The organism is Sphingobium sp. B1D7B, assembly GCF_025961965.1.
Lineage (GTDB): Bacteria > Pseudomonadota > Alphaproteobacteria > Sphingomonadales > Sphingomonadaceae > Sphingobium.
This window is the reverse complement of the sequence record NZ_JAOQOR010000001.1, coordinates 1,442,850-1,895,000: the sequence shown is the minus strand read 5'-3', so window position 1 is coordinate 1,895,000 and position 452,151 is coordinate 1,442,850. Positions and strand designations below refer to the sequence as shown.

The following is a 452,151-nucleotide window of genomic DNA, read 5'->3' as shown; positions in this document are numbered from 1 at the left end:
GCCTGCACGGACGCCGTCGGCGCCTTGCGGGCGGCGAATGCCCTCGCTCGCGAGCATACCCACACCCGCCGGCAATTCGGTCGCCCGCTGGATGCCTTTCAGGTGCTCCAGCATCGCCTGGTCGACATGGCCATCGCGCAGGAGCTCGCCGCGCCGATCGCGGCCGCCGCCGTAGCCGCCTGCGAGGCGGACGACCAAGCGGCACGCGCCCGCGCGGTCTCGGCGGCGAAAGTGAAGGTCGGCGAGTCGGCCCGCTTCATCGGCGAGCAGTGCGTGCAACTCCATGGCGGCATGGGGCTGGTGCAGGAATATCCGGCCGCACATCTGTTCGCCCGGCTAGGGCTGTTCGAGCTTTCGCATGGCGACCGCGACGCCCATCTCGAGCGCTACGCGGCGCTGGCCCTTTAAGCGCTCAGCTTAAACCCTTAGCGCCGGCTCTGGCTCGGCGAGCCGCCGCCGGTGGGTGGCGCGATACCGTTGATGCGGGTGCCGCCACTGATCGAGCCCGTGGCACGCCGGGCAAAGTCGGCGGGATAGGTCAGCGCGGGAGGTCCGGCGGCATCGAGCGCCGCCAGATCCTCGGCCGACAGGGTGATGCGGCTCGCTGCGGCATTCTCGACAAGCTGGTCGGCATCGTTGGCGCCCAGCAGGATCGTCGCGACCCAGGGCTGCGCCTGCAGCCAGGCCAGCGCGATCTGTGCTGGGCTGGCGCCGTGGCGCTCCGCGACCTGCAGCACGACGTCCAGCACGCGCTCGGCCTTCTCGTCCAGAATGCGGGCAAGGAACGAGCCACGCCCTTCGGCATTATGATTGCTGGCATCGCCGCGCCGATAGCGGCCGCTCAGCGCCCCGCTCTTGAGCGGCGACCATGCCGCGATGCCCATGCCATAGGCCCGGGCGAGCGGCACATGCTCGACCTCGATATTCCGCTCCATCAGCGAATATTGCAGCTGCAGGCCAATCACCGGCACCAGATTGCGCCACTGCGCCAGCCAGTGCGCCTCGGCCACTTTCCACGCCGGGATGTTGGAGAGGCCGACATGCAGCACCTTGCCCGCCCGCACCAGATCATCGAGCGCACGCATCGTCTCGTCCATCGGCGTCAGCGGATCGAGAATGTGCATCCAGAGCAGATCGACCCGGTCGGTCCTGAGCTTGCGCAGCGAGGCTTCGACGCTTTGCAGGATGGACTTGCGCCCGCCTCCACCAGCATTGGGATCGCCATCGCGGACATTCGAGCCGAATTTGGTGGCGATCACCAACCGGTCGCGCAGGCCGGGCTCGCCGGCGAGATAATCGCCGAGGATCGTCTCGGCCTCGCCACCGCCATAGCTGTTGGCGCAATCGAGGAAGTTGCCACCGAGGTCGCGATATTGCGCAATCAGGCGCCCGGCAGCGGTGGCGTCGAGACTCCAGGGCTGCGCGCCGCCGAAGTTGAAGGTGCCGAGCGCGTAACGGCTCACCCGCAGGCCGGACCGTCCCAAGGTCACGAAATCGTCAAACATTCCATCCCTTCCCGATTGCTCAAACTATACTACTATATTATCTTTATGGCGTATCGCCGGATGTGAGCCAAGCGGAGACCAAAAGCAACATGAACGATAGCCTGACCGCGCAAAAGCCCTTGCTTGCCGCCCCGACGCTTGCCCCACCCGAGCTTGCCTCCGGCATGCTGATCGACGGGGAAATCGTGGCGGGAGAGGCGTTCATGGCGGTGATCGATCCCGCGACTGGCACTGCCTTTGCGCAGGCACCGGACGCGCAGCGGGACGATCTCGACCGGGCCGTCGCCGCCGCGCGCCGCGCCTTCCCCGGCTGGTCCGCCCGCGATGTGACCGAGCGGCGCGCCGTCATTCACAGGATCGCTGCGCGGCTGCGCGAGGTCGCCGATCCGGTGGGCGCGCTGCTCACCGCCGAACAGGGCAAGCCGTTGCGCGACGCCATTGGCGAGGTGCGCCGTGCGGCCGATCATATCGAGGCGTTGAGCGCCTTCGATGTCGCCGGCGGCGTGCTCCGCGAAGATGCGGGCGAGCGGGTGGAAATCCGCTATCGGCCGCTCGGCGTGGTGGGGGGCATCACGCCGTGGAACGTGCCGGTGATACTCGCGACGGTGAAGATCGCGCAGGCGCTCTACACCGGCAATTGCATCGTGCTGAAACCCTCCCCGCTCACGCCGCTCTCCACGCTCGCCATCGGCCAGGCGATTGCCGACATCGTGCCGCCGGGCACGGTGAACATCCTGAGCGGCGGCAATGATCTGGGCATATGGCTGACGACGCATCCGGATGTGGACAAGATCAGCTTCACCGGATCGGTGGCGACCGGCCGCCATGTGATGGCCAGCGCGGCGGGCACCTTCAAGCGCATCACGCTGGAACTGGGCGGCAACGATCCCGCCATCGTGCTGCCCGATGCGGATGTGGAAGCCACCGCCGAGGGCATTGCCCGCAGCGCCTTTGCCAATTGCGGGCAGGTCTGCATGGCGATCAAGCGGGTGTTCGTGCATCGCGCGCTCTACCCGGCGATGGCCGAGGCGCTGGCTCGCCGCGCGGCCGCGATCCGTGTGGGGCCGGGCACCGATCCGCAGAGCCAAATGGGGCCGATCCAGAATCGGATGCAGTTCGAGAAGGTGCTGGCGCTGCTCGACGGCGTGCGGGCGACCCCGGGCGCACAGATCCTCACCGGTGGCGAGCGGTTGCCGGGCCCGGGCTATTTCGTCATGCCGACGGTGGTCGCCGGACTGGATGACGCAGCGCCGCTGGTGCGCGAAGAACAGTTCGGCCCGGTGCTGCCGGTGCTGGCTTTCGACGAGATCGAGGATGTCATCCGCCGCGCCAACGCCACCGAATTCGGCCTCGGCGCATCGGTGTGGACGGCGGACACAGACGGCGGCGGCGCGATTGCCCGGCAGCTTGAGGCCGGGATGGTCTGGGTCAACCGGCACGGCGGCAATGGCCGGGATGTGCCCTTCGGTGGCGCCAAGCACTCGGGCTATGGGCGGGAACAGGGCGTCGCGGGGATGCAGTCCTATATGGAAATGCAGGCGGTCACGATTCCACGGGCATGAGGTGCACCCCTCGGTCGCTCCGCCTGCCTAATCGATGCAGACTTGGCGCGGTATCATCGTCATGCTCCCGTCACTCGTGATCGGGCGCATCTCAGTCCGCGTCTTGGTGCAAGGCCGACCGTGCTTGTTGAGCAGTGGCTCGCGTCGCTTTTCTCGTAAGGCAGCTCGTGCCTCCGGGCACACTGACGTCCGGACCCACTGCTCCGCCACCGCTTTGCCTTTTGTGCGCACCCGGAAACGATAGCGCGAGCCATATTGCTTTTGGTCTGCTGCTGACAGGGTTGCGAACGAGGAGCAGCGCGGCTGAGCAGGAGCAGGCGCTGCCGCGGTCAGGAGCAATGTGGCAAAAGCCGTGATCATGAGGTCCTCATCCTAGGTAAGCATCGAAATTATAACGCTTATAACGCTCGAACCGGGATACGGACGCTTTTCTGACGATCTGCTTGGGCACACTGCTGATTAAGCGGCATTATCCTGCAGTGCCCTGATCCGCAGCAGATAGGCCGGGGTGACGCGCGCCATCAGAAGTGCGGCGACGATCGTCAGGCCGATGAACACGCCAAAGCCGACCAGATAGGTGCCGGTGCGATCGTACAGGTTCGCCAGCACGACTGGCCCGAAGGCCGAGCCCATGGTGTTGAAGCCGGCGAGCACTGGCAGCAGCCGGTTCATGAGGCCGGGGCCATAGACATGCTTGGCAACGACCGGGCCATCCACCGTCAGCCCGCCATGCGCCACGCCCAGCACGGTGGTGAAGACAAGCGCGGTGAACAGCCCCTGCACCGGCAACGCCAGCAGGATGGCGAGGCCGAGCAGCAGGTTCCAGCCCGCCACGCCCTTCACCGAAAAGCGATCGAACGTCATGCCCGCGACGAACTTGGCGCCGATGCCGATGAGGAAGGTGAGCGACCAGGCCGAGGCCGCGACGGTGCGCGAGAGGCCGATCTCGTTGGTGAGATAATAGATGCTGTGCTGGAAGAGCGCCTGATCGATCAGCGCCGAGAGGAAGGTCGCCAGCGCGATCAGCCAGAAGGCGTGCTGGCGCAGCATGGTGCGGAAGCTGATGCCGAGATCGGCCGCGCGCAGCCGGGCGCTGCTGACCTGCTCGCTCGTCCGCACCGCCTCGGGCAGCACGTCCGCCTCGCTGGGGTTGAACCGCACCGACAGCGCGAGCGGAATGGAAATGCAGAAGATGCCGATGCTCAGACAGGCAAAGGCGACGCGCCAACCATAAAGCGGAATGAGCTGGCTGGTCATCAGCGGGAACAGCACGCCGCCGAAGCTGGTGCCGATCACCGCCACGCCCGTCGCCAGCCCGACATTGCGCATGAACCAGCGCGAAACGAGCAGGCGCAGCGAAATGATCACGGCGCCCTGGCCGATGCCGATCATGAAGCCGACGACATAATAGCTCCACAGCGAGTGGACGAACAGGAAGCCCGCCAGCCCGATGGCTTCGGCCGCCATGGCGCCGACCAGCACCAGCTTGAGGCCGATCCGCTCCACCAGCGGGCCGATGATGAAGATCGCCATGATCGCGCCGGTGAGGCTCTTATAGGTGTAGATGAGCGTGGCCTGGGTCAGCGTCCAGCCGAACTCCTTCATGACCTCGGGATAGACGAACGGCATGGTCAGCGGCGCGCCGAAGGCGATGAGGAAGATGAAGAACGCCTTGGCGACCACGCCCCAGCCCGGATAGCGCCAGGTCGCGCGGATGATGGCGATCTTGTCTGTGAGACTCGCTCGACCTGCCATGCTCTCGCTCCCGTCCGGTCTCTTGCCGCCCTCGCCCGATCAGGCGGCCAGGCCGGGCGCGCCGCGCTGCGCCTGCCCGGTCAGCACGGCGATGGCCGCTTCCGTACCGCCGGCCCGACAAGGGACACCCGCGAAGGCCAGCGCAGCTTCCGTTGCGGCGATGGCGCCGAGTACCAGCGTGTCGCTGAAGTCGCCGAGATGGCCGATCCGGAACACCCGGTCATCGAGCTGGCCGAGGCCATTGCCGAGGCTCATGTTGCAGCGCTCCAGCGCCGCCTCGCGCACCGCATCGGCGGAGATGCCGTCCGGCATCCGCACGGCGGTGAGCACCGGCGAATGGGCGGCGGCATCGCGGCATTGCGTCTCGAAGCCCCATTGGGCGACCGCCGCGCGCGTCGCCTGCGCCGCCCGCTGGTGACGCGCGAAGACGGCGTCCAGCCCCTCCTCCTGCATCATGGCAATGGCCTCGCGCAGCCCCTGCAGCAGATTGATGGCCGGGGTGTAGGGGAAAAAGCCCCGGGCATTGGCCTCCAGCATCTCGCCCCAATCCCAATAGGAGCGCCTCATCCCGGCCGATTTCGACGCCGCGATGGCCTTTTGCGACAGGGCATTGAAGGAGAGGCCCGGCGGCAGCATCAGCCCCTTTTGCGAGCCGCCGACTGCGACATCCACGCCCCAGGCATCATGCTGATAATCCACCGACGCCAGCGACGAGACGAGATCGGCCATCAGCAGCGCGGGGTGCCCGGCTTCATTGATGGCGCGGCGCACGGCGGCGATGTCTGAGGTCACGCCGGTGGAGGTCTCGTTGTGGACCACGCAGACCGCCTTGATGCGATGCGCCTTGTCCCCGCGCAGCCGCTCGCCAATGGCTGCGGCATCGACCGGGGTGCGCCAGTCGCCGGGGATCAGCTCGGGCTCCAGGCCGATCTTGCGGGCGAGGCGGCACCAGAGCGTCGCGAACCAGCCGGTCTCGTACATCAGCACCGCGTCGCCCGGCGAGAGCGCATTGACCAGCGCCGCTTCCCACGCGCCGGTGCCCGACGAGGGGTAGATGATGACCGGGCCGGCGGTCTTGAAGATGCCCTTTATCCCGTCCAGCACCTCGACCGTGAGATCGCGGAAGTCAGGCCCGCGATGGTTGATGGTCGGGCGTGCAATTGCCTCCATCACCCGTTGCGGCGTGGTCGTGGGACCGGGCAGTTGCAGGAAGTGCGCGCCGGGGCGATGGGAAGAGGTGGCAGGCATGAACGGTCCTCAGGCTGGCGCGGGCGCGAGGCGGCGCTTGCGATCCACCGGCTCGGCGGTCTCCTTGCTCCAGACCGCGCGACGCGCATTGTAGAAATCGAGCCAGTCCTGCTCGGGTGGGAGCAGCGCATAGCCGGCGCGGACATTATGGTAGCAGGCCGGATTATCGACGCCCGGCGGCACCACCCCGTCGTCCCGCAACGCCGTCGCGGCCCATTTGAGCCGCCGGCGGGTGAGCACGATCATCCGGTCGCTGGTGCCCAGATGCTCCATGGTGCGGTCCACCACCGGCCCCATGCTCTCGGTGACCGCCTGATCCTGCACCGGGATCGCCTCGATGCCGCTATAGCTCTGCGTCGACTGCGCCTCACGCGAGATCAGATGATCGTTGCGCGGATTGGCATCGATGCGGAAGCGGCCGAGCCAGTCGGTGGTGTTGGGCAGGAAATTGATCGGCGAGGTGGTGCCGGGAATCGGCTTGCCCGCCTTGGTGAGCGTCGTCGCGGCGGTGCGCGGGCCGCCGATGGTGACGAGCATGGCATGATGATCATCCAGCGGCACCCAGGCGCGGGCGCGGATATGGTCGAGCGGCTCGGAGGGCGCCATGGTCCAGAAGGGCAAAGCGAACTGGCCGATGCGGTGATAGAGATTGTCCCCGGCCGGGCGATAGGCGCAATACATGGTCCCGTAATCGGTCTCCAGCGCCTCATATTTCGGCGCAAGATTCTCGCGCATCTGCCTGTAATAATTGATCGAGCCTTCCTCGAACTGATCCGGCGTCGCCGCACCCAGATGCAGGAAGCCGACATGGCAGGTGTCGATATCCCCCTCCAACGCCTGCAGCCAGTTGCACTCGCGCATCATGAAGGTGACGGTGAGCGGCTGCCCCGCCTCCACCTCGTCCCAGTCGAAATGCGGCAGCGCGGGTGGCTCGGCGCGATTGCCCATATAGACCCAGGCGACACCGTAGCGCTCGACCACGGGGAGCGCGCGGATCTTCACCTTGTCCTTATAGTCGGTCTCCGGCGGCTCGCTCGGCATCTCGATGCACTGGCCGTTCCGATCGAACTTCCAGCCATGATAGACGCAGCGGATGCCGCCCTCCTCATTGCGCCCGTAGAACAGCGACGCGCAGCGATGGGCGCAGCGATGATCGACCACGCCAAGCGATCCATCGGGCGAGCGGAAGGCGAGGAAGTTCTCCCCGAGCAGCCGGAGCCGCAGCGGCGCGCCGCCAGCCTTGACTTCGTCCGGCATGAACGCGGGGATCCAATATTCCCGCATCAACGCGCCCATGGGGGTGCCGGGGCCAGTCTGCGTCAGCAAGGCATTGTCTTCCGGCGACATTCCGCCCTCCCCCACGTTTGAATGAATCAAACTATAATATAGTTATTCTTTTTCATCCGATGCGGCGTGGCTTGTCAAGCAATGCCGGGCGGGGCAGGATTGAAATCATCATATGGAATGACCGATCGCCCGCCCCGCGCGGGCGATGCCAACATGAGAAAGCCTGTTCCCTTGGCCGAATCCGACACCGTTTTCAGTTCCGTGCGCAGCCAGTCGCTCGCCTCGCGCATCGTCTCGCAGGTGATCGACGCGCTGTTTGCCGGCCAGTTCAAACCCGGCCAGTTCCTGGGTACCGAGGCGCAGCTGACCGAGACCTTCCAGACCAGCCGCGTGCCGATCCGCGAGGCGCTGGGCCGGCTCGAAGCGCTGGGGGTCGTGACGATCAAGACCGGCGCGGGCGGCGGCGCGACGATTGCCGAGGGCAAGCCGGACCAGTTCGCCACCGCCCTGGCCGTGCAGTTCATGCTCGTGCAGGTGACGGCCGAGGAGATTTTCGATGCCCGCATCGGCATCGAATGCCGCGCGGCAGAGCTTGCCGCCGAGAAGATCACCGACGACCAGATCGAGGCGCTGCGGCTGCTGCTGGAGCGGATCATGGAGCCGGACCTGCCGCGGCGGGAGTCCGTCGATCGCATCCTCGCCTTCCACCGCTTCATCGTGGAGGCCTCGGGCGCGCGCACGCTGGTGACGCTCATGCATGCGCTGGAGCATGCGCTGCTCAACCTGTTCACGGCGCTGGAAGCCTCACCGCGCAACAGCCGCATCGGCTACAAGTCGCTGCAGGGCATTTTCGACCGGATCGCCGCGCGCGACAGTGAGGGCGCCTTCACGGCGATGCGCCTCCATCTGCTCGATCGCCGCAAGTCGATGCTCTACCGGCTCAAGGAGTTGAGCGATCAGGCGGGGATTGCGACGCCCGCCAGCTAGGCGGCCGACGCCGTCCGGTCAGACACTCGTCCCGACCAGCCGCCCGATCCCGGCTGTCAGGGCCATGGCAAGCGCGCCCCAGAAGACCACCCGCGCCACCGGCCGCCAGGGCTTGGCCCCGCCGGCGCGCGCGCCAATGGCGCCGAGCAGGCCGAGGAACAGGATCGATCCTGCTGCCTCGCCCACCACCATGCGGTCCATCGGCAGCACGGCGGCAAGCACCAGCGGCAGCGCCGCGCCGGCCGTGAAGGTGGCGGCGGAGGTGAAGGCGGCCACCACCGGGCGGGCCGCTGTCGTCTCGGTAATGTGCAGCTCGTCGCGCGCATGAGCGCCGAGCGCATCATGGGCCATCATCTGCTCGGCCGCGCGCCGCGCCGTCGCCGGGTCGACGCCGCGCGCGACGTAGATGTCGGTGAGTTCCTGCAGCTCGGCCTCGGGCGCGGTGGCCAGCTCCTGCGTTTCGCGCGCGAGGTCGGAGCGCTCGGTGTCGGACTGGGAGCTGACCGAGACATATTCGCCGGCCGCCATGGACATCGCCCCGGCCACCAGACCGGCAGCACCCGCGACGATCAGCGCCGACCGATCCGCACCCGAGGCCGCCACGCCGAGGATGAGGCTGGCCGTGGACACAATGCCGTCATTGGCGCCCAGCACCGCCGCGCGCAGCCAGCCGATGCGCGAGACAAGATGATATTCCCGATGCGGCCTCATGGATGATCCCCCTCATATTCAGCGCGACTTTATCAGAACGGGGCCTGCGCGGCGATTGGGGAAATCTGCTCTTGGCCGGAGGGCTGGCGCAATCTTATTCGGTGGCCGGCACGATCATCGCCCTGATGACCGGCGCCTCGCTGCCGCTGATCTGCAGGATGTGGCGCCCCGCCTTGAGGCGGAAATCGACGATCTTGCGGATGCCCGAGCAAGCCGGCCCATGGCCATGCGCGAGGGAGGTCACGCGGGCGCCGTTGGTCACCATGTCCAGCCAGGCCGCTGCGCCCAGGGCGACGCGATAGACGCCCTCGCGCGGGGCGTCGAACGCCAGCATCCCGGCGTGGGTGCCGGGCTTGGCCGCGCGCTCGGGCGCGGCAGCGAACGCGACGGATGAGGCAGGCGACAAGGTAAGGTCGACGGCCCGTCCGGGTTTGAGCTGGACGATGGCTTCCGTCAGGCCGGCAACCTGCTCGGCGTTGCGCCAGGCAGCAAATTCAGGCGGCAGCGCCGCATCGTCCGCGCAGGCGGGCGCATCCGCAGCGGGCATCTGAGCGGCGACGGGCACCGGTGCCAGCGCCATTGCGAGAGCCATCATCACACGCATTGTCCGCTTCTCCTCTGGACGGTCGGTTCTTTCGATGTATTTGCCCATATACATCGAATCACGAACAGGAAAAGGGGATCCATTGATGAGAGCGACACTGGTGCTGGGCGCCGCAATTCTGGTGACGTCCGGCATGGCCCGCGCGCAGGCGCCGGAGAGCGAGGCCGGCAGTTTCGGCCTCGGCCAGATCATCGTGACGGCGCCCGCCGGGCCTGACCGTCTGATTGGCACGGAGACGCTCGGCCAGCAGGCCATGGTCCGCTTTAACCGCGTGCAGCTCGACGATGCGATCAACCTCCTGCCGGGCGTCTCGGCGGGCAATAGCGGCGGCTCGCGCAACGAGCGGCTGGTGTTCGTGCGCGGGTTCGACCGCTTTCAGGTGCCGCTCTCGATTGACGGGATCCGCGTCTATCTGCCGGCCGACAACCGGCTAGACTTCGGCCGCTTCCTCACGCCGGACATTGCCGAGGTGCAGGTGGCGAAAGCCTATACCTCCGTGCTGGATGGTCCCGGTGCCATGGGCGGTGCGATCAATCTCGTCACGCGCAAGCCCACCAAGGCTGTGGAGGCCGAGGCGCGCGCCACGCTCAATCTCGACCGCGATGCGGACTATGGTGGCTACAGCGTCTTCGCCTTGCTCGGCACGCGGCAGGACCATTGGTACGCGCAGGCGAGCTATGCCCGCAATTTCACCGATCACTGGACGCTTGCCGGTGGTTTCCACCCGGTCAGCGCGAACGAGGACGGCGGCGCGCGCGACTTCTCGCGCACATCAGATTGGCGCGTGAATGCCAAGCTGGGCGTCACCCCCAACGCCACCGACGAATATGTGCTGAGCTACACACGGCAAGAGGGCAGCAAGAACGCGCCGCTGCATGTGAGCGACACGAGCAACGTTTCGCTGCGCAACTGGAGCTGGCCCTATTGGACCATCGACACGCTGTCCGCCCTCTCCACCACCGCGCTCAGCAATCAGGCGACGCTCAAGACGCGGGCTTATTACAGCCGCTTCGACAATCTGCTGCGCTCCTGGGACAATCGCAGCCAGACCAACCAGACGCTGGGTCGGTCCTTCGACAGCCCTTATGCGGACACGGCTTATGGCGGATCAGCGGAGCTCGGCATGGAGCTGCTGCCCGTCAACCGGCTGACCCTTGCCTTCCATTACCGGCATGACGAGCACAGCGAATCCCAGACCAGCCGCCCGGGCCTGCCCGGCAGCATCGCCGAGCCGGTCCAGATCAGTGCCGAGCGCAACTGGAGCATCGCGGTGGAGAACCGCTTCGCCTTGCTGCCGACGCTCACGCTGACGCTGGGCGCCTCCTATGACTGGCGCGATCTCGACCGCGCGGAGGAATATGGCGTGCCGCAGGGGCAGACCGGCGCCAACCGGCTCTACAGCTTTCCGCTGCGCAACGTCGATGCGCTGAACGCGCAAGGGCGGCTGGATTGGCGCGGCGAGAATGGCAGCGCGGCGCATCTCTCGCTCTCGTCCCGTGCCCGCTTTCCGACCCTGTTCGAGCGGTTCAGCAGCCAGTTCGGCACCGCCGAGCCCAATCCCGGCCTGAACCCGGAACGGGCGACCACGCTGGAGGTCGGCGGGGCGCGTCAGCTGGGGCCGCTCCATGTCAGCGCAGCGCTCTTCCACAGCTGGGTGAGCGACGCGCTGGTTTCGGTCCGCACGCCGGCCAACCTCAATCGCCGGGAGAATTATGGATCGGCGCATTATTATGGCGGCGAGGTCGCGGTGGATGTGAAGCTGAACGACCAGATCGAGCTGGGCGGCAATTATTCCTACATCCAGCGGGACTTCACGGTCGGCACGGCGCCGGCGGGCAGCCTGATCCGCCCGTTTCAGCTCACCGATGTGCCGGGCCACAAAGGCTTTGCCTATCTGGGCTGGCGACCCGTCCCTACCCTGCGCGTCACGCCCAATCTCGATTTTGCCTCGCGCCGGACGACTGTCACCCCGGCCTCCGCCAACGGCCTCGCGCCCATCTATTACAAGACGGGCGGCTATGCGCTGGCCGGACTGAGCATCGATTATGCGCTGACGCCGCAGGCCACGCTCAGCGTCGGAGGCCGCAATCTCTTCGACCGGGATTATGTGCTGACCGATGGCTTCCCCGAACCGGGCCGCTCGCTGTTCCTCAGCCTGAGCGCGCGCTACTGACGCCTCTGCCCCTCCACGATTGATAATACTGTCTTTCTATATGATCTTTCTCAGGATATGCTCGCGCTTCATAATAGGAGCGGAGGAGAGCGCATGGCCGTCGAGAGGAAGAACGAGCGGTTTATGGCCGCGCTGGCACCGGCGAAGGCGATGGATGTCGTTGTCGTCGGCGGCGGGCCTGCCGGCTGTGTCGCGGCGCTCAGCGCGGCGCGCAATGGTGCGCGGGTGATGCTCATCGAGCGGGTCGGCTATCTGGGCGGGATGATGACCGGGGGCGGCATCGGCGGTATCGGGATCAATGGCTATATCATCGAGAAGGGCATCGGCACGCCGGTGGTGAAGGGCATCTCGCTGGAGATCCTGCACCGCATCCAGGCCATGGGCGGCGCGCCGGAGGGTAGCCCGATTGCGCGGCACCCCACCGACTCCGTGATGATGACCAGCCTGCTCGATGAAATGATGGAGGAGGCCGGCGTCGAGCTTCTCTTCAACACCGTGGTGTTCGACACGCTGGTGGAGGACGGGCGCGTGACGGGCGTCGCCATCGGCAACAAGTCCGGCGGTCAGGTGGTGCTGGCCGATGTGGTGATCGACGCCTCCGCCGATGCCGACGTGGCCGCCTGGGCCGGCGCGCCCTTCCACCATGGCCGCGAGGAAGACGGGCGCCATCATGGCGGATCGATGGACATGCAGATCGGCGGCATCGATGTCGACCGGCTGATCGACTATCTGCGCAACCAGCCGCTGCTGAGCGAAGAAGAGCGCGCCGAGCTGGACCGCGAGCGCTCCGCGCTGATGGGCGGCGGGCGGCCGGTGAACACCTACAAGTCGCTCAAGGGCGAGACGCTCTACGCCGAGCCCATGGCCCAGCCGACCGATTGGGAGGAGGTGGACCGCATTCGCGCGGCCGGCGGCATTCCCAAGTTGCGCCTCTCTCCCGCAGCGGGCGGCCCGATCCCGGGCAAGGCGACGGCACCCAAGGTGGATGGCAAATATGTCCCCCTCCCGGCCGGGCTGGACCGCGAATGGGTGGAGTATATCAAGGCCGGCAAGGTGCCGTTGCTCTATGGCGCGACCGAGCCGGTCTATCCGCCGCCGCGCTTTGGCAGCATTGGCATCTTCCGCCACGGCAAGATGCGCGACGGGCAGATGATGTCCGGCGTGTACGAGGTCTGGTACGACCACACCAATGAGGAAGAGGTGAGCAAGTCGCTGATTTATCGGCGCAAGCTCAACCGGGTGTATCTCAACTTCCTGCGCGAGCGCATCCCCGGCTTCGAGGAGGCCTATATCGTCATGGAATCCCCCACCGGCGGCGCGCGCGAAGGCCGGCGGATCGTCGGCGACTATATTCTCACCGAGGATGATGTGCTGGCAGGGCGGCGCTTCCCCGACGTGATCGCCAAGGGCGGGCCGCGCGGGCCGGACCTGCATTCGGTGACGGGCCTGTGGGGCGACGGCGTGGCCTCACCGTTCAAGGCGCCGTACGACATTCCCTATCGCATCCTGCTGCCCAAGGGCGTTGAGGGCCTGCTGGTGGCGGGGCGCTGCGTGTCTGCTACCTTCGCGGCGCTCGGCGCGGTGCGCGATCAGGCGACCTGCATGTCCATGGGCGAGGCGGCGGGTGCGGCGGCCAGCCTTGCGGTGCGCGCGGGCGTTACGCCGCGAGAGGTGGACGTGCGTGCCGTGCAGCAGCGCCTGATCGATCAGGGCGCGCTGCTTTACATTGGCGATGAGCAGCCGCTGGAGAGGGAACCGGCCGAGTGATCCGGCAGGATGCGGCTACTCTCCGCGTCTGATGAAGTCCGCAGCGCGCTCGGCGACCATGATGACCGGAAGGTTGGTGTTGCCGCCGGGCAGGCGCGGGAAGATGGAGGCATCGACCACCCGCAGCCCGTCCACGCCATTCACCCGCAGGCGCCCGTCGACCACAGCCTGCGCATCGCTGCCCATGCGGCAGGTGCCGCTCGGGTGATAGGCCGTCGCCGCTGTCTCGCGGATATAGGCCATGACCTCCTCGTCCGACAGCAAAGGCCGCTCCGGCCGCCGCATCTGCCCCACCACCTTGGCGAGCGCCGGCTGACGGATGAGCGCCTCGAGGCCGCGATAGCCGCCGAGCATGGCGCGCTGGTCTTCGGGATCGCTCATCAGGTTGAAGGCGATGCGCGGATGGGCCAGCGGATCGGGCGAGCCGAGCTTCAGCCAGCCACGGCTCTTGGGATAATTGAGCGACCACATCGCCCCCATGCGCGGCCCGAACGGCCGGGCCACGCCGGGGAACCAGACCCGCGAGAACATGGAGAGCGGGATCAGCAGGAAATGCATGTCGATCACATCCGGGTCGGCACCGGTCGCAACATTGGCGGAGGCGGCGAGCGGCGGCGCGCCCATGATGCTCTTGCGCCCTGCCACCCAGCGCAGGAACGAGCCGGTCAGCCGGTCGAAGCGCAATTCCCGATCGAAGGCCAGCGCAGGATCGAGATCGAACTCCATGCCGGCGCCGGGATGATCCTGCAGATTGGCGCCGACCTCGCCGCTTTCCACGGCGACATCCAGGCCCATCTCCTGCAGATGGTCGCCCGGCCCAATGCCCGAGAGCAGCAGCAATTGCGGCGCGTTGATCGCGCCGCCGGCCAGCAGCACTTCGCGCTCGGCCAGGATCTCTTCCAGTCGCCCGTCGCGTGAAACCTCGATGCCGATTGCCCGGCCATCACGCAGCTGCACGCGCGTCGCCACGGCGCCGGTGCGCACCTCCAGATTGGGTCGGCCGAGCGCAGGGCGCAGATAGGCCTCCGACGTGTTGGCGCGGCGACCGTTGCGCGTCGTGAAATCCGGCATGCCGAAGCCATCGGTTCGCGGGCCGTTGAAATCCTCCGTGATCGGGTAGCCGAGCGATCGGGCCGCCTCCAGCACATTGGCCATCAGCGGGCTGGGCGCCGGATGCGGCTCGACGCTCAGTGGCCCGCTGCCGCCATGTTCGGGCGTATCGCCGCGCCAGTGTCGCTCCAGCTTGCGGAACCAGGGCAGCACATCATCCCAGCCCCAGTCAGTGAGGCCGGTATCGCGCCAGCCATCATAATCGGCCTTGTGCCCCCGGATCGCCATCATGCCGTTGAGCGAGGAGGTGCCGCCGAGCATCCGTCCGCGCGCGACCGGCAGGCGGCGGCCGTCCAGCTCCGCCTCCGGCTCCGACATGAAGCCCCAGGTGAGCGCCGGATTGGGCCACAGCTTGGAGACTGCCAGCGGCAGGCGCACGTCCAGCCGCCGGTCGCTGCCGCCGGCTTCCAGCAGCAGCACGCGGTTGCGGGGATCTTCGGACAGGCGGGCGGCGAGCACGCAGCCCGCCGAGCCGGCGCCGACGACGATGTAATCGAACCGGTCCACGCTCAGACGACTTTCCAGAACCGGAATATGGAGCCTTCCGGATTGCGCTGGCCGACGCCGACGAAAATCGTGCGGTTCAGCCAGTCATAGGGGCCGGCGGGCGCCTCGAAGCGCGGCGTCATGCGCATATAATAGCTTTGCGGATCGACCTGCTCGCCCGCCAGCAGGGCCTTGACGACCTCCGGCGGGGCGCTGCGCACGCCGGTGCTGCGCTTGAGGATATGGGCGCCGTCGTCCGTCTCCAGCAGATATTGCGATTCGAACCGCCCGCCGCCATCGGGGCGCACGAGCGGAAAGTCGCCGCCGCTGCCCTTGACGATCCGGCCCGAGAGTCCGGGGCCGGAGAAGCTGCCCTCGCCGATCAGCACCGCACCGCGCGTGTAGCCCTGCGCCACCTCGATATGCATGCGCGGACCAAGGCCGATGCGCATTTCCAGAGCGAATTCCAGCCGCATGGTCAGACGATCCTCTCGATGTTGAGGACAGGGCTGCCCTCGGCCTGCTCGGCAACGAACGCCAGCCGCGCCAGATGGGCGACGCCACCATCCTCGGCAGCCTCGAACAGCAAAGCGAGCCGCAGCCCCTCGAAATCCGGCGCGCGGGTGCGATAGCCATTGCCGAAGCAGCGGGCGAAACTGCCATCGCTGAAGGCGACATAATAAGAGGCTTCAACCACCGTGACGCCATCGGCGCGCAGTAGATGCATCTCGCTGCCACCGACCAGCCGGCCCTCAAGCCCCTCGCCTACGAAGGTGCCGCCCCCGATGGACACATAGCTGCGCTGGCCACCGGTCGCGATCTCGCCGACCGTCACCGGGAAGGCGCGCATCGGTGTCATGCGGAAGGCCGGCGCGAAGCCGGGCACGGGCGCGCTGCTTGCCTCAGCCATGATCGCGGGCCTGATGATCGTGCGCTATCGTCACGGATTTGAGTTCGGTATAGGCTTCCACCCCGGCTCTCCCATTTTCGCGGCCGAAGCCGGATTGCCTGACGCCGCCCGCGGGCATCGCGATGTCGCCAGCGCTGCTGTTCACTCGCACGGTCCCGGACCGGAGGCGACTGACCATGCCATGCGCCCGCGAGAGGCTGCGCGTCCAGACATAGGCGGAGAGGCCATAACGGCTGTCATTGGCCAGCGCGGCAATCTCGTCCAGATCGTCGGTGTCGAAGGGGATCGCGCACAGCACGGGACCGAAAATCTCCTCATCCACCGCCGCCATGCCGGCCTGAACGGAGCCGAGCACCGTCGGCGCGACATAGTAACCCTGCGCCGGCAAGGCGATGTCGCCGCCCGCGCGGCTGGCGCCCTGTGTAAGGGCGCCCTCGACAAAGCCCATGATCCGCGCCCGCTGCGCCTGCGTGATCACCGGCCCGAGCTGGGTCGCGGGATCGAGCGGATCGCCGATCGTCATCGCCGCGCCGATGCGGGCGATCTTCTCCACCAGCGCATCGGCGACGGATCGATGCACGAACAGGCGCGAGCCGGCCGAGCAGGTCTGCCCGCTGTTGAAGAAGATGTTCATGGCGATGGCGCGCGCGGCGGCATCGAGATCGGCGTCGGCAAAGACGATGACCGGCGATTTGCCGCCCAGTTCCACCGTCACCCGCTTCATCTGCCGCGCGCAGTCGGCCGCGATCTGCGTGCCGGTCGCCGTCGATCCGGTGAAGCTGATCTTAGCGACGCCGGGATGATCGACCAGCGCCGCGCCCACGACCGGACCAAGGCCGGTCACGACATTGAAGAAGCCCGGCGGAACGCCGCAAGCCACAGCCAGTTCAGCCAGCTTGAGCGCGGAGAGCGAGGATTGCTCCGCCGGCTTGAGCACCACCGCGCAGCCCGCCGCAATGGCGGGGCCGAGCTTGAACGCCGCGCCCATCAACGGATAATTCCAGGGAATGATGTGGCCGACCACGCCGACCGGTTCGCGCAGCGTATACGCCGTCGTCTCGCCGGGCTGGGAAAGCTCCATGCTCTCCCCGGTGAGCTTGGTCGCCCAGCCGGCGAAATAGCGCAAGGTCGCGGCCGTGCCGGGCACGTCGACGCGCCGGCTGTTGCTGATCGGCTTGCCGGTATCGAGCGTTTCGAGCAGCGCGAACTCCTCGGCATGGCGCTCCACCGCCTGCGCCAAGGCCAGCAGGGCATCCTGCCGCTGGGCGGGTGTCCAGCGCGTGCGGCGCGCTGAAATCATCGCCGATTCGGCGGCCTGCACGGCCTGATCGATATCCGCCGCAGTCCCCGCTCCGACCTCGGCAAAGACCGCGCCGGTCGCGGGGTTTTCCACCGGCAGCCGGTCGCCGGCAGCAGGGGGCGTCCATGCGCCGCCAATGAAATGACGCGCCTCGGCGGCAAGGGGCAATGGCACTTTCAACGTCATCTCAAATACATGTCCATGATGCGGCTGAGGCCCCTGCTATCAGCGCGCCTTCGAGCAAACTTGTCTCGCGACGCATCTTTCTGACCAGCGCCGCACTGGAGACAAAATCAACAGTGCGGCGGTCTGCTGGACAGGCCCCGATATGGGGTCTAGCGTGCGCAGAAGCCGGACCGAGGGCGCAAGACCCCGGCCAGGATGCGAGAGGAGCCACGGGGATGCACATCTTCACCACAAAGGCATCGAGCCGCGTCGAGCGCAGCCGGCAATGGTGTGCCGTCACGCAGGCGCCCCACATCGAATTTGCGGACGATCGCGAGGCGTCGCTGCGCGGCGGCGATTTTGGCGCGCTCCGCTTCTGCATCGTTTCGCTGGGCAGTCACCGGCTTGTTCTGCCCGACATGGCCGACCGGCGATCGCCACCGACCATGAAGCTGCTATTCCAGGAAGAAGGCGCCGCCCGGATCAGCCAGGGCGGACTCTACAATGATGTGCAGGCCGGCCAGTGGTGCGCGCTGCGCAAGGACGTGCCCTACACCATCGACGCGCCGGACCAGTGCCGCCAGTTGGCAGTGACGGTGCCGTGCAGCCTGCTCGCTGCGCCCCGCTGGAGCCTGGACCGCTGGCGCAAGCCCCGCAGCTTCCTGCGCGGGCCCGCCCAGATTCTCCATGCCAGCGTGAGCGCCTCAGTCATGACCGGCAACACGCTGCGGATGCAGGACCGCGAGCTGCTCGGCGACCAGATCGCCCATCTGGTCAACATGACCATCCATGCCGATGACGTGCTGACCATGCCCGACCCGCGCGAAAGCCGGCGGCGGGCGATCCTGGAATATGTCGACCGGCATCTGGCCGATGCGGACCTCAGCATCGCCCGCATCGCGCGGGATTTCAGCATGTCGAGCCGCTCGATCCACAAGCTGTTCGAGGGTGAGGCCTATACCATTGCCCGCGCCATCTGGGACCGGCGGCTGGAGCGCTGCCGCGAGGAGATGGTCGACCCGGCCCTCGCCCGCCGCTCCATCACCGAGATCGCCCACCTTTGGGGCTTTAGCGATTCCCAGCATTTCAGCCGGGCTTTCAAACAGCGCTTCGGCCTCACGCCGCGCGATTATCGCAATCTCTTCTCGCTGCACTGAACGGCCCGGAAGGGGGATCGCGATCGCGAGCACGACCAGTCAGGTCCATGCGCTCCCATCCAATCGGCATGTCGCGCTGAGGGTCTATCCCGATAGGCCTGCCGCTCGATGCCTGCCGATCGCAGGCCTGCCACCCGGGAACAGATAAACGTGACCAGAAGACAGCTCACCGTCGCCCTGATCCTGCTCGCCTCGATCAACGCCTTCGGCTTCCTCGACCGCGTGATGATCGCGCTGATCGCCGAGAAGATCAAAGCCGAGTTCCTGCTCAGCGATCTGCAGATCGGCCTGCTCGGCGGCACGGCCTTCGCGGTGGTGAACGCCTTTGCGAGCGTGCCCATCGCGCGCCTGGCGGAACGTTACAATCGCGCGCGGGTGACCGCGAGCTTCCTGATGCTCGCCTCGGTGTTCACGGCACTGGCGGGCGCGACGGTCAGCTTCTTCCAGCTCTTCCTGTGCCGCTGCGGCATGGCGGCGGGCAATGCAGCGACCGAGGCGCCGCCGCACTCGATGATCTCCGACATGGTGCCGCCGGAAAAGCGCGCCTCGGCCCTGTCGCTCTACATGCTCGGCGTGCCGGTGGCGGCTCTGGTCGGATCGTTCGCGGGCGGCGCCATTGCCGAGCATTTCGGCTGGCGCGACACATTCATGTTCTTCGGCGTGATGGGCGGACTGATCGCCCTGCTCTGCTTCTTCTGCCTGCATGAGCCAGAGCGCAGCGTGCCGCCTGCTGCTGCCGGATCGGGCAAGCTCGGCACCTGGCAGGTGGTGCGGCTTCTGCTGGGCAACAAGAGCATCCGCTATGTGCTCGCCGGGCTTGCCTTCATCAGCCTCGGGGCCTTCGGCGTGAACACCTTCCTGCCCGCTTTCTTCTCCCGCAATTTCGGGCTGGATGCGGCGCAGGCGGGGCTGGTCTTCGGCATCGTCTCGGGCATTGCCGCCTTTTTCGGCACGCTGCTCGGCGGCTATGGCAGCGAGCATATGGCCCGGCGCGATGCCCGCTGGCTGCTTGGCTTCCCGGCGCTCGGCACCGTGATCGGCGTGCCGATCTTCCTGGCAGGGCTGAGCAGCAACATGCTGTTCATCGCCATTCCGCTGATGCTCGTTGGCTCCTTCTCCTTCTACACCGCGATGGGACCGGCGATCGCGACCCTGCACGGCTCGCTGGACAGCTTCAGCCGGGCAACCGGATCGGCGGTCTTCCTGCTGATGGTCCATCTGTTCGGTCAGGGACTGGGACCGCCCTCGGTCGGCGTGGTTAGCGACATGGCCTCCAGCTTCATCTATGGCGGGAGCCAGTTCGCCACCCAGTGCGCCGGGGCCGCCGGACAGGTTCAGGGATCGGCCTGCGCGGCGGCCTCGGCCCTGGGCCTGCGCTATGCCATCGGCCTGTTCGCCATCTTCTTCCTGCTCGGCGGGCTGATGCTGTATCTTGCGGCGCGCACCAACCACCGCGCGGCGCAGGCGACCGCCACGGCGCATTGACCGCGCCCTCATTTTGCAACGGAGACCCGCATGAGTCAGGCCATTACCGATCGCGACGCCCAGCTGGCCTTGCTGCAGAGCGCCGATCCCCAACTCGCGGCCAACAAGCGCCTCGTCTGGGACATGTACCGCACCGTGCTGCAGGCAGGCCACGCCGACCGGGCCGCCGAGTTCATCGCCGAGGGCTATATCCAGCATAACCCCAATGTCGCTTCCGGCCGCCAGCCGCTGGTCGACTTCATCAAGGGCTCGCGCCCGGTCCGCGAAATCGAGGAGCGGATCATGCTGCCGCTGGTCAACATGATCGCGGAGCGGGACATGGTGATGTGCGTGTTCGAGCGGCCCGAGAAGGATGCCGAGGGGCAGCCTTATGTGACGAGCTGGTTCGACCTGTTCCGGATCGAAAATGGCATGATCGCCGAGCATTGGGACCCGGCGCTCAAGAGCGTGGAGATGCTCAAATTCGATCCCAACAGCAAGCGCACGCCGCCCACCGACTGAGCGGCGAGCGGCAGCGCGCGGGTGGCCTGGGTCGCCCTACACCTCCTTATAATGGTAAGGCGCGATCACCGGCTCGGGGTAGGATTCATACTGCATCGTCGGCGGCAGATCGGGCTGCAGCCCGTCGATCGAGCGCAGCAGTTGCACGCCGCCGCGATGCCAGCCTTCATCATATTCGGTATAGATGTTCATATAGCCGTGCAGCTGCGCGATCCGCCACTTGCCGTTCTCGATCTTGTAGCTGTTCTCATAGGTTGCCTCGCCCCAGCGCGCCTCGCGTCCGACGCCGCCGACCATCATGAAGGTTCGCCAGCGCGCCTTGGCGGTGCCGGCCGCGCAATCGATGTGAACGACCGGCTGGAGCTGCATGTGATTGTACAGCACGCCAGGACCATAAGGCGGCAGATGGTGGAGATATTCCCGCACCCGCTCCCGCCCGACATAGACGCCGCGCCCGGCCAGTTCGAGCGTGCCATCCTCGGCGAACAGCCTGGCCGCATCGTCCCAGCGGCCCTTGTCGACATAATAGCCATAAGCGCACTGGAGATTGCAGATCTCGACATAATGATCGGCCTTGTCGGCGCGGGCGGCGAGCGCCGTCAGATCGGACCGCAAACGCGCCAGTTCCTCGCGCAGGGCTGAGACATCATCGGACATGGGGGTGCTCCTTGGAGGTTGCTGGACTCAGATATTCGCCGTCGTCACCCCGGGCTTGACCCGGGGTCCCGCTGCCTTCGGGCTTCGGCCAGCAGTAAAGCGGGACCCCGGGTCAAGCCCGGGGTGACGAGTGTATTTGGATCAGGTGGCATCCGCTTAGGCCTTCGCCAGCCGCGGATCGCGCTCGTCCTGGGCCCAGGGCGAGCGCATCCGGTAGGGCACGAAGTGGAACACCGCTTCGACGGCGGAAATGGCATCGTCGCGGATCTTGAAGGCTTCCAGATAGGCAAAGCTGTGCGGCCGCAGGAAAAAGCCGGTGCGCGTCTCGCCATTGGTGAGTTGATAGTCGCGCGTCTGCCCGTCATGGTCGATGAAGCCGCCGCAGAGGACCACGCCCTGCTCCTCGTCCACCAGCGGATAGCGCCGCGCGCGGATCCAGTTGTCGAACCGGTAATAGCCGAGCAGGAACTGCTCCTCGCAGCCCATCTTGGCGACCGGCGCCAGATCGGGCTGGGGATTGTGCGTGGTCTGCACGCCATTTTCGCGCCGTTCGCAATCGGCCGTGAAGCGGGTGTGCAGCGTGCCGTCATTCTGCTCGAGCGTGGAGAAATAGCCATCGGCCAGCGAGAGCATCCGTGCCCGCTCGGTGCGGGAGGCGGGCGGGACCGGCTCGGTCAGTTCCGGACGCGGCGCGGGATCGGTGTTGAGGAAGGGAACGCCGCTGTCCGTCGCGCGCGCCACCAGCAGCTCGATCTCGGCGAGCGCGCCGGTTTCCAGCGCCGCGATCCGCAGCACGAACAGCGCCTTGTCGCCGCTCTCCTCCAGCACGCCGAAGCGCGCGGCATTGCTGGTGCGCACGTCCACCACATCCCAGCGATACTCGCCGATGCCGGTCACGGTCTTCCAGGCGCCATCGCCAAAGGGGAATTCGACGCTGTTCTCGGTATAGCGCAAACGGGGCGCGAGGGCTAAGCGCTGGGGATCATTGGCGCCCAGAGACGCGACGGTCTCATCCAGCAATGCCAGCAAAGCGGCTCTGTCCATGCGCAGACATCCTCTCCTGTAACGCCGGTCGGGCTTCCATACCGCTCGTCCGGTGACGCTCGCCGCCCTTAGCCGATTGTTTGCGCAGGAACTTGCCGGTGCGCGCACCCCGATGCGGCAGGGTTCAGAGATCGATCATCCCGGCAAGCGCCGCATCGGCCCGCCCCTGTTCGACGAACTGCGCGATCAGCCATTCAGCCGCCGGGCCGGGCGGCGTATCCCGGCGCCAGATGCCGGCGAAGCGGTAGGTTCCGCCCGGATGATCGGGCATGGCGAGGCGCACCAGCGTGCCGGCGACGAGATCGCTCTCCACCATCGGCAGCGGCATATTGCCCCAGCCGACGCCCTCGCACAGCAGGGCGTGCTTGGCGCCCAGATCGGCCAGCCGCCAGGTCTTGGGGCTCAGCACCGAATAATCCTGCCCATCGGTGGCGCGGGAGCGGTCGGTGAGCACGAGCTGGGTATAATCGCGCCCGGCACCCGGTGCGATCTGCGCCATCTGGCCTAGCGGATGATCGGGCGCGGCGACCGGCACCAGCGGGACCGAGCCCGCCGCGACGCACTCCACACCATCGGCGCCGATGGCGAGCGGGCCGGAAATGCCGATCATCGCCCGCCCCTCCCGCACCATGGCGAGGACCGCGCCCAGCGCCTCGACATGCAGGCGGAGCTGGACGGTGGGATATTCGCGCGCGAAGGCGCGCAGCACCGCGCCCAGCCGCTCGGCCGGCAGCATGACGTCGACGGCCAGATCCACTTCCGCCTCCAGCCCATCGAGCAGGCCTTTGACGCGGGCGCGCAGCCCGTCCACGCCATGGGCGACGGCACGGGCATCGGCGAGCAGCGCCCGGCCGGCAACGGTCAGCTCCGGCTTGCGCGTCCCCTCCCGCTCGAACAGCGTCAGGCCAAGCTGCGCCTCCAGATTGGCGATGCCATAACTGATCACCGAAACCGCGCGATTAAGCCGCCGCCCCGCCGCCGCGAAGCTGCCGCTGTCCACCACCGCCAGGAAGATGCGCAACTGGTCGAGCGTTGGCGTGCCGGGGGCGCTCACTATTCAACTTTCTCGAACATAATGGTCTATTTTATCCCACTGAACAACAAAGCTCACAAGCCCTAAATCAGTCTCCAACGCCGGACAGAACGTCCGCGACCTTCCCTCTGACAAGGAGACATATGATGATCGACCTTCGCCCCTTCGACAGCCTCGGCGCCGCCAACCATGGCTGGCTGGATGCCCATCACCACTTCTCCTTCGCCGGCTATCATGATCCTGCGCGGGTCCACTTCGGCAGCCTGCGGGTGTGGAACGACGATGCCATCGCGCCGCAGACGGGCTTCCCGCCCCATCCGCACCGCGACATGGAGATCATCACCTATGTCCGCGAGGGCGCGATCACCCATCAGGACAGCTTGGGCAATGTCGGCCGCACGGAAGCGGGCGACGTGCAGGTGATGAGCGCCGGTACCGGCATCCGCCACTCGGAATATAATCTCGAGGATGTGACCACGCGGATCTTCCAGATCTGGATCATCCCCACCCGCGAGGGCGAGCCGCCGCAATGGGGCGCCAAGCCTTTCCCCAAGGGCGAGCGCTCGGGCAAGTTCGTCACCCTGGCCTCGGGCCATACCGAGGATGAGGACGCCCTGCCGATCCGCACCGATGGCCGCGTGCTGGGCGCGACCCTGCGTGCCGGCGAGACGGCGGACTATCCGCTCGGCAAGGACCGCAAGGCCTATCTGGTGCCGGCCACCGGCGCCGTGCAGATCGAGGACGTGCGAGTGAATGCACGTGACGGCGCCGCGATCAGCGATGTGGACGTGCTGCGCATCACGGCCATCGAGGACAGCGAAATCGTTCTCGTGGACGTGATCTGACCGCAGGAACGCCGCGCTGCCGAACCCACCGGCAGCGCGGCGTTCGCTTGTCCGCGACGCTGCGCCTCAATCGGGCATCAGGCCATAAGCGCGGTTCTTGACGACGCTCTCCAGCAACAGCCGCTCGACCGCATCCCGGTCCGCCTGCGCCTCGCCATCCCGCCGATGGAAGACGAGCCGCCAGTCATGCAGTGGGAAGAGCCGCACGATCCTACCCCGCATATCCGGTGGAATCATCGCGGCAGGAAGGTTGGCGACCGCCTGACCGCGCGCCACCATGGCGATGATCACATCGAAAAACTGCACCCGCGCCACGATGTTGGTGGGCTGCACGCCAAAGGATGCCAGCTTGCGGCGCAGGCGCTGCTCCGCCCCGTCATCCCGCCCGGACGGCAAGGCAAAGGGCAAGCGCGCCACCTCTTCCGGTGAAAGCGGCACCTCGCGGCCTGAGGCCAGTTTGCGGTTGCCGAAGATGCCGCCCGACACCCGCCCCAGCGACCGCATCGCTTCCGCCACGGACTCATCGGCTGGCTGGTGGATCAGCACGAAGTCATAGGTGCCACTGCTCGCCGCGAGCGTCGATTCGTGGCTGGGAATGCGGGTATCGAACTCCAGAACGATGTGGGGGTGGGCCGCCAGAAACCTGTCCAGTCTTGGCCGCACATAATGATCGGCGAGGCCCTGCCCCAGCAGGATGCGAAAGCGCACGATCTCGCGGGGGCCGGGCCTGCGCAGACGGTGTGCCGCCAGTTGATCGGCCGCGCTGGAAAATATCCTCAAGTCGGCGAGGAAGCGCTCGCCCTCGGGCGTGAGTTCTGGCCGCCGCCCCGCGCTGCGGGCCATCAGCGCGACCCCGAGCTGCGCTTCCAGCGCCTTGAACTGGCTGCTCACCGACGCCTGGGAAATGCCCAGCAAGTCGGCGCTGCCGGCAAAACTGCGTGTCTCGGCAAGCGTCTCGAAGATCACCAGCTGGCGCAGGGTAAATGGCAGGCTTTGCAGGGCACTCATCATTCAGCCATAACCTGTGCGTTATAAATGCCATTGCCCGTACATCTGTTGCCTCGCCCGTTCAATCGCTGCCACATGAGCGAAAATCAGACGGAGACCCAAGTTGACCGACCTTGATGTGACTCGCCGCAGCGTGCTCGGCCAATCTTTGGGCGTTATCGGCGCCGGCATGGTGGGCGCCAGTTCCACGGCGCGGGCCGCGCGGCCCAAAAAGACATCGGGCAATCGGGGCAAGCAGCCGAACATCCTGTTCATCATGGCCGACGACATGGGCTATGCCGACCTCTCCTGCTACGGCCGGCGGGACTATGAAACCCCGGCGATCGACAGCCTCGCGGCCGACGGGATGCGCTTCCTGCAAGGCTATGCCAATTCCGCCGTCTGTTCGGCGACGCGCACGGGCCTTATCACCGGGCGCTATCAGAACCGCCTGCCCATCGGCCTTGAGGAGCCGCTCGCTCAGCGCCCTGTCGGCCTGCCGCCCGAGCATCCTACTCTCCCGTCGCTGCTGCGGGCGGTTGGTTATGGGACAACCCTGATCGGCAAATGGCATCTGGGCGCCCTGCCCAAATATGGCCCGCTCAAAAGCGGCTATGACCATTTCTGGGGCTTCCGGGGCGGCGGCGTGGACTATTTCACGCACAAATATGCCGGGCGCCACGACCTGTGGGACGATGACCGCGAGGTGTTCGAGAAAGGCTATCTCACAGATCTTCTGGCCGAGCGCGCGCTGGAGACGATCAGCACCGCCGCGCAGGGCGACCAGCCCTTCTTCATCTCGCTGCACGTCAACGCGCCGCACTGGCCCTGGGAGGGGCCGGGCGACGAGGCCGAGGCCATCAGGCTGGATGCCGATGGCAAGCCGACGGCGCTGATGCATTATGACGGCGGCTCGCAGCGCATCTATGCGCAGATGGTGATGCGGCTGGACATGCAGGTCGGGCGCATTCTGCAGCGGCTGGACGACCTTGGTATCGCGGACGATACCATCGTCATCTTCACCAGCGACAATGGCGGCGAGCGCTTTGCGGACACCTGGCCGTTCACGGGTCGCAAGACCGAGTTGCTGGAAGGTGGCCTTCGCATCCCCGCGATCGTGCGCTGGCCGGCCTATGTGCCTGCCGGGGTGACCAGCGATCAGGTGATGATGTCCATGGACTGGCTGCCGACCCTGCTCGCGGCGGCGGGCGGCGCGCCGGACCCGGCCTATCCCAGCGACGGCATCAATCTGCTGCCTTATCTCGCCGACCCCTCCAGCAAGAGCGAGCGGACCTTGTGCTGGCGCTACAAGAATCTGGACCAGCAGGCCTGCCGCATGGGCGATTGGAAGTATCTGAAGATTCTCCAGAACAGCTTCCTGTTCAACGTGGTCGACGATCCGATGGAGCGGGCGAACCTGAAGGACCGGATGCCGGAGAAAATGGCGCAGGTGAAGGCGGCCTATGATGCATGGGACAGCCAGATGCTGCCGCTCGACCCGGATTCATCAACCCATGGCTTCACCGGCAAGGATCTGGCCGATCACTTCGGCGCCAAGATGGAGAATAGCGTCAAGCCGCGCTGACGGGCGTGGCGGGGTAGGCAGGCTCGGGTGTCCTGCGGCCCCGTCCGCTCAGGGTGCCCAGCCCTGCCCGGCCTCATAAGGCAGGCGCGTGAAGATCAGCTCGACCTCGCGCACCTTGCCGCCCCGCATCCCCAGCATCTCGCCGCTGAGCAGCGACATCGGCCCCCTCGGCTTGGCGGGGCAGGTGCGACCATAGCCCGGAATGTCGTTGCATTCGGTCCGCCCATAAAAGCGCAGGGAAAACACGCCGAACAGCACCTGCTGTTCCTCATCCACCACCAGATAGCGGCGCGGCTCGACCTTATCGAGCGTGTCGAACAGATGCGCCTCCACCTGCGCCTGACAGCTCATGCTGCCGAAATGCGGCAGGGGTTTGCCGGGAATGGGTGTGATGGGATAGGCCAATTGTGGGTTGCCGCTCATCGGCATCCGGTTTTCGATCCGCTGGCAATCCGGCGCGAAATGATCGCCCTTGTTACGCAGCATATTGTCGAAGTTCCGGTCGGCCAGTGCGATCATTTCGGCGCGGGACAGGCGCTCGCGCTTGGGCACGATGGTGCGCAGGCCTGCTCTGACCTCGGTCGGCATGGAGGGATGCTGCGGCGCGAATGACCGGCCGATCACCGTCTCGGCTTCCGCGATCCGCCCGGCGACGATCTTGAGGCGCGTGGCATAGCCGACGGTCTTGTCGCCCTCCTTCACCTCCCCCAGCACCGCGACTTGCCCGGCGGCCACATCGGCGGCGCGTGCCTGGTAGCTGCTATAGCCATCCGTCGTCTGCCAGAGCCCCTCGCCCGGCGCCACCGGCACGCCATTCTCGGTGGCGCGAAAGTCCGGTGCGAGATCGAGACCGGCGGACGTCCCCTGCTCGACGGCGGCGAGATAGCGGTCCACATGCGCATAGAGGCAGGCGCGGTCGCATGGCGGCGCGGCCTCCCGTGCCAGCGTCGGCAAGCCGGGGAAAAGCAGCAGCGCGAGGGCGGTAGCACGCCGTGCAAAGCGGATCATCCGTCAGTCCTTTCCGTCGCGCAGATCGCCCTGCCAGCCGCTGTCGGCCTCATAAGGCGCGAATTTGAAGATCGCCTCGACCTCGTGAATCTTGCCGCCGCGCACGCCGAGGATTTCCGCATTGAGCAGCGAGACCGGCTGGCGCGGCTTGTCATGGCAGATGGTGCCATAGCCGGGGATCTCGTTGCACCGACCCTTCTTGTACCAGCGCATGACATAGACGCCGAAGACGAGCTGCTTCTCTTCATCGAGCAGGAGGAAGCGGCGCGGCTCGACCGCGTCGAGCTGGTCGAACAGGTGCAGGCTGATCTGCTGGCCGCAGCCCATGCTGCCGAAATGCGGCTTGGGCACGCCGGGGATCGTGCCGATGGGATAGTTGAGCTCCGCATTGCCGCTCATCGCCATGCGGTTCTCGATGCGCTGGCAATCCTCCGCATAGGGGGAGCCGTCGGCCGCGAGCAGCGCGTCGAAATTGGCATTGGCCGTTTGGATCATCTGCTGGCGGGTCAGCCGCTCGGCGGGCGGAACGATATTGCCGAACGACGCGCGCGGCGCCGGCACGATCGACGAGCCGGGCACCCGCCCGCGCCCGAGAATCGTCTCCACCTCGGTGATCTTGCGATCCGCCACCTTGAGACGCAGCGCGATGGTGACCTTGGCCTCCCCTTCAAGCACCTCGCCGATATAGCCGACGGTGCCACTCACCGGATCGGCGAGGTCGATGCGATAGGTGCCGAGGCCGGTCGCCGTCTGCCACAGGCCTGCGCCGAGACGGACCTCCTGCGCATCTTCGGTCGCGCGATATTGCACTGCCATCGGCGCCCGAGCGGGTGCGCGCGCGACCATGGCGGCCAGATATTGGTCCATAATCTCGGTGAGGCAGGTGCGGTCACAGGCCGCCGGTGCAGCAGGTCCGGCAGCCATCGCCGGGGCGGCGAGCAGGAGCGCGGCCATCATGGCCAGCGCACGAATGGGACGCGCGATCATGGCTGCACGGGACGCGGGCGGGGCCGGATGCGGGTGATCTTGCCGCATGGAATCTCGTAGAGCAGCACGCCGCGCAACCGCCAGTCATCGCCCGCCTTCAAGGGCCGTGAGCCAAAGTCCGGCCAGTCGCTGGTGGCCTGGAAATGCGCTTCCAGATCGACCGTCGCGCCCTGCGGCTGCACCTCGATGGCGTGCGGGGTGACTTGCTCCTGCAGCCCACGGGCATCGACATCGCGATAGAAGGCGATGATGGCATCGCGCCCCTTGAGATCGGGCCATTTGCCGCCTTTCACCAGTACGACATCGGGGTCGTAATAGCTGGTGAAGCAGGCATAATCGCGCGCATTGAAACAGAGGAAATAGCGCTCGAAATCGGCCTTGGTCATGCCCGGCGACGGGCAATTCTCGGCCGCCACAGCCGTTTGGGCGAGCGATCCGAACAGAGCAAGCATAAGCGCTTTGCCGACGGCTGACCTGAACCGCATCCCCTGTAACCTCCCCCTCATGACGCGCAGCATCCGCATGGGCAGCGGATAAATCGTGATACGTCGTTGTAGTTTATTCCGTTCTGCAGGGCTGCCTTGTCAAGCGAAATGCCCGGCGAGGAACCGCCTTTGCGACACTCTGTCGCAGGCGTCCAATGATCGTTCGACTCCAGTGGCTTGGGCCGCGATCGGACAAACTGCCGGAACGATCCCTTGACCCTACTCAGAATAAGAACATAATAGGAACATATGAGACTCGCCCCTGCCCTTTCATGCGATCACGCGATGCCGGATGCCCCCTCCCGAAAGGCGTTCGGCATCGCTGCGATCGATACGCTGCTGGGCGGCGGGCTGGCGCGCGGGCGGGTGCATGAAGTCTATGCCGCAGAGGTGGACGATGTCGCGGCAGCGGCGGGTTTCGTCGTCTCGCTGGCGACAGGTCTGAGCGAGGCCGAGGGCAAGGTGCTGTGGCTCCGCGAGCGACAGGCGAGCCGAAAAGGCGGCGTGGCGCAGGGCCATGGCTGGGCCGAACTGGGCGGCGCCCCCGGCCTGGGGCTGATCGGCACCGTCAGGGACGGCATGGACCTGCTGCGTGCGGCCGTGGATGCCTTGCGCTGCTCTGGCCTGAGCGCAGTCGTGGTGGAAGGCTGGGGGCCGATGCCCGCGCTGGACCTGACCGCCAGCCGCCGCCTGACTTTGGCGGCAGAGAAATCCGGCGTGACATTGTTGCTGCTGCGCCCGGACGCGCCGCCCGTGCCCAGCGCGGCACAGACCCGCTGGCAGGTGGCCGCCGCACCTTCGCTCGCGCTGCCGGGCAATGCGCCCGGACTGCCGACCTTCGATGTGACCTTGCTGCGCCAACGTTCCGGCCCTTGCGGCCTTTCCTGGCGGCTGGAGTGGGACCGTGACCGACGCTTGTTCCGTGAAGCGGCGCTATCTGGCGCTGTGGTTTCCGCTCCTGCCCACAGAAAGGCTGCGGATTCAGCAGGGGATCGACAGCGCGGGGACCGGCGGGCAGCCTGACGGGCCGCTGGTTCTCGTCGCCAAGATCAAGGGCGCATTGCGGCTGTGCGCCGTCGATGCGCAGGCCCGCGCGCTCGGCATCTCGCCGGGCCAGACGCTGGCCGATGCCCGCGCGCTGCAGCCCGACCTCATCGTGGCCGACATGGACGAAGAGGCCGACCGTCACTGGCTGCAGCGGCTGGCCCGGCATTGCATCGCCTGGTCGCCGCATGTCACCCTCGCCCCGCCCGATGGGATAACGCTGGATATTGCGGGAAGCGACCATCTGTTCGGCGGCGAGGCAGGCCTGGCCGCGCAGGCCGAGGATGCCTTCGCCGCGATTGGCATGAGCGTGCGCATGGCCACAGCCTCTACCGCGCAGGGCGCGCAGGCGCTGGCCCGTCATGCCCGCCTGCCCGTCACCAGCGAGCGGGAGGCGCTGCGGGCGCTGCCCGTGCTGGCGCTGGGGCTGGACGAAGAGGCGACGCTCGCATTGCGCCGCGCCGGGCTAAAGACCATCGGCGATCTGGCGTCGCGGGCCGCCGCCAGCATCGCCGCGCGATTCGGGGCGGACGCGGTGACTGCCTTGCGCCGCCTGCTGGGCGAGGAACAGGCGCCGATCGATCCGCTCGCACAGCCCGAGCCGCTCCATTTCGAGCGCCGTTTTGCCGAGCCGGTTGCCTTGCAGGCCAGCATTGCCGCCTGTTTTCTCGACCTGCTGCGCGAGGCGGCCCGGACACTCGATGAGCGCGGACTGGGTGGCCGGCGCTTTGTCCTGACATTGTTCCGCAGCGATGGGGCGCGCCATCGGCTGGCAATCGAGACCGGTCTGCCCACGCGCGATCCGGCGCCGGTGCTGCGCCTGTTCGACGAGCGCATCGGCACGCTGGCCGACCCGCTCGACCCCGGCTTTGGCTATGACCGCATCACCTTGTTCCTACCCGTCACCGAGCCGCTCGGCACCAGCCAGCCGGCTCTGGATGGCAGCGAGCAGGATGCCGGCGCGCTGGCCGATCTGATCGACCGGTTGAGCACCCGCCTGGGGCCGGCCAGCCTGTGTCGCCTTGAGCCGCAGGACAGCCATATTCCCGAACAGGCGCAGCTGGCCTTGCCGGCGATCCACGCCCGTGCGCCCCTTCCATGGCCCAGGCCCCCGGCGGGCGAGCCGCCCTTGCGGCCGCTGTTCCTGTTCGATCCGCCGCAGCCGGTGGAGGTGATCGCGCAAGTGCCGGACGGCCCGCCGCATCGTTTCCGCTGGAAACGCAGGCTGCACGAGGTGCGGCTCTACGAAGGGCCCGAGCGGATCGCCTCCGAATGGTGGCGGCGCAAGGGCGGCGAAGCCCCTGGCAAGGCAGGGCTGACGCGGGACTATTACCGGATCGAGGACGTGCGCGGGCGACGCTACTGGATCTTCCGCCACGGGCTTTATGATGAAAAGCCCGATCCGAACTGGTATCTCCACGGGCTGTTCGCATGAGCGACCCGCCCCCTTTCGCAGAGCTGGTCGCGGCCACCAATTACAGCTTCCTGCGCGGCGCCTCGCATCCCGCACATATGGTGGCGCAGGCCCATCATCTGGGCATGGCCGGGCTGGGCATTGCGGATCGCAACACGGTGGCCGGCGTGGTGCGCGCGCACGTGGCCTGGCGGGAGATCGGGGGGCCTGCCACCGGTTTTCGCCTCGCCGTCGGCGCGCGGCTGGTCTTTGCGGATGGAACGCCGGATATCGTCGCCTATCCCGCCACCCGCCAGGGCTGGGGACGGCTGACGCGGCTGTTGACGCTGGGCAACCGCCGCGCGGAAAAGGGTGATTGCACGCTCAATCTGCCGGATCTGCTCGATCATGCCGACGACCTGCTGCTGATCGCCACCGGGCGTGACCGGAGCCTGTTGGAGCGACTGACGGAGGCGCGTCCCGGCGCGGTGTGGCTGGCGGCGACCATGCAGCGCAGCGGCGCGGATGCGCGGCGGCTGGCGCAAGCCCAGGCGCTGGGCGCGGCTTGCGGCGTGCCTCTGCTCGCCACGTGCGATGCGCTCTACGATCATCCCGATGCGCGACCGCTGCACGATATCCTGACCTGCATTCGCGAAGGCACGACCATCGCTGCGGCGGGCCGCCGCCTGCTGGCCAATGCCGAACGGCATCTCAAACCCCCTGCCGAAATCGCCCGCCTGTTCCGCACGTGCCCCGAAGCGGTGACGGCCAGCACGGACATCCTCTCGCGCATCGCCTTCACGCTCGATGACCTGCGCTATGAATATCCGCACGAACCGGTGCCCGAAGGCTGGCAACCGCAGGCCTGGCTGGAACATCTGGTGCAGGAGGGTGGCCGCGAATATTTTCCCGATGGCCTGCCCGAAAAATACCAAAAGGTGCTGGATGAGGAATATGCGCTGATCCGCAAGCGGAACTACGCTTATTACTTCCTCACCGTGCACGATATCGTGCGCCACGCCCGCAGCCTCGAGCAGCCGATCCTGTGCCAGGGCCGGGGCAGCGCGGCCAATTCGCTGGTCTGCTATTTCCTCGGCATCACCCCGATTGATCCGGTGCGGGAGAAGCTGCTGTTCTCGCGCTTCCTCTCGGAAGAGCGCCATGAACCACCCGATATCGACGTGGATTTCGAGCATGAGCGCCGCGAGGAAATCATGCAGTATATCTATGCCCGCTATGGCCGCGAGCGGGCCGGCATTGCCGCCACGGTGATCCATTACCGTCCGCGCAGCGCGATCCGCGAAGTGGGCAAGGCGCTGGGCCTCACCGAGGACGTGACCGCGCGGATCGCCTCGACCATCTGGGGCTCGCCCGGCGGCAGCCGGGTGCCCTCCCCGCGGATCGAGGAGGCCGGATTTGATCCTGACAATCCCGAAGTCGGCCGGCTGCGCACGCTGGTTGAGCGCCTGCTCGAATATCCCCGCCATCTCTCGCAGCATGTCGGCGGATTCGTGCTGACCGAGAGCCGGCTCGACGAACTGGTGCCCATTCACAATGGCGCCATGCCCGATCGCACCTTCATCGAATGGGACAAGGACGATATCGACGCGCTGGGCCTGATGAAGGTGGATGTGCTGGCACTCGGGATGCTGACCTGCATCCGCAAGAGCTTCGACCTGCTGCGCACGCATGGCCTCGCGGACCTGACCCTGGCCACGGTGCCGCGCGAGGACAAGGCAACCTACGCCATGCTCCAGCGCGGTGACAGCATCGGCACCTTTCAGGTCGAAAGTCGCGCGCAGATCGCCATGCTGCCAAGGATGAGGCCCAAGGAGCTGTACGATCTGGTCATTCAGGTGGCGATCGTCCGTCCCGGCCCGATCCAGGGCGGCATGGTCCATCCCTATCTGCGCCGTCGTAACAAGGAGGAGGCCGTGGTCTTCCCCAGCCCTGCCCCGCCGAACGATCCAAACGAGCTGCGCGAGGTGCTGGGCAAGACATTGGGCGTGCCGCTATTCCAGGAACAGGCGATGAAGCTGGCCATCGTGGCGGCCAAGTTCACGCCGCCCCAGGCCGATGGGTTGCGGCGCGCCATGGCCACCTTCCGCCATCACGGGACGGTGCATAATTACCAGAGCCTGCTGGTCGAAGGCATGGTGGCGCGCGGCTATGAGCGGGACTTTGCCGAACGCTGCTATCAACAGATCGAGGGTTTTGGCGAATATGGCTTTCCCGAAAGCCATGCCCAGGCCTTTGGATGGCTGGCTTATGTCTCATCTTGGCTCAAATGCCGCCATCCGGCCGCGTTCACCTGCGCCCTGCTCAACAGCCAGCCAATGGGCTTTTATGCGCCCGCGCAGCTGGTGCGCGATGCGCAGGAGCATGGCGTGGAGGTCCGTGCGATCGACGTGAATGCCAGCGAGTGGGATAGCACGCTGGAAGGACCGGCCGGCAGTGCGCTGGCGCTGCGGCTGGGATTTTCACGCATCGACGGCTTCCGGCAGGGATGGGCCGACACGATCGCACAGGCCCGGCAGGACGGCGCGTTCGTTTCTATCGAAGATCTCGCCCGGCGGGCCAGCCTGCCTCCCCAAGCCTTGCGCAAGCTGGCCGATGCCGATGCTTTTGGCGCGCTGGCGGAGTCGCGCCGCGATGCCTTGTGGGAGGTGCGTCGCACGCCGCCCACTCAGCTGCCGCTGTTCGCCTTTGCCGATGCGCCGGAACTCGGCCGCGAAGCCGATCCGCGCCTGCCCGCCATGCCGCTCTCCGAGGAAGTGGTGGCCGATTACCAGACCGCGCGCCTGTCATTGAAGGGGCATCCGATGCAGTTTCTGCGCGCTGCGCTGACCCGCGAAGGCGTGCGATCCTGCGCGGCCGCCAATGCGCTGCCCGATGGCCGCAGGACGCGCGTCGCAGGCGTGGTCCTGACCCGGCAGCGGCCCGGGAAGGGCAATGCCGTGTTCATCACGATCGAGGATGAAACGGGGATCGTCAACGCGCTGCTGTGGGCACGCGATCTCGACAAGCAGCGCCGCGCCGTGATGGCCGCGCGCCTGATGCTGATCGAGGGTGAAATCCAGAAGAGCAAGGAAGGCGTGGTCCACCTGATGGTCCGGCGGGTGATCGACCGCACGGCGATGCTCGATGACCTTGCCGATCATCCCCCCATGGCCCCGCAAACCGCGCGCGGCGACGAGATCCGCAATCCCCAGCGCCCCCGCCTCAATGGCCATCCCCGCAATGTCAGAATTCTACCAAAGTCGCGCGACTTCCACTGAGGCCCGTTTGGGGCATGTGTGTGTGAAGTGCTGGAGGCCCGAGCCGGAATCGAACCGGCGTATACGGATTTGCAGTCCGCTGCGTCACCACTCCGCCATCGGGCCTTTTCAACAACTTAGATGAAGCACGGCAGATTTTCCGCACCCCTCCTCTTCGTCGTTCCGCAGTATGGCTTGCTGCTCGGCGTCGGATAGGGTCCGAAGTTGCCGAATGCAAGCCAGTAAATCATCGCGCCGCGAAAACCATTCCCCGTGCTGGCGGATGTGTTCAAACTTCCTATGCAGGATCAGCTCGTCACGAGGCGTTCCGTGGAAATAGTGCAGGACAGAAACGGAGACCGGGCTGTGCATCTGAATGCGTTGGAGCCGTTGCTCAATGTCGCGAGTGAAGCCGATCTTAATCGGACCACTCTTCCCGCCGATGAAATAGACCTTGCCCTGCAGCAACGTGTCCGCGCGCCGCATACGGATACGTCTTGATTTCATTCGCGCCGAGATGCGACGCCCAACCTCTAATGCGCGGATTTTTTCGGACTGTTCAAGTATCCGCAGATAATCGCGGTTGAAATCAGCGGACCCTGGCTGGCCGGCCAAACGATGAGTGATATCGTCTCGGCGGAAATACCAATACTTACCTTTTGAGCAGTATGTGTATTTCATTTTCCCGACGGTCGTCACAAAACCTGTCACTTGCGTCGCTCCCGGTATGCGCGCTGGCGCAGCTTCGCAAAGAAGCGCTTCCGGCGCAGTTTCACATGTTTGGCGTCGGCCTCGATCTCGGAAAGCTCCGCACGATCAGCGTCAGTCATTCGATAATTCGATTTCATAACGCCATATATAGCGTGACGTAACGCAGTATATCAAGCGTTATTTTTTATGCGCTCAATCGATCCCGTGCGCGCTCTGAATCCTTGCGCTGGCGAGCATATTTCAGCGCCATTTGATAGGTGCGGTGTCCGATCACAGACGTGATCTCGACCACTGAGCATCCCGCCGCCTCAAGCCGCCCTGCGGCGGCGTAGCGCAGACCATGCCATGACCGATGCGGCATGGCCGGAAGCGCTGCCACGGCCCTGTTAAGCGCCCCTGACAGTTTGTTGTCGTCCATCGGCATCCCGGTGGCGGATCGCAGGATGCGGCCCAAGTCCTTCTTGAGCGGCAACAGGTGCGCTTTCAGGTCGGGATGCATGGCGATCATTAGGGGTTCGCCGGTCTTTTCCTGACGCACGCGGATCATATCGCCCTGCACGTCTCGCCAGTCCATCTTTGCGATGTCGGCCCGGCGCTGCCCGGTGTGGACGGCCAGCAGGACGGCAGTTTTCAGGAAGCCGGGGCAATTGGACAGGAACAGATCGATTTCCTCATCCGACCAGATCGGGATCGACCGCTTTTCCTCGCGCAGCTTCTTGAGCTTTTCGGCAGGGTTATAGCCCTCCGGCACCAGATCGCACTCGTCGGCCCATGTGTAGAGCCGGGAGGTCATTTGCTTGATCTTGTTCCCGGTGCGCGGCTGATCAGCCCACACGTCTCGCAGGGCGCGCACGGCAGCCCGGTTCACGCAATCGTACCGCTCAGGCCCCATGCCCTCTACAATGCGGTCGAGCGTGCGACTGTAATCGACGCGGGTCGTCTCTTTGAGGTTGCGAAATTCGGGGCTTTTTCTATACTCTCCGACAAGCCAGGATACAGTGTGGCGCTCTGGTTTCGGCTCTTTGCGCTCGTCTAGAAGCTCGGCATATCGGGCGTGAAACTTGGGGTCGCCCGGCCTGCCCGGCAGCTTGAGGTTGACCCCATAGCGCCGGAAATACCAGTAATCACGCCATCCGCTTTTCAGCTTCTTGCGGCTTACGTAGGTGAACGGGAGATCGGTTCTTACCACGCTTGATGCGCCCCGCGATTCTGTCGGCCATCCGGTCACCTTCCCGCTTTCTGGCCAGGTCATCAAGTGGCAATCCAGATAGCGCGTCTGCCCACTCATCGAGGTCGCGTATGTCATAGAGCCTCCTGCGCCCGACTTCCTTGGGCTTTGGTCCATTCTCGCGGAGATAGGTGGCGCTCAGGCCAATATAGCGCGCGGCGAGATCGGCGCTCATAAGGCGAGGCCAATTCGGCAGGTTGCGCGCCGCCGCTGTCATCCCCTCGTCTCCGCTAGTGCGCGAAGGGAGGCGCTGCGCTCAGCCAGTGCTAGTATCTCATCCCTTGTCATGGGTGGATTCCTTCGGTGGAGGGGGTAGAGGTAGCCAGTGGGTGGGGACGAATTCGGGCGCCTCCGAATAGTAATGGTTGTCCGGATCGTGCCAGCAGTAGCCAGTCCAGAACGTTACGTGCGAAGTGCGCGTCTCGCAGTCATGGGCGACGAACTCAGCCCCGTCCTTCGGCGCCGAGCTGATCGGTTGCCAGTCCATCCTTATCTCTCCTCTATGTGTGGGGAGGACGACAGACCCTGGGCGCATGGCGTTGCCACCGCGCTCTCGTGAACCGAGCCGCGTTGCGTCTCGGCCCTTCGGGCTTCGATCGCTTGCGCTAAGTACGTATGGAACTCATGCCAGCGGAAGGTAGCAGGCAATCGCGCCCATTTATCTTTGTGCTCCCAGCCCACTAGATCGCGCAGGTATGCATCCCACACATTTGGCAGCCAGTGATCATATTCAGGCAGAACGGGCTCAGCCGGCACCACCTTCCATCCTGCTTCCTCTATTGTGCGGAGGAGGTTCTTGATGGTGACATGCAGGTCTACGGGACCGTCAATTCGGAACGCGTCGGCGCTATCCATCTTATCCATCCAAGCATCGCCGCCATCGTCGAGCATGGCCTGCTTAAGCGCCTCTGCCAGCATGGTTATGGTGAGGGGGTTAGGCATTGCCGCCGTATCCTTTCTCAAGAGCGACCCGATTTGCCTGAGTAAGCCCGACCTTGATCCCGTTGCGGAAATTGATGGCGACCATCCTCGCTGCGCGCGCAGTGTCCTGCTGCTTCACGGCGTCCATGAACATCATCCGCGCGAACACAATACCGGCATAAACGGCAGCAGCGGTCATCACCTTCGTCTGCTTGTCGGGATGCAGCACGTCAGGCCCAAACCCGAGCATGGCCGCATTGAACGCGCTGACGAACTCCATCATCTCTGCGAACTGCTCGGAATCGCCATCGGCACGGACTGCCCTAATCGCATCAGCCATCCCTAAATCCTCTGCCCCTATTCCCGCACAAGGCGTCCAGCTAGGGCATTTGCCGCTGGTGGCGTTGATGAACTATCGCAGGCTCATTTTTGCCCGCTCGGTGGCAGCACGCGTTCGCCACGCCTCGAAACGAAGCTCGGTTGCCCTTGCTTTGCCCTCCAGGCGCCGCCACGTGATGTTGGCGGTCATCCAGTCATCCGAGGCCGCCTTGTATTCAGGAGACGCTATGGCGCGCTGCTCAGCCTCGCCAACGCCGCCGCCTTCATCCTTGAACTTGATGAACATGACCGCCTTGGTCTGCTTCTTGCGTTCCTCGGCGTTCTCGGCTTCGGCGCGAGCGATGGCTGTCTGCTCGAATAGCTGCTCGGCATCGTGAACGGCGCGATCAAGCGGATCGATTGCGTTACTGGCCACAGTGGTAATCCTCTTCTGTCACCTGCGCGCGGTAATCGCTTGGTGTCGCCTCGCCGGCCTGCGCCCGCTTGATCTCTGCACGGCGCGGACTGCTGGCGATGAACTCGCCGATCAGCGTCTCGACATCGATCCCACGCGCTGTCTTGTAGGCCTCCCAGAATGTCGCCTCGCCGTTCTTGTGCTGGGTGTCATGACAGGGGCCGCAGAGGCTTACGGTGCGCCAGTCATCCGGCTTCTGCCCCATCCCTGCGCCCGATCCGATGCGGACATGGGCCACCTGAATGCCGGCCATGCTCCCGCAATTCACGCACGCGTGTGAGCGAACGTGATTGCAGTGAGCCTGCGAGCGCCAGCGGCTAGAGCGCTTGGGTGTCTTGGGGATTTTCCGGATGAACATCAGCCCACCTTCCTCTGTTGAGCGGCTTTTCGCTTCCCTTCCTTGATCGCGGCGCATCGTTCGGGTGAACGCTGCCAAGCCTTGAACTTTGGCATGTTTAGGTTCTCTTTTTGGGTGCCCCACTTGAGGTTTTCTGGCCGATTGTTGTGTGCATCCTCGTCGAGATGAATGACGACAGCCCTTGGAAAGGGCTTCGGCCCGTGGAACGCCTCGCAAACTGCTTGGTGGATTTTGATGTTCCCGAACGGGGACATGATCCCTCGGTAAGAATGCGCTGCGCCCTTTTTGGCGCGGCGAATTTGCCCGCGTGTCGGCTCTGGAAGATAGGCCCTAAACCCGCCGCGATGCATGGGCGCGTAGCGGGGAGGAAGTATTATCCTCCCCTCGCTGCTTGCCATGACGCCCGGAAGGCTCGGAACTAGTTTCCATATCTCAGCCATGCTTAGAACGGAATGCCCGAGTCATCATCAAGGTTATCCGCCTGCCCACGGGTGTTGTATCCGCTTTGCTGGCGGCTCTGCGCGTTTCCCGATCCGGCACCTTCGGCCCCATCAAGCATCACCAGCTTGGCGTCGAAGCCCTGTAAGACGATCTCGGTGGAATAGCGGTCTTGACCGTTCTGGTCTTGCCAGCGGCGCGTACGCCATTCGCCTTGAATGAACACCCTCTTACCTTTGCGCAGATAACGCTCCGCAACGCCAATCAGGCCATCCGACCGGATCACCACAGGTATCCACTCGGTTCGTTCCTTTTTCTCGCCAGATGTTCGATCGGTCCATTTGTCCGTAACAGCCAAGCGGAGGTTGCAAATCCGCCCGCCAGACGAGAAAGACTTAACCTCAGGATCGGCCCCAAGGTTGCCGATGAATTGACATTGGTTCAGCACGTGCCGGTCCCTTTCCATGTATCGCCATTGATGATGTTGCCAACCGTGCTGGGCGAAACCCCAAAGCGTTCAGCGATCCGATATTTTGGTAATCCGCCGCTGTGCATCTTTCGGATCGCTGCAACGTCGGCAGCGGCTAGCTTTCTGTTGCCGTTGCGCTCACCCCTTGTGTCGGGATGCTTCATACGGCCCTTAGCTACAGCGTCGCGGAGGTTTTCAGATTGGGTGCCAAGCCACAGATGCTCTGGGTTGACGCAAAGCCGATTATCGCAGGAGTGGCAGACATTCATCCCTTCCGGGATTTCGCCTTTGAACAACCGATAGGATTGCCTGTGCGCAAGAATATGCGAGTTCCGTAGGCTGAAGCGCCCATAACCATTGGAGTTTACTGGGCCGAGCCATGGCCAGCAAACCTCTGTGTCGAGGCCATTCGTCTCCGTAAGGCGCAAAAACCTAATGTGTGTCGGGATGACACGACCCGTCATGTCAGACTCCCAATTCCAGCTTGCGGTCAAGAATGCGGTTTTTCAGACCTGGATTATCGCCCTGCCCGTGCCACCAGCCCTTGAGGATACCTTCATCATCAGCCGTTTCGAGCTGGATAAAGAGCTGGTCATAAGTGGCGAGCAAGGGCACGAGCTGGTCGGCATCGCCGCACTCATCAATTTCAAGCCATGCCTTGTGGATCTGGGATTTCAGGTCCGACTTGTTGCGCGCCGGGCCGAGCGGGAATGGACGGTCGCGCGGCGCCTGAACGATGTTCTTGGGCGCAGCCTGCGCGCCATCGTCATCCTCGCCCTCGACCAGAATGTCGAGCAACAGAACGGCGGCATAGCGCTTGCCATAGGTGAGGCTTGAGCCGACTGCCTGAACGGCGTTTTTAGCCCCGCTGGTGTCGAGCGGAAGTTCTAGGGTTGCTTCCTCCTTGTGCCCCTCTCGGTGTCGCAGGACGGCTGTCACGCAAGGCTTGGTATCAGCGTTGCCGGGCTTGAATGACAGCGAGAATCCATGCTGCTCAAGAACAGGAGAAATCGCCTTCTTGATGTCCGGCCATTCGGCAAACTCGGAAATCACCTGCCCCTTATGGACAATCTGGCCGTTCTTCTTGATGATCGGCAACTGCGGCTGCATGCTCGCCATCGCCTGTGAGAATGCAATCTCGGCATTGCGCACCTGGACGCGCTCCTGCATGGCAAGCAGGCGCTCCATCTTCTCCACGTCAACGGACGGATCGCGGCAGGCATTGGCGATCACCGCTAGAATGCCGCCCTCGATGCTGGCGACCTCGCTGGCCTGCTCCTGAACTTTGGCTACGCTGTTCACTTCTTCCTCCTGAGGATATTCCAGAATGAGGGTGTCTGTTGCTCTGTGGGCCAGAGAGACATGCGGTGTTGCTTGAAGCGGCTTGTCTCTTCTGTTCTGCCTGAGCAGGTGAAGCGGTTGCTGGTGTGGGCGTAGGGGCGGGTCATGGCGCATCCTTTCGGACCGCGCTCTCGTGAACGGCGCCTGTAGTCGCCGCCCTCCGGGCTTCAATCGCTTGCGCGGTGAGGAACTCTCGGTAACCGATACCAGCTTCGTCCAGAAGATCGCGAGAGAATGCTATGTCATCCGCCCATTTTGAATTAACTGACTTAAACGGGTGAGAGACGATGTTAATGATACCTGATTGGATTGCCTCGACGGTGCAGCGTGTGCAGGGAGGACCACCCCAGACAAGGCCAGTATCATCTGTTGCCGCTAGATATAGTGTGCATCCCTTCAACGCCGTTCCAATACGGGCAGCATTGAGTATTGCGTTCATTTCAGCGTGAACGATCAGTTTTAGTTTCGTCTCGCGATCGTGGAGCCTTTCGTGTGTATCACAGATACCACGCGGAAATCCGTTAAACCCGGTTGAACGAATTTCTCGGTCAGGGCCAACGATCACCGCACCAACTTGGGTTGATGGATCTTTCGACATGCGCGCATTTGCAAGCGCCACTTCAAGGAAGTGCGCATCCCAACGTGCGCTAGGGATGGAAGCCGGAACGGGCGAGACAGCTTGCTGGCTCGATGCCGCAGGCACGACAGCCCGGTCCGCTTGCGGAATCGCCATATCTTCCTTACTCATGGAGCCATCCCTCCCAATACAATCACACTCATAAGGAACAGGACAAAGAACAGTCCTGACCATGCCAGATCACTAAGGTTGATCTCTATGATGCGGGGGTTGTTCACAGATCGACCCTCCTCGAAAAAAGGAATATCCCTGACCAAGCGAGCCAGAAGAGGCCGACAATCACCGATGCGAAATAGGGCATTCCGAGAGCGCCGCCGTCCACTCGCGCGAAACAGTCGAGTGCTGTAACCAGCGATCCCATTGACGCGATGAACCTAGCCATCTTGCGCCTCCGTATTCTGGAGAGCGGCGTCGATGGCTGCTAGCGCGGCGTAGGCCATGCCCTCCCAGTCAGCATCTTTGGCTTCCATGCCGGCGTGCCAGTCAGCCTCTACAATCGGGCGAGCGCGGTGTAGCGCCCCCTCAAGCTGAGCTATGCGGGCCTCTTGTGCTTCGAGAGCGTCGGCTGCTTGGGACAGTTCGCGCATTTCGCCGCTAGCCGGGCCAATGGTGTAAGGACCATTCCGCAGCCGTTCGATCAGTTCATGCATGATCACCCCTCCTGTCCGAGAGCGGCGCGGCTCAAGGGAACGTAAACGCCTCCCCAACCCGGCGCGTTTGGCAGCAAGGCGGCAGCGTCGCGGAAGTGTCCCATAGTGAGGACTCCCATGCCGGCCTCGCCAGAGCTTTCGCAGACGATTTCATGGTCTTTCGGAACCCTGCCGAAAGTTAGCCGCGCTCGCGTTTCCATGACGCGGCCCATCGCGGAGAATGGCTCCAGCGCCTTCCGCAGCCTCTCGTTTTCAGCAAACAGGCCCATCTCTGCTGCTCGGGTGAGCTTGGGGTCGGTCATGGCTGGGGTTCCTGCTTGCGGGCAGCGAGCATGGCGTCGGCAATAATGTATGCATCCCGAGCGAATGGCTCACCCTCTCCGAACAGCGGAGAGTGATCGTGGACGCTATTGCTCAGCAATCCGATTAGCGCCTGACCCGCGAGCCAGTCACGGATCGTGAGGCCGGGGAATTTCCCCGTGTGAATGCCGGTTTGCACATAGTCATGCTCTTGCGGGACAGAGCGGTCGCCCTGCGCCTCGCACGGGAATGCTGGGAAGTTGCTGATGTTCATTTCACGGCACTTTCGATAATGTCAGGATCAATGCCGGCGTTCATGATGGCCTGGCGGAATGCGATGCGAGCGGTCATTGCCTCGTGCTGGGCCAGCTCGTAGTCATTGCCCGCACAGTAGACGCTGGCCTTCTCGGCATCGCGTTGGGCGGCTTCCAGATCGCGCAGGGCGTTCAGGATCAGATAGGCGCTTGCTTCACGCTCAAGGCGGAACCGCGTCTCAGCCAGTGCTGCTGCGCTGTGGTTGACGGATAGGGTCATGCTGCTGACTCCGGCTTGATCCGCACAGAACGCACGCGCGGGATCATGAAAGTTGAAGGCTGATCACAGGAGTTGAGCCTGTTGATGAGCCGCTGATGTAAGCGCTGGCGAGACATGAACCGACGCAAAGCGCGGCCGCTGCCCACGGCTCCGGTTCGACCTTGGGGTTTCGAGACGATCAGCATATGCCTGCCTCCCGACCCACGGATTGATGCTGTTGAACAGCGGCGCGTCGTATCGCCAGCCGTTCTGAGCGAGACTCGTGCTGTCCGCGCTGATGAATGGATAATCGAAGGCAACGGCCGTCCCGCGCAGCATGTGCAGCGGGTGCCATGTGTTGCCCATCAGGCGCGCGACCTGCTCCATTTTGCGCTGATAGGCGGAGCAACCGACCGGCTCCCGCTTGGGATCGCCGATCCAGCCAAGGGCGACCCTGGGAAAGCGCTCGCACAATCGCCCCAGCCGCTCGATTGGTGCATCCATGTGATAGACTGGCACGCCACGATGACCGAACGGCCAGTCGTTTAGGAGCCCGTCGTTGATCTGCGATGGAGCGCCTGGACTGTCTGGCAGTAATGCCCAACGGCCCGGCTGCCAGATGATCGGCTCCAGCCATTGGTAATAGGCCAGCCACCACGCCATGCGATCCAGCTCGTCCCATTCCTTTCCGGCCCGCATTGCCTTCATCCAGAAGCTGAACGCGCCGTGATCGAAACATGACGTGCGGGCAAATCGCCAGCACAGCCTCCAGATCGTCCGGTCGATAGAAACTAATGCAGGCGGATCGACCGGCTAAAACTGAAATTAATGCACCGCGAGGCGTCATCGGGGTGCCGTGATAAATGCAGGGGCTCATGCCTTCTCTCCCTCACCAAGGTCGCTATGCTCCTCAAACCATGCATCGATTTCGGCGATCAGTTCTTCGCGGGCGCGGCCTTCGGCTTTCTCGCCATTGTCAGCCCACTCGCCTTCACCCTCGGTCCAAGCGTCATAGTTGGGGCTGATCGCGGACCATGCGGGTTCGGGCCAACGGTTCTGGCTGATTGACCACCCGCGATAGGTGTCGGGCGCGCTCACGCCGTCCTCCGCAGCCCGAGAGAGGCGAAAGAGGGTGCGGGATACCAGTCATCATACCGGCCGGTGGGCACGTCAGCGTTCAGATAGTCGAGCGCCGCCTGTGCTGCGTCCTGCGCTGCATCCAGACCGTCCGTGATCCGAACATCTGCATTCGCGAAGTCACCGCGCGCTGCGATCTCTTCCAAATTCTCGATGATGGAGCGTAGCAGGGCCTTGCTGCTGACTGGCGTTGCCATCACGCGGCCTCCACCAGCTTGCCACCTTGAGCACGGTAGAAAATATCAGCCTTAAGGCCATCCTTGCCGATACAGCCGGTTGCGAAGCCGATGCACTTACCGTCGCGGCCAAATTCAGGCAGCGCAATCCACGTGCCATCAACGCCTTTTGCTAGGCAGTTGGGGGCGGAGGCCGAGATTACCGAGGAGTGCCCCGACGCTGCCAGCTTCGAGTAGTCCCCCGACGCGGCCAGCTTCGAGGAGTGCCCCGACGCGGCCAGCTTCGAGGAGTGCCCCGACGCGGCCAGCTTCGAGGAGTGCCCCGACGCGGCCAGCTGCGAGTAGTCCCCCGACGCGGCCAGCTTCGAGGAGTGCCCCGACGCGGCCAGCTTCGAGGAGTGCCCCGACGCGGCCAGCTTCGAGGAGTGCCCCGACGCGGCCAGCTGCGAGGAGTGCCCCGACGCGGCCAGCTTCGAGGAGTGCCCCGACGCGGCCAGCTTCGAGGAGTGCCCCGACGCGGCCAGCTGCGAGTAGTCCCCCGACGCGGATTGAACCTTGTCACCGCTTACGGTGCAGGCATCCATCACCCATTTGATGGCGGAAGCGATCAGGTCAGGCAGCTTAAGCTCGACCTCAACGGTCAGTTCAGCGCACGCCCACTTCTTGTCCTCGCTGCGGTCAACCTTGCCACCGACAGTGACGCGGGCGAAGCGATTGCCGTCCTCAAGGCCGTAGAAATCGAGAACATCGAGAGGGTTCTGGCAGACATGGAAGCCGCTCTGGCACCGAACCACCGGGCCGGTGTGAACGTAGGTCTTGCCGACCTCGTACTGGTAGCCACGGCACTGGAGGTTTTTATCGAAGCCCTTGTAGGCCACGATCTGCTCACCAGCAGGTTCGGCCTTCTTCCGCGTTGCCATCGTGTCGTCCCTTCAAAAGACTGAGTTCATCCTCGGCGCGGTGGGAGAACCGCGCTCTGGTGAATTCAGGCCTTGGGAGAGGAGGCGCGGGGCGCATCGTGATAGCTACGAAGCGCTGATGACCGATAAGCACCATCAGCGCATTTGCGTGCCGTGGCGCGAGCCTCCGCCTTCTGCGACTTGGTGCGGAAGGGCTTGCGGTTGTGCATGTTGCGCGATGGGTTCGCCTTGCCCTCGAAGATATCGCGGGTCAGCTTCGTGGCGTATCGGAAGATGTCGTGCATCGTGTCGTCCCTTCTCTGTGTGTGAGAGGGACTGTGCATCACATGCACATGATGGTCAAGAGGAAATGTGCGCTACATGCACATTTTTAGTTGGCGGGCTTCAAGTCCTTAACGGTGCAGGTCTTGTTCGCCTCAAACCATTGCCCATTGCTTGCCTGCTTCCACTCGCGCCCACAGGCTCCCCGCGCGGTCATGTTACGGGCCAGCTGCTCGTTGTCGGCCTGCACGTTTTTATTGAAGGTTTTGCGCAAAGCTTCATGCGCGCCATAAACGCTGACAGCGAATTTGCGGTCTTGCGCTTGGTCGCCTTCTAACTTGTCCAGGCGACTTTCGAGGGCGTCGATCCTGGTTTGGGCGCGGGAGAGCGCGTCGTCCGCTTCGTCCGACGCGATCGCTCTTATCTCGCTCTCGCTTCTTCCACGCGGGATGTCGTCGCAAGCTGCCGCTAATATCGGGAGCAACAACAACGCATAACGCATCAAGCGATCTTTCTACGCTCCACAATGCCATAGGCGGCATCTGTGATTTGGGCTCGCTGGTCTGGCGTAGCACGATCCCAGATTGACCAAAAGCCCTCTGGATCGTCCGGATCGCGGAACAGTAAGTCGGCGATGGTGCAGCGGTATTCACGGGCCAGCACCTCAAGATGCTTCTGCATATAGGGCGACTGCCCCTTCTCGATCTTCCCGAGCTGCTGCCCTGACACTTTAAGCTTCTCGCCGGCCTCCTCAAGCTTGAAGCCGCGCGCCTTGCGCCACTCACGCAGGTAGGTTTTTGAGAATCGTTCGCCCATGTGCGTATACTGCACCGCACTGCGGCGAGAAAGAATGGACTGACATGCACATTCCCGCTTGACCGAAACGTGCATGTGATGCACATTATGCGGCATGACACTCGCTCAGTATCTGTCCGCCAGCAATCTCAAAGACGCTGACTTCGCACTGATGATCGGGGTTGACCGTTCGACGGTCACACGGATGCGGAATGGCACTCAAATTCCAACCCCGACCGTCATGCAGGCAATAGTCGAAAAGACGAGCGGCAAGGTTCTACCGAACGACTTTTACGGCATCGCAGCCTAATGGCGCAGGCGAACCACCTTGGCATCGGCCTCGTACAGCTTGACCGCCTTAATGGCGCGCTTGAGGCTCCGCTCAAACTCGCTGAACGGCATATGCCAGCAAGCCACATCATCGCCGCTTTGCATCTTGATGCACACCACTCCATTTTCAATCGAGAACTCGGCAGCTTTCGATGCGTAAACCGCACTCCCCATAGAGACCCCCTCCAACATGCTTTTGTCCGTTCCGGTGGCAGCCGTCCGGAGTCGGGATCATGGGCGAAATCAATCGTTTTGAGCAACATGATTGTTAGGCAAACGGATTGTCGACAAAATTGTTCGCACCGAAACGGGACGCAGGCCACAGGAGGCGTGTCGTGATCTGGCGCGTCGGGATGCTCGCTTGCTGCATTAAGCATGGACCGTGGACGGCTGACGAGCCCATCAATGCTATCGATCTTCTCTATCCTGATCCAGAATACGGAGACATTCTGCGTGTTTCTGCAGTTGAGCGTTATGATGACGACATTTTGGTGCTCGTCTTTGATGGGCTTTATCCGGGAGGCTACACGGCAGATCGCTTCCGCCCCCTGAACGACGCAGAAGACGATGCCGAGCTGATTGCCCGCATCAAGAACTGCAAACCTGCTCGCATTCCGGTGAGGGCCTAACCCATGCCCTCCCTCCCCCTTCCGGCACAAGCTGCCAACCGCGCCTGCCTCTCCTCTCAGGTAGGCGCGGAGTTCTTCCTGGGTTCTGCTGTCTCCCACCAGCAGAATGGCGCGGCCGTGCAGTCCCACATTTCTCCGCACGACCGCGCCACCACCATCGCAGCGCATGGGGCGCAAGCGCGCGACGATCTCAGCAATCAGTTCACCGATAGAAACAGCTTCATTCATGGAGGCATGGATAGATGAGCATGTCCAGCAAATCAGTGGGGGACGATCTCAAAGTTTCCCGCACTGCAGCATTCACCCGCTTTGCCGAGACCCTGCGTCTCTACGTCGGTCGCGGCGGTCGGTTCAGCTACAAGGAACTGGAGCGCAAGTCTGGCGTGCCGGCGCGGATGATCGAGGCTTATCGCTATGAGCCGGATCACGAGGAATGGCGCGCTGCACCGCTGGAGCATGTGCTGAGCCTTATAGCGGCGCTTGGGCCTGAGTTCGCCTCCGACATGCTGGCGCTGGCCGATCAGGGCGCATTCTGGTTGCCTGATGACGGCGACCCCAACCCCGGCGAGTTCGCGGCTGAGACATCTGAGAACACGACTGAGATCGTCCGCCGCGCCGCTGATGGCGTGTTCTGCGCGGAGGATCGCAAGCACCTGAAGGCTGTCGGCCAGCGCAAAATCCAGAACGGCATGAAGCTGGTAGCCATGGGGAGCAAGGCAGCATGACCGATCTCCTCATCATAGCTGGCTGCAGCGTGGCAAGCGCGTTTCTCGGGATTGCTCTGTTCGGCGGTCACTTCATCCGACAGGCGACCAAGGCGCGAATGATCGCGAATTGGGAGCGCGATGCTCGGCAGTCCCTCGTGGATACCATCGAACGCGCGCTTGACGAAATCCCTCCCTACACCCGCTCTGCCAACGGCACCGTCCAGAAGATCGGTAAGATCCTCAGAGGGGAGGGTTGAGCCATGGCAACTGGCAACCATGGGACGGGAAGCGTAACCGCTGGCGAGCTTTGGCGTAAGATTTACCCGCCGGTAGAAAACCCGAAACTGCGCATCCTTTCACACGGCGGTGGTGTCCAAACCTCTACCCTGCTTTTCATGGCTGCTCGCGGCGAGATTGATCCGATTGATGCTGCGATCATGGCAGATCCGATGCGCGAGCCTCGGTCTGTTTACGAATATCTCGCCTACGCAAGTGAGCAGACAAACACGCCAGTAATCCTGGCATCGGGCGGTGACATCTTCGACCACATTAGGCGGTCTAAGGGGCGGCCTGATGGAAAGCTGTTGGTCACGCTGCCCTACTATCTCGCCGATGGCGGCCAGATGATGCGAACCTGCACTAAGACGCTCAAGATTGATGTCGTCACGCAGGAAATCCGTAAACTTCTGGGCCTGAAGAAGCGCCAGCGCGTTGCCCCCGGCACCGTCGTTGAAGTCATGATTGGGATCAGTTCCGACGAGTGGCTGCGAGCTGGAGGCTTCCCGGCGACGAAGTGGCAGCAGGTCCGCTACCCCTTGCTCGAAAAGGACATGTCTTTCGCCTCGTGTATGCGCTGGCTGGAGGAGCGGCAGTACCGCAAGCCGCCCCGCTCGCGCTGCATCATGTGCCCATACCGGTCCAACGAAAGTTGGCGGGCGCTTGAGCCTGATGAGTTTGAGTTTGCCTGCGAAGTTGATGACCTAATTCGCGCAGATGGCAAACCGCCGCGTGGCTATAAGAGCCTGCCCTACCTTCACCGCGACCGCATTCGGCTGCGCGAGGTGGACCTGACGCGCGCGGATCTCTTCGATGAAGAAGACTGCATGGGAGGGTGCGCAACATGAAGCGCTCGGAAACACTTAGCTACCCGGTCAGCATATTTATCGCGGGAAGCCACGCGCGCGCCAAAGTGGAATGTCGGGGTTTTTGTGACAAGGAAGGCCTCTGCGTCACTATCACACCAACCACTTACGTCTACACTGGTGGGCAGGAACCTGGCGTTGTCGTCGGGCTAATAAACTATCCCCGCTTTCCATCAGAGCCACGCGCGATCTGGTATGTAGCGGAAAGACTGGCTTCGCACCTTCGCGTTGCTCTCGGCCAGCAGTCCTACACCATCCAAGCGCCTGACAAGACGGTTTGGTTCTCTCATCGCGGAGAGGCAGCATGACATGGCTTGGCAACCATGGGACGGCTCCCGTCCCTTCAAAGGGGATAAGATTCTTCTCGCTCGTTTTCGGAACGGGCGGGTCAGCAAGCAGGCCCTCCCAGCGCATAAGTGGCGAGGGCGTTGGGGGTATCCTTTCCCGGATAATTGGGATTGGGACATCACGCACGTCCAGCAAATTGAGTGAGCCAGAGCGCGACGACGCCGGCCGCTTCACCTCAACCTACCGCCGCATGGTTCGAGAAAAGGCGCTGGAGATGCGCGCCGCCATGCCTGACAGAGAATGGAAGCCGTTATGACAGAAGACAGCGCTGCTGCTCGCCTGCTCCAGTATGTGGAGCGCGCCGAAAGGCTGATGGAAGAACGCAAGGGCATCAACGACGATCTGCGCGACGTGTTCGCAGAGGCCAAGGCTGTCGGCTTTGACGTTCCCACCATGAAGTGGGCCATCAAAGAGCGTGCCACTGATCGTCAGAAGCGGGAGGAGCAGAACGCCATCCGTGAGACCTATGCGATTCAGTTGGATCTCATCTGATGCGCCCGAGCTGGCTCACACCCGAGGCGAAGGCAAGCAACGCCATGCTCGCCAAGCTGTCGATCTATTACGCCGGTCGTGGTGACGCACGGACTGCGGCGGTCATTCATGAAACATGGAGGCAAAATGCGGAGAGGCTGGAAGGCATCCGGGCCAACAAAGCACAGCGTGGCGCGGAAAACGGCCTGCCCGTGCGGCCTGACCCACGACAGCGCCAAGGAGCAGCGCCGCTGCATGGAGCTGTCCCTGCTGGAGCGAGCGGGAGAGATCACACATCTGGAGCGCCAGCCATTCTACCCGTTCGTGATAGCCGGGGAAGTGGTGAAGATGCTCAACGGCCAGCGCGCCGGGGTAACTCTGGACTTCTCCTACAGGACGGCGGATGGACTGATGATCGCAGAGGACGTGAAGCCGAAAAGCAGGCTAGCGGACAGCAGGGACTGGCCTCTCCGCAAGGCGATTTTCAAACACCTGCATCGCTGCGTGGAGTTACGCGAGATTCGGTAGAGCCATCTGACCGCGTTCTAGCGAGAATTTGTGATGCGTTTAGCGTGTCCATCCAAGACCTCAAGAAGGATTCGCTCGGATGGCATGATTACCCATCCAGTTGCGCCCGCATTGCCGCCTACAGGCTGATTAGGGAGGAGTTGAAGTACTCCTATCCGCGCATTGGCCGGATCATGCGCCGCGACCATAGCACGGTCATGAGCGGTATCCGTCGGGCCAATGAACTGCTGGCTACCGATCCCAACTTCGCAGCAGCCTATGAAAGGGCTCGGCAGGGATGAGCGGATACGCACTCATCCACCGGCGACTGCTCGGGCACCATGCATTCCGCAATGACGCGGAGGCCATGGCGTTCGCCTGGATGATCGTGCGCGCTTCATGGAACGATACCAAGGTCCGCTACAAGGACCGCCTCATCAGCCTCTCCCGTGGTCAGCTTTCGATCTCTGTGCGCGACATGGCGACGGCAATGGATCGCGACAAAGCTTGGGTTGAACGTCTCTGGAAACGCCTCAGAGCCGAGACAATGATTGAGACAGTGACCGAGGCAGGGGTGACGGTCGTAACCATATGTAATTACGATCAATATCAGGCCACGCGAGACAGTCGCAAGGCGGAGCGTGAGACACCCGCCGAGACAGGCGCGAGACAGGCGCGAGACACAGAACAATACAGGGAATACATTGAAGAAGATAATACCTCAGAAGCTAAAGCTTCTTCGGTAGCGCGCGCGCGATCCTCGAAAAATGATTTTCCTCGCCCGGATTGGGCAGACCCTCAGGTCTGGGCGGACTTCCTGCTCAACCGGAAGCGTAAGCGCCTGTCCAACACCCCCACGGCCTACAAGGGCTTTCTCGGGGACATTGACCGCATCGCAAACGACGAATGGCCGCCCGGTCGCCTGCTGAGACACGCGGCAGCGAAGGGATGGGGCTCAATCAATGAACCGGACGAGATGAAGAATGGACACTTGGGAAGAAACGACCGGAATGCGGCGGCACAGCGTGGAGGAGGAACAATCCGAGACGCAGCAGAGGAAGTCCTTGCTGAAATCACTGCAAGCCGAGGTGGCGGAACTGGAGGCCAAGGTCGCCCCGCCCTCACCAGCGGAGGCCATGACGGAACTCGGGCGCTGCCTCCGGCTTACCGCGCCATCGGGTATGAGCCAAGACGAGCGTAAGGAATGGCTGCGAATCGCCTATCTGGAGGTTGAGAACATTCCAGGCTGCGAGTTTTTCGACCGGACTGCGCACGCTCGCAAGGTCGCGGATCATCCTGCCAAGATCATCCCCTCCATTTTCGGCCATAAGTTCACCTTCGACATAACCGGCTCTTATAAATCGAGGCTGCATAGCGCTCGGAAGCGGCTTGAGAATGCGGAGGCGCCCGCCCTGCCCGCACCACCGCAAGAGGAATACTGCACGCCCGAGCAGATCGCCGCGATCAAGGCTGAGTATGGCTTTGATGAACCGCTTCCGGCGCCGAACCTTAAGGCCAATCGCCCTCATAAGGTCGAGCGCAAGCTTCGCGAGCCAACGCCGGAAGAGCTGGAAGAGATCGCTCGCCAGTTCAAGGCCGCCCACCCCATGACCGAGGGAGACCAACCATGAACCCGAAAGACCGGAATGCGGTGATCCGCGAGTGCATTGCAGCGCTGCCCCTCGACGGCCAAGAAGACACGCCCAATACGCCAGTCTGGCTGCGACAGGCTAACGCTATTCGCAGGCTCGAAGCCCTCCTCTCCCCCATTGATCAGGGGGAAGCCAGCGAACCCTTGCAGAGTGCCCGCGCAGATGAAGCTCCCGCTGATCACGGGCCTGGGGCGGATGCACAGGGGGAGGCTGGCACAGAATGGCTTCGCAAGCCCCTCCATCGGGATAACACGCGGTTCGCTTTTCTTTATCCCGAGGGTGGCGGAGAAAAGGTTGGCGACCCCAACCTATCCGACTGGACACCAGACGAGCGGACGGTGTCCCATGTTGCTGACATGGTAGAAGCGTGGTCTCGCAACGGCTTGTCGGAAGAAACGAATATCATTCTCGCGGTCGCTGATGACATTCGCGGTACCCTCCCCAAGCAGCCAGACCGTGCAGAGGAACTGGTGCGGGCGTGGGAAGCGACTGGCGCCACAATGACGCGCGATGCACGCGAAGGCGCTGAATTCTTCGCCCGCTGGTTACTGAGCCGGGGAGAGATCAAGTGAGCGATCAGTTCTTCTGGTGGACGGGCGCAATCGTCATCGCATTGCTGGCGGCGAGTGCATTCGCCTACTGCATCATCTGGCTGTATGCTAATTTCATCCACGAGCGCATCGGCCATATTTTGTTCCGCAAGACCGAGCGGCGCATATCAATCGCGTCTTGGTACAACGCCCGCCTTATGAGCGATGAGTTCTACAAGGCTGACGATTGGCCTATCTGCGAGCGCCCGCTCTACCTTTCATACGAGCTTCCGAGCCACCGCCGGCTATTCATCATGATCGGGAAGCTTGAGCCGCGCCGTGATGCGCCGATCCAAGGCACGCACCCGGAGTTTCAGCCATGAACACACCCCAGGAAGAGAGAGAGGCTGTGCTGGCCTATCTGGACTCGCAAAAGCAGGTACTTGAAACGGCTGCTGCACAGTTTCTCAGGGATGGGAAAATGGCGGAGTGGGCCGGGGCCATGTCTGGTGCAGCCACGCTCTCGCTCACCACCGCCGCCATCGAGCGCGGCGACCACATCTCCAGCAAGAAGGGATAGGATAATGCGGGGGCGACCGGCAGGGCAGATGACGCATCGCAGGCAGCAGGTGCTTGCAGAGATCGCACAGGCGGTATCTCGGGGAGAGCGAATAACCCTCGCCTCTCTCGCGCGCCGGTGTGGGCTTTGTGATTATCGTGAGGCTCGCCGGATCATGCAAGACTTGCGGAAAATCGGCCAAATTGCTATATAATGCGGGCCTCAAACGGTGGTTGCACACCGCGAGGCCCTAGCCAAAACGAAGGATAAGTTCGAGATGGATAAACCTCAAATACCAGTGATTACTCCCGCTGTCGAAGGCAGATTTTGGGATAAAGTTGATAAGTCGGATGGACTTGGACCGAAGGGCGATTGCTGGCTGTGGACAGCTTCAACACGGGGCGATGGCTATCCTTCTGGGTTGACTATAGAAGGACATCGCTACCGGGCCGGGCAAATCTCGCTTCTTATCACCGGGCAGCTGCCGACCGAAGATAAGCGTTGGGCGCTCCATTCTTGCGACACCCCAACATGCGTTCGGCCAGATCATCTGCGGTGGGGGTCAAAGGATGAGAATGTCGCCGACGCTTGTGAGCGTGGAACGGGCGGCAGGAGAGGCTTTAAGCCCGAAGAGGTCAGGTTTATTCGCGCGTCACCGCTCCGCCACTTTGAATTGGCGAAACAGTTCAATACCTCTTCCGCCTGCATTTTGAATATCCGGAAGCGGGTTTCGCATCGCCACGTTATTTAGCCGCCCGATTTTTACCTCCGGTTTCAAGGCGCGTTTTATAGGCTAATTGGGTTGCCCATGAGCGGGCGCCCCTCCTCATTCACGCAAGAGATAGCCGACGCAATTTGCGAAGGCTTAGCGAACGCGCGCTCTCTCCGCTCCATATGCCTCGATGAGAATATGCCGTCTCAAACGACGGTCTTCCGATGGCTGGCTGATGAGCGTTACACGACATTTCGTGAGCAATACGCACGCGCAAGAGAGGCGCAGGCTGACGCTATCTTCGATGAATGCCTAGACATCGCCGACGATGCCGCAAACGACTATATGGGCGACGATGAGAAATATAACGGAGACGCTGTCGCTCGCTCACGCCTCCGCATCGACACGCGCAAATGGATGGCCGGGAAGCTTCGCCCAAAGGTGTACGGCGATAAGCTGGAGCTGAACAACAATCACGGCCTGCAAGACCCGCTTGCCGAACTTCTGACCGCTATTGACGGGCGATCAAAGGGTCTGCCTAATGGCTAGCGCGGCACTCGTAGACCAATGGTCTCAGCCGCTTTGGAGGCTGAACAACCTCTACACGATCCGCGACAAGGGCGGTAACGCAATTCCGTTCCGCACGAATTGGGCGCAGGAGAAGTTCTTTGAGGACATGTGGTTCCTCAATCTGATCCTGAAAGCTCGCCAGCTCGGGTTTACGACCGCGATCCAGCTCTACATGCTGGACAACTGCCTGTTCAATTCCAACACGGCGGCCGGTGTCATCGCCCACAATCGCGAGGACGCTGAGGCGTTCTTTGATGACAAGATCAAGTTCGCCTATGACCGCCTTCCGCTTGGCCTGTTGGATCGTCTCGGCGCGACCCAGGACAGCGCGAAGTCGTTAGCATTCGCGAACAACTCGAAAATCCGCGTCGGCACATCGCTGCGCTCTGGCACTTTCCAGCTCCTCCACGTCTCAGAGTTCGGCAAGGTCTGCGCAAAATATCCGGACAAAGCCAAGGAGATCGTGACCGGCGCGTTCAACACGGTCGAAGCTGGCCAGTTCATCTTCGTTGAATCGACCGCCGAGGGGAATAGCGGCGACTTCCATGACATGTGCGACAAGGCACAGAAGGATGAGAAGGAGGGCCGCCAGCTAACCAAGCTCGACTTCAAGTTCCACTTCTATGCCTGGTGGCAAGACCCCTCCTATAAGCTTGATGATGAGGACACGGCGGCAACGCTGATCACGCCAGACGATGCCAAATACTTCGCGTCGGTCGAAGCGATCATCGGCGTCAAACTGAGCCAAAACCAGCGCGCCTGGTATGTGAAGAAGCGCCAGACACAGAAGGCCGGCATGAAGCGCGAATATCCTTCGACACCGCAGGAGGCATTCGAGGCCTCTGTGGAAGGGGCTTACTTCGTTACCGAGATGACGAAGGTTCGTGAGCAGGGACGCATCTGCAAGGTTCCGATCCTCAACAAGCCCGTCGATATATTCTGGGATCTCGGCGTAGGCGATGCGATGGCGCTGTCCTTCCGCCAGATCGTCGGCAGCGAAGTCCGCTGGGTCGATTATTACGAGAACAGCGGCGAAGGTTTCGAGCACTATGCCCGCGTCCTCAATGAAAAGGGGTACATCTACGGCCGCCACTACTTCCCGCACGATGGCGACACGCGCTCGCTCGGCGCAGTAGCTAAAACGAAGCGAGAATGGGCGATTGAGGCTGGAATTCGGCCTGTCGAGATCGTCGCTCGCATCCCGACCGAAGCAGCCGGCATCGAAGCGAGCCGCGCATACCTTCCCTCCTGCTGGTTCGATGAAGAGCGTTGTCAGCGCCTGATCCAGTGCCTCGATAGCTACCGCAAGGAATGGGACGACAAGCGCGGCACGTGGAAAGACACGGCCCGGCATGATGAATTCAGCCACGGCTACAAGTCGTTTGAGACGGCTGCCGTTGCTCCGCGCTCACAGGCGTCGAAGCCCATCGACCTAACTCGCATCAACAGAGGCGTCGTTTAATGGCCACCCGCTACCTTGAACAAGACGCCTACGGTACCGCTGCGGAGGTCATCGCACAGGTCGGTCCCGAGCCTGTGGACTATCCTGTCGAGTTCATCTCATGGCTTCAGAGTCAGGAGCAGGACGCCGAAAGCAACGAGGTGAATGAAGAGCGCAAGGTCGCGCTTGAGTTCTACGAGGGAAAGCCGTTCGGTAATGAGCAGGAAGGCCGCTCGCAGGTTGTGACCCGCGATGTCGCCGAAGTCATCGATTACATGCTTGCGTCGGTTCTGCGGACGATGGTCAGCGGCGATCGCGTGGTCGAGTTTCAGGCGATGGCTGACGATGACCGTGACGCCGTCGAGCAGGCGAATGAGGCAGTCAGCCAGTATTTCCTTAACGCGCAGGATGGCTACCGCGTTCTACATGACACGCTCAAGTCAGGACTGCTGGAAAAGACGGGCGCGGCAAAGACCTTTGTCGAGGGGAAGCCTGTCCGTCGCACCGAGGAAGTCGATGAGAACCGGCTTGCCGAACTGATGGACGCTGGCATTCAACTCGATGCCGCTGAGCAGGTTTCGGAAGAGGCGATCAACCTCGAAACGCAGGAGATAACGCCGGCGATCTTCAGGGTCTCCTATGTCGAGACGGTGACCGAGTTTCCCGACGTACCGATCCCCAACGAGGAGCTTCTGGTCGCGAAGGATGCTCGCTCGCTTGAGGAAGCCGTCTATCACGCGCACAAGGTCAAGACGACCGTATCCGGCCTGCGCATGAAGTTCGGCGAGGTGGACGAAATGCTCCTCGACTATGACGGCGCGAATGGTGGCTCTAGCCTAGCACAGGCCCGCGACGCGCAGAAGGGCGACGGCTACAACGACGGCGCCAACCGCATCGTTTGGGAGCTTGAGGAATATGTCCGCTACGATCTCGATGGAGACGGCATTGCCGAACTTCTGCGGGTGCAGCGCTGTGGGCGGCAGATTTTCGCTGTTGAGCCGGTCGAATATGGACTGATCGAGGAATGGTGCCCCTTCCCCATGGCGCACCGCCGCATTGGGCAATCGCTGGCCGATAAGTGCATGGACATCCAGCTTGTCCGCTCTGTCCTGCTGCGCCAGTCGCTTGACAATCTCTATCTCGCCAACGTGCCCCGGATGCTCGTCAACGAGGCCAGCATGGGGGACAGCACGGTCGATGACCTGCTGACTGTCCAATCCGGTGCGTTGGTGCGATGGATCGGTTCACAGCGCCCTGAGCCGCTTGTCACTCCGTTTGTGGCGGATAGCTCGTTCAAGGCGCTCGAGTTCATGTCTGGCGAGCGCGAGAGCCGCACGGGCATCACGCGCATGAACCAAGGCCTCGATGCTGACACGCTAAACAAGACCGCGACGGGTACGGCAATGATGCAGGCGGCCGGGCAGCAGATCGAGGAATATATCGCGCGGCACTTCGCCGAGTTCCTTGGGCGCCTGTTCCGCAAGAAGTATCGCCTGATGCGCGACTATGGGCAGCCGTTCACGACGATGATTGACGGCGCGTTGCAGCAAGTCGATCCGTCGCAGTGGCCCGAAGACGTACGGGTCATTGTCCGCGCAGGGCTTGGCACGAACCGCAAGCAGGAGCGGGTCCAGTCGCGCATGATGGCGCTTCAGGTTATGCAGCAGGCGGCTCAGGTCGGGTCGCGCACTGTTACCGACGAGAATGTCTATGAGATGGAGAAAGACCTGTTCATGGACATGGGGCTTGGCTCGACGCACCGGTATCTGACTGATCCGTCCAAGCTGGAGCCGGCGGAAGAGAAGCCCGATCCGAAACTGCTGGAGGCGCAGGCAAAGGCTCAGATCGAAGCCGAGAAGGTCGAACTGGAAAAGCAGAAGGTCGGTATTGAGGCACAGCTTAAGCAGCAGTCTCTGGAGGTTGATCTCACCGCCCGCCGCGAGAAGGCGGCGCTGGATGAGCAACTGGCGCGCGATAAGGCATCGTTCGAGGCTGAACTCGCATTGAGGCAGCAGGCATTCGAGGAGCAGCTTGCCGAGCGTCGCATGATGTTCGAGCAAGAGCTTGCGAGGCAGAAGGCCGCTACCATGGGCGATGAGCAGGCCTTGCCCAAGAAGCGGCCAGGCGGAGATTTGGACAAGTGATCCGCTATGCCCGCCTTGCTCGCGCCTCTGGATGGGTTGAGGATGAGGATTTCTCGCCAGAACCCTCGCCGTCGATGAGTCTGACTGTGAGCGAACACGAGGCTGTTGATACGGGCCTGCTGTGGTCGGATGGCGCGCCAGTAATGCGCCTTCCTAACCCCATCGGCTTTGTTTGGAGCGAATGATGGACAACCAACACCAGAAAATCAGTGGCTACCGCGATCTGTCGCAGGCGGAAATCGATCTCATGAATGAGGTCAAGGCGCTGGAGGCAAAGTTCAACGGCATGATTGATCGCCTCAAGGGCATGGGCTCTGACATTGATCAGAGGAACGTCTCTATCTCGGCGACTGAAGGCGAGAATGCCTTTATGCGCGCCGTCCGCGCGATCGCTCAGCCGGAGCGCAAAGTGTCGTGATCCCCGAAGAAGCAATCGCACTCGCCAATCAGGCAGAGGTGGCGCTGGACAAATTCCTGTCGCCCGCCTTTGAATTCGTCGTCGGTGAATACTCCAAGCGCCTGCAAGAGGTGGCTGCGAACGAAATCGACCCTGACAAAATCCGCAAGCTGGCTGTGGCGATCAAGATCGCTCGCGAGGTTGAGGCGCAGATTGTCGGGATCGTGCGTGCTGGTAATGTCGCGAAGGCGGAGAAGGGCCGCGCCGACAAGATCGCCTCAATGCCCGAGGCGCGTCGTCGCTGGGCGCTGGCCGGGGGGATGCGGTGAGACAGGACGCTGCCCAGCAAGCCTATGACAGGCTCATGCAGGCGCAGCGCGTCAACGCTTACGACATGCCAGAGGTGGAAACGCCCGAAGAGCAGAAGAAGCGTTGGGAGACATTGAAGATCAAGCGGACGACGAGGAGGAATGCGCCCGCCTGATACAGTTTAGCTAGGAACGAGCACTGGCCTCAAAGTGGACGGGAACAGCCCGGAAGCGAGCAGGCAAAGGTCAAAACCAAGGTTCCGGGCAGCCGCTAAAATGTGACGCGGCAACGATGAGCACGATGATGGCCACGCAGTTCGCCGACACAGGCGCGACAGAGGAAGTCGATACCACTGCTGCACCCGCCGAACAGGCGAACGAGCAGCCCGAAAATGAGATATTGGACCCTGAAACGTTCTATGGTAATGAGAACGAAGCCGAGCCCTCCGATGAGGAGCTTGACGAACTCGATGCAGACGGCGAAGACCTTGATCCCATCGCCCCGCCTACATCGTGGAACGCCGAAGATAAGGCGGACTGGGACGAACTTCCTCGCAAACAGCAAGAGATTATCGCTCGGCGCGAGGCGGAACGTGACAAGCACCTCCTTTCCAAGGCGCGGGAAGCCACGGAAGCTGAGAAACGTGTTCAGCAGCAGGCTCATGCCGAGCTTGCGAAGATCTACGAGAACTCAGCACAGGAACTTGAACGCTATGCGAGCATGTTCCTGCCCCAGCCTCCCGACCCCCGGTTACTCTATACCGGAAACCCCCAAGACGCGCTGACCTATCAGCAGCAGGACGTCGCATACAAGCAGGCCTCAGCCCAGCAGCAGCAGTTGCAGCAGGAGGCCCGGCAGAGAGCGGCGGAAGCCCAGCGGATACAGGAGCAGCAAGTGCTCGCCCAACGGCAGGCCGATGCGGCCCGCTTGCAGGAAGCACTTCCGGACTGGTTCGACGTGGACAAAGCCCCGAAATTGCATGCTGAACTGCAATCCATCGGCGCAACGCTCGGATATCCAGTCGAGCTGATGGCTGAAGCCACGGCAGACGACATTCTCGCACTCAAGCAAGCTGCCGAATGGAAGGCGAAAGCTGACAAGTTCGACAAGTGGATGAGCCGGAAGATGTCCGCCGTCGCACGAGCCAAGAAGCTCCCCCCGAAATTCGCGCGACCGGGCGCGGCGGCGGCCCAGCAGGGTAGCACCGATCCCGTGAAGCTTCTTTATCCTGACGATTGATAGGAGGCCACTTTGGCAACTATTGGCAACAGCTTTCTGGGTCTGATCGACCTTTACAAGCGTGAGGGCAAATACGGCAATCTCACGCCCGTCATCGAAGCACTGAACACCATCAACCCGCTCGGCGACGATGCGGTCTATGTCGAATGCAACCAGGGCCGTGAGCACTTGACCACGATCCGCACGGGCCTGCCTTCGGTCACCTGGGGCAAGCTCTATCAGGGCATCCCCAACAGCAAGTCCACCACGACGCAGGTCACCGATACGACAGGCTTTGTTGAGGGCCGTAGTCAGGTGGATGAACGCCTTCTCGCCCTGTCGAAGAACCCCGGCGCAGTCCGCATGTCTGAGGCGCAGCCGTTCCTCGAATCCATTGCGCAGGACGTGCAGACTAACTTCTTCTATTCTGACACGACGACCACGCCGGAGCGCTTCAAGGGCCTCGGCGCGCGCTACAACACGCTCTCCAACCCGAACGTCATCTCTGGCGGCGGCGCCGGATCGGACAATACGTCGATCTGGTTCGTGACTTGGGGCGAGCAGCAGACCGCGCTCATTTACCCCGAGGGTACGGCTGCTGGTGTCGATCGTGTTGATCGCGGCTCGCAGCAGGTGGCCGATGATCTGGGCAACTACTACTTCGCCAAGGTCGAAGAGTTCCGCCAGCATGTCGGCGTCACCGTGAAGGATTGGCGTTTCAACTCGCGCATCGCCAACATCGATGTGTCGAACGCGCTCGCCGGCTCGGTCGATGTGTTCGACCTGATGACCACCGCCTATTACCGCATGCAGAACCGTCGCAATCGCAAGATCCAGAACGGCGGCATGATCAATATGGGCCGCACGGTCATCTACATGAACCGCGACATGCTCTCGGTTCTCGATCGCCTCTCCACGAATAACGGCTCTTCCGACAACTTCATCCGCCTGCGCCCGCAGGAGATCGAAGGCAAGGAAGTCATGACGTGGCGCGGCATCCCCATTCGGGAAACGGACGCGCTGATCAACGCTGAATCCGTGGTTAGCTAAGGAGACTATGACATGATCATGGACCGCAGCGGTCTTTTCAGCGACCAGCAGGCCATCACGGCCGACGCTGCATCGACCAACCTCATCGACACCGGCGCACGCGGCACCGTCTACGGCTATTCGTCGGCAATGGTTCGCGACATCGGTCCCGGCACGCGGGTTCCGCTTGTCGTGACCGTGACGGAAACGTTCAACAACCTGACCTCGATGGTCATCACCGTGCAGACCGATGACAACAGCGGCTTTGGCTCGCCCAAGACCGTGTTCACGTCGCCGACCTACACGCTGGCGCAGCTCGCCACCGGCGCGGAATTCCTCCTGCCGGAGTGGTTCCCTGTCGGCACCAACGAGCGTTACGTGCGGCTCTATTACGACATCACCGGGACCGCGCCCTCCACGGGCAAGATCACGGCCGGCGTCGTTGCCGCGCGCCAGACCAACACCGGGAGGTACTGATGAGCAAGGAGCAGCCCAAGTCCTACAAGGCACCGCATGACGTTTATGTCGGCGGCAAATACTACAAGGCTGGCGAAATCTTCGTCACGACGGAGCCCAAGGGCGACAAGTGGGAGGATGTCGGCAAGGCAGAGAAGGCCGCCACCGATGCCGAGCAGCCAATCCCCGGCGACGCGCCCATCGAAAGCCTTGATCTGGCTGCCTTGAAGGCCCTCGCGGCGACCAAGCACGTCAATCCCGAGGGGATGAACAAGAAGGATCTCATCGCCGCCATCAAGGCAGCGAACGAACCTAAGCTCTAACGATCAATGGCCGGGGGTTCAGGCTCCCGGCCTCATTCTTGGAGATACAGATGGCTAAACCTTTGGCCCGCAGCGCCAGTAACGATATCGCCTCAGGCCCATCGCGCACAGCTTTTGCGATCACGCCCAACGACGCCACACTTCTTACGGTCCCGGCCGTATGGGTTGATGTGACGACTGGCGGGACGGTTTCCTTCCTCGATGGGCTGGATCAACCCGTCTCTCTGACTGTGCCGGACGGCTATTCGATCAAGTGCGTGGTTCAGCGCATCAACGCAACCGGCACTACGGCTAGCGGCTTTATCGGCTACCCCTGATGGCTGTCAGCATCTCCTATGTGATGCCGGGGACAATCGGCGACTTTACGGATTTGCAACGTCTGGTCGCGCGCTACATGGACCGCGACGACCTCGCCGCTGACATCGCCAACTTCGTTGCCATTGTGGAGGCAGAGGCTAACCGTGTCCTGAGAACGGTCAACCAGGAACGCAAGGCGATCTGGGCGATCAGTAGTGAAACATTCTCATTGCCGCCCGACTTCAGGCGCCTGCGCAAAATCCATATTGAGGGCGAGCCGGATCGGCCCTTGGAGGAAATATCTCCAGTTGCGGCTCCGATGATCTACGATGGCGCACAGGGCACGCCCAACGCCTATTGGATCGAAGGCCGGGTGATGACCCTCGCTCCGCCGCCAGCTGAAGAAACAACCTTCCGCGTCACCTATTACGTCAAGATCGAACCACTGACGGCGGATTCGCCCGTCAATTGGCTCATGGAAGAGCATCCCGACATCTATGTGTGGGGCGTTCTCCGAGAGGCTGCTGCGTTTATCCGAGATCCGGAGGCCTACAGCTTCGCCGAAGGTCGCTTTAACGGCGCCATCGTCCAACTACAGCAGGAAAGCCGCAACGACCGTCATGGCGGTGGGCCGTTAGTCCCGGTGGGTGTGCAACAGTTGGGTGGCTGCATCCGGTGCTGAGCCAGATCCCTTATGGTGAGCTTACGCCAGACCGCAGGACCGGCCTGATCGGTGCGGTCAACGTCTGGCCTCTCGCAGAGGGATATCGCCCCGCCCATGCCTATGAAGCACTCACGCCGGCCTTGAGCGGCGTTCTCGGTGGTTGCGCGTTTATCGGTTCTGACGGCACGGCTGCGATGCTTGGCGGCAACGCTACGTCTCTCCAGAGGTTCGCAGGAGGCGACTGGACGCCTGTCATCGAAGAACTTGACGCCTCATCGTGGCGGTTCGATCAGTTCGGTGATCTCGTTATTGGCGTGAACGGCAGCGAGCCAGTCAAATTCGACCTCATAACGGGCACTGGAGAGGTTTTGGGCGGTTCGCCCCCGATTAGCGACCTTGTCGCGACCGTTAGGCAGCAGGTATTCCTCGCTGGTGATCCAGATGCGCGGAATGTGCTTTCGATCTCTGGCTACAACGATGCCGAAGGGTGGACTGCCGGCACCAATCAGTCGCTTGTCGTGCCATTCCCGTCCGGCGGCGATATTATGGGGCTGGCTGGCGGCGAAACCGGCCTCATTCTCCAGAAGCGTTCGATCAAGCGCGCGACCTACACTGGCGATGGCGTGACGTGGTGGCAGTTCGATGAGATCAGCCGCGATATCGGCTGCATGGCCAAGGGTTCGGTGGCTCAGGCCGGGCAGACGGTATTCTTTCTGTCGGAACAGGGCTTTAAAGCGACTGATCGCAATACGGTCATCCCCATCGGGCAAGACAAGATCGACCGCTATTTCTTCCAGACGTACAGCCGCGCCGACATTGATCGCATCCAGGCCGCAGTAGACCCGCGCTCCACGACGGTGATTTGGGCCATGCCCGGTACGCCTGGCCGCCTCTGGGCTTATAACTGGACGCTGGCGCGCTGGACGACGCTTGATATTGGCAATCTTGGGGTCTTTTCGGGCTTCACATCGAACATAGCCATCGATGCGGTGGACGCCGTGTTCCCAGACGGCATCGACACGATCCCGATTTCACTCGACAGCCCATTTTTCGCTGGCGGCAATCCCCTCTTTCTCGTGATCGGCAACAACCGCACAGTCGGAACGCTGAGCGGCGCATATCTACCGGCTCGCTTCACGACGCAGCCGGCCATGATTGTCAGCGGGAAGCGTGTCCGCATTCGCTCTGCTCGTCCTATCGGGGATGCGGCCGGCGGCGTTGTTTCCATTGATCGCCGCGCCCGCGCCTCCGATGAGCAGACGCTGGTGGCCTCGGGCAATGTGCGGGCGAATGGTTCTGTCGCGCTGCGGGCGAACGGCCTCTACATCGGCGCCGTCCATGATGTGCCCTCGACGCCGTGGACCTACATGGCGGGCCTAGAACTGCAGTGCGAGACCGAGGGCGAGCGCTGATGCTGTTCGTCCAGCCCACCGCAAGCAACATCGCTGAATGGATCAGGCAGGCCGCAACCGTCATCAACGGCCTCAATCGTAGGCTCGGCACATTCGGATCGACGGCGCTCTATGACGGTAACGCGCCAGTCGCAGACACGGACTATCTGGTACAGGTGGACGCGACATCTGGCCCGGTTGTGATATCCCTACCTACTGCCTCTCCTGGCAGGCAAATGGTCATCAAGAAGATCGACGCCAGCGGCAATGTGGTGACCGTTGAAGCGGATGGAGCGGACCTGATCGACGGGGCGGCATCGCTATCCATCTCGACGCAGTGGCAGTCCTATACGCTCATGGGCGTCTCCGGCGGGTGGGCGATCCTATGACCTACGATCCGACCTTGAGAAAGGATATGACGCGGCTTCGCTATGAGAAGGCCAATGCGTCGAAAGTCGGCGGCCTCGCCACGGCCCTCAAGCACAAAGTCGGGCGTGCAGAGGTTCATGGCATACTCGACGCTTCGCAGGTTGGCGCGCGCCCTGCCCCGGATATGGCGCAAGCAACACCGGTAAATCAGTGGACGGACTATCTGCGGTTCCGCTCCGCCTTCGCCAAGCTGCTCGATGAGCGCTTCTATCCTCTCGCGTGGCTCGATCAGGAAGTGGCTTCCGGCAGCATGGTCTTGCTCAGCAAAGACGACAGTGCTATTCTCGTGTCAATCAAGGCGTATCCATCTGGATTGAAAGAAATCCACGGGGAATGCGCCACGGGAAAGCTCGACGTTATCGCGTCAGACCTCATTCCCCTTGCCGAACAATTTGGACGCGAGATCGGGTGCGAATTTGGCGCCATATCCTCGCGGAAAGGCTGGGATAGGGTCATGCGCGATCAGGGTTATTCAGTTCACCAGACGACATTGCGGAAGGCTCTCTAATGGGCCTCTCAGGCAGCAAAAGTACGACAACGAGCGGCCCCAGCAAGGAGGCCCTGCCCTATTTACAGCAGGGTTCTAACGCTATTCAGGGTGCGTATAACAGCGTTCAGCCCGTCGCCAATCAGATTGGTTCCACCCTCGCCGACGCCTTTACAAGCTTCAATCAGTCGCGCCAGAACAACCCGAACCTGAATGCCGCGAATAGCTATATCGGCGACGTGCTCGGAGGCAAGTATCTGGAGGGGAACCCCCAGCTCGACAATATCATCGGGCAGACGAATGACAGCATCACTGACCGCGTGAATGCGATCTTTTCCCGCTCGGGGCAGACCGGATCATCGCGCCAGATCGGGGAGCTGGGCAAACAGCTCTCGGACAATGAGAGCCGGCTTCGCTATCAGAATTATACCGACGAGCAGACCCGGATCGGGCAGGCCATCGCGCAGGCCATGGCGATGCGTCAGGGCGACAATCAGGATATGGCGACGCTGCTGGCTCTGGGGGCTGGCGCAACAGAGATCCCGATGAATGCCGCGAGCCGCTATGCCGGGGGTCTCGGGTCGCTCTGGGGCAACTCTCAGACGACGACGCAGAGCAGTGGCGGGAACATCCTCGGCTCACTTCTCAATGCCGGCGCGAGCATCGGCTCTGCCGCAATCATGGCCTCAGATCGCCGCCTCAAGACCGATATCGAGCAAGTGGCCGCACTTGACGATGGGCTTGGGGTTTATCGCTATCGCTACATCACCCCGCCGAACGAAGCCTTGGCGGCTCTGATGCCTCAATCGAAGGGAGGTGATCCATATCTAGGCGTCATGGCGGACGAGGTGGCTGAGCTTCGTCCGTGGGCGCTCGGGCCGACCGTGGAGGGGTATCAGACCGTGGATTATGGGCGTCTCTGATGGGCATGTTTGGGAACAACCCCTTCTCGCGGGTCAATATCGGCGGATTCACCGGACAACCGGCCTCGCTCGGCATCCTTTCGGGTGACATGCCCCAGATGCCGCAAATGCCGTCTCAGGAAACGCCTGCCATGAAGGGCGGCGGGTTCTTCAAGAGCGAGACGGGCCGCGCTGTGCTGGGCGGCCTGTTCGATAGCATTCTGACGCAGACTGGTGGGCAGGCAGTCAATATCCCCAATATGCTCCAGCAGCGCGAACTCGCACGCAAGCAACAGCTGGCAGAGACAGAGCGAAAGCGAGAATGGCAGGACTGGCTCACCAAGAAGGAATGGGAGCGGGCTAATCCGGCGCCGTCTGAATTTGAGCGGGTGCTTGAGTGGTCTGGCGTTCAATCCGGTACGCCTGGCTGGACCGAGTCCATGCAGCAGCGCCGCGACAATCTGCTTGATCCCATCGTCAATGTCCCGCTGCCTGGAGGGCGGGTGTACCTAGGGCCGCGATCCGGTCTGCCAGCTGCCGCCGGCGCAGCAGCTCCAACCTCCCCTGTTGGCAAGCTAACCCCGATTGGAGGCCCGGCGTCCGCGCCGGCAGGCTTTCCAGGGCGTTGATGGTGAGCGTGTGACCAGCATGTTCCGCGATCCGGCCCATAATGCTCGCGTTGGCGGCGTGCCTAACAGCTACCATACCCGTCGCTATGCTGATGGCCGTCCGATGGCGCGCGATAGCGTCCCGCCGCCGGGTGTCTCGATGGCAGCATACTATCGGTTGCTGAAGCAGCAAAACCCTCATCTTCAAGTGATCAATGAAGGTGATCACATTCACATGGAGCCGCGTTAATGCCTCAGGCCCGCGACGAAGCTGGTAATATTTGGGAGGTTGACGCGCAGGGCAATGCCGTGCGTCTGGTTTCTCCCGGTGGCTCTGCTGCGGTTGGTTCGGTTCTGAGCGATCCGAATGCGCCGCTTGACGCTGCGGTGAAGCAAAATCAGATTGCCAACTCCAACGCAGATAACGCAAGGGCTGATGCCGCTGCCGCGCGTGATGCGACCCGCATGAATGCAGAGCTTTATAGCAAAGGTCTGCGGATTGGCGCCAATGGCCAGCCTGAGCCGATCCCCGGTTGGGTGCCCCCGGCAAGTATCGCAAATAAGCCGACCATGACCGCGAAAGAGCGCGCCGACGCCTTGCAGGGCTATAAGGACGCAGACGCGATCGACCGCGTGGTGGCTGATCTTCGTCGCCGCTACACGACGGGTCCGGGGGCAACCAAGGGCATCTCCAGCCTAAGCGACTATTTGCCGACTGACAGCAACAGGACGTTTAACGACGCAGGGCAACGAGCACGCGGCTATGTCAAGCGCTCGCTCGGCTTCACTGGTGGCGAAGGGAACACCCTCGGCGAAAGCACGATGCTCTACAATCCCTATCTCCCCGAAGCTGGGGACAGGGATGTTCAGATCCTCGCCAAAATCGACGCACTGGAGCAGCTCGGTAGGGATGCGCGCGACAAGTCCATTTCGATTCTGGGCGGCATTCCTGATGCCAACGGAAACATAAAGCCAATCGAAGGGGATAGTTCACTTCCCGGCGCCAATCGCTTCAGTGGCGGGGGGGGTAGCATCACAAACAGCCCCGTTGGCCCCGCCGCGCCTGCTGGCTCGACAACTAAGGCGCTGGATATCCCTCCTGCGATGCAGGCAGAGCTTAACCAGTACCTTGCCGGCGTCCCGCGCGGCCAGCTTCAAGAGGCTCAATTTCGGGACGTTCTGGCGCATCTCAACGAGAAATATGGCGTTGGCTCCGGTGCGCAAGACGTCTCCAATTGGGTGCGCTATTACAATGAGCAGCGCGGCCCGATCAATGCAACAATTCCGGGCACGGAAGTCCCGATGTCGTCCGTCGATCAAATCCGCAACAACGCCATCAATAATCCCGCCGGCGCAGCAGCCGCCGGCTATTTGAACACGGCAGGGTTTGGTATTCCGCAGGCGCTCGCCCCGACACAAACTGAAGCGCTATCCAATGAGCAGGCTCTGCCTTTTGCGCTGGGGCAAGTCGGTGGTGCCTTGACGGGGACCAGCCTTCTTGCTGGCGCCGGACGCAACACGATTGGACGCCTCGCACCACGTACGCTTGGCGGCGGTGCTCGCGGGATGTTCGGTCGCAACCTCGCGACTGATGCGGCGTTCGGGGGCATCTATGGCGGTGTGACGGAAGGCGATCCGCTTACGGGCGCGGTCGCTGGCACGGTGGGGTCTGCTGCCGGTCAAGGCATTGGGGCTGGCGTTGGCAAAGCGCTGACGGGAGGCGGCTCTGCGGCTGCCAACTATTTGCGTGGGCGCGGTATCCCACTCACGGCAGGGCAGGCCTTGGGTGGCTCTGGCCGCTTCGGCAATATGGTCAAGGGGATCGAGGATCGCCTCTCAGGTGTTCCAATCATTGGCGACATGGTGAATGCGCGGCGGCTTGAGGGGTTGCGCGCATTCAACGAGCAGGCGTTGGGAGAAGTCGCGGGCGGGCAAGTTCCTGCTATTGGCGCGCCTGGCATTGACGATTTGCGTCCTCGCGTCTCTAGCATGTATGATCAGGCCACCGCTGGCGTAACCGTGCCTGTTGGCCCAAATCTCGCTTCGGACATTGGCAACGCTAAAGCTCTCGGCGCGTCTCTTCCGCCTGATCTGGCAAGCCGCTTCTCAACGGCCATGACGAACCGCGTTGATCCCGTGATTGCGTCGGGCCAGATGACCGGCGATCAATTCCAGCAGGTCCAACGCGCGCTGAAGGGTTATCGTGCCGAAGCGCCGAAAGCAGGATTCGAGCAGGATTATCGCGATGCGCTGAGTGCGGTATCCGATGCCTTGGATGGGAACATGCGTACCCAAGGCGGCCAGAGTGTCATTTCCGGACTGGATGCTGCAAACCGGTCTTATCGCGATCTCAAGGTTCTTGAGGACGCAGTGACACGCGCTCGGAACGGTTCACGATCCGGCGAGGTCGGGGTGTTTACACCATCGCAACTAAATGACGCCTCGGCCGCAAGCGCGCGCAAGTTTGGGGGCGGGCAAGCCACCACCAACCGGCCTTTCTACGAACTTGGCAGCGCGGGACAGGATGTTCTTCCGTCTGCGGTTCCTGACAGTGGCACAACGGGGCGGCTTGCGACCTTTGCCCTGCCCGCAGCGCTCGGCGGTGGCGGCCTTGGCGTAGATAGCCTCTTCGGCACTGACAATGCTGCTCAGTCCGGGCTTGGCCTTGGCCTGCTGCTCACGATTGCAGGGACAAAGAAAGGTCAGGAGGCCTTGGTGAAGGCGATTATGGACCGTCCGGCGTCAGTCAGGACGCTTGGTTCTAAGATCGGGAAGCGCCAGGGGATGTTTGGAAGTGCGGCGGCGCCATTCGCTATAGAACAGGCGGCCCCGTGAGACTTCCTTCCGCCTCTCTCGCCAGTCCTGGATTTCGGCCCAGATGGCGACCACAACGCATTTCCAGAAAATCACCCATCCGATAGACATGGACAGAGCATAGCAAGAAAACGACCCTTCCAAAAGGCTGAGTTTCTGATAATGTAGGGCCGCCGCGAGCCTTAATCGCGAGCAAGGAAAGCGCCGGTTCTCGGCCCTCATTCCTCATCCACAGCAACAGCTTGGAGCGCTTCGGCGCGGAGGAATGCATGAGCGTTCAAGATTGGTCTACCAATCCATCTGAAAACGACACGATCGACGGTGTTTTCATCGGCGAAAACTGTCCCGCAGCCAATGTCAACGACATGGGCCGGCGCATCATGGCGGCGGTGCGCGTCATGTATGATGGCATTCCGAACACGGCTAATTTTGTCGCGAACACTGGCGGCGTTTTCGCTGGAAACCCCCGCTTCCTCGATCGTGGCGGCTATCTCTACCACAACAGTTCTTCCAATCTCTCAGGACGGATTTTCATTCAGCCATCTGGCGGCGCTGTGCCGTCCGGTATGGCGAATGGCGATCTGCTGCTGGAATACTGATGGCGGCGATCACCTCTATCCGCCTCCAAGGCGCCCCCCGCCAGATTGTGAAAGCGAGCGCCTTTCACGCTGGCGCGCTTCGTATTCTCCGATCGATCAAAGTGATGGACGGTGACAATGTGCGCACAGTCGCACTGTTCGCGTCGCCGTTATCGGCAGCGATCTCTCCGTCATCCGTCATCGGCGCGGCTCCCCGTCCGGAGCCCTCGACGGCAATAACTGGTCCAGTCGTATGTATCCCAACAGGTGGAGCGTCGCCGTTCACCTATGTCTGGTCTCGGGTCTCAGGAGACATTTTCACAATCCAGAATGCCGGCACTGCAACCGTCCGGTTTTCCCGCGCCAACGTAGCTGCAACTGAGCTTTTTCAAGGTTTGTATCGCTGCACCGTAACTGACGCTGTGGGGCAAACGGCAAGCGCGGACGTGAATGTGCAGCTCACCAACGACTGGTGGGGGTACTGATGTTTCACAAAGTAGACATCGCCATCAATCAGGCGACCGGCCTGCCCATGAGCAACGTCCTGATCCGCCTGTTCGATCCATCGTCCGGCGATATCATCGACATGTTCGCGGACGAGTCCGGAACCCCGATCGAGACGGCTTCCGGCATCGCTAACACCGCCATCACTGATGCCACCGGGACATATGACTTCTGGGTCAATGACGGCATTTACGATATGGAATTTTCGGTCGGCACAGCTTTGCTACGCCGGGTGCGCAGGTTCTATTTTGGCACGACGCTTAGGGCTGCAGATTATGACGAGGCGACCCCCGACGACGCGTCAGAAGTCGTCTTTGACGATGGCGCGGGATTAAAGCGGGCGCCAGCATCGTCCTTTGCTGATGCGGTTGTGCCTGTTGCGTCTGAGGGGGAGGCGGAAGACGGCTCCGACAACGCTAAGCGCATGACACCTCTTCGGGTGAAGCAAGCTGTCGATGCGCGCGGTTACGACGCAGCCATTGCAGCGCGGGCGGCCACCGCAGATCTGGCCTCCACCGCCCCAGGCAAAGGAGCAGAGCTTGTCCTGTCCCGCCTCAATTCTGCTGCTGCGGAAAGAAAGGTTGCAGACCGCCTCGCCGATTCAGTCTCGCTTCTCGACTACCGCCTCGCGCCGGACGCCGACCAGAACGATCTTGGGCTATGGCTCCAGCGCGCATGGGATAATGGCAATCGCGCCTTTTACTTGCCATACAGGCCAAGCGGTTATAACTGGACGACGCCCTGGGACGCGCTCGGCTTCCCCATCTGGTTCGATGGGCGTGGAAACACGGTCACGCTCACTGGGGGCGGTGTCAGCTACCTCAAGAATACAGGGATGAAGTCAGACGTCTTCGACCTGACGATCATCGGCGACCGCACGACCGGACAGATATTCTATGAGGGAATGGGGGCGACCTCGCTCGCCAATAATATCCGTGTCGAGCAGGTGGATATTGGCTTTAAGATGACGGGCGGCTTCGAGCCGGTCTTTGACAACATCTACGGTCGCAACTGCCGCACTGCCCTTTTCCACTTCGCCGATGGCGTGGGGCCAATTGTCAAGCACTTCACTTACGACACGGACGGCCCCTGGTATTACGGCAAGGCTGTGGCGAGCATCACGCGCTCGGGAACGACGGCAACGGTTACGACCAGCGCGAACCACGGCTTCACGACCGGTCAGACAGTCAACATCATGGGTTGCACACAAGCGGCCTATAACGGCAATTTCGTGGTTACCGTGTCGTCCGCGACCGTGTTCACATACACCGTTTCCGGTTCTCCAACCACTCCCGCTACGGCGATCGCCAACGGTAGCGGAACGATCTTCGCGTCGCTCGCGTCCAGCATTTTCGCCATGCCGACCAAGGGGGCCATCTGGCTGCAAACCGAAGGCGCGGTTTTGGCGGGTGGGGACTCGATCCATGGCGGGCTGGTGATTGAGGTGCCGTCTTACCGCAATATTGAGTGGGCGCTGATCGGGGGGCTCTACCTCGATAGCGGCCTCGACAATCCCGGTGCGCAAATCATCAACAACACTGCCGACAAATACGTCCGTGGCCTGTTCTTCATGGGCATGTGGGCAGCAACCAACACGCGCGGCATCCAGATTTCAGGGTCCGCATCTAACGACCGGATCGACGGCATCTTCATCAGTGGGTGCCACCTCCACAACAACACCTCCGAAGCGATTCAGGTCGATAAGGGGCAGAATATATTCATTGAGGGCAATGACATCATCGGGAACAACGCGAGCGTTTTCCAGGGATCGTCATACGTCAAATCTGGCCCGGCCAATCAGGTGCTTCTCGGTACGAGCGCCCGCAACGTGTTTGTCATCCGCAACAAAATGCGCGGGGCGGCGATGCGGTGGAGTACGACGCCCTACGAGCATATTTTCATTGATGCCGGCGTAACAGGCGCGGCTTACGATAACGACTGCGATAGCGGGACCACCGGCGGCTTTGGCGTCTACAACGTGGCCGGAACAGCGTTTCGCGTGGGCTACAATTCTGGTGTGGCGCTGCCCAATTTCTCGAACGACGCAGCGGCTGCATCGGGCGGTACCGCGATCGGCGGTTGGTATCGCAACGGCTCAGCTCTGATGGTGAGGCAGAGCTGATGGGCCGCACTCCTATCCACATCGCCCGCGCCAAAGCCGAAAAGCGCGATCCCCGCTTGCCGTATCATACGGGTGCCTATGACGACACTTGGGAAGTCGTGGCGGTTTGCCGGAAGGGGGCACGATAATGCGCCTTTCCCTTGGGTTGAGCCTGTGCCGGTTAATCCGTGGCGGCGGCGGAACGCCTACCCCCACGCCTGCCCCGTCATGGTCGGTCAATCCATCGATCAGCGGCACCGCGCAGGTGGGGCAGACGCTCACCGGCTCTGACGGCACGATCAGCAACGGGACCGTCTCGGCTCGGCAGTGGAAGCGTGATGGCGTAGACATCTCCGGCGCGACGCTTTCAACCTATCTCCAGACCACCTCCGATTTGGACGCCATGATCACCTATCAGGTGACCGCGACGGGCGTAGGCGGTTCGGCAAGCGCGACGAGTTCTGCGGTCGGACCAGTCATTGCTGCGGCTGCAGCGCCGGTCATTTCCTTCAACGGCACGACATTCAGCAACGACAATAGCGATGCTGGCCAGTGGTATCGTGATGGGGTGGCGATCAGCGGGCAAACCGGCGCTACCTATACCTATGTCCAGGCGAACGATGCAGGCCGCGCGATCACGCAGGTGGTTGGCGGGCAGACCTCCAACGCCATCGTGCCGACCGTGACGGCCTCGGCGACTGTTTACGACTTCAATCAGGCGAACGGCACGAAGCTCTCGGCTTATCCCGGCCAGCCCATGACCATGCTCGGCGGCAACACGACCGAGCAGGACAAGTACACCTGCCAAAGCAACAGGGGCAATGTGGCGACGCTGGCCAACAGCTTCCCGCAAGCGATGGCTGTGCGCAATGTCGGGGCAAATCACGAAGTCACCTTCAAGATCGATGGGAGCCCGCCTCCCCATATCGCGGCTTGTTCCGATGCCAGCAACTTCATGTTCACAATCGTCAACGACAGCGGCGCGGGCCGGTGGTTGGTGTATTCCAACATCGGCGGCACAGAGGCCAACCGAACCAACAACGGCATTCAAGTCCCTGGATCGCTTAACACAGGCAAGCTCGTCACCCTCGCCATCAATAATGGCAAATGGCAATTCCGCGTTGATGGCCTGCCTTATGCCATAGCACCATCTTTTGGTGGAAACTCTGTCCAGACCGATGTTTGGTATGACTTGCCTGCAGGCTTCACCGCTGGCCCATATGCCGGCATCAAGGGGGCGCAGTGGGGGTCGTTCACCTGCGACGATCTGACGCTACTTCCACTCGACAACGCGATCAATATCGATACGGCAACCGTCACTGAGCTGCTCGATGGCAGCGGCAATCCCTATCGCGTCGTGCGCCTTGTCGGCAGGGCAGCGGCGAATGCGCTCAATGCCGCCGAAGTCATCTTGCTCAATAGTGCGGGCAATATTCTTTCCAATTGGACGGCACGCGCTGGCGCGCCTGGGTCTGGCACGTCGTTCTCACCGATTGACTCGCAGCCCATCCCATATCTTCCGGTGGACACCGCCGTGCGGGTGGTGTTGCGCGACGCGACGACGAAATCAACGGCTGCGAGCGTCACGCTTACCGTTCTGGCGTCGCCCTATGACGGCCTCAATCATTATGGCGTCAACCTGTTCCCCGTCAGGATGTTCCGTTCCGATGCTCTTTCGGGCGGGTGGCGCGGCACGCCCGAAGGTGACTATGATTATGTCAAGGTGCCCTATATCGGCGTTGATGGCGTTCCGACGATGTATCCGCCCGGTGATACGGGCTCATGGCAGTATCTCCTCCCGATTCAGCCTGCCGGGGAGGTGGATGTCGTGCGGCGCTATGCCCTCACATGGGAGGGTGGCGGTCCACTGACTGGAAGCGGCTCGACGGCGGCCGTCTATATCTCTGCGTTTGCCGGCCCGTCCGATACGCCGGTGGTGGTCTATTCATCGAGCGAAAACCGCATCGAACTGGAGATGAAGGGCCAGACCGGCGGACGGAATCTTGTCCTGCGCCGAAGCAATTTCAACTCATCCTCTATCGCCAAGAACTTCCAGCTGGCTGATATCGGCCCGGCAACTGGATCAACCAGTATGCAGGGCGCCGGAGCCATCGTCGCGGCTGACTTCTTGCCTGCCGTCGCGACATACCTATCCGGCCAAAAATATAACGGCGTGTGGCGGATGCTCGATATCAGCCGAACGAACAGCTATAATTATTGCACGTCGCTGGATGGGTTGCTGCACGAATGGCAGACTTCCCTCGCCACCGGCGTGACTACGGCGACACTGACGGTCGGTTCTGGCTCCAGCAAGATCACGTTCACGGCGCAAGATCCCCGCGTCGCCGACAACAATGGCTTGTCGAACGTTATGCTGGTCGCGCAGCGACTGCCCTATCTGTCGCGCGGTACTGCCGGCAACAATGTCAGGGTGAAGTCGGTCGTCGGAACCGGAGGATCTGCGACTATCACGGTTGGCGGAACGAACAATTATGACGTTCTGATCACGCAGAAGCTCGGCGGTAACACAACCGGCGAGATCGCAGCCCTGCTTAATCCTGCCACTGGCGTGCTGACGGGCACCACCAATCAGATCATCGCGCTTAACGAGTCAGACGTGGCGAATTCGTCCGCCTCTATGCCGATCTTCGACTGGACCAATCTCAGCGGCGGTTCTGACGGCAGCATGGCCTTTGCCTACAAGCAGGTCCAGGAAACACTCAAGGTCTGCAATGATGCTGGCACTCGTCCGTGGATCAATATCCCCTGGTTCGCCGGATCGGAATGGGTCGCTGGCTTTATCGCTATGGTCGAAGCCGAACTGACCAACCCAGATTGTTGGCCAGTCCTTCTCCACGCACATAACGAGCCTTGGAACTATCTCTTTAATTCCCACTGGCGCATGGCCGAATGGGCGGTTTGGAACGGCCTCGATGCGTTGCCGGGCTTCTGGGAACCGACCGGCTATTGCTATGCCGCGCTTGGCCACCGCTTCAAAGATATCTTCACGCAGTTCAAGGCTGCATGGGGCAATGACTGCCGTACCGTCATCGATGTGCAGCAGGGCGCTTCCGGCATGGTCAGTGGCCTCCGAACCATTGCGGGCCTTGATGCTGTCGTGGATGTCTACTCGACGGCGCCCTACGTCAATGCGGGTTCGGCGACCGCATCCTACTTCCCTGACAGCAGCTACAATGACGCCTACTTCCGCTATGCGGTTGCTGACGTGCCGTCGCGCTGGGATTCTTATGCGTCCATCAAAACGACTATTGAGCTGACCGGCAAGCGTTCCGCGATCTACGAGATCCAGCAACATGACGTGCTTGATAATCCGGGGTGGAGCAACCCGACCATGCAGGCGGTTTATACCGCGCGCCAGCTTACCGATGTGCGGATGGAATATCTCATCAATCTGCATTTCAGCGAAGGCCGCGATCGTTGCTCCGTCGGCACGGTCGATGATGTGGCGTTCTTCGGTGCAGTTGGGGGTGTGTCTCAATACGGCGCCTGGGGTATGGAACAGGACTACGGCACGCATAATCCCAAGTGGAAGGGCTATAGCGACTTCATCGACAACAAGCCGGTTGCCTATCCGGCACCGGTCGGCTTCGGCACCAGCACGACAACTGCCACCGCAGGCCAGAGCGTGTTCACGGTATCTGGCGGCTATTACCCGGGCCAGATCATCGTACAGGTACAGCTGGGCGGCTCGTGGAGCGTCCTGCCAAGCAGTGCCTATACCGCCACCAATGGCACGACGGTGACGCTGGCCACTGCGCTGGCGTCGGGCAATGTCTTCCAAGCCATCAAGTTCGGTGCTGGCGTTCCCTACAGCGGCTCGTTCACGAGTGGCGGCACCGTCACTGTCTCGGTTCCCGCCCTCAAGCACGCGGTCACTGCTGAGCTTTGGCTGGTGCTGGACGGCGTTGAAAACTCCAAGGTCACCAACCTCGGGACACTCACCGCCGGCAGCAGCGTGCCCTTCACATTCAACTCCGGCCATGTCGGCAAGGTGCCGAATTTCCGGGTCAAGATGTGGGACGTGCAGGGCCGCGAGATGTTCGCCACCTTCGGGGTTGATACGACCACCAAGAACACGAGTGCAGTCACATGAACCGGGAAGAGATCGAACAGCGCATTCGCATGATTCAGCAGTGCCTTGGCAGCGCGGCCTCCTATCCAGATGCCGCCGAGCCGGGGATGCTCGAATACGCGCAGCAGGAACTGCAGGATTTGGAGAAACAACGCGCGGCGCTCGACCTCGCCGATCCAGATCGCTGACGGGCGAGAGGCAATTTACCATGACGCAGGGGCGCGCGATCACGATGGACGGAGAACTTTGGGAATGGCTCAAGGTCGGTGGCGCAACCGGCGTTGGGATCGGCGGTGGCGCGGGCGTGTTCATGGGAACGCTGTTGTTCTTCCGGTGGATGCTGAACTTCATCGCCGGCCGCACGGATATCAATCAGCAGCGCACCGATACGATCCGTAATGAGCTGATCGAGGAACTGCGCGAGGACGTGAAAATCCTCAAGTCCGAGAACAAGGAAATGCGCGAGGAGCTCGCCGAGTGCGAGCGGCGCCACGGGATTTCTGATCGCAAGATCATCGAGCTTGAAGGGATGCTGCAGGCCGCCGGATTGGCCCGCCAGATGGCCCAACAGTCCCGCGCCGCTGACACACTGGCACGAAAGGAGCGCGGGGAATGACCGACCCTCGTAAGCCAATCTTTGATGCTGTGCGCGCGGCAGTGCCGGGCGTTTGGGGCGACCCGCATAATATTCAGGCGATGGACAATCTGCTTGATGCATACGGGGTGCCGCGCGCGTCTGGCGAAATGAGGGTTAGTCCTGCGGGCATTAAGCTCATTCAGGATTTTGAGGGGTTCGCTAAGGCGCTTCCTGACGGGCGCGTGCAGGCGTACCCAGATCCCGCTACGGGCGGCGCGCCATGGACGATTGGCTGGGGCACGACTGGCCCTGACGTCCGCGCAGGCACCGTCTGGACGCGAGATCAGGCGCAGAAACGGTTCGAGGCGCATGTATCCGAGTTCGCCAATGGCGTGACCCGCGCGCTCGCAGGATCCGCCACGACGCAATCCGAGTTCGATGCGATGGTTTCCCTCGCCTACAATGTAGGGCTGGCCAATTTCTCAAGCTCGACCTTGCTCAAAAAGCACAAAGCAGGCGACAAGGTGGGCGCCAAGGCTGAGTTCGCGAGGTGGAATAAGGCGGCAGGCAAGGTGATGGCGGGCTTGACGCGGAGGCGTGCGGCGGAAGCTGCGCTATACGGGGCATGAGCATCCTCAACGCCCTTCGCGGAATCGGTGGCGATTTCGAGATCCAGCGCATCCTCGGGGCGTTCGGGACCGTCATGTACGTCATCAGCGCCCCGGCCTTCGTATGGGCTGGCAAGGTGCAGACCACGCTGGAAGGCTTCTGCATCCAGTACCCAATCGGGCTTGCCGCGTGCGTGGGGGCAACAGCCGGCGCCATCGCCCTGAAGGACCGTCAGGTCGCAAAGGCCAAGGTTGAGGAGAAGGAAGGATGAAGACCCGGCGCAGTGTGCTTCACTACTCGGTCGATCAAACCTTTCACATCGAGGGCCTGGACGGGTTCTATGCAAGGAATCTACCATGATCCCCCTCGCCCCTGCAATAGCCTTCGCACACGGAAACTAACGAGATCCCGGCCACGGGGTTCAGTGGCATTAGACTGAAGGAAAGACCGATGAGTAAGGATGAAGCACAGATCGAAGCTGAAATTCAGCGCAAGGGCCTCAACGCGCCTCGGCTCAACCCCGAAATGGTTGATGCCACTATCGCGTCTGAGCAGTACCACGTGTTTCCGAACACGACACTGACCGTTTGCGCGCTCACCCTGCGCAATGGCTATATCGTGACCGGGGAAAGTGCCGCGGCGTCGCCTGAGAATTTCGATAAGGAAATTGGCCGCAAGATCGCTCGCGAGAACGCCCGCAACAAGATTTGGGCGCTTGAGGGTTATCTTCTCCGCGAGAAGCTTGCCGCGTGATCGTCGGTCACTGGCAATACGCAACGGGAGGGCTAGCCGTCGCGCTGGCCCTCTCCCTCGCATGGGGCGCCCGCGTGGACAGCCTCAGAGCCGCCCACAAGGCCGCGCACGCCGAAACGGTGCAAAGGTACACCCAAGCTCAAAAAGACGCTCAGCGAGCGTTTGACGCCCAAATAGCCATATTCCAGGCACAGAACCGGAGACTGAACGATGCCGCTGACAAAAAGGTCGCTGATACCACTATCGTCTATCGTGATCGCGTTATCCGCCTGCCAACCGCAGCCGCTACGTGTTATCCCGACAGCGCCGAAGTGTCCGCCACCGGAGTTCCCGTCAGCCCTGACCGACCCCGTGCAGAAGCCGAGCTTTCTGGCCGAGTAGTGATCAAGCGGGATGATGTGCTGATCTGCGCGGCGAACCAAGCGCGCCTAGAGGCGGCCCATACGTGGGCGCTGGAGATGCAAGAAAGCTTTAAGCCGGACGGCGGGATTAAATAAACGGGCCGTTTCTTTTAAAGCCCGATGAAAGCAGACTGACATCAATCTGCGTTGATGATCGTGGAATGCGGTTTTGCTGTCGTCAAACCGCTATCCATCCCCACACCAGCGCAACAAGGGTAATGCCAGAGCGAAAGCCGGAGAGGAAGTCAGGCATCTTTCTGCTCCTCTAGGATTGCGCGGACAGCTAGACCGAGCCGAGAAAGCTGGACGCCATCGTCGATGATCGTGCTGTCCTCAAGAAGACCATTCACGACGAATGCAGCCGCGATGCCCGCGCCTACTTCTACGTCCCATGGCGTGCACTCGACAAGCGCCCGCTTCTGCGCCTCACTCAGCTTCCTCGCGATCTCAGCAGGGGTGGTCATGGCTTGAGCTCGGTCCAACTATTCCATTCGTTGACCGGGATGATGGTTGGCATCGCACCTTTACGTCGCGCCATGACATAGCCCTCTGCGGCCGCCATAAAGCGTAACTCTGCTCCGTCCGGGCGCTGGCGAATGTAGGGCTTCTTCTTGTCTCTCACCCTTCCCCTCCTTGCTCTGTGGGGTTGAGGGAGGCACGGGTATTCCATGCGGCGACATTCTCAGCAGTGCTGGTCGTCTCATCGTGCGGGCCGACTGCAGAACACCGACCGCATTCTACAAGCTCGTGGTCTTGATATCCTTCCACCAGAAAGCCAGCGTATCCGCAGAACGGGCACGGCAGTAGCTGCTCAACCGGCACCAGTTCATCCTTGGGGGTGCTCATGGCTCGATCTCCTTGAGGGTGGCGGCTGCGATGGTGTGGCACTCCGTTACTGATGACCTCCCTCCGCGGAGTCGGTTAAGCCCCTCCCGCGCCTTGGCCAGCTTCGCCTCAAGTGCGGCGGTGGACTGGATGCGGTGTTGAGAGAACGCCTCAACAATCTCGTCATCGTCACGCATCCCCTGCCTTATCTTACGGACATCGCTTTCAGCGCACCCCGTATCGACAACGAGAAAGTCAGCCGCCGCATCCCGATCCGCCTGCGTCACTTCCCCGGCGCTCTCTTGCTGTGCGGGAGGATCGAGCTTGGCGGGTTCGGTGGCGATAGAATTCCCCAGTAAGGTGCGCAGCGCCTCAACTTTCTTCATTACCTGCAGCAGCTCTAAATACGCAGGATCGCCTCCCTCTGCCTCAGGATCGGCAGACTGCATGCACGCCATGCCTATCCCGCGCATGTATAGCTGGTCGTTAACCTCCCCTAGGAGGGTGTGGATATCCCGTATCAATCTGCGCGCGTCATCATCTTCAGCGGTGTTATCGGTCATTGTCTCGCTCCATTACTCATGATCCGCGCCGCACACCTGCGCACTTCGCTACGCTTCTCCCGTGGAACAGCAAACCAATCCCAGGTGATGAACGGATATTGATGGGCGTCGGCAAAGACCTCCCATGTCGCCGGAGGGGCAGTGTGTGCCAAGCGGGATGGCGTGACCAGATCGTAGTCGCGCGCCTGAAACCAATCGAATAGGTCGCGGCGGGGATAGCCTTCCATTTCCTCGGCGCCGCTTTCGAACACGATCAGAGGCCGCTGGTCTGCAATCGTTGTCTCGCCACCCCGTAGTACGCCCAGCTCGGCGCCCTCAACATCGATCTTCATCAGGTCAACGCGATGACCGCCCATCAAATGATCAAGGGTCTGCATCTCCACGCTGATGACCTTGTGCGCCGCGCTCCTGCCCTGTACGGCCGTGTTCAGCGAGGAATTGCCGGTCTCGACCAGATCAATTGTAAACTCGACCTCGCCCGCCCGCTCACCAAGCGCGCACTGGTGGATCTCGACGCCGGGAAACTTCGCCCGCAGCCTTTCGACCTTTTCCGGGATCGCCTCAAATGCTATGATCTGCGACGGTGCGCTATATCGCTGGACCGCCGCAATAACCGATCCGATGTGCGCCCCGATATCCACGAACACACCACCGGGCGGGCAAAGACGGTCGCGCAGTCGCTTCATTAAAACGCACGACACATGAACCGCCGCCATTTCAGGACGACGCAGCATGATGACTTGCCCATCAATTGCCTCCCGCGCAGCCATTGCGGCGAAGCCAAGAGGTGAAGCTACAAGCGATGATCTAGTATTCATGATTTCCCCCACGAAAGTTGTTCGCCGGTTCTAGGGTTAGGCCCCAATACGGCACAAGCGCGTTCACCTTCATGATGGGTTCCTCTCGGTGAGGCGGATGGAATTTTCCGCACAACGCGCCAAACCCCATGAAAAACCATGGCGTGAACAGACGCGGAATTTCTCGGAATGTGCTTGAAAACGCGGAGCAATATGTGGATTTGCAGTCCGCTGCGTCACCACTCCGCCATCGGGCCTCGGGGGTGGTCGAGGGAGCGCGGCTAGCTCAATTCATTCGGCAACGCAACTTGCTTTGCGCCGTGACGGACGGGACAGGTGCGCAGACTGCGTAGGGGCATTAAAAAACTTTTCACTGTGCGGTGCAAAAAAGCTAGAGAGGCTGGCAAAGCCAATTACTGTATTGCTCATACAATACAGCCATGTCATCAGGGAGCTTATGACCGAGCAGACTTTCAAGGCGATGCGCCGTGCGATGGTGGAAAGCCAGTTGCGCACCAGCGACGTCAACGATCCTGTGATCCTCGAAGCGATCCTCGCCGAACCGCGCGAACTTTACTTGCCGCAGGAGCGGCGCAGCGCGGCCTATATCGATCGGGCCGTGCCGCTGGCCAATGGCCGGGCGCTCAACCCGCCGCTCGCCACCGCGCGCCTGCTGGTCGAAGCCGCCCCGCGCGCGGGCGAGAAGGTGCTGCTGGTCGGCGCGGCGACCGGCTATGCGGCGGCGCTGCTCGCGCGGCTTGGCTGCACTGTGGTCGCGATCGAGGACGATGACGCGCTGTTCGCCCACGCCAAGGCCGCGCTGGCCGGTCATGCCGGCGTTACGTTGCAGCAGGGACCTCTGGCCGCCGGCTTCGCACAGGGCGCGCCTTATGATCTGCTGTTCGTCGATGGCGCCATCGAGGAGCTGGACGAGGCGCTCGTCGCGCAAGTGCGCATCGGTGGCCGCGCGGTGTTCGCCCGGCTGGAGCGCGGCGTGACGCGCCTGTGCATCGGCACGCGCACCACCGGCGGCTTTGGCGCCCGTGCCTTCGTGGATTGGGAGGCCGTGCCCCTGCCCGGTTTCGCCCGGCCCAAGACCTTCACATTCTGACCCGGAAGCCTCGACCGCTTATGCTCATCCGCCGGACCAAGCCCCTCGCGATGCTCGCCGCTCTGCTGAGCACCAGCACCCTCCCCGCCCAGGCCGAGACGCTGCAGGAAGCGCTGGCCGCGGCCTATCGGGACAATCCGACGCTGACCGCGGCGCGGGCCGGCCAGCGGGCGACGGACGAGAATTTCAACATCCAGAAGGCCAATGGCTTGCCGGATGTGGGCGTCTCCTCCACCTATAACGAGTTCGCTCATGAGCGCCCGCTCAATCCGCTGGCGCCCTCCCGCTCGCTCACCACGCTGCTGAGCGTGAGCGTGCCGGTCTATTCCGGCGGCCGGGTGCGCAATGCGCTGGCCGGCGCCCGCGAGCGGATCGAGGCCGGGCAATATGATCTGCGCGCCACGGAGCTCTCCATCTTCTCGCAGGTGGTGGCGGCCTATATGGACGTGATCCGCGCGGAGTCCGTCGTCGGCCTCAGCCGCAACAATGTGCAGGTGCTCGAGGTCAATCTGCGGGCGACCAACAATCGCTTCCAGGTGGGCGATCTCACCCGCACGGACGTCGCCCAGTCCGAGTCGCGCCTTTCGCTGGCCCGCGCGGACATGCAGACGGCCGAAGCCTCGCTGATCGAGGCGCGCGAGCGCTATATCCAGCTGGTCGGCCACGAGCCGGTCGACCTGCAGACCCCGCCGCAATTGCCCGGCCTGCCCGCGACGCCCGACGAAGCCGTCGATGTCGCCATGGCCCAGAATCCCGATCTGCTGGCGGCCCGCAACATCCGCGAAGCCGCGGCCTATGACGTGCGCGTCGCCAAGGGCCAGCGGCTGCCGACGGTCTCCGCCTTCGCCAGCGGCCAGCATTATACCGATCTCGCCTCCCGCGGCGGCGCCAACGAGGCGCAGGACAGCGGCCAGGTGATCGTCGGCGCGCGCCTTTCCATGCCGCTCTATCAGGGCGGCCGGCCCGGCGCGCAGGTCCGCCAGAGCCAAGCCTATCAGCAGCAGGCGATGGAAACCGAGACCGCCGTCGAGCGCAGCGTGATCGCGCAGACCCGCTCGCTCTATTCGAGTTGGCAGGCGAGCAACGAAGTGATCGCCTCCAATCGCGTGGCGGTGGATGCGAGCGGCCTCTCGCTGCGCGGCGTGCGCGCCGAAAACAGCGTGGGCACCCGCACCATCCTCGATATCCTGAACGCTGAGCAGGAAAGCTTCATCGCCAGCGTCCAGCTCGTGACGGCAGAGCGCAATGCCTATGTCGCGGCGTTCTCGCTGCTGGCCGCGATGGGCCGGATCAACCCGACGGACTTCGGCATCGCGCCCGAGCAGGTGATCAACCCCGCCGACAACTTCCATCGCGTGAAGGGCAAGTGGTTCGACTGGGACGATGACGCCAAGCCGGCGCCCATTTCGTCCCGCACGGTTGACTCTGCCGCCCAAAACGCGACAGTAAACGCTTCAGACACCAACTGAGCGCAGGAACCATGATGGGGGCGATGCAGAACGAGCCGTCGATGGAGGAAATTCTCTCTTCCATCAAACGGATCATCGCCGAGGAGGACGGCCTTTCCGCGACACCGCGCGTGCCGCGCCGGGCCGCCATGGCGAACGTGAGCGCCAGCCTGGATGACCAGATTCTGGAGCTGACGGACGCGCTGCCCGGTGACAATGCCGACGGGGCCGAGAGCGACGACTCGCATGAGGAGCCGATGATGAGCGCCCCCGCCAAGCCCGCCCCGGCCGCTGTGGAGCAGAAAGGCGAACCGAAGAGCGCCGAGTCTAAAAGCAAAGCCACCGCCAAGCCGCGCGCCGCTGCAGCGTCCGCCGATGGCGCGCCCGCTGTTTCCACGACGGCCTCCACGCTCGTGTCGGACGAGAAGGCCCGCGCCGCCCGCGATTCGCTGGTCAATCTGTCCCGCCTGCTGATCAGCCCGGAAGATAGCCAGCCCAACACGGTTGAAGGCCTGGTGCGCGAGATGCTGCGCCCCATGCTCAAGGAATGGCTGGACGAGAACCTGCCCGGCATGGTCGAAACCATGGTGAAGCGCGAGATCGACCGGATCACCGGCCGAGTATGATGGCCGGGCCGCGGCCCTCCATCGCAGCGGTTCGGCAGATTTGAGAGCGACAGTTCCGGCGCACGACATCAGATAAGCGTCTGAGCGTCACGGGACGACTGCATTCCCTTTCCGATGGAACAAGCAGTGCTCCTGCGCAGGCAGGAGTCCAGGGCGCATGGCGCCGCCCTTCCCCGCCCTGGACTCCCGCTTTCGCGGGAGAACCATGAAGGAAAGGTCGCGCTGCACCCTTCCATAGCTCTCCCCTGCTCGCCCGCTGCCGCACCCACTGGCGCGGCGCGGCAAGACTGATTAAGGCCCCAGCCATGACGAACACGCCCATCACCGAGCTTGCAAAGACCTTCGATCCCGCCGCGATCGAGGCGAAATGGTATCCGCATTGGGAGCAGACCGGCCAGTTTCGCCCGGCCCGCCCGGATGCGCAGCCCTTCACCATCGTCAATCCGCCGCCAAACGTCACCGGCAGCCTGCACATCGGCCATGCGCTCGACAACACGCTGCAGGACATCGTGATCCGCTACGAGCGGCTGCGCGGCAAGGATGCGCTGTGGGTGGTCGGCACGGACCATGCCGGCATCGCCACGCAGATGGTCGTCGAGCGGCAGATGAACGCGAAGGGCGAGAAGCGGACCGATTATACCCGCGAGGGCTTCATCGAGAAGGTGTGGGACTGGAAGCATGAGAGCGGCGGGACGATCACCGGCCAGCTCCGGCGGCTGGGCTGCTCGATGGACTGGTCCCGCGAGCAGTTCACCATGGACCCGCATTTCACTCGCGCCGTGGTAAAGGTGTTCGTCGATCTCTACAATCAGGGCCTGCTCTATCGCGACAAAAGGCTGGTGAACTGGGACCCGGGCCTCAAGACCGCGATCAGCGACCTTGAGGTGGAGACGCGCGAGGTCAAGGGCGGATTCTGGCACTTCAAATATCCGCTGGCCGATGGCGTGCGCCTCGATGGGCCGGGCGTTGAGGGCCAGGACTTTATCGAGGTGGCGACCACCCGCCCCGAGACGATGCTGGCGGATATGGCCGTGGCCGTGAACCCGCAGGACGCGCGCTACCAGTCAGTCATCGGCAAGCATGTCATCCTGCCGATCACCGGACGCCGCATCCCCATCGTGGCTGACGAGCATGCCGACCCTGAGCTGGGCTCGGGCGCGGTGAAGATCACGCCGGGCCATGATTTCAACGACTTCGAGGTTGGCAAGCGCGCCGGGATTGCGGCCGCGCAGATGCTCAACATGCTCGATGCACACGCGAATGTCGTCCAGACGGCCGATGGCCTCGTCCCCGCCGACTTCATCGGGCTGGAGCGCTTCGAGGCGCGCAAGCTGGTGGTGGAGCAGCTGAAGGCGCTGGACCTCCTCATCCCCCATGTCACCCGCGACAAAGAGGGCAACGAGACCGAACACGACGCCGAACCGCGCACGATCCAGACGCCCTATGGCGACCGCTCCGGCGTGGTCATCGAGCCTTGGCTCACCGACCAATGGTATGTCGACGCCGCGACGCTGGCCAAGCCCGCCATCGAGGCGGTGCGCTCGGGCGCCATCGAGATCGTCCCGAAGAGCTGGGAGAAGACGTACTTTAACTGGATGGAGAACATCCAGCCCTGGTGTGTGAGCCGGCAGTTGTGGTGGGGGCACCGGATTCCGGCTTGGTTTGACCAGGATGGCAATGTCTTCGTCGCCGAGACCGAGGAAGAGGCGCAGACCAAGGCGGGCAATCGCAAGCTTACCCGCGATGAAGATGTGCTCGACACGTGGTTCTCCTCCGCACTGTGGCCGTTCGCGACGCTGGGTTGGCCGGACGACGCATCCCCCTCTCCGTTCGGTTCGAGCGAAGTCGAGAACCCGAAGGACAGCGCTGGCGGTGTCTCGACTTCGCTCGACACGAACGGTGGGTTTGGTGCGAGCGACGCGCGGTCACTGGTAGAGCGCCACTACCCCAACGACCTCCTCATCTCCGGCTTCGACATCCTGTTCTTCTGGGATGCGCGGATGGCGATGCAGGGCATTCATTTCATGAAGGAGGTGCCGTGGAAGCGGCTGTACCTCCATGGTCTGGTGCGCGCGGCGGATGGGCAGAAAATGTCCAAGTCCAAGGGCAATGTGGTCGATCCGCTCGGGCTCATCGACCAATATGGCGCCGACGCGCTGCGCTTCTTCATGGCGGCCATGGAGAGCCAGGGCCGCGACGTGAAGATGGATGAGAAGCGCGTCGAGGGCTATCGCAACTTCGCCACCAAGCTGTGGAACGCGGTGCGCTTCGCCCAGTCGAACGGCATCGGTGCGAGCGAGAGCGTTGCCGCGCCCGCCGCCACGCTGGCAGTGAACAAGTGGATCATCGGCGAAGTCGTCAGCACCGTCGCCGAGCTGGACAAGGCGCTGGCCGACCTGCGTTTCGATGCCGCCGCCAATGCCATCTACCATTTCGTGTGGGATCAGTTCTGCGATTGGTATCTGGAGCTGATCAAAGGCAATATCGACGCGGAAACCAAGGCCGTCGCCGGCTGGGTGATCGACCAGATCCTCGTCATGCTCCACCCGTTCATGCCGTTCATCACCGAGGAGCTGTGGCACGCGCAGGGCACGCGGCCCTATGATCTGATCGTGGCGCAATGGCCGGCGCCTGCCGCGCAGGTGGATGCGCAGGCCAGCGCGGAGATCGACTGGCTGATCCGCATGGTGAGCGAAATTCGCACCGCCCGCGCCGAACTGGGCGTGCCGCCGGGCGCCAAGCTCACGGCCATCGTGAACGAGGCCAATCCGCAGACGCGGGGCCGGGTCGAACGGCTCACCCCTGCCCTCTCCCGCCTCGCGCGCATCGAGACCTGGCAGTTCGACGGTGAGGCGACCGGCGGCGCGGCACAGGTGGTCGTGGACGAAGCGACCGTCGTCCTCCCGCTCGAAGGCGTCATCGACATCGAGGCCGAACGCGCTCGGTTGACAAAGTCCCTTCATGCCGCGCAGAAGGAGGCCAAGTCGCTCGAGGGGCGCCTCGCCAACCCGGCATTTGTCGAGAAGGCCAAGCCCGAAGCGGTCGATAAGGCGCGTGCCGACCATGCCGAGAAAGTCGCGGAATTCCAGCGTCTGGAGGCTGCTCTGACGCGTCTTGGATAAGGACGTGGGCACGAAGCGATGAGCGAGACTCCATCATGGGACGATTCGGGGGAGCGGCGCCCAGCCGCAGACCCCGAGACGGAGGCGCTGGTCGAGGATAGTGGCCTCGTGCCCGGTCCGCGGCACATCCGTGGCGGGCGGGATCTGACGAGCGGGCCGATTTTCGGCACGCTGGTGCTCTTCACCCTGCCGACGCTCGCTTCCAACATCCTCCACACGCTCAACGGCTCGATCAACTCGATCTGGGTTGCGCATTTCCTGGGCGAAGCGGCGCTCGCCGCCACCGCCAATGCGAACATCATCATGTTCCTGATGTTCTCGCTGATTTTCGGCTTCGGCATGGCGGCCAATGTGGTCGTCGGGCAGGCCTTCGGGCGCGGCGACCTGCGGGCCGCACGCCACGCTTTCGGCTCGGCGATCGGCTTCTGCCTCGGCATGGCGTTCGTCATCGCCATTGGCGGCTTCCTTTGGTCGGACCGCATCCTCGCCTTGCTCTCCACGCCGCCGGAGGTCTTCCGCCTCGCCCGCGCCTATCTGCACTTCGTCTTCCTCGGCCTGCCCGGCGCGATGATGTTCGTGATGCTGATGATGGGCCTGCGCGGCAGCGGCGATTCCATGACGCCCTTGTGGTTCATGATCCTCACGGTCTTTCTGGATATCCTGCTCAACCCGGTGTTCATCCTCGGCCTTGGTCCGGCGCCGGAAATGGGGATCGCCGGCTCGGCCTTCGCCACCGCCGTCGCCAATTATGCCGGCCTGTCGGCAATGGTCGCCTATATCTATTGGCGCGACCTGCCGCTGCGGTTGCGCGGGGCTGAGTGGGGTTATCTCAAGCCCGATTGGGCGCTGCTGCGCATCGTCGCCGGGCGCGGCGTGCCGATGGGGCTGCAGATGGTGATCTTCTCGCTCTCCACGCTGGTCGTCATCGGCTTCGTCAACCGCGAGGGCACCACCACCGTGGCCGCCTTCGCCGCCGCCCAGCAATTGTGGAACTACATCCAGATGCCGGCCATGGCGGTCGGTGGCGCGGTTTCCGCCATTGCCGCCCAGAATATCGGTGCGGGCAAGTGGGACCGGGTGGAGCGCACCACGCTGGTTGCCGTCGGCGTCAATCTGGCGATGACCGGCAGCCTCATCATGCTCGTCATGCTGTTCACGCGGCCCATCCTCGCCCTGTTCCTCGAAGGCGGCGGCGACGCCATCGAGATCGGCCGCCACATGATGAACATCGTCAACTGGAGCTTCCTGCTGTTCAGCGTGACCACGGTCATGTTCGGCACGATGCGCGCCAATGGCGTGGTGCTGGCGCCGCTGTTCATCCTCACCTTCTCGCTGTTTCTGGTGCGGATCGGCTTCTACTTTGCCAGCTATCCCTATCTGGGCGCGGATGGGCTGTGGTGGAGCTTCAACGCCTCCGCGGCCGTCTCCTTGATGCTTGGCTGGGCCTATTATCGCTGGGCGCGTTGGCGGGAGGCGACCCTGGGGATGCCCGGCAGCGCGCCGGTTCATAGCGCAGGGTGAGGGCAAGGATATGATGCGCGTTCTGGTCACCGGCGGCGCAGGCGGCATCGGCCTCGCCATCGCCCGGCGCTTCCATGCCGAGGGGCATCGCGTGCTGATCGGCGATGTGGACCGGGACGCCATCGACAAGGCCCTTGCCGCGCACCCCGGCATGGCCGGCGCGCGGTGCGATGTGTCACAGGTCGCCGAGATCGACGCTCTGTTTGAATTCGTCTCCGCACATCTGGGCGGGCTGGACGTGCTGGTGAACAATGTCGGCATCGGCGGACCGACCGCACCAGCGGACGAGTTGCCCAGCGCTCACTGGCGCGCGGTGATGGACATCAACCTCACCGGCACGTTCGAGGCCACCCAGCGGGCGATCCCGTTGCTCAAGGCCAGCGCCGGGACGATCATCACCCTGTCGTCCGCCGCCGGGCGCTATGGCTATCCCAACCGCATTGCCTATGCGACGAGCAAATGGGGCCTCATCGGCTTCACCAAGACACTCGCGATGGAGCTCGGACCGTTCGACGTGACCGCCAACGCGATCCTGCCCGGCGCGGTCGGCGGCGAGCGGTTCGACCGGGTGATTGCGGGTCGCGCGACCGTGAGCGGGCGCAGCGTGGCGGAGGAAACCGCGCTCGGCCTTGCCTCGCAATCGCTCAAGCGCATCGTGCCGCCCGAACATGTCGCCGATCTGGCGCTGTTCCTCACGACACCGGCCGGGCGCTCCATTTCCGGCGCGGCGCTGCCGATCGACTGCGATCTCCAGCACGGCTGAGCGCCAAATCCACCTCGGCTCCCATTGCGGGCAAACACCGGTCCACCTACATATTGGCAAGGTCTTTTCCGGGTTTGTCCTCAGGGAGTTGAAGACGTTGAATATGATGAAGACGGCCATGCTGCTGGCAGCGCTCACCGCGCTGTTCATGGCTCTGGGGTATATGTTTGGCGGCGCGGGCGGCGCGATGATCGCGCTGCTGGTCGCGGCGGGCATGAACCTGTTCACATACTGGAATGCCGACAAGATCGTCCTGCGGATGCACAATGCGCGCGAGGTCGACATGGCCTCCGCGCCGGATTTCTACGGCATGGTGCGCGATCTCGCCCGCAATGCCGGCTTGCCCATGCCCCGCGTTTACATCGTGGAAGACGCCAGCCCCAATGCCTTCGCGACCGGCCGCAACCCGCAGAATGCCGCCGTTGCCGCCACCACCGGCCTGCTGCACATGCTGGACCGCGATGAAGTCGCGGCGGTGATGGCCCATGAGCTCGGCCACGTCCGTAACCGCGACACGCTCGTCATGACCATGGTCGCGACCATTGCCGGCGCCATTTCGATGATCGCCAATTTCGCGCTGTTCTTCCGGGGCGGCAATGGCAATGGCGGCAATCCGCTCGCGGCGATCCTCGCCGTGCTGGTCGCGCCCTTTGCGGCGATGATCGTGCAGATGGCGATCAGCCGCACGCGCGAATATGGCGCGGACAAGGCCGGTGCGGAGATCAGCGGCAACCCCCATGCGCTGGCGTCTGCCCTCGCCAAGATCGCCGGCGCTGCGCAGCGCCGCCCGACACAGGCGGTGGCGCAGAACCCTGCGGCCGCGCAGCTCTACATCGTGCCGACCAGCGTCTCGGAGCTGTTCTCGACCCACCCCAAGACCGAGAAGCGCATCGCCGCGCTGCAGGCCATGGGGCCGGGCAGCAGTCCGCGCCCGGCAGCCGTCCGTCGCGGGCGCTCGGCGCTGGACCCGCTCGCGCGTGACTGAACCCCTGCGCCATGCGCCGGACGCCGCCGTGCTGGAGCGCCTGGCACGTCAGGCCATTGCGGCAATGCCGGCGCTGTTCCGGCAGCATCTCGATGGCATTGCGATCCAGATCGAGGAGTTCGCCGAGCAGGAGGTGCTCGATGAGCTGGGCATCGAAGACCCCTGGGAGCTGACCGGGCTTTATCAGGGCCATGCCCTGACCGAGCAGAGCATCTGGTCATCCGGCGATCTGCCGCCGATCATCCGCCTCTACCGCCGCCCGCTGCTGGAGGAATGGGTGGATAGCGGCGTCGCGCTGGATGCGCTGATCGCCCATGTCATCGTCCATGAGGTGGGCCACCATTTCGGCTTTTCCGACGAGGATATGCACGCGATTGAGGAGGGGTTGGGGAGCTAAGACACCCCCTTTTGTGTTCCTGCGAAGGCAGGAACCCAGGGCCCAACGGACGGCCATCGCCGCCCTGGGCTCCTGCCTTCGCAGGAGCACTGGTTTGCTTTGGGGTTAGCAGCCGCCCGCTCAGCGGCCCTGATTGCGCCAGCGGTTGATCGTCCGTTCGAGGATTTCTTCCTCGCCGCCGGTCTGGCGCCACAGGTCGGAGAAGACCGGGTCCGCCGAAGCGGGACGGCGGGCGGCTTCGAGATCATCGAAGGCGACGCGGATCGGCACGGTGACGCCCTCGCCGCAGACGATGCACTCGCGGTTGCGAAGGGCCGGGATCGAATCGAGAAAGCCGCGCGAGCCCTCCGGCATCGCTGCCTTTACGAATTGCTGATCGCGCTCGTTGTTGAGGCGCATGGCGATCAGCGTGCCGCATTGCGAGAGCACGCCCTCGGCAAGATCGGACGGTCGCTGTGTGATCAGCCCCAGCGACACGCCATATTTGCGCCCTTCCTTGGCGATCCGTTCGAGGATCTTGCGGACGCTCTGCCCGGCCTCGATGTTGCTGGAGGGGATGTAGCGATGCGCTTCCTCGCAGACGAGCAGGATCGGCTTCTGCTCCTCGTCGCGCGCCCAGATGGCGAAATCGAAGATCAGCCGCGCCAGCACCGAGACGACGACATGGGTGATCTCGGACGGCATGGCCGAGGTATCGACAATCGAGATCGGCTTGCCCATCGCCGGCAGACGGAACAGCTTGGCGAGGAAATTCTGCATGGAATCCGCCACCAGCATGCCTGAGAACATGAAGCTGAAGCGCGGGTCCGCCTTGATCTCGTCCAGCCGGGTGCGCAGACGCAGATAGGGCAGCGAATTGGTGCTCTTGTCGAGCTTGCCCATCTCATTGGCGAGGATCGCCGCGAGATCGGAGAGCAGATAGGGCACGGGCGAATCGACCGTCAGGCGCCCGATGCCCTCCGCCAACCGGCTGCGGCCGCGCGCGGCGAGCAGGCACTTGGCGAGAATGTCGCAATCCTGCGCGCGCTCAGGGCCCTTTGAGGTGACGAGCACTTCGCAATGCTCCTCGAAGTTCATCAGCCAGTAGGGCAGCTCGAGATTGCTGGTATCGTACACCGCACCATTGCCGGCAAAGGCGGCGCCATATTCGCCGTGCGGATCGATCATCACGATATGGCCCTGCGGCGCCATGTCGCAGATGCGGTGCAGGATGAGCGCGGCGGAGGTGGACTTGCCCGTGCCGGTGGAGCCGAGCAGCGCGAAATGCTTGCCGAGCAGCGCATCGACCAGCAACGAGGCGCGGGTATTGGCGGTGGGGTACACCGTGCCGATCTCGATGCGCGCCTGATCATGGGCGGAATAGATCTCCAGCATATCCGGGCTGGAGACGGGATAGATGGGCGTCCCGGGCACCGGGAAGCGGGTGACGCCACGGCGGAAACGGAAGATGCGCCCGGTCAGCTGCTCTTGATCGCCCTCCCCCACAAAGTCGATATCCGCGAGGATGTGCGTCGCGGAGCGGGAATCGAGCGCCAGCGTGCGCACGGTTGCGACGATCCAGCAGGCGCCGACCCGCATCTTGAGCTGGCTGCCGACCTGCCCGCCCATGGCGATGCTGGGGTCGCTCTCCCCCGCCAGCTGTTCCATGGCGGCAATGTCGAGCAGGATTTTGGCCGAGCCGCCGGATATCGCGGAGACGACGCCGATCTCGATATCCGAGAAATGCGGCCGCACGCCGGCCGGCGCCACGGCATCGACCGGCACCGGCTGGCCATCCAGATCCCTGCCAGAAAAATAGTTCACCGCGTCGCTCCCACCTGTGGCCAGGATGCAGGGCGTATCGAATATGCGTAAACAAATGCCTGCGCCGTGGGCGCGGCTTGGGCTCAGCGCATCTTCACGCGACCTGCGACGAAGCCGGCGAACATGCCCATGGCGAGCGCCGAGAAGACGGCGACAAGGCCATAAGCCACGCCATGTTCCTGCGCGAAGACGCCGATGTCGCGCTCAAAGCCGGTCTTGTGCACCTCGATCTCGCGCACTGCGGCGGCGAGCACGCGGCCATTCTGCACTAGAAACGTCTCGGCGGTGTAGGTGCCGGTGACCACCCGTGCGGAGAGCGGCAGGCGCGCGCGGTACAGCACGCCATCGGTGATCTCGACGGCCTTGGGCGCCTCCAGATACAGCCCGCTGCGCGCGCGCAGATCATTGAGGCCGCTGGCGAACCGGCCGATCTCCTCGGTATCGCTGAAGGACGCGGGCGAAAGCTGGAGCTTGCTCAGCCCCAGCTCGTAGATCGCGGCGGTGCGTTCATCGACGATCTGGTCGATGGGGCGCGAGGACGCCACGGCGTAGAAGCTCGGCGCCGAGCGGAAGGCGATGCTGTCGGCATTTACCCACATGCCGGCGAGCTTGCGCTTCTCGCGCACGGTGATCGCCTGGCTTGGTCCCTTGAGCACAACGATGATGTCGACCGGCTCCTCCGGTACGCGCCCGCCGGGATAGAGGATCGCGCCGAACAGCAGCAGTTCCGCGCCGGTGAAGCTGAATTGGATCTCGACCGTGCGTTGCGAGACGTCCGGCACCAGTTGCGGCGCAGCACGCTGCGCGCTCGCCGGGGCGGGGGCGAGCAGCGCCACCGCCGCCAGCCACGGGGCGATGCGGGCGATCACTGGACGACCACCGAGTAAATCTCGTCCGGCCGCCAGCCGAGGCCCAGCGCCATGCGGATGGCGATGACCAAAGCGATGAAGGCCAGCGCGACGCGCAGATATTCCGGCCGAGCCCGCATCGAGATGCGGCTGCCGATCTGCGCGCCGGTTACGCTGCCGATGAGCAACAGGAAAGCGAGGACGAGGTCCACCGCATGGGTGGTGGTGGCGTGGACCATCGTCGTGAACATCGTCACGAACAGGATCTGGAACAGCGACGTGCCGATGACGATCTGCGTCGACATGCCGAGAATGTAGAGCATGGCAGGGACGAGGATGAATCCGCCGCCCACGCCCATCAACATGGTCATGATGCCGGAGAAGATGCCAAGCAGCAGCGGCGCCAGCGGCGAAATGTAAAGGCCCGAGGCATAGAAGCGCCAGCGCAGCGGCAGTGCGGCCACCAGCGGGTGGTGCCGCCGCTTGCGCGCAGCTTGCCGCTGCCCGCGCCGCGCCATCACCAGCGCGTGGATCGATTCCCGCGCCATCAGCATGCCGATCGAGCCGAGCATCAGCACGTAGAGCACGGCGATGGTCGTATCGATCTGGCCCATGCGCTCCAGCACGCGATAGATCACCGCGCCCAGCGCCGCGCCGATGGCACCGCCAACGACGAGCACGGCGCTCATCTTGAGATCGACCGTCTTGCGGCCGAGATGGCTGAACACGCTGGAGACGCTCGCGCCCATCACCTGCGTGGCCGAGGATGCGGCGGAAACGGTCGGCGGAATGCCGTAGAAGATCAGCAAGGGCGTGGTGAGAAATCCGCCGCCCACGCCGAACATGCCCGAGAGCAGGCCGACAAGGCCGCCCAGGCCGATGATGACCAGGGCGTTCACCGACAGGTTGGCGATCGGCAGATAGATGTCCATGTCGCCCTCGGTAGTCGCAAAGCGCCCGATCAAAAAGGGGCTTGCCGCCCGATGCTCAAAAATCCGTCGCGAGGGTGATCGCAGGGCCGCTTGCCGGGCGCGCATTGCCGGCGATGCGGAAGCGCCATTCCGCCGAGAGGCTCAGCCCCGGCCGGGCCCATGGCAGCCGAGCGCGGAGTTGCGGCCCGATGTCCAGACGCCGCGCACCGGGCTGGACGCTGCCGGAGAGCGCGCCGCCGACCGCCAGCGCGAGCCCCCGTCCGGGCGGAAACAGCCGGTAAGAGAGGGCGGCCTTGCCGTCCGCAAAGCCATCGCTGCCGGGCAAGCCGACAAATCCGGCCTGCGCATAGCCGTCCGCCTCGACGCGCGGCAGGATCTCGGTGGTGTTGAGGCCGCCGGCCGCCAGCAGGGCGAACCCGTTGCGACCGCCTGTCCCGAGACGCTGGCGGCGCTCCACCATCAGCGAGACTGGCAAGGCAGCGGGCAGCCCGGCCGGGCGCCAGGCGAGGCCGAAGGCCCCTTCCTCCGCGAATGGCCGTTCAATTGCGCGGCTGGCCCGTCCGTAGAGGCTGAACACGCCCATCTCGCTGCTGCTGACGCGATAATCGAGCCGGACGCCCATTTGCGATCCGCCGAGCAGCGGCGCAAAGGCGCGCGAGCCGCCGGCATCGGGGCGCCAGAATAGCCATGCCTGGCCGGAAAAGCGGCCGCTCTTGCGCGCTTCCCGCAGCGTGCTCATCGACGGCTCGCCGAACACGGTCCCTTGCGAAAGCGCCGCTGCCGAAGCCGGCGCATTGCGCGGAGCATCCGACCTTGGCTGTGGCATGTCCGTTTGAGGGGCCTGCGCCCAAAGCGCGACGGGCGTCCGGTATGAGGGCACGGCATGGTGAGGCCGCGCCGCACTGCCTGCCGGTCGGCCGGCGACAGCGAGGGTATCGCCCGACAATCCCGCGCTGCGCTGCCCGTCGCTATCGTCAGCCCGCACCCCGCCACTCGGCGCCTCCGCCGCAGGCAAGGCCGCAACGTCCGTCGCCCCGCGCTCGCCTCCCGCCATCACGGGCCAGCCCAGCATCACGCCGCGCACGCAGACCCAGCAGCCCAGGACCGCGCCCAGGAACCGCAGCGGCCGCCCGCCACCGGCGCTCATGCCGAGGCTCCCGTGGCCGCGTCAGGGAAGCGATGGCGCGTCTTGTCCCACACCAGCGCCCGCCCGCGCAGATGCCGCACATAGATCGAAATGGCGCGCCCTGCGGCAAGAATGGCAACGATATTGCCAGTGATCGTGCGCGGCACGGAGAGGAGCGCTTGCCCCCAGCCATAGGCTCGCCAGACGAATATCATGCGCATGATAAGCCGCCAGGCGAGCAGCACGGCTGTCGCGCGCATCAGCCAGGGCAAGGGCTCGGGCCAGGTCATCGGCGGCAAGCCCATCAGGCTGCGCGTGATGTGGATGAACAGGGCCAACCCCAGCCCGGCATAAGCCGCGACCAGGACGATCGCTGCCAGCGCCGCGCGTCGATCGCGCAGACGCATCCAGCGCTCGCGCCAGGGGCCGGACCAGCCGAGCCGATCCCAGCCGGCCAAGGCGATACCCACCGTCCAGCGCGCCTTTTGCCGAACGGCGGCGCCCCAGCTATCCGGGAAATATTCGCGCGTGGCGATGAGCTCGCCCCTGGCGTCGCGCATCCGCACCAAGATGCCGCGCCCGCCGGCATCGCCGATGCGCAGGCCGAGCTCATAATCCTCGGTGAGACTGGCTTCGTCGAATGGGCGCCCGCCCCGCTCCACCGCCACGGCGGCGAGCGCCTCGCGGCTGAAGCCGCAGCCGACGCCGGCCGATGGCATGGCTGCACCCAGCGCTTCCCGCACGGTCAGCGAGGCGCCGTGCGCGACCGCGAACTCATCGAGATAATGCCCCGCAACCCATTGCGAGCGCGCCGATTTGAGCGGCAGGACCGGGAGCTGGACGAGCGCGAAGCGTGGCGCGAGATAGCCGATCACCCGCAGCGCATCGGGATGCACGACATCCTCGGCATCGTGCAGCACGACGGTGAGCACCCGACGCCCCTGCTCGGCTTCCCAGCGCTGCATGGCGACCCACAGCTGGTTCAGGCAATCCGCCTTGGTGGTCGGACCGGGCCGATCATTGACCACCAAGGTCACGCGCCCGCCGCCCCGCTCGGTGATCAGCGTGCAGACTGCCCACAAGGTCGCCGGATCATTGGGATAGGCGCCGACGAAAATCTGCACATCCTCGCCGGCCCATTTGTCGAGGCAGCCGGTGAGCATGGGACGGATCACGTCCGACTCGTCCCACGCGGGAATGAACACCGCGATCGGCCCGGCAGAGCCAGCCGGCGGCAAATCGCGTGACGTCATCCGCGCCACCCGGCTGTAGACGGTCAGTGACCGCCAGCCGCGCCGCGCCAGATAGATGAGGTCGATGGCCAGATCATCCAGCCCACCGATGATAAGCCCCAAAGCGGCAAACAAGAGAAGCTCGCTGCACAGCAGCTCGCTCAAAGCGAGTGTCCCACCCATCTTCCCCCCCGAGTCGACACCGCGTTCCCCCTGCGCTGCCGAGCGATTTATTGAGCATAATGAGGAACCTGGAGCAATGATGCTTTTCGCGGCGTTAACGTTTCCGAGGTGCATCCTGACCATTGCCGGTTTGACCTGATCGCACCCGGCCTCTAGCGACAGGCCATGAGCTGTTGCGCGCCCGCACCCGACCAGCCCCAGATTTGCGGGAGCCAGGCCGCGTGACGCGGGGCAAGCGCATGCCGGTCGGCTTGCTCGGCGGATCGTTCAACCCCGCCCATGGGGGCCATCGCGCCATCTCCTTGTTCGCGCAAGGCGCGCTGGGGCTGGATGAGGTCTGGTGGCTGGTCTCGCCGGGCAATCCGCTCAAGCCGCGCGCCGGCATGGCACCGCTGAACGCGCGCGTCGCCAGCGGCAAAGCGGCCGCCCGCCGCGCGCCCATCCGCGTCACCGCCATCGAGCGGGAGATGCACACCCGCTACACGCTCGACACGCTGCGCCGGCTGACGCGCCGCTACCCGCATCGCCGGTTCATTTGGCTGATGGGCGAGGACAATCTGGCCCAGTTCCACCAGTGGAAAGGCTGGCGCGATATTGCGCGAACAACGGCCATTGCTGTTATCGCCCGACCCGGCTATAGTCGGGCGGCTGTAGGCTCACCGGCCATGGCCTGGTTGCGGCGTTTCGTCCGACCCGCCAGTCAGAGCAAAAGCTGGACGACATGGAGACTGCCGGCGCTCGTGCTTTTGCGCTTTCGCCCCGATCCCAGATCAGCCACGCTGCTTCGGCAGAAGGCGCCTCTTTGGCACCGTAGCTTTGCTGATGTTGCGCCGATCGACGGCGTGACCGGTCGCCGCATCCCACAGGAGTGACATTGCCCGACCCGTTACCCATGCCCGCCCGTCCTGCCCCCGCTGGAGGACTGTCCCAACCCGGCATCGATGCATCCTCGGATCGCCTCCTGGCGATCGTGCTGGAATCGCTGGACGATGATCAGGCGCAGGAAGTCGTGAGCATTCCGCTTGCCGGCAAGAGCAGCATTGCCGATCACATCGTGATCGCGTCGGGTCGTTCGTCCCGGCAGGTGGCAGCCATTGCCCAGAAGCTGGCCGAGCGGATCAAGCAGACGATGGGCCGCAATGTCCGCATCGAAGGCCTGCCCGTCGCCGACTGGGTGCTGATCGACGCGGGCGACGTGGTCGTCCATGTCTTCCGCCCGGAGGTCCGCAGCTTCTACAATCTCGAGCGCATGTGGGGCTTCTCGGACGCACCGCTGGCCGCCGGCGAGGCCTGATCTCCTTCAAGCGTACCCCGGGGGCCGAATGCTGCTGCACATCGTCGCGCGGGGACGCATCGGCCGCTCGCCAGAGGCCGATCTGGTCGAGCGCTATCTCAAGCGTGTGACGCTGCCCACCAAGGTTACCGAACTTCCGGATCGCGGCGGCAAGGCGCCGCCACCGCTGCCCGCGCAGTCGGTCATGGTGATGCTCGATGAAACCGGCAAGCAGCTGACGTCGATGGCCTTTGCAGAGCAAATCGGCCGCTGGCGGGACGACGGCGTGCGCGAATGCCGCTTCATGATCGGCGCGGCGGACGGGTTTGAGACCGCAGACCGGGCCAGCGCTGACCTTCTGATCGCCTTCGGGGCAATGACCTGGCCGCACATGATGGCGCGGGCGATGCTGGCCGAACAGCTCTGGCGCGCCACCAGCATCCTCGCCAACCACCCCTATCACCGGGAGGGATGAGGCGTGGTGGCGGCGAGCTGGACACGACTGCCCCGGCCACTGGCACTGCGACCGTCCCTGCCCGTCATGCTGGCCACCGCTACCCTGCTCATCACCGCCATCGCGGCACCGCTGGCTCTCTCTGCCCAGCGCAATCCGGCACCGCAGGCCGCGCAGGCGGAGATCGCCCGGCAGCAGGCTGCCCTCGCCCGTGCCCGCGCGCAGGGCGAGGAAGCGCGCAAGCGTGGCGAAGCCCTGGAAGCCCGTGCCCGCGCCTCCTCCGCCGCAGCCGACAAGACCCGCAACGAGATCGCCGCGCTCGCCGCCCGCATCCAGCAGAGCGAGGCCGATCTGCGCGCGGGCGAGGCGCGCATGGCGATCATCATCACGCGCCAGCGCGAGCAGCGGCGCCAACTCGCCACCCGCCAGCAGCCGATCGTGCGACTGACCGCCGCCCTGCAGCAACTGGCCCGGCGCTCGCCTGTGCTCGCACTGGTCGCGCCCGGCACGATCAGCGAGGCGGTGCATCGGCGCATCGCGCTCGCGCAGATATTGCCGACCATCACCGCCTCCACGCAGGATCTGCGGGGTGCCATTGCGCGCAGTGCCGATCTGCAGCGCAGCGCGCAGGCGGCGGCGCAATCCCTCGTCCGCACCCGCGCCGGGCTGAAGACGCAGCAGGCCGCGCTCAGCACGCTTGAACAGCGCCAGCGCGGCACTTCCCGGCAATTGCGCGCGGAGGCCAGCCTGCAGACCGAGCGCGCCCTCGCCATGGGCGAGCAGGCCCGCGATATCAGCGATCTGATGGACCGGATCGGCGATGCGGCGCAGGTGCAGGAGGCGTTGCTGCGCCTGCCCGGCCCGATGCCCCGGCCGGCCCGTCCGCAAAACAGCGCCGCTCCGGCACCCGAGCGGCCGAGCGTCGCCGCAGGCCAGACCCCGGCGCCACCCTACCGCCTGCCCGCCATCGGCGACATCGTCACCGGCTTCGGGGAATTGAGCGCAGGCGGCGTGCGCGCGCGGGGCATCACCATGGCGACCGCAGCCGGGGCCGCGGTCATCGCGCCGGCGGCAGGGCGAGTCGCCTTTGCCGGGCCGTTTCGCGGCTATGGCAAGATCGTCATCCTGGAGCATCGCGGCGGCTGGACGAGCCTGCTGGCCGGGCTCGACCGGCTGAGCGTGGCGCCGGGAGACTCATTGCGTCAGGGCGATCCGGTCGGCGCGACCGGCAGCGACCCGGCCCGCCTCATCATCGAGCTGCGCCAGCAGGACCGCGCTGTCGATATTGCTTCCCTTGTCCGCTAGCGCCGTTCAGCAGCGCGTAACGCTATCTTCGCTACGCTGGCGTGCGACCTAGGCAGAACCGTTGTTCCTGCTATAGGTCAGGACAGCATTTTTGTCGAAAGCGTCTCCATGGCCAATGCCCGCCGCACCCTGTTTCTCCGTTCCGCCGCGATCCTGGGCGCCATCGCGCTCATTCCCGCGTCGACCTCTGCCGTCACGGAGACCGAGGGCGAGACTTACAAACAGCTCGATCTGTTCATGGACGTGTTCCAGCGGGTGCGCGCCAATTATGTCGAGCAGGTCGATGATGCGACGCTGATCAAGGGCGCCATCGAGGGGATGCTCTCCAGTCTCGATCCGCATAGCGCCTATCTGGACGTCCGCTCCTTCGAGAATTTGCGCACCCAGACCGAGGGCAGCTATGGCGGCCTCGGCCTCTCCGTCACGATGGACGAAGGCGTGGTGAAGGTGATCGCGCCGACCGACGACACCCCCGCCGCGCGCGCGGGCATCAAGGCGGGCGACTATATCACGCACATCGACGGCAAGCTGATTTATGGCGGCACGCTCGATGAAGCAGTCGAGAAGATGCGCGGCGCGCCGAATACCAAGGTGAAGCTCACCATCGCCCGCGAGGGCCGCACCGAGCCGTTCGACGTGGAGTTGACGCGCGCGATCATCGATATCAAGCCGGTCAAATGGCAGGTGAAGGGCGATGTCGGCGTCATCAAGATCGTCAGCTTCTCCGCCGACACCGGCGCTGACGTGCAGAGCGCCATTCGCGGCATCGACAAGTCGCTCGGCCACAAGCCGATCGGCTATGTGCTGGACCTGCGCTCCAACCCCGGCGGCCTGCTGGATGAAGCGGTGCGCGTCTCCGACGCCTTCCTCGAGCGCGGCGAGATCGTCTCGCAGCGCGGCCGCCAGCGCGGCGACACCCGGCCTTATTATGCCCGGCCCGGCGATGATGCGCAGGGCCTGCCCGTCGTCGTGCTGATCGATGCGGGTTCGGCTTCCGCCTCCGAGATCGTGGCCGGCGCCCTGCAGGACCAGAAGCGCGCGCTCATCATGGGCGAGCGCAGCTTCGGCAAGGGCAGCGTGCAGACGCTGCTGCCGCTCTCGCAGGATACCGCGCTGCGCCTCACCACGGCGCGCTATTACACGCCATCGGGCCGCTCGGTGCAGGAAGGCGGCATCGAGCCGGATATTCTGGTGCCGCAGCTCTCCGACCCCGATTATGCCAAGCGGCCGAAATATCGCGAAAGCGACCTTCGCCGTCACCTCATCAACGAGGCGAAGCTGGATCGCTCGGAGCTGGAGGCGGACAGCAACCCCGATCCGCGCTTCACCGCGACGGCGGAGGATCTCAAGAAGCAGGGCGTTGAGGACTTCCAGCTCCATTACGCGCTGCAGACTCTCGGCCGCCTGAACGGGACGCCGCAAATGGCGGCAGCCCCGGCGACGAAGGCACGGCGGTAAGCAGACCGATGTCGCGTGACGCCTCCCTGTCGCTCGCCCGGTTCATAGCGGTGATGCTGCCGACCCTGTTGCTGGGCGGCGCGCTGCTCTCACAGCATGTCGGCGGGCTGTTCCCATGCGAAATGTGCATGTGGCAGCGCTGGCCGCATCTGGGCGCGATTATCGCTGCCCTTGCCGCGATTGCCCTGCGCCGTACCGCGCCGATGAGCGCGATGTTCACCATGCTCGCGGCGCTGGCCATCGCGACCAGCGGCGCCATCGGCGCATTTCACGCCGGTGTCGAATATGGCTGGTGGCAGGGCCTGACCAGCTGCACCGCGACCATGGACACATCCTCGGGGCAGTCGATGCTGGATTCGATCATGTCGGCCACGCTGGTGCGCTGCGATGTCGCGCCTTGGTCGATGTTTGGCATTTCGCTCGCTGGCTACAATGCGATCCTCTCGCTCGGCGGCGCACTGCTGATCCTTGTTCTGGTCCTCAAATGGAGCCGGTCATGACCGACATCGCGCGCGTCTCGCCCCGTCCCGGCCAGCGCCGTGCGGACCGCGCCTCGATGTTGCGGGTCGATCAGGCCGGCGAATATGGCGCGGTGCGGATTTATGCCGGCCAGCTCGCCGTGCTGGGCGACCGTCACCCGATCAGCCGCGAGATTGCCGGCATGGCGGCGCAGGAAGAGCGGCACCGCGCGCATTTCGACGCGATGATGGTAGAGCGCGGCGTGCGCCCCACGCTGATGCAGCCCTTCTGGCATGTCGCCGGCTTTGCGCTCGGCGCCGCGACCGCGCTCATCGGCCCGCGCGCTGCCATGGCCTGCACCGCCGCCATCGAGACCGAGATCGACGATCATTACGGGCATCAGCTCAAGGAGATCGGCGAGGACGACCCGGCGCTGACCGAAGCGATCACGGACTTCCAGGCCGAAGAAGTCGAGCATCGCGATGCCGCGATTGCCCATGGCGCAGAATCCGCGCCTGCCTATCCCTTGCTTTTCGGGGCGATCCGGCTTGGCTGCCGCGCTGCCATTGCCCTCTCGAAGCGGATTTAAGAAGGAACCTGTCGATGCGTGCCCTCGTCCTTGCACTCCCCCTCAGCCTCGCTCTTGCGGTCCCTGCTTTGGCGCAGGCGGCCCCGGCCGCTCCAGCTGCCGCCGCCGGGCCGGAGGATGTCGCGAAGGTGAAGCAGGTGTTCGTCTATGGCGAAGACCCTTGCCCGGCGAGCGAGGGCGACGAGATCGTCGTCTGTGCGCGGATGCCAGACAATGATCGCTATCGCATCCCCAAGGAACTGCGCACCGATCCCAACAGCCCGGCCGTGCAAAGCTGGGCGAACCGCGCCCGCTCGATTGAATATGTCGGCGCGTCCGGGACCGACAGTTGCTCGCCCACCGGCTCGGCTGGCTTCACCGGCTGCTTCACACAGATCGCGCGCGCGGCGCGCGAGGAGCGCCAGAAGATGCTCGGGTCCGGCACCTGGGCCGATGCCGTCGCCAAGGCGCGCGAGGAGCGGCTCGGCAATCTCGATGCGGAATCCGCACAGATCGAAGCGCAGGCCAAGGCCGATGAGGAAGCCGCGCGCCTCAAGGCGCAGCGCGAGGCCCAGCAGCAGGGTCCGACCGTCACGCCCTGATCGCGCGACGCGCTACAGGAAATATTGCAGCTTCACCGCCGTCTTCTTCGCCGCGCCAGGGGTGACGGTGAGGACGACGGACTCAAAGCCCGGCGCGCCGAAGCGCAGGCGGGGGTTGCGCGAAAAGCCGACCCCCTCTCGCGGGATGCCCAGCATCGTGTCCAGCCGGCTGTTGCTGTTCTCATCGTGAAAGACGAGCAGCGCATAGTCGCCGGGCGGCACGCGCGCGAAGAGAAGTTCGGCATGGTCGCCCGCCGCAACGCTGGCCGTGAGGGCGAGCGGGTCTTTCTCGCATTTGGGGAAATGGGAGCGGTCCTTGGTCAGGCAGGCGCGCAACATGCCGCGAGTGGAGCGCAAGCCCTCGAACCGCACGTCGATCTGGCCCGTGGCCGGTGCAAGGCCCGCCGCTGCCGGAACGACCGCATCGGCGGTGCGGACAGTAGCCGCGCCCTCCTCGCCCAGCGCCAGGGTCGGCGCGCCGAGCGAGAGCAGCAGGCCGGTCAGCATCAGCGGCCGTGCGACACGACGCGCCAGATGGTCGGCACCGTCAAAGAACATCATGCAGCATTATCCCTTGCCGGCGCGGGGTCATCATTGTGCGGCATGGCGGCGGAGCCTCCCGCCGGCGCCGGCGCGAACCGGGGAGACAGGCCGCGATCCGTGCCGCACAGCCGGTCCCACACGCGGAAATAGAGGCCGTAATTGCAGCGATATTGCTCATGATGCTTCTCATGGTGAGACGCGGTGATCAGCCAGCGCCCGGCGGGGCCGTTCACCAGCCAGCGCGGGAACATCTCCCAGCCCATATGATTGGTGACGCCCATGACAGTCATCACCGTTAGCACCACCCCCAGTGCCGCAACATGAATGGGAATGACGAAGACGAGGAACGGAATGACGACCGCGCCGGTTACCGCTTCCCACGGGTGGAAGCTCATCGCCGCCCAGGCCGTGGGCGGCCGGCTGGCGTGATGCACCGCATGGGCGACGCGAAACCAGGCCGGGCGGTGGAGCAGCCGGTGCGTCCAGTAGAACCACGTATCGTGCGCGGCGAGATAGAGCAGCACGGAGATCGGCAGATACCAGAGCGGGTAGGCATCGACATCGGTGTAGATCAGCGTCCAGCCGTGGCTCTGCCAGCCCCAGGCGACGATCCCCGCGGGCAGGCCAAAGATCAGCGCCGAAAGGAGCGACCAGCGGATTTCCGCGCCGATCTGCCGGCGCAGCCCGGCATAATGGCCGGGGCGCGTCATCCGGGTCGCCAGCGCGAACCCGCCGCTGGAAAGCAGGTAACGCACCGCGATGATGCCGGACATCGCCAGAATGGACGCAAGGATCAGCATCGCGGGCTGCATGGCGATGCTATAGGGAGCCCCGCCTGAGAGGGAAACGATAATCGGTAAAGCGTTTACGCCGGTCGCTCGCCAAGCGCAGAGATAAGTTCCCCCGCCCCTTCGGGCATCGTTCACCCATCACTGGCCGATAGCCAAGCGCCTCCCCCTCGGCTAGGGCTGCGCGGATGACAGGCGCACGACCTATCGATCTGGCCATTGTCGGCGGCGGCCTTGCCGGCAGCCTGATCGCGCTGGCCCTGCGTGCGCGGCGACCTGAGCTGCGCGTCGTGGTGATCGAGGAAGCCGCGCGCGCTGGCGGCAATCAGCTCTGGTCCTGTTTCGCCGAGGATGTCGCGCCCGCCGATCGCTGGCTGATCGAGCCGCTGATCGTGCATGGCTGGGGCGGCTATGACGTGCGCTTTCCGGGTCAGGTGAGGCGCCTGCCGAGCAGCTATGCGACGCTGACCAGCGAGCGACTGGGGATGCGCCTGCACCGCGCTATGCCGGAGGGCGACCTGCTGTTCGATCGGGCAGCGACCGCACTCACGCCGAACAGCGTCACTTTGGCCGATGGCCGCGTAATCGAGGCGCGCGGCGTCATCGATGCGCGCGGGCCGGGCGACATGAGCGCGCTGGAGCTGGGCTATCAGAAATTCGTCGGGGCGAGCTGGCTGTGTCATACCCCCCACGGCCTTGCCGAACCGATCATCATGGACGCGACCGTCGATCAGCAGGACGGCTATCGCTTCGTCTACACCCTGCCCCTCTCCCCGACCGAGCTGTTCATCGAAGACACTTATTATGCCGATGGTCCGGCACTGGATGAGCCCCTGCTCGCGGCGAGAATTGCGGCCTATGCCCAGACGCAGGGCTGGGAGGGCGCGGCGCGCGGCCATAGCGAGACCGGCGTGCTCCCGGTGTGCATGGGCGGCGATTTCGCGCGGCTGTGGGAGGCCGAGTCCCCCGGCGTCGCCAAGGCCGGACTGCGCGGCGGCTTTTTCCACGCGCTCACCGGCTATTCGCTGCCGGATGCAGTGCGCAACGCGCTCGCCATCGCGGCGATGGACGATCTCTCCGGGCCGGCCCTGCATCAGGCGATGCGCGCGCGCGGCGCAGCGCACTGGCGCGGGCAGGCTTATTACCGGATGCTCTCACGGCTGCTCTTCCGCGCCGCCGAGCCGCAGGAGCGCTGGCGGGTGCTGGCGCGCTTCTACCGGCTTGACCCATCCCTCATCGCCCGCTTTTATGCCGGGCAGAGCACCCTTTTCGACAAGCTGCGCGTTCTGACCGGGAAGCCTCCTGTACCCGTCAGCCGAGCCATTTCAGCCCTTGGAGCGACACGCGGATGAAGACAGCCATCGTCATCGGCGCCGGTTTTGCGGGCCTTGCCCTCGGCCTGCGCCTGCAATCGGCGGGCATCGCCACCACCATCGTCGAAGGGCGCGAACTGCCCGGCGGCCGCGCCTATATGTGGCAGAAGGAGGGCTTCACCTTCGATGCCGGGCCGACCGTCATCACCGACCCGGATTGCCTCGCCCAGCTGTGGCGCCTGACCGGCCACGACATGGCGCAAGACGTGACGCTGCTGCCGGTCAGCCCCTTCTACCGCCTGCACTGGCAGGACGGCACGACCTTCGATTATGGCAATGACGATGCCGCGCTCAACCGCGAGATCGCCAAGCTCGATCCCGCCGACATCGCCGGCTACCAGCGCTTCCTCGCCTATAGCGCCGAGGTCTATCGCGAGGGCTATGAGAAGCTGGGGCATGTCGCCTTCCTCGACTTCAAGTCGATGCTCAAGGCCGCGCCGGACCTCGCCCAGCATCAGGCGTGGCGCTCGGTCTATTCCATGGTTTCGAGCTTCGTGAAGAACGAGAAGCTGCGGCAGGCGCTGAGCTTCCACACGCTGCTGGTCGGCGGCAACCCGATGACGACCAGCGCCATCTACGCGCTGATTCACAAGCTGGAGAAGCAGGGCGGCGTCTGGTTCGCCAAGGGCGGCACCCATGCGCTGGTGCGCGGCATGGTCACGCATTTCGAGCGACTGGGCGGCACGCTGATCCTCGGCGATCCGGTCGCGAAGATCGAGACGGTGGGCGACCGCGCGACGGGCGTGGTGACCCGCTCTGGCCTGCGGATCGAGGCCGATGCGGTGGCGAGCAATGCCGACATCATGCACAGCTATGCCGACCTGCTGGCCGACCATCCGCGCGGCCAGCGGCAGGGCGCCAAACTGTTCCGCAAGCGCTGGAGCCCCAGCCTGTTCGTCGTCCACTTCGGCATTGAGGGGACCTGGCCGGGCATCCCGCACCACATGATCCTGTTCGGCCCGCGCTACAAGGAACTGCTGACCGACATCTTCGACCATGGCGTGCTCTCGCAGGATTTCTCGCTCTACCTGCATCACCCGACCGTCACCGACCCCGATCTGGCGCCGCCGGGCCACTCGACCTTCTATGCGCTGGCGCCGGTGCCGCATCAGGGCAAGCTGCCAGTGGACTGGAACGAGGTGGGGCCGATCCTCACCGGGCGCATTCTCGACGAGATCGAGCGCCGGCTGATCCCGGACATCCGCTCGCGCATCAAGGTGCAGTTCTCCTATGCGCCGAGCGACTTCACCCATGATCTCAACGCGCATCTGGGCAGCGCCTTCAGTCTTGAACCGCTGCTCACCCAGAGCGCCTGGTTCCGCACCCACAATCGCGATGATGTGATCAACAATCTCTATTTTGTCGGCGCCGGCACACATCCGGGCGCTGGCATTCCCGGCGTCGTCGGCTCGGCCCGCGCGACGGCGGCCCTGATGCTCGAGGATCTGGCATGACATCGTTCAACCGGCTGGCCGTCTATTGCGGCTCCGCCACCCCACCCGACCCGATCTACATGGAGACCGCGCGCGCGGTCGGCGCCGGGCTGGCGCGGCGTGGCATCGGCGTCGTCTATGGCGGCGGCAAGGTCGGGCTGATGGGCGCCATCGCGGATTCCGCGCTGGCGGCCGGCGGCGAGGTGATCGGCGTGATCCCCGAGGCGCTGGTGAATGCCGAGGTCGCCCATCGCGGCCTCACCGAACTGCACGTCGTGCCGGATATGCACAGCCGCAAGGCGCTGTTCACCACGCTTTCCGATGGGTTCGTGACCCTGCCGGGCGGCGTCGGCACGATGGACGAGCTGTGGGAAGCCGTGAGCTGGGCGCAGCTTGGTTATCATGACAAGCCGGTCGGGCTGCTCAATACCGGCGGCTTTTACGATCAGCTGATCGGGTTCAATCGCCAGATGATCGAAACCGGCTTCATCCGCCCGCCCCACGCCAACATCCTCATCGCCCGCGAGACGCTGGACGACCTGCTCGACGCGATGGCCGCCTATACGCCCCATGAAACGATCTTCGCGATGAAGGTCGACCGGCTTTGAGGGGAAACATGAGCCCCTCCCCTTCAGGGGAGGGGTTGGGGTGGGGAGCGCCCGTGACGCAAGATGCACGCCTTCTGATCCACGCAAAAGCGATGCGGCACGAGGCGACGCCATGCGAGATCATTCTCTGGCGACATCTGAGTCGGTCCCAGCTTGGCGGGCACAAATTTCGTCGGCAGCATGTGCTGGGGCCGTTCATTGTGGATTTCTTTTGCCCCGCCAAAAAGCTGATCGTCGAGGTGGATGGCGATACGCACGATCCGGAAGAAGATGCGCGCAGGGATGCTGCGTTAACCGCGGAAGGTCATCGCGTTCTGCGGTTCACTAACGAAGATGTACGCACCAATCTGACCGAGGTTCTGGAGGCAATACTGACGCGTTTGAATTCAGCACCAGCCCGTTGGGCAGCGCCGTCCCCCACCCCATCCCCTCCCCTGAAGGGGAGGGGCTAGATGCTGGAGCAACGCCCTGCCCTTGTCGGTCTTGCGCAGGAGAGCATTGCGCGCGGGTCGAAGAGTTTTCGCACGGCCTCGCGGCTGTTCGACCGGGAGACGCGCGAGCGGGCGTGGTTGCTCTATGGCTGGTGTCGCGCCTGCGACGACATAGCCGACGGGCAGGATCATGGCGGGACCATGCAGGCGACCGGCGACCCCATGGCCCGGCTGGCGGACATTCGCGCGCGAACCGAGCGCGCTCTCGCGGGGCGGGCCGGGCTGGACGATCCTGCCTTTGCCGGCGGGGCGCTGGTCGCGGCCGAATGTGCCATTCCGCGCCGCTATATGGACGATCTCATCGAAGGCTTCGCGCTCGATGCGCAGGGCTGGCGACCGCAGACCGAGGACGATCTGCTGCGCTATTGCTACCATGTCGCCGGTGCGGTCGGCTGCATGATGGCCATTGTGATGGGTATCGCGCCCGATGACGAGGCGACGCTGGACCGCGCCTGCGATCTGGGGCTGGCCTTCCAGCTCGCCAATATCTCCCGCGATGTCGCCGAGGATGCGGCAGGCGGGCGCTGCTATCTACCCGCGGACTGGCTCATCGAGGCTGGCATCGACCCGGCCGACCCTATGGCGGCGGAGCAGCGCCCAGCCCTCGCGGCGGTCACGGGGCGCGTGGCGGCGATGGCGGCGCGCTATGAAGACAGCGCCCGGCATGGCACCCCAAAGCTGCCGTTCCGCTCGGCATGGGCGGTGCTGGCTGCCGCGGGCATCTATGGCGGCATTGCCCGGAAGGTCGCCGCCGACCCGCAGGAGGCGCTGCGTCGGCGCCTGTTCACCAGCAAGGCGGAGAAGCTGGGTTGGCTGCTCCGCGCCGGTACGCAGGCCGGTCGGCGCACCAGCCTCTACCCGCCCGCGCCGCGTGATCCATCGCTCTGGAACCGACCACGCCAAGGCGCGCCCGTTTCACAGGCTTGATCCCGATCAATTTCTGCATGGGTGCGATCTGCTGAAGAGGCAGGCGGGAGGACATGCATGATTCCGTCACGTCACGCTTATTACCGCAATCGCGCCAACGAACATCGCCGTCTGGCGCAAGTCGCCGCGGAGCCCGCACAACGCCTGATGCACGATCGTCTGGTCGAGGCCTATCTCAGCCTCGCGCGCGAATCGCGGCTGAGGCAGGTCGTGCGGCTCAAGGCCTGAGCGCAGCCGCGCCCAGACAATCCCATCATCCCTGCTTGAGCAGCCTGAGCGCCCGCGCGCGCAGCCGCCCAAGGCCCGCATCGTGCAAGGCGGGAACGGCGCAGAGCATCCCCGTCACATAGGGGTCGGGCTTGTTGAAGACGATGGGTTCGCCCAGCGCATCGGTGACGCGGGCGCCGGCTTCCTGCGCGATAAGGGTCGCGGCCGCCAGATCCCATTCGGCCCCGCGTCGCAAGCCTGCCACCAGATCGGCTTCATTGGCCGCCACCATCGCCATGCGCAGCGCGATGCTGTTGGGCTTGGCGACCATTCGGTAATCGATATCGATGCCGCCCAGATGATCGAGCGGCACGCGCGCGCCCGAGAGCGTGGCATGATCACCCACGGCGAGCCGCTCCGGCTGTGCCCCCATGCGCTCCCGCCACGCACCAGCGCCGCGCACCGCCCACCAGCGCTCGTTACGCGCCGGCGCGGTGAGCACCGCGATGGTCGGGACGCCATCCTCCACCAATGCGACCGAGACCGCCCAGCCCGCCCGGCCCCGCACGAAATCGCGCGTGCCGTCGATGGGGTCGATGATCCACGCCCGCCGAGCCTCAGCGCGTCCGGGCGTCTCCGCGCTTTCCTCGGAGAGCCAGGCGGCATCAGGCAAAAGCGCGCCAAGCTGTTCGCGCAGCAGCGCATCGGCCGCGAGATCGGCTTCGCTCACCGGCTCGCCGGGCCGCTTTTCCCAATGGCCGTGCATGGGCGCGCCGGCTTCCCAGAAACGCATGGCCAGCAGGCCGGCAGCGTCGGCTATGGCCAGAATATCGGCCAGAAGATCCAGAGAGGGGGGCTCACTCCCCGGCAACGGTCATCCCGTCGATGCGCAGGGTGGGCACGTTGATGGCGCGGCGGAAGGTGAGATCGTTCGCAGCGATGATCCGCCCGAACATCTCCTTGAGATTGCCCGCGATGGTGATTTCAGACACGGCGTGGCTCACCGTGCCATTCTCGATCAGGAAGCCGGAGGCGCCCCGGCTGTAATCGCCGGTGACGCCGTTGACGCCCTGGCCGATCAGTTCGGTGATGAACACGCCGCGCTTCACGTCCGCAAATAGATCGCGCACGCTGGCCGTGCCGCCTTCCAGATGCACATTGCTCGCGCCGACGCCCGGCGAGCCACCGCCCCGCGTGGCATGGCCGGTGGGATCGAGCCCGAGTTGGCGGGCCGAGGCGCTGTCGAGCATCCAGCCGGTCAGCACGCCGTCATCAATGAGGCGCCGCCGCCCAGTTGGCAGTCCTTCGCCATCAAACGGGCGCGAGCGCAGGCCCCGCTCGCGCAGCGGATCGTCGATCACGCTCAGCCCCTCGGGCAGAATGCGCTGGCCGAGGCTGTCGAGCAGGAAGGTCGCCTTGCGGGTGACCGATGGCCCGGCGATGGCGCCGAGCAGATGCCCGATCAGGCTGTTGCCCACGCGCGGATCGAAGATCACCGGCATCGTACCGCTCGGCACCCGGCGCGCATTGAGCCGCGACACCGCGCGCGCGCCGGCGCGCTGGCCGATGCTGTCCGGCCCTTCCAGATCATCGAGATGCCGGGCACTGTGGCTGGCAAAGTCCCGCTGCATCGCGGCGCCCTCACCCGCCAGCACGCTGGCGTAAAGCGAATGGCTGGTCCCGGCATAAGCACCCGAAAAACCGTGGCTGGTGGCCAGAGCCGCCTGCGCGCGGGAGAAGCCTGCGCCGGCGCCTTCGCTGTTGGTGACGCCAAGCACGCTGCGCGCCGAATCCTCCGCCGCCAGCGCCCTCTCGCGCAGTTGGGCCGGCGTCGGCTCCTCATCATCCTCGATATCGAGCGATGGTAGCCGGCGCCGCATCAGCATCTGCTCGGGCGCGAGACCCGCATAGGCATCTTCCGGCGCCTCGCGGGCCATGGCCACGGCGCGTTCGACCAGCGTTTCGAGCGTGCGGGGCGTCAGGTCCGATGAAGAGACGCTGGCCGAGCGTTGGCCGACAAACACGCGCAGGCCGAAATGCTCGGATTCGGATTGCTCGACATCCTCCAGCGCGCCCAGCCGCACCGTCACGCCGGACGAGGCATCGCAGCCATAGACGGCGTCGGCCGCATCCGCGCCCGCCTTGCGGGCCGCGGTGACCAGCGACCTGGCGCGATCGAGAGCTTCGTTAAGGCTGAGCATGAAAGACGCGGTCCGAATGATGTCTGATGAAAGGCCGCGCTTTAGCTCCCGCGGCGAGGCGACGCAATGCGGCTGCGTCAGGTGCCTTCCGACCAGTCGCTCCGCTTTGCGACGAACCGAGGACAGCAACATTTTTTATAGGGAACCACCAGGCCTCGCCGATCCTTTTGTTGATAACATCAACCCACAGGAGCATCTCATGGCGACTGAAACATTCACCGACGCGATTGCCCTGCTCAAAGCGGATCATCGCACGGTCGAGGATCTGTTCGAGAAGTTCGAAAAGGCCAATGCGGCCGGCCGCAAGGAATCGCTGGCCCGGGAAATCTGCACTGAGCTCAAGATCCACACCATGCTGGAAGAAGAGATCTTCTATCCGGCCTTTCGCGGCAAGATCGAAGATGATCTAATGGATGAGGCCTATGTCGAGCATGACGGCGCCAAGGTGCTGATCAACGAGATCGAGGCCGGCTCTCCGCAGGAAGATTTCTACGATGCCAAGGTGAAGGTGCTCTCGGAAGAGATCGAGCATCACGTCAAGGAGGAGGAACAGCCCTCGAAGGGCATGTTTGCCCAGTGCCGCAAGACCGACGTCGACCTCGTCGAGCTGCGCGACCGGATGCTCGTGCGCAAGAAAGAGCTGCTGGCGCAGGCGAAGAGCGAAGGCCTGCCCCCGGCAGAGCCGCGCACGCTCAGCGTTTCGGCCGTCTGACCCGGACGAAACGGCATGTCGGCGGCGTTTTCATTGTTCGAACCTTCCGATAAGGACGCCGCCGCGCCGGTGCCGCACCGCAATGATGCCGAGCGCACCCGCCTCGGCATCATTTTGCCGCGCTTTGGCGGATTGGGCCGAGATGCGGCCTTGCGGCAGGCGCAGAGCGAGCAATCGGGCGACTGGATGCTTCGGCACCGCGATTAGGCGGCGGGCGGCTGGTCCGTCTGCTTGCTCTCCAACCAGTAGCGCAGCATGTGATGGGCAACCGCGATAGAGGATGGCGGCAGGAACCTGGCGCCCTCTTCCCCGGCCAGCGCCGCGCGGACATCATCAGTGCTCACCCAGATGGCTTCGGCGATTTCCTCCTCATCCAGCGTCAACGCGTCATCATTGGCCTGCGCGATGCAGGCGACCATGAGCTGGGAGGGGAACGGCCAGGGCTGGCTGAACAGATAGTCGACCTGCCCGGTGCGCACGCCGCATTCTTCCCACAGCTCCCGCCGCACGGCTTCCTCGATGGTCTCGCCCGGCTCAACAAAGCCGGCCAGTGCGGAAAAGCGGCCGGCAGGAAAGCGCGGATTGCGCCCGATCAGCACCTTGCCGCGATATTCCGCCAGCATGATGACCACCGGATCGGTGCGCGGAAAATGCTCCGCGCTGCACCGGCTGCACTGACGCGCCCAGCCGGCCTTGATCGGATGGGTATCGCCGCCGCAACGCGCGCAGAAACGGTGGCGATCATGCCAGTCCACCAGGCTGCGCGCCGCCGCATAATGCGCGGCTTCGGCCATGGTGAGCTGCGGGATGATGTCCCACACTTTCGCGGGAAAGCTCGGGGGCTCGACGCTGTGCTCGACGAGCAGCGACACAAAGACCGGCGTGCCATCCTCGCGCAGCCCGAGCAGGGCGTGGTCGGCCAGCACAGCACCGGGCGGCACCAGCTCGCTGGCGAGCGTCCCGTCTGCCTCGATCACCGGGTCCAGCCCATCGAGTTGCACGATGCGCGCGCGCGGATCGGCCCAGGCCCCGGCCAGCCGGTCGGGGTGCACGCGCAGCTGATCGGCGCGGTCGAGCGTGCCGCCGGTGAAGGTGATTGCCTGCCGCGCGGGCAGATCAGGCCGGGTCATGATGCGCATTCTCCTGCTCTCTGGCGTCCAGTGCCGCTTGCGCCGCCCGGGCAAAGACGGTGGGCAGCCCCGCATCGGCCAGCGTGTCGAGGGGCCACAATTGGCCCGGCCCCAGGGCGCTGGCAAGCACGGCGGGATCGGCACCATTCTCGATCCGCAGCATGGCCACGCGCAGATCGAGCGCGAAATGGGTGAACACATGGCGCACCGGCTGGTTGAGTATCTGCCAGCTGCCCGCCAGAGGCGCATGCGGCAGAGCCTCTGGCGCTTCGCTCCAGTCGCTGGTCGGCAGCGCCAGCATTCCGCCGAGCAGGCCCTTGTCCGGCCGCCGGACCAGCCACACCGCATCGCCGGCCTCCACCCACCAGGCGGTGCCGCTGCGCGTCGGGCGCGCCTTCTTCGCGGCCTTGAGCGGATAGCGGGCCGGATCGCCCGTCGCCCGCGCGGCACAAAGACCCGAGAGCGGACAGGCGAGGCAGGCGGGATTGCGCGGGGTGCAGACCGTCGCGCCCAGATCCATCATGGCCTGCGCGAAATCGCCGGCGTGATCCTGCGGGGTGATGCGGTCGGCCAGCGCACGCAGGATTGGCTTGCCGGCCGGCAGCGGCGTCTCCACCGCGAACAGCCGGCTCACCACCCGCTCGACATTGCCATCCACCACGACGGCGCGCTGCCCAAAGGCGATGGCGGCGACGGCCGCCGCCGTATAGGCACCCACACCGGGCAGAGCGCGCAAGCCCGGTTCGCCGGAGGGGAAACGCCCGCCCAGCGTGCCTGCGACATATCTCGCGCAGGCCAGCAGATTGCGGGCGCGGGCATAATAGCCGAGACCTGCCCAGGCGGCCATCAGATCGCCATCCTCGGCAGCCGCCAGCGCCTCGACCGTCGGCCAACGCGCCAGAAAGCGCTCATAATAAGGCGCGACAGCCGCCACCGTCGTCTGCTGGAGCATGATTTCCGAGAGCCAGACGCGGTAGGGGGCCGGCGGGGGCGCGCCGGGCGGGCTGCGCCAGGGCAGCGAGCGGGCATGGCGGCGATAATGCGCCAGCAACGCCGGAGCGACCGCCTCTTCCATCCCCCGCGTTGCGATTAATCCATCGACGGCCATGGCGTGCCTATGGCATGGACGCAGCCATGACAGAAGCCACCCCAGATGCGCAGGCGCCCACAAAGGCCAGCCGGGCGAAACGCCCGGCCGCGCGCAAGGCCAATGGGGCCGGCAAGGCCGAGATGCCGCCGCAGGAACGCCCGCGAATCAACGCGCCCCGCGCGATTTCCGATCTCATGCCGGACATTGGCCGGGCCGCCTTCCGCAAGTTCGGCTTCATCCAGTCCAGCATCGTCACGCGCTGGGCCGAGATTGTCGGCAAGCGCTATGCGGAGCTGACCAGCCCCGACTCGATCCGCTTCCCCACCGGGAAGCGCTCGGGGGGGACGCTGCAGCTGACGGTCGCCAGCGGCCATGCGCCGATGGTCCAACATATCGTGCCGGAGATCATCGAGCGGGTGAACCGCTTCTTCGGCTATGAGGCCGTCTCCCGCGTCGCCATCAAGCAGGGCCAGGTCATCCCGCGCGAGCCGGTGCATCGCCCGCCGCCCACCATGCTGCGCCCGATCCCCCAGGAGCTGGGCGAGGGCCTGCGCGAAGTGAGCGACCCGGAACTGCGCACCGTGCTCGAATCGATGGCGCGCAGCTTCTCCAACCCTGTGCGCCCCCCCAAGATCAGCTAAGCCAAATCTCCATCACGGGACCATGCCCATGACCGTCATCTCGCCAGCTTCGTCCGTCTCCCGACAGATCGCCGCATTGGGTGCCCTGTGCCTTGCGGCGCTGACGCTTGCCCTCACGCTGCTTCTGCCAGCCCCCGCCAGTGCGCAGCGCAGCGCGGCGCGCGACTGGAGCCAGACCGTAACGCTGGGTGCGAACGGCGCCTTCGTGGTCGGCAATCCGGCGGCGCCCACCAAGCTGGTCGAATATCTCAGCTACACCTGCTCGCATTGCGCGGATTTTCAGGCGACCGGAACGCCCGCGCTCAAGGCCCAGTGGATCCGGCGCGGCCTGGTCTCGCTGGAGCTGCGCAATTTCGTGCGCGATCCCTTCGACCTGACGGCGGCGCTGCTCGCGCGCTGCGGCGGCGCGACGCGATTCGTTGGCAATCATGAAGCGATGTTCGCCGATTATCAGGCCTGGATGACCCGCGCGCAGAGCTTTGCCCAGGCGCAGGAAGGCAAGCCGCCGGCCGCCAATCGCGCCGCGCAGCTGACCGCCATCGCCGGGGGCACCGGGCTCGGCCCGCTCCTCGCCAAGCGCGGCCTGACGCCAGCGGCGCAGGGCAAATGCCTGGCCGACGAGGCGATGCTCAAGACCGTGCTCGGGCTGACCTCCAGCGCCGGCACTATCAAGGAATTCACCGGCACGCCCTTCTTCCTGCTCAACGGCAAACCGCTGGAGAATGTGCATACGTGGGACGCGCTGCGCCCCCTGTTGCCGCCATTGCCCGCGTCCGGCAAGTGAGCTAGACCGGCCCGCACAGCCACTTTCCGTCCCCCGATCGATGAGGCCCGTCCGTCCCATGAAACGCCTTGCTACCGCCCCGCTTGCCCTCGCTCTGCTGGCTCTCGCTGCCTGCGGCTCTCAGGACAGCAACTCGAGCGCGCCCATCGGCAAGGTGGAAGGCAAAGCCGCGCCGGCGGGGACCACATGGGCGCAGCAGGTCGTCGCCACGCCCGAGGGCGGCATCCGCATGGGCAACCCGGATGCGCCGATCAAGATCATCGAGTTCGCATCCAACACCTGCCCGCACTGCGCGCACTTCTCCGAGGAATCCAAGGATGTGCTCGAGCGCGATTATGTGAACACGGGCAAGGTGAGCTTCGAGTTCCGCAACTTCGTGATGAACCCGCTCGACATCAGCATGGCGATGCTGGCCCGCTGCACCGGCCCGGAAGCCTTCTTCCCGCTGACCCACCAGTTCTTCGCCAATCAGCAGGCGATCATCGAGAAGCTGCAGTCCGCCGGCGAGGATGCGTATAAGAACGCCATGTCGGCCGCGCCGGATCAGCGCTTCCAGCGCATGGCCGAGGCCGCCGGGCTGATCGAGTTCGCCATGGAGCGCGGCGTGCCCGAGGCGAAGGCCCGCCAGTGCCTGGCCGACCCCGAGACGGCCGAAACGCTCGCCGCCAATGTGGAGCGCGACACGGCGCAATATTCCATCACCGGCACGCCGAGCTTCATCATGAACGGCAGCAAGCTCGACAATGTGTCGACCTGGCCGCAACTCGTCGAGCAGCTGAAGAACGCAGGCGCCTGATTGGCGAGGCTGGGGGGCCATAGCATCGGAGCGGGCGTCAGACGGCGCACCGCCTCGCAGGCTGGGTCAGTCCGGCTGGGCCGCCCTGCCCGCTAAGCCATGCAGATTCGCCGCCTCAAGCTGACCGGCTTCAAGAGCTTCGTCGAGCCGACCGAGTTGCGGATCGAGCCGGGGCTGACCGGCATTGTCGGGCCGAATGGCTGTGGCAAATCCAATCTGCTGGAGGCGATCCGCTGGGTGATGGGCGAATCCAGCCCCAAATCCATGCGCGGCGGCGGGATGGACGATGTGATTTTCGCCGGCACCGCCACTCGCCCGGCGCGCGACTTTGCCGAAGTCGGCCTGTTCGCCAGCGTGCCGCCGGGCACCGTGCTGCCGGCGATCGACATGGGCAGCGATGGCGAGCTGGAAGTCATGCGGCGCATCGAGCGCGGCGCGGGCAGCGCCTATCGCGCCAACGGGCGGGACGTGCGCGCCAAGGATGTCGCGCTGCTCTTCGCCGATGCCGCCACCGGTCCGCACAGCCCGGCACTGGTCAGCCAGGGCAAGATCGCCGCCGTCATCGCCGCCAAGCCCGCCGAGCGCCGCGCGATGCTGGAAGAAGCGGCGGGCATCGCCGGCCTGCATGTGCGCCGCAAGGATGCCGAGCAGAAATTGCGGGCGAGCGCCGCCAACCTCGCCCGGCTCGACGAGATCCTCGCCGAAATGGACGTGCGCGCCAATGCGCTTCGTCGACAAGCGCGAGCCGCCGAGCGCTACACGGAATTAAGCGAAAAGATCGTGCTGGCCGAGGGCCGCGTGTTCTTCGCCCGCCATCGCGAGGCCGCGACCGAAGCCGACCGTGCCGCGCAGGATGCCGAGAAGGCCGAGGCGCTGGTGCGGGTGGCGCAGGAGGCGCAGCTGGACGCCGCCGCTCATCAGCAGGCCGCCATCGAGACACTGGCGCGCGCACGCACGGCCGCCAACGAGGCCCGGGAGGCCGCGACCGAGGCCCGCTTCGCGCTGGAGCGGCTGACAGGCGAACGCGATACCCTGCTGCGCTGGATCGCCGAGCTGGAAGGCCAGCTCGCCCGCGTGAGCGAAGACCAGCAGCGCGAGGGCGCGCTTGCGGCCGATGCCGCCAGTGCCATCGAGGCGCTGCAGGCCGAGGATGCGACGCTCGCCGAGCGGATCAAGGCGGCGAAGACGACACTGCCGGCCTTCGTGACGCGCCTCGCGGAGGCCGAAACGGCCAGCCGCGACGCCGAGGTCGCGCTGGCGCAAGCCATGGCGCGACTGGCCGGCGAACAGGCCGAGCGCCGGGTTGCCGAGGCTGGGCTGAATGCCGCGCGGCAGAAGCTTGCCCGCGCCCGCAGCGAGGCCGAGCGGATCGCCTCTGCCCTCACCGCCCTGCCCGATGCCGCGCCGCTCGCCACCCGCCAGCGCGAAGCCGAGCAAGCCAAGGCCGATGCCCTCACCCGGCGCACCGATGCCGAGGCGCGCATCGCCGCCGCTGCGCAGGCCCGCGAGACGCATACGCAGGCGGTCGCCGAGCAACAGCGCGCGCTCGCCGCCGCCCGCGCCACCGTCGCCGCGCTGGATAGCGAAGCCAAGGCACTGGCCCGCGGGCTGGAGACGCAGGGCAGCAGCGATCGCGCCATCGATGCGCTGCGCGTCGACCCCGGCTATGAGCACGCGCTCGCCGCCGCGTTGGGGGATGATCTGCAGGCCGCGCTGGGGGCGCAGGGTCTGGCCCGCTGGAGCGGCGCCGCCATCGATGCGCGCGACCCCGCTTTGCCGGATGGATGTGATGCCCTCGCCTCCCATGTGCGCGCGCCCGAGGCACTCGCCCGCCGTCTCGCCCAGATCGCCGTGGTCGAGCAGGATGACGGCCAGCCGCTTGCGGTGGGCCAGCGCCTTGTCACGCGCGACGGGCAATTGCGGCGCTGGGATGGGTTCGTGGCGCAGGAGGGCGGCGGCGCGGCGGCCGAGCGACTGATCCGCATCAACCGCCTTGCCGCGATTGAGCAGGAGCGGCCCGCCGTCGCCGCCACCGTGAGCGCCGCCGAGCAGGCCTTGGCCGCCGCCGAGGCGTCGCTGCGCGAGGCTGGCACCGACGAGCGCGCTGCCCGCGAGGCGATGAGCGCTGCCGACACGGCCCTGCGCGGGGCGGAGCGCACGCTCGGCGAAGTGGCGACCGCATTGGAGCGCCTTGCCGGACAACGGGCGGACCTCGACCGGCGCCATCAGGAAGCCTCTGCCGATCTCACCACCGCCGAGCGCGAGTTGGAGAGCGCGCAGGCCGCCCATGATGCGCTCCCGGCTGGCGACGACACCGCGGCGCGCGTCGATCTGCTCAAGTCCGGTGCAGAACGGTGCCGCGCCGCGATCGGCCAGGTGCAGGCTGAGCGTGCCATGGCCGAGCGGGCCCTGGCTGCCGATGAGGAGCGCGTGAAGGCCATCCGCAGCGACGTGGCGGGCTGGAAGGCGCGCGCCGGCGATGCCGTGCGTCGCGTGGCCGAGATGAAGACCCGCGCCGAAGCGCAGGCCAGCGAACTGGACGGGCTGCGCGATCGGCCCGCAGGGCTGGCGACGGAACTCGATGCCTTGACGCAGGCCGCTCGCGACCATCACGCCGCTGTCGAGCGCAGCCGTAGCGAGGAAGCCGCCGCCGAGGCGACATTGACCGCCGCCGAGAAGGCGCTCGCCAATGCCAATGAGGCTCTCTCCACCGCCCGCGAGGCACGGGCCGGAGCGCAGGCGCGCGCCGAACATGCCGTCGCGCGCCGCCGGGAAATCGGCCAGACCTGCGGCGAGCGCTTCTCCTGCCCGCCGCCCGTGCTCCCGAGCAAGCTCGGCTTCGCGAGCGAGGAGGTCGTCGCCGCATCCGAAGAGCAGGCCCGCTATGACAAGCTGGTGCTGGACCGCGAGCGGATCGGCCCGGTCAATCTCGTCGCCGCCTCGGAACTGTCCGAGCTGGAGGAGACGCAGACCAGGAGCCGCGCCGAAAGCGAGGAACTCACCACCGCGATCAACCAGCTGCGCGGCTCCATCGGCCATCTCAATCGCGAGGGGCGGCAACGGCTGCTCGCGGCCTTCGAGGCTGTGAATGGCCATTTCCAGCGCCTGTTCAGCACGCTCTTCCAGGGCGGCAGCGCGCATCTGGAACTGATCGAGAGCGATGACCCGCTGGAAGCCGGCCTTGAAATCCTCGCCCAGCCGCCCGGCAAGCGGCTGACGACGCTGACGCTGCTTTCGGGTGGTGAGCAGGCTCTCACCGCAGTCGCGCTTATTTTCGGACTCTTTCTAACCAATCCGGCACCGATCTGCGTGTTGGACGAGGTCGATGCGCCGTTGGATGACGCCAATATCGAGCGCTTCTGCGGACTGTTGGAGCGGATGGTGCAGGATACCGCGACCCGCTATCTGATCGTGACGCACAACGCCGTCACCATGAGCCGGATGCACCGGCTGTTCGGGGTGACGATGATCGAGCAGGGTGTGAGCCGGCTGGTGTCGGTGGACTTGCAGGCGGCTGAGGATTTGCTGGCGGCGGAGTGAGCGACGCCGATGGCCGCACAAGAATAGGGCCGCCCTATCCCACTTCGTCACCCCGGACTTGATCCGGGGTCCAGCTTCTTGTGATGCGTTGGATTGGGGACTGTCAGAACGCGTTTGCGCCCCTAAGTCCAGAAGGTAGCGGGACCCCGGATCAAGTCCGGGGTGACGGGTAATGAACCGTGAGCGCCCTTAGGGCACCCTCGCCCTCAATGCGGCTCCTTGCTCACATCCACCTTTTCCACCCATTCCGGGTAGAAGCTCGGCTCGCGGCTCGACCAGCCCGCAGCCGTGGCGGCGGCTTCGCTGATCGACTGGAGCAGGGCCCGCCGACGTTCGGGGTGGAGGTGCGGCAGGCTGGCGGCGGCGCAGAAGGCGCCGGGCAGCCAGGGGCGCGACCCTGCGCCGATGAGACGCTCGTAGAGGAAGCGATAGGCCGAGAAGCTGTTCAACCGGTTCTGGCCAAGGTCAAAGGCGGAGACGGTGACCAGCGGTGCCATGAACGGCTCGACCTGATCCAGCCCGCTATCATCGGGCACCCGCGCCTTGATTTCGTCCAGCCGGCCATAGAGGCGGCTCTGCGCCTTGATGCTCGCCGCCTCGACCACGTCGCGCCCCCAGGTTTCCATGGGCGCACCGCGATGGAAGGCGACATCGAGAGAGCGGCGGATGTAACGCTGCGTTGCAGCCGGGAAGGAGGCGAACTCGCGCAGTTCCGCGAGGGTTACGACCCCGTCAGTCGGCTTGGAATGCTGACCCAATGCTGCCTCCATCATTTACGCCTTGGAGACTATGCCCTGCCTGGTTACCGGCAGCTTAAGCCTCCGTTGCGCAACGTTCACATGGAATCAGATTATCTTGTGCGACGCAACAGGAATTTTCCGGAGCGGCATTCAGTTTACCGAAAAATTCTGAAAGCCGTTGTAATTCTGTATCTATTTCGCGAAGCGTCAGCGGAACAAATGATGTTGCAGCGCAACATTTCACGAAGAATACCGAGTCCGGTCGCGGCACCCGCCAGCCACCGGCCTGTGTTTCTTTGCCCTCGTTCCCCCGATAGTAGCCGCTTGGCGCCACAAGGCAAGCAGACCGATGCGTGCGACGAATGCCCACGGCTGCGGGAAAGCTTGCAAATGGAGATCAGGCCGCTGCGGCACCCTTCGGCGAAATCGGGGGTGCAGTCCGGAACAGCTCGCCGAACGGATCGTCCTCGACCTCCGGTGCCGGCGCTTCACGCACGGTGGCGCGGCGCATGTCGCGGCGCTCGTTCCAGTCGAACTGGCCGCCCTTGTGGAACACGGCCAGATTGTCCCAGATCACCATGTCGCCGACGGCATAATCGACGCTGATGGCATATTGGTCCTGCGTCGCGAAATTGTTGAGATAATCGATCAGCTCGCGGCTCTCTTCCCAGCCCCAGCCGACGACGCGATAGCAATGCGCGCCGGCGTAGATCATCTTGCGACCCGAACCCTTGTGAACATGCACCAGCTTGTGGACTGGCCGGTGACGCGCCTCGATATCCTCGCGGCTGATTTCGGCGCCGCCCTGCTTGCGCGACCACCAGAGGCTGTGCTCGCATTCCAGATTTTCGATCTTGTCCTTCACGTCCTGCGGCAGGTCGTCATAAGCCGAGCGTGCATCGGCAAACCAGGTCGGCCCGCCCGACGGCGGCACTTCGACGGCGCGGAGCATGGAATAAGATGTGCGCAGGTCCATGAAGCTGCTGTCCGTGTGCCAGATCTGGTCACCCTTGCGATAGGTGGTGGCGCCGGGATCCCAATTGATCTCGCCCTGCGCATTCAGATTGCCGGCGTTGAACAGGAAGATGCGCGGGCGGCCCTCGCGGGGCGGCAGGCTCTCCAGATGGCCGAAATTGCGGGCGAAGGCGATCTGCCCCTCATCGTCCAGCCCGGTGTTCCGGTAGACGGTCACGCCCCAGCGATCCTGCTGAGCGATCAGCTCGGCGACCGTATCCGCATCCAGCGGCTTGCTGATGTCCACGCCAGAAATCTCGGCGCCGAAACGAGGGGTGATGGGTGTGGCCGTGATCGTCATCAGTCTATCCTGCTCCTGAGGAGGCCGATAGTAGCACAATCATTAGCATGGTCAAGTATTCGCCACGCTTGGAATGCGCCCTGCTTCGCCAGCCTCCCGTCACGGCGATAGCGCGTTACGCCTAGCTTTTCGAGGCTTTCATGCTGGCAAGAACCTCGCGCAGGGCGCTCAGCCCCGCCGGCTTGGGAAGCATCGGCCAATCCCTGGTGCCATCGCCCAGATAGCTGCTGTCCGGATAGCCGCTCATCACCACGAACGGGATTTTGCGCGCCTCCAGTTCCATCAAAACTGGCTCCGAGGTTTCGCCGCCCAGATTATAATCGACGATCGCACCGGTGATATTGCCGCTTTCCAGAGCTGTAATCGCCTGGCTCACTGTGGCGACGGGATAGACCTCATCCGCCCCCAATTCGCGCAACGTCAACTCAAGGTCGAGCGCGATAAGCATTTCATCTTCAAGCAAAAGAACATTCAGCATCCCCGGTTCCTCGAACATTCAACGAGAGGCGCCGGCCTGCCCCTGTTACTGACCCTTTGCGGCCCGTTTACTATCATGAACGCGGCTCTGCGGTGCCTCTATGCGCGGTGAGTTGATGGATGTCTGTTCACTTTTGAACATAGACGGGAACTGCGGCGGGGGCTGATCGTTATGCATCGCATGCACGACATCGTCTCGCCCGGCATCGATCATAACAATCTGGTGGCAGCGCTGAACCCTGCCGATCTGGCCCTTATGGCCAAAGTGGCGCGCGTCGTGCGCCTACCCACGGGCACGACCCTTTACGACCCCGGCGATACCGTGGTGGCCGCTTATTTCCCCCTTGGCGATGCGGTCGCGACTTTCCACGTGCTGATGGACGACGGCTCGTCGGTCGAGATCGCGATGGTCGGCCGTGAGGGCGCTGTGGGCGGCATCGTCAGCAGCGGGCGGCTGGCGGCTTACTCCCGGTCATGCGTGATGCATGGCGGCTATTTCGCCCGGTTCGATTCTGCGACGCTGGAGACGCTGAAAGCGAGTTCTCCCGCCATTCGCGATCTGCTCAGCCGCTATGCGGACTGTCTGCTCGCCCAGATTTTCCAGTCGGTCGCGTGTAACGCCGTCCACAGCCTGGAGATGCGGGCGGCCAAATGGCTGACGGCCGCTGTCGATCGCACCGGCAACAATCAGGTGATGATGACGCAGGAGGAATTCGGGTCCCTTCTCGGCATTGCGCGCAGCTATGCCAGCCGCCTGATCAAGAGCTTCAAGACCGACGGGCTCGTCCAGACCCGGCGCGGCTCGCTCGTCGTGCTGGATGCGGATCGGCTGCGTCAGCGCGCCTGTTCATGCAACGACATGGTGCGCACCCATTTCGATCACGTGCTGGCGGGCGTCTATCCGGACCCCGCCGAGCTTGAGCATCTGGTCCACGACGTCAGCCCCTAGCGTTTGCCAGGAGCCGTCGCGCGGGAGATGGCCTCCTACTTTCTGGTCTTCGGCGGAAGCGGCGCGCATTTGGTCTTGTCGCCAGCCAGACAGGCCGCGACATCCGCCTCCCACTTCGCCCGCGCCTCGGCGGCCTGCGCCTGTTCGGCGGCGATCTTCGCATCCCGTGCCGCCAGCGCGTCGCGATAGGTCTGTTCACGCGCGGCCTGCTCGTCGGCAATGGCCTTCTTCTGCGCTTCGAAATCGCTCATCTGCTGCGCTGCCAGCTTTGCCTGCTCGGCATGGAGCACACGCCGCTCTTCCTGCTCCTGCGGCGTGTCCTGCGCCAGCGCGACGGTGGCTGAAACCATCATGGTGCCTGCAAGGGTCGCCAGTCGTGCGTAACGTGCCAGGGTCATGTCGTTCTCCGTCGTCTGTCGGGCCGGGCATTCCACGCCACGGCCTGCTGGTACAATGATTAAGATCAAGACTCGATGCACGTGCAATCGCTCGAATGTCCGTCGGGCCATCTCGCATCTGGCCTCGGGCGATCCTATCTGTGCCTCTGGCTGAACCTTGCCGCTGGATTCCCTTCAGGAACAGAGATAGAACACCGCCCATGAGCCTTACCCATATTTCGGTGCGCGGCGCGCGCGAGCACAATCTCAAGGGCATTGACGTGGATCTGCCGCGCGATGCGCTGGTCGTCATCACGGGCCTCTCCGGCAGCGGCAAGTCGAGCCTCGCCTTCGACACCATCTATGCCGAGGGCCAGCGGCGCTATGTGGAGTCCCTCTCTGCTTATGCGCGCCAGTTCCTGGAGATGATGCAGAAGCCGGATGTCGAGCATATCGACGGCCTCTCGCCGGCCATCTCCATCGAGCAGAAGACCACAAGCCGCAACCCGCGCTCCACGGTCGCGACCGTGACCGAGATCTACGACTATATGCGCCTGCTGTGGGCGCGCGTGGGCGTGCCTTACTCCCCCGCCACCGGCCTGCCGATCAGCGCGCAGACGGTCAGCCAGATGGTCGACCGCGTGCTGGCGCTGCCGGAAGGGACGCGGGTCTATCTGCTCGCCCCGGTCGTGCGCGGCCGCAAGGGCGAGTATCGCAAGGAGCTGGCCGAGTGGCAGCGGGCCGGCTTCACCCGCGTGCGCATCGATGGCGAATTCTACCCCATCGAGGAAGCCCCCGCGCTCGACAAGAAGTACAAGCACGACATCGAGGTGGTGGTGGACCGCGTGGTGGTCCGCGAAGATATGGCGCAGCGGCTGGCGGAGAGCTTCGAGACCGCGCTCAAGCTGGCCGAGGGGCTGGCTTATGTGGATCTGGCTGAGGGGACGGTGGCGTCTCTCCTTAACCCCTCCCTTTCAAGGGAGGGGCAAGGGGTGGGTGCTGGAGATGGCGGCTCAATGCCGTCATCGGAAGTCACGGGCGCGACGCAGCAGCCCCACCCCAACCCCTCCCCTGAAGGGGAGGGGCTGAAAAAAGGCATGAAAAACGCCGGCATCCCGGCCAACCGCATCATCTTCAGCGAAAAATTCGCCTGCCCGGTCAGCGGCTTCACCATTCAGGAGATCGAGCCGCGCCTGTTCTCGTTCAACGCGCCGCAGGGCGCCTGCCCGGCCTGCGATGGTCTGGGCGAGAAGCTGGAGTTCGACGAGCAGCTCGTTGTCCCCAATGAGGCGCTGACGCTCAAAAAGGGCGCGATCGTGCCCTGGGCCAAGTCCAATCCGCCGAGCCCTTATTACATGCAGGTGCTCGCCTCCCTCGCCAAGGCCTTCGGCTTCAGCCTGGAGACGCCGTGGAGCGAGCTGCCGGGCGAGGTGCGCCTCATCATCCTGCACGGCACGGGCGGCAAGCCGGTCACCCTCACCTTCCAGGATGGGCGCAAGAGCTACAGCGTCTCCAAGCCGTTCGAGGGCGTCATCGGCAATCTGAACCGCCGGATGCTGCAGACGGACAGCGCCTGGATGCGCGAGGAGCTGGGCAAGTTCCAGACCGCGCAGCCCTGCGAGACCTGCGGCGGCGCGCGCCTAAAGCCCGAGGCGCTGGCCGTGAAGGTCGCGATGCAGGACATCGCCACCCCCACCCGCATGAGCGTGGTGGATGCGCTGGCCTGGTTCACTGCCCTGCCCCAGCAGCTGACCGACCAGCAGAACCAGATCGCCAAGGCCATCCTCAAGGAGATTATCGAGCGGCTCGGCTTCCTCAACAATGTCGGCCTCGATTATCTCAATCTGGACCGCACCAGCGGCACGCTCTCGGGCGGCGAGAGCCAGCGCATCCGCCTCGCCAGCCAGATCGGCTCGGGCCTCTCCGGCGTGCTCTATGTGCTGGATGAGCCGAGCATCGGCCTCCACCAGCGCGACAACGACATGCTGCTGGTGACGCTCAAGCGCCTGCGCGATCTCGGCAACACCGTCATCGTGGTGGAGCATGATGAGGACGCGATCCGCGCGGCCGACCATATCGTCGACATGGGGCCGGGCGCCGGCGTGCATGGCGGCGAGATCGTCGCGCAGGGCACGCTGGCCGATGTGCTGGCGACGCAGGGCTCGCTCACCGCCGATTATCTCAACGGCACGCGCGAAATCCCCGTCGCCGCCAAGCGCCGCAAGGGCAGCGGCAAGAAGCTGACCGTCAAAAATGCCCGTGCCAACAATCTCAAGGGCGTCAGCGCGTCCATCCCGCTCGGTACCTTCACCTGCATCACCGGCGTCTCCGGCTCGGGCAAGTCCAGCTTCACCATCGATACGCTCTATGCCGCCAGCGCCCGCGCGCTGAATGGCGCCCGCGTCATCGCCGGCGCGCATGACAAGATCGAGGGGCTGGAGCATCTCGACAAGGTGATCGACATCGATCAGTCGCCCATCGGCCGCACCCCGCGCTCCAACCCGGCGACCTATACCGGCGCTTTCACCAACATCCGCGACTGGTTCGCCGGCCTGCCGGAAAGCCAGGCGCGCGGCTACAAGCCCGGCCGCTTCTCCTTCAACGTGAAGGGCGGCCGCTGCGAGGCTTGCCAGGGCGATGGCGTCATCAAGATCGAGATGCACTTCCTGCCGGATGTCTACGTCACCTGCGAGGAATGCCACGGCAAGCGCTACAATCGCGAGACGCTGGAGGTGAAGTTCAAGGGCCACAGCATCGCTGACGTGCTGGACATGACGGTGGAAGACGCCGTCGAGTTCTTCAAGGCCGTGCCGCCGATCCGCGACCGCATGGCCATGCTCGCGGAAGTGGGCCTGGGCTATGTGAAGGTCGGCCAGCAGGCGACGACCCTCTCAGGCGGCGAGGCCCAGCGCGTGAAGCTCGCCAAGGAGCTGAGCCGCCGCGCCACCGGCAACACCCTCTACATTCTCGATGAGCCCACCACCGGCCTCCATTTCGAGGACGTGCGCAAACTGCTCGAAGTCCTCCACGCGCTGGTCGAACAGGGCAACAGTGTGGTGGTGATCGAGCATAATCTCGATGTCATCAAGACCGCCGACTGGATCATCGACCTGGGGCCGGAAGGCGGCGTGAAAGGCGGCGAGATCGTCGCGACCGGCACGCCCGAGCAGGTGGTGAAGGAGAAGCGGAGCTATACGGGGCGGTATCTGGCGCCGTTGCTGGGGAAGAAGGCTGTGAGTGAGGCGGCGGAGTGAATAACTGTTAAAATGCAGGAAAATCATCGCCTAGATCGTCAAGTGCTTCCGCCATCATCTCGCCTTTTGACTTCACTTTGAATTGGACCTTAAGTTTTTCAAACAAGGCAGACTGATTCTGAACAAGCCAAGAATGATAGATATCTTCAAACGGATCATTCATCCGACTTTTGATAGTTCCGAGCCACGTAGTATATTCACCTTTTGATAAGCATGAGGCTCCCAGCATCAAAGCTGGCTTCTCCCAATCACTCATCTCATCAAAACTTGTTTTCTTTTCGCGGAAGAAGGAGCGATCACCAAGCAAACCCAGCAACAGGAGCTTCTGGCGCCTCTCCAAGACAGATCCATTCAACCTTAAACGCTCCAAACGCGCCCGACTAATCGGTAGAGCTTGAGAAACGAAAAGATGCGCCACCCAAATTCTAGATAAAGTCATCTCAGAATAAGGGGGACCTTCCAGTACGGAAACCAACTTTTCAGCCAAATCGTCTGCAATTCCCTCTGCGCGTTGCGCTAACGACCCGAGGAAAAGACAGTAATCTCTAGGAAGATAATAAAGAAGCTCTGTAGTTCTATCTACTACTTTTAATCCGTCTTCTATTGACACCGCCCGTAATGCTTTCATTAAAACCTTTACTGCGGCATAATCAACGGCGTCAGACTTAATTAATTCAACGAGCTTGTCCACAAGCCTTTCCGGGTCTACATCCTCTATCTCTTCAATAGAAATATCTTCGTCATCGTAAACTTGCCTTATATATCTACTGATACTTACAAGTTCATCGTCGTTAAAAACATCGGATAGTTTTTTATCAATTTGCTTTACAGAATCCTCCGTTGTGTAAGTCCGAGTTTTGCTAGAGTTTAGAGAAAGCCCTTCCGTAAGCATGAGATGCTCGGCAAGTTTACACAACGTTGCATGGACTTGGCTTTGGTGATCGACCACAATTCGAAAATCGTCCACGAATCGAGTATACCCACTCGACCTTTCTACTATCATTCGATCAGTATCGTTAAGCAAACCTTCTGCTAACAATCTTGAGGCAGCGGTTCCCACCGGCAATCCGTATGATTGCCTTGCGCGGCTATACTTTATTATACCTTCGATTACTTTCCTTACTGAATTTGGCGCACCACAATCATCCATTATATGCTCAATACGATGGAAATATATTCGGGCGTAGAAATCAGAAATGTCCGTTTCGATGACATATTTAACGTCAGAGAATGGATCTGCTTCATCGCATATCGCTTTCACACGAAGGAGCCAATCGTGGAAGCTTGAAGACTCTGAGTATAATCTAGGCTCGTCCGCTTTATCAACGAAACGGTAAGAAAAAGGTCCGTTCTCGACAGGTAATCTAATCTCTTCAATCGAAGGGGCAATTTGAATCACCGCACTCGTATATAGCAATGTATCAGATGGATAAAGTTGATGCGCAATTCTAAATGACAACTCTCTCTTTGGGCTCAATATTTCTACACAACTTTTTGGTCAATATTGCCCGGTGTTAAGCCCACAGACAATTTCAGTGATTTTATCGGCGCATTCGTCATAAAATACGAATTCAAAAGGCGAGGGGAATATGTCCGTGTCCCCTAGCGAAGTCAGATGTAATAGAGCACGTCTAACTGCCGCTTCTTCCATGTTCCACCCCCACCACGGTCCACCACGCACGATCAAACCCTGTATCGACTGAATCAGTCAAGTCTATTTTCTTTCAATACCTTGACCGGCTCCCCTCTCCCATCCACATTGAGCTTCATATCCAGCCGCTAAGGAAGTCCGTCCGTGAACGTATGCCGCGATACTATAAATTGCGGTGCCGTCGGCGACGCAAATATCGCGCCACCCGCCGCTCAGGCGCAAACCCCCACCCCGCCGCTCTGGCAGAAGCTCTACCCCGGCTTTCGCAACCTGCGGATCAAGACCAGCGGCGCGGAGATCAATGTTGTCACGGGCGGATCGGGGCCGCCGTTGCTCATGCTCCATGGCGCGCCGGAATCGCTTGTCACCTGGCATCTCGTCGCCCCGGCGCTCGCGCGGGACTACACCGTCGTGCTGGCCGATCTGCGCGGTTATGGGGATAGCAGCAAGCCGGAGGGCGGCGCGGATCATTCGGCTTATTCCAAGCGGGCGATGGCGCAGGATGGCGTGGAGGTGATGGCGCAGCTGGGCCATGAGCGCTTCCTGCTCGTCGGGCATGATCGGGGCGCGCGGGTCGGGCGGCGGATGGCGCTGGATCATCCCGAGAAGGTCCGCAAGCTCGCGGTGCTGGACATATTGCCGGAGCATTATCTCTACAGCCATGTCACGCTCGGCTTCGTGCGCGGCTATTATCACTGGTTCAGCTTCCTGCGCCCGGCGCCCATTCCGGAGGAGGAGACGCTGGCGCGCTACCAGGCGCGGGCGGTCGAGGCGTCCAGCGAGATCGAGCGGGAATATGATCGCCACCGGCTCGACCCGGCGATGCTCCATGCGATGTGCGAGGATTATCGCGCCTCGGCCTCGGTCGATCTGGATCTGGACCATGCCGATCTGGCGGCGGGGAAGAAGATCACCTGCCCGCTGCTCGCCATCTGGGCCGGCAAGGGGCTCTATCCGCGCCTGTTCGATGACATATTGGGCGTGTGGCAGGCCGAGGCGACGGACGTGCGCGGCCATGCGCTGCCCAATGCCACGCACAATCTGCAGGAGAGCGACCCGCAGGCGACACTCGCGGCGCTGCAGGCCTTCCTGCGCGACTGACCTCGGGGCCAATTTTTCGGAAGATGTGAGCGGAAAAGAAGTCCGGCCTCCCGGGGGGTGGGGGGATGGGAGACCGGACCCTTTTCAGCCGCTCGGCTGTGTGTGGGAGATCACCGCCGAAGCGACTTTCTACCCCTTTGGGTGCAGCATTCACTGAACCTGTTCCCTATCAGATAGGGTCGACAGGCCGGGGAACAAGGGCCGCGCGATCAATCGCGCCTGACGCACGTTGGGCCGTCTCGCTGCATCGGACGGACGTATGCAGGCGCTCTTTCGTCGCAGCGATGTGTTGGTGGCCGGGCGGGAGGGACCCGGCCACCGGACTTGTTCAGGCGAATGTGCCTCAGGTCGAGGGCGTGCCGGACCCGCCCATGCCGGTGCCAAGGCCGCTGGTGCCGAAGATCTGCGAATTCTCGTTGGTGCCGGTCGTGCTGGTGGTCGCCGCGCTGCCGGCATAGCTGTCCGTCTTCACGCCGCCGGACTGGACGCCGGGACGCGTGCCATCGGCATAGCCGCCGCCGATCGTCAGGCCCTCAGGCATGGGCGTATCGGGCTTGAGCGTGACACGATCGTCATGGATGCTATCGACATAATCAAGGTTGATCTGGTGATGGCGGCTGTCCGCCGAATCCGTGCGGGTGAGGACCAGCAGATCGCCGTCCACCTTGTCGACGGTGCCGACATGGCGGCCACTCGCATCCGCGACTTCCATATGCTCCTTGATGCGCCACTTCTCGAACATGGCTCGCTCCTTTTCTCTGCAGATACAATGAACTAGATGGTACTGAAGACAGAACGGCCGAGGCGGCGGAGCGTTCCGAAAGCCCCGCCCCATCCAGCGCATCGCAGCCACGACTGGGCTGTTCACGGCCGGCGCCGAGCGCAATCCGGCGCGAGACGGCGCGCGCCGCTTTTGATAGGGGTCAATGCGTCCGGCCGCCGGAGCGGTCACACAGCAGCGGATGACCGACGCGATGACCACGCACCCCATGCCCCGCCCCTCTGCCGGCACCGGCGCCGCGCTCGCCTTGCCGGTGGGCCTGCTGCTGATCCTTGGCGGATGCGCCCGGCAGAGCGCCGCGGCGGTGAGCAGCGCGCCGGATACGCCCGGCTTCCTGCTCGGCCTGTGGCACGGCTTCATCTTCCCCTTCGCCTGGGCGCTGTCGCTGATCGCGGATGATGTCGCGGTCTATGCCGTGCCCAATAATGGCGGATGGTATGATTTCGGCTATTTCCTCGGCGTCGTCGTCTTCGGCGTGGGCGCGCGCAAGACCAAGACGGTGACCGTCTATGTCGATCGCTGGCGCGGCCGGTGATGGCGAGCCCCGTTCTCCCCACGCTACACCTGCCTTCCGCAAGAAAGGATGCACCCATGCGCAAATGGCATCGCTGGACCACCGTCTTCATCGGCCTGTTCATGTTGTTCATCGCCCTGACTGGCTTGGGCAGCCATTTCGCCGCGATGGTCGCGCGGGGGAGCGTGTTCGAGACCGAAGAGCGCGGGGCTCCGCCAGCCGCGCAGGCGTCGGTTGCGACGCAGAAGGCCGGCCCGTCTGCGGGTGCGCCCGGCGCGCCGCCCGCCGCCCAGCCAGCCACACAGGCCGCGCCGAATCCCGCCCGCAAGCTGGTTGGCCTGTTCCATCATCTCCATTCGGGCGAGTTTTTCGGCCCGGTCGGCGTGATCATCTCCCTCCTCTCCGGCTTCGCGCTCGTCTTCTTCGCGATGTCCGGCATGTGGATGTATGTGCAGATGTTCCGCAATCGCCTCAGCCGGGGACGGCGCGACATCTTCTGGAAATGACCCTCCCGGCGCTCATCATGGCCGGCGTCTCGGGCACGGCGGCGCTCTGCGGTGCGCTCATCCTCGCGCGCAAGGCGCGGACGCCGCAGGGGGTCTATGGCAAGCGCATCGCCGGCACCATGGCGCTCTCCTTCGCGCTCATCCTCGCGCTGTTCGCCTGGGGGCTGGAGCGCATGGCCGGCTGAACCGACGGCGGCCTGCGGCGCTGGCGAAAGTCAAGGCCGGGGACACAAAATTTACTGTGGATGAACGCCACAACACCGCTAGACATTGTGGTGGATTGGGCTAGCATCCCCCTTCATCTAGTTATTTGTGCCCTACAGCCATCCCAATTGCGGAGCCCGGAAAAATGTCGCTTCTCCAAGCCTCCAAGGTCTACAAGCCCTTCGAATATCCCTGGGCCTATGACTATTGGAAGCGCCAGCAGCAGGTCCACTGGATGCCCGAGGAAGTGCCTCTGGGCGAGGATTGCCGCGACTGGGCGCAGAAGCTCTCCGACCATGAGCGCAACCTGCTGACGCAGATCTTCCGCTTCTTCACCCAGGCGGACGTGGAAGTGCAGGATTGCTACCACGACAAATATGGCCGCGTGTTCAAGCCGACCGAGATCAAGATGATGCTGACCGCGTTCAGCAACATGGAGACGATCCACATCGCGGCCTATTCGCACCTGCTCGACACCATCGGCATGCCCGAGAGCGAATATTCGATGTTCCTCGAATATGACGAGATGCGCGCCAAGCATGATTATATGCAGCAGTTCGGCGTGGACAGCGATGAGGACATCGCCCGCACCCTCGCCATGTTCGGCGGCTTCACCGAGGGCATGCAGCTCTTCGCCAGCTTCGCGATGCTGATGAACTTCCCGCGCTTCAACAAGATGAAGGGCATGGGCCAGATCGTCACCTGGTCGGTGCGCGACGAGAGCCTGCACTGCGAGGGCATCGTGCGCCTGTTCCACGAGTTCGTGAAGGAGCGCGACTGCCTGACCAAGGCGGTGAAGGAAGACATTATCGATTGCTGCCAGAAGACCGTGCGGCTGGAGGATGCCTTCATCGACCTCGCCTTCGAGCAAGGCCCGGTGCCCGGCATGACCGCCAAGGAGATCAAGCGCTACATCCGCTACATCGCCGACTGGCGGCTGGGCCAGCTCGGCTTCCAGCCGATCTACATGATCGAGGAACACCCGCTGCCCTGGCTCACCCCGCTGCTCAACGGCGTGGAGCACGCCAACTTCTTCGAAACGCGCGCCACCGAATATTCCAAGGGCGCCACGCGCGGCAACTGGAACGAGGTGTGGGACAGCTTCGACCGCCGCAAGAAAATGCGCGCCAATGACGGCGAGGCCGAAAGCGATAGCGGCGAGGACATGTTCTCGCGGGCCGGGGTGGCGGCGGAGTAATCATTCAACCACTAATAAAGGAGGCGCCCCGGCGTGAATCACAAGCCGGAAAAATAGCTGACCTTAAGTAAGGGCCGGATTAGCCAATTCTTAGGAATAAGGGGGAGCGGTCGAATAGACTAATATGCACCCTGACCTCCGGAAGCCTCAAATTTCGCTTTTCCTAAACCTGGACGGGCCAGCATTCCCTTCACTCAAAAAGGAATTGAGACATGCTAGTTTCTAGCGTTTTTCAAAGCCGGAACGGTGAATGGTATTGGGAAATTTTGGATGACGAAGGTTTGTATTTGAAATCAGATCGTTGTTTTGCTTTCGAACACGATGCGCAAAGCGATCTCTCGGTGTCGAGCCATCTTGTCAGTCCTCTTCTCAAACAGCACTAAGCCGGAAGGACAGGCGGCCCTGCCGCCTGTCCGACTGGACAAGGTTCGGGTTCAAGTTAACCCTCCGGTTGTGGGATCGCATGCCCAACCGTCATTGACCTCAAGGGCGTCCTTCCCCCTTTCCCCCAAATGAACCGCCCGTCGCCACCGGTTCAGGCGACTCGCGATACAGTCCGATCCGATCTCCCGCTGCAGGGAGAGACAGAATAAGGATCGGAGTGAGACAGATGTACAAGGCTCTGAAGAACAGCATCGCGGCGCTGGCGCTTGGTGCCGTGACCGTGGGCGGTCTGGCCGCCACCCCCGCTTTTGCCGACCCGGGTCGCGGGCATGACCGGGATTGGCAGCGGGACCGCGACGATCGACGTGACTACCGCCGCGATGATCGGCGCGATTATCGTCATGACAATCGCCGTTGGGATCGGGACGACCGCCGGGGCCGTGACCGGGTTGTAGTGATCGATCGCCGCCCTGTCGTCCGCCCTGCCCCGCGCGTCGTCTACGCCTATGACTATAACCGGCCGGACCCGCGCTATCGCGGCTATTATGCCGACCGTTACTATCGCGGCGGCTATGAGCCGGTGCGCGTCTACCGCGATACCCGCGTGTATCGGGGCTATGATGATCGCTATTATTGCCGCCGGTCGGACGGCACCACCGGCCTGATCGTCGGCGCGGCGCTGGGTGGCTTGCTTGGCGATCAGCTCGATCGCGGCCGCTCCTCGATCCTGGGTGCCGTGCTCGGCGCGGGTGCCGGGGCGATGATCGGACGGTCGGTCGACCGGGGCGATGTCGTCTGCCGCTAAGCCTGACCGACACAGAGCTGTAGCATGAGCCCGGCGCGCTGACCCCAGCGGGCCGGGCTTTTGTCATCAGCGCTTATTTCATCGCATCCTGGCCTGCCTGACCCACGGACTCGATGTCCCGGCCAAGGCCCTTCACCGTCGCGCAAGCAGACAGGAGCAGGGATGCGCTCACGACCGCGAGAAGCAGCGCCGACCTTCTTGTTTTCATGTCCTCGATCCCTTTCCGATTATCGGATGTTTTCCAACGCCTTCGACTATCCGAAAAAATGCGATCCGGCGCAATCCGCCTGCTGGTGATCCCGGCTTGGTGATCCCCGGCCGGATGAAAAGGCGCACCTGTGCGATGCATTGCTGCCGGAAGGGGCTTGCGAGCGGGAACCGGTCGCCAGCGCGCACGTATTCCTAGCGATACAGTCGAAGGAGATTTCCGCATGGATCCGGTCACCATCGAGCATCGCCGCCAGGAGCTGCAGAGTCTGCTTGCGCAGATTCAGGCCAACCCCTCGCGCGACTGGCACCGTGAGCGGCAGCGCGTGATCGTGTTGCAGCATATGGTCGGCGCACAGGCAGCCCGCACCCACCCCGGCACCCGACACTGATCCACTTTCAGCGGCGATGAACCCCATCGCCGCAAAGCTCTGAATCTCGGCGAGTCGCGGGTTCCCACCGGTGCGACGAATCGAGTCCATAAGGGTCTTGCCTTGGTGGAATCAGAGGAGGATAAGCGCCTCTTGATGGGAACAGGGCCGCCACCCATGGCGCCCCCTCGGGAGGAAGAACGTTATGGCATTGAGCATGATCGGGGGCCGGCGGATCAAGGCCGCAGTCGCACTGTCCGCTCTGCCGCTGCTGGCCCTGGCCGGATGCACCGCCAAGCAGGTTGCCGAAGCGCCGCTGCAGAACATTCCCGTCCCCATTCCCCAGAATGTCCCGCTGATCGAAGTGCCGCCGCCGCCGCCGATTCTGATCGGCGAGAATAAGGGGCAGGACATGTGGCACCTGCGCTCGGGCCTGAACGTCGCCGTGCTGCTGTGCCAGGGGCCGGACAATGCCGCGATGGTCTCCGATTATAACCGGATGCTCTCTGTCCATAAGGGCCTGCTGTCGGAAGCCGCGCAGATGCAGGTCGATCTGTTCAAGGCCAAGGGCGGTCGCAAGTGGCAGGATGCCCATGACGACCATATGACCAAGCTCTACAACCGCTATTCCAACACCCAGTCGCGCGACAAGTTCTGCGCCAAGGCCAAGGCGCAGCTCGCCGAAGTCGCGAACCAGACCCCCATCGCGTTCAGCGAGAAGGCGACGTTCCTGCTGTGGGAGCTGAACAAGGCCGCCAGCCTGCCCGATCCGGACGGATCGCTCGCGCGCGCTGCGGCCGCAAACAGCACACCGGGTCTGGTGCAGACCGTCCAGGCGACGACCAGCCAGACGACCACGCAGCGCTAAGCGACGCCCCGGACGCGCGCCCTGCATCAGAGGCAGGCGCGCTCCGGGTCCGGATCAATCCTCAGTCTTCGTCCGGCACGGCCAGGGTCGCGCCGAAATCGAACGGCTTGGCCTCCGGCATCGCGGCCATCAGCGCCTTGAAGCGCTCTTCCACATTGTCTTTCCAATTGCCGTGCGTCGCGACGTACAGCGTGTTGTTGCGGATCGCGTCGACGATCATGTCGCCCACTTCCGTCGGTTCCATCCAGGTGTCGGACACGACGCGCTTGGCGAGCTGATCCTCCGTCTGCGCAAGGCCGCTGCCCGAGCGGAAACGCTCCGGCCGGTTCTGGCCGGACTCATGGATGCGGCTCTTGATCGGGCCGGGCATCAGCACCGTCACGCCGATATTGTCCTGCGCCATGCTGTCGCGGATCGATTCAGACAGGGTGATGACACCCGCCTTCGCCACGGCATAAATGGCCATGAAGCTCGGCATCGGCGTCAGGCCGGCCAGCGACGCGGTGTTGACGATGTGGCCACCCTTGCCCCGCCGGCGCATGCCGGGCGCAAATTCCATGATGCCGTTGATCGGCCCCATCAGGTTGACGCCAATGCCATAGTCCCAATCGGCATAGGTGGCCTGATCGAACGGGCCGGACGGATCGATGCCGGCATTGTTGATCAGGATTTCCGGCCCGCCCATGACGGCCTCGCATTCTTTGGCGGCCTCGCGCATCTGGTCGCGGTCGGACACGTCGAGCCGCATGGTGTGGACATTGCGGCCCTGCTGGCGCTCCTCGAAAAACGCCTTGGCTTCATCGAGATGGTCCTGGCGGATATCGGCCAGCACCAGCCTGGCGCCATTGGCGAGCAGCTGCTGGGCAATGCCGAAGCCGATCCCGCTCGCCCCGCCCGTGATGAACGCCGTCGTGCTCGCAATCTCCATGACTTTCCTCTCCAAACCCGGCGCCTTGCCGGCTTGCTCAAACTGATGCATCGGCCGATGCTGCGCCCGGCCGCTCCTCCAATCTCATCCAGCAAATCCGGACAGAGTCAACAGCGGCGGTCGCCTGCGGGGTCGCTGGCCCGTCAGGATCGCGGATGCGCGGCGCGCCAGACCGAGGGCGTCTCGAACGTGCCACGCCAGATGCCGCGCTGCGCGGACCGGGCAGCCTCCTCTTCCTGCCGATAGGTGCCGGGGCCCCGCCCGAGGTTGCTGATCGCCCAGCCCCGCGCCACCATCATCGCGCCGATGTCCGCGATCCGGGTGGTGGCGCAGGTCGCCACGGCGCGGCCATATTGATCCGTCGTCCGGGACTCGCAGATGAGGCCCCCGCCGCGCACCAGCGCCAGCAGGGCGTCGCGCGCCTGCGTGCCGCAGTCCCAGGGCTGGCCGGTCGCATCCTGGCAACGCTGGTTCAGTTCGACCGCGTCGATGTCCGCGATGCGCACGATCCGCGGGCCGATCCGCAGGCTGTCGCCATCCATCACGTGCACGCGCGCCCCATCGGCGGCCTCGATCCGTTCGGGCGGCGCACGGAGCAGGGCCAGCACGATCAGCAGAAACGCCAGAAGAGCCAGCGAACTCAGTCGCGCAAGCCATCGTCGGCGCCGCCTGCCGGCTGATCTCTGGAAACCCCTGCGCCGTCCGGCAGGTCTGGTGCGGATGATCAGTGCTTGTGGTCGCTGGCCATCGAGCGGACGGCGGCCAGCGTGTTCTTCACATGGTCGCGATAGTCGAGCGCGCTATGCACATAGACGATCCGGCCCGCCGGGCTGATGACATAGGAGGTGCGGTCCGTCTTGCCCGCAAAGGCCGGATTGTCGGCCTTGAGCGCCACGTCGTAATTGGTGATGAGGCGCGGCCCGGCCGAGGCGACCGCGAACTTGCTGCCGCATGCCTCGGTGGAGAAACGCTGCAGAACGTCGACCGGGTCGGCAGACATGCCGATCACCGTGGCGCCGGCCTTCTTGAACGCATCCGCCTGATCGGCAAACTCCTTGGTTTCCGCCGTGCAGCCCTTGGTGAAGGCTGCTGGGAAGAAATAAAGCACGACCGGGCCTTTCTTCAGCGCATCGGACAGCTTGACGCTGAACACCTTGCCGGCGAGCGCGCCGCGCGTCTCGAAATCCGGTGCCTTGGCGCCAACCGGCAGCGCCGCCTGCGCGCCGCCGCCGAGCAGGGCGCTGCCCAGCATCGCAACCATGATTGTCTTCGATGCTTTGCCGAACATATGCCCATTCCCGTCTGCTGACTCACGATCCGCACAATCTGCCATAGAAGCCCTTGGCGTGCCAGCCCTCACCGGTTACGAGCAGCCATGGCGATCGACCGCCTTGCCCTCACCAATTTCCGCAATCATGCCGACGCCCTGATTGTGCCTGACGCGCCGATGATCGTCCTGACCGGCGAGAATGGCGCGGGGAAGACCAACATCCTCGAAGCGATTTCGCTGCTGGCGCCGGGCCGCGGCCTGCGCGGCGCTGCCCTGCGCGACATGGCGCGGCAGAGCGGGCCGGGCGGATTTGCGGTCGCCGCGCGATTGGGCGATGCCGCCTTGGGGACCGGCACCGACCCTGATGCGCCGGACAAGCGGCAAGTGCGGATCGACGGGCGCGCCTCCCCGGCCAATGCCCTCTCGACGCGTGTGTCGCTGAGCTGGCTGACGCCGGCGATGGACCGCCTGTTTCTGGACAGCCCCGGCGGGCGGCGCCGGTTCCTGGACCGGCTGGTGCTGGCCCAGGCGCCATCGCACGCCCATCACAGCGCGCGCTATGAGGCCGCGATGCGCGCCCGCAATGCCCTGCTGGGAGAAGACGGGCCGGCCGACCCGGACTGGCTCGCCGCACTGGAAGCCCGCATGGCGGAACATGGCGCCGCAATCGACGCCGCACGGCGGGCGCTGATCGCCGAACTTGAAGAGGAGATCGCCCGCAGCGCGCAGCATCTCTTCGCCCGGCCGACCTTGAGGCTGACCGGCGAGCCATTTGAGGAAGGCACCCTTGCCGCTCGGCTGCGCGCGGCGCGGACGGGAGACCGGGCGGCGGGGCGAACGCTTGTGGGCCCCCATCGCGCCGACCTGCTGGTCACGCACGAAGCCAAGCAGCAGGATGCGGCGCTGTGCTCGACAGGGGAACAAAAAGCGCTGCTGCTCAGCATCATGCTCGCCCACGCCCAGCTGGTCGGCACACGGAGCGGGCGACCGCTCATCATCCTGCTGGACGAGGTGGCCGCTCATCTCGATCCGACGCGCCGCCACGCCCTGTTCGAGCGGTTGCGCGCCAGCGGCGGGCAGGTGTGGATGACGGGGACCGAGGCCGATCTGTTCAACGGGCTGGATCAGGCGACCTATTTGCGGGTGGACGCGGGGCAGGTCATTCCGGGGTGATCAAGCGGCGTGGCCGAAGCGCGGCTATTACACCTTTTCCCCCACGCGGACTTTCAGACACGGCATCATTGCTGACCGCCCTCTGTTCGTCCGGAGTAGCTGCTGAGCCTGTCGAAGCGGCGTATCGAAGGTGCAGTCCATGACTGAGATGCTTCGATACGGGTCTTCGCTACGCGCCTGCGGCCCTACTCAGACCCTACTCAGAACGAACGGTGGAGGGTGGCGAAGTCGGCGCCCCCCACATGAGCCGCTGGTCGCGCGCTCTGACCAAATCGATAGTGGACAACGCCCTCGCGGACTCTGTCCTCGCCTAGGAAACTCCGCAAATCTCCTGATGCGCGCGCTCGGCGAAGCGATCGGTCATGCCCGCGATATAGTCCGCGATATGGCGGCTGCGCTCGGGCTCGGCAGCGCCGCAACTGGCATCCCAGGCGGTCCCCATCAGCGCAGGATCGGCCTGATAGGCGCGGAATAGATCGGTGACGATCACCCGTGCCCGCCCGGCTGCCGCCAGCTGGGTCGGATGATGATAGAGATTGGCGTACATGAAACGCTTGAGCTGGCGCTCGTCCTCCCGCATCGCATCCGAGAAGGCGACCATGGCCTGTCCCGCGCTCCGCACGGCTGAGACGTCGGCCTGCTCCAGCCCATGCAGGCGCAGGTTTTCGCGCGTGGTCATGATGAGATTGTTGACCATGATGCCGATCTGGTCGCGGATCAGTTCCCGCAACAGCTGCTCGGCCGGCAGATCGGGATAGCGCGCGGTGACCTGCTCCCAGCAGCGGCGGACGAACGGCGCTTCCAGAAGTTGTTCGAGCGTCAGAATGCCGGCGCGCAGGCCATCGTCGATATCGTGATTGTCATAGGCGATATCGTCGGCAAGCGCCGCGACCTGCGCTTCCAGCGACGGCCAGCTTTCCAGCTCCAGCGGAAAGGCGGCATCGATCTGCTGCATCGCCCAGTTGGGGGCCAGCACCGGGCCGTTATGCTTGGCCAGCCCCTCCATCATCTCCCAGCTCAGATTGAGGCCGGGGAAGCGGGGATAGGCATTTTCCAGCAAAGCCAGCGTGCGCAGACAATGGGCGTTGTGATCGAAGCCGCCCTGCCCGGCCAGCGCCTCTTCCAGTGCATCCTCCCCGGCGTGGCCAAACGGGGGATGGCCAATATCATGGGCGAGGCACAGCGCCTCGGTCAGATCTTCATTGAGGCCCAGCACCCGTGCGATCGTCCGCCCGATCTGCGCGACCTCCAGGCTATGCGTCAGGCGGACGCGATAATGGTCGCCATCGGGTGCGACGAACACCTGCGTCTTGTGGCGCAGACGACGAAAGCTGATCGAGTGAATGATCCGGTCGCGGTCGCGCTGGAAAATGTCGCGCGGTCCGCGTGCTTCCCCGCCCGCCTCGGCATGTTGACGACCCCGGCTGCGCGCCGGGTCACAGGCATAGGGGGCGAGCACGCTCACTGCGTGCCGATCTTGCTGACTTCCTCGCCGGCTTCGCTTTGCCAGAAGAACGCGTCGCCTCCCGCCTTGCGCAATTCGGTGACCACCGCCCGCGCATCTTCGGGGCGACGGAAGGGGCCGATCAGCAGGCGGCGCGTCTCACCCCATGTGGCTGTCCAGCCATCCTGCCCGGCAATCGTATCGCCATAGGTCCGGCGCAAACGGCGCAGATCGAAGGCCAGCGCAGCCGGATCACGGCCTGCCGCCAATTGCACCCAGTTGCGCGAGGGATTGGCCGCCAGCTTGGCCTTGCGCTCGGCCTCGGCCTTGCGTTCGGCCTCCGCCTTGGCGCGCGCCTCGGCATCCGCCTTCGCCTTGGCCTGCTGCGCGGCTGCCGCGACCCGGCGCTGCTCCTGAATCCGCGCGACAGCGCTCAGATCCGCGACGGCGACCTGCCGGCGCTCGCCTTCCGGCACTTCGAGCGCCTGCAGCGTGTCGCCAAGCGAGCGCACCGGCTGCGGCACTGGCGCAGGTGCGGGTGCGGGTGCGGGTGCGGGTGCCGGTGTCGGCGCAGACGCCACCGGGGCCGGCGTGCTGGGTGCCGCCGGCGCCACGGCAGCGACGGTCGTCGGCGCAGGATTGGTTACGCGACTGGCCGGCTGTGTGGCGGGAGCGGATGATGGAGCCGGGCGGGCCGGCTGCGGCGCAGGGGCGCGCGCGGCGGTCTGCACCGGCTGTTGCGGCGGTGGGGATGCTGCCGGAGCAGGCGGTGGCGGCGGCGGAAGCGACTGGGCGGCGGCCGCCGCGGGTGCTGGTTGCTGAGCCTGCGACGCGCGGCGCGCGGCCTGCTGGGCGGCCCGTCGTTCTGCCGCCGTCTGACGCCGGCCGCCCCGCTCGCGCTCGGTGGTAGCAGCAACCTGCGTATCGCGGTTCCGCGCCGGCTCGGGTGCAGCCAAGCGGAGGACATCCGCCGGATACTCGCCATAATGGACCGCGGAGACCTTCTGGCTCGCCGTCAGCAGCGGCAGGCGCTGCAGATAGGGTTCGAGCGCGTCGGCAAGGCCCTTCGGCAGCGTCGTCTGCGCAATGGAGCGCGCCTCGGCCATCTGGCCGTTCATCGCGAGAACGAAGGCCCGGATGCGCCACGCTTCACGGTCACCGCTCGTCAGGGCGGGCTTGAGCTGCTGCTCGGCTTCCGCGAGATTGCCGGAGACGCCCAGCGAGACCGCATAATTGAGCCGCGCGGTGTTATCATTGGGATTGGCCTGCAGGACGGCGCGATAATCCTGCTGCGCCTTAGCCTGCTGCCCGGTGAGATCATAAGCCAGCGCGCGCTCGGGCAAATGCGCTTGGGCGCTGACACCCAAGGCCGAGGCGGCATCGAAGTTCGCGGCGGCATCGGCCGGCTGCTTCAAGGCGATTTGCACGACCGCAAGCCCCAGCCGGGCGCGGCCATTGCGCCCGTCCACCATATTGGCCCGCGTGAAGAAGCCATTGGCCGCCTGAATGTCCCCCAGATCGAGCGCGGCCTGGCCGGCCCCGAGCAGGGCATTCACATCCTGAGGATTACGGGAGAGCGACGCGAGGTGGCGGTTGAGCGCGGCTACCGCCTCGGCTGGTGGCGTGGCCTGAACCATTCCGCCGCTTTGCGCGAACACAGGCGCTGCGATGGCCAGAGAAAGGGCCAGAATGCAGCTGGTCGACTTCACGGATACACCTCTTCTGTCCGGCGGGACGGGCTGCGCCCCGCCGTGCACAGTTTTACTGGTTGTTCTGGCGATTGAGGAAGCGTGGCACCTCGAATTCGGTGCGATCCCGCTCGCTCTCGCTTTCCTCGGCATTGCCCTGCCGAGCCTGCCCACGGGCCAGCTGCGACATGCGCTCGAACAGCGTGCCGCCGCTCGTACCCTTGCTGGCCGGCTCCTCGGCGGGCTGCGGCGGCTCTACCCGAAGCGGCGGCTCCGGCGAGACGCTGTTGTCGAGCACCAGCTCATCCTCGCCGGTGATGTCATCGAAAGTCGACGCCGCGAAACGCGGGGCCGGCTTGGGCTCTTCCGGCTTGGGCGCCTGGAAGCTGGCAGGCGCCTCGCTGGTCGGGGCCGGTGTGAACGACTCGTTGCGCGCCGGCGCGACGCCACCAAGGTCCAGCCCTTCCTCATAACGCGGCGCGGGCGCAGCTTCCGGGCGGACGAGATTGGCCGGCGCCGACACGGCAGGCGCAGCCTGGCGCGGCGCGGCAGCGACACCCACATCGCCCAGCTTGAACGGCTGGCTGCGGGCCTGCGCCGCGGCGCTCGCTTCATTATCGATGCCCGTCGCGACGACGGAGACGCGGATCTTGCCGTTCAACTGCTCGTTGAATGCCGAACCCCAGATGATGTTCGCATCGGGATCGACCAGCTCGCGGATGTGGTTGGCCGCCTCGTCGACTTCCATCAGGCGCATATCCTCGCCACCAACGATGGAGACGATGACGCCCTTGGCGCCACGCATCGAGACGCCATCGAGCAGCGGATTGGCAATCGCCTTCTCGGCGGCTTCGAGCGCGCGCCCGTCGCCTTCGGCCTCGCCGGTGCCCATCATGGCCTTGCCCATCTCTTCCATCACGGAGCGGACGTCGGCAAAGTCGAGGTTGATGAGGCCGGGCATGACCATGAGATCGGTGATGCCGCGCACGCCCTGCTGCAGCACTTCGTCGGCCATCTCGAACGCTTCCTTGAAGGTCGTGTTCGGGTTGGCGATCAGGAACAGATTCTGGTTCGGAATGACGATCAGCGTATCGACGTGCTTCTGCAGCTCCTCGATGCCCGAGTCTGCCGAGCGCATCCGGCGCGAGCCTTCAAAGGTAAACGGCTTGGTGACCACGCCGACCGTCAGAATGCCCTTTTCACGCGCAGCCTTGGCGATGACCGGCGCTGCGCCGGTGCCCGTGCCGCCGCCCATGCCGGCAGCGATGAAGCACATGTGGACGCCCTCGAGCGCCTCCTGCACTTCCGCAATGGTTTCTTCTGCAGCGGCGCGGCCGATGTCGGGGCGCGAACCGGCGCCGAGACCCTCGGTAATGCGCGGGCCGAGCTGGATACGACGTTCTGCAGGAGAGGCATTGAGCGCTTGAGCATCCGTGTTGGCGACAATGAAGTCGACCCCATCCACGGACGCGCCAATCATGTTGGCAATCGCATTTCCACCCGCCCCGCCGACGCCGATAACGGTAATCCGCGGCTTCAGCTCGTCCACATGGGGCGGACCGATTTCAATGCTCATCAACTATCTCCTCCGGGTGCAAACCGCACCGTCACCTTGTCGGGATTCATGCACCAGATGAGCCGCCAGTTCACGTTCTTTTTAACCGCTCATCCACAATATGTTGCGGCCTGGCCCTAATAGCCGGCGCGCAACGCCGCGATCAGCCGCTGGACGACCGCTCCGCCGCGCGTCGTGTGGACGCGCTGCTCGCGCAGAGGCCGCTGCAGCAGATCCTGCCGCTCCTTCGACGCATAGAGCGCGAGGCCGGCGAGCGTCGCGAAAGCCGGGCCACGATGCGCCTCTGGCATGGCATCAAGCAGCTTGGGGCGGCCGATCCGCACGGCGCGGCCGAGCGCAGTCTGGGCGTAGTCCGCCATGCCCTTGAGCTCCGCGCCGCCGCCGGTCAGCACGACCTGGCGCCCGACCGGCGAGTGGAAGCCCATCTCGCCCAGCGCCTTGTTGACCTCAGCCATCAGCCGGTTCAGCCGCTCGCAGATGACGCCGACCAGCTCGGCGCGAGTCACGCGGCGCGCTTCGGTCTGCTCGGCGCTGCTGGCGGCGGGCGCGATTTCGATGATCTCGCGAAAGTCCCGGCGCGACTGCATGGCCGAGCCGTAAAAGCACTTCATGCGCTCGGCCTGGCTGCGGCGAATGCCGAAGGCCGAGGCAATATCGTCGGTCACGTCCGCCGCGCCGATGGGAATGGATTTGAAGCCCACCAGCATGCCGCCGATGTGCAGCGACACATTGGTGACGCCTGCCCCGAGCTCAACCAGCGCAACGCCGAGATCGCGCTCTTCGTCGGAGAGGCAGGCCGCAGCCGTGGCGACCGGCGCGGCGATGATGCTCTGCACATCGAGATAGGCGCCGCGCACGCTCGTCTCGAGGTTCCGCAACGGCGCGCTATCCGCCAGCACCACATGAATATCGACGCCGAGCTGATCGGCATGAAGCCCCATCGGCCGCGCGACGCCGCGCATCCCGTCGATGGTGTAGAGCGTCGGCTGCGCCTGCAGGATGACCCGGCCGCCCGGATCGATCCGCTCACGCGCCTGATCGTACAGGCTCTCGATATCGGCCTGCTCGATCCGCCGACCGCCGACATTGATCTCGACCGGCTCGACCTTGCTCTCGATGCTGCCGCCGGAGAAGCTCAGAATGACCTTCTCGATGTTGGTGCCGGCGACCTTCTCGGCCTGCTCGACCGTCTCGCGCACGGCCAGTTCGGTCCGCTCCATGTCGACCACGAAGCCCCGGCGCACGCCCCGGCTCTCGCGCTGACCGGTGCCCAGCACCGCCAGCGTGCCATCCTCCTGCTTGCGCGCGATCAGCGCCGACACCTTCCAGGTGCCGATGTCGATCGCGGTAATCAGCCCATCATTGCGCGCTGCCATGCTTAGCCCTCCCCACCCGATGCAGAGGTCGTCGATCGATCCTTCTCGCCGGACGTCACGACTGCCGAATCCTTGGCCGACGTCACCGCCGGCGCTTCATCCTCTTTCTTGCCCGGCGGCAGGCGCAGCACGAACCGCGCGGGATCGCGCATGTCGAACCGCAGCACGCCGCGCCCGAGCAGCCGGTCCACGCCGTCCATGCGCGCGAAGTTGACCAGCGCAGCAGCCGCGTCGGCATCGCCCTCGGGGAGCATCAGTTGCTCACCCGACTGAAAGCGCAGATCCCAGCGGCGCCCGCCAACCCAGGTCGCGCCCGCGAGCATCGGCTTGAGGGCCGGCGCGGCGTTCATCAGTTCGGCCAGCGCCTTGGTCCGCTTGTTGGCATCCGGCCCCACCACCAGGGGCAGATCGGGCAAGGCATTGGCCTCGACCGGGCCAAGCGCGACGCCGGCGGCGTCCACCAGCATCAATTGCCCGCCATTCTGCCAGACCGCAGCCGGCTGCCGCTCGACCACATCGACGATCAGCGCATCAGGCAGACGGCGGGAAATCCGCGCCTCCTTCACCCAGCCCAGCCGCATGACCTCGTTGCGCAGATTGTCGAGATCGACCGCCAGCATCGAGCGCTCGACATACTTCACGGCAATGTCAGAGACCTGCATCTCGTCCATGCGCTCAAGGCCGCGCACCTCGATCTTGGCGACGGCAAAGCCCGCGCGCCCGGCCAGATCGTTCACCTCGGCGCGCAGCATCGCCGGCAGACCCATGAAGCTGGCGGTGACCCACAGCAGGATGAAGAGGACCAGGCCGATCCCCCAGGTCATCAGCCGATTGATCTGCGCCGGACTGAGCGGAACATAGTCGAGCAGCTTGTCCAGATTGCTCCTCGCCCGCCGCGGCTTGCGGCCGGCCCGGCCGCCGCGCGCGCCGCTCGCCGAGCCGCGCTTGATCGTCGCGCTGTTCATTGCTTCCCCCCACGGTCCGCCAGAGCCTCGGCGATGATGCTCTCTACGAGTTCGCCATAGCTCATGCCCAAATATTTCGCCTGCTCGGGCACCAGGCTCAACGCCGTCATGCCGGGCTGCGTATTCACTTCCAGCAGATACAGGCCATCGAGCCCGCGCTCGTCATCCCAGCGGAAGTCCGAGCGCGACGTGCCCTTGCAGCCCAGCAGACGATGGGCCCGCAGTGCGATGTCCATCATCGCGGCGGCCATCTCGGCCGGGACGGGCGCCGGGCAGATATGGTCAGTCAGGCCATCGGTATATTTCGCGTCATAATCGTAGAAGCCGCTCTTGGGGCGCAGCTCCGTCACCGCCAGCGCCCGGTCGCCGAGCACAGCGACGGTCAGCTCACGGCCGCGAATGAACGGCTCGGCCAGCAGTTGGTCGAAATCCTGCCACGGCCCCACCGCATCGCGCGCGATCGGATTGCCGTAATTGCCCTCTTCCGTGACGATGGCGACGCCGACCGACGAGCCTTCATTGACCGGCTTGAGCACATAGGGGCGCGGCAAGGGATCGCCCGCGAAAAGGCTCTCGCATTCGACGATATGACCGCCGGGCATCGGGATGCCATGGGGCACGAGATGCTGCTTGGTAAGCTGCTTATCGATGGCGATGACCGAGGTTGCCAGACCGCTATGCGTGTAGGCGAAGCCCATGATGTCCATAAGTCCCTGCACGGTGCCATCCTCGCCCGGCACGCCATGCAGGGCATTGAACACGATGTCGGGATTGGCCGCGATGAGCTTGGCCGGAAAATCGCGGCCCTCCGCCCGGGTCGCGCCCAGGTCGATGGGCACGACCTCATGGCCGCGCTCTTCCAGCGCCTGGATGATGCCTTTCGCGCTCGACAGCGAGACATGCCGCTCGGCGGCCCAGCCACCCATGAGCACGGCGACCTTGAGACGCTTGATGCTCATTGCCCCTGCTCCTGCGCCGAACGGCCCACGCGCTGAATCTCCCATTCGAGGGTTATGCCACTCTCTGCCAGCACCCGCCGGCGCACCTCTTCGCCCAGGGACTCGATGTCCGCACTGGTCGCGCCGCCGGTGTTGATGAGGAAATTGGTGTGCTTCTCGCTCACTTGCGCGCTGCCGAGGCTGAGGCCCCGGCAGCCTGCCCGGTCGACCAGCGCCCAGGCCTTTTCGCCCGGCGGGTTCTTGAAGGTCGATCCGCCCGTCTTGCTGCGCAGCGGCTGCGATTCTTCCCGCGCGGTCGCGATCCGGTCCATTTCCGCCTGAATGGCTGCGGGCTCGGCGGGTGTGCCCCGGAATGTCGCCGCGATCACGACGGCCCCTTCGGGCAGCGTCGAATGCCGATAGGTGAAACCGAGCGCATCCAGCGGCAGGACAGTCCGCTGACCGGAGCGCAGGATGACCTCCGCCTCGACCAGAATATCCTTCACCTCGCGACCATAAGCGCCGCCATTCATGCGCACGAAGCCGCCGACCGTGCCCGGAATGGAGCGGAGAAACTCAAGCCCGCCAATGCCCGCATCGCGCGCCGTGGAGGAGACCAGAATGCCCGAGGCGCCCCCGCCGCACCGCAGCGTCTGCGGCGCGCTCTGCTCGACGCGCGCGAAGGCCTTGCCGAGCCGAACCACCACGCCGGGCACGCCGCCATCGCGAACGATCATGTTGGACCCAAGGCCCAGCGCCATCACCGGCAACGAGAGATCCAGCGCCGAGAGGAACTGCGCAAGGTCATCCGCATCCGCCGGCTCGAACAGCCAGTCCGCCGAACCGCCCGCCTTGAACCACACCAGAGGCGCGAGCGGCGCACCGCGCGTCAGCTTGCCCCGCACGGCAATGCCGTCCGGGCTCAGCTGTCGATCGACGTTCACGGAAGCGGCGGGATGCATCAGGCGCGACCGCTCCACCAGCTGGACCAACGCCCGATCAGATCGGCCTGCGCCTTGCCGGCACGGTTCATGGCTTCACCCATGTCGAGCGCGGCCTGCCCCATGCCCTTCGGCCCCATGGCGGCATGGCTCTCGACGGCGTCGATCATCTCGCGCGCCATGTCGAGACTCTTGCCATGCACCTCGATCATGCGCTCCTGCATCTCCAGGCCAATGCGCATCAGCTCCCACATCAGCCGCGCCCCTCGCCCGATGCCGCGATGGCCGGCGCCAGACCAGCCGCCCATTTGGTGATGTCGCCCGCGCCGAGGCAGACGATCATGTCATCGGCCTTCAGATCCGCGGCGAGGGCCGCGGCGAGCGCATCGGCATCGCCGATGGTCTGCGCCGCGCGATGGCCGCGACGCTTGAGGCCGGCGACCAGCGCATCGGCATCCACGCCCTCGATGGGCTGCTCGCCAGCCGGGTAGACGGGCGAAACATAGACCATGTCGGCATCGTTGAAGGATTGCTGGAACTCGTCCATCAGATCGCGCAGCCGCGTGAAGCGGTGCGGCTGCACCACGGCGATCACCCGGCCCTGCGCCCCCTCGCGGGCCGCTGCGAGGACCGCGCGGATTTCGACCGGGTGGTGGCCATAATCATCGATGACGACGGCCTTGCCGCCGCCCGTCTCGATCTCGCCCACCTTGGTGAAGCGCCGCTTGACGCCGCCGAAGCTGGCGAAGCCGGTCTGGATGGTCGCATCCTCAATGCCCATCTGCAGGGCGACGCCAATGGCGGCCATGGCATTCAGCACATTGTGCCGGCCCGGCATCGGCATGGTGATGTCGGCAATGCGTCGCGTCGAGCCATCACGCTCGCGAATCTGCACGTCGAACATATTGCCACCGGGAACGGGCCGGACATTCTCGCCGCGCAGGTCGGCCTGTGCGGAGAAGCCGTATGTCACGATCCGCCGATCCTGCACGCGCGGCAGGATCGCCTGCACCTCCGGGTGATCCAGGCAGAGCATGGCCGCGCCATAGAAGGGCACATTCTCGACAAACTCGACGAACGCGTCCTTCACCGCATCGAACGAGCCATAATGATCGAGATGCTCGGGATCGATGTTGGTGACGACGGCATAGGTACCGTCCAGCCGCAGGAAGCTGCCATCACTCTCATCGGCCTCGACCACCATCCAGTCGCTGTTGCCGAGGCGCGCGTTGGAGCCATAGCTGTTGATGATGCCGCCATTGATGACGGTGGGGTCGATCCCGCCAGCATCGAGCAGCGCCGCGATCATCGAGGTCGTCGTCGTCTTGCCATGCGTGCCGGCTACAGCGACGGTGGATTTGAGCCGCATCAGTTCGGCCAGCATTTCCGCGCGGCGGATGACCGGCACGCGGTTCTCGAGCGCCAGTTCCACTTCCGGATTGCCGCGCTTGATCGCGGTGGAGGTCACCACCACGGCAGCGTCGCCCAGATTCTCGGCCTTGTGGCCGATCATCACATTGATGCCGAGATCGCGCAGATGCTGGATGACATAGCCTTCCGACATGTCACTGCCCTGCACGCTGTAACCCATATTGTGCATCACCTCGGCGATGCCGGACATGCCGATGCCGCCAATGCCGATGAAGTGGATCGTACCGATATCCGTGCCGACGCCCTTCATGCGCCCGCTCCCGCGAGGCCGGCCATGCGCGGCGCTTCTGCGGCCCGCACGGTGTCGATGGTCTGCGGTGCGGGGCCGAAGCTCTCGATGAGATCGCACATGTCCTTCACCGCATCCGGGCGGCCGCAACGATGCGCGCGCTTGGCGGCGTTCTGGAGCGCGCCCGGTTCCATCGCCAGCTTCTGCATCTGGCGGGCCAGCTCGGCGGGGGTGAACTTGCTCTGGTCGATCGCGCGGGCGCCGCCCGCCTTCACCATCTCGAGGACATTATAGGCTTGGTGGTTATCCATGGCACTCGGCAAAGGTATGAGGATGGCGGGGCGCCCCGCGGCGGTAAGTTCGGCAATGGTCGAGGCGCCGGCGCGCCCGATCACGAGGTGCGACCAGGCGAGCTTGGTCGGCATGTCCTCGATATAGGTCGCTAGATCGGCCGGAATTTCCATCTCGGCATAGAGCGCGCGGACCTGCTCGATGTCCTCGGGCCGGCATTGCTGGGTGACCTGCAAGCGCCGACGCAGGCTGATCGGCAACATACCAAGCCCGGCCGGCACGACTTGCGAGAGGATCGACGCGCCCTGACTGCCGCCGGTGACCAGCAGGCGCAGCACGCTCTCATCGGAGAAGACCGGAAATGGCTCGTCGCGCAGGGCCAGGACAGACTCTCGCACCGGATTGCCGACCAGATAGGTCTTGTCCGCATGGCGTTTGGCGAGACGCTTCACATCGGGATAGGCCGTTGCGATGGCGGCGACCTTGCGGGCCACCAGCCGGTTGACGCGGCCGAGCACCGCGTTCTGCTCATGCACGATCGCCGGAATGCGCTCCGCAAAGGCGCCGAGCATCGCCGGCAGCGCCGGATAGCCGCCGAAGCCCACCACGGCGGCCGGCTCGAAGGTCGAGTAGAGCTGCCGGGCCATGGCGCGCCCTTCGAGAATGGCCTTGAAGCCCCTGATCCAACCGGAAATACCGCCGGACATGCGGCCGGCCGGCAGCACATGCGTCTGCACATCCTCGAACAGGCCCGGAATCTTGGCGCCGCGCTCGTCGGTAATCAGGGCGACGCGGTGGCCCCGCGCCATAAGCTCCTGCGCGATCGCGTGGGCGGGGACCATGTGCCCACCCGTGCCACCGGCGGCCAGAACATAATGCCGAAAAAGGCTCATCGCCCGCTCCATGTGACGACGTAAGGGGAGCGCGACATATACGGGTTCCGCCGGGTGAAGGCCAGCAGCAGGCCGATGCCCGAGCACAAGGCGATCATCGAGGAGCCGCCATAGCTGATGAACGGCAGGGTCATGCCCTTGGAGGGGAAGATGTGAATGTTCACGCCCATGTTGATGACGGCCTGCACGCCCATCACAAAGACAAGGCCGGAGGTTGCCATGACGATGAATGGATCTTCCTCATCCAGCAGTCGCAGCAGCACCCGCACGATGATGGCGAGATAAACGAGCGCAATGGCGATGCAGGCGATCAGGCCGAACTCTTCCCCGATTACCGAAAAGATATAGTCGGTATGGGCCTCGGGCAGATTGAACTTGGCGGTGCCGCCGCCGGGGCCAACGCCGGTCAGGCCGCCGCGCGTGATGGTCGCATAGGCCAGCTGCACCTGATCCGGCCCCGCCGCCGGATCGACGACCGGGTTAAGGAAGGAATCGATGCGCTCGCGACCATTGTCGTAGAAGAGATAAGTCAGCACGAACAGGCCGAGGCCGCCGCACGCAAAGCCCGAGAGGAGCTTGATCGAGGCGCCGCCCACCAGCAGCAGCGCACCCCAGCAGGCCACGAAAATGACCGTCTGGCCGAAGTCCGGCTGGCGCATGAGCAGCAGGGCGACGATGCCGGTCAACATGCCCGTCAGCGGGATCACCGGCAGCGACGGATCACGCGCGCGCAGTGACAGCAGCCAGGCAATGGCGACGACGAAGAAGGGCTTGAGAAACTCGGACGGCTGGAAGCGGAAGGCGCCGCTGCCCAGCCAGCGCGAGGCGCCGTTCACGCTTGTCCCGATGATCGGCACGAGCACCAGCATCACCGCGAACAGCGCTGCCAGACCGACCGCCAAGCGGCGGGCCTGGGTGCGCGGCAACATGGAAATCACGATCATCAGCGGCAGGCCGAGGCCGATCCACATGAGCTGGCGATAGAAGAAATAGAGGGGCGAGAGCGAGGCCGAGTGGGTCGACAGCTTGGCCGCCGCCACGGGCGAGGCCGCCGCGACCGCCACCAGCCCGATCGCGATCAGCACCACGATGAGGCCGAGCAGCACCCGGTCGATTTCCCAGAACCAGATCGCCAGCGCGGTCCGCTCGCGCGGCATGGGCTTGCCGGGGCGCGCCCGCAAAGGAGACAAAGCGACATCGAGCGGCGGCGCGGTAACCGGCTTTGCCGCCTCGCCTTCGACCATGACCACGCCTTCGTCTCCGCGCTCGCTCATGCCCCTGCCCCCGTTTCTGCCCCTGCTTTATCGCGAAGCGCGGCCACGGCGGCCGCAAAGGCATCGCCCCGCGCCTCGAAATCCCGGAACTGATCGAACGACGCGCAGGCCGGCGAAAGCAGGACGATATCGCCCGGCTGCGCATGTGCGGCGGCTTCGGCCACGGCCGTGACCATCAACTCGCATTCGGTGACGGGCACGGAGGCCTCACCCAGCAGACGGGCGAACAGCGGCCCGGCCTCGCCGATGGTGTAGCCCCGCGCGATGTTGGGGAAGCCCGCCGCGCACTCATCGAGCGAATCCGACTTGGCGAGACCGCCGAGAATCCAGTGGATGCGCGGCCGTCCGTCGACCGGCGGCCAGGCAGCGAGCGCCGGCGCGGTCGAGGCGGCATTGGTCGCCTTGCTGTCGTTGACGAACAGCACGCCGTCGATTTCGGCGACGCGCTGCATGCGGTGCGGCAGGCTGACATAGCTCGCCAGCGCCTGCGCCGTCGTCTCGCGCGCAATGCCCAGCGCCTCTGCCACGGCCTTGGCGACCGCGACATTCTGCGCATTGTGCGGCCCCTGCAGCGCGGGCCAGCGCGACTGGTCCTCGGCGGCAATCGACTGGGCGGTCACGGGCACGGTCTGCGGCAGAGCATCGGCGATGCGCCGCGTCACCGCATCGTCGACCGCGATGATCGCCGGATGATCGGGGGACTGCATGGCAAAGAGGCGCTGCTTGGACGCGACATAGCCCTCAAAGCCATCATAGCGGTCGAGATGATCGGGCGTGATGTTGAGCAGCACCGCCACGTCGCAATCGAGACTGAAGGTCAGATCGATCTGATAGCTGGAAAGCTCCAGCACATAGACCCCGCCCTCCGGCAGCGGTGCCTGCGCGAGAATGGGCAGGCCGATGTTCCCACCCATGCGCGAGGGCAGCCCCGCCGTGCGCACGATGTGATCGATCAGCGCCGTCGTGGTCGACTTGCCATTGGTGCCGGTGATGCCAACCACGCGATGCGCCGGCAGGCTCGACCGTGCCAGCGCGAACAGCTCGATGTCGCCGATGATCGGCACGCCGGCGGCGCGCGCGCGGCATGTCACCGGGTGACGGTTGAGCGGCACGCCCGGCGAGACGACCAGCGCGTCCAGCCCGGCCAGGTCCATCTCCATCGGATCGCCCAGCTCGGCCTTGTCGGCCACCAGTGCCCGCGCATCCTCGCGCTGGTCCCAGGCGATGACATGAGCACCGCTGGCGGCGAGGGCATCGACCGTGGCGAGGCCGGAGCGGGCCAGCCCCAGAACGGCATAGCGCTTGCCGGCAAAGGCGGGGGAAACGATCATCGCAGCTTCAACGTCGCAAGGCCCGCGAGCGCGAGGACGAAGGAGACGATCCAGAAGCGGATCACCACCGTGGATTCGGGCCAGCCAAGCTGCTCGAAATGATGATGGATAGGCGCCATGCGGAACACCCTTTTGCCGGTGCGCTTGTAGAAGAACACCTGAATGACGACCGACATCGCCTCCACCACGAAGATGCCGCCGATGACCGCCAGCACGATCTCGTGATGGGCCGCCACGGCGATCACGCCGATGGTGCCGCCCAGCGCGAGGCTGCCGGTATCACCCATGAACACCGCCGCCGGCGGCGCGTTGAACCACAGGAAGGCGAGGCATGCCCCGACAATCGCGCCGCACAGGATCACCAGATCGCCCGCGCCCGGCACATGGGGAATGCCGAGATAGGACGCATAATCGGCGCGGCCGACAAGATAGACGATGAGCATGAAGGCCATCGACGCCACAATCACCGGCATGGAGGCCAGCCCGTCCAGCCCGTCGGTGAGGTTCACCGCATTACCGAAGGCGACGATGACGAAGGCGCCGAACAGATAATAAAGCGGCCCAAGGTCCAGCGCCCCGCCGCTCCAGAAGGGCAGATACAGCAAGGTGCCGTTCTGGCTGACGATCAGCCAGGTGGCGAACCCGGCGATGCCGAATTCCGCCAGCAGGCGCGCCCGGGCGGAGAGGCCCTTGTGGCTCGCCTTGGTCACCTTGTCATAATCGTCCATGAAACCGATGGCGCCAAAGCCCAGCGTCACGATAAGGCAGGCCCAGATATAGACCGAGGTGACGTTCATCCACAGCAGCACCGCGCTCGCCATGGCGGTGAGGATCATCAACCCGCCCATGGTCGGCGTGCCGCGCTTGACGAAGTGCGTCTGCGGCCCATCCTCTCGGATCGGCTGCCCCTTGCCCTGGCGGACACGCAGCCAGCCGATGAAGCGGGGACCAATCACCAGCCCGATGATCAGCGCCGTCATGATCGCGGCGCCGGCCCGGAATGTGAGGTAGCGGACCAGGTTGAAGATGCCTGGGAAATTCAGTTGTTCAGCGAGCCAATAAAGCATCAGGCCACCTCGCTTGCTGCGAGCTGTTCGACAAGTCGCGAAAGTCCGACACTGTTGGACCCCTTGACCAGCATCACATCACCGCTTTTGACCGTTAAGCGTGCGAATTCAACGGCCTGATCGACATTTGCGACATGCTCGACGGAAATTTCGCTGGCCAGAGCATCGGCGAGCGGTGCCATTTCCTCGCCGACCAGAAGCGCCACATCCACCTTCGCATCGCGAATGGCCTGCGCCAGCCCGGCGTGAAGCGGCGCGGACTGGTCGCCAAGCTCCTTCATCGCGCCCAATATCGCGATCCGCCGCTGCGCCCGCTCCTCGCCAAGCTGCGCCAAGGTGGCGGCCATGGAGGCGGGATTGGCATTATAGGCTTCATCGATGATCAAGGCCTCGCCACCGTCCGCGGTCGCGATGGGGCGGCGCGCGCCCCGGCCTGGCAGCCCGGTCATTTCCGCCAGCGCAAGCCCGGCCTGCGCCAGATCGCCACCGGCCGCCTCGACCACGGCCAGCACGCCCAGCGCATTGCTGACCCAGTGGCGACCGGGCATTCCGACCACCAGACTGAGGCGCGCCGCGCAGGTCTGCACGGTGATGCGGGTACCGGCAGCGCCCACGGACATTTCGTCGATCAGTCGGACATCCGCCCCGGCATCGCGCCCGAAGGTGACGACTTGCCCGGCGTGACGACCGGCGTGGTCGGTCAGCAGCGGCGCATGCGGCGAGTCGGCGGGAATGACCGCCGTGCCGCCTTCGACAAGGCCTTCGAAGATCTCCGCCTTGGCCAGCGCGATCTTCTCTTCCGTGCCGAAATATTCGATGTGCGCGGGCGCAATCGTCGTGACGATGGCGACATGCGGGCGGACGAGCGCGGTCAGCGCCCGCAGTTCGCCCTCATGGTTCATGCCCATCTCGAACACGCCATAGCGCGCCTCGCGCGGCATCCGCGCCAGCGAAAGCGGCACGCCGACATGATTGTTATAGCTCTTGAGCGAACGATGGGCGGCGCCCTGGCTCATCCGGTCGAAGGCAGCAAACAGAGCTTCCTTGACGCCGGTCTTGCCGACCGACCCGGTGACGCCGATGATCTTTGCTGACGTCCGCTCGCGCGAGGCACGACCAAGATCATCGAGGCCCTTCGCGGTGTCGGTGACGCGAACGCAGGGGCCTTCGACTGCCCGGTCGACCAGCAGCCCCGATGCGCCGGACGCCAGCGCGCCGGGGATATAGGCGTGACCATCCGCGCTCTCGCCATGCAGCGCGACGAAGAGATCGCCGGCCGCGACCTCCCGGCTATCGAACGCGACACCGCTCACCGCGAAGGCCGTGGAGGCTGCCCCGCCGGTCGCGGCGGCGATCTCGTCGGAAGTCCACAAGCTCATGCAGCGCATTCCCGCGCCACGGTGACATCGTCGAACGGCAGCACGCGGTCGCCGATGATCTGGCCCTGCTCATGCCCCTTGCCGGCCAGCAGCACGATATCGTCCGGCCCCGCCTCGGCAATGGCGGCAGCGATGGCAGCCCGTCGCCCGCCAATTTCCCGTGCGCCCGGCGCACCGGCCATGATTGCGGCACGGATCACCTGCGGGTCTTCCCCGCGCGGATTGTCATCGGTGACGATCACGACATCGCTCAGGTCGCTGGCAACGCCGCCCATCAGCGGGCGCTTGCCGGCATCGCGATCCCCACCAGCGCCGAACACGGTGATGAGCCGACCGCGCACATGCGGGCGCAGCGCTTCGATGGCGGCGCGCAGCCCGTCGGGCGTATGGGCATAATCGACATAGACCGGCGCACCGGCAGTGGTGATGACGGCGCGTTCCAGCCGACCGCGCACCGGCTGCACGCGCGAGAGCAATCCCAGCACCGTCTTCAGCGCGCCGCCGGTTGCGAGGACCAGTCCAGCGGAAACCAGCGCATTGGCGGCCTGATAGGCGCCGATGAGCGGCAGATCGACCTTGTGCGTGCCGCCCTCCGCCTCGATCATAAGCGTCTGCCCAAGATGGGTCGGCGTTTGCGTGACCAGCCGCAGCGTCTCGCCGGCCGAACCGACGGTCATCAACTGCAAGCCCCGGCGACGCACATGCTCGATCACTTCGGCAGAGCGTTCGTCATCGGCCCAAATGACAGCGACGCCATCATCCGCGACAACCTCGTCGAACAGCCGCATCTTGGCCGCGAAATACATGTCCATAGTGCCGTGATAATCGAGATGATCGCGGCTCAGATTGGTGAAGGCGCCCGCCGCAACGCGCGGCCCCTCGGCGCGATATTGGGCCAGCCCATGGCTCGACGCCTCATAGGCGACATGATCGATGCCTTCCTTGGCGAGCCCGGCCAGATTGGAGAGGAAGGTCACCACGTCCGGGGTCGTGAGGCCGGTCGAAACCTGATCCACGGCGGTCGTCACACCCAGCGTGCCGATGGACGCGGCGCCATGGCCCATCATGCGCCAAAGCTGCCGGGTGAGCTCGACCGTCGAGGTCTTGCCGTTGGTGCCGGTGACCGCGACCAGCGTCTGCGGATAGGGCGCATAATAGCGCGCCGCGAGGCTCGCAAACAGGCGGCGCGGTTCCTCGGCGGCGATGTGGGGGACGCCGGTCACCCGCGCGTCCGGGGCCGCGACGACAGCCGCGGCGCCCGCAGCGATGGCGGCGTCGATAAAGTCCTCGCCGTTCACCCGCGCGCCGCGAAACGCGCCGAACACGGCGCCGGGCGCCACCTTGCGATGGTCCAGTGCGAAGCCGCTCACCTCGGCATCCTTGGCCGGATCAATCGAGTCAGGCACGAGCGTGGAAAGGCGCATCATTCGGCCACCTCTTCGTCTCTGACCAACGGGGTCAGCTCAGAAATGTCGACGTCGCGGAACGCCTCGGGATAGACGCCCAGCAGCGGCGCGGCGCGCGACACGAAGGACTTCACCACCGGGGCCGCCGTATAAGCCGCCGTGCGGATGCCCGGGTAGCGGGCACTGCCCTGCGGCTCGTCCATCATAACGATGACGACATAGCGCGGCGCTTCCATCGGGAAAGCCGCAGCGAAGGTGGAGACCAGCGAGCGACGGGCATAGCCGCCGTCCTTGGGCTTCTCGGCCGTGCCCGTCTTGCCGCCGACGCGATAGCCTTCGGCATCCGCATTGCGCCCGGTGCCGGTCTGCACGATCATCCGCAGCAACTGGCGCATCTTCGCGCTGGTCTGCTCGGAGAACACCCGGCGGGCGGCCACTTGTTCATTCGGCTTGCGCTTGAGAACGGTGGTGGGGTGCCAGATGCCGCCATTCACCAGAGCGGCATATGCGCTCGCCAGATGCATCGGCGTCACGGCGATGCCGTGGCCATAGGCCGTCGTCATGATCGTCGTGCGATACCAGCGCGACGGGAACAGCGTGCCGGCCTGTTCGCGCAGCTCCACCGTGGCCGGACGGTCGAACTCCAGCGAGCGATAGGCAGCCTCAAGCGGCTTTTGCCCCATTTCATCGGCGATGCGGGCCGTGACAATGTTGCTGGAGTGCACCAGCGCCTCCGGCACCGTCAGCCAGCGGCCCAGTGGGTGGTCATCCTTGATGGTGAACCGCCCGACCGGCAGCGGCGCCGTGGCATCATAGCGCTTGCTCATGCTGACGATGACGCCCGCATCCATGGCGATGGCAAAAGACAGCGGCTTGAACGTCGAGCCGAGCTCATAGCGCGCCTGAACCACGCGATTGCAGCGCGGCGACATGTCGCAGGTGATCTGGCCCCGGCGCATTTGGCCGTCCGGGCCCATCACCATCGGCGCCTCGACCGGCACCAGGCGGTTGGGATTGAACGTGGGCAGAGACGCCATCGCGATCACTTCGCCATTGCGCGAATCCAGCACGATGCCGACGGCGCCCTTGGCGCTCTGTTCCGCCATGCCGAGCGACAGCTCTTCCTCCAGCGCGGCCTGAACGCGGCTATCGATGGAAAGCTGCAGCGGCTGCCCGCGCGTCTTTTCGTCGGTCAGCCGGTCATCGAACGCGCGCTCGACGCCCATGGCACCGAACCCATCCCGATTGACGAAACCGATAAGGTGCGCGGCCAGCGTGCGCTGCGGATACAGCCGCTCCGCCTCACGCGGAAACTCGATGCCGATCTCGCCCAGGGCATTCACAGCGGCAACATCGCGCGGCACGGCGCGGGTGCGGAGGTAGTTCCACTGCCCGCCCGAGGTCAGCTTGGCGTAGAAATCCGCTTCGGACTGGTCCGGGAAGATCGCGTGGAGCTTTTTGGCCAGATCGCGCGGATCGCCGAGCAGGCGGTCGCGGCGCACGGCAATGGCGTAGCCGTCGATATCGCGCGCCAATGGCACGCCATTGCGGTCGACAATATCGGCGCGCCCCGGAATCGGGATGGGGCTGGCCATGCGCTCGGCTTGGGTACCGGCATCGATGCCCATCCAGACCATTTTCGCCGCCATCACCATTGTGATCGCGGCGAAAATAAGCAGGAGGAGCATGATCCGGCCGTGGGCCACCGTGACCAAATCTGTCGGCTTCCGATTCTCGGAACGCGGCTCCGGCCGCGCCAAAATGGTGGCCATCAGGGCACCATGGCTTCACTTAGAGCCGGGCCGCCCAGCAGCTTCTTGTCGAGCAGGGCCAGCCGGGCTGCCTTGCGGGAGGCCGGATCGGGCTCGACAGTGCGGCGCGCCGCAGCCTCTGCCGGCGCGCGCGTTGCTGGCGCCGTCTTCGCCTTAGCCTCCGCCAAGGGCGGCCGGGGCTCGGCAGCCGAGGCGGTGCGAATGAAGGCGAACTCGGAGGCCACATCGGCGCCGCTCCGCGCTGCCGGCTTTTCGGGCGCTGCCGCGACCGGCGCAGGCGGGGTGTTCTGGGCCATCGCGGTCATGACGGGCGGCGGGCTGTAGCCGCCGGTCACCGGCGCCATGCGGTCCAGATTGGCGAGCGCGCGCTCATTGGGCAAATATTGCGCAGGTGCCGGCACATACAGGCGCAGGTCGCTGGTGTTCCAGGCATGGAGCTGACGCATGGTCGCCCGCGCGCCGAATTCCGCCTCAAGATAGCGGATGTCTGCGCGGGTCCAGCGAATCTGGTCGATCGTATGCCGCACCGCGTTCCGCTCCGTCGCAACCTGCAGGCTGATCAGATAGGCGGCGAGCGCCCCCATGGCGACCACGAGAATCCACATGATGCTTTGCAAGCGCTTGATGGCGATCATGATCGTGCTCCCACAGATTGGTGCATGGCAGGGGCTTCAGTTCGGATGGCGCTACGCAGCGTTGCGGAGCGCGCACGGGGGTTGGACTTGAGTTCGGCATCGCCGGGGCGAACAGCGCGGGCGGGCTTCTGGAAGGTCGGGCGCACGGCGGATTTGACCTCCGGCCGGTGGCGCGAGCCGGCACCCTCCTGCCCGCTGCGCGTGCGGAGAAAATTCTTCACGATTCGGTCTTCCAGGCTGTGGAAGGTCACCACCGCCAGCCGGCCGCCCGGGCGCAACACGGCCTCGGCGGCATCCAGACCGCGCTCCAGCGCATCCAACTCACCATTGAGGTGAATGCGGATCGCCTGGAAAGTCCGCGTCGCCGGATCGGTCTTGTCGCCGGGCCGCTTGCCAAGCGCCTTGTGGACCGCCCCGACGAGGTCGCCGATGGTCGCCAGCGGGCGCGCTGCCACGATGGCGCGCGCGACACGGCGCGACTGCCGCTCCTCGCCATAACGATAGAGGATGTCCGCCAGCTCGGCCTCATCGACGCGATTGAGGAACTCTGCCGCCGTCTCGCCGGACTGGCTCATCCGCATATCCAGAGGGGCATCCGGAAAGCGGAAGGAGAACCCGCGCCGCTCGCGATCGAGCTGCATGGAGGAGACGCCGATATCCAGCGTCACGCCATCCACGCTATCGACACCGGCCTCAGCCAGCAGCCGTTCCATCTGCGCGAAATTGCCGGCGAGCAGCGTAATCGCGCCCTCACTGGCTGCGACGACCGCCTGCCCTTCGGCAATGGCGTCAGGATCCTGATCGATCGCGAAGACCCGCGCACCGCGCGCAGCCATGGCGCGGCTGTACCCGCCGGCACCGAATGTGCCGTCGACATGACGCTCGCCAGGGGCAATGGCAAGCGCGTCCAGCACTTCGTCGAGCAGCACGGGGCGGTGCGGCTCGGCCGGCGGGTTCGCAAGGGAAGCCGCGCTCATCAGCGCTCCTCCCGTTTGGCCTTGAGCTCATCGAGGAAGGTTTCGCATTCCTCGATGGCAAGCAGGTTCGCCGAATTCTCGGCGAGGAAGCGCTCGGGACTCCAGAGTTGGACGAGGCGACCGCCCCCCACAATGAAGAGCGCGTCGGTGATGCCGTACAACCGCCGAAAAGCCGGCGGCAGGGTGAACCTGCCGCCGGAGTCGATGGTAACGGTCTTGATGGTGCTCCAGAAGTTCGCGTCCGCCATTTCCGCGTCGAAATCCTCGCCACGGGTCATGGCGATGCGGGCGGCCTCGTCGAACTTGTTCTGAAAGAAATCGAGCTGTTTGCTGCCGAAAAGCGACACATATTTGCGGGTGGGATCGGCCCGAACAAGCATGGTGCCGGGCTGGGTGCTGTGCTCATTCAGGACGGAGCGGAACGACATCGGCAGCGCGAAGCGCCCCTTGCCGTCCAGGGCACTGGCCCCGTTCCCCATGAAATAAGCCGATGACACCCCAACGAACTCCCTGCGCGGGGCACAGGCCTTCCCGCTCCGGAAAGCACCAAGCTGACCGGTTGATAGACTCGCGAAGATACGAGTGCCCCTAGGCCTGCGGTATTAGCAGTCCGCCCCCGGGGAGAAAAGGGAGAATCTTGGATAAAGTGGGAAATGATGGGAAAATCTTGGGCGGATTAGGGAGAAATGCCCTCCGTTTTTCTTATGTTCTCATTATGACCCGTATTTGTCCGAACCATGGGCTGGGAATAGCGGGGATTGCGCACCACCAGCGCCAGCAGGAGGGAAAGGGCCAGCGCAGCGCCCAGCGCGAAGCGGAGACCCCGCACCAGAGCGGCCTCGTCCTTCACCCAACTCGTGAAAGTGCCGGTCGAGAGCGGCTCGTCGCGCAGCCACGCGGCGAGAACGTCCGGCGCATCGCTGGTGCGCAGCGCGCGGTCAGCCCCATCCTGCGAGGCCAGCGTCCAGAGGCGATCATCGATCCAGTCCGCATCCGCCACCAGCAGCGCCTGCCCCCTGCCCAATCGACAGGTCGCGATGAACCCCTGCTCGGCGGGCGTGCAGCCGGCCGTCGGCTCGCGCACCACGAAGCGCGAGGCGCCTGCCACCTGCAGCAAGGCGCCAGACGCCAAGGTTCGCCGATCGGACGCCTCGCCCCCATGGCCATCGCCATGGGATTGCGCGCTGAATTCCGCAGCCTCGAGCCGCACGCCCCAATGGGCCAGCAGCGGATCGAGCAGACTCGTGAGCGGCGGTCGCCCGGGATGGACGAGCGGGCGCGGGTCCGGCCAGAGCAACAGCGGATCGGCCAGCACCACCGCGCGTCCACCCGCGCGCACCCAGCGGTCCAGCGCGACCAGTTCTTCGGGCGCCATCGCACGCGGCTGCGCCAGCAGCACCGCCGCGTGCCCAGCCAGGCTATGGTCATTGAGCGCATCGAGAGGGTGCAGGGAGACATGAAGATCAAGCGCGCGCAGCAAGGGCGAGCGCAGGCCGATCGACTGCGTCGCCGGCACTCCGTGAACGGCGCCCATGGCGACATCATGCAAGGGCAAGGCCGAGAACAACGCGACGCTTGGCCGATCCCCGGCTGTGGCGGATTGGGAAGCATTGCGCATGGCCGGCACGGCCCAGTTCGCGACAAGCACAGCCCCTACGCACAGCGCCAGCGCCGAACCCAGCCTTACCCGGCGGGAGCGGCCTGCGACCAAGGCCCACAGACTGCCGACGATGGCCAGCCCGGCCGCGAGCGCGATCATGCCGGCCCAGGGCAGACGGACGGACGCCAACCCGATCAGGCACAGCGGTGGCAGCAGGACGACGGCCGACAGAGCCGCAACCGTCGGCCAGCGCAACCTTGCAGGAGCAGCCTCGGCGCGGTCCCCCTGCCCGGAGCGGACCGCGCCGGTCAGCAGGATGGCGCCCACAATGATCCCCGCCGTGCCCGGCCACAGCCAATCGAGCGGATCGAGCCGTCCGGTCCGCAGGCTGGTGCCGGTCAGCCCGAGCAGAAGCGACACGATGGCAGGGGCAAGCGTCGCCGCCAGCAGCAAGGCAGTGCGGGGCATCGCGGCAACCGGGCGACGGCTCAGGGCGTCTGCTGCTGGGCGGGGCGCTGCGACTGGGCCTGATCGCGGTCCTGATCCATGCGCTGACGCAATTGCGGATCGGGCTCCAGATCGGGCACGGGCGATGGCAGGATGGGCGCGGCGCTGTCCGATGTGGTCGGCGTGACGCCCAGATCCGCCAGCGGTTCATTGTTGGTCGGCGCCGGCGTGCCGGTCGTATTGGCGCCACCGGTCTGTGCGGCGGCGGACGACGCATCGCTCGACATCGTCGCCGTATCGCTCGTCCCATCCTGACGGACGGCATCGACGATCAGGTTCGCCAGCGTAACGACCAGCAGAACCGCGGCCAGCCCCACCAGGCCGATCTGCACGCGCTGCAACTCTTCACGATGGGCGCGAACGTCGCTCTTGCGGCTCACTGCTTCCCGTTCGGGCCGACTGTCCGCCATCTTTGCGCTCCCTAGTCCGCCAACCATGGGAAAGGCGTCAACCCCTTGGAAACCAGCCAGTCCCGATTGTAAAGCGTGGAAAGATAGCGAAGGCCCGTGTCGCACAGGATGGTGACGATGCGGCTGCCCGGCCCGAGCTTGCGGCCCAGTGCAACGGCACCTGCGACATTGATGCCGGTGGAAAGGCCAACGCACAGCCCCTCGCCCATCAGCTTCTCGACCCACATCATGCCTTCTTCGTCAGACATGCGGAACTGCGTGTCGATCGGCGCACCTTCGAGATTGGCGGTGATGCGGCCTTGGCCGATCCCCTCGGCGACCGAGGAGCCTTCCGCCTTCAGTTCGCCATGGGCGTAATAATTGTACAGCGCCGCACCATAAGGGTCGGTCAGCGCGATGGTGATCGCCTCGCTCTTCTGCTTGAGGCCGAGGCCGACGCCCGCAAGCGTACCGCCCGTTCCGGCCGCGCAGGTGAAGCCATCGATGCGCCCTTCCATCTGCGCCCAGATTTCCTCGGACGTGCCGACGATGTGAGCTCTGCGATTGGCGATATTGTCGAACTGATTGGCCCAGATCGCGTTCGGCGTTTCCTCAGCGAGACGGCGCGAGGTGTGCACGAAGTGACCGGGATTGGCATAAGGCGCGGCGGGCACGAGCACCAGCTCGGTACCGAGCGCGCGCAGCGTGTCCATCTTCTCGCGGCTCTGCGTCTCGGGCATGACGATGATCGTGCGATAGCCCTTGGCATTGGCGACCAGCGCGAGGCCGATGCCGGTGTTGCCGGCCGTCCCTTCGACGATGGTGCCGCCGGGCTGCAGCAAGCCTTTTTCCTCGGCATCTTCCACGATGAACAGGGCGGCGCGGTCCTTGACCGAGGCGCCGGGGTTCATGAACTCACATTTGCCGTAGATTTCGGCGCCGCTGGCCTCGGACGGCCCGGCCAGCCGGACAAGAGGCGTATTACCGATGAGGGAGATCGTATTGGGATGGACGGTCATAGCGACTGACTAGGACGACGAAGCGCGCTGAGCAAGGCAGGAGATTGCATGGCCGCCGCAAGCCCAGCTTGTCCCGCAGCGCTGCCGGAACGCGCTTATTCGGACCGGACGAGCGCCTGCTCGTCTTCGCCCTGTTCGCGGGCCGCGCGCCGATCCGTAAACCAGATGAAAATCAGCGTCATTTCGTAGAGGATGATGAGCGGAATGGCGAGCATGAGCTGCGAAACCACATCGGGCGGCGTGAGAACCGCCGCCACAGCCACCGCACCGACGATGAAATAGCGCCGCGCACCCACCAATTGCGCGCGCGAGACGATGCCGGCGCGATTGAGCAGCATCACCAGCACCGGCAGAAGAAAGCTGATGCCGAAGGCCAGGATGAACTGCATGACGAGGCTGAGATAGCTGTCCACGCTGGGCAGCGCTTCCAGCTGCATCCCGCCCGCATCGCCCTGAAAGCGCAGGAAGAAGTGAAATGCGGTCGGCATCACCAGATAATAAGCAAAGGCCGCGCCGCCGACGAACAGGATGGGCGTTGCCAGCAGGAAGGGCAGCAGCGCCCGCTTTTCCTTGGCATAAAGGCCCGGCGCGATGAACGCCCAGAGTTGGTTGGCGGTGATCGGGAAGGAGATGAAGAAGGCGCCGAACATGGCGACCTTCAATTCCACGAAGAACGCCTCATAAAGCTTGGTGTAAACGAGCTTTCCGACCGTGTTGCCAAAGCCCTGCTTGAGCGGCTCCACGAGAAAACCGAGAATGTCGCCCGCAAAATAATAGCAGACCGCGCCGGAAATGAAGAGCGCGGCGACGCAGCGCAACAGGCGCTTTCTCAGCTCGATGAGATGATCGAGCAGGGGCGCCTTGGTATCGTCAATGTCCTTCATGCGGTACGCGGTCCGTTCGGCTCGTCGGAGGTGCCAAGCGGCAGGCTGGACTGCGCCATGCTCTCGCTGGCGGGCGCGTCGCGCTTGTGCGCCGGGCCGGCATCCTCGACCGTCTCGCCGGTATGGGACGGCGCGTCATCGGTCGCGACCTTATCGTCACGATCCCCCAGCAATTCCGGCGCGCTATGATCCTGCAGGGCGGCTGTGCTCGCCGGATCGCTGAACTCCGTATTGCGGGTTTCGTCCATGATTTTCTGGTTCTGCTTGGCCCACTGCTTCTGCAGTTCCTCAAGCTCGGCTTCGCGCACCATCGCGTCGATGCCGCTGCGGAAATGGCGCGCCATGCCGCGCGCCTTCCCGACGATCTGACCGAATTTATAGAGCGCGCGTGGCAAATCCTTGGGGCCGATCACGAGGACCGCCACCACCGCGATCAGCAGCAGCTCTGTGGACGCAATGTCAAACATGCCAGGTTGGCCTGATCAGACCGCCCGGATCAGCTTTCGAGCTTCTGCTCTTCGCGCGTCGCGCTGCTCTCGCCGGCTGCGGACTGACGATCGATGCGCTGCGCAGGCTTCGCCGCGCTCGCCGTATCGCCGTCATCATCCGCAAGGCCCTTCTTGAAGCTCTTAATACCCTTGGCGACATCGCCCATCAGGCTGGAGATGCGTCCGCCGCCGAACAGCAGCACGATCACCAGCACCAGTACGACCCAGTGAATCGGGGAACCGAAACCCATCAGAAATCTCCTGTGAATGCGCCCTAACTAAGCCCTGCGGGTCCATAGCGCAATGGCCATCCCGGCATCAGCCCTTGCCTCATCGAATAAGGCGATCAGTCCTCATCTTCTTCATCTTGTGGGTCATTTTCAAGACTCCCCTGCAAATCCAGCGATTCCATCGCCAGATCGACCGGATCGAGCAGGCCGGCAGCGCGCAGATCGTCGATCCCGGGCAGATCGCGCCGGCTGGCGAGGCCGAAGTGGCTCAGAAAATCAGGGGTCGTCGCATAAGTGAGCGGCCGTCCCGGCACCTCTCGCCGCCCCGCCGGGCGCACCCAGCCCGCCTCCATCAGCACGTCCAGCGTCCCCTTGCCGACCTGCACGCCGCGAATCGCCTCGATCTCCGCGCGGCTGACCGGTTCGTGATAAGCGATGATCGCCAGCGTCTCGACCGCGGCCCGGCTGAGCTTGCGCGGCTCCTCCCGCTCGCGGCGCAGGATATGGCTGAGATCGGCTGCCGTCTGGAAATGCCAGCGCCCGCCCCGCTCGACCAGTTCAATCCCGCGACCGGCATAATGCGCGGCCAAAGCCGACAGGCAGCCCCGGATATCGCCGTCCAGCCCGCTATGCCGCTGGATCTCGGCGACCGTCAGCGGCGCCTCGGCCGCGAACAGCACGGCTTCCACGAGACGCTCCATCTCGCTCGCAGCATGGAACTCCGGCACGCTCATGACGGCACCGCCGGCGCGCGCAGGTACAGCGGCGCGAACGTCTCTTCCTGCCGCAGTTCGACGCGCCCTAGCCGCGCGAGCTCCAGCGCTGCGACGAAACTGCTGGCCAACGCCGAGCGGCGCAGCTGCGGATCAGCGGTTTCGGGCAGGAACCGGCCCAGCTCGGCCCAGTCCAGCTCCATGCCGATCAGGCGCGACACCCGCTCAATGGCTTCATCCAGCGTCATCACCGGCCGGCGATGGACGATGTGGATGCGCGGCGCCGTCCGCGCCTTCACCTGCCCATAAGCCTGAATGATGTCGAACAGGCTGGCCTGCCACACGATTGCGCGGGGCCGGTGCAATCCTTCCGGCGCCGCACGGGGGAAGACATCCCGGCCTAGCCGATCCCGCGCCATCAGGCGGGCGCCCGCCTCGCGCATCGCCTCCAGCCGCTGCAGCCGCAGATGGAGGCGCAGCGCCAGTTCCTCGGGCGAGGGCTCGGGCTGCGCTTCCTTGGGCAGCAGCAGCCCGGATTTGAGATAGGCGAGCCACGCCGCCATCACCAGATAATCGGCGGCCAATTCCAGCCGCAGTTCCGCCGCTTCCTCGATGAAGCGCAGATATTGCTCGACAAGGGCGAGGATGGAAATCTCGCGCAGATCCACCTTCTGCGTCCGCGCCAGCGCCAGCAACAGATCGAGCGGCCCTTCCCAGCTTTCCACCGAGACGGTGAGGATGGCATCGCCTGGCAGGCGGCGGACAGGCTCCATCCACTCGCCATCGAACAGCCCGGTCGGCGCCTTATCGGCAGGCTGGACGGGCGAGCTGGCGCTCATGCCGGCGCGAGGGCCAAGAGCGCGTCGCGCGTCGCCATCGCCTTTTCACCCGGCCAGGCCGGATCGGCGCCGGCGGCGATGCTCGCCATCGCCCGGTCCAGCCGCTCGCGCGCCGCATCGGACATGTCTGGCAAGCGCGCGGCAATGGCCGTCATCTCGTCCATCCGCCCCCAGCAATTGAGCGCCAGATCGCAACCGGCCGCGACCACCACCTCGGCCAGTTCATCCGCCGGACCGTTGAGCGCCTTCATGTCGAGATCGTCGGACATCAGCAGGCCATCAAAGCCGATAGCCCCCCGGATGATCTCGCGAATCACATAAGGCGACAGGCTGGCTGGCCGATCCGCATCCCACGCGGTGTAGACGATGTGCGCGGTCATGCCCGCCGGAGCGTGACGCAGCGCCCGGAATGGCGCGAGGTCGCGCTCCATCTCATCGGCGCTGGCCGAAACCGTGGGCAAAGCGAGATGGCTGTCGACCAGCGCGCGACCATGGCCCGGCATATGCTTGACGATGCCGGCGACGCCGCCGTCCCTCAGCCCCTCCAGCGTTGCCCGGCCCAGCGCCGCGACGCGCATCGGCTCAGCGCCGAAGGACCGATCCCCAACAATGTCGCTCGCGCCGGGATAGCGCAGATCGAGCACAGGGGCGGCATTGGCGGTGATCCCGACATCCGAGAGCATCGTGCCCAGCAGCCGGGCGTTGCAGCGCGCCGCCTCCATGGAGCTTGAGGGCGCGAGATCATAAAGGGCATCGAAGCGCGCGGCGGGGGGACAGTCCGGCCAGTGCGGCGGGCGCATCCGCGCGACGCGGCCGCCTTCCTGATCGATCATGATGTACAGATCGTCCCGCCCGGCGATCTCGCGCAACTCATCGGTGAGCGCGCGCAACTGGGCGCGGTCGGCGATGTTGCGGCCGAACAGGATGTAGCCTGCCGGGTCGCAGGCACGGAACAGCGCCCGCTCGTCCGCGCTGACACGCTCGCCGGCAAGGCCGAAGATGACCGGCTTCATCGCGCGGAGATCACCGGACGACGATGCAATTTTCGCCCGCCACCCGAAGCCGCCCGCAGGTGGCGGTGGCATCCGCCGGGGAGGCGACGCTGGCGCGCAGGCGATACAGGGTGCGTCCGCCCGTCTCGACCGGCTCGACGCTGTGCTTGAGGGCCGAGAGATAATCGAATCGGCCGGACTGCTTCTTCCAGACCTCCTCGGCGATGGCGCGCGAGGCAAAGGCGCCGAGCTGGACGCGCGGCCCGGTCAAGGTATCGACATCCTCAACCTTCGCCGGAGCTGGCGCCGCCGGCTTGGGCGTGGCGGCCGTCTTGACCGGCGCGATGACCGTGGGCTTTGCCGCCGGACGTTCTGCGGGAACGGCGAGAGCCGGCGCGGTCGGGCCGGTCTGCTTCAAATCGTCACGCGGTGCTTCCGGCACGCGGCTCGCATCGATGCGGCCCGAGGCCTCCCGGCCCTCGCTGGCTGCAAAGGCTTCGTCTCCTTCCCCATCGAAGGTGCGCGCGTCCGACGCGTTGGCCGGGACCTTGTAATCCTTGTTCTCCGCCGCGATCAGCGGGGCCGAGCCATCGCTGCCGCTGCGATCGCGGTTGCTGAACAGGTAGCCGCCGGCGACAATCACACCGAGCAGAACCAGGCCCAGCACCGCCAGACCGACAATGCGGATCGGGGATACCCTTTCGGTCTCTTCCTCAATTCCTGCGGGCTCCAGCCAGGGCAGCCGGTCCTCGTCATCAAGATTGAGACCGTTATTCGGCTCCCCGGCTGACATCAGTTCATCTCCTCAAGCGCGCTGACGCCCATCAGGGCCAGGCCGTTCTTGATAACCTGACCGATTCCGGCGCTCAAGTGCAGTCGCGCCGCGGTGAGGCCCGCATCGCCCGCGACGATCACGCGCCGCTCGGGCTGATCGTTGCCGAGGTTCCACCAGCCATGGAAGCTGGCGGCAAGATCGTAGAGATAGAAGGCGATGCGATGCGGCTCACGCGCATTGGCGGCAGCCTCCACCACGCGGGGGAAAGTGGCCAGCTGTTTGACCAGATCCACCTCCTCCGGGCCGAACAGCGCGCTGTCCGCCGCGGGCAGCCCGTCCGGGAAGCTCTCCTGCACCCGGCGCGCCAGCGAGGAAATCCGCGCATGGGCATATTGCACGTAGAAGACCGGATTGTCCTTGCTGGCTTCCACCACCTTGGCGAAGTCGAAATCCATCTGCGCATCGGCCTTGCGCGTCAGCATGGTGAAGCGCACCACATCCTTGCCGACTTCCTCGACGACGTCTGCCAGCGTGACGAAATTGCCGAGCCGCTTGCCCATGCGGACCAGCTCGCCATTACGCATCAGGCGGACCATCTGCACCAGCTTGACGTCGAACTGGACCTTGCCGCCGGTCAGCGCAGCCACGGCGGCCTTGATCCGCTTGACGGTGCCGGCATGGTCGGCGCCCCAGATGTCGATCAGCTGGTCGGCGTTTTCGGCCTTCTGGGCATGATATGCGAGGTCGGTGCCGAAATAGGTCAGCCCGCCATCGGACTTGCGCACCGGCCGGTCGCTATCGTCGCCGAACTGCGTCGCCCGGAAGAGCGTCATTTCGGTCGGCTCCCAGTCGTCCGGCAGTTCACCCTTCGGCGGCTCCAGTACGCCCTGATAGATAAGCCCCTCTGCCTCCAGCCGGGCCAGCGCGGCATCGACGCGGCCGGCCTGCTGCACGGCCGCCTCGGAGGCGAAGACATCATGATGAATGCCGAGCAGCGCCAGATCGGCGCGGATCATGTCCATCATCGCAGCGACGGCGCGCTCGCGGAACAGGTCGAGCCAGTCGGCTTCCGGGGCTCCGACGTAGCGATCGCCGAATTCCGCCGCCAGCGCCTGACCGATCGGGATCAGATATTCGCCGGGATAGAAGCCCTCGGGGATCGTGATCGTCTCGCCCAGCGCTTCCCTGTAGCGCAGATGCACCGAACGGCCGAGCGTCTGCACCTGCGCACCGGCATCGTTGATATAATATTCGCGGGTGACTTTATGCCCGGCATATTCCAGCAGCGCGGCCAGCGCATCGCCGACCACCGCACCCCGGCAGTGGCCCATGTGCATCGGCCCGGTCGGATTGGCCGAGACATATTCGATGTTGACGCGCACGCCCTTGCCCATCGTCGAGCGGCCATAGTCGGCGCCGGCCGCATGGATGGCCGCCAGCTCGTCTTCCCAGGCAGTGCGGACAAGGCGCAGGTTGATGAAGCCGGGGCCCGCGATCTCCACGCCGTCGACATCCGTGAGCGTCCGCAGCCGGCCGGCGATCAGCTCGGCAAGGGCGCGGGGATTGGTGCCGGCCGGCTTGGCCAGCACCATCGCGGCATTGGTCGCCATGTCGCCATGCGAGGGATCGCGCGGCGGTTCGACGGTCACGGCGGCACGATTGAGGCCGGCGGGCAATTCGCCAGCCTGCACCATGTCGTCCAGAAGGCCGTCCAGCGCGGCGGCGATACGAGCGAAGATATTCATCGGGTCAGCGGTCCTGTCAGCATCGGCGGCGCGGCTGCAGGATGCTGCGGTCGTCCGGCCGCCGGAAAATATCAGCGGGTCACGTTATAGCGGAGCTGGTCGGTGGTCAGGTTGAAACCCAGGAGCAGCTCGAAGCTGCTTCGCTGGATCGCCTCGCGCACTTCAGGGCGGGCCAGCGGATCGAGCGCCGCGTCCTCATCGCCCGTCTTGCGCGGGCGGGTGATCATGCGCTCGACCTCGGGCGGCAGCGTTGCCGCACTGCGATCGATATAGGCGGAGGTGCTACCCGTCGCCTCGGCACGCAGCGCCCCCTCGGCGAAATTCAGCCGCACCATCGTAACGCGCTTGGCGGTCACCGCCGTCGCGCCGCGCACGACCGCCGCGAAGACGGGCAGATCGACCGTCCGCGCCGGGCCCGCATCGCGGCGCACCGCGACCACCTTGTAGCCGACCTGCGAATAAATGTCGGTGTCGCCGGTCGTGCAAGACGGCCGCACATCGGTGAGCGTCGCGACCACATCGATCGCGCGCGCGTCGCGGCTGTCGGCCGGGTCGAACAGCGTGACGTCGCCGGTGTGCGCGGCCACGGCCACGGTCGGGCATGCGGTGCGGAACTGGATGATGCCTTGTCCGGCGGAGTCGATGTCGCCGCGCTTCGCGCAGCCGGCCATCAGGGCGACAAGAGCTGCCAGAACGGCGGGTTTCGAGAGAGCGGCGATCCGCACGATGGCTCCAATTCCTTCATTCTGGCGCGCGCGGGATATCCCGCGCACAATCGGGTCCGCGCTTCTTAGTCGCGCTCCCACGGGCGCGCAACCGAAAGGGCACGTCGCCCGGACGGGCTGCAAAGACCTCGCCCGCGCCAGATGACCGCAGGATGAACCGGACGGCCGTTGCGCCCTCTCCCATTCTTCCGGCTTTCCCTCGGGCGGCCATGCCCCTAATGGGACTGGATGGATGGATCGACACATATGCCCGACATGCCTGCCTCTCGCCAGCGCCCCGCCCTCACCGTTCTGGTCGCCGCACCGCGCGGCTTCTGCGCCGGTGTCGACCGCGCGATCATGATCGTGGAGCGGGCGCTCGAGAAGTTCGGCGCGCCGGTCTATGTCCGGCACGAGATCGTCCACAACCGCTTCGTCGTCGATGGGCTGCGCGCCAAGGGCGCCATCTTCGTGGACGAGCTGGACCAGGTGCCCGATGGGCGGCCGGTGGTCTTTTCCGCCCATGGCGTGCCCAAGGTCGTGCCCGCCAATGCCGAGGCGCGCGGCCTCGATTATCTCGATGCGACCTGCCCGCTGGTTTCCAAGGTCCACCGGCAGGCCGAGCGGCAGGTGGAGGCCGGGCGCCACATCCTGTTCATCGGCCACGCCAATCACCCCGAGGTGATCGGCACGTTCGGCCAGGTGCCGGACGGCGCGATGACGCTGATCGAGACGCAGGCAGATGCCGAGGCCTTCCAGCCCGCCCCCGGCGTGTCGCTGGCCTTCCTCACCCAGACCACGCTCTCCGTCGACGATACCGCGGAGATCGTCGCGACGCTGGAGCGGCGCTTTCCGGACATTGCCGCGCCGAAGGGCGAGGACATCTGCTACGCGACCTCCAACCGGCAGGCCGCGACGAAGGAAATCGCCCGTCGTGCGCAGGCCGTGATGGTCATCGGTGCACCCAACAGCTCCAATTCCATGCGGCTGGTCGAGGTCGCCGACCGCAGCGGCGCGCGTGCCCGCCTGATCGAAACGGCCGACGAAATCGACTTCGACTGGCTGGCCGGCGTCGAGACGCTGGGCGTGACCGCCGGGGCCAGCGCGCCCGAAGTGCTGGTGCGCAGCGTGATCGACAAGCTCGCCACCCGCTTCGACGTGACCGAGGAGGAAGTGCTCACCACCACCGAATCGATCACCTTCAAGCTGCCGCGCGGCCTGGAAGCGGCCTGAGCCATGGCTGTCTACACGCAGGTGCCGGCCGAGACGCTGGCGCTCTTCCTCGAACGCTATGATGTCGGCACACTGCTCGCCGCCAAGGGCATCGCCGAGGGCGTCGAGAACAGCAATTATCTCGTCGACACGACCGGCGCGGACGGCAAAGGCGCCCGCTTCATCCTGACGCTCTACGAAAAGCGCGTGGATGTGGCGGACCTGCCCTTTTTCATGGATCTGCTCGACCATGTCGGCGCGCGTGGCTGCCCGGTGCCGCGCTTCATCCACGACCGCGAGGGCAAGGCACTGCAGACGCTGTGCGAGCGGCCCGCCGCCCTCATCGAGTTTCTGAACGGCGTCTCGGTGACCCACCCGACCCCGCCGCAGGCCCGGTCTGCCGGCGCGGCCCTGGGGCAGTTTCACCGCGCCGCCGAGGATTTCTCCGGCGAGCGCCCCAACACGCTCGGCCCGGAAGGATGGCACCGCCTCGCCAATGAGTGCGGCGGCGCGCTGGATACCATCCAGCCGGGGCTGGAACAGCGCGTACGGACCGAACTCGCCTATCTCGACGCGCATTGGCCGGATGCGCTGGCACGTGGCGTCATCCATGCCGATCTGTTTCCGGACAATGTGCTGATGCGCGGCGACGAGGTCGGCGGACTGATCGACTTCTACTTCAGCTGCACGGACATCCGCGCCTATGACCTTGCCATCATGCATGGCGCCTGGTGCTTCGGGCCCGACGGGCGGGACTTCGACAGCGCCGTGGCTTTGGCGCTGATCGCGGGATATCGCGCGACGCATGGGCTGACCGCGGAGGAATATGCCGCGCTGCCTGTCCTCGCACGCGGCGCGGCGCTGCGCTTCCTGCTGACCCGCGCCTATGACTGGATCAACACGCCCGCCAATGCGCTGGTGACGCGCAAGGATCCGCTGGCCTATCTGCGGCGCCTCGACTTTTATGCCGAAACGGACGCAGCGGCGCTGTTCGGCTCGGCCTCGTGAAAACCGTTCAGCTGTTCACCGACGGCGCCTGCAAGGGCAATCCCGGACCGGGCGGCTGGGGCGTGGTGCTGCGCTTCAACGGCCATGAGAAGGAGCTTTCCGGCGGGGAAGCGCACACCACCAACAACCGCATGGAGCTGATGGCCGCGATCGCTGGCCTCAACGCCCTCAAGGGGCCGTGTCACGTGATTCTCTCCACGGACAGCAACTATGTGAAGGACGGCATCACCCGCTGGATTCACGGCTGGCAGCGCAATGGCTGGCGCACCGCCGACAAGAAACCGGTCAAGAATGCCGACCTCTGGCAGGAACTGCTTGCCGCCGTCGCGCCCCACCAGATCGACTGGCAATGGGTAAAGGGCCACTCCGGCCACCCGGAAAACGAGCGCGCCGACCGCCTCGCCAGCGATGCGGCGGAGCGGGCGCGGGGTTAGGTTTCGCGGCTCCGGGCTGCTGTTCGCGTTAGCCCCATAGCGCCCGGTTTTACGCCGGCTGGAACGTCCGCCGCCAACCTTCGTTACGGCGTGGAGCCGATCCTGGGCTCGTTAGCCAAAGATCGGACTGTTATGCCGCCACGCACCCTGATCCAGTTCTTCCATTGGTACACGCAGGATGGAGGGCGGCATTGGGATGAGGTGGCTGGCAAGAGCGCGAGCCTCGCGGGCATCGGCATCACCGATATCTGGCTGCCGCCGGCCGGCAAGGGGGCGGCGGGCGGCTATTCGGTTGGTTATGACGCCTATGACCTGTTCGACCTCGGCGAGTTCGACCAGAAGGGCACGGTGGCGACCAAATATGGTGATCGCGCCGCGCTCGAACGGGCCTGCGCTACCCTGCGCGATGCCGGATTGCGGGTGATCCACGACGTCGTCTTCAATCACAAGATGGGCGGAGACGAGACGGAGCAGGTGCGCGTGCGCCGGGTCAATCCGGATAACCGCACCGAGATCGAGGACGAGGCTTTCGAGGCGCGCGCCTATACGCGCTTCACGTTCCCGGGGCGCAATGGCGCCTATTCCAAGTTCATATGGGATGCCCGCTGCTTCAGCGGCGTGGACCATCTCGACGAGCCCAATGAAAATGGCGTCTTCAAGCTCGTCAACGACTATGGCGATGGCGAGTGGAACGCCGAGGTGGACGAGGAACTCGGCAACTTCGACTATCTGATGGGATCGGACATCGAGTTCCGCAACAACGCCGTCTATGAAGAGCTGAAATATTGGGGCCGCTGGCTGGCCGAGCAGCTTCCTGTCGATGGCTTCCGGCTCGATGCCGCCAAGCATATCCCGGCCTGGTTCTTCCGCGACTGGGTGGGGCATATGCGGGAGAGCGTGGCGGACGATCTGTTCGTGGTCGCCGAATATTGGCACCCGGACATGACCGCCCTGCAGACCTATCTCGACCGGGTCGATCATCAGCTCGCCCTGTTCGACGTCGCCCTGCATCACCGCTTTTACGAAGCCTCCTGCGCGGGCGACGCATTTGACATGCGGACGATCTTCGACGGTTCGCTGGTGGCGGTGGCCCCGGACCGGGCGGTGACGATCGTGGCAAACCACGACACCCAGGCGCTGCAGGCCATGGAAGCACCCGTCGAGACCTGGTTCCGTCCGCTGGCTTATGCGCTGATCCTGCTGCGCGAGGCCGGGGTGCCCTGCGTGTTCTATCCCGATCTCTATGGCGCGCGGTACAATGATACGGGCGGCGATGGCGAGACTCATGAGGTCGAGATGCCGACGATTGACGGCCTCGAGAAGCTGATCGAAGCGCGGCAGCGTTTCGCGCACGGCCCGCAGACCGACCTGTTCGACGACCCCCATGCCATCGGCTTCATCCGCCACGGCACGGAGGATGCGCCGGGCTGCGTCGTGCTGCTCACCAATGCGGGCGATGCCAGTAAGGTCTTCGATCTCGGCCCGGATCATGCCGGCGCGGGTTTCCGCGATTATCTCGGGCATTGCGAGGAAGAAATCTGGTCGGACGATGAGGGACGGCTGATCGCGCGGGTGAATGGCGGAAGCGTGAGCGTGTGGGTGCGCAGCGACGCATTTTGAAGGGCTCAGCGCCAGCGCATTGCCCTTTTGGGAACTCCGGGGCGACTGATGCTCAGGAACGACCCTCCAACATCGCGCGTTGGCTCAATTGAAAGGAGTTCTCAGATGGAAGATGAGGTTCACAAGACCACCGAAGACGCCCGTGCCGGCCAGACGCCGCACATCGTCCGTTATGTGCTGAGCATCTCGCTCGTGCTTGCGGTGATTGTGATGGCGGTCGTTCTGTTCTGGGGCTCTGCCCAGAGCTGACGACGGCCTGAATGCGCTTTTACGCGCAGAAAAGTGGGGCCGGACGCGGCCGGCCCACATTCCTCAAATATCGCGGCGCCCGAGCAACCGCAGACGCAGAGCGTTGAGCTTGATGAAGCCAGCCGCATCCCGCTGATCATAGGCGCCCGCATCATCCTCGAACGTCACGACCTTCTCGCTGTAGAGCGAATTGGGCGACTTGCGGCCCACGACGATGCAGCTGCCCTTATAGAGCTTGAGGCGGACCGTGCCCGCAACCTTCAGCTGGCTGTGGTCGATTGCCGCCTGCAGCATCTCGCGCTCGGGTGAGAACCAGAAGCCGTTATAGACCAGTTCCGCATAGCGCGGCGCCAGTTCGTCCTTGAGGTGGGCGGCGCCGCGATCCAGCGTCAACTGTTCGATGCCGCGATGTGCCAGCGCATAGATCGTGCCGCCCGGCGTCTCGTACATGCCGCGCGATTTCATGCCGACGAAGCGGTTCTCGACCAGATCGAGCCGGCCAATGCCGTGCTTGCGACCCAGTTCGTTGAGGGCTTCCAGCAGCGTGGCCGGACTCATCGCCTGACCATTGAGGGCCGTACCGTCGCCCTTCTCGAAATCGACGGTGATATATTCCGGCGTGTCCGGCGCATCCTCGGGATTGACGGTGCGCGAATAGACATAGTCCGGCACCTCCTCCCACGGATCTTCGAGCACTTTGCCTTCCGAGGAGGTGTGCAGCATGTTGGCGTCAGTGGAGAACGGCGCTTCGCCGCGCTTGTCCTTGGGCACCATGATCTGGTGCTGCTCGGCCCATTCGATGAGCTTGGTGCGCGAGGTCAGATCCCATTCGCGCCACGGCGCAATGACCTTGATATCCGGCTGGAGCGCATAATAGCCAAGCTCAAACCGCACCTGGTCATTGCCCTTTCCGGTCGCGCCGTGGGACACGGCATCGGCCCCGACCATCTTGGCGATCTCGATCTGGCGCTTGGCGATCAGCGGCCGCGCGATGGAGGTGCCAAGCAGATACAGCCCCTCATACATGGCGTTGGCGCGCATCATCGGGAAGACATAATCCCGCACGAATTCCTCGCGCAAATCGTCGATGAAGATGTGCTCGGGCTTCACGCCGGCATTCAGCGCCTTCTGCCGGGCCGGCTCCAGCTCCTCGCCCTGCCCCAGATCGGCCGTGAAGGTCACGACCTCGCAGCCATAATGGATTTGCAGCCACTTGAGGATGACGCTGGTATCGAGGCCACCGGAATAGGCGAGAACAACGCGCTTGATGGTGTCGGACATGGCGACAGGGGTCTTTCGAACTGGAGGTCGAGGATCAGGCCGGTCGCCTATCAGCGTCGCTCAAAACGCGCAACCTGTGAGGGACGCCGGGCGCGCCAATCCGGTGGCAGCCCGCCACTAGTCATCGGCACGATCGATCATTGAGACGACTTTAATCGATTTTTGTTCTTGAACGGGTGGCATTATTGTCAGCCTTGGAACGCAGCCTGCAGCCTGCGTCCATTGCTCGCCGGTTCCCCACGGCCGCGCGAGCACCTGCTGCCCCGGCACCCCCCTCCTGCCGGGGCAGCTATCGCCTCCCGACATTCCCCTGCATCCGGCAAGACCGCGGCAGCTTTGCGCCTGTATAAAACGAACCGCCCGGCCCCATCTCTGGAGCCGGGCGGCGAAGCATCCGTCATGGAAGGAGGATTATGCCGAGAGATCGAACCGGTCGGCGTTCATCACCTTCACCCAGGCCGCGATGAAGTCGGCGACGAACTTGTCGGCAGCGTCGGACGACGCGTAAACCTCCGACAGCGCCCGCAATTGGGAGTTCGATCCGAACACCAGATCGGTGCGGGTCGCGGTCCATTTCTCCATGTCCGTCTTGCGGCAGGTGCCGACGAACACCTCGTCCCCGCGATCATCGACTTCCTTCCACGCCGTGCCCATGTCGAGCAGGTTGACGAAAAAGTCGTTGGTCAGCTGGCCGGGACGATCCGTCAGCACGCCTTCCTTGCGACCATTGTGATTGGCACCGAGCACGCGCAGCCCGCCGACCAGCACCGTCATCTCCGGCGCGCTCAGCCGCAGAAGCTGGGCGCGGTCGATCATCAGCTCCTCGGTCGGCACGCTGAAGCGCACCTGGAGATAATTGCGGAAGCCGTCTGCCTTGGGCTCCAGCACGGCGAAGCTTTCGACATCGGTCCAGTCCTGCACGGCATCGGTGCGACCGGGCGTGAACGGCACGGTCACTGCGCGCCCGGCTGCCTTGGCGGCCTGCTCGATGCCGACGCTGCCGCCCAGCACGATCAGATCGGCAAGGCTCACCTTCTTCCCGCCCGGTGCCGCCGCATCGAAGTCCGTCTTGATGCCCTCATAGACATTCAGGACACGGGCCAGTTGCGCGGGTTGATTGACCTCCCAGTCCTTCTGCGGCGCAAGGCGGATGCGCGCGCCATTAGCACCGCCGCGATGGTCCGAGCCGCGATAGGTGGAGGCCGAGGCCCAGGCGGTGGTGACCAGCTCGGCCACGGACAGGCCCGATGCCGCGATCTTCTCCTTGAGCGCGGTGACATTGGCGGGGTCGATCGGCGCATGGTCGGCCTTGGGGATCGGGTCCTGCCAGATCAGGTCTTCCGCCGGCACCTCGGGGCCGAGATAGCGCGCCTTCGGCCCCATGTCGCGGTGACACAGCTTGAACCAGGCCCGTGCGAAGCAATCCGCGAAATAGTCCGGATTCGCCCGGAATTTCTCCATGATCACCCGATAGGCGGGGTCCATCTTGAACGCCATGTCCGCTGTGGTCATCATCGTCGGCACATGCTTGGCAGGATTGTGCGCGGCCGGGGCCAGCGTCTCGGGCGGATTGCCGACCGGCTGCCACTGCTTCGCGCCGGCAGGGCTGCGCACCAGCTCATACTCATGGTCGAGCAACATGTCGAAATAGCTCATGTCCCAGCTGATCGGCGTGGGCGTCCACGCGCCTTCGATGCCGCTGGTGATCGTATGATCGCCGATGCCGCTCTCGTGGCTCGACTGCCAGCCTAGGCCCTGCTGCGCGATGTCTGCGCCTTCCGGCTCGGCGCCGATCTTGGAGGCATCGCCCGCGCCATGCGCCTTGCCGAAGGTGTGGCCACCGGCGGTCAGGGCAGCTGTCTCCTCATCGTCCATGCCCATGCGCTTGAACGTCTCGCGAATGTCCCGTGCGGACTGGAGCGGATCGGGATTGCCACCCGGCCCTTCCGGATTGACGTAGATGAGGCCCATCTGGATCGCGGCGAGCGGATCCTCCAGCGCGCGGCCCTCGGCCTCGTCAATGCGGGTGAGATTGCCTTCCTGGCCCACCCACTGCTCCTCGGTGCCCCAGTAGATGTCCTTCTCCGGCTCGAACACGTCGGCCCGGCCGCCGCCGAAGCCAAACACCGGTCCACCCATCGATTCGATCGCGACATTGCCGGCAAGGATCATCAGGTCCGCCCAGCTCAGCTTCGCGCCATATTTCTGCTTGATCGGCCAGAGCAACCGGCGAGCCTTGTCCAGATTGGCATTGTCCGGCCAGCTGTTGAGCGGGGCGAAACGCTGCTGCCCGCTATTGGCGCCACCGCGACCGTCACCGGTGCGATAGGTGCCCGCCGAGTGCCACGCCATGCGGATGAAGAACGGGCCATAATGGCCGTAATCCGCCGGCCACCAGGGCTGGCTGTCCGTCATCAACGCATGAAGGTCGCGTTTGACGGCCTCATAATCCAGCGTCTTGAACGCTGCGGCATAGTCGAAATCGTCCCCCATCGGGTCGGTAGAGAGACCGTTTCGCTGGAGAATTTCGAGCGAGAGCTGGTTGGGCCACCAGTCCCGGTTGGTGCGGCCCAGCAGCGAGCGCATGGCAGCGGAGGCCTTCATCGGGCAACCCGACGGCGAACCAGTTGTTTTCGCGTCCATTTCAATATCCTTCCCGATCAAAATTCATTGAGGGGAGATTATCGAACAGAGGCCACTCAAAACAGCGATTAAACTTCGTTATTGAAAGCTAGATTTTCGATCAAGCATCAGCCCTTGGCGCGATAGCGTGCCTCGGCCTGCGCCATATAGTCCCGCGTGATGGGCAGAGTGTGGCGATTGCGGACGAACTGGAGCTGGTAGATCGTCTGGCTGCCATAGAGGAAGCCGGACGCTGCTGCCGCCAGATAGAAGGTCCACATGCGGAAGAAGCGCTCGTCGTACAGGGCGACGATCTCCGTCTTCGCCGCCAGCGTGCGCTGATACCAATGCTCGAGCGTGTAGTAATAATGCATGCGCAGCACTTCGATGTCGGTCAGCAGCAGGCGGTTGGGCTCGCTGCCTTCCATGATCTCCGACAACGCCGGGGCGTAACCGCCGGGGAAGATATATTTGCGCATGAAGCCATCCGTCGATGACGGGCCATTGAGGCGGCCGATGGTGTGCAGCAGCATCACCCCGTCCGGCTTCAGCAGGTTATGGCAGGTGCGGAAGAACTCGCGATAATGGCGCACGCCGACATGCTCGAACATGCCGACCGAGACGATGCGATCGAACGTGCCGTTCACATCGCGATAATCGATCAGCTCGAACCGGACGCGATCGGCGACGCCCGCCTCCTGCGCCCTGCGCCGCGCGACCTTGAGCTGCTCCTCGGACAAAGTGACGCCGAGCACGTCCACATCCGCCACGCGGTTGAGATACAGGGCCATGCCGCCCCAGCCGCAACCGATATCCAGCACCTGCTGACCGGGCTTCAGATCGAGCTTGGCGGCGATATGCGCCTTCTTGTCGATCTGCGCCTGCTCCAGGCTTACCGCATCGGGGTCGGTAAAGTAGGCGCAGCTATATTGCCGGTCCTTGTCGAGGAACAGCGCGTAGAGCTTGTCCGATAGATCATAGTGATGCGCGACATTGGCCTTGGAGCGACTGCGCTTGTTGTAATTGTCGCGCCAGTGCTTGATCCGCTCTCCCAGCCAGCCGAGCAAGCTCGGCTCATCGAGCGTCTTGCCGCTTTCCAAAGGCGAATTGGCCGCGACCAGCATGATCAGGTTCCAGATGCTGCCCTGCTCGATCATGAGCTTGCCATCCATGAACCCTTCGGCCGCGCCGAGCGCCGGATTGGTGAGGATGGCCCGCGCGGCGGCATCATCGGTGAAGCGGATGGCGACGTCCGGCCAGCCCCTCACGGCTGTTCCCAACACTTCCTGCGACCCATCCGCATAGCGGATGGTCAATGTGCCCTGACTGATGATCTTGCCGAGCAGGCGACCCAATATTCTCATGGCGCGCGTTTATAGCGCGGCGGATCGTTCGGTCACCCCCTTTCACGAAGAGCGGGCGCTTTCCCTGACCGGTCCATCTGCTATTCCGCTGCCTCGGCCCGTCGGAGATGAGACGATCATGACCACCCCCAGCTTCCACAGCTACCGCCCGGCCGATGGCCATGGGCTGGCGCACAATCCGCTGAATGCCATCGTCGCGCCGAGGCCGATCGGGTGGATCGGGACGGTCAGCGCGACCGGCGTGCCCAATCTCGCGCCCTACAGCTTCTTCAATCTCTTCGCCTACAGCCCGCCGATCATCGGCTTCTCATCCAGCGGCGTGAAGGACAGCCTGACAAACGCGCGCGCGACCGGCGTCTTCACCTGGAACCTGGTTGGCCGCTCCCTGGCCGAGGCGATGAACGCCACATCGGCAGAGGTCGCGCCGGACATCGACGAATTCGCGCTCGCGGGGCTTGAACCGCTCGCATCGGTGGAGATCGCGGCACCGCGCGTCGCGGCCAGTCCGGTGCAGTTCGAATGCCGGGTGACAGACATCATGCCGCTGCGTGGCCTTTCCGGCGCGCAAAGCGGCAATGTCATGGTGTTTGGCGAAGTGGTCCACATCCACATCGATCCGGCCTGCCTGCATGACGGCATTTATCGCACCACCGATGCCGTGCCGGTGGCGCGGGGTGGAGGTCCGGCCGACTATTACGAAATCCGGCCCGACACACAGTTCCTGATGAAGCGCCCCGGCTGAACCTCGGCTCAGCCCAGCGCGGCCTGCTTCTCGGCCGCGAGCCGATCAAGCTCGGCGCGGCTCTTCTTCTCACTGGCGGACTTGAGCTGCCCGCAGGCGGCCATGATGTCGCGACCGCGCGGCGTGCGCACCGGCGCGGAAATGCCAGCCTCAAAAACGATGTCCGAGAAGCGCCTGATCCGCTCCGGGGTGGAGCATTCATAAGGCGCGCCGGGCCACGGGTTGAAGGGAATGAGGTTCACCTTGGCCGGCAGACGATATTGGCGGAGCAGACGGACCAGTTCGCGCGCATCCTCATCGCTGTCATTCTTGTCCTTGAGCATCACATATTCGAACGTGATGCGACGGGCATTATTGGCACCGGGATAGTCGGCACAGGCCTGGAGCAGCTCTTCCAGCCCGAACTTGCGGTTGAGCGGCACGATCTCGTCGCGCACCTCCTTGGTGACGGCGTGGAGCGAGACGGCCAGATTGACGCCGATCTCCTCGCCCGCGCGCGCCATCATCGGCACCACGCCGCTGGTGGAGAGCGTGATGCGGCGCTTGGAGAGCGCCAGCCCGTCGCCATCCATCACCACCTTGAGTGCATCGCGGACATGCTCGAAATTGTAGAGCGGTTCGCCCATGCCCATCATCACGATATTGGTGAGCAGGCGCCCGTCCGGGCTGTACTGCGGCGCGTCGTCGTCTTCTTCCTCTTCCACCTCGCCGAAGCCGGCCATGCTGCCCTTTGGCCACTCGCCAAGGGCATCGCGCGCGAGCATCACCTGCCCGACGATCTCGCCCGGCGTCAGATTGCGCACCAGACGCATCGTGCCGGTGTGGCAGAAGCGACAATTGAGCGTGCAGCCGACCTGGCTGGACACGCACAGCGTCCCCCGGTCCGCATCGGGGATGAAGACCATTTCATAATCCTGCGCGTCGTCGGAGCGCAGCAGCCATTTGCGCGTGCCGTCCGAGCTGATCTGCGCTTCCACCACATTGGGCCGCCCGACGATGAAGCGCTCTGCCATCCAGCCCCGCATCGGCTTGGCCAGATCGGTCATGCGGTCGAAATCGGTCTCGCCGCGATGATAGAGCCAGTGGAAGAGCTGCTTGGCGCGCAGCTTCGCCTGCTTCTCATCGAGACCGGCCGCACTCAGCTCAGCCTTGATCTGGGCGCGGGAGAGACCAACGAGATCGACCCGCCCATCCTCGCGCGGCGTGATGGCGCGGGGGACCGGCACAGGATCGACATGGCCGGGGATCGGCATGAGGGGCGTCGCAGTGTGGGGCATGGGGCGCATATAATCGCATGTTGGAGCTTGCGCCAGTGGCGTTCACCAACCCCGATGCCGGCAGACCATCCCCATACGAAACCGGATTTCCCGTCGTTGCGGGAACCCGGCGAGCAAGGAGCCGTTACGCTCTGGTCGTCCGGGCCCCTCTGGCGCTTGCTGGCAAGCGTGATGTCGGACGCCCCATCGCGCCCGAGGCACATCATTCCACGTACGCCATTCGCCGTGGAGTCCTTCGGCGCCTATCGGAGGATTGATCCATGAAGTTCACGGTCCCGCTCCCCCTCGCCGCCCTGGCCTCGCTCGCCTGCGCGACGCCCGCTTTCGCCGCGGACCGTGCCCCGACCCCGGAGGAGGCGAAGGCCATCACTGCCGTGCTGCACGACGCGGGTTTCAAGAGCTGGGACGAGATCGAGTTCGACATCGACGACAATCGCTGGGAGGTCGATGACGCGCGCGATGCGCAGGGCCAGCAGTGGGATCTCCATCTCGCCCCAAAAACCTACGCGATCGTCCGCCGCAAACGAGACTGACGGCGGGCTCCCTAGTTCGCAAAGCGCTTGAAATAGCTGCTGTCCAGCCAGCGCGGGCGTTCCGGCGCGTTGGCGACGCGCTGGGTGAGCGCAATCACATAGTCGGTCAGCTTCACGCCCTCGGCCTTCATGACGGGCTGCAGAAGATCATCCTGGGGAGAATGGTAGATGTTCGCGCGCCACGCGGCCTCCACCGCCTCTTCCGGCGTCCCGAGTTTGAAACCATATTTGGGAAAGAGCGCCGGGATGCCCTGCTTTATGAAGCTATATTGATCCGACCGGATGAACACGTTGCGATCCGGCTTGGGGTCCGGGACGATGGGCAGGCCCATCGCCTCGCTCACCGCCTGCGCATGAGCGCCAAGGGTGCTCTCCTCATAGCCGATGGGCGTGATGCTGGTCAGCGGAAAGATCGGCAGCGGCATATCCAGATTGATGTTCGCCACGATCGATCCGGCCGGCACCGTCGGACGACTGGCGAAATAGCGCGAGCCGAGCAGGCCCTTCTCTTCGGCCGTGACGATGGCGAACAGGATCGAGCGGCGGGTTTTCCTGGGCGCCGCCGCCAGCGCCCTGGCCGCCTCGATCATGCTGGCGACGCCGACGGCATTATCGAACGCCCCGTTATAGATGGCATCGCCATTGACCGGCGCTCCGATGCCATAGCCATCCAAATGCGCCGAAAGGACGACATATTCCGAGGCCAGTGCCGGGTCCGATCCGGGCAGAACCGCGATGATGTTGTTGCTGCTGAGCGGCTTTTGGGTCGCCTTAATCGTCGCGGCAAAACGGGCCGGCAGATCGAAGACGGGCAGCGGCGCGGATGCGTCCGACAGGGCGGACAGCGCCTCGAAGCTCTGCCCCGTGCCCTCGAACAGCAGACCGGCCTTTTCCGGCGAGAGGGTTGCCATCATGAAGGGCACCGAGACATCGCGCAGCGCCGGATCGGCCAGATACATGGAGGAGAGGCTCGCATTGCCGACCTGCCGCTCCCACCGGATCTCGACCTGTTTGGGGGTGGTGAGCACAATCATGCCCAAGGCACCCCGCTCAGCGAGCAGCTTCGCGCGCGCCGAGCGCGCATCCGACTTCAGCGCGCCCGAAATGTCGGCCGGGCCGCCGGAGAGTACGACCACAACCTTGCCCTTGACGTCGATCCCCGCGAAATCGTCGTGACCGGCCTCAGCTATGGAGAGGCCATAGCCGGCAAAGACGAGCGGCGCGTCGATGCTGGCCGGCATGGGCGTGTTGCCACGGAAGAACAGATCCTGCGGGGTCGCCAGAACCACATCGCCCGACGCGCGCTTGAGCACCGCCGTGCTCGCCGGCTGATCGAAGTGCTGCTCGACCAGATCGACACGCTGAAAATAGCCGTCCGTTCCTGCCGCCCGCGCCCCAAGCTCGCGAAAGGACGCGACGACATAATCGGCCGCGCGATCATAGCCCGGCGTGCCGGCTCCGCGCCCTTCATTGGCATCGCTGGCAAGTTCCTCGACATGGCCCCACCAGGCACTGATCCGCTCAGGGGATGGGTCGGGCAGTTGCGCAGCCAGTGGGGCGGCGATCAGGCAGCCAATGACTGCCCCTAGGGCGTGGCGATAGAACATGAAGCATGGTCTCCCCGGACAATGCGCCGCATGCTGCAATGCAACAAGAGCGCTGTCAACGCGTGGCGGGACCGGGAAAGCAGCGCTTAACGTCGCCGCGCGCAGCCCAGCGCCGCCGCGTCGATGGCGGTGGCGGCACCGCCCAGGGCATAGCGATCGGTAAAGCGCCCGCCGGCCCGCGCCCGCCCGGATATGCTCATCGTCCGGTTGGTGCGCATCGCGGCGATGATTGCCGCATCGCTTGCTGGGTCCGCCGCCCAGACATCCGCTTCGGACCCAACCAGCGCGAACTGCCTGCCGCCGAGGGACAGAACCGCGTGCGTATCCTTGGCCAGCTGATGGCTGAGGCGAATATTCACCTGCCCGCGCAGCCCGGCGCGGGGCCAGTAGCCAATGGCGGCGAACGGGCGCCAGGGCGATGCTTCCCAGCCCCCGGCCATCGGCTGGGCCATGGCAAAGCAGCGCTGGGCGTTCGGATCCCGGAACGCGCCCCAGCCCTCGAACACGCCGAGCACATCCCGCGCCCGCGCGCTCCCGGCCGCGGCAAGCGCGGCGCCGATCAGCAGCAGAGCGAGCGCGCGGACAGGGCGGGTGAGCGTCATGCCGCCGGACAAAGCGTAACGCGCCCGCGAACACAAGACGGCGCCGGGTGGACACGCGCTTTTTTCTCGGGGCGACTTGCCCCATGCGGCAATTTCGATAAGGAATGAGGCTCCAAGAGCGGACTCCTTCGCTCCGACTCCATCAACCGGATAAGAAACGGACACCAGAGGGATGAAGGCCACCATCGAACGTGCGACGCTCCTGAAGAGCCTCGGCCATGTCCAGTCGGTCGTGGAGCGGCGCAACACGATCCCGATTCTCTCGAACGTGCTGATCGACGCGACCGGCGACGGCGCCATCAAGCTGATGGCCACCGACCTCGATCTGCAGATCGTCGAGAATGTGCAGGCGCAGGTGGAAACGCCGGGCGCCACCACGGTCTCGGCCCACACGCTGTTCGACATCGCGCGCAAGCTGCCCGAGGGCAGCCAGGTCCGCCTGGAAGCTGCCGAGGGCAAGATGCTGGTGCAGGCCGGGCGTGCCCGCTTCAACCTGCAGACGCTGCCGCGCGACGACTTCCCGATAATCGCGGAAGGCGCGCTGCCCACCAGCTTCGAGCTGCCGGCCGCCTCGCTCATCCAGATCATCGACAAGACGCGCTTTGCCATCTCCACCGAGGAGACGCGCTATTATCTGAACGGCATCTTCCTGCACGTCGCGGAAGACCCCGCCCCGGTGCTGAAGGCCGCCGCGACCGATGGCCACCGCCTCGCCCGCGTGACGGTCGTGCGCCCCGATGGCGCCGAGGGCATGCCGGACATCATCATTCCGCGCAAATGCATCGCCGAGCTGCGCAAGCTGCTCGACGAAGTGGATGGCAGCGTGCGCATCGACCTCTCGCCCACCAAGATCCGCTTCGACCTTGGCAATGCGGTGCTGACCAGCAAGCTGATCGACGGCACCTTCCCGGATTACAGCCGCGTGATCCCGACCGGCAACGACAAGCTGCTCAAGATCGATCCGCGCAGCTTCGAGGAAGGCGTGGACCGCGTCGCGACCATCGCCACCGAGAAGACCCGCGCCGTGAAGATGGCGCTGGAGAAGGACAAGATCACCCTCTCCGTCACCAGCCCGGAAAACGGCACTGCCGCCGAGGAAGTGCCCGGCGACTACAGCGCCGCGCCCATCGAGATCGGCTTCAACGCGCGCTATCTGCTCGACATTCTCGGGCAGGTCGAAGGCGACTCGGTGGAGGTCCACCTCGCCGACGCCGCCGCGCCGACGCTCATCCGCGAGAATGAGAAGGCGCCGGCGCTTTACGTGCTGATGCCGATGCGGGTCTGATCCCGCGCACCAGGCTTATTTGGGATTGCCCAGCACCGAGAGGGCCGCGACCGACAGGCTGCGTATGGCCGTTGGGATGGCGCTTTCGGCGTCCGGCAGGAAGTAGGGCGAGTGGTTTGTTGGGAGCGGCTCGCCGCGCTTGGCATAATCCGCGATGACTGACGGCAGATAGCCGCCGACACCCAGATAGACCGAGCGCATGCCGCTGGCTGACACCAGTTCCGAATAATCCTCGCTGGCCGAGCCGCCCGGCGCGCTGGCCGGGATCAGCGCAATGTCGTCCCACCCCGCCGTGCGCAGGGCAGCTGCGGTTTTTGCAGCGAGATCATCGTCATTGATGACCGATGCCGCGCCCCTGCTGTGATCGATCACCGGTTCGGGCGCCTGCGACATGGTCGCGACGGAGAGTGCCGTGCGCTTCACGCCCTCGACCAGCTGCTCGCGAACCTCCGGCGAGAAGGAACGCAACGTCAGGGCCAGCGATGCCGTGTCCGGGATGATATTGGCCGCCGAGCCCGCCTGAAACGCGCCGACCGTCACGACCCCGAACTCAAACGGATCCTTCTGCCGGCTGATCACGGTTTGCACATCCATCACGAAGCGCGCACCCATCACGATGGGATCGATGGTGCGGCTCGGCATCGAGCCGTGACCACCCTTGCCCTTGAAAGTGATCCGGATGGTGTCCGAATTGCTGGTAAAGGCGCCTTGCTTGACCACGATCCGCCCGACGGGATCATTGCCGACATGGGCCGCAAAGCCGTAATCGGGCTTGGGGAAGCGCGTGAACAGGCCGTCCTCGACCATCTTGCGCGCGCCCTGCCCGCTTTCCTCGCCCGGCTGCGCGACGAACAGCATCGTCCCGCGCCACTGGCCCCGCATGGCGAGCATCGCTTTCGCCGTGCCGACCCACCAGGCCATGTGCAGATCATGGCCGCAGCTATGCGCGACGAATGTGGTCTTGCCTTGATACTGCGCCTCACGGGTGCTCGAGAAGGGCGACTGGCTCAGCTCCTTCATCGGCAGGGCATCCATGTCCGCACGGATCAGCACCACCGGCCCCTCGCCATTGCGCAACACGGCGACGACGCCGGTCCCGCCAACCTTTTCTGTAACCTCCAGCCCCAGCTTGCGCATTTCCTGCGCCAGCCGCGCGGCCGTGCGGGTTTCCGCCAGGCTTAGCTCGGGATTGGCGTGCAGATCGCGGTAGAGCGCAATCAGGTCCGGCGTGCTCTGCTTGATGGATTGCTCGATGGCACCGGTCGCCCGCGCATCCACGGTGGCTGCCATGGCCGGACTGGCCAGCGCCGACATGGCAAGGAGCAGCGCGAGAGGGGATTTGAGCATGGCATCTCTCCGGTAAGCAGGAGGCTGGGTGGCACGAACCGGGCCGGAGCATAGACATGGGCTTGGACGAGGTGAAGTTGAAAGTTATGCAGAAGATGCATACTAGTGCGGCCGCAGCGGACGGGATGCGCTGATCGGAAAGGACCATGACCATGCAAGAGAGTGCCCACGGCAGCAATGGAATGGTTACCGCGCCCCACCATCTGGCCAGCGAAGCCGGCCTGTCCATCCTGCGGGACGGCGGCACGGCGATCGAGGCCGCGATTGCCACCGCCGCCTGCCTCGCCGCGGTCTATCCGCACATGACGGGAATCGGCGGGGATGGTTTCTGGCTGATCCACGAGCCGGACGGCCGGGTCTGGGCCATCGACGCCTGCGGGCGCAGTCCTCGGGCGCTAGGCGATGCCTATGCCGGCCTGTCGGCCATTCCCTGGCGCGGGCCGCTCGCCGCCAATACCGTGGCGGGCACGGTCTCCGGATGGGATCTGGCGCGGTCCTCGCTGCCCTCTCCGCTCCCCCTGAACCGCCTGCTCGCGGACGCCATTGCCCATGCCGAACAGGGCGTGGCGGTGACCGCCGGCGGCGCCGAACTGGCCGCGAGCAAATCGGACGAGGTGACAAGCGTGCCGGGCGCCTATCGCACGATCTTCGAGCCGGAGGGCCGCCCGCTCCGCGAGGGCGACACGCTGCGCCAGCCGCAACTGGCCGCGACGCTGAGAATGCTGGCCGAGGATGGGCTGGACAGCTTCTATCGCGGCGCGCTGGCCGAGCGGATCGCCGATGATCTCGCGCGGCTGGGTAGCCCGGTGACGGCGCAGGATCTGGCAGCCCACCGCGCGACCTCGCCCGCCGCGCTTTCCGTGCGGCTGCGCGACGCTATGCTCTACAACACCGCCCCACCGACGCAGGGCCTCGCGTCGCTGCTGATCCTGGCGCTGTTCGACCGCCTGCCAGCAGAACAGGCCGAAAGCTTCGCGCATTTGCACGGACTGGTGGAGGCGACCAAGCAGGCCTTTCTGGTCCGCGATGCGCATGTCGGCGACCCGGCCTTCATGGAGATCGATCCGCAGGCTCTGCTCGATGACGCGACCAGTCTGGACCGGATGGCGCAGGCGATCGATCCGGCGCGCGCCATGCCCTGGCCGCGCCCCTCGGCCCTCGGAGATACCTGCTGGTTCGCCGCCGCCGATGCCCGCGGGCAGGTGGTGAGCTGCATCCAGAGCACCTATTTCGAGTTCGGCTCTGGCCTCGTGCTGCCGCAGAGCGGCATCACATGGCAGAATCGCGGCTGCTCTTTCCGTCTTGCAGACGAGGGGTGGAATGCCCTCAAGCCCGGCCGCAAGCCGTTCCACACCTTGAATCCCGCGCTGGCGCATTTCGATGACGGCCGGGTGATGGCCTATGGCACCATGGGTGGCGAAGGCCAGCCGCAGACGCAGGCCGCTTTGTTCAGCCGCTACGCCCGTTTCGGCGTGCCCTTGCAGCAGGCGATCTCCGCCCCGCGCTGGCTGCTCGGCCGGACATGGGGGGAAGAGAGCACATCACTCAAGCTGGAGGATCGCTTCGACCCGGCGCTTTATGCGCAGCTTCGCGCGGCGGGGCATGAGGTGGAGCTGGTCGCACCGATGACGGCGATGATGGGCCATGCCGGCGCCATCGTCCGCCATGCCGATGGGCAGCTGGAAGGCGCGAGCGATCCGCGCAGCGACGGCAAGGCGGCGGGCTTCTGAAGTCAGTCCGCGCGGGGGCGTGCCGTCAGTGGCCGCTTCCCTGCAGCGAGACATGGGCGGAGACGATGCGCCATCCCTCCGACAGCCGCGCCCAGCTCTGGCTCTGGCGGCCGATGACCTCGCCGCCGATCCGCTGGAACTCGACATTGGCGGTCGCGAAATCATCGCCGAAGGTGGTGATCTCCATGCGCCGGATGGTCCGAGGCGGCGAGCCGCCCGCTCGCGCCTTGCGGAAGGCGAGGATCTCCTCGATCCCGTACAGGCATTCGCCAACCCCATAACGCACCGCGCGGTCCGACTGCCAGAACATGCCATCCAGCATGGCGATGTCATTGTCTCCCAGCGCGCGTTCGTATGCATCCACAAGCGCGGTCACCTCCGCGAGGACGGCGGGCTTGTTGATCTCCATCACGCGCGCGCCTGCCCGCTCGCCGCGTCCATGCCGGCGACGAGGGCCGCCGAATCGGTCACGAAACCAAAGCATTGTTTCACATTGTAGAGCGTCGCCTCGGCGCAGAAGGCCGGCGAGGTGGTCGCCGCGCAATCGGTGAGCAGCACGCAGTCATAGCCCAGGCAATTCGCGTCGATCAGCGTCGCCAGCACGCACTGGTCGCTGTTCACGCCCGCAAACAGCACCGTATCGACCCGCAGATTGCGCAGGATGCTGTCCAGCGGCGTGTCCCAGAAGCCGGACATGCGATATTTGGAGACGCACACGTCCTGCGGGGCGATCGGCAGTTCGTCGACCACGGCCGCCGCCCAGCTCCCTTCTTCCAGAACCGGCGCCCCGTTCGCCAGCGGATCGCCAAGGCCGGTGCCGGTGCCATCCGGCTTGTAGACATGGAGGACCGAGGGGCTGAGGTTCATCCGGTCCGGCCGGTTGCCCCAATTGAGCCAGATGACGGGCACGTCCTCTGCGCGCAGACGCGGCAGCAGCGCCTGCAACGGCGCGATGGGCGAGCGCGCGGCGGAAATATCCACGCCAATCGAGGCCAGCCAGCCATCGGGGTGGCAGAAGTCGTTCTGCATATCCACCACGACAATCGCCGTGCGCGCCAGATCGATCTGCAGATTCTGCGGCGCGGCTTCGCAGGCGACAACGCGGCGCGGCTGGTCGCCCTGCGCGAGAATGGCCTCCTGCGCATTCACCTGCCACGCGCGGCGCGGCGAGCTGCCGAGGCGATGATAGGAGGCTGTCTGGTCCGGCATCATGCGTCTCCTGAGAGAAGAGCGATATCGCTGGCATCGAGATCGACCGGCACGCCAGAGCGGATGAGGTCGGAGAAGCCTTCATCGGGTGTCATGACAGTGAGCGTGTAGAGTTTGCCCGGCCCGGTATTCTCGATGACATGCAGGCCGCCGGGCGGCAGCAGCATGGCGCTGCCCCGGCTGAGCGACACGCTGGCTCCATCGCAGGTCGCCCGCCCTTCCCCTTCCAGCACGTAGAAGAACTCGAAGGCGGCCTTGTGGCTGTTCGGCGGGGTCTTGCCGCCGGGCTCGAAAATCTCGACCACGCACACATGTTCGAAGCCGGGCACGGCCTTGTCATGCAGGATGACGAAATAGTTGGTGTCGGTCGGCGCGATGCGGAACGCCTGCAGTTCGGTCGCACGGGAGAGATAGACGGCGGGATTCATGCGCGGGACTCCGGCAAGGGGTAGCGGCTGACATCGGCAAGCAGACGCGCGAGGCCGCGCCCGGCATGGTCGAGGCATTGGGCGCCATGATCGGCATTGGCGAGGCTGGCATTGCCGATCGCCCCGTCCGGATTGATGTCCTGCGTCATCCAGCCCATGCCCACCGCGCCTTCGAGCCGAAGCTCATCATAATCGCGCGCAATCGCCGGGCCGGTAGAGGGGAAATCGGCCATCAGCTCGCGCTTCACCTGATCGGGACGCAGGTGGAGCATCATCGAGCTTTCCACCGCGCCGGCATGAATGCCGTGATGCAGCTCGTCCTCGCTGAACAGGCCCTCCGGCACGCCAAAGCCATAGGTGCTCGCGGAGACGGCGAGAGCGCCGTGACGCACGCGCAGCTCGCGCACCAGAATCTCGACAAGCTGGGGCTGGCCACCGTGCGAGTTCAGCACCACGATCTTGCGGAAACCGGCGCGCAGGACGGACTCGGCGATATCGATCCAGTAGCGCAGCAGCGTCTCGGCCCCCACCGTCAGCGTGCCGGGGAAGGCCATATGCTCATTGCTCTTGCCGATGGCGAGCATCGGCAGCGCGACGACGCGCACGCCGTCCGCCAAGTGACGCGCTGCGGCCGCGACGACACCCGCATTGATGTCGGCATCGACAGAGACCGGCAGATGCGGCCCGTGCTGCTCGATGGCAGCGACCGGCATGAGGGCAATATCGCGCGCGGCATCCACGGACTGGAAGTCGCGCGTCGTCATATCCTGCCAATATTCAAGCATTGCCTTTATCCCTCAAAACCGCAGGAACGCGCTGGCCGCCATCGCGCCCACCGCTGCGTTTCTGCCCTATTTCGGCGACCCAATCTACGACCCGCACGCGCAAATCCGAGATTCCCCTCTTCTCTTAGTAAGCAGTTTATGTATAACTAATGCTCGACCGAGCGCAAGGATGATTGCGATCCGCCCCGGCGCCGCGCAGGATTGAAACGGAATCGAAGCCTATGAACTTGAATGGTCTGATCGCCGCACTGAAGGGGCCGAAGGTCATCACCGATGCCGCAGCGGTGCGCCGGATGAGCCGGGACTATTATTGGTACAGCCCCATCCTCAAGCGCCAGCTCGCCGATGTGACCGGCGACGTGCTGCTGGAAGCGCGGTCCGAAGCCGACATTCAGGAAATCGCCGCCGCCTGCTACGCCCATGACGTGCCATTGACGGTGCGCGGCGGCGGCACTGGCAATTACGGCCAGGCCATGCCGATAAGGGGCGGCGCCCTGCTCGACATGCGCGCGATGGACCAGCTCCTGTGGGTGAAGGATGGCGTGTGCCGCGTGCAGGCCGGCAAGCGCCTCATCACGCTCGATCAGGAACTGGCCGAGCATGGCTATGAAATGCGGCTGCACCCCTCCACTCGCACCGTCGCGACCGTCGGCGGGTTCATTGCCGGCGGATCGGGCGGCGTCGGCTCGATCAACTGGGGAATGCTGCGGGAGACCGGCAACATCCTCGGCGCCCGGCTCGTGACGCTGGAAGCCGAACCGCGCGTGCTGGAACTGCGCGGCGCGGACATTGCCAAGTTCAACCACAGCTATGGCGTGACCGGCATCATCACGGAACTGGAATTGCCGCTCGCCAATGCGCAATTGTGGATCGACGCGGTCGTCACGTTCGACGATCTGCTGAGCGCGGCCCGCTTCGGCAAGGCGTTCGCCGAAAGTCCGGGCCTGGTGAAGAAGCAGTGCGGGGTGATGGCCCCACCGATTGCCCACACTTATCTGCGCCCGATCGCGCAATATGTCGGTGCCGATGAAGCCTGCGCGCTCGTGATGGTCGCCAGCCAGTCCTGGGAAGGGTTCGAGACGCTCGTCGCCGCTTATGGCGGACGCATCGCGCACGATAGCCGCACCGCGCCTGCCACGGGCAAGCGCGTGCCGCTCTACGAACTGTGCTGGAACCATACGACGCTGCAGGCGCTCAAGGTCGACCCGACGCTGACCTATTTGCAAACGCTGCTGCCGGCCCAGAATTGCGTGGAACTGGCGGACGAACTCCAGCGCCATTTCGGCGAGGAGGTGATGTTCCACCTCGAGTTCACCCGCAGCGGCCCGGCCGTAAGCTGTTCGGCCATCCAGATGGTGCGCTTCACCACCGAGGAGCGACTGAACGAGATCATGGCCTATCATGAGCAGCGCGGCTGCCGTCAGTTCAACCCGCATGTCTACACCATCGAGGAAGGCGGCATGAAGCAGGTCAACCATGTCCAGTTGGCCTTCAAGCGGGCAGTCGACCCCAAGGGCCTGCTCAACCCCGGCAAGATGCTGGCCTGGGACAATCAAGACGCGCTCGCGGAAATCTGAAAGAAGGAAGGTTGCATGGTTTCGGTTGCGAATAATGAACTGATGACGCGTGTTGGCCCCGGTACGCCGATGGGCACCGTCATGCGCCAATATTGGATTCCGGCCTGCGCCTCGTCAGAGATCGCCGCAGACGGCGCGCCGCTGCGCCTGATGCTGCTCGGAGAGAAGCTGCTGGCCTTCCGCGATAGCGAGGGCCGGGTCGGCGTGATGGACCATCGCTGCCCGCACCGCTGCGCCTCGCTCTTCTTCGGGCGGAACGAAAAGGGCGGCATTCGCTGCGTGTACCATGGCTGGAAGTTCGACGTGAACGGCAAGTGCCTGGACATGCCGAACGTCTCCGAAGCCGACGCCGCCAAATTCCAGCCGCGTGTCCACGCCAAGGTGTATCGCACCGCCGAGCGCGCCGGCGTGGTGTGGGTGTATATGGGCGAGCGCGAAACGCCGCCGCCCCTCCCCTGCATCGAAGCCACGATGCTGCCGGATGCCGAGCTGCGCGTGACGCTCACCCAGCGCGAGTGCAACTGGCTGCAGGCGCTGGAAGGTGACATCGACACCAGCCACTTCGGCTTCCTGCATGTCGGCAGCGTGGCCGATGAGGACGTCGACGCGACCAATATGCACAGCGTCGCGGTGACCAAGCGCGCGCCTGACTTCAAGGTGACGGATACTGACTGGGGCACGATGGCTGGCGCCTATCGCCCCTCTGCCGATGGCGAGGGCCTCTACTGGCGCATCTGCCAGTATATCTTCCCCTTCTGGGCGCTGTTTCCGGACGGCACCTTCTCGGACAATGTGACGGCCAATGCCTGGGTGCCGATGGACGACAGCCACACGATGGTCTTCAACTTCGCCTGGGTGCAGCGCACCCAGCCGCTTCGCACCACGGTGGATGGCAACACCATCGCGGGCCTGGAATTCCGCCACAATTTCCTGCCCAACAGCAGCGACTGGTTCGGCCGCTGGAAGCTCGCCCAGAATGCCGAGAATGATTATGAGGTGGATCGTACCGCGCAGAATGAGGTGAGCTTCACCGGCGTGACCGGCATCACCCTGCAGGACCAGTATATCACCGAGAGCATGGGCGACATCGTGGACCGCTCCAACGAGCATCTCGTCACCAGCGACCTGATGATCATGCAGACCCGCAAGCGCATCATCAAGGCAGCCCGCGCGCTGCAGGATGCCGGCACGGTGCCGCCAGGCGTGGACGATCCCGAGATCGTCAACGGCGCACGCGGTGGCGCCTATAATGCGCCGGCCGATGCCGACTGGATGGAAGAATATCAGGCCCAGCTCGCCGCGGCCATCGGCCCGGCGCGGGGATAATCGAACATCGGAAAACAGGCGGCGCTCAGGTCTGGCTGAGCGCCGCGTCCAGCAGGTTGCGCATGAGCATGGCGCGGGTCATCGGCCCCACCGATCCGTGGCGCGGCGTCACCCAGCCGGCCATCTGCGCGACATCCTCGGCAATGTCCGACACCATCTGCCCATCCACATAGCTAATCCCGACTCCGACGACGCAGGCGCCGGGTCGCACCATGTCGGCACGCACAAGATCGGGCTGGCCGGCTGCGGCGATGATCACGTCGCTCTCGCGCAGCACAGGCGTCAGATCCGCCATGCCGCGATGAAGCACGGTGACGACCGCATCGACATCCCTGTCGGCCAGCATCATGGCGAGCGGCCGACCGACCAGCAGCCCGCGCCCGATGATTGCGACGCGGCGCCCGGCCAGCGGCACATCATATTCACGCAGCAGAGCGAGGATCGCGCTTGGCGTGCAGGGCCGCAACGCAGGTTGACCGGCCAACATCCGCCCCAGATTGAGAGGGTGGAGGCCATCCACATCCTTGTCCGGGCCGATCGCCTCGATCACCGCGCCGGCATCAATGTGCGCAGGGAGCGGCAGTTGCACGATCAGGCCATGACAGGCAGCATCCCGGTTGAGAATGTCGATCAGCGCCAGCAGGTCGGCCTGCGAAATGCTGGCCGGGAGATCGATCTGGCGGGACGCAAAGCCAAGCGCCTCGCAATCCTGATGCTTGCGCGAGACGTAGGCCCGGCTCGCCTCATCATCGCCGACGAGCACCGTGACGAGGCAAGGCCGATGCCCCGCCCGCACGAATGCGCTCTCGTCCGCCCGCGCCTTAATCCGCGCGCGCCATGCTGCCGCAGTGGCATCGCCATCGAGAATCACGGGCATCAGCGCAGGCCGACCGTGGGATCGATGAAGCGGTTGGTCACCACATCCTGCGGCTTCACATTCGGCTTGGCGCGAATGTCGAGATAGGGCTTGAGCCGGGAGAGGAGCACATTGCTGCGGGTCATGTCGAAATTGCCCAAAGTCTTGTCCGGCCCGTTGCCGACGATGCCGCGCGAGAGCGAAACGGCAGAGGCCGCCGCCAACAACTCGCGCGAGGTCTTCCACCAGGGCGCCGCGAAGCCGCCCTCGTTGAACCGGTAGATGACGTCGTTCACCTCGCTCGGCGCGCGGATATAATCCACCTGCGCGCGCTGCAGCAGCGGCACCAGCCCCTTGAGGCACGGCGCCAGCTCATTCATCCGGTTTGTCGCGACCGAAACCATACCGGGATAAAGCGGATAGCCCATGTCCGAGAGCAGCAGAAAATCGACCGGCTTGTTCCAGCGCTTGCCATGGGCGAACTGATAGCCCTCGCTGGTGATGCTGCCCTGATTGAGCCAGCGCCCGCGATTCAGGACGAAGGTTTCGGCGTCGCCATTATAGCCCTCCTGCACCGCATCCTTGGGCAGGCCGTTATTGATGAGATAGCGCCCGAATGTGCGCCGGGTTGTAGAGAGGTAGATCTTGCCTTTCCCCGACTGCGCGAACGCCCGCAGGTCGGCCACCGACCGGAAGCCGCGCGGATAGGTCGCGCGGTCCCAGAACAGACCCATGGGCGATTTCTCGAGCATTGCCACCACGCCCGTAGCCGGGAAGCGGCGGGAGAAGATGAAGGCATTATCCTGATCGACCAGCGCCAGATGCGGACGCAGGCCCGCGCGGCTATTGCCCATGTAGAGCGCGGAAAACGGCGTCTCGGCATCGCCAAGGCCAATGCCCTTGCCGCCCACCAGGATCAGCAGGTCGATGCCGGTTGCACCAAGCGGGCCTTGGTAGCGCCCCTGGCTCATCTTGCCGCCGCCGCCGATCAGCTGGAACAGCCCGCCATGCTCGGCCTGCGGCAACCAGTCGAGCTGCACGACGACCGGATTGGGGCAGACCTTGGCCAACGGTGTGCGGTAATGCTCCCGGGCGAAGGCGCCCTGCGCGACCGGCGCAGCCTGCGCGCCCGCACCGAGCAAGGCCAGCGCGGCCAACACGGCATGACGTGCCCGCCGCATCATCCCTTCGCCCCGGCCGAATCGTGCCAGTGAGAGAAGAGCCGGTCGCCAAGCCAGCCGAAGAACAGGTAGACGCCGATCGACATCACTGCCGAGACGATGAGCGCGGCGTACATCTGCTCGTAGAGGAAATCGATCTTCGAGTTCACCAGCATCTGGCCTAGCCCGCCATCGCCCGAGACGAAGAACAGTTCGGAGACGATGGCGCCGATCACCGCGAGGCTGGCTGCAATGCGAATGCCGGCAAAGAGCGACGGCAGCGCGGACGGGATGCCCGCCTTGAGCAACGTCGTGCCCCAGCCCGCGCCTTCCAGCCGGAACAGCTCGGCAATGCCCTTGTCGAGGCTCTTGAGGCCGAGAAGCAGCGTGGTGGGAATGGCGAAGAAGGTGAACAAGGCGACGATCAGCACCTTGGGCAGGAAGCCGAAGCCGAGCAGGGACTGGATAAGCGGGATGATCGCCAGCACCGGGATCGACTGCAGCACCACCAGATAGGGTGCGACGGCCCGCTCGATCCAGAAGGAGCGGAACATGAGGACGCCGAGCAGCATCCCGCCCGGAATCGACACGGCCAGACCGGTGAGCGCAATCTGCGCCGTCACGCCGGCGGCACGCAGCAGTTCCGCGCGCACGGCGGCCGAAGCAAAGGCGCCTTCCCAGATCTCGCTGGGGCCGGGCATCAGGAACTGGCGATACTCCTCAAGACCGGCGCGCGCATAAGCGTAGCAGGCCGCGAGCAGGAGGCCGAGCAGCAGCGGGGGCAGCAGTCGCGCGACCCAGCGTGCAGCGGGACTGGCCTTTGTGCGGGCAGCGCGGGGCGGAAAATAGGTCGCTTTGGTCATTTCACACCTCCCGATGCATCCCGCAGCGCCGCCGAGAGCGTGCCGCACAATTCCGCGAATTGCGGCGAGAAGCGCACCGCGTCATCTCGCGGAAACGGGAACGGGATGTCGTAGGCGCCGACAATGCGGCCCGGTCGCGCAGACATGACGATGACACGGGACGACATGAACACGGCCTCCGACACGGAGTGCGTCACGAACATCGCCGCGAACTGCTGGCGCAGTTGAAGGGTCTGCACTTCATCGTTCAGCCGCTCGCGGGTGATCTCGTCCAGCGCGCCGAAGGGCTCGTCGAACATGAACAGCGTGGGATCGAGGGTCAGGGCGCGGGCCAGCGACACGCGCATCTTCATGCCCCCCGAAAGGTGCTTGGGATATTGCTCCTCGAAGCCGCTCAGGCCGACCAGCGCGATCTTCTCCTGCGCCACCCGGCGCCGCTCCTCCCGCCCGACGCCGCGCAATTCCAGCAGCAGCTCGACATTGCGGCGCACCGTGCGCCAGGGCAGCAGCGTCGCATCCTGAAAGGTGAAGGCGATGTGGGAGCGATCCGCATGGAGCGCGCCGTCAGTATAGTCGATCAGGCCGGCGGCGATGCGCAGCAAGGTGGACTTGCCGCAGCCCGAGGGCCCCAAAATGCTGATGAATTCGCCGGGGCGGATATCGAGATTAATGCCCCGCAGGGCCTCGACACCGGTCCCGAACGTCAAAGAGACATCTTGGAAGGAAACGATCGGCGCGGCGGCATCGGCCGCGCCCTGATTCGGGTCAACGCGGCGATCGCCCATGGTCAGAAAGCCAGCATTTCTTTGCGGACCTTCGCCAGGAATTTGGCCGCGCGCGCTTCCGTCATGTTATTGATCCCATAGAGGGCGAGGTAATCCACCTTCACCTTCTTGTTGCACACAACGCGCAGGAAGCGCGTGGCATTCGAGCGCGGCGGATCGAACAGGTAGAGTGCGCGAAGCCGGTCCACGCCATAGGTCGTCACGCTGGTCAGCTTGCGGATGTTGGCGAGGCCCGGCGTCAGCTTGCCGTCCATCATCTTGAACGAGACATCGGGCAGGAACACCCGATCGAAATAGCCCTTGAGCATGGCGGGCCAGCCGAAATTCCAGACCGGATGGCAGAGCACCACGGCATCGGCCGCCTGCAGCCGATCGACATAGGGCTTGATCCGGCGCTGGTTGATCGTGACGTCATGATAGATCGTCCGGTCTTCCTCATTGAGGATCGGATCGAAATTCTCCGCATAGAGATCCAGATCATCGACCTCGTGCCCCGCCTCGATGAGGCTGGAGACAACCGTGTTGTGAATGTCGACCGCGAGGCCCGTCTTCAGCGGATAGGCATATATGACATGAACTTTCATGCCGATAGTTATACATAAACTGCTTACTAAGACAAGACTGACACTTGGCCGCTCTGCTATTTTTCAGTGTTATGATTCAATGACTTATCTGTTCATACCGCTGAGACATGCGCCGGCACTAAGACGGAAATACACCGACAGCGCCGATGAGTCTCCCGCGTCGTCCTCATGTGTCCGGCTTGGCGCTGGACAGGAGGTAGGCGCTCAGCATCTCCTGGGCGTGGCGCCGGCGTTCCGATTTCCAGCGCTCACTGTGCAGGTTGGCGCTGAAGATCGCCGAGAGCGTGTAGACGTTGGACAGGTGGAAATAGGACAGCGCAACCATCGACACATAGAGTTGCAACGGATCGATATCCTCGCGGAACACCTTCTGCTCCACGCCCCGCGCAAGCGTCTCCTTGATGGCGTCCATCAGCGGTGAACTCAGCGTCGGCGCGCGCATCGAGGTGGAGAGATAGGCGCCCTGCTGCAGGTTTTCCCCGGTCCACAATGAGATGACATGCGGGTTGGCCGCAAAGTGCGAGTAGGTGAAGTTGAACAGCTTCATCATCGCCTCATACGGTTCGAGGTTCGCGAGATTCAGCGCCGCTTCCTTCTTGCGGATGTCCTCATACACATGATCGAGCACGAAGACGTAAAGCTGCTCCTTGTTGCCGTAATAATGGTAGATCATCCGCATGTTGGCGCCGGAGCGCTGTGCGATCGAATCGATGCGCGCGCCGCTCAGCCCGCGCTCGGCGAATTCCTCGATGGCGGCTTCCAGAATCTTCTTGCGCGTGCCAGCCGCATCCCGCGTGCGGCGCAGACCCTTCGCATCGTCGGCCGGTTCAGCGACCTGCGTCCTGGCGGCACGCGCGCCGACAGTCTTCCGCACCGCTGCTTTCGGTCCTCTTACGCTCGGTTGTCTCGCCACGTCCCATCCTCTTCATATGACCCGGCCCACGCCGGCCCCTTGTTGACCCTATCGCCGCTTGCCCCTCAAGCCCCTGCGTGCCGCCTTTGCGCTGCCAGCACGGTATTCGCCAGCAGGAATGCCGTCGTCAGCGGGCCGACACCATCGGGAACGGCCGAGATCACGGCTGCAACCCCGTCGACAGCGGCAAGATCGACATCGCCCAGAATGCGCCGGCTGCCATCTGCCTGCGTCACGAGATTGATGCCGATATCGATAACCGTGGCGCCCGGCCGCACATGGCGCGCGCCGATCAGCCCCGCCCGGCCGGCCGCGGCGAACACCACGTCCGCCGTCTGGCAGGCTGCCACCAGATCGCGCGTATCGATATGCGCGATCGTCACGGTCACACCGCGCTGGAGCAGCAATTGCGCGAGCGGGCGCCCGACGCTGGCCGAGGCGCCGACGACGGTGGCATTGAGCCCGCGCAGATCGCCCAGCACCTCCTCCGCGAGCAGCACCGCGGCTTGTGGCGTGCAGGGGAACAGGCCCTCCAGCCCCGCCGCTAGCTGGCCGGCGTTAAGCGGAGTCAAGCCATCGACGTCCTTCTGGCTCGAGAGAATTGCAGCGATGTCCGCCATCGCGATGCCGGACGGGAACGGTGTGAGCGGCAGAATACCATCGATCGATTCATCGGCGTTCAACTGGCGCACCAGCGCCTGCATCTGCGCCAATGAGCCATCGGCAGGGCCGGAGACGATCATGGTGTCGACCTCGGCCAGCCCGGCAAACTCCTCGATGCGCGCGGCATATGCGCGGGCAGGCGCCGCCTCCCCCATCATGAGCAGCGCGAGACGCGGAGCGCGACCCAGGCTTGCTTGGGCAAGGGCCGAATCTTGCGCCGTTTGCGCTAGCAGGCGCCGGGCGGCAGCGTGGCCATCGACAATCCGCGTCATCGCGCGGTGGTCCTTGGCGCGTGCCCGGAGCGGTTAAGGGTTCGGCGTCTCACGATCCACCTGCACATCATCGGCTTCTTCCGGCTGGATCGATGCGACCGCCGGACGCGCAGAGGGCTCTGCACGGCCAGAACCCTTACATAAGTAAGCATGTTTTGCAAATAAGCCGGGCCAGTTTCGTTAACCTTTGGTCTCGTTCGACAAGCGGTCCGCCAAACGCATCAAGAAGTCCGCACCGGCGCGCAGCTGGTCGATCTCGATCCACTCGTCGGGCTGATGGGCCTGCAGGATAGAGCCCGGCCCACACAGCACCGCCGGGATGCCGATCTTCTGATAAAGCCCCGCTTCCGCAACGAAGGCCGCGCCGCTCAGCCCATTATCGCCGGTCAACGACCGCACGAAGGATTCAGCGGCGCTGTCCCGATCCAGCTCCAACGGCGGCGCGCTGGCCAGTTGGGTGATCACAACCCCGCCCTCCGGCGCACGCTCGCGAATGCGGGCATCCAGCGCCTGCGCCGCGGCCCGAAAGCGCGCTTCATAGCCGTCCGCTTCGGCCTCGCTGGGCGAGCGCAGATCCCAGCGGAAGGTGCACTGGCGCGCGAGGATGTTCGCCGCTGTGCCGCCGTTGACGATGCCGACCGAAAGCGTCGTACCCGGCGGGCTGCATGGATCGTCGGCCCGGATCGCGTCCTGCGCCTGCGCATTCATCTGGCCGATCAGGCTCATCAGCTCGACAGCAGCGGCAATCGCGGAGACCCCCTGATCGCGCTGGCTGCTGTGCGCTTCCCGCCCAGTCACCGTCACGTCGAACACCCGCATGCCCTTGTGGACCGACAATATCTTCATGCTGGTCGGCTCACCGATGATCGCCAGCGCTGGCGCCGGGACGAACGCCGTCATTTGATCGAGCAGATGCGGCGCGCCAAGGCAGCCGACCTCTTCATCATAGGTGATCGCGAGGATCAGCGGGCGCTGCAGGGATTGCACCGCCGGCGTGTCGATCAGCGCGAGCGCCAGCGCGATGAACCCCTTCATGTCCGCCACGCCGCGCCCGTAGAGCCGGCCCTCCCTGCGGGTCACCGTCCAGGGATCGCTGGTCCACGGCTGGCCATCGACCGGCACGACATCGCTATGTCCGCTCAGGACAATCCCGCCCGGCACATCCGGCCCGATCCGCGCGAGCAGATTGGCCTTCCCGCCATCCGCATCCTCTACCAGCCAATAGGGGATGTTTCGCTGGGCGAGCCGCGCGGCGACCCAATCGATGAGGGCGCGATTGGATTTGCTGGACGTCGTGTCGAACGCGACCAGCGTTTCCAGAATTTCGAGAGCGTGATCCAGCATCAGTCCAGCTCGCTAAAGTCAGGGAGGGGGGCATCGATGAAGATGCCGTCGCGCATGACCAGCAGGCCCGCGCCGTGGCGTACGAACAGCTCATTATAGCTCTTCGCCCGGTAGAGAACGAGATCGGCGGGCGCACCGGCGACAATCGCCTGCGCCTGCGAGACCAGCGCGCCGGGCGTGGTGGTGACGCTGCGCGGCCAGTCCCCCACCGGATGATCGAGATGCGCGATCCGCACCGCATCCTGAAAGGATTCGAGCGGATTGAAGTCGCCATAGGGATTGTAGGGATCACGGCAATTGTCGCCGCCGATGCAGATGGGAATGTCGCGCGCGGCCATCTCGTGCAGCAGGGTGACGCCGCGCCAACGGGGCGTGCGGCCCGGCGCGCGCGCCTGCAGATAGAGATTGCAGCCCGGCAGGCTCACCACGGAAAGCCCGGCCCGTGCCATCAGGTCCAGCGTGCGGTCCACCTCTGTCTCGTCCTGCACGGCGAGACTGCAGCAATGGCCGACCATCACCTGCATCCCCCCGCCCCGCCGGTCGGCGAGCGTCGCGACCCGCCGCACGATGTCCGAGGTCGCGTCGTCCGTCTCGTCGGCGTGGAAGTCCAACGCGAGGCCGTATTTGTCTGCCGCGTCGAAGAGCCGCTCAAGGCTGGCATCGACCAGCGGCGAGACATGCGCGAAGCCGCCCAGCACGCCGCCATGACGGCGCACGACATCGAGCACCCGCGCGAACCAGACATCGTCCGCCAGCACATCGGTGGAAATCAGCGGCACGGCCTGCAGGTCGATCCGTCCGGCCCAGGCTGCGCGCACCTCCGAGAAAATCCCCCATCGCTGCTCGATCTGCTCGTTCTGGGAGGCAAGGTGGGTGCGCATCGCGCGCACACCATGGGCATAGGCACAGCGCAGGCCGAAATCCATGCGCCGGCGCATGTCATCGGGCGTCCAGTGGGTTTCGCGGTCGGCGATGATCGCGCTGGCCGCAGAGCCGAACGTCCCGTCGGGATTGGGGGAGCGCGTCCAGATCTGCGTGCTGTCGAGATGCGTGTGCGCTTCCACGAAACAGGGCCAGACCATCATGCGATCCAGCCGGATGTCGCGCCAGGCGCTGGGCGTCTCGGCGAGCGACGGCGCGACAAAGGCGATCCGTCCCTGCTCGATGCCGATGTCCGCCGTGACGATCTCCGCGCCGCCCTCAAAAGCCGTGAAGGTGGCGGGCACATGCACGCCGCGCAGGACGAAGGGCTCGCCCGACGCGAGATCGTGCGGAAGCAAATCCTGAGGCGTCATGGCACTTCCTCCAGCACCGGCAACACCAGCCGGCTTTCGGCCAGGTTCAGACGCAGCGTAATCACGCCCGCTTCCTCCACGCCGGCATCCACCGGTCGCGTGCCGGTTCCGGGATTGATGGGATAGGCGGGGAAAGACGCTGCCGAAACGGCCAGCCGCAGGCGAGCCCCGGCGGGTATTGTCGCGCATGTCGGGCGCAAGCGCACAGTGGCAGAGCCGTCGGATGCGACCGCGAAATGGGCATAGCCTTCCGTCAGGTGATGGCTGCGCCCGGCTTCATCAACGATGGTGAGGATGCAGCTCAGGTCGAAACTCGGGCAATCCGCTGTCACCTCCAGCGCAGCGACGGTCTCGCCCGCCAGCGTCACGGGCGCCGCCATCGGCGGGCTGGTGTAGGTGAGCACATCGGGCCGGGCATCCACATCGGTGCGGTCAACCGGTCCCGGCACCGCGCCGAAGGCCCCGCCCGTGGTCGGCACGGCGCGCCAGGGATCGTGCACCAGATAATCCGCCGGCGCCTGCGTCTCGCAATCCGGCGCCAGAACGCCGTCGCGCTCGTCCAGCGCCGCGCGACCGCCGCTGCCGATCTGCCAGCATTGCTGCTCGCCGGGCCATGCCGGAAAATCCCGCCAGGCTTTGCGCCCCATGTCGAACAGTCGCACGGCGCGGGAGGGCGCAATCGCCTCCCCCTCCCCCTTGAGGTGCTGGTCGAACCACGCCCGTTGCAACTGGTCAATCTCTCCGATGGCCGCCTCGCCAAAGTCCTTGCCGCCAAGCCGCCGGCCCCAGGGGAAATGCGTCCACGGCCCCACGACCAGCGCGGCATCTGGACGTCCCGCTTGCTCATAGGCCCGATAGGCCGCCACGGTGCCCGGAAGATGGGTGTCGTACCACCCCGTCACGAACAGCGCCGGCGGCCCGCTCTTTGTCAGGCGATCCGCATGGGCGGACGGGGAAATCCGCGCCCAATAGGGGTCGGCAAAATCCCGGTCGAGCCAGTCGCGATAGAATGGCACGTGGCGCGCATGGCGATTCAGAATGTCGGGCCGCGCGTGATTACTGTGCCCCAGTGCAAGAGAGCGCGCGGCCCGCGCCAGATCGGCAAAGGCGTCGGCATCCCCGGCATGCTTGGCGTTCTGCGCCGCAAGCTGTACCGCCCAGCCGATATTGGCGGCGAGGCAGAAGGCATCGTTCTCAAAGGCCCAGTCCTGCCGCAAATCCCAGCCAACCATCGTCGGGGCGATCGCCCGGAGCGCAGGCGGCAGCGTCGCCGCAGCGAGGAGCTGGGTCACGCCCTGATAGGAGAAGCCGTACATGCCGACCGCGCCGGTCGATCCGGCCAGCCCCGCCGCCCAGTTGATCGCATCCTCGCCGTCCGCGGCCTCCTGCTCGAACAGTGCGAAGGTGCCCTCAGATGTCCCTCGGCCCCGCACATCCTGAATCACGACGATATAGCCCTGCGCCGCATACCAGGCCGGATGCGCAAAGCAGACCGTCGTCGCGATCCGCCGCCCATAGGGCTGGCGCATCAGCAGCACGGGGTGATCGCCCGCCGACGCGGGCCGATACACGTCCGCATCCAGCCGCACGCCGTCACGCGTCGTCATGGAGAGGAGTTCAGGGGGGCGCGTATCCATCATCATTTTCGATCCAGCATTCCGGTCCGGCGCGGGGCAGCGCCGCGCCTGTCTTAGCCCAAAGGCTAATCGCGATGCAGCAACTGCACAATTGCCTAAGTGAGCAAATTATGCATAAAAGATTCTGCCGGCGCCGACCGGCACCAGGAAACATCTGATTTCCAAAGATTTCAGCCCGCCGGTCGTCCGGACAAGGATCAAATGACGAATACGCAAAAGCAAAACCAGATCAGCGATCGGGACGGGGTGGCCGTTTATGTGGCGGCCGCGCCGGAAATCATCGGCTTGCCGGTGCCCGCCGAATATCGCGAGGGCGTCATTAACAATCTTCACCTCATCCTCGTCCAGAGCGCCCCGTTGCTGGCCCTCGAGCTTGATCCCGCGCTGGAAGCCGCACCGGTGTTCCGGCCATGAGCGATTTTGCAGCGATGGGCGCGGCGCAGATCGCCGCCGGGGTGAATGCCGGGGCGTTCAGCGCGTCCGATGTGGTGCGCGACATGCTGGCGCGGATCGAACGGCTCGATCCCCTCATCAACAGTTGCACCGCAGTCTTTTCCGACTCGGCACTGGCTGCGGCAGCGGCGCTCGATGCCGCGATTGCGCGCGGCGAACCGGGTGGCCCCATGGCGGGCGTGCCAGTGGTGGTGAAAAACCTGTTCGACATCGCCGGGGAGGTTACGCTGGCCGGCGCCAAGATGCGCCGCGAGGCCCCGCCTGCCAGCGAAGATGCAACCGCCGTGCGCCTGCTGCGCGAGGCCGGCGCGATCATCGTCGCCGCGACCAACATGGATGAATTCGCTTACGGCTTCACCACCGAGAATGATTTCTTCGGCCCGACCCGCAATCCGCACGACCTCGGGCGCCTCGCAGGCGGCTCATCGGGCGGCGCTGCGGCAGCGGTCGCGGCGGGCCTCGCGCATATCGGCATGGGATCGGACACCAACGGGTCGATCCGCGTGCCCGCCTCCTTCTGCGGCCTGTTCGGGCTGAAGCCGACTTACGGCCGTCTCTCGCGTGCAGGCACCTTCCCGTTCGTGTCCAGCCTCGATCATATCGGCCCGATGACCCGCAGCGTGGCCGACCTCGCGCTGGCCTATGACGTGCTGCAAGGGCCGGACCCACGCGATCCCGTCTGCTCGACGGCAGCGCCCGAACCGGTTCTGGACCGACTTGGCGAAGACACCGATGCGTTCCGCGTCGGCGTTCTGGGCGGCTGGTTCCGGGGCAATGCCGAGGATGTCGCGCTGGAAGCCGTGGACAAGGTTGCCGACGCCCTGAACGCGGATCGCTATGTCGAGCTCGCCGAAGCCGAAATCGCTCGCTATGCGGCCTTCGTTATCACGGCGGCCGAGGGCGGCAATCTGCACATCGATGCCCTGCGCCAGCGCCCGGACCAGTTCGATCCGGCGACGCGCGATCGCCTGTTCGCCGGTGCCCTGCTCCCCTCTACCCTCGTCGTGCAGGCCCAGCGCTTCCGCTACCGGTTTCGCGAGGCGGCACGCCGGGCCTTCGCGCATTATGATGTCCTGCTGGCGCCTGCCACGCCCTGCGCCGCGCTCAAGCTAGGCCAGCAGACCCTCAATCTGGGCGGCAAGGAGATGCTCGCCCGCGCGCATGTCGGCATCTACACCCAGCCGATCAGCTATATCGGCCTGCCCGTGCTGACCGCGCCGGTGATGACCAGCGGCCCCATGCCGGTGGGCGTCCAGATCATCGCCGCGCCTTGGGCCGAGGCCAAGATTTTCCAGATCGCGGCGCGGCTGGAAGCAGCCGGCGTGGCCGTCTCCAGCGTGGCACATTGCGCGCCGGTATCGGAAAACGCCTGAAGCTCAGGCCTTGGGCATCAGGGGCTGAGCGTCAGGGTGACCCTCAAGGCTTTGGCGGCTGCTCCACGCGGGGCGGCCAAGGCGTGAGGAACGGCGCGTCCTCTCCATAAGTGAGCTTGCCCTCGGCCTGGAGGAGCCGCACCCGCCCATCCAGATACTCCTTGATGATCGCGATGCGCCCCTTGCGCACCGTGGCGATCCACACGTCGTTGACGACCTGCTTCTCACCATTCTGGGTCACGCGGAACTGGACTTCCGCCGCCACGCGACCATTGCGCACATCGATATAGAAGGCGTCGGCGGGGAAGTAGATGCTGCGGTCCGTCGCGACCTTGCAGAAGCCCTCGAGGTCAGCGAGCGCGGCATCGCGGCCGATCAGGCGGCGGCCGGGATAGGAGAAATCGACATCGTCCGTCAGAATGCGGCGCATGAGGTCCGCATCGCAATCCGCCCAGACATGGGCGAGATCGAGGATCAGGCGCTGATATTGCGCGCGCGTCGTGCCGCGCGTCTCCATCTTGCCGGTGTAGATGACGCTGGGCTTGGCCGGAGCCGCCTGCTCGGTCATGGCCGGCATCGGGGACAGGACCGCGCAGGCGGCCGCGATACAGACCCAGCGGCTGCGCGATGCTCGGACGATCCTCATGCCTTGGTTCCCTTGCCGCTGTTTTGGCCCGCTCCATGTGCGGGCGTCTTGCCCCAAAAGTAAATCGCCGTGGTGTCGGCTTGCACTGACACCACGGCGATTGAGCGATCGGATGCGACCCGAGGCTCTAGCTGCCGAAGCGATAGGAAATGCTGCCGCCAATCCAACGCGGACGGCCCCAGACTTCGGTCGCCATGCCGAGGAATGCGAGGTCGAACGCGGCGGTGCGATAGCGCTTGTCCGTCACATTCTCGGCAAAGACAGCGAGGGTCAGCGAGTCGCTTGCATCGGTCCAGGAGAGGCGGACGTTTGACAAGGCGTAGGCTGCCTCACGCTGGCTGGGACTGTTGAAGGCGTCGAAATACTGCACGCCCTTATAGGCGATGTCGCCCTGCAGGCCGAGCGTGCCGCCAAGCACGTTCGGCACGCGATAATTGGCCGTCAGGTTCCACGACCATTTGGGGGCCAGCGGCATCCGCCGATCGACCACCGGGCCGTTATTGGCGAGGCCGGGCAGCTGCACGTCGAGCAGCTTGGCGTCCAAATAGGTCAGCGATCCACGCAGGCGCAGATTCTGCACCGGCTCTGCCGCGAACTCGGCTTCGGCACCGGTGATCTCGGCATCGCGGTTGAACGTGGTCGAGGAGAGCGACACGCCATCGAACTGATAGGCCTGGCTGTCCTTATACTGGTAATGGAACACCGCGCCGCTGATGCTGTAGCGATTGTCGTAGGTGGCGAACTTGGCGCCGGCTTCGTAACTGGTCAGCCGTTCCGGGCGGACCGAGATGGCCGAGAGCGGAAGCGACGTGTAACCGACGTTGAAGGTGCCCGCCTTGAACGAGCGCGCCACGCCCGCATAGAAGAGCTGCCCGCGCTGCGGTTCCCAGCTCAGCCGCGCCGTGAAGCTCGTGCTGTCATCGTTCCGCTTGGCGAGATCACCCACCGTGGTGGTGTTGAACACCGGCCCGGTGTCCGTGTTGTTGAGGTCGTATTCCTTGTCTTCCTCGGTGTAGCGCACGCCGCCGGTCGCCGTGAGGGTCGAGGTCAGCGCATAGTCGACATTGCCGAAGATCGCCCAGCTCTCGCTGTCCAGATCATAATAGACCGGGCGGCGCGGACCGGCGGCGGCCGAGGTGGTGCGGCGCTGATAGCCGTTCACATTATAATCGAAATAATAGAGGCCGGTGACCCAGGTGAGCGGCCCGTTCACGCCCGCCAGGCGCAGCTCCTGCGAGAACTGCTCGGCGCGCGGGTGGACTTCGGTCGAGCGTGCGCCGGGCGTGGAGTCGCTGTCGAACGCCGCGTCCTTCTTGCCCTTCTCGAAGCCGGTGATCGAGGTCAGCTCGGCAAAGCCGAGGTCCGCCTTGATCTTGCCGATGGCCGTGAACTGCTCCGAGCGCATATAGGCATCGAAGTTGGTGTTCGTCTCCAGCGGCTTGCTGTCGCCATAGCCGAAGGAGTCGACGCCGCCCGGATTGCGGGTGGAGAGGCCCGTCACCGGGTCTTGCGTCACGGCAATATGCGTGAACATGTTGCCCGCTTCATTGTCGTTCTTGTAATATTGCACGAACAGCTCGGCGCTCAGATTGTCCGCGAACTGGTTCGACAATTGGCCGCGAATGGCGCTGGCGTTGAGCGCGTTGCCGTCTTCCCCGCCGGGGAAATTGTTCTTGATGTAGCCATCATAGCGGTGGCGGAACACGCTGACGCGGCCCAGCAGATTGCCGAACAGCCGGCCGCTGATCGCTGCCTCGGCCTGAACGCGATTGCGCTCGGCGAAGGTGACGGACACATGGCCTTCCAGTTGCTCGGTCGGCGCCGCGGCAATGAAGTGGATGAGGCCGCCGGTCGCGTTGCGGCCATAAAGCGTGCCCTGCGGACCGCGCAGCACCTCGATGCGGCTGATGTCGAACATCTGGGAATCGAGGCCCATCAGGTTCGCCTTGTAAAACTCGTTCACATAGACGGCGGACGGGCTCTCATTGGTGTCGGCAAAGTCGCGCATGGCGACGCCGCGCAGCGAGATGAACGGGAAGTCGCCGTCGCCCGAGTTCTGGCCGATAGAAAGGCCGGGCACCAAGCGGGCGAGATCGAGCGTGCTCGACGCGCCGGATTCAGCGGCCTGCGCACCGGACACGACGCTGAGGCTGATCGGCACTTCGGTGACGCGCTGCTCGCGATGCTGGGCGGTGACGATGATGTCGCCACCTTCGGCGGTGTCTGCGGCGTCGGCAGCCATCAGCGGCGCGCTCGTCGAAGCCAGAAGAAGGGCGAGAAACGCTTTGTGGGACATCGTCAAAGATGCCTCGGGCTTGCGTGCAAACAACATTGTGGGCTTCCTCCAGATAAACCTGTCATGCCCGCAGGCCAGAGCTCACATCGGTTACCGCCTCGAGCCCACGCGCAGCGTGAGCGATGTTTATCCTGTTGAGCCCTCCCCGTTCGGCGTTGGTATGTATGCAGAGCGTGCTTACTTATGTAAAGAGGGTCGTGACGATTTTTTGACAGAGGCTCAAATGTGCTCTGCCTGCGTGGATCAATCCATAAACGTTAGTTTCCCGCCGGCCACGCGACAGCGGCAAGGCTGCCCTCAACACAGGCGAGCGAAAGATAATCAAATCAATGTCAGCGGATTCAGGCCGGGAAATGGCACCGCCGCCGAGGAAGCGGCCGGTGACTATAGCGCCGCGCCGATCGAGATCGGCTTCAGCGCGCGCTATCTCCTCGACATTCTCGGGCAGGTCTAGACCGACTCGGTGGAAGTCACCTCGCCGGCGCCGCGGCGCCGACGCTCATTCGCGAGGACGAAAAGGTCCCGGCGCTTTACGTGGTCATGTCGATGCGAGTTTGATTTGGGAGCGCGCAGTGCTCTTAAGATAGTGCAAGTTTTGTTGGCTTTTATCACTGATTGACTTGATTCGCCTTCGGTGTTCAGATCCGTCAATGCGGAACGAACGCTGTATCCGAATCTACAAGTATCGTAGCTTGTCTGGACAACATGGACGGGATGCAATTGAACGTCTCGTCACGCACAGTGAGCTTTATTGGCAAAGTCCAATACAGTTTAATGATCCGTTCGATTGCATCCCAGTTTTGTATTTCGGGGAAAATAACGCTGAGCGTAAGGCATTTCGGGCGAGGGCTACAGATCAATTGTATGGCGGCGAACCCCGCACCCTACGTCGGCAACATCGTAGGCGTATGGGCGTAGTGCCGACCGCACAAATGGAAGACCATTTACGAACGGCATGGCAATATTGGCTGTCAGAGAGCGCGGTAACATGCTTTTCGGAGGTGCATGACCACCCTCTGATGTGGGGCCATTATGCCGATAGCCACAAAGGCGTTTGTTTAATTTTTAATGAAATAGCTAACGACCACACACAATGGTTCGCTTTTCCAGTGACCTATCAGGAAGCTAGGCCCCGAGTTAATCTTACTCGCTTCAGCGACCCTGACGTGATGATGAAGTCTCTGTTCCTCAAGAGCCACCATTGGGCATATGAGCGTGAGCAGCGTATGGTCGCTTGGCGGGGCACACCCGGTTATAGGAGCTTCCCTGCCAGATTACTTCAAGGAATTATTTTTGGCGCAAAGATTAGCATCGACGATGAACAATTCGTACGTGGTGTTTTAGCTAGACGACCAGATATGCAGGTTTTCCGCGCGGAGATCGACTCGGCAGCATTCAAAATGAACATTGTGCCGGCATGAACCACGATAAGGCGCTTTCGCTTCCGTCCGGACGCTGGTAACAATTGTCTCTCATTCTCGCCCCTACCCCCGCCCCGCCTTCACCATGTCCGCGATCCGCACGAACTTCTCGCGCGGGGCACCGAGGCGGGCTTGGGCGATTTCGGCTTCGTCGATCTTCTGCCAGTCGCGGAAGGTGACGATCTCCAGATCGCGCTCGGCAATGAGCGCGTCCAGGCCAGCCCGGCCCTGCTTGCCGGCGGCGGCGGGCTGGTCGGCGGCGATGGCATCCGCGATCAGGAAACCGTCGGGCTTGTTCGTGCCGATGGTGCCGCTCGGCCCGCGCCGCGCCCAGCCGACGCAATAGAGGCCCGGACGAATGCGGCCTTCCTCATTGGCGAAGCGGCCGCGGGCCTCGTCATAAGGCACGTCGGGAATGGGCGGCGTGCGATAGCCGATGCAGCTGATGATGAGATCGGCGGGCATGGTCACGCGCTCGCCGGTGCCGATGCTCTGCTGCTGGGCATCGAGCCGGGTCCGCTCCAGGACCAGCCGCTCGACGCGCCCCTCCCCCTCCACGCGCTCGGAAACGACGAAGAAATCGAACCGGATCGCTACCACCTTCTCGGGCGATGGCTCGGCGAACTGGCGGAGCAGCGCCAGCGACTTGCGCTGTCCCGGCTCCAGCGCCTCGTCCACCGACGTCGGTGGCAGGTCGGCGGGATCGACATGGACGGAGGCGCGTTCCAGCCGGCCGAGTTCGCCCAGCTCCTTGGGCGTCATCGCAATCTGCGCCGGGCCGCGCCGACCCAAGATGGTGATCGAGCGGGGCTGCGCCTTTTTGAGATTGTCATAGGCATGAGCGACGACATCGCTCTCCTCAAGCTCGCGCGCGGTCTTGGCGAGAATGCGCGCGCAATCCAGGGCGACATTGCCATTGCCGATGATGACCACATCCCGCTCGTCGATCCGCGGTGCGAGATCGGCATGATGGGGATGGCCATTATACCAGCCGACAAAGGCGGCGCTGCCGATGACGCCGGGCAGATCGTCACCCGGCACGCCCAGCGGGCGATCCGACGGCGCGCCGGTGGCGAGGATCACGGCATCGTAAAGACCCTGAAGCTCCGGGATGGACACGTCGCGCCCGATAACGAGATTGCCGACGAAGCGCACCGTGTCGGTCAAGGCCACGGCCTCATAGCGGCGGGATACGGCCTTGATGGACTGGTGATCCGGCGCGACACCGGTGCGGACAAGGCCGAAGGGGACGGGCAACCGGTCGATGATGTCGATCGCCACATCCTCGCCGAACTGCTTCTGGCAGGCTTCCGCGGTATAATAGCCGGCAGGGCCAGACCCGATGATGGCGATATGACGCATGGAACGGCCTCTCCAGAAAATGTGTCTTGCGGGGGGCAGCCTAGCCGAGGCTGCGCGCGAGGCAAGGGCCGTGCGCATGAGAGCGACGCCCGTGGAGCGATAGGCGCGCCCAAACGAAAAGGGCGGACCATTCGGCCCGCCCTTTCAGATCGATGTACCGCTGCCGCTCAGCGTGCAGCGGGCGCTGCTGCCGAGGCATTGGCGGGCAGACCGCCGAGCTGGGTCACCAGCTTGGTATAGGCATCCAGATAGGCCAGCACGATGACCTGGCCGATATCCGTGTTCTGGTAGCCGCCGCCAGCCGCGCCGGCAAAACCGCCCCACCAGCCCGCGCCGCCGCCGGCACCGAAGCTCAGATCCGACTTGCGCGAATAGCCCTCGGTCATCGCTTCCTCGACCGTGGTGCGCGCGTTCACGATGGAGAGCGTCACATTGGCTTCGCTCTTTTTGATGTTGATGCCGCCGGCCAGCGCGCCGAACGTGCTGCGGCCCAGGAAGCCGCCCAGCATGCCGCCCAGAGCGTTGCCGCCGCTATTCTTGTTGGAGGTCACGATGTCCGGCTGGAGGAAATAGTCCGCCGCCTTCACCTGACCGCGCCCGATGTTGCTGCCCGCCTGCAGCTCACCCTGATCGGCCAGGGCGCGCTCCATCGCGCGGTTCTGCATCGAGCGCCCGCGGTTAACGAGCGTGAAGCAGCCGGACTGCTGGATGAAGATGCGCAGGATCGCTTCGGGGCTGCCGAGGCTCAGCTCGCGCCACCACTGCGTGTCCGGCTCGACGATGGCGACGGTGCCCAGATTCTTGGTGCAACGCGGGATTTCGCGCGTGCCCTTGTCCTGCGCCTTGCGCCCCGAGGATTGCGCCATGGCCGGCTGCACCACCAGGCCGATCGCGGACAGCGCCAGCGCCAGTTTGATCGATAGTTTCATGTATTACCTCACCCACAAGGATTATGCAGTCGACGCCCCTGCCGAACCACAAGGCCCGCTGTTTATCACAGCAAAATGGCGGCACAAGGTTAACGACTGCACGGCGGCGGCGCATGACAGGCGGCGCTCCTCATGTCTTGTATGAAATGGTCGCGGCGGGCCCTCTTTCAGAAGGCTTTGCCGGAACCCTTCCGCCTGCTATCGGCGCGCAATGACTGACCTCGCCCACATCCGTAACTTTTCCATCATCGCGCATATCGACCATGGCAAGTCGACCCTCGCCGACCGCTTGATCCAGCGCACCGGCGGACTCTCGGATCGCGAGATGACCGCGCAGGTGCTCGATAACATGGATATCGAGAAGGAGCGCGGCATCACCATCAAGGCCCAGACCGTGCGCCTCGATTACACCGCGAGCGACGGCAAGACCTATGAGCTCAACCTCATGGACACGCCGGGCCATGTCGACTTCGCCTATGAAGTCTCGCGCAGCCTCGCCGCATGCGAAGGCGCGCTGCTGGTCGTGGATGCCGCGCAGGGCGTGGAAGCGCAGACGCTGGCCAATGTGTACCAGAGCATCGAGCATGATCATGAGATCGTGCCGGTCATCAATAAGATCGACCTGCCCGCCGCCGAGCCCGAGAAGGTGAAGGCGGAGATCGAGGACGTGATCGGCATTGACGCCAGCGAGGCGGTGCTCGCCTCCGCCAAGGCCGGCATCGGCATTGACGAGATTCTGGAAGCAATCGTCAAGAAAATCCCCGCCCCCAATGGCGACCGGGACAAGCCGCTGGAAGCGATGCTGGTCGACAGCTGGTACGACCCCTATCTCGGCGTCGTCATCCTCGTGCGCGTCATCAACGGCGTGCTCAAGAAGGGCCAGAACATCAAGTTCATGATCGGCGGCACAGAGCATCTGGTCGACCGCGTCGGCTGCTTCCGCCCCAAGATCGAGACGCTGCCGGAGCTTGGCCCGGGCGAAATCGGCTTCATCACCGCGCAGATCAAGGAGATCACGCAGACCCGCGTGGGCGACACCATCACCACGGTGAAGAACGGCGCGACCACGCCCCTGCCCGGCTTCAAGGAAGTGCAGCCGGTGGTGTTCTGCGGCCTCTTCCCGGTCGATGCGGCGGACTTCGAGAAGCTGCGCGAAAGCATCGCCAAGCTGCGGCTCAATGACGCCAGCTTCTCCTTCGAGATGGAGAGCAGCGCGGCGCTGGGCTTCGGCTTCCGCGCCGGGTTCCTCGGCCTGCTGCACCTCGAGATCATCCAGGAGCGGCTGACGCGAGAATATGATCTCGACCTCATCACCACCGCGCCGTCGGTCGTCTATCGCATCCAGCTGCGCAAATCGAAGACCGAGGACGCGCGCGAGATCCTGCTGCACAATCCGGCCGACTATCCCGACCCCAGCCGCATCGAGCAGATCGACGAGCCGTGGATCAAGGCGACGATCTACACGCCGGACGAATATCTCGGCAGCATCCTCAAGCTCTGTCAGGACCGGCGCGGCATCCAGACCGGCCTCACTTATGTGGGCGGCCGCGCGCAGGTGAGCTACGAACTGCCGCTCAACGAAGTGGTTTTCGACTTCTACGATCGGCTGAAGTCGATCAGCCGGGGCTATGCCAGCTTCGACTATGAGCAGATCGGCCTGCGCGAGGGCGACCTCGTCAAGATGAGCATCCTCGTCAACAACGAGCCGGTCGACGCGCTCTCCATGATCGTCCATCGGGGCGTGGCCGAGGAACGCGGCCGCCACATGTGCGAGCGGCTGAAGGACCTCATCCCCCGCCACCTCTTCAAGATCCCCATTCAGGCGGCGATCGGCGGCAAGGTGATCGCGCGCGAGACCATCGCCGCGATGCGCAAGGACGTGACCGCCAAATGCTATGGCGGCGACATCACCCGCAAGAAGAAGCTGCTGGAGAAGCAGAAGAAGGGCAAGGCGCGGATGCGCGAATATGGCTCCGTGCAGATTCCGCAGGAAGCCTTCATCGCCGCGCTCAAAATGGGGGACGACAGTTGAGCGAGCAGACTAGCGACGAGGATTATGTGTTCGATGAAGCCAGCGGCGAGTGGCTGCCGGCTTCCGAACTGGCCGCCAAGCAGGGCGCGGCCGATGCGGTGGAAGTGCGCGACGCAGTCGGCAATCTGCTGGCCGATGGCGATCAGGTCACGCTGATCAAGGATCTGACCGCGAAGGGCGCGGGGCAGACGCTCAAGCGCGGGACGCTGATCAAGTCGATCCGCCTGACCGGTGACCCGCAGGAAATCGATTGCCGCTACGAGGGCATCAAGGGGCTGGTGCTGCGTGCCGAGTTCGTGAAGAAGCGGTGAGCGCGGTACCGGGCCGCCCATCGCAAAGGAGTGCAGCCTGATGGCAAAGACTGACGCCGGCGGACGCTTCGAGCGGCATCGCCAGCCCTGGACCGCCGCCGAGATCGACAAGCTGCACACGTTGGCGAAGAAGGGCATGGCGCTGAAAGCCATCGCCAAAGCGCTCACCCGCAGCGAGGAATCGGTGAAGGACCGCGCCAAGGCGGACGGGCTGACGATCGCGAAACTGCGTTAAGGCGCGGCCCCTAATCCTGCCAGCAGCAAACGGCGCCCGTCCGAGTGAGCGTCCGGCAACCTTCGGGGCGCACAAGCGTCTCATCAGGGCCAGCTCCCAAGCGAGATGGAAGTGGCACATCGCTGTTGTGGACATGTCGAGTCCGCGGCGGCCGCTTGCCCCTGTGCGAGACCATGCTGGAGGATGTCCCCATGCCCATTTCCCATACGCCCCTGATAGAGCGCATTGCGCGCGTGCTCGCCGGACTGCGGCTGAGCGAGAATGCCGATGGTACCGAGCCGAGCGCCAGCCGGTCTGTGGACCTGGAATGGGAAGACTGCCGTGAGGACGCGCGCGCGGTGCTCCGCACGATGCGCGAGCCGGACGCGGCAATGGCCAGCGCAGGCAATGAAGAGATTTGGGAAGCGATGATCGCGGCCGCATTATCGGGCGAAGCGAGCGGTGCGGGTGCAAACCAAGCCAACCCGGATGAGACCAATCCGCTTGCTCCCCCGATCAATCTCAACGCGGGCAGCTGAAGTCTCGGCGCGCTATCCCTAGCTTTCGGGTAGCTGGTTGGTCCGGTTCAGCCGGTCGATCACTTCATCGAGCGGCTCGACGACCGTCACGCTACGGCCTTCGCCAAAGCGAATGCGCGTGCCCTCGCCGACATTGGAGATGAACGAAATCTGCGTCGCATTGACGGCGACGGGGGCGCGATCCGGGCTGGTGAACTTGACGAACATGGGCACGCTCTCCTGCTTATGATTGGGGACAGCCTAAGCGCATTCTCGCGCCACGCAATTGCTCGTCGCGCAAGGTGGAAAATATCTGGCAGGCTGCCGCTTCTCGCGCCTTATCGGCCCGACAGGCTGTTGCTGATGCCGAAGAAGAGCTCCGAGAGATTGATGCCGAGCGACAGGAACGCCATGACGCAGGCCAGCGACACCAGCGCCGCGATCAGCCCATATTCCACTGCTGTCGCGCCCCGCTCATTTGCGCGCAGCCGATCAAAGGGCGTCAGGTCACGGTCAACCGCAGGTGATGTCTGGCGCGGCATGGGGCACTCCTCACATTTGCCGGTTCAACGTCGTCGCAAATGGTGGAGAGGTGGTGAAGAGAAGGCGCCAGATGACGTGGGGCTAAGGGGGCGGCAGGCCCGTCAGCCCAAACCGAGTGAAGCCACGGCGATCAATGCCGCAATGCCCGTGAGGCTGGTTACCAGCCCAAGTTCCAAAGCCTTTGCTCCGCGCTCGGTGCGGAGAATCCGCATAATCATGTCATCCTCCAATGACATAACCCATAGCAGCGGCTGGCTTTACGGGCGCTTAACGACGCCGCTGGAAGACGACCGATCCACACAAAAACCCTCCAGACTGGCCGCGCGGAGGCGATTCCTCCGTGCAAGTCTCAGTCCGCCAATTGACGTGGCGGCAGACTCACGGCAGGAGCAAGCATGGCCGACATGACCGATCCCGTTTCCGCCGATCCACTTGCCCAGCCCGCATCCTTCAAGCGCCGGGGGATGCTTTTCGTGCTGTCCTCCCCTTCCGGGGCCGGCAAATCCACCATCTCGCGCAAGCTGCTGGCGCATGATCCGGGCCTGACCATGTCCGTCTCCGCCACCACCCGGCCGATGCGGCCCGGCGAAGTCGACGGCAAGGATTATCATTTCGTCGATCTCGAGCGGTTCCGCGCCATGGTGACGGACAACCAGTTCCTCGAATGGGCGCATGTGTTCGATCATCGCTATGGCACGCCGCGCGCGCCGGTGGAAGGGATGCTGGAAGCCGGGCACGACGTGCTGTTCGATATCGACTGGCAGGGCGCCCAGCAGCTCCACCAGCTGGCCGGCGGCGATGTCGTCCGCGTGTTCATCCTGCCCCCCTCGATGATCGAGCTGGAAGCGCGGCTGCGCGGACGGGGTACCGACAGCAACGACGTGATCGAGCGACGCATGGCGCGCGCGCACAGCGAAATCGCGCACTGGGACGGCTATGATTATGTGCTCGTCAATGACGATGCCGAAGCCTGTTTCGCCAAGGTGCTCACGATCCTGCAGGCCGAACGACTCAAGCGCCACCGGCAGACCGGCATCATCGGCTTCATCCGCAAGCTCGACCGCGAGGAAATCTAGCCCTCAGCCCGGCCCGCAGGGGCCGTCGGCTCGGCCACGCAAAACTTTGCAAGCCAGATGCCCTCCATATCTGTATGGGGGGCGCATAAGGCGGACCACCAAACAGGATGACGCGCGCAGATGAGGCCTTTGAAACAGGCTTCGCGGCGAGGATGGTCCACCGCTCCACTCTTTTTTGATTAGCGAGATACATGCCCTTTTCCACACTCCCCCCTCTTCTCGCCAATGCCCTTGCCGAGCGCGGCTATACCGACCCTACGCCCGTTCAGGCCGAAGTTCTGGAGGCGCAGGCGCATGGCCGCGACCTTATCGTCTCGGCGCAGACCGGATCGGGAAAGACCGTGGCGTTTGGCCTCGCCATTGCCACCGACCTGCTGGAAGATGGCGAGCGCATGGCGCCGCCCGGCCTGCCCCAGGCCCTGATCATCGCGCCGACCCGTGAACTGGCGCTGCAGGTCAGCCGCGAGTTGATCTGGCTCTATGGCAAGGCTGGCGCGCGCATCGCCACCTGCGTCGGCGGCATGGATGCGAGCAAGGAACGCCGTGCGCTCTCGCATGGCGCGCAGATCGTGGTCGGCACGCCCGGCCGCCTGCGCGACCATCTGGAACGCGGCGCCCTCAACCTCTCCACCCTGCGCGCCGTGGTGCTCGACGAAGCCGACGAGATGCTCGACATGGGCTTCCGCGAGGATCTGGAAGAAATCCTCGACGGCACGCCGCAGGAGCGCCGCACGCTGCTCTTCTCCGCGACCATGCCGGCCCCCATCGTGGCGCTTGCCCGGCGCTATCAGCGCGACGCGCTGCGCATCTCGACGGTGACGCAGGAGCGCGGCCATGGCGACATCAGCTATCAGGCGATGGCTGTGGCACCGGCCGACATCGAACATGCCGTGGTGAATCTGCTGCGCTTCCATGAGGCGGAAACGGCGATGCTGTTCTGCGCCACGCGCGACAATGTGCGTCACCTCCATGCCGGGCTGGTCGAGCGCGGCTTCGCGGTAGTTGCCCTCTCCGGCGAGCATAGCCAGAATGAGCGCAATCAGGCGCTGCAATCCTTGCGCGACCGGCGGGCACGCGTGTGCGTCGCAACCGACGTGGCCGCGCGCGGGATCGACCTGCCGACGCTGAGCCTCGTCGTCCATGTCGAGATTCCGCGCGATGCCGAGACGCTGCAGCACCGCTCCGGCCGTACCGGGCGCGCGGGCAAGAAGGGCACCGCCGTGCTCATCGTGCCCTATCCGCGCCGCCGCCGGGTGGAATCGATGCTGCGCGGCGCGCGCATCCAGGCGGACTGGATTTCGCCGCCCTCGGCCGACGACATTCGTCGCGCCGATACCCAGCGCCTGCTCGATACGCTGCGCGCCCCTGTCGAGCTGAGCGAGCAGGATCATGAGCTGGGCCGTCAGTTGCTCGCCGAGCGCAGCCCGGAAGATGTCGCCGCGATGCTGGCCCATGCCTATCGCGCGCGCCTGCCCGAGCCTGAAGATCTGCTGGGCAGCGATGCCCCCGCCGAACCGCGCGGACCCCGCCCCGGTTTCGAGCAGAGCGCCTGGTTCCGCCTGAATGTCGGCCGCAATCAGAATGCCGATCCGCGCTGGATCCTGCCGCTGCTCTGCCGGCGCGGCCATATCAGCCGCACAGAGATCGGCGCGATCCGCATCGCGGCGCAGGAAACCTTGTTCGAGGTCGCGGGTGGCGTCGCTGCGCGCTTCCTCGACGCCGTGCGCCGCACCGCCAGCGAGGATGACGAGGTCGACATCCAGCCGACCGACGGCAAGCCCCGCGAGGAAGCGCGCCGCAATCGCCGCGACAATGCCCGCCCCGTCCATGCGCCCAAGCCCTATCGCGCACCCGCCGCGCGCGGGCCGCATGGGGGCCGCCCCGATCAGGCCCAGCCCGGCCCCCATGGCGCCGGCAAGAAGAAGGGGCCGAACAAGTGGAAGGGCGGCGCCAAGCCCTTCGCGCACAAGAAGCCCGGCAAGGATAGATGATCGCGATCCTCGTCGATGCCGATGCCTGCCCGGTGAAGGAAGAAATCTACCGGGTGGCATTTCGGCATGAGACGCCGGTCAGGATCGTCAGCAACCAGCGCATCCGCATCCCCGATCATCCGCTGGTCGAGCGGGTGGTCGTGTCCGACGCCTTCGACGCGGCCGACGACTGGATCGCCGAGCAGGCGGGCCCGACGACGATCTGCATCACCGCGGACATTCTGCTCGCGGATCGCTGCCTGAAAGCCGGCGCGAGCGTGATCGCCCCGACCGGCAAGCCCTTCACCACCGCGTCCATCGGCAGCGCCATCGCGACCCGCGCCATCATGGCCGATCTGCGCGCCGGCGGCGACATCATCGGCGGCCCCGCGCCATTCAGCAAGGCGGACCGTTCACGCTTTCTTTCGGCGCTGGATGAGACGATCGTGCGGCTGAAGCGGCAGCAGCCAGCGTGACGGGCGATCAGCGGTTACCGACGGCCACACCAGCAATGCGGCCTTCCGGCGAGGAGGGCGTCGCAGGGCTGGTGAGCGAGAACGCATAACCGACCTCGGCAGCATCAGGCCCATAGAATGAACCGTGAAAATCTCCTGAAAAGTTGGTGTTGTAGGAAGAAAGACTACCTTGGAAGGTCGGACCGTCCGAGGAAATCGTAGCCGTACCTGTAAAATCACCAAAGGGGGTGTCTGCCCCAAGCGTCCAGTAATCGATCAGTTTCAGCTCCGTATAAATCCTGCCAGAGTCGAAATCAGCGTCCAGACGGCCATCTCCGAGGATCGCCGTACTTCTGCCGACAAATCCTTGCCCCCTGACATGCAAAGCATAGCTGGCTGTGCCGGTTCGCGGCATTTCATCCGAGCTTGACGGAGAGCCGTAGAGAAACGCATTATATCCGACCCCAACCTGCGTCCATTCGCCATAGCTGAGGTAGTGGAACTGTAGCTCCGCTTTGTTGGTACCTAATTGCGGCGTCAGGTTGTTGAATAACGCAATGCTTTTTCCACGCTCGGCTTCGCTGACCTTTCGGAATGAGATGGAGGTTTTTGTAGGATCGGGGGCTTGAGCGAGATCCTCTCCGGTGAAGCTCGCCGAGATGCTGTCAGTCGTGATGGTGTAAGTGCCAGTTTGATAGTCGGGCGTGACGGTGATCGAAGTCGCCGCGGGTGCGTTATCGTCATACACCGGAGGACTGTAATTGGTCTCTCTCGCATAGCTTAGGGGCGAGCTGATGAGGTCAAATGTCGTGGCGCCTTGCAGCGGGAAGGTGCTGCCCGGAGGCGGGGGCGGAGGAGGCGGTGGAGGCGCGACATACTGCTTGAGAGCACCCGTGACGACACCCCCGCCGAGCGAGTTAAGGTCGGCATTATTGATCGCAAAAGTATAGCCGAACTCTCCACCGTCAGGACCGAAGAAGCCGCCGAGAATGGACCCTTGATAAGTGCCGCCGTCCCAGGTGCCCTGAAACGTGTTGCCTGCTCCGATATGACCAGTTCCGTTGAGAGACGGGAGGGAGACGGAAGCTCCAGAGACGCTGCTAAGCCCGGAAAGCTGCAAGAACGTCGAGAAGCTTTGATCGCTAAAGTTTGCCGTCAGGCTCGCTTTGCCGCTCAGGCTATACTCGCCCACGCGATCGTAGAGGATGCCTTCCGCAAATCCTTCGTATGTGCCGCTGCCACCGATCGGCAAATCTCCAGCCGTGGTCGGCACGCCGAAGTAGAAATAGGCATTCACGCGCCGCTGCGGAGTTCCGAAACTCGTGTCGCGAGAGATGAACTCCCATCCGCCGTAACTCACATAGGAAAGCCTCAGATCGGGTCTCAGCGGGTCTGCATAGTCCGGCTGCCTGAACCACAGGACACGCGTGCCATCCGCAGCGCTGTCGCTCCAGCCGATGTCCCCTCCCGAGAGGTTGGGCGCGTGAATCTGACCACTGGCCAGAATGTTGTACAGTGCATATCGACCACCCGCGCGAGGGTCGACATAGAGCCGAGCCGCGCTTGAAGATTGATAAGGGCTGTGTCGCGTTCGGAGGGTCTCATCGTAGTAATTGATATCAACTTCGACAGAACCGGACCGAAAGTCTTGCGTCTGCCCCAAAGCCTCCATCAGCGTTCCGCTAGTTGCTGCCGGCAAAGAGGTTGGCGGTGCAGGACGAACAAGGGCGGCGGCGGACGGCGCCGGGGCGGGTGTCGGTGAAGGCGACGGAGTTGGAGAAGGCGCAGGCGTGCTGTTGACACCGCCGCCGCCACACGCTGTCAGCAACGTGCAGACCGCTATGAAGCAGCCTCGAAAATGGTACTGCAATGCAACCCCCACCCGGTGAACTCGGATGTTTGTTTGGGCGTTCGCAGGCGGCAGGGTCAAGCCGATTGAGCTGAAAGGAGCCACCACTTTTGTCTTGTTTCAGAACGGCGAGTGTCCAAGGAAGCCGAGTTTTTTCCCGGCGTGGCCCTCCTCGAGAACTTTTTGTCGCGAATCTCAGCGCGCCATGAAACGACGAGCCCTCACTTCCGCTTGGGCAGCGGTGGCAGAGCCTTGGCTTCTTCCAGCACGCTCGTGTCGATCAGCGTCGCGAGTTGCGCGCGGGTGCGGGGCGTGCGCTTGTCCTGTTTGGCGAGCCAGGCTTCCTCTTCCTCCAGCACGTCCAGCAGGTCGCCGGTCCAGTCCGCCAGCCAGTTGTGGTGGGACCAGCTCTGCTTGACCAGCTCGAGCGGATAGCCGCTGTTCTGCGCCACCAGCTCCTGCGCCCGTGCGGGATTGCGGCGGACCTCCTGCGTGGCATCGATGATCGCGCGGACCATAACGACGATGTTCCGCCGCATCTGCGGGTTGGCCAGCGCGCCCGCGGTTGTGTTGAGATTGAACAGCTCGCGATAGACGCCCTTGCCGCTGAACTCGATGGAATCATCGCCGATGGCCTGCGCGGCGCGTTCGACTTCCGGCTCCCAGATCGCCACGGCATCGACCTTCCGGTCGGCCAGCGCCTGAGGCATGTCCGGCAGCTTCATGCCGACCATGGTGACATCGTCGCTGGAAAGGCCGACGGTTTTCAGCATCTTCTGGGTGAAGAATCCGGACGAAGTGACGGAAATGGTCGCGATCCGCTTGCCCTTGAGGTCAGCCAGCGAATTGATGCCGGCCGACTTGCGCGCGACGATGCGGTACAGTCCCTCGGTCACGGTCATGACGATCCGCATGTCCGGATTGCGCAGCGAATAGCGCAGCGCCTGCGTCTCCGCATTGGTCGCGATGTCGGCCGGCGCGCTGCTGTCATCCGGCGTCGCGCCGGGCTCGCCCACGAGATTGGCGACGCTCCCGCGCCCCACCGTGACAGGCGCGGGATAATAGGATTCAGCGGCGATGAAGAGCGGCGCGAACTCGAACACGGTGAGATTGCCGAAGGCGCGGATCGGGCCAGCCTGCGCCACAGTCGCGGAAGCCGCCGACGCCGAAGCCACGGGCGTGTCCGCCTGGGTGCAGGCCGAGGTGCTGGCGACCAGAAGCGAGAGACCGGCCAACAGGACGCCGCGCCCACGCCGGCTCGCGCTGCCATGGCTCATCGCCCGATTGAATGCCGACATCCTCTTCTCCCTCACATCACATTAAACGGCGGGAGGCTAGCGAGCAGTGGCGCCGCCAACAATGCACGGAACGGCATTGATCCTTGCCTGGGGTGGCGGGGGGCAGAGGGGTTGGAGTTTGCAGGTCACGGGCAAGAGTGGTCCGCCCAGACGAGACGCCGTTGCGGGCACTCGAAGGATCCGTAAACTCGGGGGCATCTGGCGTGACCGGCCAGGGATGGGGAGGCTTGAGTGAAAGTGTGCATACGCGTTATCCTCCCAATCATCGCTTTAGGCGCGCTGGCAGTATATTGCTTACTCCCGCACCCGATCCATGATCAGGCGCAGCTGAAGTCAATCGCAGCCGATTCTCGACATTTGGTGGGGGCCTATCCGCTTCGTGCTTCAGAGCGTTCCGTCGACATCCCAAAAGATAAGTGGCCACCTGCAATAGCGAGGTTGAAGCCTTATTCAGTCACAGTCTACCCAGGGATGGTGGATATTGCGACAACGCCATCCTTCGATGGTGGCTGGGGCTATGGTTTCGCTTGGGACAAGCAGGACCTGACGATGCTCGTCGAGTGCTGGTCGGAACTGGGGCATGGCGTGTATTGGCATGCCCCCTGTTGATGCCGGCTCACCAAGCCAAGCTTTCCGTTCGTCGACCTCTTGTTAACGCTCCAAAGCGGTCATGGCAGGCACCCGACCGTTGGGTTTACAAGCGGCCTGTCCAGACACGACGACTTAGCGGACGTTCGGGAGTTTGAAATTGACGGCCCTTCGTGGCCAAGTCAGCGTCCGGGCAAATTCCAACTCACGTTCCGAACGAATTCGCCTTCGACAGACTTTCCGTTTTCACGCTGGGCAGGCTTAAATCTCAGCTTCGAGAACATAGCACATGATGCCTCGTCAAGGCTGGCAGAACCACTGCTCTCAATAATGCGGCAGCCCTTGGGTTTACCTTTCGAATCGATTTGAATTGTGATCTTAGCCACGCCCTGCTGACCTAGCCTCAGCGCTGCAGCAGGGTAGTCATCGTCAGTCATGAACGACCTACCGCCGGACAACTGCGGTGGGGAAGCATACTTCTGTTTGGCCTGAGATGCTTGATCAAGCAAAAGCACACCAAACGCTAACACCAATAAAGCACCTCTCCGCATGACCGAACAACCTTCCCCAACCAGTCCGTTTCATATGGACTAGTCAGCCTAAAGCGGCAAGAATTGGTAATCCCCCTAATGTCCGCTTCCCAAGACAAAGCGGCCATTCAGGTATGCGAGCCCCACATTTCCAAACGCACACTCACTCAGTTCGGGCTTGCTAACCCCATCACGCCGCCGCCCGCGCCCGCAGTTCCAGCGCGGCGGCGATGAGGTCGCGCGTATAGTCCGTCTGCGGCGCGTTGAAGATTTGCTGCGAGGAGCCCTGCTCCACGATCTTGCCATTGCGCATCACCACCACTTCATGCGCGAGGGCGCGGACGACCTTGAGGTCGTGGCTGATGAACAGATAGGTCAGGCCATGGCTCGCCTGCAGGTTGCGCAGCAGGTCGACGATCTGGGCCTGCACGGACATGTCGAGCGCGGAGGTGGGCTCGTCGAGGATCACGAGATCGGGCCGCAGGATGATCGCGCGGGCGATGGCGATGCGCTGGCGCTGGCCGCCGGAGAATTCGTGCGGGTAGCGATCCAGCACCGCCGTCGAGAGGCCGACTTCCTCGATCATCGTCGCGACGGCCTCGTAGCGCTCCGCTGGCGTCAGGTCGGGTCGGTGGATCGGCAACCCCTCGCCGACGATCTGGCCAATGGTCATCTTGGGGCTGAGGCTGGCGAAGGGGTCCTGAAAGACGATCTGCATCCGCTTGCGCAGGGGGCGCATCTGCTTCCAGTTGCGCTCGTGCAGCGGCTCGTCCTCGAACCAGATCGGCCCTTCCGAGCGGCTGATGCGCAGCAGCGCAAGGCCGAGCGTGCTCTTGCCCGAGCCGGACTCGCCGACGACGCCGAGCGTATGCCCGCGCGGGATCGAGAGCGTCACCCCGTCCACGGCCTTCACGAAGGCGCGCGGCTTGCCGAACCAGCCCTTGATCGGGAAATGGACCTTCAGATCCTCGGTGCGCACCAGCGGCGCGGGATCGCCCTCGATCTTGAGTGGTTCGCCGCGCGGCGTCGCGTCCAGCAGCTTGCGGGTGTAGGCGTTCTGGGGATTATCGAACACCGCGCTGGTGTCGCCGGCCTCCACCACCTCGCCCTGTGTCATCACGCAGACGCGCTCGGCCATCTTGCGCACCACGCCCAGATCATGGGTGATGAGCAGCATCGCCATGCCGAGGCGCTGCTGGAGATCCTTGAGCAGATCGAGCACCTGCGCCTGCACGGTCACGTCGAGCGCGGTGGTCGGCTCGTCGGCAATCAGCAGGTCCGGCTCGTTGGCCAGCGCCATCGCGATCATGATGCGCTGGCGCTGCCCGCCGGAGAGCTGGTGGGGATAGGATTTGAGGCGCTTCTCGGCATCGCGCAGACCGACCAGCTTGAGCAGGTCGATGGTCTTGGCGACCGCCGCCGCCCGGCTGATCGCGGGATCGTGCAGCTTCATCGCCTCGATGATCTGCCGATCGATGGTGTGAAGCGGGTTGAGGGCGGTCAGCGGCTCCTGCGGGATCAGCGCGATGCGGGCGCCGCGCAGCGTCTGCATCGTGCGCTCGCTGGCGCCGACGATCTCCTGCCCGTCCAGCCGGATCGAGCCCGATGGGTGGAACGCCACCGGATAGGGCAGCAATTGCAGGATCGACATGGCAGCGGTCGACTTGCCCGAGCCGGACTCGCCGACCAGCGCCAGCGTCTGGCCCTTCTCCAGCGTGAAGGACACGTCCTTGACCGCCTCGACGATGCGGCCTTCCGAGCGGAACGAGCAGCACAGCCTGTCGACCACAAGCAGGGGCGTGTCCGTGGCGCTCATGTCGATTTCCTTGGATCGAATGCATCCCGCGCCGCTTCGCCGATGAAGATGAGCAGCGAGAGCATGGTGGCCATGACCGCGAACCCCCCAATGCCGAGCCACGGCGCATAGAGATTGTTCTTCGCCTGGTTGAGCAGTTCGCCGATCGAGGGCGATCCGCGCGGCATGCCGAAGCCGAGAAAATCCAGCGCGGTAAGGATGGTGATCGACGAGGAGACGATGAACGGCAGGAAGGTGATGGTCGCCACCATCGCATTGGGCAGGATGTGCCGGAACATGATCGTGCGGTTGCCAAGGCCAAGCGCCCGGGCGGCGCGGACATAATCGAGATTACGCGCGCGCAGGAACTCGGCGCGCACGACGTGCACCAGCGTCATCCAGCTCACCAGCAGCAGCACGCCGAGCAGCGTGAAGAAGCTGGGCGTGAGGAAGCTGGCCATGATGATCAGCAGGTAGAGCATCGGCAGGCTCTGCACGATCTCGATGCAGCGCTGGAAAATAAGGTCCGTCCAACCGCCGAAATAGCCCTGGATGGCACCGGCGGTGATGCCGATGATGGAGCTAAAGAAGGTGAGCAGCAGGCCGAAGGTCACCGAGAGGCGGAAGCCGTAGATGATGCGCGCCAGCACATCGCGCGCTTGGTCGTCCGTGCCCAGCCAATGGCGTGCGGATGGCGGCGACGGCGCGGTGACGGGGATATCATAGTCGATCGTCCGGTAGCTGTAGGGGATGATCGGCCAGATCGCCCAGCCGTCGCCGTCCGCGATCATCGCCCGCACGGCGGGGTCCTGATAATTGGCCTCCGTCTCGAACACGCCGCCGAATGTCGTCTCGGGATAGGCGCGCAGCACTGGCGCATAAATCTCGCCGCGATAGCTCAGCAAGATGGGCTTATCATTGGCGATCAGCTCCGCGCACAGCGTCACCGCATAGAGCGCAAGGAAGATCCACAGGCTCCAATAGCCGCGCTTATTGGCCTTGAAATTGGCCCAGCGCCGGCGCGTGAGCGGGCTCATCCGGCTGATCGGGCGCAAAGGCCGGGGATGAACGGCCGGGGCTGCGACGGGCGTTTCGGCGTTCATCAGACGTCCCGCCTTTCGAAATCGATGCGGGGGTCGACCAGCACATAGGTGACGTCACCGAGCAGATTGGTCAGCAGGCCGAGGAGCGAGAAGATGAACAGCGAGCCAAGCATCACGGGATAATCCCGGTTGATCGTCGCCTCGAAGCCGAGCAGCCCAAGGCCATCCAGCGAGAAGATCACCTCGATCAGCAGCGAGGAGGTGAACAGCACGCTGACGAAGGCAGCAGGAAAGCCGGCGATCACGATGAGCATCGCGTTGCGGAAGACATGGCCATAGAGCACGCCGTTCTCTGAGAGGCCCTTGGCTCGCGCCGTCGTCACATATTGCTTGCCGACCTCATCCAGGATCGAATTCTTAGTGAGCATGGTCAGGTTGGCGAAGGCGCCGATGACCATCGCGGCGACCGGCAGGGTGATGTGCCACAGATAATCGAGCACCTTGCCGATGAGCGAGAGCTCCTCCCAATTGTCCGAGACCAGCCCCCGCGCCGGGAAGATGCTCCAGAATGTACCGCCGGCGAACAGCACGACCAGCAGCACCGCGAAGAGGAAGCCGGGAATGGCATAGCCGATGGTGACGAAGAAGCTCGACCAGGCATCGAACGCGGTGCCCGCGCGCACGGCCTTGCGGATGCCGAGCGGAATGGCGACGAGATAGGTGATGAGCGTGGTCCAGAGGCCCAGCGAGATCGACACCGGCAGTTTTTCGATGATCAGATCGATCACCGGCTGGTCCTTGTAATAGCTATTGCCGAACTCGAACCGCGCGAAATCGCCGAGCATCTTGAAGTAGCGATAGAGCACCGGCTTGTCGAAACCGTAGAGCTTCTCCAACTCCTTCACCATCGCCGGGTCCAGCTCGCCAGTGGGCATGATGCCGCTGCTCGCCCCCGTATCGACGCTGCCGCCGATGGTGGCCGTCGCGTCCATCGCGGTGCCGGCGAACCGCGCCTGAATCTGGTCGATCGGGCCGCCGGGCACGAACTGGATGATGATGAAGGTGATCGTGACGATGCCGATCAGCGTCGGCACCATCAGCAGGAGCCGGCGGGCGACATAGGACCAGAGCGCCGTCATAATGACTGTCCTTGTGCGTGCCCGGCCGTCTTGCCGGGGTCGGCCCACCACGTATCCAGCGTCATAATCGGGAAATTATAGGCGGGCTGCTTTTTCGGCATGCCGAAGCGGTCCCAATAGGTGATCGGCATCTGCCCCACCGGCGCCGGGTAATCATGCTGGAAGGGTATGGCGTAGAAATTCCACAGCAGGATGCGATCGAGCGCCCGCATCGCGCCGACCACGGTCTCCCTGTCCGTCGCGGTGATCATCTGCGCGAGCATCTTGTCGACGGCCGGATTCTTGACGCCCGGATAGTTCAGCGATTGCGGCTGATCCGCAGCGTGCGACCCCCAGATCAGTGTCTGGCCGATGCTCGGCGTTTCATGGCCGGGGAACATCGGGATGTTGAGCAGCAGATCATAATCATAATGACGCAGCCGATGCCGGAATTGCGCACTGTCGAACGAGCGGAAACTGATGGCGATGCCAAGCTGCCGCGCATTCTCGACAAAGAGCGAAACCTGCCGGTCCATCAGCGGGGAATAGCTGATCAGCTCGAGCGCCATGGGGCGACCGGTTGTCTTGTCGATCAGCCGGCCGTCCTGATAGCGATAGCCCGCCGCCCGCAGGATCCGCACTGCTTCGATGAGGTTGGCCCGGCGGTTGCGCCAGTTCCCGCCAACCGGCAGGTCCGGCGCCTTGGTGAACACCTCGCCCGGCACCTCGTCCCGCACGGATTGGAGCAGCTCCAGCTCCCGGCCCTGAGGCAAGCCCTCGGCCGCAAACTCGCTGTTGGTGTAGAAGCTGTGCAGGCGGCCATGATGCCCGGCGAGCAGGGTCCGGCGCACCCACTCGAAATCATAGGCCAGCATCAGCGCGCGCCGCAATTGGCGATCCGCCAGCGCGGGCCGCCGCGTGTTCATGACGATGCCCAGATAGAAGGACGGGCTGCGGTAATCGATGACCTGCCGCTTGATCTGGCCCGCGCGGAAGGCCGGCAACTGCTTCTCGCTTGCCCAGCGGACCGCGCTCGTTTCCTGCCGGAAGTCGACATTGCCGGCGAGAAAGGCCTCATAGGCCACCGTCTGGTCCCGGTAATAATCGTGCCGGATGATGTCGAAGTTGTAGCGGCCCTTGTTGACCGCCAGATCCTTGGCCCAATAATCCTTCACGCGCTCATATTCGATCCAGCGCCCCTGGCTGAAACGGCCGACCTTATAGGGGCCGCTGCCCAAGGGGCGGTCGAGCGAGGCGGCGTTGAGCGGGTGCTTCGCGTAATAATGGCGGGGGAGCAGCCACATATCCATCACCACCGTCGGCAGCGTGGGATTATTGGGCTGGGTGAAATAGACGCGCACCGTGTGCGGCCCGCGCTTTTCCGCACGCGTCACGGCCTGTTCAAGGCGCTTGAGAGAGGGCGTCACCAGGCCCTTGGCCTGATCGATGGTGAAGATGATGTCCTCGGGCGTGATCGGCACACCATCATGCCAGCGCGCGCGGGGATCGAGATGGAAATCCATCCATGAAATATCTTTGGGATAGGTGATCGACTCAGCGACCAGCGCGTAGCGCATCGCCGGCTCGTCCGAACTGCGCCGCATCAGCGGCTCATAGACCTGCATCATGCCGATGGGCGGCGTGCCAAGCAGGGCCATGAGATTGAGACTGTCGAAGCCACCAATATAGGCCACCCGCAGCGTGCCGCCCTTGGGCGCCTTGGGATCGGCATAGTCGAAATGCTTGAAGCCGGGGCCGTATTTGGGGGTGCCGAACACCGCATAGGCATGGCTGGAGATCAGCTCATTGCCGCCCGGCACGGCCTGAACGCTGGCGGAACTGATCGTCAGCAGCAGCGGAAGGCAGAGTAGCGCCAGCAGGAGTTGCCGAAGCACCCCGAGGCGCTGCCTCACCGGCCCGGCAGATGGTGGCGGGCCGCCATCATCCAGGCCATGGTCATTCGGGCCGTCCGCAGCATCTCCAGCCATACTCTCCCTTCCGAACCCCAGATGGAGTCCAGCAAACAAGTGATGCCCATTCGATCTTGCGCCGAATGTCGCGTCACCCGCTCCGTTGGTTCAATGTCTAACTTTAGTTGACCTAACTAACAATTCGAATCGAACTTATCTTGTCATAATTCGCGCTGCCAGGCGCGTAAACGCCCTGCTCGTCATCGTGCCGCGCCTGCTCCACCAATGCAACCGGCTGCCGCACAGCGCGGCACGGCTTTGATCACCGCGCGCATCCTGCTAGCCCATGCGCATGAAGAACATCGCCACGCTCACCCTCAATCCCACCATCGATGTGGCCTATGAGGTCGACAAGGTATTTGCCACGCACAAGATGCGGACGGCTGGCGAATATCATAATCCCGGCGGCGGCGGCATCAATGTCGCCCGCGTGTTCGTGCGGCTGGGCGGCAATGCGCGGGTGCATTACCTGTCCGGCGGGGCGACCGGCGTGGCGCTCGATGGCTTGCTCGACCGGCATCAACTGGTGCGCGCGCAGATCCCGATCCAGGGCGAAACCCGCGTCGCAACCTCGGTGCTGGAGAAGGACAGCGGCAAGGAATATCGCTTCACACCGCCGGGGCCGGTGGTGGTGGAGGCCGAATGGCGGCTGGCGCTCGACCAGCTCAGTCAGGTGACGTGCGATTATTTCGTGGCCAGCGGATCGCTGCCGCCCGGGGTGCCGGAGGATTTCTACGGGCAGCTTGCCGCCGCGCTGGCGCCGCGCGGCATCGGCTTCGTGCTCGACAGTTCAGGCGCCGGCCTGCGCGGTGGCCTGAGCGGCGAGCATGTGCTGCTGGTCAAGCCTAGCCAGGGCGAATTGCAGCAGCTCGTCGGGCGCGACCTGAAAGGCCCGGACGCCATTGCGGCGGCAGCGCAGGACATCGTGCGATCGGGCCGCGCGCGCTATGTCGCGGTCACTCTTGGCCATGAAGGGGCGGTGCTGGCGACGGCAGAGAGCACCGTCTATCACCCCGCCATCCCCATCGACGCGAAAAGCGCGGTCGGCGCGGGGGACAGCTTCGTCGCCGCGATGGTCTATGCGCTGGCCAGCGACTGGCCGGTGGAAGATGCCTTCCGCTATGGCATTGCCGGTGGCACTGCAGCGGTGCTGACGCCGGGCACCGACCTCGCCCGCCCGGCCGACATCGACCGCCTCTACGCGCAGATCAAAACCGGCTGACCAGCGCGCGCGCCGCCGCCTGCACGTCCCGCCAGGTCACATCGAACCCGGCTTCATCGCCAAAATAGGGGTCGGCCACGGCCTGCCCTTCCCGGCCCGGCACCATGTCCAGCAACAGGCCGACATGAGCGCGATGCCCTGCGGGCGCGAGGCGCCGGAGGCTGGCGAGATTGTCCGCATCCAGCGCAAAGATCATGTCGAAGCGCTGGAAATCCGCCAGCCCGATCTGCCGCGCGCGGTAGGTCGAGATGTCAATGCCATGGCGCAGCGCGGTGGCCTGGGCGCGCGGATCGGGCGGCCGCCCGACATGCCAGTCGCCCGTGCCTGCCGAGTCCGCCGTCACATCAAGGCCCGCCAGCGACGCCTCGTGGCGGAAGGCCGCCTCGGCCAAAGGCGACCGGCAGATATTGCCGAGACAGACGAACAAAATAGCGGATGGGGTTGGCTTGAGCATGCGCCTCGCTATCATGCGCGGACGACGAACGCGACCCGGCCGCGCTTCGGCCAGGCCGCGAGACAGGAACCCGCCCCCATGTGCGGGCGTTCGCAACGAGAGCCACGCCGAACCCAATCACGGCGGACCCAACCATGACGCAAACCATGACGCAAAGCATGACAGGGGAATCACCATTTCGCATCCGTCCGCATTCGATCTTCCAGCGCCCTCAATCGACACCCTCGACCATCTCAGCCTGTTTCTGGATCTGGACGGCACGCTCTTCGAGCTGATCGACCATCCCGAAGAGGTGATCGCAGACGAGCGTCTGCGCAGCCTCCTCGCCCGGCTGTCGACGCGGCTCGACGGGCGTCTGGCGGTCGTGAGTGGGCGCTCCATCGCGCAGATCGACGCCATTCTCGGCCCCATCGCGCAAGATCTGGCGGTGTCCGGCAGCCATGGCAGCGAACATCGCTGGCGCGGCGTCGCGGCGCATCCGGTGCGGCCCAAGGGACTGGACGAAGCCGCCGCGGACTTTCGCGCCTTCGCCGGCCGGCATGAGGGCGTGATCGTCGAGGACAAGAGCTATGGCGTCGCGCTGCATTTCCGCATGGCGCCGCAGATCGAGGCGGAAGCCACCGCCCTCGCCACCCGCCTCGCTGACGACCTCGGCCTCCATTACCAGCCCGGCAAGATGATGACGGAACTGCGGATGCCCGGCGGCGACAAGGGCAAGGCCGTGCGTACCCTGATGAGCCGGGCGCCCATGGCAGGCACCTCGCCGTGGTTCCTTGGCGATGACGAGACAGACGAGGCCGCGTTTCTCGCCGCGCAGGCGCTTGGCGGCGTTGGCGTGATCGTGGGCGATCGGCGGCCGACCGCAGCCCAATACAAGCTTGCCAATCCGCGCGCCGTACATGCCTGGCTGGAGGACCTGCTCTGATGACTGCAACACTCGACCTCTGGCCTATCGGCAATTGCCAGGTCTCCGCCCTGATCGACCGGGCCGGCCGCTTCGTCTGGGGCTGCGTGCCCAGGGTGGATGGCGACCCGGCCTTCTCCTCCCTGCTCGACCCGGCCCCGCGCGCCGCCGAGGGCGCACGCGGCTTCTGGGAAATCGACCTGGAAGACTGCGTGGAGACGGCGCAGCATTATGTGCGCAACACGCCGGTGCTGGTGACGCGGCATGAGGACAAGCATGGCAACGCCATTGAGGTCATCGACTTCTGCCCGCGTTTCCACCGGAGCGGGCGCATGTTCCGTCCCGTCGCTTATGCCCGCATCGTCAAGCCGGTGGCGGGCAGTCCGCGCATCCGAATCCGCCTGCGCCCGGCGCGCGACTGGGGCGCGCGCGATCCGAACCGCACGCGCGGCACCAATCACATCCGCTACATGCTCTCGGACATGACCCTGCGCCTGACGACGACGGCGCCCGTCGGCTGGATCGAGGACGAGCGACTGTTCCGGGTCGAGCGGCCGCTGCACTTCTTTCTCGGGCCAGACGAGAGCTTTGCCGACGACCTGCGCATCACGCTGGACACCATGCTCGACCGGACGATCCGGGAATGGCAGGGCTGGGTGCGGGGTCTTGCCACGCCCGTGGAGTGGCAGAAGGCGGTCATTCGCGCCGCGATCACGCTCAAGCTGTGCCAGCATGAGGAAACCGGCGCCATCGTCGCGGCGCTGACCACATCGCTGCCCGAACATGCCGATAGCGGGCGCAACTGGGATTATCGCTACTGCTGGATTCGCGATGCCTATTACACCGTCCAGGCGCTCAACCGGCTCGGGGCGCTCGATGTTCTGGAGAGCTATCTCGAATATCTGCGCAACCTCGTCGACAATGCACGCGGTGGCCATATTCAGCCCCTGTACGGCGTGGGCGGCGAAGCCACGCTGACCGAATGGATCGCGCCGGGGTTAGCCGGCTATCGCGGCATGGGGCCGGTGCGCGTCGGCAACCAGGCGGCCGAGCAGATCCAGCACGATGCCTATGGGCAGATCGTTCTCTCCAGCACCCAGAGCTTCTTCGACCGGCGGCTGCTGCGCATGGGCGGCACCGACGATTTTCACGCGCTTGAGGCCGTCGGCGAGCGCGCGTGGGACGTCTATGACAAGCCCGATGCCGGCCTGTGGGAGCTGCGCACCCGCAGCCATGTCCACACCTACTCCGCCGCCATGTGCTGGGCGGCGTGCGACCGACTGGCCAATGCCGCCGCCGCGCTCGATCTGCCGGAGCGGGCCGCCTTCTGGCAGGGGCGCGCCGATAGCATGCGCCAGACCATTATCGATGCGGCTTGGCGGGAAGACACAGGCCGGATGTCCGCGACATTCGGCGGCGACGATCTGGATGCCAGCATCATCCAGTTGCTGGACCTTCGCTTTCTCTCGCCCGGCGACCCGCGATTCAAGACCACGCTCGAGGCCGTCGAGCAGGGGTTGCGTCGTGGCAGCCACATGCTGCGCTATGCCACCGAGGACGATTTCGGCCTGCCCTCGACCGCCTTCAACGTCTGCACCTTCTGGCTTATTGAGGCGCTGCACGCCACCGGACGGGTCGACGAGGCGCGGGTGTTGTTCGAGGAAATGCTCAGCCGTCGCACCGCCGCCGGACTGCTCTCGGAGGATATCGACCCCGCCACGGGCGAACTGTGGGGCAACTATCCCCAAACCTATTCGTTGGTTGGATTAATCAACTGCGCCGTTCTGCTCAGCAAGCCGTGGAGTACCATCAGATGACTCGCCTCGTCATCGTGTCGAACCGCGTCAGCCCGCCGACGGGGGAAGGACAAGCCAATCAGGGCGGCCTTGCGGTCGCGCTGTCCTCGGCGCTGCGCGAGACAAACGGCATCTGGTTCGGCTGGTCGGGCAATGAAACCGAGACGTTCACCGGTCATGTGAATTTCAGCAAGAGCGATGGCGTCACCACCGCCACCGTCGACCTCGAGCCGCAGGATATCGACGAATATTATAACGGCTTTGCCAATCGCACGCTCTGGCCGCTCTTTCACGACCGGACCGACCTCGCAGAATTCGAGCGCAACTTCGCGGGCGGTTATGCGAGGGTGAACGAGCGCTTCGCCGATACCCTGCTGCCGCTCATCACGCCCGAAGACCTGATCTGGGTCCACGATTACCACCTCATCCCGCTCGGCGCGGAACTGCGCAAACGCGATGTCACCAACCGCACCGGCTTCTTCCTCCACACGCCCTGGCCCGTCGCGCGCCTGCTGACCTCCCTGCCGAGCCACGCCAAGCTGGTGAATGCGCTGTTCGCCTATGATCTCCTGGGCTTCCAGTGCCAGGCCTGGCTCGATTCCTTCCTCTATTATGTCCACGACCAGTTCCCCGAGGCGGAAATATCGGACGGTGTGATCCGCATCGGCGACCGGACCGTGCGGGTCGTCGCCTGCCCGATCGGCATCGATGCGGGGGACTTCGCCAAAAGCGCGACCACCCCGGAAGCCGATGAAGCGCGCGAAAGCATCCTGCGCAGTCTCGAAGGCCGCGACCTCATCATGGGGGTCGACCGGCTGGACTATTCCAAGGGCATGGAGCAGCGTTTTCACGGGTACAGCCGCTTGCTGCAGGACCATCCCGAATTTCAGGAAAAGGTCACCTTCCTCCAGATCGCGCCGCCATCGCGCGAGCAGGTCGCCAGCTATCAGGACATCCGACGCGAACTCGATGCGCTGTCGGGCCATATTAACGGCGAGTTCGCCACCGCCCATTGGGTGCCGTTGCGCTATGTGAACCGTGGCTATGACCGGCTTTCCCTCTCCGGCATGTACCGCTCCGCGCGCGGCGCACTGGTGACGCCATTGCGGGATGGGATGAACCTGGTCGCGAAGGAATATGTCGCGGCGCAAGACCCGGAAAATCCCGGCGTCCTCATCCTCTCCCGTTATGCCGGCGCCGCCGAGCAATTGCAGGATGCCCTGCTGGTCAACCCGTTCAGCCCGGAAGAACTGGCCGACGCGCTGCACCAGGCGCTGCTCATGCCGCTCGAAGAGCGCAAGACGCGCTGGCGGGCTATGATGGACAGCGTGGAAACGCAGGACATTCGCTGGTGGCTGAAGCGCTTCCTCGATCTGCTGACGAGCGAACACCCGCCGCGAGGGAGCACTGCCGAGGCCTCTGAGAGTTCAGAAGGCGCAGATACGAAAGAGGCCGCTCAGGCTGCAGCCTCCTCCTGAGCGGAGGGCGCGGTCGCGATCCGCGCCTTGGAGAAGGCGAGCACGCACAGGATGCAGCAGCCGACCGGCACCAGCAGCGCCAGAAAGAACATGCCGGCGGACATGTTGGCAGCGATCAGCGCCCCGCCGACGAGCGGGCCCGCCATGGCACCCACGCGCGCGACGGCGACCGCCAGACCGATGGCGGCAGACAGCATCGTGATCGGGTAGATGCTCGCGGCCACGGCCGTCAGGGCGATATGGGCGCCGCCGACGCCCATGCCGATAATCAGCATGAGCAGACCCCAGGTAGCGAATGTCGGCGCCAGCACCGCCAGCGCCACCAAGCCGAGCGACACCAGCGCATAGCCCACCAACAGCGCCGGAATCGTGCGGTGACGGTCGATCTGCGTAGCCAGAATGAGGCCGCCGACCAGTCCGCCGATCTGCACGATGGAAGCCATATGGGCCGACGTCTCGAAGCTGAAGCCGACCCCGCGCAGCACCGTCGGCAGCCAGCTCGCCAGCATGTACATGGACAAGGCGTTGAAGCAGAACAGCGCGGAAAACAGCGTGGTGCGCAGCAGATAGCCGCGCCCCAGCGGCGCCAATATGGGAATGTCAGTCCAGTGCCACGCCCGCTCGCGCGCCGGTTTGGCCGCTATGGGAGCCGCCGGCAGACGCGTGAGAAACAGCGCGAGAAGAATCGTGATCACGAACATGAAGGTCGCCGGGACGGTGAACGCCGCTTCCCACCCGCGCCCGGCGGTGAGCCATGGCACCACGACGCCGGCACCGGCTGCCCCGACCGGAATGCCGCAGCCGACAATGGTCATCGCGCTCGCCCGCCGCTTGGCCGGCATCACCTCCGCGAGGATCGCCAGCACATTGGGCAGGCAGGCGCCCAGCGCCGTGCCGGTGAGCAAGCGCCACCAGAACAACTGACTGACCGTCTGCGACCATGAGGTGCCGAGTGTCGCGAAGCTGATAACGCCCAGCGCCACAACGGTCGTCGTGCGCCGCCCGACCTTGTCGCCCAGCGGTCCGAGAAAGAAGGCGCCGAGACCCAAGCCAATGACCACGGCGGATAGGGCCGGTGCGAACAAGGCCGGTGACTCCCCCCAAAGCTGCGCCAGATGCGGCACGATGACGGGCATCGACCCGATGTCATAGCCATCGATGACCATGATGATGAAGCTCAGCAGGCCGACGATGTAGATCTGAAATCCGCTGGCCGCCTTGGCAGGCGCCGGCGGGTCCGCTTGTGCATCCGCCGGCAGAATTGCGTCGCTCTGACTCATCTCGGTCCCATCCTCTCACCCTGTCGCCGCCGGTTCATCCGGTCTGGCCGTTCCTGCTCGTCCATCACCGCTGCGCTGGCTCGGCCGGCGCCGTCTTGCCCAGAATGAGGTCAGCCGCCTTTTCCGCGATCATGATTACGGGGGCGTTGGTATTTCCCCGGATCAGCGCCGGCATGGAGGAGGCATCGACCACCCGCAGGCTTTCGACCCCGCGCACCCGCAACTGCGCATCCAGCACGGCAGCATCGTCGGTGCCCATGGCGCAGGTGCAGGCGGGATGGCCCCCGCTCCGCGCCGTCGCGCGCAGCCAGCCTTCAAGCGCCGCATCATCCGCAGCATCAGGTCCGGGCGCGACTTCCGCGGCGACCAGATCACGGGCCGGCGCTGTCGCGAAGAAACGGCGCATGAAGTGCATCGACCATAAGAGCCGATCAAGATCGCCCTGTTCGCTCAGGAAGTTCAGGTGAATTTTCGGCAGCGCCTCTGGATCGGCCGACCGCAGCGCGATGCTGCCCCGGCTCTCGGGGTTAAGCAGCAGCGTGCCGGCCGAGAATTGGTGCCCTGCGCCTTTTCGCCACCCGGGGAACCAAGGGCGCGCTGCGTAGCTTGCGTGGACAATCTGGAACTGCAGGTCCGGCCGATCCTGCAACGGCCCCGAGCGCAGGAAGCCTTGAACCGACATGGGGCTCTGCGCCATGTTGCCGGTGCCGAACAAGGCCCAGCGCGCCGCGTGCAGCGCGATCCGGTCGAGCCGCAACTGGTCGTCAAAGGTCACCGGCGCGGCGGCTTGCCAGAAGCTGAGCGCGATCGGATGATCCTGCAGATTGGCGCCCACGCCCGGCAAATCGCGCAGCACCTGCACGCCCATATCGGCCAGATGCGCCGCCGGGCCGATGCCGGAGAGCATGAGCAGTTGCGGCGAGTTGATCGCGCCGCCGCACAGGATCACCTCGCGGCGCGCCCGCACCTGACGCACGGTCCCGCCCTTGCGATACTCGACCCCGACCGCCCGGCCATTCCCGATGATGACGCGCGAGGCGAGCGCGTGCGTCTCGATCCGCAGATTGGGGCGACCCCGGACCGGGTCGATGAACGCCCGTACCGTGCTGTGCCGACGCCCTGCGCGGATCGTGCAATCGGGGATGCCGAACCCCTCCGGCCGCGGCACGTTGAAATCCGGTTCCTCATCATAGCCCAGATTGCGCGCGGTGCGCATGAACGCCGGGAACAGCACCGGGTCCGGCTTCATCGCGGTGACGTGCAGTTCGCCCGTCCCGCCATGGTCGGCTCCCGCGCCGCGCCAGTTGGTTTCCGAGCGGCGGAAATAGGGCAGCACATCATCGAAGCCCCAGCCGGGGAGCCCCATATCGCGCCAGCGATCATAGTCCGCCGCATGGCCGCGAATATACATGGTGCCGTTGATCGAGGAGCTGCCGCCCAGCGCCTTGCCGCGCGGGATGGGCTGGGTGCCATTGCCCATATGCGGGTCCGGCTCGCTCTCATTGCCCCAGATGAAGCACTCGGTCGCGGCGGCCTGCATCCAGGTGAGCGGCATATCGATGATCGGATGACGGCACTCACCGCCGGCTTCCAGCAGCGTGACGGAGGTTCCGGCCTGCGCGCTCAGGCGATTGGCCAGCACGCAGCCCGCACTGCCTGCCCCCACGATGACGAAGTCCGCCTCATCCACCGGTCGGTCGCCCTCCCCTCCACGCTGTCTCTGCCAGACCGTTGCGGCCTTTGCCCTGCTGGTCTTACGGTGCATATGCACGAGCACAAGTGCGATAACGCACCCCTGCCGCAATGGAGAGCGATGAGATGCGATATACCGCCGATGAGGAAGCCAATCTGGCGCTGGTGCGCGGCCTTTTCGACGAGGTGCTCAACCCCATGGATTCGGGCGCCGTAGACCGGTTCATCGCGCCCGACTACATCCAGCACAATCCCTCGGTCGAAACGGGGCGCGCGCCATTCAAGGCGTTTCTCGACCATATCAGGTCGGTGCATCCCCAGGGCGTGCATGATGTGAAGCGCATGTTTGCCGATGGCGATCATGTCATCGTCCACTATCACGTCCGCCGCTGGCCGGACGATAGCGGCTGGGCGGTGGTTGACATCTTCCGGATCGAGAACGGCCTCATTGTGGAGCATTGGGATGTCGCGCAGGACGTGAAGCTCGGCGGGCCGAACGCGAACGGGATGTTCTGAGCAGCGGGCCTTCGCCGCCCGTGCAGATGCGACCAAAAATCGTCGGGCTTTGGGCGGCGCCGGTGGAATGAAATTGACTCTGTGCAACCGACGCGCAAGATCGTGCATTGTCGGGCTGGATTCTACCGCCGTCCGTCTTTTCCGAGGGCTCCGTGACGATCGATTTTCAGGCCCTGCTGGCGCGTTCTCCCAATCCCTATGTGTTGCTCGATAGCGATCTGCGGATCGTCTGGATGAACGACGCCTATCTGCAGGTGACCATGCGCACCCGCGACAAGCTGCTGGGCCAGAACATGTTCGATGCCTTTCCGAGCGACCCGGACTCGGAGAGTCACCGGCAGCTGGAAGCCTCGTTCCGGCGGGTTTTCGCCTCCGGCAAGCAAGACGAGATCGCGCTCATCCGCTACGACATTCCCACGCCCGACGGCGGCATGGACGTGCGTTACTGGAGTGCGACCCACACCCCCTTTGCGGACGAGGCACGCAAGGTCGCCTACATCCTGCAGCATACGGTCGACGTGACCGAACTGCAGACGCTGCGGGCCATGCGCGATGAAATGGGCCTGATCCAGCGCGCCAACGCCGTGCAGGCGCGCAATCTGGACCTTGCGGAAGAGGCCGGGCAGTTCAAATCCCTGTTCGAGCAGGCGCCGGGCTTCGTGGCCATTCTGCACGGGCCGGATCATGAGTTCCGCATGGCGAATGCCGCGTATCACAAGCTGGTCGGGGGCCGGGATCTGCTGGGCAAGCGGGTGAAGGACGCCCTGCCGGAAGTCAGCGGGCAGCGCTTCCTGAACCTGCTCGATCAGGTCTATCGCTCGGGCAAACCCTTCATCGGGCGCCGCCTCAAGGTGCTGCTGCAGAATGACGAGGGAACCGAGGTGCAGGAGCGCTACCTCGACTTCGTCTATCAACCCACCGTGGGCGAAGGCGGGACTGTTTCCGGGGTGTTCGTCCAGGGCCATGACGTGACCGACCAGGTGGAATCGGAAGAACGGCAAGCGCTGCTGATGAACGAGCTCAATCACCGCGTGAAGAACACGCTGGCGATCGTCCAGGGCTTGGCGATGCAGTCATTCCGCCAGATGCCCGGGTCCGAGGTTCCGCGTCAGACCTTCAATGCGCGGCTCGCGGCGCTGGCGGCGGCCCATAATCTGCTGACGACCAGCAACTGGAAAACCGCAGGCTTCATCGAGACCGTGCGCAGTGCGGCCGAAGCCTCCATCGGCGAGGATCTGGCACGGGTGCATCTCGATGGCCGGGATTTCACCATCGCGCCGCAGACGGCAGTGTCCCTCTCGATGATCATTCACGAACTCTGCACCAATGCTGTGAAATATGGGGCTTTGTCCGTGCCTGAAGGTCACATAGACCTCAGCTGGACGATCGAGGACGAAGAAGAGGATTACCGATTGATCGACCTGCGTTGGGAAGAACGCGGTGGTCCGCCCGTCCAGCAACCCGCAAGTCGGGGTTTCGGATCGCGCCTCATCGAGCACGGCTTCTCGACGGAGCGGGCCAGCGGCGTCGTCATAGACTTTCGGCCGACCGGCCTGCTGTGCACCATCAAGGCAAAGCTCACCAACGCATCGATTGTTTCATGAGACTGGACGACCTGACCATCCTGATCGTTGAGGACGAGCCGATCATCGCGCTCGTTCTGGAAGACAAGCTGCTGGATCGCGGCGCGAACCCCGTTCTGGCGCACAGTTTCGACAGCGCGGCAGAGCTGATCGGCCGACAGGCGCTGGACCTCGCCATTCTGGATGTGAACATCCATGGCCAGCAAAGCTATCCGCTGGCGCAAATGCTGCGAGACAAGGGCACACCGTGCATCTTCGTGACCGGCTATGGCGGCGCGCTGCACCCCGAGGCGTTCGCGCACGTCACGACGCTGACCAAGCCCTATAGCGTGGCCGCGTTGGATGACGCGCTCCAGACGGCGCTGGCATTTAGAAATGCCAGCCAGCCGGAACCCGATGCACCGCTGACCTGACCGGTCAAAGCCGCGTCACCGGCGCGACGGCGTTTTCAGGCCAGCTCGACCGGGGTGGTATCGTAGCCCGCCACAGCCAGCGCCTGCATCAGTCGCTGGAGATGGGCTTCGTCGCGCGTCTCGCATTCCACATCCAGCGTGAGGCCCTTGGCGGGGAGATTAGTGAAGATCCGCTGGTGGGAGAGTTCCAGGATGTTCACCGCCTCCTGATCGAAGATGCGAGCGACATGGAACAACGCGCCGGGGCGATCCTGCATGATGATGCGCAGGCGGGCCAAGCGGCCTGAACGGGCCAGATCGCGCAGCAGCACATTGGCGAGCAGGCGGGTGTCGATATTGCCGCCGCACAGCACCAGGCCCACCGTCTTGCCGGCGAACAGCGGCTTGTGCTCGATCAGTGCCGCGAGACCGGCGGCGCCAGCGCCCTCGACCACGGTCTTCTCGATCTGGAGCAGCAGGCTTACCGCCTGTTCCAGCGCGCGCTCGGTCACGAGCACCACATCATTGGCGAGCGCGGTGACGAAGCGGCGCGTGAGCTGCCCCGGCTCCTTGACAGCGATGCCTTCGGCCAGCGTATCGCCATCGCATGGCAGGTTGGCGCTCTTCACCACATCGTACATCGAGGGGTAGAGTTCGGCCTGAACGCCGATCAGCTCGATATCCGGGCGGATGCCGCGCGCAGCGGTGCCCATGCCAGAGAAGAGCCCGCCGCCGCCGATGGGGATGACCAGCGTGTCGATCTCCGGCGCGTCCTCCAGCATCTCCAGCGCCACCGTGCCCTGCCCGGCGATGATGTCCGGCTCATCGAAGGGGTGGACGAAGGTCAGCCCACGCTCGGCTTCCAGCTTGCGCGCGTGATTATAGGCGTCCTCGAATTTCTCGCCTTCCAGCACCACGGTCGCGCCGTGACCCTCGGTCTGCATCACCTTCACCAGCGGCGTCGTCATGGGCATGACTATGGTGACGGGAACGCCGAGCTTGGCGCCGTGATAGGCAAGGCCCTGTGCGTGGTTGCCGGCCGACGCCGCGATGACACCCTTGGACCGCGACGCATCGTCCAGCAGCAACAGGCGATTGAGCGCGCCGCGCTCCTTGTAGGCGGCGGTGAACTGGTGGTTCTCGAACTTGAGATACACGGTCGCGCCAGTCATCTGCGAGAGCGTCTTGCTAACCACGGTGGGCGTGCGCAGGATCGAGCCCGAAATTCGCGCCGCCGCCGCGCGGACATCGGCGACGGAGACGGGCAGCGCATCGGCACTGGCCGTCAGGGGCTCAAGCGGTTCGATCCTGTTCATGGCGCCGCCCCCTACTCCCATCTGGCGCATCCTGCAAACTGCCACTATGCCCTGCTTATGGCAAAAATCGCGTTTATCGGGCTAGGAGTGATGGGTGGGCCAATGGCGGGGCATCTCGCCGCCGCCGGGCACGACCTCTCGGTGTTCAATCGGTCGATGGGCAAGACCCAGGCCTGGGTCGAGCAACATGGCGGCGAAGCGGCAGTCAGCCCCGCGCAAGCGGCGGCGGAGGCCGAGGTCGTCGTCAGCTGCGTTGGCAATGATGCCGACCTGGAGGCGGTGACCATCGGGCGCGACGGCGCGTTTCGCACGATGCGCCCCGGCGGGCTGTTCATCGACCACACCACCGTCTCGGCCAAGATCGCGCGGCAGCTTGCTGACGAGGCGGAGAGCCGGGGGCTTCATTTCGTCGATGCGCCGGTTTCCGGCGGCCAGTCCGGCGCGCAGGGCGCCACGCTGTCGGTGATGTGCGGCGGCACGCAGGCGGCGGTCGAGACAGCGCGGCTGGTCATGCAGAGCTACGCCGCCCGCATCGTGCATTGTGGCGAGGCCGGCGCGGGTCAGACCACCAAGATGGTCAACCAGATCTGTATCGCCGGCGTGCTGGAGGGTCTCTCCGAAGCGCTGCGCTTTGCGCAGGCAGCGGGCCTCGACCTCGGCAAGGTCCAGGAAGCGATTGGCGGCGGCGCCGCGCAAAGCTGGCAGATGGACAATCGCTGGAAGACGATGAGCGAGGACAGCTTCGATTTCGGCTTCGCAGTGGAATGGATGCGCAAGGATCTGGGCCTCGCCCTCGAGGAAGCGCGCACGCTCGGCGCCACATTGCCGGTCACGGCGCTGGTCGATCAATATTATGCCGAGGTCGTCGCCATGGGCGGCGGACGGCAGGATACCAGCGCGTTGGTGAGGCGCCTGCGCAAGCCATGAATTTTGCACGAAGGACAAGCGCCGTTCTGGCGGCGCTCGCGCTCGGGCTGGGCATGGGCGCACCCCGCGCGGACGCGCAGGGCCTGATCGATAATGTGAACGGCATCACGGTCGATGCGACCGGCGATCTCGTGCATTTCACCGGCCTTATCATCAGCGACGATGGACGCGTCGAGAAGCGACTGGCGCGCGGCGAGAAACGCCCCGATCGGCCGAGCTTCCGCTTTGACGGCAAGGGCCGCACGCTGATGCCCGGCATCATCGATGCGCATGTCCATGTCATCGATCTCGGCTTCTCGCGCCTCAATCTGGACCTGAGCGACACCAACTCGCTCGATGAGGCTCGGCAGAAGATCGCCGCCTTCGCTGCGGCCAACCCCGGCCGTCCGTGGATCATCGGCTTTGGCTGGAATCACGAGAAGTGGAACCTCGGCCGCTTCCCGACTGCCGCCGACCTCGATGGGCTGGGCGATGGGCGCCCGATCTGGCTGGAGCGCGTCGATGGTCATGCCGGCTGGGCCAATGCCGCCGCGCTGGCCGCCGCCAAGATTGCGCCGACCAGCAAGGCCCCCGTCGGTGGGCGGATCGAGATGGTGGCAGGGCGTCCCAGCGGCATCCTCGTGGACAAGGCGATGGCGCTGATGACGCCCGCTCTCCCCCGTCCCCAGCCCAAGGATTATGACGCGGCACTCTCCGCCGCGCAGGATGCGCTGCTGGCGCGCGGCGTCACCACCGTCGCCGACATGGGCACCAGCATCGAGCACTGGCAGGCCTATCGCCGCGCCGGCGACCGAGGCGCGCTGCGAATCCGCATCCTGGGCTATGCCGCCGGCATGGAGCAGGCCGCGCTGATCGCCGGGCCTGCGCCCACCCCGTGGCTCTACAACGACCGGCTCCGGCTGGGCGGCGTCAAGTTGGTGCTGGATGGCGCGCTCGGGTCACGCGGCGCCTGGCTCAAGGCGCCCTATGCCGATGCGCCCAAGGAGAGCGGCTTAGCGCTGCTGACCTCAGCCCAGTTGCGCAACCAGATGAGCCGGGCAGCAATGGACGGCTTCCAGCTTGCCGTTCACGCCATTGGCGATCAGGCCAATGCCGAGACTCTCGACGCCATCGAGGAGCTGAGCGAGACCTATAAGGGCGACCGGCGCTGGCGGATCGAACATGCGCAGATCGTCGACCCGGCCGATCTCGCCCGTTTCGCCCGCAGCGGCACGATCGCTTCCATGCAGCCGCAGCACGCCACCTCCGACTGGGCGATGGCGACGCGGCGGCTCGGGCCGGAGCGGCTGGGCGGCGCTTATGCCTGGCGGACGATGCTCGACAACAAGGTGCCGCTGGCATTCGGCTCCGATGCACCGGTGGAGCCGGCGGATGCCTTCATCGGCCTCAAGTCTGCCACCACGCGGCTCGATGCCCGCAACGAGCCGGCCGGCGGCTGGTTGCCGACGCAACGTCTGACGCTGGCCGAGGCGCTGCGCGCTTATGGCCGCGGCGCGGCTTATGCCGCATTTGCCGAGGAGCGCTTTGGCAATCTCGCGCCCGGCCAGCGCGCCGATTTCCTCATTCTGGACCGCGACATCGAGCTGGCCAGCCCCACCGACCTTGCCGCGACGCAGGTCCTCGAACTGTGGATGGACGGCAAGCGCGTCGCTCTGAAGGATCGCTGAATCGTGAACGCCATTCGCCTTGCCACCAAATATGTCGAGAAGCCCTGGGGCCGCACCGATCTGCCAGCGGCCTATCCCGATGGACAGGGCCGGCAGATTGGCGAGGTCTGGTTCGATGGGCCGGACGGCCAGCATCCGCCGCTGCTCGTCAAATATATCTTCACCAGCGAGCGCCTGTCCGTCCAGGTTCACCCCAATGACGCGCAGGGCCAGGCGCGCGGTCTGCCGGGCGGAAAGAGCGAGTGCTGGCTCATCCTCGATGCCGAGCCCGGCGCGACGCTTGGCATGGGGACGCTCCGCCCGCTGGATGATGAGACCCTGCGCGCCGCCTCGCTCGATGGCAGCATCGAGCATCTGATGGACTGGAAGCCGGTAAAGGCCGGCGACTTCTTCTACATTCCCGCCGGGACTGTCCACGCCATCGGCGCTGGCGTCACGCTGGTCGAGGTGCAGCAGAATGTCGATGTGACCTATCGGCTCTACGATTATGGCCGCCCGCGCGAACTGCATCTGGATGACGGCGTCGCCGTGAGCCGGGCCGAGCCCTATACCAGAGCGCCGGTCAACATCGCAGAAGTGGATGCGGATACGCTTCTCCGCCGCGACGAGGCGCCGTTCACGCTGGCGCTGGAGCGCTGGCACGAAGGCAGCCATGACCTGGACTGCGCCGATGGCCGTTGCTGGTTCGTTCCGCTGAGCGGCCGGGGCACGATCGACGGACAGCCTTGGGCAGCGGGTGAGTGCTGGCTGGTGACGGATTCCGCCACGCTCACCGTGACCGAACCCGCCCGGGGCCTCATCGCGCAAAGCTGACACCTGCCAGACTTAGTCAATGAGAGAGTGCGCGCGGCCCGCGCAGCTCTGCTCATTCCCCTTGCGCTTAGCCGCAAAAATACTGGCATTCGAGATTGCAACGCCCTATTCAGCGCCCGACAATGGCGAGGACTGAAAGAGGCTCTGCAATGGCAAAAGACAACAAAATTACATTTTACGATCTGGCGTTGGCGAGCGGCGCGACGATCAGCCCCTTCGTGTGGGCGACGAAATATGCGATCGCCCACAAGGGCTTTGAGATCGACACGGTGCCCGGCGGCTTCACCGGCATTCTCGAGCGGACCGGCGGCAAGACCGAGCGCCTGCCGGCGATCGTCGACGATGGCAAATGGGTGCTCGATAGCTGGCTGATCGCCGAATATCTGGACGAGACCTATCCCGACCGGCCGACGCTCATCCCGCACCCCAGCGTGCGCGCCCTCACCCAGGGCATGGAAGCCTGGCTGTGGAAAGAAGCGATCAGCCCGTGGATGACCTGCTTCCTCAAGGAATATCGTGATCGCTCGCTGCCGCAGGATCACCAATATGTTACCGAATCGCGCGAGCGGATGTTCGGCCGCAAGATCGAGGACATCATTGTGGGCCGTGAAGACCGTCTGCCCAAGGTGCCGCCAAACCTCCAGATCATGCGCAATGTGCTGGCGGAGAATAAGTGGTTCGGTGGCGACACGCCCAATTATGCCGATTACCGTCTGCTCGCCGTGTTCCTGTTCACCGCCTCGGTGGCAGATACGCCCGTGCTGACCGACGACGATCCGCTGCGCGATTGGATCGAGCGTGGGTTCGATCTGTATGGTGGCCTCGGCCGTCATCCCGGTCTCTCGCCCATCTTCGGTCTGCAACTGCGCGAGGGCGATCCCGAACCGTTCGTGAAGGGCAATGCCAAGAACGGGCTTTCCAGCCGCAACACCGGACCGCAGTCGACTTCGGCGGAAACCGCGCGGCTCAAGGGTGAGGCCCAGCCGGCCGCCTGAGCGCCCACAACATCGCCCTTTCGAGGCGACAAGAGACAGACAGGCGGCAGGCTTCACGGCGTGCCGCCTGTTCGTTTTTGCGATCTCTTGCCGTCCGCCCGCACCCGGATTACCCACAGCGCAGGAGAGGAGACATAATCATGAAAAATCTTGCTCGCCGGGTCGGCTTGGCCCTGGCTCCCATCGCCATCTGTGCCGCCCCTGCCCTCGCCCAGCAGGAACTGCCACCCGTGCTGGCCAGCGGCGCGAAGTCCGATGTCGCGCCCGCCGTGCAGATCCTGCGCTGGCACATGAACGATGCGGACGTCGCGTCCCTGACCTTCCGCAGCATGGACACGCTGTTCACCACGCGCTCGGCGCCGCGCTCCGGGCCGATCTGGCAGCTCCCGCGCAACGACAAGCCGCTCGATTTCAGCTATGCCTATAAGGGCACGACCTACAAGGCCGACGACCTTCTGGAGCGCACCTATACCAACGCGCTGCTGGTGATGAAGGACGGCAAGATCGTCACCGAGATCTACCGCAACAATAGCAATGAGCAGACCCGCTTCATGGGCTGGTCGATGACCAAGTCGCTGACATCTATTCTCATCGGCAGCGCGCTGGCGGAAGGGCGGATCAAGTCGCTCGACGATCCCATCACCGCCTATCTGCCTGAGCTGAAGGGTTCGGGCTATGACGGCGTGTCGATCCGCCACATCCTGCAGATGCGCTCGGGCGTGGACTATGAGGAACGCTACGACTTCGCCAATCCCGGCATCGCGGCGACCAATCATATCAATGCGCTGGTCAAGAATGTCTCGCGCTTTGCCGACATGGCGCGGCAGGTGAAGCGGCTGCACACGCCGGGCACTGTGTTCCAGTACAAGACCATCGACACTGCCGTGCTCGGCTGGCTGATCGAGCGGGTGAGCGGCGGCGACACCATTGCCGGCTATGCGACCAAGCATCTGTGGGAGCCGCTGGGCGCCGAGCGTGACGGCTTCTTCATCATGGATGGCCCGCCGGGCGTCGGCCGCGAGTTCAACGGCGCCGGCTACAATGCCACGCTGCGCGATTGGGCGCGCGTGGGGCAGATGATGCTCGATGGCGGCAAGGCCAATGGCAAGCAGATCGTCTCGGCCGCCTGGGTCGCCGAATCGACGCGGCCGACCGACCCCAAGGAAGCAGGGCCGATGGGTTATGGCTATCAGTGGTGGACGCTGGGCGGCGGCTCCTACTCCGCCATCGGCCTGCAGGGCCAATATGTGTTCGTCGATCCGGCGAGCCGCACGGTGGTGGTTAAGCTCAGCTACTTCCCGCCGGCCAATATGAGCGCCGACGAAGAGACGGCCGCATTCCTCAAGGCCGCAGCTGCCTGGACGCCGCGCTAAGCGCCATCTCTTGAGCATGAGAAATGCCCCGGCCTCTTATCGAAGCCGGGGCATTCCGAACGGTCTGTCCCACACAGCGCCGTTCTACGGCGACGGTGCGAGGGAGGCTTACTCGTCGCCGGTGCTGGCAGACTGGCTGGCGGCGCCGGAACCCTGGACCGATCCACTCACGGTGCCGCTGGCATCCACCGAGCCGGCGGTATCACGCACCTGACCGGCCGCGTTGCGAGCAGCATTGGCCGTGCTACGCGCCGCACCGCGTGCCGTTTGAGCCGCACCGCGTGCTGTGCCGCGCGCGGTCTCCACCGTTCCGCGAGCCGTCCCCCGCGCCGTCTCGGCGGTGCCCTGCACGGTGCCGCGGGCCGTTCCGACGACCTCGCCCGCCGTGCTGCGAACCGCATCGGTGCCGACACCCTGCGCCGAGACGCCGACGCTCTTGTCGATGCTCTGGCTGGTGCCGAGCGCACCGCCACCGGTCACTGAGCCAGCCGGACCAGTCGCGGCGGTGGCGCCCTCAACGGTGCCGGCGACCGTGCCGGCCAGACCCGCATTGGCGCTGGCCGAACCCGAGCGCGTATCGACCGAGCGGCTGGTGTCGGCCCGGCCCGCGCCGGACAGGGTGCCGGTGACGCTCTGCGAGGCAGAACCAACCGAGCGGAGCGTACCGCCGAGATTACCGGCACCGCCCAGCGTGCCACCAAGCGTGCCGCCCAGCGACCCGCCGGCATTACCAAGGAGCTGCGCCTGCGCGGGCATCGCGAAAATAGCGGCAGCGGCGAACGTGGTGATCAAAATCCGGTTCATATGTCATCTCCTTCAAGATGCGGGCCTCTCTTCTGGCCCGTCGGAAGGAGAACGATGGCCGGATGGGACTTCATCCCGGCCCCCTCAAAAAAATTTCAGCGGGCGGTCGCCGACACCGTGCGACAGGCTTTGCAGACGATGCCGCGCCCGACATTGCCCTTGCCCTTCACCGCTTCGCCGGCGACCGTGGTGACGCGGCGCGCAGGTGCGCCCTGCGCGGCGGCCAGTCGTGCCGCCACGAGCGGCGCGGCAAAGGAGGTGCCGCGCACCTTGCCATAGCCCTTGCCGGGCAGCGCGGCGACCATGTCGGCGCCGGGCGCGGCGAAATCCAGATGTCTGGCGCGCCCCGCCTCGAGCAGCGCCCGGTCCCGGCCATCGACACCGGTGACGGCGATCACGCCGGGATAGGAGGCCGGATACATGGGCGGCGCAGCAGGCCCGTCATTGCCCACCGCCGCAACGACGATCACGCCGCGCTGCTGCGCTAGCGCCACGGCGCGGGCCAGCAACTGATTGGGCGGGCCGACCAGCGAAACAGTGATGACGGGCGCGCCACTCTTGACCAGCCAGCCCAGCGCCTGCGCGATCAGCTCAGCCGATCCGGCAGCGGGATTGCCGCCATAGACATCCGCCGCCAGCAATACTCGCCCCGTGGCCGCGCCCTTGAAGGCGCCGTCCCGGCCGACCAGCAACGAGGCAATGGCCGTTCCATGGCCGCTGCCCTTCGGCCCGCCCGCCGCAAAGCCGCGTTGGCGGATCGATGCTCCAGCCAGCGCCGGATGGGCCGCGATGCCACCGTCGATCATGCCGATGGGCACATCGCTGGCCCCGCTCTCGCCGGCCGCCGCTGCGCCGTCCGCGCCGCCCAGCGCCCCGCCGGCTGGCTCGAAGACATGGTTGAGATCGAACATGCCCTCCGGCGCGAGCTTGCGGGCGCGCTCCAGCGCCTTGCGCGCCGTCTCGCCGCGCGGCACGCCGAGCACATGGGTGCGCAGGCCCAGTTCCGCCATCGTCTCCGTCCGCAATGTCTCGAAGCCCGCCGCCTTGAGGCGCGCGAGCAGATCCGGGGACGCATCAAGCGCGATGATCTCGCCCCGCCGCACCGGCTGGCCGTCGGCATCCGCCTCCAGCACATCGCGGTTGGCGCGGATCAGCGCATCGAGCCGGGCGCGGCGCAAATCGCGCAAGGACACCCGGTCCAGCGTATCGGCCGCGCGGATGCTGAGCGTATCCACCGCGTCGCCGATGGTCGCCGGCGCATCATGCAAGAGCGGATCGACCACGCCGCCGGCGATCTGGCCGGGAAGTTGCCCCGGAAGCGGGCCCGGAAGCTGACCAAGATTGCCCGGTAGAAGCTGCGCCTGCGCACTTGCGCCGAGCAGAGCGGCGATCAGGAGAATTGCGGTTGATTGTCGCGCCATGGTCGGTCCTTATCATTTTTTCTCAAGCTTTGGATGAAACGCTCGTGCCGCGTCGTTTCATCCACAAGAGCTGAAAGGAATTGGCTTGGACGGGTTCGAGGAAGGCCTCACTGCCATGTTGCCGCGCCTGCGCCGGTTCGCACATGGGCTATCGCACAGCGCCGCCGACGCGGACGATCTGGCGCAGATCGCCGTAGAGCGCGCCTTGCGGTCCCGTAGCCAGTGGCAGGCCGGCACACGCCTCGATTCCTGGCTCTATCGGATCACGCGCAACGCCTGGATCGATACGGCGCGCGCACGAAATCGAGAGGCCGCGCGCCTGCTGCCGGAGGAAGCCGGCGAGCAGGTGGGCGAAGACCCCCGGCCCGGCCTCGAAGCCCGGCTGGACCTCGACCGGATGATGGCAGCGATGACCCGGCTGCCGGACGACCAGCGCGAGGCGGTCGCGCTCGTGCTGATCGAAGGCTGCGGCTATCGGGAGGCCGCTGAGATATTGGAGATACCCGTCGGCACGCTGTCGAGCCGGCTGGTGCGTGGACGCAATGCGCTGCTGGCGCTTGTGGGCGAAGGATGAGCAGATGACGGACCCAAGGATCGGCCCCATGATCGATGACGAAACGCTCTATGCCTGGCTCGATGGCGAACTGCCCGAGGACGAGGCCAAGCGCGTCGCCACACTCGTCGCCGCCAATCCCGCGCTGGGCGAGAAGCTGGAAGCGCAGCGCCGGTTGCAGGCGGGCCTGCGCGCAGCGTTCGATCCAGTCGCCGCTGCCCCGGTGCCGGCTGGCATGGCCGCAATTGTAACGAGCGAGGGGGCTGTGCAAGGCCTGGCCGAAGCGCGCGCCCGGCGCACAAGCCGTGCAGGCTTTGGCCTGCCGCAATGGGCGGCCGTCGCGGCGGCGCTGGTGGCGGGGTTCGTCGGGGCGCAGATGCTGCCAAAGGACGGCGCCACCGCTCAGGACGGGCTGGTCGCAAGCGCAGAGCTGACGCAGGCACTGGACACCCAGCTTGCCAGCGCCGGGGATGCCGATGGCGCCGCTGCGCCGGTCAGGGTTCGCCTCACCTTCAAGGACGGCAAAGGCGACATTTGCCGCAGCTTCGATACCGCCAGCACCGCCGGGGTCGCCTGTCGGGACCAGGACGGCTGGGCCGTCCGCGCGCTGGTCAGCCATCCCCGCCAGACCGAAGGAAGCTATCGCATGGCGACCAGCGGCGATGCCGCCATCATGGCCTATGTGGACGCCCAGATCAGCGGCGATCCGCTGGATGCGGCGGCGGAAAAGCAGGCCATGGCGAAGGGGTGGAAGAAATAGTGCTGCAGCGCAGGCCCGTAGGTAAAAAGGTGGTCTTGCTGCGCCAATCGACCCGAAGTGCCACCCTTGATAGCCCGACTCTGGGGCGGCGCCGTCCAGTTTACCTGGGACGCACACCTCACACCGACCGGCCCACCCCGCGAGTTGCTCCATATTGCCGGCTCAGCTTTTCCCGCCCTCCGAAACAGCCTTGGCAATAGCGGCCTGATTGGCACCGCTGAATTCATCGCGTCGCTCGTGGACCCAGTTGAAGGACCGTTCCCGTTGGGCATTGGCCCGGTTAAACCGCGGCATGACGTAGCGCATCATGAGCTCATAGGACCGCTTGGTCGCTTCGAAATCCATCCAGTTGGTCCCGGTCATCGTAATATAACCGAAGCCACCCGTCTTTTCCCACAAGGCCTCGAGATATTCGACGGCATCGTCTGGCGTGCCGATCAACCCGCCACGCGCCGCGATGATGCGCTCCGGATCGGATCCGGCTTTGGCGCGCGTATCCGCATAGCTTTTCGGGTTGAGTGCTTCCAGATAGGCCAGCCACGGCTCGAGCCCGAAACGCATGGCCGCAGCGGCATCCGCGCGGCTCTCGGCCAAGTGGAAGGAGACCACGACACGAAGATTATCGCGATTGAGTTGATTGCCGTGGGCGCTGCCGGCTTCTTCCGCCAGCTTCCATGCCGCGGCAACATCGCCGCCGCCATGAGTGAGGATGCCTAGACCGTATTTGCCTGCCAGGCGCGATCCGATCGGCGTCTTGGAGGTCACGACCGCCATTTCGGGACGACGGAAGCTATAAGGCGCCATTTGGAGGCTCGCCTCCCGCAGCGAGAACCAGTCGCTATCGTGATCGACGACTTCGCCATCCAGCAACCGGACGATCACATCCAAGCCTTCGACCAGCCTCTCACGCTGCTGTTCCGGCTTGATGTTCAACATGTGCGCATCGGACACCAGCATGCCGGGACCAAAGCCGAACATGGCCCGACCGCGTGTCTGATGATCGAGCTGCAGGATGCGATCCGCAATCATATAGGGGTGATGATAGGGCACCGAGATCACCCCGGCGCCGAGCTTGATCCTCGAGGTCCGTTCCGCCGCAGCCGCGATGAACAACTCTGGCGAGCCATATATTTGCATGCCACCGGAATGATGCTCGCCCATCCACAATTCGGCGAAACCGAGATGCTCCAGCCAGTCCACAAGCTCGAAATCCCGACGCATGCAGAGCGCCACGTCCTCATCGTTGCCGTGATGTGGGGGCAGGAATACGCCTGCACGAACGTTGCGCCTCTCATACATGGGTTTTCTCCCGCAAATCTTATCGTCACGGCCCGACTATCAACGCAATAATTAAAACACAATAGAAATTATTATTTCGTGAGATTCGCGAAGCCTGACCGCTCGGACAGCGAGCGAACCGAGCGCGTGAAAAACGGCTCATCGCACGTGGGATACGGGCCGTAATATACCGTCTTTTCCGTGTCATATCCCGAGTGAAGGGAAGTTGGCAGATGACGCAAAAACGGCAACCTTCACAAGCGCTCACAGCTTTACTTCGTTTTTTATATATATCTATAAATAAGTTGTTTCGGCGGGAATGATCGGGTAGGAGGATGGCGTTTCTCGCCAGGCCCAACCAGGGCTGGACGACGTCAAGAGACCAAAAAAACTCGGCGCGCCATATGCTGCCGAAGCTGACTGGAGGGAGGATTATGAAGACACTCAGGAAAGTTGCCGCTTTCACGCCACCGCGCGTAACATGGAAGGCAACCACCGCACTCGTGACCAGCATTGTCCTGAGCCTACCGAGCGCTGCAAATGCGTCGGAAGGTGGCCAGCCCGATGGCATGGCGGCTCTTCCTCAGGCCAGCACACAAGCCAGCGCGCCGGAAAGCGCCAGTAGCACCGACATCATCGTAACCGGATCTCGCGCCGCCGCGGCCGGTTTTTCTGCACCATCGGCCGTGTCAGTCATCGGCGCCGATATCGTCGATCAGCAGTCGCCGATCAGCATTGCTGAAGTGCTGCAGCAAGAGCCGGCTTTCAAGGCCACGCGCTCGGTCGGCGGAAACGCGAACAACTTCGCGAGCCCGGGGCAGGCGACGGCAGATCTTCGGGGGCTTGGCGGGCAGCGGACCCTCGTGCTCGTCGATGGGTCACGGGTTGTGCCTCAGGCATCTTCGGTCACGACAGGATCACCCGTCGCGACGGACCTCAACGTCATTCCAACGAACATGATTGAAAGGGTCGAAGTCGTCACGGGCGGCGCGTCCGCACAATATGGATCGGATGCCGTTGCAGGCGTGGTCAACATTCTTCTCAAGAAGAAGATGACCGGCATCGAACTGTCTGCCCAGACCGGCATTTCGCAGCAAGGCGACAATTTCCGCTACAAGCTCGGCGCCGTGGGAGGCTTGTCGTTCGGGGACGGCCGGGGGAACATCGTCGTGGCGGTCGAGAAAGCCCGCAGTGACGAGATTCAGGACATTTATCGCCGCGATTGGGGACGCCGCGAAGAGATGATCGTCACCAACAGAGCCTATCTGACCAATGGCCTGCCCGCCAATATCGTGGCCGACGGCGTGCGCAATTCCAACAGCATCGGCGGCCGCATCATCGGCCCTGCCAACTTCAGCCTGCGCAACTATACCTTCAATGATGATGGCACCATCCGGCCCTATCAGGTCGGCAGTGTCGACGATGGCACCAATCAGATTGGCGGCGAGGGTCTTAGCCGGTCCAAGGGGTCGAGCCTGATCCCCGGCATCGAGCGCTTTGTCGTTCACGCCCTCAGCAGTTTCGAAGTCTCGCCTGCTCTTAATATCACCCTGTCCGGGGGCTATTCAGAGACGCTAGGCCTGTTCACCGGCGGCCTGCCGAACTTTGCGTCCTTTACGATCCGCAACGACAATGCCTTCCTGCCGCAAGCGGTCAAGAATGCCATGGCTGCGCAGGGACTGACCAGCATCACCGTCGCCAAGGGTGTCTATGATGTCGGGAACATCAATTTCCGGGTAAAGAACAAGACGCCGCACGGCACGATTGGCGTCGAGGGCGACCTCGGCAATTCGTGGCACTATGATGCCCATTATTCCTATGGCGAAAACCAGTTCCGCAGCGACTTCAGCAATAATTTCTCACCCGCCTTCTGGAATCTGGCAGTGGATGCTGTCGCGGCTCCGGGCGGCGGGATCGTCTGCCGGTCGACCCTCGCCGGGCAGCCTGCCAATCCCCTCGCCGCTGGCTGTGTTCCAGTCAACATCTTCGGGCCGAATGCCGTCAGCACCCAAACGCCGGCCGCGCTCGCTTATGTGAACCGCTCCGATTATCACGAGGTGATCTACAAGCAGCACGCCGCGAGCATCAACATGCGCGGCGAGCCGTTCTCCACCTGGGCTGCGCCTGTCGCCGTCGCCTTTGGTGGTGAGTATCGCCAAGAGTCGCAGGTTTTGACGGCCGGTCCGCTCGCGACAGCCGGTCGGTTTGCGATCGGCAATGTCGCGCCCTTCTCCGGCAAGTTCAATGTCAAGGAAGGCTATGTCGAGGCAATCGTGCCGCTCGCCAGGGACCTTTCTTTCGCGCGCAATCTCGATCTCAATGGCGCCATTCGCTATGCCGATTACAGCACGGCCGGGGGCCAGACGACCTGGAAGGTGGGTGGCGTATACGAGCCCATCCAGGGGCTGCGTTTTCGCGTGACACGCTCGAAGGACATCCGTGCAGCGGCGATCTACGAACTGTTCTCGCCCGGTTCTTTCGTGAACGTGCCTTTGACGGTGAACGGGGTCACGGCCGTCATTCCGCAGAACCGCACGGTGGGGAATCCCGATCTGAGGCCTGAGAAGGCCGACACGCTCACGCTGGGCGTTGTCGTACAGCCCTCGAGCCTGCCCGGGCTGCGCATGTCGCTCGACTATTATCTCATCGACCTGAAGGATGCGATCGACTCGATCACGGCCGCCAATATCGGCAATGCCTGCTCGGCGGGCGATGCCCAGGCGTGCAGCTACATCACCTTCAGCGGCGCAACGCCGACGCGCCTTGTCGCGCCTGTCCAGAATATTTCGCAGTTCAAGACGAGCGGACTGGACATGGCACTCTCTTACCAAGCCAGTCTTGGCGGCGGCGTGTCCATGAGCACGCGGTTCACCGGAACCTACGCCTTGCGGTCCTACATCAATGGCATCGACCGGTCGGGCGAAAACGGGATGGGCAGCCTCGGCTCACAGCCCCGCTTCCGGGGAAATCTCACGCAGACATTCAGCACCGATGCGGTCTCGCTGTCAGCGCAGCTCTTGTACATCAGCAAGGGCAAGAACGATAACCAGTTCGACACGATCCCTGCGTTGACCATCAATGAGAACGACATCCCGGCCGCCGCTTACGTCAATCTGTTCTCGACGATCCGCGTGGCCGGCAATTTCGAGCTGTCCGCCAGCGTCTCCAATCTCCTCGACAAGGATCCTCCATCCAGCCCCTATGCAACGCAGAGCCAGCCGGTGAATGGCCAGCTCTACGACAAAATCGGACGCGTGTTCGAGGTGGGCGTGAAGGTTCGCTTCTGATGATTGGGCGGGCCAGTGCGGCGAGCGCGCTGGCCCGTTCCACGGAAGTCTCTGCTGCTTCAAATGCCCTGACGAGGCGAACTGCTCGCCACCGCCATGGCGACCCGTTCCGTTGGCCGGTTCAGCGGTGCATCGACCCGCCTTTCCAGACCTCCTGCTCTGACGCGGTAAAAACGATCATCCGGCAGTGATAGGGGCGCCCAGGCTGACGTAGGAACCGTTCGCGTACACCAGCGGGCTGACCTCATCAGTGAGGAACACTTCCTCGACACGGCCGATCACAATGTGATGCGTCCCATAGTCCAGAGCCTGCTCGTAGCGACAGAAAAAGCTCGCCTGCGCATCTTCCAACCGGGGACAGCCATCTGCAGCCGTGCCCCACTTGCCCGTGGCGAACCTCTCTTCCCCCCGCGCTTTGCCGGCGCAAGCTGCCGATATGTCGGCATGGTCGCTGTGCAGAATATTCACGCAGAAGTCGGCGCCTTCAGAGAGCGGCAGGTACAAGCTCGCCGAGCGATTGACGCAGATGAGCAGCGATGGTGGATCCATGCTGAGCTCGCTCACCGCGGTCGCGGCCATCGCGTAGCGGGTGCCGTTATGGCGACAGGTGATCACGACGACGGCTTTGGCCAGACGCCGCAGCCCCTCGCGCAAGCTGATGGCCACGGGGGAGAGTTCGGTCATGTCATTTGCTCCGTCACGCTGCCTGACGCTCTGTCTGGCGGCGGTGGATGATAAGGTCTTCGATTGAGCCAATGCAGAGCCCGTGCCGATCGGCGAAGCGGATGAGGTCGGGCAGACGCGCCATTGTGCCATCATCGTTGAGGATCTCGCAGATCACGCCTGCGGGCTTCAGCCCGGCCAGCCTTGCCATGTCGACCGCTGCCTCTGTGTGACCAGGTCGCGTGAGGACGCCACCGGGCTGCGCTACGAGCGGAAAGATATGGCCTGGCGAGACGAGGTCGGGCGGCCCGCACTTGTCGTCGATCGCCACGGCGATGGTCCGCGCGCGGTCATGGGCTGAGATGCCGGTCGTCACGCCCTCGGCAGCTTCGATCGACACCGTGAAAGCCGTGCCGTGCGGCGCGTTGTTTGTTGCGACCATTGGCTGCAGATCCAGATCCTCCGCGCGAGCCGCAGTGAGGGCGAGGCAAATCAAACCGCGGCCATAACGGGCCATGAAGTTGATTTCCGCGGCCGTTGCGAATTCGGCCGCAATAACGAGATCACCTTCATTCTCTCGGTCTTCCGAATCCACGAGGATGATAGGCCTGCCCGCACGAAGCGCGCCAACCAGCTCACGGATGGGCGAGAGCAGGGACAGCGGTCCGTCCACGACCGGACGTTGATATTCTGTCTCAAGCATCGCGCAGGGCCACGACCGGGATCAGCAGGTGGGAGTCATGCTCGCCCCCGGTGTGGATGTGGTGCATGCCTCGATTGACCGTGTCTTCGTGCCGCATGTAGAGCATCGGCTTGGGATACTGGTAAATGTCCCGCCCCTTGATCCTGATCCGCAGCACGTCGCCGGCCCTGAAGAGCGTGCCGGAGGGCAGGATCTCGATCTGCGCTTCGACAATCTCTCCCGGCGTGACCTTCCACTCGGAGGTGCTGGTGAGCACGGGTTGAAATTCGGTCGAGCCTTCGGCGTCCAGTTCACGCCGCGAGAGGCGCAACCAGCCATAGGCGGCAGCGCCGTCCTCGAATACAGCCCAATGGATGAAGCCCACCTTCTCGCCATCTTCGACCTTTTCGACCGCGACAAATACGTCCATGTCATCGGCGTCTTCCGTCGAGACAATGAGCTTGAGCTTCATATGCCCGACGAGCGTGCAGTCTTCCTCGAACCGACAGTCGAACGTCACCTCTGCCGCGTCATCGAGCGGATCATAGCTCGCAATTGCTTCGGCCGGGGCTGGCTTGTCGCTCATGTGTCCGGTCGCTGCGTCGAGATACAACCGACGGTATTGGGTGTTCTCCACGGGCCATTGCTCTGACTGCTTCATGATTGCCGAGCCAGCCCTGTCGCGCACGTGTAGCCTGACCGGCGGCCAAGTGCCCATGTCGTTCGATACGCCCTTCAGGATATGGTCGAAGAATGCTGTCTGGCGCGCGATGGACGTGGGTTCGTAATAATAGCCCCATTTCTTGCTACCATGAACCTCGAGCCACTTGCGCGAAGATGCGATTTTCTTGAAGCCTTCGAGGGTGCCACGCGTATGCACGCCGTGGTCGCTCCAGCTCGCGACCACATAGGCCGGGACGTCGATCCGGCTAAAATCGGGCACCTTCGATTGCCAGTACTCGTCGAAGAACGGATGCTCGGCGGTCAACGCCCAGAGATCCTCCACCATGGCATCCGAGGCGCCCCAACGCACCTGGATGTGCGGCCAGAAATGCGTCTCTGGGATGCCTCCGTGGCGCACGATCTCGTTGAAGGTGTCCGACCAGCCCTCCCAAGGATTGATCGCCGCCAGATGGGGCGGGTTAAGTGCGGCCACGTTCCACTGCGACGAGGAGAGGTAAGATACGCCTGACAGGCCTACGCGCCCGTTGCTCCATGGCTGCGTGCCAGCCCATTCGATGAGATCATAATGAGCCTCGCCTTCCTTGCGCGAGAAATAGCTTGCTGTGGTTTCCGCATACCAAGTTCCTGGGATATCGGCCGTAATCACCGCATAGCCCTGGCCGGTCCAGTAGACGGGATCGGGGGCCTCGAAAATGGTGAGGTCCGACTGCCACTCCGCCTTCACGCCGGATGTCGGATAGAGCGTCGCAAGCGGCGCCGGGTCGTGCTTGCCATAGGGGGTCCAGGCGACCAGAACAGGGATCGGCCCCGTCAGGTCCGCTGGCAGAAAGAGGTCGATCCAGAGCGGCTTGCCTTCCCGGGTCGGCACCGCAATGTCCCGCTCGATGCGGATGCGATCGCGGAAGGAAAGCTCGTGCTGGCGGGGGCGCCCTCCACGAAATTGCGGCGTATTGGGCGGCCGCCTCAGTCTTTCCCGATAATCGCCCATCCTCTCGCTCTCCACTGACCAATTGGCATGCGCCTCATAACCGGGGCTGGGATTAATTTCAATACGATTAGAATTTATTCTGAGCGTGATGTAGGCCGCCGCTCCCATCCTGCCGGCCTTTCGCGTAAACCGCGCGTCCGTAGAAAATGACAAGGGGACCGGCTATGGCTATGAACGCCCCGTATCGCGGGATGTCGGCCGGACTAACTGGTTGGCGTGCAAGCGGATTATGCGCAGGCAGAGTTTTCAAGGTGTCGGATAAATCCGATGCCCTTTCCAGGGTGGTTAAGATGGGCCGGAAGAAGGCGGAGAGCCAAAACAGCAGCGAGGGTGCCGAAACGAAGGGCGCGCGACCGGCCAAAAAGCGCTCGATCGGCCGTCCATCCGGGCAGCGTGGTATCGGCAAGAAGCTGTTGATCGACAAGACTGTCGAACTCCTGCGCCATGTGCCGCCCGAAAAGCTGTCCCTGTCCATGGCGGCGCGCAATGCCGGGGTACACCTCACCCTTTTCAAATATTATTTCACCGACCGAACCCGGTTGCTGGTCGACGTCGCGCGAACCCTGGCCGTCTCTTTGGGCGACGGCCTCGCCCAGACCGAAGCGGGATCCCTGCCGGCCGTGGAGCGGATAAAGATCAGAATCGACACGATGGTCGACTTCTTTTTCGTCAATCCTTTCTATCACCGGCTCATGACCGAGATTATCGCCGACGAGACCGATCCGCTCGCGGCTGAGCTGATCGCTTTGTGGGTGGGGAAGACGCTCGATATCTATCGCGACATTATCGACAAGGGCGTGGCGGAAGGGTCGTTGCGGAAGGTCGATCCCTACTTCACATTTTTCGCGATCATGGGGCTGTGCGAGCAATATCAGCACGCATCCCGCTTCGTCGAGCAAGGCAATTTGGCAGCAGGCGGCGCCCCTCATTCCGACGTGGCGGCAGAATATAAGGCCTTCGTCTATCAGCTCATGCTGAGTGGAATTGCGCTCGAGCCCGCCCGCACGGGCTGAGCCTCACGGCAGCATTACTCATCGGTGTTCGACGACGTTCCACCAGTGGGAGCGAGCGATGCCGCTCGTCCTGAGCATGAACATCCGCACGACGGCCGAGGCGGTACATATTTATAGTATCCTATAAAAAACTTTTCTTCTCATTTTGCGCGTGATAGGGAGCCCAAAACCAGGAGAATTGTGATGTCTGTTACGACGGTCGATGAGCAAGTGAACGCCTCACGCCAGCGCCCTTTTGCCGGCCAGGAATATGGCCGGGTCCCTGACGGCACCTATCTCAAGAACTGGAATCCGATCATGCTGGCCTCGGAGCTGGTGCAGGGAAAGATCGTCGGGAAGGATTTTCTCGGGACGCGCATCATCGTCTACCGCAACGAGCAGGGTGAGCCTGTCGTGCAGAGCGCCTACTGCCCCCATGTCGGCGCCGACCTGTCCGGCGGGGAAATAGTCGATGGCAAGGTGCGCTGCCCCTATCATCACTGGAAGTTCGCTGCCGATGGCCGATGCGCTGAAATTCCAGGCGAGACGATTATTCCCGGCGCCGCGAGGATCTACAATTATCCCGCTGCCGAGCGCTGGGGCATGATCTGGGCATTCAACGGAGAAGAGCCGCTCTATCCCCTTCCCGAGATGCCGAACCTTAGGGAAGACGAACTGGTCTACCGCGCGTTTCATAGAGGGCAGCGAGAGATCGAAGGGTGGATTGGCTCCTCGAATCTGGTGGACTTCCAGCATCTGTCCACCGTGCACGGCATCCCCGACCCAAACCCAGTGAGCGTGGTGTTCGAGGACTATCTCATTACCGTCCGGCAGGAATCCGTGACGCGCATCGCCGACACGCAGCTATGGGGCGCAACCTGGCTTACCGCGCATATGCAGTTTCCCAATGGCAGCGAGCGCTTGTTCATGGCAGGGAGTTCGCAGGTTGCGCCCGGCTGGTCCGACGCCTTCTTCGTCGTCGCCATGCGTCGGTCCGATGCGGAGAAGATGGGCGACCAGGCCGCGCAGGAAGAGTTGGATAACCGCATCGCCTATATGCACAAGCTATATGCGGAGGATGAGCCGATCCTCTTCAAGCTCCGTTTCCGGGGCTATGGCAAAAGCGCGCTCCTGAGGGCCGACAAATATTTCGGCCAGTTTCTCCAGTATCTTGAGAAATATCCCCGCTCCGCGCCCTTCGACGTCTGAGGACCGATCTGTAAAAAAGGGATGAGGAATGACTGAGGCTGGACGGGTTGCACTTGTGACCGGGGCAACCCAGGGCATCGGGTTCGAGATTGCCAGAGGCCTGGCAGAGCACGGCATGCGGGTGGTGATCGGCGCCCGCGATCCTGCGAGCGGGCAAAAGGCTGCCGAGGCCCTGTGCGATCAGGGCCTGGATGCCCATTATGTGATCATCGACGTGACCGATCGTGCATCGGTTCAGGCTGCGGCTGCGGTGCTAGCAGACCGCTTCAAGCGGCTCGACGTCCTGGTCAACAATGCCGGCATTTCCCTGGACAAGCACAGCCTGCCAAGCACCGCCGATCTCGACGAAATGCGCAGGGTGTACGAAACCAATGTCTTCGGCGTGGTGGCGGTCATCCAGGCGATGCTGCCGCTCCTCCGCCAATCGGACCGTGGCCGCATCGTCAACATGTCGACGGGCCTTGGCTCCCTTGCGCTGACCCGCGGGCCGGATGGGCCGATGGCGTTCAGTCGCCTCCTCGCCTACAACAGTTCAAAGACGGCCCTCAATGCCGTGACCGTGCAATTCGCGAACGAACTTGCCGGGACGCCGATCAAGATCAACGCGGCCAATCCGGGCCTATGCGCCACAGAGCTTTCTGGCGGCAAAGGCCAATCGCCGGTGGCGGGGGCGAAAGTCGCCATCTCCCTTGCTCTCCTGGACGCAGACGGGCCAACCGGCGGGCTTTTTGGTGAGGGTGGTCCAGTGCCATGGTAATGGCGCGCTTCCCCTCCCCGCGAAGAGGCGAAGTGCTGCCCCGTTGACCTGGCACGCGCCGGGTCGCATCGCGCATAAGAATGGCAGTGAGGCCTAAATCCCGAAGACGCGCCGCGCGGTTTCGCCAAGCACTGCTGCTCGCTCCGCCGCGCTGAGAAGGCGCGTCGCATCGATCCCATCGGCAACAATGCCGGCATAAGGCCTCGTGGTGTTTCCGTAATCGGACCCCCACATGAGGCGCGACGCCCCGAACACGTCTACGGCGGTACGAAGGAAATTCGCCGTGTCGATGCCTGCGCCCGCAAGCGCGTCGACATTCAGGCTGGTCCACTTGAAGGCGATCGTCTCGTGATCCTTCAGGGCCATGTGGGCAGGAAGCAGCCCGTCCTGGCTGCCTGTGCCTCCAGTCCAACCCAAATGTTCGAGGACGACCTGGCAGTCCGGGTAGCGGTCGGCCAGCTCGCGCACCGTCCGGAGGGCCGCCGACCGTGGGTCCATCCGCAGGTAGGTGATGCAGAGCGGGAGCTTTTCAGCCTGTGCCATCTGCCACAATGCCTGCGCGCCCGGTGACTTCAGCCAAGGCAGATCCCCGTCCCCATCGACAAAGCCGGTCAGGCGAATAGCCGAAACGTGCTTCGTCGGCAGGAGCGCCTGAAGCACGCTGCGACTTTGCGCCTGCGCAGGATTCAGGATGATCTCCGTGCGGATGCGGTCCCAATGGGCCTGCGCGACGTCGAGCAGATAGGTGTTATCGGTTTTGTAGGCGCCGCTGTACTGCACCCCGATCCCGGCCCTGATGCCCATCTTTTCCCAGAGGGGAAGCATCTTCTCGGGCGTAACAGGCGCATTGAGGACGCGTGCGCGCATCACCGCTTCCGGCTCACGGGCGTTGCGCATGTCCACCGGATAGTGCGCAAAATCAGCAGAGAAGAAATGGATATGGGCATCGATCATGCCCGCCGTTGCATCGGGCTGCGATGGCTGCAGCCGCGTTCGTGCCAGCGCCGGCCCTGCGACGAGGAGCGGCGGAACAGCTCCCAGCAGCGCCCTGCGCGAGAGGACGGCGGAGCGGCCGGGGGCGCTCATCGCACGCCCTTTGCCGTACGAGCCGACAACGCCGGCCCCGACACGATGACGTGGAAAAGGATCATGGCAATGGCCGTGAGCAGAAGCGGCGAAGCAACGATCATATAGATCCACAAGCCTGGGACCTGTGCCGCGAGCATCACGCCGCCAACGGCGGGACCGATCATGGAGGTTACCCGCCCGATCCCCCCGGCCCACCCGATACCCGTTGACCGCATGGAGGTGGGATAGCTTGAGGCAACAAGGGAATTCAGGCCCGCCTGGACGGCGATGACGAAGAAGCCATAAGCGAAACCCAGGAACCAGCCCAGCGCATGAAAGCTGCTCACGAAGTGGAAGCAGGTCATTGCGACAAATCCCAGCAGCGACATGAGCGCCAGTGACGGAGCAAGACCAAGGCGCTGCATGAGCAGGGTCAGCAGAATCGGCCCGGCGATAGCGCCGAACGCAGACACTGACGACATCCGCGCGGCGGCCCCGGTCTCTACGCCACCGAGAAGATGAAGGAAGCTCGGGAGCCAGGAGGTCAGTGTTGCCACCACGCACAGCGTGCTCCCCATGGCGACCCAGAGGAGCAACGTCATGGGTGCGCGACCGCTTCTGAACAGGCCGATCACCGGCGAGCCCTCATTACGCTCCTCGTTGGACACGAATATCGTGTCAGGCGCGAGTTGCAGGTCGGGAGCGATTTTTCCGAGGATCTGGGCGACGCGCGGATCCCGGGGATTGCGCGTCATCAGATACCGGCAGCTCTCCGGCAAACGAACATAAAGGTAGGGCACCAGCAAGAGAAGTGCGATGCCTCCGCCCCATAAGGCCGACTGCCACGAGTGAAAATGAACGAAACTCGGGCCAACAAGCCCGGCCACAGACGCGCCCAGGCCGTGGCCGATGTAAAGCCAGGTGAGCAACTTGCCGCGGCGGTTCTCCGGCATGAACTCGGTCGCCAGCGCGACAATGTTCGGCATCGTTCCGCCCATGGCTGCGAAGGCCAGAAAGCGCACAAGGGTGAACATTTCAAGCGTCTGGACAGCGGTCGACAGGAGCGTCAGCAGCCCGAAGAAGGTGGCACCGACCAGAATGATATTTCGACGGCCAATGCGATCGGCGAGAACGGGGATGGTGTAGAAGCCCAAGGCCATACCGGCTGCCTGCGCCGAGAACACATAGGCCATGGACGGAATGGGTATATCGAGGTCGCGGGCGATGACGGCCGCGAGGTTCGCAACGATATAGGCGTCATATCCTTCCAGGGCCATGAGGATGCCGCACAGGAGATAGATGGTCCAGCGGTAGCGACCCATCGTTGGGCGCTCGAGAATGCTATCAATCGACTGAACAGCCATGCAGATCCCCTCCGGCCCTCCACATATCGCAGAGCGCTCGCCAATCAGCTAACATCACAAATCGACACGGGCAATATATTCTATATAAATTTAATTATTTGGTCGTTTGCGCGACACTTCGCCCGCTGGCGTCGCGAGCTTGTGCTTCGCCAGGAAATTTTGAAGCAAATCTGCCACGGCGACATTATTGAGATCGGCAAAGGGGAGGTGCGTGTTGCCCTTGAGGCCCGCATTGGCAAGCTCGAGAATTTCCGCCTTGCCCCCATATTGATTGATGAGCTTTACGAACCGCCGGTTCAGCGGCAGCGCGAGTTGCGGACCGCGCGGTTGCGACAGATTGTCTCCCCAGACAAATTGCATGGGGATCTTTGCCAGTTTCTTGAATGTCTCGAGCGGCACGTAGACCGGGCCGTAGGGGCCTGGGGGCGAACCGTCATTCTCGCTCTCCGGTAGAACGAAGCCGACATTTTCGTAGGCGACGATCGCCTTCACGCGGTCGCTCTCAATCGCCGTGAGGAGAGCCCGGAGGCCGCCCGCCGAATTCGTGACCATGACCACCGGACCGGTCCGCTCGAGTGCGGCGGCTGCGGCATGCGCCTGCAAGGCGACGTTCTCCATCGTGTCATATTCGGCATAACGGGCCCGGCTAGCCTGCTCCCACGCGCGGGCGTCCGCGGTCGGAAACTGCACCCCGGGGTGCCACTTCATATAGCTGGGGCCAAACCGCCAGGCCGTGAAGGTCTCCTGGTCAGATCCCAAGCGCGGGGCTGACTCCGCCGTTTCACAGGGCAGATTCGCGCGGCCGACGCGGGGGCCATCCCAGAGATAGACCGGGAAATGCCGTCGCAGAAAGATGCTGTCAAAACCTTCACCGCCGTCCCACCGGTTTTTCCAGGCGGCGACGCTGGAGCTATGCCAAAAGAAGAGGCCAGTAGGGCCCGCATTCGCCGGGATTTGGTACTCCACATAGCCGTGATCACAGACAGTGGACTTGACGGCTGGGTCCCCGGCCCGTGTTCCTCCGGCTGCGAAGGAGCCTTGTCGCTCGATCATCAGCGGCGGCGGCCCCGCGTCCCTCGCGAGCGACGCGGATGGTCCCGTAATGACGAGTACCGCGACGAGGAGGCACCGCGCGACCTGACCGGGAAACATGTGATTGCGAGTCATCAACCTCTCCAAAGAGTTGACACCTGGAAGGTAAGCTTCATGCTCCAGCACAGACGCCATTCTCTCAACGTCTATATTATAATACTCTATAAATAATGGCAAGCAAACCTGCTTGTGCGCCTTCAGCGCATCAGCCGTGCCCCACCCATCGCTGAGTACGCCACCCTTCTCGACTTTCCCCAAACAGATCGGATCGCTCGCCGGTCCGAAGCGTTATGCTGCAAATGGCACGGGAGCGGGCACGATGGCGCATGAAGATGACCCCACGACGCAGGACGAGGACACCGTCCATTACGGCGGCCCCTCCGGCGGCTTTGGTTCGCTGAGCGGCGTCGCGCGCATCTTCGGCAAGGAGTGGGCAACGCCCATGGCGCTGGAGACATTGCGGCGCCAGAACAAGCCCGGCGGCTTCATGTGCGTCTCCTGCGCCTGGACCAAGCCGGAGCATCCCCACCCTGCCGAATTCTGCGAAAATGGCGCCAAGGCGACGCTGTGGGAGCTGACCACGCGCAGCTGCACACCGGACTTCTTCGCCAAGCACACGGTGACCGAATTACAGGCTTGGCAGGACTATGACCTTGAGCAGACCGGCCGGCTCACGCACCCTATGCGCTATGATCGGGCCAGCGATCGCTATATGCCGGTCAGCTGGGACGAGGCCTTCGCGGGCATCGGCGCTGAACTCAAGGCGCTCGATCCCAAGTCCACCGTCTTCTACGCCTCAGGCCGCGCCAGCCTGGAAACCTCTTATCTCTATGCCCTGTTCGCGCGGCTCTATGGCCACAACAATCTGCCCGACAGCTCCAACATGTGCCACGAAACGACCTCGGTCGGCCTGAAGAAAGTGACGGGGTCGCCGGTCGGCACCTGTCAGCTGAAAGATTTCGACCATTGCGACGCGATCTTCTTCTTTGGCCAAAATACCGGCACCAACAGCCCGCGTTTTCTCCATACGCTCAAGTCTGCGGTGGAGCGCGGCTGCAAGATCGTGACCTTCAATCCCGTCCGCGAGAAGGGGTTGATCGAGTTCGTCGATCCGCAGAACCCCGTTCAGATGGTGACGCAGAAGCGGACCGAGATTTCCTGCCTCTATTATCAGGTGAGGCCGGGCGGAGACATCGCCGCGATCATGGGGATGATCAAGCATGTCCTCGCGGACGAAGACCGCCAATGGGCCGAGCAAAAGCAGCATTTGCTGGATACGGACTTCATCGCACAGCACACGCATGGCTTCGAAGCCATGGTCGAGAAGGTCCGCGCGACCTCCTGGGCTGAGATCGAACAGGAGTCCGGCCTCAGCCGGTTTCATCTCGAAACGGCCGGGCAGATCTATTGCGACGCCAAGAAAGTCATCGGCATCTATGGCATGGGCGTCACCCAGCATGTCCATGGCTCGCAGACCATCGGCATGCTGGTCAACCTGCTGCTGCTGCGCGGGCATATCGGCGTCGAGGGGGCGGGCATCTCTCCAGTGCGCGGTCATTCGAACGTGCAGGGCCAGCGGACCGTCGGCATTTCGGAGAAGCCCGAACTCGTGCCGCTTGATCGGCTGAAAGAGCTGTTCGGCTTCGATCCGCCGACCGAGAAGGGCGTCAACACCGTCGAGGCCTGCGAGGGCATCATCGATGGCAGCATTCGCGCCTTCATCGGCCTGGGCGGCAATTTCGTCCGCGCCATCCCGGAGCGGGAGAAGATGGAGGCCGCGTGGACCAACATGCGGCTCACCGTCCAGATCGCCACCAAGCTCAACCGCAGCCATCTGATCAACGGCGAGGTCGCCTATCTCCTGCCCTGCCTCGGCCGCTCGGAGGAGGACATGCAGGCCGGCGGACCGCAGACCGTGACGATGGAGGATTCCCTCTCGATGATCCACGGCTCGGTCGGCAAGCGCAAGCCGGCGAGCGAGCATCTTCTCTCCGAACTCGCCATTGTGGCCGGCATGGCCAAGGCGACGCTGCCTGCGCGGCCAGCCGTCAAATGGGATGACTGGGTCGGCCATTACGGCCAGGTGCGCAACCTCATCGAGGCGACCTATCCGGACAAGTTCGCGGACTTCAACCAGCGCCTGTTCACGCCGGGCGGCTTCTTCAAGGGCAACAAGGCCCGCGAGCGGATCTGGCAGACGGAGAGCGGCAAGGCCGAGTTCACGACGCCGACGAGCCTCACCGCCATGGGCGTGCCCGATAAGGCGGGCCGCTACCGGCTCATCACCATGCGTTCGAACGATCAGTTCAACACAACGATCTATGGCTTCTCCGATCGCCTGCGCGGGATCGAGGGCACGCGCGACGTGCTGCTGATGAGCCCGCGCGACATTGAGGCAGCCGGGCTTGAGCCCGGGCAGGTCGTGGGCCTCGCCAGCGATGCGGACGATGGCATTGACCGGCAGGTGGGTGGGCTCACCGTGACCCCCTTCGATCTGCCGGAGGGCTGCGTCGGCGCTTATTATCCGGAGATGAACCCGCTCATCCCGCTCTGGTATCATGACAAAGCCTCCAAGACGCCGGCCGCCAAGGGTGTGCCGGTGCGGATCGTGGCGCAGTCGGCCACCGGAGGGGGACAGGCGGGATGAAGCGCAGTGGCGAAGGCGCTCGGGCGGTTCGCCCGGGCGCCGCGCTGCTCGGCCTGCCGCTGCTGCTCGGCGGATGCGAGGCACTGAAGCTCGGCGTGGTCAACCATGCCGGCCCTGTGGCGGCGGACCAGTGGCACCTTTTTCTTCAGCTTGCCATCGTGCTCATCTTCGTAGCGGGGCCCGTTTTCATCCTCGTCCCCCTCTTCGCCTGGCACTATCGCCTCTCCAACCGGGATGACGCCTATCGGCCCAATTGGGGATTTTCCTGGCCGCTCGAGCTGCTCATCTGGATCCCGCCGACCGCCATCGTCATCGGGCTCGGCGTCCTCCTGTGGAATGCGACGCACCGGCTCGACCCATACCGCTCGCTCGCGTCCAGCCAGCCGCCCCTGGAGGTGCAGGTGGTGGCGCTCGATTGGAAATGGCTCTTCATCTACCCCGAGGAGGGCATCGCGACTGTCAATCGGCTGGCCATCCCTGTGGGCCGGCCCGTCCATCTCAGCCTGACCAGCGGGACGGTGATGCAATCGCTACTGATCCCGCAGCTTGCCGGGCAAATCTATGCCATGGCCGGCATGCGCACGCAGTTGCATCTGGCCGCCAGTCGGGCCGGCGTCTTCCGCGGCCAGAACACGCAGTTCAACGGGAAAGGCTTTCAGAACCAGAAGTTCGACGTCGTGGCGCTGCCGCCGGCCGACTATCGCCGCTGGCTGGGCCAGGTGCGCGCCGTCCGCAGGCCGCTCGACGACAAGGCGCTGGCGGCGATCACCGCCCGCTCCATCGCCCCGCAACCCGCCTTGTTCTCATCCGTCCCGCCAGGCCTGTTCGAGCATATGATGATGTCGAGCACACAGGGGCAGGCCCATTGAGCGCGCCGCTGCTGCCGGCGCTGCTGGGGCGGTTCACTTGGGATGCGCTGCCCTTCGTGCGTGCTTGGGAAAATCCCAATGCGAATGAACTGATCGCTGCCGGAGCCGGAGCCATGGTGGTGGCCGGCGCGCTCTTCATGGTCGTGTTGATCACCCGCCTCGGCCGGTGGCGCTGGCTCTGGACGGAATGGCTCACCAGCCTCGATCACAAGAAGATCGGGATCATGTACATCGTGATCGCCCTGATCATGCTGGCGCGCGCGCTGATCGAGGCCAATCTGATGCGGTTGCAGCAGGCGGTGGCAATCGGCAATCCCGGCCTGGTTGCGCCCGAGCATTTTGCCGAGCTGTTCAGCACCCATGGCTCGATCATGATCTTCTTCATGGCGATGCCCTTCCTCACCGGGCTGATCAACTATCTGGTGCCGCTGCAGATCGGCGCGCGCGATGTCGCTTATCCGCTGCTCAACGCCATCGGCCTCTGGCTCACTGCGGCCGGCGCGGGGCTGATGATGGCGTCGCTGGTGATCGGCCGCTTCTCCACCGGCGGCTGGAGCGGCTATCCGCCGTTCACGGAGATCGGCTTCAATCCCGGCGTCGGGCCGGATTATTGGATCTGGGCCATCACTTTGGGCTCGATTGCCTCTACCCTGGCCGGCATCAACATCGCGGTCACCATCTACAAGATGCGCTGCCCGGGCATGACATTGATGCGGATGCCGCTGTTCGCCTGGACCAGCCTGTGCACCGCCATATTGATGATCTTCGCGATGCCGCCGCTGACGGTGGCGACGGTGCTGCTGGCGCTCGACCGCTATCTCGACTTCCACTTCTTCACCAACGCCCTTGGCGGCAACATGATGCATTATGCCAACCTGTTCTGGATGTTCGGCCATCCAGAGGTCTACATCGTCATCCTGCCGGCCTTCGGCATCTATTCCGAAGTGGTCTCCACCTTCTCCTCGAAGGAGCTGTACGGCTACAACTCGCTGGTGATCGCCACGATGGCGATTGCGGTGCTTTCCTTCACCGTCTGGCTGCATCATTTCTTCACCATGGGGCAGAGCCCGAGCCTGAACGCCGTGTTCGGCATCGCGACGATGGCGATCGGCGTGCCGACGGGGGTCAAGATCTACAACTGGATCTGGACGATGTTCCGCGGCGAAGTGCGCTTCACCACGCCCATGTGCTATGCGCTCGCCTTCATGATGACCTTCGTGCTCGGAGGGCTCACCGGCATCATCCTCGCCTTCCCGCCTCTCGATTACATCGTGCACAACACGCTGTTCCTCGTGGCGCATTTCCACAATATGCTGATTCCGGGCACGCTCTACGGCCTGCTCGCCGCCTATACCTTCTGGTTCCCCAAGGCGTTCGGCTTTCGGCTCGATGAGCGGTGGGGCAAGATATCCTGCGCCTGCTGGGTGATCGGCTTCTATCTCGCCTTCATGCCGCTTTACGTGCTGGGCGCTGCAGGCATGGCGCGCCGCACCCCCGCGGTGATGGAGACCGCCTACCGGCCCTGGCTCTATGCGGCGGAAGTCGGCGCGCTGGTGCTGTTCTGCGGCTTCGTGGCGCTGCTTGTCCAGCTCTGGGTGAGCCTGCGCAACCGCGCCGCCACCCGCGTCTTCGCAGGCGATCCCTGGGATGGGCGGGCGCTCGAATGGTCGATCGCGGCGCCGCCCCCCGCGTATAATTTCGCCCGGCTGCCGCAGGTCGACCAGCGCCACTGGTTCTTCGACGCCAAGCGCAACGGTACGCCTTATGTCAGGCCAGCCCATTACGAAGACATCGAGATGCCGAAAAACAGCGCCGTCGCGCCAATCATCGGGATGGCAAGCGCGGCAGCCGGCTTTGCCCTTGTCTGGCATATGTGGTGGCTGGCGATCCTTGGCCTGCTTGCGGTCGTTGCGACGGTGATCGCGCGCAGCTTCGCCCGCGACACGCACCGGCTGATCCCGGCCAGCGCGGTCGAACGGACGGAGCGGGCCTGGCTCGACGCGGTGGCGCGGGCGCGGCCCATCCCCCGCGAGATGGAGACGACCCCGGGGAATGCGGGCCTGGCCGAGGTGCACCCATGACCGCCGGTGAGACGAAACATCCCGGCCTCAATCTGGGCAGCACCGACGCGCAAGCCCATGAGGCGGCGGGCTCTGCCCTGTTCGGCTTCTGGGTGTTCCTGATGAGCGACGCCGTGATCTTCGCGCTGCTCTTCGCCACCTATGGCGTCATGCTCCCCGCAACCGCCGGCGGCCCAACTCCGGCAAGCGAATATAAGATCGGCCCGACCTTCCTTGAAACGCTGGTGCTGCTGACCAGCAGTCTCACCTACGGCCTGGCCTCGATCGCGATGAAGCATGGGGCGGCGCAGGCGCGCATCCAGACTTGGCTGGGGCTGACACTTGCCTTGGGGCTGCTCTTCCTGGGGCTGGAATTGCACGATTTTGCAACCATGATTGCCCATGGCGCCACGCCGATGCGCAGCGGCTTCCTCTCGGCCTTTTTCGCGCTGGTGCCCCTGCACGGCCTGCATGTGCTCGCCGGCAGCCTGTGGATTGTCGTGATGATGGCGCAGTTGCGGATCATCGGCCTTGATGCGCGCGTGAAGATCAACCTCCTGCGGCTCGGCCTGTTCTGGCACTTCCTCGACATCATATGGATCGCGATCTTCTCGACCGTCTATCTACCGGGGCTGATCCCATGAGTGAACGCCGAGACGATCCTCGCCGGGAGGCGCGCGGCTATGTGCTGGGCTATGCCGCCGCGCTCTTGCTGACCAGCGTCGCCTTTGCGCTCGTGCGCTGGCCGGTGCTCGGCAGCACCGCCACCTATGCGCTCGTGCTGGCCTTGGCGCTCATCCAGATTGTCGTGCAGTTTCGCTGCTTCCTCCACATCGGCCTCAAGCGCTCGACGCGTGACGACCTCCAGCTCATCCTCTTCTCCAGCCTGATCATCGCGCTCATGGTCGGCGGCACGCTGGTGATCCTGTTCAATCTGCGGATGCGGATGATGTGAGCGGGCGGTCGTTGCGGCGCCAACCTAGCGACGGATGGGCGCCACCTTGGCCAGATCGTTCCGGATCGTGGTCGCGGCGACGCCGCCCTCCCCCATCGCGTGGCTGATCTGGTCGAGGCCGAGGACGACATCGCCAGCGGCATAAAGCCCGGGGATGTCTGTGCGCTGATGGGCGTCGACCATCAGACACCCCTCGGATGTGCGACTTGCGCCGAGCATCCCGGCAAGCTCCGAGCGGATGTCAGAACCCAGCGCCGGATACAGCGTGTCGAAGCGGCGCGTCTCGCTCTCGATGCCGAGCGCGATCTGGTCTTCCACCAAGCTGATGGACGTACATTGTCCGGCGATCCCAATGCCCGCTGCCTTCAACGCAGCGTATTGCGCCGGTTCCAGACTATGGCCCCCATCAGGCGCGACCAGCGTGATATCGGCGGAATAGCCGCGAAGGAACATGGCTTCATTATAGCCGCGCTCGCCCGTTCCGAGCACCGCGATCGCCTTGTCCGTGACTTCATAGCCATCGCAGATCGGACAATAGCGGAGCCGACCGGTCGCAAGCGCGCGATCGTGGCATAGATCGTCCATCATGGTGGGGCGGCGATTGACCACGCCGGTGGCGAGCAGGACGGTCCGCGCAGCGAGACTTCGGCCGCCCGCGTGCGTGATGAACTGGCTGCCATCATGCGCCAGGCTCTCGACGGTCCCGCCCTGCAGGCACGCGCCGTAGAGGGTCGCCTGTCCACGCATTCGCGCAAGCAAATCGACGCCGGAGATGCCCTCCGGAAAGCCGGCATGATTGCGGGTGAGCGGGATCAGCGCAGCCCGGCTCTGTCCGCCGTCTATGACGCAGACCGTCAGATGAAAGCGTGCGAGATAGATCGCGGCGGTCAGCCCCGCAGGGCCGCCGCCGACGATCAGACAGTCCAGCCGTTCGGCCGAGGGGTCGGCCGGCTCCTGGACGGCCATGCTTATTTGCTGGCCTGCGCCATCAACTCGGCCTTGCGGGCCGCCAGCTCTGCGCCCAGGGCCTTGAGGTCGAGTTCGCTCTCGCGGCTTTCAGCAAACATCTCCTGCTCCTCTTCCTCGACATGATGCTCAACATATTCGCCGAGCACCGTCACTTTGGCGTCGAACAGGCGGTCACCCGCCTTCATGGCCTGGATCTCAGCGATGAGTTGCTTGGCGCTGGCATGTTCCACTTCGGCCTCGTCGAGCAGGTCATCATCGTCGATGGCCTCGCGCGCGGCGGGATAGAAGATTTCTTCTTCGATCTGCGCATGAACCGTCAGAGCGAGGCAGATCTTGTCAGCCAGCGCCTGCTTCTCGGCATCGTCTTCGAGATCAGCATATTGGTCGAAAAAGCCCTTCACCTCCTTGTGGTCGTCCTTGAGCAATTTGATCGCGTCGGCGGGCTTTGCCGCCGCCCGCTGGGTCTTGCGCGCCGTCTTCGAGGCGGGCTTCTTCGATGCGGGTTTCGCTTTGGGCTTTGCGGCAGTCTTGGTCGTGGCCATGTCGTTTCTCCATCCTGGGGGCGCAGGCGCGCGCCCCTTCGCAGAACAACCACCGAACGACGCCGCGGACCCCGCCGCGCCGCCCATATTAACCTTTGGCAATACGATTACCGTCGCTCATCGCTCCGGTTCCAGGCTAGCGATCAGCCCGGGAATGACCGGCAGAAGATCGCGCGCGAGAAATCCGACTTCGGCAATCTGGTTGGCAACGCCGGCGCCCGCCGCGCCATGGACGAAGACACCCCAGGCCGCCGCTCGCAAAGGATCGGCGCCGCGCGCGGCAAGGCCGCCGATCAGACCAGCCAACACATCGCCCGACCCGCCCGTGGCAAGACCGATGCTGCCGCCCTCGAACAGCAAGGGCTCATCCTCCCGCGGCGACGCGATCAGGGTTTCGGCGCTTTTGAGGACGACCACGGCATTGAAGGCGCGCGCGACATGCAGGGCTGCGGCGCGCGGGTCTTTGCGGATCACGTCGATGTCCTGCCCCGTCAAAAAGCTCATTTCCCGATGGTGTGGCGTCAGGATGACCCGCCCCTCATGCGCCGCCACCAGTTTCTCGAGCTTCCGGGCGCAGGTGAGGGCAGCGGCATCGAGGATGATCGTCTGGCCCGGTTTTGGCGTGCCGAGCAGCGCGGCGACAAACTGCTCGGTGCGATCCCCCGCGGACATCCCCGGCCCGAGGATGAGCGTGTCACAGCGCGCGAGGCGTTCCTGCAGCAACGCGACCGCCTCGAGCGCGATCTCGCCATCCTCATCCGCAGGCAGGGCGATCATCGCCGCCTCGGGCACCAGGACGGCGAGCGCCATCGCGGCGGATCGCACGGTCGCCATCTGGAGCTTGCCGGCTCCCGCGCGCAACGCCGCCTCGCCCGTGAGCCTGAGCGCGCCCGGCACGAACTCCGCGCCGCCGACCAGGAGAACCCGGCCCCGCGCGTCCTTATCGCCCAGCGCCGCGATCGGCGGCAGTGGATGGGCTTCGAGCCAGGCGCGGTCGAGGGTCGGCATCATCCGCGCCGCCCCGTGATCGCGTCAGGTTCGCTGGTGACCGGGGTCGCGTGGTTCTGCATCGGCGCTGTCACATTGTAGCGCTGGAGCTTGAGCCCGCCATCCCGGCCCGCCGACGGATCGAACAGATAGTCGGTAATGGCGCAATTGGCCACGTCCCCTTCCCGGTCGATCGCCAAGATGCGTTGTTCATCGAGGCTCTCGATGATGTAGCGCATGCAGAGGACCACCACCTGATGCGTGAAGATCATCACCCGCTTCCCAGCGTAATGAAGCGAGATGGTATCGAGGACCGACCGCAACCGCAGGATGACATCGCACCAGCTCTCGCCCCCGGGCGGGCGGTGATAGAATTTCCCCAGCAGGCGCCGAAATTCGGCCTGATCAGGGAAGATGTTCGCCACGCCGGGCGTGGTGAGCCCGTCAAGAATGCCGAACTCCTTCTCACGCAGGCGCTCGTCAAAGCAGATTGGCTCCTGCCGGTCGGTCCCGCCCGCCTCGCGGAAAAGCTCTGCGGTCTGAAAGGCACGGAGATAGGGAGAAGATAAGAGAATCTGTGGCCGATGCTCGGCCGGCTGCTCGCAGAACCACAGGCCCAACGCGCGCGCCTGCGCCGTACCGAGGTCGCTCAGCGGCACGTCGGCATCCCGCGAGGTCAGCGCGATCCGGTCATGCGCTGCCTCGTGCGCAGCGTCGCGGGCGACATTCCCCGCGCTCTGCCCGTGGCGCACGATAATCAACTGTTCTGGCCAATGCATACTGCCTCCGCTGGTGATCGCGGAACGTTCCTGACGCTTAATTCGATCCCCATGAGCGTGAGGCGCGGACAGCGAGCACCCCGGCGGCACCCGCGATTCAAAGCGCTCCAGTTGTTCGCTTGCGCCCCCTTGCTGTCTAAGCTGGGTGCTGCACTCAACACACCGGTCGGTTGTTGAAGCCGAACCAATGACGGCTCCGAAGGCCAGAAGATTGGGGTTTACACTATCGCTCGGTCGGCAGGAGGGGCCACGCCACCCGCTTCATTCTCGTTCAGCGGCTGCAATCGAGAATCATCTTTTCTGAGTCCCGCGCCTTAGACTGCTTTCTTGGAGTAGCTGGGAGAGTGGCATCGGGCGGCCGAACAGCCAGCCTTGCAGCCAGTGGCATCCTGCGGCCCGGGCGAGGGCCGCTTGATCTTCTGTCTCTACGCCTTCTGCCGTGATCCTAAGACCCAGAGCTTGGGCCAGCGCTACGATGGCTACCAACAAATCGCGACCTGACGCACAACCCATGGCTTCTTTCACGAAGAGCTTATCTATTTTCAGCCGGTCGAATTTGAAGGATTGGAGGTAACCAATACTTGCGAAGCCAGTTCCAAAGTCGTCCAAAGCGAGCCGGATGCCCAAGGTCCGCAGATCGGCCATGATTGCCGCAGCGGCCTGTGGCCGACCCAGCAAATAGCTTTCAGTGATCTCGAGTTCGAGCCGGTCAGCTGGAAAGCCTGTGTCGGCAAGGATTGCGCTGATCTGGTCAGCAAGATGTGCATCCCAAAACTGCGCGGGCGAGAGGTTGACCGAGAGGTCGATGCCGAGAGGCTTGATGTCGATGCAGGCCCTGCGGAGCACCTGCCCTCCCAAGGAGCCGATTAGGCCAGTCATTTCGGCAAGCGGAATGAAGACATCTGGGGGAATTGGACCTTCGGTGGGATGGGTCCATCGCGCCAGGGCTTCAAGCCCAACAATGGCGCCGGATTCCGCTAGAACAATGGGCTGATAGGCCAGTTCAATTCGATTTTCCGCGATTGCAATGCGCAGGTCCTGTTCAAGACGCTTCCGCACGAGATGTTCTTCGTCCAGTTCGAGGGTGAAGTCGCTCCAGCGGTTCTTCCCCCTGGCTTTGGCATTGTACATTGCAACGTCTGCACGGCGCATCAGCTCGTCGATATCGACGAGAGCATCTGAAGAAGACGTCACGACGCCAACGGATATTCCGATGAGAATATTGGCGCCGGCGACCGGAACCGTCGTCTGAAAGGAGGCGATGATGCGTTCGGCGAGCGAACATCCCGGGCCATCGACATCAAGCTGGCACAATATTGCAAACTCGTCGCCGCCCGTGCGAGCAATCAGCGAATGCGCCGGCGCGGCCGCTGCGAGCCGGGATGCCACCTCCCGCAGCAGGGCGTCCCCTGCGCCATGGCCATAAAGATCGTTCACGCCTTTGAAGCCATCTAGGTCCATGTAAAGCAGAACGAAATGATTACCGGTCGCAATCGCCTCGTTGAGCCGACCGAGGAGGACGCGGCGATTAGGAAGCTCCGTTAAAGGATCGTGGTTCGCCAAATGCTGAGTTCTGGCTTGGCTGGCTGTCAATGCTGCAATGGACTGCCCCCCCTGCCGCAGGATAAAAAGCGCAGCGATAACCGCGACGACCATGATGCCGGCAAACCCGGGGATGACCTCGCGACGAAATTGTGTGCCAGGGGTCTCGAACGCGACCTCAACGGATGCAATCTCGTGACCATCCATATCTCGCAGGACTAGCGCGGCGCTCGACGGGGCTGGCCGTGCCAGGTTTAGCGCTAGGGCGGGGAGATGGTGCTTGGCACGGATACTGGCGAGATGGCTCGCATCAAAACGCTCGGCTATGACGAGCAGGTGCCTCTCACCCGCAGGCGCCGACACTTTGTTGGTCAAGGGAACAACGGCAGCAACCGAGTAGACGAAAACCTGACGTTTCTCGCGGGCAAAGCCGCTGACGATTGGCGTGCCACGATCATCCATAGCACGCACTTTTGCCATCGCCGTCTGAATTGACGGACCCAGTATCTCGGCAAGTTTAGATGAGGATCGGTTCCCGTTGCTGAAGGCGTAGCGGGTCCCCCCGTCAGGACCGATGACAAAGACATGGTCATAATTCTGGGTTTTACCGAGGTAAGCCGTGATGTTGTCGTCGATCCACGCCGCGCTGAAGTCGTACGAAATGTGGCGCACTGCGTCGTCCCATTTCGCGTAGTCCTGAAGATCATGCTCCACCATGGAGACGCTTGTCGCGAGGGCAGCTTCCAGCGTCCGCGTCTCGCGTACTGCCTCAAGCCGATCCTGCGCGGAGGTCGTGACTAAAATGAGCCCTAGAATGCTTCCAAAGCACAACCCGAGAAGCAATAGCACAGGCCAGAGATAGCGAGCAGGCACGCGTTGAATGAGTGACATAGGCCTTTGCTGATATGACTGTTTTCAGCACCTTTGGGCCGCAGGTCGTACCAAGACGTTAATAAAGATTCTCCATTCACCGCATTTCGGATGGAGGGATAGCTGACGGCTTTGTCGCGTAAAACGGCCCGTGTCTCAGCAGGACCTCGCTGACAAATTTCCGTCGGAGAAAGTTGGCGAACGGACGACCTCGCTCCCTTAAAGTCTCCCTCATGCGAGCTTGCAAATCGGATGGAATTGTTCTCGGTGCCAGGGAGCCGCTGACACAACCGCGTCTTTCGCACACCCGATGGGGAACCTCCGATCAAACGCGGTCCCACGGGTTAATGTGGCTAGCGGAATGTCGCGCAAGACGGGCTTCTCTGCGCGGAAGCCTCTGACGAGAAGATCGAGGCGAAATGCCTTTTGCGTCTTATGACGACTACATTTCAGACGAGGTCTACCCGTTGCCTTCGTACTGACTGCCGCTCATCGCATCACGACATCCGCCGGCTGTGACGGAAGCGGGAATAGCGATTGAGCAGATCGTTGATCAGTTGCTCGTCGGTATAGCCGGTCACGTCATGAGGCTGCCCTCCGTCGGAAGAGTGCGCCACGGCGCGGTAATGAAGGCGCTCTCGCTCCTGGGTCTTTCGCGGTTCGGCCCAGACAAAACTCGCCACACGAAACCCGCGCGCACGGACGGTATAATCGAAGTCGCCGCGCTCGCCATGCGGGATGGTGAGTCCCACATGATCGGCATCCTGCATGAGGCGCGCGGAAATACCGCTGTCTCGCATCTGCGCCGCCACGGCCGCGAGGGCCGGCTGGGCAGTGTCGGCGAGAAATGCGAGCACTTCATCTCGATCGTGAAACCGGGTGATGGTTGCAAGGCGCTGCTGCCATGTGAAGGCGGTTTCTGCGCCCGTGGCGGCGCCCGCAGCAGACAGGTCCATCGCTTCCTGGCTCTCGGTTTGAAGCGCTCGCAACAGGCCGTAGCAAATGAACACCATGACCACAGCGAAGGGCAACGCGCTGGCGATCGCCGCGGTTTGAAGCGCCTGAAGCCCACCGGCGACCAGCAGAACCGCCGCGACACCGCCGGCGCAGACCGCCCAGAAGACGCGCTGCCAGACCGGAGGATCTTTCGCTGCGCCGGACGTGATCATATCCATGACCAACGCACCGGAATCCGCTGACGTTACGAAGAACGTGATGATGAGAAGCGTCGCGATGCCTGAAACAATGGTGGAAAGCGGGAGCTGCTCAAGCGTCTCGAACAAGGCGACCGGGAGGTTGTTAGCGACCGTATCGGCGATGTGGGCTGCGCCGCTCAGATCGAGCGCGATCGCTGTGTTCCCGAATACGGTCATCCAGAGGAAGGTGAACAATGCCGGGACGAGCAGAACGCCGCCAACAAACTGACGGATTGTGCGCCCGCGCGAGATGCGCGCGATGAACATGCCGACAAATGGCGACCATGCGATCCACCAGCCCCAGTAGAACAGCGTCCAGCTACCCAACCACGGATTGGGCTCATAGGCGTACAGACGGAAGGTGCGCTGCACGACCTCGCTGAGATAAGTCCCCACATTCTGGACGAAGGCCTGCAGCAGAAACACCGTCGACCCAGTGACGAGCACGAAGACCAGCAATAGGGCGGCTAGAATGATGTTCAGTTCGGAAAGGCGCTTCACGCCTCGGTCCAGCCCCATGACAACCGACAGCGTCGCCAACCCCGTGATGGCGGCAATCAGGACCAACTGGATGACCGTATTGCTCGGCAGACCGAACAGATAGCTAAAGCCGGCATTCACCTGCAGCACGCCCAGACCGAGCGAAGTCGCCACACCGAACATGGTGCCCAGCACGGCGAAGATGTCGACCGCGTGGCCGATAGGACCATAGATCCGCTCCCCGATCAGCGGGTAGAGCGCCGAGCGGATGGTAAGCGGCAGACCGCGACGAAAGGCGAAATAGGCAAGCGCCAGGCCGACGACGATATAGATTGCCCAGGCGTGCAGCCCCCAGTGGAAGAAGGTAAGGACCATCGCCTGACGGGCGGATTCGATCGTGCGACCTTCGCCGACCGGCGGCAAGGCGTAATGCTGGATGGGCTCGGCGACGCCGAAGAAGATCAGCCCGATCCCCATCCCCGCGCTGAACAGCATCGCGAACCATGAAGGATAGCTGTAGTCCGGCTCGCTGTCGTCGGCCCCAAGTTTTACGTCGCCATAGCGGCTGAACATCAAAAACAGGGCAAACACGAGAAAGCCGGCCACCGATGCGATGTAGAACCAGCCGAAGTCCGCCACGATGAGCGCCTGCGCAGCGGCGAATAGCCGGCCGGCAACATCAGGAGCGATTGCTCCAAACAACACAAAGGCGAGAATGAGGCCGGCCGAGACGAAGAACACGGTAGGATTGATCTCAATCCGGCGCTTTGTCGTGCCTTCCGGCGCATCATCAAACGATGGCTCGCTCACCTCTTCCCCCCATGCAGCCGGAACTCTGTTCAGGAAAGGGAACGAGGCGAAGCGCCGTCGGTTGCATATAGCTCATTCTAACGCCAGCAGTCCGTGCCAGCAGCGTGACCTTAGCGCGCGGTATCTTCTGCACCTGTCCGCTCACAAAGGGAATCAAGAGCGAAGAATGCCGCCCGATTATGAATGATCGCCCAGATCACCGCACGTGCGCAGCCGGCTTGCAACATCGCGATACGAATGAAAAAGGGCTGGAGCGGGTAGCGGGGATCGAACCCGCATCACAAGCTTGGAAGGCTAGTGCTCTACCATTGAGCTATACCCGCTCATCGACCGTCCGCCGACCCTCACCAGCACTCGGCCGGGACGACCGCTCAGTGGCGATGCGCTGGAGCCATTGCCACGACAGGCACGGCAGCGTCAACAGCTTCGCATCGCGATCCTTCGGCGACAGAGCATTGATCGACCCTCGACTTTGCGCGCCGCAGATTGCAAAGGATCGGCAATGAACAGCTTGCCCGATCCTGCCAGCCCTCTCTCGCGGGAGGACGCCGTCCGCGCCTTTGCCGCCATCCTCGATGGCACAGTGGAGGACGAAGCAATCGCCGCCTTTCTGGTCACACTGGCCGAGCGCGGCGAGACGGCCACCGAGATTGCCGCCGCCGCCCGGGAGATGCGTGCGCGCCTCATTCCCGTGCAGGCGCCGGCGGGGGCTATCGACGTGTGCGGCACCGGTGGCGATGGCCATCACACGCTCAACATCTCAACCGCCGTCAGCCTTGTCGTTGCCGCCTGCGGGGCGCCGGTTGCCAAGCATGGCAATCGCGCTGCGTCCTCCAAGGCGGGCGCCGCCGACACGCTCGAGGCGCTGGGGCTGAACCTCAACCGAGCCGCTGAGACAGCCGAGCGCACCTTGGCAGACCTCGGCATCTGCTTCCTTTTCGCGCAGAAGCATCATCCCTCGCTCACGCGGATCGCGCCGATCCGCAAGGCGCTGGGCAGGCGGACCATCTTCAACCTGATGGGGCCGCTTGCGAATCCGGCCGGCGTCACCCGCCAACTCATCGGCATTGCGCGCCCGGCCTATGTGCCGATCTATGCACAGGCGCTGGCCGAGCTGGGCACCGAGCGCGCAATGGTGATTTCCGGCGATGAGGGGCTGGACGAACTCTCCCTCGCCGGCGGAAATGACGTGGCCGATGTGACGAGCGACGGCATCGTTGCGATGCGACGGATCAGCGCCGCCGATGCCGGGCTGCCGACGCACCCTATCGACGCGATCAAGGGCGGCGACCCGGCCTACAATGCCGCGAAACTGCGGGCGCTGCTGCTGGGTGAGGCCGGCCCCTATCGCGATGCCGTGCTCTTCAATGCCGCTGCGGCGTTGATCGTCGCCGGCAAGGCCGAAACGCTGGCCGAAGGGGTCGAGGAAGCCACCGAAGCCCTCGACCGCGGCCTTGCCAATACCCTGCTCGACTGCTGGATCGCCTACGCATGAACAAGCTCGATGAAATCTGCGCCACCAAGCGGGACGAGGTCGCTGCCCGCAAGCAGGCGACGTCACTCGCTGACCTGCAGGCGATGGCCGCCTCCCAAACCCCGCCGCGCGGCTTCCGTCGCGCGCTCGATGCCAAGGTAGTGGCGGGGGGCTATGGCCTCATCGCCGAGGTGAAGAAGGCCTCGCCCTCCAAGGGGCTGATCCGCGCCGACTTCGATCCGCCGGCCCATGCCCGCGCCTATCAGGCGGGCGGCGCGGCCTGCCTCTCGGTGCTGACCGACGCGCCCTATTTTCAGGGCCATGAGGATTATCTCATCGCGGCGCGCGCCGCCGTCTCGCTGCCGGTGATCCGCAAGGACTTCATGGTCGACCCCTGGCAGGTGCTGGAGAGCCGGGCGATCGGCGCCGATGCCGTGCTGATCATCGTCGCAGCCCTCTCCGATGCGCAGATGCAGGAGATCGAGGATGCCGCGCTCGGCCTCGGCATGGATGCGCTGGTGGAGGTGCATGATGCCGCCGAGCTGGAGCGGGCGCTGACGCTGCGCTCGCGGCTGATTGGCGTGAACAACCGCAACCTCAAGGATTTCTCGGTCGATTTCGCCCGCACCTATGAGCTGGTCGGCAGCGCGCCGGAGGGCTGCACCTTCGTCGCGGAGTCCGGTCTTGGCTCGAAGGCGGACCTTGATGCCATGGCGGAGCATGGCGTGCGCTGCTTCCTGGTCGGCGAATCGCTCATGCGGCAGGATGATGTCGAGGCCGCAACGCGCGCGCTGATCGGCGCATGAGCGGCCTCAGCCATACCGACGAGGCCGGCGCCGCGCGCATGGTGGATGTAACGGCCAAGGCCGACACCAGCCGCACGGCGAGCGCCACGGGCCGCATCGACATGAACGCGGAAGCTCGCGCCGCGATTGCGGACGGCACTGCATCCAAGGGCGATGTATTCGCCGCCGCGCGCATCGCCGGCATCATGGCCGCCAAGCGCACCAGCGACATCATTCCGCTCTGTCATCCCCTGCCGCTCACCGGCCTGACCCTGGACCTTGCGCTGGATGCGGGCGGCGCCACCGCAACCGCGACTGTGCGCACATCCGGCAAGACCGGCGTGGAGATGGAAGCGCTGACCGCCGTCTCCGCCGCCCTGCTGACCCTCTACGACATGCTCAAGGCCGTGGATAAGCACATGGTCATGCGCGACATCCACGTGACGGCCAAGGCTGGCGGCAAGTCCGGCGACTGGACCGCCTGAGATCATGGCGGCGGCGCGGCCATGATCTCTGTCGATGACGCACAGCAGCGGCTGCTCGCCCTCGCCACCCCGCTGGCGCCCGGGGCGGTTCCGTTGGCTGAGGCGAACGGCAGATGGCTGGCCGCGCCGCTGACAGCAGTCCGCGACCAGCCCTGGACGGCCCTCTCCGCCATGGACGGCTATGCGATCCGTCACGCCGATCTGCCCGGGCCCTGGCGCCTGGTGGGCGAGAGTGCGGCAGGCAGCGTCCCTGCGGCTGCACCCATCGGCCCGGGCGAAGCGATACGGATCTTCACCGGCGCACCGCTGCCCCCCGGCGCGGATACCGTGGTGGTGCAGGAAGATATCGCTGCCGATGGCCTGTCCATTCGCCTGACCGGCGACGGACCGGGCGGTGCGGGGCGGCATGTCCGCCCGCGTGCCAGCGATTTTGCGCAGGGCGATACGTTGCTGCCGGCCAGCCTGCGGATCGGCCCGGCGCAAATCGGCCTGGCGGCGCTCGCGGGCCACGAAACGCTGACGGTGCATCGCCAGCCGAGGGTCGCGATCCTCTCCACCGGCGACGAGCTCGTCCCGCCCGGCGCGCCCTGCCCGCCCGGCAAGCTCCCGGCCTCCAACGGCGCGATGTTGCGCGCCATGATTGGCGGCGCGGGCGGCGTGGTGACCATCGAGCGGATCGTGCGGGACGATCTGGATGCACTTACCGCCGCGCTGCGCGATGCGGCTACCGCCGATGTCATCGTCACCTCCGGCGGAGCGTCCGTGGGCGATCACGATCTGGTGCGCCCGGCGCTGGAGGCGGCAGGCGGCAGCATCGATTTCTGGCGGATCGCCATGCAGCCCGGCAAGCCGCTAATCGTGGCGCGCATCGGGCAGCAGATCATGCTCGGCCTGCCCGGCAACCCGGTCTCGGCGATGGTCACCGGCGCGCTGTTCCTGCTGCCGCTCATTCGGCGTCTTGCCGGCGGAACCGATGTGCTGCCCAAGAGCCGCACGGTGCGGCTCGGCGCAGACCTTCCCCCAGTCGGCAAGCGCAGGCTGTTCATGCGCGCGGTGGTCGACGGTGCGGGGATCGCCACGCCGCTGGCTTTCCAGGATAGCGGCGCGATGCACGCCGCTGCGCAGGCCAATGCCCTGATCGTCCGGCCCGAAGGCGCGCCGGCCGCGCGCGCTGGGGAAGAAACTGCCGTGCTCGACTGGGCCGCGCTCGGCCTCGGCGCGGACTAAGCCTTTCCAGCACTCAATACGTATTCTGGGCAATTGCTGCCCTCCCCTCGCGGCCTACAGTCTGCGTCTCAAATGGGGGTCGCATGGCAGAATTTCGGCAAGAGGGGCAGCTGGGCGTCGAACGCCGGGCTATGCTCACAGGAACGATCGGCGCCGCAGCCATGCTGGGGCTGCAGGCCTGCGCGCCAGCCTCCGGTTCCCGTCCCGCGACCCTGCGAGCGCCGAGCCGCCGGACGGCGCTCGTTCCCATCCGCATCAGCCGTGACCAATTGATCGACGTGAAATGCTGCATCCGCCCGCTGCGCGCCGCCGGGCCGAATCTGGACGTGGAGACGGTGGGCGATGCCCTCGTCATCCATAATTATGGCCATGGCGGCAGCGGCTGGTCGCTCTCCTGGGGATCGGCCGACATCGCGGTCGGCAAGGCGCTCTCCGTGCTGCCGCGCGAGATTGCCGTGGTGGGATGCGGGATTATCGGCCTGACCACGGCCGTAATGGCGCAGCGCGCCGGCCTCAAGGTCACGCTCTATGCGCGCGAATCCATCCAGCAAACCCGCTCGTTCCGCGCCAGCGGATCGTTCACCCCGGATAGCCGCATCGCCTTGGCCGAGCCCGCCGGCCCCGCCTTTGGCGAGCTGTGGGAACGCATGGCCCGCTTCTCGTGGAAGGCCTTTCGCACCTATCTCGGTCTGCCGGGCCATCCGGTGGAGTTTGGCGATTCCTACCAGCTTTCGGATACGCCGATCACCCGGCGGGAGTGGCCAGCCGACCCTGCAATCACGCAGAGCTTCGCGACGAGTGGGCGGCCACAGCAGAATTCCGAGTTCGGCCATTATAGCGAGCGCATTCGGGACATCGTGCCGCAGGCCCAGCCGCTGAGCGCCGAGGAGAACCCCTTCCCGCAACCCCATGTGCGGCGCAGCTCGCAGATGATCTTCAACTTCGCCAGCTATGCCCATGTCATGCTCGGCGAGTTTTTCGAGCGCGGCGGGCAGTTCGTGATGCGCGACTTCGCTCGCCCGGCGGACTATGCCGCGCTCCCGCAGAAGGTCGTGATCAACTGCACGGGTTATGCGGCCCGGGACCTGTGGCAGGATAAGACCATCATCCCGGTGCGCGGCCAAACCGGCTGGCTCGTGCCGCAGCCCGACGCCTTCTACAGCGTGCGCTATCGCAATGTTTCGCTCACCTCCAAGCGCGACGGGATCGTCGTAATGAACAATAACCCCGATGTGGGCGAGATGCTGGGCGTGGGCGACAGCATGGAACTGCCCAATGTCGCCGATATCGAGAAAGGTCTGGAAATCATGGCGCCCGCCTTCGCGCCCGGCTTCCAGGCACAGGGCTGACCGATGCTGCTGCGCACCGCTCCGCTCCTGGCCGCTGCCCTGACCGCCCTCGCCGCGATAGCTGCCACGCCACCTACAGCCAGCACGCGAGACGGCGTCTATACGGCCGCACAGGCCGAGGCTGGCGCTCGCCTCTATGCCACGCGCTGCGCCATGTGCCACGGCCGAGCGCTGGAAGGCACGTTCGAGATTCCCGGCCTTGGCGATCGCTTCATGGCCCATTGGAGCAATGCCCCGCTCTCCAATCTGCATGAATATGTCGGCCGGGCCATGCCGCAATTCGCGCCCGGCTCACTGACGCCGGACGACACGACCAACATCATCGCCTTTCTGCTGCAGGCCAATGGCCTGCCGGCCGGAAGCGCTGCGTTGCCCAGCGAGGCCGGCGCTCTCGCGCGGATCACCGTGCAGCCCGCAGATCTCAAGCTCACCGCCAGGGCTGTGCCCAGAACACAATAGGCACAGCCCTTTCTCCTTATGACGCACTGCAGCAAATTTGCCACAGATTCCGGGAAAATGCCTCGCGCGCGTGCGAGGCTTTGAGTTTGTCCTTTTTGCAATGCACCATTCATCAAATGAACCGTGCGCGCGTGAACCAAGGTCGATCGCCGTTGGAGTCGGATTGTCCCGGCTTCAGGACGCTGCGTCGCCACCGCCCGCATCACCGGCAGATCGGCTGACCATGACGCGGCAGGATCTTCATCGCAGGGACACCGCTCCCATCGAGAAGATCGATGCCGCCGGCGTTCTGGAGACGCCGCCGCCCCGGCTCGCCCACCTCGTCAAGCTCGGGCTTCTCGGGCTGGCCTTTGGGGGGATTTTCGTCGGCCTGCACATGGTGTCCGACAATGAAGATCGGTTGCTGCTGGAAACGCTCACCATCCTCGATCTTTTGGCGCTGAGCTTCCTGCTGCTGCTCGGCATTCGCCGCTGGCGGGAAGCGGCGGCCTACACGATCCGCGCCCAGCATCTGGTCAGCGAACTGGAGACGGCACGGCAGAGTGCGATCAGCGCGAACCTCGCCAAAAGCCGCTACCTTGCGAGCGTCAGCCACGAGATCCGCTCGCCGCTCAATGCCATCTATGGCTATGCGCAGCTGTTCGAGCGGGGCGATGGCGTCAACGCGCAGGAGGCAGCGCGGGTCATCCTGCGCTGCTCGGAGCATCTGACCAATCTGGTCGAGGGGCTGCTGGATATCTCGCAGCTCGAATTCGGGATGCTGCGCGTGCGCACCGAAGAGGTGCGCCTCAACAGCTTTCTCGACCATATCGTCTCGATGATGCGCCCCGCCGCCCACGCCAAGGGCCTCACCTTCACGCTGGAAAAGACCGGCCGCCTGCCGGAGATCGCCCGCTTCGACCAGAACCGGCTGCGCCAGGTGCTGATCAACCTGCTCTCCAATGCGATCAAGTTCACCCAGCAAGGCAGCGTGACGCTCAAAGTGGGTTATGCCGGGCAGATCGCCACCTTTGAGGTGAAGGACACCGGCCCCGGCATCGCGCCGGAAGACCGGCAGCGCATCTTCGAGCCATTCGAGCGCGGCGAGGGGCGGGAGTCCGGCGCCGGGCTCGGCCTCGCCATCTCGCGCACGCTGGTCGAGATTCTCGGCGGCCAGCTCGATCTGGTCAGCACGCCGGAAGGCGGCAGTTGCTTCCGCATCGTGATGATGCTGAGCGAGGTGGCGGGCAAGGCCCTCTCCTCGGCGCCCATGCGCAAGCTCACCGGCTATGAGGGCAAGCCGCGCCATGTCCTGCTGGTGGAGGACGACGCCGACCAACGCCACTTCCTCGAGCAGTTGCTGCGCGGGCTCGGCTTTCAGGTTGAGGCGCGGCCCGATGGGGAACAAGCGCTGCTTGCCGCGCGCGAGACGCCGCCGGACCTCGCCATTCTGGACATCAGCCTGCCCGGTCTATCCGGCTGGGAGATCGGCTGTGAGTTGCGCGCGATGTTCGGCGACCGGCTGCAAATCCTCATGCTTTCGGCCAATAGCGAGGAACTGCACCGGCCGGAGCATGACAGTCCGCAGCACGATCGTTTTCTCGTCAAGCCGGTGGAATTTGAATCGCTCGTCGGCGCGATTGGCGATTTGCTGCAACTGACGTGGCGCTGGCAGGACGATACGCCAGATGTCGGCAGCGCCGGGCCGGATACCCCGTCCGCCCTGCAACCAGCGCCGGTTGCGCTCGACGACACCGCCCGCAAGCACATCGCCCGGATGCAGGAATGCCTGCGGATCGGGCACATTCGCGGGATCGAAACCGAGATCAAGCAGCTGGAGCGCGCCTCACCCGCCGCCGAGCCGCTCGTTCGCCAGCTTTACCAGCACCTCGACCGATACGACCTGACTGCCATGGCGCGCCTCTTACAGGATTACTGACATGATTGGCATTCCCGGACATTCGGACACCGTCCTGATCGTCGATGACGAGCCGGACACGCTGCGGATGCTCACCGCCGCGCTGGAGACAGCCGAGATTTCCGTGCTGGTCGCGACCTCCGGCCATGTGGCACTGGCACAGCTGGGCAACATCATGCCCGACCTCATCCTGATGGATGCGGTGATGCCCGGTATGGACGGGTTCGAGACCACGCAGAAGATCAAGGCCAATCCCCAGCTCGCCAGCATCCCGATCATCTTCATGACCGGCCTGACGGAGAGCGAGCATGTGGTCGAAGCCTTCGAGGTGGGCGGGGTGGATTATGTCCGCAAGCCGGTGGACCTGCAGGAGCTGCTGGCCCGCGTGCGCGTGCATATGGCCCAGGGGCGTGCCGTCCATGCCAGCGTCGCCAGTCTCGATGCGACCGACCGGCTGATCCTGGCCACCGATGCGCGCGGCAGCCTTTTGTGGTGCACCCCGCGTGCGGAACAGGCCATCTCGCGCGTCTCGCCCGGCTGGCTGCGCAGTGAATCCGCGCTGCCGGAAGAAATCCGCAACCAAATCGAGAAGCTGCTGACCAAGGACGAGGGCGTCGCCGGCAATGCCGTGCGCGTGCGACAGACCAAGGGCCAGGGCGAGCTGGAGATGCAGGTCATTGCCCATTATCGGGAGGATGAAGTGCTGATCCGCCTTAATGAGCTCAATCCCGAGCAGGATCTCGACCGCCTGCAGGAGCGCCTGCCGCTCACCCGGCGCGAGGCCGAGGTGCTGCTATGGGTGAGCTATGGCAAACCCAATCGCGTGATCAGCGATGTGCTGGAGATCAGCCCGCGTACCGTCACCAAGCATCTGGAGCGGATCTTCGACAAGCTGGGGGTGGAGACCCGCTCAGCCGCGGCGGCTGTCGCGATCCGCATGCTGGGCCAGTAGCGACTTCTTGCGCAGGGCGGGGGGAAGGCGCGGCGGCCGCATGTACGAGGCCTCCGGCGACGCGCCGCTGGACTTGCGCACCGCGATGGCCTCGATCTCGATCAGGTAGAGCGGGCCGACAAGCGCGGCGACCTGGAAAGTGGAGCGCGCAACGGTGTTGGGATTAGCCTGCGTGCCGAAGAACTGACGGAACCCCTCGTTAACGCCGGCGAAGTCCATCTTGCCGGTGCGCGGGTCCGCCGCGACGAACAGCGACAGCTTCACCAGATCGGACATCTTATAGCCCTGCGCCTCGAGCAGGCTCTTGATCTTGTTGAGGGTGCTGATCGTCTGGGCCTTGGTGTCGCCCATCTCCTCCAGCGTCTTGACCTCGCTCATCGGCTTGGCGGGATCGACCGGGGACGGCAGTTGGCCGGAGAGGTAGAAGGTCTCCATCCCCTCGCCGACGCGTACGCCATCCAGAATGATTGCGTTGGGATTGCCCTTGATCCGCGTGACCTCTGCCTGAGCGGGCGCGGCGGTCATCAGCAGCGCGGCGGCACCTGCCAGAACGGTCTTGGCCAACATGGCCTTGAGAGACATGCGACCCAGGTCGCGGCGAGCCGAATAAGCGCGTCTAATCATAGTGATGTTAGCTACGAATACCCCCCCTCCGCCACCATACGACAAAATGCGTATGTCCGAATCCCGACCACTCCGATCAGCTAGCCAGGCGCAAAACAGCATATCACAGGGCGACGCGGGACGCTCGGCGCAACAACCATAACCCGCCGAAAAGACAGACAAAAAGGAGAGCGCACCACGAGAACAAGGGGGACGTCTTCATGATCACGCGCAGAAATATTGCTGCCCTATTGCTCCTTACGAGCGCAGCCATTCCCGCCGCAGCCGTGGCGCAAACGGCCGAAACGCCGCAGGAGCCGCCGGCCGATGGCGGCGAGATCATCGTCACCGGCACCCGTTCCACCGGCATGATGGCCGCAGAGAGCGCCGCGCCGATCCAGTTGCTGAGCTCCTCCGCACTGGAAAAGGTGGGTCAGCCCAACCTCAACCAGGCCCTCACCCAGCTCGTGCCCAGCTTCCAGGCGCAGACGCAGGGCACCGATATGGCGAGCTTCTCGCTCTCGGCCCGTCTGCGCGGCCTCAGCCCCAACCACACGTTGGTGCTGGTCAACGGCAAGCGCCGCCACGGCAACTCCATCCTGCAGGTCATCAACGGCGCATTCGGCGGTTCCGCCGCGCCGAGCATCGACCTGATTCCGCCGGACATCGTTCAGCGCATCGAGGTGCTGCAGGACGGCGCCGCCGCGCAATATGGTTCGGACGCCATTGCCGGCGTCATCAACATCATCCTCAAGTCGGACACCTATGGCGGCGCGGTGAAGTTCAACGCCGGCCAATATTATGACGGCGAAGGCACGACCTACAGCGCGAGCGGCAATTTCGGCATGCCGATCGGCGAGAGCGGCTTCCTTGACCTGTCGCTCTTCCATCGTCGCAATGACTGGACAACGGTCGGCGACGGTCAGTTCTCGGTGCGGAACTATGACGGCACCACCGTCACCAACGTATCAGCAGCCTTCAAGCCGCTGCTCGACGCCTGCAATGCCGAAAATTGCACCGCCGGGATCAACGGCGGCCAGCCGGCATCCCAGCTGACGCTCGGCTTCTACAATTTCGGCTATGATTTCGGTGGCGTCGAGCTCTACTCCTTCGGCAACATCTCCTATCGTCATGGTGACGCCCTGCAGGGCTATCGCCATCCGACCCGCCTGTGCCGCACCACCGCCGGCACCGCGACGACCACGGACCCGACCAACTGCTTCGGCACCAGCGCCCAGACCGGCCTCGTGCCGCATATCGAGGTGAAGCAGGACGAATTCCAGTTCACCACCGGCCTGCGCGGCGAGATCAGCGGCTGGGACTGGGATCTGGCCGGCAGCTATTCGGAAGACGTCGCGAAAGTCTACACCACCAATTCGGCCAACGCGTCGCTGTTTGTCGCGACCGGCCAGTCGCCGTCCGACTTCTATGACGGCAGCTTCAAGTTCACCCAGTTCGTCGGCACGCTCGATCTTCGCAAGGAGTTCGACGTCGGCTTCGAGGATCCTCTGAATTTCGCCATCGGTGCGGAATATCGCAAGGAAACCTACGCCATTGGCGCCGGCGACGCGCTGTCGCGCTATGTCGAGGGCGGCCAGTCCTTCCCCGGCTATGCTCTCAGCGATGCCGGCACACTCTCGCGCAACGCCAAGGCGGCCTATATCGACGTCGCCGTCAACCCGGTGCCCGACTGGACCGTGGATGTCGCCGGCCGCTACGAGCATTACAGCGACTTCGGCGACACGACGATCGGCAAGATCACGACGCGCTACGACTTCTCGCCGGCCTTCGCGATCCGCGGGACGGCCAGCACGGGCTTCCGCGCACCTTCGCTGCAGGAATCCGGCTACTCGGCCACGAACGTCGGGCCGACCTCTGCCACGCTGCAACTTGCGCCCAGTTCGCCGGGATCGGCCAGCGCCGGGTTCGGCGCGCTCAGTCCGGAAAAGTCGGTCAACTTCTCTGCCGGTATCGTGCTCCGCCCGATCTCGCGCCTGACGATTACGCTGGATGGCTATCTCATCAAGATCAAGGACCGCATCGTGTCCTCGGGCAGCATCACCGGCCAGCAGTTCGTCAACCTGACGTCGCCGCCGCAACGTGTCGGTATCGACACGCCGGCCGCGCTGATCAATGGCCTGACGCCCTATGACCTTGTGATCAACGCCATCAATGCCAGCGGCAAGCAGCTGGATCCGACCGTGCGGACGAACGGTTCGCTCGCGATCCAGACCTTCACCAACGGCATCGATACCCGGACGATGGGCCTGGAACTCGCCGCGCGTTATCCGGTCGATCTGCCCTTCGGTAACATCGATTTCTCGATCGGCGGCAACTACAACCTCACCAAGGTCACGAAGAACAAGCTGGGCACGCTGTTCGGCCCGACCTCCGAGCAGATCATCGAGAAGGCCAGCCCGGCCTTCAAGGGCAACTTCAGCGCCCTGTTCACGAGCGGCAAGTTCACCGCCAATGCCCGCGTGAATTACTACAGCAAGACCAATCAGTTCGTGCAGCCCAACAGCACATCGGCCAACGGCAATGCGAGCCGTGGCATCGCTGCCCTGCCCGCGCCGATCCTGCTGTCGAACAACCAGCGTTACTACAATGCCGAGGTGGCGCCGGCCGCGATCGTCGATCTGGAGTTCAGCTACGAGATCACCAAGTTCGCCAACCTCGCGATCGGCGCGAACAACCTGTTCGACAAGATGCCGGAAGTACCGGCGCTCGTTGGAAACTACGATCCCGCGACGTGGCCGACGACCGGTGTCTCGCCCTACATCAACAACGGCGGCACGTTCAACGCGCCCTACACCTTCGGTCCCTACGGGTCGAACGGCGGATATTACTACGCCCGCCTGACGCTCAAGTTCTGATCGCACAAGACGAGCAACTTTACACCAACAGTATCTGGACGAGGAGAATGACATTGAAGAAGACCGGCATCACCGCCGCCATGTTGTCAGGAGCGCTGCTTGCAGCGCTCCCCTCGGCCGCCGGCGCGCAGACCGTCGAGCGCACCTATGGCGCGCCGAACTCCCCCATCGCCTCGCTGGCCTTCGTGCCGGCGGGCGCGAACATCATGTTCGTTTCCGGCACCACGCCGTCGCCGGTCGATCCGGCCAAACCGGAAGAACTGGGCGATACCAAAGCGCAGACGCTCAGCATCCTCACCAAGATGAAGGCGTCGCTGGAAGCCAAGGGCTTTTCCATGGGCGACATCGTCAAGATGACCGTCTTCCTGGTCGGCACCCCGGAGACGGGCGGCCGCATGGATTCAGCCGGGATGAATGAGGTGTTCCGCACCTTCTTCGGCACGGCGGAACAACCCAACAAACCCACCCGCTCGACAATCCAGGTCGCCGCGCTGGGCCGCCCGACCATGTACGTGGAGATCGAGGCCATCGCGGCGAAAATGCCGTGAGGGTCGAGGGAGGCGCATCGGGGGATCGCGCCTCCCTTTTCCACCGGGCACCGGCATCAAAGGACAAGCAAGGATGACGACATCACTGCGGCCGACCCGGCGGGATATGCTGGCGATGATCGGCAAGGTCGGCGGCACGGTCGCGCTCTATCAGGCGATGACAGCGCTAGGCCATGCGGCGGAATCGCAATTCACCGGCCCGCCCCAGCTCACCGGCGCGCCCAAGGGCAAGAAGGTGCTGATCCTCGGCGCCGGCCTTGCGGGTCTCGTCGCTGCCTATGAGTTGCAGCGCGCGGGCTATGCCGTCGAAATACTCGAATATCAGGATCGCCCCGGCGGGCGGAACTACTCGGTGCGCGGTGGCGACAAGGTCGTGGAAGTCGGCGGCGTCTCGCAGACCTGCGCCTTCCAGCCCGGCAATTACCTCAATCCCGGCCCGTGGCGCATTCCGCACCATCACCGCTCGCTCCTGCATTATTGCAAGACGCTGGGCGTGGCGATGGAGCCGTTCATCCAGCTCGATCACAATGCGTTCGTCCACAACAGCAAGGCGTTCCGCGGGAAGCCGCAGCGCTACAAGGAGCTTGCGGTCGATTTCAAAGGCCATGTCTCGGACCTGCTCGGCAAGGCGCTCAACGCAGGCGCGCTGAATGACGCAGTGACCAAGGAAGATCAGGAAAAGCTGCTTGAATCCCTGCGCGACTTTGGCCTGCTCGATGGCGACCTCAATTTCACCAGCAGCCTGCGCGTCTCCGGCCAGCGCGGCTATGATCGCGCGCCGGGCGGCGGCGTGAACGGCGCGCCCACACCCTCGAAGATCAACAGCCTGTCCGACGTGCTCTCGTCCGACATCTGGGCGCATATGAGCTTTTTCTTCAACAATGTGATGCAGACGACCATGTTCCAGCCCAAGGGCGGCATGGACATGATCGGCAAGGCCTTCGCCCGCGCTGTCGGCCCGGTGGTCCAGCTCAACACCAAGGTCACCCGCATCACGCAGGACGACAAGGGCGTCACCGCTTACTGGCAGGATATTCCCAGCGGCAAGACCGGCCAGAGCAGCGCCGACTGGTGCGTGAACACCATCCCCCTCCCCGTGCTCAGCCAGCTCGACATGCAGGTGGGTGCGCCACTCAAGGCCGCGATGCGCGCCGTACCCTATAGCGGGCAGGTGAAGATCGGCCTGGAGATGCGCCGCCGCTTCTGGGAAGAAGACGACGCCATCTATGGCGGCCACAGCTTCACCGATCAGACGATCGGGCTGATCTCCTATCCCAATGACAGGATGTTCGGCAACGGCCCGGCCGTGCTGCTCGGCGCCTTCGCCCGTGATGCCGGCGGGTTCCAGCTTGCCGGCATGACGCCCGCCCAGCGCATCGAAATGGCACTGGCGCAGGGCTCGGTGTTCCACCCGGCCGCCTATCGCAAGGAGTTCATGAACGGCACCTCCGTCGCCTGGAGCCGACTGCCCTGGATTCTGGGCTGCACCTCGCGCTGGTCGGACGACGCCCGCGCCGCGCATTACCAGAACCTTGTCGCGATGGATGGCCGCATCGTCCTCGCGGGCGAACATGCCTCTTATTACGGCGGCTGGATGGAGGGTTCGCTCCTCTCCGCGCTCGACGCCATCACCCGTATCCACCAGCGCGCCACCGGAGCCTGACGCCATGACCCTCAAAACCGCCGCTGCGCTCGCTCTGGCGGGCGCTCTCCTCGCCGCCACAGTGGCTGTCCACGCGCAGGATGCGCCAGGCGGCGGGCCGACCAGCGTGGACATCTCCAATGAAGGCAAGGAGGTCTATGAGATGATCTGCCAGGCCTGCCACATGGCGGATGGCAAGGGCGGCGCCGGGGCCGGCGCGGCGATCCCGGCCATCGCGGGCAATGCCAACCTGGCGGACAAGGACTTCATCGCCACGATCCTGGTCAAGGGGCGCGGCGGCATGCCCTGGTTCACGGATATGCTCACACCCGAGCAGATGGCCGCCGTCGCGACCTACGCGCGCAGCCATTTCAACAATTATCCCGATCCGGTCACGGCCGCCGACGTCAAGCGCGTCATCGCCGCGAACGGATCGTCGACGCGTGATTGCAGCACGTGCTGAGCCGTGGGGACGGCCCGGCACTTTTAGGGGACATGAGCATGACCGAATTTACGGCTCCGACACGGCGTGACCTGCTGGCGATGATTGGCAAGGCGGGCGGCGCCATGGCCATGTATCAGGCCATGACTGCCTTCGGCCATGCCGCCGAAACCCAGTTCACTGGCCCGCCCAAGCTCTCCGGCGCGCCCAAGGGAGCGAGTGTGCTGGTGCTCGGCGCGGGCTTGGCCGGCATGCTTGCCGCCTATGAGCTGCGCAAGGCCGGCTATGCCGTGCAGATCCTCGAATATCAGAACCGCCCCGGCGGGCGGAACTACTCGATCCGCGGTGGCGACAAGGTGGTCGAGGTCGGCGGCACGACGCAGACATGCGAATTCCAGCCGGGCAATTACCTCAACCCCGGCCCGTGGCGCATCCCGCACCATCACCGCACCCTGCTCCACTACACCAAGGCCTTTGGTGTCGAGCTGGAGCCGTTCATCCAGCTCAATCACAATGCCTGGGTCCACAACAGCAAGGCGTTCGGCGGCAAGCCCCAGCGCTACAAGGAACTGGCCGTCGATTATAAGGGCCATGTCTCCGAGCTGCTCGGCAAAGCGCTGAATGCTGGCGCGCTCGATCAGAAGGTTACCAAGGAGGACAAGGAGAAGCTGGTCGAGGCCTTGCGCGAATGGGGCCTGCTCGATAGCGACCTGAACTATACCAGCGGCCTGCGTGCCTCCGGCCAGCGCGGCTATGATCGCGCGCCCGGCGGCGGCATCAACGGCGCGCCGACGCCTTCCAAGATCAACGATCTGGGCGATGTGCTGGATTCCGGCGTGTGGCAGCAGATGAGCTTCTTCTTCACCAATGTGATGCAGACGACGATGTTCCAGCCCAAGGGCGGCATGGACATGATCGGCAAGGGCTTTGCCAAGCAGGTCGGCGACCTGATCACCTACAATGCGAAGGTGACGAAGATCGCGCAGGGCGAGAAAGGTGTGACCGTCTCCTGGCAGGACCTGACCTCCAGCGCCATGCACGAGGCCAAAGCGGATTATTGCGTCTGCACAATTCCGCTAGGTGTGCTCAATCAGCTCGAGCTGCAGGCGAGCGCGCCGCTCAAGGCCGCCATCGCCGCCGTGCCCTATTCCAACTCGGTGAAAATGGGCCTGGAGATGCGCAGCCGCTTCTGGGAGGAGAAGGACGCGATCTATGGTGGCCACAGCTTCACCGACCAGCAGATTTCGCTGATCTCTTACCCGAACTTCGACTTCTTCGCGGACAAGCCGGCAGTGCTGCTCGGGGCCTTTGCGGGCGGCGCCGGCGGCTATGCGCTGGCAGGCATGACGCCGCAGCAGCGCATCGAAACCGCGCTAGCGCAAGGATCGGTGTTCCACCCCGAAGACTATCGCAAGCAGTTCATGAACGGCGTCTCCCTCGCCTGGAGCCGCACGCCGTGGATCATGGGATGCTGCGCCACCTGGTCGGAGGCGGCGCGCGCGCAGCACTACCAGAATCTGGTCGCCATGGATGGCCGCATCGTCCTCGCGGGCGAGCATGCGTCTTATTATGGCTGCTGGATGGAGGGCGCTCTGCTCTCCTCGCTGGATGCCATTGAGCGACTGCACAAAAAAGCAGTGGCTGGCTGATCGAAACTGGGGCAAAGTAGACAAAATCTACTATCGATATGGATGACGCCGTGGACCTTCTAAACCGGCTGCCGGGCGCCGCCGGGCATCCTCTCTCCTCCTGGCGGCAGGGCACCCTGCTGTTCGGTCTCGCCCTTCTCGCGGCATGCGGCAAGGGCGAGACCGAGCAGAAGCGGCAGCCGCCCCTGGTGTCGGCGACAAAACCTGCCACCCATGTCTTCCGGGACGAGATTCAGGCCGTCGGCACCGCGCGCGCCAATGAGCAGGTGACGCTTGCCGCCAATGTGACCGAGCGGATCGAGCGGCTGATGTTCGATGATGGCATGTTCGTCCGGTCCGGCCAGTTGCTGGCGGTGCTTTCCAACGCGCAGGAGCAGGCAGCATTGGCCGGCGCGCGTGCCAGCGCCAGCGAGGCCGCCTCGCAGCTCGACCGCGTCAACAGCCTGTATGAGCAGGGCTTCGCCACCCGCGCGCTGCTCGATCAGCAGCGCGCCGCCTTGAGTGAGGCCCGGGCCAGTCAGGATGGCATCAAGGCCCAGCTTGGCGACCGCCTGATCCGCGCGCCCTTCTCCGGCTATCTCTCGCTCCGCACCATCTCCGAGGGCGCCATCGTCAACAGCGGCACGCCACTGGTGACGATCAGCGACCTGTCGCGCATCAAGCTGGATTTCACCGTGCCGGAAACGCAGCTCGGCGCCCTGCGCATCGGCCAGCCGATCCGGGCCTCCTCCTCGGCCTATCCCGATGACGTGCTGCAGGGCACGATCAGCACCATCGATCCGGTGATCGATCCCGCCAGCCGCGCCGTCATGGTCCGCGCGACGCTCCCCAATCCCGGCGCGCGGATCAAGCCTGGCATGTTGCTGACCGTCCGCATCGAGACCGGGCAGCGCACCGCGCTCGCCGTGCCCGAGACTGCGGTGCTGAGCCAGGGTGACCGGCGCTATGTCTACACGCTCGACAAGGACCGCAAGGCCAAGCGGATGGACGTGCGCACCGGCCTACGGGACAATGGCCTGATGGAAGTGAGCGGCCTGCCGCAGGATGCGCTGGTCGTCTCCGAAGGCGTGGTGAAGGTGGCGGAAGGCCGGCCCGTGCGTCTGGCCGAGGTCGAGAGCAGCAATAGCGCGCAGACTGAAGAGATCGCGCCCAAGGGCGCCGCCACGCCGGAAGCGCGGCCATGATCCTTTCGGATATTTCGGTGCGGCGGCCAGTGGTCGCCGCCGTGATGTCCCTGCTGCTCGCGATCATCGGCTTCGTCGGCTTCATGAACCTGTCCGTGCGCGAATATCCGGACACCGACCCACCCATCGTCTCGGTCGAAACGCGCTACACCGGCGCCAATGCCAGCGTGATCGAGAACCGCATCACCCAGCCGCTGGAGCAGCGGCTTGCCGGTATTGAGGGGATCGAGACGATCAGCTCGACCTCGCGCGACGGCACTTCCAGCATCGTCATCGAGTTCCGCGCCGGACGCGACGTGGATGCAGCCGCCAACGACGTGCGCGATCGGGTCGCCGGCGGCGCGGCAGACCGTCCGGACGACGCCCTGCCACCGGAAGTGCGCAAGGTCGATTCCGATTCCCAGCCGATCATCTTCTTTGCCGTGATGGCGCCGGGCTGGGACCGCACCAAGCTCGGCGATTTCGTTTCGCGGGTCGTGGTTGACCGACTCTCGACCATCGATGGCGTGGCGCAGATCGTCGAACTTGGCATGGCCAAGCCCGCCATGCGCGTGTGGCTCAATGCCGATCGGCTGGCGGCTTTTCGGCTGACCCCCGGCGATGTCGAGGCCGCGCTGCGCCGGCAGAATGTCGAGCTGCCCGCCGGGCGAATCGAGGCGGAGGCGCAAAACCTCTCGCTCCGCGTCCAGCGCGACTTCACGACCCCGCAGGACTTTGCCCAGCTGGTCATCGGCCGTGGCAGCGATGGCTATCAGGTGCGCCTGAGCGATGTCGCGCGCATCGAGGAAGGGCCGGAAAATCCCTATTCGATCTTCCGCTACAATGGCGAAACCGGGGTGGGCCTCGGCATCGTTCGCCAGTCGGGCGCCAATACGCTGGCGGTGGCGCAGGCCGCCAAGGCTGCGGTTGCGGAGCTGAGCAAGAACCTGCCTGAGGGCGTCGAGATCCGCATGGGCGGCGACAGCACCATGTTCATCGACGAGGCCATTCGCGGCGTGTGGCACACCATCTTCGAGGCGGCACTGCTCGTCACCATCGTGGTATTCTTCTTCCTCGGCAGCCTCCGCGCGACGTTGGTGCCGATGATCACCGTGCCGATCTGCCTGCTGACGACCTTCGGCGTGCTGTGGCTGGCCGGCTATTCGATCAACCTGCTCACCTTGCTGGCGCTGGTGCTGGCCATCGGCCTTGTGGTCGACGATGCCATCGTCGTCCTCGAGAATGTCTATCACCGCATCGAGGAAGGTGAAGACCCGCTCTTCGCCGCCTTTTACGGTGCGCGGCAGGTCGGCTTTGCCGTGGTCGCCTCCACCATGGTGGTGTGCGCCGTGTTCGTGCCGGTGATGTTCCTCTCCGGCCAGGCCGGCTCGCTGTTCCGCGAACTGGCGGTGGCGATGATCGCGGCGGTCGGCGTCTCGGGCTTCCTCGCTCTCACGCTGACGCCGATGATGTGCTCTAAGCTGCTCAAGGGCAGCGCGCGCGGCCGCCTGACCGCGAAGATCGACCGGTTGATGGAGCGGACGGAAAACGGCTATCGCAACGCGCTCGGCTCGGTGCTCCGCCGCCCCCTGCCGGTGATCGTCGCGTCCGTACTGCTGATTGCCGGCAGCGCGGTGCTGTTTCGCAGTCTGGATTCCGAACTCGCCCCGGCGGAGGACACCGGCGTGATCCAGGTTCGCCTCAACAGCCCGGAAGGGACGGGCTTCGCGCAGGCCGACAAATATCTGCACCAGGCCGAAACGCTGGTCCTGCCCATGGTCGCCGAGGATGGCCCGGTGCGCGGGATGAATGCGCGCATCGGCGGTTTCGGCGGCGGCACCGACGATTTCAACAGCAGCAGCCTCTCGGTGTTCATGAAGCATTGGGACGAGCGCAAGGAAAGCTCGCAGAGCGTCGCGCAGGAGGTCAACAAGCGGCTGGCAGGCCTGCCATCCGTGCGCGGCAACGCCACCGTCACCAACCGCCTTTCGCGCGGCGGCCAGCCGATCAGCTTCGTGATCGCCGGCACCAGCTATGAGGATCTGGCCGTCGCGCGCGACCGCATATTGGATGCGGCGCGCGACAATCCCGGCATCGTCAATCTCGACGCCGACTATGTCGAGAACAAGCCGCAACTGCTGATCGAGATCGATCATCAGCGGGCTGGGGACCTCGGCATTTCCGTCAATGACATCAGCCAGGCGCTGCAGACGATGATGGGATCGCGGCGCACGTCGACCTATGTGCGCGACGGCGAGGAATATTATGTCGTCCTGCAGGCGGAATCCTTCAATCGCGACGACGAGGCATCGCTGGCGAAAGTCTATGTCCGCGCCGCTGGCGGGGCGCTGGTGCCGCTCTCCAACCTGCTGATCGTCAAGCAGGCGGCGACGGCGCGCGAGCTGGGCCGCTTCAACAAGATGCGCGCCATCACGCTAAGCGGCGGCCTGGCCGAGGGCTATTCTCTCGGGCGCGCACTCGACTTCCTCAATGAGCAGGCGCGCCAGTCGCCGGAAGTGACGGCGGTGGGTTATAAAGGCGAGAGCCGCAGCTTCATGCAGACCGGCACTTCGATCTGGATCGCCTTCGGTTTCACCGTGGTGGTGATCTACCTGCTGCTCTCCGCCCAGTTCGAGAGCTTCGTCCACCCGCTGGTGATCATTTCCGCCGTGCCGCTCGGCGCTGCGGGCGGCATTATCGGCTTGGCGGTGACGGGAACGAGCATCAACCTGTTCAGCCAGATCGGCATGATCATGCTGGTCGGCCTCGCGGTGAAGAACGGCATTCTGATCGTCGAATATGCCAACCAGTTGCGTGACGAGGGCCGGGATTTTCTGGTGGCGATCAGCGATGCCTCCGTCCGCCGCCTCCGGCCGATCCTGATGACCTCCATCGCCACCGTCGCAGGCGCTATTCCGCTGGCAATCGGCGGCGGTGCCGGCGCGCATGCCCGCTCCTCGATCGGCTGGGTGATCGTGTTCGGCGTCAGCATCGCGACGGCCATCACCCTGTTCGTGGTGCCTTTGCTCTACAGCCGGTTCGCGCGGGGCACATCCTCGCCCCAGACCGTCACCCGCCGCCTGCGTGCGCTGATGGGCAAGAACGGCAAGCCCGATGGGACGGCTCAGCCGGCCGAATGATCGGGCCCCGCTAGCCGGCCACGCCAGCGATCTGCGCACCCCCCAAACGCAAACGGCGCGCCACTCGATGACCGAGGGCGCGCCGCTCAAGGACGATGAGATCGTGATGGATCAGTCCATGGTCGCCATGCGCGCATTGCTGTTGGACAGCTGCGCGATGCGGGTCTCGCTGACCTGCTTCATCGACTTGCGGCACTTGAAGTCCGGCGCCAGATCGGCATTCACGCGGTTGCCCGGGTTGCAGGCAGCAGCGATTTCGCGAGCGACGCGACCGCGAAACTGATCGACGCTCTCGGCGTCGGCGAAGTTCACGCCATCCGTGGAGACGCGCACTTCGACATTTTCACGGGGCTTGGCGAATCCGGCGCTCGAACCGACGAGCAGACCAGCCGCGACGAGGGCGGCGGCAACGATTTTCATGTCTGTTACTCCTGCAAACTCAATTTTTCTTTTCGGTAACTCTTGATGAAGTCAGGCCCGTGACGCTCTCAAGGAGCGTTCCTGAACCTGTCCAGCGTTCTTGAGTGCGCTTGCCGTCCAGATAGGTCTGCGGGCGTTCACGGACAAGGCAAAATCGTCGCTGCGCCGCAGAAATCAGCCATTTTTTGATGTTGCACGGCAGGAAAGCCATGCGCCCCTTGCAATGTCGCAGTACGCCAGGAGACAAGTTTTCGCGTGGCGCTCCGCTCGCGGAAGTCGCGCCAGCGGCGTTGTTCGATGGATAGCGCAAAATCGCGGCCACGTTCCAACCACGCGCGGTGCGATCATCCGCCATCAAGTCAAATTTCGGCATATTGTGGCTTACGTTCAAAAGTTTACGCCCGTAATCGACCGATACCTGAATCACCCTGCAAAGTCGGTCGCGTTGCCTTGACCCTAGCCGTGCCCACCGGCGGTCTCGACGATGCCGGCCCGGACTAGACAGCGGACAGCCGAGATCACCGGTGCGTTGTGCATTTATGTGCAACTTATTCTTACGCTGCATGGGCGAAATAAGCCGGCGAAATTATTTTTGCGGGCCACGCCATATTCGACCCCATATGGCGTCATTCGCCCGGATGATGCGCTCGTCGCTCGCGATTTGCGCCGCCGTTTGTCGAGTCGCGCATCCACCCGGTTGTTTTGGATGACGGCCTGATGCAAGGGAGAGGAGAACCGCAAACGCGGACAGACAGGCCCTTGGGGCAAGGACGACGGAACAGAGTCATGATAGCGACGGACAAGCCGATTGTGTTGTTTGGGGGTGGTGGTTTCGTCGGCCGCCACATGGCGCAGGAGCTGCTGGCGAAGGGCTATCGCCTGCGCATCGCCCAGCGCGATCCGCGTCAGGCCTTTGCGCTGCGCACGCTGGGCGGCATGGGCCAGATCCAGTTCGCGGCTGTGGACATCACCCGCGCCGATCAGGTCGCCGCGGCCCTCACGGGCGCATCCGCCGCAGTCAACTTCGTCGGCCTGCTGACCGGCGATATGCACGCCGCGCATGTGGTGGGCGCACAGACCATATCCGAGGCCGCGGCGGCGGCGCGCCTTGAGGCGCTGGTTCACGTCTCCGCCATCGGCGCAGACGCTGCCAGTTCATCTGCCTATGGGCGGACCAAGGCCGAGGGCGAGGCGGCAGTCCGCAACGCCTTCCCGCGCGCGACCATCGTGCGGCCCTCGATCCTGTTCGGGCAGGACGACCAGTTCACCAACCGCTTTGCCCGCCTGATCGCCTCGGGATCGACCCTGCCCGGCCAGATCGTCCCGGTGATCCGCGGCGAAACGCGCTTTCAGCCGGTGCATGTGGTCGATGTCGCCCGCGCCATCGCGCAGGCCGCGACGCAACCCGAAGATCACGCCGGTCAGACCTATGAGCTGGGCGGCCCAGACACGCTCTCCCTGCGCCAGATCAACAGCTGGATCGCGGCCGAGATCGGTCGCCCGTGCAGCTTCCTGCCCATCCCCGACGGTGTCGCCAAGGCACTGGCCATGCTGACCGGCTGGGCACCCGGCGCGCCGATCACGCGCGACCAGTTCGAGATGCTGCTGAGCGACAATGTCGTTGCGCCGGGCGCAGCGGGCTTCGAGCGTTTCGGCATCACCCCTGCCCCGATGGCAGCGATTGCGCCGGCATGGCTGGAGCAATATCGCAAGCAAGGGCGGTTCGGCGTCACGGCACGGGCCTGACGACCATCCGTTGGGGGCACTGGCGCTCGCGGCGCGCCCCTGCCCGCCCGCGTCAGACACCCGCCTCGTTTCAAGGATTGCGCCCGCATGGATAGCAACGTCTTCACCGCCATTCTGCTGGGCATATTGGAAGGGCTGACCGAGTTTCTGCCCGTCTCCTCGACCGGCCACCTCATTCTGGCGAGCGAGTTGCTGGGCTTTACCGGCGAATCGTCCGTGACGTTCAAGATCGCCATCCAGTTCGGTGCCATTCTCGCTGTGATGGCTGTCTATTGGCAGCGCTTCTGGGGCGTGGGCACGGGCCTGCTGAAGGGCCGGCCGGACGATATCGCCTTCACGCGCAACGTGTTCCTCGGCTTTGCGCCGGCGCTGGTCATCGGGGTTCTCGCTTATGAAGCGGTGCGCGCCGCCATCCAGACCCCTATGATCGTTGCGGTCGCCCTCATCATCGGCGGCATTCTGATGCTGATCCTGGAGCGGATGGTGAAGACCGTGCGGGTCAAGTCGGTAGAAACCATGCCGTTTACCACCGCACTCGGCATCGGCCTGGTGCAGTGCATCGCGATGATCCCGGGCGTGAGCCGGTCCGGCGCGACCATTTTGGGCGCGCTGACCATGGGCGTCGACCGCAAGACGGCGGCGGAATACAGCTTCTTCCTCGCCGTCCCCACGATGCTCGCAGCGACCGTCTATGCGCTCTGGAAAGATCGCGCGCTGCTCAACGCCGATGATCTGGGGATGATCGCCATCGGTTTCGGCATGGCGTTCCTTACTGCGCTCTTCGTCGTAAAGGGCTTTGTCGCCGTCGTGACCCGCTACGGTTTCAAGCCTTTTGCCTGGTACCGAATCATAGCCGGGTCGATTGCGCTGATCGCCCTTTTGATGCGGTAGGACCGGATCGGACCTATAAGGGGTTTCGATAGCCTGTCCAAACCCTAAAAAATGGCCTTGCGCCACATTATAGGTCAGCGACACTGACCTTAATGTTGAGAAACGCGTGACTTCCGCGATTGTCGTCCCTATGTGCGGCGCCGAAAGGAAGGACCCCGCCCATGGCCGAGAATCCGATGCTCAAATTCGTCATTCGCCCGCAATCCTATCCGGAGAAGCGGTCCGCGAACGAACGCGCGCATGACTTCCATGAGATTTCGGACGGGTTCGAAACGCCCAAGGCCGAGGATCAGGCCGCGCGCTGCTCGCAGTGCGGCGTGCCCTATTGCTCGGTCCACTGCCCGCTGCACAACCACATCCCGGACTGGCTGCGCCTGACCGCGGAAGGTCGGCTGCGCGAGGCCTATGAGCTCTCCAACATGACCTCCACCATGCCCGAGATCTGCGGCCGCATCTGCCCGCAGGACCGGCTGTGCGAGGGCAATTGCGTCATCGAATTTTCCGGCCATGGCGCCGTCACCATCGGCTCGGTCGAGAAGTTCATCACCGATACCGCCTGGGAAGAAGGCTGGGTCGAGCCGGTGCAGGTCGGCAAGGCGACCGGCTTCTCGGTCGGCATCATCGGCGCTGGCCCCGGTGGCCTCACCACGGCGGAATATCTGCGCGCGGCGGGGCATGAGGTGCATGTCTACGATCGGCACGATCGCGCCGGCGGCCTGCTGACCTATGGCATCCCCGGCTTCAAGCTGGAGAAAGAGGTCGTCATGCGCCGCGTCAAGCGGCTGGAGGATGCCGGCATCCAGTTCCACATGGGCTTCGAGGTCGGCAAGGACGCCTCGCTGGCCGAGCTGCGCGAGCGGCATGACGCGATCCTGATCGCAACCGGCGTCTACAAGGCGCGCGACATCAAGGCGCCCGGCGTCGGGACCACCGGCGTGGTCAAGGCGCTCGATTTCCTCACCGCCTCCAACAAGGCCGGCTTTGGCGATCATGTCCCCGCGCATGAGGATGGCTCGCTGCTCGCCACCGGCAAGGATGTCGTGGTGATCGGCGGCGGCGATACTGCCATGGACTGCGTGCGCACCTCCATCCGCCAGGGCGCCAAGTCGGTGCGCTGCCTCTACCGCCGCGATCGGGAGAACATGCCCGGCTCGCAGCGCGAAGTGCAGAATGCCGAGGAAGAAGGCGTCGAGTTCGTCTGGCTCTCCGCACCTGTCGCCTTCGAAGGCACGGAGAAGGTCACCGGCGTCAAGATGACGCGCATGCGCCTCGGCCAGCCGGACGCTTCCGGCCGCCGCGCGCCGGAGCCGGAGCCGGGCAGCGAGACCAGCATCCCGGCGGATCTCGTCATCAAGGCGCTGGGCTATGACCCAGAGGATCTGCCGGTGCTGTTCGGCGAGCCCGGCCTCGCCGTCACCCGCTGGGGCACGCTGCGTGTCGACCATCGCAACATGATGACCAGCGTCGATGGCGTGTTCGCCGCCGGCGACATCGTGCGCGGCGCCAGCCTCGTCGTCTGGGCCATCCGCGATGGGCGCGACGTGGCTGACCATATGCACAGCTATCTGCGTGCGCGGACGCCCAAGGAGCAGGCGGTCGCCGCATGACTGAGATCAATCGCAACTCCGCAGTTGAAAGAACAACCACCATGGTTCCTGAAACCGAACGCGACCGGATCGCCCGTGAGGGCATGTATCGCCCTGAATTCGAGGGGGACGCCTGTGGCGTCGGCCTCGTCGCGGCGACGGATGGCAAGGCCTCGCGCCGTGTGGTCGAGAGCGCCATCGATGCGCTCAAGGCCGTGTGGCACCGCGGTGCTGTCGATGCCGATGGCAAGACCGGCGACGGTGCCGGCATCCATGTCGATCTGCCGGTGCGCTTCTTCGACGATGCCATTTCCGCCTCCGGCCACAAGCCGCTGCCCAACCGCCTTGCCGTTGGCATGATCTTCCTGCCGCGCACGGACCTGGGCGCGCAGGAGACCTGCCGCACGCTGGTCGAGGCCGAGATCATCCAGGCGGGCTACCGCATCTATGGCTGGCGGCAGGTGCCCGTCGATGTCTCCGTCATCGGCGAGAAGGCGCAGCGCACCCGCCCCGAGATCGAGCAGATCCTCATCTCAGGCCCGATGCCCGAGGAGCAGGACGTCGCCGAGTTCGAGCGCGATCTCTATCTCGTGCGTCGCCGCATCGAGAAGAAGGTGATCGAGGCGCAGATCAACGACTTCTACGTCTGCTCGCTCTCGTGCCAGTCGATCATCTACAAGGGCCTGTTCCTCGCGGAGTCGCTCTCGGTCTTCTATCCGGACCTCACCGACGAGCGGTTCGAGAGCCGCGTGGCGATCTTCCACCAGCGTTACTCCACCAACACCTTCCCGCAGTGGTGGCTTGCCCAGCCCTTCCGCTCGCTGGCCCATAATGGCGAGATCAACACGATCCGCGGCAACAAGAACTGGATGAAGAGCCACGAGATCAAGATGGCGGCGCTGGCCTTTGGCGAGCAGTCCGGCGACATCAAGCCGGTGATCCCGGCGGGTGCGTCCGACACTGCCGCGCTGGACGCCGTGTTCGAGACGCTGTGCCGCGCCGGCCGTGATGCGCCGACCGCGAAGATCATGCTCGTGCCCGAGGCATGGCAGCACAATGACGATGTGCCGCAGGCCCACCAGAACATGTACAACTATCTCGCCTCCGTGATGGAGCCGTGGGATGGCCCGGCCGCGCTCGCCATGACCGACGGCCGCTGGGCCGTGGCCGGCATGGACCGCAATGCTCTGCGTCCGCTGCGCTACACGCTCACCTCCGACAATCTGCTGATCGTCGGCTCGGAAACCGGCATGGTCGTGGTGCCGGAGACAACGGTGGTCAAGAAGGGCCGCCTCGGCCCCGGCCAGATGATCGCCGTCGATCTCGATGCTGGTCAGGTCTATGACGACCGTGCCATCAAGGACCGGATTGCCGGCGAGCGGCCCTATGCGGATTATGTGAAGGGCTTCCGCACGGCGGACGACCTCCCCGCCGCCGCCAATGACGCGCGCCCTCAGTGGGACCGCGCCGAGCTGGCGCGCCGTCAGGTCGCCGCCAACCTCACCATGGAGGACATGGAGCTGATCCTCAGCCCCATGGCCGAGGATGGCAAGGAAGCGGTCGGCTCGATGGGCGACGACGCACCCCTCGCGGTGATCACCGAGAAGCCGCGCACGATCAGCCACTTCTTCCGTCAGAATTTCAGTCAGGTCACAAACCCGCCCATCGACTCGCTGCGTGAGCGGCATGTGATGAGCCTGAAGACGCGCTATTCGAACCTCGCCAACATTCTGGAGGAAGACCGCCAGAACAGCGAGGTGATGATCCTGGAATCGCCAGTGCTGCTGTGCGACGACTGGTCGCGGCTGAAGCGCTATTTCGGCAAGACGGTGGCAGAGATCGACTGCACCTTCCCGGCCGATGGTCCGCCGGATGCCCTGCGCGCCGCCATCAACCGCATTCGCGACGAGGCGGAAATCGCCGTGCGCGCCGGCCAGACCGAGCTGTTCCTCTCCGATGAAGCCATCGGGCCGGATCGCGTCGGCATCGCCATGATCCTCGCGGCGGCGGCGGTTCACACCCATCTCGTCCGCAAGGGCCTGCGCTCCTATGCTTCGATCAACGTGCGCACCGCCGAATGTCTGGACACGCATTATTTCGCGGTTCTGATCGGCGTGGGCGCCACGGCGGTGAACGCCTATCTCGCCGAAGCCTGCATCGCCGACCGCCATGCGCGCGGTCTGCTGGGCGACCGCAGCCTGGCGGCGTGCCTGGAGAACTTCCGCACGGCGATCAACGAGGGCCTGCTCAAGATCATGAGCAAGATGGGCATCGCGGTGATCTCCAGCTATCGCGGCGGTTACAACTTCGAGGCAGTGGGTCTTTCGCGCGCCATCGTGAACGATCTGTTCCCGAACATGCCCTCGAAGATCTCCGGCGAGGGCTATGCCTCGCTGCAGTATAACGCGCTCGTCCGCCATGAGGCGGCGTTCAGCAAGGCCGTCGCCACGCTGCCGATCGGCGGTTTCTACCGTCACCGGGCGGGCGGCGATGCCCATGCCTATTCGGCGCAGCTCATGCACCTGTTGCAAACCTCCGTGAACACGGACAGCTACTCGACCTACCTGCAGTTCTCGCGGGGCGTCTCGGAGCTGCCGCCGGTCTATCTGCGCGATCTGTTGGAGTTCAACTATCCCGATCAGGCCGTGCCGATCGACGAGGTCGAGGCGATCACCGAAATCCGCAAGCGCTTCGTCACCCCCGGCATGTCGTTGGGCGCGCTCTCACCCGAGGCGCATGAGACGCTGGCCATCGCCATGAACCGGATCGGCGCCAAGGCCGTTTCCGGCGAGGGCGGCGAGGATCGCTCGCGCTTCCAGCCCTATGAGAATGGCGACAACGCCAATTCGAGCATCAAGCAGATCGCCTCGGGCCGTTTTGGCGTTCACGCCGAATATCTGGGCGCTTGCGAGGAGATCGAGATCAAGGTCGCGCAGGGCGCCAAGCCCGGCGAAGGCGGCCAGTTGCCCGGCTTCAAGGTGACCGAGTTCATCGCCAAGCTGCGCCACTCGACGCCCGGCGTGACGCTGATCTCGCCGCCGCCGCATCACGACATCTACTCGATCGAGGACCTGGCCCAGCTCATCTACGACCTCAAGCAGATCAACCCGCGCGCGCGGGTCTGCGTGAAGCTGGTGAGCCAGGCGGGCATCGGCACGGTCGCGGCGGGTGTCGCCAAGGCGCATGCCGACGTCATCCTCGTGTCCGGCAATGTCGGGGGCACCGGTGCCTCGCCGCAGACCAGCATCAAGTTTGCCGGTCTGCCGTGGGAAATGGGCCTGGCTGAGACCAATCAGGTGCTCACGCTCAACGGCCTGCGCCACAAGGTGAAGCTGCGCACCGACGGCGGTCTCAAGACCGGCCGCGACATCGTGATCGCGGCGATCCTGGGCGCCGAGGAATTCGGCATCGGGACGCTGAGCCTCGTCGCCATGGGCTGCATCATGGTCCGCCAGTGCCACTCGAACACCTGCCCGGTGGGCGTGTGCGTGCAGGACGAGCGCCTGCGCGCCAAGTTCACGGGCACGCCGGAAAAGGTCATCAACCTGATGACCTTCATCGCCGAGGAAGTGCGCGAGATCCTGGCGCGTCTGGGCTATCGCAGCCTGGATGAGGTGATCGGCCGTACAGAACTGCTCAAGCAGGTCAGCCGCGGCGCCGAGCATCTGGACGATCTGGACCTCAACCCGATCCTTGCGAAGGTGGATGCGGACGACGACAAGCGCCGCTTCAACCTGCCGACCTGGCGCAACGAAGTGCCGGACAGCCTCGATGCGCAGATGATCGCGGACGCGCAGGCGGTGTTCGAGCGTGGCGAGAAGATGCAGCTCACCTACACGGTGCGCAACACGCACCGCGCCGTGGGCACGCGCTTCTCGGCGCTGATCACCAAGAAGTTCGGCATGTCGACCCTGCAGGATGGGCACGTCCATGTCCGTCTGCGCGGCACGGCCGGCCAGTCGCTGGGCGCCTTCCTGTGCAAGGGCATCACGCTGGAAGTATTCGGCGATGCCAATGACTATGTCGGCAAGGGTCTCTCGGGCGGCATCATCGCCGTGCGGCCGATGGTCTCCAGCCCGCTGGCGAGCCAGGAGAACACGATCATCGGCAACACGGTGCTCTACGGTTCCACCGCCGGCAAGCTGTTCGCAGCCGGTCAGGCCGGCGAGCGCTTCGCGGTCCGCAACTCCGGCGCGCAGGTCGTCGTCGAGGGCTGCGGCGCCAATGGCTGCGAATATATGACCGGCGGCACCGCCGTGATCCTCGGCAAGGTCGGCGCCAATTTCGGCGCGGGCATGACCGGCGGCATGGCCTTCATCTATGATGAGAGCCGCACCTTCCCGGCCCATGCCAATGCCGAGAGCATCGTCTGGCAGCGGCTGGACAGCGCCCATTGGGAAGGCGTGCTGAAGGATCTGGTCGAGGAGCATGTCGCGCGCACGGACAGCGACTGGGCCAAGTCCATCCTGCACAGCTGGGAGCGCAACCGCGATCACTTCTGGCAGGTTTGCCCGAAGGAAATGCTCAGCCGCCTCAAGCAGCCGCTGTCCGACAAGCAAGAGGTCGTCGCGGCGGAATAAAGACAAGACCCCCGGTGGTCACGCCGGGGGTTTTTCTTGGCGCAGGGCGACTGAGAAGCGCGGCGACGCGCCTCAGCGGTGGGTTCCAATCATTCCTGCAGAAGCGGCGCGGCGATGACAGGCGCGGCAGCGAGACGCGCGGCAACCTTCGCCGGAGCCGGCTCCTGCACGCGCAAGGGCGCTGAGGGCGGCGAGACAGAAACACGTTCCGCCGGGACTGGTCGCGTCGGCTCCTGCAAGTCGACCGCCTCATAAGGCGGCAACGGCGCATAGTCCGCGGGCATCGGTTCCAGATAATCCCGGTGGCGGTTCAGCCCCGCATCGCATCCTTCACAATGGTAGCTGGATGGCCCATCACGCATCGCTGCGCTTGCATAGGCGCGATCCTCTAAGGACGAAGACGTTTCCTCGGCGCCGGCCTCGCTCCAATAAGCCGCCAGTTCGTCTGCACCGGTAGGGCGGCCCGCCCCATTTGCCGTGACGAAATTGCCGAGCACCACGCCGCCGGTTCCGCCCGCCAACAAGACGGCGCCGATAAACCCCCATGTGCGTGTGCTGGTGTTCATGGTCCTGTCCCTTATCAGATCTCGCCTTCTCGGGCACTCCGCCGTGGGGGATGCTGTCTCTGGAACAAGTCCCCTCGCCGCCATTGGTTCCAGCAGCGCAAGTTTCAGCTATGATCGGCCTCGCTGGCGATTTAAGAGCCGCGCATGTGGCATCTCTATCAGTTTCCGCTCTGTCCCTTCTCGCGCAAGGTCCGCTTTCTCATGGCGGAAAAGGGCATCGTGTACGAAACGGTGCGCGAATCGCCCTGGGAAGGTCGGGATGAATTCCTTGATCTGAACCCTGCAGGCACCACGCCGGTGATCGTGGCCGACGACGGCCATGCGACTCTGGCGGACAGTCAGGCCATCTGCGAATATTTCGAGGAGACGGTGGACAAGTTTCCGCTGATCGCGGGCTCCGCGCTTGATCGCGCGGAAGTGCGCCGGCTCGTCGCCTGGCTGGACCAGATCGTCTACCGCGATGTCGTGGCGCCGCTGCTCAATGAGCGGATGATCAAGCGGGTCGTCTCCCGCACCTCACCCGATGCCGGGGCGCTGCGCGAGGCGATGCGGCGGGCCAACACGCATATGGATTATCTCGATTATCTGCTCGACCATCGCAGTTGGCTGGCCGGCGGAACGATGAGTCTGGCGGATATCGCCGCCGCCGCGCATATCTCCGTCGCGGATTATCTCGGCGGCATCGACTGGGAAGGCCATGGCCAGACCAAGCGCTGGTATGCCGGCATCAAGTCACGCCCCTCCTTCCGCCCGCTGCTCGCCGAGCGGATGGAGATCGTGACGCCGCCTAAATATTACGATCAGCCGGATTTCTGACCGCGCTCAGTGCTCGGTTTCAGCCGCGATATAGACGCGGTTGCGGCCATGTTCCTTGGCCAGATACAGGGCGCGATCCGCAGCCTTGAGCGCATCGCGCGGTTCGGTGTAGCCGAAGACATCCGCCACGCCGCCTGAGAAGGTTACGCGGTCCATGCGTTCGCCGGTCTTGCGGTCAACGAGATTGCGCTGCGCCATGTCGATGCGCGCGTCATCGACCACCTTGGCGGCCTCCGCGACGGTCAGCCCCCGGAAGAGCATGACGAATTCCTCGCCGCCGTGACGCGCGACATGACATTTATCGCCGGAGATCTTCGCGAGCAGGCCGGCAACGAACTTCAGCACCCGGTCGCCGGCATCATGGCCATGCGTATCGTTGATGACCTTGAAATGATCGATATCGCAGAAGGCAACGCACAGGGATTCGCCGTCTTCGCGCGCCTTGACGGCTTCCTCACGCAGCGTGTTTTCGAAGGCGCGGCGGTTCGGCAGGCCGGTCAGATGATCCTGCTCGGCCGCCTTGCGGGCGCTCTCCAGGTTCTTCTGCAGCAGCCGCGTCTGCGTCTGCCCCTCACGCATCTTGCTTTCGACTTCGCGCGTCTTCTCGATCATGCTGCGGGTGAGCAGAATGAGATTGCCCAGCGCTTCCCCGGCATCCGACTGCTCCAGCGAGGCGGCCTGCTTCTGCAAGGCCACGCCGAAATCCTTGGCGGAGGTGCTGGATTGATCGACAATGCCGGTGATCTGATCGAGATTGGCCTCGACCTTCTTGAGCATGTCGGCCAGCGTATCAGGGGTCAGTTCCTCGGCCCGCTGGTCGACGATGATCTGCTCGACCGCGCCATTGGTAAGCTTCCCGCGCTCCATCAGGATCGCGCGGACCGCCTTTTCCACGGCGATGTCGTTGCCGGTGATGTAATCCAGCGCCAGCCCGAAGTTGAGCGGCGTCAGATCGAGATCATGGGCGAAGAGAAAGCTGCCGACTTCTTCGTAGATCATCTTGCGCCGCTCGCTCTCGCGGCGAAGATGCGCATTGCCTTCCTCGCGCCGAGCCCCCTCGACGACGTGCGCGCCCTCCGACGCACCTTCCGTGATGCCCAGAATGCGGCCCAACCGGGCCAGCTTCCCACCAAAACTCTCAGACGGCACTTGCGCGGCAGACATGCCTGATCTCCTCCAACGCGGCCCTTCTAGCCGGCTGTGGTAAACAAAGCTTTGAAGGTGACGGGCTGAATTGCGACTGAAATGCAAAAAGCTGTCAGGCGGTCAGACCAGATCGCCCAGCAGCAATTTGGGCCGGCTGCCGCTTTCGCCGCGCGCTTCCGCCATGAACCGATCCTTGAGGGGGCCGAGCTTCTGCACGGCGGACAAGCCCAGCCGACGGATTGCCGAGACCGGCCGGCCCGGCACATCGAACAGGCGGACGAGGCCATCCATCATGATCGTTACGCTCAGCGCATCCAGCGCCCGCCAGCGCTGGTAGCGGGCGAGCAGTTGCGCATCGCCCGGCTCCATGCCGGTGCGCATGCCTTCCACGATCACCTGCGTGAGCGCCGCGACGTCACGATAGCCAAGGTTGACCCCCTGGCCGGCGATCGGATGGATGCCGTGGGCAGCATCGCCAACCAAAGCCAGCCGCTCATCGATGATCCGGGCGGCGCGGTGATAGCCGAGCGGGTAGCTCTGCATGGGTGCGGCAAGGCGAATGCGGCCGAGGAAATTCCCCATCCGCTTTTCCGCCTCCGCCAGCCAGGCGTGCTCGCCGAGCTTGAGATAGGCGGCCGCGTGCTTGGTCGGCACCGTCCAGACGATGGCCGAGCGATTGCCCGGCAGCATCGGCAGCAGCGCGAACGGCCCGCCGGGATAGAAGATTTCATAGGCGGTGTTGCCGTGCGGATCGTCATGCTCGATGGCCGTGACCAGCGCGGTGTGGGGATAATCCCATTTCGCCACTGTGATGCCGGCAGCCGCACGCGTCGGGCTGCCCCGGCCTTCCGCGCCGACGAGCAGGCTCGCGCCGATCTCGGCGCCGCTTTCCAGCCGCACGCGCACGCCATGCGCATCCCGCACTGTCTCCACGGCCCGGTCGGGCTGGAAGCGCACGATGTTAGCCGCGTCCGCCGTGGCTTCGATCGCGGCCCGCAGTTCGCGATTCTCGACCATGAAGCCCATGGCGCCATCATCGGGATCGGGCGCGAAATCCAGCGCGCCGCCGGTCAGCCCTTCGCTCACCCAGATCCGGTCGATCGGGCAGGTCTTGCCGGCGAGGCGCGGCGCGATGCCGATGGCCTCGAACTGGCGCCAGCTCGCCGAGGAAATCGCGGAGGTGCGTCCATCGAAACTCTGCGCCGGTACGCGCGCGGGCGCCGCCGGATCGACAATAGCGCTGCGCACGCCATGGCGTTCGAGTGCGACGGCCAGCGTCAGCCCAACAAGACCGCCGCCCAGAATGATGACATCATAGCGTTGCATCAGTCCATTCTAGCGAGGCCGGAGGGCGAAGGCGACTGCCCATTGGAGAAAAGCCCGCGCCTACCAAGACCGGGCTGGTCTCCGCTCACATCAGAAGGCGAGTTGCGCGCTGTCCATGGCCGCAATGTCCGCGGCGCGGCGGTAACGGAACACCGTCGCCGGCGGCACGTTGCGCACGATGGTGCCGATCCGCTCCACGCCCAGATCGAGCGCATCGGCGACCGACTCGGCCAGCGGCGGGCGCGGCGAATAAGTGAACTGGATGAACGCGCCACCCGGGCGCAGCAGCCGGAAGGCCTCGCTGACGATCGCGCTCTGCAGAGTCTTGCTCATCGCCAGCAGCGGCAAACCGCTGATCACGCACTGATAGGCACCCTCGCCGCCCGTGCATTGGCCGAGCACGGCCTGAGCCGGCGCCTCGATGATCGAAACGCCCGCAAAATCGCGCCGCAGGTTGCGCGCAAAACCGGGATTGATCTCGACCACTTCCAGATGCGTGCGCGGCAGGCCGGTCGCCAAAATCTGCCGGGTGAGCGCGCCCGTGCCGCCGCCGAACTCCATGACGAGGCCGCCTTGCGGGTCGATCTGCGAGGCCATCAGCCGGCCAAGATGCGGGCTGCTCGGCACGATGGAGGCCGTCTGGCGCGGTTTGCGCAGCCAGGCGTGAAGGAATTTCAGATAATCCCCGGCGCTTGACCGACGATCGGTCAGTGCGGAACTCTTGCTCGCCATCGCCCCTCGCTCGCTTGTCACGGAACCGTCTCACTAGTGCGCCGTGGGGGCGCTGGGAAGAGGCAAGATGGGGGTGATGGATCGGCTTTGTGCGCCGCTCGTCCTGAAAAGCACAGGGACTGGCTGGTCAGAGCGTCACATGCCGCACGGCCGCGAGAAGACGCTCCGGATCGAACGGCTTGACCAGCCAGCCCGTCGCGCCGACTTCCCGGGCGCGGGCGCGCTTTTCCTCGCTATATTCAGTGGTGAGCACCAGCACCGGCCGATCGACATGGCGCCGGCCCTGCGCCCGCAACGTCTCGATGAAGCCGAAGCCATCGAGCCGGGGCATGTTGATGTCCGTGATGACCAGATCGGCCTCATTGGCCTCCAGCCAGTCGAGCGCGGCCTGGCCATCCTCGGCCTCGACCACCTCATAGCCGCCGCCGGTCAGCGTCATGCGCAGCAACGCCCGCATGCTGCGACTGTCATCGACTGTCAGAACCTTCGGCATGTGCGTGTGCGACCTTCTGCCCGTTCGAGCGAAGGCACGCCATAAGGGTGGCAGCGTTTACAAATCGTCGACAGCGCAGACCGATGACGGCCCGGCCCGGTCAGATCTCGGCGTTGATCACCCAGTCGTGGAACATGCGCACCGCGCGCTTTTCCATGGCTTTCGGGCGGCAGACGAAGAAATAGCGATAGGGGCTTTCGACATGATAATCGAACAGCCGCACGATCCGGGGGTCATGCGCTTCCTTGAAATGGCGCCCATGCATCGCGGCGATGCCGAGTCCCTGCGCCGCAGCCTCCAGCATCAGCGCACCCGAATCATAATAGTCGATCGACGCCGGCGTCAGATTCGGCAGGCCGACCGCTTCCTTCCAGACGTCGAACGTCGCCGACATGTCGCGGTGAACCAGCAGGGTCTGGCGGGCGATGTCCTCAGGGCGCGTGACCGGCCGGGGGCCTTCCAGCAGCGCCTTCGATCCGATGAGGTAGACAAGATCCCGATCCAGTTCGCGGCCGTATAGCGAGGGATCGACATCCCGCGCCAGCACGATGGCCGCGTCCAGCCCTTCACCCAGCCGAGCAATGGCATTGGGGCTGGTGTCCACGTCCAGATGGAGATCGGGATGCTGCTTGTGTAGCTCGCCCAGCCGCGGGAACAGGCGCTGGCTGGCGAACAAGGGCAACATGCCCAGCCGCACCCGCATCGTCCGCGCGCCGCCGGTAGCACTCTCGATAGCCGCGCCCAGCGCATCGAGGGCGGGCGCGATCTCCTTGATCAGGGCATGGCCGTTCTGATTGAGTTCCAGCTGCTGGTGTTTGCGCTCGAAGAGGTTGTAGCCCAGAAATCGCTCGAGCGCCTGGATGCGGCGGCTGAGCGCGGGGGCTGACAGAGCCAGTTCCTCCGCTGCGGCCTTTACCGAGCCGGTGCGCGCGACCTGCACAAAAGCCTCGAGGGCGGTGAGAGGGGGAAGCCTGCGCATCGATGTTTAACGGGACCCAAGTTTATGCTGCATTGCACAACTATGCCGCAAGCGTTCAGCCGACGCCAGAGCGTTTTGAGCCTTTGTTATCTCAACGCTGTCCGCGACGCGCCGCCAGCCGCCAGAGCCGTTCGACAGGCCCCTGCCCCATCGATCGCCGCCAAAGGACCGACCAGGCGAGCATCACAGCCCACATCGCCAGGACCACCAGAAAAAGCTGCGTCCGCGTCAGCGCCCCAAACAGCCCTACGCCATAACCGTAGAACAGGGCGGTCATCAGCAAGCTGGTGAGCAGATAATTGGAGAGGGCCAGCCGGCCAATCGTCGCAATGGCTCGAACCAGCGGCGCTTGCGGATGCTGCGCCGCCAGTCCCATCGCCAGCGCGGCCAGAGCGACGGCCAGGGGCAGACGCAGCGGCACCGACCAGCCGAACAGGGCCGCCTGCGCCGCGAGCGGATCGCCCGACAGCAGCACCCAGATGCCAAGGCCCGCCATCGGCACCAGCCCGACCAGCATCGCCCGGTGCCATGTCGCGCGATATTGGGGGACCGGCCACTGGCCCGCCATAAAACCGCCCTTGAGCATCGCCATGCCGAGCGCGATGAAGGCCAGACATTCGGGCCAGGAATAGAGAATCTGATTCAGCGCCGCCCGCGGCGCGGCGCCGATCCGCTCGGCAAAAATGCCAGCATAGCCACCAGTATAGAGCGCGATCTCATTGGCAACCGCCCGGCTCGCGCCCATGCCGGCTGAGTCCGCATAGGCCTGCCAATGCTCGACGATGGTCGGTGCGGCTCCCGGAGCCCGCGCCGCTGCGCGGAGCGAGAAGGCGGGCCACACCGCCACCAGATTGATCGCCCACTGGAGCAGCAGCAGGGCCAGCGCGAGCTTGATGAGGCCGAGCGTCTCGAACCGGATGAACAGGGTGGCGATGAGGCCGCACAGCGCCAGCTGGACGAGGATATCGCCCGACCAGAGCAGCAGATAATGCGCAAGACCAACGGGCAGCAGCCACAGCATCCGCCGGCGATGCGCCTGCAGCCCGTCCCGCCCGCTCATCTCTGCCGATTCGATCACCAGCAGGATGGACGCACCCAGCAGCATCGCGAAAATCGCACGCATCTTGCCATCGACCAGCAGGAAGGTCGCGAACCAGGTCGCCAGATCCGCTGGCCCTTGCGTCCCCACCGTGAACGGGTTGAACCCCGCTGCAGAGGGCAGCCCGAAGGTCACGATATTGCCGAGCAGGATGCCCATCACGGCGCACCCCCTCAGAAAATCCAGTCCCTCGATCCGAAAGCCCTCATCGGCCATGCGCTATGCTGTCCTGGTTGCGGGCCGGGCGCATGAGCGGGCCGGCGCCTTGTTCGATTGGTCGTTGCTCTATCGCCTTTTGGCGTGACGTCCACCCCAAGCTGGTGCATTCGCGCGGCGATGGTCAGCGACTGTAAGACACGCATCGGCGCCGCATTCGGCGCGGCGGCGCCCCGCTATGAGGGCGATGCCGGCGTGCACCGCCATGTCGCCACGCGCCTGCTCGACTTTGCGACGGGCGGCACCGATACCGGTGCGCGCGATCCGGCAACCGTGCTGGAGATCGGCTGCGGCACCGGCCTGCTGACGCGGCTGATTGTGGAGCGCTGGCCGAATGCGGCGATCACCGCCACCGACATCGCGCCCGGCATGATTGCGGCGATGCGTGAGGCCGGCAGCCCTGCGCGGCTGCTGGTGATGGATGGAGAACGCCCGGATCTGGGCACCCAGCGCTTCGACCTCATTCTCTCCAGCCTCGCCTTCCAGTGGTTCGAGGATTTGCCGGCCGCCCTCGCCCGCCTGCACGGCCTTTTGGCGCCGGGCGGGAGCCTGTGCTTCGCCACGATGGGCGCCGAGAGCTTCAGTGACTGGCGCGCAGCCCATGCGCGCGAAGGGCTGGTCTGCGGTCTGCGCGACTATCCCAGCCGCGATGAGGTGGCCGCGATGGCGCAGGCTTTGGGCCAGTGCGATCTTGCCGAGGAGCTGGTCCCGCTGCCCGCGCTCGGCGGGCTGGCGCTGGCCCGGCATTTCCACGCCATCGGCGCGCGGGTGCCGCAGCCCGCCTATCGCCGCCTCGCGCCCGCTCTGCTCCGCCGCGTGATGGCGCGGTTCGATGCGGATGGCGGGGCTTCAAACTACCACATCATCTATGGCAGGCTGTGGCATGACTGATCGACCGACCCTGCGCAGGGCAGTAGCCGAGGATGCCGAAGCCCTGGCGAGGCTGAAGCTTACCTGCTTTCGCGAGACCTTTCTGGAGGACTTCGCGGTCCCCTATCCGCCCGATGACCTCGCCCGGTTCGAAATCGAGGCCTATGGCGCGCAGGCCGTCGCCCGCGAACTGGCAGACCCGACCCACGCCAGCTGGGTGTGCTCTACGGTTGCCGGAGAGCTGGTCGCCTACGCCCATGCCGGGCCGAGCAAGCTGCCGCACCCCGAGGTCACCGCGCACTCCGGCGAACTCTATCAACTCTACGTCCGTCGCGGCCATCAAGGGTACGGGTTGGGAGGCGCCTTGCTGAAAAGCGCGCTGGATTGGCTTGCAGAGCGCTATCCGGGGCCAAGCTGGCTGGGCGTCTGGTCCGGCAATGACCGGGCGCAGGCAGTCTACGCGGCCGCCGGCTTCCACAAGGTCGGCGATTATCTGTTCCATGTCGGTGACCACCGCGACGAGGAATATATTCTCCGCCGCGACTGAAAGCGATGCAGCGTTTCTGCCGCCCGACGAACCGCAGCCCCGTTTAGAGTTTTGCCATAGTTCCGCGCCTAGCCTGCGCCAGAACGACACGGTGCCAAAAGCCGTGGCAAAGCTGGGAACGGACGGACAAGATGCGGGCTGCAGATATCCTCAACAGGTCGGACGTGCCGCGCGGACAGCGGATATGGATGGGGCTCGCCTCAAGCCTGCTGGCCCTTTCGCTGGCCGGCTGCGGTGGCAGTGACAGTGGCAGTGGCGGTGGCGGATCGACGCCAATCACGGTCGCGCCGACACCAACCCCCACGCCAGCGCCAACCCCGGCGCCCACACCCACGCCAAGTCCTACGCCGACGCCGACCCCCACCCCAACGCCGACAAGTTGGACGGCGGCGGCGGCCGCGCTCTACGACACCCAGCCGAATGTCGCCTCGTGCAACACCGGCGTGCTCAAGACGAGCGTGCGGATGGACATGCTGGCCAAAGTGAATGCGGTGCGCGCGCTGCATGGGCTTCCCGCCGTCGTTTACGCTGCGTCCGCCAATCAGGGCGTCGACGATTCCTCGCTCATGATGGCCGCGAACAGGACGCTCGACCACAATCCTCCACCCACATGGACATGCTATACGACCGCAGGTCGCGACGCCGCTGCCTCGGGCAATCTCATCGGCGGATGGGGGTCATTGCCATGGCGGACCGAAGACGATCTGCTGGCGGGGTGGATGACGGAGCGCAATAGCCTCTCGATCGGCCACCGTCGCTGGATCCTGAACCCGTTCCTCGGTCAGATCGCCTACGGGCGGTCGGTTTATCAGCTGCCTTCGGGCGAACGCGCAGATGGCGCGACGATGAAGGTATTTGGTTTCAGCACCAGCGTCGCGGCACCAGCCCCGAGCAGCCTGCCCGATTTCATCGCCTATCCACAGGGCAATTATCCGCAGCGTTACTTCGGCGCGAGCGACATTCTCTCATTCACCGTGCTCGCCAACAAGACCGGGGCCTATGGCGCCAACGGAAACGTCGGCTTTAGCGGCGCCATCATCACGGTCAGCAGCGGTGGCACGAGCCTGCCTGTCACCAACGTGAAGTATGACAATGACGGATATGGGGTGCCGAACAACATCGAGTGGCGCGTGACAGGCCTGCAGGCCAACACGACCTACACCGTCAAGATTGTAGGCATCACCGGTGCCCCGCAGAGCGGCTACGAATACACTTTCCGCATGGTGCCCTGACCCGGCCGCATGGTGCCCTGAGCCGGCACCGACGGGCGCCGGTCAGGCGTCCATCAGGGCCGGGAAGAAGCCTTCATGCGCGGTGCGCAGATCGGCCAGCGCGACCGAGTGATCGCTCTCCGGCAGCTCGAAGATGATGCGATTGGCAATGGTGCGACCCAGCCGCGCGACCGTGACGCCGCGCGCCTCGGCATGGCTGAGCATCTCGACCAGCGCCGCATCGCGCACAGTCACGACATACAGGCCCTGATCCTCGGCGAAATAGGTTTCCGCCGTCGTGCCGGCCAGCGGCTGATCGAGGATCGCGCCGATGCCGCCGGCAAGCGCCATCTCCGTCACCGCGACGGCGACGCCGCCATCCGACACGTCGTGACAGGCCGTGATGGCGCCGCAGCGAATGGCCTCGCGCACGAAATCGCCGGTCCGGCGCTCGGTGGCGAGATCGACCGGCGGCGGCGGCCCCGCATCACGGCCTTCCAGCCCATGGACCTGCCGCAGCCAGAGTGACTGGCCGAGCGATCCGGTGCGCTCACCGACGAGGAAGATGATGTCGCCCACGTCCTTGAACGCGATGGTGCACATCCGCTCGACATCCGGGAGCAGGCCGACCCCGCCGATCGCCGGCGTGGGCAGGATCGCGCTGCCGCCGCCCGTCGCCTTCGACTCATTGTAGAGCGAGACGTTGCCCGACACGATGGGATAATCGAGCGCCCGGCAGGCCTCGCTCATGCCCTCGAGACAGCCAACGATCTGGCCCATGATCTCCGGCCGCTGCGGATTGGCGAAGTTGAGGCAGTTGGTGATGGCGAGCGGCTGGCCGCCCACTGCCGTGATGTTCCGCCACGTCTCGACCACCGCCTGGCGACCGCCCTGCACCGGATCGGCGTAGCAATAACGCGGCGTGCAGTCGGTGCTCATCGCCAGCGCCTTCTTGGTGCCATGCACGCGCACGACGGCAGCGTCACCACCGGGCGCCTGCGCGGTGTCGGCGCCGACCATGTGGTCATATTGCTCCCAGATCCAGCGGCGCGACGCGAGATCAGGCGAGCCCATCAGCGCGAGCAGATCGGCTGCCGGGTCCTTGCTATCCGGCGCGCTGGCGAGCGGCGCGAGCGGCGGGGTCGGCACATGCGGGCGATCATAGAGCGGGGCGTCGTCGGCCAGCGGGCCGAGCGGGATGTCGCACACCGTCTCGCCATGGTGGACCAGCACCATCCGGCCCGTATCGGTCACTTCGCCGATGACCGCGAAATCCAGCTCCCATTTGTGGAAGATCGCCTCGGCAAATGCCTCCTTGCCGGGCTTGAGCACCATGAGCATCCGCTCCTGGCTCTCCGAGAGCATCATCTCATAGGCGGTCATGCCGGTTTCGCGCTGCGGCACCTTGTCCATGTCCAGCCGGATGCCGACGCCACCCTTGGACGCCATTTCCACCGACGAGCTGGTCAAGCCTGCCGCGCCCATGTCCTGAATCGCGACGATGGCGTCAGAGGCCATGAGTTCGAGGCACGCCTCAATCAGCAGCTTTTCGGTGAACGGATCGCCAACCTGAACGGTGGGGCGCTTCTCTTCGGAATCCTCGCCGAAATCGGCCGAGGCCATGGTCGCGCCGTGGATGCCGTCGCGCCCGGTCTTGGAGCCGACATAGACGATCGGATTGCCGACGCCGGAGGCAGCGGAATAGAAGATCTTGTCTGTCTCCGCAACGCCCACCGTCATCGCATTGACGAGGATGTTGCCATCATAAGCGGCATGGAAATTGGTCTCGCCACCGACCGTCGGCACGCCCACGCAATTGCCGTAACCGCCAATGCCCCGCACCACGCCGGAGATAAGGTGCTTCATGCGCGGATGATCCGGACGCCCGAAGCGCAGCGCGTTCATGTTCGCGATGGGGCGCGCGCCCATTGTGAACACATCGCGCAGGATGCCGCCGACACCCGTCGCCGCGCCCTGATAGGGCTCGATGTAGCTCGGGTGGTTATGGCTCTCCATCTTGAAGATGGCCGCCTGCCCATCGCCAATGTCGATGACACCGGCATTCTCGCCAGGGCCGCAGATCACCCAGGGCGCCTCGGTCGGCAACTTCTTCAGGTGGATGCGGCTGGACTTGTACGAGCAGTGCTCGCTCCACATCACCGAGAAGATGCCGAGCTCCGTGATATTCGGCTCGCGGCCGATGGCGTTGACAACGCGCTCATATTCCTCGGGCGTGAAACCGTGTTCGGCGACGATTTCGGGGGTGATGCCTGAGGCGCTTGGGGTGGTGCTGGTCGACATGAGCGGCCTTTATCGCCGCCAGCGGGCGGGCACAACCGCCCGATCGGCCCTCGTAACGAAAAAGGCCGACCCTCTCGGGTCGGCCATTCTTTGAGCATCGGCCCGCCAGGGCGGACCGTGCGGTTGAACCAAGATCAGCCGGTCAGCCCGCCTTGCAGGCCTGACCGTTATACGTGACCGTCTCGCCGGCGCCTTCCAGCTTCGTCGCGCCATCGGCGGAAACGAAGGGCTGGCTGGCTTCCGGTGCCTTGAGACCGGTGATCGGGCCGCCACGTTCGGTGCGCAGGTTCGCCGTCACATCGTCTGTCATGAAGTCGACGAAGATCAGGCTATTGTCCTTGCAGCGATAGGTGGTGCTGGCACGGAGCATGGGAGGCAGAGCGACGTTACCGGCATTAGCCAGTTCCGCAGCCATTGGGTCATTCGTGCCAGTGTTGAAGGTTTCAGGCTCGGACTTGCACGCAGACAAGGCGAGCGCGGCCGCGCAAAGCGCGATTGAGGGGTATGTGAGGGTTTTCATAGCATCGCGGCTATTGCGATTCGCTCCGGCGAGGTCAACTTGATTTGCGTGACAATACGCCATTTTTCGGGGTAGCGCTGAGAGCACGCTTGACCCTGTGGGGGAGCCGGGTCAATGCATGGGCATGGCAGACGAGACCGATAGCGGCACCCTCAGCTTCGAGGACGCGCTCAAGCGCCTGGAGGCGATTGTCCAGCAACTGGAGCGCGGCGACGTGCCGCTGGACCAGTCCATCACCCTCTATCGCGAGGGCGAGGATCTGCGGCTGCAATGCCAGAAGCGGCTCGATGCCGCGCAGGCCCGGATCGAGCAGATCACGGCGAGCGCCGATGGGTCCGCCGCCCGGACGGCCCCTTATCCCAGTGAATGATCCGCTGATGCGCGAGGACGCCGGAACCCGGCTCGAAACCGCCCTGACGGAGATTGCGCAAGCGATCGACGTGCAGTTCGACCGGCTGCTGCCGGTGCCGGAGGACCAGCGCGCCCGGCTTTATGAAGCGATGCGCTATAGCGCCATCGGCGGCGGCAAGCGCCTGCGCCCGCTGCTGGTGAAGGCAAGCTGCGACCTCTTCAACATCGGCTGGGAAAGCGCGGTGCGCGCCGGCCTCGCCGTCGAGTGCATCCACGTCTATTCGCTGATCCACGACGATCTGCCCGCGATGGACAATGACGATATGCGGCGCGGCAAGCCGACGGCTCATCGCGCCTTCGATGAGGCGACGGCGATCCTCGCCGGCGACTGCCTGCACGATCTCGCCTTCGCCGTGCTGGCGGACGAGCGCACCCATGCCGATGCGACCGTGCGCTGCGAACTGATCGCCAGCCTGGCCTTGGCCAGCGGTCCGGCAGGCATGGCCGGCGGGCAGATGATGGACCTCGTCGCTGAAACGACGCAGTTCGATCTGCCGGCGATCACGCGACTGCAATTGCTCAAGACCGGCGCGCTCATTATCTTCTGCCTGGAAGCCGGCGCCATTTTCGCGCGGATCCCCGAGGAGCGACGCACGAGCCTGCGCGGCTATGCGCATGATGTCGGCCTCGCCTTCCAGATCGCCGACGATCTGCTCGACATCGAAGGGGATGCCGCCGTCACCGGCAAGGCCGTGGGCAAGGACGCCGCCGCCGGCAAGGCAACCTTTGCCTCGCTGATGGGCGTGGAGAAGGCCCGGCAGCAGGCCTCCCTACTGGTGGCGCAGGCCAAGGACCATCTGCGCGATTTTGGCGAGGAAGCCGATCTGCTGCGCGACATTGCCGATTTCGCGATCAGCCGCAGCTATTAAGGACGCGCACATGGTTCACCGCATCGGCCTTTATCCGGGAACCTTCGACCCTATCACGCTCGGCCATATGGACATCATCCGGCGCGGATCGAAGCTGGTCGACAGGCTGGTGATCGGCGTGACGACCAATCCCAGCAAGTCGCCTTTGTTCACGCTGGACGAGCGGCTGGCGATGATCCGGCGGGAATGCGCGGGAATCGATGCGGAGATCGACGTGCGGCCCTTCGATTCGCTGCTGATCGATTATGCCCGCTCGGTCGGGGCCTCGCTGATCCTGCGCGGCCTGCGCGCGGTGGCGGACTTTGAATATGAGTATCAGATGGCGGGGATGAACCAGTATCTCGATGCCAGCATCGAGACGGTGTTCCTGATGGCGGACGTTGCGCTGCAGCCCATTGCCTCGCGCCTGGTGAAGGAAATTGCGGGGCTGGGCGGCGACATCGGCAAGTTCGTTTCGCCGGGTGTTCGCACCGATGTGATGGCCCGGCTCGGCATGAGCGTCGACGTCGGCAGAGCAGACGAGACTTGACGGGTCATCATTGGTTCAGCCATGCGACGCTAGTTGGCGGCCGGGCCCGGTTCGGCCGTGAAATGAGGATGGACGACATGCGTGTTACCCGACTGTTTGGCTCCGGCATTGCGCTTGCCGCCGCCTGCGGCCTCATGCTGGCCAGCGCCAATTCCGCGCAGGCCCAGCCGGGCGGCGGTGCGCAGGATGCCCTGGCGAAGGCCGAAATGGCGGCCCGCGCGCAAAAGGATGCCGACGCCCTGCGCGAGGACGCGGAGAAGTCCACGGACAAGCCGCTCGTCGCGATGACGCCGGTCACGCCCGAAAACACCTGGGTGCTGACCCTCTCGGACGGCGCCACCGTGCGCATCCTGCTCCGCCCGGACGTGGCCCCCGGCCATGTCGAGCGCATCAAGACGCTGACGCGGGAAGGCTTCTACAATGGCCTCAAGTTTCACCGCGTGATCGATGGCTTCATGGCGCAGGGCGGCGACCCCAAGGGCGATGGCACCGGCGGATCGCCGCTGCCGGATCTCAAGCAGGAGTTCAGTTGGCTGCCGCACATGCGCGGCACCGTCTCCATGGCGCGCGCGCAGAGCGATGACAGCGCCAACAGCCAGTTCTTCATCATGCTGATGCCGCGCATGCAGCTCGACCACAAATATACGGTTGTGGGCCGGGTGATCGATGGCATGGCCGGTGTCGACCAGATCGCCAAGGGCGAGCCGCCGGCCCAGCCGACGACCATCGTGCGCGCCTATATCCAGAGCGATCAGCAGGCCGCCGCACCCGCCAGCACCAACACAGCAGGCTGAGCGCGCCGACACGCGCGAGGGATTGCCGGCCAGCCACACCGCGCTGATCGGCACCTGTTCAATGCCCGGCGCAGACGCTAAGGGCGCCAGCCATGCGCGTTGACCTTTTCGATTTCGACCTGCCGCCCGAGCGGATTGCCCTGCGACCGGCCTCGCCCCGCGATGCGGCCCGAATGCTGGTGCTCGAAGGCCAGGACGGGGGCCTGCGCGACATGGGCGTGCGCGATCTGCCGACCGTGCTGCGCGCTGGCGACTGCCTCGTCTTCAACGATACGCGCGTCATCCCTGCCCAGTTGGAGGGACAACGGGGGGAGGCGAAGGTCGGGGTGACGTTGCACAAGCGCCTCGGCCCGCGCGACTGGCAGGTCTTCGTGCGCAACGCCAAGCGGGTGCGGCCCGGCGACATCATCGCCTTCGCGCAAGGCGTGCAGGCACAAGCCGGCGATCGCGATGCAGATGGCGGCATGACGCTCAGCTTCCTCGGCGACGAACCGGTCGAGCTGCTGCTCGAACGCGCCGGCCAGATGCCCCTGCCTCCCTATATCGCCAGCAAGCGGCCCACCGACCAGCAGGACCGCGAGGACTATCAGACGATGTTCGCGCAGGAAGCCGGTGCCGTCGCGGCGCCCACCGCAGCGCTGCACTTCACGCCCGGCCTCGTCGCAGCGCTCGCCGATGCGGGGATCGGCCAGGCGACGCTCACACTGCATGTCGGCGCCGGCACCTTCCTGCCGGTCAAGGCCGACGATACCGACGAACACCGCATGCATGCCGAATGGGGGCGGATCGATCAGGCGACGGCGGATCGGCTGAATGCGGTCCGCGCTAACGGCGGGCGGCTGATCGCGGTCGGCACGACCAGCCTGCGCCTCCTCGAAAGCGCCACCGGGGAAGATGGCATCATCCGGCCGTTTGCGGATGAGACGCGCATTTTCATCACCCCGGGCTATCGCTTCCGCGCCATTGATGGGCTGATGACCAATTTTCACCTGCCCCGCTCGACCCTGTTCATGCTGGTCAGCGCGCTGATGGGGCGCGAGCGGATGCAGGCAGCCTATGCCCATGCCATTGCGCAGGGTTATCGCTTCTACAGCTATGGCGATGCGAGCCTGCTGCTCCCCTGAGGGCGGGCAGCAGCGGGGGCCTAGATCAGCCCGAGCCGGCCGAGATCGGCCGCCAGCTGATCGGGCAGCATGTCGCCGCCCTCGCCATCTCCCATGTCCGGCGGCGCATCCTCGTGAGCCAGATAGCGCCAGCCCTGATGGGCGCGCTTGGGCCTTGGCACGACGGGGATTAGACGCGGGGCGAGGCGGATCCACTGCCGCCCGTCCGGCCGCGCCTCGAACCCGAGCAGCGGACTGCGCCCGACGATCTGATGCGCCAGTACCCAATAGAGCGACCCGCCCGCCATCTCCTCATGCCGCTTGGGCAAATAGCGCGTCGTCAACCGCGCCTCGCCACCCTCTCCGGCCTGCCCATGGCCTTCCAGCCAGTCCCGCAAGGTGGCGGCGCTCTCGGACTGAAAGGCGATCTTGGTCATATGAAGGGGCATGATGCCGATCTAGGGCGTGGCGGCGAATTCGCAATGGCGGGAAGCGGTGGCGCAAGCTTGGTGGTTGGTGCCTAGGTCCGCATGTCCGCCACCCAACCGGCCGCCGAAGCTAGTTAGGTTATCGAGGGCGGGCGTATTCTACCCTCTCCCCCTGAGGGAGAGGGATGCGCAGACTTGGCAGCGTGCTGCCTAGTCGAAGCTGGGAGAGGGGGTCAGCGATCCGCTGGATCGCGCGGATCAACGATCCGCCACCCCTCATCCAACTCCGCCTAGCCCCCTATTGGCGACAAGGCTGCGTATCCTTCTCCCTCAAGGGGAGAAGGTTGAAGACTTGGCAGCAATGTCGTCCTGTTCGCTCAGACGCTTTGCTGCCGCGCAGCAGTCAGATCGCCACCGAAGCGCTCTCCTGACCCGCTATTGGCACCACCTCCGCCACCACCCAAAGCCCCCACAATAGTTTCGCTTCGGCCTGCTAAAGCAAGCGTCGGTTGCGGGCTTGGGTACTCGAACGCATCTACCACCCATGGCCCACTCTGAGTCCTTTACGGCCGGCACGGTCTATCTCGTTGGCGCAGGTCCGGGCGATCCTGATCTGCTGACGGTGCGTGCTGCCCGTTTGATCGGCCGGGCGAGCCTGATCGTGCATGACGGTCTGGTCGATGCCGCCATCCTCGCTCTGGCTTCGCCGGAGGCGGAGCTGATCTCAGTCGCCAAGCAACGCTCGCGCCATTCGATGAAGCAGGAGGCGATCAATTCGCTGCTCGTCGGCGAGGCGCTTTCGGGCCGGGATGTCGTGCGCCTCAAGGGTGGCGATCCCTTCATTTTCGGCCGTGGCGGCGAAGAGCTGGAGGCCTGCCGCGAGGCTGGTGTGCGCTGCGAGGTCGTGCCCGGCATCAGCGCGGCGGTCGGCGGCGGCGCCAGTGCCGGCCTGCCACTCACGCATCGCGAGGATGCCAGCATCGTCAGCTTCGTCGCGGGGCAGTGCAAGGGTCTTTCCGAGCAGAATTGGGTCGGCCTTGCCGGGCCCGGACGCACGCTCGTCATCTATATGGGCCTCGCGACCAGCCAGGATATTGCCGAGAAGCTGATGCGCGACGGGCTCTCGCCCTCGACGCCGGTCGCGGTCATTGAGAAAGCGACGCGCCCCGATCAGCGCGTGCTGCGCAGCCTGCTCGCCGATCTCGGCGATCTTGTGGCGCGCGAGGCGGTCGAGAGTCCGGCGCTGATCGTGGTGGGCGAGGTCGTGCGGCATGCCGATGCGCTCGACTGCCTGCCGCTCGGGTCATTTCACATTCAGCACAGCACAGGTGCGGGGAGCCACTGACGACATGAATATCCTGACCGGCAATGATCTCGCCACCGGCGACGTCATCTGGTGGACTGGCCAAGGCTGGTCCATCCATGTGAACGACGCCGTGGACGTCGGCGAGAAGGGCGCGGAAATCGCCCAGGCCGAAGCCGCCGCGCGTCGCGTGAACGAAGCCTATGTGATCGACGGCGAGCAGGATGGTGAGGGCAATATCCGCCCCGCCCACATCAAGGAGCGCATCCGCGCGCTCGGCCCGACCGTGCGCCTCGACTTGAGCCTCAAACCCGCCGACCCCAATGCCGGCAACTGGGTGATCTGACATGTACCAATATGACACTTACGATCAGGCAATGGTGGATGCCCGCGTTGCCGAATTCCGCGACCAGACCCAGCGTCGCCTCGACGGTCAGCTGAGTGAGGCGCAGTTCCGCCCGCTCCGCCTGATGAACGGCCTGTATCTCCAGCTGCACGCCTATATGCTGCGCGTCGCCATTCCCTATGGCACGCTGTCGGGCAAGCAGATGCACATGCTCGCCCACATCGCGCGCAAATATGATCGCGATTACGGCCATTTTACCACCCGCCAGAACATCCAGTATAACTGGATCAAGCTCGCGGACGCGCCGGACATTCTCGCCGATCTCGCATCGGTGGAGATGCACGCCATCCAGACCAGCGGCAATTGCATCCGCAATATCTCGTCCGACCAATATGCCGGCGTCTCGGCCGATGAGGTCGCCGATCCGCGCCCGCTCGCGGAGCTGCTGCGCCAGTGGTCGAGCTTCCACCCGGAGTTCACCTATCTGCCGCGCAAGTTCAAGATCGCGGTGATCGCGAGCGCAGAGGATCGCGCGGCCATGCGCCTGCATGACATCGGCATCGAGCTGGTGAAGAAGGATGACGAGATTGGCGCCCGCGTGTTCGTCGGCGGCGGCATGGGCCGCACGCCGATGGTCGCGCCGGAAATCCGCGACTTCGTGCCCTTCGCCGAAATCGTCTCCTATCTGGAGGCGTGCCTGCGCGTCTACAATCGCCACGGCCGACGCGACAACAAGTACAAGGCGCGGATCAAGATCCTCGTCCACGAAATGGGCCGGGAGGAATATACCCGCCAGGTCGAGGAAGAGTTCGCGCATATGAAGACGCTCGGGCTCGATCCGCCGCTCGCCGAACTGGCCCGCATTGCCGATCACTTCGCGCCGCCGGCCTATGAGACCGGTCTTTCGGACGAGATCGACCTCTCCGACCGGGATTTCGCGGCCTGGGTGAGCACGCAGGTGAAGCCGCACAAGGTGCCGGGCTATGCCATCGTCAACATCAGCCTGAAGCCCATTGGCGGCATTCCGGGCGATGCCTCCTCCGCGCAGATCGACCTGATGGCCGACCTGGCCGAAAAGTACAGCTTCGATGAGCTGCGCGTTACCCACGCCCAGAACATCGTGCTGGCGCATGTGAAGAAGGCGGATCTCTACGCGCTGTGGAAGGCGCTGGAAGAAGCCGATCTCGGCACCGCCAATCTCGATCTCATCAGCGACATCATCGCCTGCCCGGGCCTGGATTATTGCAGCCTTGCCAATGCGCGCTCGATCCCGGTCGCGCAGAAGATCGCGCAGCGCTTCTCCGATCTCGATCGGCAGAAGGAGCTGGGCGAGCTGAAGCTGAAGATCAGCGGCTGCATCAATGCCTGCGGCCACCATCATGCCGGCAATATCGGCATTCTCGGCGTCGACCGGAAGGGTGTGGAGAATTACCAGCTCCTGCTCGGCGGTTCCGGCGCGGACGATGTCAGCCTTGGCCAGATCACTGGTCCTGGTTTCGACGAGAACGGCATTGTCGATGCGGTCGAGAAGGCCACCAACGTCTATCTCGCCAACCGGCAGGAGGGCGAGCGCTTCGTCGACACCTTCCGCCGGATCGGCATGGCCCCGTTCAAGGAGGCACTTTATGCTTGAATATCTGTCCCTGCGTGAAGGCGGCGAGGCAGCCGAACTGCCCGCCGTGACGCTGGAGGCCTTTTCCGGCCAGAGCAATTCGGCCGCGGTGCGTATCGAGCCGGGCGAGGACGCCCGCGAATTGCTGCCGCATCTGGACCGCGTGGCGCTGGTGGAGGTGAACTTCCCCGTGTTCGGCGACGGACGCGGCTATTCGGCGGCACGCATCCTGCGCGAGGCTGGCTATGCCGGCGAGCTGCGCGCGGTGGGCGATGTCGCGGTCGATCAGATCAGCCATATGGTTCGCTGTGGGTTTGACAGCTTCCGGCCGGACAAGCCGCTCGACCCTGCGCTGATCGAGGCAGCGCTCAACCGCTTCCCCGGCGTCTATCAGAAGACCGTCGATCCGCGCGCGCCGATCTGGGCGCAGCGCCACGGAGCAAGCAATGGCTGAAGCCGCTCGCCAGATCGACCGGATCGACGCCGCCCCGCGCTGGACGCAGGCAGATGCGGACGCGCTCAACGCGCGCTTCGCCGGCGTGGATGCGGGCACGATGCTCAAGACGCTGTTCGCCGAGGATGCGCTCGGCACGGTCGCCGTCGTCTCCTCCTTCGGCACGGAAAGCGCGGTGCTGCTCCACCTCATCGCGCAGGCGGACAAGAGCGTGCCGGTGATCTTCGTCGATACGCTCAAGATGTTCCCGGAAACGCTGGACTATCGCGATACGCTGATCCGCACGCTCGGCTTCACCGACAGCCGCGTGGTCGAGCCCAAGGCCGACGTGCTGGCGGCGAAGGACGACAAGGGTCTGCGCTGGTCCTACGACCCCGATGGCTGCTGCGAAATCCGCAAGGTCGAGCCGCTGGCGCGCGCCAAGCAGGGCCTCGATGCCTGGATTAGCGGGCGCAAGGCCTTCCAGTCCGTGACGCGCCAGAACCTGCCGCGCTTCGAGATCGAGGACGGGCGCCTGAAGATCAATCCGCTGGGTGATTGGGACAAGGCGGCGCTGGAAGCCTATTTCACCGCCCACGACCTGCCCCGCCATCCGCTGGAGGCACAGGGCTATCTCTCGATCGGCTGCGAACCCTGCACCAGCAAGGTGATGCCGGGCGAGGACCCGCGGGCCGGCCGCTGGCGCGGCTGGGACAAGGTGGAATGCGGCATCCACACCAGCTCCACACCGCTGGCGGACCCCGAAGACCCGGCGAACCAGCCGGCGTTTTGAGGGGAAGCTCTGCGTCGAAAGCCTCGGGGCCTTTCCGGGATTGCCGCTTCATCTATCGTCACCCCGGGCTTGACCCGGGGTCCAGCTTTCCCTTCGGCACTGCCTGCTCCCCGCAGAGCTTCGCAGAAGCAGAGACAGTCGATCACACCAGAGAGAAGCGGACCCCGGGTCAAGCCCGGGGTGACGGCGGGAATTGAGGGGAATTCATCCAACCCTTCCGTTTAGCGCCGCCGGCAGCTAGGCCGTAGGAACCTTCACCCCGATCGCCGCCCCAGCCGAAAGCCCCCATGCCCACCTCCCCCACCCCTTATGACGCCATCATCCTCGGCGCCGGCGCAGCGGGGTTGATGTGCGCGGCGGTGGCCGGGCAACGGGGGCGCAAGGTGCTGCTGCTCGATCATGCCGATGAGCCAGGCAAGAAAATCCTCATTTCCGGTGGCGGGCGGTGCAACTTCACCAATCTCCACACCGCGCCGGATCGCTACCTCTCCAGCAATCGCCATTTCGCCAAGTCGGCGCTGAGCCGCTACACCGCGCAGGATTTCCTCGCGCTGGTCGAGCGTTATGGCATCGCCTGGCACGAGAAGACGTTGGGGCAACTCTTCTGCGACGGCAGCGCGCGGCAGATCGTCGCCATGCTCCTGGAGGAGTGCGCGAAGGGCGCTGTCGACATCGCCTGCGCCTGCCCCATCCGCGAGGTCACCCATGCCGATGGCCAGTACCACGTCAACACACCGCGTGGCATCGCGACCGCGCCGGTGCTGGTCGTCGCCACCGGCGGGCCGTCCATTCCCAAGATGGGCGCGACCGGCTTTGCCTATGATCTCGCCCGCCAGTTCGGCCTCAAGGTCGTGCAGCCCCGCCCGGCGCTGGTGCCGCTGACCCTCAGCGGCGACGATGCGCTGTTCCGAGAGCTGTCCGGCGTCTCGGCCGATGTCGTTGCCCGCACCGGCAAGACGCGCTTTCGCGAGGCGGCGCTGTTCACACATCGCGGCCTCTCCGGTCCGGCGATTCTGCAAATCTCCTCCTACTGGCGCCATGGCGAGGGCGTCGGCATCGACTTTCTGCCCGATCATCCGCGCGACTGGCTGCTTGCCGCCAAGCGCGAGGCCCCGCGCACGACCCTGCGCCGCCTGCTCCGCGCCGCTCTGGCCGAGCGCCTCGCGGACCGGTTGGCGGCCGATCTCGCGCTGGAAGCGGAGCTCGGCAACCTGCCCGACCGCGCCCTTGCCGCCGCACAAGCGCGTCTGGCGGACTGGACGTTCATGCCCAATGGCAGTGAGGGCTATGCCAAGGCGGAGGTGACAGCGGGCGGCGTCGATACCGCGGGTCTCTCCTCGCAGACGATGGAGGCCAAGGCGGTGCCGGGCTTGTACGTGATTGGCGAGGCGGTGGATGTGACCGGCTGGCTGGGCGGGTATAATTTTCAGTGGGCCTGGGCCAGCGCGCATGCGGCAGGACAGGCGGTTTAAGTCCACTGCACCATCATCACACCCACGTGCTCCTGCGAAGGCAGGAGCCCAGGGCGGAGAAGCCGGTCGATTGCGCCCTGGGTTCCTGCCTTCGCAGGAACACGAGATCAGCTACAACCGCCGCTCATCCCCGTTGGTGTCGAGCGGAGTCGAGACACCCAAGGACAGCGCTCTCCGTGTCTCGACTTCGCTCGACACGAGCGGCACCTGAAGGTTCGGGGCTAGCCCCGCACCTCACTCATAACCATCATCCGCCCCGGCATAGCTGTCATCCGCCAGATCGGTGAACCGCGTGATCTTGGAATCGAAGTAGAGCCGCACCTTACCGGTGGCGCCGTGGCGCTGCTTGGCGACGATCAGCTCGGAATGGCCGGTGATCCGGTCCATTTTCTCGCGCCAGGCGGCATAAGCGCCCTCGTCCTCGATCTTGGGCTCCTTGCTCATCTCATAATAGTCCTCTCGGTAGAGGAACCACACCATATCGGCGTCCTGCTCAATCGAGCCGGATTCGCGCAGGTCCGAGAGTTGCGGGCGCTTGTCCTCGCGGCTTTCCACCGCGCGGCTCAGCTGGGAGAGCGCGATCACCGGCACCATCAGCTCCTTGGCGAGCGTCTTCAAACCACGGCTGATCTCGGAAATCTCGTTGACGCGGCTGTCGCCAGTCTTGCCCGAGCCTTGCAGCAGCTGGAGATAGTCGACCACGATCATGCCGATATTGTGCCGGCGCTTGAGGCGACGGGCGCGGGTGCGCATCGCCGCGATGGTGAGGCCAGCGGTATCGTCGATGAACAGCGGCAGATCCTGCAACTCGCGCGAGGCGCGGACGAGGTTCTGGAACTCGCTATGGTTGATCCGCCCCATGCGCAGCTTCTCGCCGCTGATGCCCGACTGCTCGGCGAGGATACGCGTCGCCAGCTGGTCGGCCGACATTTCCAGGTTGAAGATCGCAACGGGCGCGCCAATCGACTTTTCCGGCGGAATGCCGTCGGCCATGTCGCGCATCCAGCGGCTGGCGGCATTGTAAGCAATGTTGGTTGCCAGCGAGCTCTTGCCCATGCCGGGGCGCCCAGCAACGATGATGAGGTCCGACGGATGAAGGCCACCGGTGCGGTTGTTCAAGCCATCCAGGCCCGAGGTGATGCCCGAGACATGGCCGCCGGAATTGAGCGCCTTCTCCGCCATGCCGACCGCAAGCCGCGTCGCCTGCGCGAAGGTCTTCATGCTGCCGGTGTCGCCGCCCTGCTCGGCCACGGCGTAGAGCGCCAGTTCCGCCTGCTCGATCTGCCCCTTAGGGTCGATGGCATCGGAGGTGTCGAGCGCCTTGTCGACCAGCTCCCGTCCGACGCCGACCAGCTCGCGCAGCAGCGCCAGATCATAGACCTGCCGGGCAAAATCGCGCGCGCCGATCACCGCCGCGCCGCTGCCGGTGAGCTGCGCCAGATAGGCCGGGCCACCCAGTTCCTTGAGCGCCGGATCGCTTTCCAGCAGCGGCTTCAGCGTGACCGGATTGGCGACCATGTTGCGATCGACCAGCTTGAGGATCGCCTCATAAATGCGCCCGTGCAGCGGCTCGAAGAAATGCTCGGCGCGCAGCTCCATCTGCACGTCCTCGACGATCCGGTTGTCGATCATCAACGCGCCGATCAGCGCAGCCTCCGCCTCCACATTGCGCGGCATACGGGCTTCAGAGCCGGGCACATCGGGCACCGGGGCAAGACGGATCGTGTTTTCTGACATGGGGGAGGCATTGTCCTCTCTTCCGAGGTGCGGCGCAAGAGCCGAGGGTGTGCGCCCTGTGGAACCTGGGGATAACAATGGGGATGGATTTTACGAATCGCCGCATCGCTTGCCGCCGTTCGTCCTGAGTAGCCGCTGAGCCTGTCGAAGCGGCGTATCGAAGGCCTCCCCACCAGCACCACAGTGCTTCGATACCGCTCTTCGCTACGCGCCTGCGGCGCTACTCAGCGCCTACTCAGCACGAACGGCATCTAAGGAGAAGCGCATTTGACGGTCTGAGAATCTACCCGGGCAACGGAATGTCAGAACATGACAGGATCGCGGACATTTACTTCTCGTCGCCCTGAACTTGTTTCAGGGTCCATTGCGCGATCAAGCTTTAGGTTCTCCCCAGCTACCATCGCTCAAGACAAAATTGCCGACCGACGGAAACAAGCATACGATGATTTCGTGGAATTCATTCTGATCTTGATCCCGATTGCCGCTTCTGTAGGTCTGGGATTTGCGCCCGCAGGACGCCTGCGGAATGCCGTGATTTGGATGCTATGGTTAGCCCCACTATGGCTAGCCGTATGGATGACGTTGGCATTCCCGGAAAAATTTGAATTCGAGTTTGGAAGCAGATGGTTTCCGTTTTTCCATGTCCCGCTGTTCCTGACTCTGTGGGGTGTAGTGACACTGTTCCCGTTCAAGCTGACGGTGAGAATAAGAGAGATAAATCGCGGGATCTTCTAATTTCTCCCTCACCCCAGCCCCTTCACCGCCTCCAGCACCTCGGCGGCGTGGCCCTTCACCTTCACCTTGGGCCACACGCGCACGATCTTTCCGTCCGCATCGGCCAGGAAGGTCGCGCGCTCGATGCCCATATATTTGCGGCCATAAAGGCTCTTCTCGACCCAGGTGCCGAAGGCCTCGCACACACTGCCATCGCCATCGGACGCCAGCGTGACGGCGAGGCTGTGCTTGTCGGCGAAGCGCTTGAGCTTGGCCGGCGCATCCTTGGAGACCGCGATCACCGGCACGCCCAGCGCGCCGAAATCATCGATCAGCCCGGTGAAGTCGATCGCTTCGGTGGTGCAGCCCGGCGTATCGGCCTTGGGGTAGAAATAGACGACCAGCGGCTTGCCACGAAAATCCGCGAGCCGGATCGGCGCCTCGTCCGCACCGGTGAGAGTGACGTCGGGCAGGGTATCGCCTTGGCTGAGCATCATGTCGTTCCTTCCGATGGCGCCGCCTGGCCGGCCAGCGCGTTCCAGCTCGTGGCGATGATCTGCCGCGCGGCATCGATTCGGGCAAGCATCTCGCCCCAGTCGCGGGCCCCGCAGGCCCGTGCGACCAGCCAGCGGCTTTCCTCCACCGGCTCGCTCGATTGCGGCGCAACGAGGCGGGCAACCACCAGATAGCGGGTCAGCAGGTCCGCTGCCTCACGCAGCGCGCTGTCCAGCAGCCCGGCGGCAACCAGCCTCTCCAGCGCGATGTTGAGGCTGGGCGAGAAGCCGGTGCGATGGGTGAGCTGCGTCACATGGATGAGGAATTCCAGATCGACGAGGCCGCCCGGCATCAGCTTCACGTCGAGCGGCCCGGCCGGCGGCTTGTGGGTGGCGATGTCGCGCCGCATCTTCACCGCCTGCGTGAGCAGTTGCGCGGGGTCGCGCTCCACCATCAGCGTCTGCCGGACAATCTCGTCCAGCGCGGCACGGGCGCTGGGCGATCCGAACACCGGGCGGGCACGGGTGAGCGCCAGATGCTCCCAAGTCCACGCCGCCTCGGCCTGATAGCGCGCAAAGCTCTCGAAGCTGACCGCCAGCGGGCCCTGATTGCCCGAGGGGCGCAGCCGCGTGTCGACCTCATAGAGCGCTCCGGCGGCCGTCGGCACGGAGAGGGCGTTGACCACCCGCTGGGAGAGGCGGTTATAATAGAGCGTCGCGCCCAAGGGCCGGCGCCCGTCCGATTCCGCGTTGAAATCGCCGCTGAACAGGAAGATCAGATCGAGATCGGAGGCGTGGGTGAGCAATCCGCCACCAAAGCGCCCGAGCGCCAGGATGGCCAGCTCGCTGCCCGGCACGCGGCCATGGGTTTGCTCGAACTCCGCCACGGCGGCTGCGGCGAGCACGTCCACCGCCGCCTCCGCCACCCGCGCATAGCCCCGGCCAACCTCAAGTGGATCGACCTCGCGACTGACGATCTGCACCCCCAGCGCAAAGCGCCGCTCGCCCACGACATGGCGGACATGATCGAGCCGGTGCTGGAAGTCATCGCCGGCATCATGCGTGCGCATCGTCTCGATGAGCGTCGGCACATCGGGCGGCAGATCGAGCGCGCTCTGGTCGATCAGCCCGTCGAACAGCGCTGCGCGCCGCCCCAGCGCATCGGCGAGCGTGGGCGCGTGCGAGAGGATCGTCACCAGCGTCTCGGCCAGTGCCGGGCGCGCGACCAGCAGGCGCAGCAGATTGACCGCCGTGGGCAGGCCTTCGATCACCTGATCCAGCTTGTTGAGCGCAGTCAGCGGCGCCGGCGCACGGGCGATCTGGCGCATCAGGCCGGGCAGCAGCTCCTCCAGCGCCTCGCGCGCCGGGGCGCTGCGCAGCGGGCGCAGGCTGCCGTCGCGCCAGCGGGTGATGCGCGCGACGAACGGCTCGGTCTCCTCGATGCCGATGTCCTCCAGACGCTGCGCCAGTGCGCGCGGCTCATCGGGCAGGCGATCATCGCCTTCCTCATCCTCGCCGACCAGCCCATCGAAAGTGAGGCCGGTCGCCTCGACATGCGGCCGCAATGCCGCGAGCAGCGCCGCGCCCTCGGCATAGCCGGCCAGCCGCGCGACATTGTCCAGCGCGGCCGGGCTTTCCGGGAGCATGTGCGTCTGCCGGTCATCGACCATCTGCAGACGATGCTCGATCGTGCGGAGCATCACATAGGCCGCATCGAGCCGCGCGCGCTCGTCAGGCTTGATCAACCCCGCCTCGCCCAGCACGCGCAGCGCCGCACGCGTGGCCGGTGCCCGCAGCGCGGGATTGCGCCCGCCCTGAATGAGCTGGTGCGCCTGCGCGAAGAACTCCACCTCGCGAATGCCGCCGCGCCCGCGCTTCAAATCGAAGCCGGGGCCAAAGCGCTGGCCACTGGCATAATGCGCGCGAATGCGGCGCGAGACGTCGCTAATCGCCCGGATCGCACCGAAATCCAGACTGCGCCGCCAGACGAATGGCCGGATCGTGCTGAGGAATTCCTCGCCCAGCGCGATGTCGCCGGCCGCCGCACGGGCGCGCACGAAAGCGGCCTGCTCCCAACCGACCGCGGCGCTCTCATAATAGCTGATCGCCGCTTCGACCGGCAGGATGATCGGCGAAACCTCGGGCGATGGGCGCAGCCGCAAGTCGACCCGGAAGACATAGCCGTCCCCGGTCCGCTCGGTGAGCAGCGCCACCATCCGCCGCGCCAACCGCAGCGCTGCCTCCTGCGGCTCTTCCTTGCCGCGCGTAGGAATCGTGTCGGGATCGAAGATCAGGATCGGGTCGATGTCCGAGCTGTAATTGAGCTCCCGGCTGCCATGCTTGCCCAGCGCGATCACCGCGATGCCGCGCGGCGCCTCATCCGGATAGCGCTCGGCAAAGGCTGCGTTCAGCGCCGTTTGGATGGCTTCGTCGGCAAAGTCGGAAAGCCGCCGGGTGACGATATCCAGATCCCAGAGTCCGGCCAGATCGGCAATTGCCGCGACCAGCGCCAGCGCACTGCGCCGCACCCGCAGCCGCCGATCCACCGCCGCATCGCGGTCCAGCGCCCGCCCGGCCTCCCACGCCGCCTCCGCCTGCCCCTGAAGCAGTAGCGCAACCAGCTCGGGATAGACATCGATCTGCCGCGCCAGAAACGGCGAATGCGTGCGCGCGCGATCAAGGGCATCGGCAACGGGGGTGGTGGTCAGGCTCTCCATTGCCGCCTCTTAGCGGCAGGAGGGTTGTGCGGAAAGAGTGGGTGCGCGTGACGCGAGCGCACCTCAAGCGTCATCGGCAAGCAAGGCCGCGAAATCCTGCCCGCCATAGAAAATACCGAGAATGGTGACGCTCACGCCGATGGCCGAATAAGCAATCGTCACCCGCCTCCGGAAAGCGATCGTGCGCAGACCAGGGCGAAGGTCGTCGCGCGGTGTCCCGCGGTGGGGGAAATCGGCGAGCTTCTCGCAACGCTCGACAATGGCTCCGACGTAGCGACTGGCGATATCGGCCGACGCTTCGCGAGCAATATAGCGGAACAAGGAGATCAGTTGCGCTTCGGCTTCCGGCGCAAAACTGACCACGCTTTGCATTCGATCAGGACGTGGCGGCGCGTTCTGCGGCCAGCGCGGCCTTCACGTCCGCCGGAGACCGCGCGCGGCGCGGGTCAGCCTGCATCGCATCATAGGTCCGCGCGACGTCTTCACGCAGCCAGGCCTCCACAGCCTGCTCTCGCGCCTGAAGAGCTCGCAGCCCATCCCGGATCACTTCACTTTCGCTGGCATATTCACCCGACGCGACCCGCGCCTTGACCTGCGCCGCCATATCGATGGGCAATGTCACGCTCAGTTGCTGCGTAGATGGCATGGTAAACTCCTGCGGGGCGAACCAGTAGGATTTAATCCTATCAAATGCGCATTTCAATCCGACGTGAGGATTGGGAGGCCTAAACCGCCACCTCGCGCCATTCTCCCGGCGCCAGTCCGTCCAGCGTCCAGTTCCCCACTTGCCAGCGCACCAGACGCAACGTGGGATTGCCGACTGCTGCGGTCATCCGGCGCACCTGGCGGTTACGGCCTTCGCTGATGGTGAGGCGCAGCCAGCAATCGGGCACGCTCTTGCGCACGCGGATCGGGGGATCGCGCTCCCAGAGGTCCGGCGGTGCGATGCGATCGGCCTGCGCGGGGCGGGTCATGCCGTCGTTGAGCATGACGCCGCGCCGCAAGCGCTCGAGCGCCGGCTCGTCCGGCTCGCCTTCCACCTGCACGAGATAGGTCTTGGGCGTCTTGTAGCGGGGATCGGAGATGCGCGCCTGCAAGCGGCCATCATCGGTGAGCAGCAGCAGCCCCTCGCTGTCGCGGTCCAGCCGACCGGCAGGATAAACGCCCGGTACATCGATATAGGCCGAGAGAGTCGGGCGTGGCGAGGGCGAGCGCGCATCGGTGAACTGCGGCAGTACCCCATAGGGCTTGTTGAAGAGGATGAGCCGCGCCATCGTCCGCTTAATCCTCTGGATCGAGGGTGACGCTGCCCTGACTGGCCAGCGCCGCGATCAGCGCCAGCACCGCCGCATCCGGGGTCTTCACCGGCACGTCATCCCCTGCGCAGAGCTGCTCGGCGAAGCGCGCCGCCTCCCCCGCGCAGGCAAACGCCTCGCCATCGACGAACAGCGTCAAGGCATCCGCCCCGTCACGGACAAACACGAAGCGGCTCGCCGGATTGCGTAGCACCGGCAAGCCGTCGTTCAGCGCATCCTGCACGTCCTCCGCCAGCACCGGCGCTTCAGGCCGCCAGTCTGCCTGCGGATATTTGGGCGTGCTGCTCGCTTGCCCGAACCAGCGCGCGAATCCGCCGCGATCCGCCAGTGCCTGCGTCGCCAGATCGTGCAGCCGCGCCAGTGCCTCGGCTGTGATCTCGCCAGGATTGGTCTGTAGCGGCAGGCCGGGGTCGGCATAACGATCATCCTCGGCCAGCCCTTCTGCGACATGGGCGCTCCAGTCCTCGATCAGGTCGCGCTGGGAAGGCGCGCGAAAGCCGATGGAATAGGTCATGCAGTCCGGCCCGACCGCCACGCCATCATGCGCGATGCCCGGTGGCAGATAGAGGATGTCGCCCGGCTCCAGCAGCCACTCCTGCGTGGGCACAAAGTCTGCGAGCAGGCGCAGGTCGTCGTGGGGGCGGAGTGGGGTCGACTCGTCGCACAGCCCGCCGATCTGCCAGCGCCTTTTGCCCGCGCCCTGGATGAGGAACACGTCATATTGGTCGAAATGCGGCCCCACGCCGCCGCCGTCCGTGGCGTAGCTCACCATCACATCGTCCATCCGCCAATTGGGGATGAAGCGGAAGGGCGCCATCAGCGCGGCCACCTCTTCGACATAATGATCGACCGCCTGCACCAGCAGCGTCCAAGGCACCTCGCCCAGCTCGCCAAAGCGTGCCTCGTCCAGCGGGCCGTGTTCCACCGCCCAGTCCGTGCCGGCCTGCGTGATCAGCCGCGATTCCACCTCATCCTCGCAGGCGAGGCCGGCGAGATCATCGGGCTCCAGCGGATTAACCCACTCGGCCCACGGATTGCGGATGAGCAGCGGCTTGCGCTGCCAGTACTCCCGCAGGAACAGGTCGATGTCGAAATCGGCGAGCGTCATCGCCGCGCTCAAAACGCCTTGCTCGCATAATCGGCGCGGAAGCGGCTCGCGAATTCGGTGAGCCGCCCGGCGGCGATCGCATCCCTCAGCCCTGCCATCAGCGCCTGATAGAAATGGAGATTGTGCTGGGTCATCAGCATCGCGCCCAGCATCTCGCCGGCCTTGACCAGATGATGCAGATAGGCGCGGCTGACGCTGCCGCAGACCGGGCAGGTGCAGCGCGCATCGAGCGGCGTCGGATCCTCGGCAAAGCGCGCATTGCGGATGTTGAGCGGCCCGGCCCAGGTGAAGGCCTGCCCGTTGCGCCCGGAGCGGGTCGGCAGCACGCAATCGAACATATCGATGCCGCGCTCCACCGCGCCGACGATGTCGTCCGGCTTGCCCACGCCCATCAGATAGCGCGGCTTCTCCACCGGCAGATGGCCCACGCAATGGTCGAGGCAGGCGAACATCGCCTCCTGCCCCTCGCCCACCGCGAGGCCGCCGACCGCATAGCCATCGAAGCCGATCTCCACGAGCGCCTGCGCGGACTGCTTGCGCAGCTCCTCATCGAGCGCGCCCTGCTGGATGCCGAACAGCGCCGCCCGCGCGGCATGGTCTCCGCCCGCATCGAAGCCCGCGCGCGAGCGCGCCGCCCAGCGCATCGAACGCTCCATGGCCTGCGCCTGCGCATCGCGGCTGGCGGTCGTGGGCACCAACTCGTCAAAGCACATCACGATGTCGCTGCCGAGCAGCCGCTGGATTTCCATCGATCGCTCGGGGCTGAGCATATGCCGCGAACCATCAATATGGCTGGCAAAGGCGACGCCCTGCTCGGTGACCTTGGTGAGCGCAGACAGGCTCATCACCTGATAGCCGCCGCTATCGGTGAGGATCGGCCGCTCCCAGCCGGAGAGCGCATGCAGCCCGCCCAGCGCCGCCACCCGCTCCGCACCCGGCCGCAGCATCAGGTGATAGGTGTTGCCGAGGATGATATCCGCGCCCGCCGCGCGCACTTCCGCCGGGCGCATCGCCTTGACGGTCGCCGCCGTGCCGACCGGCATGAAGGCCGGCGTGCGGATCACGCCGCGCTTCATGACGATCTCGCCGGTGCGGGCCTTGCCGTCCGTGGCGGCGGTGCTGAAGGCGAACCGCGCCGACTGCGGATCGGCCGGCACGCGGAAAGGCGGGGGAGTATGCGGGGCGCTGTCGCTCATGCCCGCGCCATAGCGCGCCGCGGCCGCATTGACACCCCCCGGCGGGCGACGTGTGTCAAGCCAAGAGGATATAACGAACACCCTTCACCCTTCTCCCCTTGAGGGAGAAGGATACGCAGCCTTGCCGCCTTCTGGCGGCTAGGCGGAGTTGGATGAGGGGTGGCGGATCTCTGATCCGCGCGATCCTGGGGATCGCTCACCCCTCTCCCAGCTTCGACTAAGGCAGCAAGCTGCCAAGTCTGCGCATCCCTCTCCCTCAAGGGGAGAGGGCATGAAGCCCACCGGCAACCTTCCTTCACCGCCGTCAGAAAATCCCCCAAAATTCCATCTGGACCGGCTGCGCGCCCGCGCTAAAGTCCGCGCCAGCCGAGGAGCCCATAAGGCCCCGGGCCAATCGCCTGCCCCATGCTGCCCGGGGGTGGACATCATCGGGAGAGATCAGTGGCAGAGTTCGACATGATTGATGTAACGGCCTGGGCGGCGATGCTGCTCGGGGCCTTTACGCTGGCCGCCGCCATCGGCGCGCTGCGCAAGCCTGGCCTGTGGCAGACGATGGTCAAGGAGATCGAGCAGTCGCCTGCGCTGCAACTGCTTTGCGGGCTGGTTGAACTGATCCTCGGCGCCGCGGTCTATCTCGCCAATCCATGGATTCCGGCGGACATCCTCACCTGCATCATGAAGGCCATTGGCGGCATCATGATGATCGAGGCGCTGGTCGTGCTCGCCTTCTCGGACCTCTACTTCCACTTCTGGCTGCGCAATTTGGCAAACATGCAGCGCATCTGGCTGGCGCTGACGCTGGTCTGCGGGCTGGCCCTCACCGTAGCGGGACTGATGCGGCTCAACTGACCGCGCACGGCATCCTGCGTGATGCCGGAAGGACGCAGACGGACAGGATTGTCGACGCAGAGACGGGCGTGATCGGCGCAGCGGGAGCCTTCTGCCTCCTGCGGCGTTGCACGGATCAGCCTCTTGTCGGAGTTTCAACTTGCGCCCTTTCCCCTCCCTATCCCCTTGTCTTCTCGCCATTCTGGCCGTCGCACCCGCTTTGTCGGCACCCGCCCTCGGCCAGACCGCGACGGCGGCAAGCGAAGCCGCCGAGCAGCGCGAAGCCGCACGCGCCCGCGCGGGGGACCGGCTGACCATCGGCCTGGGCGCCGCAGTGATCCCGGAATATGAGGGCGCCAACGGCACCAGCATCACGCCGGTTCCCGGTGCGGTCGGCAAGCTGGGCGGCCTCAACTTCCTGTATGTCGGAAACCGCGCCAGCATCGATCTGATCAACGATGGCGGCTCGCGCTGGGATTTCCAGCTCGGTCCGGTCGCTACCATCGGCCTCAACCGCACCAATGTCGACAAGATCGACGACGAGCGCATCCGCGCGCTCGGCAAGGTCGGCACCTCGGTCGAGCTGGGCGGCTATGCCGGCATTGCCCGCTGGGGCCTCATCACCAGCAATTATGACCGCCTCTCCGCAACGGTCACCGCGCGCAAGGATGTCGCGGGCGCCCATGGCGGCACGATCATCACGCCTTCGGTCAGCTACATGACACCGCTGAGCACCAAGAGCCTCGCGGTCGTGTCCTTTAGCGCCAATCATGTCGATGGCGATTATGCCGGCACTTATTTCTCGATCACCCCCGCACAGAGCGCCGCAAGCACCCTGCCCGTCTACACCGCCAGCAGCGGCTGGAAGGACTGGACGCTCGCCGCCGCCGGCAACATCGCCCTGACGGGTGATCTGTCGGGCGGCCTCTCGCTGGTGGGTGGCGTCGCCTATACCCGCCTGCTCGGCGACATCGCCGACAGCCCGGTGGTGCGCCTCGCCGGATCGCGCAACCAATGGATGTTCGGCGCGGGACTGGCCTACACATTTTGACGAAATGGCGGCGCGCCGGTATGCCGGTGCGCCATGGAACGTTGGACCCAAGCGCTTTTCACGCACTCATCGACCCGAGAGGCAATTCTCGAACACCGTTTTCTTGCGGCAATAGGGAGTCAGCTTTGGGAGGAAGGCGAATTCGACCTCGCTGTCTCGCATAGCGAGGTCGACAATGCCGGGCATGACGTGATCATCGAAGCGCGCGGGGTGGTGAGGCACATTCAGCTCAAGGCGCTCCATGCGGCCGGGCGCGCTCGCCATTTTCCTGTTCAAAAGCGCCTGGAGGATAAGCCTTCAGGTTGCGTCGTTCTTATGCGTCATGATCTCAGAACGCTGTTGATCACTGGATATGGCTTCTACGGAGGCATGCCCGGCGAAAAAATGCCTAGCTTGGATGGAAAGATCGCCAAGCACAGCAAGGCAGATGCAAACGGGAACAAAGCCCTACGCCCGGGCTTGCGCCTGCTGCCCGTTTCCCGCTTCCAACCGGCCCCGGACGCGCAGTCTCTGACGCGACTGCTCTTCGGCGAGCCCGGTTTACAGCTTGGCCCCGTCGACAAAGCAGGGTAAGGATAGCCCTTCCCCGGGGAGCCTGCTGACTGGCTGAGAGGGATGGGTAGCGCCATCCGACCCGTTGAACCTGAACCGGCTCGTACCGGCGGAGGGAGCGGAGCGTGGCCAGTCTTGCCACCCTCATTCCCTTAGCCACAGGCGCGCCGGCCCTTGAGAGGAGGGTGGCGGCGATGATGACGGGCAGCGTGCTTACCCTGCAACTGGCGCAGGTGCTGGGGCTTTATCTCATTCTTATTGGCCTTGCCGGCCTCTCCGCGCCGCAACGCTGGCGGGCGCTGCTGGATGATTTCGACCGCGCGCCCGGGCTGGTGCTGCTCGCCGGTGCGGTGACCTTCGCCATCGGGGCGGCCCTCGTGCTCGCCCACAGCAGTCTGACCGATCCGCTCGCGACCCTCGTCACGCTGTTTGGCTGGGGTGCGCTCATCAAGGGCGCGCTGCTGATCGCCGTGCCGGGGCCATTGCTGCGCATCGGCCGCGCGGTCTCCTCCGCCACCGCCACCCGCATCTGGGCGATCGCCGCGATCGTCCTTGGTCTTCTGCTCGGCATTGCCGGGCTCACCGGCCGCGCCGGTTTCCTCTGATTCCTCCGTTCACAGAAAGGCTCATCCCTATGGCTGACATCCCCACAAAGCCTGTCCTGAGCGACTGCCAAAGGCAGGCAGTCGAAGGGGCCGAAATCGGCGTCACCACCGGACCCATTCGTGGCAGCCGCAAGATCCATGTCGGCCCGCACCGCGTGGCGATGCGCGAGATTCACCTCGAGCCCAGCTCCGGCGAGCCGCCGGTGCGCGTCTACGACACCTCCGGCCCCTATACGGACCCGGACGCGCGGATCGACATCATGGCCGGCCTCCCTGCCCTGCGCCGCGACTGGATCCTCGGGCGCGGCGATGTCGAGGCCTATGATGGCCGCGCGGTGAAGCCTGAGGACAACGGCCAGCTCGGCCCGGATCGCTCCGGCGGCGTCCGCCCCTTCCCCAATGTCGTCAAGCGGCCGCTGCGCGCCAAGGCCGGCGCCAATGTCTCCCAGATGCATTATGCCCGCCGCGGCATCATCACGCCGGAGATGGAATATGTCGCCGAGCGCGAAAATCTCGGGCGCGCCCGCCTCGCCAACTATGTCCGCGATGGCGAGAGCTTCGGCGCCAGCATCCCCGATTATGTGACGCCCGAGTTCGTGCGCGATGAGGTGGCCCGCGGCCGCGCGATCATCCCCAACAACATCAACCACCCCGAGAGCGAGCCGATGGCGATCGGCCGCAACTTCCTGGTGAAGATCAACGCCAACATCGGCAACAGCGCCGTGGCCAGCGACGTGGCGGCCGAGGTCGACAAGATGGTCTGGTCGATCCGCTGGGGCGCGGACACGGTGATGGACCTCTCCACCGGCCGCAACATCCACGACACGCGCGAGTGGATCATCCGCAATTCGCCCGTCCCCATCGGCACCGTGCCCATCTATCAGGCGCTGGAGAAGGTCGGCGGCATTGCCGAGGACCTGACCTGGGAGATTTTCCGCGATACGCTCATCGAGCAGGCCGAGCAGGGTGTGGATTATTTCACCATCCATGCCGGCGTGCGCCTTGCCTATATTCCGATGACCGCCAAGCGCGTCACCGGCATCGTCTCGCGCGGCGGATCGATCATGGCGAAATGGTGCCTCGCGCACCACAAGGAGAGCTTCCTCTACGAGCATTTCGACGAGATTACGGAGATTATGAAGGCCTATGACATCGCCTACAGCCTTGGCGATGGCCTGCGCCCCGGCTCCATTGCCGATGCCAATGACGAAGCGCAGTTCTCCGAGCTGTACACGCTGGGCGAGCTGACCCACCGCGCCTGGAAGCAGGATGTGCAGGTAATGATCGAAGGGCCGGGCCATGTGCCCATGCACAAGATCAAGGAGAATATGGAGAAGCAGCTGCAGGTCTGCGGCGAGGCGCCCTTCTACACGCTCGGCCCCCTCACCACGGACATCGCGCCGGGCTATGACCACATCACCAGCGGCATCGGCGCCGCGCAGATCGGCTGGTATGGCACGGCGATGCTCTGCTACGTCACGCCCAAGGAGCATCTCGGCCTGCCCGACCGCGACGATGTGAAGGTCGGCGTGGTGACCTACAAGCTCGCCGCTCACGCGGCCGATCTCGCCAAGGGCCACCCGGCCGCCAAGGTCCGCGACGATGCGCTGAGCCGCGCCCGCTTCGAGTTCCGCTGGCGCGACCAGTTCAACCTCAGCCTCGATCCCGAAACCGCCGAGCAATATCACGACCAGACCCTGCCCGCAGAAGGCGCCAAGACCGCGCACTTCTGCTCTATGTGCGGCCCGAAATTCTGCTCGATGAAGATCACGCAGGAAGTGCGCGACTTCGCCGGCAAGCAGAATCAGGGCGTGGAAGGCTTCATCGCCACCGGGCCGACAGGCGCAGAGACGGCGGCGGCGAGCAAGGCCGCTGCGCTCAAGGGGATGGAAGAGATGAGCAAGGTGTTCCGCGAGACGGGGAGCGAGCTGTATATGGGGAGTGGGGGACGGGAGCGGGATTGAGGGCCAAGGCGGCGGGATATCCACCTTGTAATTCTCTAGGCAATTTTATTGTTTGGCAGATAAGCTTCGCCAGTTTCGTCGGCATGGCGCCAGAGTTTCTCCATGAGCTCTGGCAGCCTTTCCCCTCCAGCGACAACTCGCATAACATGCGCTCCGTCAATGCAGATGAATTTCAGTGAGCCTTTGCTATTAAGCCCTTTCAGCGCCTCCACGGAATAGCCATTGATCGATATGTATATCCCTCTCGTATCTGCAGTCTTTCCCTCAATCTTATAGATGAATGCACCAAATTCTGCGCCCGCAATTGGGCTCTTTACCCATTTCGCTTCGATGAGATTGGTTCGGGATCGCCAAGAGAATGATCCGTCAATCTGCTCACCTTTTAACTTGAAAGACGAACGAGGATCCAATCCTTCAAGTTCAAATAGGTCATTTAGGAAAGATTCTAACAGATATCCCCGGGCTTGTGCATTGCCTTCCGTCATTAAACTAAGGAAACGTTCATGTAGTATAACGCGTGCCTGTTCTCTTTTTAAAAGAGCATCCGTCCGCTTACGCTCCTCGGTTGCTCGTTGTTGGGAGCGGAGAAGTTCCTTCTCTTCCCGAATACGTCGCGCTTCGAAAGCGTCGCTCTTCTGCTTATTTTTCAATCCTTCAATTGCGGCCAATGCCGATGCAGAAGCGTCCGGGAAATTGCCGCTCGTCAAACCCGTAACAATTGCGGATACAATACGGGTGCCTTCGGCCCCCGCCGAATCAAGATCCGATAAAACTTCCTGAACAACGAATCTCTTAGGCGCTCTGTCATATTCTCTGTTTGAGGAGTTCGACGCGATAAGCTCTGCTCGATCCCGAGCAGCCTTGAGCATTTCGCCAGGCACACCGGATCGAATAAGATATCTGTCTAAGGCTTTGTGGTAATTAAAGCATTCGCTCAGAGCGTCCTCGACATATCCCAGAGTTGCCGCATCAAACCGCATCTAATCGTTCCCCTCAAGCGCGATGTGGGGATTACTAGGCCAATTCTCAATAATGATACCGGCACTGCGCCACTTGTAGCGTCTGGTCCTTCCCGCTCCCCGCCACCCGATACACCAGCCGATGCTCATGGTTGAGCCGACGCGACCACCAGCCTGACAAATTGCCACCCAACGGCTCAGGCTTGCCGGTGCCTTTGAAGGGATGTCGCCGGCATTCCTCGATCAGCCCGTTGAGCTTCTCGGACATTTTGGGGTCATGGTCCTGCCAATGGCGATAATCTTCCCACGCCGTCGGCCAGAACGTCACGTTCACGGGAGTGGCACGCCCTCGTTATCAACACCGGCACCGCCCGCCTCGAAGCCCCGCACGGCTTCCAGCAAGCGCTCGGCATTTTTGGGCGAACTCAGCAGGTACAGTGTTTCCTCGATCGACGCCCATTCGCTCGCGGAGACCAGCACCGCTCCTTCACCACGCTGACGCGTGATGGCCAGCGGTGCGCGATCCGCAACGACCTTGTCGATCATCGACTTCAAATTCTCGCGCGCTTCGGAATAGGATACAGCCTGCATATCCTAAATATGGACAGAGCTTTGTACAATGTCAATCGCGTCACTATCTCTGGCACGGGCCGTATGACCACCCCCACCGACCTCCCCATCCGCGCCCGACGCGCCGCCTTCAATCGCGCCATTGCCGATGGCGACGCGCAGGCCATCGGCGCGATCCTGGGCAAGGACTGCGTGATGATCACCGGCACGGATAGCGCGGTCATCGCCGGGCGGGCCGCTCAGCTGAGGGTGTGGCAGCGCGAGTTCGCCTCACCCAGCCGGCTCGTCTATGAGCGCATCCCCGCCGCCATCACCGTCTCGCCGGTCGAGCCGATCGCACTGGAGCAGGGCGAATGGCGCGGCGTCGCGCGGGAGAGTGGCGCGCTGGCGGCCTCGGGCGTCTACACCGCCAAGTGGCGCGAGGTGGCCGGGCAATGGGTGATCGAGGCGGAGATTTTCGTCACGCTCGCCTGAGCCGCCCGTGCGCCGCGCACGGCTCTGTCCTCCTCGCCTGCCATGCGCTAGGGGATGGCACCCCTTTCCCACGCAACCCATAGGAGCCGGCATGGCCGATCTGTATCTCAAGGCGCTGGAATCCGAGCGCAAGGCCCTGTGGGCGACCTGCCGCTTGAAAGGCCTGCCGCGCGACACGCCCGAGCGGGAGCGGATCGCGGCAATCGATGCGGACATTGCCGCGCACAAGGCCAAGCAGGCTAATGGGAAGCCAGCCGGCGGGAATCCAGCCGGTGCCAAGGCGCCCGCCAAATCTGCCGGCGCGAAGAAGGGCGGCGCGGGCAGCGCGCGCTAGGGCTTGCGCGCGGCGCCGGTCCGCCAGGGCCAGTCGGTCACGCCGCTCGCCCACAGCGCCCACCAGATGATCACCGGCTGCAGCGCCAGCCGGGGCGCATGATACCACCAGCCCAGATGCGTGCCGCCGATGGCGATGTCACCCAGCGCATGGTTGAGGTTCGCCGGCCAGACGCACAGCGCATAGAGCGCGAGGCCGATGCCCGCCGCGCGGCGCAGCGGCGGGATCATCAGCCCAAGCGCCCCGGCGATCTCGGCAAGGCCCGTCAGCATCACCACCTGCGCCGGCCAGGGCACCCAGTCCGGCGTGATGGCGATGAAGCCGGCGGGCGTGCGCAGATGTGCCAGGCCGGCGACCAGATAGGCCGCCGCCAGCACCCACCGGGCGGCGCGTCGTCGCCAGGAGGTGGGCATCGCGCGCCTGACCTTAGCTGTTCCGCATATTCTCCAGCCCCTTGACCACGCCGGTCTTCTGGCTGGGCTGGGACGCATTTTGCTTGGGCGGCTTTTCCGCCTTCGGCTTGCGGACTTCCTTGTTCGACTTTTTCTGGCCCTTGGCCATTGGCGTTCCTCTCGGGTTCACGAGCGCATCAGCCCGCAGCGCGCATCCTACGCCTGTCGCCCTGCAAAAGCGCGTTTATTCGCGGATCGCCTGTCCGTCGGACGATCACCCCCAGCGCACCGCCGCCATGCGCGTATCGAACGCAGCGCCCGGAACCGCTGCTGGAGCCGCCGCCGCGCGGGCATCCGCCGCCTTCCAGGCCTTCTCATGGAAGAAGAACGCCACCGCGTTCACCGCTGGCTCGATGAGCGCGATGCCGCCAGCCATCGCCAGCGATCCGGTGAGCAGATATGCCACCGTGAACCCCACGGTCAGGTGAACGGCCAGATAGGTCAGCGTCTTGGTCAGGTCACGGGGCATGGCAGTCCTCAATCTCATTCCGCGCGCCGGGGACGGCAGCGGGGTGGCTGACCATTTATTGAGAACCACTCGCAAATGCCAATCGATTGATCCGCTCACAGTGATGGATCGGGCGTGCGCTCCATCTCTCCCCGACCTGCCCGACCATGATAGCCCGCCCGCATCGCAAAGCGCTTGCCCGCAAAGCATAGCGGGCGCAGAGGGAAGGCATGATCGACGCCGTCACCCTCAACATCGTCCGGGCGCTGCCCCTCGCGCTGCTGCTCGCCGGTTGCCAGTCGCATGGCGATGAGCCCAATGTGCCGGGCAATCGCGACGATAATCGCCCTTATTCGGAGATTGCGGCGAACGAGACCGTGCGCTTCACGGGCACTGAACCGTTCTGGGGTGGCCAGGTCGCCGGCAAGACGCTGGTCTATGAAACGCCCGAGACACCCAAGGGCGAGCGGATCGCGGTGGAGCGGTTCGATGGGCGCGGCGGTCTCTCGTGGAGCGGCACGCTGAGCGCGGCGCCCTTCACTATGACGCTGACGCCGGGCGATTGTTCGGACGGCATGTCCGACCGCACCTACCCGTTCGTGGCCACGCTCCAGATCGGCGATGCACTGCGCTCGGGCTGTGCCTGGTCCGATGCGCATCCTTTCAAGGGCAATGCGGCGCCCTGAGCCGGCCTGAGCCGGGACGCCGGCTTTATTGCTCGACTACCTCAACCTCGACCGTCTGACTGTTCATGATGACCGGGCCGAAGGAGGTGAGGAAGGCCACGTCCGCCGCATCCCGACCGATGCCGATCTTGGCCATCTCCCCTTCCGTGGCCATGCCGGTCGCATCGACCAGATGCCAGCTGCCATCCAGGAAGACCTCGGCGACCGCGTGGAAGTCCTGCGGGGTGACATTGGGCGCATAAACGCTGGCGAAGCGGGCGGGGATGCAGGAGGCGCGGGCGAGCGCGATCACCATATGGGCGAAATCGCGGCAGACGCCCTGCCGGCGCACGAAGGTCTGCAGCGCCGTCGTTTCGGGCGTGCTGACGCCGGGCAGATAATGGAAATGTCCGCTGACATAATCCCGGATCGCCGCCACGCGCTGCCCGCCCTGCAGATCGCCGAACGTCTCGCCGACAAAGCTGATGAACTGGCTGCCGGGGCAATAATGGGAATCGAGCAGATACTGCACGGCCTCGCCCGGCAGCATGTGCGGGGGCAGCGCCTCCAGCCCGCTCACATCGGCCAGCAGGCGGTGGATCTCTACCGTCGCATGATAATCCGCCTTCAGCTGCCCCTGCGCGCGCATCAGCACACGCTCGCCGATATGGTCGTGCGCGGCGACACGCGCGAAATGATCGAGCACGCTCAGGTCCAGCCGGGCGTCGGACACCGTCTGCTCGGGCAGATGCGCCGCTTCGATATGGAGGATGAGATCGGTCGGCTGGGGCAGCGCATAATCGATCGCGGCATGGATACGCAGTTTCATCCCCGCGCAACGTGCGGGCGGCATATTGGTGGCGAGGGTTGCTCTAAAAAAGACATCGTGCATCGCGGACAGCCTCATTTCACCCTTGTCGTCCCTCGCGCGCCTGCCTAGCGTCCGGCCGTGGGGGAGATGAATAGCAATGCCGATCAAACTGTTAGCATGGGCCGCACTGTTCTTTGCGACCATGGCACCGCCTGCGCAAGCGGCCTGGCTGGAAGCCTCCAGCGAGAATTTCGTCATCTATGCCGACCAGAAACCGGAGGAGATCAAGCAATTCTCCGACCAGCTCGAACGCTTCCACCATGCCATGGGCTATGTGCTCTCGGTTGAGATGGAGCCGCCCAGCCCGTCCAACCGCGTGACAGTCTATGTCGTGCGCAGCGACAAGGACGTGCGCAGGCTGCAGGGCGGGGACAGCAAATATACCTACGCGTTCTACGTGCCGCGCGCGGGCGACGCCTTCGCCATCGTCCCCCGGGTAAAGACCAGCAACACCACGCTCGATATGCCGATGCTCGCTTTGCTGCACGAATATGCGCACCATTATCTGATCTCGACCAGCAGCTACGGCATGCCGCTCTGGTTCTCGGAGGGAGCCGCCGAGTTCTTCGCCTCTGCCCAATTCCGCAAGAACGGCAATGTCGGCCTGGGGATGCCAGCGCGGCACCGCGCCGGCGACCTGATGTACGGCGATGTCATCCCGGTCGCGCAAATCCTCAATTCGGGCCATTATCCGAAATCCGCCTCCCAGGGCGCTGCCTTCTACGGGCGGAGCTGGCTGCTTTATCATTACCTCACGTTCAGCAAGGAGCGTCCCGGGCAACTGGCGATCTATCTGCGCCTGCTGCGCAGTGGCAAAAGCCTTACTGACGCGGCGACAGGCGCATTTGGCGATCTCAATGCCCTGCAGCGGGATCTGGACAAATATCTGGGACAGAGCCGGATGACCTATCTGGAGCTCCCTGCCGCCACACTCAAGCCCGGCCCCGTCTCGGTCCGCGCGCTGAGCGCGGGCGAAGCGGCGGCCATGCCGCTGCGGATCGAGCTCAAGAACCGTCCCTCGCCCGAGGAACTGGAGACGCTGGTGGCGGACTTGCGCGCTCTGGCGCCGCGCTATCCGAACGATGCCGCGCTGCACGCCACGCTGGCCGAAGCCGAGCTGGAAGCGGGTCATGAGGATGCTGCCCTTGCCGCTGCCAACACCGCCCTCGCTCTCGATGACCGGCAGGTGAGCGCCTATCTGGCGAAAGGAAAGGCGCTGTTCCGCAAGGCGGAGTCCGCCCCCGACGCCAGCGCTGCCTATGCCGAAGCGCGACGCCCGTTCATCGAGCTCAACAGGATCGAGAATAATCATCCCCTGCCCCTGCAATATTTCTACCGCAGCTTCCTTGAGCAGGGCCGGCGCCCGACGGAGAATGCGGTGGCCGGGCTGGAGCGCGCCGTGGTGCTGGCGCCGTTCGACCAGAATCTCCGTACGATGCTGGTGATGCAGCTGCTGCGGGACCAGCGCTATGATGACGCGCTGATCAACCTCGGTCCGCTAGCGTTCGATCCGCACGGCGGCCCCAGCGCGACGTGGGCACAGGGCCTGCGCGATCGCATCGAGGCGCACGACCGCAGCCAGCCGCTCGATGTGGACGCCCTGCTGCAGGACCTCGCAGCGGCGCAGGCCGAGGATGCCGGCGATGAGGGCGGCGAGAACATCAGGGGAAATTGAGCCCCCTCACCGTCACCCCGGGCTGACCCGGGGTCCAGCTTTTCTTTCGCACGCATCGCCAAATACATTGCGGCTTTCCGTGTTCGGACGTTTCAAGCGGCACGCCTTCTTCGCAAGAAGGCCAGCTGGACCCCGGGTCAAGCCCGGCGTGACGATCGTGAAATGCGGCAGCGGCGCCGCCGCCCCTTCATTGTTTCCCGATTCGCAGCCTCAAACCACTCGCAAATGTAGCGTCTTATAAACGCTCATCGTAGTTAATGACCCCATTTGGGGCATTAACTAAATCTCTTAAAATTTCCCCTCAGAATTCCCTGATTATTTCGCGATAATCGAAGTTAACGAGCGTCCAATCGTAGTTAATGCCATTTTGTATCGAGATGTATTCCTTCACACCGGCTTCAGGACTTTTGAAGGGAACATCGCCGTGAAGAAAACGCTTATCGCTCTCGCTGCCGGTGCAGCCGCTATCGCCTCCGCAACTGCCGCGAACGCGAGCACCTTCGTCATCAACAGCCTCTCGACGCAGTATAGCAGCCCGAGCGGCGAGGTGAGCATTGGTTCGGGCTGGAGCAGCACCTCATACGACGGCTCGTTCTCGCCCCAGAATATCTCCGGCACATGGGACGGCAAGGCGGTCAACTTCCTAGCTTACTGCCTCGAAGTCACCCAGAACTCGAGCACCGGCACGTTCAATGTCGTGTCGCTGAGCAACTATCTCGGTGGCGCGCTCTACAATGATGTCGCCTCGCTGGTCAGCAACTACGCCGGTGGCGACAAGACTCAGTCCGCTGCCCTGCAACTGGCGCTCTGGGAGACTCGTTACGAAACGAGCAACTCGAAGAACCTGGGCGCCGGTTACTTCGAGCTCGAATGGGCGAGCCAAGGCGAGTCCACGCTGATCAACACCGCCAATTCCTACCTTGCCAACAAGGGCACGATTAACAGCAATCTGGATTTCTGGGTCGCGACCAACAGCAGCAAGCAGGACCTGCTGTTCTACACCGTCAAGCCCGCCGTGCCGGAGCCGGCCACCTGGGCAATGATGATCATCGGTTTCGCTGCGATCGGCCGCACGCTGCGCGCACGCCGCCCCAACATGGCGATCAGCTTCAGCTAAGCACAGCCTTTACGATGTGGGAGCGGGAGCCTCGTGTCTGCGGACACGGGGCTCCTTGCTGTGCGGCCAGCGCGCGCCCCGAAAGGCCTTTCACCGCGTCGGCACGGGCTCGTCGCCGGCATAATCGTAGAAGCCCCTGCCCGTCTTGCGCCCCAGCCAGCCGGCTTCGACATACTTGACGAGCAGCGGCGCGGGCCGGAATTTGGGATCGCCCGTGGTGTCCTGCAGCACCTTGCAGATCTCCAGACAGGTATCGAGGCCCACGAAATCGGCCAAAGTCAGTGGACCCATGGGGTGGTTGAGGCCCAGTTTGATCGCGTTATCGATATCCCTCACGCTGGCCACGCCCTCGCCGAGCGCGAAGATCGCCTCGTTCAGCATCGGCAGCAGGATGCGGTTGACGATGAACCCCGGCGCGTCGAACGCATGGACGACCTCCTTGCCCAGCGCCTGTGCATAGGCCTCCACCGCCTGCACCGTCTGTGGCGAGGTAGCGAGGCCGCGAATGACCTCCACCAGCGCCATCACCGGCACAGGATTGAAGAAATGCACGCCAATGAACCGCGCCGGATCGGGCGCCGCCTGCGCGAGCCGCGTGATCGGAATGGACGAGGTGTTGGTCGCGAGGATCGCATCCGGCGCCAGAACCGCGCCCACCTCCGCGAAGATTGCGCGCTTGATGTCCTCCCGCTCGGTCGCGGCCTCGATTACCAGATCGCACCCGGCGACATCATCGAGCGCCACCACGGGTGTGATCCGTGCCAGCGCCGCCTGCGCATCCGCCTGCTCCAGCTTGCCATTCTCCACGGCGCGCGCGAGTCGCTTCTCGATGCCGGACTTGCCCTTTTCCGCACGCGCGAGATCGATATCGCGCAGCAGCACATCCATGCCGGCCTGAGCGCTCACCTGCGCAATGCCCGCGCCCATCTGGCCGGCGCCGATCACAGCGATTCTGCGCATATCTGTGTCCTTTCGATCCACTTGGCCCGGCTTGCTGACCACGGGCTGTCGCAACACATGCAGCTTGGCGCTACACCATTGGCTTCAACTGCATTATGACTGGCGGAATGACAAGGATTTCACGGCTTCTGCGCATGGGCGCGCTGGCTCTCACGGGCCTGGCAACGGTCGCGCCCGCTGCCCCGCCGCGCGGCGAGCAGACGTCGGGGTCTGTCCTCTCGACCGCGCCCGTTGTGGCAGAACCGGTGCTTGGTCGTCTGCGTGTTTTCGACAACTGGGCCGTGGGGTGCGACAATCGCCTGTCCTGCAGTGCGGTATCGCTGAATCCGGAAGGGGTGGATACGCCCAACCGGCTGCTGGTCCTCATTCACCGCGATGGCGGCCCCGCAGGCGCCACCAGCCTGCGCGTGCTGCTGGCCGACCGGCTGCGCGATCGGGTCGATTTCATGATCGATGGCACGCGCCGCATGCGGCAGAAGGTCGATGGCGACACGATTGCGCTTGATGGCCAGACCGCGCTGGAGGTCGTGCGGTCCATGGGCTCCAGCTACGTGTTCGAGCTGTACGATCGCAACCGGACGGTCATCGGCGCCCCGTCGCTGCAAGGCGTCGCAGCGGCACTGCGCTATATGGATGAGCAGCAGGGCCGCATCGGCAGCCGCGGCGCGCTGGCCGCCATCGGTGATGGCCCGGCCGACATGGCGCGCGCCCTGCCGGCCGACCCCGTGCTGCCCAAGACGATCCCGCTCCTCGCCGAAACCGCGACGCCTGCGCTCACGCCGCAAGAGCAAGCCACCGCCCAGCGCCTGGCGCAGTGCGAGAGTGGGCTGGAGAGCAGTCGCCAGCCCGATCTCCATACGCTCGATGCGGGGCATGTCCTGCTGCTGCTGCCCTGCGATGCGGGCGCATATAATGTGAGCGCCGTCCCGCTGATCGCGAGCGGCGAGCCCGGCAACCGGACGATTGCCTTCGCCCCGTTCGATCATCTGCCCGGCTTCACCGGCGATGCCAGCGCCCCGCCGCTGATCATGAATGCCCGCTGGAATCCTTCACGTGGTGAACTCTCCAGCTTCGCCAAGGGCCGGGGCCTTGGCGACTGCGGCACGGCGGAGACCTACCGCTGGGATGGCACCCGCTTTCGGCTGACGGAAGCCCGCTCCATGCCGGTCTGCCGGGGCGCCTGGGAATGGCCGGTGCTGTTCTCGCTGAAGGAAGAGGCCACAACGGGACGGCCGTAACCAGCCGCATGACCGCGCCTCAGCAGTAATCGTCCAGCCGGGCGTGGACCTGTTCCAGGACCTCCAGCGCAATGGCCAGCTTCTCAGGTGGAATGTCCCGCAGGATGTCCGCGCGCAAATCATTGGTGATCGCCATGATGTCTCGCGTGGCGGCCAGCCCTTTTTCGGTGATCCGGTTGTGGACGACCCGGCGGTCGACCTGGCTCTGCGCGCGTTCGATCAGGCCGTCGCGTTCCAGCGTGTTGAGCATATGGGCCATGGTCGGCCCTTCGACGCCGATCAGTTGGGCCAGTTCGCGCTGGGAGAGGTCGTCGCGGGCGCAGGCGAGCAGATACATCGTCTCCCACCGCGCCATGCTTTGCCCAACACTGCGGACCTTGTCATTGGCAAGCTTGCGCCAGCGCCGTGCCGCGACGACCAGCGCGCGCGTGGTCCGGAAAAAGGTGACGGTCCGCTCGTCGTGCTTGGCCCCGGCGTAGAAATTGGAGAGATGTCGCGTGGCATCCTCAATGGGAAAACCGCCAAATCGCGGAAGGCTGCGCGATGTCGCCGCGTCCTCTTCGCTGGTGGAACCCTGTGCGGACGGAGCCTTGTCGACCATCATTCTCCCTTACGTGCCGTTCCAGCAGACCTCCCGCACCTGCACCCGCTCCGTCAAGAGCGATCCGTCGGCCGGCCTGTGCGCCAAAGGGTGCCGTGCCGGACGAAACGCGCCCGGCACGGCAGGGGGATCAGAAGGACGTGCGGATGCCGGCCTTGTACATGCGCCCAACCGGGTTGAAGAGCACGTTGTTACCGCTGCCGTTCGCACCGGGGAAGTTCGGCGGATCGACATTGAACACATTGTCCACGCCGAAATAGACGCTCAACTTGTTATCGCCGCCGACCGGCACCTTCACCGTGCCCATCATGTCGACATAGGTGCGCGATGGCATGGCGTTGGTGCTGGAACTGCTGGAGGCCGTGATCACATAGCCGGGCTGCTCGGCGCCGATGAACGCCGCGTTGTAGAAGCCCTTGTTGATCCAGCGAACATGGGTGGAGAGCGAGAACAGCTCACCCAGGTCGAGGCCCACGGTCGCGTCAACCGTCCAGTCGGGGATGCCCGGAGGCGTACCGCCGCGCAGACCCGTCTGGCCGGCCCGTTCGACCGGCCCCACGGCGTCCACGGTCACCAGATCGATGACATGGCTGGCCATGACGGACAGGTTGACTGCGCTGGCCGCGCCGACCGGCTGGCGATAGTTCAGCTCCATGTCGATGCCGCGCGCGTTGAGCTGGTTGACGTTCTGAACCACGTCGCGAACATTGGTGATGACGCCATTGGCCGCACCACCATCGCGCGTGACCAGCGAGCAGCTCAGCGTATCGCCCTGCGAGCAGCGCGTCACGATGTTCTGCTGGCCGAGCGTGCTGATCGCATCCTTGATCTTGATGTCATAATAATCGACCGACGCCCGGAACCGCCCGAGCATCCCACCGCTTGGCTGCAAGACGATGCCAGCGGTGAACGTGTCCGCCTTTTCCGGCCGCAGATTGGGGTTGGAGCCCAGCGTGATCGGCACGACCGTCTGCTGACCGCCACGCGCCGGATCGTTGAGAATGCCGGACGCACTCGTGATCGGGCCGAACAGTTCCGAGACGTTGGGCGCGCGGATGTCGCGGGACTTGGTGACGCGGAAGCGGACCGCATCGACGGGCGCCCAGACGCCGCCCACCTTCCATGTGGTCACATTGACCGTGCTGCTCGGGAAGAAGTCGCTGGACCGCTTGTAGTGGGTCCGGCGGACGGCGCCGTTCAGGCTCAGTTCGCGGAAGAACGCCGTGTCGCGCAGGATCGGCACTTCGGCCTCACCATAAGCCTCGACCACCTGAATCTTGCCCGAGATGACCGATCCGTTGCCGGTGAAGAAGGCCAGCGCCTTGGAATTGGCATCGGCATCGCCGCTGACGCTGTCGCTGCGATATTCCGCGCCCACGGCGACGCCGAGCGGCCCGGCGGGCAGATCGAACAGCGAGCCGGTGACGTTGGCAGCGACGACATGCTGGGTGGTGATGTTGGTCTGGAAGGCATCGGCCGTGACATAGGCCTTGGCCGCCGCGAAGGTGGCGCCTTGGCCGGAGCCGAAGGGATTGAGGGCCACGCAGGCAGGGTCGTTATTGGTTGTGCTGGCATCGGCATTCACCCGGCACACCGGCGCCCCGCCGGGCCCGGCCACCGCGTCGAGCGCCTTGAGAATGCGCGAGGTGATCGTGCCACCCGTGATGTCGCTGCGGAACTCGTTGCGGCCGAACTGATAATAGATGTCCGCCGACCAGTTGGGCGAAATCTCATATTTGGCGGACGCGACGGCGCGATAGACATCGTTCTTCACGACCAGCTGGCCCGGGCCAATATCCTTGAAGCCCTTGCCCAGCGTGAAGCTGGTGAGGCCATTAGCATCCATGATGGTGCGCAGGTCCAGCGCGGGATTGCCGGAGGTCGGAATGAACGGGTTGTCGCGCTGGATGGTGATGGCCGTATTGCGATACGGCACCGCGCGGTGGCGCCCTTCGCCATGACCGTAGTTGAAGCCGAACTCCATCGTCAGGGCCGGCGTGGCTTCCCACGTGGCGAACGCCATGGCGTTATAGCGCTTGGTCGGCGAGACGATCGGGAAATCGAAATAGATGTTCTCGCCCGGCCCATCATTGGTGCCGCCAAGCTGATAGAGGTTGTTGGCCAGCGTGCCCTGCGTGGTGCGGAACGGCGTGCCGTCGGCGCGGAAGCCGATGCCGTCGATCGCGCGGAGAGCCGGGACGAGGCGGCCGGCATAAGCGGAGCTCGGCGGCGTGGTGATACCGTTATAGGGCGCCGTCCAGGGGTAGACGCCCGCCAGGATGTTGTTGGCGGGCAGGCTCGTCACGCCGGGATTGCGGCTGATGTTGATGAAGCCATTGGCGCACCAGTCGCGCGAGGGGCAGCTTTCCACACCCTCCGCCTTTTCATATTCGCCGCCCACGAGCAGATGCAGCGTCTCGCCGATCTGCCAACCGCCGGCCGCGCCGAACTGGGTGGTGAAATTGTCGCCATATTGCGAAAAGCCGACTTGGGCATTGGCCTTGTAGCCCGTGAACGCCTTGTCGATGAGCAGGTTGACGACGCCGGACACGGCGTCCGAACCATAGACGGCGGACGCGCCGCCCGTGACGACCTCGGCACGCTGGAGCATGATCGAGGGGATCATGTTGGTGTCGACTGTCGCCTGCGTGGTGGACGGCACGAAGCGCTTGCCGTCGACGAGGGTCAGCGTGCGCACCGCGCCCAGACCACGAAGATCGAGGATGCGACCGCCGACATAGCCGCCCGCCGCGCCCAGACCGGTCGAGGCCGGTGAGTTGGTCGCGCGGAAGGCAGGCAGTTCGTTCAGCGCATCGCCGAGATTGGTGATGCCGCGTGTTTCCAGTCGCTCAGCGCCCAGAACCGCCACGGGGGTCGGCCGGTCGAAACCGGAGGCGATGCGCGATCCGGTGACCACGATGGCCTCGTCGCTTGCATCTGCTCTATCGCTTTGGGGGGCGCTGTCCTGCGCGAAAGCAGGGAAAGCGAGGACGGTGGCGAGGGCCGCGAAACAGGCGTGCTGACGCAGCACGCGCGCAGATCTCTTCATTGCAAAGTCTCCCAGACAAATTATCGTTGTTAGGGAGCTATCTATTCATCAGATTCTGTTAGTTTGCAATCTACTTTGTCGCCGTCCGGGCGAAGGTCGATATGGTGTGGCGCAAATGCGGCAGGCTGTCAGATACCCCGTGAGAAAGGGCGGCAAACCAAGGTCCGCCGCCCTCTCACAAAGCATCCGCGGCGCGCCCCTTATTGTTTGCCGGCCACCGAATAGGTGATTGCGGCATTGCGGGTCTTCTGGAAATCGGGAACGCTCAGGCCCTTGAAGGCGGCATAAACGTCGATATTGCCGATGCCGAGCACCGCGGCCATTTTCTCCAGCATGAAGAAGATGACGCCGTAATGGATCATGCCGATCCAGTTGCGGCTGCGGATCAGCTCCTTCTCTTCCTCGCTCAAATCCGACTCGGCAAACAGCCCTTCCTGATCCTCGACAAACCGCTTGCGGAACTCCGGCTCGATCAGGCGGTGGAGGAAGTGGTTGATGCGGAAGCCCTTGACCGCGCGGTCAATGGTGAAAGGATAGGTCCCTTCGATCGCCTCGACGCCCGCCAGCTCGCGGGACGCGCGGGCACGCAGTTGCTCATCGGTCTCGGCCGGCGGCACCGGATCGCCCAAATCCTTGAACAGCATCGTCGCGATGGCCGTCATTGACGGGAGGAAGTAGCTCTGGTGCAGCTTCTCGACCTGTTCGGAGAGCGCGCCGCGCATCAGCAGCCACATCACCACCTCGGCGCCTTCCCAGCCGCCGAGCTTGGCGAGATCGGTCACCGTCGCGTCGAGCAGTGATTCGGGATCGTTGGTGAGCTTCTCCATGAACTCCATGTCCCAGGCGGTGTTGTTGAACCCGCAGCGCTCGCCATGGACCTGATGGGAAAGCCCGCCCGTGCCCGCGATCGCGACCTTGATGTCCCTGGGATAGCTCTGGATCGCGCGGCGCAGCGAGCGGCCGAACTTCCAGAAGCGGCGCGCCTTGGGGATCGGATGCTGAAGCACGCCGCACTGCAGCGGCACAAGGCGGCAGGGCCAGCCATTCTCGTGAGGCAGCAGGACCGAAAGCGGCGAGAAGGCGCCATGGTCCAGCCCCATGCCCTGCCAATAGGCCAGATCGAACTCGTCAGCGACCATGCACTCGGCGATGTGCTTGGCAAGGTCCGGATCGCCCTTGATCGCGGGCAGATCGCGCTTGCCGCCGCCTTCGTCCGCCGGCTCATACGCCTCGCCAATGCCCAGCGCGAAATGCGAGTAATGGGTGAAGAAGGAGGTCATGTGGTCGTTGTAGACATACAGGATCACATCGGGCTTCTCGTCCGCCAGCCATTGCTTGACCGGCTCGAATCCCTCGAAGATCGGCGCCCAGACGGGATCGGTCTGCTTGTTCGCATCCTTGGCGAACGCGATGGTCGGCGTGTGCGAAACGGCGAAACCGCCGATGATCCTGGCCATGGGCCTCTCCTCTTGTCTCTGCGGCGCAAGCACGGACTCGTCGCCGGTGGCGCATAGTGTAGGTTGCACCCTATTTGTACGCAACACAAACGAAGTAGCCGAAGGGCGGCATTGGCGAGCGTCCCGACCTCCTCTCTCGTCATTCCCGCGAACGCGGGAATCCAGGGGCGCATGGGCAGTTCCGCTGGCTTCTGGATTCCCGCGTTCGCGGGAATGACGAAGGGGACTGTCTAGCGCGGCCCCGCCTCATCCATCGTCATCGCCTGCGAGGGATAAGGCGCAACCAGCCGCTGCGCCTCTTTCCAGTCCGCGCGCAGCCAGCGGCCATGATCTTCAGCGTGGAGGATCACCGGCATGGTGCGCGGGTTGACCGAGGCGACCAGCCGGTTCGGCTCGCAGGTCAGCAGCGCAAAACTCGCCACCTCGCTGTCCCGCCAGATGCCCGCGAACGCGAAGATCGCCGCATCCGGCAGCGAGAAACGATGCGCGACGCGCTTGCCGGTGCGTGGATTAGGCGCCTGCGACCAGAGCTGAAAGCTGGTAACCGGCACCAGGCAGCGGAACTCCGTATGCCGCAGCGTGCCGACCCAGAACGGACTCTCGACATTGCGCACATGCGCGACCGGCGCGCCGCCCGTCAGAGCCGCGGCCGGCGGCGGCGGCACGCCCCATAGCCGCGGCACCAGCCGGCGCACGCCATCGCGCCCATGCACGATCACCGGCCCATAGCGCCCCGGCGTCATATAGCCTCCCGGCCACGGGTCCTCACCGGCATCCGCATGGAGCGCCGCGCCGATCTGCGCGGCACTGGCATCGAGGCGATAGAGGGACGTCATGGTCGCGCCCCACCCTTCCTGGCGCGGGACCGCGCGGTCAAGCGGGACGACACCCCTTCTACTGTGACGCTGCGACAGAAGCCATTTCGGCAGAGGGCGGTACCGCAGGTATCTCGGGAGCACCCACGGGCTCGACAGATTCGGACGCCGCAGTCGGGCCGAACGAGTCGGGAAAGGACGCGAGGGCGCGCTCTGGCAGATCATAGCGGTCCATCGTCACCGCAGAACAGGCGTAGGTGGCCTGATTGTGCCACTGCGCCGCAGCCATGCGAGCCGCAAGATCGGCGTGGCGCGCGGAGATCACCGTTCGCGCCTGCTCGATGTTGCTTGTCCAGAATATGGCGCTCTGCACCTTCTGGCCAGTCGAAAGGCTTGCGCCCATGACAGGCACGAAATCGCCCGCATAGACAACCGAGCCCGGCGCCACATGTAGACGGGGAGCACCAAAGCAATTGCTGCTGGTGGCAACCGCAGGGCCAGCCACCATGCTGTCCAGCGCATAATCGCCGGCAGTGACTCGGATAAGTTGGACCTCATAGTTCTGCTTCTTGTCCGCGCTGGCGATATTGAGGCGATAGGTGGTGCCATCGCCCGTTTTCTTCCAGTCGCGCGGCTGGTAGACCAGATCCTGCTTTTCTACATCGTAGCGGGCGAGACTGACGCTGGCTGAGCGTCCTGCGCTCGCGACCATCGGACGGCGAAATGCCAGGACGACCAGCCCCTCATTCTCTCCCAGCGCAATAGCCGCCCCTGGATCGATCTTTTTGCCCGCGAACAGGCTGCCAGGCCCGGCAGTCGGCGCGTCCAGGGTTAGTGCCGGATCTTCGACCTGCGTAAAGCTCGTGCGCGTGGTCACCTCGCCTTCAACCGTCTGCGCACCCACGATCCCGCCAAAATAGGCGTCACGCTGTGCATCGCCCATTGCGAGCAGGCTCTCTTGCTGCGACTTGGGCACCTCCACCAACCGCCAGCCGCGAATGAGCAGGCACTGGCGCCGATTGGCCCGCCGCTGCTCGCCTTGCACGATCATGCCGCCGATCAGTCCGCCAAGCCCGCCCCCAATACCCGCAGCAAGTGGAGAAATGACTGCGGGGTTATAATAATACGGGACGGTCCCCGCAGGTGTACGCGATCCGCGTGCGATCAGGCGGCATTCCTGCCAGTCCCGGTCATAGTCCGCCCGGGTTGCGCCGGGCTTGTTGTAGAAGCGCGTGTCCTTAAGGTCGCGAGCAGCGTCCTTGGCGATGTCTTCCGGCCTGTCATCGGGGTCGACAGGCGGCGACTGCGGGACGGGAGGCGGATTGTCGCCGCCGACCGGCACCAGGACCGTCCCCTGCGCCAGCACCGGCTCGGCCGGTAATGCTGCAAGAATTCCGAGCGCCAGACAACGGCGCGCAAAAGCACGATACCCCCTCATGATCCCCCCTAAACTCCTGTTTCAACACGGCGTTATCGCCAATCTGGAATGCGGGCAATCGAGATTTCTTGCCCAGTAATATAATGGTGTCTCATAATGATTTCATGACCGATCCCACCGCCCGCGCCCTTATCGACCGCCTCGCTCTCCAGCCGCATCCGGAAGGCGGATGGTATCGCGAGACCTGGCGGGCTGAGGCCATGCCCGGCGAACGCGCCGGGGCGACGGCGATCTATTTCCTGCTCGAGGCCGGGCAGCGCTCCCATTGGCACAAGGTGGATGCGAGCGAGACCTGGCTCTGGCACGCTGGCCACGCGCTCAGCCTCTCCACCGCGCCGGGCGACGAAGGCCCGGTGACAGCCCTACGCCTCGGCGGCGATGTGCTGGCGGGCGAGATCCCGCAGCATGTCATCGCCCCGCACCACTGGCAGGCCGCCGCGGCCGGCCGAGGCTGGGCGCTTGTCTCGTGCATCGTCACCCCGGGTTTCGACTTTGCCGGTTTCACGCTCGCGTCCCCCGGCTGGGCACCAGGTTGCGCACCAGGTTGCGCACCAGGCGATCCCTCCGCGGCTTGATCCAGCGCAAGGCGACGCGGCGCCGGCCCTGACATGCAAGCCTCATGATGAGGAGCCCTGCGCCATGAGCCACGCCGAATGACCCAATCGACCACCGCCGAAGCATCCCCACCCGACCCCGCGCCGCTGCCCTATGACGAGATCGGCGGCACGCCGGCCGTGCGCGCGCTGGTCGAGCGCTTCTATGATCTCATGGAGCAGGACCCGCGCTTTGCCGAATTGCGGGCGATTCACGAGCCCGATCTCGCGCCGATGCGGGAATCGCTGACCGGGTTCCTCACCGCCTGGCTCGGCGGCCCACGCGACTGGTTCACGCAAAAGCCCGGCGCCTGCATCATGTCCGCGCATCGCCAGATCGGCTTTGGCGATGTGGAAACCCGGCAATGGACGCAAGCGATGGCGCAGGCGCTGATCGACACCGGCGTAGAGGAAGCGCTGGCCGAGAAAATGAACGCCGCCTTCGCCCGCATGGGTCGGGCGATGCAGCGCGATTAGACCGGTTGGCTTAGGGCCGTCCTGCATCGTTGCCGCTATCGGCCCGCCTCGCAAAACCGCGTGGCGGGCGAAATGTCGTGAATGCGGCCTCCAATCACACCCCGCGAAAATATCTTAGACGGAAGCGCAGACACGCCTTATAGGCCTAGCGAGTCAGAAACCGGAAATAATTCCGGCATAGTGAAGCTTGCCAAGGGACCTGCGCCATCATGAGAGAATTTCACTCCTATCGCCCGGCCGAGGGCCATCGTCTCAAGCACCAGCCGGCCAACGCGATCGTCGCGCCCCGCCCGATCGGCTGGATCAGCACGGTCAGCGCCGAGGGGGTCGCGAATCTCGCTCCGTTCAGCCTGTTCAACATCGCCAGCTACCGCCCGCTGATCATCGGCTTCTCCTCGGGTGGGGAGAAAGACAGCGTCCGCAATGCGCGAGAAACCGGTGAATTCGTTTGGAACTTGGTTGGCCGCGATGTCACCGACGTGATGATCCTGACCGGGGACGAGGTGGGGCCCGAGGTCGACGAGTTCGAGATGGCGGGGATCGAGAAGATCGCCTCGATCGATGTCGCGCCGCCCCGCGTGGCGGCGAGTCCCGCCCAGTTCGAATGCAAGGTGACCGAGATCATCCACCTTAAGGATCTGGATGGCGTCCCCAGCGACTTCCGGGTGGTGTTCGGCCAGGTCGTGCATGTGCACATCAATCAGGACTGCATCCTCGACGGCATCTATCAGACCACCCATGCCGTGCCGGTGTCGCGCGGGGGCGGCCCGGCCGATTATTATGAGACGCGTGCCGATGCCCTGGTCCAAAAATGGCGGCGCGGTCCGGTTACGCCCGTCGACCGCAAGCGAGAGTTTTCCAAGTGATCTGACGGCTCGAAATGTCTGACCCGCCCCCCCGAGTCTCGACGCGGACGATATAAGCGACGACATTTGAAGCGGCTGCCAGAGGTGAAACGGGGGATTCTCGGCTTTGACCGTCAGCGGCCAGGTCTTTTGGATTTGCAGGGCGATAGGCTGGTATTGGGCTGAGAGCTGCCTGCACTATCGCCTGCAATGCTCGAAGGCGCTCGGCGCGATGGAGACGCCCGACATAAGCCATGTTGCGGCAGGAGGGGGCCAATAGCGCGAACGGCATCCCTGAGATGCCGCGCCCAGCCCCCGCCGCCAGCCCTCAGTCGAGTGCCTCAATCACCGCCGCGCGCAACTCCGGCAGGCCCATGCCCTTCTCGCTCGATGTCGGGATGATCTGCGGATGGGCCGCCGGGCGCTTGCGTACTTCTGCCGCGGTTTGCTCGGTGACGACAGCGAGGTCGGTCGCCTTCACCTTGTCGGCCTTGGTCAGCACCATACGGTAGCTCACCGCTGCTTCATCCAGCATGTCGAGCAGCGTGCGGTCGACATCCTTGAGGCCGTGGCGGGCATCGACCAGCACCAGCGCGCGCTTGAGGACGGCACGCCCGCGCAGGAAATCGTTCACGAGGAAGCGCCACTGCTTCACCACATCCTTGGGCGCCTTGGCATAGCCATAGCCGGGCATATCCACGAGACGGAAGCGCAGCGGCTCGCCCACGTCGAAGAAATTGAGCTCCTGCGTGCGCCCCGGCGTGTTGGATGTGCGCGCAAGGCCATTGCGGTTGGTCAGCGCATTGATGAGCGAGGACTTGCCGACATTGGAACGCCCGGCAAAGGCGACCTCCGGCACATCCGCTGGCGGCAGGAAGTTCAGCCCCGGCGCGGATTTGAGGAAGCTGATCGGCCCGGAAAAGATCCGGCGGGCCTCCTCGATGCGGGCGGCGGTGTCCTGATCGCTCTGGGCTTGATCTGTGTCGGTCTGGTTCATGCCATCCCCCTAGCGCCAGACGCGGCGCCCGTCACCTGAAAGGGCAAGGAGCGGGAAAGCGGGGTGCGGTCGATCCCGAAGATCAGCGGGACCCCGGGTCAAGCCCGGGGTGACGAAGTTGGAATGAGATCATCCCTGGAAGCGCAAGTGGGATAGGGCGCTTGCTCCCCACCGTCACCCCGGGCTTGACCCGGGGTCCCGCTGCTCGATCTTCCCCTCGCCTCAACCCTTCGCCGTATCCGCTGCCGGCTGCCCCAGCACGGGATGCTGGCGATACAGCCACCATTGCTGCGCGATGGTGAGGATGTTGGATGTGCACCAGTAGATCAGCAGGCCGGCCGCGAACGGCGCCATGATGAACATCATCATCCAGGGCATCAGCGAGAAGATCTGCTTCTGCACATCGTCCATCGGCGCCGGGTTCAGCTTGAACTGCAGCCACATGGTGATGCCGAGGATCACCGCCAGCACGCCGATGCCGAGGAACGAGGGCGGCGTGAACGGCAGCAGGCCGAACAGGTTGAGGATGTGCGCCGGATCGGGCGCGGACAGATCCTTGATCCACAGGTAGAAGGGCTGGTGGCGCATATCCACCGTCAGCATCAGCACCTTGTAGAGCGCGAAGAAGATGGGGATCTGCAGGAAGATCGGCAGACAGCCCGCGAGCGGATTGACCTTCTCCGTCTTGTACAGCGCCATGATCTCCTGCTGCATCTTGGGCTTGTCGTTCTTGTAGCGCTCCTGCAGCGCCTTCATCTTCGGCTGGATGGCGCGCATCGCCGCCATGCTGGCGAACTGCCGCTGGGCGACCGGGAACATCAGGCCACGCACGATGAAGGTGAGGCAGATGATCGCCACGCCGAAATTGCCGATGTGGCGGAACAGCCAGTCGAGCAGATAGAAGATCGGCTTCTCGAACCAGCGGAACCAGCCCCAGTCGATCGCGCGGTCGAACAGTGCGATGCCCTGCTGGTCCATATAGCGGTCAAGCACCGGGGTTTCCTTGGCGCCCACGAACAGCCGGCTCGTCGTGCTGAGCGAGGTGCCGGGCTGGACGACGGCGGGCGCGTAGGTCAGGTCGGCCTGATAGCGATTCTTTTCTTTGGCGCACTCTGCCTGATTACGTTCGCTGCATAGGAAGCGCGCATCCACAGGAAGCGATTGCGCTGGAATCAGGGCAGCGTGCCAGTACAGGTCTGTAAACCCGATCCATCCTCCAGTGGTGCTGAATGCATTAACCCCAGCAACCGTCTTGGTCCCAAAAATCTGGGCGAAGAATCCTGGCGCCTCGCCATCAAGATTCTGGAAACCGATGTCGTAATTGGCCGATCCGTTGAACACACCTACGGGGCCGGTGTGGATCGTCCAGGTCGACTTGTCCTTGCCATGACCAAGGCGCGAGAGCAGGCCATAGTTGCGGACGGCGATGGCATTGCCGCCCGCATTCTCAACCGTCTGCGCGACGGTGAGCAGATAATCCTCGTCGATCGACAGGCGGATGAGGAAGGTCTGCCCCGCGCCATTGCTCCAGCGCAGCGTCACCGGAGTCTGCGGGGTCAGCTTGGTGCCGTCCGCCGTCCACACTGTGTTGGCATCCGGCACGCGCACGCCTTCGCCGCTCCAGCCGAAGCTCGCGAAATAGGCATCGGCCGTGCCGCTCGGCGCGAGCAGGCGGACCGGCGGCGATTTTTCATCCACCGTCTGGCGATGCGTCGGCAGCACGACATCGTCGATGCGCGCGCCGCGCAGATTGATGGAGCCGCGCAGCTTGGGCGTCTCGATGGCGACGCGCTGGCTTTCGCCCAGCACGGCCTCGATCGGGCGAATCGCCTGCGCGCCTTCGGCCAGCGGCCCGCCGCGCACATTGGGCGCTGCGCCCTGCTGCTTCGCCTGCTGCTCGGCTCGCTCGATCGGCTGGGCCGATGGCGGGAAGAAATAATTGCTGATGACCGGCCAGCCAAAGAGAATAGCAATGGTCAGCACCACGGCGAGAAGGATGTTGCGCTTGTCGTCCACGTCTCTTTGGCTTCCGTCTCTTTGTCAGCTCATGTCAGGGGATTCGGCGTCAGGGCACCGGATCATGGCCGCAGCCGCCCCATGGGTGGCAGCGCAATAGCCGCTTCAACGCCAGCCAGCCACCCCTTATCGCCCCATATTTCCGCAGGGCCTCGATGGCATATTGGGAGCAGCTCGGCGAATAGCGGCAGGAGGGCGGCAGAATCCGGCTCGGTCCGATCTGCCAGCAGCGCGCCACGAGGATGAGAAGGCGCGCGATCATGGGGCGGAGTGGTCGAGTATGCGGCGACGCCATGGTCTTCCAGACTCGACCACCGTGCTCCTGCGAAGGCAGGAGCCCAAGGCCCAACCGACTGCCCTTGCCGCCCTGGGCTCCTGCCTTCGCAGGAGCACGGATGGTGCGGGGCCAGAGCGACAATCCCTCATCGACATCATGCGGGCGGCTCATTGCGCGGCGCAGGGTCATTGTGAGGCGCCGGGGGCGTCACCCTCTTGCTCCCACTGGAGCCGCGACCACCCCGACCCCGTCCACCTTCGCGCGGCGGGGCACCCTTGCCGCTGGCGACGCGCCGCAGCGCTTTCTCAAGCTCGGCGGCCAGCAAGGCATAATCGCGCTCGACCCCGCCCTCGCGGCCGATCAGCACATGATCGGCGCCGGCAATGGCGTGCGCAGGCAGGATCTCGCGCGCAAGCGCACGAAAACGGCGCTTCATCCGGTTCCGGATGACAGCGCCGCCGATTTTCTTGGTGACGGTAATGCCGAGGCGGGCCGTAGGATCGCCATCGCCCCGATCGCGCACCAGCAGTACGAAGCCTGGCATGGGTGCGCGCTGGCCGCGATTGGCGGCCAGATAGTCGGCGCGGCGGGTCATGCGACCCACGACGCGCCGCAGCGCGCCGTCCGCGCCGGGCTCGATCAGGCGGTCAGCTTCTTGCGGCCGCGGGCGCGGCGCGCGTTCAGCAGCTTGCGGCCGGCTGCCGTCGCCATGCGCAGGCGGAAACCGTGGCGGCGCTTGCGAACAAGGTTGCTCGGCTGAAAGGTGCGCTTCATCGTTCATTCCTCAAAATCGAATCAGGTTCTGCAGACTCGACAAAAATGGCCGCCTCGCCCCGATCCGGGAGGAGCGGCCGTCTGTCCGAAGGCGCGCGGATAGGCAAAGCGGGCTTATTTGTCAATCAGCGGGACGGAAAAGGACGCCGCGCTGCGCTGCTCTCTTAGGCGGGCCGCGCGGCTACCTGCAAGGGAATGAATAGCCACGCGCGCCTCATTCAGAAACGGTGGAAACGAAGCGGGAACATCGCTACACCCGCCTCATGATCGCGCATTTGAAAGGCCTGCTCGTCTCCACCGGACTGGATAGTGCCGTCATCGATGTCGGTGGCGTGGGCTATCTCGTCGGCATGTCCTCGCGCAGCCTGTCCGCGCTGGGCAGCGTGGGCGGAGCCGTCACCGTGCATACCGAGATGCTGGTGGGCGAGGAGTTCATCCGGCTGGTCGGCTTCGCGAGCGAGGCGGAGCGCGACTGGTTCCGCCTCCTCACCGGCGTGCAAGGTGTTGGCGCCCGCGTGGCGCTGGCCATTCTCTCCGCGCTGGAGCCGAGCGACCTGCACCGCGCCATTGCCGCGCAGGACAAGGCGATGGTCGCCCGCGCCAATGGCGTCGGCCCCAAGCTCGCCGAACGGATCGTGCGCGAACTGAAAGACAAGGTGGGCGCCATCGCCACCGGGTCCTTCTCTATCGGGCTGGATGCGAGCGGCGCGGCGATCCCGGCCGCGACGGGCGTGCAGGCCGATGCGCTCTCCGCCCTCGCCTCGCTGGGCTTCAAGCCGGGCGAAGCGAGCATCGCCGTCAGCGCCGCGCTGGACGAGCTGGGCGACAGCGCCTCACTGGATGCTCTGGTCCGCCTCGCGCTGCGAAAGGCTGCCAAGTGACGGGCCGGCCAACGCGCGCTAGGGTGCCGGGCTGATGGCAAGCTCCCCCCTCCTCACCGCCGGCCGCACGCCTGAAGATATGGATGCCGCGCTGCGCCCCAAGACGCTGGACGATTTCGTCGGGCAGAAGGGCGCGCGCGAGAATCTGCGGATCTTCATCAATGCCGCCCGCGCACGCGGCGAAGCGCTCGATCATGTGCTGTTCTTCGGCCCGCCGGGCCTGGGCAAGACGACGCTGGCGCAGATCGTCGCGCGTGAGATGGGCGTGGGGTTCCGTGCCACGTCCGGTCCGGTCATCGCCAAGGCGGGCGATCTCGCCGCGCTGCTTACCAATCTCGATGAAGGCGACGTGCTGTTTATCGACGAGATTCACCGGCTCAATCCGGCGGTGGAGGAAATTCTCTACCCGGCGATGGAGGACCGCGCGCTCGACATCATGATCGGGGAAGGCCCCTCTGCCCGCTCGGTGCGGATCGATCTGCCCTCTTTCACGCTGGTCGGCGCGACGACGCGGCAGGGCATGCTGGCCACGCCGCTGCGCGACCGGTTCGGCATCCCCGTGCGGCTCAACTTCTATACCGTCGATGAGCTGGAGCATGTCATCACCCGCGCCGCGCGGCTGCTCGACCTGCCGATCGCCCCCGATGGCGCGAGCGAAATCGCCCGCCGCGCCCGTGGTACGCCGCGCATTGCCGGACGGCTGCTACGGCGGGTCCGTGATTTCGCTCACGCCGCCGGCCATGATGTCGTCGATGCCGCCGCCGCCGATGCCGCACTGACCCGGCTGGAGGTCGACCAGCTCGGCCTCGACCTGATGGATCGCCGCTACCTGCGGATGATCGCCGACATATATAAAGGCGGCCCGGTCGGTGCCGAGACGCTGGCCGCTGGCCTCTCCGAACCGCGCGACACCATCGAGGATGTCATCGAGCCCTATCTGCTCCAGCTGGGGATCATCGCGCGAACCGCCCGTGGCCGCATCCTGAATGCGCCGGGCTGGAAGCATCTCGGCCTCAATCCGCCAGAGGGCAGCCAGGACGGTTTGTTCGACTGACGCGACGAGCGGCAAGCGATCCTTCCCAGTCCCATGCGATAGAACGAAGATCTGCTGCGTTCTGACGCTTGAAAAGGCTTCCCGCCGCGAGTCGCGTCGGTTAGGACTGGTCGCCCATGCCTTCGCAAAGCGCCCTTCATCCCGCTTCGGGACAGTTTGAGAACGGAGAACATCGCTTCCCCGTGCGCGTCTATTTCGAGGACACAGACCTTTCCGGCGTCGTCTACCACGCCAATTATCTGCGCTATATGGAGCGCGCCCGCTCGGATATGCTGCGCCAGCTCGGCATCGATCAGCGCGCGGCGCAGGAAGCCGGCGAGGGCGTGTATGCGGTGACGGACATCGCGCTGCGCTACCGCGCGCCGGCGCGCCTGGACGATGATCTCACCGTGCGCAGCCACCTGACGCAACTCGGCGCGGCGCGCTGCGTTATAGCCCAGTCGGTCTGGCGCGAGGACACGGAACTGACCCGAGGCAGCGTCACCGTGGCCTTCCTCGACAGCACCGGTCGCCCACGCCGCCAGCCGGCGGACTGGATCGATCGCTTCAGCCGGCTCGCGCCGCTTCCTTCCTGACCGGAGAAACACCCCCGCCCATGACTCTCACCCTCATGCTTGCTGCCGCAGCGCCGGACAATGCGCTCACTTTGTCGCCGGTGGACATGTTCCTCCAGGCGGATCTCGTCGTGAAGGCGGTGATGGTCGGCCTGCTGCTGGCCAGCGTCTGGACCTGGGGCATCATCTTCAGCTTCGCCGGACGGCTCCGGCGGATGCGCAAGGGATGCGACGAGTTCGAGCGCGCCTTCTGGCAGGCCAAGGACATGGACGCCTTCGCCAAGGAGCGCGGGCGTGAAGACCTGCCGAGCGCGCAGGTGCTCAATGCCGGCATCGCCGAATGGCGCCGCTCCACCGCCGAGCGCGGCATGAACCCGGATGGCACGCGCGATCGGCTCGCTACGGCCATGGGGTCTGCTCTGGCCGGCACCATCGACAAGATTTCGGACCGGCTGAACATCCTCGCGACCGTCGGCTCGGTGGCGCCGTTCGTCGGCCTGTTCGGCACCGTGTGGGGCATCATGCGCGCATTCATCGCCATTGCCGGCGAGCAGAACACCAGCCTCGCGGTCGTGGCGCCCGGCATTGCCGAGGCGCTGTTCGCGACCGCCATCGGCCTGTTCGCGGCTATTCCGGCGGTGATCGGCTACAATCGCCTGAGCCATGGCGTGAACCGACTCGAAGCGCGGGTCCAGCGCTTCTCGGACGGGCTCTACACCACTTTCAGCCGCGAGCTTGAATCCTGATGGGCATGAACCTGCCTTCCAACCGGCGGGGCGGGCGACGCGCGCCCATGGCGGACATCAACGTCACGCCGCTGGTCGACGTGATGCTGGTGCTGCTCATCATCTTCATGGTGACCGCCCCCTTGCTGGTGACCGGTGTGCCCGTGCGCCTGCCGGAGAGCCGGGCCAGCGCGCTGGACCAGGACAAGAAGCCCGCCATTGTCTCGGTCGATCCGGAGGGCGCGGTCTTCATCAATGACGATCCGGTGAGCGACGATGCGCTGCCGGACCGGCTCAATGCCCTGCGCGCCGGCCTTGGCCCGGACGAGCAGGTGTTCCTGCGTGCCGATGCCGCACTCGATTATGGCCGTGTCATGCGCGTGATGGGCGAGCTTAATCGCGCCGGGCTGGACAGGGTGGCGCTCGTCACCACCGGGATTGGCATGGGCGGATCGGATCCGTCCACCGTGCGTTCAGTGACGGGCGAATAAGGGCGGGCAATGGACCAGCGCGAGCGTCTAGGACTGGGAATTTCCACGGCGGGCCATGTGCTTCTGCTCGGCGCGCTGTCGCTCGGCCTGTTTCAGAAGAGCGCCGATTTAAAACCGCCGTCGACCATCGACGTGACCTTCGCGGATGCAGTCGCGCTCGAAAGCCTCACCCGCGAGCATGCGCCGGACGTGCCGCAAACCGCCACCGCGCCGGAAATCGGTGAGGTTGAGCCCGACGCAGCCCCGCCGCCGCCCTCCACCGCAGCGCCAACCTCTACGGCGCAGCCCGATCCCGTCGCGCCGCCACCCCCGCCCCGCGCGCAGGCCCCCACGCCCAAACCGGCTCCGCCCCCGCCACCCGCGCCCAAACCGCGCGAACAACGGGCGAGCACGCGCGAGACGCCGGCCGCCAAGCCCGCGCCCTCCCGCCCCGCACGCCAGGAAGCGCCGCGTCAGCGCGCCTCGCGACTGGGTGACGATTTCCTCAAGGGCATCGATGCCGAGACGGCCTCCAGCCGCGCGACGCCCAACACCAGCGGCTCCAACGCCAAGCTCAGCCCGGTCGCGGCCCGTGCGCTGAATGCCGAGATCACCCGCCAGATCAAGCCGCACTGGCGCCCACCCTCGGGCGCCGATGCCGAAAAGCTGGTGACGCTGCTCAGTGTCCACCTGACACCGGACGGGCGCATCGATGGCCGGGTCGAGGTCGTCGGGCAGGAGGGCGTGACGGCCAGCAATCGCGCCCAGGCCGATCTCCATGCCGAGCGGGCCGTGCAGGCCGTGATGCGCGCCGCGCCGTTCAAGAACCTGCCCGCCGAATTTTATGAACAGTGGAAGTGGCTCCGGCCGCTCCGCATTTATGCGAGTCTGTGACCATGATGATGCTCAGCCTTCGACGCAAAACCCTGCGCGGTGCCAGCGCCCTGCTGGCCCTGCTCATCGCGATGCCCGCCACGGCGCAGCTCAGCGTGGACGTCACCAATCCGGTCGAGAGCGATCTGCGGATCGCCGTTCCGGCCATGCCGACCCAGCAGAATGTCGAAACGCCGGCTGGCTCCACCCAATCCCTCGGCCAGCGCATTGCCGAGGTGATCGCCAACGATCTGCGCGGCTCCGGGCTCTTCACCCCGCTTGGCCCGAATGGCGTGCAAGCACCCTCCATGGCGGAAGTCACCAGCCCCGTCTTCGCGCGCTGGTCCGCGATGAATGCCGAGGCGCTGGTGCAGGGCTTCGTGCGCTCAGCGGGCGGCGATTCGCAGATCACGGTCGGCTGCTATCTCTATGACGTGTCGCTCGGCACTGAACTGGCCCGGCAGGGCTATGTCGTTGCGCCCCGCGACTGGCGCCGCGCCGCCCACCGCTGCGCCGACCTTGTCTATTCGCGCCTGACCGGCGAGAGCCCGTTCTTCGACAGCCGCATTGCCTACATCGCCGAGACCGGCCCCAAGGACAATCGCGTCAAGCGCCTCGCCATCATGGATAGCGACGGCGCCAACCATCGCTTCATCACCAACGGCCAGAGCCTCGCGCTCACCCCGCGCTGGTCGCCGGATTATCGCTCCATCGCCTATGTGAGCTATGTCGGCCGCAACGTGCGCATCTACATCTATGATGTCGATCAGGGCCGCCAGCGGGTGCTGCTGGAAGGCAGCGGCGCCATCTTCGCCCCGCGCTGGTCGCCGGACGGGCGCACGCTGCTCTATTCGATGGCCAGCGGCGCCAATACGGACATCTACAAGATCCCCGTCGCCGGCGGTCGCCCGACACGGCTGACCAACACGCCGGGCATCAATGTCGGCGGCTCCTTCTCGCCGGACGGGACGAAGGTCGTCTTCGAGAGCGATCGCTCGGGCGGGCAGCAGATCTATGTGATGAATGCGGATGGCTCGGGCCAGCGCCGCATCAGCTTCGGCGGTGGTCGCTACGCCACGCCGGAATGGAGCCCGCGCGGTGACCTCATCGCTTTCACCAAAATCGCCGGCAACTTCCGGGTCGGTGTGATGGATGTGAACGGCAGCAACGAGCGGCTGTTGACCAATGGCTGGCAGGATGAAGCGCCGACCTGGTCGCCCAATGGCCGTGTGCTGCAATTCTTCCGCACCGCAGCCGGTCGCTCCGGTAATTCCTCCATCTGGCAGGTCGATCTGACCGGCGTGAACGAGCGCAAGATCGTAACGCCGGTGGACGGCTCGGACCCCGCCTGGGGGCCGCTGCTTCAGTGACGGGGAACCAATAATTCATCTTTGTTTTCATATCTTCAGGTTGACTTGTCGGCAAAACGCCCCAACCATACGACGAACCGGTTTGTGTTCAGGACAGTAGGAGAAGCCCCCATGCGTACCACACCCCTGTTGCTGCTGGTTTCCAGTGCCGCGCTCGCCCTTTCGGCCTGTGCCAAAAAGGCGCCGGAGACCCTTCCCCCCGCTCCGGCTGACACGGCTCCGCCGCCGGCCACCACGCCGACGCCCACGCCGAGCGGCCCGACCCCGGGCAGCCAGGCCGACTTCGTCGCCAGCGTGACCTCGGACCGCATCTTCTTCAATACGGATGAGAGCGACATCGACGATGAGGACCGCAATGTGCTGCGCAGCCAGGCCGAATGGCTGATGCGCTACCCGCAGAAGCGCGTGACCGTCGAAGGCCATGCCGACGAACGCGGCACCCGCGAGTACAACCTCGCCCTCGGCGAGCGTCGCGCCAATGCCGCCAAGAACTATCTGGCCTCGCTCGGCATCGATGCCGGCCGCATCAACACGATCAGCTACGGCAAGGAGCGCCCGGTCGCGCTCGGCTCGGATGAAGCCAGCTGGGCCCAGAACCGTCGCGCAGTTACCGTTACGGTCGACTGACACGCGCCACAGCGCCAAACAGAAAGGGCAGCCTTCCAAGCGGGAGGCTGCCCTTTTCTATGATCTGCCCTTCTGGCGGGCGGGCCGTCAGCCGCGCCGCGTACCCGTCATAGCCATGGTGCCGAAAGCGCCGGCATCGATGGTGCCGCTGATCTTGCCGTCGGTCACAATCGCCTCGCAGGTGAGCGTCATCGGCATGGGCATGGTCATCTCCATGGTCCAGGTCAGCCGGTTGCCGTCCACCTTGCCGTTCTTCACATCGAGCGAACCGAGCGGCCCCGCATTGGTGCCGTTGAACGTGTCTCCGTCCGTCACGACGGTGAACACGCTCGCCTGATCCCCCATCGGGGTTTTGGTGGTGCAATCATAAGCGCCGTCTACTTTGGCCATTTCATCTCTCCTTCCGGAATGAACATTATTCAGCGTGCGGGGGCCGCGTCGGGGGTGATCTCCGTCACGGGCAACCCCAGCGGCTTGAGCTGATCCGCAATCTGGCTTTTGTCGCCAACCACTACCCAGCTCAGCCGTGCGGGATCGATCAGCTGCTTCGCCGCCGCGTCGAGCTGGGCCGGAGTGAGCGCCTGATAGCGCGCCCGCAGCGTCTCGACATAATCGAACGGCCGGCCGAACAGCGCATCCGCCTGCATCTGCCCAAGCACCGCGCCGGTCGTCTCGAACTGCCCCGGCAAGCCGGCGATCTCGCCATTGACGACGCGCGCGAATTCCTGCGGCGTCACGCCCTTTTGCCCAAGGAAGCTGACGATCTGGTCCCGCATCGCCGCGATGGCGGGGCCGGTCTTGTCCGCCTGCACCGGCGCGCTGACCAGATAGGGGCTGCGCTCCAGCCGCCGGCTGAGCGCACCGCGCACGCCATAGGACCAGCCCTTGGCCTCCCGAATGTCCGCGTTCAGCCGCGAGAGAAAGTCATCGCCCAGCACGGTGTTCGCCATGTTGAACGCGACCAGGTCATCGCGCCCGGTCGCCTTGGTGACGACCCCGCCCAGAATGACGGACTGCGGCGACTGCGGCCGGTCGATCAGGTAGATGCCCGGCTTGGGCGTCGGCACCGCCACCGAGAAATCCTTGACCGGCGAGGCCATGCGGTTCTGCGGCCAATTGCCGAAGCGCGCCTCCAGCAGGGGCTTGATCTCGGCCATGGTGATGTCCCCGGCGACGAAGATCTCTGCCTTGCTGGGGACGATCCAGCCGCCATGGTAATGCACGAGGTCGTCGCGCGTGATCGCCTTCACCGTGGTCTCCTCACCCCGCGCGCTGACCACGCCATAAGGATGCTGCGGGCCATAGAGCAGCGGCGAGATTGCCCGGTTGGCAAGGCCGCTGGGCTGCGTCTTTTCCGCCGCGATGCCGGCAAGCTGGATGGTCCGCAGCCGCTCGATCTCGCTCGGCGCGAAGGCGGGGTTGCGGATCACATCCTGCAGCAGGTCGAGCGAAGGCGCCAGATTGGGCTTGAGCGCGAACAGGGAGATGGACGTGCGGTCCATGCTCTGCCCGGTCGAGATGCTGGCGCCGAGCCGCTCCTGCTCCTCGGCGATCTGGATGGTCGAGCGGCTGGTGGTGCCGGCCTCCAGCAGGTCGAGCATCAGCGTGCCCAGCCCCATCCGGTCCCGCCGGTCACTGGCAAGCCCAGCGTCGAAATTGACCGCGATGCTGACCGTCGGCACGGTCGAGCGGGTCGCGACGTGCAGCTTGATGCCATTGCCAAGCGTCGCCGTCTCCACAGCGGGGAAATCGAGGTCCGGATTTTGCGTCACGTCCGGAATCGCCAGCGTCGGCTTGGGCGCCGCGACGTCCGCCGGCGCATTCTCGCCCGGCGCGGCGACGGTGGCGTCCGCATAGGCCTCCCGCTCACCGGGCTCGACCGTCAGCGCAAACACCGGGCGGGTGAGCCAGCGCTGCATCGCCGCCGTCACGGCCGTGGGCGTCGCGGCGGCGATGGCCGCCAGGTCCTTCTTGTACTGGGCAGGATCGTCCGAATATAACAGTCCCTCAGCCAAGGTGGACGCCTTGCCGCTGAATCCGCCGACCACTTCAAGCGCGGCAATCTCGCCGGCCACCTGCCGGGTGGCCACGCGGGTGACTTCGTCGGCTGTTGGGCCAGTCTTGATGAAATCGCCCATAATCTCATCGAGCCGGCGCGAGACCAGCGCCGGATCGGTGCCGGGCTTCACATCCGCCGTCGCCATGAAGAAACCGAGCTGCTCGAACTGCTGCACGCCCGCGGTCACGCTCACCGCGATCTGCTCGTCTCGGACGAGGATATTGTCCAGCCGCGAGCTGGCGAGACCGCCGAGCACCGCGCCACCCACGGAGAGCAAAGGCGCATCCTTGTCATTGCGACCCGGCGTCACCCACATGCGATAAATGCGCGTGGTCGCCACGCGGTCCTTCATCACCTTGTCGACCCGCGCGGGCAGCGTCGGGATCGGCGCGGCAACCGGCTTGACCGCCGGCCCCGCCGCGATGCCGCCGAAATATTTCTCGACCTTCGCCTTGGCCGTGACGGCGTCGATATCGCCGGCCAGCACAAGGATCGCGTTGTTCGGCCCGTAATGATCGCGGAACCAGCCCTTCACATCCTCCAGCGAGGCGGAGTCCAAATCCGCCATCGAGCCGATGGTCGAGTGGCCATAGGGATGGCCCTTGGGCAGCAGCGTCTCAAGCTGCACATATTCCACCAGGCCATAGGGCTGATTGTCACCCTGCCGCTTCTCGTTCTGCACCACGGCGCGCTGGGCGTCGAGCTTGCCTTGCGTCACCGCGCCGAGCAGGCGGCCCATGCGATCCGCCTCCATGAACAGCGCGCGATCGAGCGTGCCCGTCGGCACCGTCTCGACATAATTGGTGCGGTCGAACCACGTCGATCCATTGGTCGGGGTGGAGCCGGCCGAGACCAAAGGCTCATCGAAATTGGGCACATTCTCCGACCCGCCGAACATCAGATGTTCGAAGAGATGCGCAAAGCCGGTCTTGCCTTCCGGCTCATGCTTGGAGCCGATGCGGTAATAGACGGTCACGCCGACGACCGGCGCCTTGCGATCGGTATGCACGATCACGCGCAGGCCATTGGGCAGCGTGAACGTCTCGTAGGGAATGTCGACTCGCTTGATGAGATCGGCGAGCGGCGCGGGCTTGACGGCTGCGCTGGCCGTCGCGGTGGCTGCTGGACGGGGGGCGGGCTGCGCTTGCGACCAGGCCGGCACGGATGCCGTAAGGGCAAGGCTGCAAACGCCCAGATACATGAGGGCAGTCGAACGACGAACAGTCAGACGCATAGAATCTCCGACGAATATCAACAGGTCGCCACCCGTAGCAGCGACGGCCTGAACCATGGCCGGACCATAGCGGCAGGCGGCGGCCAAGCCTAGCGCCGGATCGAACCGGCCCCGGATTGAGGACCCGCCAGCGAGCTTGAGCGTTGATCATATCGAAGCTGGCATGGCATATTGGCAGCGGTCGATCATGCTGCCCGGATCGCGCCGGAGAAAAACGCACCGCCCTCTTGTGTTGCGAAATAGCAACACCATCTGTGGCGGGCGAAGGGAGATAGTATGAATCTCGAAAAGTTCACAGACCGGGCCAAAGGCTTCCTGCAGAGCGCACAGACTGTTGCGATCCGCATGAACCACCAGCGCATCAGTCCGGAGCATCTACTCAAGGCGCTGCTCGAGGATGAGCAGGGCATGGCCAGCGGCCTCATTAAGGCGGCGGGCGGTGATGCCGCGACCGCGCTGCGCGAGACCGACGCGGCGCTGGCCAAGGTGCCCGCCGTCAGCGGATCGGGCGCGCAGCAAACCCCGGGCCTCGACAATGACGCCGTACGCGTGCTCGATTCCGCCGAGCAGGTCGCGCAGAAGGCGGGCGACAGCTATGTCACCGTCGAGCGGCTGCTGCTCGCTCTGGCACTGGCGACGACGACCGCCGCCGGCAAGGCGCTGGCCACCGCCGGCGTGAAGGCCGAGGCGCTCAATGGGGCAATCAATGCCTTGCGCGGCGGGCGGACGGCGGACACCGCGTCCGCCGAGGACCGCTACGACGCGCTCAAGAAATTCGCCCGCGACCTCACCGAGGCCGCCCGCGATGGCAAGCTCGATCCGGTGATCGGCCGCGACGAGGAAATCCGCCGCACCATCCAGATCCTCGCTCGCCGCACCAAGAACAACCCGGTGCTGATCGGCGAACCCGGCGTCGGCAAGACCGCCATCGCCGAGGGCCTTGCGCTGCGCATCGCCAATGGCGACGTGCCCGATACGCTCAAGGACCGTACGCTGATGGCGCTCGACATGGGCAGCCTCATCGCCGGCGCGAAGTATCGCGGCGAATTCGAGGAGCGCCTCAAGGGCGTGCTCGACGAGGTGAAGGGCGCGGACGGCCAGATCATCCTCTTCGTCGACGAAATGCACACGCTGATCGGCGCGGGCAAATCCGAAGGCGCGATGGATGCCTCCAACCTGTTGAAGCCGGCCTTGGCGCGCGGCGAGTTGCACTGCATCGGCGCGACCACGCTCGATGAGTATCGCAAATATGTCGAGAAGGACCCCGCCCTCCAGCGGCGGTTCCAGCCGGTGTTCGTTGGCGAGCCGACGGTGGAGGACACCATCTCCATCCTGCGCGGCATCAAGGACAAGTACGAGACGCACCATGGCGTGCGGATCGCGGACGGGGCCATCGTCTCCGCCGCGACGCTCTCCAACCGCTACATCACCGACCGCTTCCTGCCGGACAAGGCCATCGACCTGATGGACGAGGCCGCGAGCCGCATCCGCATGGAAGTGGAATCCAAGCCCGAGGAGATCGAAAATCTCGACCGGCGGATCATGCAGCTCCAGATCGAGCGCGAGGCGCTGAAGAAGGAGACCGATCAGGCGAGCAAGGACCGGCTGGCGGCGCTGGAAGGCGACCTCGCCAATCTGGAGCAGCAATCGGCCGAACTCACCGGCCGCTGGCAGGCCGAGAAGGACAAGATCGCAGGCGAGGCCAAGCTCAAGGAACAGCTCGATGCCGCGCGCATCCAGCTGGAGCAGGCGCAGCGCACCGGCGAATATGCCAAGGCTGGCGAGCTGCAATATGGCACCATCCCCACGCTGGAGAAGCAGCTCGAAGAGGCGCAGTCCGCCTCCAAGGGCGCGATGCTGCGTGAGGAAGTGACCAGCGAGGACATCGCCAGCGTCGTCTCGCGCTGGACCGGCATTCCGGTCGACAAGATGCTGGAAGGCGAGCGCGAGAAGCTGCTGGCCATGGAGGAGGAACTGGGTCGCCGGGTGATCGGCCAGGCCGATGCGGTGAAGGCCGTCTCCACCGCCGTGCGCCGCTCACGCGCCGGTCTGCAGGACCCTAACCGGCCGCTCGGCAGCTTCCTCTTCCTCGGCCCCACGGGCGTCGGCAAGACGGAACTGACCAAGGCGCTCGCCGAATTCCTGTTCGACGACAGCAATGCGATGGTGCGCATCGACATGAGCGAGTTCATGGAGAAGCACAGCGTCGCGCGGCTGATCGGCGCACCGCCGGGCTATGTCGGTTATGAGGAAGGCGGCGTGCTGACCGAAGCCGTCCGCCGCCGGCCCTATCAGGTCGTGCTGTTTGACGAGGTGGAGAAGGCGCATGGCGACGTGTTCAACGTGCTCCTCCAGGTGCTCGACGATGGCCGCCTGACCGATGGGCAGGGCCGCACGGTCGACTTCACCAACACGATCATCGTGCTGACCAGCAACCTCGGCAGCCAGTTCCTCACCAGCCTTGGTGACGATGAGCCGGTGGAGAAGGTCGAGGATCAGGTGATGGACGTGGTGCGTGCGCACTTCCGCCCCGAGTTCCTCAACCGGCTGGACGAGATCATCCTGTTCCACCGGCTGGGCGCGGAGCATATGGGGCCGATCGTCGACATTCAGGTCGCTCGCGTCGGCAAGCTGCTCAAGGACCGCAAGGTGACGCTCGACCTCACCGACGGCGCCCGCGCCTGGCTCGGCCGGGTCGGCTACGATCCGGTCTATGGCGCCCGCCCCTTGAAGCGCGCGGTGCAGAAATATCTGCAAGACCCGCTCGCCGACCTCATCCTGCGCGGCGAAGTGCCCGACGGCGCAACCGTGCGCGTCGATGAGGGCGATGGGGCGCTGGTGTTGACGGTGGGGTGAGGCAAGGCCGAACTTGAAAGGCAAAAGAAAAGGCCGGGAGGATGGCTCCTCCCGGCCTTTTCATGTTTGAGTTGCTAGATCAGAATACAGGACCGAGCGTGATCTTGGCACCGGCGTAGAGATAGCGACCGACGCCCGAGATCGGGTAGCTCAGCATCCCGATGTCTGGCCGGTAATCGAACAGATTGTTCACACCGGCATAGAGCTGAAACCGCTTCTCGACTTCCAGTGCAACCCGCACATCGTGTTGGAACAATGGACGATAGTAGAAGTACTTGGGATCCGTCAGGTCCGGATTGGCAGCAATCTGCTCCGTCGTGTAGCGGCGGGTCTTGCTCCAGTAGGTCAGGCCGTAGCTTGCGCTGACATTGTCAAGCTTCCAGGACAGATCCAGCGTGCCGCGCCAGCGGGGATTGTAGCGCTCCAGAATGTCGTCGTCGACATCCGCGCCCAGCGTCGGAACAAAGGTAATCTTGTCCAGATATCCGCCCGTCAGGCCAAAGCGGAACTGGCCAAGGTTACCCGGTGTGAAAACGTAGTTGACCGAGAAGTCGGCGCCTGCGGTCCGGAACGCCGCGACGTTTTCCGGGCCAATGATGAAGCCGTTCCGGCGCGCAGGATCGTTGCCATCACCCAGTACGAAGCCACTGGTCGGATCACGGAAGATGTTCTGACAGTAGACATTGTCGATCGTCGGCTGATCCACGCAGAGCTCAGCCAGTTCGGTCGGAGTCGGCGTGTTGATCGCGCCAGCGATCTTGATGTCATACCAGTCGAATGTCAGGCTGAGGCCTGGAATGAAGCTCGGCTGGAGAACGACACCGGCAGTCCACGTACGCGCAGTTTCTTCCTGCAGGTTCCGGTTGCCCCCGGTGAGACCACGACGTGACGTCGTCGCCTGCGAATCCGTCGAGGGGCTGAAAGCAGCGATTTGCCCCGGAGTCAGACCCAGTCCGGAAAGGATCGCAGAGCAGTTCGCCGCGCGGTACTGAGTGCCGTCGTTCAGACGCGTGACGTCGCAAGGATCGACGACGAAGTCGAATGTACCGCTCGGGGTACGGAACAGTTCTCCGATATTCGGTGCGCGAACTGCTTCCGAATATGTCGCACGGAAGCGGATGTCACGGATCGGAGCGTAGACACCGTCCACCTTCCAGGTGGTGGTGGTTCCAATCGTCGAATAGTCCGAATAACGGATGGCTGCGCCAAAGGACAGGGTGTCGGCCAGCGGAACATTGCTGAACACCGGAACGCTGAGCTCAGCGAACACTTCCTTGACGTTGAAAGATCCGCTGCTGGGCGCGATCGCGGCGAAGTCCCGGAACTCGCCATTCTGCACCATCTGATCGGGATCAGAACGGCTGGTTTCACGACGATACTCGCCACCGATCGCGAAACCGATCGGTCCACCCGGCAAGCTGAATACCGCTTCGGTATCGCCCGATATGTAGCCCGAGATCACTTCTTGCGATACGCGAGACTTGCTGAGGTTGTCAGCCAGAACGAAATCAAGAGCCTCCCGGCTGGCAACGCCATAGCCAAGCATGTTGAGCGGCCGACAGGGGCTGTTGGCGCCCGGAGTAAACGTTGACGCCGGAGCGCCGAAGTTTTCAGGATCGATGTCACTGGTGGGATCAAGCGTAGACCGGCAAACGATGTTGTTCGTCACAGGATCGCGCACCGCATCGAGCGCCGCGAAGTAACGGTCTGAAATGAGATTGGAAGTTTGCGAGTTTCGGCTCGAGGTCCGGCCAAAAATGTATGACACGTCGTAACGCAGATTATCGGTCAACTCGCCCTCGAAGCCGGCAACGATCCGAACCGTCTCACGCTCGACGGTTTCGCCGCGCAGGCCAAAGTCGATATTGTCACGCGACAGGAGTGCGCCATCCGGCGCCGCGCCGGGACCGAAACGATCGACAAGATATGCATTATCCGGTTGCAGATATGTATAGAAGTCGAAGGAAGGCTGGGCGACCGAGTAGGAGTCCGTCTTCACGTACTTGCCTTCGGCGTAGAAGCGCAGCGCAGGCGCAAACTCATAACTGGCCAGCGCGTTCACGGCGTGACGGGTAATTTGCGGCTGCAGGTCACCGAAATATCCGGCGACCGGGGTATTGGACCCACCAACAGCGCGCGCATTGCCGCCGACCAAGGGAAGGCCGCGATCATAGGGGAGACCAGAACCGGTGAAATCGGGGATGCCATCAAGATCTAGGTCGACGGCCCCGTCGGGGGCGCTGTCCGCCCACGTCAGATTGCCATAGACAATCCGGTCGTAGACGTTCGGATTATCCGGAATATCATCCTGATTGCGGAGAATTTCAGTATAGACGGAGGGATCGCCGGTAAAGCGGCGCTGCGAGCTGTGCAGACGGCCCGAATTAGAATATTCGTAAGCAACCGCAATATTGCCGCGATCGTCAGCGAAGTTCTTGCCAGCCACAGCGGAAATGAACTGCGAGCCAGCGTCACCCTTGCTGGAGACACCTGTCTGACCACGGACCGTCAGTCCTTCGAAATTCCGCTTGAGAACGAAATTGACGACGCCCGACACGCCATCTGCACCGTAGACTGCCGAAGAGCCGCCCGTCAGCACGTCGACCTTTTCGATTAGATCCTGCGGGATCGAGTTGATGTCGACCGCTGCAGAGTTAGGAAGACCCGCAACATGGCGCTTGCCGTTCACCAGAACCAGTGTGCGGTTGGTACCAAGATTACGCAGATCGAGCAGGTTCGCGCCAGTCGTGCCGAAGCCCGAGTCAGCACCGCCCGATAGCGAAGAACCGATCGAGGCGGTTAGCGCAGGATTGCGCAGGAGTACGTCTGCAACGTTAATCTGCCCAGTACGCTCGATGGCTTCCGCCGTCACGGCCACAATCGGGTTGGCAACTTCGAGCTCAGGTCGCGCAATGCGCGAACCGGTAACGACAATCACCTCACCATCCTCGGCGGCATCCGCATTCTGCGGCTCCTGCGCATGTGCGGCAGAGCTCAGCATGGCGAGGCCGAGCACGGCAGGTGCAGCTGCCAGCTTCAGCAATGTTTGCGATGTTGTTTTCTTCACGATCCAGTCCCTTGCTCTGGAATTTGCGAACTGCGGCCGGGAATATCCGGCCGCACGAAACGCGGGGATCGTGCGTCGCCCTCTCGGTCTCCCGACGACAACACGCGTGGCCCCTGCGCTATATGGCCGTGAAACTGTGCGGATTGGTTAAAGGTGTAAAGCGCAGGTGCAGCATGAAGGGGCTATTTTCCCGTACATGTCACATTCATGCAACAAAATCGCCGATCCGGGTGCCTCCGGCCCCTGCGGTCCGCTGTAACAATATTAGCGGCGATCTACACAGCACGACACAAATCGTCCCGAACCGCAGTTTCCCTAGAAACTATTTGTTAATCTTCTCACACCGCAGCTCGAATCAACATGGAATTCGTGGCGAAATCGGAGCGACCCACGGGGTAGCTTTCCGTAGCGTCCGATGCTCAAAGGGGGCATTTTCAGACCGCCGCACCCGCCACTGTGGCCTTGGCACATCGTGCTGCAATGCAGCAAATGAGACCGACAGCCGGACGCTACGGCATCCAGCCTGATTGTCGATCAGCGAGCCGCTTGGCCCTGTACCAGCGGTAACGGATCAATCCGCGCATCGTTCCACTTCATGCTCCAGTGCAGATGCGGACCTGTCACGCGGCCCGTCGCGCCGATCTCGCCGAGCGGCTGGCCCTGGCGCACCACATCGCCTTCCTTCACCAGCAGCCGATCGCTGTGCAGGAAGGCGCTGTTGAGGCCCATGCCGTGATCGATGATGAGCAGCTTGCCTTCCAGCGTGAACGGCGCTTCGCTGGCGAGCACGACAACGCCGTCCGCCGGCGCGACATAGACAGTGCCCTGCCCACCGGCGAGATCGAGCCCGCTATGGTAGCTGCCCGGCGTGCCCCGATAGATGCGCTGCGAGCCGAACACGCCGGAAATGCGCGCCTTCACCGGCCAGATGAATGTCTGCCGCCAGCCATTGCTCAGTTGCGGATCTCCCCGCGCGGCAACGATGCGCGCCAGTTCGCCCGCCCGCCGTTGCTGGAATTCCTCGCTGGTGGCGCTCCCCGTGATCGAGGCATTGACGTTCTGGATCTTCCAGTCGCCGCGCGCGATCGTCAGCACGCGCCGTTGCTTGCGCCCATCGCGCCCGGTCGCTTCCAGCGTCATGGTGGCGGGAGCATCGCGGTCCAGCCCGATGATGAAGTTTCCCTCGGCGTCCACGGCCACCGGCACGCCATCGAGCGTAAGACCCAGCGTGCCGACGGGGACGAGACCGCGCAGCAGTGCCCCTTGCCGGGGCGTGCCGCGAACCTGCAACGTCGCCGGCCCTTGGGGCAGTGCGAGATCGGGCACGTCCTCGATGGGCAGCGCGCTGGCTTCCGGCGGCGGCGGCGGGACGGTCGAACAGCCGGCCAGTGCGGCGAGCAGACCTCCCGCCAGAACAGAACGAGAGCGGAAGCGGAAAACTGTCATGCCGCACTCATGGCCGCGCGGCTGGCGCGATGCAAGGGCGCGCCGTCAGTCGAACAGGTCGGTCTGCCGCGCTGGCGTCGCGGAAGGGGCGGCCTTGCGCGCCGGCCGGGGCGCCGGCGGCGGAGAGTCGCCGCCGACAGCAGCGGGCTGCGTCAGTGCGGTCACCTCATCCTGCTCGAACTTGAGCGTCACCCGCCCCGCCGCGCGCGCCTCCTCGGCGGAGCGCACCAGCCGGCCTTGCGCCATCACGCGCGCGAAGCCACGCTTGAGCGGCGCATCGGGATTGAGCGACTGGGCCAGCCGCCACAGCCCATCCAGCTGCCGCCGCGCGTCGCCCAGCCGGCGCTCGAGCACGAGGGGCGAGAGCCGGACGTTGGCAAGCTTCTGCCGCTCCCGCGCGAGGTGGCTCTGCAGCAACGCGGGCCGCAATGCGCCGGATGCATCCGCCAGCTCGTGGCGCGCCCGGCTCACCCGGTGGGAAAGGCCCCGCCGCAGCCGGTCGCCGAGATCGTCCGCGCGCTGGCGGGCCTGGGCCAGCAGCACGTCCGGGCGCGGGAGGAGCCGCCGCTGCGCTTCCAATCGCTCGCGGCTGCGGTCCAGGCCGCGCGCCACGCAGCGCTGCATCCGGGCGCGTAGCTCGGCGACCTGCACGGCGAGGTCGGCGCGGACCGGCACGGCCATCTCCGCAGCAGCGGTGGGCGTCGGCGCGCGGAGATCGGCAGCGAAATCGCACAAGGTCGTATCCGTCTCATGGCCCACGGCGGAAATGACGGGAATCGGTGACTCCGCCACCGCCCGCACCACGACTTCCTCGTTGAACGACCACAAATCCTCGATCGAGCCGCCACCGCGCGCCACGATCAGCACGTCGGGGCGCTGGATCGGGCCATCGGCCGGCAACGCGCCGAAGCCGCGCACCGCCGCCGCAACCTGGGCCGCTGCGCCCTCCCCCTGCACCAGCACGGGCCAGAGCAGTACGCGGCTCGGAAAGCGATCGGCAAGCCGGTGGAGAATGTCGCGAATCACTGCGCCGGTGGGCGAGGTCACCACGCCGATCACATCGGGCAGCATCGGGATTGGCCGGCGCTTGGCGGGATCGAACAGTCCTTCGGCGGACAAGCGTGCCTTGAGTTTCTCGAAGAGCTGCATCAGTGCGCCCTCGCCGGCCAGCTCCATGCTCTCGATGACGATCTGATATTTGGAGCGTCCGGGATAAGTCGTGACCTTGCCGGTGACGATCACGTCCAGCCCATCCTCGGGCCGGAAGGCGAGCCGGCCCGCCGTGCCTTTCCACATCACCCCGTCGATCACCGCCGCATCGTCCTTGAGGCAGCAATAGACATGGCCGGAGGCGGCCCGCTTGAAGCCCGAAATTTCGCCGCGCAGGCGCACGAAGCCGAAGCGGTCCTCCACCGTGCGCTTGAGCTGGGCGGACAGTTCGGAAATGCTGAGCGCGGTCAGATTGTCCCCCGCGCGCTCCTGCGCTAACAGGCGGCCGGACGCATCCTCACTGACGGAAAAATCGCTCATGAATATCCTTTTGCTCGGCGGTGGCGGGCGCGAACATGCCCTCGCCTGGAAGCTGGCGCAATCGCCGCTCTGCATCGGCCTGTTCGCCGCACCGGGCAATCCCGGCATAGCCGAGGCGGCGCGCCTGGTCGATATCGACCTTGCCGATCATGCCGCCGTGATCGATTTTTGCCGCGCTAACAGCATTGCCCTCGTGGTCGTCGGCCCGGAGGCTCCGCTGGTGGACGGCATTGCCGACAGCCTGCGCGCCGTCGACATCCCGGTGTTTGGACCGAGCGCCGCTGCCGCCCAGCTTGAAGGCTCCAAGGGCTTCACCAAGGATCTCTGCCGCGATGCCGCCATTCCAACGGCCGGCTATGTCCGCTGCACCAGCGCCGAGATGGCGCTGGCGGCGCTGAGCGACTTCAGCCTGCCGGTGGTGGTGAAGGCCGATGGGCTCGCCGCCGGCAAGGGCGTCATCATCGCGCAGACGCGCGCAGAGGCCGAAGAGGCGATCCGCGACATGTTCGGCGGCAGCTTCGGCGCATCGGGCGCGGAAGTGGTGCTGGAAGAATTTATGGAAGGCGAGGAAGCCAGCTTCTTCGCCCTCACCGATGGCACGCATGTCGTCGCCTTCGGCTCGGCGCAGGATCACAAGCGAGTGGGTGAAGGCGATACCGGCCCCAATACCGGCGGCATGGGCGCCTATAGTCCGGCCTCGGTGCTCACACCTGCCCTGCAGGATGCCGTGATGGACCAGATCATCCGCCCGACGGTGACGACGCTGGCCGCGCGCGGCACGCCTTATTCCGGTGTGCTGTTCGCGGGGCTGATGCTCACCACGGACGGCCCCAAGCTCATTGAATATAATTGCCGCTTTGGCGACCCGGAATGCCAGGTGCTGATGATGCGGCTGACCAGCGATCTCGTCGCGCTGCTGCTCTCCGTCGCGCAAGGGACGCTCGACGAGGCCAGCGGCCCCAGCTTCGCGCCCGACCCGGCGCTCACCGTGGTTCTGGCCGCGAAGGGCTATCCCGGCACGCCCGAGAAAGGCGCGCCCATCGCGCTTCCGACGGCACCCGATGGTGCCAAGATCTTCCACGCCGGTACGACGCTCAAGGACGGGCAACTCGTGGCCAGCGGCGGCCGCGTGCTGAACGTCACCGCGCGCGGGGCCACGGTCACACAGGCACGCGACGCCGCTTATGCGCTGGTCGATCAGGTCGATTTCCCCGGCGGCTTCTGCCGGCGCGACCTCGGATGGCGGGAAATCGCGCGGGAAGCCGGCAGCGCAGCGGACTAATCGCCTGACCCATAGACCACGGCCCCTTGCCTTGACTCTGCCCCTTGCCATCAGGGACAAGGGCGCGGGGGATCAATCATTTGCAAGGGCACGCCTATGATCGTCCACCATCTCAACAATTCCCGCTCGCAGCGCATCCTGTGGATGCTGGAGGAGTTGGGGCTGCCCTATGAATTGCGCCGTTATGAGCGCGATCCCGAAACGATGTTTGCGCCCGCTGCGCTCAAGGCGGTGCATCCGCTCGGCAAGTCGCCGGTGCTGGAAGACGAGGGCCGCGCGCTGATCGAGAGCGGCGCGATCGTGGAGTATCTGGTGGAGAAATCCGGCCAGTTCGGGCCGCCCGATGACGCTGACGGTAAGCTGCAATACCGCATGTTCCTGCATTATGCGGAAGGATCGATGATGCCGCCGCTGCTGCTCAAGCTCGTGCTCTCCCGCATTCCGCTGGTCGGCAAGGTCGCCGTCAAGCGCATCCAGCCGATGATCGACGTGCATCTCGATTATGTCGAAGCCGAGCTGAGTCGGCGTCCGTGGTTTGCCGGCAACCAGATCAGCGGCGCTGATGTGATGATGAGCTTTCCGCTGGAGGCCGCGCGCAGCCGGGGCGGGCTGGACGAGAGCCGTCCCGCGACCATCGCCTGGCTGGACCGGGTGCAGTCACGGCCTGCCTATCAGCGCGCGCTGGAGGCGGGCGGGCCTTATGCCTATGCCTGAGCGAACGCCCGCGCGTGCGGCTTAATCTTCCGCGCTGACCAGCAGCTTGTCGATCTTGCGCCCGTCCATATCGACGATCTCGAACCGCCAGCCCTGCTCGCTGAAATGCTCGCCCTCTTCGGGCAGGTGGCGCAGCACGGCCAGCGCAAAGCCGGCAACGGTCGCGTAGTCGCGGTCTTCGGAGAGATCGAGGTCGATGCGCTCGGCCAGCGCGTCGATGGCCATCTGGCCGGAGACGAGCAGGCTGCCATCCTCCCGCTCCGTGACCATCGGCTGGGTGTAAAGATCGCTGTCCGACGCGAACTCGCCAGCGATGGCGGACATGAGGTCTGCCGGGGTCACAATGCCTTCGAAATGGCCATATTCGTCATGCACCATCACCATGGGGGCGTCGGCCTCCCGCAGGCGATTGAGGGCGTCCATGGCATCCACCTGATCGGGCACGATGGAAACGGGGCGCATCAGTACCCGCAGGTCCAGCGCCTCTCCCCGGAACAGCGCGGCCATCACGTCACGCGCCTGCACGACGCCGATAATGTCCTCCACGCTGCCCTGCGCCACCGGCAGGCGGGTGTGCGGGGTGGCGAGCAGCTTCTCGCGCAATTGCTCGGCGCTGGCATCGGCATCCAGCCAGTCGACATCGCGGCGCGGCGTCATCACTTCACGCACCGGCCGGTCGGCCAGTCGCACCACGCCGGAAATGATCGCGCGCTCGCTTTCCTCGATCACGCCGTGCCGGCTGGCTTCCGCCACGATGAGCTGCAGTTCCTCCGCGGTCACATGGTCCGAGCCTTCGCGCTTGAGGCGCATCAGCTTGAAGATGACCTCGCTGGACTGATCCAGCACCCACACGATCGGCGCGGCGACCCGCGCCAGCATGATCATGAACGGCGCGACGAAACAGGCCAACGGCTCGGGATTGCGCAGCGCAAGCTGCTTGGGCACCAGCTCGCCGATGATCAGCGAGACATAGGTCGTCGCGACGATCGCAACGCCAAAACCGGTGTTCTGGGCCAGGTTCGCGGACATGCCCAGATAGGCGAAGATCGCGCCCAGCGGGCCACCGAGTTTATCGCCCGAATAGGCACCGGCGAGAATACCGATAAGCGTGATGCCGATCTGGACGGTGGACAGGAAGCGGCCCGGCTCAGCGCTGAGGCCCAGCGCGGCCCGTGCCCCATGCTTGCCATTGCGGGTCATGGCCTCCAGCCGTGGCCGGCGTGCCGAGACAATGGCCAGTTCGGACATGGCAAAGACGCCGTTGAGCGCAATCAGCGCGAGGACGATGGCGGCATCGAGCCAGGGAAAAGGCGGCATGGTCTCTTCTAAAGGGGGTTGTTGGCTGAAAGCTTAGCGGCTTTCGCTACGGAAAGCCACTTGCAACATTGCCGGGCAACATCGCAGGCCGGCAAGAGTTCCCTCGTTCAGGAACTAATCAGGTTCCCGCGCCGTTAATGGCTGGGTTCCCGCGTAACAGCGTGGGAGGCCAGACTTGAGGAGATAATCATGAGCCTTCGCAGCCATTCCCCCTTCGCGCTTGCCGGTACCGCTTTGGCGGCGCTGGCCCTCTCCGGCTGTGTGACCGATCCCGAAACCGGCAATCGGACCATTTCGAAGGCCGCCATCGGCGGCGTCGGTGGCGCGCTCGGCGGCTATCTGCTCGGCGACATTTTGGGCGGCCGCAACGACCGCACGGAGAAGATCGTCGGCGCGGGCATTGGTGCCGTGGCCGGCGCGGGCGTCGGCGCTTATATGGATGCGCAGGAGAGGAAGCTGCGCCAGCAGACCGCCGGCACCGGCGTCGATGTCGTTCGTCAGGGCGATGAATTGCTGCTCCGCATGCCGTCCGGCATCACCTTCGCGACCGATCAAGCCACGGTGCAGCCGCAGGCACAGTCCACGCTGGATCAGGTGGCCTCGACCCTTGCGGAATATCCCAAGACGATGATCGACGTGCTGGGTCACACCGATTCCGACGGCAGCGAGGCCTATAATCAGGCACTCTCCGAGCGTCGCGCGCAGGCCGTGGCCAATTATCTTGGACGTCGCGGCGTCGATCCGGTCCGCATGGCGACGATGGGCTATGGCGAGACGCGCCCGGTCGCCAGTAACGAAACCGCTGACGGCAAGGCGCAGAACCGCCGCGTGGAAATCAAGATCGTGCCCGCCGTCGCGAGCTGAACGGTATGATGGGAAGGGTCGGGGAGCCGTCTCTCCGGCCCCTTACCTCTCAAATCAGAGAATGCTCTGGCGCAATCCGTCGATCACGAACTGGACCGCAAGCGCCGCGAGAATCACACCCAGCAAGCGGGTAATGACCGCCTCCACCTGACCGCCGAACACCCGCATGATCGGGCCGACCGCCAGGAGCGCTGCCAGCATCAGCAGCAGATTGGCCGCGAGCGCGAAGAGCACGATCGCCGTCTCCTGCGGACCCGTCGCCCGCGCCATCAACAGCATGATCGTCGCGATCGACCCCGGCCCGGCGATCATCGGCATCGCCATAGGGAAGATGGCGACATCCTCGATTTCCGGCGTTTCCTTGATCTTCTGCGCGCGGTCTTCGCGTCGCCGCGTCCGCGTCTCGAACACCATGTCCATGGCGATGAAGAACAGCATGATGCCGCCCGCGATGCGGAACGCCTCCAGCGTGATGCCGAGGGTGCGCAGGAACGCTTCTCCCGCCAGCGCGAAGGCGAGCAGGATGCAGGCCGCCACGATCACCGCGCGCACCGCCATGCTGCGACGCTGGGCGCCGCTCGCGCCCATGGTGAGGCTGCTGAAGATCGGCGCCGTGCCCGGCGGGTCGATGACGACGAACAGCGTGATGAACGCCGCGAGGAAGAGCTCCATCATCGCGGGCGCTCCGCCACCGTCTCTTGAATGACCCGCTCCTCACCGGCACCGCGACGCAGGAAGACCTCCAGCGTCCGCACATCGCCGCTCACCGCCCATGTCCAGCGCAGCGACCCGTCCTCGGACTGCGCCGACCCGCTGGCCGGCGGCGGGTCCGGCAGGCGCACGATATCGCGATCGCGCCGCTCCGGCCGCTCATCCCGCCGCGCGCAATCGGCGACGGAGGCCTTGATCATGCCGTCCGCCTCGCCGCTCCATGGCGTGTCGCTGGTGGCCGTCATCACCCACTTATAATCACCCTTGCGCTGCTGGCGCCAAAGCGTGACGAACCGCGCCGCTTGCCCGTTCGCCCGCTCCAGCGACCCGGTCGCGGCGGCATAGCTGCCATCGCAGGCGATGAAAATCTGCTGCGGGCTCCAGCGCACCGGCTGGGCGGGGTCCGATTGCTGCTTGAGCCAAGCCTGCGCATTGAGCGGGCCGGGCGCGAAGATCACGGCGTCCTTGTCGGCCAGCTTGCGCAGCGCCGTCCATTGCCCCTCCTCGCGCGCCTGGCGGGCCATGCCCAGTTCGGCAGCGACGATGGCGCTGGGATTGGCCGTGCCGACGCCGACGCTCGGCATCATCTGGCGCTGACTTTGCGCAGGACCAGCCGCCACGCCCAAGGAGAGCGTGGCGAGCAAGGCAAAGGCAGCGCGGCGGATCAAAGGCCCTTGGGTGCGGGCAGACCCGCGCGAACGTGCGCGGCGACCAAAGTGTTGCGCAACAGCACCGCGATGGTCATCGGACCGACGCCACCCGGCACGGGCGTAATCGCCGCGACATGGTTGATCGCCTCGGCGGTGGCGACGTCACCGACGATCTTGCTCTTGCCGTCCTCATCGCCCTTCACGCGATTGATGCCCACGTCGATGACCACAGCGCCCGGCTTGATCCAGCTGCCCTTGACCATTTCCGGCCGGCCGACCGCCGCAACCACGATGTCCGCGCGGTGGACCACGCCGGCCAGATCATGCGTGCGGCTGTGCGCCACGGTCACGGTGCAGCTTTCGGCCAGCAGCAGCTGCATCATCGGCTTACCGACGATGTTCGAGCGGCCGATGACAACCGCTTCCTTGCCGGAGAGGTCGCCCAGCTCGTCCTTGAGCAGCATCAGGCAGCCAAGCGGCGTGCAGGGCACCAGCGCGGTGGGATCGCCCACCGCCAGCTTGCCGGCATTGACGACATGGAAGCCATCGACATCCTTGGCGGGATCGATGGTGGCGATCACCGCCTTGTCATCGAGATGGGCAGGCAGCGGCAGCTGGACGAGAATGCCGTCCACGCTATCATCGGCGTTCAGCTCTTCGACCAGCTCGATCAGCTCTTCCTGGCTGATCGTCGCGGGGCGCTTGAACTCAAGGCTGTTCATGCCGATTTCGACCGTCGCCTTGCCCTTGGAGCGGACATAGACGCTGCTCGCCGGGTCTTCACCGACAAGCACCACCGCGAGGCCCGGCTTGCGCCCGGTCTTCTCCACGAAAGCGGGGACTGCCTCAGCCATCCGCCCGCGTAGCTTCGCCGCGAATGCCTTGCCGTCGATTTCCTTGCCCAAACTCATGTCGCGCTTCGCTCCTTCTCAGCGATCTCTCTCAAAGACTGTTCCGTGTGCGGATCAGCACCCGCAATGCGCAGGCGCTTTAGCCGGTTGGTATCCCCTGTCTCCAGCAAAATCGACGATCCGGGCACGCGCAGATGTCGGGCGAGCAGCGTCAGCAGGGCGGCATTGGCCTTGCCCTTGTCCGGCGGCGCGGTGACGCTGGCCTGCAACCAGCGCTGCCCGGCGGCATCCGTGAACGTCCCGCCAACACGCGCGCGCGCAGCCTTGGGCGTCAGGCGAATCGCCAGCAGCAGGTCTGCGCCGTCACGACGAAGCGGCACGGCGCACGTCCGCTCAGAGCAGCAGGCTTGCCAGCGCGGTCAGGCCCGGCCCCTGCAGGATGATGATGATGATGAGCACGACCATCGGCGAGAGATCGAGCGCGCCGAGATCCGGCATGATCCGGCGGATGGGCCGATAGAGCGGCTCGGTCAGCCGGTCCAGCGCGACCCAGATGCTGCGCACGATATCATTGCTGGTGTTGATCACGTTGAACGCGATCAGCCAGCTCAATATGGCCTGAACGATGATGATCCACCAGGCGACATTCAGCAGGATCGCCAAGGTCTGGATAAGGGCAACGGCCATGGTTCGTCCTGTGGTGGAAGGTTGAAAAGAGTCTAGCCCAGCGGGCCTAGCGGCTGCAAGTTGCTTGAGGGCGGTAATTTTCTACCGCCATAGCCCCCGCGCGCCGCGCGTTACAGATGCACCAACGTGCCGGCGCCCTGGCGGGTAAACACCTCCAGCAGCATGACATGCGGAATGCGACCATCCAGAATGACCGCCGCTTCCACGCCGCCCTCGACAGCCTTCACGCAGGTTTCCACCTTGGGAATCATGCCGCCGGAAATCGTGCCATCCTCGACCAGACCGCCGATCTTCGCCGGGGTCAGATCGCTCAGCAGATCCTTGTCCTTGTTCAGCACGCCCGCCACGTCAGTGAGCAGGAAGAAGCGCTTGGCGCCGAGTTCAGCGGCAATCGCACCCGCCATCGTATCGGCATTCACATTATAGGTGTGCCCGTCGGCGCCAATGCCGACCGGCGCGACCACCGGAATGATGCCGTCGCGCGAGAGACTGTCGAGAATGCGCCGGTCGACCTTCACGGGGTCGCCGACGAAGCCCAGATCGACATTGCGCTCGATGCCGCTGTTCGGGTCCGGCTCGCGCTTTCCGCCGACCTTCTCGCACAGCACCAGACCGCCATCCTTGCCGGAAATGCCGACCGCGCGGCCACCTGCCTGGGCGATCCAGCCGACGATCTCCTTGTTGATCGATCCGGCGAGGACCATCTCGGCGATCTTCGCGGTTTCCTCATCGGTCACGCGCAGGCCGTTCACGAACTTGCTCTCGACGCCCAGTTTCTTGAGCATCGCGCCGATCTGCGGCCCGCCGCCATGGACGACCACGACGTTGATGCCGACCATCTTCATCAGCACGACATCCTCGGCGAAATCGCGCGCGGCTTCCGGGTCGCCCATGGCATGGCCGCCATATTTCACGACGAACGTCTCGCCGGCATAACGCTGCATATAGGGCAGCGCCTCGGTAAGGGTCTCGGCCTTGGCCAGCAGGGCGGGATCGGGTGCGTGATCGGTCATGCGCGGGCGCATAAGGCTTTGCGGCCCGCGCTGCAAGAATGGAGGGATCTGGAATCCCTTACCTCCCCGTTCGCCCTGAGCTTGTCGAAGGGCCGTGCTACTTCTTTCCCTCCCTAAAGAAGAATAGCGAGGCTTCGACAAGCTCAGCCCGAACGGATTTACATTACCGGTCGAGCCGGCGCCCCAGTGCCACGAACGCATAGATGACCGGCGGCACCAGCAAGGCCGAGAGCAGCACCTTGGCGAGCATCTGCCCCACCAGCAGCGCCCCGATGGGAAAGACGCCGTAAAAGGCGATGGTGACGAACAGCAGCGTATCGACGATCTGCGAGAGCACGCTCGCCGTGCCGGCGCGCAGCCACAGCAGCCGGCTCCCCGCCTGCCCCTTGAGCGCAGCGAAGATGGTGACGTTGAGGATCTGCGAAATACCGTAAGCGACGATGCCGCCCGCCCAGATGCGCGGCGTGCCGGACATGATCATGGCGAAGGCTGCCTGCCGCTCCGGCGCCATTTCGTGCGCGGCCGGCAGGGCCAGCACGACCACGGAGAGCAGGATCGAGACGATCAACGGGATGAAGCCCAGTAGCACCAGCCGGTTGGCGACGGCCCGGCCATGCAGTTCCGCCACTGCGCTCGACACAACGACCAGCAGGAGGAAAGCGAAGATGCCGGCTTCTACCGCCAAGTCCCCCAAGCCGAGCGCCGAGCCGATGGCGCCGAGCGGCCCGAGCGAAACCTGTTTGTTGCCGAGAACACCGGCGATGCACACCATGCCGCCATAGAAGACGGACAGGACGAACAGCGAGCGGGCGATGGGTGCGGACGAGGCCTGAGCGGGTGCGGTCATCCCCGTCGCTTAATGCCTTTGCAGCGAGGCGGGAAGAGACCCTGTGCGTGCATGCCACGCGCCGCCGTGCAACGACACCCGGCGCCGCGCAGCCGATTGCCGCGCTGCAGCGCGCCTGTATAAGCGATTCGCGCTGATGGCCCTTTGGCGGGCCATGCGAACAGGGGACAGCCGCCACTCCATGCCCATCCTCATCGGCCTCGTTGGCATCGTCGCGATTCTTGCCATCGCCGTGCTGCTCTCCGGCAACCGGCGCGCCATCCGCCTACGCGTCGTCGCCGCCGCCTTCGCCTTGCAAGCCGGCATCGCCCTGCTGGTTCTCTACGTGCCCGCCGGCAAGGCCGCCATCGCCGCCATGTCGCATGGCGTGGGCAATCTGCTCGGCTATGCGCAGGCGGGCACGAACTTCATCTTCGGGCCGCTCGCCCGGCCGGAGGTCGGCGGCACCAGCTTTGCCATCGCCGCCCTGCCCGTCATCATCTTCTTCGCGAGCCTCGTCTCGATCCTCTATTATCTTGGCATCATGCAGTTCGTCATCCGCTGGGTCGGCGGCGCCATCCAGAAGGTGACCGGCATCTCACGCGTGGAGAGCCTGTGCTGCGCCGCCAATGTGTTCGTGGGCCAGAGCGAAAGCCCGTTGGTCATCCGGCCCTACCTCGCCAGCCTCACACCGGCCCAGCTGTTCACCGTGATGACGAGCGGCATGGCTGGCGTCGCCGGCACGATCCTCGCCGCCTATGCCTCGATGGGCATCCAGATCGACTATCTGCTCGCCGCCGCCTTCATGGCCGCGCCGGGTGGCATCTTGATGGCCAAGATCATCATGCCGGATAATCCGGACGATGCCGAGATCGAGCCGGTCATTCTGCCCGATGCCACCCATGAGGAGGAGAAGCCCGCCAATCTCATCATGGCGGCCGCGCAAGGCGCGCAGACTGGCGTGAAGCTGGCCGTCGCGGTCGGCGCGATGGTGCTTGCCTTCGTGGCGCTGGTCGCGCTGGCCAATGGCCTGCTCGGCGGGGTCGGCAACTGGTTCGGCTATCCCGATCTCAGCTTCCAGATGCTAATCGGCAAGCTGTTCGCGCCGGTGATGCTCCTGCTCAACATTCCGTGGAACGAGGCGCAGGTCGCGGGCGGCCTGTTCGGCACCAAGGTCGTGCTCAACGAGTTCGTCGCCTTTATCGAGCTGGGGCAGGTGCAGGCCACGCTATCGCCCGCCACGGTGGCGATCACCACCTTCGCACTGTGCGGCTTCGCCAACTTCTCGTCCATCGCCATCCAGATGGCAGTGACCGGCAGCCTGGCGCCTAATCAGCGGCCGATGATCGCCCGACTCGGCATCAAGGCCCTGATCGCCGGCAGCCTCGCCAATCTGATGAGCGCGGCGCTGGCCGGGCTGATGCTCAGCCTCTGATCGAGCAAGGGGAGATGTGCGGATGCTGAAGCTCATCATCGGCAACAAGGTCTACTCGAGCTGGTCGCTGCGCGGTTGGCTGGCCGCCAAGCAATCCGGCCTGCCCTTCGAGACAGTGCTTGTCCCGCTGTTCGACGAGGCGTGGGAGGCCCGCAAGGCGCAGAGCGACCTCGCCGTATCCGGCGGCAAGGTGCCGACGCTGTGGGATGGCGACATCGCCGTGTGGGACAGTCTTGCCATCATCGACTATCTCGACGCGATCTCCGGCGGCACCCGCTTCTGGCCGCAGCACACGGCAGCGCTGGCGCTTGCCCGCTCGATGGCAGCGGAAATGCATTCCGGTTACCAGCCGCTACGCCAGACCTGCGGCATGAACACCCGCCACATCCTCCCCCCGCGCGATCTCGGCCCCGATGTCGCCGCCAACGTCGGGCGCATCGTAAGCCTGTGGGAACAGGCCCGCTCGCGGTTCGGGGCAGAGGGCGATTATCTCTTCGGCCCCTTCGGCGCCGTGGACATCATGTTCGCGCCGGTCGTCTCGCGCTTCGTCACCTATTCCATCGCAGTACCGCCAACAGCGCGCGCCTATATGGACGCCATCCTCGCCCACCCATGGATGCGCGAATGGCTGCACGATGCCGCGCGGGAAAGCTGGGTCATTCCGCGGCTGGAGCCAGCGGGCGCGGGATGATGTTTTCGGGGGAGCGTGGGACAGTCTGCAACCTAGCTCGAACCCGCTCCCCTTGAGGAGGGATGCGGAAACTTGGCAGCGTTGCCTTAGGCCGTACACTCGTAAATGCGTGCCAGAGTGTGGACGCTATACCCGCACCGCGTAGTAAACGCAGGTGTGCGTTCGACCCAATTGCAGAAGTTTAACGCTCCAGTATTCTCGACAAGATGCTGAACGAACGCCTGCGTAACCTGCCCTATCTCGTCCACACCAATCGAGAGCTTGGTCTCATGTTGGCAGGGAAAAAGCCGTTGGCCTACTTTGTCGATGGCAAGGACCGTTTCCCGGAGGTTGTTTGTCGATACCTGCGCCTGTTTGACGGCCATGTCGAAGCAGGGCGGATCGTTCGATACGATCATTCATCAGACGCCACTTGGGGGAGCCGTCACCATATTCTTTATGCCCTTCCAAGCGAGAAATGGCGCATTCAAGCTATGCTCGATCTCATCTTGAGCGATGATCCATGGTCGTCCGATCATGAACGACGAGAAGGTGAACTACTTGGGTATGCCGATTGGATGAACGATTACTGGCTGGAGCAAATATACCGGCGCTAAGATCTCATCAATCACGGTCATTCCGCTTATGGGTTTACGGCCCCGTCAAAGCTGGCAGAGGGTCCAGCGATCTAAAGATCAAAGATCACCTACCCCTCATCCAACTCCGCCTAGCCGCTGATAGCGGCAAGGCTGCGTATCCTTCTCCCGCAAGGGGAGAAGGTGGACGAAGAATCGCGCAACTTAGCCTTTACACTCACGGCAGGCGCTCGGCTCCATAAGGCGTGCCATCGCGATGCTGATAGCCGCCGACCGTGAAGATCATGTCGATATCTGAATAGCGCCCGCCGGCATCGCGATTCCCCGCGCTCAGGCAGATGAAGGTGCAATTCGTATCGCTGCGATTGACGAGATGATGGCCATTGGCGACGCCCGCGGCCCAGGCCACGCAATCGCCGGGGTGCAGGATGGTCTCGCCTTCGTCCTCGATCAGCACCGCCTGCCCGGACAGCATGATCAGAAACTCATCCTCGCCCAGATGCCAGTGCCGCTGCGAGGACCAGGCGCCCGGCTCCAGCACGACATGGCTGGCGCCCAGATGCGTCAGGCCGGCATGGCGCCCCAGCCGCCGGTGCCAGCGCCCGGCCACAGGCTCGTTGAACGGCGGCGGATAGCCCGTGCTGTTGCTCTGCTCCACCTGCTCGATCTCGATCTTGGGCATGTCGGCTCCTCCTGTGTTGCGCCCCTCCTCGCTACCGCAGGGGGCCCATCACCGCCAGAGGGAGCGCAGGGCGCGGACCTCGCTTCCCTTGGCGCGCAAGCTTGGCTAACGCAGGCGCCATGAGCACCGCCCCGTCCCTCACCGATCCTGTCGCGCTTGCCGAAGCGCTGATTGCATGCCCGTCCGTCACACCGGCGAGCGGCGCGGTGTTCGATGCGCTGGAAGCGATGCTGACCCCGCTCGGCTTTACCGTCGAGCGCTTCATCGATGGCGAGCCGCCGCACGGGCCGGTGGAAAATCTATTGGCGGTCCGCCGGACGGGCGATGGCCCGCATGTCGCCTTTGCCGGCCATCTGGACGTGGTGCCCCCCGGCGAAGGCTGGACGAGCGACGCCTTCCAGCCCGAGCGGCGCGGCGAGTTGCTCTACGGGCGCGGCGCTGTGGACATGAAGAGTTCCATCGCGGTGTTCGTCGCGGCCATCGCGCGGGCCGATGCCGAGGGCACCTCGCTGCCCGGCACGATCAGCCTGCTCATCACCGGCGATGAAGAGGGCGACGCCGTCTACGGCACGCGCGCGCTGATGCGCCACATGGCCGAGCGCGGCGTGACGCCCGATGTCTGCCTCGTGGGCGAGCCAACCTCGGTCCAGCGCCTTGGCGACATGATCAAGATCGGCCGGCGCGGCTCGGTGAACATGTGGATCAGCGTTGAGGGCATGCAGGGCCATGTCGCCTATCCGCATCTGGCGAAAAACCCGATTTCGCCGCTGGTGCGCATTTTGTCCGCCATTGAGGCGATCGAACTGGATCAGGGCACCGACTGGTTCCAGCCGAGCAATATCGAAATTACCGACCTGCATGTCGGCAATCCGGCAACCAATGTCATTCCCGCAAAGGCCACGGCCCGTATCTCGATCCGCTTCAACGATTTGCATCGCGGTGAGGATCTCGTTGCCCGAATCCGCACCCTGGTGGAGGCCGAAGGCGGCACGCTGCGCGCCATGATCAGCGGCGAGTCGTTCCTCACCCAGCCGGGTCCGTTTTCAAGCCTGATCAGCGAGGCGATCGCCGCCGAAACCGGCGTCACACCGGAACTGTCCACCAGCGGCGGCACCTCGGATGCCCGGTTCCTCTCGGCGCTTTGCCCGGTCGTGGAGTTCGGTCTGCTGAATGCGACGATGCACAAGCTGGATGAGGCGGTGTCGCTGGCCGACATCGAAAGCCTCACGCGCATCTACAAGCGGATCCTGAGCGCAGCCCCAACGCTCGGTTGACGCGGCGGCACTAGGGCGAACCGCTCAGGCAGCCTTGCGCCTCACCTGCTGAACCGCCGATCCTAAAACCAAAAGAAAACGCCGCCGGCCTCCCAACCGACGGCGTTTCCCAAATCTGTCGACTGATTGAAAATCAGGCGAAGGTGACGCTCGTGGCGCCAGCGCGGCGACGCATCACGCCACCGACCAGGCCAAGGCCAGCGATCATCATCGCCCAGGTGGCGGGCTCCGGAACCGGAACGGTCGCGAGATTGTCGATCTCGAACGAGTTGCGGCTCGATTCCAGCGTCAGGCCAACGATCTTCTCGTTACCCTCAGCGAAGATCTGGAACAGACCGTTGGTGTTCGCCAGGATCTGGTTGCCGTCGGCGTCGTTGGTGAAGTTGCCGCCCGGCGTGATCACGAAGCTGGAGCCACCGTCCAGCAGAACGGTCAGCGTGTTGTAGGCGTCGATCGAACCCCAGTCGAACTCCACCGCGCTGGCAGCGCCGAAGTTGATCGTCGCAGAACCGTTGGCGAGAACCGACAGATAGGACGACGAACCGAACGTCGCATAGGCCGGCGGCGCGCCGGTCGAGTTGGACGGCGGCGTGTTAATCTGGAAGTTCGAGCCGGTGATGCCAGCCGTCGTGTCGAACTGGTTGATCACGTTGTAGCCCGTCGTCGGTGCGGACGTGCCGGGGAAGTACAGGAAGGTCACGGCCTGCGCCGGGGTAACCGCGGCAAGGCCGAGGGCGATCGCAGACGCCTTGGCAAAGAGGTTCATGTTCATGTTCAACTCCCACATAAGAGGGGCAATTGTTAATCGATTCTTAACCCTCCGTCCAATGGGATTTCGCAGAAACGCGGTAAATTTCTGTCTCATTTCGGAGCGCGAATATGAACGAACGCAAATGGCGGTTTCCTGCCTGCCAGCGGGCGACATGCCAGTGCGGACATCCTCGTGCGCATGGCTATCCCGGGCCACGCAGCGCTGCCTAATTGCTGCGGCGCAAAATCACGTAGAGAGCCCCATCGCCGCCATGGCGCGGGTGGGCCTGGCGCACACTGGCAATGCGGTGGGCATGGGCGCTCCTCGCCAGCCAATCACCGATTTCCGCGCGAATCGCGCCACGTCGCCGGGTTTCGCCGGGCGCCGGGGCGGGCCGCGGCTTGCCGGTCACCACCAGCAGCACCCGCCAGCCCTGCGCGAGGGCATCGCCGATGGCCCGTTCCAGCCGGATATGCGCTGCCGCCAGATTGAGGCCGTGCAGATCGATGGCATGATCGGGAATAATCCGCCCGGAGCGAATGCGCTTCTCCCAGCTGCCGTCCAGCACGGGCACGGCGACGGGCGCCGGAGGGGATGGCGGCGGCGCCACGGGACGACTCGGTGGAATTCGGCCCTTCACCGGCTTGGGCGTATCCAGCGCCGCAGCAAAAGCCGCTGCCGAGACCGGCTCCACCGGTGGAAGCGGACGGACCCGCCGCAGGGGTGTCACCGTACGGGTCAGCTTGCCCCAGAGCGCGCGCTCATCGGGCGTGAGAACCCGCCGGGCCACGCTCAGCGGCCAGCGGTCAGGCGGGCATAGGTGCCGATCGGCAGCAGCAGCAGGGCGCTCCCCCGGGCCGACATGCCGCCGGCGATGCCGCGGGCACGCTCACCGGCACCCCAGAAGGTGTCGAAGCGGTTGCTGCCCTTGATGGCCCCACCGGTATCCTGTGCGATCCAGAGCCCGTTGGGCTCGGCCCTATCGAGCGACAGCAGCACCGGCGCGCCCAGCGGCACGAAGGTCGGATCGGCCGCGACGCTCACTTCCGCCGTCACCGGCACGCCCAGCGCACCCAGCGGCCCGGGACCGGTCAGCTCCTGGAAGAAGACGTAGCTTTTATTCTCATTCATGATCGACTGGCCCTGTGCCGGATTGGCGCGCAGCCAGCTCATGATGTCCTGCATCGAACCGATCTGGATCAGCCCCCGGTCCCGCATCAGCCGGCCGATGCCGGTATAATCGCGCCCATTCTGCCCGGCATAGCCGATGCGCATGATCCCGCCATCAGGCAGGCGCAACCGCCCGCTGCCCTGCACCTCGAGGAAGAAGAGCTCGACCGGATCGACGGCATAGGCCAGTTCCAGACCACGCCCGTCCAGCACGCCTGCGGTGATTGCCGCCCGGTCATCATAAGGCACAAAGCTGGAGCCCTGCACCTTGCCCCTGATGCGCCGACCCTTGAGGCTCTCGCTGAACAGGCCAAGATCGACCTCGATGAGATCGTTCGGTTTGCGATAGATCGGCGTTTCGCAGCCCGCGGCGCGCGTGCGGCAGCCAGCGATTTCCGGTTCGTAATAGCCGGTCGCGAAGGCCTTGCCGTCACCGACCTGCACGGTTTCGAAATAGCGACGGAAGAATTCGCGCGCGTTCGCCTCGCTCCAGCTTGCTGCGGCCGCGCAGGCCGTCTGCCAGTCGGCATTGCCGGTGAGGCCGCTCTGGTCGCGCCTACGCAGCAGCGAGGGGCAGGAGAGGCGGAAGGCTCGCAAGGCTTGCCCCATCCGCTCGGATGCAGCCGGCAGGACCGTGTCGATCGCTGGCCCCGGCGTCAGGCCGGCGGCCACGGCGGGCGCCAGTTCAGCCTGATCGGGCGCAGGGGTAGGCGCAGGGGCCGGGGTAAGCGGCGGACGAGGTGTTGCCGGTTGGGGCGGCGTGGCGGGCGAAGAAGGCCGGGAGGGGACGGGTCGCTGACCAGGCCCACCCGGCGGAATCATGCTCCCGCACGCCGCAAGCGCCAGCGCGCTTGCCAGAGCGGAAAGCTGCTTGAAACGAGTCTGAAAACGAGCCGGCACGGCGATCCGCCTGCGCGCCGATCAGCCTTCGTCCGTCTCCACCAGCTCCCAATTGGGATCGCGGCTGGAGAGATTGCGGCTGAACGTCCAGGTTTCCGCCGTGGAGATGGCGTCATCCAGCGATCCGGCCACAACATTGCCGTCCCGGTCGCGCGTGACAGCGGACAGATCGGCTTCGAAGTGGATCGCGATGAAGGCGGTGCCGCTCTCGACGCGCGCAGCGTCGATCCGCGCGTCCTCGATGCGGACGAGCTTGTTGTCCATGGTCAGCCCGTCGGCCTCGCGCTGGTCGATGGCGGCGCCGAACGCCTCATACACATCGTCCGCGCAATAGGTGCGCAGCGTTTCGCGGTCGCCCTTCCAATAGGCTTCGAGGATCATGCCATAGGCCGCCTTCGCGCCGCCCAGAAACTGCGCGACATCGAAGTTGCGGTCGGTCGCGATGATCGCGCGCAGGCCGGGCTGGGCCGGCACTGCCACCGCATTGTCGGCCGCGCGCTGCGCGGGCGTGCGATTGTCGACCTGCCCGGAGGACGGCATGGGCGCGGCCGGACGATCGTCGGCCGGCGTGGGAAGCTGCCGCTGCTCATGACCCGTGCGCTTGCCGAGCACAGAGTAAAGCCGCAACGCCAGCAGTGCGAAGATCATGGCCAGCACGACGATGACGGTCACGAGGTCAACACCCTTCCTTCAAAACATAACCCGCAAGACATAGGCACGTTCGCGCAAAACTTCAAACGGACAACGCGCCAGATCGCCGGAACGATACCGACATTCGGTAAAAAAGCCCCCAACGCGGGCGCCCGGCCTCCTCACCCCGCTTTTCGTCGGCCACGCGAGCGTTCCGCGCACCCGGGAAGCGCCACCCCCATTGCCCCCGCCTTGCGTGCCTGCTAAGCGGCGCGCCCATGGACAAGGAGCGCGGTTTCGCCCGGCACGCTCGGTGTCCGGCGACTTTCCAGCTTCTAGGTCGCGGCGGTCCTGCGCCGGCGGCATGGCAGCGACCATCGAGGAACAGGATTCACGCATGACCGACACGACCGACACCGTCGCCAATGGCGCCGACACCCAGCCCCAGATCGGCCTGATCGCGCAATATGTGAAGGATCTCTCGTTCGAGAACCCGAACGCGCCGGCCGTCTACCAGTGGCAGGAGCAGCCGCAGATCGACATCAACTTCAACATCAGCAACAACCAGATTGCCGATGACGTGTACGAAGTCGCGCTGAAGGTGAGCGCCAAGGCCGTGGCCGAGCAGGGCACTGCCTTCGCGGTCGAACTGGTGTTCGCCGGCCTCTTCGGCATCCGCAACGTGCCCGAGGACCAGATGCGTCCGTTCCTCTATGCAGAGGCGCCCCGCCTGCTCTTCCCCTTCGCACGCCGCGTGCTGGCCGATGCGGTGCAGGATGGCGGTTTCCCGCCGCTCATGCTCGATCCCATCGATTTCGGCGCCCTATACGTCCAGCAGCAGGCCCAGATCGAGGCCGCCGCGCAGGGCGAGCCCGCCGGCCACGCCTGATCATCATCCAGTCCGGCATAGAGGAAGGGTCATGCCCATGCGCCTTGCCTTCCCTCGCCTGACTGCAGCCCTTCGCCGCCCGGCCGCTCCCCAGCGTTGCCGGGCGGTTCCGTTTCGCCCGGCCCGAATATTGTCGATGCCGATACTGACGGAACAACCATGAGCCTGCTGCGCTCCACCGGCACTATTGGGGCCCTCACCCTCGTCAGCCGCGTCCTCGGCATGGTGCGGGACATGCTGATGGCGCGCTATGTCGGCGCCGGTTTCGCCTCGGACGCGTTTCTGATCGCCTGGCGCCTGCCCAATCTGTTCCGCGCCCTGTTCGCGGAAGGCGCTTTCTCCGCCGCCTTCGTGCCGATGTTCAACCGCATCATGGGCAAGGAAGGGGCGGACGATCCCGAGGCGGGGCGCGCGGCAGCGATTCGCTTTGCCGGTCAGGTGCTCTCGGTCCTCTTTCCTATTCTTGTCGCACTCACCATCGTCATGATGCTCGCCGCCGGGCCGGTGGTGTGGGCGATGACCGGCGGCTTCCCGGATGGTGGTCCTGAGAAGTTCGCGCTCGCGCGCCACCTCACCATCATCACCTTCCCCTATCTCGGGCTGATCTCGCTCACCTCGCTGCTCGGCGGCATCCTTAACAGCTTCAATCGCTTCTGGGTCAATGCCGCAGCGCCCACCCTGCTCAACCTGTGCATGATCGGGGCGCTGCTGTTCTTCCGGGGCGACACGGAGATCGAGACGGCTGTCACCCAGGCGATTGCCGTCACGGTTTCCGGCGCGATGCAATTGCTCTGGCTGATCTGGTCCTGCCGCCGGATCGGCGTGGCCCTGAAGCTATCGGTCCTGCGCCTCTCGCCACAGGTGAAGGCGATGCTGCTGCTGATCGCGCCGGCCGCCATCGGCCAGGGCGCCATACAGATCAACCTGCTCATTTCCACCTCGCTCGCGGCGCGCTTCCTGCCGCAGGGCTCGGTGAGCTGGATCTATTATGCCGACCGGCTGAACCAGCTGCCGCTCGGCCTGATCGGCATCGGCGTCGGCACCGCGATGCTGCCGCTCATCTCCCGACAGATCGGCGCCGGCGACACCCGCGCGGCCAATGAGACGCAGAACCGCGCGCTGGAGCTGGCGCTGTTCCTCGCCTTGCCCGCCGCGATCGCCCTGTTCGTTTCGGCCGTGCCAATCATCCGCGGCGTCTTTCAGCATGGCGCCTTCACGGCGGAAGACACGCTCGGCGCAGCCGCCGTGCTCGCTGCCTTCGCACCGGGCGTCCCCGCCTATGTGCTCATCAAGGTGCTGACGCCCGGCTTCTACGCCCGCGCCGATACGAAAACACCCGTGCGCATCGCCTTCATCGCCATGCTGGTCAATCTGGTGGGCAATCTCACGCTGATCTGGCGGTTCGGTGCCGCCGGCATTGCCGCTTCCACGGCCCTCTCGGCATGGGTGAACGTCGCGCTGCTCTACTGGACGCTCAGCCGCAAGGAGCATCTCACCCTCGACGCGCGCTTCCGCGCCAAGGCGCTGCGCATCGTCGCGGCCGGCTTGCTGATGGGCGCCGCACTCTGGGCGGGCAACCAGCTTCTCGACGCGCATATGGCCGCCGGCTTCTGGCGCCGCCTCATTGCGCTCGGCCTGCTCTGCGGTGGCGGCGGGCTGGTCTATGCCGTCGCCGCCATCGGCTTTGGCGCCTATCGCATCGCCGAGCTAAAGGCGCAGTTGCGGCGCAAACCGCGCTGAGGCGCCCCCTCCCGATTGTTCGCCCGGCTTGACGCCACGCCTCACGGACGACAGAGCGGGGCTCTTCTTATAAAGCAGGACTTTCCTCATGCGCGTGCTCTCCGGCATCCAGCCGACCGGTAATCTCCATCTGGGCAATTATCTGGGCGCGATCCGCAACTGGGTGCGGATGCAGGATGAGATGGATGCGGAGTCGCACTGCTTCTTCTTCCTGGCGGACATGCACTCGATCACCGTCCATGAAACGCGCGAGCAGCGGCTGGCCAATGTGCGGGACATGGCGGCTGCGCTCGTCGCGTGCGGCATCGACCCGGATCGCTCGGTGCTGTTCAACCAGGCGCGCGTGCCGGCTCATGCCGAGCTGTGCTGGTTGCTGAACGGCACGGCGCGGATCGGCTGGCTGAACCGCATGACCCAGTTCAAGGACAAGGCGGGCAAGAATCGCGAGGGCGCCAGCGTCGGCCTGTTCGTCTACCCGGTTCTGCAGGCCGCCGACGTGCTGCTGTATCAGGCCACCCACGTGCCCGTAGGCGAGGACCAGAAGCAGCATCTGGAGCTGACCCGCGACATTGCGGTCAAGTTCAACACCGATTTTGGCGTGGAGCTGTTCACCCTGCCCGATCCGATCATTCCCAAGGAGACGGCGCGGATCATGAGCCTGCGCGATGGCACGGCGAAGATGTCCAAGTCCGACCCCAGCGACATGAGCCGGATCAACCTGACAGACGACAGCGACACCATCGTGCAGAAGGTGCGCAAGGCCAAGACGGATGCCGAGCCGCTGCCCGCCGAGGCGGCCGGTCTGGCCGGGCGGGCCGAGGCGCTCAATCTGGTCGGCATCTACGCCACCCTTTCGGGCACCACGCCCGATGCGGTGTGCGCGCAGTTCGCCGGGCAGGGCTTCGGCGCCTTCAAGCCCGCGCTGGCCGATCTTCTGGTGACGCACCTCGCGCCGATCCGGGAGCGGTTCATTGCGCTGCAGGAAGATCATGCCGCGCTCGATGCCATATTGGAAAAGGGTGCGGCAGCGGCCGCAAAGGCAGCCGAGCCCACCCTGCGCGGCGCCTATGAGGCGATGGGATTGATGCGCTGAGCGAAAGGGCGCTGCGCCGTTTCGACACACGGCACGCCGATTGCAGGAACCGCATTCAACGCCAGTTCATTTGACCTAAGGTATCAAGGCGTACACTACGTCCTAGAGGGTGTATTCGCCCGAGAAACGGAACCGTCTTATGAACAGCAAGCGTCTCCTCGTCACTGCAGCGGCCTCGCTCCTTGCGCTTGGCCTCGCAGGCTGCGCCTCGCCCTTCAAGGCGGATGTGGCCCGCTTCCAGCAGCTTCCGCCCGCGCAGGGCCAGAGCTTCACCATCATGCCCGGCGAACAGGATCTCGCCGGCAGCCTTGAATTCCAGCATTATGCGGATCTGGTCGCGCAGCGTCTGGTCGATCAGGGCTATACCCGCGCGGCGGACCCGGCGAGCGCGCAGCTCGTCGTTGAGCTGGATTATGGGGTGGATCGCGGTACGCAGCGTGTCCGCTCGACCGGCTTTGCCCGCTCGCCCTTCTACGATCCCTTCTATTATCCCGGCTACTATCGCGGCTGGCGCGGTCGCTATGTGATGGGCTGGAACGATCCCTTCATGTGGGGACCGGGCTATACGGATATCGAGAGCTACATGGTCTACCAGAGCGATCTGCACATGCGGATCAACCGGGTCGGCGGCGAGCCACTGTTCGAGGGCACCGCCCGCGCCCAGTCGCTCAGCAACAAGCTGACCTATCTGGTGCCGAACCTCATCGACGCGCTGTTCACGGGCTTCCCGGGGCAGAATGGCGAAGAGGTCCGCGTGACCGTGGCGCCCGAACCGAAGAAATAGGCTTTCGGCAGATTATCGAACAGGCCGGTGCCCTCCCAATGGGCGCCGGCCTTTTTCTTGGGGCTCGTCAGGCGGGCGTGTCGCTCCCGCCGGCGCCGAGCTTCTGCTTGCGGAACAGCGTGCGGTCAGCCTCGCCGAACGCGACCTTCCACATCAGCACGCAATAGACAGCCAGCGTGAGCGGCAGGCCGATCACCAGCTCGATCCATTCGAGCCGGCGGGGGAGCAGGGTGAAGCCGAACCCGACAAGTCCGGCCACGACACCGCACAGCACAAGGCTCGACCGCCAGATCGGCAGGCGCATCCCCAGCAGACCGCCGAGCAACCGGGATTTGGCGATGGCGCCGCAGCCGAGCGCAATCGCCAGCGCCACCGCCGGCATCGCGGCGACATAACCATCCGCCAACTCATAACGGCGCGCCATGATGAGCAGGCCGACGGTAAGCATCGCCTGCAGACCCACGGTGGCGAGCGAGAGATAGAGGTTACGCAGGCGAGCCAGATAGACCAGCGCCGCCTCGCTCACCACCGCCGGGCTCGCGAGCACTTCCGCCGCCAGCAGGCCGCCAAGCGCGGCGGCACCGATCACGAAGGTCGGCCCGACCAGCCCCATCACCGCCTCGCCCGGCATCGCCAGCGCCACGGCGACCCCAAGCTGCGCCGCGACGATCCAGAAGCCGACCTGGCTCACTTGGCGCCCAATCGCCTCATGATTGCCGAGCGCGATGTTGCGGGTGATGACCGGGCCGAGAATTGGCTCGAAGCTGGTCTTGAGCTTCTGCGGCAGGGAGGCAACCTGCTGCGCGACATAATAGATGCCGACGATCGCGGGAGACGCGAACAGGCCCAGAATGGCCAGATCGAGACGCCGCGTGCCCCATTCGATGGCGTCCGCGCCGGCCAGCGGCAGATTGCGCATGGCCAGATGCCATATCCGCCCCGGATGCGGTCGCCAGCCGCGCGGCAGGCCATAATGGCGCATCAGCGGCCAGAATGCCGCCAGCATCGCGGCCGCCATCGAGGCGACATAGGCGAGGATCAGCCCGTCGCGCGGGGAATAGAAATAGAGCGCCAGCGCCGCGATGCTGATTGTCCACGGTTCGACAATCGCACGTGCCCGCACCGTCGCGGCGATGTTGTATTGATAGGCGCAGGCTGCCAGCGCCACCTCGGTCGTCGCAATGGCGATCACGATCAGCGGCAGAAGCCGGTCCAGCCCGTTGAGGCCGCTATTGGGGAACATCGCCTCCGGAAAGACGATGAGCAGGCCCGCCGCCACCGCGCTGACGAGGATGCACAGCCACATGGCATCGGCAACGACATGGGCCTGCGGGCGGCTGTCCTTCGCCAATTGCTCGGCGAGGCCGCGCTTGAGCCCCATGGTGGCGAGTTGCGCGGCAAATTCGATGACCAGCACGGCATAAGCGAAGCGGCCGAGCGTCGCCGCGCCATAGAGCCGCCCGGCAATGAACAGGAAGGGAATGCGCGCCGCCAGCCGCAGCACGAAGCCCAGCACATTGGCCCTGCCGCCCCGCGCCAGCGCCGAGATGTCATCGCGTTCGGCCTGCTCGGCCTCCCCACGCGCTATGGTCATGCAAGGCGCTCCCCGGCGCGGGCCGTTGCGCCGCGCCAGCCAGCCATAGGCGTTGCGATCGATGTGCGCAAAGTCTCTTGGTCCCTCATTCGGCGCGTAACGGCCGAGCCAGCAGCGCGGCGATCACATCGTCAACGCGCGACGCGCCGGAAAGAAGCGCGCAGACCGCTTCCGTGACGGGCATATCGATGCCCTGTGCGCGCGCCGCTTCGTGCAGCACCGGTGCCGTCGAGGCCCCCTCGGCCACCGTATGGCGATGGGCCAGCAGCGCATCCGGGGATTGCCCTTGCCCCAGCCCATAGCCCAGCGCATAATTGCGGGAGCGGGTCGAGGAACAGGTCAGCACCAGATCGCCCAGGCCCGACAGGCCGGCCATCGTCTCCGGCCGCCCGCCCCGCGCGAGGCCGAAACGGGTCATTTCCGCAAAGCCCCGCGCGATAAGCGCGGCACGGGCATTCTGCCCCAGTCCCGCGCCCTCGACCACACCGCAGGCAATGGCGAGGACGTTCTTGACCGCGCCGCCAATTTCGGCGCCCACCACATCATCCGAAACATAGGGTCGGAAGGTCGGCCGCGCGATCACATCGGCCAGCAGCCGCGCCAGCGCTTCTTCCTCAGCAGCAAGCGTGACAGCCGTCGGCAGACCAGCGGCGACCTCATGCGCAAAGGTCGGGCCGGAGAGCACCGCCACCGGCGAGCCGGGCATCACCTCGCGGGCAACTTCGTGCATCAGCAGATGCGACCCGGCCTCGATGCCTTTCGAGCAGAGAATCAGCGACTGGCCCTGCGGCGCGAACTGGGAGAGGACTGCGCGCATCGACTGGGAGGGCGTCACCACCAGCAACGCCCCGGCGCTGGCGAGATCGTCCGGTGCCTGTGTCGCCCGAATGCGTGGCGAGAGGGGCTGGCCGGGCAGATAGGTCTCGTTCTGGCGGCGCGTGTTGACCGCCTCCACCACCGCGCCATTGCGTGCCCAGAGTAGCACGTCGCTGCCCCCTTCTGCCAGCACCTGCGCCAGCGCCGTGCCCCAGGCGCCACCACCAAGCACGCCAATCGGCCCTGCCGCGTTCATGCCTTCACCCCCGCGCCGCGCACCGTCTCGGCGCTCGGGTCCAGCGGCCAGCGCGGGCGCGCCGCCACGGCGAGATCATCCACCAGGCCGAGCGCGAACCGCTCCGCCCCCGCCCAGCCGATCATCGCGGCATTGTCCGTGCACAGCCAGAGCGGCGGGGCGACGAATCGCAACTCGTGCTGAGCGGCTAGCCCCTCCAGCGCGCCCCGCACGCCCGCATTGGCGGCCACACCGCCAGCGACGACCAGCGCCGTCGGCCGGCCCGTCATGGCATTCAGAGCGCGCTTGGTGCGATCGACCAGACAATCGATGACCGCCTGCTGGAAACTCGCCGCGATGTCGGCATCCGCCCATTGCCCGCTCTCGACTGCGCGCATCACCGCGCTCTTGAGGCCGGCGAAGGAGAAATGCGGCTCGCCGCTGCCCACCAGCGGGCGCGGCAGCGGCACCGCGCGCGGATCGCCTTGCGCCGCCAGCGCCTCGACCTTCGGTCCGCCGGGAATGCCGAGGCCGAGCAGCTTGGCGGTCTTGTCGAACGCCTCGCCCGCGGCATCATCGATGGTCGTGGCAAGCCGACGATAATCGCCCACGCCGCGCACTTCGAGCAACTGGCAATGCCCGCCCGAGACCAGCAGCAGCAAATAGGGGAATTCCAGCGATGGATCGGCCAGACGCGGTGAGAGCGCGTGGCCCTCCAGATGGTTGACCGCAATCAGCGGTTTGCCAGCCGCATGAGCCAGCGCCTTGCCGGTGACGAGGCCGACCATCACCCCGCCGATCAGCCCCGGCCCTGCGGTCGCGGCAATGGCATCGACATCCGCGAGGCTGAGCTTGGCGTCGGCCAGCGCCGCTTCGACCAGCGGAATCAGGGCCTCGACATGCGCGCGCGCCGCGATTTCGGGCACCACACCGCCATAGGGGCCATGCGCCGCTTCCTGCCCCGCGAGACGGTGGGCAAGGATCGTGCGATCGCTGGCGACCAGCGCAGCCGCCGTTTCGTCGCAGCTTGATTCAAGGCCAAGGATGATGGGCATGGCACTTTCCTCTAGAGACGTGCGCGCGCAGGGTCTATCGGCATTCGCCACCATGCCCGAGCAGTTTCCCTCGCCCACCGCCCCGCTGCGCCTCGGCACACGCGGCTCCCCCCTTGCCCTGGCCCAGGCGGAGATGACGCTGGCCGCGCTTGCGCTCGCCCACGGCCTGCCCCGTGAGGCGCTGGAGATCGTCGTCGTCACCACCAGCGGCGATCGCATTCAGGACCGCGCCCTGGCCGAACTGGGCGGCAAGGCGCTGTGGACCAAGGAGCTGGATCGCGCGCTTCTGGCGGGCGAGATCGATTGCGCGGTGCATTCGATGAAGGATGTGGAAACGATCCGGCCGGAGAGCATCCACATCGCCGCGATGCTGCCGCGCGCTGCGGTGGAGGACCGGCTGATCGGCGCACCGAGCATCGAGGCCTTGCCGCAGGGCGCGCGCATCGGCACCGCCTCGCCCCGCCGAGCCGCCCAGCTCCGCGCGCTCCGGCCAGACCTGCGCACGACGCTGCTGCGCGGCAATGTCGCGCGACGCCTCGCCAGCGTCGAGGCCGGCGAGATCGATGCGACGCTGCTCGCAGCGGCGGGCCTCAACCGGCTCGGCATGGAAGATGTCGGCGCCACCGTCCCTGCCGAGGTGATGCTGCCCGCCGTCGCGCAGGGCGCGGTCGGCATCGAATGCCGCACCGATGACGAGCGGATGCGCCGCCTGCTCGCCGCGATCAGCGATGCGCCGACGCAAACCTGTGTTCTGGCCGAACGCGCGCTGCTGCTCGCACTAGGCGGCAGTTGCCACTCGCCCATCGGCGCGCTGGCGCAGCTGGCCGGCGCCGGCGTGCATCTGCGCGGGCAGATTCTGCTGGAGGACGGCGGCGAGCAGGTCTCCGGCGAGATCATGTTGCCCACAGGCGATACAGCCGGCGCCGCCGCGCTGGCAGCGCAATTGCTCGAGGGCGCCTCCCCAGCCCTGCGGAGCCTGTTCACGCCGTGAACCGCCCCTATCTCATCCTGCGCCCACAGCCGGGCAGTGATGCGTCTGCCGCCAAAGCCGCTGCGCTCGGTCTTGAGGTAGTGCAATTGCCTCTCTTCGAGGTGGTTGCGGTCCATGAAGAACCGCTCCCGCAAGGCCCGTTCGACGCCCTGCTCATCACCAGCGCCAATGGCGCGCGCTACGGCGGTGAGGCACTGGCCTGCTTCCCGGACCTGCCGGTCTATGTCGTGGGCGAGGCCAGCGCGGACGCGGTGCGCGAGGCTGGCCACCCCGATGTCATCATCGGCGGGGGCGATGCGGCCTCCACCGTCCCCATGATCGTCGGGGCCGGCCACCGGCGCATCCTGCATGTCTGCGGCGAAGAAACGCGCCCCTTCGACCCGCTCGATCTCAGCATCACGCGCCATATCTGCTACCGCACCGAGGCGCGGGACATGCGGCGCTACACCAAGATGCTGGTCACCATGCCGCCCTCCGTCATCGCCGTGCATTCGCCCGCCGCCGGGCGGCGCCTCAACGCGCTGATGCCGCCTGCCTGCCGCAACCATTTCCTCATCGCGATCAGCCAGGCCGCGGCAGACGCCACCGGATCGGGCTGGCGCCGGGTGAGCGTCGCGCAGGAGCCGAACGATAGCGCCTTGCTGCGCCTCGCAACCTCGCTATGTATAGGCGCCTCTTGAGGGATCGGGCAGAACAGATGGACGGCAACGCACCGGAAAACGGTGTCGGTGAGATGACGGACCGAGCGCAACCGCCGCGCCGGAGCCGATTGCGGCTGATCGTCGCCTGCTCGCTGATCGCCTTCCTGCTCGGCCTCGGTGCGATGGCCTGGATCATGACCAATTGGGATCGGCTGTCCTTCGGCCCCGGCAGCGATCCGGCGGCACTCACAGACGATATGAACGCCGCGCAGAACGGCGCCGAGAGCGGGGCGAATGGGCAGGCGCCGGATGCCACGCGGTCGCGCGGTCTCTCCGACGTCACCGAACGCCCCGAAGATCGTGTGCTGACGCTTGAGCAGCGCCTTAACCGCATCTCGCTTGCTGCGATTGCAGCCTCTGGCCATGCCAACCGGGCCGAGGCGATGATGATCGCCTTTGCCGCCCGGCGCGCGCTCGATGCCGGCCAGCCGCTCGGCTATATCGAGGGCCAGCTCCGGCTACTGTTCGGCGATGCGCAGCCCAAGGCCGTCGCCACCATCGTCAACGCCGCAGCGCAGCCGGTGACGCTCACCACGCTGCGCCAGGGGCTGGAGCAGGTCCGCAGCACCGCACAGCGCGGTGACCCGAATCAGGGCTGGTGGTCGGCAGCGATGCGGGAGTTGCGGGGTCTGGCCGTGATCCGCCACGCTGGCGATCCCTCCCCAGAGCTGGACGAGCGCATCACGCGCGCACGCATGTTCACCGAATCCGGACAGATGGAAGCCGCCATCGATGAAATCGCGGCGCTCCCGGCCCAGCCTGAGGCCGAGCTGTGGCTGGAGCAAGCCCGCCGCTACAAGGAAGCCCGGCGGGCGCTCGATGTCATCGAAGCCGCCGCCATTCTGGAGCCGCGCGCCGCGCCCATCGTAGCGCCCGCCCCGCTGCCCACCGAGACTGAAGCAAGTCCGCAGCCCTGACCGCGCAGTGCTTCGTTAAGCCAGAAAAATTGTCGCGAGATCGGCGGGCACCCGCGCCAGCCGGCCCGTCTCCTTGTCGATCATCGCCCAGGTCGTCCGCGCATTCACCTTGGACGTGCCATCGACACCGGTGAAGGCGATCAGCCGATCGAACCGGGCGCCGCGCGGCGGCTCCTCGATCCAGGTCCGCGCGAGCACCGTCTCGCCTTCGGTCACATTACCGCGATAATCGATCTCGTGCCGCGTCACGACCCACACATAGCGCTCCTGCGCGTGGGGCGGCGCCAGCGATTCCCAATGGGCAGTGGCAAGCTGCTCCATCCACCGCACCCAGACCGCATTGTTCACATGGCCCATGATGTCGATGTCATCGGGGCCGGCCGTGAAGTGCTGCTCGAATGCCTTACCCATGGCCGCCCCCATGATCGCCGGCGCCCTGCCCGGCTTCTTCCATGCCAAGCTGCCACAAGATGAAGGCAAATTCCTCTGCTGTTTCCCGGAGCGATTCCCAGCGGCCGGACTTGCCGCCATGGCCGGCTTCCATATTGGTCTTGAGCAGCAGCACATTGTCGTCGGTCTTGAGCTCGCGCAGCTTTGCGACCCATTTCGCCGGCTCCCAATAGGTCACGCGCGGATCGTTGAGGCCGGCCGTCACCAGCATCGGGGGATAGGCCTGCGCTTTCACATTATCGTAGGGCGAATAGCTGGCGATCAGGTCATAGGCGGCAGCATCCTCGATGGGGTTGCCCCATTCCGGCCACTCGCCCGGCGTCAGGGGCAGCGTCTCATCGAGCATCGTGTTGAGCACATCGACGAACGGCACGTGCGCGACCACGGCGCCCCACAGATCGGGATCGGAATTGACGATGGCGCCCATGAGTTCGCCGCCAGCCGAGCCGCCCGACGTCGCGATCTTGCCCGCCGAGGTGTAGCCAAGGGCGATCAGCCCCTTCGCCACATCGACGAAATCGTTGAACGTGTTGGTCCGCTTCTCCAGCTTGCCGTCCTTGTACCATTGCTGGCCAAGGTCATCGCCGCCGCGGATATGAGCGATGGCGAAGGCGAAGCCGCGGTCGACGAGGCTGAGCCGCGTGGTGCCGAAGCCCGGCTCGATGGCGATGCCATAGGCGCCATAGCCATAAAGGTAGAGCGGCCGCGAGCCATCGAGCGGATGGTCGCGCCGGTGCAGCACGGAGACGGGGATCGGCGTGCCGTCCCGCGCCGTGATCGTGAGGCGCTGCGTGGCATACAGCGCCGGATCGAAGCCGGACGGAATCTCCCGCACCTTGAGGGTTTCGCGATGTCCGTCGGCCAGCCGATAGTCGAAGATCGTCTCTGGCGTGACCATCGATTCATAGCTCAGCCGCAACGTATCGACATCATATTCGGGATTGTCGTCCAGCCCGGCGACATAGCTCGCCTCGGGGAAATCGAGGCGCTTGGGCGTGTTGGTGGCGTAATCGCGGATCTCGACCTGATCGAGACCGTTCTCGCGTCCTTCGGTCACGTAGAAGCGCTTGAACAGACTGAAATCGGTCAGGTAAAATGCGTCGGAGGCTGGCAGCACCTCTTCCCACTGGTCCGGCGTCTCGATACGCGCGCGGGCCAGGCGGAAATTGGGGTGGGTGTCGTTGGCGCGGATGTAGAGCCAGCCCTCATGCTCATCCACGTCATATTCGCGTTCGGGCACGCGTGCCGAAACGAGGATCGGCGCGGCGGTCGGGTCGCCGGCCGGCACCAGCCGCACCTCGCTCGTCACATGATCGCCGGTGGCGATGACGATCCAATTTTCCGCGCAGGTGAGGCCCACAGAGACGCGGAACCCTTCGTCCGCCTCATGGTACAGCATGACATCCTGCGCCACATCGCTGCCCAGCCGGTGGAGCATCGCGCGATCCGTGCGCCACTGGGCGTTGGCCGGGGCATAGACGAGCGCGCGATCATCGTGGGTCCAGACCAGCGCGGAGAGCACGTCCGGAATGACGTCCGGCAGCATCTCGCCGGTTTCCAGATTGCGGATGCGCACGGTGTAGCGCTCCGACCCGTTGTCATCGATGGCATAGGCGAGCAGGCGGTCGTCATTGGAGATCGCCACGCCGCCGAGCCGGAAATAATCCTTCCCCGCTGCCAGCGCCGGCTCATCGACGATCAGTTCGTCCGCGGATCCGTCCTCCGCCGCGCCGACCTTGCGGCGCCAGTGGCGGCGATATTGCTCGCCCGCCTCGAAGGTGCTCCAGTAGACATAAGCCCCGTCCTTCTGCGGAACGGAGCCGTCCTCCTCCTTGATGCGGCCCTTCATCTCCGCGAACAGCGCATCGACCTGGCTCTTGCGCGCCGCCATATGCGCCTGGAAATAATCGTTCTCGGCCGTCAGATAGTCGAGCACGTCGCGATCCGTCACCTCGGGATAGCCGGGGTCGCGCAGCCAGGCCCAAGGGTCGTCCAGCGTGCGATTGTGGTGGACGGAGCGGTGGGGGCGTTGCGCCGCGCGGGGCGGCTGGAGCGTATCGGTCATCCCCGCCAGATAGGCGCTCGAAGGGCCGCGCTCAATGCCGTCAATAGAGCGCCGCCAGTGCGAGGCAGGTCGTGACTCCGACCACGACGTTCATCGGCAGGCCGATCCGCAGGAAATCGGCGAAGCGATAATTGCCGGCCGCATAGACCATAGTGTTGGTCTGATAGCTGATCGGCGTCGCGAAACTCGCCGAAGCCGCGAACATCACCGCGATCAGCAAGGGGCGCGGATCGGTGCCGAGGGTCGTCGCCAGGCCGATGGCAATCGGCGTCATGATCACCGCCACCGCGTTGTTGCTGACGGCTTCGGTCAGCGCACTCGACGCAAAATAGACGATGAACAGCAGCACCAACGGACTGGCATTTTCCAGCAGCGGTCGCATCGCGTTGACCAGCAGGGTAATGCTCCCCGCCTGATCGAGCGCCGTGCCGACGCACAGCATGCCGTAGATCAGCACCAGCACATCGCCATTGATGGAGCCCCAGGCTTCATCGCCATCGATGCAGCGCGCGGCGAGGACGATGCCGACGGCGATCAGCCCGGCGACCATGATCGGGACGAGCCCCAAGGCGGAAAAGACGATGGTGCCCGCCAGCGCGGCGACCGCGATGGGGGCCTTGGTCGGGCGAAAGGCTACGCCTTCGGTCTCTTCCACTCCGATGAGGTTCTGGTTCTCGCGCAGCGCATTGATGGCCGCCTCTGACCCGGTGACCAGCACCGTATCGGCAGCGCGCACGCGGCTATCGGCCAGGGTCGGCCCGGCGTCATGGCGATGCCGGGTGATCCCCAGCAGCCGCACCGGCAGCACGTTGAGGAACGGGATTTCCACCATCCGGTTACCGATGCTCGGGTGACCGGGTGAAATGATCGCCTCCACCACCAGCGGCGCGTCGGCTTTGGTGTTGCCGACCGTCGCGATGCCAAGCTCGATGTCCTTGTTGGTGCGCAGGGTCATCAGGTCGGCCAGCTTGGCGCGCACCACGAGGCGGTCGCCCGCCATGAACGGCTCGTCCATGGCCTCGATCAGTTGGCTGCCCCGCTGGATGCTCACCAGTCGAACCCGCTTGAGGAGACCGCTTTCGGAAAGGTCTTTGCCGATCAGGCCGCTATCCCGCACGATCCGGATCTCGCTCAGGAACACCCGGTCCGCGTCGCTGTGATAGGGCGCGCCGTCACCGTCCGGGAGCAGGAAGCGCCCGAGCACCGCAAGGGCGACAGTCCCGGCGGCGGCAACGATGATGCCCACAGGCGTGATCTCGAAGACGCTGAACGGCGCGACGCCCAGATCGCGCGCGACGCCATCGACCAGAAGATTGGTCGACGTGCCCACCAGCGTCAGGGTTCCGGCCAGCATGGAGATGTAGGACAAAGGAATGAGCAGCTTCTTGGCGGAAACGTTGATCGCCGAGGCCAGCCGCAACACGATGGGGATCATGATGACCACGACCGGCGTGTTGTTCATGAACGCAGCCGCCGCCAGCAAACCAACGACCAGCTCGATCATCGCACGGATCGGATGCGCCTTGGCGCGAGCCACGATCCAGTTGCCGATCACATCCAGAATGCCGGTGCGGGTCAACGCGGCCGAGAGCACGAACATGGAGGCAATGGTGATCGGCGCGGGATTGGCAAAGGCGCGCAGCAGCGATGCGCTGTCCAGCAAGCCCGTGACCAGGAAGGCGCAGACGCCCAGCACGGCGATCACCGTCGCCGGATAGCGCTCCCGCACGAACGCCACGAAAAGTCCCACAAGGATGACAAGGCCGACAAAGGCCCGGTTGGCATCGATGATCGCGGAGAGCCACTCAAACATCACCCTCCCCTAACGCCCTCGCCGGACCGCGTCGAGCAGCCCCGTCGGCTATGGCAATGTCAGACCTATCGAGACGAGCGGACCCCCGCCGTCACATCTGCGTCTCATACTCCGCGGTGACATCCTGCTTGGTGCCGGCGAGCCGCACGACACGCCGTTCGCACAGCACCGGCACGGCCGTCAGCCGCATCCAGCGCAAGGCGCCATCCGGCCGACGCAGCCGCGCATCCATGGTGAAACCGCGACGATGGCGAATCGCATAGGCCCGCAGCGACTCCATCGCCGCCCGCGAGTCCGCCAGATAGATCGATGTCGCCAGCGACCGTGTCAGCTTCTCTTCCACGGGGATGCCGAACAGATCGTAGACGGCTCTGGACCATGTCAGGCTTTCGTCGGTCAGCCGGCAGCTCCACAGGCCAATGCCCTGATTGTCCAGCGCGCTCTCCTCCCGGTTCACCATGGGCATGATCGGCAGGCGCCAGCTTGCCTCGTAAACCGGCCAGCTATGGGTGAGAAAAGGCGTTTGCCCGGTAGTCATAGGGTGATCTTTGCTCTGGTCCTGATCGCATGAGCGTTCCCGGTCTTGTTCGCCAGCAGTGGCGGCAAATGCTGGCAAGCCGTCTGGAAACGCTTATGCTGTCCGGCAGAGATTAACGAGCGCCCCTTAAAAATGAACGAATGCGGGCGCGAACAGGAACGCTTGTCCATGTCTACCCATGAAGATCGCCTGCACGCGCTGCGCGCCCAGCTGTCCCGCCAGTCGCTCGACGGATTCGTCGTGCCGCTCACCGATGAGCATCTGTCCGAATATGTCGGCGGCTATGCACAGCGGCTCGCCTGGCTCACCGGTTTTCTGGGCTCGGCGGGCAGCGCGGTGGTCCTGCCGGAGGAAGCCGCGATCTTCACGGATGGGCGCTACACCCTGCAGGTGCGCGATCAGGTGGATGGCGCGCACTGGCAGTTCGAGAGCGTGCCGCAAACGAGCGTCGCCACCTGGCTCGGGGTCCATGCCCCGGCCGGCGGACGGATTGGCTATGATCCTTGGCTTCACACCCGCCGCTGGGTCGAGGAGGCGACGCGTGCGCTTGCCAGCAAGGGCGCCACGCTCGTGGCGGTCGATCATAATCCCGTCGATGCCGTGTGGGACGATCGGCCCGATCCCAGCAAGGCCCGCCTCGTGCCGCATGATGAGCGTCATGCCGGGCAGAGCAGCGCCGCCAAGCGCGCCGACATGGCGGACTGGATGAAGGCGCAGGACGTGGACGCCACCGTCCTCACCGCGCTCGATTCCATCGCCTGGACCTTCAACGTTCGTGGCGCGGACGTGACCCATACGCCGGTCGCGCTGGCCTATGCCCTGCTCCATGCGGACGGCAAGGCGCAGCTCTTCGTCGACCCCGCCAAGATCGATGCCGACGTGCGCGCACATCTCGGCAATTCGGTCGATGTTTTGGATCGCGTCGCCTTCACCGATGTGCTGGCAGGGCTTGCCGGCAAGGCCGTCGCTGTCGACCCCGACCGCGCCGTCTCCGCGATCTTCGAAGCGCTGGACAAGGCCGGCGCCCTGATCAAGCCGCTGCGCGATCCCGCTGTTCTGCCCAAGGCCGTGAAGAACCAGACCGAGATTGCCGGCCACAAGTCTGCGCAGGCGCGGGACGGCGCGGCCATGGCCAAGTTCCTCCACTGGCTGTCCATCGAAGGCCCCAAGGGCGGGCAGACCGAAATCAGCGTGTCGGACCGGTTGCAGGCGTTCCGTGAAGAAACCGGCGCACTCGTGGACCTCAGCTTCGACACGATTTCCGGCTCAGGCCCAAATGGCGCCATCGTCCATTACAAGGCGAGCGAGGCGACGAACCGGCCAGTTGAGGCGGGCTCGCTGCTGCTGGTCGATTCAGGCGGGCAATATCGGGACGGGACGACCGATATCACCCGCACCATGGCCATCGGCACGCCCACGCAGGAGATGTGCCACCGCTTCACCTTGGTGCTCAAGGGCCATATCGCGCTCGCCTGCGCGCGCTTTCCTGCCGGCACGCGCGGCAGCCAGCTCGACGTGCTCGCCCGTCAATTCCTGTGGGCCGAAGGGCTGGATTATGCCCATGGCACCGGACACGGCGTCGGCAGCTTCCTCTCGGTGCATGAAGGCCCGCAGCGCATTGCGACGTTCGGCGGCGGGGATGAACCGCTGCAACCCGGCATGATCCTCTCCAACGAGCCGGGCTATTACAAGACCGGCGAATATGGCATCCGCATCGAGAACCTGGTGCTGGTGGTGGAGAGCGGCACCGGCGAAAACGACCGGCCCTTCTATGCCTTCGAGACGCTGAGCCATACGCCGATCGACAGCGCCCTCATCGCCGTCGACGCGCTGACCCCGGCCGAACGGGCCTGGGTGGACGCCTATCACGCACGCACACTCGAAATCATCGGGCCGCAGCTGGATGGCGAGGAGCTGGCATGGCTGCAGGCTGCCTGCGCGCCACTCAGTGCGGACTGGCAGGGGAGTCAGGCCGCCTGCAGGCGATAGGGAATGGTCGTCGTGACCTTGAGGCCGCGCGGCAACCATTCCCGCACGAAGGTTCCGCGCAACTGGCGCTCGATGCTCAGCCGGATGAGATCGGACCCGAAGCCCTGATGATCGCCGGGCGGCGCGCTGTCGCCCTTGCTCTCCTGCCACTCCAGCCTGAGCTGTTCGGAAGACCCTGAGATCATCAAGTCGACAAACCCTTCCGGCGAGGACAGCGAACCATATTTGACGGCGTTGGTCGCCAGCTCGTGAAACACGAGGGCGATGGGGGTCATGTAGGTTTCGGCGAGCAGCACATCGTCGCCGCGAATGCGGATGCGCTCGATGCCCTCCAGATTATAGGCGGCGAACAATTCGCCCAGCAGCCCCTGCAGCGTCAGCGCCTGCGCCCCTTCGCGGGGCTGCACATAATCATAGGCCCGCCCCAGCGCCGCGATCTGGTCGCTCATTTTCGAGCTGAAGCCCTTCAGCTCCGGGACGCCCCGGCTGGAGAGGTAGAGCAGCGAGCCGATGACCGTGAAGATGTTCTTGATGCGATGGACCAGCTCGCGCGAGAGAAGCTCCTTCTGCTCGCGCATGATGCGCTGATCGTGAATATCCGTGCAGGTGCCGAACCAGCGCACGATGTTGCCGGCATCATCCCTGATCGGCAATGCGCGCCCGAGCGTCCAGCGATACTCGCCATCGAACCGGCGCAGGCGATATTCGATTTCATAGGGATCGCCGGTAGCCAGCGAATGGCTCCACACTTCCCACGCCTTGGCCTGATCGTCTGGATGGAACTGGCCGTTCCAGCCGGTCCCATCGGTTCGGCCGAGCTGCGCACCGGTAAATTCGTACCAGCGGGCATTGTAATAATCATGATAGCCATCGGCACGCGTGGACCAGACCATTTGCGGCATCGCATCGGCCAACACCCGGAAGCGCTCTTCGCTCGCCGCCAGATCGGCTTCGGCGGCATTCTCCCAAGCCCGATGCGCCAACATGACGCGTCGGGCCTCCAGCCGCCGCATGGTGGCTTCCGCCAAGACGGTGAGGCCCTGACGTTGAATGTCGGTCAGCCCAGCGCGGGGTTCGGGCGAAACAACGCAAAGCGAACCCAGCGCCTCGCCACTCTTGGACACAAGCGGCGCCCCGGCATAAAAGCGAATATGCGGTTCGCCGGTGACGAGCGGATTATCCTGAAAACGGCCGTCTTGCGTCGCGTCGCCTACGTCCATGACATCATGGCCGAGCATCGCGTGCGCGCAGAAAGACATGCTCCTGGGCGTCTCGGTGGCGTCGATTCCGGTCTTCGCCACGAACCTCTGGCGATGCTCTTCAACCAGGCTGACCAGTGCGATGGGGCAATCGCAGAGCTGGCCGGCAAACTCGACGATGCGGGTCAGTTCCTCGTCGCCGAACAGCCCATCGATCTCATAGGCCTCGAGCGTGATGCGCTCTTCGGGCGAAACAGCGTCGCGGTTATTCTCAGCGCTCGCCATGGGCGCTCACAATCCGGCCTCGGCAGACGTACGGCTGCGCGCGTGAAGAGGGCCAATATGTGAGGAGCAAGATCGTCATGGGGAGACACCCATGTAGGAACGCAAAGGCGGAAGTCCATGCGGACTTTTGCGTATCTGCGTGATTTCGTCGCAGGAAGTGTCTCTCAATCAGTCGTTTCGCGATCTCTGCGGCGGATTCATCCCAACCGGCGGTCGATCCACACCACCACGGCTCCGACAAGCATGAAGCCCAAAGCGATGAGGCCCACGGTCACGCCAACCTGCGCCCAGCCATGGCGGGAGACATCGAGGAAGGGATAGGGGTAGCGCCCATCGAGCTGCGCGCGCCCGATGGCATAGGCCAGATAAGCCAACGGCAGCAGCGCCCAGCGCAGCGTATCGGCATAGACCAGCCGTCCCTTGGGCACGAACACGAGCCAGTAGAGCGCTACCGCAGGCGGCGCGATGTAATGGAGCAGGAGGTTCGAGGTCTCGGCGGGGCCGCTCAGGCTTTCCGTCGCGCGCAACAGCACTGCATAGACGATGCCGATCAACCCCATGGCCAGCATCACGCCTGCCAGCCGGCGGGGATGACTCGGTGCCTTCGCCCCCAGAGCGACGCCGAACAGCACCACGCAGCTGAGCAGATTGCCGATCACCGTGAAGAAGCGCAGCATCGTCCACGCCGCCGCTTGGGGTGAGCCTGTCGTCTCCAGAGAGACGGCAAAGCGGATCGAGAGTCCGGCAAAGGCGATGAGGCCGACAAGCAGCGCCGCGATGCGCGCGGACATGGACAGCGTCTTGGCGGGTGAGCGCATCTCTCGGCCTAGCTCTGGCAAGTGGGGCAGTAAAAGGTGGAGCGGCCTGAATCGACCCGGCGCTTCACCGTGCCACCGCAGGGGCAGGCCAGCCCTTCCCGCCCATAGACGCGCCAGTCCTTGGCGAAATAGCCGAGCTCGCCATCCGGCCGCGCATAATCGCGCAGGGTGGAGCCGCCGGCGGCGATGGCGGCCACCAGCACCGCGCGAATGGCCTCGACCAGCCGCGCGAGCCGCGCCCGCGATATCCGCCCGGCTGCGCGCGTCGGCGATATGCGGGCAATGTTCAGTGCCTCGCACACGTAGATATTGCCCAGCCCGGCGATGATCCGCTGATCGAGCAGCATCGCCTTGATCGGTGCCGCCCGCCCCTCCAGCGCCTGCGCCAGATAGTCGGCCGTCAGCGCATCGCCCAGCGGCTCGGGGCCAAGGGCCGCGAAAGGCGGATAAGCGTCCAGCGCATCGGTTGGTGTGAGGTGCACGAACCCGAACCGACGCGGGTCATTGAGGGCAAGGCGGTGGCTGGCCGTCTCCAGCAGCAGATGATCGTGCTTGCCTACCTCGCTCGGGTCGATCCGCCAGCGTCCGGACATGCCGAGGTGGAAGATCATCGTGTCGCCGCGGTCGGTATCGATCAGGCCATATTTGGCGCGCCGGCCCAGCCCGGTGATTCGCGCCCCGGTGAGCCGCTGGCGCAGATCGACCGGGAAGGGAAAGCGCAGGTCCGCCCGGCGCGGCTCGACCAGCGTGAGTTGCGCCCCGTCGAGCACCTGACGCAGGCCGGCAACGGTGGTTTCGACTTCGGGAAGCTCAGGCATTCCTGCAGGCATAGGCCGAGGCGCGGCCTGCGCCAACAGGCATCAGAGCCAAAGTTGCCAAGGCAGCAGCAGCGGCGCGCAGAAGAGCAGCGCCAGCGCCAGCATCAGCCGCGCCTTGCCGGGCACCGCCAGTTCATCGGGCACCAGCCCATCGGGCCGCGCCCACAGGAACGGGCAGGCGAGGACAGCCAGCGCGCCCAGCCCCAGAGCTACCAGGCGAGCCCCCAGAAAAGCGCCGTCCAGCCACAGCCCCATCGCGCCAAAGGCAAAGCCGAGGGTCAGGACCCACATCAGCAGGCGCATGGTCGGGGCTCTTTGCTCATGCCCTCAAAAAACGGATCGAAGCGCCGTCTCTTTAGCGAGGAACGTGCGCGAAAACCGCTGGCTCTTCGGCGGCTTTCTCCGTAGCGAAATGCCATGGCTCTTCCCGATGACATCACCCTCGCAAACGCCCTTGCCGACGCAGCGGGCGCCGCGATCCGCCCGTTTTTCCGCGCGCCTTACGATATCGAAGCCAAGGCCGACGCCTCGCCGGTAACAGAAGCCGATCGCGCGGCAGAACTGGCGATGCGCAGCCTTCTGGACGCGCAGCGTCCGGCGGATGGTATCATCGGCGAGGAATTCGGCACCCTCCGGGAAGGCGCGTCACGCCAGTGGGTGCTCGACCCCATCGATGGCACGCGCAGCTTCATCGCGGGCCGCCCGATCTTCGGGACGCTGATCGCCTTAATGCAGGACGGCTGGCCGATCCTCGGCATCATCGATCAGCCGATCAGTGGAGAGCGCTGGGTCGGCGCCATGGGCCAGCCGACATTGTTCAACGGCAAGCCTGCGCGCACCCGGCGATGCCGGGCTCTGGAAGGGGCGCAATTGGCGACCACAAGCCCGCATTTGTTCAGCGCGCATGATGGCGAACATTATCTCGCGCTCGCCGCAGCCGTTGCCGGCGACCGACTGGGTCAGGGCCCGATCTATGGCGGCGACTGCTATAATTACGGTCTGCTGGCGAGCGGGCATGTCGACATCGTGTGCGAGACGGGCCTCAAGCTCCACGATTTCGCGGCCCTCGTCCCGGTGGTCGAGGGTGCCGGCGGGCACATGTGCGACTGGTCTGGCGAACCGCTCCATGAAGCCAGCGCCGGCGACGTCATCGCCATGGGCGATCCCGCCCGCCTCGAAGATGTCATCGGCGCCCTGTCCCATCATCACGACTGACGGGCCAGTGCCGCGTTTTTAGTCGACGACCGTCCCGACCACGGCGCCAGCTGCGCCACCGACAGCCGCACCCTTGCCGACGTCATTGCCGGTCACTGCAGCCGTACCGGCGCCCGCCGCCGCGCCGATGCCGGCGCCCTTAAGGGTCGAACAACCCGAGACAGCCAACGCACTAGCCGTGATCAGACCGATCAGAACGAGTTTCATGATGCATTCCTTCCAGCAAATTCCTGCTGAACAAATGCGCAAAGCGTCCGCGTCGTTCCCGACCGCTGCGGCGCCTCTCCCTAGGCCTCAAGAACCGCCTGCCACTGATCGGGCTTGAAACCGACCAGCAAGGCGCTCGCCCCCGTCACCACCGGGCGCTTGATCATCGAGGGATGCTCGACCATCAGCGCGATGGCCTTGGCCTCATCGATCCCGCTCTTGGCATCATCCGGCAGTTTGCGGAACGTCGTACCGGCGCGGTTGAGCAGTACGTCCCATCCCGCCTGCTCTGACCAATCGGCCAGCTCTGCCGACGTTGGCGGCACCTTTTTATAATCGCGGAAATCATGCGCGAGGCCCTGATCGTCCAGCCACTTGCGGGCCTTCTTCACCGTGTCGCAATTGGGGATGCCGTGCAGGGTCAGGGACAATGCTCTCTCCTTGGAATACAGGCTGGAAGGTCGAAAGCGATCAGGCCGGCGCGCCGACTTCGGCATCCTCGAATTTGTCGGCCAGCGTCAGGCGGTCGAGGATGGCGGCGGTCTCGTCGCGGACCTTGAGCATGATGCGCCGAAGCTCACACTCATCTTCCGGCAAACAGTTCTTGCAGGGCTGGTGTGCATAGCGGCTGGCACAGGGCACAAGGGCCAGCGCGCCATCGGTGAGCCGGAAGATGTCGCCATAGCGGATGTCGATCGGCGGCAATGCCAGCCAATAGCCGCCTTCCCGCCCCCGCCGCGTCGCCACGAGGCCCGCACGGCTGAGTTCCGACAGGATCACGGTCAGAAATTTGGCGGGAATATTCTGCGCGACCGCAATATCGGTGAGCTGGATCGGCCCCTCACCATAATGCCGCGCGAGGTGCTGGAGAGCGCGGATGGAATATCGCGTGCGTTGCGAAAGCATACCAACCTATTTGGCAGAGAATGCCGTCCGCGCAAGGGGCAAGCCCGCGCAATCGCTCGATAGCGGTTCTTTTTCAATCTCGGGAACGGGCCGTGACGCTCGCCACGGCCCTTCCGATTGTTAAGCGGCCTGCTTGCGCCGCTCGGCCAGCTCGTCGTTGAGCATTTCGGCCAGCAGGAAGGCCAGCTCCAGACTCTGCGCCGCGTTGAGGCGGGGGTCGCAGTGCGTGTGGTAGCGATCCGCCAGGCTCTGCTCGGTGATGTCGATCGCGCCGCCCGTGCATTCGGTGACGTTCTGCCCAGTCATCTCGGCATGGATGCCGCCGCCGAAGCTGCCCTCGGCGCGATGCACGGCGAAGAAGCCGCGCACCTCGGCGAGGATGCGCTCGAACGGGCGCGTCTTGTAGCCATTGGCCGCCTTGATGACATTGCCGTGCATCGGATCGCACGACCACACCACCGGATGCCCTTCGCGCATCACCGCCCGCACGAGCGGGGGCAGCGCGCCCTCGATCTTGTCATGACCATAGCGCGTGATGAGCGTGATGCGCCCGGCCTCGCGGCGCGGGTTCAGCGCATCGAGCAGGCGCAGCAGCACATCGGGCTGCAGGCTCGGCCCGACCTTCATGCCGATGGGATTGCCGATGCCGCGCAGATACTCGACATGGGCCGAGCCCTCGAAGCGCGTCCGGTCGCCGATCCACAGCATGTGCGCGCTGGTGTCGTACCACTGGCCGGTGAGCGAATCCTGACGGGTCAGGGCTTGCTCATAAGGCAGCAGCAGCGCCTCGTGGCTGGTGTAGAAGCTGGTCCCGCCAAGCTGGGGCACCGTGTCCGGCGAGAGACCGCAGGCCTTCATGAAGTCCAGCGCCTCGCCGATGCGATCGGCCATCTCGCTGAACTTCTGGGCCCAGGGGCTGCGGCCCATGAAATCCAGCATCCAGCCATGCACCTTGTCGAGGCTGGCATAGCCGCCGGTCGAGAAGGCGCGCAGCAGGTTGAGCGTGGCGGCCGACTGATTGTAGGACCGGATCATGCGCGCCGGATCGGGCTCGCGGCCGTCTGCCGTGAACGCAATGTCGTTCACATTGTCCCCGCGATAGCTCGGCAGCTCGACGCCATCGATCGTCTCGGTCCCAGCGGAACGCGGCTTGGCGAACTGGCCGGCCATGCGACCCACCTTCACCACCGGCAGCTTGCTGGCGAAGGTGAGCACCACCGCCATCTGCAGCAGCACGCGGAACGTGTCGCGGATGTTATTCGGGTGGAACTCGGCGAAGGATTCGGCGCAGTCCCCGCCCTGCAGCAGGAACGCCTCGCCATTGGCGACCTTGGCCAGATCGGCCGTCAGGTTGCGGGCCTCGCCTGCAAAGACGAGCGGCGGAAAGGTCCCAAGCTGCGCCTCGGCTGCCGCGAGTGCCGCAGCATCGCGATAGATCGGCATTTGCAACCCTTCATGATCCCGCCAGCTTGCGGGCGACCATTTCGCCGTCATGATATTCCAGACTCCAAGCGTGTTCGCGCCACAACATGGGGTGTGGCGGACAAGGGGCAAGCCCCTACGCGTTTGAGGGCTTTGAGGCAAGGAGGTTGGGGATAAAGGCGCGAGGATGCGCGGGCGCAGCAGCGTCGTGACGTAAGATCAACCCGTCGCGTAGTGGGGAGATCAATCCAGTCTTCCCGCGAACAAACGGAGCGCCTGCCGCGTAACATGATCCGGAGGCCCGTAAAAACATTAAACACATGGCGAACGGAGACACTCTAATCGTGCGGCGAAATCTTGAGAATTCAGGCCGTTTCTCGAAGTAAATGCCGTCCAAATTCCCGGAACATTCAGAAAAATCATATGATGAAGGTCCGGTTTTGCTGGATTCATAGTCGCTATCAGGCGAAATGGACTCGGGAATCGGAAACGGGGGCTGTCAAGTCGACAGCAGGGATCATGAGCCTTCTGGCTGACTATAACTGGCCATTCGCGGTATCGCTCGGCGTGATGGTTCTTCTCGCGGCCCTGCAGGTGCTTGGACTCGGTGACCTGTTCAGCAGCACGGAAACCGACCTGGACGCGGAATCGGGCGGAAGCCCAGCCGATGGACTATTGAGCCTGGTCGGTGTGGGCCGCGTGCCGTTCATGATCTGGCTGGCGGTGCTCCTGCTGCTTTTCGCGGCGATCGGCGTGAGTATACAAAGCCTGGCCGGCGCCTTCATCGGCAAGGCACTGGCTCCGTGGCTGGCAGGCCTCCTTGCTTCGGTTGTAGCTCTACCAGCGACGGGAGCACTCGTGCGACCGCTCTCGCGCATCCTGCCAGGCGACGAGACGACGGCGGTAGAGATCGAATCCCTCCTTGGTCGCCGCGCGAAAATTCTCACCGGTCGCGCCAGCCGCGGAAGCCCCACCCGCGCTCAGGTCATTGATCATCACGGTCAGATGCACCTTGTGATGGTGGAGCCCCATCATAGTGACACCGAAATGGGCGAAGGCGACGAAGTTCTCCTCGTGCGCCGGGAAGGAGAGCGGTTTTACGCTGTAGCCCTAGAGGAAAAACGTTTGGCGCCGATCTGACGGCGAGGGGAGACTGGAATGCAGGGACTGGACCTCATGGATATTGCAATTTGGGCAGGCGCGATCTTCGCCTTGCTCCTGATCTTCGGCTTTACGATCGCGCGACTTTACCGGCGCGCCACGAAGGAAGTGGGCTTCGTCCGAACCGGATTTGGCGGAGAGAAGGTGGTCATGAACGGCGGGGCGCTCGTGCTGCCCGTGCTGCACGAAACCATGCCGGTCAATATGAACACGGTCCGCCTCGCGGTGGAGCGCAAGAACATGGATGCGCTGATCACGCTCGACCGGTTGCGGATTGACGTGAAGGCCGAATTCTATGTCCGCGTCCGCCCCGATGCAGGCGCAATAGCCATGGCTGCGCAGACGCTTGGCCTGCGCACGATGCAGCCGGAAGCTCTGAAAGATCTCGTCGAAGGAAAGTTTGTCGACGCGCTTCGGTCTGTTGCGGCCGGAATGAGCATGAACGAACTGCACGAAAAGCGCGCCGACTTCGTTCAGAAGGTGCAACAGGTCTCATCTGTGGATCTCGCGATGAATGGCCTGGAACTGGAATCCGTTTCACTGACGGGGCTGGACCAAACGAGCATCGAGCATTTCAACGCCAACAACGCATTCGATGCGGAGGGTCTGACCAAGCTCACCGAACAGATCCAGCAGCGCAAGAAGCTGCGCAACGATATCGAAATGGACACGCGGGTCCAGATCGAGACGAAGAACCTCGAAGCCGATCAGCGCAGTCTGCAGATCAGCCGCGATAACGAGTTCGCGCGGCTGGAGCAGGAACGCGAGGTCGAAATGCGGCGTGCGGCGCAAGCGGCAGAAGTCGCTCGGGAGCAGGCACTGCGCAGTCAGGAGGCGGAGGCCGCGCGGATCGACGCCAAGCGGCTGATCGATTCGCAGCAGATCGAAGCTGACCGCTCGATCGAACAAGCCCGCATCGCACAGGCCCAGGCCATAGAAATCGCGCGGCAGGAACAGCAGATCGCCGTTCAGAACAAGAGCCGGGAAGAAAGCCAGGCAAAGGCCGAGGCTGACGCAGCTCGCGCCAAAGCGGCTGCGGCCGAAGAACAGGTTATCACCAGCCGCGAAACTGAAGTGGCCGAGCGTGATAAGCGCATCGAACTGATTGAAGCGGCGAAAGCAGCGGAACGCGAAGCGATCAAGCTGAAGGTGCAGGCAGAAGCCGAAAAAGATGCGGCCACGAACCACGCCGAGGCTATTCGACGCGCAGCTGAGGGCGAGGCCGATGCGACGAAGCTGAGAGCCGAGGCCGACCGCGTGCGCTTCGAAGTCGAAGCAGCGGGTCAACGCGCTGTCAACGAAGCCGCAAACCTCCTATCCAGCAGCCAGATCAGCCTTCAGACGAAGCTGGCGCTGCTCAAGGTGCTGCCGGACCTGGTGCGTGAAAGCGCCAAGCCGCTTGAGGCAATCGACTCCATCAAGATCGTTCAGGTGGATGGCCTCACGCAAAAAGCGGGTGGCCCCGCCAATGCAGCGCCCTCGGGAGGAGGATCGGGCAACCTTGCGCAGGACGCCCTCTCAGCAGCCCTCGCCTATCGAGCGCAAGCGCCGGTTCTCGACGGCCTGATGAAGGAACTGGGGCTTGATGGACGCTCGCTCGACGGGCTTGTCGCCGGAGGCATGGCAGACGAGGCAAGCCCGCGCGACGGGCGGAGCGATACTGGCGAGAGCGCTAAGAGACTGAAGGGTAGTCAGGCGCAGGAGCGGTCGGAAAAGTTGTAACGCAGATGCACCGGGCTGTGGAGGGACGTGACTATGCCGCCTCCGCAGCCTACTGCCACTTAGCGGCTCGGCACGATGGTCCTCGTTGATGCAACGCACAGGATCATTCCGACACCCGCCGCAATCCATAGCGCTGAAGAGCCCAGCCTTGCATAAGCGAAAGCCCCGGCAATCGCGCCGGTCATCAGCCCGCTCCACAGGCCGAGGTCGACCCGCCAGTGGCTTGCATCCTTGCCGGTGAGGCGGTTGGCGAGCGCCTGACCTAACCGGACAAGTGCGCCGGTCATATAGGTGAGCCCGACCTTCACCTCGCCATTGTCGGCGAGCGCGGCATTTTCGGCGCCCATGGCCATGACCATCGCGGCGAGTGCAAAAGTCGGCGAAATCGGTGCGGCGAGCGCGGCCACTAACAGCAGCGCCGTCACCAGACCGAGCACGGCGGGACGGCGATGTGGGCCCGCGCGATGCCCCACCAGTCCGCCCAGCACGACGCCCGTAACGAACCCGGCAATGAGGCCCGCGGCCGTCAGCGCGGCGCTGGAGCCTTCGCTGATCCCCACCGCCAACCGCGTGGAGTTGCCGCTCATGAACGAGACGAAAAAGCCGCCCGCAGTGAGGAAGCCCAGCGCGTCCACGAAACCGGCCAGCGCGGAGAGCGCGATGGCGAGGTTGAGCAGGCGGGCGTCGGACCTCAGCATCGCTCGCGCCTAATAATCCCGGTTGAGGTCGGCGACATGCTTCAAGGGCTCGCCGGCCAGATAATGGCGGATGTTCCGCGCGAACCGCTCGGCGCCGCGCTGGAAGGCGCTGGTCTGGCTCGGCCCCGCCAGATGCATGGTGACGAGCACATTCGGCGCGCGCCACAGCGGGTGTTCGGGCGGCAAGGGCTCGGGCGTCGCGACATCGAGGAACGCGCTGCCCAGATGCCCGGCCTCCAGCGAGGCGATGAGCGCAGGCTGATCGATCAGATCGCCGCGCGCGATGTTGATGAGGCGAGCGCCCGGCTTCATGGCGGCCAGTTCTGGGGCGCCGATCATCGCCCGCGTCTCGCTGGTGTTGGGCGCGGCGATGATGACGAAATCGAACTCCGCGAGGCGCGGGCGCCAGTCATCCGGACCGATCACCGCATTGGCACTGTCTGCCGAGCGACGCACGCCGGTCACCTGAACGCCAAAGGCGCGCAGGCGGGTGCCGATCTCCCGACCGATGGCGCCATAGCCGATCACCAGCGCCCGCGCGCCCAGCAACTCGAAATTGCCCGGCGGCCGCATCAGCCAGTTTTGCCGGTCATGGGCGCGCACGACCTCGTCCAGTCGCTTGGCGAGCACCAGCGCGCCCATGACGGCATAATCGGCGATCACGTCCGGCATCAGGCCGGCACCATTGGTGAAGATCTGGCCGCGCGCGCGCATCTCCGCGATCGGGAACGCATCGAAGCCCACGATCACCGTGTGGATCCACTTGGCGTTCACCGCCGCGCGCGGACCCTTGGCGTAGACATTGCCGGCGAACTCATCGAACCAGCCGATCTCCGCCTCCGGCGCCAGGGTCATCGCCTCTTCGGCCCTGGAGAAGCCGCGCAATATGACGCGCCCGGCGATCTCGGCGCCCAGCATGGCTTCCAGCCTCTCCCGCTGCGCTTCCGGCAGAACGATGAGCGGTTTATGCGCCATGATCGAGCCTCCATTCCCAGCCGAGCGGATCGCCGTCCATGACCTCGACGCCGGCGGCGAGCAGTTCGTCGCGCAGCGCATCCGAGGCCGCGAAGTCCTTTTCGGCCCGCGCAGCCTTGCGCCGGTCCATCAGCGCCGCGATCGCGCCTTCATCGATGGCAGCCGCCTTCGGACGCAGGCGCAGTGCTTCTCGCTCGAGCGTGAATAGCCCGAGGCCGAGCACGGCTTCCATCGCCTCGACCAGCGCGCGCTTCTCCTCGGCCGGCACCTTCTTCATCGCCAGCGCCTCATCCAGCACGGTGAGCGCGACCGGCGTGTTGAGATCATCGCTGATCGCGGCATCGAAGCGCCCCAGCAAGGGCGTCAGCTTGGAATGCGCCACCGCACCAGCCGCAGCCACATCGCGCAGGGGTGCCGCGCTCATCAGCATCCGCTTGAGCCGGGTCAGCGCCGCGCCGAGATTGTCCCAGCTGAACTCCAGCTCCGAGCGATAATGCGCCTGCAGGCACATCATCCGATAGGCGAGCGGATGATAGCCCCGGTCGATGAGCAATTGCAGCCGCAGGAACTCGCCCGATGATTTGCTCATCTTGCCGGTGCGGTCGATCAGGAAATTATTGTGCATCCACAGCCGCGCGCCGGAATGGGCCGCGCAATCGAGATGGCCGTGATCGGCATCATAGCCCTGGATCGCCTGATTCTGGGCGATTTCATTGGGGTGATGGATCTCGCGATGGTCGATGCCGCCGGTGTGGATGTCGAACGGCAGCCCCAGCAGCGCGCGGCTCATCACCGAGCATTCCAGATGCCAGCCCGGGGCGCCCTTGCCCCAGGGCGAGTCCCATTCCATCTGGCGCGTCTCACCCGGCGGCGTTCTACGCCAGATCGCGAAATCGGCGGCGTGGCGCTTGCCCTCGACCGGATCGATGCGGCTCTCGCCCTCGTCCGTCGCGGCGCGGGCAAGGCGGCCATAATCGGCCACCGTGCTGGTATCGAAATAGAGGCCGGTCGGCAGCTCATAGCAGTGCTTGTCGGCAATGCTTTTGGCGAACTCGATCATTTGGGGGACGAAATCGGTCGCGATCGACCAATGCGCCGGCTGGCGGATGTTCAGCGCCTCCACGTCCGCCCAATAGGCCTGCGTATAATGCTTGGCGATGTCCCAGATCGACTGCGCCTGCTGCGCGGCCATCCTCTCCATCTTGTCCTCGCCGGCATCGCCATCGTCGGTGAGGTGACCGACATCGGTGATGTTGATGACGTGGGTGAGCTTGAAACCCTTGAAACTCAGCGTCCGCCCGAGCGTATCCGCGAAAACATAAGCGCGCATGTTGCCGATGTGCGGATAATTATAGACCGTCGGCCCACAGCTATAGACCCGCGCCTCGCCGGGGTGAACGGGATCGAACGGCTCGAGCTGGCGCGTAAGACTGTTGAAGAGCTTGAGTGACGGGGCTTGGATCATGGCGCGCCCATGTGAGCGCAGCCAGCGCGCGGGTCAACAGGGCACGAAAGGCCGGGATGCGCTGACGGGGTAAGCCATAGCAATGGCAGAGGGCGGCGCAGGCACCGCCCCCCGACCGAAAAATATCAGCCCTTGGGCGCGAGCACCATGAGCATCTGCCGGCCTTCGAGGCGCGGATAGGATTCGACCTTGGCGATCTCGGCCGTGTTCTCGGCGACGCGCTGGAGCAGCTGCATGCCGAGCTGCTGGTGCGCCATTTCACGGCCGCGGAAGCGCAGCGTGACCTTGACCTTGTCGCCCTCGCCGATGAAATCGACGACCTTCTTCATCTTCGTATCATAATCATGATCGTCGATGTTCGGACGCATCTTGATCTCCTTGATCTCCTGCGTCTTCTGGGTCTTGCGGGCGATATTCGCCTTTTTCTGGGCCTCGTACTTATACTTGCCGATGTCCAGGAACTTGCAGACCGGCGGATCTGCATTGGGAGAGACCTCTACCAGGTCCAGACCGACGTCCGCTGCCTGCTCGATCGCCTCGCGCGTGAACATCACGCCCAGATTTTCGCCCTCTTCATCAATGACGCGCACCTTGGGCACACTGATGAATTCATTGTAGCGGGGGCCGTTCGCGGGCTGTGGCGCCATCGGGCGGCGCATCATCGGGGGACGTATAGCAGTTTCTCCTGTTGCCAATTCACATATGCGAGATGCGCACCTTACCGGTTTTCCATGAGAACGGAAAGAGGCCGTAGCGCGACACGAGGCAAACTGCGGCGCGAAGGTCACAGTTGCGTGCACCGTGCATTTAGGATCGCAAGCCGCTCACGGCAAGGGCCATCATCAGCGAGACCGATGATGAACGGGCCCGGCCTTGCGGCATCCCTCAGCCCGGATGGCGGAAATGAATGAGCGGATAGGGCCGCCCTGCCGGATCAGTCTCCGAGCGCCCCGTGCGCGCGAACCCACGCGCTTCGTAAAACGCGATGGCCTGAGGCGCCTGCTCGCTGGCATCCACCTTTGCACCGGGCACCAGCGCGAGAGCGTGCGCGACAAGAGCGCTGCCATAGCCCTGACCATGCACGGCCGGATCGACGAACAGCGAATCGATCTCGTCCTCGCCCATGCCGAGAAAGGCCTGGACGGTGCCGGCCGCATCCGTCGCGACCCACAGGTCGACCGAGGGAAGATGCTCGTGCTCGACCATCCGGTCGATCTCAACCCGGTCCTCCGGCGTGAGAAAGCCATGCGTCGCATCGACCGCCGCCCGCCAGATCGCCAGCGCGCGCGGCAGATCGGCCGGAGTCGCCTTGCGGATGGGGATGCTCATCAGCTGCCCTTCTTCTAGCCCCTCCCCCGGAGAAGAGGGGCTGAGTTCCACTCAGGCCAGATCCGGCGGCGTGGCTTCCGCTACCAGTTGCGCGATGACTTCATCCACGCTCAGCACCTTCTGATGCTCGTCACTGCCGAGACGGCGCAGGGCGACGGTGCCCTCCTCCGCCTCGCGACGGCCGACGACCAGAAGATTGGGCACGCGCCCGAGGCTGTGCTCGCGCACCTTGTAGTTGATCTTCTCGTTGCGCAGATCGGTCTCGGCGCGGATGCCGGCGGCGCGCAGCTTCTCGACCACCTCGGTCGCATAGCCGTCCGCATCCGAGACGATGGTCGCGACCACTGCTTGCACCGGCGCCAGCCACAGCGGGAACTTGCCGGCATAATGCTCGATGAGGATACCGATGAAGCGCTCATAGCTGCCGAAGATCGCGCGGTGGAGCATCACCGGACGGTGGCGGGCGCCATCCTCGCCGACATAGCTCGCGTCCAGCCGCTCGGGCAGCACGCGGTCGGACTGGATGGTGCCGACCTGCCAGGTGCGGCCGATGGCGTCGGTGAGGTGCCATTCCAGCTTGGGCGCGTAGAAGGCGCCTTCGCCGGGTAGCTCTTCCCAGCCATAGTCCTCGGTCGCAAGGCCAGCGGCGATGACGGCGTTGCGCAGTTCCGTCTCGGCCAGATCCCACATCTCGTCCGAACCGAAGCGCTTTTCCGGGCGCAGCGCGAGCTTGATCGAATAGGTAAAGCCGAAGTCCTTGTAGATGCGGTCGGCCAGCGCGCAGAAGGCGCGGACTTCATTGACGATCTGGTCCTCGCGGCAGAAGATGTGCGCATCGTCCTGCGTGAACTGGCGCACCCGCATCAGGCCGTGCAGCGCGCCGTGCGGCTCGTTGCGGTGGCAGCAGCCATTCTCGTAGATGCGCAGCGGCAGATCACGATAGCTCTTGATGCCCTGGCGGAAGATGAGGACATGCGCCGGGCAGTTCATCGGCTTGAGCGCCATCCACTGCGCATCGTCCGAGACGAGCGGGCCTTCGTCCTCGACATTCGGCACTTCGTCGGGGATGACGAACATATTCTCGCGATATTTGCCCCAGTGGCCGGATTGCTCCCACTGGCGCGCGTCCATCACCTGCGGGGTCTTCACCTCGTTGTAGCCCGCGTCATCGATGGCGCGGCGCATATAGGCCTCCAGCTGGCGCCAGATGACGAAGCCCTGCGGATGCCAGAACACGCTGCCATGCGCTTCCTGCTGGAGGTGGAACAGGTCCATCTCCTGCCCGATCTTGCGATGATCGCGCTTGGCCGCTTCCTCCAGCCGCAGCAGATGAGCATCGAGCTGCTTCTTGTTGAGCCAGCCGGTGCCGTAGATGCGGCTGAGCATCGCGTTCTTCTGGTCGCCGCGCCAGTATGCGCCGGAAACGCGCGTGAGTTTGAAGGCCTGCGGATCGACCTTGCCGGTGGAGGCGAGATGCGGCCCGCGGCACATGTCCAGCCAGTCACTGCCGGACCAGTAGACAGTCAGATCCTCGTCGCCGGGCAGTTCCGCTGCCCATTCCGCCTTGAAGCGCTCGCCCTGCCCCGTCCAGCGTTCGATAAGCTGTTCGCGGGTCCAGACCTCGCGGCGCAGCGGCTTGTCGGCCGCGATGATCTCGCGCATCTTCGCCTCGATGGCGGGCAGGTCTTCCTCGGTGAACGGGCCGCGATCTGCCGGCGCCGCGACGTCATAATAGAAGCCGTCGTCCGTGGAAGGACCGAACGTGATCTGCGTGCCGGGAAACAGCGCCTGCACCGCCTCGGCAAGGATATGCGCATAATCGTGGCGGACCAGCTCCAACGCGTCCGCCTCGTCCCTCGCCGTGACCAGCGCCAGCTGCGCATCGGCCTCCAGCGGGCGGGTGATGTCGACCAGCTCGCCATCCACCCGCGCAGCCAGCGCCGCCTTGGCGAGGCCGGGGCCGATCGCGGCGGCGATCTCCGCCGGCGTGGTGCCGCGCGCAAACTCGCGCTGCGAGCCATCGGGGAGCGTGATTGTCACCTGTTGCGTCATCGGTCTGGTTCCTGCTGTGCGGCTTGCCGCTTAGGCAAGTGCGGGAGACTTGGGAAGAGGCGGAACGGGCCGGAAGCGCATGACCGCCCCGATCCGCTGCTGGGATGGGGCCTTCGGTCCTGCGCGCTTCAATCGATGAGGCGCGTGCCGACGACCCCGGTGCTAGTCCGGGTGGTGGGGGTGGTCGCGGCTGTGAAGCGCAGACGGGGCATGGCGGCTTTCATAAGGGTAGCGCCGGGGTTTGTCACCTGCTGGCGGGGAGGATGTGGAGAGTTGAGACCGCCCATGCTGTAGGAGGAAACCAACGCCTCACTTTATCGCTCCGCTCTCTCAACGCATTCCCGTGTGGCGCGCTTTTCCTACATTTGCCGCAATTTCTATGCCAAGCTTTTCACGGTACACTCCGATCCGTTTGCGCGCGCGAGACACGATGTCCTCGTAATACAATATTTCCGAATACATCTCGCCAAGCGCTATGCTAGTTTCAGGATCGGAAAGCTTTGCGCTCTGGAAGTAACCCTTGCCTTCAGCGAAGCGTGTCCAGCCACTAAGCCGCAGAGGGTTAACCGTGTCGCCAATGAGGTAGCAATAGAACTTCCTTAGTTTGCCGCGGGATTTAGCCGCGAGCAGATGCGCGTATTCCGAAAGATCGCCAACGTGGTCATCCATGCTAACCCCTGGGGCTTTAAACTCCACGATGATTGCAGAGCCCTCATGGCTGAACAGTGCAATATCGGGCCGCTTGGCACGATTTGTTTCCTCTCGGCCCGCCAACAGTGCCTCGAATTCAACGTCGACATCAGGCTCAAACAGCTTGCCGAATCCCTCCCACTCGATCCCAGCCAACGGCTTGTCTGAAGAAATATAGTCGTAATAGTGGTATTCTTCACTACGCAACCAGATATCATGGTCGGATATTTCCATACTATCCTTGCGCATCGGGAAGAAGATCGAATGGATTATGCGCTCATCTTTACGCTTCGTCTTTTCCTGAGGAAGCTGAATTGCCAGTTGTTTTCGATACGCAAGATCGAGCACTTCGACGATGGCCGCGCGACGGACGACCAGCTGAGACAGATTTGCCATGTCAAAGTCTTTTAACGATGACGTATACATCCAGGACAGCTCATTGATTTTCCTTCGAAAATCATCGCTATCCGGCTCTGTTCTCGCTATTTCCTCTTTAAGATCAAAGATTTGAGAAGTCGCGCCGATCACCCGCTCCTGGTACTTCTTGAGAACCCGCTCAACCACCGCTTTGGCGCTATCGCCGTGCTGAACACGCGTATCCGTATCCTCTAGCATCGCGGCACTCACGCCAAACTGGGTTTCGATATCGGTCAGGACGTCCTCCCGACGCCAACTCGAAGGAACAACCATCTTGCCGATAACAGGATCAATGGCTTCGTGAATCGCGGCATACGAGATTGTCCCCTCGTTGAAGAGGGTGTCAGGAATGTCTGCCGGCAAATCATCGAAGTCATCGCGTTGCTCATTCACGTGGGCATCAAGATAACCTGCCTCAACGAGCACGATGTGGTAGTAGCCGTTGACCGGATTGTTTTGTTCAGCTCTTGCCTTCAAATAGTAGCCGGTCAGATCCCGAACCGGAGAGGCTTTCGCGCAGAGCGCTATCGCATTACGCGGAAGGTCATAATACGATGGGTCGAGTTGGTAGTGAACGACCCTGAAGAGCTGAAATCGTCCGAGCGGACTGCCGGATTGAGGATCGCACTCTGCCACTTCTACGTCAACCGAGGCGGTCATCTCGGGCAGGTCTTTGGCGCAGAGTCTGTTTCCGATCCCTCCTTCCAATGGTCGGTTTTAAAAGAAACTTGAAAGTCACCTAACCGGCCAGCAAGGCTAACCAGCCGCTGAACAAACGCAACGAGGGTGCGATGCCGCAGCCTCTTAGCGGAAAAAAATTCGCTGAGCCTCTCGTCCTCGAAGATTTTGTGCCGAACGCTGTCCTTCAATTCGTCCAACGTAATCAGCGTGCCAACTTCGCCTTCTGCGCTCTCGGAAGTGATGAAGTCATCATAGTCGAGCTGCTTCTTCGGCTCGTGAAACTTCACGAAACGGAATTTACGGCGACCTTCCATCATGAAAGTAGTTTCCAATGAAACGGCAGCAAAATGATGAAAGTATTGAATGCGGCCCGCACCCTTACATTGGCCAATTCCCGTTATTTCGAGGTCGTCCTTGTAGGATGTATCCTTAGTAAGAAAGGCAGCGAGCTGCTCGTCACCCAGGCCGCAGCCGTTGTCGCGACAGGAGATTGTCATCATCTCTGTGCCGCCGACGAGGTCACCTGGGGAAAACCGTACCTCCACCGCAATCCGCATATCATTAACGGAACCGTCTGACGCCTTCCGTATCAGAAATGAGTCGATGCTATTCGAGATTAACTCCTCAAGCACAACATAAGGGTTGTGGCTCAGCTTAGTGTTCTTGAGGCTGCCTCGGATATCGAGCGTCATGATCCATTTTCTTCAATATCGGAGGGTTGCGCTTGCTTCTGGACATCCTCGAAAGTCGGGTCAAGTCGCATTGATAAGCGCTAAAAAGGCAACCCCAGCTCCTCTTCCATCTCGGCCGTGGGCTTAGTGAGTTCCAGTAATTTTTTTCGCCCCACCCGTCACCAATCCGTCATCATCCCTTCACGCGCATGACGCAGTCCCGTCACCTCCCTGACGCAACGCCTCCCTATCTGCCGCCCCCAGAACAAAACCTGCTTTTGGGGACTCACCACAATGAAACCGCTTTACCCGACTTTCCGGGCCGCTTTGCTGTGCTCGGCCATTCTGCTTGCCACGCCTGCCCTCGCACAATCCGCGCCCGTTCCGGAGGCCGAGAGCGAGGCCGGTGCGGACGGTGACACCATCGTCGTCACCGGCCAGCGCCGCGCGCAATATGAGGCGACGGCGGAGAAGCGCGAGGCGTTTGCGGTGATGGATGCGATCTCCGCCGACGATATCGGCAAGCTGCCGGACCATAATACGGCGGCGGCGCTGCGGCGCATTCCGGGTCTTTCCGTGCAGGAGGATCAGGGTGAGCCGCGCTTCCCGGTGCTGCGTGGCCTGCAATCCACCTACAACCGTACGACGGTGGACGGCGCGCTGGTGGCCGGCGTGGATTCGGGCGGGCGCACCGTGCCGCTGGACATCGTGCCCTCCGTGATGGCGGGGCGGATCGAGGTCATCAAGACGGTGACGCCGGAGAATGACGCCAATGCCGTCGGCGGCATCATCAATATCACCACCCGTAGCGCCTTCGATGCTGGGCGGCCGTTCTTCAACGGCATCGCCTCTTATGGCATTTATGAGCAGCATGGCGAGGTGCGCAACAGCAAGCCCTCCTACCGGCTGGCCTTTGCCGCCGGCACCACCTTCGGCGCGGATGACGAATGGGGCATCGTGATCGGCGCGAGCCAGGAGCAGCTCGATTACGACATTCCGCAGATCGAGGTAGCCAGCCCCTCCGTACGCGAATATACCGCCGCCGGCGCCCCGGTGGACAGCGGCGCGGCGACCGGCAACGGCATCCAGGTGCCGACCCAGCACCGCCTCTTCTGGTACAACAACACCAAGCAGCGCACCGGCGGCAACGCCAAGCTCGAATGGCGCCCCTCCGACACGTTCCGCTGGGAACTCTCCGGCGTCGTCGCCCGCACCGAGGACGATGAGGAGCGCATCGAATATCGCATGGAGCCGATCGGCAATGTCGCGAACCAGACGCAGACCAGCGGTCAGTTCGCGCGCGGGCGGATCATCGTGCAGCTCAACCAGCCGATTACGCGGCGCCTCGTCGCGCTCGGCCGCACCGCCTTCGCCTGGGATGGCGGCGAGCAATGGAAGCTGGACGGCGACGCGGTGTTCTCGCTCGGGCGGATGCGCGTGCCCAATGAGAGCATCGAGTTCCGCACCCGCGATGCCGACGCGACCCGCTATGCCTTCAGCTATGATACGTCGGACTTCTACCCCGTGTTCACGCCGACCAACACCGCCGCAGCGGTGAACCCGCAGAACTTCTATCTCCAGCAGCAGCGCAGCAATCTGGAGAAGTCGCTGGAGAAGAGCGGCCAGTTCCGCCTGAACTTCACTTATGGCGATGACAGCATCGACGGCGGCATCAAGCTCAAGACCGGCGCCGTGCTGCGCCTCACGAGCCGCAAGAACGAAGTCGAGCGGACCGACTACAAGGCCGCCAGCGGCTTCACCTACACGCTCGACAAGGTGGTGACCGCCGGGCCGAGCGAAGCGATCCGCGACAAATTCTACATTCCGATCCGCATCGATGCGCAGGCCTTTCCGGCCTTCTATCAGGCCAATCAGAGCCGCTTCACCACCACCGTCGCCTCGAAGGCGGGCGATTATAAGGTCAACGAGGACGTCTATGCCGGCTATGTGCAGGGCAGCACCCGGATCGGCAATGTCACGCTGCTCGGCGGCCTGCGCTATGAGCGCACGGAAGTCTCCTCCGATGCCTATCGCACGCTCGGAAGCGCGCTCACCCAGATCGCGACGGACGGCAGCTATGGCAACTGGCTGCCCAGCGCGCACATCCGCTGGGATGTGACCGACCGCGTCGTGGTGCGCGGCGCTTATACCAACACCATCGGCCGGCCGGATTATTCCTCCATCGCGGCGAGCGAGACGCTCAGTTTCGATGGCAGCCAGCCAACGCTGTCCCGTGGCAATCCGGGCCTCAAGCCGCGCGAGAGCCGGGGCTTCGATCTCTCCTTCGAGTTCTACCCGAAGGATGGCGTGATCTCCGCCGCTTTGTTCCACAAGAAGATCAAGAACGAGATCTTCACCCTCTCCAATGTGGAGACGATCGATGTCGGCCGGGGCCCGGAGAGCGTACTCGTCTCTGAACCGCGCAATGCCGAAACGGCGACCATCAAGGGCCTAGAGCTGAACCTTCAGCAGGCGCTGACCTTCCTGCCCGATCCGTTCGACGGGCTGGGCATGAGCGCCAACGCGACCTTCCTCGATACGCGTTTCACCTTCCTCACCACGGCCGGCCCGCGCGTGACCGGCCTGTTCCTCCAGCCGGACACGGTGTGGAACGCCTCGGTCTATTATCAGAAGGGCAAGTTCGAGGGGCGCCTGTCTTACAACTATATCGGCGGCTTCCTGGAGACGATCAACGACACCATCCCCAATGCCGACCAATATTGGAAGAGCCGTGGCACGCTGGATGCCAATATCAGCTATCGCGTCACGTCCAACATCACGCTCTATGCCGAGGGGCAGAACCTCAACAATCAGGGCCGGCGCGAGCTGGTCGGGCCCGGGCGCACCTACCTGCAGGAATCCGCTGAATATGGCCGGACCTTCTGGTTCGGCGTGGCGGCGAATTTCTGATGGGCCTGCTTCTCGCTCTGGCAGCCAGTGCCGCCACGGCGGCAGCGGCGGCGGGGACACCCGCTGCCGCCCCGCCCCAGGGCCAGCCGGCCGAAACGCTGCGCCGCATCCCTGCCGAGGAAGCGCGGCAGGGCGTGGCGGTCGGCCCGAACGATGTCTATGCCGTCGCCAACTGGACCATCGCCCGCTACGATCGCAAGACCGGCGCGCGGCGGGCAGTCTGGACTGGCGAGCCGGCGCGCTACCCGCACATCAACAGCTGCGCGCTCATCAAGGCCGAGCTGGTGTGCGCGGCCTCCAACTTCCCCAGCGTGCCACAGGCCAGTTCGGTCGAGATCTTCGATCCCGTCACCCTCGCCCACAAGCGCACCGTCTCGCTCGGCCTTGGCACCGGCTCGCTGACCTGGGTCGACTGGCATGACGGACACTGGTGGGGGCTGTTCGCCAATTATGACGGCAAGGGCGGCGAGGCACCGCGCGACCACCGCCACACCACCCTCGTCCAGTTCGATACGGACTGGCGCCGCACGCAAAGCTGGGCGCTGCCCGCCACGATCCTCGAGCGGATCGCGCCGATGAGCATCTCGGGCGGCGGGTTCGGCCCCGACGGACGGCTGTGGCTCTCCGGCCATGACAATCCCGAGCTCTATGTGACGCAATTACCCAAGGGCGGCGCCACGCTAGACCATATCGCCACCGTGCCCATGGAGGCGGAAGGCCAGGCGATCGACTGGGACGAGAACCGCCCCGGCATCCTGTGGGGCATCAGCCGCAAGACCCGCGCCATGCTGGAGATGCGCGTGCCGCCGGTGCAGCCGTAGGACGGCGGCGGTGCCCCTCGCGCAACGCCGCCCAAGAATACTCACGCCCCGGAACGATCCCCGCATCGCGTCAGTTCTCCAGACGAACCCATCTACGGAGAACGCGACATGATCCGATCCTTCCTCATCGGCCTGGTGGCCGGGCAGCGTGGCATGACGCCCTTGGCGGCAGTGGCGACAGGCACGCGCAAGGGGGATATTCCGGTGGTGCTGCCCCTGCAGGGCCTGTTGCGCAATCCGCTGATCGCGGCGGGCACGGCGTCGCTGGCGGCGGCGGAGATGGCCGGCGACAAGATGAAGAGCGCGCCCGATCGGATCGTGCCGATCGGCCTCGCCGTGCGCAGCGTGACAGCGGCCTATGCCGGCGCCGCCCTGGCGCCACGCGGCCGCCGTGGGCTGGGCGCGGCCGTCGCGGTCGGGACGGCGCTGGCCTCATCCTACATCGGCTGGCGCCTGCGCTGCGCAGCGATGCGGCGTTATGGGCAGACCGCGACCGGCTTTGTCGAGGACGCGCTCGTGCTGGGCAGCGGCCTCGCGATTGCCAGCCCAAGCGTGGCCGGGGCTGAACGAGCAGCGTAGGCGGCGAGGGAAAGGTTGACTGCCGCGCTGGATGGCGGTTGTCCGATATTTCGGCTGGTCAACGGCCATTCCCGGTCAAGACGCCATTGCGGACGGTCGGTTTTCCAAGCAGACTGTATCAATGCAACTAACGGACCAGAGTGATCCCTTATTCGAACCGCGCCGTCTTAGCTTGGCGCTGATACTTGGAGTTCAAATACTACCTCTTGTGTTTGCGTGGTTTCTCTTAAGGCGGGGATATTCTCGCAATGTTAGAGAAGGCGGTTTTCTGTTGATGGCTTGGTCGCTGTTAATGGCTGCGGTCAGACTGGCGAGTTAGTCCGCCTCTCGAGCCAAGCTCGCCATTCGCCGAACTGTCTCAGCACTCCAAAGCAGTCATGGCTGTTATCCGACCTTTGGCCGCGAAAGCGGACGTTCCGGATACGATGACATTGCTGCCATATTCGGCCCTATGCTAGGTCGCTTGAAAGCGGACCTGCGAATTAAGCTCCGCCTCAGATATCCGAAGGAGGAGGCGTTATGTTTATCGCATGGTGGACGGGTAAAGGATACATGACGATGGTCATCGTCCTCCTGACCATGATTGTCTTTGGCTTTATTCTTCAAGCTGGCGCACCCTTTCTCAAAGATCGCACATGGTATTGGGGCGTCTCGTTCATCGTGGCAGCGGCGATTAACTGGACTGCTGGAACACGTTGGAATAAGCGACGCATAGAGCGGACTAAACCGAAGCATCTTGGTCAACGTCTTTGGTATCCCGCGACCAACCGTTTCATGTCGATGCCGATGGAGACATTTTCTCTCGTCATTGCGCTTGTCGGTCTTGCGTTGATCGTTTCTGGACTAGCCTCGTCTGCCGAGACTTAGGCGCGAGTGCCTCGAAAAGGTGCCAGTCTGCTTTCCACGACAAACTGGCCGCTCATCTATCCTTCGTAACCGCTCTAAAGCGGGTACAGCTGTGGTCCGCCTTTGGTGTTGAACGCGGACAGGTGGGGCGCGACGCCGTTGCCGGCATTCCCTCCGTTCGTCCTGAGTAGCTGCTGAGCTTGTCGAAGCGGCGTATCGAAGGGCTTGCGATGCTTCGATACGGGTCTTCGATACGCGCCTGCGGCGCACCTCAGACCCTACTCAGCACGAACGGGGAAAATCGGCAAAGATCGCATTTCGACGTGGACCGAGCGATCCCGGCCGCCCCTTCGCAGATGTTGCGTGGCACAGGAATTTGTCCACAGTCCCGCGGGCCATTTCCTCAAAATGCCGACGAACGCGGGATGGGAGGCGCTGCCCCTCATCCCACATGGCAGGTGCGCGCCGCGACGGTCTGGCAGCCGGACGTCGCGCCTCCCCTTGCAACGACGGCCGCGCCCGGACGGGGGAGACAGCGCGACCGTCGGTGCTCAGGGCTGCGTGCAGCTGATCTGCGCCGCAGACTGATCCGATGTGTCGCCCGTCCGCCGGGCGATGGCGGGCGCCGCGCAGATAGGGCGCTGGATGCCGTTGAGGCCGGACATCGGCCCAGCGGTTGCGCTCAACTGATCGGGCCGCTTGCCCTGCTCCACCCACGCGACGAGGGCACCGAACGCATCATATTGATCCGTCGCGGGGCCACCGGCGCAATGGCCCATGCCGGGCACCGGGAAGACGCGCACGAAGTCCCGCGCGGCGCCCTTGTACCGGGCATCGACCTCGCCCCACCAAGCCAGCGTGTCGTTCACCGAGAAGACCGGGTCCGACATGC

450 protein-coding genes, 2 tRNA genes, 1 pseudogene and 1 riboswitch (2 of these 454 running past the window's edge) are annotated in these 452,151 nt (G+C 64.6%); of the genes and pseudogenes, 219 read left to right on the top strand and 234 right to left on the bottom strand.

Annotated elements, in window-relative coordinates:
• Positions 1-408 carry the end of an acyl-CoA dehydrogenase family protein gene (locus M2336_RS08745; protein WP_264592870.1) on the top strand. 723 nt of this gene lie to the left of the window's left edge, so only the last 408 of its 1,131 coding nucleotides appear in the window; its start codon lies off the left edge, out of view; the stop codon is at positions 406-408.
• A gap of 17 nt (positions 409-425) precedes the next feature.
• Here the strand turns inward: M2336_RS08745 and M2336_RS08740 are convergent, their stop codons facing one another.
• Positions 426-1,505 (bottom strand): aldo/keto reductase, encoded by a 1,080-nt coding sequence (locus tag M2336_RS08740; protein ID WP_264592869.1) that lies wholly within the window; start codon positions 1,503-1,505, stop codon positions 426-428.
• An 89-nt stretch (positions 1,506-1,594) separates the two neighbouring features.
• Between M2336_RS08740 and M2336_RS08735 the strand changes: the two genes are divergently transcribed.
• A complete protein-coding gene (locus M2336_RS08735) occupies positions 1,595-3,067 on the top strand; it encodes an aldehyde dehydrogenase family protein (RefSeq protein ID WP_264592868.1) in 1,473 nt (490 codons plus the stop codon).
• A 459-nt stretch (positions 3,068-3,526) separates the two neighbouring features.
• Here M2336_RS08735 and M2336_RS08730 read toward each other — a convergent pair whose 3' ends face one another.
• The 3 genes from M2336_RS08730 to M2336_RS08720 are packed head-to-tail and all read right to left on the bottom strand — an operon-like array spanning position 3,527 to position 7,417.
• Positions 3,527-4,822, bottom strand: a complete 1,296-nt coding sequence (locus tag M2336_RS08730) for an MFS transporter (RefSeq protein ID WP_264592867.1) — start codon at positions 4,820-4,822, stop codon at positions 3,527-3,529.
• 39 nt (positions 4,823-4,861) lie between these two features.
• Positions 4,862-6,070, bottom strand: a complete 1,209-nt coding sequence (locus M2336_RS08725; protein ID WP_264574649.1) for a pyridoxal-phosphate-dependent aminotransferase family protein — start codon at positions 6,068-6,070, stop codon at positions 4,862-4,864.
• Between the two features lie 9 nt (positions 6,071-6,079).
• On the bottom strand, positions 6,080-7,417 hold the full coding sequence (locus M2336_RS08720; RefSeq protein WP_264574648.1) for a Rieske 2Fe-2S domain-containing protein: 1,338 nt from the start codon (positions 7,415-7,417) through the stop codon (positions 6,080-6,082).
• A gap of 153 nt (positions 7,418-7,570) precedes the next feature.
• Here M2336_RS08720 and M2336_RS08715 point away from each other — a divergent pair, with 153 nt between their 5' ends.
• The gene (locus tag M2336_RS08715; protein ID WP_264574647.1) at positions 7,571-8,344 is read left to right on the top strand and encodes a FadR/GntR family transcriptional regulator; all 774 of its coding nucleotides are present in this window, start codon (positions 7,571-7,573) and stop codon (positions 8,342-8,344) included.
• 18 nt (positions 8,345-8,362) lie between these two features.
• Here the strand turns inward: M2336_RS08715 and M2336_RS08710 are convergent, their stop codons facing one another.
• Together M2336_RS08710 and M2336_RS08705 are read right to left on the bottom strand one after the other, a co-directional pair.
• On the bottom strand, positions 8,363-9,055 hold the full coding sequence (locus M2336_RS08710) for a VIT family protein (protein ID WP_181558943.1): 693 nt from the start codon (positions 9,053-9,055) through the stop codon (positions 8,363-8,365).
• 94 nt (positions 9,056-9,149) lie between these two features.
• Complete coding sequence (locus M2336_RS08705; protein WP_264592866.1) at positions 9,150-9,659, bottom strand: homogentisate 1,2-dioxygenase; 510 nt, start codon at positions 9,657-9,659, stop codon at positions 9,150-9,152.
• An 85-nt stretch (positions 9,660-9,744) separates the two neighbouring features.
• Between M2336_RS08705 and M2336_RS08700 the strand changes: the two genes are divergently transcribed.
• Positions 9,745-11,832 carry a TonB-dependent receptor plug domain-containing protein gene (locus tag M2336_RS08700; RefSeq protein WP_264574645.1) on the top strand — a complete coding sequence of 696 codons (2,088 nt, stop codon included), beginning with the start codon at positions 9,745-9,747 and terminating at the stop codon, positions 11,830-11,832.
• A 93-nt stretch (positions 11,833-11,925) separates the two neighbouring features.
• Positions 11,926-13,599, top strand: a complete 1,674-nt coding sequence (locus tag M2336_RS08695; RefSeq protein ID WP_264592865.1) for an FAD-dependent oxidoreductase — start codon at positions 11,926-11,928, stop codon at positions 13,597-13,599.
• Positions 13,600-13,614: 15 nt separating this feature from the next.
• On the opposite strand, the gene M2336_RS08690 is transcribed toward M2336_RS08695, so the two are convergent.
• From M2336_RS08690 to M2336_RS08675, 4 genes are read right to left on the bottom strand one after another with little or no spacing between them, the layout of a single operon-like run.
• Complete coding sequence (locus tag M2336_RS08690; protein ID WP_264574643.1) at positions 13,615-15,216, bottom strand: GMC family oxidoreductase; 1,602 nt, start codon at positions 15,214-15,216, stop codon at positions 13,615-13,617.
• Positions 15,217-15,218: 2 nt separating this feature from the next.
• Positions 15,219-15,671: a DUF3237 domain-containing protein gene (locus M2336_RS08685; RefSeq protein WP_264569668.1), complete on the bottom strand. Its 453-nt coding sequence runs from the start codon at positions 15,669-15,671 to the stop codon at positions 15,219-15,221.
• A gap of 2 nt (positions 15,672-15,673) precedes the next feature.
• Positions 15,674-16,105, bottom strand: a complete 432-nt coding sequence (locus tag M2336_RS08680) for a DUF3237 family protein (RefSeq protein ID WP_181558938.1) — start codon at positions 16,103-16,105, stop codon at positions 15,674-15,676.
• Entirely contained in the window at positions 16,098-17,591 is a 1,494-nt protein-coding gene (locus tag M2336_RS08675) for an aldehyde dehydrogenase family protein (protein ID WP_264574642.1), read from the bottom strand. The genes M2336_RS08680 and M2336_RS08675 overlap by 8 nt, the downstream gene beginning before the upstream one ends.
• Before the next feature lie 215 nt (positions 17,592-17,806).
• On the opposite strand from M2336_RS08675, the gene M2336_RS08670 reads away from it, so the two are divergent.
• The 3 genes from M2336_RS08670 to M2336_RS08660 all read left to right on the top strand — a co-directional run bounded on the left by M2336_RS08670 (position 17,807) and on the right by M2336_RS08660 (position 20,713).
• On the top strand, positions 17,807-18,727 hold the full coding sequence (locus tag M2336_RS08670) for a helix-turn-helix domain-containing protein (protein WP_181558936.1): 921 nt from the start codon (positions 17,807-17,809) through the stop codon (positions 18,725-18,727).
• Between the two features lie 150 nt (positions 18,728-18,877).
• The gene (locus M2336_RS08665; RefSeq protein ID WP_264574641.1) at positions 18,878-20,212 is read left to right on the top strand and encodes an MFS transporter; all 1,335 of its coding nucleotides are present in this window, start codon (positions 18,878-18,880) and stop codon (positions 20,210-20,212) included.
• Positions 20,213-20,242: 30 nt separating this feature from the next.
• Positions 20,243-20,713, top strand: coding sequence for a nuclear transport factor 2 family protein (locus M2336_RS08660; protein ID WP_264574640.1), 471 nt, complete (start codon positions 20,243-20,245; stop codon positions 20,711-20,713).
• A 36-nt stretch (positions 20,714-20,749) separates the two neighbouring features.
• Here M2336_RS08660 and M2336_RS08655 read toward each other — a convergent pair whose 3' ends face one another.
• From M2336_RS08655 to M2336_RS08645, 3 genes are all read right to left on the bottom strand, one after another.
• The gene (locus M2336_RS08655; protein ID WP_264574639.1) at positions 20,750-21,370 is read right to left on the bottom strand and encodes a nuclear transport factor 2 family protein; all 621 of its coding nucleotides are present in this window, start codon (positions 21,368-21,370) and stop codon (positions 20,750-20,752) included.
• A gap of 156 nt (positions 21,371-21,526) precedes the next feature.
• Positions 21,527-22,414 carry a hypothetical protein gene (locus M2336_RS08650; RefSeq protein WP_264574638.1) on the bottom strand — a complete coding sequence of 296 codons (888 nt, stop codon included), beginning with the start codon at positions 22,412-22,414 and terminating at the stop codon, positions 21,527-21,529.
• A gap of 124 nt (positions 22,415-22,538) precedes the next feature.
• The gene (locus M2336_RS08645; protein WP_264574637.1) at positions 22,539-23,468 is read right to left on the bottom strand and encodes a LysR family transcriptional regulator; all 930 of its coding nucleotides are present in this window, start codon (positions 23,466-23,468) and stop codon (positions 22,539-22,541) included.
• A 125-nt stretch (positions 23,469-23,593) separates the two neighbouring features.
• On the opposite strand from M2336_RS08645, the gene M2336_RS08640 reads away from it, so the two are divergent.
• Complete coding sequence (locus M2336_RS08640) at positions 23,594-24,292, top strand: pirin family protein (RefSeq protein WP_264574636.1); 699 nt, start codon at positions 23,594-23,596, stop codon at positions 24,290-24,292.
• Positions 24,293-24,358: 66 nt separating this feature from the next.
• On the opposite strand, the gene M2336_RS08635 is transcribed toward M2336_RS08640, so the two are convergent.
• Entirely contained in the window at positions 24,359-25,303 is a 945-nt protein-coding gene (locus tag M2336_RS08635) for a LysR family transcriptional regulator (RefSeq protein WP_264592864.1), read from the bottom strand.
• A gap of 100 nt (positions 25,304-25,403) precedes the next feature.
• On the opposite strand from M2336_RS08635, the gene M2336_RS08630 reads away from it, so the two are divergent.
• Positions 25,404-26,864 (top strand): sulfatase, encoded by a 1,461-nt coding sequence (locus tag M2336_RS08630; RefSeq protein ID WP_264574634.1) that lies wholly within the window; start codon positions 25,404-25,406, stop codon positions 26,862-26,864.
• Positions 26,865-26,912: 48 nt separating this feature from the next.
• Here M2336_RS08630 and M2336_RS08625 read toward each other — a convergent pair whose 3' ends face one another.
• The 3 genes from M2336_RS08625 to M2336_RS08615 are packed head-to-tail and all read right to left on the bottom strand — an operon-like array spanning position 26,913 to position 29,311.
• Positions 26,913-27,872 carry a hypothetical protein gene (locus M2336_RS08625; protein WP_264592863.1) on the bottom strand — a complete coding sequence of 320 codons (960 nt, stop codon included), beginning with the start codon at positions 27,870-27,872 and terminating at the stop codon, positions 26,913-26,915.
• A 3-nt stretch (positions 27,873-27,875) separates the two neighbouring features.
• Positions 27,876-28,859, bottom strand: a complete 984-nt coding sequence (locus tag M2336_RS08620) for a hypothetical protein (RefSeq protein ID WP_264574632.1) — start codon at positions 28,857-28,859, stop codon at positions 27,876-27,878.
• The gene (locus tag M2336_RS08615) at positions 28,856-29,311 is read right to left on the bottom strand and encodes a nuclear transport factor 2 family protein (protein WP_264592862.1); all 456 of its coding nucleotides are present in this window, start codon (positions 29,309-29,311) and stop codon (positions 28,856-28,858) included. Before M2336_RS08615 ends, M2336_RS08620 begins: the two co-directional genes overlap by 4 nt.
• Positions 29,312-29,629: 318 nt before the next feature.
• On the opposite strand from M2336_RS08615, the gene M2336_RS08610 reads away from it, so the two are divergent.
• Genes M2336_RS08610 through M2336_RS08600 form a run of 3 tightly spaced genes read left to right on the top strand, consistent with a single transcriptional unit; the run spans position 29,630 to position 35,059 of the window.
• Complete coding sequence (locus M2336_RS08610; protein ID WP_264574630.1) at positions 29,630-30,367, top strand: ImuA family protein; 738 nt, start codon at positions 29,630-29,632, stop codon at positions 30,365-30,367.
• Positions 30,249-31,823 (top strand): Y-family DNA polymerase, encoded by a 1,575-nt coding sequence (locus M2336_RS08605; protein ID WP_264574629.1) that lies wholly within the window; start codon positions 30,249-30,251, stop codon positions 31,821-31,823. Before M2336_RS08610 ends, M2336_RS08605 begins: the two co-directional genes overlap by 119 nt.
• On the top strand, positions 31,820-35,059 hold the full coding sequence (locus M2336_RS08600) for an error-prone DNA polymerase (RefSeq protein ID WP_264574628.1): 3,240 nt from the start codon (positions 31,820-31,822) through the stop codon (positions 35,057-35,059). Before M2336_RS08605 ends, M2336_RS08600 begins: the two co-directional genes overlap by 4 nt.
• Positions 35,060-35,090: 31 nt before the next feature.
• Here the strand turns inward: M2336_RS08600 and M2336_RS08595 are convergent.
• From M2336_RS08595 to M2336_RS08485, 24 genes are all read right to left on the bottom strand, one after another.
• A tRNA-Cys gene (locus M2336_RS08595) sits at positions 35,091-35,164 on the bottom strand.
• 3 nt (positions 35,165-35,167) lie between these two features.
• Positions 35,168-35,749: a GIY-YIG nuclease family protein gene (locus tag M2336_RS08590; protein WP_264592861.1), complete on the bottom strand. Its 582-nt coding sequence runs from the start codon at positions 35,747-35,749 to the stop codon at positions 35,168-35,170.
• Complete coding sequence (locus M2336_RS08585; RefSeq protein WP_264592860.1) at positions 35,746-35,868, bottom strand: hypothetical protein; 123 nt, start codon at positions 35,866-35,868, stop codon at positions 35,746-35,748. The genes M2336_RS08590 and M2336_RS08585 overlap by 4 nt, the downstream gene beginning before the upstream one ends.
• A gap of 65 nt (positions 35,869-35,933) precedes the next feature.
• Entirely contained in the window at positions 35,934-37,094 is a 1,161-nt protein-coding gene (locus tag M2336_RS08580) for a tyrosine-type recombinase/integrase (protein WP_264592859.1), read from the bottom strand.
• Between the two features lie 372 nt (positions 37,095-37,466).
• Positions 37,467-37,919, bottom strand: a complete 453-nt coding sequence (locus M2336_RS08575) for a hypothetical protein (RefSeq protein WP_264592858.1) — start codon at positions 37,917-37,919, stop codon at positions 37,467-37,469.
• On the bottom strand, positions 37,912-38,181 hold the full coding sequence (locus M2336_RS08570) for a hypothetical protein (protein WP_264592857.1): 270 nt from the start codon (positions 38,179-38,181) through the stop codon (positions 37,912-37,914). Before M2336_RS08570 ends, M2336_RS08575 begins: the two co-directional genes overlap by 8 nt.
• Positions 38,182-38,310: 129 nt before the next feature.
• On the bottom strand, positions 38,311-38,652 hold the full coding sequence (locus M2336_RS08565) for a hypothetical protein (protein WP_264592856.1): 342 nt from the start codon (positions 38,650-38,652) through the stop codon (positions 38,311-38,313).
• Positions 38,642-38,944, bottom strand: coding sequence for a DUF1364 domain-containing protein (locus M2336_RS08560; RefSeq protein ID WP_264592855.1), 303 nt, complete (start codon positions 38,942-38,944; stop codon positions 38,642-38,644). Before M2336_RS08560 ends, M2336_RS08565 begins: the two co-directional genes overlap by 11 nt.
• A gap of 104 nt (positions 38,945-39,048) precedes the next feature.
• Positions 39,049-39,303 carry an HNH endonuclease signature motif containing protein gene (locus M2336_RS18060; protein ID WP_413716185.1) on the bottom strand — a complete coding sequence of 85 codons (255 nt, stop codon included), beginning with the start codon at positions 39,301-39,303 and terminating at the stop codon, positions 39,049-39,051.
• Between the two features lie 188 nt (positions 39,304-39,491).
• Positions 39,492-39,953: a single-stranded DNA-binding protein gene (gene ssb, locus M2336_RS08555; protein ID WP_413716180.1), complete on the bottom strand. Its 462-nt coding sequence runs from the start codon at positions 39,951-39,953 to the stop codon at positions 39,492-39,494.
• Positions 39,929-40,420 carry an HNH endonuclease gene (locus M2336_RS08550; RefSeq protein ID WP_264592854.1) on the bottom strand — a complete coding sequence of 164 codons (492 nt, stop codon included), beginning with the start codon at positions 40,418-40,420 and terminating at the stop codon, positions 39,929-39,931. Before M2336_RS08550 ends, ssb begins: the two co-directional genes overlap by 25 nt.
• Position 40,421: 1 nt before the next feature.
• Positions 40,422-41,411: an ERF family protein gene (locus M2336_RS08545; protein WP_264592853.1), complete on the bottom strand. Its 990-nt coding sequence runs from the start codon at positions 41,409-41,411 to the stop codon at positions 40,422-40,424.
• Complete coding sequence (locus M2336_RS08540) at positions 41,401-42,045, bottom strand: deoxycytidylate deaminase (RefSeq protein WP_264592852.1); 645 nt, start codon at positions 42,043-42,045, stop codon at positions 41,401-41,403. Before M2336_RS08540 ends, M2336_RS08545 begins: the two co-directional genes overlap by 11 nt.
• A 263-nt stretch (positions 42,046-42,308) precedes the next feature.
• Positions 42,309-42,584 (bottom strand): hypothetical protein, encoded by a 276-nt coding sequence (locus M2336_RS08535; RefSeq protein ID WP_264592851.1) that lies wholly within the window; start codon positions 42,582-42,584, stop codon positions 42,309-42,311.
• 2 nt (positions 42,585-42,586) lie between these two features.
• Complete coding sequence (locus M2336_RS08530) at positions 42,587-42,886, bottom strand: hypothetical protein (protein WP_264592850.1); 300 nt, start codon at positions 42,884-42,886, stop codon at positions 42,587-42,589.
• Positions 42,883-43,158: a hypothetical protein gene (locus M2336_RS08525; protein ID WP_264592849.1), complete on the bottom strand. Its 276-nt coding sequence runs from the start codon at positions 43,156-43,158 to the stop codon at positions 42,883-42,885. The genes M2336_RS08530 and M2336_RS08525 overlap by 4 nt, the downstream gene beginning before the upstream one ends.
• Positions 43,155-43,418, bottom strand: a complete 264-nt coding sequence (locus tag M2336_RS08520; protein WP_264592848.1) for a hypothetical protein — start codon at positions 43,416-43,418, stop codon at positions 43,155-43,157. Before M2336_RS08520 ends, M2336_RS08525 begins: the two co-directional genes overlap by 4 nt.
• Before the next feature lie 63 nt (positions 43,419-43,481).
• Positions 43,482-44,096 (bottom strand): hypothetical protein, encoded by a 615-nt coding sequence (locus M2336_RS08515; protein WP_264592847.1) that lies wholly within the window; start codon positions 44,094-44,096, stop codon positions 43,482-43,484.
• A gap of 174 nt (positions 44,097-44,270) precedes the next feature.
• Positions 44,271-44,495: a hypothetical protein gene (locus tag M2336_RS08510; RefSeq protein WP_264592846.1), complete on the bottom strand. Its 225-nt coding sequence runs from the start codon at positions 44,493-44,495 to the stop codon at positions 44,271-44,273.
• Entirely contained in the window at positions 44,492-44,731 is a 240-nt protein-coding gene (locus tag M2336_RS08505) for a hypothetical protein (RefSeq protein ID WP_264592845.1), read from the bottom strand. The genes M2336_RS08510 and M2336_RS08505 overlap by 4 nt, the downstream gene beginning before the upstream one ends.
• Positions 44,731-45,630 (bottom strand): hypothetical protein, encoded by a 900-nt coding sequence (locus M2336_RS08500; protein WP_264592844.1) that lies wholly within the window; start codon positions 45,628-45,630, stop codon positions 44,731-44,733. Before M2336_RS08500 ends, M2336_RS08505 begins: the two co-directional genes overlap by 1 nt.
• A gap of 65 nt (positions 45,631-45,695) precedes the next feature.
• Positions 45,696-45,914 carry a hypothetical protein gene (locus tag M2336_RS08495; RefSeq protein ID WP_264592843.1) on the bottom strand — a complete coding sequence of 73 codons (219 nt, stop codon included), beginning with the start codon at positions 45,912-45,914 and terminating at the stop codon, positions 45,696-45,698.
• Positions 45,915-46,000: 86 nt separating this feature from the next.
• Positions 46,001-46,393: a hypothetical protein gene (locus M2336_RS08490; protein ID WP_264592842.1), complete on the bottom strand. Its 393-nt coding sequence runs from the start codon at positions 46,391-46,393 to the stop codon at positions 46,001-46,003.
• Positions 46,393-46,803 (bottom strand): helix-turn-helix domain-containing protein, encoded by a 411-nt coding sequence (locus M2336_RS08485; protein WP_264592841.1) that lies wholly within the window; start codon positions 46,801-46,803, stop codon positions 46,393-46,395. The genes M2336_RS08490 and M2336_RS08485 overlap by 1 nt, the downstream gene beginning before the upstream one ends.
• Here M2336_RS08485 and M2336_RS18055 point away from each other — a divergent pair.
• Positions 46,802-46,996 carry a helix-turn-helix domain-containing protein gene (locus M2336_RS18055; RefSeq protein ID WP_413716179.1) on the top strand — a complete coding sequence of 65 codons (195 nt, stop codon included), beginning with the start codon at positions 46,802-46,804 and terminating at the stop codon, positions 46,994-46,996. The two genes, M2336_RS08485 and M2336_RS18055, sit on opposite strands and share 2 nt — an antisense overlap.
• Here the strand turns inward: M2336_RS18055 and M2336_RS08480 are convergent.
• Entirely contained in the window at positions 46,993-47,208 is a 216-nt protein-coding gene (locus M2336_RS08480) for a hypothetical protein (RefSeq protein ID WP_264592840.1), read from the bottom strand. The two genes, M2336_RS18055 and M2336_RS08480, sit on opposite strands and share 4 nt — an antisense overlap.
• A 143-nt stretch (positions 47,209-47,351) precedes the next feature.
• Here M2336_RS08480 and M2336_RS08475 point away from each other — a divergent pair, with 143 nt between their 5' ends.
• The 41 genes from M2336_RS08475 to M2336_RS08275 all read left to right on the top strand — a co-directional run bounded on the left by M2336_RS08475 (position 47,352) and on the right by M2336_RS08275 (position 79,464).
• Positions 47,352-47,645 carry a hypothetical protein gene (locus M2336_RS08475; RefSeq protein WP_264592839.1) on the top strand — a complete coding sequence of 98 codons (294 nt, stop codon included), beginning with the start codon at positions 47,352-47,354 and terminating at the stop codon, positions 47,643-47,645.
• 3 nt (positions 47,646-47,648) lie between these two features.
• Positions 47,649-47,891: a hypothetical protein gene (locus M2336_RS08470; protein ID WP_264592838.1), complete on the top strand. Its 243-nt coding sequence runs from the start codon at positions 47,649-47,651 to the stop codon at positions 47,889-47,891.
• A gap of 2 nt (positions 47,892-47,893) precedes the next feature.
• The gene (locus tag M2336_RS08465) at positions 47,894-48,370 is read left to right on the top strand and encodes a hypothetical protein (RefSeq protein WP_264592837.1); all 477 of its coding nucleotides are present in this window, start codon (positions 47,894-47,896) and stop codon (positions 48,368-48,370) included.
• Entirely contained in the window at positions 48,367-48,609 is a 243-nt protein-coding gene (locus tag M2336_RS08460) for a hypothetical protein (RefSeq protein WP_264592836.1), read from the top strand. The genes M2336_RS08465 and M2336_RS08460 overlap by 4 nt, the downstream gene beginning before the upstream one ends.
• A gap of 3 nt (positions 48,610-48,612) precedes the next feature.
• Entirely contained in the window at positions 48,613-49,476 is an 864-nt protein-coding gene (locus tag M2336_RS08455) for a hypothetical protein (protein ID WP_264592835.1), read from the top strand.
• Between the two features lie 618 nt (positions 49,477-50,094).
• Positions 50,095-50,334, top strand: coding sequence for a DUF2312 domain-containing protein (locus M2336_RS08450; RefSeq protein ID WP_264592834.1), 240 nt, complete (start codon positions 50,095-50,097; stop codon positions 50,332-50,334).
• A 168-nt stretch (positions 50,335-50,502) separates the two neighbouring features.
• On the top strand, positions 50,503-50,841 hold the full coding sequence (locus M2336_RS08445) for a DUF1064 domain-containing protein (protein ID WP_264593255.1): 339 nt from the start codon (positions 50,503-50,505) through the stop codon (positions 50,839-50,841).
• On the top strand, positions 50,775-51,122 hold the full coding sequence (locus M2336_RS08440; protein WP_264593254.1) for a helix-turn-helix domain-containing protein: 348 nt from the start codon (positions 50,775-50,777) through the stop codon (positions 51,120-51,122). The genes M2336_RS08445 and M2336_RS08440 overlap by 67 nt, the downstream gene beginning before the upstream one ends.
• The gene (locus M2336_RS08435) at positions 51,119-52,021 is read left to right on the top strand and encodes a hypothetical protein (RefSeq protein ID WP_264592833.1); all 903 of its coding nucleotides are present in this window, start codon (positions 51,119-51,121) and stop codon (positions 52,019-52,021) included. Before M2336_RS08440 ends, M2336_RS08435 begins: the two co-directional genes overlap by 4 nt.
• On the top strand, positions 52,002-52,451 hold the full coding sequence (locus tag M2336_RS08430; RefSeq protein WP_264592832.1) for a hypothetical protein: 450 nt from the start codon (positions 52,002-52,004) through the stop codon (positions 52,449-52,451). Before M2336_RS08435 ends, M2336_RS08430 begins: the two co-directional genes overlap by 20 nt.
• A complete protein-coding gene (locus M2336_RS08425) occupies positions 52,448-53,044 on the top strand; it encodes a hypothetical protein (RefSeq protein ID WP_264592831.1) in 597 nt (198 codons plus the stop codon). The genes M2336_RS08430 and M2336_RS08425 overlap by 4 nt, the downstream gene beginning before the upstream one ends.
• Complete coding sequence (locus M2336_RS08420; RefSeq protein ID WP_264592830.1) at positions 53,041-53,385, top strand: hypothetical protein; 345 nt, start codon at positions 53,041-53,043, stop codon at positions 53,383-53,385. Before M2336_RS08425 ends, M2336_RS08420 begins: the two co-directional genes overlap by 4 nt.
• Positions 53,382-53,582: a hypothetical protein gene (locus M2336_RS08415; protein ID WP_264592829.1), complete on the top strand. Its 201-nt coding sequence runs from the start codon at positions 53,382-53,384 to the stop codon at positions 53,580-53,582. The genes M2336_RS08420 and M2336_RS08415 overlap by 4 nt, the downstream gene beginning before the upstream one ends.
• Positions 53,583-54,369: 787 nt before the next feature.
• Positions 54,370-54,822, top strand: coding sequence for a terminase small subunit protein (locus tag M2336_RS08410; protein WP_264592828.1), 453 nt, complete (start codon positions 54,370-54,372; stop codon positions 54,820-54,822).
• Positions 54,815-56,305 (top strand): hypothetical protein, encoded by a 1,491-nt coding sequence (locus M2336_RS08405; RefSeq protein ID WP_264592827.1) that lies wholly within the window; start codon positions 54,815-54,817, stop codon positions 56,303-56,305. The genes M2336_RS08410 and M2336_RS08405 overlap by 8 nt, the downstream gene beginning before the upstream one ends.
• Complete coding sequence (locus M2336_RS08400) at positions 56,305-58,428, top strand: hypothetical protein (protein WP_264592826.1); 2,124 nt, start codon at positions 56,305-56,307, stop codon at positions 58,426-58,428. Before M2336_RS08405 ends, M2336_RS08400 begins: the two co-directional genes overlap by 1 nt.
• Before the next feature lie 184 nt (positions 58,429-58,612).
• A complete protein-coding gene (locus M2336_RS08395; RefSeq protein WP_264592825.1) occupies positions 58,613-58,846 on the top strand; it encodes a hypothetical protein in 234 nt (77 codons plus the stop codon).
• A gap of 38 nt (positions 58,847-58,884) precedes the next feature.
• On the top strand, positions 58,885-59,154 hold the full coding sequence (locus tag M2336_RS08390; protein ID WP_264592824.1) for a hypothetical protein: 270 nt from the start codon (positions 58,885-58,887) through the stop codon (positions 59,152-59,154).
• Positions 59,151-59,309: a hypothetical protein gene (locus M2336_RS08385; RefSeq protein ID WP_264592823.1), complete on the top strand. Its 159-nt coding sequence runs from the start codon at positions 59,151-59,153 to the stop codon at positions 59,307-59,309. Before M2336_RS08390 ends, M2336_RS08385 begins: the two co-directional genes overlap by 4 nt.
• Positions 59,310-59,437: 128 nt before the next feature.
• The gene (locus tag M2336_RS08380) at positions 59,438-60,373 is read left to right on the top strand and encodes a hypothetical protein (RefSeq protein WP_264592822.1); all 936 of its coding nucleotides are present in this window, start codon (positions 59,438-59,440) and stop codon (positions 60,371-60,373) included.
• A gap of 12 nt (positions 60,374-60,385) precedes the next feature.
• Positions 60,386-61,402, top strand: a complete 1,017-nt coding sequence (locus tag M2336_RS08375; protein ID WP_264592821.1) for a major capsid protein — start codon at positions 60,386-60,388, stop codon at positions 61,400-61,402.
• 12 nt (positions 61,403-61,414) lie between these two features.
• Complete coding sequence (locus tag M2336_RS08370; RefSeq protein ID WP_264592820.1) at positions 61,415-61,858, top strand: Bbp16 family capsid cement protein; 444 nt, start codon at positions 61,415-61,417, stop codon at positions 61,856-61,858.
• Positions 61,858-62,160, top strand: coding sequence for a hypothetical protein (locus tag M2336_RS08365; RefSeq protein WP_264592819.1), 303 nt, complete (start codon positions 61,858-61,860; stop codon positions 62,158-62,160). The genes M2336_RS08370 and M2336_RS08365 overlap by 1 nt, the downstream gene beginning before the upstream one ends.
• A 50-nt stretch (positions 62,161-62,210) precedes the next feature.
• On the top strand, positions 62,211-62,477 hold the full coding sequence (locus tag M2336_RS08360; RefSeq protein ID WP_264592818.1) for a spike base protein, RCAP_Rcc01079 family: 267 nt from the start codon (positions 62,211-62,213) through the stop codon (positions 62,475-62,477).
• On the top strand, positions 62,477-63,139 hold the full coding sequence (locus M2336_RS08355) for a hypothetical protein (RefSeq protein WP_264592817.1): 663 nt from the start codon (positions 62,477-62,479) through the stop codon (positions 63,137-63,139). The genes M2336_RS08360 and M2336_RS08355 overlap by 1 nt, the downstream gene beginning before the upstream one ends.
• A 122-nt stretch (positions 63,140-63,261) precedes the next feature.
• Complete coding sequence (locus tag M2336_RS08350; protein ID WP_264592816.1) at positions 63,262-64,533, top strand: hypothetical protein; 1,272 nt, start codon at positions 63,262-63,264, stop codon at positions 64,531-64,533.
• Entirely contained in the window at positions 64,533-64,901 is a 369-nt protein-coding gene (locus tag M2336_RS08345) for a hypothetical protein (RefSeq protein WP_264592815.1), read from the top strand. Before M2336_RS08350 ends, M2336_RS08345 begins: the two co-directional genes overlap by 1 nt.
• Entirely contained in the window at positions 64,898-65,449 is a 552-nt protein-coding gene (locus tag M2336_RS08340; protein WP_264592814.1) for a hypothetical protein, read from the top strand. Before M2336_RS08345 ends, M2336_RS08340 begins: the two co-directional genes overlap by 4 nt.
• Positions 65,449-66,351, top strand: a complete 903-nt coding sequence (locus M2336_RS08335) for a tail fiber domain-containing protein (RefSeq protein ID WP_264592813.1) — start codon at positions 65,449-65,451, stop codon at positions 66,349-66,351. The genes M2336_RS08340 and M2336_RS08335 overlap by 1 nt, the downstream gene beginning before the upstream one ends.
• Complete coding sequence (locus tag M2336_RS08330; RefSeq protein WP_264592812.1) at positions 66,351-66,959, top strand: hypothetical protein; 609 nt, start codon at positions 66,351-66,353, stop codon at positions 66,957-66,959. Before M2336_RS08335 ends, M2336_RS08330 begins: the two co-directional genes overlap by 1 nt.
• A gap of 228 nt (positions 66,960-67,187) precedes the next feature.
• Positions 67,188-69,773, top strand: a complete 2,586-nt coding sequence (locus M2336_RS08325) for a hypothetical protein (protein WP_264592811.1) — start codon at positions 67,188-67,190, stop codon at positions 69,771-69,773.
• A 248-nt stretch (positions 69,774-70,021) separates the two neighbouring features.
• Positions 70,022-70,351: a hypothetical protein gene (locus tag M2336_RS08320; protein WP_264592810.1), complete on the top strand. Its 330-nt coding sequence runs from the start codon at positions 70,022-70,024 to the stop codon at positions 70,349-70,351.
• Positions 70,351-70,815: a PKD domain-containing protein gene (locus M2336_RS08315; protein ID WP_264592809.1), complete on the top strand. Its 465-nt coding sequence runs from the start codon at positions 70,351-70,353 to the stop codon at positions 70,813-70,815. Before M2336_RS08320 ends, M2336_RS08315 begins: the two co-directional genes overlap by 1 nt.
• On the top strand, positions 70,815-72,956 hold the full coding sequence (locus M2336_RS08310) for a hypothetical protein (protein WP_264592808.1): 2,142 nt from the start codon (positions 70,815-70,817) through the stop codon (positions 72,954-72,956). Before M2336_RS08315 ends, M2336_RS08310 begins: the two co-directional genes overlap by 1 nt.
• A 382-nt stretch (positions 72,957-73,338) precedes the next feature.
• A complete protein-coding gene (locus M2336_RS08305) occupies positions 73,339-77,049 on the top strand; it encodes a hypothetical protein (RefSeq protein WP_264592807.1) in 3,711 nt (1,236 codons plus the stop codon).
• Positions 77,046-77,216 carry a hypothetical protein gene (locus M2336_RS08300; RefSeq protein ID WP_264592806.1) on the top strand — a complete coding sequence of 57 codons (171 nt, stop codon included), beginning with the start codon at positions 77,046-77,048 and terminating at the stop codon, positions 77,214-77,216. The genes M2336_RS08305 and M2336_RS08300 overlap by 4 nt, the downstream gene beginning before the upstream one ends.
• Positions 77,217-77,236: 20 nt before the next feature.
• The gene (locus M2336_RS08295; protein ID WP_264592805.1) at positions 77,237-77,644 is read left to right on the top strand and encodes a hypothetical protein; all 408 of its coding nucleotides are present in this window, start codon (positions 77,237-77,239) and stop codon (positions 77,642-77,644) included.
• Positions 77,641-78,234 (top strand): lysozyme, encoded by a 594-nt coding sequence (locus M2336_RS08290; protein WP_264592804.1) that lies wholly within the window; start codon positions 77,641-77,643, stop codon positions 78,232-78,234. Before M2336_RS08295 ends, M2336_RS08290 begins: the two co-directional genes overlap by 4 nt.
• Positions 78,231-78,485, top strand: a complete 255-nt coding sequence (locus M2336_RS08285) for a hypothetical protein (RefSeq protein ID WP_264592803.1) — start codon at positions 78,231-78,233, stop codon at positions 78,483-78,485. Before M2336_RS08290 ends, M2336_RS08285 begins: the two co-directional genes overlap by 4 nt.
• Before the next feature lie 179 nt (positions 78,486-78,664).
• A complete protein-coding gene (locus M2336_RS08280) occupies positions 78,665-78,967 on the top strand; it encodes a Gp49 family protein (protein ID WP_264592802.1) in 303 nt (100 codons plus the stop codon).
• Positions 78,968-79,041: 74 nt separating this feature from the next.
• Positions 79,042-79,464 carry a hypothetical protein gene (locus M2336_RS08275; RefSeq protein WP_264592801.1) on the top strand — a complete coding sequence of 141 codons (423 nt, stop codon included), beginning with the start codon at positions 79,042-79,044 and terminating at the stop codon, positions 79,462-79,464.
• A gap of 149 nt (positions 79,465-79,613) precedes the next feature.
• Here M2336_RS08275 and M2336_RS08270 read toward each other — a convergent pair whose 3' ends face one another.
• From M2336_RS08270 to M2336_RS08250, 5 genes are read right to left on the bottom strand one after another with little or no spacing between them, the layout of a single operon-like run.
• Positions 79,614-79,832: a hypothetical protein gene (locus M2336_RS08270; protein ID WP_264592800.1), complete on the bottom strand. Its 219-nt coding sequence runs from the start codon at positions 79,830-79,832 to the stop codon at positions 79,614-79,616.
• Positions 79,829-79,990 carry a hypothetical protein gene (locus M2336_RS08265; protein ID WP_264592799.1) on the bottom strand — a complete coding sequence of 54 codons (162 nt, stop codon included), beginning with the start codon at positions 79,988-79,990 and terminating at the stop codon, positions 79,829-79,831. Before M2336_RS08265 ends, M2336_RS08270 begins: the two co-directional genes overlap by 4 nt.
• Positions 79,987-80,214: a Lar family restriction alleviation protein gene (locus M2336_RS08260; RefSeq protein WP_264592798.1), complete on the bottom strand. Its 228-nt coding sequence runs from the start codon at positions 80,212-80,214 to the stop codon at positions 79,987-79,989. Before M2336_RS08260 ends, M2336_RS08265 begins: the two co-directional genes overlap by 4 nt.
• A complete protein-coding gene (locus M2336_RS08255; protein ID WP_264592797.1) occupies positions 80,211-80,756 on the bottom strand; it encodes a hypothetical protein in 546 nt (181 codons plus the stop codon). Before M2336_RS08255 ends, M2336_RS08260 begins: the two co-directional genes overlap by 4 nt.
• Positions 80,753-81,526 (bottom strand): FkbM family methyltransferase, encoded by a 774-nt coding sequence (locus tag M2336_RS08250; RefSeq protein WP_264592796.1) that lies wholly within the window; start codon positions 81,524-81,526, stop codon positions 80,753-80,755. The genes M2336_RS08255 and M2336_RS08250 overlap by 4 nt, the downstream gene beginning before the upstream one ends.
• A gap of 484 nt (positions 81,527-82,010) precedes the next feature.
• Here M2336_RS08250 and M2336_RS08245 point away from each other — a divergent pair, with 484 nt between their 5' ends.
• The 8 genes from M2336_RS08245 (at position 82,011) to M2336_RS08210 (ending at position 91,526) form a co-directional block, all read left to right on the top strand.
• Entirely contained in the window at positions 82,011-82,664 is a 654-nt protein-coding gene (locus tag M2336_RS08245) for a protein-L-isoaspartate O-methyltransferase family protein (RefSeq protein WP_264574627.1), read from the top strand.
• A 20-nt stretch (positions 82,665-82,684) separates the two neighbouring features.
• Positions 82,685-84,133, top strand: coding sequence for a TolC family outer membrane protein (locus M2336_RS08240; protein ID WP_264574626.1), 1,449 nt, complete (start codon positions 82,685-82,687; stop codon positions 84,131-84,133).
• 23 nt (positions 84,134-84,156) lie between these two features.
• On the top strand, positions 84,157-84,738 hold the full coding sequence (locus M2336_RS08235; RefSeq protein ID WP_264574625.1) for a DUF2497 domain-containing protein: 582 nt from the start codon (positions 84,157-84,159) through the stop codon (positions 84,736-84,738).
• A 305-nt stretch (positions 84,739-85,043) separates the two neighbouring features.
• Positions 85,044-87,860, top strand: coding sequence for a valine--tRNA ligase (locus M2336_RS08230; protein ID WP_264574624.1), 2,817 nt, complete (start codon positions 85,044-85,046; stop codon positions 87,858-87,860).
• Between the two features lie 18 nt (positions 87,861-87,878).
• Positions 87,879-89,381 carry an MATE family efflux transporter gene (locus M2336_RS08225; RefSeq protein ID WP_264574623.1) on the top strand — a complete coding sequence of 501 codons (1,503 nt, stop codon included), beginning with the start codon at positions 87,879-87,881 and terminating at the stop codon, positions 89,379-89,381.
• Between the two features lie 10 nt (positions 89,382-89,391).
• Positions 89,392-90,144: an SDR family oxidoreductase gene (locus M2336_RS08220; protein WP_264574622.1), complete on the top strand. Its 753-nt coding sequence runs from the start codon at positions 89,392-89,394 to the stop codon at positions 90,142-90,144.
• A 106-nt stretch (positions 90,145-90,250) separates the two neighbouring features.
• Entirely contained in the window at positions 90,251-91,129 is an 879-nt protein-coding gene (gene htpX / locus M2336_RS08215; RefSeq protein ID WP_413715987.1) for a zinc metalloprotease HtpX, read from the top strand.
• Positions 91,122-91,526, top strand: coding sequence for a metallopeptidase family protein (locus tag M2336_RS08210; protein ID WP_413715966.1), 405 nt, complete (start codon positions 91,122-91,124; stop codon positions 91,524-91,526). The genes htpX and M2336_RS08210 overlap by 8 nt, the downstream gene beginning before the upstream one ends.
• Positions 91,527-91,646: 120 nt before the next feature.
• Here M2336_RS08210 and M2336_RS08205 read toward each other — a convergent pair whose 3' ends face one another.
• The 5 genes from M2336_RS08205 to M2336_RS08185 all read right to left on the bottom strand — a co-directional run bounded on the left by M2336_RS08205 (position 91,647) and on the right by M2336_RS08185 (position 97,650).
• On the bottom strand, positions 91,647-93,173 hold the full coding sequence (locus tag M2336_RS08205; RefSeq protein WP_264574980.1) for an ATP-binding protein: 1,527 nt from the start codon (positions 93,171-93,173) through the stop codon (positions 91,647-91,649).
• A gap of 239 nt (positions 93,174-93,412) precedes the next feature.
• Positions 93,413-94,198: a TIGR02186 family protein gene (locus tag M2336_RS08200; RefSeq protein ID WP_413715965.1), complete on the bottom strand. Its 786-nt coding sequence runs from the start codon at positions 94,196-94,198 to the stop codon at positions 93,413-93,415.
• Positions 94,195-95,109, bottom strand: coding sequence for a sulfite exporter TauE/SafE family protein (locus M2336_RS08195; RefSeq protein ID WP_181558917.1), 915 nt, complete (start codon positions 95,107-95,109; stop codon positions 94,195-94,197). The genes M2336_RS08200 and M2336_RS08195 overlap by 4 nt, the downstream gene beginning before the upstream one ends.
• 55 nt (positions 95,110-95,164) lie before the next feature.
• Positions 95,165-96,256, bottom strand: a complete 1,092-nt coding sequence (locus tag M2336_RS08190; RefSeq protein ID WP_264574620.1) for a hypothetical protein — start codon at positions 96,254-96,256, stop codon at positions 95,165-95,167.
• On the bottom strand, positions 96,253-97,650 hold the full coding sequence (locus M2336_RS08185; RefSeq protein WP_264574619.1) for a glycosyl transferase family protein: 1,398 nt from the start codon (positions 97,648-97,650) through the stop codon (positions 96,253-96,255). Before M2336_RS08185 ends, M2336_RS08190 begins: the two co-directional genes overlap by 4 nt.
• A 239-nt stretch (positions 97,651-97,889) precedes the next feature.
• Here M2336_RS08185 and M2336_RS08180 point away from each other — a divergent pair, with 239 nt between their 5' ends.
• From M2336_RS08180 to M2336_RS08145, 8 genes are all read left to right on the top strand, one after another.
• The gene (locus M2336_RS08180) at positions 97,890-98,522 is read left to right on the top strand and encodes a nicotinate-nucleotide adenylyltransferase (RefSeq protein ID WP_264574978.1); all 633 of its coding nucleotides are present in this window, start codon (positions 97,890-97,892) and stop codon (positions 98,520-98,522) included.
• A gap of 20 nt (positions 98,523-98,542) precedes the next feature.
• Complete coding sequence (gene rsfS / locus M2336_RS08175; RefSeq protein WP_181561330.1) at positions 98,543-98,944, top strand: ribosome silencing factor; 402 nt, start codon at positions 98,543-98,545, stop codon at positions 98,942-98,944.
• Between the two features lie 28 nt (positions 98,945-98,972).
• A complete protein-coding gene (locus M2336_RS08170) occupies positions 98,973-99,398 on the top strand; it encodes a 23S rRNA (pseudouridine(1915)-N(3))-methyltransferase RlmH (protein WP_264569638.1) in 426 nt (141 codons plus the stop codon).
• 6 nt (positions 99,399-99,404) lie between these two features.
• The gene (locus M2336_RS08165) at positions 99,405-100,682 is read left to right on the top strand and encodes a murein hydrolase activator EnvC family protein (RefSeq protein ID WP_264592795.1); all 1,278 of its coding nucleotides are present in this window, start codon (positions 99,405-99,407) and stop codon (positions 100,680-100,682) included.
• A 108-nt stretch (positions 100,683-100,790) separates the two neighbouring features.
• On the top strand, positions 100,791-102,140 hold the full coding sequence (locus M2336_RS08160) for a S41 family peptidase (RefSeq protein ID WP_264569636.1): 1,350 nt from the start codon (positions 100,791-100,793) through the stop codon (positions 102,138-102,140).
• Positions 102,141-102,148: 8 nt separating this feature from the next.
• Positions 102,149-102,640 (top strand): disulfide bond formation protein B, encoded by a 492-nt coding sequence (locus tag M2336_RS08155; RefSeq protein ID WP_264574617.1) that lies wholly within the window; start codon positions 102,149-102,151, stop codon positions 102,638-102,640.
• On the top strand, positions 102,637-103,188 hold the full coding sequence (locus tag M2336_RS08150) for a demethoxyubiquinone hydroxylase family protein (protein ID WP_264574616.1): 552 nt from the start codon (positions 102,637-102,639) through the stop codon (positions 103,186-103,188). The genes M2336_RS08155 and M2336_RS08150 overlap by 4 nt, the downstream gene beginning before the upstream one ends.
• A 14-nt stretch (positions 103,189-103,202) precedes the next feature.
• Positions 103,203-103,769, top strand: a complete 567-nt coding sequence (locus M2336_RS08145; protein WP_264574615.1) for a hypothetical protein — start codon at positions 103,203-103,205, stop codon at positions 103,767-103,769.
• 12 nt (positions 103,770-103,781) lie between these two features.
• Here the strand turns inward: M2336_RS08145 and M2336_RS08140 are convergent, their stop codons facing one another.
• Positions 103,782-104,330, bottom strand: a complete 549-nt coding sequence (locus M2336_RS08140) for a DUF2141 domain-containing protein (RefSeq protein WP_264574614.1) — start codon at positions 104,328-104,330, stop codon at positions 103,782-103,784.
• Entirely contained in the window at positions 104,327-105,112 is a 786-nt protein-coding gene (locus tag M2336_RS08135) for a sterol desaturase family protein (RefSeq protein WP_264574613.1), read from the bottom strand. Before M2336_RS08135 ends, M2336_RS08140 begins: the two co-directional genes overlap by 4 nt.
• A gap of 176 nt (positions 105,113-105,288) precedes the next feature.
• Here M2336_RS08135 and crtY point away from each other — a divergent pair, with 176 nt between their 5' ends.
• From crtY to M2336_RS08105, 6 genes are read left to right on the top strand one after another with little or no spacing between them, the layout of a single operon-like run.
• Complete coding sequence (gene crtY / locus M2336_RS08130) at positions 105,289-106,452, top strand: lycopene beta-cyclase CrtY (RefSeq protein ID WP_264574612.1); 1,164 nt, start codon at positions 105,289-105,291, stop codon at positions 106,450-106,452.
• On the top strand, positions 106,449-107,927 hold the full coding sequence (locus tag M2336_RS08125) for a phytoene desaturase (protein WP_264574611.1): 1,479 nt from the start codon (positions 106,449-106,451) through the stop codon (positions 107,925-107,927). The genes crtY and M2336_RS08125 overlap by 4 nt, the downstream gene beginning before the upstream one ends.
• Positions 107,924-108,514: a TIGR00730 family Rossman fold protein gene (locus M2336_RS08120; protein ID WP_181558905.1), complete on the top strand. Its 591-nt coding sequence runs from the start codon at positions 107,924-107,926 to the stop codon at positions 108,512-108,514. The genes M2336_RS08125 and M2336_RS08120 overlap by 4 nt, the downstream gene beginning before the upstream one ends.
• 53 nt (positions 108,515-108,567) lie before the next feature.
• Positions 108,568-108,966 carry an endonuclease domain-containing protein gene (locus M2336_RS08115; protein WP_264574610.1) on the top strand — a complete coding sequence of 133 codons (399 nt, stop codon included), beginning with the start codon at positions 108,568-108,570 and terminating at the stop codon, positions 108,964-108,966.
• On the top strand, positions 108,967-109,932 hold the full coding sequence (locus M2336_RS08110; protein ID WP_264574609.1) for a phytoene/squalene synthase family protein: 966 nt from the start codon (positions 108,967-108,969) through the stop codon (positions 109,930-109,932).
• Positions 109,933-109,989: 57 nt separating this feature from the next.
• Positions 109,990-110,160 (top strand): hypothetical protein, encoded by a 171-nt coding sequence (locus M2336_RS08105; RefSeq protein ID WP_264569626.1) that lies wholly within the window; start codon positions 109,990-109,992, stop codon positions 110,158-110,160.
• A gap of 25 nt (positions 110,161-110,185) precedes the next feature.
• Here the strand turns inward: M2336_RS08105 and M2336_RS08100 are convergent, their stop codons facing one another.
• Together M2336_RS08100 and M2336_RS08095 are read right to left on the bottom strand one after the other, a co-directional pair.
• Complete coding sequence (locus M2336_RS08100; RefSeq protein ID WP_264592794.1) at positions 110,186-111,010, bottom strand: 3'(2'),5'-bisphosphate nucleotidase CysQ; 825 nt, start codon at positions 111,008-111,010, stop codon at positions 110,186-110,188.
• Positions 110,997-112,340, bottom strand: a complete 1,344-nt coding sequence (locus tag M2336_RS08095) for a TldD/PmbA family protein (protein WP_264569624.1) — start codon at positions 112,338-112,340, stop codon at positions 110,997-110,999. The genes M2336_RS08100 and M2336_RS08095 overlap by 14 nt, the downstream gene beginning before the upstream one ends.
• Before the next feature lie 199 nt (positions 112,341-112,539).
• Between M2336_RS08095 and M2336_RS08090 the strand changes: the two genes are divergently transcribed.
• Both M2336_RS08090 and M2336_RS08085 read left to right on the top strand, forming a co-directional pair.
• Positions 112,540-113,052, top strand: coding sequence for a hemerythrin domain-containing protein (locus tag M2336_RS08090; RefSeq protein ID WP_264578337.1), 513 nt, complete (start codon positions 112,540-112,542; stop codon positions 113,050-113,052).
• 33 nt (positions 113,053-113,085) lie between these two features.
• Positions 113,086-113,259, top strand: a complete 174-nt coding sequence (locus M2336_RS08085) for a hypothetical protein (RefSeq protein WP_264574606.1) — start codon at positions 113,086-113,088, stop codon at positions 113,257-113,259.
• On the opposite strand, the gene nudC is transcribed toward M2336_RS08085, so the two are convergent.
• Together nudC and mutY are read right to left on the bottom strand one after the other, a co-directional pair.
• A complete protein-coding gene (gene nudC / locus M2336_RS08080) occupies positions 113,256-114,182 on the bottom strand; it encodes an NAD(+) diphosphatase (protein ID WP_264592793.1) in 927 nt (308 codons plus the stop codon). The two genes, M2336_RS08085 and nudC, sit on opposite strands and share 4 nt — an antisense overlap.
• Positions 114,169-115,290 carry an A/G-specific adenine glycosylase gene (gene mutY / locus M2336_RS08075; protein ID WP_264592792.1) on the bottom strand — a complete coding sequence of 374 codons (1,122 nt, stop codon included), beginning with the start codon at positions 115,288-115,290 and terminating at the stop codon, positions 114,169-114,171. The genes nudC and mutY overlap by 14 nt, the downstream gene beginning before the upstream one ends.
• 26 nt (positions 115,291-115,316) lie before the next feature.
• Between mutY and M2336_RS08070 the strand changes: the two genes are divergently transcribed.
• The 4 genes from M2336_RS08070 to smc all read left to right on the top strand — a co-directional run bounded on the left by M2336_RS08070 (position 115,317) and on the right by smc (position 121,033).
• A complete protein-coding gene (locus M2336_RS08070; protein ID WP_413714801.1) occupies positions 115,317-115,913 on the top strand; it encodes a DUF721 domain-containing protein in 597 nt (198 codons plus the stop codon).
• A gap of 28 nt (positions 115,914-115,941) precedes the next feature.
• Positions 115,942-116,697, top strand: coding sequence for a DsbA family protein (locus M2336_RS08065; RefSeq protein ID WP_264592791.1), 756 nt, complete (start codon positions 115,942-115,944; stop codon positions 116,695-116,697).
• Positions 116,698-116,755: 58 nt separating this feature from the next.
• On the top strand, positions 116,756-117,493 hold the full coding sequence (locus tag M2336_RS08060; RefSeq protein WP_264592790.1) for a DsbA family protein: 738 nt from the start codon (positions 116,756-116,758) through the stop codon (positions 117,491-117,493).
• Between the two features lie 99 nt (positions 117,494-117,592).
• Positions 117,593-121,033 carry a chromosome segregation protein SMC gene (gene smc, locus M2336_RS08055; protein WP_264592789.1) on the top strand — a complete coding sequence of 1,147 codons (3,441 nt, stop codon included), beginning with the start codon at positions 117,593-117,595 and terminating at the stop codon, positions 121,031-121,033.
• Positions 121,034-121,239: 206 nt separating this feature from the next.
• On the opposite strand, the gene M2336_RS08050 is transcribed toward smc, so the two are convergent.
• The 3 genes from M2336_RS08050 to M2336_RS08040 all read right to left on the bottom strand — a co-directional run bounded on the left by M2336_RS08050 (position 121,240) and on the right by M2336_RS08040 (position 123,584).
• Positions 121,240-121,803 carry a hypothetical protein gene (locus tag M2336_RS08050; protein WP_413715962.1) on the bottom strand — a complete coding sequence of 188 codons (564 nt, stop codon included), beginning with the start codon at positions 121,801-121,803 and terminating at the stop codon, positions 121,240-121,242.
• 367 nt (positions 121,804-122,170) lie between these two features.
• A complete protein-coding gene (locus M2336_RS08045; RefSeq protein WP_264569616.1) occupies positions 122,171-123,088 on the bottom strand; it encodes a TauD/TfdA dioxygenase family protein in 918 nt (305 codons plus the stop codon).
• Positions 123,089-123,209: 121 nt separating this feature from the next.
• The gene (locus M2336_RS08040) at positions 123,210-123,584 is read right to left on the bottom strand and encodes a hypothetical protein (RefSeq protein WP_264569615.1); all 375 of its coding nucleotides are present in this window, start codon (positions 123,582-123,584) and stop codon (positions 123,210-123,212) included.
• Between the two features lie 153 nt (positions 123,585-123,737).
• Between M2336_RS08040 and M2336_RS08035 the strand changes: the two genes are divergently transcribed.
• On the top strand, positions 123,738-124,514 hold the full coding sequence (locus tag M2336_RS08035) for a Crp/Fnr family transcriptional regulator (protein ID WP_264592788.1): 777 nt from the start codon (positions 123,738-123,740) through the stop codon (positions 124,512-124,514).
• Positions 124,515-124,549: 35 nt separating this feature from the next.
• Here the strand turns inward: M2336_RS08035 and M2336_RS08030 are convergent, their stop codons facing one another.
• Positions 124,550-124,912 (bottom strand): hypothetical protein, encoded by a 363-nt coding sequence (locus M2336_RS08030; RefSeq protein WP_264569613.1) that lies wholly within the window; start codon positions 124,910-124,912, stop codon positions 124,550-124,552.
• Between the two features lie 200 nt (positions 124,913-125,112).
• On the opposite strand from M2336_RS08030, the gene uvrA reads away from it, so the two are divergent.
• A complete protein-coding gene (uvrA, locus tag M2336_RS08025) occupies positions 125,113-128,145 on the top strand; it encodes an excinuclease ABC subunit UvrA (RefSeq protein ID WP_181558887.1) in 3,033 nt (1,010 codons plus the stop codon).
• A 7-nt stretch (positions 128,146-128,152) separates the two neighbouring features.
• On the opposite strand, the gene M2336_RS08020 is transcribed toward uvrA, so the two are convergent.
• Positions 128,153-129,604, bottom strand: coding sequence for an RNA-directed DNA polymerase (locus M2336_RS08020; protein ID WP_264592787.1), 1,452 nt, complete (start codon positions 129,602-129,604; stop codon positions 128,153-128,155).
• Between the two features lie 336 nt (positions 129,605-129,940).
• On the opposite strand from M2336_RS08020, the gene M2336_RS08015 reads away from it, so the two are divergent.
• Positions 129,941-130,897 carry an alpha/beta fold hydrolase gene (locus tag M2336_RS08015; protein WP_264574596.1) on the top strand — a complete coding sequence of 319 codons (957 nt, stop codon included), beginning with the start codon at positions 129,941-129,943 and terminating at the stop codon, positions 130,895-130,897.
• Positions 130,898-131,240: 343 nt separating this feature from the next.
• On the opposite strand, the gene M2336_RS08010 is transcribed toward M2336_RS08015, so the two are convergent.
• Positions 131,241-131,639, bottom strand: coding sequence for a DUF2171 domain-containing protein (locus tag M2336_RS08010; RefSeq protein WP_264569609.1), 399 nt, complete (start codon positions 131,637-131,639; stop codon positions 131,241-131,243).
• A gap of 247 nt (positions 131,640-131,886) precedes the next feature.
• Here M2336_RS08010 and M2336_RS08005 point away from each other — a divergent pair, with 247 nt between their 5' ends.
• The 5 genes from M2336_RS08005 (at position 131,887) to M2336_RS07985 (ending at position 135,289) form a co-directional block, all read left to right on the top strand.
• Positions 131,887-132,213 (top strand): hypothetical protein, encoded by a 327-nt coding sequence (locus tag M2336_RS08005; RefSeq protein ID WP_264593253.1) that lies wholly within the window; start codon positions 131,887-131,889, stop codon positions 132,211-132,213.
• 56 nt (positions 132,214-132,269) lie between these two features.
• Positions 132,270-132,698: a PepSY domain-containing protein gene (locus M2336_RS08000; RefSeq protein WP_264592786.1), complete on the top strand. Its 429-nt coding sequence runs from the start codon at positions 132,270-132,272 to the stop codon at positions 132,696-132,698.
• A complete protein-coding gene (locus M2336_RS07995) occupies positions 132,695-132,883 on the top strand; it encodes a hypothetical protein (protein WP_181558883.1) in 189 nt (62 codons plus the stop codon). The genes M2336_RS08000 and M2336_RS07995 overlap by 4 nt, the downstream gene beginning before the upstream one ends.
• Positions 132,884-133,047: 164 nt before the next feature.
• The gene (locus tag M2336_RS07990; protein WP_181558882.1) at positions 133,048-134,100 is read left to right on the top strand and encodes a ribonucleotide-diphosphate reductase subunit beta; all 1,053 of its coding nucleotides are present in this window, start codon (positions 133,048-133,050) and stop codon (positions 134,098-134,100) included.
• Positions 134,101-134,710: 610 nt separating this feature from the next.
• Positions 134,711-135,289, top strand: a complete 579-nt coding sequence (locus M2336_RS07985; protein ID WP_264592785.1) for a glycine zipper 2TM domain-containing protein — start codon at positions 134,711-134,713, stop codon at positions 135,287-135,289.
• Positions 135,290-135,362: 73 nt separating this feature from the next.
• Here the strand turns inward: M2336_RS07985 and M2336_RS07980 are convergent, their stop codons facing one another.
• Positions 135,363-135,497, bottom strand: coding sequence for an entericidin A/B family lipoprotein (locus M2336_RS07980; RefSeq protein WP_181558879.1), 135 nt, complete (start codon positions 135,495-135,497; stop codon positions 135,363-135,365).
• Between the two features lie 223 nt (positions 135,498-135,720).
• On the opposite strand from M2336_RS07980, the gene M2336_RS07975 reads away from it, so the two are divergent.
• Positions 135,721-135,888, top strand: coding sequence for a hypothetical protein (locus M2336_RS07975; protein WP_181558878.1), 168 nt, complete (start codon positions 135,721-135,723; stop codon positions 135,886-135,888).
• 184 nt (positions 135,889-136,072) lie between these two features.
• Positions 136,073-136,735 carry a hypothetical protein gene (locus M2336_RS07970; RefSeq protein ID WP_264569603.1) on the top strand — a complete coding sequence of 221 codons (663 nt, stop codon included), beginning with the start codon at positions 136,073-136,075 and terminating at the stop codon, positions 136,733-136,735.
• 61 nt (positions 136,736-136,796) lie between these two features.
• Here M2336_RS07970 and M2336_RS07965 read toward each other — a convergent pair whose 3' ends face one another.
• The 3 genes from M2336_RS07965 to M2336_RS07955 all read right to left on the bottom strand — a co-directional run bounded on the left by M2336_RS07965 (position 136,797) and on the right by M2336_RS07955 (position 138,951).
• On the bottom strand, positions 136,797-137,663 hold the full coding sequence (locus M2336_RS07965; RefSeq protein WP_264592784.1) for an SDR family NAD(P)-dependent oxidoreductase: 867 nt from the start codon (positions 137,661-137,663) through the stop codon (positions 136,797-136,799).
• 143 nt (positions 137,664-137,806) lie between these two features.
• On the bottom strand, positions 137,807-138,271 hold the full coding sequence (locus M2336_RS07960) for a thermonuclease family protein (protein WP_264592783.1): 465 nt from the start codon (positions 138,269-138,271) through the stop codon (positions 137,807-137,809).
• 116 nt (positions 138,272-138,387) lie between these two features.
• Entirely contained in the window at positions 138,388-138,951 is a 564-nt protein-coding gene (locus M2336_RS07955) for a peroxiredoxin (RefSeq protein ID WP_264592782.1), read from the bottom strand.
• Between the two features lie 87 nt (positions 138,952-139,038).
• On the opposite strand from M2336_RS07955, the gene recF reads away from it, so the two are divergent.
• Positions 139,039-140,106, top strand: a complete 1,068-nt coding sequence (recF, locus tag M2336_RS07950; protein ID WP_264574590.1) for a DNA replication/repair protein RecF — start codon at positions 139,039-139,041, stop codon at positions 140,104-140,106.
• A gap of 310 nt (positions 140,107-140,416) precedes the next feature.
• On the opposite strand, the gene M2336_RS07945 is transcribed toward recF, so the two are convergent.
• The 31 genes from M2336_RS07945 to M2336_RS07795 all read right to left on the bottom strand — a co-directional run bounded on the left by M2336_RS07945 (position 140,417) and on the right by M2336_RS07795 (position 172,625).
• Positions 140,417-141,571: a deoxyguanosinetriphosphate triphosphohydrolase gene (locus M2336_RS07945; RefSeq protein WP_264574589.1), complete on the bottom strand. Its 1,155-nt coding sequence runs from the start codon at positions 141,569-141,571 to the stop codon at positions 140,417-140,419.
• Positions 141,568-143,259, bottom strand: coding sequence for an SPOR domain-containing protein (locus M2336_RS07940; protein ID WP_264592781.1), 1,692 nt, complete (start codon positions 143,257-143,259; stop codon positions 141,568-141,570). The genes M2336_RS07945 and M2336_RS07940 overlap by 4 nt, the downstream gene beginning before the upstream one ends.
• A gap of 52 nt (positions 143,260-143,311) precedes the next feature.
• On the bottom strand, positions 143,312-144,814 hold the full coding sequence (gene ftsZ / locus M2336_RS07935) for a cell division protein FtsZ (RefSeq protein WP_181558871.1): 1,503 nt from the start codon (positions 144,812-144,814) through the stop codon (positions 143,312-143,314).
• Positions 144,815-144,930: 116 nt separating this feature from the next.
• Positions 144,931-146,190, bottom strand: a complete 1,260-nt coding sequence (gene ftsA, locus M2336_RS07930) for a cell division protein FtsA (RefSeq protein ID WP_264569595.1) — start codon at positions 146,188-146,190, stop codon at positions 144,931-144,933.
• Positions 146,191-146,192: 2 nt separating this feature from the next.
• Positions 146,193-147,155, bottom strand: a complete 963-nt coding sequence (locus M2336_RS07925; protein ID WP_264574587.1) for a cell division protein FtsQ/DivIB — start codon at positions 147,153-147,155, stop codon at positions 146,193-146,195.
• On the bottom strand, positions 147,152-148,114 hold the full coding sequence (locus M2336_RS07920) for a D-alanine--D-alanine ligase (RefSeq protein WP_181558868.1): 963 nt from the start codon (positions 148,112-148,114) through the stop codon (positions 147,152-147,154). The genes M2336_RS07925 and M2336_RS07920 overlap by 4 nt, the downstream gene beginning before the upstream one ends.
• The gene (gene murB / locus M2336_RS07915; RefSeq protein ID WP_264574586.1) at positions 148,111-149,055 is read right to left on the bottom strand and encodes a UDP-N-acetylmuramate dehydrogenase; all 945 of its coding nucleotides are present in this window, start codon (positions 149,053-149,055) and stop codon (positions 148,111-148,113) included. The genes M2336_RS07920 and murB overlap by 4 nt, the downstream gene beginning before the upstream one ends.
• Entirely contained in the window at positions 149,055-149,288 is a 234-nt protein-coding gene (locus tag M2336_RS07910) for a hypothetical protein (RefSeq protein WP_264592780.1), read from the bottom strand. The genes murB and M2336_RS07910 overlap by 1 nt, the downstream gene beginning before the upstream one ends.
• Positions 149,288-150,715, bottom strand: coding sequence for a UDP-N-acetylmuramate--L-alanine ligase (gene murC / locus M2336_RS07905; RefSeq protein ID WP_264574584.1), 1,428 nt, complete (start codon positions 150,713-150,715; stop codon positions 149,288-149,290). The genes M2336_RS07910 and murC overlap by 1 nt, the downstream gene beginning before the upstream one ends.
• A complete protein-coding gene (murG, locus tag M2336_RS07900; protein ID WP_264574583.1) occupies positions 150,712-151,878 on the bottom strand; it encodes an undecaprenyldiphospho-muramoylpentapeptide beta-N-acetylglucosaminyltransferase in 1,167 nt (388 codons plus the stop codon). Before murG ends, murC begins: the two co-directional genes overlap by 4 nt.
• Positions 151,875-153,035, bottom strand: coding sequence for a putative lipid II flippase FtsW (ftsW, locus tag M2336_RS07895; RefSeq protein ID WP_264572369.1), 1,161 nt, complete (start codon positions 153,033-153,035; stop codon positions 151,875-151,877). Before ftsW ends, murG begins: the two co-directional genes overlap by 4 nt.
• A 113-nt stretch (positions 153,036-153,148) precedes the next feature.
• Entirely contained in the window at positions 153,149-154,483 is a 1,335-nt protein-coding gene (gene murD / locus M2336_RS07890; RefSeq protein ID WP_264574582.1) for a UDP-N-acetylmuramoyl-L-alanine--D-glutamate ligase, read from the bottom strand.
• Positions 154,480-155,550 (bottom strand): phospho-N-acetylmuramoyl-pentapeptide-transferase, encoded by a 1,071-nt coding sequence (gene mraY / locus M2336_RS07885; protein ID WP_264572201.1) that lies wholly within the window; start codon positions 155,548-155,550, stop codon positions 154,480-154,482. The genes murD and mraY overlap by 4 nt, the downstream gene beginning before the upstream one ends.
• Positions 155,550-156,929 carry a UDP-N-acetylmuramoyl-tripeptide--D-alanyl-D-alanine ligase gene (locus M2336_RS07880; RefSeq protein ID WP_264574581.1) on the bottom strand — a complete coding sequence of 460 codons (1,380 nt, stop codon included), beginning with the start codon at positions 156,927-156,929 and terminating at the stop codon, positions 155,550-155,552. Before M2336_RS07880 ends, mraY begins: the two co-directional genes overlap by 1 nt.
• Positions 156,926-158,353 (bottom strand): UDP-N-acetylmuramoyl-L-alanyl-D-glutamate--2,6-diaminopimelate ligase, encoded by a 1,428-nt coding sequence (locus tag M2336_RS07875; RefSeq protein ID WP_264574975.1) that lies wholly within the window; start codon positions 158,351-158,353, stop codon positions 156,926-156,928. Before M2336_RS07875 ends, M2336_RS07880 begins: the two co-directional genes overlap by 4 nt.
• Entirely contained in the window at positions 158,353-160,107 is a 1,755-nt protein-coding gene (locus M2336_RS07870; protein ID WP_264592779.1) for a peptidoglycan D,D-transpeptidase FtsI family protein, read from the bottom strand. Before M2336_RS07870 ends, M2336_RS07875 begins: the two co-directional genes overlap by 1 nt.
• A complete protein-coding gene (locus M2336_RS07865) occupies positions 160,107-160,742 on the bottom strand; it encodes a colicin transporter (protein WP_264592778.1) in 636 nt (211 codons plus the stop codon). Before M2336_RS07865 ends, M2336_RS07870 begins: the two co-directional genes overlap by 1 nt.
• Complete coding sequence (gene rsmH / locus M2336_RS07860; RefSeq protein WP_264592777.1) at positions 160,739-161,719, bottom strand: 16S rRNA (cytosine(1402)-N(4))-methyltransferase RsmH; 981 nt, start codon at positions 161,717-161,719, stop codon at positions 160,739-160,741. The genes M2336_RS07865 and rsmH overlap by 4 nt, the downstream gene beginning before the upstream one ends.
• Positions 161,719-162,216, bottom strand: a complete 498-nt coding sequence (locus M2336_RS07855) for a division/cell wall cluster transcriptional repressor MraZ (RefSeq protein ID WP_181558856.1) — start codon at positions 162,214-162,216, stop codon at positions 161,719-161,721. The genes rsmH and M2336_RS07855 overlap by 1 nt, the downstream gene beginning before the upstream one ends.
• A 179-nt stretch (positions 162,217-162,395) precedes the next feature.
• Positions 162,396-163,787: a GldG family protein gene (locus tag M2336_RS07850; protein ID WP_264592776.1), complete on the bottom strand. Its 1,392-nt coding sequence runs from the start codon at positions 163,785-163,787 to the stop codon at positions 162,396-162,398.
• A gap of 20 nt (positions 163,788-163,807) precedes the next feature.
• Entirely contained in the window at positions 163,808-164,236 is a 429-nt protein-coding gene (locus M2336_RS07845; RefSeq protein ID WP_264572193.1) for a hypothetical protein, read from the bottom strand.
• 11 nt (positions 164,237-164,247) lie between these two features.
• Complete coding sequence (locus M2336_RS07840; RefSeq protein WP_264592775.1) at positions 164,248-165,234, bottom strand: cysteine synthase A; 987 nt, start codon at positions 165,232-165,234, stop codon at positions 164,248-164,250.
• A 95-nt stretch (positions 165,235-165,329) separates the two neighbouring features.
• On the bottom strand, positions 165,330-166,118 hold the full coding sequence (gene tatC / locus M2336_RS07835; RefSeq protein ID WP_264574577.1) for a twin-arginine translocase subunit TatC: 789 nt from the start codon (positions 166,116-166,118) through the stop codon (positions 165,330-165,332).
• Entirely contained in the window at positions 166,115-166,585 is a 471-nt protein-coding gene (gene tatB, locus M2336_RS07830; protein ID WP_264574576.1) for a Sec-independent protein translocase protein TatB, read from the bottom strand. The genes tatC and tatB overlap by 4 nt, the downstream gene beginning before the upstream one ends.
• A 29-nt stretch (positions 166,586-166,614) precedes the next feature.
• Positions 166,615-166,857, bottom strand: a complete 243-nt coding sequence (locus tag M2336_RS07825; RefSeq protein ID WP_181558851.1) for a twin-arginine translocase TatA/TatE family subunit — start codon at positions 166,855-166,857, stop codon at positions 166,615-166,617.
• Positions 166,858-166,952: 95 nt separating this feature from the next.
• Positions 166,953-167,570, bottom strand: coding sequence for an SMC-Scp complex subunit ScpB (gene scpB, locus M2336_RS07820; RefSeq protein WP_264574575.1), 618 nt, complete (start codon positions 167,568-167,570; stop codon positions 166,953-166,955).
• A complete protein-coding gene (locus tag M2336_RS07815; protein WP_264572368.1) occupies positions 167,567-168,322 on the bottom strand; it encodes a segregation and condensation protein A in 756 nt (251 codons plus the stop codon). The genes scpB and M2336_RS07815 overlap by 4 nt, the downstream gene beginning before the upstream one ends.
• Before the next feature lie 62 nt (positions 168,323-168,384).
• Positions 168,385-169,401 (bottom strand): beta-N-acetylhexosaminidase, encoded by a 1,017-nt coding sequence (gene nagZ / locus M2336_RS07810; RefSeq protein ID WP_264574574.1) that lies wholly within the window; start codon positions 169,399-169,401, stop codon positions 168,385-168,387.
• 10 nt (positions 169,402-169,411) lie between these two features.
• Positions 169,412-170,173: an SPOR domain-containing protein gene (locus M2336_RS07805; protein ID WP_181558849.1), complete on the bottom strand. Its 762-nt coding sequence runs from the start codon at positions 170,171-170,173 to the stop codon at positions 169,412-169,414.
• Entirely contained in the window at positions 170,173-171,900 is a 1,728-nt protein-coding gene (gene argS, locus M2336_RS07800; protein ID WP_264574573.1) for an arginine--tRNA ligase, read from the bottom strand. Before argS ends, M2336_RS07805 begins: the two co-directional genes overlap by 1 nt.
• A 71-nt stretch (positions 171,901-171,971) precedes the next feature.
• Positions 171,972-172,625 (bottom strand): hypothetical protein, encoded by a 654-nt coding sequence (locus M2336_RS07795; RefSeq protein ID WP_264574572.1) that lies wholly within the window; start codon positions 172,623-172,625, stop codon positions 171,972-171,974.
• A 255-nt stretch (positions 172,626-172,880) separates the two neighbouring features.
• On the opposite strand from M2336_RS07795, the gene ispH reads away from it, so the two are divergent.
• The 5 genes from ispH to M2336_RS07770 all read left to right on the top strand — a co-directional run bounded on the left by ispH (position 172,881) and on the right by M2336_RS07770 (position 177,127).
• Entirely contained in the window at positions 172,881-173,837 is a 957-nt protein-coding gene (gene ispH / locus M2336_RS07790) for a 4-hydroxy-3-methylbut-2-enyl diphosphate reductase (protein WP_413714902.1), read from the top strand.
• Between the two features lie 3 nt (positions 173,838-173,840).
• Positions 173,841-174,824: a homoserine kinase gene (gene thrB, locus M2336_RS07785; RefSeq protein ID WP_264574571.1), complete on the top strand. Its 984-nt coding sequence runs from the start codon at positions 173,841-173,843 to the stop codon at positions 174,822-174,824.
• A complete protein-coding gene (rnhA, locus tag M2336_RS07780) occupies positions 174,821-175,258 on the top strand; it encodes a ribonuclease HI (RefSeq protein WP_264572183.1) in 438 nt (145 codons plus the stop codon). The genes thrB and rnhA overlap by 4 nt, the downstream gene beginning before the upstream one ends.
• A 132-nt stretch (positions 175,259-175,390) precedes the next feature.
• Positions 175,391-176,878, top strand: coding sequence for an alpha-amylase (amyA, locus tag M2336_RS07775; RefSeq protein WP_264574570.1), 1,488 nt, complete (start codon positions 175,391-175,393; stop codon positions 176,876-176,878).
• Positions 176,879-176,983: 105 nt separating this feature from the next.
• Complete coding sequence (locus M2336_RS07770; RefSeq protein WP_181558843.1) at positions 176,984-177,127, top strand: hypothetical protein; 144 nt, start codon at positions 176,984-176,986, stop codon at positions 177,125-177,127.
• Positions 177,128-177,190: 63 nt separating this feature from the next.
• On the opposite strand, the gene M2336_RS07765 is transcribed toward M2336_RS07770, so the two are convergent.
• The 3 genes from M2336_RS07765 to M2336_RS07755 form a co-directional block, all read right to left on the bottom strand.
• Positions 177,191-178,408, bottom strand: a complete 1,218-nt coding sequence (locus M2336_RS07765; RefSeq protein ID WP_264572181.1) for an argininosuccinate synthase — start codon at positions 178,406-178,408, stop codon at positions 177,191-177,193.
• A gap of 411 nt (positions 178,409-178,819) precedes the next feature.
• Positions 178,820-181,051, bottom strand: coding sequence for a catalase/peroxidase HPI (katG, locus tag M2336_RS07760; RefSeq protein WP_264574569.1), 2,232 nt, complete (start codon positions 181,049-181,051; stop codon positions 178,820-178,822).
• Between the two features lie 107 nt (positions 181,052-181,158).
• Positions 181,159-182,394, bottom strand: coding sequence for an SAM-dependent methyltransferase (locus tag M2336_RS07755; protein ID WP_264592774.1), 1,236 nt, complete (start codon positions 182,392-182,394; stop codon positions 181,159-181,161).
• Positions 182,395-182,512: 118 nt separating this feature from the next.
• On the opposite strand from M2336_RS07755, the gene M2336_RS07750 reads away from it, so the two are divergent.
• Positions 182,513-183,136, top strand: coding sequence for a flavin reductase family protein (locus tag M2336_RS07750; RefSeq protein WP_181558839.1), 624 nt, complete (start codon positions 182,513-182,515; stop codon positions 183,134-183,136).
• An 8-nt stretch (positions 183,137-183,144) separates the two neighbouring features.
• On the opposite strand, the gene rlmN is transcribed toward M2336_RS07750, so the two are convergent.
• Positions 183,145-184,413 (bottom strand): 23S rRNA (adenine(2503)-C(2))-methyltransferase RlmN, encoded by a 1,269-nt coding sequence (rlmN, locus tag M2336_RS07745; RefSeq protein WP_264574567.1) that lies wholly within the window; start codon positions 184,411-184,413, stop codon positions 183,145-183,147.
• A 260-nt stretch (positions 184,414-184,673) separates the two neighbouring features.
• Here rlmN and M2336_RS07740 point away from each other — a divergent pair, with 260 nt between their 5' ends.
• Positions 184,674-184,946 carry a PepSY domain-containing protein gene (locus tag M2336_RS07740; protein ID WP_264574566.1) on the top strand — a complete coding sequence of 91 codons (273 nt, stop codon included), beginning with the start codon at positions 184,674-184,676 and terminating at the stop codon, positions 184,944-184,946.
• A gap of 11 nt (positions 184,947-184,957) precedes the next feature.
• Here M2336_RS07740 and M2336_RS07735 read toward each other — a convergent pair whose 3' ends face one another.
• Complete coding sequence (locus M2336_RS07735; protein ID WP_264592773.1) at positions 184,958-186,553, bottom strand: M28 family metallopeptidase; 1,596 nt, start codon at positions 186,551-186,553, stop codon at positions 184,958-184,960.
• Between the two features lie 86 nt (positions 186,554-186,639).
• Positions 186,640-187,155: a hypothetical protein gene (locus M2336_RS07730; protein WP_264574564.1), complete on the bottom strand. Its 516-nt coding sequence runs from the start codon at positions 187,153-187,155 to the stop codon at positions 186,640-186,642.
• 172 nt (positions 187,156-187,327) lie between these two features.
• Between M2336_RS07730 and dnaN the strand changes: the two genes are divergently transcribed.
• A complete protein-coding gene (gene dnaN, locus M2336_RS07725) occupies positions 187,328-188,440 on the top strand; it encodes a DNA polymerase III subunit beta (protein ID WP_181558834.1) in 1,113 nt (370 codons plus the stop codon).
• 15 nt (positions 188,441-188,455) lie between these two features.
• On the opposite strand, the gene M2336_RS07720 is transcribed toward dnaN, so the two are convergent.
• Positions 188,456-189,787, bottom strand: coding sequence for an amidohydrolase (locus M2336_RS07720; protein WP_264574563.1), 1,332 nt, complete (start codon positions 189,785-189,787; stop codon positions 188,456-188,458).
• Positions 189,788-189,939: 152 nt separating this feature from the next.
• Here M2336_RS07720 and M2336_RS07715 point away from each other — a divergent pair, with 152 nt between their 5' ends.
• Positions 189,940-191,517 carry a gamma-glutamyltransferase family protein gene (locus M2336_RS07715; protein WP_264574562.1) on the top strand — a complete coding sequence of 526 codons (1,578 nt, stop codon included), beginning with the start codon at positions 189,940-189,942 and terminating at the stop codon, positions 191,515-191,517.
• A gap of 25 nt (positions 191,518-191,542) precedes the next feature.
• Here M2336_RS07715 and hpxZ read toward each other — a convergent pair whose 3' ends face one another.
• The 4 genes from hpxZ to M2336_RS07695 are packed head-to-tail and all read right to left on the bottom strand — an operon-like array spanning position 191,543 to position 193,939.
• Positions 191,543-191,926 (bottom strand): oxalurate catabolism protein HpxZ, encoded by a 384-nt coding sequence (gene hpxZ / locus M2336_RS07710; RefSeq protein WP_264574561.1) that lies wholly within the window; start codon positions 191,924-191,926, stop codon positions 191,543-191,545.
• On the bottom strand, positions 191,926-192,726 hold the full coding sequence (locus M2336_RS07705) for a cysteine hydrolase family protein (RefSeq protein WP_264574560.1): 801 nt from the start codon (positions 192,724-192,726) through the stop codon (positions 191,926-191,928). Before M2336_RS07705 ends, hpxZ begins: the two co-directional genes overlap by 1 nt.
• Complete coding sequence (locus M2336_RS07700) at positions 192,726-193,154, bottom strand: cupin domain-containing protein (protein ID WP_264574559.1); 429 nt, start codon at positions 193,152-193,154, stop codon at positions 192,726-192,728. The genes M2336_RS07705 and M2336_RS07700 overlap by 1 nt, the downstream gene beginning before the upstream one ends.
• Positions 193,151-193,939: a creatininase family protein gene (locus M2336_RS07695; RefSeq protein WP_264574558.1), complete on the bottom strand. Its 789-nt coding sequence runs from the start codon at positions 193,937-193,939 to the stop codon at positions 193,151-193,153. The genes M2336_RS07700 and M2336_RS07695 overlap by 4 nt, the downstream gene beginning before the upstream one ends.
• A gap of 221 nt (positions 193,940-194,160) precedes the next feature.
• On the opposite strand from M2336_RS07695, the gene M2336_RS07690 reads away from it, so the two are divergent.
• Positions 194,161-195,516, top strand: a complete 1,356-nt coding sequence (locus M2336_RS07690; RefSeq protein WP_264592772.1) for an FAD-binding oxidoreductase — start codon at positions 194,161-194,163, stop codon at positions 195,514-195,516.
• Positions 195,517-195,531: 15 nt separating this feature from the next.
• Entirely contained in the window at positions 195,532-196,842 is a 1,311-nt protein-coding gene (locus M2336_RS07685; protein ID WP_264574556.1) for a Rieske 2Fe-2S domain-containing protein, read from the top strand.
• Positions 196,843-196,867: 25 nt separating this feature from the next.
• Here the strand turns inward: M2336_RS07685 and M2336_RS07680 are convergent, their stop codons facing one another.
• From M2336_RS07680 to M2336_RS07635, 10 genes are all read right to left on the bottom strand, one after another.
• Positions 196,868-197,719, bottom strand: a complete 852-nt coding sequence (locus tag M2336_RS07680; protein ID WP_264574555.1) for a bifunctional 5,10-methylenetetrahydrofolate dehydrogenase/5,10-methenyltetrahydrofolate cyclohydrolase — start codon at positions 197,717-197,719, stop codon at positions 196,868-196,870.
• Positions 197,719-198,882, bottom strand: coding sequence for a hypothetical protein (locus M2336_RS07675; RefSeq protein ID WP_264574554.1), 1,164 nt, complete (start codon positions 198,880-198,882; stop codon positions 197,719-197,721). Before M2336_RS07675 ends, M2336_RS07680 begins: the two co-directional genes overlap by 1 nt.
• A complete protein-coding gene (locus tag M2336_RS07670) occupies positions 198,879-199,721 on the bottom strand; it encodes an ABC transporter permease (RefSeq protein WP_264574553.1) in 843 nt (280 codons plus the stop codon). Before M2336_RS07670 ends, M2336_RS07675 begins: the two co-directional genes overlap by 4 nt.
• Complete coding sequence (locus M2336_RS07665) at positions 199,718-200,428, bottom strand: ABC transporter ATP-binding protein (protein ID WP_264592771.1); 711 nt, start codon at positions 200,426-200,428, stop codon at positions 199,718-199,720. Before M2336_RS07665 ends, M2336_RS07670 begins: the two co-directional genes overlap by 4 nt.
• Before the next feature lie 80 nt (positions 200,429-200,508).
• Entirely contained in the window at positions 200,509-201,090 is a 582-nt protein-coding gene (locus M2336_RS07660; protein ID WP_264574551.1) for an NAD(P)H-dependent oxidoreductase, read from the bottom strand.
• Between the two features lie 166 nt (positions 201,091-201,256).
• Complete coding sequence (locus tag M2336_RS07655) at positions 201,257-201,964, bottom strand: TetR family transcriptional regulator (RefSeq protein ID WP_181558823.1); 708 nt, start codon at positions 201,962-201,964, stop codon at positions 201,257-201,259.
• Positions 201,965-202,068: 104 nt separating this feature from the next.
• The gene (locus M2336_RS07650; protein ID WP_264574550.1) at positions 202,069-202,938 is read right to left on the bottom strand and encodes a bifunctional 5,10-methylenetetrahydrofolate dehydrogenase/5,10-methenyltetrahydrofolate cyclohydrolase; all 870 of its coding nucleotides are present in this window, start codon (positions 202,936-202,938) and stop codon (positions 202,069-202,071) included.
• Positions 202,939-203,118: 180 nt separating this feature from the next.
• Positions 203,119-204,282 (bottom strand): acetylornithine deacetylase, encoded by a 1,164-nt coding sequence (gene argE / locus M2336_RS07645; protein ID WP_264574549.1) that lies wholly within the window; start codon positions 204,280-204,282, stop codon positions 203,119-203,121.
• Positions 204,282-205,577, bottom strand: coding sequence for a cytosine deaminase (locus tag M2336_RS07640; protein WP_264574548.1), 1,296 nt, complete (start codon positions 205,575-205,577; stop codon positions 204,282-204,284). Before M2336_RS07640 ends, argE begins: the two co-directional genes overlap by 1 nt.
• Positions 205,574-207,184, bottom strand: coding sequence for a CocE/NonD family hydrolase (locus M2336_RS07635; RefSeq protein WP_264574547.1), 1,611 nt, complete (start codon positions 207,182-207,184; stop codon positions 205,574-205,576). Before M2336_RS07635 ends, M2336_RS07640 begins: the two co-directional genes overlap by 4 nt.
• Before the next feature lie 231 nt (positions 207,185-207,415).
• Between M2336_RS07635 and M2336_RS07630 the strand changes: the two genes are divergently transcribed.
• Complete coding sequence (locus M2336_RS07630) at positions 207,416-207,628, top strand: DUF4089 domain-containing protein (RefSeq protein WP_264572156.1); 213 nt, start codon at positions 207,416-207,418, stop codon at positions 207,626-207,628.
• The gene (locus tag M2336_RS07625) at positions 207,625-209,040 is read left to right on the top strand and encodes an AtzE family amidohydrolase (protein WP_264592770.1); all 1,416 of its coding nucleotides are present in this window, start codon (positions 207,625-207,627) and stop codon (positions 209,038-209,040) included. The genes M2336_RS07630 and M2336_RS07625 overlap by 4 nt, the downstream gene beginning before the upstream one ends.
• Positions 209,041-209,083: 43 nt before the next feature.
• Here the strand turns inward: M2336_RS07625 and M2336_RS07620 are convergent, their stop codons facing one another.
• Together M2336_RS07620 and M2336_RS07615 are read right to left on the bottom strand one after the other, a co-directional pair.
• Positions 209,084-209,686 (bottom strand): nuclear transport factor 2 family protein, encoded by a 603-nt coding sequence (locus M2336_RS07620; protein ID WP_264592769.1) that lies wholly within the window; start codon positions 209,684-209,686, stop codon positions 209,084-209,086.
• A 127-nt stretch (positions 209,687-209,813) separates the two neighbouring features.
• On the bottom strand, positions 209,814-211,982 hold the full coding sequence (locus M2336_RS07615; protein ID WP_264574544.1) for a TonB-dependent receptor: 2,169 nt from the start codon (positions 211,980-211,982) through the stop codon (positions 209,814-209,816).
• Between M2336_RS07615 and M2336_RS18050 the strand changes: the two genes are divergently transcribed.
• Both M2336_RS18050 and M2336_RS07605 read left to right on the top strand, forming a co-directional pair.
• Entirely contained in the window at positions 211,972-212,436 is a 465-nt protein-coding gene (locus M2336_RS18050; RefSeq protein WP_413716178.1) for a hypothetical protein, read from the top strand. The two genes, M2336_RS07615 and M2336_RS18050, sit on opposite strands and share 11 nt — an antisense overlap.
• A gap of 565 nt (positions 212,437-213,001) precedes the next feature.
• Positions 213,002-213,403, top strand: coding sequence for a DUF2971 domain-containing protein (locus M2336_RS07605; RefSeq protein ID WP_264592768.1), 402 nt, complete (start codon positions 213,002-213,004; stop codon positions 213,401-213,403).
• Positions 213,404-213,466: 63 nt separating this feature from the next.
• Here M2336_RS07605 and M2336_RS07600 read toward each other — a convergent pair whose 3' ends face one another.
• Complete coding sequence (locus tag M2336_RS07600; RefSeq protein ID WP_264592767.1) at positions 213,467-214,765, bottom strand: FAD-dependent oxidoreductase; 1,299 nt, start codon at positions 214,763-214,765, stop codon at positions 213,467-213,469.
• Positions 214,766-214,932: 167 nt separating this feature from the next.
• Positions 214,933-215,694, bottom strand: coding sequence for a CsgG/HfaB family protein (locus M2336_RS07595; protein WP_264574542.1), 762 nt, complete (start codon positions 215,692-215,694; stop codon positions 214,933-214,935).
• Positions 215,695-215,905: 211 nt separating this feature from the next.
• On the opposite strand from M2336_RS07595, the gene lepA reads away from it, so the two are divergent.
• The 4 genes from lepA (at position 215,906) to M2336_RS07575 (ending at position 218,790) form a co-directional block, all read left to right on the top strand.
• Positions 215,906-217,726, top strand: coding sequence for a translation elongation factor 4 (gene lepA, locus M2336_RS07590; protein ID WP_264574541.1), 1,821 nt, complete (start codon positions 215,906-215,908; stop codon positions 217,724-217,726).
• Entirely contained in the window at positions 217,723-218,037 is a 315-nt protein-coding gene (locus tag M2336_RS07585) for an alkylphosphonate utilization protein (RefSeq protein WP_264574540.1), read from the top strand. Before lepA ends, M2336_RS07585 begins: the two co-directional genes overlap by 4 nt.
• Positions 218,038-218,077: 40 nt before the next feature.
• Positions 218,078-218,272 (top strand): hypothetical protein, encoded by a 195-nt coding sequence (locus tag M2336_RS07580; protein WP_181558813.1) that lies wholly within the window; start codon positions 218,078-218,080, stop codon positions 218,270-218,272.
• A gap of 191 nt (positions 218,273-218,463) precedes the next feature.
• The gene (locus M2336_RS07575) at positions 218,464-218,790 is read left to right on the top strand and encodes a hypothetical protein (RefSeq protein WP_264574539.1); all 327 of its coding nucleotides are present in this window, start codon (positions 218,464-218,466) and stop codon (positions 218,788-218,790) included.
• An 18-nt stretch (positions 218,791-218,808) separates the two neighbouring features.
• Here M2336_RS07575 and M2336_RS07570 read toward each other — a convergent pair whose 3' ends face one another.
• Positions 218,809-218,997, bottom strand: a complete 189-nt coding sequence (locus tag M2336_RS07570) for a flagellar FlbD family protein (protein ID WP_181558812.1) — start codon at positions 218,995-218,997, stop codon at positions 218,809-218,811.
• Positions 218,998-219,107: 110 nt separating this feature from the next.
• Positions 219,108-219,311: a Flp family type IVb pilin gene (locus M2336_RS07565; RefSeq protein WP_264572146.1), complete on the bottom strand. Its 204-nt coding sequence runs from the start codon at positions 219,309-219,311 to the stop codon at positions 219,108-219,110.
• A gap of 396 nt (positions 219,312-219,707) precedes the next feature.
• Here M2336_RS07565 and gmk point away from each other — a divergent pair, with 396 nt between their 5' ends.
• The 3 genes from gmk (at position 219,708) to M2336_RS07550 (ending at position 222,834) form a co-directional block, all read left to right on the top strand.
• Entirely contained in the window at positions 219,708-220,388 is a 681-nt protein-coding gene (gmk, locus tag M2336_RS07560; RefSeq protein ID WP_181558811.1) for a guanylate kinase, read from the top strand.
• 191 nt (positions 220,389-220,579) lie between these two features.
• A complete protein-coding gene (locus M2336_RS07555; RefSeq protein ID WP_264574538.1) occupies positions 220,580-222,379 on the top strand; it encodes a DEAD/DEAH box helicase in 1,800 nt (599 codons plus the stop codon).
• The gene (locus M2336_RS07550; protein WP_264574974.1) at positions 222,379-222,834 is read left to right on the top strand and encodes a YaiI/YqxD family protein; all 456 of its coding nucleotides are present in this window, start codon (positions 222,379-222,381) and stop codon (positions 222,832-222,834) included. The genes M2336_RS07555 and M2336_RS07550 overlap by 1 nt, the downstream gene beginning before the upstream one ends.
• A gap of 7 nt (positions 222,835-222,841) precedes the next feature.
• Here the strand turns inward: M2336_RS07550 and M2336_RS07545 are convergent, their stop codons facing one another.
• From M2336_RS07545 to M2336_RS07515, 7 genes are all read right to left on the bottom strand, one after another.
• Positions 222,842-224,485: a transferrin-binding protein-like solute binding protein gene (locus M2336_RS07545; protein ID WP_264574537.1), complete on the bottom strand. Its 1,644-nt coding sequence runs from the start codon at positions 224,483-224,485 to the stop codon at positions 222,842-222,844.
• Positions 224,486-224,883: 398 nt separating this feature from the next.
• The gene (locus M2336_RS07540) at positions 224,884-225,960 is read right to left on the bottom strand and encodes an ABC transporter substrate-binding protein (RefSeq protein ID WP_264574536.1); all 1,077 of its coding nucleotides are present in this window, start codon (positions 225,958-225,960) and stop codon (positions 224,884-224,886) included.
• A 770-nt stretch (positions 225,961-226,730) separates the two neighbouring features.
• A complete protein-coding gene (locus tag M2336_RS07535) occupies positions 226,731-226,985 on the bottom strand; it encodes an energy transducer TonB (RefSeq protein ID WP_264574535.1) in 255 nt (84 codons plus the stop codon).
• A gap of 283 nt (positions 226,986-227,268) precedes the next feature.
• Positions 227,269-228,894 carry an ABC transporter ATP-binding protein gene (locus M2336_RS07530; RefSeq protein WP_264574534.1) on the bottom strand — a complete coding sequence of 542 codons (1,626 nt, stop codon included), beginning with the start codon at positions 228,892-228,894 and terminating at the stop codon, positions 227,269-227,271.
• Positions 228,891-229,910 carry an ABC transporter permease gene (locus M2336_RS07525; protein ID WP_413715986.1) on the bottom strand — a complete coding sequence of 340 codons (1,020 nt, stop codon included), beginning with the start codon at positions 229,908-229,910 and terminating at the stop codon, positions 228,891-228,893. The genes M2336_RS07530 and M2336_RS07525 overlap by 4 nt, the downstream gene beginning before the upstream one ends.
• A 65-nt stretch (positions 229,911-229,975) precedes the next feature.
• On the bottom strand, positions 229,976-231,055 hold the full coding sequence (locus M2336_RS07520; protein WP_181558805.1) for a microcin C ABC transporter permease YejB: 1,080 nt from the start codon (positions 231,053-231,055) through the stop codon (positions 229,976-229,978).
• Positions 231,052-233,022 (bottom strand): extracellular solute-binding protein, encoded by a 1,971-nt coding sequence (locus tag M2336_RS07515; RefSeq protein ID WP_264574532.1) that lies wholly within the window; start codon positions 233,020-233,022, stop codon positions 231,052-231,054. Before M2336_RS07515 ends, M2336_RS07520 begins: the two co-directional genes overlap by 4 nt.
• A 274-nt stretch (positions 233,023-233,296) precedes the next feature.
• On the opposite strand from M2336_RS07515, the gene M2336_RS07510 reads away from it, so the two are divergent.
• Entirely contained in the window at positions 233,297-234,226 is a 930-nt protein-coding gene (locus tag M2336_RS07510) for a 1-phosphofructokinase family hexose kinase (RefSeq protein ID WP_264574531.1), read from the top strand.
• Here the strand turns inward: M2336_RS07510 and M2336_RS07505 are convergent.
• Entirely contained in the window at positions 234,213-234,680 is a 468-nt protein-coding gene (locus M2336_RS07505; protein WP_264574530.1) for a low molecular weight protein-tyrosine-phosphatase, read from the bottom strand. The two genes, M2336_RS07510 and M2336_RS07505, sit on opposite strands and share 14 nt — an antisense overlap.
• A 13-nt stretch (positions 234,681-234,693) precedes the next feature.
• On the opposite strand from M2336_RS07505, the gene otsB reads away from it, so the two are divergent.
• The 3 genes from otsB to M2336_RS07490 are packed head-to-tail and all read left to right on the top strand — an operon-like array spanning position 234,694 to position 238,858.
• Entirely contained in the window at positions 234,694-235,605 is a 912-nt protein-coding gene (otsB, locus tag M2336_RS07500) for a trehalose-phosphatase (RefSeq protein WP_264574529.1), read from the top strand.
• Positions 235,605-237,401 carry a glycoside hydrolase family 15 protein gene (locus M2336_RS07495; protein ID WP_264574528.1) on the top strand — a complete coding sequence of 599 codons (1,797 nt, stop codon included), beginning with the start codon at positions 235,605-235,607 and terminating at the stop codon, positions 237,399-237,401. The genes otsB and M2336_RS07495 overlap by 1 nt, the downstream gene beginning before the upstream one ends.
• Positions 237,398-238,858, top strand: coding sequence for an alpha,alpha-trehalose-phosphate synthase (UDP-forming) (locus tag M2336_RS07490; RefSeq protein WP_264592766.1), 1,461 nt, complete (start codon positions 237,398-237,400; stop codon positions 238,856-238,858). Before M2336_RS07495 ends, M2336_RS07490 begins: the two co-directional genes overlap by 4 nt.
• Here the strand turns inward: M2336_RS07490 and M2336_RS07485 are convergent.
• The gene (locus M2336_RS07485) at positions 238,837-240,138 is read right to left on the bottom strand and encodes an MFS transporter (protein ID WP_264574526.1); all 1,302 of its coding nucleotides are present in this window, start codon (positions 240,136-240,138) and stop codon (positions 238,837-238,839) included. The two genes, M2336_RS07490 and M2336_RS07485, sit on opposite strands and share 22 nt — an antisense overlap.
• A 64-nt stretch (positions 240,139-240,202) precedes the next feature.
• Positions 240,203-241,903: a GMC family oxidoreductase gene (locus M2336_RS07480; protein ID WP_264592765.1), complete on the bottom strand. Its 1,701-nt coding sequence runs from the start codon at positions 241,901-241,903 to the stop codon at positions 240,203-240,205.
• A 53-nt stretch (positions 241,904-241,956) separates the two neighbouring features.
• On the opposite strand from M2336_RS07480, the gene M2336_RS07475 reads away from it, so the two are divergent.
• The 3 genes from M2336_RS07475 (at position 241,957) to M2336_RS07465 (ending at position 244,342) form a co-directional block, all read left to right on the top strand.
• Positions 241,957-242,346 (top strand): nuclear transport factor 2 family protein, encoded by a 390-nt coding sequence (locus tag M2336_RS07475; RefSeq protein WP_264574524.1) that lies wholly within the window; start codon positions 241,957-241,959, stop codon positions 242,344-242,346.
• A gap of 152 nt (positions 242,347-242,498) precedes the next feature.
• Complete coding sequence (locus M2336_RS07470; RefSeq protein ID WP_264574523.1) at positions 242,499-243,950, top strand: sensor histidine kinase; 1,452 nt, start codon at positions 242,499-242,501, stop codon at positions 243,948-243,950.
• On the top strand, positions 243,947-244,342 hold the full coding sequence (locus tag M2336_RS07465) for a response regulator (protein ID WP_264574522.1): 396 nt from the start codon (positions 243,947-243,949) through the stop codon (positions 244,340-244,342). The genes M2336_RS07470 and M2336_RS07465 overlap by 4 nt, the downstream gene beginning before the upstream one ends.
• A gap of 35 nt (positions 244,343-244,377) precedes the next feature.
• Here the strand turns inward: M2336_RS07465 and M2336_RS07460 are convergent, their stop codons facing one another.
• Positions 244,378-245,637: a threonine ammonia-lyase gene (locus M2336_RS07460; protein WP_181558795.1), complete on the bottom strand. Its 1,260-nt coding sequence runs from the start codon at positions 245,635-245,637 to the stop codon at positions 244,378-244,380.
• Between the two features lie 57 nt (positions 245,638-245,694).
• On the opposite strand from M2336_RS07460, the gene M2336_RS07455 reads away from it, so the two are divergent.
• From M2336_RS07455 to M2336_RS07435, 5 genes are all read left to right on the top strand, one after another.
• Positions 245,695-246,564, top strand: coding sequence for an NAD(P)-dependent oxidoreductase (locus M2336_RS07455; RefSeq protein WP_264574521.1), 870 nt, complete (start codon positions 245,695-245,697; stop codon positions 246,562-246,564).
• Positions 246,561-248,231, top strand: a complete 1,671-nt coding sequence (locus M2336_RS07450; RefSeq protein WP_413715961.1) for an amidohydrolase — start codon at positions 246,561-246,563, stop codon at positions 248,229-248,231. The genes M2336_RS07455 and M2336_RS07450 overlap by 4 nt, the downstream gene beginning before the upstream one ends.
• Positions 248,232-248,234: 3 nt before the next feature.
• Complete coding sequence (locus M2336_RS07445) at positions 248,235-249,044, top strand: class I mannose-6-phosphate isomerase (RefSeq protein ID WP_264574520.1); 810 nt, start codon at positions 248,235-248,237, stop codon at positions 249,042-249,044.
• A gap of 149 nt (positions 249,045-249,193) precedes the next feature.
• Complete coding sequence (locus M2336_RS07440; RefSeq protein ID WP_264572128.1) at positions 249,194-250,039, top strand: beta-etherase; 846 nt, start codon at positions 249,194-249,196, stop codon at positions 250,037-250,039.
• A 140-nt stretch (positions 250,040-250,179) separates the two neighbouring features.
• Positions 250,180-251,412, top strand: coding sequence for a serine hydrolase domain-containing protein (locus M2336_RS07435; protein WP_264574519.1), 1,233 nt, complete (start codon positions 250,180-250,182; stop codon positions 251,410-251,412).
• A gap of 108 nt (positions 251,413-251,520) precedes the next feature.
• Here M2336_RS07435 and M2336_RS07430 read toward each other — a convergent pair whose 3' ends face one another.
• On the bottom strand, positions 251,521-252,216 hold the full coding sequence (locus M2336_RS07430) for a hypothetical protein (protein WP_264574518.1): 696 nt from the start codon (positions 252,214-252,216) through the stop codon (positions 251,521-251,523).
• A 95-nt stretch (positions 252,217-252,311) separates the two neighbouring features.
• A complete protein-coding gene (locus M2336_RS07425) occupies positions 252,312-253,637 on the bottom strand; it encodes a S8 family serine peptidase (RefSeq protein WP_264574517.1) in 1,326 nt (441 codons plus the stop codon).
• A 115-nt stretch (positions 253,638-253,752) separates the two neighbouring features.
• On the opposite strand from M2336_RS07425, the gene M2336_RS07420 reads away from it, so the two are divergent.
• Positions 253,753-254,211: an RNA polymerase sigma factor gene (locus M2336_RS07420; RefSeq protein ID WP_264572366.1), complete on the top strand. Its 459-nt coding sequence runs from the start codon at positions 253,753-253,755 to the stop codon at positions 254,209-254,211.
• A gap of 28 nt (positions 254,212-254,239) precedes the next feature.
• Complete coding sequence (locus M2336_RS07415; RefSeq protein ID WP_264574516.1) at positions 254,240-254,950, top strand: anti-sigma factor family protein; 711 nt, start codon at positions 254,240-254,242, stop codon at positions 254,948-254,950.
• A gap of 162 nt (positions 254,951-255,112) precedes the next feature.
• Here the strand turns inward: M2336_RS07415 and M2336_RS07410 are convergent, their stop codons facing one another.
• Positions 255,113-256,249, bottom strand: coding sequence for an LLM class flavin-dependent oxidoreductase (locus tag M2336_RS07410; protein ID WP_181558785.1), 1,137 nt, complete (start codon positions 256,247-256,249; stop codon positions 255,113-255,115).
• 413 nt (positions 256,250-256,662) lie between these two features.
• Between M2336_RS07410 and M2336_RS07405 the strand changes: the two genes are divergently transcribed.
• Entirely contained in the window at positions 256,663-259,515 is a 2,853-nt protein-coding gene (locus M2336_RS07405) for a TonB-dependent receptor domain-containing protein (RefSeq protein ID WP_264592764.1), read from the top strand.
• A 177-nt stretch (positions 259,516-259,692) separates the two neighbouring features.
• Here the strand turns inward: M2336_RS07405 and M2336_RS07400 are convergent, their stop codons facing one another.
• The 3 genes and pseudogenes from M2336_RS07400 to M2336_RS07390 form a co-directional block, all read right to left on the bottom strand.
• Positions 259,693-260,199, bottom strand: coding sequence for a flavin reductase family protein (locus M2336_RS07400; protein WP_181558783.1), 507 nt, complete (start codon positions 260,197-260,199; stop codon positions 259,693-259,695).
• A gap of 28 nt (positions 260,200-260,227) precedes the next feature.
• Positions 260,228-260,881, bottom strand: a pseudogene (ribB, locus tag M2336_RS07395) (3,4-dihydroxy-2-butanone-4-phosphate synthase); the annotation flags it as partial.
• Positions 260,874-262,532, bottom strand: coding sequence for a CocE/NonD family hydrolase (locus M2336_RS07390; protein ID WP_264592763.1), 1,659 nt, complete (start codon positions 262,530-262,532; stop codon positions 260,874-260,876). The pseudogene ribB and the gene M2336_RS07390, both read right to left, overlap by 8 nt.
• Positions 262,533-262,696: 164 nt before the next feature.
• Here M2336_RS07390 and M2336_RS07385 point away from each other — a divergent pair, with 164 nt between their 5' ends.
• The 3 genes from M2336_RS07385 (at position 262,697) to M2336_RS07375 (ending at position 265,490) form a co-directional block, all read left to right on the top strand.
• Positions 262,697-263,545 (top strand): TetR/AcrR family transcriptional regulator, encoded by an 849-nt coding sequence (locus M2336_RS07385; RefSeq protein WP_264592762.1) that lies wholly within the window; start codon positions 262,697-262,699, stop codon positions 263,543-263,545.
• 183 nt (positions 263,546-263,728) lie between these two features.
• Complete coding sequence (locus tag M2336_RS07380; RefSeq protein ID WP_181558779.1) at positions 263,729-264,733, top strand: Rieske 2Fe-2S domain-containing protein; 1,005 nt, start codon at positions 263,729-263,731, stop codon at positions 264,731-264,733.
• A gap of 28 nt (positions 264,734-264,761) precedes the next feature.
• Entirely contained in the window at positions 264,762-265,490 is a 729-nt protein-coding gene (locus M2336_RS07375; protein ID WP_264574511.1) for an SDR family oxidoreductase, read from the top strand.
• A gap of 93 nt (positions 265,491-265,583) precedes the next feature.
• On the opposite strand, the gene M2336_RS07370 is transcribed toward M2336_RS07375, so the two are convergent.
• The 3 genes from M2336_RS07370 to M2336_RS07360 all read right to left on the bottom strand — a co-directional run bounded on the left by M2336_RS07370 (position 265,584) and on the right by M2336_RS07360 (position 269,089).
• Entirely contained in the window at positions 265,584-266,576 is a 993-nt protein-coding gene (locus M2336_RS07370) for an amidohydrolase family protein (RefSeq protein WP_264574510.1), read from the bottom strand.
• Positions 266,573-267,922: an MFS transporter gene (locus tag M2336_RS07365; protein ID WP_264574509.1), complete on the bottom strand. Its 1,350-nt coding sequence runs from the start codon at positions 267,920-267,922 to the stop codon at positions 266,573-266,575. Before M2336_RS07365 ends, M2336_RS07370 begins: the two co-directional genes overlap by 4 nt.
• Positions 267,923-268,012: 90 nt before the next feature.
• Positions 268,013-269,089: an alpha/beta hydrolase gene (locus M2336_RS07360; RefSeq protein ID WP_264574508.1), complete on the bottom strand. Its 1,077-nt coding sequence runs from the start codon at positions 269,087-269,089 to the stop codon at positions 268,013-268,015.
• Between the two features lie 244 nt (positions 269,090-269,333).
• On the opposite strand from M2336_RS07360, the gene M2336_RS07355 reads away from it, so the two are divergent.
• The 5 genes from M2336_RS07355 to M2336_RS07335 are packed head-to-tail and all read left to right on the top strand — an operon-like array spanning position 269,334 to position 275,545.
• Complete coding sequence (locus M2336_RS07355) at positions 269,334-271,661, top strand: FdhF/YdeP family oxidoreductase (RefSeq protein ID WP_264574507.1); 2,328 nt, start codon at positions 269,334-269,336, stop codon at positions 271,659-271,661.
• Positions 271,658-272,530, top strand: a complete 873-nt coding sequence (locus M2336_RS07350) for a cytochrome ubiquinol oxidase subunit II (RefSeq protein WP_264574506.1) — start codon at positions 271,658-271,660, stop codon at positions 272,528-272,530. Before M2336_RS07355 ends, M2336_RS07350 begins: the two co-directional genes overlap by 4 nt.
• Complete coding sequence (locus tag M2336_RS07345) at positions 272,527-274,611, top strand: cbb3-type cytochrome c oxidase subunit I (RefSeq protein ID WP_264574505.1); 2,085 nt, start codon at positions 272,527-272,529, stop codon at positions 274,609-274,611. Before M2336_RS07350 ends, M2336_RS07345 begins: the two co-directional genes overlap by 4 nt.
• Positions 274,608-275,234 carry a cytochrome c oxidase subunit 3 gene (locus M2336_RS07340; protein WP_264574504.1) on the top strand — a complete coding sequence of 209 codons (627 nt, stop codon included), beginning with the start codon at positions 274,608-274,610 and terminating at the stop codon, positions 275,232-275,234. Before M2336_RS07345 ends, M2336_RS07340 begins: the two co-directional genes overlap by 4 nt.
• A complete protein-coding gene (locus M2336_RS07335) occupies positions 275,231-275,545 on the top strand; it encodes a cytochrome o ubiquinol/quinol oxidase subunit IV (RefSeq protein ID WP_264574503.1) in 315 nt (104 codons plus the stop codon). The genes M2336_RS07340 and M2336_RS07335 overlap by 4 nt, the downstream gene beginning before the upstream one ends.
• A 24-nt stretch (positions 275,546-275,569) precedes the next feature.
• Here M2336_RS07335 and M2336_RS07330 read toward each other — a convergent pair whose 3' ends face one another.
• The 7 genes from M2336_RS07330 to M2336_RS07300 all read right to left on the bottom strand — a co-directional run bounded on the left by M2336_RS07330 (position 275,570) and on the right by M2336_RS07300 (position 284,043).
• Entirely contained in the window at positions 275,570-276,511 is a 942-nt protein-coding gene (locus tag M2336_RS07330; RefSeq protein WP_264574502.1) for an NAD(P)/FAD-dependent oxidoreductase, read from the bottom strand.
• Positions 276,512-276,513: 2 nt separating this feature from the next.
• Positions 276,514-277,143: a hemerythrin domain-containing protein gene (locus M2336_RS07325; RefSeq protein ID WP_264592761.1), complete on the bottom strand. Its 630-nt coding sequence runs from the start codon at positions 277,141-277,143 to the stop codon at positions 276,514-276,516.
• A 30-nt stretch (positions 277,144-277,173) separates the two neighbouring features.
• A complete protein-coding gene (locus M2336_RS07320; RefSeq protein WP_264574500.1) occupies positions 277,174-278,067 on the bottom strand; it encodes an NAD(P)H-hydrate dehydratase in 894 nt (297 codons plus the stop codon).
• A complete protein-coding gene (locus tag M2336_RS07315) occupies positions 278,064-278,822 on the bottom strand; it encodes a histidine phosphatase family protein (RefSeq protein WP_264574499.1) in 759 nt (252 codons plus the stop codon). The genes M2336_RS07320 and M2336_RS07315 overlap by 4 nt, the downstream gene beginning before the upstream one ends.
• A gap of 291 nt (positions 278,823-279,113) precedes the next feature.
• Positions 279,114-281,255, bottom strand: a complete 2,142-nt coding sequence (locus M2336_RS07310; protein WP_264574498.1) for a putative bifunctional diguanylate cyclase/phosphodiesterase — start codon at positions 281,253-281,255, stop codon at positions 279,114-279,116.
• Positions 281,256-281,731: 476 nt separating this feature from the next.
• Positions 281,732-283,720: a BCCT family transporter gene (locus tag M2336_RS07305; RefSeq protein ID WP_264574497.1), complete on the bottom strand. Its 1,989-nt coding sequence runs from the start codon at positions 283,718-283,720 to the stop codon at positions 281,732-281,734.
• 249 nt (positions 283,721-283,969) lie between these two features.
• A tRNA-Gly gene (locus tag M2336_RS07300) sits at positions 283,970-284,043 on the bottom strand.
• Between the two features lie 179 nt (positions 284,044-284,222).
• On the opposite strand from M2336_RS07300, the gene trpD reads away from it, so the two are divergent.
• From trpD to M2336_RS07260, 8 genes are all read left to right on the top strand, one after another.
• Positions 284,223-285,215, top strand: coding sequence for an anthranilate phosphoribosyltransferase (gene trpD, locus M2336_RS07295; RefSeq protein ID WP_264574496.1), 993 nt, complete (start codon positions 284,223-284,225; stop codon positions 285,213-285,215).
• On the top strand, positions 285,212-286,000 hold the full coding sequence (trpC, locus tag M2336_RS07290; RefSeq protein WP_264574495.1) for an indole-3-glycerol phosphate synthase TrpC: 789 nt from the start codon (positions 285,212-285,214) through the stop codon (positions 285,998-286,000). Before trpD ends, trpC begins: the two co-directional genes overlap by 4 nt.
• Positions 285,997-286,464, top strand: coding sequence for a cyclic pyranopterin monophosphate synthase MoaC (gene moaC, locus M2336_RS07285; RefSeq protein ID WP_264574494.1), 468 nt, complete (start codon positions 285,997-285,999; stop codon positions 286,462-286,464). Before trpC ends, moaC begins: the two co-directional genes overlap by 4 nt.
• A 21-nt stretch (positions 286,465-286,485) precedes the next feature.
• Complete coding sequence (glp, locus tag M2336_RS07280; RefSeq protein WP_264574493.1) at positions 286,486-287,691, top strand: gephyrin-like molybdotransferase Glp; 1,206 nt, start codon at positions 286,486-286,488, stop codon at positions 287,689-287,691.
• 83 nt (positions 287,692-287,774) lie between these two features.
• Positions 287,775-289,040, top strand: a complete 1,266-nt coding sequence (locus M2336_RS07275; RefSeq protein ID WP_264574492.1) for an FAD-dependent oxidoreductase — start codon at positions 287,775-287,777, stop codon at positions 289,038-289,040.
• 3 nt (positions 289,041-289,043) lie between these two features.
• Entirely contained in the window at positions 289,044-289,499 is a 456-nt protein-coding gene (locus M2336_RS07270; protein WP_264574491.1) for a c-type cytochrome, read from the top strand.
• Positions 289,500-289,722: 223 nt separating this feature from the next.
• Positions 289,723-291,417, top strand: a complete 1,695-nt coding sequence (locus M2336_RS07265; protein ID WP_264574490.1) for a hybrid sensor histidine kinase/response regulator — start codon at positions 289,723-289,725, stop codon at positions 291,415-291,417.
• A 1-nt stretch (position 291,418) separates the two neighbouring features.
• Positions 291,419-292,348: a DNA-binding response regulator gene (locus M2336_RS07260; protein ID WP_181558759.1), complete on the top strand. Its 930-nt coding sequence runs from the start codon at positions 291,419-291,421 to the stop codon at positions 292,346-292,348.
• On the opposite strand, the gene M2336_RS07255 is transcribed toward M2336_RS07260, so the two are convergent.
• A complete protein-coding gene (locus M2336_RS07255; RefSeq protein WP_264578209.1) occupies positions 292,307-292,930 on the bottom strand; it encodes a RidA family protein in 624 nt (207 codons plus the stop codon). The two genes, M2336_RS07260 and M2336_RS07255, sit on opposite strands and share 42 nt — an antisense overlap.
• Positions 292,931-293,172: 242 nt before the next feature.
• On the opposite strand from M2336_RS07255, the gene M2336_RS07250 reads away from it, so the two are divergent.
• From M2336_RS07250 to M2336_RS07220, 7 genes are all read left to right on the top strand, one after another.
• A complete protein-coding gene (locus tag M2336_RS07250; RefSeq protein WP_264574488.1) occupies positions 293,173-295,827 on the top strand; it encodes a TonB-dependent receptor plug domain-containing protein in 2,655 nt (884 codons plus the stop codon).
• A gap of 47 nt (positions 295,828-295,874) precedes the next feature.
• Positions 295,875-296,375, top strand: a complete 501-nt coding sequence (locus M2336_RS07245) for a Rid family hydrolase (RefSeq protein ID WP_181558756.1) — start codon at positions 295,875-295,877, stop codon at positions 296,373-296,375.
• 73 nt (positions 296,376-296,448) lie between these two features.
• Positions 296,449-298,038 (top strand): flavin monoamine oxidase family protein, encoded by a 1,590-nt coding sequence (locus M2336_RS07240; protein ID WP_264574487.1) that lies wholly within the window; start codon positions 296,449-296,451, stop codon positions 298,036-298,038.
• 4 nt (positions 298,039-298,042) lie between these two features.
• Entirely contained in the window at positions 298,043-298,480 is a 438-nt protein-coding gene (locus M2336_RS07235) for a c-type cytochrome (RefSeq protein WP_264574486.1), read from the top strand.
• A gap of 38 nt (positions 298,481-298,518) precedes the next feature.
• Positions 298,519-300,108: a flavin monoamine oxidase family protein gene (locus tag M2336_RS07230; RefSeq protein WP_264574485.1), complete on the top strand. Its 1,590-nt coding sequence runs from the start codon at positions 298,519-298,521 to the stop codon at positions 300,106-300,108.
• Between the two features lie 116 nt (positions 300,109-300,224).
• Positions 300,225-301,292: an efflux RND transporter periplasmic adaptor subunit gene (locus M2336_RS07225; RefSeq protein ID WP_264593252.1), complete on the top strand. Its 1,068-nt coding sequence runs from the start codon at positions 300,225-300,227 to the stop codon at positions 301,290-301,292.
• Complete coding sequence (locus tag M2336_RS07220) at positions 301,289-304,411, top strand: efflux RND transporter permease subunit (protein ID WP_264592760.1); 3,123 nt, start codon at positions 301,289-301,291, stop codon at positions 304,409-304,411. Before M2336_RS07225 ends, M2336_RS07220 begins: the two co-directional genes overlap by 4 nt.
• Before the next feature lie 111 nt (positions 304,412-304,522).
• Here M2336_RS07220 and M2336_RS07215 read toward each other — a convergent pair whose 3' ends face one another.
• Both M2336_RS07215 and M2336_RS07210 read right to left on the bottom strand, forming a co-directional pair.
• Positions 304,523-304,831, bottom strand: a complete 309-nt coding sequence (locus tag M2336_RS07215; RefSeq protein ID WP_264572066.1) for a UrcA family protein — start codon at positions 304,829-304,831, stop codon at positions 304,523-304,525.
• Positions 304,832-304,850: 19 nt separating this feature from the next.
• The gene (locus M2336_RS07210; RefSeq protein ID WP_264592759.1) at positions 304,851-305,204 is read right to left on the bottom strand and encodes a hypothetical protein; all 354 of its coding nucleotides are present in this window, start codon (positions 305,202-305,204) and stop codon (positions 304,851-304,853) included.
• A gap of 413 nt (positions 305,205-305,617) precedes the next feature.
• On the opposite strand from M2336_RS07210, the gene M2336_RS07205 reads away from it, so the two are divergent.
• The 4 genes from M2336_RS07205 (at position 305,618) to gltB (ending at position 313,634) form a co-directional block, all read left to right on the top strand.
• Positions 305,618-306,577, top strand: a complete 960-nt coding sequence (locus M2336_RS07205) for a complex I NDUFA9 subunit family protein (RefSeq protein ID WP_264592758.1) — start codon at positions 305,618-305,620, stop codon at positions 306,575-306,577.
• A gap of 87 nt (positions 306,578-306,664) precedes the next feature.
• Positions 306,665-307,468, top strand: a complete 804-nt coding sequence (locus M2336_RS07200) for an undecaprenyl-diphosphate phosphatase (protein ID WP_264574480.1) — start codon at positions 306,665-306,667, stop codon at positions 307,466-307,468.
• 161 nt (positions 307,469-307,629) lie between these two features.
• Positions 307,630-309,075 carry an NAD(P)-dependent oxidoreductase gene (locus M2336_RS07195; RefSeq protein WP_264592757.1) on the top strand — a complete coding sequence of 482 codons (1,446 nt, stop codon included), beginning with the start codon at positions 307,630-307,632 and terminating at the stop codon, positions 309,073-309,075.
• A gap of 41 nt (positions 309,076-309,116) precedes the next feature.
• Positions 309,117-313,634 carry a glutamate synthase large subunit gene (gene gltB / locus M2336_RS07190; protein WP_264592756.1) on the top strand — a complete coding sequence of 1,506 codons (4,518 nt, stop codon included), beginning with the start codon at positions 309,117-309,119 and terminating at the stop codon, positions 313,632-313,634.
• 89 nt (positions 313,635-313,723) lie between these two features.
• Here gltB and M2336_RS07185 read toward each other — a convergent pair whose 3' ends face one another.
• Positions 313,724-314,200 carry a hypothetical protein gene (locus M2336_RS07185; RefSeq protein ID WP_264592755.1) on the bottom strand — a complete coding sequence of 159 codons (477 nt, stop codon included), beginning with the start codon at positions 314,198-314,200 and terminating at the stop codon, positions 313,724-313,726.
• 144 nt (positions 314,201-314,344) lie between these two features.
• On the opposite strand from M2336_RS07185, the gene M2336_RS07180 reads away from it, so the two are divergent.
• Entirely contained in the window at positions 314,345-315,016 is a 672-nt protein-coding gene (locus M2336_RS07180; protein WP_181558743.1) for a glutathione S-transferase family protein, read from the top strand.
• A 6-nt stretch (positions 315,017-315,022) separates the two neighbouring features.
• On the opposite strand, the gene M2336_RS07175 is transcribed toward M2336_RS07180, so the two are convergent.
• The 6 genes from M2336_RS07175 to M2336_RS07150 form a co-directional block, all read right to left on the bottom strand.
• Positions 315,023-316,180, bottom strand: a complete 1,158-nt coding sequence (locus tag M2336_RS07175) for a sensor domain-containing diguanylate cyclase (RefSeq protein WP_264574476.1) — start codon at positions 316,178-316,180, stop codon at positions 315,023-315,025.
• A 102-nt stretch (positions 316,181-316,282) separates the two neighbouring features.
• The gene (locus tag M2336_RS07170; protein ID WP_264574475.1) at positions 316,283-317,488 is read right to left on the bottom strand and encodes an FAD-dependent monooxygenase; all 1,206 of its coding nucleotides are present in this window, start codon (positions 317,486-317,488) and stop codon (positions 316,283-316,285) included.
• A 90-nt stretch (positions 317,489-317,578) separates the two neighbouring features.
• Positions 317,579-318,220, bottom strand: a complete 642-nt coding sequence (locus tag M2336_RS07165) for a class I SAM-dependent methyltransferase (protein ID WP_181558740.1) — start codon at positions 318,218-318,220, stop codon at positions 317,579-317,581.
• A 127-nt stretch (positions 318,221-318,347) separates the two neighbouring features.
• Positions 318,348-318,713: a response regulator gene (locus M2336_RS07160; RefSeq protein ID WP_264574474.1), complete on the bottom strand. Its 366-nt coding sequence runs from the start codon at positions 318,711-318,713 to the stop codon at positions 318,348-318,350.
• A 100-nt stretch (positions 318,714-318,813) separates the two neighbouring features.
• On the bottom strand, positions 318,814-319,692 hold the full coding sequence (locus tag M2336_RS07155; protein WP_264574473.1) for a LysR substrate-binding domain-containing protein: 879 nt from the start codon (positions 319,690-319,692) through the stop codon (positions 318,814-318,816).
• Positions 319,693-319,783: 91 nt separating this feature from the next.
• On the bottom strand, positions 319,784-321,007 hold the full coding sequence (locus M2336_RS07150; protein WP_264574472.1) for a DUF418 domain-containing protein: 1,224 nt from the start codon (positions 321,005-321,007) through the stop codon (positions 319,784-319,786).
• An 84-nt stretch (positions 321,008-321,091) separates the two neighbouring features.
• Between M2336_RS07150 and M2336_RS07145 the strand changes: the two genes are divergently transcribed.
• The 3 genes from M2336_RS07145 to M2336_RS07135 all read left to right on the top strand — a co-directional run bounded on the left by M2336_RS07145 (position 321,092) and on the right by M2336_RS07135 (position 323,656).
• Positions 321,092-321,898: a methyltransferase domain-containing protein gene (locus M2336_RS07145; RefSeq protein WP_264574471.1), complete on the top strand. Its 807-nt coding sequence runs from the start codon at positions 321,092-321,094 to the stop codon at positions 321,896-321,898.
• Positions 321,891-322,424, top strand: a complete 534-nt coding sequence (locus tag M2336_RS07140; RefSeq protein ID WP_264574470.1) for a GNAT family N-acetyltransferase — start codon at positions 321,891-321,893, stop codon at positions 322,422-322,424. Before M2336_RS07145 ends, M2336_RS07140 begins: the two co-directional genes overlap by 8 nt.
• 131 nt (positions 322,425-322,555) lie before the next feature.
• Entirely contained in the window at positions 322,556-323,656 is a 1,101-nt protein-coding gene (locus M2336_RS07135) for a CAP domain-containing protein (protein WP_264592754.1), read from the top strand.
• Positions 323,657-323,698: 42 nt separating this feature from the next.
• On the opposite strand, the gene purL is transcribed toward M2336_RS07135, so the two are convergent.
• Both purL and M2336_RS07125 read right to left on the bottom strand, forming a co-directional pair.
• Positions 323,699-325,936, bottom strand: a complete 2,238-nt coding sequence (gene purL / locus M2336_RS07130) for a phosphoribosylformylglycinamidine synthase subunit PurL (RefSeq protein WP_264572051.1) — start codon at positions 325,934-325,936, stop codon at positions 323,699-323,701.
• A gap of 142 nt (positions 325,937-326,078) precedes the next feature.
• Positions 326,079-326,456 (bottom strand): hypothetical protein, encoded by a 378-nt coding sequence (locus M2336_RS07125; RefSeq protein ID WP_264592753.1) that lies wholly within the window; start codon positions 326,454-326,456, stop codon positions 326,079-326,081.
• Between the two features lie 124 nt (positions 326,457-326,580).
• Between M2336_RS07125 and M2336_RS07120 the strand changes: the two genes are divergently transcribed.
• The 5 genes from M2336_RS07120 (at position 326,581) to queA (ending at position 330,183) form a co-directional block, all read left to right on the top strand.
• Positions 326,581-326,826: an exodeoxyribonuclease VII small subunit gene (locus tag M2336_RS07120; protein ID WP_181558732.1), complete on the top strand. Its 246-nt coding sequence runs from the start codon at positions 326,581-326,583 to the stop codon at positions 326,824-326,826.
• A 7-nt stretch (positions 326,827-326,833) separates the two neighbouring features.
• Positions 326,834-327,736 (top strand): polyprenyl synthetase family protein, encoded by a 903-nt coding sequence (locus M2336_RS07115; RefSeq protein ID WP_264574468.1) that lies wholly within the window; start codon positions 326,834-326,836, stop codon positions 327,734-327,736.
• Between the two features lie 10 nt (positions 327,737-327,746).
• Positions 327,747-328,265 carry a pantetheine-phosphate adenylyltransferase gene (gene coaD, locus M2336_RS07110; protein WP_264592752.1) on the top strand — a complete coding sequence of 173 codons (519 nt, stop codon included), beginning with the start codon at positions 327,747-327,749 and terminating at the stop codon, positions 328,263-328,265.
• Between the two features lie 77 nt (positions 328,266-328,342).
• Positions 328,343-329,059 (top strand): peptidylprolyl isomerase, encoded by a 717-nt coding sequence (locus M2336_RS07105; protein ID WP_264592751.1) that lies wholly within the window; start codon positions 328,343-328,345, stop codon positions 329,057-329,059.
• 92 nt (positions 329,060-329,151) lie between these two features.
• Positions 329,152-330,183, top strand: a complete 1,032-nt coding sequence (gene queA / locus M2336_RS07100) for a tRNA preQ1(34) S-adenosylmethionine ribosyltransferase-isomerase QueA (protein ID WP_264592750.1) — start codon at positions 329,152-329,154, stop codon at positions 330,181-330,183.
• 20 nt (positions 330,184-330,203) lie between these two features.
• Here the strand turns inward: queA and M2336_RS07095 are convergent, their stop codons facing one another.
• Positions 330,204-330,611, bottom strand: a complete 408-nt coding sequence (locus tag M2336_RS07095; protein ID WP_264592749.1) for a DUF1489 family protein — start codon at positions 330,609-330,611, stop codon at positions 330,204-330,206.
• Positions 330,612-331,134: 523 nt separating this feature from the next.
• Here M2336_RS07095 and cobA point away from each other — a divergent pair.
• The 6 genes from cobA (at position 331,135) to M2336_RS07065 (ending at position 336,549) form a co-directional block, all read left to right on the top strand.
• Positions 331,135-331,935 (top strand): uroporphyrinogen-III C-methyltransferase, encoded by an 801-nt coding sequence (gene cobA, locus M2336_RS07090; protein WP_264592748.1) that lies wholly within the window; start codon positions 331,135-331,137, stop codon positions 331,933-331,935.
• A gap of 4 nt (positions 331,936-331,939) precedes the next feature.
• Positions 331,940-332,239 carry a DUF2849 domain-containing protein gene (locus tag M2336_RS07085; protein WP_181558725.1) on the top strand — a complete coding sequence of 100 codons (300 nt, stop codon included), beginning with the start codon at positions 331,940-331,942 and terminating at the stop codon, positions 332,237-332,239.
• Between the two features lies 1 nt (position 332,240).
• Positions 332,241-333,872, top strand: coding sequence for a nitrite/sulfite reductase (locus M2336_RS07080; RefSeq protein ID WP_264592747.1), 1,632 nt, complete (start codon positions 332,241-332,243; stop codon positions 333,870-333,872).
• On the top strand, positions 333,865-334,305 hold the full coding sequence (locus tag M2336_RS07075; protein WP_264574461.1) for a DUF934 domain-containing protein: 441 nt from the start codon (positions 333,865-333,867) through the stop codon (positions 334,303-334,305). Before M2336_RS07080 ends, M2336_RS07075 begins: the two co-directional genes overlap by 8 nt.
• A complete protein-coding gene (locus M2336_RS07070) occupies positions 334,298-335,077 on the top strand; it encodes a phosphoadenylyl-sulfate reductase (RefSeq protein ID WP_264574460.1) in 780 nt (259 codons plus the stop codon). Before M2336_RS07075 ends, M2336_RS07070 begins: the two co-directional genes overlap by 8 nt.
• A 287-nt stretch (positions 335,078-335,364) precedes the next feature.
• Entirely contained in the window at positions 335,365-336,549 is a 1,185-nt protein-coding gene (locus M2336_RS07065; RefSeq protein WP_264592746.1) for an NAD(P)/FAD-dependent oxidoreductase, read from the top strand.
• A gap of 234 nt (positions 336,550-336,783) precedes the next feature.
• On the opposite strand, the gene M2336_RS07060 is transcribed toward M2336_RS07065, so the two are convergent.
• Entirely contained in the window at positions 336,784-338,286 is a 1,503-nt protein-coding gene (locus M2336_RS07060; RefSeq protein WP_181558720.1) for a replicative DNA helicase, read from the bottom strand.
• 309 nt (positions 338,287-338,595) lie between these two features.
• Here M2336_RS07060 and M2336_RS07055 point away from each other — a divergent pair, with 309 nt between their 5' ends.
• On the top strand, positions 338,596-339,021 hold the full coding sequence (locus tag M2336_RS07055; protein ID WP_264592745.1) for a hypothetical protein: 426 nt from the start codon (positions 338,596-338,598) through the stop codon (positions 339,019-339,021).
• An 8-nt stretch (positions 339,022-339,029) separates the two neighbouring features.
• On the opposite strand, the gene bcp is transcribed toward M2336_RS07055, so the two are convergent.
• The 7 genes from bcp to tgt all read right to left on the bottom strand — a co-directional run bounded on the left by bcp (position 339,030) and on the right by tgt (position 345,831).
• Positions 339,030-339,494 (bottom strand): thioredoxin-dependent thiol peroxidase, encoded by a 465-nt coding sequence (gene bcp / locus M2336_RS07050; RefSeq protein WP_264574972.1) that lies wholly within the window; start codon positions 339,492-339,494, stop codon positions 339,030-339,032.
• The gene (locus M2336_RS07045; protein ID WP_264574457.1) at positions 339,494-342,211 is read right to left on the bottom strand and encodes a bifunctional [glutamine synthetase] adenylyltransferase/[glutamine synthetase]-adenylyl-L-tyrosine phosphorylase; all 2,718 of its coding nucleotides are present in this window, start codon (positions 342,209-342,211) and stop codon (positions 339,494-339,496) included. The genes bcp and M2336_RS07045 overlap by 1 nt, the downstream gene beginning before the upstream one ends.
• A 63-nt stretch (positions 342,212-342,274) precedes the next feature.
• Positions 342,275-342,583, bottom strand: a complete 309-nt coding sequence (locus M2336_RS07040; RefSeq protein WP_264574456.1) for a type II toxin-antitoxin system RelE/ParE family toxin — start codon at positions 342,581-342,583, stop codon at positions 342,275-342,277.
• Between the two features lie 4 nt (positions 342,584-342,587).
• The gene (locus M2336_RS07035; RefSeq protein WP_264574455.1) at positions 342,588-342,857 is read right to left on the bottom strand and encodes a type II toxin-antitoxin system ParD family antitoxin; all 270 of its coding nucleotides are present in this window, start codon (positions 342,855-342,857) and stop codon (positions 342,588-342,590) included.
• 79 nt (positions 342,858-342,936) lie between these two features.
• Positions 342,937-343,485 (bottom strand): pseudouridine synthase, encoded by a 549-nt coding sequence (locus M2336_RS07030; RefSeq protein WP_264574454.1) that lies wholly within the window; start codon positions 343,483-343,485, stop codon positions 342,937-342,939.
• Between the two features lie 7 nt (positions 343,486-343,492).
• Positions 343,493-344,635, bottom strand: coding sequence for a cupin domain-containing protein (locus tag M2336_RS07025; RefSeq protein WP_264574453.1), 1,143 nt, complete (start codon positions 344,633-344,635; stop codon positions 343,493-343,495).
• Positions 344,636-344,643: 8 nt separating this feature from the next.
• Positions 344,644-345,831, bottom strand: coding sequence for a tRNA guanosine(34) transglycosylase Tgt (gene tgt, locus M2336_RS07020; protein ID WP_264574452.1), 1,188 nt, complete (start codon positions 345,829-345,831; stop codon positions 344,644-344,646).
• Between the two features lie 441 nt (positions 345,832-346,272).
• Between tgt and M2336_RS07015 the strand changes: the two genes are divergently transcribed.
• The 5 genes from M2336_RS07015 (at position 346,273) to thiC (ending at position 350,831) form a co-directional block, all read left to right on the top strand.
• Positions 346,273-346,680: a hypothetical protein gene (locus M2336_RS07015; protein WP_264574451.1), complete on the top strand. Its 408-nt coding sequence runs from the start codon at positions 346,273-346,275 to the stop codon at positions 346,678-346,680.
• 139 nt (positions 346,681-346,819) lie between these two features.
• A complete protein-coding gene (locus tag M2336_RS07010) occupies positions 346,820-347,710 on the top strand; it encodes a MipA/OmpV family protein (protein WP_264592744.1) in 891 nt (296 codons plus the stop codon).
• 33 nt (positions 347,711-347,743) lie between these two features.
• The gene (locus M2336_RS07005; RefSeq protein WP_264574449.1) at positions 347,744-348,283 is read left to right on the top strand and encodes a hypothetical protein; all 540 of its coding nucleotides are present in this window, start codon (positions 347,744-347,746) and stop codon (positions 348,281-348,283) included.
• Between the two features lie 4 nt (positions 348,284-348,287).
• Positions 348,288-348,398, top strand: a riboswitch (TPP riboswitch).
• A gap of 58 nt (positions 348,399-348,456) precedes the next feature.
• On the top strand, positions 348,457-348,867 hold the full coding sequence (locus tag M2336_RS07000) for a DUF2065 domain-containing protein (protein ID WP_181558712.1): 411 nt from the start codon (positions 348,457-348,459) through the stop codon (positions 348,865-348,867).
• A 29-nt stretch (positions 348,868-348,896) separates the two neighbouring features.
• The gene (gene thiC, locus M2336_RS06995) at positions 348,897-350,831 is read left to right on the top strand and encodes a phosphomethylpyrimidine synthase ThiC (protein WP_264574448.1); all 1,935 of its coding nucleotides are present in this window, start codon (positions 348,897-348,899) and stop codon (positions 350,829-350,831) included.
• A 35-nt stretch (positions 350,832-350,866) separates the two neighbouring features.
• Here thiC and M2336_RS06990 read toward each other — a convergent pair whose 3' ends face one another.
• The 3 genes from M2336_RS06990 to M2336_RS06980 are packed head-to-tail and all read right to left on the bottom strand — an operon-like array spanning position 350,867 to position 352,381.
• Complete coding sequence (locus M2336_RS06990; protein WP_264574447.1) at positions 350,867-351,811, bottom strand: hypothetical protein; 945 nt, start codon at positions 351,809-351,811, stop codon at positions 350,867-350,869.
• Between the two features lie 46 nt (positions 351,812-351,857).
• Positions 351,858-352,124, bottom strand: coding sequence for a Txe/YoeB family addiction module toxin (locus tag M2336_RS06985; RefSeq protein WP_264574446.1), 267 nt, complete (start codon positions 352,122-352,124; stop codon positions 351,858-351,860).
• Complete coding sequence (locus M2336_RS06980; RefSeq protein ID WP_264574445.1) at positions 352,121-352,381, bottom strand: type II toxin-antitoxin system Phd/YefM family antitoxin; 261 nt, start codon at positions 352,379-352,381, stop codon at positions 352,121-352,123. The genes M2336_RS06985 and M2336_RS06980 overlap by 4 nt, the downstream gene beginning before the upstream one ends.
• 63 nt (positions 352,382-352,444) lie before the next feature.
• Between M2336_RS06980 and M2336_RS06975 the strand changes: the two genes are divergently transcribed.
• The gene (locus M2336_RS06975) at positions 352,445-352,834 is read left to right on the top strand and encodes a nuclear transport factor 2 family protein (protein WP_264574444.1); all 390 of its coding nucleotides are present in this window, start codon (positions 352,445-352,447) and stop codon (positions 352,832-352,834) included.
• Positions 352,835-352,925: 91 nt separating this feature from the next.
• Complete coding sequence (locus M2336_RS06970; RefSeq protein ID WP_264572022.1) at positions 352,926-353,168, top strand: hypothetical protein; 243 nt, start codon at positions 352,926-352,928, stop codon at positions 353,166-353,168.
• Here the strand turns inward: M2336_RS06970 and M2336_RS06965 are convergent.
• From M2336_RS06965 to M2336_RS06955, 3 genes are all read right to left on the bottom strand, one after another.
• Positions 353,165-353,581: a DoxX family protein gene (locus M2336_RS06965; protein ID WP_264572021.1), complete on the bottom strand. Its 417-nt coding sequence runs from the start codon at positions 353,579-353,581 to the stop codon at positions 353,165-353,167. The genes M2336_RS06970 and M2336_RS06965 overlap by 4 nt on opposite strands.
• 13 nt (positions 353,582-353,594) lie before the next feature.
• On the bottom strand, positions 353,595-353,729 hold the full coding sequence (locus tag M2336_RS06960; protein WP_264572020.1) for a hypothetical protein: 135 nt from the start codon (positions 353,727-353,729) through the stop codon (positions 353,595-353,597).
• A 105-nt stretch (positions 353,730-353,834) separates the two neighbouring features.
• Positions 353,835-354,089, bottom strand: coding sequence for a DUF2061 domain-containing protein (locus M2336_RS06955; RefSeq protein WP_264574443.1), 255 nt, complete (start codon positions 354,087-354,089; stop codon positions 353,835-353,837).
• Between the two features lie 209 nt (positions 354,090-354,298).
• Here M2336_RS06955 and M2336_RS06950 point away from each other — a divergent pair, with 209 nt between their 5' ends.
• Positions 354,299-354,754, top strand: a complete 456-nt coding sequence (locus M2336_RS06950) for a COG3650 family protein (protein WP_264574442.1) — start codon at positions 354,299-354,301, stop codon at positions 354,752-354,754.
• A gap of 25 nt (positions 354,755-354,779) precedes the next feature.
• On the opposite strand, the gene M2336_RS06945 is transcribed toward M2336_RS06950, so the two are convergent.
• Positions 354,780-355,562, bottom strand: a complete 783-nt coding sequence (locus tag M2336_RS06945) for a transglutaminase-like domain-containing protein (RefSeq protein WP_264574441.1) — start codon at positions 355,560-355,562, stop codon at positions 354,780-354,782.
• 139 nt (positions 355,563-355,701) lie between these two features.
• Here M2336_RS06945 and M2336_RS06940 point away from each other — a divergent pair, with 139 nt between their 5' ends.
• Together M2336_RS06940 and M2336_RS06935 are read left to right on the top strand one after the other, a co-directional pair.
• Positions 355,702-357,279: a hypothetical protein gene (locus tag M2336_RS06940; RefSeq protein WP_264574440.1), complete on the top strand. Its 1,578-nt coding sequence runs from the start codon at positions 355,702-355,704 to the stop codon at positions 357,277-357,279.
• 424 nt (positions 357,280-357,703) lie between these two features.
• On the top strand, positions 357,704-358,396 hold the full coding sequence (locus M2336_RS06935; RefSeq protein ID WP_264576565.1) for a PEPxxWA-CTERM sorting domain-containing protein: 693 nt from the start codon (positions 357,704-357,706) through the stop codon (positions 358,394-358,396).
• A 90-nt stretch (positions 358,397-358,486) separates the two neighbouring features.
• Here the strand turns inward: M2336_RS06935 and M2336_RS06930 are convergent, their stop codons facing one another.
• Positions 358,487-359,356, bottom strand: coding sequence for a 3-hydroxybutyryl-CoA dehydrogenase (locus tag M2336_RS06930; RefSeq protein WP_264574438.1), 870 nt, complete (start codon positions 359,354-359,356; stop codon positions 358,487-358,489).
• A 107-nt stretch (positions 359,357-359,463) separates the two neighbouring features.
• On the opposite strand from M2336_RS06930, the gene M2336_RS06925 reads away from it, so the two are divergent.
• Positions 359,464-360,594 carry a DUF1176 domain-containing protein gene (locus tag M2336_RS06925; RefSeq protein ID WP_264592743.1) on the top strand — a complete coding sequence of 377 codons (1,131 nt, stop codon included), beginning with the start codon at positions 359,464-359,466 and terminating at the stop codon, positions 360,592-360,594.
• 19 nt (positions 360,595-360,613) lie between these two features.
• Here the strand turns inward: M2336_RS06925 and M2336_RS06920 are convergent, their stop codons facing one another.
• From M2336_RS06920 to M2336_RS06900, 5 genes are all read right to left on the bottom strand, one after another.
• The gene (locus M2336_RS06920; RefSeq protein ID WP_264574436.1) at positions 360,614-361,195 is read right to left on the bottom strand and encodes a MarR family winged helix-turn-helix transcriptional regulator; all 582 of its coding nucleotides are present in this window, start codon (positions 361,193-361,195) and stop codon (positions 360,614-360,616) included.
• A 130-nt stretch (positions 361,196-361,325) separates the two neighbouring features.
• Positions 361,326-364,244 carry a TonB-dependent receptor domain-containing protein gene (locus M2336_RS06915; protein WP_264574435.1) on the bottom strand — a complete coding sequence of 973 codons (2,919 nt, stop codon included), beginning with the start codon at positions 364,242-364,244 and terminating at the stop codon, positions 361,326-361,328.
• A gap of 200 nt (positions 364,245-364,444) precedes the next feature.
• Complete coding sequence (locus M2336_RS06910) at positions 364,445-365,701, bottom strand: gallate dioxygenase (protein ID WP_264574434.1); 1,257 nt, start codon at positions 365,699-365,701, stop codon at positions 364,445-364,447.
• A gap of 230 nt (positions 365,702-365,931) precedes the next feature.
• Positions 365,932-366,537: an SOS response-associated peptidase gene (locus M2336_RS06905; protein WP_264574433.1), complete on the bottom strand. Its 606-nt coding sequence runs from the start codon at positions 366,535-366,537 to the stop codon at positions 365,932-365,934.
• 58 nt (positions 366,538-366,595) lie between these two features.
• Complete coding sequence (locus M2336_RS06900; protein ID WP_264574432.1) at positions 366,596-367,954, bottom strand: hypothetical protein; 1,359 nt, start codon at positions 367,952-367,954, stop codon at positions 366,596-366,598.
• 104 nt (positions 367,955-368,058) lie between these two features.
• On the opposite strand from M2336_RS06900, the gene M2336_RS06895 reads away from it, so the two are divergent.
• From M2336_RS06895 to M2336_RS06885, 3 genes are all read left to right on the top strand, one after another.
• Positions 368,059-368,529: a cupin domain-containing protein gene (locus M2336_RS06895; protein WP_264574431.1), complete on the top strand. Its 471-nt coding sequence runs from the start codon at positions 368,059-368,061 to the stop codon at positions 368,527-368,529.
• A gap of 78 nt (positions 368,530-368,607) precedes the next feature.
• Positions 368,608-369,024: a group II truncated hemoglobin gene (locus M2336_RS06890; RefSeq protein ID WP_264574430.1), complete on the top strand. Its 417-nt coding sequence runs from the start codon at positions 368,608-368,610 to the stop codon at positions 369,022-369,024.
• A gap of 209 nt (positions 369,025-369,233) precedes the next feature.
• Positions 369,234-369,890 (top strand): flavin reductase family protein, encoded by a 657-nt coding sequence (locus tag M2336_RS06885; RefSeq protein ID WP_264574429.1) that lies wholly within the window; start codon positions 369,234-369,236, stop codon positions 369,888-369,890.
• Positions 369,891-370,197: 307 nt separating this feature from the next.
• On the opposite strand, the gene yihA is transcribed toward M2336_RS06885, so the two are convergent.
• The 5 genes from yihA to rpmH form a co-directional block, all read right to left on the bottom strand.
• Positions 370,198-370,866: a ribosome biogenesis GTP-binding protein YihA/YsxC gene (gene yihA, locus M2336_RS06880; RefSeq protein ID WP_264574428.1), complete on the bottom strand. Its 669-nt coding sequence runs from the start codon at positions 370,864-370,866 to the stop codon at positions 370,198-370,200.
• 222 nt (positions 370,867-371,088) lie between these two features.
• Complete coding sequence (gene yidC, locus M2336_RS06875; RefSeq protein WP_264574427.1) at positions 371,089-372,882, bottom strand: membrane protein insertase YidC; 1,794 nt, start codon at positions 372,880-372,882, stop codon at positions 371,089-371,091.
• Positions 372,883-372,931: 49 nt separating this feature from the next.
• Complete coding sequence (gene yidD / locus M2336_RS06870) at positions 372,932-373,144, bottom strand: membrane protein insertion efficiency factor YidD (protein WP_264574426.1); 213 nt, start codon at positions 373,142-373,144, stop codon at positions 372,932-372,934.
• Between the two features lie 169 nt (positions 373,145-373,313).
• Positions 373,314-373,754, bottom strand: coding sequence for a ribonuclease P protein component (gene rnpA, locus M2336_RS06865; RefSeq protein WP_264574971.1), 441 nt, complete (start codon positions 373,752-373,754; stop codon positions 373,314-373,316).
• A gap of 44 nt (positions 373,755-373,798) precedes the next feature.
• On the bottom strand, positions 373,799-373,933 hold the full coding sequence (gene rpmH / locus M2336_RS06860; protein WP_014074358.1) for a 50S ribosomal protein L34: 135 nt from the start codon (positions 373,931-373,933) through the stop codon (positions 373,799-373,801).
• Between the two features lie 263 nt (positions 373,934-374,196).
• On the opposite strand from rpmH, the gene ruvA reads away from it, so the two are divergent.
• From ruvA to pal, 8 genes are all read left to right on the top strand, one after another.
• A complete protein-coding gene (ruvA, locus tag M2336_RS06855; RefSeq protein WP_264574970.1) occupies positions 374,197-374,814 on the top strand; it encodes a Holliday junction branch migration protein RuvA in 618 nt (205 codons plus the stop codon).
• Positions 374,815-374,848: 34 nt separating this feature from the next.
• The gene (ruvB, locus tag M2336_RS06850) at positions 374,849-375,868 is read left to right on the top strand and encodes a Holliday junction branch migration DNA helicase RuvB (protein ID WP_264572002.1); all 1,020 of its coding nucleotides are present in this window, start codon (positions 374,849-374,851) and stop codon (positions 375,866-375,868) included.
• Between the two features lie 116 nt (positions 375,869-375,984).
• Positions 375,985-376,443 (top strand): tol-pal system-associated acyl-CoA thioesterase, encoded by a 459-nt coding sequence (gene ybgC, locus M2336_RS06845; protein WP_264592742.1) that lies wholly within the window; start codon positions 375,985-375,987, stop codon positions 376,441-376,443.
• 20 nt (positions 376,444-376,463) lie between these two features.
• Positions 376,464-377,168, top strand: a complete 705-nt coding sequence (gene tolQ, locus M2336_RS06840; RefSeq protein ID WP_264592741.1) for a protein TolQ — start codon at positions 376,464-376,466, stop codon at positions 377,166-377,168.
• Positions 377,168-377,638 (top strand): ExbD/TolR family protein, encoded by a 471-nt coding sequence (locus M2336_RS06835; protein ID WP_181558685.1) that lies wholly within the window; start codon positions 377,168-377,170, stop codon positions 377,636-377,638. Before tolQ ends, M2336_RS06835 begins: the two co-directional genes overlap by 1 nt.
• Positions 377,639-377,647: 9 nt before the next feature.
• Entirely contained in the window at positions 377,648-378,511 is an 864-nt protein-coding gene (locus M2336_RS06830; RefSeq protein ID WP_264592740.1) for a TonB C-terminal domain-containing protein, read from the top strand.
• 5 nt (positions 378,512-378,516) lie between these two features.
• Complete coding sequence (gene tolB / locus M2336_RS06825) at positions 378,517-379,860, top strand: Tol-Pal system beta propeller repeat protein TolB (protein WP_264593251.1); 1,344 nt, start codon at positions 378,517-378,519, stop codon at positions 379,858-379,860.
• A gap of 111 nt (positions 379,861-379,971) precedes the next feature.
• Positions 379,972-380,487 carry a peptidoglycan-associated lipoprotein Pal gene (gene pal, locus M2336_RS06820; protein ID WP_264571999.1) on the top strand — a complete coding sequence of 172 codons (516 nt, stop codon included), beginning with the start codon at positions 379,972-379,974 and terminating at the stop codon, positions 380,485-380,487.
• 87 nt (positions 380,488-380,574) lie between these two features.
• Here pal and M2336_RS06815 read toward each other — a convergent pair whose 3' ends face one another.
• On the bottom strand, positions 380,575-380,877 hold the full coding sequence (locus tag M2336_RS06815; protein WP_181558682.1) for a hypothetical protein: 303 nt from the start codon (positions 380,875-380,877) through the stop codon (positions 380,575-380,577).
• A 29-nt stretch (positions 380,878-380,906) separates the two neighbouring features.
• Complete coding sequence (locus M2336_RS06810) at positions 380,907-383,780, bottom strand: M16 family metallopeptidase (protein ID WP_264592739.1); 2,874 nt, start codon at positions 383,778-383,780, stop codon at positions 380,907-380,909.
• A gap of 276 nt (positions 383,781-384,056) precedes the next feature.
• Between M2336_RS06810 and clpB the strand changes: the two genes are divergently transcribed.
• Positions 384,057-386,636, top strand: a complete 2,580-nt coding sequence (gene clpB / locus M2336_RS06805; RefSeq protein WP_264574421.1) for an ATP-dependent chaperone ClpB — start codon at positions 384,057-384,059, stop codon at positions 386,634-386,636.
• Between the two features lie 79 nt (positions 386,637-386,715).
• Here clpB and M2336_RS06800 read toward each other — a convergent pair whose 3' ends face one another.
• The 3 genes from M2336_RS06800 to xseA all read right to left on the bottom strand — a co-directional run bounded on the left by M2336_RS06800 (position 386,716) and on the right by xseA (position 392,679).
• Positions 386,716-389,703 carry a TonB-dependent receptor plug domain-containing protein gene (locus tag M2336_RS06800; RefSeq protein WP_264574420.1) on the bottom strand — a complete coding sequence of 996 codons (2,988 nt, stop codon included), beginning with the start codon at positions 389,701-389,703 and terminating at the stop codon, positions 386,716-386,718.
• A gap of 534 nt (positions 389,704-390,237) precedes the next feature.
• The gene (locus M2336_RS06795; protein WP_264574419.1) at positions 390,238-391,149 is read right to left on the bottom strand and encodes a M23 family metallopeptidase; all 912 of its coding nucleotides are present in this window, start codon (positions 391,147-391,149) and stop codon (positions 390,238-390,240) included.
• 45 nt (positions 391,150-391,194) lie between these two features.
• Entirely contained in the window at positions 391,195-392,679 is a 1,485-nt protein-coding gene (gene xseA, locus M2336_RS06790) for an exodeoxyribonuclease VII large subunit (RefSeq protein ID WP_264592738.1), read from the bottom strand.
• Here xseA and purD point away from each other — a divergent pair.
• On the top strand, positions 392,678-393,961 hold the full coding sequence (purD, locus tag M2336_RS06785) for a phosphoribosylamine--glycine ligase (RefSeq protein ID WP_264574417.1): 1,284 nt from the start codon (positions 392,678-392,680) through the stop codon (positions 393,959-393,961). The genes xseA and purD overlap by 2 nt on opposite strands.
• Positions 393,962-394,057: 96 nt before the next feature.
• Positions 394,058-394,675 (top strand): glutathione S-transferase family protein, encoded by a 618-nt coding sequence (locus tag M2336_RS06780; RefSeq protein ID WP_264574416.1) that lies wholly within the window; start codon positions 394,058-394,060, stop codon positions 394,673-394,675.
• 21 nt (positions 394,676-394,696) lie between these two features.
• Here the strand turns inward: M2336_RS06780 and M2336_RS06775 are convergent, their stop codons facing one another.
• Complete coding sequence (locus M2336_RS06775; RefSeq protein WP_264574415.1) at positions 394,697-395,992, bottom strand: hemolysin family protein; 1,296 nt, start codon at positions 395,990-395,992, stop codon at positions 394,697-394,699.
• A 189-nt stretch (positions 395,993-396,181) separates the two neighbouring features.
• Between M2336_RS06775 and M2336_RS06770 the strand changes: the two genes are divergently transcribed.
• Positions 396,182-396,856 (top strand): OmpA family protein, encoded by a 675-nt coding sequence (locus tag M2336_RS06770; RefSeq protein WP_264574414.1) that lies wholly within the window; start codon positions 396,182-396,184, stop codon positions 396,854-396,856.
• A gap of 54 nt (positions 396,857-396,910) precedes the next feature.
• Here the strand turns inward: M2336_RS06770 and M2336_RS06765 are convergent, their stop codons facing one another.
• The 7 genes from M2336_RS06765 to M2336_RS06735 all read right to left on the bottom strand — a co-directional run bounded on the left by M2336_RS06765 (position 396,911) and on the right by M2336_RS06735 (position 401,615).
• Positions 396,911-397,531, bottom strand: coding sequence for a MarC family protein (locus M2336_RS06765; RefSeq protein WP_264574413.1), 621 nt, complete (start codon positions 397,529-397,531; stop codon positions 396,911-396,913).
• A complete protein-coding gene (locus tag M2336_RS06760) occupies positions 397,528-398,235 on the bottom strand; it encodes a hypothetical protein (protein WP_264574412.1) in 708 nt (235 codons plus the stop codon). Before M2336_RS06760 ends, M2336_RS06765 begins: the two co-directional genes overlap by 4 nt.
• Complete coding sequence (gene folD / locus M2336_RS06755; protein WP_181558672.1) at positions 398,232-399,128, bottom strand: bifunctional methylenetetrahydrofolate dehydrogenase/methenyltetrahydrofolate cyclohydrolase FolD; 897 nt, start codon at positions 399,126-399,128, stop codon at positions 398,232-398,234. The genes M2336_RS06760 and folD overlap by 4 nt, the downstream gene beginning before the upstream one ends.
• Positions 399,125-399,448, bottom strand: a complete 324-nt coding sequence (locus M2336_RS06750; RefSeq protein ID WP_181558671.1) for a DUF167 domain-containing protein — start codon at positions 399,446-399,448, stop codon at positions 399,125-399,127. The genes folD and M2336_RS06750 overlap by 4 nt, the downstream gene beginning before the upstream one ends.
• 13 nt (positions 399,449-399,461) lie before the next feature.
• Positions 399,462-399,755: a YggT family protein gene (locus M2336_RS06745; protein WP_181558670.1), complete on the bottom strand. Its 294-nt coding sequence runs from the start codon at positions 399,753-399,755 to the stop codon at positions 399,462-399,464.
• Between the two features lie 110 nt (positions 399,756-399,865).
• Positions 399,866-400,780 (bottom strand): acetylglutamate kinase, encoded by a 915-nt coding sequence (argB, locus tag M2336_RS06740; RefSeq protein ID WP_181558669.1) that lies wholly within the window; start codon positions 400,778-400,780, stop codon positions 399,866-399,868.
• A 151-nt stretch (positions 400,781-400,931) separates the two neighbouring features.
• The gene (locus tag M2336_RS06735) at positions 400,932-401,615 is read right to left on the bottom strand and encodes a queuosine precursor transporter (protein ID WP_264574411.1); all 684 of its coding nucleotides are present in this window, start codon (positions 401,613-401,615) and stop codon (positions 400,932-400,934) included.
• Between the two features lie 181 nt (positions 401,616-401,796).
• Here M2336_RS06735 and M2336_RS06730 point away from each other — a divergent pair, with 181 nt between their 5' ends.
• From M2336_RS06730 to M2336_RS06720, 3 genes are all read left to right on the top strand, one after another.
• Positions 401,797-403,029, top strand: a complete 1,233-nt coding sequence (locus M2336_RS06730) for a NupC/NupG family nucleoside CNT transporter (RefSeq protein WP_181558667.1) — start codon at positions 401,797-401,799, stop codon at positions 403,027-403,029.
• 22 nt (positions 403,030-403,051) lie between these two features.
• Positions 403,052-403,720, top strand: coding sequence for a glutathione S-transferase family protein (locus M2336_RS06725; protein ID WP_264574410.1), 669 nt, complete (start codon positions 403,052-403,054; stop codon positions 403,718-403,720).
• Positions 403,721-403,926: 206 nt separating this feature from the next.
• The gene (locus M2336_RS06720; protein WP_264574409.1) at positions 403,927-404,316 is read left to right on the top strand and encodes a hypothetical protein; all 390 of its coding nucleotides are present in this window, start codon (positions 403,927-403,929) and stop codon (positions 404,314-404,316) included.
• A 196-nt stretch (positions 404,317-404,512) separates the two neighbouring features.
• Here the strand turns inward: M2336_RS06720 and M2336_RS06715 are convergent, their stop codons facing one another.
• The gene (locus M2336_RS06715; RefSeq protein ID WP_264574408.1) at positions 404,513-404,977 is read right to left on the bottom strand and encodes a cupin domain-containing protein; all 465 of its coding nucleotides are present in this window, start codon (positions 404,975-404,977) and stop codon (positions 404,513-404,515) included.
• 119 nt (positions 404,978-405,096) lie between these two features.
• Between M2336_RS06715 and dapE the strand changes: the two genes are divergently transcribed.
• Positions 405,097-406,251: a succinyl-diaminopimelate desuccinylase gene (gene dapE / locus M2336_RS06710; protein WP_264592737.1), complete on the top strand. Its 1,155-nt coding sequence runs from the start codon at positions 405,097-405,099 to the stop codon at positions 406,249-406,251.
• A 133-nt stretch (positions 406,252-406,384) separates the two neighbouring features.
• Here dapE and M2336_RS06705 read toward each other — a convergent pair whose 3' ends face one another.
• The 4 genes from M2336_RS06705 to M2336_RS06690 all read right to left on the bottom strand — a co-directional run bounded on the left by M2336_RS06705 (position 406,385) and on the right by M2336_RS06690 (position 409,744).
• On the bottom strand, positions 406,385-407,023 hold the full coding sequence (locus M2336_RS06705) for a PEPxxWA-CTERM sorting domain-containing protein (RefSeq protein ID WP_264592736.1): 639 nt from the start codon (positions 407,021-407,023) through the stop codon (positions 406,385-406,387).
• 205 nt (positions 407,024-407,228) lie between these two features.
• Positions 407,229-407,792 (bottom strand): Smr/MutS family protein, encoded by a 564-nt coding sequence (locus M2336_RS06700; protein WP_264571981.1) that lies wholly within the window; start codon positions 407,790-407,792, stop codon positions 407,229-407,231.
• A 2-nt stretch (positions 407,793-407,794) separates the two neighbouring features.
• A complete protein-coding gene (locus M2336_RS06695) occupies positions 407,795-408,994 on the bottom strand; it encodes a murein transglycosylase A (protein WP_264593250.1) in 1,200 nt (399 codons plus the stop codon).
• Between the two features lie 99 nt (positions 408,995-409,093).
• Complete coding sequence (locus M2336_RS06690) at positions 409,094-409,744, bottom strand: Tim44/TimA family putative adaptor protein (protein WP_264592735.1); 651 nt, start codon at positions 409,742-409,744, stop codon at positions 409,094-409,096.
• Positions 409,745-410,099: 355 nt separating this feature from the next.
• Between M2336_RS06690 and secB the strand changes: the two genes are divergently transcribed.
• From secB to M2336_RS06670, 4 genes are all read left to right on the top strand, one after another.
• Positions 410,100-410,591 carry a protein-export chaperone SecB gene (gene secB / locus M2336_RS06685; RefSeq protein ID WP_181558661.1) on the top strand — a complete coding sequence of 164 codons (492 nt, stop codon included), beginning with the start codon at positions 410,100-410,102 and terminating at the stop codon, positions 410,589-410,591.
• A gap of 159 nt (positions 410,592-410,750) precedes the next feature.
• Positions 410,751-412,331, top strand: coding sequence for a murein biosynthesis integral membrane protein MurJ (murJ, locus tag M2336_RS06680; RefSeq protein ID WP_264592734.1), 1,581 nt, complete (start codon positions 410,751-410,753; stop codon positions 412,329-412,331).
• An 88-nt stretch (positions 412,332-412,419) separates the two neighbouring features.
• The gene (trpS, locus tag M2336_RS06675) at positions 412,420-413,424 is read left to right on the top strand and encodes a tryptophan--tRNA ligase (protein ID WP_264592733.1); all 1,005 of its coding nucleotides are present in this window, start codon (positions 412,420-412,422) and stop codon (positions 413,422-413,424) included.
• Between the two features lie 139 nt (positions 413,425-413,563).
• Complete coding sequence (locus M2336_RS06670) at positions 413,564-414,208, top strand: DUF4136 domain-containing protein (protein ID WP_181558658.1); 645 nt, start codon at positions 413,564-413,566, stop codon at positions 414,206-414,208.
• Positions 414,209-414,275: 67 nt separating this feature from the next.
• Here M2336_RS06670 and M2336_RS06665 read toward each other — a convergent pair whose 3' ends face one another.
• From M2336_RS06665 to tsaD, 3 genes are all read right to left on the bottom strand, one after another.
• Positions 414,276-415,802 carry a lipopolysaccharide biosynthesis protein gene (locus M2336_RS06665; protein WP_264574401.1) on the bottom strand — a complete coding sequence of 509 codons (1,527 nt, stop codon included), beginning with the start codon at positions 415,800-415,802 and terminating at the stop codon, positions 414,276-414,278.
• 85 nt (positions 415,803-415,887) lie between these two features.
• Positions 415,888-416,874, bottom strand: coding sequence for an NAD(P)H-dependent glycerol-3-phosphate dehydrogenase (locus M2336_RS06660; RefSeq protein ID WP_264574400.1), 987 nt, complete (start codon positions 416,872-416,874; stop codon positions 415,888-415,890).
• Positions 416,871-417,908: a tRNA (adenosine(37)-N6)-threonylcarbamoyltransferase complex transferase subunit TsaD gene (tsaD, locus tag M2336_RS06655; RefSeq protein WP_264574399.1), complete on the bottom strand. Its 1,038-nt coding sequence runs from the start codon at positions 417,906-417,908 to the stop codon at positions 416,871-416,873. Before tsaD ends, M2336_RS06660 begins: the two co-directional genes overlap by 4 nt.
• A gap of 52 nt (positions 417,909-417,960) precedes the next feature.
• On the opposite strand from tsaD, the gene hemC reads away from it, so the two are divergent.
• From hemC to M2336_RS06640, 3 genes are read left to right on the top strand one after another with little or no spacing between them, the layout of a single operon-like run.
• Positions 417,961-418,899: a hydroxymethylbilane synthase gene (hemC, locus tag M2336_RS06650; protein ID WP_264593249.1), complete on the top strand. Its 939-nt coding sequence runs from the start codon at positions 417,961-417,963 to the stop codon at positions 418,897-418,899.
• Positions 418,896-419,579, top strand: a complete 684-nt coding sequence (locus M2336_RS06645) for a uroporphyrinogen-III synthase (protein ID WP_264574398.1) — start codon at positions 418,896-418,898, stop codon at positions 419,577-419,579. The genes hemC and M2336_RS06645 overlap by 4 nt, the downstream gene beginning before the upstream one ends.
• Positions 419,580-419,596: 17 nt before the next feature.
• A complete protein-coding gene (locus tag M2336_RS06640) occupies positions 419,597-420,517 on the top strand; it encodes a hypothetical protein (RefSeq protein WP_264574397.1) in 921 nt (306 codons plus the stop codon).
• Positions 420,518-420,532: 15 nt separating this feature from the next.
• Here the strand turns inward: M2336_RS06640 and M2336_RS06635 are convergent, their stop codons facing one another.
• From M2336_RS06635 to M2336_RS06620, 4 genes are all read right to left on the bottom strand, one after another.
• The gene (locus M2336_RS06635; RefSeq protein ID WP_264574396.1) at positions 420,533-420,928 is read right to left on the bottom strand and encodes an acyl-CoA thioesterase; all 396 of its coding nucleotides are present in this window, start codon (positions 420,926-420,928) and stop codon (positions 420,533-420,535) included.
• Positions 420,921-423,032 carry a S9 family peptidase gene (locus M2336_RS06630; RefSeq protein ID WP_264574395.1) on the bottom strand — a complete coding sequence of 704 codons (2,112 nt, stop codon included), beginning with the start codon at positions 423,030-423,032 and terminating at the stop codon, positions 420,921-420,923. The genes M2336_RS06635 and M2336_RS06630 overlap by 8 nt, the downstream gene beginning before the upstream one ends.
• A 40-nt stretch (positions 423,033-423,072) precedes the next feature.
• Positions 423,073-424,845 carry an SLC13 family permease gene (locus tag M2336_RS06625; protein WP_264592732.1) on the bottom strand — a complete coding sequence of 591 codons (1,773 nt, stop codon included), beginning with the start codon at positions 424,843-424,845 and terminating at the stop codon, positions 423,073-423,075.
• 91 nt (positions 424,846-424,936) lie between these two features.
• On the bottom strand, positions 424,937-425,383 hold the full coding sequence (locus M2336_RS06620; RefSeq protein ID WP_264592731.1) for a PAS domain-containing protein: 447 nt from the start codon (positions 425,381-425,383) through the stop codon (positions 424,937-424,939).
• A 168-nt stretch (positions 425,384-425,551) separates the two neighbouring features.
• Here M2336_RS06620 and M2336_RS06615 point away from each other — a divergent pair, with 168 nt between their 5' ends.
• Positions 425,552-427,372, top strand: coding sequence for an aminopeptidase P family protein (locus M2336_RS06615; RefSeq protein ID WP_264592730.1), 1,821 nt, complete (start codon positions 425,552-425,554; stop codon positions 427,370-427,372).
• Here M2336_RS06615 and M2336_RS06610 read toward each other — a convergent pair.
• The 4 genes from M2336_RS06610 to M2336_RS06595 form a co-directional block, all read right to left on the bottom strand.
• Positions 427,351-428,856: a PAS domain-containing protein gene (locus M2336_RS06610; RefSeq protein ID WP_264592729.1), complete on the bottom strand. Its 1,506-nt coding sequence runs from the start codon at positions 428,854-428,856 to the stop codon at positions 427,351-427,353. The genes M2336_RS06615 and M2336_RS06610 overlap by 22 nt on opposite strands.
• A 197-nt stretch (positions 428,857-429,053) precedes the next feature.
• The gene (locus M2336_RS06605; RefSeq protein ID WP_264584224.1) at positions 429,054-429,647 is read right to left on the bottom strand and encodes a Pr6Pr family membrane protein; all 594 of its coding nucleotides are present in this window, start codon (positions 429,645-429,647) and stop codon (positions 429,054-429,056) included.
• A gap of 35 nt (positions 429,648-429,682) precedes the next feature.
• On the bottom strand, positions 429,683-430,492 hold the full coding sequence (gene mutM / locus M2336_RS06600; protein WP_181558646.1) for a bifunctional DNA-formamidopyrimidine glycosylase/DNA-(apurinic or apyrimidinic site) lyase: 810 nt from the start codon (positions 430,490-430,492) through the stop codon (positions 429,683-429,685).
• Between the two features lie 42 nt (positions 430,493-430,534).
• A complete protein-coding gene (locus M2336_RS06595) occupies positions 430,535-430,795 on the bottom strand; it encodes a hypothetical protein (RefSeq protein ID WP_181558645.1) in 261 nt (86 codons plus the stop codon).
• Between the two features lie 114 nt (positions 430,796-430,909).
• Between M2336_RS06595 and M2336_RS06590 the strand changes: the two genes are divergently transcribed.
• Positions 430,910-431,707, top strand: coding sequence for an inositol monophosphatase family protein (locus tag M2336_RS06590; protein WP_264592728.1), 798 nt, complete (start codon positions 430,910-430,912; stop codon positions 431,705-431,707).
• 18 nt (positions 431,708-431,725) lie between these two features.
• Here M2336_RS06590 and M2336_RS06585 read toward each other — a convergent pair whose 3' ends face one another.
• From M2336_RS06585 to M2336_RS06570, 4 genes are all read right to left on the bottom strand, one after another.
• A complete protein-coding gene (locus M2336_RS06585; RefSeq protein WP_181558643.1) occupies positions 431,726-431,914 on the bottom strand; it encodes a YMGG-like glycine zipper-containing protein in 189 nt (62 codons plus the stop codon).
• A gap of 80 nt (positions 431,915-431,994) precedes the next feature.
• Positions 431,995-432,345 (bottom strand): arsenate reductase, encoded by a 351-nt coding sequence (locus M2336_RS06580; RefSeq protein WP_264574388.1) that lies wholly within the window; start codon positions 432,343-432,345, stop codon positions 431,995-431,997.
• A gap of 40 nt (positions 432,346-432,385) precedes the next feature.
• On the bottom strand, positions 432,386-432,820 hold the full coding sequence (locus M2336_RS06575) for an RrF2 family transcriptional regulator (protein WP_181558641.1): 435 nt from the start codon (positions 432,818-432,820) through the stop codon (positions 432,386-432,388).
• A gap of 120 nt (positions 432,821-432,940) precedes the next feature.
• A complete protein-coding gene (locus tag M2336_RS06570; protein ID WP_181558640.1) occupies positions 432,941-434,314 on the bottom strand; it encodes a class II 3-deoxy-7-phosphoheptulonate synthase in 1,374 nt (457 codons plus the stop codon).
• A 447-nt stretch (positions 434,315-434,761) separates the two neighbouring features.
• Between M2336_RS06570 and M2336_RS06565 the strand changes: the two genes are divergently transcribed.
• Both M2336_RS06565 and M2336_RS06560 read left to right on the top strand, forming a co-directional pair.
• Complete coding sequence (locus M2336_RS06565) at positions 434,762-435,382, top strand: YqiJ family protein (RefSeq protein WP_264574387.1); 621 nt, start codon at positions 434,762-434,764, stop codon at positions 435,380-435,382.
• Positions 435,383-435,418: 36 nt separating this feature from the next.
• Positions 435,419-437,125 (top strand): flotillin family protein, encoded by a 1,707-nt coding sequence (locus tag M2336_RS06560; protein ID WP_413715985.1) that lies wholly within the window; start codon positions 435,419-435,421, stop codon positions 437,123-437,125.
• Positions 437,126-437,184: 59 nt separating this feature from the next.
• Here M2336_RS06560 and M2336_RS06555 read toward each other — a convergent pair whose 3' ends face one another.
• The 8 genes from M2336_RS06555 to M2336_RS06520 form a co-directional block, all read right to left on the bottom strand.
• Complete coding sequence (locus M2336_RS06555; protein ID WP_264574385.1) at positions 437,185-437,823, bottom strand: YoaK family protein; 639 nt, start codon at positions 437,821-437,823, stop codon at positions 437,185-437,187.
• Positions 437,824-437,832: 9 nt separating this feature from the next.
• Positions 437,833-438,798, bottom strand: coding sequence for an NAD(P)-dependent oxidoreductase (locus M2336_RS06550; RefSeq protein WP_264592727.1), 966 nt, complete (start codon positions 438,796-438,798; stop codon positions 437,833-437,835).
• Positions 438,788-440,263, bottom strand: coding sequence for a cysteine--tRNA ligase (cysS, locus tag M2336_RS06545; protein WP_264574383.1), 1,476 nt, complete (start codon positions 440,261-440,263; stop codon positions 438,788-438,790). Before cysS ends, M2336_RS06550 begins: the two co-directional genes overlap by 11 nt.
• 125 nt (positions 440,264-440,388) lie before the next feature.
• Complete coding sequence (infC, locus tag M2336_RS06540; protein ID WP_181558636.1) at positions 440,389-440,925, bottom strand: translation initiation factor IF-3; 537 nt, start codon at positions 440,923-440,925, stop codon at positions 440,389-440,391.
• A gap of 223 nt (positions 440,926-441,148) precedes the next feature.
• Positions 441,149-441,592: an acetyltransferase gene (locus M2336_RS06535; RefSeq protein WP_264574382.1), complete on the bottom strand. Its 444-nt coding sequence runs from the start codon at positions 441,590-441,592 to the stop codon at positions 441,149-441,151.
• 51 nt (positions 441,593-441,643) lie between these two features.
• Positions 441,644-443,644 carry a threonine--tRNA ligase gene (thrS, locus tag M2336_RS06530; RefSeq protein ID WP_264574381.1) on the bottom strand — a complete coding sequence of 667 codons (2,001 nt, stop codon included), beginning with the start codon at positions 443,642-443,644 and terminating at the stop codon, positions 441,644-441,646.
• Between the two features lie 330 nt (positions 443,645-443,974).
• Positions 443,975-445,411, bottom strand: a complete 1,437-nt coding sequence (locus M2336_RS06525; protein WP_264574380.1) for a hypothetical protein — start codon at positions 445,409-445,411, stop codon at positions 443,975-443,977.
• Complete coding sequence (locus M2336_RS06520; protein WP_264574379.1) at positions 445,408-446,124, bottom strand: hypothetical protein; 717 nt, start codon at positions 446,122-446,124, stop codon at positions 445,408-445,410. Before M2336_RS06520 ends, M2336_RS06525 begins: the two co-directional genes overlap by 4 nt.
• Before the next feature lie 273 nt (positions 446,125-446,397).
• Between M2336_RS06520 and M2336_RS06515 the strand changes: the two genes are divergently transcribed.
• From M2336_RS06515 to M2336_RS06500, 4 genes are all read left to right on the top strand, one after another.
• Entirely contained in the window at positions 446,398-449,013 is a 2,616-nt protein-coding gene (locus M2336_RS06515; RefSeq protein WP_264574378.1) for a TonB-dependent receptor, read from the top strand.
• Positions 449,013-449,834: a hypothetical protein gene (locus M2336_RS06510; protein ID WP_264574377.1), complete on the top strand. Its 822-nt coding sequence runs from the start codon at positions 449,013-449,015 to the stop codon at positions 449,832-449,834. The genes M2336_RS06515 and M2336_RS06510 overlap by 1 nt, the downstream gene beginning before the upstream one ends.
• A 108-nt stretch (positions 449,835-449,942) precedes the next feature.
• On the top strand, positions 449,943-450,413 hold the full coding sequence (locus M2336_RS06505) for a DUF4126 domain-containing protein (protein ID WP_264574376.1): 471 nt from the start codon (positions 449,943-449,945) through the stop codon (positions 450,411-450,413).
• Between the two features lie 552 nt (positions 450,414-450,965).
• Complete coding sequence (locus M2336_RS06500) at positions 450,966-451,280, top strand: hypothetical protein (protein ID WP_264574375.1); 315 nt, start codon at positions 450,966-450,968, stop codon at positions 451,278-451,280.
• 530 nt (positions 451,281-451,810) lie between these two features.
• On the opposite strand, the gene M2336_RS06495 is transcribed toward M2336_RS06500, so the two are convergent.
• Positions 451,811-452,151: the 3' portion of a tannase/feruloyl esterase family alpha/beta hydrolase gene (locus M2336_RS06495; protein ID WP_264574374.1), read on the bottom strand. Its footprint extends 1,438 nt past the window's final position; only the last 341 of its 1,779 coding nucleotides appear in the window; its start codon lies beyond the right edge, outside the window — the gene reads right to left on this strand; it ends in the stop codon at positions 451,811-451,813.

Bases quoted from the DNA above. Each gene is read 5' to 3' on its own strand.
- M2336_RS07210 (WP_264592759.1), bottom strand. From the start codon at position 305,204: ATGCCGAAATTTGACTTGATGGCGGATGATCGCACCGCGCGTGGTTGG.
- rsfS (WP_181561330.1), top strand. From the start codon at position 98,543: ATGCCCGCCCGTCCTGCCCCCGCTGGAGGACTGTCCCAACCCGGCATC.
- M2336_RS08095 (WP_264569624.1), bottom strand. From the start codon at position 112,340: ATGCTCAGCCTTAACGAAGCTCTCGATCGCGCCAGGTCGCTGGTCACC.
- M2336_RS07660 (WP_264574551.1), bottom strand. From the start codon at position 201,090: ATGAAAGTTCATGTCATATATGCCTATCCGCTGAAGACGGGCCTCGCG.
- M2336_RS08045 (WP_264569616.1), bottom strand. From the start codon at position 123,088: ATGACGATCACGGCCACACCCATCACCCCTCGTTTCGGCGCCGAGATT.
- M2336_RS08310 (WP_264592808.1), top strand. From the start codon at position 70,815: ATGTTTCACAAAGTAGACATCGCCATCAATCAGGCGACCGGCCTGCCC.
- purL (WP_264572051.1), bottom strand. From the start codon at position 325,936: ATGTCGACCAGCACCACCCCAAGCGCCTCAGGCATCACCCCCGAAATC.
- pal (WP_264571999.1), top strand. From the start codon at position 379,972: ATGCGTACCACACCCCTGTTGCTGCTGGTTTCCAGTGCCGCGCTCGCC.
- M2336_RS07750 (WP_181558839.1), top strand. From the start codon at position 182,513: ATGACCACCCCCAGCTTCCACAGCTACCGCCCGGCCGATGGCCATGGG.
- M2336_RS08005 (WP_264593253.1), top strand. From the start codon at position 131,887: ATGCCCCGCCCCTCTGCCGGCACCGGCGCCGCGCTCGCCTTGCCGGTG.
- M2336_RS07970 (WP_264569603.1), top strand. From the start codon at position 136,073: ATGGCATTGAGCATGATCGGGGGCCGGCGGATCAAGGCCGCAGTCGCA.
- M2336_RS07510 (WP_264574531.1), top strand. From the start codon at position 233,297: ATGAAGAACATCGCCACGCTCACCCTCAATCCCACCATCGATGTGGCC.
- M2336_RS18055 (WP_413716179.1), top strand. From the start codon at position 46,802: ATGACACTCGCTCAGTATCTGTCCGCCAGCAATCTCAAAGACGCTGAC.
- M2336_RS07065 (WP_264592746.1), top strand. From the start codon at position 335,365: ATGCCCACCTCCCCCACCCCTTATGACGCCATCATCCTCGGCGCCGGC.
- M2336_RS07465 (WP_264574522.1), top strand. From the start codon at position 243,947: ATGAGACTGGACGACCTGACCATCCTGATCGTTGAGGACGAGCCGATC.
- M2336_RS08065 (WP_264592791.1), top strand. From the start codon at position 115,942: ATGACCGTCATCTCGCCAGCTTCGTCCGTCTCCCGACAGATCGCCGCA.
- M2336_RS08290 (WP_264592804.1), top strand. From the start codon at position 77,641: ATGACCGACCCTCGTAAGCCAATCTTTGATGCTGTGCGCGCGGCAGTG.
- M2336_RS07495 (WP_264574528.1), top strand. From the start codon at position 235,605: ATGACTGCAACACTCGACCTCTGGCCTATCGGCAATTGCCAGGTCTCC.
- M2336_RS08480 (WP_264592840.1), bottom strand. From the start codon at position 47,208: ATGTTGGAGGGGGTCTCTATGGGGAGTGCGGTTTACGCATCGAAAGCT.
- M2336_RS07025 (WP_264574453.1), bottom strand. From the start codon at position 344,635: ATGACGCTCGCCGATTTCGACATCGACCTGTTCCTGCGGGAGTACTGG.
- M2336_RS08635 (WP_264592864.1), bottom strand. From the start codon at position 25,303: ATGATGAGTGCCCTGCAAAGCCTGCCATTTACCCTGCGCCAGCTGGTG.
- M2336_RS07735 (WP_264592773.1), bottom strand. From the start codon at position 186,553: ATGTTCTATCGCCACGCCCTAGGGGCAGTCATTGGCTGCCTGATCGCC.
- M2336_RS08515 (WP_264592847.1), bottom strand. From the start codon at position 44,096: ATGCGGGCCGGAAAGGAATGGGACGAGCTGGATCGCATGGCGTGGTGG.
- M2336_RS07640 (WP_264574548.1), bottom strand. From the start codon at position 205,577: ATGACGCCTCAGGATTTGCTTCCGCACGATCTCGCGTCGGGCGAGCCC.
- M2336_RS07030 (WP_264574454.1), bottom strand. From the start codon at position 343,485: ATGGCGCGGCTCATCCTCTTCAACAAGCCCTATGGGGTACTGCCGCAG.
- amyA (WP_264574570.1), top strand. From the start codon at position 175,391: ATGCCGCCACGCACCCTGATCCAGTTCTTCCATTGGTACACGCAGGAT.
- M2336_RS08125 (WP_264574611.1), top strand. From the start codon at position 106,449: ATGAAGACAGCCATCGTCATCGGCGCCGGTTTTGCGGGCCTTGCCCTC.
- mraY (WP_264572201.1), bottom strand. From the start codon at position 155,550: ATGCTTTATTGGCTCGCTGAACAACTGAATTTCCCAGGCATCTTCAAC.
- M2336_RS08575 (WP_264592858.1), bottom strand. From the start codon at position 37,919: ATGCCTAACCCCCTCACCATAACCATGCTGGCAGAGGCGCTTAAGCAG.
- M2336_RS06915 (WP_264574435.1), bottom strand. From the start codon at position 364,244: ATGAAGAGATCTGCGCGCGTGCTGCGTCAGCACGCCTGTTTCGCGGCC.
- M2336_RS07505 (WP_264574530.1), bottom strand. From the start codon at position 234,680: ATGCTCAAGCCAACCCCATCCGCTATTTTGTTCGTCTGTCTCGGCAAT.
- M2336_RS06725 (WP_264574410.1), top strand. From the start codon at position 403,052: ATGCTGAAGCTCATCATCGGCAACAAGGTCTACTCGAGCTGGTCGCTG.
- M2336_RS08220 (WP_264574622.1), top strand. From the start codon at position 89,392: ATGATGCGCGTTCTGGTCACCGGCGGCGCAGGCGGCATCGGCCTCGCC.
- M2336_RS06885 (WP_264574429.1), top strand. From the start codon at position 369,234: ATGAGAGAATTTCACTCCTATCGCCCGGCCGAGGGCCATCGTCTCAAG.
- M2336_RS07075 (WP_264574461.1), top strand. From the start codon at position 333,865: ATGCTTGAATATCTGTCCCTGCGTGAAGGCGGCGAGGCAGCCGAACTG.
- M2336_RS08655 (WP_264574639.1), bottom strand. From the start codon at position 21,370: ATGTCCGATGATGTCTCAGCCCTGCGCGAGGAACTGGCGCGTTTGCGG.
- M2336_RS08405 (WP_264592827.1), top strand. From the start codon at position 54,815: ATGGCTAGCGCGGCACTCGTAGACCAATGGTCTCAGCCGCTTTGGAGG.
- M2336_RS07490 (WP_264592766.1), top strand. From the start codon at position 237,398: ATGACTCGCCTCGTCATCGTGTCGAACCGCGTCAGCCCGCCGACGGGG.
- M2336_RS18060 (WP_413716185.1), bottom strand. From the start codon at position 39,303: ATGTCCCCGTTCGGGAACATCAAAATCCACCAAGCAGTTTGCGAGGCG.
- M2336_RS08240 (WP_264574626.1), top strand. From the start codon at position 82,685: ATGCTCATCCGCCGGACCAAGCCCCTCGCGATGCTCGCCGCTCTGCTG.
- M2336_RS08330 (WP_264592812.1), top strand. From the start codon at position 66,351: ATGGGCATGTTTGGGAACAACCCCTTCTCGCGGGTCAATATCGGCGGA.
- M2336_RS07740 (WP_264574566.1), top strand. From the start codon at position 184,674: ATGAAGTTCACGGTCCCGCTCCCCCTCGCCGCCCTGGCCTCGCTCGCC.
- M2336_RS08120 (WP_181558905.1), top strand. From the start codon at position 107,924: ATGACATCGTTCAACCGGCTGGCCGTCTATTGCGGCTCCGCCACCCCA.
- M2336_RS07850 (WP_264592776.1), bottom strand. From the start codon at position 163,787: ATGCCCCGCACTGCCTTGCTGCTGGCGGCGACGCTTGCCCCTGCCATC.
- M2336_RS08355 (WP_264592817.1), top strand. From the start codon at position 62,477: ATGGCTGTCAGCATCTCCTATGTGATGCCGGGGACAATCGGCGACTTT.
- M2336_RS07695 (WP_264574558.1), bottom strand. From the start codon at position 193,939: ATGCTTGAATATTGGCAGGATATGACGACGCGCGACTTCCAGTCCGTG.
- M2336_RS07425 (WP_264574517.1), bottom strand. From the start codon at position 253,637: ATGGCGCGACAATCAACCGCAATTCTCCTGATCGCCGCTCTGCTCGGC.
- M2336_RS08580 (WP_264592859.1), bottom strand. From the start codon at position 37,094: ATGGACCAAAGCCCAAGGAAGTCGGGCGCAGGAGGCTCTATGACATAC.
- mutM (WP_181558646.1), bottom strand. From the start codon at position 430,492: ATGCCTGAGCTTCCCGAAGTCGAAACCACCGTTGCCGGCCTGCGTCAG.
- M2336_RS07670 (WP_264574553.1), bottom strand. From the start codon at position 199,721: ATGACCAAAGCGACCTATTTTCCGCCCCGCGCTGCCCGCACAAAGGCC.
- M2336_RS08140 (WP_264574614.1), bottom strand. From the start codon at position 104,330: ATGATGTTCTTTGACGGTGCCGACCATCTGGCGCGTCGTGTCGCACGG.
- M2336_RS07195 (WP_264592757.1), top strand. From the start codon at position 307,630: ATGGCCGAGAATCCGATGCTCAAATTCGTCATTCGCCCGCAATCCTAT.
- M2336_RS08550 (WP_264592854.1), bottom strand. From the start codon at position 40,420: ATGACGGGTCGTGTCATCCCGACACACATTAGGTTTTTGCGCCTTACG.
- thrB (WP_264574571.1), top strand. From the start codon at position 173,841: ATGGCTGTCTACACGCAGGTGCCGGCCGAGACGCTGGCGCTCTTCCTC.
- M2336_RS06965 (WP_264572021.1), bottom strand. From the start codon at position 353,581: ATGCCCACCTCCTGGCGACGACGCGCCGCCCGGTGGGTGCTGGCGGCG.
- argS (WP_264574573.1), bottom strand. From the start codon at position 171,900: ATGAATATCTTCGCTCGTATCGCCGCCGCGCTGGACGGCCTTCTGGAC.
- M2336_RS08245 (WP_264574627.1), top strand. From the start codon at position 82,011: ATGACCGAGCAGACTTTCAAGGCGATGCGCCGTGCGATGGTGGAAAGC.
- M2336_RS08255 (WP_264592797.1), bottom strand. From the start codon at position 80,756: ATGACCGATAACACCGCTGAAGATGATGACGCGCGCAGATTGATACGG.
- M2336_RS08600 (WP_264574628.1), top strand. From the start codon at position 31,820: ATGAGCGACCCGCCCCCTTTCGCAGAGCTGGTCGCGGCCACCAATTAC.
- M2336_RS08415 (WP_264592829.1), top strand. From the start codon at position 53,382: ATGAACACACCCCAGGAAGAGAGAGAGGCTGTGCTGGCCTATCTGGAC.
- M2336_RS06780 (WP_264574416.1), top strand. From the start codon at position 394,058: ATGATCGTCCACCATCTCAACAATTCCCGCTCGCAGCGCATCCTGTGG.
- M2336_RS07275 (WP_264574492.1), top strand. From the start codon at position 287,775: ATGGCAGAATTTCGGCAAGAGGGGCAGCTGGGCGTCGAACGCCGGGCT.
- M2336_RS06570 (WP_181558640.1), bottom strand. From the start codon at position 434,314: ATGACGGCGAAATGGTCGCCCGCAAGCTGGCGGGATCATGAAGGGTTG.
- M2336_RS08400 (WP_264592826.1), top strand. From the start codon at position 56,305: ATGGCCACCCGCTACCTTGAACAAGACGCCTACGGTACCGCTGCGGAG.
- M2336_RS07460 (WP_181558795.1), bottom strand. From the start codon at position 245,637: ATGAACAGGATCGAACCGCTTGAGCCCCTGACGGCCAGTGCCGATGCG.
- M2336_RS08700 (WP_264574645.1), top strand. From the start codon at position 9,745: ATGAGAGCGACACTGGTGCTGGGCGCCGCAATTCTGGTGACGTCCGGC.
- M2336_RS08625 (WP_264592863.1), bottom strand. From the start codon at position 27,872: ATGATCCGCTTTGCACGGCGTGCTACCGCCCTCGCGCTGCTGCTTTTC.
- M2336_RS07040 (WP_264574456.1), bottom strand. From the start codon at position 342,583: ATGCAAAGCGTGGTCAGTTTTGCGCCGGAAGCCGAAGCGCAACTGATC.
- M2336_RS08610 (WP_264574630.1), top strand. From the start codon at position 29,630: ATGCCGGATGCCCCCTCCCGAAAGGCGTTCGGCATCGCTGCGATCGAT.
- M2336_RS08340 (WP_264592814.1), top strand. From the start codon at position 64,898: ATGACCTACGATCCGACCTTGAGAAAGGATATGACGCGGCTTCGCTAT.
- M2336_RS07375 (WP_264574511.1), top strand. From the start codon at position 264,762: ATGACTGAGGCTGGACGGGTTGCACTTGTGACCGGGGCAACCCAGGGC.
- M2336_RS07390 (WP_264592763.1), bottom strand. From the start codon at position 262,532: ATGGGCGATTATCGGGAAAGACTGAGGCGGCCGCCCAATACGCCGCAA.
- M2336_RS07170 (WP_264574475.1), bottom strand. From the start codon at position 317,488: ATGCAACGCTATGATGTCATCATTCTGGGCGGCGGTCTTGTTGGGCTG.
- M2336_RS07485 (WP_264574526.1), bottom strand. From the start codon at position 240,138: ATGAGTCAGAGCGACGCAATTCTGCCGGCGGATGCACAAGCGGACCCG.
- M2336_RS07200 (WP_264574480.1), top strand. From the start codon at position 306,665: ATGGATAGCAACGTCTTCACCGCCATTCTGCTGGGCATATTGGAAGGG.
- M2336_RS06770 (WP_264574414.1), top strand. From the start codon at position 396,182: ATGAGCCTTCGCAGCCATTCCCCCTTCGCGCTTGCCGGTACCGCTTTG.
- clpB (WP_264574421.1), top strand. From the start codon at position 384,057: ATGAATCTCGAAAAGTTCACAGACCGGGCCAAAGGCTTCCTGCAGAGC.
- M2336_RS07255 (WP_264578209.1), bottom strand. From the start codon at position 292,930: ATGTCTCTCAAGGCCATGTTGGCCAAGACCGTTCTGGCAGGTGCCGCC.
- M2336_RS07335 (WP_264574503.1), top strand. From the start codon at position 275,231: ATGAGTGAACGCCGAGACGATCCTCGCCGGGAGGCGCGCGGCTATGTG.
- M2336_RS06640 (WP_264574397.1), top strand. From the start codon at position 419,597: ATGGACGGCAACGCACCGGAAAACGGTGTCGGTGAGATGACGGACCGA.
- smc (WP_264592789.1), top strand. From the start codon at position 117,593: ATGCAGATTCGCCGCCTCAAGCTGACCGGCTTCAAGAGCTTCGTCGAG.
- M2336_RS08465 (WP_264592837.1), top strand. From the start codon at position 47,894: ATGTCCAGCAAATCAGTGGGGGACGATCTCAAAGTTTCCCGCACTGCA.
- M2336_RS07420 (WP_264572366.1), top strand. From the start codon at position 253,753: ATGTTGCCGCGCCTGCGCCGGTTCGCACATGGGCTATCGCACAGCGCC.
- M2336_RS08000 (WP_264592786.1), top strand. From the start codon at position 132,270: ATGCGCAAATGGCATCGCTGGACCACCGTCTTCATCGGCCTGTTCATG.
- M2336_RS07650 (WP_264574550.1), bottom strand. From the start codon at position 202,938: ATGACGCGGATTGTCGATGGCCACGCTGCCGCCCGGCGCCTGCTAGCG.
- M2336_RS07635 (WP_264574547.1), bottom strand. From the start codon at position 207,184: ATGACGACGCGTGACGGCGTGCGGCTGGATGCGGACGTGTATCGGCCC.
- M2336_RS08680 (WP_181558938.1), bottom strand. From the start codon at position 16,105: ATGGCTGAGGCAAGCAGCGCGCCCGTGCCCGGCTTCGCGCCGGCCTTC.
- M2336_RS06730 (WP_181558667.1), top strand. From the start codon at position 401,797: ATGCCCATCCTCATCGGCCTCGTTGGCATCGTCGCGATTCTTGCCATC.
- M2336_RS08495 (WP_264592843.1), bottom strand. From the start codon at position 45,914: ATGCACGACATCTTCCGATACGCCACGAAGCTGACCCGCGATATCTTC.
- M2336_RS07325 (WP_264592761.1), bottom strand. From the start codon at position 277,143: ATGGGCGGCGCGGCGGGGTCCGCGGCGTCGTTCGGTGGTTGTTCTGCG.
- M2336_RS07515 (WP_264574532.1), bottom strand. From the start codon at position 233,022: ATGGCTGGAGATGCTGCGGACGGCCCGAATGACCATGGCCTGGATGAT.
- argE (WP_264574549.1), bottom strand. From the start codon at position 204,282: ATGCTGGATCACGCTCTCGAAATTCTGGAAACGCTGGTCGCGTTCGAC.
- M2336_RS07765 (WP_264572181.1), bottom strand. From the start codon at position 178,408: ATGTCCGACACCATCAAGCGCGTTGTTCTCGCCTATTCCGGTGGCCTC.
- M2336_RS06565 (WP_264574387.1), top strand. From the start codon at position 434,762: ATGAGCCTTCTGGCTGACTATAACTGGCCATTCGCGGTATCGCTCGGC.
- M2336_RS07385 (WP_264592762.1), top strand. From the start codon at position 262,697: ATGGCTATGAACGCCCCGTATCGCGGGATGTCGGCCGGACTAACTGGT.
- tatB (WP_264574576.1), bottom strand. From the start codon at position 166,585: ATGTTTGACATTGCGTCCACAGAGCTGCTGCTGATCGCGGTGGTGGCG.
- M2336_RS07565 (WP_264572146.1), bottom strand. From the start codon at position 219,311: ATGCCGCGCCAGACATCACCTGCGGTTGACCGTGACCTGACGCCCTTT.
- M2336_RS07865 (WP_264592778.1), bottom strand. From the start codon at position 160,742: ATGATCGCCATCAAGCGCTTGCAAAGCATCATGTGGATTCTCGTGGTC.
- M2336_RS08190 (WP_264574620.1), bottom strand. From the start codon at position 96,256: ATGAGCGCCGGTGGCGGGCGGCCGCTGCGGTTCCTGGGCGCGGTCCTG.
- M2336_RS06810 (WP_264592739.1), bottom strand. From the start codon at position 383,780: ATGCGTCTGACTGTTCGTCGTTCGACTGCCCTCATGTATCTGGGCGTT.
- M2336_RS08285 (WP_264592803.1), top strand. From the start codon at position 78,231: ATGAGCATCCTCAACGCCCTTCGCGGAATCGGTGGCGATTTCGAGATC.
- M2336_RS07535 (WP_264574535.1), bottom strand. From the start codon at position 226,985: ATGACTGACGATGACTACCCTGCTGCAGCGCTGAGGCTAGGTCAGCAG.
- M2336_RS08730 (WP_264592867.1), bottom strand. From the start codon at position 4,822: ATGGCAGGTCGAGCGAGTCTCACAGACAAGATCGCCATCATCCGCGCG.
- M2336_RS08650 (WP_264574638.1), bottom strand. From the start codon at position 22,414: ATGGACAGAGCCGCTTTGCTGGCATTGCTGGATGAGACCGTCGCGTCT.
- ispH (WP_413714902.1), top strand. From the start codon at position 172,881: ATGCCTGCCTCTCGCCAGCGCCCCGCCCTCACCGTTCTGGTCGCCGCA.
- M2336_RS06500 (WP_264574375.1), top strand. From the start codon at position 450,966: ATGACGATGGTCATCGTCCTCCTGACCATGATTGTCTTTGGCTTTATT.
- M2336_RS07625 (WP_264592770.1), top strand. From the start codon at position 207,625: ATGAGCGATTTTGCAGCGATGGGCGCGGCGCAGATCGCCGCCGGGGTG.
- M2336_RS07045 (WP_264574457.1), bottom strand. From the start codon at position 342,211: ATGGAGAGCCTGACCACCACCCCCGTTGCCGATGCCCTTGATCGCGCG.
- M2336_RS07120 (WP_181558732.1), top strand. From the start codon at position 326,581: ATGGCAGACGAGACCGATAGCGGCACCCTCAGCTTCGAGGACGCGCTC.
- M2336_RS06515 (WP_264574378.1), top strand. From the start codon at position 446,398: ATGAAACCGCTTTACCCGACTTTCCGGGCCGCTTTGCTGTGCTCGGCC.
- M2336_RS06510 (WP_264574377.1), top strand. From the start codon at position 449,013: ATGGGCCTGCTTCTCGCTCTGGCAGCCAGTGCCGCCACGGCGGCAGCG.
- M2336_RS06905 (WP_264574433.1), bottom strand. From the start codon at position 366,537: ATGACGTCCCTCTATCGCCTCGATGCCAGTGCCGCGCAGATCGGCGCG.
- M2336_RS08320 (WP_264592810.1), top strand. From the start codon at position 70,022: ATGAGCGTTCAAGATTGGTCTACCAATCCATCTGAAAACGACACGATC.
- M2336_RS07555 (WP_264574538.1), top strand. From the start codon at position 220,580: ATGCCCTTTTCCACACTCCCCCCTCTTCTCGCCAATGCCCTTGCCGAG.
- M2336_RS07105 (WP_264592751.1), top strand. From the start codon at position 328,343: ATGCGTGTTACCCGACTGTTTGGCTCCGGCATTGCGCTTGCCGCCGCC.
- M2336_RS08470 (WP_264592838.1), top strand. From the start codon at position 47,649: ATGCCCTCCCTCCCCCTTCCGGCACAAGCTGCCAACCGCGCCTGCCTC.
- M2336_RS08450 (WP_264592834.1), top strand. From the start codon at position 50,095: ATGACAGAAGACAGCGCTGCTGCTCGCCTGCTCCAGTATGTGGAGCGC.
- M2336_RS06925 (WP_264592743.1), top strand. From the start codon at position 359,464: ATGACAAGGATTTCACGGCTTCTGCGCATGGGCGCGCTGGCTCTCACG.
- M2336_RS07320 (WP_264574500.1), bottom strand. From the start codon at position 278,067: ATGATGCCGACCCTCGACCGCGCCTGGCTCGAAGCCCATCCACTGCCG.
- M2336_RS08430 (WP_264592832.1), top strand. From the start codon at position 52,002: ATGAGCCAAGACGAGCGTAAGGAATGGCTGCGAATCGCCTATCTGGAG.
- dnaN (WP_181558834.1), top strand. From the start codon at position 187,328: ATGAAGGCCACCATCGAACGTGCGACGCTCCTGAAGAGCCTCGGCCAT.
- M2336_RS06590 (WP_264592728.1), top strand. From the start codon at position 430,910: ATGGCTCTTCCCGATGACATCACCCTCGCAAACGCCCTTGCCGACGCA.
- M2336_RS07410 (WP_181558785.1), bottom strand. From the start codon at position 256,249: ATGTATGAGAGGCGCAACGTTCGTGCAGGCGTATTCCTGCCCCCACAT.
- M2336_RS07005 (WP_264574449.1), top strand. From the start codon at position 347,744: ATGGAACGTTGGACCCAAGCGCTTTTCACGCACTCATCGACCCGAGAG.
- M2336_RS07165 (WP_181558740.1), bottom strand. From the start codon at position 318,220: ATGGCGAGCAAGAGTTCCGCACTGACCGATCGTCGGTCAAGCGCCGGG.
- M2336_RS07845 (WP_264572193.1), bottom strand. From the start codon at position 164,236: ATGGCGGACAGTCGGCCCGAACGGGAAGCAGTGAGCCGCAAGAGCGAC.
- M2336_RS08570 (WP_264592857.1), bottom strand. From the start codon at position 38,181: ATGATGGAGTTCGTCAGCGCGTTCAATGCGGCCATGCTCGGGTTTGGG.
- M2336_RS07000 (WP_181558712.1), top strand. From the start codon at position 348,457: ATGATGACGGGCAGCGTGCTTACCCTGCAACTGGCGCAGGTGCTGGGG.
- otsB (WP_264574529.1), top strand. From the start codon at position 234,694: ATGCGCGGACGACGAACGCGACCCGGCCGCGCTTCGGCCAGGCCGCGA.
- murB (WP_264574586.1), bottom strand. From the start codon at position 149,055: ATGCATCCCGCCGCTTCCGTGAACGTCGATCGACAGCTGAGCCCGGAC.
- M2336_RS08685 (WP_264569668.1), bottom strand. From the start codon at position 15,671: ATGCGGCTGGAATTCGCTCTGGAAATGCGCATCGGCCTTGGTCCGCGC.
- M2336_RS08315 (WP_264592809.1), top strand. From the start codon at position 70,351: ATGGCGGCGATCACCTCTATCCGCCTCCAAGGCGCCCCCCGCCAGATT.
- M2336_RS07770 (WP_181558843.1), top strand. From the start codon at position 176,984: ATGGAAGATGAGGTTCACAAGACCACCGAAGACGCCCGTGCCGGCCAG.
- M2336_RS07990 (WP_181558882.1), top strand. From the start codon at position 133,048: ATGTCGCTTCTCCAAGCCTCCAAGGTCTACAAGCCCTTCGAATATCCC.
- M2336_RS07600 (WP_264592767.1), bottom strand. From the start codon at position 214,765: ATGCGTCATATCGCCATCATCGGGTCTGGCCCTGCCGGCTATTATACC.
- M2336_RS08460 (WP_264592836.1), top strand. From the start codon at position 48,367: ATGACCGATCTCCTCATCATAGCTGGCTGCAGCGTGGCAAGCGCGTTT.
- M2336_RS06575 (WP_181558641.1), bottom strand. From the start codon at position 432,820: ATGCTTTCGCAACGCACGCGATATTCCATCCGCGCTCTCCAGCACCTC.
- M2336_RS08060 (WP_264592790.1), top strand. From the start codon at position 116,756: ATGAAACGCCTTGCTACCGCCCCGCTTGCCCTCGCTCTGCTGGCTCTC.
- mutY (WP_264592792.1), bottom strand. From the start codon at position 115,290: ATGGCCGTCGATGGATTAATCGCAACGCGGGGGATGGAAGAGGCGGTC.
- M2336_RS06765 (WP_264574413.1), bottom strand. From the start codon at position 397,531: ATGATGGAGCTCTTCCTCGCGGCGTTCATCACGCTGTTCGTCGTCATC.
- M2336_RS08105 (WP_264569626.1), top strand. From the start codon at position 109,990: ATGATTCCGTCACGTCACGCTTATTACCGCAATCGCGCCAACGAACAT.
- M2336_RS07230 (WP_264574485.1), top strand. From the start codon at position 298,519: ATGACCGAATTTACGGCTCCGACACGGCGTGACCTGCTGGCGATGATT.
- M2336_RS06525 (WP_264574380.1), bottom strand. From the start codon at position 445,411: ATGACCGCCTCGGTTGACGTAGAAGTGGCAGAGTGCGATCCTCAATCC.
- argB (WP_181558669.1), bottom strand. From the start codon at position 400,780: ATGCGCCCGCGCATGACCGATCACGCACCCGATCCCGCCCTGCTGGCC.
- bcp (WP_264574972.1), bottom strand. From the start codon at position 339,494: ATGCTCAGCCAAGGCGATACCCTGCCCGACGTCACTCTCACCGGTGCG.
- rpmH (WP_014074358.1), bottom strand. From the start codon at position 373,933: ATGAAGCGCACCTTTCAGCCGAGCAACCTTGTTCGCAAGCGCCGCCAC.
- M2336_RS08135 (WP_264574613.1), bottom strand. From the start codon at position 105,112: ATGCTGATCCTTGCGTCCATTCTGGCGATGTCCGGCATCATCGCGGTG.
- M2336_RS06895 (WP_264574431.1), top strand. From the start codon at position 368,059: ATGACCGATCCCACCGCCCGCGCCCTTATCGACCGCCTCGCTCTCCAG.
- M2336_RS08455 (WP_264592835.1), top strand. From the start codon at position 48,613: ATGGCAACTGGCAACCATGGGACGGGAAGCGTAACCGCTGGCGAGCTT.
- M2336_RS08365 (WP_264592819.1), top strand. From the start codon at position 61,858: ATGAGCAAGGAGCAGCCCAAGTCCTACAAGGCACCGCATGACGTTTAT.
- M2336_RS06955 (WP_264574443.1), bottom strand. From the start codon at position 354,089: ATGCCCCGTGACCTGACCAAGACGCTGACCTATCTGGCCGTTCACCTG.
- M2336_RS08155 (WP_264574617.1), top strand. From the start codon at position 102,149: ATGTCGCGTGACGCCTCCCTGTCGCTCGCCCGGTTCATAGCGGTGATG.
- M2336_RS08725 (WP_264574649.1), bottom strand. From the start codon at position 6,070: ATGCCTGCCACCTCTTCCCATCGCCCCGGCGCGCACTTCCTGCAACTG.
- M2336_RS06940 (WP_264574440.1), top strand. From the start codon at position 355,702: ATGCCGATCAAACTGTTAGCATGGGCCGCACTGTTCTTTGCGACCATG.
- M2336_RS06945 (WP_264574441.1), bottom strand. From the start codon at position 355,562: ATGAAACTGCGTATCCATGCCGCGATCGATTATGCGCTGCCCCAGCCG.
- M2336_RS08360 (WP_264592818.1), top strand. From the start codon at position 62,211: ATGGCTAAACCTTTGGCCCGCAGCGCCAGTAACGATATCGCCTCAGGC.
- M2336_RS06720 (WP_264574409.1), top strand. From the start codon at position 403,927: ATGCTGAACGAACGCCTGCGTAACCTGCCCTATCTCGTCCACACCAAT.
- M2336_RS08500 (WP_264592844.1), bottom strand. From the start codon at position 45,630: ATGGCAACGCGGAAGAAGGCCGAACCTGCTGGTGAGCAGATCGTGGCC.
- M2336_RS07580 (WP_181558813.1), top strand. From the start codon at position 218,078: ATGGCAAAGACTGACGCCGGCGGACGCTTCGAGCGGCATCGCCAGCCC.
- M2336_RS06830 (WP_264592740.1), top strand. From the start codon at position 377,648: ATGGACCAGCGCGAGCGTCTAGGACTGGGAATTTCCACGGCGGGCCAT.
- M2336_RS07680 (WP_264574555.1), bottom strand. From the start codon at position 197,719: ATGCCCGTGATTCTCGATGGCGATGCCACTGCGGCAGCATGGCGCGCG.
- M2336_RS07330 (WP_264574502.1), bottom strand. From the start codon at position 276,511: ATGGCCGTCCAGGAGCCGGCCGACCCCTCGGCCGAACGGCTGGACTGT.
- M2336_RS06950 (WP_264574442.1), top strand. From the start codon at position 354,299: ATGATCGACGCCGTCACCCTCAACATCGTCCGGGCGCTGCCCCTCGCG.
- lepA (WP_264574541.1), top strand. From the start codon at position 215,906: ATGACTGACCTCGCCCACATCCGTAACTTTTCCATCATCGCGCATATC.
- M2336_RS07340 (WP_264574504.1), top strand. From the start codon at position 274,608: ATGACCGCCGGTGAGACGAAACATCCCGGCCTCAATCTGGGCAGCACC.
- M2336_RS07205 (WP_264592758.1), top strand. From the start codon at position 305,618: ATGATAGCGACGGACAAGCCGATTGTGTTGTTTGGGGGTGGTGGTTTC.
- thrS (WP_264574381.1), bottom strand. From the start codon at position 443,644: ATGACGCAACAGGTGACAATCACGCTCCCCGATGGCTCGCAGCGCGAG.
- M2336_RS06960 (WP_264572020.1), bottom strand. From the start codon at position 353,729: ATGGCCAAGGGCCAGAAAAAGTCGAACAAGGAAGTCCGCAAGCCGAAG.
- M2336_RS08230 (WP_264574624.1), top strand. From the start codon at position 85,044: ATGACGAACACGCCCATCACCGAGCTTGCAAAGACCTTCGATCCCGCC.
- recF (WP_264574590.1), top strand. From the start codon at position 139,039: ATGGCGATCGACCGCCTTGCCCTCACCAATTTCCGCAATCATGCCGAC.
- M2336_RS06610 (WP_264592729.1), bottom strand. From the start codon at position 428,856: ATGGCGAGCGCTGAGAATAACCGCGACGCTGTTTCGCCCGAAGAGCGC.
- yihA (WP_264574428.1), bottom strand. From the start codon at position 370,866: ATGAACCAGACCGACACAGATCAAGCCCAGAGCGATCAGGACACCGCC.
- hemC (WP_264593249.1), top strand. From the start codon at position 417,961: ATGCCCGAGCAGTTTCCCTCGCCCACCGCCCCGCTGCGCCTCGGCACA.
- M2336_RS08205 (WP_264574980.1), bottom strand. From the start codon at position 93,173: ATGGAACAGCTGGCGGGGGAGAGCGACCCCAGCATCGCCATGGGCGGG.
- M2336_RS06605 (WP_264584224.1), bottom strand. From the start codon at position 429,647: ATGTCCGCGCGCATCGCGGCGCTGCTTGTCGGCCTCATCGCCTTTGCC.
- M2336_RS08560 (WP_264592855.1), bottom strand. From the start codon at position 38,944: ATGGCCGGCATTCAGGTGGCCCATGTCCGCATCGGATCGGGCGCAGGG.
- M2336_RS07475 (WP_264574524.1), top strand. From the start codon at position 241,957: ATGCGATATACCGCCGATGAGGAAGCCAATCTGGCGCTGGTGCGCGGC.
- M2336_RS08030 (WP_264569613.1), bottom strand. From the start codon at position 124,912: ATGACCCTGGCACGTTACGCACGACTGGCGACCCTTGCAGGCACCATG.
- M2336_RS06975 (WP_264574444.1), top strand. From the start codon at position 352,445: ATGACCACCCCCACCGACCTCCCCATCCGCGCCCGACGCGCCGCCTTC.
- M2336_RS08380 (WP_264592822.1), top strand. From the start codon at position 59,438: ATGGCCACGCAGTTCGCCGACACAGGCGCGACAGAGGAAGTCGATACC.
- M2336_RS07265 (WP_264574490.1), top strand. From the start codon at position 289,723: ATGACGCGGCAGGATCTTCATCGCAGGGACACCGCTCCCATCGAGAAG.
- M2336_RS07215 (WP_264572066.1), bottom strand. From the start codon at position 304,831: ATGAAAATCGTTGCCGCCGCCCTCGTCGCGGCTGGTCTGCTCGTCGGT.
- M2336_RS07060 (WP_181558720.1), bottom strand. From the start codon at position 338,286: ATGTCAGAAAACACGATCCGTCTTGCCCCGGTGCCCGATGTGCCCGGC.
- M2336_RS08675 (WP_264574642.1), bottom strand. From the start codon at position 17,591: ATGACGTTGAAAGTGCCATTGCCCCTTGCCGCCGAGGCGCGTCATTTC.
- M2336_RS08705 (WP_264592866.1), bottom strand. From the start codon at position 9,659: ATGCGTGTGATGATGGCTCTCGCAATGGCGCTGGCACCGGTGCCCGTC.
- M2336_RS07440 (WP_264572128.1), top strand. From the start codon at position 249,194: ATGGCAAAAGACAACAAAATTACATTTTACGATCTGGCGTTGGCGAGC.
- M2336_RS07700 (WP_264574559.1), bottom strand. From the start codon at position 193,154: ATGAATCCCGCCGTCTATCTCTCCCGTGCGACCGAACTGCAGGCGTTC.
- M2336_RS07125 (WP_264592753.1), bottom strand. From the start codon at position 326,456: ATGAAAACCCTCACATACCCCTCAATCGCGCTTTGCGCGGCCGCGCTC.
- M2336_RS06795 (WP_264574419.1), bottom strand. From the start codon at position 391,149: ATGACAGTTTTCCGCTTCCGCTCTCGTTCTGTTCTGGCGGGAGGTCTG.
- M2336_RS07315 (WP_264574499.1), bottom strand. From the start codon at position 278,822: ATGCATTGGCCAGAACAGTTGATTATCGTGCGCCACGGGCAGAGCGCG.
- rnpA (WP_264574971.1), bottom strand. From the start codon at position 373,754: ATGACCCGCCGCGCCGACTATCTGGCCGCCAATCGCGGCCAGCGCGCA.
- M2336_RS07430 (WP_264574518.1), bottom strand. From the start codon at position 252,216: ATGAACCGGATTTTGATCACCACGTTCGCCGCTGCCGCTATTTTCGCG.
- M2336_RS08410 (WP_264592828.1), top strand. From the start codon at position 54,370: ATGAGCGGGCGCCCCTCCTCATTCACGCAAGAGATAGCCGACGCAATT.
- xseA (WP_264592738.1), bottom strand. From the start codon at position 392,679: ATGAGCGATTTTTCCGTCAGTGAGGATGCGTCCGGCCGCCTGTTAGCG.
- dapE (WP_264592737.1), top strand. From the start codon at position 405,097: ATGAGCACCGCCCCGTCCCTCACCGATCCTGTCGCGCTTGCCGAAGCG.
- M2336_RS07975 (WP_181558878.1), top strand. From the start codon at position 135,721: ATGGATCCGGTCACCATCGAGCATCGCCGCCAGGAGCTGCAGAGTCTG.
- M2336_RS08225 (WP_264574623.1), top strand. From the start codon at position 87,879: ATGAGCGAGACTCCATCATGGGACGATTCGGGGGAGCGGCGCCCAGCC.
- M2336_RS07925 (WP_264574587.1), bottom strand. From the start codon at position 147,155: ATGAACAGCGCGACGATCAAGCGCGGCTCGGCGAGCGGCGCGCGCGGC.
- M2336_RS07070 (WP_264574460.1), top strand. From the start codon at position 334,298: ATGGCTGAAGCCGCTCGCCAGATCGACCGGATCGACGCCGCCCCGCGC.
- M2336_RS07455 (WP_264574521.1), top strand. From the start codon at position 245,695: ATGGCAAAAATCGCGTTTATCGGGCTAGGAGTGATGGGTGGGCCAATG.
- M2336_RS06715 (WP_264574408.1), bottom strand. From the start codon at position 404,977: ATGCCCAAGATCGAGATCGAGCAGGTGGAGCAGAGCAACAGCACGGGC.
- M2336_RS08540 (WP_264592852.1), bottom strand. From the start codon at position 42,045: ATGAGTAAGGAAGATATGGCGATTCCGCAAGCGGACCGGGCTGTCGTG.
- tolB (WP_264593251.1), top strand. From the start codon at position 378,517: ATGATGCTCAGCCTTCGACGCAAAACCCTGCGCGGTGCCAGCGCCCTG.
- M2336_RS06970 (WP_264572022.1), top strand. From the start codon at position 352,926: ATGGCCGATCTGTATCTCAAGGCGCTGGAATCCGAGCGCAAGGCCCTG.
- M2336_RS08425 (WP_264592831.1), top strand. From the start codon at position 52,448: ATGAACCCGAAAGACCGGAATGCGGTGATCCGCGAGTGCATTGCAGCG.
- M2336_RS08185 (WP_264574619.1), bottom strand. From the start codon at position 97,650: ATGGGTGGGACACTCGCTTTGAGCGAGCTGCTGTGCAGCGAGCTTCTC.
- queA (WP_264592750.1), top strand. From the start codon at position 329,152: ATGCGCGTTGACCTTTTCGATTTCGACCTGCCGCCCGAGCGGATTGCC.
- M2336_RS06900 (WP_264574432.1), bottom strand. From the start codon at position 367,954: ATGAGGGGGTATCGTGCTTTTGCGCGCCGTTGTCTGGCGCTCGGAATT.
- cobA (WP_264592748.1), top strand. From the start codon at position 331,135: ATGGCCCACTCTGAGTCCTTTACGGCCGGCACGGTCTATCTCGTTGGC.
- M2336_RS08010 (WP_264569609.1), bottom strand. From the start codon at position 131,639: ATGTTCGAGAAGTGGCGCATCAAGGAGCATATGGAAGTCGCGGATGCG.
- M2336_RS07540 (WP_264574536.1), bottom strand. From the start codon at position 225,960: ATGTCGGCATTCAATCGGGCGATGAGCCATGGCAGCGCGAGCCGGCGT.
- M2336_RS07690 (WP_264592772.1), top strand. From the start codon at position 194,161: ATGAACTTGAATGGTCTGATCGCCGCACTGAAGGGGCCGAAGGTCATC.
- M2336_RS07035 (WP_264574455.1), bottom strand. From the start codon at position 342,857: ATGCCATCTACGCAGCAACTGAGCGTGACATTGCCCATCGATATGGCG.
- M2336_RS07630 (WP_264572156.1), top strand. From the start codon at position 207,416: ATGACGAATACGCAAAAGCAAAACCAGATCAGCGATCGGGACGGGGTG.
- M2336_RS06595 (WP_181558645.1), bottom strand. From the start codon at position 430,795: ATGCGCCTGCTGATGTGGGTCCTGACCCTCGGCTTTGCCTTTGGCGCG.
- M2336_RS07920 (WP_181558868.1), bottom strand. From the start codon at position 148,114: ATGAGCATCAAGCGTCTCAAGGTCGCCGTGCTCATGGGTGGCTGGGCC.
- M2336_RS07520 (WP_181558805.1), bottom strand. From the start codon at position 231,055: ATGACGGCGCTCTGGTCCTATGTCGCCCGCCGGCTCCTGCTGATGGTG.
- M2336_RS06625 (WP_264592732.1), bottom strand. From the start codon at position 424,845: ATGTTTGAGTGGCTCTCCGCGATCATCGATGCCAACCGGGCCTTTGTC.
- M2336_RS08370 (WP_264592820.1), top strand. From the start codon at position 61,415: ATGATCATGGACCGCAGCGGTCTTTTCAGCGACCAGCAGGCCATCACG.
- M2336_RS07095 (WP_264592749.1), bottom strand. From the start codon at position 330,611: ATGCCCCTTCATATGACCAAGATCGCCTTTCAGTCCGAGAGCGCCGCC.
- M2336_RS08615 (WP_264592862.1), bottom strand. From the start codon at position 29,311: ATGCTTGCTCTGTTCGGATCGCTCGCCCAAACGGCTGTGGCGGCCGAG.
- M2336_RS08090 (WP_264578337.1), top strand. From the start codon at position 112,540: ATGGCGACTGAAACATTCACCGACGCGATTGCCCTGCTCAAAGCGGAT.
- ruvA (WP_264574970.1), top strand. From the start codon at position 374,197: ATGATCGCGCATTTGAAAGGCCTGCTCGTCTCCACCGGACTGGATAGT.
- M2336_RS07150 (WP_264574472.1), bottom strand. From the start codon at position 321,007: ATGGCCGATGAGGGCTTTCGGATCGAGGGACTGGATTTTCTGAGGGGG.
- M2336_RS07245 (WP_181558756.1), top strand. From the start codon at position 295,875: ATGACATTGAAGAAGACCGGCATCACCGCCGCCATGTTGTCAGGAGCG.
- tatC (WP_264574577.1), bottom strand. From the start codon at position 166,118: ATGAAGGACATTGACGATACCAAGGCGCCCCTGCTCGATCATCTCATC.
- M2336_RS08040 (WP_264569615.1), bottom strand. From the start codon at position 123,584: ATGTTCGAGGAACCGGGGATGCTGAATGTTCTTTTGCTTGAAGATGAA.
- M2336_RS07360 (WP_264574508.1), bottom strand. From the start codon at position 269,089: ATGACTCGCAATCACATGTTTCCCGGTCAGGTCGCGCGGTGCCTCCTC.
- crtY (WP_264574612.1), top strand. From the start codon at position 105,289: ATGACAGGCGCACGACCTATCGATCTGGCCATTGTCGGCGGCGGCCTT.
- M2336_RS08150 (WP_264574616.1), top strand. From the start codon at position 102,637: ATGACCGACATCGCGCGCGTCTCGCCCCGTCCCGGCCAGCGCCGTGCG.
- M2336_RS08300 (WP_264592806.1), top strand. From the start codon at position 77,046: ATGAACCGGGAAGAGATCGAACAGCGCATTCGCATGATTCAGCAGTGC.
- M2336_RS08660 (WP_264574640.1), top strand. From the start codon at position 20,243: ATGAGTCAGGCCATTACCGATCGCGACGCCCAGCTGGCCTTGCTGCAG.
- trpD (WP_264574496.1), top strand. From the start codon at position 284,223: ATGAACAGCTTGCCCGATCCTGCCAGCCCTCTCTCGCGGGAGGACGCC.
- M2336_RS06775 (WP_264574415.1), bottom strand. From the start codon at position 395,992: ATGCCGCCTTTTCCCTGGCTCGATGCCGCCATCGTCCTCGCGCTGATT.
- M2336_RS08345 (WP_264592815.1), top strand. From the start codon at position 64,533: ATGCTGTTCGTCCAGCCCACCGCAAGCAACATCGCTGAATGGATCAGG.
- folD (WP_181558672.1), bottom strand. From the start codon at position 399,128: ATGAGTTTGGGCAAGGAAATCGACGGCAAGGCATTCGCGGCGAAGCTA.
- M2336_RS06550 (WP_264592727.1), bottom strand. From the start codon at position 438,798: ATGGCGCATAAACCGCTCATCGTTCTGCCGGAAGCGCAGCGGGAGAGG.
- yidD (WP_264574426.1), bottom strand. From the start codon at position 373,144: ATGATCGCGCGCCTTCTCATCCTCGTGGCGCGCTGCTGGCAGATCGGA.
- M2336_RS07755 (WP_264592774.1), bottom strand. From the start codon at position 182,394: ATGAGAATATTGGGTCGCCTGCTCGGCAAGATCATCAGTCAGGGCACA.
- M2336_RS08720 (WP_264574648.1), bottom strand. From the start codon at position 7,417: ATGTCGCCGGAAGACAATGCCTTGCTGACGCAGACTGGCCCCGGCACC.
- ruvB (WP_264572002.1), top strand. From the start codon at position 374,849: ATGGCAAGCTCCCCCCTCCTCACCGCCGGCCGCACGCCTGAAGATATG.
- rlmN (WP_264574567.1), bottom strand. From the start codon at position 184,413: ATGCCCCACACTGCGACGCCCCTCATGCCGATCCCCGGCCATGTCGAT.
- M2336_RS08235 (WP_264574625.1), top strand. From the start codon at position 84,157: ATGCAGAACGAGCCGTCGATGGAGGAAATTCTCTCTTCCATCAAACGG.
- coaD (WP_264592752.1), top strand. From the start codon at position 327,747: ATGGTTCACCGCATCGGCCTTTATCCGGGAACCTTCGACCCTATCACG.
- ybgC (WP_264592742.1), top strand. From the start codon at position 375,985: ATGCCTTCGCAAAGCGCCCTTCATCCCGCTTCGGGACAGTTTGAGAAC.
- trpS (WP_264592733.1), top strand. From the start codon at position 412,420: ATGCGCGTGCTCTCCGGCATCCAGCCGACCGGTAATCTCCATCTGGGC.
- M2336_RS06635 (WP_264574396.1), bottom strand. From the start codon at position 420,928: ATGGGTAAGGCATTCGAGCAGCACTTCACGGCCGGCCCCGATGACATC.
- trpC (WP_264574495.1), top strand. From the start codon at position 285,212: ATGAACAAGCTCGATGAAATCTGCGCCACCAAGCGGGACGAGGTCGCT.
- M2336_RS07450 (WP_413715961.1), top strand. From the start codon at position 246,561: ATGAATTTTGCACGAAGGACAAGCGCCGTTCTGGCGGCGCTCGCGCTC.
- M2336_RS07825 (WP_181558851.1), bottom strand. From the start codon at position 166,857: ATGGGTTTCGGTTCCCCGATTCACTGGGTCGTACTGGTGCTGGTGATC.
- tsaD (WP_264574399.1), bottom strand. From the start codon at position 417,908: ATGCCCATCATCCTTGGCCTTGAATCAAGCTGCGACGAAACGGCGGCT.
- ftsW (WP_264572369.1), bottom strand. From the start codon at position 153,035: ATGCCGCGCGAGCGGACCGCGCTGGCGATCTGGTTCTGGGAAATCGAC.
- katG (WP_264574569.1), bottom strand. From the start codon at position 181,051: ATGGACGCGAAAACAACTGGTTCGCCGTCGGGTTGCCCGATGAAGGCC.
- M2336_RS08050 (WP_413715962.1), bottom strand. From the start codon at position 121,803: ATGGAGGCAGCATTGGGTCAGCATTCCAAGCCGACTGACGGGGTCGTA.
- M2336_RS08535 (WP_264592851.1), bottom strand. From the start codon at position 42,584: ATGCATGAACTGATCGAACGGCTGCGGAATGGTCCTTACACCATTGGC.
- M2336_RS08490 (WP_264592842.1), bottom strand. From the start codon at position 46,393: ATGCGTTATGCGTTGTTGTTGCTCCCGATATTAGCGGCAGCTTGCGAC.
- M2336_RS06835 (WP_181558685.1), top strand. From the start codon at position 377,168: ATGGGCATGAACCTGCCTTCCAACCGGCGGGGCGGGCGACGCGCGCCC.
- M2336_RS08640 (WP_264574636.1), top strand. From the start codon at position 23,594: ATGATCGACCTTCGCCCCTTCGACAGCCTCGGCGCCGCCAACCATGGC.
- M2336_RS07175 (WP_264574476.1), bottom strand. From the start codon at position 316,180: ATGTCTGCCGCGCAAGTGCCGTCTGAGAGTTTTGGTGGGAAGCTGGCC.
- M2336_RS07400 (WP_181558783.1), bottom strand. From the start codon at position 260,199: ATGACCGAACTCTCCCCCGTGGCCATCAGCTTGCGCGAGGGGCTGCGG.
- murJ (WP_264592734.1), top strand. From the start codon at position 410,751: ATGAGCCTGCTGCGCTCCACCGGCACTATTGGGGCCCTCACCCTCGTC.
- M2336_RS07525 (WP_413715986.1), bottom strand. From the start codon at position 229,910: ATGAGCCCGCTCACGCGCCGGCGCTGGGCCAATTTCAAGGCCAATAAG.
- M2336_RS06670 (WP_181558658.1), top strand. From the start codon at position 413,564: ATGAACAGCAAGCGTCTCCTCGTCACTGCAGCGGCCTCGCTCCTTGCG.
- M2336_RS06630 (WP_264574395.1), bottom strand. From the start codon at position 423,032: ATGACCGATACGCTCCAGCCGCCCCGCGCGGCGCAACGCCCCCACCGC.
- M2336_RS08530 (WP_264592850.1), bottom strand. From the start codon at position 42,886: ATGACCGACCCCAAGCTCACCCGAGCAGCAGAGATGGGCCTGTTTGCT.
- M2336_RS06665 (WP_264574401.1), bottom strand. From the start codon at position 415,802: ATGACCATAGCGCGTGGGGAGGCCGAGCAGGCCGAACGCGATGACATC.
- M2336_RS07995 (WP_181558883.1), top strand. From the start codon at position 132,695: ATGACCCTCCCGGCGCTCATCATGGCCGGCGTCTCGGGCACGGCGGCG.
- M2336_RS07310 (WP_264574498.1), bottom strand. From the start codon at position 281,255: ATGTCACTCATTCAACGCGTGCCTGCTCGCTATCTCTGGCCTGTGCTA.
- M2336_RS07055 (WP_264592745.1), top strand. From the start codon at position 338,596: ATGACAGGATCGCGGACATTTACTTCTCGTCGCCCTGAACTTGTTTCA.
- M2336_RS06520 (WP_264574379.1), bottom strand. From the start codon at position 446,124: ATGACGCTCGATATCCGAGGCAGCCTCAAGAACACTAAGCTGAGCCAC.
- M2336_RS07355 (WP_264574507.1), top strand. From the start codon at position 269,334: ATGGCGCATGAAGATGACCCCACGACGCAGGACGAGGACACCGTCCAT.
- M2336_RS07405 (WP_264592764.1), top strand. From the start codon at position 256,663: ATGAAGACACTCAGGAAAGTTGCCGCTTTCACGCCACCGCGCGTAACA.
- htpX (WP_413715987.1), top strand. From the start codon at position 90,251: ATGAAGACGGCCATGCTGCTGGCAGCGCTCACCGCGCTGTTCATGGCT.
- cysS (WP_264574383.1), bottom strand. From the start codon at position 440,263: ATGATCCAAGCCCCGTCACTCAAGCTCTTCAACAGTCTTACGCGCCAG.
- M2336_RS07250 (WP_264574488.1), top strand. From the start codon at position 293,173: ATGATCACGCGCAGAAATATTGCTGCCCTATTGCTCCTTACGAGCGCA.
- M2336_RS06615 (WP_264592730.1), top strand. From the start codon at position 425,552: ATGTCTACCCATGAAGATCGCCTGCACGCGCTGCGCGCCCAGCTGTCC.
- M2336_RS07435 (WP_264574519.1), top strand. From the start codon at position 250,180: ATGAAAAATCTTGCTCGCCGGGTCGGCTTGGCCCTGGCTCCCATCGCC.
- ssb (WP_413716180.1), bottom strand. From the start codon at position 39,953: ATGGAAAGGGACCGGCACGTGCTGAACCAATGTCAATTCATCGGCAAC.
- M2336_RS08070 (WP_413714801.1), top strand. From the start codon at position 115,317: ATGACAGAAGCCACCCCAGATGCGCAGGCGCCCACAAAGGCCAGCCGG.
- M2336_RS08395 (WP_264592825.1), top strand. From the start codon at position 58,613: ATGGACAACCAACACCAGAAAATCAGTGGCTACCGCGATCTGTCGCAG.
- M2336_RS07605 (WP_264592768.1), top strand. From the start codon at position 213,002: ATGTGGGGCCATTATGCCGATAGCCACAAAGGCGTTTGTTTAATTTTT.
- M2336_RS08695 (WP_264592865.1), top strand. From the start codon at position 11,926: ATGGCCGTCGAGAGGAAGAACGAGCGGTTTATGGCCGCGCTGGCACCG.
- ftsZ (WP_181558871.1), bottom strand. From the start codon at position 144,814: ATGAGCATTGAAATCGGTCCGCCCCATGTGGACGAGCTGAAGCCGCGG.
- M2336_RS06890 (WP_264574430.1), top strand. From the start codon at position 368,608: ATGACCCAATCGACCACCGCCGAAGCATCCCCACCCGACCCCGCGCCG.
- M2336_RS07140 (WP_264574470.1), top strand. From the start codon at position 321,891: ATGACTGATCGACCGACCCTGCGCAGGGCAGTAGCCGAGGATGCCGAA.
- M2336_RS06660 (WP_264574400.1), bottom strand. From the start codon at position 416,874: ATGAACGCGGCAGGGCCGATTGGCGTGCTTGGTGGTGGCGCCTGGGGC.
- murC (WP_264574584.1), bottom strand. From the start codon at position 150,715: ATGAAGGGCGTCGGCACGGATATCGGTACGATCCACTTCATCGGCATT.
- M2336_RS08740 (WP_264592869.1), bottom strand. From the start codon at position 1,505: ATGTTTGACGATTTCGTGACCTTGGGACGGTCCGGCCTGCGGGTGAGC.
- M2336_RS06505 (WP_264574376.1), top strand. From the start codon at position 449,943: ATGATCCGATCCTTCCTCATCGGCCTGGTGGCCGGGCAGCGTGGCATG.
- M2336_RS06930 (WP_264574438.1), bottom strand. From the start codon at position 359,356: ATGCGCAGAATCGCTGTGATCGGCGCCGGCCAGATGGGCGCGGGCATT.
- thiC (WP_264574448.1), top strand. From the start codon at position 348,897: ATGGCTGACATCCCCACAAAGCCTGTCCTGAGCGACTGCCAAAGGCAG.
- M2336_RS07720 (WP_264574563.1), bottom strand. From the start codon at position 189,787: ATGCTCAAATCCCCTCTCGCGCTGCTCCTTGCCATGTCGGCGCTGGCC.
- M2336_RS07715 (WP_264574562.1), top strand. From the start codon at position 189,940: ATGCAAGAGAGTGCCCACGGCAGCAATGGAATGGTTACCGCGCCCCAC.
- M2336_RS08435 (WP_264592833.1), top strand. From the start codon at position 51,119: ATGAGCGGATACGCACTCATCCACCGGCGACTGCTCGGGCACCATGCA.
- gmk (WP_181558811.1), top strand. From the start codon at position 219,708: ATGGCCGACATGACCGATCCCGTTTCCGCCGATCCACTTGCCCAGCCC.
- M2336_RS08035 (WP_264592788.1), top strand. From the start codon at position 123,738: ATGCATCGCATGCACGACATCGTCTCGCCCGGCATCGATCATAACAAT.
- nudC (WP_264592793.1), bottom strand. From the start codon at position 114,182: ATGACCCGGCCTGATCTGCCCGCGCGGCAGGCAATCACCTTCACCGGC.
- M2336_RS08280 (WP_264592802.1), top strand. From the start codon at position 78,665: ATGAGTAAGGATGAAGCACAGATCGAAGCTGAAATTCAGCGCAAGGGC.
- M2336_RS07160 (WP_264574474.1), bottom strand. From the start codon at position 318,713: ATGCCGAAGGTTCTGACAGTCGATGACAGTCGCAGCATGCGGGCGTTG.
- M2336_RS07115 (WP_264574468.1), top strand. From the start codon at position 326,834: ATGCGCGAGGACGCCGGAACCCGGCTCGAAACCGCCCTGACGGAGATT.
- M2336_RS07815 (WP_264572368.1), bottom strand. From the start codon at position 168,322: ATGGAGCCTGTCCGCCGCCTGCCAGGCGATGCCATCCTCACCGTCTCG.
- rsmH (WP_264592777.1), bottom strand. From the start codon at position 161,719: ATGAGCGCGGCTTCCCTTGCGAACCCGCCGGCCGAGCCGCACCGCCCC.
- M2336_RS06560 (WP_413715985.1), top strand. From the start codon at position 435,419: ATGGATATTGCAATTTGGGCAGGCGCGATCTTCGCCTTGCTCCTGATC.
- tolQ (WP_264592741.1), top strand. From the start codon at position 376,464: ATGACTCTCACCCTCATGCTTGCTGCCGCAGCGCCGGACAATGCGCTC.
- ftsA (WP_264569595.1), bottom strand. From the start codon at position 146,190: ATGGCAGCGCGCAATGATGGGCTGATTACCGCGATCGACATCGGCACC.
- M2336_RS06705 (WP_264592736.1), bottom strand. From the start codon at position 407,023: ATGAACATGAACCTCTTTGCCAAGGCGTCTGCGATCGCCCTCGGCCTT.
- M2336_RS06555 (WP_264574385.1), bottom strand. From the start codon at position 437,823: ATGCTGAGGTCCGACGCCCGCCTGCTCAACCTCGCCATCGCGCTCTCC.
- M2336_RS08715 (WP_264574647.1), top strand. From the start codon at position 7,571: ATGAGAAAGCCTGTTCCCTTGGCCGAATCCGACACCGTTTTCAGTTCC.
- M2336_RS07480 (WP_264592765.1), bottom strand. From the start codon at position 241,903: ATGCACCGTAAGACCAGCAGGGCAAAGGCCGCAACGGTCTGGCAGAGA.
- M2336_RS07980 (WP_181558879.1), bottom strand. From the start codon at position 135,497: ATGAAAACAAGAAGGTCGGCGCTGCTTCTCGCGGTCGTGAGCGCATCC.
- scpB (WP_264574575.1), bottom strand. From the start codon at position 167,570: ATGAGCGTGCCGGAGTTCCATGCTGCGAGCGAGATGGAGCGTCTCGTG.
- M2336_RS08585 (WP_264592860.1), bottom strand. From the start codon at position 35,868: ATGACTGACGCTGATCGTGCGGAGCTTTCCGAGATCGAGGCCGACGCC.
- M2336_RS08270 (WP_264592800.1), bottom strand. From the start codon at position 79,832: ATGACCACCCCTGCTGAGATCGCGAGGAAGCTGAGTGAGGCGCAGAAG.
- M2336_RS07220 (WP_264592760.1), top strand. From the start codon at position 301,289: ATGATCCTTTCGGATATTTCGGTGCGGCGGCCAGTGGTCGCCGCCGTG.
- M2336_RS07080 (WP_264592747.1), top strand. From the start codon at position 332,241: ATGTACCAATATGACACTTACGATCAGGCAATGGTGGATGCCCGCGTT.
- M2336_RS07840 (WP_264592775.1), bottom strand. From the start codon at position 165,234: ATGACCGTCCATCCCAATACGATCTCCCTCATCGGTAATACGCCTCTT.
- M2336_RS06535 (WP_264574382.1), bottom strand. From the start codon at position 441,592: ATGAGCATCCCCATCCGCAAGGCGACTCCGGCCGATCTGCCGCGCGCG.
- M2336_RS08710 (WP_181558943.1), bottom strand. From the start codon at position 9,055: ATGAGGCCGCATCGGGAATATCATCTTGTCTCGCGCATCGGCTGGCTG.
- M2336_RS07380 (WP_181558779.1), top strand. From the start codon at position 263,729: ATGTCTGTTACGACGGTCGATGAGCAAGTGAACGCCTCACGCCAGCGC.
- M2336_RS08195 (WP_181558917.1), bottom strand. From the start codon at position 95,109: ATGGACATCTATCTGCCGATCGCCAACCTGTCGGTGAACGCCCTGGTC.
- M2336_RS07155 (WP_264574473.1), bottom strand. From the start codon at position 319,692: ATGCGCAGGCTTCCCCCTCTCACCGCCCTCGAGGCTTTTGTGCAGGTC.
- M2336_RS07530 (WP_264574534.1), bottom strand. From the start codon at position 228,894: ATGAGCGCCACGGACACGCCCCTGCTTGTGGTCGACAGGCTGTGCTGC.
- M2336_RS07730 (WP_264574564.1), bottom strand. From the start codon at position 187,155: ATGACGCTCACCCGCCCTGTCCGCGCGCTCGCTCTGCTGCTGATCGGC.
- M2336_RS06980 (WP_264574445.1), bottom strand. From the start codon at position 352,381: ATGCAGGCTGTATCCTATTCCGAAGCGCGCGAGAATTTGAAGTCGATG.
- M2336_RS08250 (WP_264592796.1), bottom strand. From the start codon at position 81,526: ATGGCTGCGCGGGAGGCAATTGATGGGCAAGTCATCATGCTGCGTCGT.
- tgt (WP_264574452.1), bottom strand. From the start codon at position 345,831: ATGAGCGACAGCGCCCCGCATACTCCCCCGCCTTTCCGCGTGCCGGCC.
- M2336_RS07685 (WP_264574556.1), top strand. From the start codon at position 195,532: ATGGTTTCGGTTGCGAATAATGAACTGATGACGCGTGTTGGCCCCGGT.
- M2336_RS07875 (WP_264574975.1), bottom strand. From the start codon at position 158,353: ATGCGCCTTTCCACGCTCGTGCCTGACTCGATTGATCCGGCCAAGGAT.
- M2336_RS07240 (WP_264574487.1), top strand. From the start codon at position 296,449: ATGACGACATCACTGCGGCCGACCCGGCGGGATATGCTGGCGATGATC.
- M2336_RS06585 (WP_181558643.1), bottom strand. From the start codon at position 431,914: ATGAAACTCGTTCTGATCGGTCTGATCACGGCTAGTGCGTTGGCTGTC.
- M2336_RS08260 (WP_264592798.1), bottom strand. From the start codon at position 80,214: ATGAGCACCCCCAAGGATGAACTGGTGCCGGTTGAGCAGCTACTGCCG.
- M2336_RS07365 (WP_264574509.1), bottom strand. From the start codon at position 267,922: ATGGCTGTTCAGTCGATTGATAGCATTCTCGAGCGCCCAACGATGGGT.
- M2336_RS07620 (WP_264592769.1), bottom strand. From the start codon at position 209,686: ATGAGGATCGTCCGAGCATCGCGCAGCCGCTGGGTCTGTATCGCGGCC.
- M2336_RS07135 (WP_264592754.1), top strand. From the start codon at position 322,556: ATGCGGGCTGCAGATATCCTCAACAGGTCGGACGTGCCGCGCGGACAG.
- M2336_RS07595 (WP_264574542.1), bottom strand. From the start codon at position 215,694: ATGAAACTATCGATCAAACTGGCGCTGGCGCTGTCCGCGATCGGCCTG.
- infC (WP_181558636.1), bottom strand. From the start codon at position 440,925: ATGATGCGCCGCCCGATGGCGCCACAGCCCGCGAACGGCCCCCGCTAC.
- M2336_RS07615 (WP_264574544.1), bottom strand. From the start codon at position 211,982: ATGTCCCACAAAGCGTTTCTCGCCCTTCTTCTGGCTTCGACGAGCGCG.
- M2336_RS08110 (WP_264574609.1), top strand. From the start codon at position 108,967: ATGCTGGAGCAACGCCCTGCCCTTGTCGGTCTTGCGCAGGAGAGCATT.
- M2336_RS06695 (WP_264593250.1), bottom strand. From the start codon at position 408,994: ATGATTCCGCCGGGTGGGCCTGGTCAGCGACCCGTCCCCTCCCGGCCT.
- M2336_RS07350 (WP_264574506.1), top strand. From the start codon at position 271,658: ATGAAGCGCAGTGGCGAAGGCGCTCGGGCGGTTCGCCCGGGCGCCGCG.
- M2336_RS07870 (WP_264592779.1), bottom strand. From the start codon at position 160,107: ATGGCCACCATTTTGGCGCGGCCGGAGCCGCGTTCCGAGAATCGGAAG.
- M2336_RS07235 (WP_264574486.1), top strand. From the start codon at position 298,043: ATGACCCTCAAAACCGCCGCTGCGCTCGCTCTGGCGGGCGCTCTCCTC.
- uvrA (WP_181558887.1), top strand. From the start codon at position 125,113: ATGAGCCTTACCCATATTTCGGTGCGCGGCGCGCGCGAGCACAATCTC.
- nagZ (WP_264574574.1), bottom strand. From the start codon at position 169,401: ATGAAGCCGGTCATCTTCGGCCTTGCCGGCGAGCGTGTCAGCGCGGAC.
- murD (WP_264574582.1), bottom strand. From the start codon at position 154,483: ATGATCGTTTCCCCCGCCTTTGCCGGCAAGCGCTATGCCGTTCTGGGG.
- M2336_RS07270 (WP_264574491.1), top strand. From the start codon at position 289,044: ATGCTGCTGCGCACCGCTCCGCTCCTGGCCGCTGCCCTGACCGCCCTC.
- M2336_RS08335 (WP_264592813.1), top strand. From the start codon at position 65,449: ATGGGCCTCTCAGGCAGCAAAAGTACGACAACGAGCGGCCCCAGCAAG.
- M2336_RS06920 (WP_264574436.1), bottom strand. From the start codon at position 361,195: ATGGTCGACAAGGCTCCGTCCGCACAGGGTTCCACCAGCGAAGAGGAC.
- murG (WP_264574583.1), bottom strand. From the start codon at position 151,878: ATGAGCCTTTTTCGGCATTATGTTCTGGCCGCCGGTGGCACGGGTGGG.
- M2336_RS08485 (WP_264592841.1), bottom strand. From the start codon at position 46,803: ATGCCGCATAATGTGCATCACATGCACGTTTCGGTCAAGCGGGAATGT.
- M2336_RS07880 (WP_264574581.1), bottom strand. From the start codon at position 156,929: ATGAGCTTGTGGACTTCCGACGAGATCGCCGCCGCGACCGGCGGGGCA.
- M2336_RS08160 (WP_264569636.1), top strand. From the start codon at position 100,791: ATGGCCAATGCCCGCCGCACCCTGTTTCTCCGTTCCGCCGCGATCCTG.
- M2336_RS08525 (WP_264592849.1), bottom strand. From the start codon at position 43,158: ATGAACATCAGCAACTTCCCAGCATTCCCGTGCGAGGCGCAGGGCGAC.
- M2336_RS08145 (WP_264574615.1), top strand. From the start codon at position 103,203: ATGCGTGCCCTCGTCCTTGCACTCCCCCTCAGCCTCGCTCTTGCGGTC.
- M2336_RS07370 (WP_264574510.1), bottom strand. From the start codon at position 266,576: ATGAGCGCCCCCGGCCGCTCCGCCGTCCTCTCGCGCAGGGCGCTGCTG.
- M2336_RS06815 (WP_181558682.1), bottom strand. From the start codon at position 380,877: ATGGCCAAAGTAGACGGCGCTTATGATTGCACCACCAAAACCCCGATG.
- M2336_RS07415 (WP_264574516.1), top strand. From the start codon at position 254,240: ATGATCGATGACGAAACGCTCTATGCCTGGCTCGATGGCGAACTGCCC.
- secB (WP_181558661.1), top strand. From the start codon at position 410,100: ATGACCGACACGACCGACACCGTCGCCAATGGCGCCGACACCCAGCCC.
- M2336_RS07260 (WP_181558759.1), top strand. From the start codon at position 291,419: ATGATTGGCATTCCCGGACATTCGGACACCGTCCTGATCGTCGATGAC.
- M2336_RS07085 (WP_181558725.1), top strand. From the start codon at position 331,940: ATGAATATCCTGACCGGCAATGATCTCGCCACCGGCGACGTCATCTGG.
- M2336_RS07705 (WP_264574560.1), bottom strand. From the start codon at position 192,726: ATGCCGGACCAGACAGCCTCCTATCATCGCCTCGGCAGCTCGCCGCGC.
- glp (WP_264574493.1), top strand. From the start codon at position 286,486: ATGATCTCTGTCGATGACGCACAGCAGCGGCTGCTCGCCCTCGCCACC.
- M2336_RS08180 (WP_264574978.1), top strand. From the start codon at position 97,890: ATGCCGGTCGGCTTGCTCGGCGGATCGTTCAACCCCGCCCATGGGGGC.
- M2336_RS08305 (WP_264592807.1), top strand. From the start codon at position 73,339: ATGATCACCTATCAGGTGACCGCGACGGGCGTAGGCGGTTCGGCAAGC.
- M2336_RS07570 (WP_181558812.1), bottom strand. From the start codon at position 218,997: ATGTTCGTCAAGTTCACCAGCCCGGATCGCGCCCCCGTCGCCGTCAAT.
- M2336_RS06990 (WP_264574447.1), bottom strand. From the start codon at position 351,811: ATGCGGTTTGATGCGGCAACTCTGGGATATGTCGAGGACGCTCTGAGC.
- M2336_RS07575 (WP_264574539.1), top strand. From the start codon at position 218,464: ATGCCCATTTCCCATACGCCCCTGATAGAGCGCATTGCGCGCGTGCTC.
- M2336_RS07180 (WP_181558743.1), top strand. From the start codon at position 314,345: ATGTGGCATCTCTATCAGTTTCCGCTCTGTCCCTTCTCGCGCAAGGTC.
- moaC (WP_264574494.1), top strand. From the start codon at position 285,997: ATGAGCGGCCTCAGCCATACCGACGAGGCCGGCGCCGCGCGCATGGTG.
- M2336_RS07675 (WP_264574554.1), bottom strand. From the start codon at position 198,882: ATGATGCGGCGGGCACGTCATGCCGTGTTGGCCGCGCTGGCCTTGCTC.
- M2336_RS07805 (WP_181558849.1), bottom strand. From the start codon at position 170,173: ATGTCAGCCGGGGAGCCGAATAACGGTCTCAATCTTGATGACGAGGAC.
- M2336_RS06735 (WP_264574411.1), bottom strand. From the start codon at position 401,615: ATGACCGCACCCGCTCAGGCCTCGTCCGCACCCATCGCCCGCTCGCTG.
- M2336_RS08170 (WP_264569638.1), top strand. From the start codon at position 98,973: ATGCTGCTGCACATCGTCGCGCGGGGACGCATCGGCCGCTCGCCAGAG.
- purD (WP_264574417.1), top strand. From the start codon at position 392,678: ATGAATATCCTTTTGCTCGGCGGTGGCGGGCGCGAACATGCCCTCGCC.
- M2336_RS06745 (WP_181558670.1), bottom strand. From the start codon at position 399,755: ATGGCCGTTGCCCTTATCCAGACCTTGGCGATCCTGCTGAATGTCGCC.
- M2336_RS08520 (WP_264592848.1), bottom strand. From the start codon at position 43,418: ATGACCCTATCCGTCAACCACAGCGCAGCAGCACTGGCTGAGACGCGG.
- M2336_RS08735 (WP_264592868.1), top strand. From the start codon at position 1,595: ATGAACGATAGCCTGACCGCGCAAAAGCCCTTGCTTGCCGCCCCGACG.
- M2336_RS08295 (WP_264592805.1), top strand. From the start codon at position 77,237: ATGACGCAGGGGCGCGCGATCACGATGGACGGAGAACTTTGGGAATGG.
- hpxZ (WP_264574561.1), bottom strand. From the start codon at position 191,926: ATGGAGATCAACAAGCCCGCCGTCCTCGCGGAGGTGACCGCGCTTGTG.
- M2336_RS08325 (WP_264592811.1), top strand. From the start codon at position 67,188: ATGCCTCAGGCCCGCGACGAAGCTGGTAATATTTGGGAGGTTGACGCG.
- M2336_RS07910 (WP_264592780.1), bottom strand. From the start codon at position 149,288: ATGTGGGAGCTGATGCGCATTGGCCTGGAGATGCAGGAGCGCATGATC.
- M2336_RS07965 (WP_264592784.1), bottom strand. From the start codon at position 137,663: ATGGAGATTGCGAGCACGACGGCGTTCATCACGGGCGGGGCGAGCGGG.
- M2336_RS06910 (WP_264574434.1), bottom strand. From the start codon at position 365,701: ATGGCCAGGATCATCGGCGGTTTCGCCGTTTCGCACACGCCGACCATC.
- M2336_RS08670 (WP_181558936.1), top strand. From the start codon at position 17,807: ATGCACATCTTCACCACAAAGGCATCGAGCCGCGTCGAGCGCAGCCGG.
- M2336_RS07955 (WP_264592782.1), bottom strand. From the start codon at position 138,951: ATGTTCGGCAAAGCATCGAAGACAATCATGGTTGCGATGCTGGGCAGC.
- M2336_RS08545 (WP_264592853.1), bottom strand. From the start codon at position 41,411: ATGCGCCATGACCCGCCCCTACGCCCACACCAGCAACCGCTTCACCTG.
- M2336_RS08505 (WP_264592845.1), bottom strand. From the start codon at position 44,731: ATGGCAACGCCAGTCAGCAGCAAGGCCCTGCTACGCTCCATCATCGAG.
- gltB (WP_264592756.1), top strand. From the start codon at position 309,117: ATGGTTCCTGAAACCGAACGCGACCGGATCGCCCGTGAGGGCATGTAT.
- M2336_RS07985 (WP_264592785.1), top strand. From the start codon at position 134,711: ATGTACAAGGCTCTGAAGAACAGCATCGCGGCGCTGGCGCTTGGTGCC.
- M2336_RS08620 (WP_264574632.1), bottom strand. From the start codon at position 28,859: ATGATCGCGCGTCCCATTCGTGCGCTGGCCATGATGGCCGCGCTCCTG.
- M2336_RS07545 (WP_264574537.1), bottom strand. From the start codon at position 224,485: ATGGAGGCTTTGGGGCAGACGCAAGACTTTCGGTCCGGTTCTGTCGAA.
- M2336_RS06620 (WP_264592731.1), bottom strand. From the start codon at position 425,383: ATGACTACCGGGCAAACGCCTTTTCTCACCCATAGCTGGCCGGTTTAC.
- M2336_RS07185 (WP_264592755.1), bottom strand. From the start codon at position 314,200: ATGAACACCAGCACACGCACATGGGGGTTTATCGGCGCCGTCTTGTTG.